General features: G+C 57.5%; 346 protein-coding genes, 3 tRNA genes, 7 pseudogenes and 1 riboswitch. Of the genes and pseudogenes, 166 read left to right on the top strand and 190 right to left on the bottom strand.

All coding sequences use genetic code 11. The features are described 5' to 3' along the window. Window positions 1-234: pseudogene (locus tag GOW40_RS16600) on the bottom strand (hypothetical protein); the annotation flags it as partial. Between the two features lie 138 nt (window positions 235-372). Between GOW40_RS16600 and GOW40_RS16595 the strand changes: the two are divergent. The 5 genes and pseudogenes from GOW40_RS16595 to GOW40_RS16575 form a co-directional block, all read left to right on the top strand. Next, a pseudogene (locus GOW40_RS16595) lies at window positions 373-672 on the top strand (transposase); the annotation flags it as partial. Window positions 673-962: 290 nt separating this feature from the next. Then, window positions 963-2,024: an extracellular solute-binding protein gene (locus GOW40_RS16590; protein ID WP_171100116.1), complete on the top strand. Its 1,062-nt coding sequence runs from the start codon at window positions 963-965 to the stop codon at window positions 2,022-2,024. A gap of 67 nt (window positions 2,025-2,091) precedes the next feature. After that, entirely contained in the window at window positions 2,092-3,195 is a 1,104-nt protein-coding gene (locus GOW40_RS16585; RefSeq protein WP_371731858.1) for an ABC transporter ATP-binding protein, read from the top strand. A gap of 3 nt (window positions 3,196-3,198) precedes the next feature. Next, a complete protein-coding gene (locus GOW40_RS16580) occupies window positions 3,199-4,065 on the top strand; it encodes an ABC transporter permease (protein ID WP_171100112.1) in 867 nt (288 codons plus the stop codon). Next, window positions 4,062-4,916: an ABC transporter permease gene (locus GOW40_RS16575; RefSeq protein ID WP_171131251.1), complete on the top strand. Its 855-nt coding sequence runs from the start codon at window positions 4,062-4,064 to the stop codon at window positions 4,914-4,916. Before GOW40_RS16580 ends, GOW40_RS16575 begins: the two co-directional genes overlap by 4 nt. Window positions 4,917-5,085: 169 nt before the next feature. On the opposite strand, the gene GOW40_RS16570 is transcribed toward GOW40_RS16575, so the two are convergent. Next, entirely contained in the window at window positions 5,086-5,964 is an 879-nt protein-coding gene (locus tag GOW40_RS16570; protein ID WP_171231090.1) for a LysR substrate-binding domain-containing protein, read from the bottom strand. A gap of 97 nt (window positions 5,965-6,061) precedes the next feature. Between GOW40_RS16570 and GOW40_RS16565 the strand changes: the two genes are divergently transcribed. From GOW40_RS16565 to GOW40_RS22470, 3 genes and pseudogenes are all read left to right on the top strand, one after another. Beyond that, on the top strand, window positions 6,062-6,766 hold the full coding sequence (locus GOW40_RS16565) for an SDR family oxidoreductase (protein ID WP_171100105.1): 705 nt from the start codon (window positions 6,062-6,064) through the stop codon (window positions 6,764-6,766). After that, on the top strand, window positions 6,756-7,007 hold the full coding sequence (locus tag GOW40_RS16560) for a DUF6552 family protein (RefSeq protein ID WP_171100103.1): 252 nt from the start codon (window positions 6,756-6,758) through the stop codon (window positions 7,005-7,007). Before GOW40_RS16565 ends, GOW40_RS16560 begins: the two co-directional genes overlap by 11 nt. Before the next feature lie 151 nt (window positions 7,008-7,158). Further along, a pseudogene (locus GOW40_RS22470) lies at window positions 7,159-7,395 on the top strand (integrase); the annotation flags it as partial. Between the two features lie 529 nt (window positions 7,396-7,924). On the opposite strand, the gene GOW40_RS16555 reads toward GOW40_RS22470, so the two are convergent. Beyond that, window positions 7,925-8,158 carry a hypothetical protein gene (locus GOW40_RS16555; RefSeq protein WP_171131253.1) on the bottom strand — a complete coding sequence of 78 codons (234 nt, stop codon included), beginning with the start codon at window positions 8,156-8,158 and terminating at the stop codon, window positions 7,925-7,927. Between the two features lie 135 nt (window positions 8,159-8,293). On the opposite strand from GOW40_RS16555, the gene GOW40_RS16550 reads away from it, so the two are divergent. From GOW40_RS16550 to GOW40_RS22465, 9 genes are all read left to right on the top strand, one after another. After that, window positions 8,294-9,046: a Crp/Fnr family transcriptional regulator gene (locus GOW40_RS16550; RefSeq protein ID WP_171131255.1), complete on the top strand. Its 753-nt coding sequence runs from the start codon at window positions 8,294-8,296 to the stop codon at window positions 9,044-9,046. Window positions 9,047-9,492: 446 nt separating this feature from the next. Continuing rightward, entirely contained in the window at window positions 9,493-9,801 is a 309-nt protein-coding gene (locus tag GOW40_RS16545; RefSeq protein ID WP_170520028.1) for a hypothetical protein, read from the top strand. Between the two features lie 3 nt (window positions 9,802-9,804). Further along, window positions 9,805-10,158 (top strand): hypothetical protein, encoded by a 354-nt coding sequence (locus GOW40_RS16540; RefSeq protein WP_170447568.1) that lies wholly within the window; start codon window positions 9,805-9,807, stop codon window positions 10,156-10,158. Further along, entirely contained in the window at window positions 10,148-11,002 is an 855-nt protein-coding gene (locus tag GOW40_RS16535; RefSeq protein ID WP_171131257.1) for a hypothetical protein, read from the top strand. Before GOW40_RS16540 ends, GOW40_RS16535 begins: the two co-directional genes overlap by 11 nt. 199 nt (window positions 11,003-11,201) lie before the next feature. Beyond that, window positions 11,202-12,233 carry a DUF1611 domain-containing protein gene (locus tag GOW40_RS22230; protein ID WP_371731855.1) on the top strand — a complete coding sequence of 344 codons (1,032 nt, stop codon included), beginning with the start codon at window positions 11,202-11,204 and terminating at the stop codon, window positions 12,231-12,233. A gap of 55 nt (window positions 12,234-12,288) precedes the next feature. Beyond that, window positions 12,289-13,410 carry an alanine/ornithine racemase family PLP-dependent enzyme gene (locus tag GOW40_RS16525; RefSeq protein WP_171131261.1) on the top strand — a complete coding sequence of 374 codons (1,122 nt, stop codon included), beginning with the start codon at window positions 12,289-12,291 and terminating at the stop codon, window positions 13,408-13,410. A 164-nt stretch (window positions 13,411-13,574) separates the two neighbouring features. Beyond that, window positions 13,575-13,709 carry a hypothetical protein gene (locus GOW40_RS22365; RefSeq protein WP_256367863.1) on the top strand — a complete coding sequence of 45 codons (135 nt, stop codon included), beginning with the start codon at window positions 13,575-13,577 and terminating at the stop codon, window positions 13,707-13,709. Window positions 13,710-13,788: 79 nt separating this feature from the next. Then, a complete protein-coding gene (locus GOW40_RS16520) occupies window positions 13,789-14,361 on the top strand; it encodes a hypothetical protein (RefSeq protein WP_170336663.1) in 573 nt (190 codons plus the stop codon). 297 nt (window positions 14,362-14,658) lie between these two features. Beyond that, window positions 14,659-15,072 carry a hypothetical protein gene (locus GOW40_RS22465; protein ID WP_171131263.1) on the top strand — a complete coding sequence of 138 codons (414 nt, stop codon included), beginning with the start codon at window positions 14,659-14,661 and terminating at the stop codon, window positions 15,070-15,072. On the opposite strand, the gene GOW40_RS16510 is transcribed toward GOW40_RS22465, so the two are convergent. Then, the gene (locus tag GOW40_RS16510; RefSeq protein ID WP_171131265.1) at window positions 15,069-15,524 is read right to left on the bottom strand and encodes a hypothetical protein; all 456 of its coding nucleotides are present in this window, start codon (window positions 15,522-15,524) and stop codon (window positions 15,069-15,071) included. The two genes, GOW40_RS22465 and GOW40_RS16510, sit on opposite strands and share 4 nt — an antisense overlap. A 363-nt stretch (window positions 15,525-15,887) precedes the next feature. Here GOW40_RS16510 and GOW40_RS16505 point away from each other — a divergent pair. After that, window positions 15,888-16,827 (top strand): annotated as a pseudogene (locus tag GOW40_RS16505) (transposase); the annotation flags it as partial. A 250-nt stretch (window positions 16,828-17,077) separates the two neighbouring features. On the opposite strand, the gene GOW40_RS16500 reads toward GOW40_RS16505, so the two are convergent. The 3 genes from GOW40_RS16500 to GOW40_RS16490 all read right to left on the bottom strand — a co-directional run bounded on the left by GOW40_RS16500 (window position 17,078) and on the right by GOW40_RS16490 (window position 18,000). Further along, on the bottom strand, window positions 17,078-17,347 hold the full coding sequence (locus GOW40_RS16500; RefSeq protein WP_171131273.1) for a hypothetical protein: 270 nt from the start codon (window positions 17,345-17,347) through the stop codon (window positions 17,078-17,080). Window positions 17,348-17,459: 112 nt separating this feature from the next. Next, window positions 17,460-17,535: transfer RNA gene (locus GOW40_RS16495), tRNA-Ala, on the bottom strand. Between the two features lie 141 nt (window positions 17,536-17,676). Further along, window positions 17,677-18,000, bottom strand: a complete 324-nt coding sequence (locus GOW40_RS16490; RefSeq protein WP_171100023.1) for a TIGR02300 family protein — start codon at window positions 17,998-18,000, stop codon at window positions 17,677-17,679. Window positions 18,001-18,100: 100 nt separating this feature from the next. On the opposite strand from GOW40_RS16490, the gene GOW40_RS16485 reads away from it, so the two are divergent. Next, window positions 18,101-18,784 carry a M48 family metallopeptidase gene (locus GOW40_RS16485; protein WP_254444474.1) on the top strand — a complete coding sequence of 228 codons (684 nt, stop codon included), beginning with the start codon at window positions 18,101-18,103 and terminating at the stop codon, window positions 18,782-18,784. Between the two features lie 42 nt (window positions 18,785-18,826). Then, the gene (locus GOW40_RS16480) at window positions 18,827-19,474 is read left to right on the top strand and encodes a GntR family transcriptional regulator (protein WP_171131278.1); all 648 of its coding nucleotides are present in this window, start codon (window positions 18,827-18,829) and stop codon (window positions 19,472-19,474) included. Here the strand turns inward: GOW40_RS16480 and GOW40_RS16475 are convergent. Then, on the bottom strand, window positions 19,467-19,685 hold the full coding sequence (locus tag GOW40_RS16475; RefSeq protein WP_171131247.1) for a hypothetical protein: 219 nt from the start codon (window positions 19,683-19,685) through the stop codon (window positions 19,467-19,469). The two genes, GOW40_RS16480 and GOW40_RS16475, sit on opposite strands and share 8 nt — an antisense overlap. On the opposite strand from GOW40_RS16475, the gene GOW40_RS16470 reads away from it, so the two are divergent. Continuing rightward, entirely contained in the window at window positions 19,588-20,718 is a 1,131-nt protein-coding gene (locus GOW40_RS16470; protein ID WP_171131280.1) for a lytic murein transglycosylase, read from the top strand. The two genes, GOW40_RS16475 and GOW40_RS16470, sit on opposite strands and share 98 nt — an antisense overlap. Window positions 20,719-20,721: 3 nt before the next feature. Here the strand turns inward: GOW40_RS16470 and GOW40_RS16465 are convergent, their stop codons facing one another. Next, window positions 20,722-21,684 (bottom strand): acetyl-CoA carboxylase carboxyltransferase subunit alpha, encoded by a 963-nt coding sequence (locus GOW40_RS16465; RefSeq protein ID WP_171131282.1) that lies wholly within the window; start codon window positions 21,682-21,684, stop codon window positions 20,722-20,724. A 122-nt stretch (window positions 21,685-21,806) separates the two neighbouring features. Between GOW40_RS16465 and GOW40_RS16460 the strand changes: the two genes are divergently transcribed. Then, entirely contained in the window at window positions 21,807-22,640 is an 834-nt protein-coding gene (locus GOW40_RS16460) for a GyrI-like domain-containing protein (RefSeq protein ID WP_171131284.1), read from the top strand. A 1-nt stretch (window position 22,641) separates the two neighbouring features. Here GOW40_RS16460 and GOW40_RS16455 read toward each other — a convergent pair whose 3' ends face one another. Next, complete coding sequence (locus GOW40_RS16455) at window positions 22,642-23,238, bottom strand: LysE family translocator (RefSeq protein ID WP_171131286.1); 597 nt, start codon at window positions 23,236-23,238, stop codon at window positions 22,642-22,644. 73 nt (window positions 23,239-23,311) lie between these two features. Between GOW40_RS16455 and GOW40_RS16450 the strand changes: the two genes are divergently transcribed. Together GOW40_RS16450 and GOW40_RS16445 are read left to right on the top strand one after the other, a co-directional pair. Further along, entirely contained in the window at window positions 23,312-23,764 is a 453-nt protein-coding gene (locus GOW40_RS16450; RefSeq protein WP_171131288.1) for an Lrp/AsnC family transcriptional regulator, read from the top strand. A gap of 120 nt (window positions 23,765-23,884) precedes the next feature. Then, the gene (locus tag GOW40_RS16445; RefSeq protein ID WP_171100036.1) at window positions 23,885-24,466 is read left to right on the top strand and encodes a PA14 domain-containing protein; all 582 of its coding nucleotides are present in this window, start codon (window positions 23,885-23,887) and stop codon (window positions 24,464-24,466) included. 36 nt (window positions 24,467-24,502) lie between these two features. Here the strand turns inward: GOW40_RS16445 and GOW40_RS16440 are convergent, their stop codons facing one another. After that, window positions 24,503-25,465: an L-malyl-CoA/beta-methylmalyl-CoA lyase gene (locus GOW40_RS16440; protein WP_171231089.1), complete on the bottom strand. Its 963-nt coding sequence runs from the start codon at window positions 25,463-25,465 to the stop codon at window positions 24,503-24,505. Between the two features lie 296 nt (window positions 25,466-25,761). Here GOW40_RS16440 and dgcN point away from each other — a divergent pair, with 296 nt between their 5' ends. The 3 genes from dgcN (at window position 25,762) to GOW40_RS16425 (ending at window position 28,697) form a co-directional block, all read left to right on the top strand. After that, entirely contained in the window at window positions 25,762-26,763 is a 1,002-nt protein-coding gene (dgcN, locus tag GOW40_RS16435) for an N-acetyltransferase DgcN (protein WP_171131292.1), read from the top strand. A 77-nt stretch (window positions 26,764-26,840) separates the two neighbouring features. Beyond that, window positions 26,841-27,806 (top strand): N-acetyl-D-Glu racemase DgcA, encoded by a 966-nt coding sequence (dgcA, locus tag GOW40_RS16430; protein WP_171131294.1) that lies wholly within the window; start codon window positions 26,841-26,843, stop codon window positions 27,804-27,806. Window positions 27,807-27,836: 30 nt separating this feature from the next. Further along, the gene (locus GOW40_RS16425) at window positions 27,837-28,697 is read left to right on the top strand and encodes a D-amino-acid transaminase (protein ID WP_171131296.1); all 861 of its coding nucleotides are present in this window, start codon (window positions 27,837-27,839) and stop codon (window positions 28,695-28,697) included. A 41-nt stretch (window positions 28,698-28,738) separates the two neighbouring features. Here the strand turns inward: GOW40_RS16425 and GOW40_RS16420 are convergent, their stop codons facing one another. After that, window positions 28,739-29,053 carry a DUF1244 domain-containing protein gene (locus GOW40_RS16420; protein WP_171131299.1) on the bottom strand — a complete coding sequence of 105 codons (315 nt, stop codon included), beginning with the start codon at window positions 29,051-29,053 and terminating at the stop codon, window positions 28,739-28,741. 67 nt (window positions 29,054-29,120) lie between these two features. After that, the gene (locus tag GOW40_RS16415) at window positions 29,121-29,858 is read right to left on the bottom strand and encodes an N-formylglutamate amidohydrolase (RefSeq protein ID WP_171131301.1); all 738 of its coding nucleotides are present in this window, start codon (window positions 29,856-29,858) and stop codon (window positions 29,121-29,123) included. Between the two features lie 117 nt (window positions 29,859-29,975). Between GOW40_RS16415 and pyk the strand changes: the two genes are divergently transcribed. The 5 genes from pyk to rplT all read left to right on the top strand — a co-directional run bounded on the left by pyk (window position 29,976) and on the right by rplT (window position 34,459). Then, window positions 29,976-31,421, top strand: coding sequence for a pyruvate kinase (pyk, locus tag GOW40_RS16410; RefSeq protein WP_171131302.1), 1,446 nt, complete (start codon window positions 29,976-29,978; stop codon window positions 31,419-31,421). Window positions 31,422-31,694: 273 nt separating this feature from the next. Then, a complete protein-coding gene (locus GOW40_RS16405) occupies window positions 31,695-32,132 on the top strand; it encodes a universal stress protein (protein WP_171100052.1) in 438 nt (145 codons plus the stop codon). A gap of 11 nt (window positions 32,133-32,143) precedes the next feature. Then, entirely contained in the window at window positions 32,144-33,694 is a 1,551-nt protein-coding gene (locus GOW40_RS16400) for a sodium:alanine symporter family protein (RefSeq protein WP_171131304.1), read from the top strand. Between the two features lie 184 nt (window positions 33,695-33,878). Further along, on the top strand, window positions 33,879-34,079 hold the full coding sequence (gene rpmI / locus GOW40_RS16395) for a 50S ribosomal protein L35 (protein ID WP_039523697.1): 201 nt from the start codon (window positions 33,879-33,881) through the stop codon (window positions 34,077-34,079). A 14-nt stretch (window positions 34,080-34,093) separates the two neighbouring features. Next, a complete protein-coding gene (rplT, locus tag GOW40_RS16390; RefSeq protein WP_171131306.1) occupies window positions 34,094-34,459 on the top strand; it encodes a 50S ribosomal protein L20 in 366 nt (121 codons plus the stop codon). A gap of 81 nt (window positions 34,460-34,540) precedes the next feature. Here rplT and glpD read toward each other — a convergent pair whose 3' ends face one another. Further along, window positions 34,541-36,121, bottom strand: coding sequence for a glycerol-3-phosphate dehydrogenase (glpD, locus tag GOW40_RS16385; RefSeq protein ID WP_171131308.1), 1,581 nt, complete (start codon window positions 36,119-36,121; stop codon window positions 34,541-34,543). Between the two features lie 233 nt (window positions 36,122-36,354). Between glpD and GOW40_RS16380 the strand changes: the two genes are divergently transcribed. After that, window positions 36,355-37,119, top strand: coding sequence for a DeoR/GlpR family DNA-binding transcription regulator (locus GOW40_RS16380; RefSeq protein WP_171131310.1), 765 nt, complete (start codon window positions 36,355-36,357; stop codon window positions 37,117-37,119). A 243-nt stretch (window positions 37,120-37,362) separates the two neighbouring features. Then, window positions 37,363-38,919 (top strand): NAD(P)/FAD-dependent oxidoreductase, encoded by a 1,557-nt coding sequence (locus tag GOW40_RS16375; RefSeq protein WP_171131312.1) that lies wholly within the window; start codon window positions 37,363-37,365, stop codon window positions 38,917-38,919. 52 nt (window positions 38,920-38,971) lie between these two features. Here the strand turns inward: GOW40_RS16375 and GOW40_RS16370 are convergent, their stop codons facing one another. After that, window positions 38,972-40,288: an MFS transporter gene (locus GOW40_RS16370; RefSeq protein WP_371731857.1), complete on the bottom strand. Its 1,317-nt coding sequence runs from the start codon at window positions 40,286-40,288 to the stop codon at window positions 38,972-38,974. A 289-nt stretch (window positions 40,289-40,577) separates the two neighbouring features. Here GOW40_RS16370 and GOW40_RS16365 point away from each other — a divergent pair, with 289 nt between their 5' ends. Both GOW40_RS16365 and GOW40_RS16360 read left to right on the top strand, forming a co-directional pair. Then, window positions 40,578-41,855 (top strand): adenylate/guanylate cyclase domain-containing protein, encoded by a 1,278-nt coding sequence (locus GOW40_RS16365; RefSeq protein WP_171231088.1) that lies wholly within the window; start codon window positions 40,578-40,580, stop codon window positions 41,853-41,855. A gap of 86 nt (window positions 41,856-41,941) precedes the next feature. Then, entirely contained in the window at window positions 41,942-42,286 is a 345-nt protein-coding gene (locus tag GOW40_RS16360; protein ID WP_254444472.1) for an AraC family transcriptional regulator, read from the top strand. A 367-nt stretch (window positions 42,287-42,653) separates the two neighbouring features. Here the strand turns inward: GOW40_RS16360 and GOW40_RS16355 are convergent, their stop codons facing one another. The 6 genes from GOW40_RS16355 to GOW40_RS16330 all read right to left on the bottom strand — a co-directional run bounded on the left by GOW40_RS16355 (window position 42,654) and on the right by GOW40_RS16330 (window position 49,886). Continuing rightward, on the bottom strand, window positions 42,654-43,673 hold the full coding sequence (locus GOW40_RS16355; protein WP_171131318.1) for a glutathione S-transferase C-terminal domain-containing protein: 1,020 nt from the start codon (window positions 43,671-43,673) through the stop codon (window positions 42,654-42,656). Between the two features lie 10 nt (window positions 43,674-43,683). Then, on the bottom strand, window positions 43,684-44,250 hold the full coding sequence (locus GOW40_RS16350; RefSeq protein WP_171131320.1) for a hemerythrin domain-containing protein: 567 nt from the start codon (window positions 44,248-44,250) through the stop codon (window positions 43,684-43,686). A gap of 382 nt (window positions 44,251-44,632) precedes the next feature. Further along, window positions 44,633-45,436 carry a DUF1194 domain-containing protein gene (locus tag GOW40_RS16345; protein ID WP_171131322.1) on the bottom strand — a complete coding sequence of 268 codons (804 nt, stop codon included), beginning with the start codon at window positions 45,434-45,436 and terminating at the stop codon, window positions 44,633-44,635. Between the two features lie 600 nt (window positions 45,437-46,036). Next, window positions 46,037-46,936 (bottom strand): DUF2950 family protein, encoded by a 900-nt coding sequence (locus GOW40_RS16340; protein ID WP_171131324.1) that lies wholly within the window; start codon window positions 46,934-46,936, stop codon window positions 46,037-46,039. A 3-nt stretch (window positions 46,937-46,939) separates the two neighbouring features. Continuing rightward, window positions 46,940-48,229 carry a DUF3300 domain-containing protein gene (locus GOW40_RS16335; RefSeq protein ID WP_171100078.1) on the bottom strand — a complete coding sequence of 430 codons (1,290 nt, stop codon included), beginning with the start codon at window positions 48,227-48,229 and terminating at the stop codon, window positions 46,940-46,942. 910 nt (window positions 48,230-49,139) lie between these two features. Further along, window positions 49,140-49,886, bottom strand: a complete 747-nt coding sequence (locus GOW40_RS16330; protein ID WP_254444470.1) for a GntR family transcriptional regulator — start codon at window positions 49,884-49,886, stop codon at window positions 49,140-49,142. A 243-nt stretch (window positions 49,887-50,129) separates the two neighbouring features. Here GOW40_RS16330 and GOW40_RS16325 point away from each other — a divergent pair, with 243 nt between their 5' ends. The 8 genes and pseudogenes from GOW40_RS16325 to GOW40_RS16285 form a co-directional block, all read left to right on the top strand. After that, window positions 50,130-51,104, top strand: coding sequence for a TRAP transporter substrate-binding protein (locus tag GOW40_RS16325; protein ID WP_171100081.1), 975 nt, complete (start codon window positions 50,130-50,132; stop codon window positions 51,102-51,104). Between the two features lie 76 nt (window positions 51,105-51,180). Further along, on the top strand, window positions 51,181-51,714 hold the full coding sequence (locus GOW40_RS16320) for a TRAP transporter small permease (RefSeq protein WP_171131326.1): 534 nt from the start codon (window positions 51,181-51,183) through the stop codon (window positions 51,712-51,714). Between the two features lie 2 nt (window positions 51,715-51,716). Continuing rightward, window positions 51,717-53,003, top strand: a complete 1,287-nt coding sequence (locus tag GOW40_RS16315) for a TRAP transporter large permease (protein WP_171100084.1) — start codon at window positions 51,717-51,719, stop codon at window positions 53,001-53,003. Window positions 53,004-53,022: 19 nt separating this feature from the next. Next, window positions 53,023-53,448 carry a heme-binding protein gene (locus tag GOW40_RS16310; protein ID WP_171100086.1) on the top strand — a complete coding sequence of 142 codons (426 nt, stop codon included), beginning with the start codon at window positions 53,023-53,025 and terminating at the stop codon, window positions 53,446-53,448. Window positions 53,449-53,467: 19 nt separating this feature from the next. After that, on the top strand, window positions 53,468-54,346 hold the full coding sequence (locus GOW40_RS16305) for an NAD(P)-dependent oxidoreductase (protein ID WP_171131328.1): 879 nt from the start codon (window positions 53,468-53,470) through the stop codon (window positions 54,344-54,346). A gap of 59 nt (window positions 54,347-54,405) precedes the next feature. Next, on the top strand, window positions 54,406-55,149 hold the full coding sequence (locus tag GOW40_RS16300; protein ID WP_171131330.1) for an SDR family NAD(P)-dependent oxidoreductase: 744 nt from the start codon (window positions 54,406-54,408) through the stop codon (window positions 55,147-55,149). A gap of 17 nt (window positions 55,150-55,166) precedes the next feature. Beyond that, window positions 55,167-55,478, top strand: coding sequence for a cupin domain-containing protein (locus GOW40_RS16295; RefSeq protein WP_171131332.1), 312 nt, complete (start codon window positions 55,167-55,169; stop codon window positions 55,476-55,478). A gap of 154 nt (window positions 55,479-55,632) precedes the next feature. Then, a pseudogene (locus tag GOW40_RS16285) lies at window positions 55,633-56,118 on the top strand (PfkB family carbohydrate kinase); the annotation flags it as partial. Between the two features lie 238 nt (window positions 56,119-56,356). Here the strand turns inward: GOW40_RS16285 and GOW40_RS16280 are convergent. Beyond that, window positions 56,357-56,432 (bottom strand) — tRNA-Thr (locus GOW40_RS16280). A 345-nt stretch (window positions 56,433-56,777) separates the two neighbouring features. Here GOW40_RS16280 and GOW40_RS16275 point away from each other — a divergent pair. Then, window positions 56,778-57,689 carry a hypothetical protein gene (locus GOW40_RS16275; protein ID WP_171131334.1) on the top strand — a complete coding sequence of 304 codons (912 nt, stop codon included), beginning with the start codon at window positions 56,778-56,780 and terminating at the stop codon, window positions 57,687-57,689. 19 nt (window positions 57,690-57,708) lie between these two features. Here the strand turns inward: GOW40_RS16275 and GOW40_RS16270 are convergent, their stop codons facing one another. Continuing rightward, a complete protein-coding gene (locus tag GOW40_RS16270; protein WP_171100190.1) occupies window positions 57,709-57,975 on the bottom strand; it encodes a DUF2312 domain-containing protein in 267 nt (88 codons plus the stop codon). Window positions 57,976-58,136: 161 nt separating this feature from the next. Here GOW40_RS16270 and GOW40_RS16265 point away from each other — a divergent pair, with 161 nt between their 5' ends. Further along, window positions 58,137-58,355 (top strand): hypothetical protein, encoded by a 219-nt coding sequence (locus GOW40_RS16265; RefSeq protein ID WP_171131336.1) that lies wholly within the window; start codon window positions 58,137-58,139, stop codon window positions 58,353-58,355. Window positions 58,356-58,364: 9 nt separating this feature from the next. On the opposite strand, the gene GOW40_RS16260 is transcribed toward GOW40_RS16265, so the two are convergent. Next, entirely contained in the window at window positions 58,365-58,580 is a 216-nt protein-coding gene (locus GOW40_RS16260) for a hypothetical protein (protein WP_171100194.1), read from the bottom strand. A 240-nt stretch (window positions 58,581-58,820) separates the two neighbouring features. Between GOW40_RS16260 and GOW40_RS16255 the strand changes: the two genes are divergently transcribed. The 4 genes from GOW40_RS16255 to GOW40_RS16240 are packed head-to-tail and all read left to right on the top strand — an operon-like array spanning window position 58,821 to window position 61,015. After that, window positions 58,821-59,684 (top strand): MBL fold metallo-hydrolase, encoded by an 864-nt coding sequence (locus tag GOW40_RS16255; RefSeq protein WP_171100196.1) that lies wholly within the window; start codon window positions 58,821-58,823, stop codon window positions 59,682-59,684. A gap of 30 nt (window positions 59,685-59,714) precedes the next feature. Continuing rightward, window positions 59,715-60,143 (top strand): YeeE/YedE family protein, encoded by a 429-nt coding sequence (locus GOW40_RS16250; protein WP_171100199.1) that lies wholly within the window; start codon window positions 59,715-59,717, stop codon window positions 60,141-60,143. Then, on the top strand, window positions 60,143-60,574 hold the full coding sequence (locus GOW40_RS16245) for a DUF6691 family protein (RefSeq protein WP_171131338.1): 432 nt from the start codon (window positions 60,143-60,145) through the stop codon (window positions 60,572-60,574). The genes GOW40_RS16250 and GOW40_RS16245 overlap by 1 nt, the downstream gene beginning before the upstream one ends. Window positions 60,575-60,583: 9 nt before the next feature. Beyond that, window positions 60,584-61,015, top strand: coding sequence for a TIGR01244 family sulfur transferase (locus GOW40_RS16240; protein ID WP_171131340.1), 432 nt, complete (start codon window positions 60,584-60,586; stop codon window positions 61,013-61,015). Between the two features lie 7 nt (window positions 61,016-61,022). Here GOW40_RS16240 and GOW40_RS16235 read toward each other — a convergent pair whose 3' ends face one another. From GOW40_RS16235 to GOW40_RS16215, 5 genes are all read right to left on the bottom strand, one after another. After that, window positions 61,023-62,033, bottom strand: coding sequence for a FliM/FliN family flagellar motor C-terminal domain-containing protein (locus GOW40_RS16235; protein ID WP_171231086.1), 1,011 nt, complete (start codon window positions 62,031-62,033; stop codon window positions 61,023-61,025). A 76-nt stretch (window positions 62,034-62,109) separates the two neighbouring features. Next, window positions 62,110-64,791 carry a sensor histidine kinase gene (locus GOW40_RS16230; RefSeq protein WP_171100207.1) on the bottom strand — a complete coding sequence of 894 codons (2,682 nt, stop codon included), beginning with the start codon at window positions 64,789-64,791 and terminating at the stop codon, window positions 62,110-62,112. Then, on the bottom strand, window positions 64,791-65,099 hold the full coding sequence (locus tag GOW40_RS16225) for a hypothetical protein (RefSeq protein ID WP_171131344.1): 309 nt from the start codon (window positions 65,097-65,099) through the stop codon (window positions 64,791-64,793). The genes GOW40_RS16230 and GOW40_RS16225 overlap by 1 nt, the downstream gene beginning before the upstream one ends. Further along, window positions 65,096-65,476 carry a response regulator transcription factor gene (locus tag GOW40_RS16220; RefSeq protein WP_171131345.1) on the bottom strand — a complete coding sequence of 127 codons (381 nt, stop codon included), beginning with the start codon at window positions 65,474-65,476 and terminating at the stop codon, window positions 65,096-65,098. Before GOW40_RS16220 ends, GOW40_RS16225 begins: the two co-directional genes overlap by 4 nt. A 78-nt stretch (window positions 65,477-65,554) precedes the next feature. Next, window positions 65,555-66,841, bottom strand: coding sequence for a helix-turn-helix domain-containing protein (locus GOW40_RS16215; protein ID WP_171131347.1), 1,287 nt, complete (start codon window positions 66,839-66,841; stop codon window positions 65,555-65,557). A gap of 178 nt (window positions 66,842-67,019) precedes the next feature. On the opposite strand from GOW40_RS16215, the gene GOW40_RS16210 reads away from it, so the two are divergent. From GOW40_RS16210 to aat, 4 genes are all read left to right on the top strand, one after another. Next, window positions 67,020-67,556, top strand: a complete 537-nt coding sequence (locus GOW40_RS16210; protein ID WP_171100215.1) for a LuxR C-terminal-related transcriptional regulator — start codon at window positions 67,020-67,022, stop codon at window positions 67,554-67,556. A gap of 151 nt (window positions 67,557-67,707) precedes the next feature. Then, a complete protein-coding gene (accB, locus tag GOW40_RS16205) occupies window positions 67,708-68,214 on the top strand; it encodes an acetyl-CoA carboxylase biotin carboxyl carrier protein (RefSeq protein WP_171100217.1) in 507 nt (168 codons plus the stop codon). Between the two features lie 9 nt (window positions 68,215-68,223). Beyond that, window positions 68,224-69,573: an acetyl-CoA carboxylase biotin carboxylase subunit gene (accC, locus tag GOW40_RS16200; RefSeq protein WP_171131349.1), complete on the top strand. Its 1,350-nt coding sequence runs from the start codon at window positions 68,224-68,226 to the stop codon at window positions 69,571-69,573. A gap of 45 nt (window positions 69,574-69,618) precedes the next feature. Then, window positions 69,619-70,251 carry a leucyl/phenylalanyl-tRNA--protein transferase gene (aat, locus tag GOW40_RS16195; protein WP_171131352.1) on the top strand — a complete coding sequence of 211 codons (633 nt, stop codon included), beginning with the start codon at window positions 69,619-69,621 and terminating at the stop codon, window positions 70,249-70,251. On the opposite strand, the gene GOW40_RS16190 is transcribed toward aat, so the two are convergent. From GOW40_RS16190 to GOW40_RS16165, 6 genes are all read right to left on the bottom strand, one after another. Then, window positions 70,215-70,574, bottom strand: a complete 360-nt coding sequence (locus tag GOW40_RS16190) for a DUF2155 domain-containing protein (RefSeq protein ID WP_171100220.1) — start codon at window positions 70,572-70,574, stop codon at window positions 70,215-70,217. The two genes, aat and GOW40_RS16190, sit on opposite strands and share 37 nt — an antisense overlap. Then, window positions 70,571-71,023 (bottom strand): outer membrane lipid asymmetry maintenance protein MlaD, encoded by a 453-nt coding sequence (gene mlaD / locus GOW40_RS16185; protein WP_171100223.1) that lies wholly within the window; start codon window positions 71,021-71,023, stop codon window positions 70,571-70,573. The genes GOW40_RS16190 and mlaD overlap by 4 nt, the downstream gene beginning before the upstream one ends. Window positions 71,024-71,036: 13 nt before the next feature. Continuing rightward, on the bottom strand, window positions 71,037-71,420 hold the full coding sequence (locus GOW40_RS16180) for an NADH:ubiquinone oxidoreductase subunit NDUFA12 (protein ID WP_171100225.1): 384 nt from the start codon (window positions 71,418-71,420) through the stop codon (window positions 71,037-71,039). 79 nt (window positions 71,421-71,499) lie between these two features. Continuing rightward, on the bottom strand, window positions 71,500-71,859 hold the full coding sequence (locus tag GOW40_RS16175; protein WP_171100226.1) for a RidA family protein: 360 nt from the start codon (window positions 71,857-71,859) through the stop codon (window positions 71,500-71,502). Between the two features lie 181 nt (window positions 71,860-72,040). Beyond that, complete coding sequence (clpX, locus tag GOW40_RS16170) at window positions 72,041-73,309, bottom strand: ATP-dependent Clp protease ATP-binding subunit ClpX (RefSeq protein WP_171100228.1); 1,269 nt, start codon at window positions 73,307-73,309, stop codon at window positions 72,041-72,043. Between the two features lie 134 nt (window positions 73,310-73,443). After that, the gene (locus GOW40_RS16165; RefSeq protein ID WP_171100230.1) at window positions 73,444-74,076 is read right to left on the bottom strand and encodes an ATP-dependent Clp protease proteolytic subunit; all 633 of its coding nucleotides are present in this window, start codon (window positions 74,074-74,076) and stop codon (window positions 73,444-73,446) included. Window positions 74,077-74,397: 321 nt separating this feature from the next. Here GOW40_RS16165 and GOW40_RS16160 point away from each other — a divergent pair, with 321 nt between their 5' ends. Beyond that, complete coding sequence (locus GOW40_RS16160) at window positions 74,398-74,727, top strand: helix-turn-helix transcriptional regulator (protein ID WP_171131363.1); 330 nt, start codon at window positions 74,398-74,400, stop codon at window positions 74,725-74,727. Window positions 74,728-74,899: 172 nt separating this feature from the next. Then, a complete protein-coding gene (locus GOW40_RS16155; protein ID WP_171100233.1) occupies window positions 74,900-75,037 on the top strand; it encodes an entericidin A/B family lipoprotein in 138 nt (45 codons plus the stop codon). Between the two features lie 306 nt (window positions 75,038-75,343). Here the strand turns inward: GOW40_RS16155 and GOW40_RS16150 are convergent, their stop codons facing one another. Next, window positions 75,344-75,793 (bottom strand): hypothetical protein, encoded by a 450-nt coding sequence (locus GOW40_RS16150; protein WP_254444468.1) that lies wholly within the window; start codon window positions 75,791-75,793, stop codon window positions 75,344-75,346. Window positions 75,794-75,980: 187 nt separating this feature from the next. Between GOW40_RS16150 and GOW40_RS16145 the strand changes: the two genes are divergently transcribed. Further along, complete coding sequence (locus GOW40_RS16145) at window positions 75,981-76,343, top strand: hypothetical protein (RefSeq protein ID WP_171131364.1); 363 nt, start codon at window positions 75,981-75,983, stop codon at window positions 76,341-76,343. Window positions 76,344-76,559: 216 nt separating this feature from the next. Here GOW40_RS16145 and GOW40_RS16140 read toward each other — a convergent pair whose 3' ends face one another. Both GOW40_RS16140 and lepA read right to left on the bottom strand, forming a co-directional pair. Next, window positions 76,560-77,330 (bottom strand): hypothetical protein, encoded by a 771-nt coding sequence (locus GOW40_RS16140; RefSeq protein WP_171131366.1) that lies wholly within the window; start codon window positions 77,328-77,330, stop codon window positions 76,560-76,562. 228 nt (window positions 77,331-77,558) lie between these two features. After that, entirely contained in the window at window positions 77,559-79,358 is a 1,800-nt protein-coding gene (gene lepA / locus GOW40_RS16135; RefSeq protein WP_171131368.1) for a translation elongation factor 4, read from the bottom strand. Window positions 79,359-79,519: 161 nt separating this feature from the next. Here lepA and GOW40_RS16130 point away from each other — a divergent pair, with 161 nt between their 5' ends. The 3 genes from GOW40_RS16130 to GOW40_RS16120 all read left to right on the top strand — a co-directional run bounded on the left by GOW40_RS16130 (window position 79,520) and on the right by GOW40_RS16120 (window position 81,812). After that, on the top strand, window positions 79,520-80,179 hold the full coding sequence (locus GOW40_RS16130) for a hypothetical protein (protein ID WP_171131369.1): 660 nt from the start codon (window positions 79,520-79,522) through the stop codon (window positions 80,177-80,179). 317 nt (window positions 80,180-80,496) lie between these two features. Beyond that, entirely contained in the window at window positions 80,497-80,805 is a 309-nt protein-coding gene (locus GOW40_RS16125; RefSeq protein ID WP_171131370.1) for a hypothetical protein, read from the top strand. Between the two features lie 65 nt (window positions 80,806-80,870). Then, entirely contained in the window at window positions 80,871-81,812 is a 942-nt protein-coding gene (locus tag GOW40_RS16120; protein ID WP_171136583.1) for a LysR family transcriptional regulator, read from the top strand. On the opposite strand, the gene GOW40_RS16115 is transcribed toward GOW40_RS16120, so the two are convergent. After that, the gene (locus GOW40_RS16115) at window positions 81,809-82,252 is read right to left on the bottom strand and encodes a low molecular weight protein-tyrosine-phosphatase (RefSeq protein WP_171131372.1); all 444 of its coding nucleotides are present in this window, start codon (window positions 82,250-82,252) and stop codon (window positions 81,809-81,811) included. The two genes, GOW40_RS16120 and GOW40_RS16115, sit on opposite strands and share 4 nt — an antisense overlap. A gap of 28 nt (window positions 82,253-82,280) precedes the next feature. Here GOW40_RS16115 and GOW40_RS16110 point away from each other — a divergent pair. Further along, window positions 82,281-82,977, top strand: a pseudogene (locus GOW40_RS16110) (NAD-dependent deacylase). A gap of 68 nt (window positions 82,978-83,045) precedes the next feature. Then, window positions 83,046-83,654, top strand: coding sequence for a DUF308 domain-containing protein (locus GOW40_RS16105; protein WP_171131374.1), 609 nt, complete (start codon window positions 83,046-83,048; stop codon window positions 83,652-83,654). An 87-nt stretch (window positions 83,655-83,741) separates the two neighbouring features. Here the strand turns inward: GOW40_RS16105 and GOW40_RS16100 are convergent, their stop codons facing one another. From GOW40_RS16100 to meaB, 4 genes are all read right to left on the bottom strand, one after another. After that, window positions 83,742-84,227, bottom strand: coding sequence for a copper chaperone PCu(A)C (locus GOW40_RS16100; protein ID WP_171131376.1), 486 nt, complete (start codon window positions 84,225-84,227; stop codon window positions 83,742-83,744). Between the two features lie 44 nt (window positions 84,228-84,271). Then, window positions 84,272-84,601: a hypothetical protein gene (locus tag GOW40_RS16095; RefSeq protein WP_371731854.1), complete on the bottom strand. Its 330-nt coding sequence runs from the start codon at window positions 84,599-84,601 to the stop codon at window positions 84,272-84,274. Between the two features lie 418 nt (window positions 84,602-85,019). Next, window positions 85,020-85,307, bottom strand: a complete 288-nt coding sequence (rpmB, locus tag GOW40_RS16090) for a 50S ribosomal protein L28 (RefSeq protein WP_008756960.1) — start codon at window positions 85,305-85,307, stop codon at window positions 85,020-85,022. Between the two features lie 191 nt (window positions 85,308-85,498). After that, window positions 85,499-86,479: a methylmalonyl Co-A mutase-associated GTPase MeaB gene (meaB, locus tag GOW40_RS16085; protein WP_171131380.1), complete on the bottom strand. Its 981-nt coding sequence runs from the start codon at window positions 86,477-86,479 to the stop codon at window positions 85,499-85,501. 113 nt (window positions 86,480-86,592) lie between these two features. On the opposite strand from meaB, the gene hrpB reads away from it, so the two are divergent. Further along, on the top strand, window positions 86,593-89,046 hold the full coding sequence (gene hrpB / locus GOW40_RS16080; RefSeq protein WP_171131382.1) for an ATP-dependent helicase HrpB: 2,454 nt from the start codon (window positions 86,593-86,595) through the stop codon (window positions 89,044-89,046). Window positions 89,047-89,120: 74 nt separating this feature from the next. Beyond that, window positions 89,121-89,579: an NUDIX hydrolase gene (locus GOW40_RS16075; RefSeq protein WP_171131384.1), complete on the top strand. Its 459-nt coding sequence runs from the start codon at window positions 89,121-89,123 to the stop codon at window positions 89,577-89,579. Between the two features lie 12 nt (window positions 89,580-89,591). Here GOW40_RS16075 and GOW40_RS16070 read toward each other — a convergent pair whose 3' ends face one another. Together GOW40_RS16070 and GOW40_RS16065 are read right to left on the bottom strand one after the other, a co-directional pair. Further along, on the bottom strand, window positions 89,592-90,569 hold the full coding sequence (locus GOW40_RS16070; RefSeq protein ID WP_171131386.1) for a 2-dehydropantoate 2-reductase: 978 nt from the start codon (window positions 90,567-90,569) through the stop codon (window positions 89,592-89,594). Window positions 90,570-90,645: 76 nt separating this feature from the next. Then, entirely contained in the window at window positions 90,646-91,608 is a 963-nt protein-coding gene (locus GOW40_RS16065) for a pirin family protein (protein ID WP_171131388.1), read from the bottom strand. Between the two features lie 263 nt (window positions 91,609-91,871). Here GOW40_RS16065 and GOW40_RS16060 point away from each other — a divergent pair, with 263 nt between their 5' ends. Together GOW40_RS16060 and GOW40_RS16055 are read left to right on the top strand one after the other, a co-directional pair. Further along, window positions 91,872-92,360, top strand: coding sequence for a twin-arginine translocation pathway signal (locus GOW40_RS16060; RefSeq protein WP_171131390.1), 489 nt, complete (start codon window positions 91,872-91,874; stop codon window positions 92,358-92,360). A gap of 5 nt (window positions 92,361-92,365) precedes the next feature. Continuing rightward, the gene (locus tag GOW40_RS16055; protein WP_171131393.1) at window positions 92,366-92,956 is read left to right on the top strand and encodes a ferric reductase-like transmembrane domain-containing protein; all 591 of its coding nucleotides are present in this window, start codon (window positions 92,366-92,368) and stop codon (window positions 92,954-92,956) included. Here GOW40_RS16055 and argF read toward each other — a convergent pair. Both argF and GOW40_RS16045 read right to left on the bottom strand, forming a co-directional pair. After that, entirely contained in the window at window positions 92,953-93,879 is a 927-nt protein-coding gene (gene argF / locus GOW40_RS16050; RefSeq protein ID WP_171136581.1) for an ornithine carbamoyltransferase, read from the bottom strand. The genes GOW40_RS16055 and argF overlap by 4 nt on opposite strands. 78 nt (window positions 93,880-93,957) lie before the next feature. Then, window positions 93,958-95,145 (bottom strand): aspartate aminotransferase family protein, encoded by a 1,188-nt coding sequence (locus tag GOW40_RS16045; RefSeq protein ID WP_171131399.1) that lies wholly within the window; start codon window positions 95,143-95,145, stop codon window positions 93,958-93,960. Between the two features lie 293 nt (window positions 95,146-95,438). Here GOW40_RS16045 and GOW40_RS16040 point away from each other — a divergent pair, with 293 nt between their 5' ends. Next, the gene (locus tag GOW40_RS16040) at window positions 95,439-96,332 is read left to right on the top strand and encodes a DMT family transporter (protein WP_171131401.1); all 894 of its coding nucleotides are present in this window, start codon (window positions 95,439-95,441) and stop codon (window positions 96,330-96,332) included. On the opposite strand, the gene GOW40_RS16035 is transcribed toward GOW40_RS16040, so the two are convergent. Further along, complete coding sequence (locus GOW40_RS16035; protein WP_171131403.1) at window positions 96,314-97,117, bottom strand: ABC transporter permease; 804 nt, start codon at window positions 97,115-97,117, stop codon at window positions 96,314-96,316. The two genes, GOW40_RS16040 and GOW40_RS16035, sit on opposite strands and share 19 nt — an antisense overlap. A gap of 125 nt (window positions 97,118-97,242) precedes the next feature. Here GOW40_RS16035 and GOW40_RS16030 point away from each other — a divergent pair, with 125 nt between their 5' ends. Together GOW40_RS16030 and GOW40_RS16025 are read left to right on the top strand one after the other, a co-directional pair. Beyond that, entirely contained in the window at window positions 97,243-97,812 is a 570-nt protein-coding gene (locus GOW40_RS16030) for a GcrA family cell cycle regulator (RefSeq protein WP_171131405.1), read from the top strand. A gap of 5 nt (window positions 97,813-97,817) precedes the next feature. Then, entirely contained in the window at window positions 97,818-98,456 is a 639-nt protein-coding gene (locus GOW40_RS16025) for an NUDIX hydrolase (protein WP_174840335.1), read from the top strand. Here the strand turns inward: GOW40_RS16025 and GOW40_RS16020 are convergent, their stop codons facing one another. Both GOW40_RS16020 and GOW40_RS16015 read right to left on the bottom strand, forming a co-directional pair. Beyond that, on the bottom strand, window positions 98,457-99,533 hold the full coding sequence (locus GOW40_RS16020) for a DUF2235 domain-containing protein (protein ID WP_171131407.1): 1,077 nt from the start codon (window positions 99,531-99,533) through the stop codon (window positions 98,457-98,459). Next, window positions 99,511-101,802 carry a xanthine dehydrogenase family protein molybdopterin-binding subunit gene (locus tag GOW40_RS16015; protein ID WP_171131409.1) on the bottom strand — a complete coding sequence of 764 codons (2,292 nt, stop codon included), beginning with the start codon at window positions 101,800-101,802 and terminating at the stop codon, window positions 99,511-99,513. The genes GOW40_RS16020 and GOW40_RS16015 overlap by 23 nt, the downstream gene beginning before the upstream one ends. Window positions 101,803-101,980: 178 nt before the next feature. Between GOW40_RS16015 and GOW40_RS16010 the strand changes: the two genes are divergently transcribed. From GOW40_RS16010 to GOW40_RS15995, 4 genes are all read left to right on the top strand, one after another. Next, on the top strand, window positions 101,981-102,877 hold the full coding sequence (locus GOW40_RS16010; protein ID WP_171131411.1) for a phytanoyl-CoA dioxygenase family protein: 897 nt from the start codon (window positions 101,981-101,983) through the stop codon (window positions 102,875-102,877). 105 nt (window positions 102,878-102,982) lie between these two features. Further along, window positions 102,983-106,057, top strand: coding sequence for a valine--tRNA ligase (locus GOW40_RS16005; protein ID WP_171136580.1), 3,075 nt, complete (start codon window positions 102,983-102,985; stop codon window positions 106,055-106,057). A gap of 144 nt (window positions 106,058-106,201) precedes the next feature. After that, the gene (locus tag GOW40_RS16000; RefSeq protein ID WP_254444467.1) at window positions 106,202-107,365 is read left to right on the top strand and encodes a benzoate/H(+) symporter BenE family transporter; all 1,164 of its coding nucleotides are present in this window, start codon (window positions 106,202-106,204) and stop codon (window positions 107,363-107,365) included. A 40-nt stretch (window positions 107,366-107,405) separates the two neighbouring features. Further along, window positions 107,406-107,738, top strand: a complete 333-nt coding sequence (locus tag GOW40_RS15995) for a DUF1992 domain-containing protein (RefSeq protein ID WP_171131422.1) — start codon at window positions 107,406-107,408, stop codon at window positions 107,736-107,738. On the opposite strand, the gene GOW40_RS15990 is transcribed toward GOW40_RS15995, so the two are convergent. Both GOW40_RS15990 and GOW40_RS15985 read right to left on the bottom strand, forming a co-directional pair. Further along, window positions 107,739-108,521 (bottom strand): crotonase/enoyl-CoA hydratase family protein, encoded by a 783-nt coding sequence (locus tag GOW40_RS15990; RefSeq protein ID WP_171131424.1) that lies wholly within the window; start codon window positions 108,519-108,521, stop codon window positions 107,739-107,741. It lies immediately after the preceding gene. Window positions 108,522-108,585: 64 nt separating this feature from the next. After that, on the bottom strand, window positions 108,586-109,656 hold the full coding sequence (locus tag GOW40_RS15985; RefSeq protein WP_171131426.1) for an SMP-30/gluconolactonase/LRE family protein: 1,071 nt from the start codon (window positions 109,654-109,656) through the stop codon (window positions 108,586-108,588). A gap of 94 nt (window positions 109,657-109,750) precedes the next feature. Between GOW40_RS15985 and GOW40_RS15980 the strand changes: the two genes are divergently transcribed. After that, a complete protein-coding gene (locus tag GOW40_RS15980; protein ID WP_171131793.1) occupies window positions 109,751-110,860 on the top strand; it encodes a pyridoxal phosphate-dependent aminotransferase in 1,110 nt (369 codons plus the stop codon). Window positions 110,861-110,942: 82 nt separating this feature from the next. Here GOW40_RS15980 and GOW40_RS15975 read toward each other — a convergent pair whose 3' ends face one another. The 6 genes from GOW40_RS15975 to GOW40_RS15950 all read right to left on the bottom strand — a co-directional run bounded on the left by GOW40_RS15975 (window position 110,943) and on the right by GOW40_RS15950 (window position 119,766). Then, window positions 110,943-112,133, bottom strand: a complete 1,191-nt coding sequence (locus tag GOW40_RS15975; RefSeq protein ID WP_171131428.1) for an alanine--glyoxylate aminotransferase family protein — start codon at window positions 112,131-112,133, stop codon at window positions 110,943-110,945. A gap of 50 nt (window positions 112,134-112,183) precedes the next feature. Then, the gene (locus GOW40_RS15970) at window positions 112,184-112,816 is read right to left on the bottom strand and encodes a bifunctional 4-hydroxy-2-oxoglutarate aldolase/2-dehydro-3-deoxy-phosphogluconate aldolase (RefSeq protein ID WP_171131430.1); all 633 of its coding nucleotides are present in this window, start codon (window positions 112,814-112,816) and stop codon (window positions 112,184-112,186) included. 4 nt (window positions 112,817-112,820) lie between these two features. Beyond that, complete coding sequence (gene edd / locus GOW40_RS15965) at window positions 112,821-114,626, bottom strand: phosphogluconate dehydratase (RefSeq protein WP_174840334.1); 1,806 nt, start codon at window positions 114,624-114,626, stop codon at window positions 112,821-112,823. 2 nt (window positions 114,627-114,628) lie between these two features. Beyond that, window positions 114,629-116,074 (bottom strand): glucose-6-phosphate dehydrogenase, encoded by a 1,446-nt coding sequence (zwf, locus tag GOW40_RS15960; protein WP_171131432.1) that lies wholly within the window; start codon window positions 116,072-116,074, stop codon window positions 114,629-114,631. A gap of 163 nt (window positions 116,075-116,237) precedes the next feature. Further along, window positions 116,238-118,481, bottom strand: a complete 2,244-nt coding sequence (ptsP, locus tag GOW40_RS15955) for a phosphoenolpyruvate--protein phosphotransferase (RefSeq protein WP_171100304.1) — start codon at window positions 118,479-118,481, stop codon at window positions 116,238-116,240. Between the two features lie 46 nt (window positions 118,482-118,527). Further along, a complete protein-coding gene (locus GOW40_RS15950; RefSeq protein ID WP_171100306.1) occupies window positions 118,528-119,766 on the bottom strand; it encodes an aspartate kinase in 1,239 nt (412 codons plus the stop codon). A gap of 156 nt (window positions 119,767-119,922) precedes the next feature. Here GOW40_RS15950 and GOW40_RS15945 point away from each other — a divergent pair, with 156 nt between their 5' ends. After that, window positions 119,923-120,279, top strand: a complete 357-nt coding sequence (locus GOW40_RS15945; protein ID WP_171131435.1) for a hypothetical protein — start codon at window positions 119,923-119,925, stop codon at window positions 120,277-120,279. On the opposite strand, the gene GOW40_RS15940 is transcribed toward GOW40_RS15945, so the two are convergent. From GOW40_RS15940 to GOW40_RS15925, 4 genes are all read right to left on the bottom strand, one after another. Then, window positions 120,273-120,911, bottom strand: a complete 639-nt coding sequence (locus GOW40_RS15940) for an SDR family NAD(P)-dependent oxidoreductase (RefSeq protein WP_171131437.1) — start codon at window positions 120,909-120,911, stop codon at window positions 120,273-120,275. The two genes, GOW40_RS15945 and GOW40_RS15940, sit on opposite strands and share 7 nt — an antisense overlap. 3 nt (window positions 120,912-120,914) lie before the next feature. Next, entirely contained in the window at window positions 120,915-121,370 is a 456-nt protein-coding gene (locus GOW40_RS15935; RefSeq protein ID WP_171100312.1) for a DUF1178 family protein, read from the bottom strand. Window positions 121,371-121,572: 202 nt separating this feature from the next. Continuing rightward, on the bottom strand, window positions 121,573-122,322 hold the full coding sequence (locus tag GOW40_RS15930; RefSeq protein WP_171131439.1) for an EcsC family protein: 750 nt from the start codon (window positions 122,320-122,322) through the stop codon (window positions 121,573-121,575). Between the two features lie 53 nt (window positions 122,323-122,375). After that, the gene (locus tag GOW40_RS15925; RefSeq protein WP_171100316.1) at window positions 122,376-122,870 is read right to left on the bottom strand and encodes a GNAT family N-acetyltransferase; all 495 of its coding nucleotides are present in this window, start codon (window positions 122,868-122,870) and stop codon (window positions 122,376-122,378) included. 72 nt (window positions 122,871-122,942) lie between these two features. Between GOW40_RS15925 and GOW40_RS15920 the strand changes: the two genes are divergently transcribed. Next, entirely contained in the window at window positions 122,943-123,548 is a 606-nt protein-coding gene (locus GOW40_RS15920; RefSeq protein ID WP_171131441.1) for a flavin reductase family protein, read from the top strand. Window positions 123,549-123,681: 133 nt separating this feature from the next. Here GOW40_RS15920 and GOW40_RS15915 read toward each other — a convergent pair whose 3' ends face one another. Next, window positions 123,682-125,316, bottom strand: coding sequence for a SulP family inorganic anion transporter (locus GOW40_RS15915; RefSeq protein WP_171131443.1), 1,635 nt, complete (start codon window positions 125,314-125,316; stop codon window positions 123,682-123,684). A gap of 211 nt (window positions 125,317-125,527) precedes the next feature. On the opposite strand from GOW40_RS15915, the gene GOW40_RS15910 reads away from it, so the two are divergent. Continuing rightward, window positions 125,528-126,400 carry an S-methyl-5'-thioadenosine phosphorylase gene (locus tag GOW40_RS15910; protein ID WP_171131444.1) on the top strand — a complete coding sequence of 291 codons (873 nt, stop codon included), beginning with the start codon at window positions 125,528-125,530 and terminating at the stop codon, window positions 126,398-126,400. A 10-nt stretch (window positions 126,401-126,410) separates the two neighbouring features. On the opposite strand, the gene GOW40_RS15905 is transcribed toward GOW40_RS15910, so the two are convergent. After that, window positions 126,411-127,277 carry an alpha/beta hydrolase gene (locus GOW40_RS15905; RefSeq protein ID WP_171131446.1) on the bottom strand — a complete coding sequence of 289 codons (867 nt, stop codon included), beginning with the start codon at window positions 127,275-127,277 and terminating at the stop codon, window positions 126,411-126,413. Between the two features lie 272 nt (window positions 127,278-127,549). On the opposite strand from GOW40_RS15905, the gene GOW40_RS15900 reads away from it, so the two are divergent. After that, entirely contained in the window at window positions 127,550-128,179 is a 630-nt protein-coding gene (locus GOW40_RS15900; RefSeq protein ID WP_171131448.1) for a LysE family translocator, read from the top strand. 6 nt (window positions 128,180-128,185) lie between these two features. On the opposite strand, the gene GOW40_RS15895 is transcribed toward GOW40_RS15900, so the two are convergent. Next, window positions 128,186-128,359, bottom strand: a complete 174-nt coding sequence (locus GOW40_RS15895) for a hypothetical protein (protein ID WP_171100329.1) — start codon at window positions 128,357-128,359, stop codon at window positions 128,186-128,188. Window positions 128,360-128,679: 320 nt separating this feature from the next. Between GOW40_RS15895 and GOW40_RS15890 the strand changes: the two genes are divergently transcribed. After that, entirely contained in the window at window positions 128,680-129,219 is a 540-nt protein-coding gene (locus GOW40_RS15890) for an adenine phosphoribosyltransferase (protein WP_171100331.1), read from the top strand. Window positions 129,220-129,388: 169 nt separating this feature from the next. Beyond that, complete coding sequence (locus GOW40_RS15885; protein ID WP_171100333.1) at window positions 129,389-129,871, top strand: fasciclin domain-containing protein; 483 nt, start codon at window positions 129,389-129,391, stop codon at window positions 129,869-129,871. Window positions 129,872-129,907: 36 nt separating this feature from the next. Here the strand turns inward: GOW40_RS15885 and GOW40_RS15880 are convergent, their stop codons facing one another. The 11 genes from GOW40_RS15880 to coxB form a co-directional block, all read right to left on the bottom strand. Next, a complete protein-coding gene (locus GOW40_RS15880) occupies window positions 129,908-131,320 on the bottom strand; it encodes an FAD-binding oxidoreductase (RefSeq protein ID WP_171131450.1) in 1,413 nt (470 codons plus the stop codon). Window positions 131,321-131,358: 38 nt separating this feature from the next. Continuing rightward, complete coding sequence (locus GOW40_RS15875; RefSeq protein WP_171131453.1) at window positions 131,359-132,177, bottom strand: MBL fold metallo-hydrolase; 819 nt, start codon at window positions 132,175-132,177, stop codon at window positions 131,359-131,361. A gap of 102 nt (window positions 132,178-132,279) precedes the next feature. After that, window positions 132,280-132,864, bottom strand: a complete 585-nt coding sequence (locus GOW40_RS15870; RefSeq protein ID WP_171100340.1) for a GNAT family N-acetyltransferase — start codon at window positions 132,862-132,864, stop codon at window positions 132,280-132,282. Then, window positions 132,864-134,126, bottom strand: a complete 1,263-nt coding sequence (locus GOW40_RS15865) for a pitrilysin family protein (protein WP_171131454.1) — start codon at window positions 134,124-134,126, stop codon at window positions 132,864-132,866. The genes GOW40_RS15870 and GOW40_RS15865 overlap by 1 nt, the downstream gene beginning before the upstream one ends. Further along, the gene (thrC, locus tag GOW40_RS15860) at window positions 134,123-135,511 is read right to left on the bottom strand and encodes a threonine synthase (RefSeq protein ID WP_171131455.1); all 1,389 of its coding nucleotides are present in this window, start codon (window positions 135,509-135,511) and stop codon (window positions 134,123-134,125) included. Before thrC ends, GOW40_RS15865 begins: the two co-directional genes overlap by 4 nt. Next, window positions 135,508-136,185, bottom strand: a complete 678-nt coding sequence (locus GOW40_RS15855; protein ID WP_171131456.1) for an SURF1 family protein — start codon at window positions 136,183-136,185, stop codon at window positions 135,508-135,510. The genes thrC and GOW40_RS15855 overlap by 4 nt, the downstream gene beginning before the upstream one ends. A 158-nt stretch (window positions 136,186-136,343) precedes the next feature. Continuing rightward, on the bottom strand, window positions 136,344-137,159 hold the full coding sequence (locus tag GOW40_RS15850; protein WP_171100348.1) for a cytochrome c oxidase subunit 3: 816 nt from the start codon (window positions 137,157-137,159) through the stop codon (window positions 136,344-136,346). Window positions 137,160-137,181: 22 nt separating this feature from the next. Beyond that, window positions 137,182-137,757: a cytochrome c oxidase assembly protein gene (locus tag GOW40_RS15845; RefSeq protein ID WP_171131457.1), complete on the bottom strand. Its 576-nt coding sequence runs from the start codon at window positions 137,755-137,757 to the stop codon at window positions 137,182-137,184. After that, complete coding sequence (locus GOW40_RS15840; protein ID WP_171131458.1) at window positions 137,757-137,918, bottom strand: hypothetical protein; 162 nt, start codon at window positions 137,916-137,918, stop codon at window positions 137,757-137,759. The genes GOW40_RS15845 and GOW40_RS15840 overlap by 1 nt, the downstream gene beginning before the upstream one ends. Further along, window positions 137,915-138,865: a heme o synthase gene (gene cyoE / locus GOW40_RS15835; RefSeq protein WP_171131459.1), complete on the bottom strand. Its 951-nt coding sequence runs from the start codon at window positions 138,863-138,865 to the stop codon at window positions 137,915-137,917. The genes GOW40_RS15840 and cyoE overlap by 4 nt, the downstream gene beginning before the upstream one ends. A gap of 84 nt (window positions 138,866-138,949) precedes the next feature. Then, complete coding sequence (gene coxB / locus GOW40_RS15830; protein WP_171131460.1) at window positions 138,950-139,861, bottom strand: cytochrome c oxidase subunit II; 912 nt, start codon at window positions 139,859-139,861, stop codon at window positions 138,950-138,952. Window positions 139,862-140,037: 176 nt separating this feature from the next. Between coxB and tldD the strand changes: the two genes are divergently transcribed. The 5 genes from tldD (at window position 140,038) to GOW40_RS15805 (ending at window position 147,014) form a co-directional block, all read left to right on the top strand. After that, window positions 140,038-141,459: a metalloprotease TldD gene (gene tldD / locus GOW40_RS15825; protein WP_171131462.1), complete on the top strand. Its 1,422-nt coding sequence runs from the start codon at window positions 140,038-140,040 to the stop codon at window positions 141,457-141,459. Window positions 141,460-141,667: 208 nt separating this feature from the next. Beyond that, on the top strand, window positions 141,668-142,792 hold the full coding sequence (dprA, locus tag GOW40_RS15820; RefSeq protein ID WP_171231085.1) for a DNA-processing protein DprA: 1,125 nt from the start codon (window positions 141,668-141,670) through the stop codon (window positions 142,790-142,792). Between the two features lie 180 nt (window positions 142,793-142,972). After that, entirely contained in the window at window positions 142,973-145,591 is a 2,619-nt protein-coding gene (gene topA, locus GOW40_RS15815; protein ID WP_171131465.1) for a type I DNA topoisomerase, read from the top strand. 92 nt (window positions 145,592-145,683) lie between these two features. Next, entirely contained in the window at window positions 145,684-146,388 is a 705-nt protein-coding gene (locus GOW40_RS15810; RefSeq protein WP_171131466.1) for a CoA transferase subunit A, read from the top strand. After that, complete coding sequence (locus GOW40_RS15805) at window positions 146,388-147,014, top strand: CoA transferase subunit B (RefSeq protein WP_171100365.1); 627 nt, start codon at window positions 146,388-146,390, stop codon at window positions 147,012-147,014. Before GOW40_RS15810 ends, GOW40_RS15805 begins: the two co-directional genes overlap by 1 nt. 53 nt (window positions 147,015-147,067) lie before the next feature. Here GOW40_RS15805 and GOW40_RS15800 read toward each other — a convergent pair whose 3' ends face one another. Then, window positions 147,068-147,934 carry a lytic transglycosylase domain-containing protein gene (locus GOW40_RS15800; protein ID WP_171131467.1) on the bottom strand — a complete coding sequence of 289 codons (867 nt, stop codon included), beginning with the start codon at window positions 147,932-147,934 and terminating at the stop codon, window positions 147,068-147,070. A 348-nt stretch (window positions 147,935-148,282) separates the two neighbouring features. Here GOW40_RS15800 and GOW40_RS15795 point away from each other — a divergent pair, with 348 nt between their 5' ends. The 15 genes from GOW40_RS15795 to pdeM all read left to right on the top strand — a co-directional run bounded on the left by GOW40_RS15795 (window position 148,283) and on the right by pdeM (window position 163,509). Continuing rightward, on the top strand, window positions 148,283-148,486 hold the full coding sequence (locus GOW40_RS15795; RefSeq protein ID WP_171100369.1) for a hypothetical protein: 204 nt from the start codon (window positions 148,283-148,285) through the stop codon (window positions 148,484-148,486). An 88-nt stretch (window positions 148,487-148,574) separates the two neighbouring features. Beyond that, window positions 148,575-148,769 carry a hypothetical protein gene (locus GOW40_RS15790; RefSeq protein ID WP_171100371.1) on the top strand — a complete coding sequence of 65 codons (195 nt, stop codon included), beginning with the start codon at window positions 148,575-148,577 and terminating at the stop codon, window positions 148,767-148,769. 148 nt (window positions 148,770-148,917) lie between these two features. Then, the gene (gene cpaB, locus GOW40_RS15785) at window positions 148,918-149,799 is read left to right on the top strand and encodes a Flp pilus assembly protein CpaB (protein ID WP_171100373.1); all 882 of its coding nucleotides are present in this window, start codon (window positions 148,918-148,920) and stop codon (window positions 149,797-149,799) included. Window positions 149,800-149,993: 194 nt separating this feature from the next. Further along, a complete protein-coding gene (locus GOW40_RS15780) occupies window positions 149,994-151,400 on the top strand; it encodes a type II and III secretion system protein family protein (protein ID WP_171100375.1) in 1,407 nt (468 codons plus the stop codon). 16 nt (window positions 151,401-151,416) lie between these two features. Next, the gene (locus GOW40_RS15775) at window positions 151,417-152,040 is read left to right on the top strand and encodes an OmpA family protein (protein WP_171100377.1); all 624 of its coding nucleotides are present in this window, start codon (window positions 151,417-151,419) and stop codon (window positions 152,038-152,040) included. Window positions 152,041-152,246: 206 nt separating this feature from the next. After that, the gene (locus GOW40_RS15770; protein WP_171131468.1) at window positions 152,247-153,476 is read left to right on the top strand and encodes an AAA family ATPase; all 1,230 of its coding nucleotides are present in this window, start codon (window positions 152,247-152,249) and stop codon (window positions 153,474-153,476) included. A gap of 17 nt (window positions 153,477-153,493) precedes the next feature. Continuing rightward, window positions 153,494-154,930: a CpaF family protein gene (locus GOW40_RS15765; RefSeq protein ID WP_171131469.1), complete on the top strand. Its 1,437-nt coding sequence runs from the start codon at window positions 153,494-153,496 to the stop codon at window positions 154,928-154,930. 12 nt (window positions 154,931-154,942) lie between these two features. Next, window positions 154,943-155,911, top strand: coding sequence for a type II secretion system F family protein (locus tag GOW40_RS15760; protein WP_171100383.1), 969 nt, complete (start codon window positions 154,943-154,945; stop codon window positions 155,909-155,911). A 9-nt stretch (window positions 155,912-155,920) separates the two neighbouring features. Next, the gene (locus GOW40_RS15755; RefSeq protein WP_171131470.1) at window positions 155,921-156,919 is read left to right on the top strand and encodes a type II secretion system F family protein; all 999 of its coding nucleotides are present in this window, start codon (window positions 155,921-155,923) and stop codon (window positions 156,917-156,919) included. Between the two features lie 7 nt (window positions 156,920-156,926). Continuing rightward, window positions 156,927-157,508, top strand: a complete 582-nt coding sequence (locus tag GOW40_RS15750) for a tetratricopeptide repeat protein (RefSeq protein ID WP_254444466.1) — start codon at window positions 156,927-156,929, stop codon at window positions 157,506-157,508. A gap of 30 nt (window positions 157,509-157,538) precedes the next feature. Further along, window positions 157,539-158,390, top strand: coding sequence for a lipopolysaccharide assembly protein LapB (locus GOW40_RS15745; RefSeq protein WP_171131471.1), 852 nt, complete (start codon window positions 157,539-157,541; stop codon window positions 158,388-158,390). 3 nt (window positions 158,391-158,393) lie between these two features. Beyond that, a complete protein-coding gene (locus tag GOW40_RS15740) occupies window positions 158,394-158,930 on the top strand; it encodes a prepilin peptidase (protein WP_171100390.1) in 537 nt (178 codons plus the stop codon). Between the two features lie 115 nt (window positions 158,931-159,045). Next, complete coding sequence (locus tag GOW40_RS15735; protein WP_171131473.1) at window positions 159,046-160,353, top strand: ATPase; 1,308 nt, start codon at window positions 159,046-159,048, stop codon at window positions 160,351-160,353. Between the two features lie 40 nt (window positions 160,354-160,393). Then, window positions 160,394-162,805: a ligase-associated DNA damage response DEXH box helicase gene (locus GOW40_RS15730; RefSeq protein ID WP_171231084.1), complete on the top strand. Its 2,412-nt coding sequence runs from the start codon at window positions 160,394-160,396 to the stop codon at window positions 162,803-162,805. A gap of 41 nt (window positions 162,806-162,846) precedes the next feature. Beyond that, window positions 162,847-163,509, top strand: a complete 663-nt coding sequence (gene pdeM, locus GOW40_RS15725) for a ligase-associated DNA damage response endonuclease PdeM (protein WP_171131477.1) — start codon at window positions 162,847-162,849, stop codon at window positions 163,507-163,509. 8 nt (window positions 163,510-163,517) lie between these two features. On the opposite strand, the gene GOW40_RS15720 is transcribed toward pdeM, so the two are convergent. The 18 genes from GOW40_RS15720 to ruvC form a co-directional block, all read right to left on the bottom strand. After that, the gene (locus GOW40_RS15720; RefSeq protein ID WP_254444465.1) at window positions 163,518-164,153 is read right to left on the bottom strand and encodes a LytTR family DNA-binding domain-containing protein; all 636 of its coding nucleotides are present in this window, start codon (window positions 164,151-164,153) and stop codon (window positions 163,518-163,520) included. 309 nt (window positions 164,154-164,462) lie between these two features. Beyond that, a complete protein-coding gene (gene folD, locus GOW40_RS15715; protein ID WP_171131481.1) occupies window positions 164,463-165,353 on the bottom strand; it encodes a bifunctional methylenetetrahydrofolate dehydrogenase/methenyltetrahydrofolate cyclohydrolase FolD in 891 nt (296 codons plus the stop codon). Between the two features lie 52 nt (window positions 165,354-165,405). Further along, window positions 165,406-165,711, bottom strand: a complete 306-nt coding sequence (locus tag GOW40_RS15710; RefSeq protein WP_171100400.1) for a chorismate mutase — start codon at window positions 165,709-165,711, stop codon at window positions 165,406-165,408. A 58-nt stretch (window positions 165,712-165,769) separates the two neighbouring features. Further along, entirely contained in the window at window positions 165,770-167,446 is a 1,677-nt protein-coding gene (locus GOW40_RS15705; protein WP_171131483.1) for a formate--tetrahydrofolate ligase, read from the bottom strand. 166 nt (window positions 167,447-167,612) lie between these two features. Further along, window positions 167,613-168,188: an MOSC domain-containing protein gene (locus GOW40_RS15700; RefSeq protein WP_171131485.1), complete on the bottom strand. Its 576-nt coding sequence runs from the start codon at window positions 168,186-168,188 to the stop codon at window positions 167,613-167,615. Window positions 168,189-168,283: 95 nt separating this feature from the next. Continuing rightward, the gene (ftsH, locus tag GOW40_RS15695; RefSeq protein WP_171100405.1) at window positions 168,284-170,200 is read right to left on the bottom strand and encodes an ATP-dependent zinc metalloprotease FtsH; all 1,917 of its coding nucleotides are present in this window, start codon (window positions 170,198-170,200) and stop codon (window positions 168,284-168,286) included. Between the two features lie 77 nt (window positions 170,201-170,277). After that, window positions 170,278-171,531, bottom strand: a complete 1,254-nt coding sequence (tilS, locus tag GOW40_RS15690; RefSeq protein WP_171131487.1) for a tRNA lysidine(34) synthetase TilS — start codon at window positions 171,529-171,531, stop codon at window positions 170,278-170,280. Continuing rightward, on the bottom strand, window positions 171,528-172,361 hold the full coding sequence (ybgF, locus tag GOW40_RS15685) for a tol-pal system protein YbgF (RefSeq protein WP_171131489.1): 834 nt from the start codon (window positions 172,359-172,361) through the stop codon (window positions 171,528-171,530). The genes tilS and ybgF overlap by 4 nt, the downstream gene beginning before the upstream one ends. A 4-nt stretch (window positions 172,362-172,365) precedes the next feature. Continuing rightward, complete coding sequence (pal, locus tag GOW40_RS15680) at window positions 172,366-172,875, bottom strand: peptidoglycan-associated lipoprotein Pal (RefSeq protein WP_171231083.1); 510 nt, start codon at window positions 172,873-172,875, stop codon at window positions 172,366-172,368. A gap of 89 nt (window positions 172,876-172,964) precedes the next feature. Next, the gene (tolB, locus tag GOW40_RS15675; protein WP_171131494.1) at window positions 172,965-174,284 is read right to left on the bottom strand and encodes a Tol-Pal system beta propeller repeat protein TolB; all 1,320 of its coding nucleotides are present in this window, start codon (window positions 174,282-174,284) and stop codon (window positions 172,965-172,967) included. After that, window positions 174,281-175,396, bottom strand: a complete 1,116-nt coding sequence (locus tag GOW40_RS15670; RefSeq protein WP_171131496.1) for an energy transducer TonB — start codon at window positions 175,394-175,396, stop codon at window positions 174,281-174,283. The genes tolB and GOW40_RS15670 overlap by 4 nt, the downstream gene beginning before the upstream one ends. 9 nt (window positions 175,397-175,405) lie before the next feature. Further along, window positions 175,406-175,882, bottom strand: coding sequence for a protein TolR (tolR, locus tag GOW40_RS15665; RefSeq protein WP_171131498.1), 477 nt, complete (start codon window positions 175,880-175,882; stop codon window positions 175,406-175,408). Window positions 175,883-175,884: 2 nt separating this feature from the next. Then, window positions 175,885-176,580, bottom strand: coding sequence for a protein TolQ (gene tolQ, locus GOW40_RS15660; RefSeq protein ID WP_171100419.1), 696 nt, complete (start codon window positions 176,578-176,580; stop codon window positions 175,885-175,887). A 106-nt stretch (window positions 176,581-176,686) separates the two neighbouring features. Beyond that, window positions 176,687-177,070, bottom strand: coding sequence for a tol-pal system-associated acyl-CoA thioesterase (ybgC, locus tag GOW40_RS15655; RefSeq protein ID WP_171100421.1), 384 nt, complete (start codon window positions 177,068-177,070; stop codon window positions 176,687-176,689). Then, the gene (locus GOW40_RS15650; RefSeq protein ID WP_171131500.1) at window positions 177,067-177,690 is read right to left on the bottom strand and encodes a hypothetical protein; all 624 of its coding nucleotides are present in this window, start codon (window positions 177,688-177,690) and stop codon (window positions 177,067-177,069) included. The genes ybgC and GOW40_RS15650 overlap by 4 nt, the downstream gene beginning before the upstream one ends. Window positions 177,691-177,754: 64 nt before the next feature. Further along, window positions 177,755-178,774 carry a Holliday junction branch migration DNA helicase RuvB gene (gene ruvB, locus GOW40_RS15645; RefSeq protein ID WP_171131503.1) on the bottom strand — a complete coding sequence of 340 codons (1,020 nt, stop codon included), beginning with the start codon at window positions 178,772-178,774 and terminating at the stop codon, window positions 177,755-177,757. Between the two features lie 4 nt (window positions 178,775-178,778). After that, window positions 178,779-179,456: a Holliday junction branch migration protein RuvA gene (gene ruvA, locus GOW40_RS15640; protein ID WP_171131505.1), complete on the bottom strand. Its 678-nt coding sequence runs from the start codon at window positions 179,454-179,456 to the stop codon at window positions 178,779-178,781. After that, window positions 179,453-179,950, bottom strand: coding sequence for a crossover junction endodeoxyribonuclease RuvC (ruvC, locus tag GOW40_RS15635; RefSeq protein ID WP_171131507.1), 498 nt, complete (start codon window positions 179,948-179,950; stop codon window positions 179,453-179,455). Before ruvC ends, ruvA begins: the two co-directional genes overlap by 4 nt. A 332-nt stretch (window positions 179,951-180,282) precedes the next feature. Here ruvC and GOW40_RS15630 point away from each other — a divergent pair, with 332 nt between their 5' ends. After that, window positions 180,283-180,486 (top strand): DUF1127 domain-containing protein, encoded by a 204-nt coding sequence (locus GOW40_RS15630; protein WP_171100430.1) that lies wholly within the window; start codon window positions 180,283-180,285, stop codon window positions 180,484-180,486. A gap of 128 nt (window positions 180,487-180,614) precedes the next feature. Here the strand turns inward: GOW40_RS15630 and GOW40_RS15625 are convergent, their stop codons facing one another. The 4 genes from GOW40_RS15625 to GOW40_RS15610 form a co-directional block, all read right to left on the bottom strand. Next, entirely contained in the window at window positions 180,615-180,959 is a 345-nt protein-coding gene (locus tag GOW40_RS15625) for a hypothetical protein (RefSeq protein WP_171100713.1), read from the bottom strand. A 104-nt stretch (window positions 180,960-181,063) separates the two neighbouring features. Next, window positions 181,064-181,936: a 50S ribosomal protein L11 methyltransferase gene (locus GOW40_RS15620; protein WP_171131509.1), complete on the bottom strand. Its 873-nt coding sequence runs from the start codon at window positions 181,934-181,936 to the stop codon at window positions 181,064-181,066. 64 nt (window positions 181,937-182,000) lie between these two features. Beyond that, complete coding sequence (locus GOW40_RS15615) at window positions 182,001-183,233, bottom strand: MFS transporter (RefSeq protein ID WP_171100434.1); 1,233 nt, start codon at window positions 183,231-183,233, stop codon at window positions 182,001-182,003. 79 nt (window positions 183,234-183,312) lie between these two features. Beyond that, the gene (locus tag GOW40_RS15610) at window positions 183,313-185,508 is read right to left on the bottom strand and encodes a primosomal protein N' (protein WP_171136575.1); all 2,196 of its coding nucleotides are present in this window, start codon (window positions 185,506-185,508) and stop codon (window positions 183,313-183,315) included. 88 nt (window positions 185,509-185,596) lie between these two features. Here GOW40_RS15610 and fsa point away from each other — a divergent pair, with 88 nt between their 5' ends. From fsa to GOW40_RS15590, 4 genes are all read left to right on the top strand, one after another. Then, a complete protein-coding gene (gene fsa, locus GOW40_RS15605) occupies window positions 185,597-186,250 on the top strand; it encodes a fructose-6-phosphate aldolase (protein ID WP_171100438.1) in 654 nt (217 codons plus the stop codon). Between the two features lie 197 nt (window positions 186,251-186,447). Next, the gene (locus GOW40_RS15600; protein ID WP_171131513.1) at window positions 186,448-187,155 is read left to right on the top strand and encodes a DUF484 family protein; all 708 of its coding nucleotides are present in this window, start codon (window positions 186,448-186,450) and stop codon (window positions 187,153-187,155) included. Further along, window positions 187,152-188,075 carry a tyrosine recombinase XerC gene (locus tag GOW40_RS15595; RefSeq protein WP_171131515.1) on the top strand — a complete coding sequence of 308 codons (924 nt, stop codon included), beginning with the start codon at window positions 187,152-187,154 and terminating at the stop codon, window positions 188,073-188,075. The genes GOW40_RS15600 and GOW40_RS15595 overlap by 4 nt, the downstream gene beginning before the upstream one ends. A gap of 58 nt (window positions 188,076-188,133) precedes the next feature. Continuing rightward, on the top strand, window positions 188,134-188,829 hold the full coding sequence (locus tag GOW40_RS15590; RefSeq protein ID WP_171100444.1) for a phosphatidylcholine/phosphatidylserine synthase: 696 nt from the start codon (window positions 188,134-188,136) through the stop codon (window positions 188,827-188,829). A 2-nt stretch (window positions 188,830-188,831) separates the two neighbouring features. Here GOW40_RS15590 and GOW40_RS15585 read toward each other — a convergent pair whose 3' ends face one another. From GOW40_RS15585 to GOW40_RS15540, 10 genes are all read right to left on the bottom strand, one after another. Then, window positions 188,832-189,299, bottom strand: coding sequence for a hypothetical protein (locus GOW40_RS15585; protein ID WP_171131518.1), 468 nt, complete (start codon window positions 189,297-189,299; stop codon window positions 188,832-188,834). 75 nt (window positions 189,300-189,374) lie between these two features. Next, on the bottom strand, window positions 189,375-189,830 hold the full coding sequence (locus tag GOW40_RS15580; RefSeq protein ID WP_171131799.1) for a methylated-DNA--[protein]-cysteine S-methyltransferase: 456 nt from the start codon (window positions 189,828-189,830) through the stop codon (window positions 189,375-189,377). A 137-nt stretch (window positions 189,831-189,967) separates the two neighbouring features. Next, window positions 189,968-192,880 (bottom strand): isoleucine--tRNA ligase, encoded by a 2,913-nt coding sequence (gene ileS, locus GOW40_RS15575; RefSeq protein WP_171136574.1) that lies wholly within the window; start codon window positions 192,878-192,880, stop codon window positions 189,968-189,970. A gap of 164 nt (window positions 192,881-193,044) precedes the next feature. Next, on the bottom strand, window positions 193,045-195,744 hold the full coding sequence (locus GOW40_RS15570) for a DUF2339 domain-containing protein (RefSeq protein WP_171231082.1): 2,700 nt from the start codon (window positions 195,742-195,744) through the stop codon (window positions 193,045-193,047). A gap of 95 nt (window positions 195,745-195,839) precedes the next feature. Next, window positions 195,840-196,319 carry a DUF2269 domain-containing protein gene (locus GOW40_RS15565; RefSeq protein WP_171131524.1) on the bottom strand — a complete coding sequence of 160 codons (480 nt, stop codon included), beginning with the start codon at window positions 196,317-196,319 and terminating at the stop codon, window positions 195,840-195,842. Continuing rightward, window positions 196,319-197,635, bottom strand: a complete 1,317-nt coding sequence (locus GOW40_RS15560; RefSeq protein ID WP_171131526.1) for an SDR family oxidoreductase — start codon at window positions 197,633-197,635, stop codon at window positions 196,319-196,321. The genes GOW40_RS15565 and GOW40_RS15560 overlap by 1 nt, the downstream gene beginning before the upstream one ends. A 70-nt stretch (window positions 197,636-197,705) precedes the next feature. Continuing rightward, window positions 197,706-198,416, bottom strand: coding sequence for a VIT1/CCC1 transporter family protein (locus GOW40_RS15555; RefSeq protein WP_171100456.1), 711 nt, complete (start codon window positions 198,414-198,416; stop codon window positions 197,706-197,708). Window positions 198,417-198,470: 54 nt separating this feature from the next. Then, window positions 198,471-199,460: a YcjF family protein gene (locus GOW40_RS15550; RefSeq protein ID WP_171131530.1), complete on the bottom strand. Its 990-nt coding sequence runs from the start codon at window positions 199,458-199,460 to the stop codon at window positions 198,471-198,473. Then, window positions 199,453-199,908 carry a GNAT family N-acetyltransferase gene (locus GOW40_RS15545; RefSeq protein ID WP_171131532.1) on the bottom strand — a complete coding sequence of 152 codons (456 nt, stop codon included), beginning with the start codon at window positions 199,906-199,908 and terminating at the stop codon, window positions 199,453-199,455. The genes GOW40_RS15550 and GOW40_RS15545 overlap by 8 nt, the downstream gene beginning before the upstream one ends. Then, a complete protein-coding gene (locus tag GOW40_RS15540; protein WP_171131800.1) occupies window positions 199,905-201,320 on the bottom strand; it encodes a YcjX family protein in 1,416 nt (471 codons plus the stop codon). Before GOW40_RS15540 ends, GOW40_RS15545 begins: the two co-directional genes overlap by 4 nt. 108 nt (window positions 201,321-201,428) lie before the next feature. Here GOW40_RS15540 and truA point away from each other — a divergent pair, with 108 nt between their 5' ends. Continuing rightward, window positions 201,429-202,196, top strand: a complete 768-nt coding sequence (truA, locus tag GOW40_RS15535) for a tRNA pseudouridine(38-40) synthase TruA (protein WP_171131534.1) — start codon at window positions 201,429-201,431, stop codon at window positions 202,194-202,196. A gap of 1 nt (window position 202,197) precedes the next feature. Here truA and GOW40_RS15530 read toward each other — a convergent pair whose 3' ends face one another. From GOW40_RS15530 to GOW40_RS15515, 4 genes are read right to left on the bottom strand one after another with little or no spacing between them, the layout of a single operon-like run. Next, a complete protein-coding gene (locus tag GOW40_RS15530) occupies window positions 202,198-203,127 on the bottom strand; it encodes a nickel/cobalt transporter (protein ID WP_171131536.1) in 930 nt (309 codons plus the stop codon). After that, a complete protein-coding gene (locus GOW40_RS15525) occupies window positions 203,112-203,804 on the bottom strand; it encodes a DUF1007 family protein (RefSeq protein WP_254444464.1) in 693 nt (230 codons plus the stop codon). The genes GOW40_RS15530 and GOW40_RS15525 overlap by 16 nt, the downstream gene beginning before the upstream one ends. Window positions 203,805-203,831: 27 nt before the next feature. Next, the gene (locus tag GOW40_RS15520; RefSeq protein ID WP_171131538.1) at window positions 203,832-204,641 is read right to left on the bottom strand and encodes a thioesterase family protein; all 810 of its coding nucleotides are present in this window, start codon (window positions 204,639-204,641) and stop codon (window positions 203,832-203,834) included. Between the two features lie 6 nt (window positions 204,642-204,647). Continuing rightward, window positions 204,648-205,883 carry an acyl-CoA dehydrogenase family protein gene (locus GOW40_RS15515; RefSeq protein WP_171131540.1) on the bottom strand — a complete coding sequence of 412 codons (1,236 nt, stop codon included), beginning with the start codon at window positions 205,881-205,883 and terminating at the stop codon, window positions 204,648-204,650. A 126-nt stretch (window positions 205,884-206,009) separates the two neighbouring features. On the opposite strand from GOW40_RS15515, the gene GOW40_RS15510 reads away from it, so the two are divergent. After that, window positions 206,010-206,945: a glyoxylate/hydroxypyruvate reductase A gene (locus tag GOW40_RS15510; RefSeq protein WP_171131542.1), complete on the top strand. Its 936-nt coding sequence runs from the start codon at window positions 206,010-206,012 to the stop codon at window positions 206,943-206,945. Window positions 206,946-206,955: 10 nt separating this feature from the next. Here GOW40_RS15510 and GOW40_RS15505 read toward each other — a convergent pair whose 3' ends face one another. Continuing rightward, window positions 206,956-207,300 carry a hypothetical protein gene (locus GOW40_RS15505; protein WP_171131544.1) on the bottom strand — a complete coding sequence of 115 codons (345 nt, stop codon included), beginning with the start codon at window positions 207,298-207,300 and terminating at the stop codon, window positions 206,956-206,958. 163 nt (window positions 207,301-207,463) lie between these two features. On the opposite strand from GOW40_RS15505, the gene GOW40_RS15500 reads away from it, so the two are divergent. From GOW40_RS15500 to GOW40_RS15490, 3 genes are all read left to right on the top strand, one after another. Next, window positions 207,464-208,294 (top strand): bifunctional allantoicase/(S)-ureidoglycine aminohydrolase, encoded by an 831-nt coding sequence (locus GOW40_RS15500; RefSeq protein ID WP_171100478.1) that lies wholly within the window; start codon window positions 207,464-207,466, stop codon window positions 208,292-208,294. 79 nt (window positions 208,295-208,373) lie between these two features. Continuing rightward, on the top strand, window positions 208,374-208,700 hold the full coding sequence (locus tag GOW40_RS15495) for a hypothetical protein (RefSeq protein WP_171131546.1): 327 nt from the start codon (window positions 208,374-208,376) through the stop codon (window positions 208,698-208,700). Between the two features lie 50 nt (window positions 208,701-208,750). Further along, window positions 208,751-209,737 carry a type I glyceraldehyde-3-phosphate dehydrogenase gene (locus tag GOW40_RS15490; protein ID WP_171131548.1) on the top strand — a complete coding sequence of 329 codons (987 nt, stop codon included), beginning with the start codon at window positions 208,751-208,753 and terminating at the stop codon, window positions 209,735-209,737. An 87-nt stretch (window positions 209,738-209,824) separates the two neighbouring features. Here the strand turns inward: GOW40_RS15490 and GOW40_RS15485 are convergent, their stop codons facing one another. After that, window positions 209,825-210,313 (bottom strand): ureidoglycolate lyase, encoded by a 489-nt coding sequence (locus GOW40_RS15485; protein ID WP_171131550.1) that lies wholly within the window; start codon window positions 210,311-210,313, stop codon window positions 209,825-209,827. Next, on the bottom strand, window positions 210,310-211,728 hold the full coding sequence (puuE, locus tag GOW40_RS15480; protein WP_171131552.1) for an allantoinase PuuE: 1,419 nt from the start codon (window positions 211,726-211,728) through the stop codon (window positions 210,310-210,312). The genes GOW40_RS15485 and puuE overlap by 4 nt, the downstream gene beginning before the upstream one ends. Before the next feature lie 164 nt (window positions 211,729-211,892). On the opposite strand from puuE, the gene uraH reads away from it, so the two are divergent. Then, the gene (gene uraH, locus GOW40_RS15475) at window positions 211,893-212,249 is read left to right on the top strand and encodes a hydroxyisourate hydrolase (RefSeq protein WP_171131555.1); all 357 of its coding nucleotides are present in this window, start codon (window positions 211,893-211,895) and stop codon (window positions 212,247-212,249) included. Between the two features lie 211 nt (window positions 212,250-212,460). On the opposite strand, the gene GOW40_RS15470 is transcribed toward uraH, so the two are convergent. Next, complete coding sequence (locus GOW40_RS15470; protein WP_171131557.1) at window positions 212,461-213,381, bottom strand: LysR family transcriptional regulator; 921 nt, start codon at window positions 213,379-213,381, stop codon at window positions 212,461-212,463. A gap of 96 nt (window positions 213,382-213,477) precedes the next feature. Between GOW40_RS15470 and GOW40_RS15465 the strand changes: the two genes are divergently transcribed. From GOW40_RS15465 to GOW40_RS15455, 3 genes are all read left to right on the top strand, one after another. Further along, on the top strand, window positions 213,478-214,701 hold the full coding sequence (locus tag GOW40_RS15465; RefSeq protein WP_171131559.1) for a urate hydroxylase PuuD: 1,224 nt from the start codon (window positions 213,478-213,480) through the stop codon (window positions 214,699-214,701). Window positions 214,702-214,850: 149 nt separating this feature from the next. After that, complete coding sequence (locus GOW40_RS15460; protein WP_171131561.1) at window positions 214,851-216,659, top strand: autotransporter assembly complex family protein; 1,809 nt, start codon at window positions 214,851-214,853, stop codon at window positions 216,657-216,659. Further along, complete coding sequence (locus GOW40_RS15455) at window positions 216,656-220,747, top strand: translocation/assembly module TamB domain-containing protein (RefSeq protein WP_254444463.1); 4,092 nt, start codon at window positions 216,656-216,658, stop codon at window positions 220,745-220,747. The genes GOW40_RS15460 and GOW40_RS15455 overlap by 4 nt, the downstream gene beginning before the upstream one ends. Window positions 220,748-220,829: 82 nt before the next feature. On the opposite strand, the gene GOW40_RS15450 is transcribed toward GOW40_RS15455, so the two are convergent. The 8 genes from GOW40_RS15450 to ychF all read right to left on the bottom strand — a co-directional run bounded on the left by GOW40_RS15450 (window position 220,830) and on the right by ychF (window position 231,430). Further along, on the bottom strand, window positions 220,830-221,834 hold the full coding sequence (locus tag GOW40_RS15450) for a porin (protein ID WP_171231081.1): 1,005 nt from the start codon (window positions 221,832-221,834) through the stop codon (window positions 220,830-220,832). A gap of 408 nt (window positions 221,835-222,242) precedes the next feature. After that, a complete protein-coding gene (locus GOW40_RS15445; RefSeq protein ID WP_171131565.1) occupies window positions 222,243-222,752 on the bottom strand; it encodes a thioesterase family protein in 510 nt (169 codons plus the stop codon). Continuing rightward, complete coding sequence (locus GOW40_RS15440) at window positions 222,736-223,533, bottom strand: cyclase family protein (RefSeq protein ID WP_171131567.1); 798 nt, start codon at window positions 223,531-223,533, stop codon at window positions 222,736-222,738. Before GOW40_RS15440 ends, GOW40_RS15445 begins: the two co-directional genes overlap by 17 nt. 111 nt (window positions 223,534-223,644) lie before the next feature. Beyond that, window positions 223,645-226,428: a formate dehydrogenase subunit alpha gene (fdhF, locus tag GOW40_RS15435; RefSeq protein WP_171131570.1), complete on the bottom strand. Its 2,784-nt coding sequence runs from the start codon at window positions 226,426-226,428 to the stop codon at window positions 223,645-223,647. Between the two features lie 12 nt (window positions 226,429-226,440). After that, a complete protein-coding gene (locus tag GOW40_RS15430) occupies window positions 226,441-228,144 on the bottom strand; it encodes an NAD(P)H-dependent oxidoreductase subunit E (RefSeq protein ID WP_171131572.1) in 1,704 nt (567 codons plus the stop codon). An 87-nt stretch (window positions 228,145-228,231) separates the two neighbouring features. Beyond that, window positions 228,232-229,110 (bottom strand): LysR family transcriptional regulator, encoded by an 879-nt coding sequence (locus GOW40_RS15425; protein WP_171131806.1) that lies wholly within the window; start codon window positions 229,108-229,110, stop codon window positions 228,232-228,234. 149 nt (window positions 229,111-229,259) lie between these two features. Continuing rightward, entirely contained in the window at window positions 229,260-229,964 is a 705-nt protein-coding gene (locus GOW40_RS15420; RefSeq protein WP_171131575.1) for an FkbM family methyltransferase, read from the bottom strand. A 368-nt stretch (window positions 229,965-230,332) separates the two neighbouring features. Beyond that, complete coding sequence (gene ychF, locus GOW40_RS15415; RefSeq protein WP_171131577.1) at window positions 230,333-231,430, bottom strand: redox-regulated ATPase YchF; 1,098 nt, start codon at window positions 231,428-231,430, stop codon at window positions 230,333-230,335. A 193-nt stretch (window positions 231,431-231,623) separates the two neighbouring features. Between ychF and GOW40_RS15410 the strand changes: the two genes are divergently transcribed. The 7 genes from GOW40_RS15410 (at window position 231,624) to GOW40_RS15380 (ending at window position 237,656) form a co-directional block, all read left to right on the top strand. After that, a complete protein-coding gene (locus tag GOW40_RS15410; protein ID WP_171131580.1) occupies window positions 231,624-232,109 on the top strand; it encodes an acyloxyacyl hydrolase in 486 nt (161 codons plus the stop codon). Window positions 232,110-232,187: 78 nt separating this feature from the next. After that, window positions 232,188-232,979, top strand: a complete 792-nt coding sequence (gene trpA, locus GOW40_RS15405; protein ID WP_171131582.1) for a tryptophan synthase subunit alpha — start codon at window positions 232,188-232,190, stop codon at window positions 232,977-232,979. Between the two features lie 172 nt (window positions 232,980-233,151). Continuing rightward, window positions 233,152-234,321, top strand: coding sequence for an alpha-hydroxy acid oxidase (locus tag GOW40_RS15400; RefSeq protein ID WP_171131583.1), 1,170 nt, complete (start codon window positions 233,152-233,154; stop codon window positions 234,319-234,321). Between the two features lie 242 nt (window positions 234,322-234,563). After that, window positions 234,564-235,211, top strand: a complete 648-nt coding sequence (locus tag GOW40_RS15395; RefSeq protein ID WP_171100520.1) for a 50S ribosomal protein L25/general stress protein Ctc — start codon at window positions 234,564-234,566, stop codon at window positions 235,209-235,211. Window positions 235,212-235,342: 131 nt separating this feature from the next. Continuing rightward, window positions 235,343-236,026, top strand: coding sequence for an aminoacyl-tRNA hydrolase (gene pth, locus GOW40_RS15390; RefSeq protein WP_171131585.1), 684 nt, complete (start codon window positions 235,343-235,345; stop codon window positions 236,024-236,026). Window positions 236,027-236,108: 82 nt separating this feature from the next. Then, window positions 236,109-237,272 (top strand): serine hydrolase, encoded by a 1,164-nt coding sequence (locus GOW40_RS15385; RefSeq protein ID WP_171131587.1) that lies wholly within the window; start codon window positions 236,109-236,111, stop codon window positions 237,270-237,272. Window positions 237,273-237,281: 9 nt separating this feature from the next. Beyond that, complete coding sequence (locus GOW40_RS15380; RefSeq protein ID WP_171100525.1) at window positions 237,282-237,656, top strand: DUF2237 family protein; 375 nt, start codon at window positions 237,282-237,284, stop codon at window positions 237,654-237,656. Between the two features lie 6 nt (window positions 237,657-237,662). Here the strand turns inward: GOW40_RS15380 and GOW40_RS15375 are convergent, their stop codons facing one another. The 19 genes from GOW40_RS15375 to miaB all read right to left on the bottom strand — a co-directional run bounded on the left by GOW40_RS15375 (window position 237,663) and on the right by miaB (window position 255,936). Then, entirely contained in the window at window positions 237,663-238,295 is a 633-nt protein-coding gene (locus GOW40_RS15375; protein WP_254430587.1) for a class I SAM-dependent methyltransferase, read from the bottom strand. A 38-nt stretch (window positions 238,296-238,333) separates the two neighbouring features. Beyond that, a complete protein-coding gene (gene trpB / locus GOW40_RS15370) occupies window positions 238,334-239,581 on the bottom strand; it encodes a tryptophan synthase subunit beta (RefSeq protein ID WP_171100527.1) in 1,248 nt (415 codons plus the stop codon). 88 nt (window positions 239,582-239,669) lie between these two features. After that, window positions 239,670-240,314 (bottom strand): phosphoribosylanthranilate isomerase, encoded by a 645-nt coding sequence (locus tag GOW40_RS15365; protein WP_171131589.1) that lies wholly within the window; start codon window positions 240,312-240,314, stop codon window positions 239,670-239,672. Between the two features lie 8 nt (window positions 240,315-240,322). Next, complete coding sequence (locus GOW40_RS15360) at window positions 240,323-240,673, bottom strand: lipopolysaccharide assembly protein LapA domain-containing protein (protein ID WP_171100531.1); 351 nt, start codon at window positions 240,671-240,673, stop codon at window positions 240,323-240,325. A gap of 7 nt (window positions 240,674-240,680) precedes the next feature. Next, a complete protein-coding gene (ihfB, locus tag GOW40_RS15355) occupies window positions 240,681-240,965 on the bottom strand; it encodes an integration host factor subunit beta (protein WP_050603110.1) in 285 nt (94 codons plus the stop codon). 269 nt (window positions 240,966-241,234) lie between these two features. Further along, window positions 241,235-242,911: a 30S ribosomal protein S1 gene (gene rpsA / locus GOW40_RS15350; RefSeq protein ID WP_171131594.1), complete on the bottom strand. Its 1,677-nt coding sequence runs from the start codon at window positions 242,909-242,911 to the stop codon at window positions 241,235-241,237. A 271-nt stretch (window positions 242,912-243,182) separates the two neighbouring features. Continuing rightward, entirely contained in the window at window positions 243,183-243,467 is a 285-nt protein-coding gene (locus GOW40_RS22360) for a DUF6525 family protein (RefSeq protein WP_256367862.1), read from the bottom strand. Window positions 243,468-243,571: 104 nt separating this feature from the next. Further along, entirely contained in the window at window positions 243,572-244,108 is a 537-nt protein-coding gene (locus tag GOW40_RS15340; protein ID WP_171100537.1) for a hypothetical protein, read from the bottom strand. Window positions 244,109-244,235: 127 nt separating this feature from the next. Further along, window positions 244,236-244,862, bottom strand: a complete 627-nt coding sequence (locus GOW40_RS15335) for a d(CMP) kinase (protein WP_171131598.1) — start codon at window positions 244,860-244,862, stop codon at window positions 244,236-244,238. Further along, window positions 244,862-246,220: a 3-phosphoshikimate 1-carboxyvinyltransferase gene (gene aroA, locus GOW40_RS15330; RefSeq protein WP_171131600.1), complete on the bottom strand. Its 1,359-nt coding sequence runs from the start codon at window positions 246,218-246,220 to the stop codon at window positions 244,862-244,864. Before aroA ends, GOW40_RS15335 begins: the two co-directional genes overlap by 1 nt. 97 nt (window positions 246,221-246,317) lie before the next feature. Further along, window positions 246,318-247,337, bottom strand: a complete 1,020-nt coding sequence (locus GOW40_RS15325) for an amidohydrolase family protein (protein ID WP_171231080.1) — start codon at window positions 247,335-247,337, stop codon at window positions 246,318-246,320. A gap of 138 nt (window positions 247,338-247,475) precedes the next feature. After that, window positions 247,476-248,186: a tRNA (guanosine(46)-N7)-methyltransferase TrmB gene (gene trmB / locus GOW40_RS15320; RefSeq protein ID WP_171131604.1), complete on the bottom strand. Its 711-nt coding sequence runs from the start codon at window positions 248,184-248,186 to the stop codon at window positions 247,476-247,478. Between the two features lie 141 nt (window positions 248,187-248,327). Next, window positions 248,328-249,509: a methionine adenosyltransferase gene (metK, locus tag GOW40_RS15315; protein ID WP_171131606.1), complete on the bottom strand. Its 1,182-nt coding sequence runs from the start codon at window positions 249,507-249,509 to the stop codon at window positions 248,328-248,330. Window positions 249,510-249,514: 5 nt separating this feature from the next. Further along, window positions 249,515-249,563: riboswitch (SAM-SAH riboswitch) on the bottom strand. 42 nt (window positions 249,564-249,605) lie between these two features. Next, entirely contained in the window at window positions 249,606-251,111 is a 1,506-nt protein-coding gene (gene lnt / locus GOW40_RS15310; protein ID WP_171131609.1) for an apolipoprotein N-acyltransferase, read from the bottom strand. Further along, window positions 251,108-251,983, bottom strand: coding sequence for a hemolysin family protein (locus GOW40_RS15305; protein ID WP_171100552.1), 876 nt, complete (start codon window positions 251,981-251,983; stop codon window positions 251,108-251,110). The genes lnt and GOW40_RS15305 overlap by 4 nt, the downstream gene beginning before the upstream one ends. 35 nt (window positions 251,984-252,018) lie before the next feature. Further along, a complete protein-coding gene (gene ybeY, locus GOW40_RS15300; protein ID WP_171131617.1) occupies window positions 252,019-252,513 on the bottom strand; it encodes an rRNA maturation RNase YbeY in 495 nt (164 codons plus the stop codon). A 33-nt stretch (window positions 252,514-252,546) separates the two neighbouring features. Next, window positions 252,547-253,569, bottom strand: coding sequence for a PhoH family protein (locus GOW40_RS15295; RefSeq protein WP_171131619.1), 1,023 nt, complete (start codon window positions 253,567-253,569; stop codon window positions 252,547-252,549). A gap of 122 nt (window positions 253,570-253,691) precedes the next feature. Next, window positions 253,692-254,435, bottom strand: coding sequence for an outer membrane protein (locus GOW40_RS15290; protein WP_371731856.1), 744 nt, complete (start codon window positions 254,433-254,435; stop codon window positions 253,692-253,694). A 181-nt stretch (window positions 254,436-254,616) separates the two neighbouring features. Next, window positions 254,617-255,936, bottom strand: a complete 1,320-nt coding sequence (gene miaB / locus GOW40_RS15285; RefSeq protein WP_171131621.1) for a tRNA (N6-isopentenyl adenosine(37)-C2)-methylthiotransferase MiaB — start codon at window positions 255,934-255,936, stop codon at window positions 254,617-254,619. A 122-nt stretch (window positions 255,937-256,058) separates the two neighbouring features. Between miaB and GOW40_RS15280 the strand changes: the two genes are divergently transcribed. Further along, complete coding sequence (locus GOW40_RS15280) at window positions 256,059-256,919, top strand: glycosyltransferase family 2 protein (protein WP_171131623.1); 861 nt, start codon at window positions 256,059-256,061, stop codon at window positions 256,917-256,919. Window positions 256,920-256,935: 16 nt separating this feature from the next. On the opposite strand, the gene GOW40_RS15275 is transcribed toward GOW40_RS15280, so the two are convergent. Then, window positions 256,936-257,733: a phytanoyl-CoA dioxygenase family protein gene (locus tag GOW40_RS15275; RefSeq protein WP_171131625.1), complete on the bottom strand. Its 798-nt coding sequence runs from the start codon at window positions 257,731-257,733 to the stop codon at window positions 256,936-256,938. Between the two features lie 178 nt (window positions 257,734-257,911). Then, window positions 257,912-258,331 (bottom strand): iron response transcriptional regulator IrrA, encoded by a 420-nt coding sequence (irrA, locus tag GOW40_RS15270; RefSeq protein WP_171131627.1) that lies wholly within the window; start codon window positions 258,329-258,331, stop codon window positions 257,912-257,914. Between the two features lie 191 nt (window positions 258,332-258,522). On the opposite strand from irrA, the gene fabA reads away from it, so the two are divergent. The 4 genes from fabA to GOW40_RS15250 are packed head-to-tail and all read left to right on the top strand — an operon-like array spanning window position 258,523 to window position 261,341. Next, window positions 258,523-259,032 (top strand): bifunctional 3-hydroxydecanoyl-ACP dehydratase/trans-2-decenoyl-ACP isomerase, encoded by a 510-nt coding sequence (fabA, locus tag GOW40_RS15265; protein WP_171100566.1) that lies wholly within the window; start codon window positions 258,523-258,525, stop codon window positions 259,030-259,032. A gap of 31 nt (window positions 259,033-259,063) precedes the next feature. Then, window positions 259,064-260,293, top strand: a complete 1,230-nt coding sequence (gene fabB, locus GOW40_RS15260; RefSeq protein ID WP_171100568.1) for a beta-ketoacyl-ACP synthase I — start codon at window positions 259,064-259,066, stop codon at window positions 260,291-260,293. A 5-nt stretch (window positions 260,294-260,298) separates the two neighbouring features. Further along, window positions 260,299-261,090 (top strand): enoyl-ACP reductase, encoded by a 792-nt coding sequence (locus tag GOW40_RS15255; RefSeq protein ID WP_171100570.1) that lies wholly within the window; start codon window positions 260,299-260,301, stop codon window positions 261,088-261,090. 59 nt (window positions 261,091-261,149) lie between these two features. Continuing rightward, window positions 261,150-261,341, top strand: coding sequence for a hypothetical protein (locus tag GOW40_RS15250; protein ID WP_171100572.1), 192 nt, complete (start codon window positions 261,150-261,152; stop codon window positions 261,339-261,341). Window positions 261,342-261,351: 10 nt separating this feature from the next. On the opposite strand, the gene GOW40_RS15245 is transcribed toward GOW40_RS15250, so the two are convergent. After that, window positions 261,352-261,780, bottom strand: a complete 429-nt coding sequence (locus GOW40_RS15245) for a peptidylprolyl isomerase (protein WP_171131629.1) — start codon at window positions 261,778-261,780, stop codon at window positions 261,352-261,354. A gap of 123 nt (window positions 261,781-261,903) precedes the next feature. On the opposite strand from GOW40_RS15245, the gene GOW40_RS15240 reads away from it, so the two are divergent. From GOW40_RS15240 to GOW40_RS15200, 9 genes are all read left to right on the top strand, one after another. Beyond that, window positions 261,904-262,590 (top strand): haloacid dehalogenase type II, encoded by a 687-nt coding sequence (locus GOW40_RS15240; protein WP_171136569.1) that lies wholly within the window; start codon window positions 261,904-261,906, stop codon window positions 262,588-262,590. Then, window positions 262,590-263,417 carry an alpha/beta fold hydrolase gene (locus GOW40_RS15235; RefSeq protein ID WP_171131633.1) on the top strand — a complete coding sequence of 276 codons (828 nt, stop codon included), beginning with the start codon at window positions 262,590-262,592 and terminating at the stop codon, window positions 263,415-263,417. The genes GOW40_RS15240 and GOW40_RS15235 overlap by 1 nt, the downstream gene beginning before the upstream one ends. Continuing rightward, window positions 263,414-264,388 (top strand): threonine/serine dehydratase, encoded by a 975-nt coding sequence (locus GOW40_RS15230; RefSeq protein ID WP_171131636.1) that lies wholly within the window; start codon window positions 263,414-263,416, stop codon window positions 264,386-264,388. The genes GOW40_RS15235 and GOW40_RS15230 overlap by 4 nt, the downstream gene beginning before the upstream one ends. 70 nt (window positions 264,389-264,458) lie before the next feature. Further along, entirely contained in the window at window positions 264,459-265,247 is a 789-nt protein-coding gene (gene pcaD, locus GOW40_RS15225; protein ID WP_171131638.1) for a 3-oxoadipate enol-lactonase, read from the top strand. A 12-nt stretch (window positions 265,248-265,259) separates the two neighbouring features. Beyond that, a complete protein-coding gene (locus GOW40_RS15220; protein WP_171131640.1) occupies window positions 265,260-265,973 on the top strand; it encodes an alpha/beta fold hydrolase in 714 nt (237 codons plus the stop codon). 75 nt (window positions 265,974-266,048) lie between these two features. Further along, entirely contained in the window at window positions 266,049-267,248 is a 1,200-nt protein-coding gene (locus tag GOW40_RS15215; protein WP_171131642.1) for a TCR/Tet family MFS transporter, read from the top strand. 81 nt (window positions 267,249-267,329) lie between these two features. Next, window positions 267,330-268,424 carry a Zn-dependent alcohol dehydrogenase gene (locus GOW40_RS15210; RefSeq protein ID WP_171131644.1) on the top strand — a complete coding sequence of 365 codons (1,095 nt, stop codon included), beginning with the start codon at window positions 267,330-267,332 and terminating at the stop codon, window positions 268,422-268,424. Window positions 268,425-268,442: 18 nt separating this feature from the next. Further along, window positions 268,443-269,675: a mandelate racemase/muconate lactonizing enzyme family protein gene (locus GOW40_RS15205; RefSeq protein ID WP_171131646.1), complete on the top strand. Its 1,233-nt coding sequence runs from the start codon at window positions 268,443-268,445 to the stop codon at window positions 269,673-269,675. 106 nt (window positions 269,676-269,781) lie between these two features. Next, a complete protein-coding gene (locus GOW40_RS15200; protein ID WP_171131810.1) occupies window positions 269,782-270,069 on the top strand; it encodes a helix-turn-helix transcriptional regulator in 288 nt (95 codons plus the stop codon). Window positions 270,070-270,075: 6 nt separating this feature from the next. On the opposite strand, the gene GOW40_RS15195 is transcribed toward GOW40_RS15200, so the two are convergent. Beyond that, on the bottom strand, window positions 270,076-273,072 hold the full coding sequence (locus GOW40_RS15195; protein WP_171131812.1) for an ABC transporter transmembrane domain-containing protein: 2,997 nt from the start codon (window positions 273,070-273,072) through the stop codon (window positions 270,076-270,078). Between the two features lie 213 nt (window positions 273,073-273,285). Between GOW40_RS15195 and GOW40_RS15190 the strand changes: the two genes are divergently transcribed. Continuing rightward, on the top strand, window positions 273,286-273,681 hold the full coding sequence (locus GOW40_RS15190) for a DUF3307 domain-containing protein (protein ID WP_171131648.1): 396 nt from the start codon (window positions 273,286-273,288) through the stop codon (window positions 273,679-273,681). On the opposite strand, the gene GOW40_RS15185 is transcribed toward GOW40_RS15190, so the two are convergent. After that, on the bottom strand, window positions 273,678-274,139 hold the full coding sequence (locus GOW40_RS15185) for an Lrp/AsnC family transcriptional regulator (RefSeq protein WP_171100593.1): 462 nt from the start codon (window positions 274,137-274,139) through the stop codon (window positions 273,678-273,680). The genes GOW40_RS15190 and GOW40_RS15185 overlap by 4 nt on opposite strands. A gap of 140 nt (window positions 274,140-274,279) precedes the next feature. On the opposite strand from GOW40_RS15185, the gene GOW40_RS15180 reads away from it, so the two are divergent. Continuing rightward, the gene (locus GOW40_RS15180; RefSeq protein WP_171231079.1) at window positions 274,280-277,723 is read left to right on the top strand and encodes an indolepyruvate ferredoxin oxidoreductase family protein; all 3,444 of its coding nucleotides are present in this window, start codon (window positions 274,280-274,282) and stop codon (window positions 277,721-277,723) included. On the opposite strand, the gene GOW40_RS15175 is transcribed toward GOW40_RS15180, so the two are convergent. The 7 genes from GOW40_RS15175 to GOW40_RS15145 form a co-directional block, all read right to left on the bottom strand. Continuing rightward, a complete protein-coding gene (locus tag GOW40_RS15175; RefSeq protein ID WP_171131652.1) occupies window positions 277,690-278,421 on the bottom strand; it encodes a hypothetical protein in 732 nt (243 codons plus the stop codon). The genes GOW40_RS15180 and GOW40_RS15175 overlap by 34 nt on opposite strands. Window positions 278,422-278,473: 52 nt before the next feature. Further along, on the bottom strand, window positions 278,474-279,778 hold the full coding sequence (locus tag GOW40_RS15170; RefSeq protein WP_171131654.1) for an FAD-binding oxidoreductase: 1,305 nt from the start codon (window positions 279,776-279,778) through the stop codon (window positions 278,474-278,476). Further along, window positions 279,775-280,449 (bottom strand): TetR/AcrR family transcriptional regulator, encoded by a 675-nt coding sequence (locus GOW40_RS15165; RefSeq protein ID WP_171131656.1) that lies wholly within the window; start codon window positions 280,447-280,449, stop codon window positions 279,775-279,777. Before GOW40_RS15165 ends, GOW40_RS15170 begins: the two co-directional genes overlap by 4 nt. Further along, entirely contained in the window at window positions 280,450-282,003 is a 1,554-nt protein-coding gene (locus tag GOW40_RS15160; RefSeq protein WP_171131658.1) for a trimethylamine methyltransferase family protein, read from the bottom strand. Then, complete coding sequence (locus tag GOW40_RS15155; protein ID WP_171131660.1) at window positions 282,003-284,405, bottom strand: FAD-dependent oxidoreductase; 2,403 nt, start codon at window positions 284,403-284,405, stop codon at window positions 282,003-282,005. The genes GOW40_RS15160 and GOW40_RS15155 overlap by 1 nt, the downstream gene beginning before the upstream one ends. Before the next feature lie 106 nt (window positions 284,406-284,511). Then, entirely contained in the window at window positions 284,512-285,141 is a 630-nt protein-coding gene (locus GOW40_RS15150; protein WP_171131661.1) for a glutathione S-transferase family protein, read from the bottom strand. Between the two features lie 75 nt (window positions 285,142-285,216). Continuing rightward, a complete protein-coding gene (locus GOW40_RS15145) occupies window positions 285,217-285,714 on the bottom strand; it encodes a class I SAM-dependent methyltransferase (RefSeq protein WP_171131662.1) in 498 nt (165 codons plus the stop codon). Window positions 285,715-285,943: 229 nt separating this feature from the next. Between GOW40_RS15145 and GOW40_RS15140 the strand changes: the two genes are divergently transcribed. The 5 genes from GOW40_RS15140 to GOW40_RS15120 are packed head-to-tail and all read left to right on the top strand — an operon-like array spanning window position 285,944 to window position 293,165. Further along, the gene (locus tag GOW40_RS15140) at window positions 285,944-287,716 is read left to right on the top strand and encodes an ABC transporter ATP-binding protein (RefSeq protein ID WP_171100608.1); all 1,773 of its coding nucleotides are present in this window, start codon (window positions 285,944-285,946) and stop codon (window positions 287,714-287,716) included. Further along, window positions 287,709-289,622 (top strand): ABC transporter substrate-binding protein, encoded by a 1,914-nt coding sequence (locus GOW40_RS15135; RefSeq protein ID WP_171131664.1) that lies wholly within the window; start codon window positions 287,709-287,711, stop codon window positions 289,620-289,622. Before GOW40_RS15140 ends, GOW40_RS15135 begins: the two co-directional genes overlap by 8 nt. A gap of 14 nt (window positions 289,623-289,636) precedes the next feature. Next, a complete protein-coding gene (locus tag GOW40_RS15130) occupies window positions 289,637-290,665 on the top strand; it encodes an ABC transporter permease (protein ID WP_171131668.1) in 1,029 nt (342 codons plus the stop codon). Next, a complete protein-coding gene (locus tag GOW40_RS15125) occupies window positions 290,662-291,816 on the top strand; it encodes an ABC transporter permease (RefSeq protein WP_171131669.1) in 1,155 nt (384 codons plus the stop codon). The genes GOW40_RS15130 and GOW40_RS15125 overlap by 4 nt, the downstream gene beginning before the upstream one ends. After that, the gene (locus tag GOW40_RS15120) at window positions 291,813-293,165 is read left to right on the top strand and encodes a CoA transferase (RefSeq protein ID WP_171231078.1); all 1,353 of its coding nucleotides are present in this window, start codon (window positions 291,813-291,815) and stop codon (window positions 293,163-293,165) included. Before GOW40_RS15125 ends, GOW40_RS15120 begins: the two co-directional genes overlap by 4 nt. Before the next feature lie 88 nt (window positions 293,166-293,253). On the opposite strand, the gene GOW40_RS15115 is transcribed toward GOW40_RS15120, so the two are convergent. Further along, entirely contained in the window at window positions 293,254-295,629 is a 2,376-nt protein-coding gene (locus GOW40_RS15115; protein ID WP_171131671.1) for a mechanosensitive ion channel family protein, read from the bottom strand. Window positions 295,630-296,003: 374 nt separating this feature from the next. Between GOW40_RS15115 and GOW40_RS15110 the strand changes: the two genes are divergently transcribed. Genes GOW40_RS15110 through GOW40_RS15080 form a run of 7 tightly spaced genes read left to right on the top strand, consistent with a single transcriptional unit; the run spans window position 296,004 to window position 302,504 of the window. Continuing rightward, window positions 296,004-297,218 carry a glycosyltransferase family protein gene (locus GOW40_RS15110; RefSeq protein WP_171131672.1) on the top strand — a complete coding sequence of 405 codons (1,215 nt, stop codon included), beginning with the start codon at window positions 296,004-296,006 and terminating at the stop codon, window positions 297,216-297,218. After that, window positions 297,215-298,462, top strand: coding sequence for a glycosyltransferase (locus tag GOW40_RS15105; protein ID WP_171131673.1), 1,248 nt, complete (start codon window positions 297,215-297,217; stop codon window positions 298,460-298,462). Before GOW40_RS15110 ends, GOW40_RS15105 begins: the two co-directional genes overlap by 4 nt. Further along, window positions 298,462-299,538 carry a glycosyltransferase family 4 protein gene (locus tag GOW40_RS15100; protein ID WP_171131674.1) on the top strand — a complete coding sequence of 359 codons (1,077 nt, stop codon included), beginning with the start codon at window positions 298,462-298,464 and terminating at the stop codon, window positions 299,536-299,538. The genes GOW40_RS15105 and GOW40_RS15100 overlap by 1 nt, the downstream gene beginning before the upstream one ends. Continuing rightward, entirely contained in the window at window positions 299,535-300,119 is a 585-nt protein-coding gene (locus GOW40_RS15095; RefSeq protein ID WP_171131676.1) for a histidine phosphatase family protein, read from the top strand. The genes GOW40_RS15100 and GOW40_RS15095 overlap by 4 nt, the downstream gene beginning before the upstream one ends. Next, window positions 300,116-301,258, top strand: a complete 1,143-nt coding sequence (locus GOW40_RS15090) for a glycosyltransferase family protein (protein ID WP_171131679.1) — start codon at window positions 300,116-300,118, stop codon at window positions 301,256-301,258. Before GOW40_RS15095 ends, GOW40_RS15090 begins: the two co-directional genes overlap by 4 nt. Continuing rightward, complete coding sequence (locus GOW40_RS15085; protein ID WP_171131681.1) at window positions 301,255-302,031, top strand: polysaccharide deacetylase family protein; 777 nt, start codon at window positions 301,255-301,257, stop codon at window positions 302,029-302,031. Before GOW40_RS15090 ends, GOW40_RS15085 begins: the two co-directional genes overlap by 4 nt. Continuing rightward, window positions 302,028-302,504: a class I SAM-dependent methyltransferase gene (locus tag GOW40_RS15080; protein WP_171131683.1), complete on the top strand. Its 477-nt coding sequence runs from the start codon at window positions 302,028-302,030 to the stop codon at window positions 302,502-302,504. The genes GOW40_RS15085 and GOW40_RS15080 overlap by 4 nt, the downstream gene beginning before the upstream one ends. Here GOW40_RS15080 and GOW40_RS15075 read toward each other — a convergent pair whose 3' ends face one another. After that, window positions 302,505-303,647, bottom strand: a complete 1,143-nt coding sequence (locus GOW40_RS15075; protein WP_171131685.1) for an alpha-D-ribose 1-methylphosphonate 5-triphosphate diphosphatase — start codon at window positions 303,645-303,647, stop codon at window positions 302,505-302,507. Window positions 303,648-303,700: 53 nt separating this feature from the next. Between GOW40_RS15075 and GOW40_RS15070 the strand changes: the two genes are divergently transcribed. After that, window positions 303,701-304,384: a DUF1045 domain-containing protein gene (locus GOW40_RS15070; RefSeq protein ID WP_171131687.1), complete on the top strand. Its 684-nt coding sequence runs from the start codon at window positions 303,701-303,703 to the stop codon at window positions 304,382-304,384. Here GOW40_RS15070 and phnN read toward each other — a convergent pair. Genes phnN through phnG form a run of 8 tightly spaced genes read right to left on the bottom strand, consistent with a single transcriptional unit; the run spans window position 304,366 to window position 309,962 of the window. Further along, window positions 304,366-304,914: a phosphonate metabolism protein/1,5-bisphosphokinase (PRPP-forming) PhnN gene (gene phnN, locus GOW40_RS15065; protein WP_171131688.1), complete on the bottom strand. Its 549-nt coding sequence runs from the start codon at window positions 304,912-304,914 to the stop codon at window positions 304,366-304,368. The genes GOW40_RS15070 and phnN overlap by 19 nt on opposite strands. Beyond that, complete coding sequence (gene phnL, locus GOW40_RS15060) at window positions 304,911-305,594, bottom strand: phosphonate C-P lyase system protein PhnL (RefSeq protein WP_171131690.1); 684 nt, start codon at window positions 305,592-305,594, stop codon at window positions 304,911-304,913. Before phnL ends, phnN begins: the two co-directional genes overlap by 4 nt. A 22-nt stretch (window positions 305,595-305,616) precedes the next feature. Further along, window positions 305,617-306,387 (bottom strand): phosphonate C-P lyase system protein PhnK, encoded by a 771-nt coding sequence (phnK, locus tag GOW40_RS15055; RefSeq protein ID WP_171131692.1) that lies wholly within the window; start codon window positions 306,385-306,387, stop codon window positions 305,617-305,619. Further along, the gene (locus GOW40_RS15050) at window positions 306,384-307,244 is read right to left on the bottom strand and encodes an alpha-D-ribose 1-methylphosphonate 5-phosphate C-P-lyase PhnJ (RefSeq protein WP_171131695.1); all 861 of its coding nucleotides are present in this window, start codon (window positions 307,242-307,244) and stop codon (window positions 306,384-306,386) included. The genes phnK and GOW40_RS15050 overlap by 4 nt, the downstream gene beginning before the upstream one ends. Then, window positions 307,241-307,837, bottom strand: coding sequence for an HAD family phosphatase (locus GOW40_RS15045; protein ID WP_171131697.1), 597 nt, complete (start codon window positions 307,835-307,837; stop codon window positions 307,241-307,243). The genes GOW40_RS15050 and GOW40_RS15045 overlap by 4 nt, the downstream gene beginning before the upstream one ends. After that, window positions 307,834-308,925: a carbon-phosphorus lyase complex subunit PhnI gene (locus GOW40_RS15040; RefSeq protein WP_171136567.1), complete on the bottom strand. Its 1,092-nt coding sequence runs from the start codon at window positions 308,923-308,925 to the stop codon at window positions 307,834-307,836. Before GOW40_RS15040 ends, GOW40_RS15045 begins: the two co-directional genes overlap by 4 nt. Before the next feature lie 3 nt (window positions 308,926-308,928). Further along, on the bottom strand, window positions 308,929-309,504 hold the full coding sequence (gene phnH / locus GOW40_RS15035) for a phosphonate C-P lyase system protein PhnH (protein ID WP_171131701.1): 576 nt from the start codon (window positions 309,502-309,504) through the stop codon (window positions 308,929-308,931). After that, a complete protein-coding gene (phnG, locus tag GOW40_RS15030; protein ID WP_171131704.1) occupies window positions 309,504-309,962 on the bottom strand; it encodes a phosphonate C-P lyase system protein PhnG in 459 nt (152 codons plus the stop codon). The genes phnH and phnG overlap by 1 nt, the downstream gene beginning before the upstream one ends. A gap of 103 nt (window positions 309,963-310,065) precedes the next feature. Between phnG and phnF the strand changes: the two genes are divergently transcribed. After that, window positions 310,066-310,776, top strand: coding sequence for a phosphonate metabolism transcriptional regulator PhnF (gene phnF / locus GOW40_RS15025; RefSeq protein ID WP_171131706.1), 711 nt, complete (start codon window positions 310,066-310,068; stop codon window positions 310,774-310,776). 159 nt (window positions 310,777-310,935) lie between these two features. Here the strand turns inward: phnF and GOW40_RS15020 are convergent, their stop codons facing one another. From GOW40_RS15020 to phnC, 5 genes are all read right to left on the bottom strand, one after another. Further along, window positions 310,936-311,553 (bottom strand): chloramphenicol acetyltransferase, encoded by a 618-nt coding sequence (locus tag GOW40_RS15020; RefSeq protein WP_171131708.1) that lies wholly within the window; start codon window positions 311,551-311,553, stop codon window positions 310,936-310,938. 19 nt (window positions 311,554-311,572) lie between these two features. Then, window positions 311,573-312,922, bottom strand: coding sequence for a phosphonate ABC transporter, permease protein PhnE (phnE, locus tag GOW40_RS15015; protein WP_171131710.1), 1,350 nt, complete (start codon window positions 312,920-312,922; stop codon window positions 311,573-311,575). Further along, the gene (gene phnE / locus GOW40_RS15010; RefSeq protein ID WP_171131712.1) at window positions 312,919-313,800 is read right to left on the bottom strand and encodes a phosphonate ABC transporter, permease protein PhnE; all 882 of its coding nucleotides are present in this window, start codon (window positions 313,798-313,800) and stop codon (window positions 312,919-312,921) included. Before phnE (GOW40_RS15010) ends, phnE (GOW40_RS15015) begins: the two co-directional genes overlap by 4 nt. A gap of 66 nt (window positions 313,801-313,866) precedes the next feature. Further along, window positions 313,867-314,769, bottom strand: a complete 903-nt coding sequence (phnD, locus tag GOW40_RS15005) for a phosphonate ABC transporter substrate-binding protein (protein WP_171131714.1) — start codon at window positions 314,767-314,769, stop codon at window positions 313,867-313,869. A gap of 66 nt (window positions 314,770-314,835) precedes the next feature. Beyond that, window positions 314,836-315,657 (bottom strand): phosphonate ABC transporter ATP-binding protein, encoded by an 822-nt coding sequence (phnC, locus tag GOW40_RS15000; RefSeq protein WP_171131716.1) that lies wholly within the window; start codon window positions 315,655-315,657, stop codon window positions 314,836-314,838. 164 nt (window positions 315,658-315,821) lie between these two features. Between phnC and rpe the strand changes: the two genes are divergently transcribed. Further along, a complete protein-coding gene (gene rpe, locus GOW40_RS14995; protein WP_171131718.1) occupies window positions 315,822-316,511 on the top strand; it encodes a ribulose-phosphate 3-epimerase in 690 nt (229 codons plus the stop codon). A gap of 173 nt (window positions 316,512-316,684) precedes the next feature. Here rpe and GOW40_RS14990 read toward each other — a convergent pair whose 3' ends face one another. Further along, complete coding sequence (locus GOW40_RS14990; protein WP_171131720.1) at window positions 316,685-318,772, bottom strand: 3-hydroxyacyl-CoA dehydrogenase NAD-binding domain-containing protein; 2,088 nt, start codon at window positions 318,770-318,772, stop codon at window positions 316,685-316,687. A gap of 290 nt (window positions 318,773-319,062) precedes the next feature. Here GOW40_RS14990 and pcaF point away from each other — a divergent pair, with 290 nt between their 5' ends. The 7 genes from pcaF to GOW40_RS14955 are packed head-to-tail and all read left to right on the top strand — an operon-like array spanning window position 319,063 to window position 324,663. Further along, window positions 319,063-320,265: a 3-oxoadipyl-CoA thiolase gene (pcaF, locus tag GOW40_RS14985; RefSeq protein ID WP_171131722.1), complete on the top strand. Its 1,203-nt coding sequence runs from the start codon at window positions 319,063-319,065 to the stop codon at window positions 320,263-320,265. Between the two features lie 15 nt (window positions 320,266-320,280). Further along, entirely contained in the window at window positions 320,281-321,273 is a 993-nt protein-coding gene (gene paaA, locus GOW40_RS14980; protein ID WP_171131724.1) for a 1,2-phenylacetyl-CoA epoxidase subunit PaaA, read from the top strand. Between the two features lie 19 nt (window positions 321,274-321,292). Next, a complete protein-coding gene (gene paaB / locus GOW40_RS14975; RefSeq protein WP_171100670.1) occupies window positions 321,293-321,577 on the top strand; it encodes a 1,2-phenylacetyl-CoA epoxidase subunit PaaB in 285 nt (94 codons plus the stop codon). Next, window positions 321,577-322,335 carry a 1,2-phenylacetyl-CoA epoxidase subunit PaaC gene (gene paaC, locus GOW40_RS14970; RefSeq protein WP_171131726.1) on the top strand — a complete coding sequence of 253 codons (759 nt, stop codon included), beginning with the start codon at window positions 321,577-321,579 and terminating at the stop codon, window positions 322,333-322,335. The genes paaB and paaC overlap by 1 nt, the downstream gene beginning before the upstream one ends. 4 nt (window positions 322,336-322,339) lie before the next feature. Beyond that, window positions 322,340-322,798 carry a 1,2-phenylacetyl-CoA epoxidase subunit PaaD gene (gene paaD / locus GOW40_RS14965; RefSeq protein WP_171136566.1) on the top strand — a complete coding sequence of 153 codons (459 nt, stop codon included), beginning with the start codon at window positions 322,340-322,342 and terminating at the stop codon, window positions 322,796-322,798. A gap of 14 nt (window positions 322,799-322,812) precedes the next feature. Beyond that, window positions 322,813-323,886 (top strand): 2Fe-2S iron-sulfur cluster-binding protein, encoded by a 1,074-nt coding sequence (locus tag GOW40_RS14960; RefSeq protein WP_171131730.1) that lies wholly within the window; start codon window positions 322,813-322,815, stop codon window positions 323,884-323,886. Between the two features lie 12 nt (window positions 323,887-323,898). Continuing rightward, window positions 323,899-324,663, top strand: a complete 765-nt coding sequence (locus tag GOW40_RS14955) for a Phenylacetic acid catabolic protein (RefSeq protein WP_171131732.1) — start codon at window positions 323,899-323,901, stop codon at window positions 324,661-324,663. Here GOW40_RS14955 and GOW40_RS14950 read toward each other — a convergent pair. The 5 genes from GOW40_RS14950 to paaG form a co-directional block, all read right to left on the bottom strand. Then, window positions 324,644-324,856, bottom strand: a complete 213-nt coding sequence (locus GOW40_RS14950) for a hypothetical protein (RefSeq protein ID WP_171131734.1) — start codon at window positions 324,854-324,856, stop codon at window positions 324,644-324,646. The two genes, GOW40_RS14955 and GOW40_RS14950, sit on opposite strands and share 20 nt — an antisense overlap. A gap of 61 nt (window positions 324,857-324,917) precedes the next feature. Further along, a complete protein-coding gene (locus GOW40_RS14945) occupies window positions 324,918-325,511 on the bottom strand; it encodes a TetR/AcrR family transcriptional regulator (protein ID WP_171131736.1) in 594 nt (197 codons plus the stop codon). Between the two features lie 21 nt (window positions 325,512-325,532). Continuing rightward, window positions 325,533-326,840: a phenylacetate--CoA ligase PaaK gene (gene paaK, locus GOW40_RS14940; RefSeq protein ID WP_171131738.1), complete on the bottom strand. Its 1,308-nt coding sequence runs from the start codon at window positions 326,838-326,840 to the stop codon at window positions 325,533-325,535. A 15-nt stretch (window positions 326,841-326,855) separates the two neighbouring features. Further along, entirely contained in the window at window positions 326,856-327,284 is a 429-nt protein-coding gene (gene paaI, locus GOW40_RS14935) for a hydroxyphenylacetyl-CoA thioesterase PaaI (RefSeq protein ID WP_171131740.1), read from the bottom strand. Between the two features lies 1 nt (window position 327,285). Further along, window positions 327,286-328,071, bottom strand: a complete 786-nt coding sequence (paaG, locus tag GOW40_RS14930; protein WP_171136565.1) for a 2-(1,2-epoxy-1,2-dihydrophenyl)acetyl-CoA isomerase PaaG — start codon at window positions 328,069-328,071, stop codon at window positions 327,286-327,288. Between the two features lie 129 nt (window positions 328,072-328,200). Between paaG and paaZ the strand changes: the two genes are divergently transcribed. The 5 genes and pseudogenes from paaZ to GOW40_RS14905 form a co-directional block, all read left to right on the top strand. Further along, a complete protein-coding gene (gene paaZ / locus GOW40_RS14925; RefSeq protein WP_171131744.1) occupies window positions 328,201-330,225 on the top strand; it encodes a phenylacetic acid degradation bifunctional protein PaaZ in 2,025 nt (674 codons plus the stop codon). A 57-nt stretch (window positions 330,226-330,282) separates the two neighbouring features. Continuing rightward, window positions 330,283-331,086 carry a PaaX family transcriptional regulator C-terminal domain-containing protein gene (locus tag GOW40_RS14920; RefSeq protein WP_171231077.1) on the top strand — a complete coding sequence of 268 codons (804 nt, stop codon included), beginning with the start codon at window positions 330,283-330,285 and terminating at the stop codon, window positions 331,084-331,086. Window positions 331,087-331,111: 25 nt separating this feature from the next. Then, window positions 331,112-332,056, top strand: a complete 945-nt coding sequence (locus GOW40_RS14915; protein WP_171131748.1) for an alpha/beta fold hydrolase — start codon at window positions 331,112-331,114, stop codon at window positions 332,054-332,056. A gap of 114 nt (window positions 332,057-332,170) precedes the next feature. After that, a tRNA-Met gene (locus tag GOW40_RS14910) sits at window positions 332,171-332,247 on the top strand. Between the two features lie 193 nt (window positions 332,248-332,440). Then, window positions 332,441-333,019 (top strand): annotated as a pseudogene (locus GOW40_RS14905) (integrase core domain-containing protein); the annotation flags it as partial. 404 nt (window positions 333,020-333,423) lie between these two features. Here the strand turns inward: GOW40_RS14905 and GOW40_RS14900 are convergent. The 12 genes from GOW40_RS14900 to GOW40_RS14845 all read right to left on the bottom strand — a co-directional run bounded on the left by GOW40_RS14900 (window position 333,424) and on the right by GOW40_RS14845 (window position 347,572). Next, window positions 333,424-334,716, bottom strand: coding sequence for a polysaccharide biosynthesis/export family protein (locus GOW40_RS14900; RefSeq protein ID WP_171131750.1), 1,293 nt, complete (start codon window positions 334,714-334,716; stop codon window positions 333,424-333,426). Window positions 334,717-334,877: 161 nt separating this feature from the next. Continuing rightward, the gene (locus tag GOW40_RS14895; protein ID WP_217352319.1) at window positions 334,878-336,167 is read right to left on the bottom strand and encodes an O-antigen ligase; all 1,290 of its coding nucleotides are present in this window, start codon (window positions 336,165-336,167) and stop codon (window positions 334,878-334,880) included. 61 nt (window positions 336,168-336,228) lie between these two features. Beyond that, complete coding sequence (locus tag GOW40_RS14890; protein ID WP_171131754.1) at window positions 336,229-337,449, bottom strand: lipopolysaccharide biosynthesis protein; 1,221 nt, start codon at window positions 337,447-337,449, stop codon at window positions 336,229-336,231. Window positions 337,450-337,509: 60 nt separating this feature from the next. Next, the gene (locus GOW40_RS14885) at window positions 337,510-338,193 is read right to left on the bottom strand and encodes a DapH/DapD/GlmU-related protein (protein ID WP_171131756.1); all 684 of its coding nucleotides are present in this window, start codon (window positions 338,191-338,193) and stop codon (window positions 337,510-337,512) included. Between the two features lie 22 nt (window positions 338,194-338,215). Continuing rightward, window positions 338,216-339,262 carry a hypothetical protein gene (locus GOW40_RS14880; protein WP_171131758.1) on the bottom strand — a complete coding sequence of 349 codons (1,047 nt, stop codon included), beginning with the start codon at window positions 339,260-339,262 and terminating at the stop codon, window positions 338,216-338,218. A 24-nt stretch (window positions 339,263-339,286) separates the two neighbouring features. After that, window positions 339,287-340,216 carry a family 16 glycosylhydrolase gene (locus tag GOW40_RS14875; RefSeq protein ID WP_171131760.1) on the bottom strand — a complete coding sequence of 310 codons (930 nt, stop codon included), beginning with the start codon at window positions 340,214-340,216 and terminating at the stop codon, window positions 339,287-339,289. Beyond that, window positions 340,213-342,078 carry a Wzz/FepE/Etk N-terminal domain-containing protein gene (locus GOW40_RS14870; protein ID WP_171131763.1) on the bottom strand — a complete coding sequence of 622 codons (1,866 nt, stop codon included), beginning with the start codon at window positions 342,076-342,078 and terminating at the stop codon, window positions 340,213-340,215. Before GOW40_RS14870 ends, GOW40_RS14875 begins: the two co-directional genes overlap by 4 nt. After that, window positions 342,071-343,243 carry a glycosyltransferase gene (locus GOW40_RS14865; protein WP_171131765.1) on the bottom strand — a complete coding sequence of 391 codons (1,173 nt, stop codon included), beginning with the start codon at window positions 343,241-343,243 and terminating at the stop codon, window positions 342,071-342,073. The genes GOW40_RS14870 and GOW40_RS14865 overlap by 8 nt, the downstream gene beginning before the upstream one ends. Before the next feature lie 280 nt (window positions 343,244-343,523). Beyond that, entirely contained in the window at window positions 343,524-344,201 is a 678-nt protein-coding gene (locus GOW40_RS14860) for a sugar transferase (RefSeq protein ID WP_171231075.1), read from the bottom strand. A gap of 396 nt (window positions 344,202-344,597) precedes the next feature. Continuing rightward, window positions 344,598-345,653: a glycosyltransferase family 2 protein gene (locus GOW40_RS14855; RefSeq protein ID WP_171131769.1), complete on the bottom strand. Its 1,056-nt coding sequence runs from the start codon at window positions 345,651-345,653 to the stop codon at window positions 344,598-344,600. 2 nt (window positions 345,654-345,655) lie between these two features. Further along, window positions 345,656-346,624, bottom strand: coding sequence for a glycosyltransferase (locus GOW40_RS14850; protein WP_171131771.1), 969 nt, complete (start codon window positions 346,622-346,624; stop codon window positions 345,656-345,658). Window positions 346,625-346,663: 39 nt separating this feature from the next. Continuing rightward, window positions 346,664-347,572 (bottom strand): DUF6492 family protein, encoded by a 909-nt coding sequence (locus GOW40_RS14845; RefSeq protein WP_171131772.1) that lies wholly within the window; start codon window positions 347,570-347,572, stop codon window positions 346,664-346,666. Between the two features lie 801 nt (window positions 347,573-348,373). On the opposite strand from GOW40_RS14845, the gene GOW40_RS14840 reads away from it, so the two are divergent. Both GOW40_RS14840 and GOW40_RS14835 read left to right on the top strand, forming a co-directional pair. Further along, window positions 348,374-348,556, top strand: a complete 183-nt coding sequence (locus tag GOW40_RS14840) for a hypothetical protein (protein ID WP_171131774.1) — start codon at window positions 348,374-348,376, stop codon at window positions 348,554-348,556. 344 nt (window positions 348,557-348,900) lie between these two features. Continuing rightward, window positions 348,901-350,709 (top strand): caspase family protein, encoded by a 1,809-nt coding sequence (locus tag GOW40_RS14835; RefSeq protein WP_171131776.1) that lies wholly within the window; start codon window positions 348,901-348,903, stop codon window positions 350,707-350,709. A 430-nt stretch (window positions 350,710-351,139) separates the two neighbouring features. Here the strand turns inward: GOW40_RS14835 and GOW40_RS14830 are convergent, their stop codons facing one another. Further along, the gene (locus tag GOW40_RS14830; protein WP_171131778.1) at window positions 351,140-351,523 is read right to left on the bottom strand and encodes an HNH endonuclease signature motif containing protein; all 384 of its coding nucleotides are present in this window, start codon (window positions 351,521-351,523) and stop codon (window positions 351,140-351,142) included. Window positions 351,524-351,861 lie beyond the last annotated feature (338 nt).

Here is a 351,861-nt window from a genome sequence, read left to right as displayed (position 1 = left end):
GGCTTCAATCGGTAATTGATTATTTCGAGAGGCTCGAATGACCGCCATGCGGACAGGGCAGCCATAATCCATGAGTATGGCGATCAACCGATTGAAGTCGTCAAGCTTGTTCAGAATGGTGAAACGGCGTCGGCGCTTCGTCCCAGGGATCTGAAGCAGAACCTCGTGGCGGGATTTGGCAATATCAATCGCCACTAAAACGGCTTCTGACTGTGTAATAATGGTGTCGGTCATAGTCGGTTTCCTCTTCGGTGTGGTTTGTCGCAAAACCACTGTAGAGACCTGAGAACCGGCTATGATCACCTGCTGCGCTATTTGAGGGCTGCGCAGGAAATCATAGCCTCTGCATTAACATCATTCCGAAGGTGTTACGGGACCGAACTGACCAGTAACGCGTTGCTCAAGTGGCAAGAGGAGCGCAAAGTCGATTGGCACTACATCGCACCAGGCAAACCCATGCAAAACGGTCTGGTCGAGAGCTTCAACGGCCGGATGCGCGAGGAATGCCTCAACGAACACCTGTTCCCGTCATTGCGCCATGCCTGCCGCACAATTGCGGCATGGCGAGCCGACTACAATCACCACCGCCCACACTCGAGCCTCGACGGGCTCACACCGTGGGAGTATCACCAACGGTCAAGAGAGGACCAAACACTGAACAGAGCTGACTAAGAAACGCGGACTCCAAGGGGAGCAGGTCAGTCTGGGTCCGATGCATCCGCCTGCCATCGACTGGATTATGGGGCAGGTCGAGTTTTTCAACGGCAACTATGAACCAGCGCTTAGTTTTCTAATGGGAGCAGCGCGGCTTAACTCGTTGGCCACTGCCTTTCTCGCCGCGACGCTATCGTCCGTCGCGTAAGGTCAACAAGACAGTAGACAACGCCAAGCGAGTTTGACTTAATACGTCTATAAAAAACAGTGTATTTACTGACACATCGCTAAATCCATCGGGGGAAACAATGAACAAATCTTTGCTTGTATCACTAATTGCCATTGCTGCATTGGCCGCACCCATGTCGCAGGCAGAAACACTGAGGTTGTTGACCTGGGGTGGTTACGCCCCGGAAGATGTTATCGCAAAATTTGAGGCTGAAACGGGCCATACCGTCGAAGTAACAACCTCAAATAACGAGGAAATGATTGCGAAGCTGCGCGCAACAAACGGTGGCGGCTTTGATCTGGCACAACCAAGTCAGGACCGGATATCCAGCGCACAGGAGGAGTTTGGGATTTACAAACCGATCGACATGTCGCGCGTGAATGCGGAGCTGTTCATTCCATCGATGCTCAGCGCGACCGCCGGGAATACCACATATGACGGCGAGGTTTACGGCCTGCCGCATGTATGGGGGACCAGCGGCCTGGTCGTGAACACGGCAGAGGCCGGCGATGTGAGGGATTACACCGATCTTTGCGATGCATCTGTCGCAGGCAAAGTCTCGTACCGCCTCAAGCGTCCGACGCTGATCGGATTTGCGTATTCGATGGGATTGGACCCGTTTGCAGCGTATGGCGACACCGAGGCGTATCAGGACATTCTTGATCAGGTTGAAGCCAAATTGACGGAATGCAAACCCAATGTGAAAACTTATTGGGGCGGAGGTGACGAGATCAAGAACCTTCTGCGTTCGGGTGAAGTTATTGCGTCGATGGCTTGGGATACGGGCGGCTGGCAGTTGAACGCTGACAATCCGGATATCACTTTCGTAGCGCCCGAAGCTGGCGCGCTCGGCTGGATCGATACATTCGTTCTGCCCGCCCGTGGGCGCGCTGACGATGCCGCATATGACTGGATCAACTTTGTGATGCAGCCTGAAATCGCTGCGATGATTACAAACACCGCCGGAAACTTCACCGCAGCGGTGGACGGTGACGCAGGCGTGAACGCAGATCTCAAGGCGCGCTATCAGGGCAGCTTTGATCAAGAAGCGATTGACAACATCAAATGGTATCCGCCGGTGCCCGCTGGTCTTGAAGCCATGGAAGGCTCGACATTGGACCGGATTAACGCCGCGAACTAAAGCCTCAACACTGTTCGAGCTGGGGCGCCTTTGGGTGCCCCTTTGCATCTTGCGAGGTTGCATTGTGATACCAACAAACCCCGATCTTGAGTGCCGCGATCTGATCAAGGATTTCGATACGTTTCGCGCCGTGGACCACATCAGATTTGACGTACCGAAAGGTTCTTTCTTTTCAATTCTTGGTCCTTCGGGATGTGGCAAAACTACGTTGCTTCGCATGATTGCCGGTTTTCAGACGCCATCATCTGGCGATCTGTTGATCAAGGGACGTTCCATGATCGGCGTCCCGCCAAACAAGCGACCGGTGTCAATGGTGTTTCAGCACCTTGCCCTGTTTCCCACGATGAACATCGGCGACAATGTTGGATTTGGATTGCGTCAGCGGGGGGTGTCACGGTCCGAGATCAAAACACGTGTTTCGAAAGTTCTTGAGCGCGTCGGCCTCCCCAATGTTGCCGAACGTCGAGTTGACCAACTTTCTGGTGGGCAAAAACAGCGAGTCGCCATTGCCCGATGCATGGTTCTGGAGCCAGATGTCCTTTTGCTGGACGAACCCCTTGGTGCGTTGGACTTGAAACTGCGTGAGCATATGAAAGTCGAGCTAAAGGCGCTTCAGGCGGCATTTGACACCACCTTTGTCTATATAACCCATGATCAGTCCGAAGCGCTGGTGATGAGCGACAATATCGCAGTGATGAACAACGGCAGGTTCGAACAGATCGGAACGCCACATGATGTCTATAACGCGCCGGAAACTGCCTTTGTCGCCGGCTTTGTTGGCGACGCGAACAAGATCACGGCGCGGGTAAGTTCGGCTAAGGATGGCGTCCTGACTCTCAGCGCCGATGGCGAAAGCGACATTCGCGTCGCCGCTCAGAATAGCGGTTTCCACGTCGGACAACTCTTACAGGTATACTTGCGACCAGAAGCGATCGAATTGTTGCCGAACGGGGCCGAGGCGGACAAAGCGTCGAATGTCAGCCATGGCATCGTAGATGCAGTATTGTTTAATGGCGCAAACAGCATGGTCACAGTTAAAGCCGAGGGTGGCGTCCTCTGGAAGGTTGCGTTGCCTCAGACTGGCGGTTTTTCCTCCTTGCAAAAGGGGGACGCAATACGCACGCGTTGGCATCCTGCACAAGCACGCTGTTACCAAGCGGCTGAGGGTTAGGACATGTCATCCGATACCTCACGGTTGGGACTCTATCTGCTGCTGGCACCGATCTTCCTGTGGCTGACGGTGTTGATCATCCTGCCTCATGTTGGCCTCTTCATTGTCTCGATCAGCGAAAAGGTTGGGCCGCGAGACTACGATACTGGATTTGCCAATTATGCCGCTTTCTTCACTGAGCCATTGTACTGGCGCACCTTCGCTCGCACCACGATCATGTCGGTTTTGGCGACCGTGCTCACGCTGATCCTTGGGTTCCCGATCGCCTATTACATTGCCAAACTCACCAAGGGTCGGGCTAAGACAACGCTGTTTCTGATGTGCATGATCCCGTTTTGGGTCTCGGAACTTGTACGAACCTTTGGCTGGATGATCCTTCTGCGCGAGACTGGGGTGTTCTCAAATCTACTGCAATATCTTGGATTGGTCACTGGACCGGTCGAAATGCTCTACAACGACGCGGCCATCATGGTCGGCCTCGTCTACACCTCGATCCTGTTTATGGTCGTACCGCTTGTCACGACCCTGGACAGTCTGGACGACAGCCTGATCGAAGCGGGCTATGACCTCGGGGGTACAAACACCTCTATTATGCGCGAGATCGTGATCCCGCACGCCATGCCGGGCATCGTGTCTGGCTGCATCGTCGTCTTCATGCTGTCGCTGGGCAACTATCTAACGCCAATCCTGTTGGGCGGCAAAGACAGCCTTTGGTTCACAGGTATGATATATACTCAGTTCATAACGCGCTTTAACTGGGAACTTGGGTCGGCCTTCGGCTTTCTTCTTTTGGCGCTTTCATCGCTTGTTGTCTTCCTTGGGCTAAAAGTGTCAGGCCAGTCTCTGTCCAATACGATGGGGCGCTCATGATACCCAGCATTCCCCAACCCGTTTTTACCCGGTTTTGCTATCGCGTCTACGTCGCCGTTTTTTTCATCTATCTGGCGCTACCATTGGCAGTGGTCTGTGTGTTTGCCTTCAACGACAGTGTGTTTCCATCGCTTCCCTGGGAAGGCTTCACGCTGGCTTGGTTCTTTGGCACCGACGCACCGTTCATCGGTGTTTTCAACGAGCGTTCGATCATGCGCTCGATCGGAACCTCTGCTTTCGTGGCGATCTGGGTTTCTGGCCTTTCCGTAGCTGTCGGCACCAGTAATGCATTTCTGTTCGCGCGTCATGAATTCCGAGGCAAGGCGTTGCTTTACATGCTGATGCTACTGCCCCTGATTATTCCTGGTGTGATCCTGGGCATCTCGATCCTTGTATTTTCCAGCTCGGTTGCGAATACACTGGAGGATGCGACCGGACTGTGGTTCGACGGTCTCAGGCCTGGCCTGATGCTGGTAATCCTGGGGCAGTTTTCCTTTATCACCACCTTTGCAACACTTGTAATCTCTGCGCGGCTGCAAAAGTTTGATCCCAGCCTAGAGGAAGCGGCGTTGAATCTGGGCGCCAGTAAATGGGGTGCAATCCGCCAGATCACCATACCGTTTTTGTTACCAGCGATTTTAGCATCCGCAGTGGTCGCTATGTTAATGAGCTTCGAGAACTTCAACACAACGCTCATGCTTGTTGGATCGGAGTCGCCGCTGACGATCACAATGTTCGACAAGCTAAAACAAGGTTCGACGCCTGTCCTAAACGCGGTCTCTTTGTTGTTGATGGCAGCGTCCGCCATTCTTGGCCTGTTATCGCTGCTTTTTCAAAACAAGAAATCCTAACGAGCGCTCCTTTTATAGCGCTCACAGAAAGACTCGAACCAAACTCAGCTAGGCCAGTACAACCTGCTGTTCAGAGCGGTCGTTCGCTGCAGCTTGCTTGAACGTCTACTTTGCGGATTTGCTGTCGTTCATCCCGATGGTCTTAAAGACCGCTTAGGTTCCTAGGCAGTCAGTTATCTTCGGCCGAGCGCGCCTTAAGCCACGTCACGACATTGATGACCGTCTCGCTGTTCTTGGCTGTTCGCGGCATGAGGACATAGAAATCACTTCCACCCGCGTCCAGCGCTGCGCCAACCTCGACCAAGCGTCCAGCCTCAAGGTCATGAGCCACCAGAAACCGGCTTACTAAGGCCAGACCTTGCCCGGCGATAGCGGCATCGACCGCAAGAGACGTTTGGCTCAGACGAAGGTGCCGAGGCGACTGTTCCTGTACACCCAAATGCGCGAGGTAGCTGGGCCATTGGTCGTGGGTGTCATGAATCTTCGGCATACTTGCAAGTTTATCTGGTTCAAGAGGAGTGTCACCCATGTCCCCAAACTGCGGCGCAGCGACCGCGATCAGCGATTGCCTGAACAAAAGCGTTACGTCCAGTGACGCGCCAAACGGCGGCGATCCCTGACGCACTGCAAGGTCAATCCTGTCGCTGTGGAAGCTGGAAACTCTTTCGGTCGCCATAATCCGCAAATCGATATCAGGATGGGCTACGGTGAAGTCCGGCAGATTGGGGATCAGCCATTTCGCAGCAAAGGTCGGTGTGACGCTGATGACGACTTTGTTTGGCTCCGGCTTCAATTCTGCCGTTGCGGATCGAAGGTCAGCGAAGATCCCCGCAATCCTGTTGTGATAGCTGCGCCCGACCGATGTGAATGCCAGACCCTTTGGAACACGCTCAAACAAGATCAGATCAAGATGCGCTTCTAGTTGGCGCACGTGCTGTGCAACAGCCCCTTGCGTAACGCCCAATTCATCAGCGGCAGAGCGGAAACTGAGGCGGCGGCCTGCAGCATCAAACGCACGCAAACTGTTGAGCGGGGGAAGTTCAGTCATTCTACAATAGTATTTCTACTGTCATGTGACATCAATTCTGAATCGAAATTTCTCAGATAATAGACAATTTGGGAATCAACCAGAAAGGATTCTCGATATGACGGTAGAAAAAGTAGCTTTAATTACGGCAGGCGGAAGCGGCATGGGTGCAGATGCAGCGCGCAAACTGGCAGAAGATGGCTTCAAAGTTGGCATCCTGTCCTCGTCCGGCAAAGGTGAGGCACTCGGTGGCGAACTTGGTGGCTTTGGCGTTACTGGCTCTAACCTTGATGGAGAAGCGCTGAACGCTTTGGTCGAAGGTGCGAAGGATCGCTGGGGTCGCGTCGATGTCTTGGTGAACTCTGCCGGCCACGGACCAAAAGGTCCGGTTCTCGAAATCAGCGACGACGACTGGCATCAAGGGATGGAAGTCTACCTGATGAACGCTATCCGTCCGACACGGCTTGTCACCCCCTTGATGCAGGCGCAGGGCGGCGGAGCAATCATCAATATCTCAACCTTCGCGGCATTCGAACCTGATCCTCTTTTCCCCACGTCGGGCGTCTTCCGGGCCGGGCTCGCCGCGTTCACAAAACTCTATTCCGACAAGTACGCGACAGAGAACATCCGCATGAACAATGTTCTTCCGGGTTTCATCGACAGCCTGCCCGAAACCGAGGACCGTAAAGCACGGATTCCTATGGGGCGGTATGGCAATGCCTCTGAGGTCTCGTCCTTGATTTCGTGGCTCGCCTCAGCGGAAGGCGGCTACATGACAGGGCAAAACCTGCGCATCGACGGTGGGTTAACCCGTGCCGTCTGACATCTTGGCCTTCGCGTCATCGCGCGAGCGCCTGGTTTTCGCGGTCAAGTGGGGCGCATCCGCCGTTCAAATCATGGGATACACCGCGACGGGGTTTGGCTGGACGCCTTGGAACCTCTACTTGTTTCTTGTGGGTATCGTGGGGTGGTTCGCAGTCGGCGCACTGTGGAATGACAAAGCGCTCATGCTTGTCCACCTTGTCGCCCTGGGCGCAATGATTACTGGAATGGCAAGCGGCTGATGAGCAAGAGCAGTCATTCGGGCGTTGCGTAGCATCTGGGAGGTTTGGGCTCGTTCCAGACCTCGAATGCGGCGCAGCATCCTGTGATATGTTGCCTCGGTCAACGTCGGGTTGTCGTTGTGGGAGGGCATGGCGGATCGGAGGATCAGTCATGGAAACACCAAACTTACCTGCCATTCGTGCGCTTCGTCCCGCCTGGAACAAAGGACGTATTGTTGGTCAAAAGCGCCCCCTGAAGCCAAAACACGTCTGGGCGATCCGGGTTAGGCTCGAACTCGCTGAGAACCATCGCGATCTGGCACTGTTCAATATGGCGATCGACAGCAAGCTCCGCGGTTGCGACCTGGTGAAGATGAAAGTCGTTGATGTTATGGCGACAGGTCAGATCTGGGCCACACGAAGATGGACAGTACGGTCCGATACCTCGGTGTCGAACTCGAGGATGCCTTGGCCATCGCTGAAGCCATTGAAATCTAGTGCAGTTGGGTCGCCTACGCGGGCGGCCCAAAGGAGACATCCAGTGCACCCCTCGGATGCTGCGGCTGCTGACCGCGTTCCTGCCGTTCGCTGCGCAAGCGAAATATGGGCTTTGGTGAACTCACGGTAAGCTGACTTTGCCGTCTTTCGATCTGGAGCCTTCGCTAAAGCAGCACTTGCTCGCGGTCGCGGCATACTTATTGTTGCGTCGCGGCAAGTGTCACCAATCAGGTCATTCGCAGCCGTTGTATTTGCGTTAACGGGAACCGTACCTTCGCCGCGGCTCGGTCGGACGAGCAAGACGCGGGATATGGCAAGTATTGAAACATTGGTTTTTGCTTCGTGTTTGAACTGATTAGAAACGAGACGCCAATTTTGTGTCTTCTTGCTGTTAAGCTTTTGACGAGCATAATCTTGTTTTTCCGATACGGGACTTTACGCTACTGCCGAACCCGATAGCCGGAAGCAATGATCCGGTTAATGAGAAAGGCGACGGCCTGGTGCATATCCTTTTCATCGTTATTGCCGACCGCTGTTTCGTGGGCAGCAGCTGCGTCACGCAGAACTCCCACAACCTCATGCTCGGGCAGGAGCTCACGATCTTTAATTGCAAGCAAAAGCGCTTCACAAATTGAGAGTGCGGCCATTCCTGAGTGGTCTTGCCGGTCAGCCATGGTAGACGTCCTTTTTTAACAGGCGTCCAAGCAAGGAAGCGCCACGATGAATTGTACCATACTGGCATAGATTGCTGTATACTTAACTGATCGAAAGCAGTCTTGGCGTCGGATAGTTTCGCGGGCTGCTCATCGATGAAGGAAGAACACTTGCGCGCTATCAAAAACAGTCCACTCACCCGAAAGCTCTCAAACTTCGTCGCTCTGACTGAAGTTGAACTTGCGGTATTGGCACGCCTGCACAAGCGTCGCAGAACCTTTGAAGCCGGACGTGACCTTGTGCATCAAGGGCAATCAAAGCAGGCTGCCTACGTTCTGGCCTCTGGCTGGGTTTGCTCCTACAAAACCCAGACGGACGGGTCGCGTCAGATAGTCGATTTCCAAATACCGGGTGACTTTCTGGGCTTGCGAAGCGTTCTGCTGCACACCTCGGATCACAGCATAGAACCAATCATGGAAATCCAAGCCATTGAGGTGGTAGTGGATGATCTCCTGGACGCATTTGCGCAAACGCCCCGGCTGGCGACAGCAGTTCTTTGGGCGGTCTCTCGAGATGAAGCGATGGTGGTTGAGCACTTGGTCAACATCGGACGGCGAGATGCGGGTGAGCGCATGGCGCATTTTCTTCTGGAACTTGGTGTGAGGCTGTCTCAGGTCGGGATGGCAACCAAGTTGGGATATGCCTGCCCACTGACACAATACCATCTTGCCGATGCGCTGGGACTGAGTGCTGTACATGTTAATCGTGTCCTAAGGCAACTGCGGGAGAAGGGGCTGGTTACTTTTCAATCCGGGCAAGTGGCATTTGATGATTATGACGGACTGGTGACGTTGGCCGGTTTTGACCCCGCTTATCTGAATCAGGTCGGGCCACTGTTGAAGCAATAGGTTCACCCCTTCGGCGATGCCGGGATTTTGACGATAGTTGCCTGGTTAGAGACGGAAGTCGCTTCGGCAGATTTGGGGTTTCACTGAAAAAGAAGCGCAAGATAAATGCAGTCCGACTATGGTACTGGATTTCCTGCGCTTCTTAATTACTCGTTAAGAACACGCCAGCAAATATCCCGCCAACACACATCACGTTGCCGGAATCCAAACATCGTTGCACTGACGCAGGTTAGTCAATTTTTGGCGGCACCTGATCCTCGGGCACCAAATGCATTTGAGATTCCAATAAAATCTCAGGTCATTGGCCACAGACTAACATCGATCAGCGCGCGTCTGCCATTTGCACATTATTCTAAATTACAACGCCGGTACTACCGTGGCGCTTACGAGCGTAATCCGCGGCAGATTGCGCGGGGAAGATCCAACAAACTATATGGAGGACTAAGGTGAGCACGAGATCGTCCAGTTCTTTGGTGACGTTTTCAAATCCGTTCTCTTTGTCCGGCTATCCAGATGAACTTCCTGCAGGCGAGTATGAAGTAGTTGTTGAAGAAGAACTACTACAGGGCCTGAGTTTCGAAGCATATCGAAGAACCGGAACCTACCTGACAGTTCAGGGCAAAGGCAGCAAGCCAGGCCGCACGGAAATGCGCCCAATTGACCCAGAAGATTTTGAACGGGCGCTCAAGCAAGACCAGACCTTGGCCACATCTAACAATGACAGCGATGCGGCGCTTTCCCCGCAGGAGGAATAGATTATGAACACGCCCGAATGGCTTAAACCCGGAATCTACGGCGCCCTGATCGGAGGGGTTTTCGTAGGCGTCGTTGGATTTTCTTGGGGTGGATGGATGACCGGCAGTAACGCGGACAAGATGGCCAACGCCATGTCCCGCGACAATGTAATCGCTGCCTTGGTTCCGATCTGCGTCGACATGGCGAGAACTGACGCCCAACGCGCCGAAAAAATAACAACGATCAAAGAAGCTTCTTCTTTCAAGCGAAAGGATGCCGTTATGGCAGCCGGCTGGGCAACGGTACCGGGATCCCAAACCCCCAATAAAGATCTGGCACAGGCCTGCATTGAGGGGCTGAACCTGGATGGATCGTAACTCAATCACTCAACATTCGGACAACGCCGGTTGCACCAGGACAAATCGAAAAAATCAGCACTGGTTTTACTCTCACTTTATGACGGCGCTGTTTGTTGGCGTTTTCAGCTGCTTGGCGGGCTCCTTTATCTCATCAAGTCCCGCATCGGCCGAAACAAATTCGATCCCGGATAATGCGCATCCCAAAAAATATGGCGACGGTTGGGAATGCGATTTGTCCTATCGGTTGGAAGGCGGAGAATGCGTGGCCGTTGTCGTGCCGGGAAATGCCTACCCCACAAACAGAACCTACGGCTCAGGGTGGGCATGTATGCACGGCTTTGTTGAAGTGGGCGGCACCTCATGCACTGAAGTGATTGTGCCTGAGGGTGGATATCTCGATCCGTCAGGTGAGAGGTGGCGGTGCCTGCGTGGATACACAAGAGTAGACGATAGCTGCCAGAAAATCGTGGTGCCGGAAAATGCTTACCTGACGAACAGCACTTATGGATCTGCATGGCGTTGCAACCGTGGCTACGAAATCGACGGAGAAGCATGCGTGGCAGTAGCGGTGCCGGAAAACGCTTTTCTGAACGCATCAACCAGCGGGCGTCCCTGGACGTGCGAGCGTGGGTATTTTGAGCGCGACGGACGGTGCGATGCCGTCTTTGTGCCTGAAAACGCTTTCTACGATGACGCGATCCATGGAGTTGGATGGAAATGCGAACGTGGCTACGAGGCGTCCGGTGATCGCTGCAATGCAATCGAGCTACCGGCAAATGCCCATATCGACCGATCCGGCAATGGGTGGCAATGCCACAAAAACTATCATCGATCAGAAGGGCTGTGTGTTCTGAACCAGTGAGAATTCAGACAGAAAGCCCACTTTCCCAAACTTCACAATTTTTGCCCGTCCTTACCAAGGACGCGCGTTTCACACTCTAAAAAGGAACAAATATGAAACCCGTACCCATTGCGTCGGATGCCAAGCAGTTCATTGCCAGCGATGCGCAAAAGCTGGCGCCTGAACAAGCAGTTTTCCAGAGCTTCACCGCAAGACACTCGTGACAGATACACCGACTGCAATTGTGTATTGCGAAGGAAACTTCGCAAAGATCGATGGCAAGACGGCTAATGGTCTCGTTCGACATTCACAGGCCTATCGCGTTCTTTCGGTGATCGACAGCACGTATGGCGGTTGTGACAGTGGCAAAGTGCTTGATAATATCGCAAATCAGGTTCCCATCTTCGATGATCTTGATGCCGCCGTCGCTAATGAAGCTACGATCCCCGACACGTTTATTTACGGAATGGCGCCGGCCAGCGGCAGAATGTCCCTTGAGGATCGCGAAGTTGTTTTGGATGCGATAACGCTCGGAATGAACATCGTCAGTGGGCTGCATGAATTTCTTAGCGATGACAAGGAGCTCGCCGGATTTGCCAAAATTCACGATGTCACGATACGCGACATTCGCAAGCCGCGGCCAAATCCCGACCTGCGCCTGTTAGATGGCAGTATTGGAGACGTCCAGGCGATCCGCATCGCGGTGTTCGGCACCGATTGTGCAATTGGAAAGCGTACAACCGCGACAATCCTGACAGGCGCACTTAACGCGCATGGGATCAAAACAGTTTTGGTCGGCACCGGCCAAACTGGCTTGATGCAGGGCGCCAAGTATGGTGTCGCGATGGATTCGGTGCCGCCGCAATTTTGTTGTGGCGAACTTGAGCGCGCTGTCGTTGCGGCATCCGAGGGCGAGCACCCGGATGTAATAGTGATCGAGGGCCAGGGCGCGCTAAGCCATCCGGCTTTTTGCACATCAGCCTTCATTCTGCGAGGCAGTCAGCCACATGCAGTTATTCTTCAACACGCGCCTAAACGAAAACGTCGATGTGATTTCCCCAACATGACTATGCCCGCCCCTTGCGATGAAATCACCCTGATCGAGGCATTTGCGAACACAGAGGTAATTGGCATGACGATCAACCATGAAGGAATGAATGATGTTGAGATTTCAAAGGCCATCACAGACTACAACTGCAAATTGTATCTCCCGGTCACTGACGCATTGAACCGTCCTCCAAAAACTTGGTGAATATGGTTCTATCTGCCTTTCCGCGCTTGCAACCCGTACGTGTTACGACGATTGAATGAGCAAGCTGCGTATCGACGTTGATCTGGACAAAATTCGGTACAACACACGGTTCCTGGTCGACCACCTTAGACCCCGCGGAATATCGGTGACAGGTGTGACAAAAGCCGTTTGCGGTCATCCTGAGATTGCGAATGCTATGCTTGAAGGTGGCGTGACAGGGCTGGCGGACGCGCGGATCAGCAATATCATGCGTATGCGCAATGCTGGAATCTCGCGCTCCATTTCCTTGATCCGAACACCCATGCTGAGCCAGGTCGCTCAAGTCGTTGATAACTGCGATGTCAGCTTCAACACAGAGATGGACATTATCGCCAGCCTGGCCATCAATGCGCTGGGAAAGAACATTACTCACAATATTATCCTGATGGTGGAAATGGGGGATATGCGGGAAGGCATCTTGCCTGAACACCTTGGAAGCACTGTGTCCCAAATTCTTAGAATGGAAGGTATTTCTCTGAAGGGGGTTGGCGCAAACTTTGCCTGTCTGGGTCATGTGGCACCCTCTGTAGGAGCAATGGAAATGCTTTCGTCGCTTGCCGCCGACACCGAACTTGCAAGTGGACCCGCTCTGGAAACAGTGTCAGGCGGCGGCTCTGCCAGTTTGCCATGGGCGCTTGGCAAGGGGGCGACCGGAAAGATCAACAACCTGCGTCTGGGTGAGGCCATCCTGCTGGGTACCGATCCCGTTTCGGGATACGCGATCGACGGGCTTTACACAGATGTTTTTACGCTTTGGGCGGAAGTGATCGAAACGAAGACCAAATCAAATCCAAATCCCTTGCAAATGAATTATCCTATACCTTCAATGCAGTGTGTGACTTTAGACAGTCCTTCGAATACTCGGTCGATCCTTGCGATCGGACTCCAGGACACTGATGCGGCGGGTCTAATATTCCCTGCTGGCGTCACGTTCGTCGGAGCCACCAGTGATCATATCGTTGTAGAAAACACCAATTGGCTGCTTCGCCCTGGTGGCGAGGTGAAGCTGAGAATGAAGTATAGCGCGCTCTCGCGCGGCATGGCTGCACCCGATGTAGCAAAAGTCTTCCATGGTGATAGCGCTTTGGTTGACTGCAACGCAGCGAACACTGATCGCCCATACTCGAATCGAAAATAGCGCGCCAAGGTGCCGCCGCCTCGGTTCTGCTTCAGCCATCCGTCTTATTCTACGGCTTTACGTAGTAAATGAGGCACCCAATCCCTATATTGGACGTAGCCGCATTCACTTTTCACACCCTATCTGGGCTCGTGGGTGTTGCGGACAATCAAAGGATCAAAATGATGTCTTTCAAAGACCTGACGACCAGAGCGGCTGCCGCACTGAAGGAAAACGATGCGGACGCGCCGAAAAAAGAAGTTACGTCTGAAGCGCCTGACGTCGTCCCCGAAAAACCAAAGCCTAAACCTCAAAACTGATAATACCCTGCCGGGAGTGGGTGGCTTGTTCTTGTCTGCATCTCCGAGCGAGCGGTATCAGCAAAGGAGAATTACCCAAATGAACCAGATAATCAGCAAGACAATCGCAGTCTTTTCCAGGCCGTTTACTTTCCCTGGCTTCGACGAATTACTCCCGGCAGGCGAGTACGACATAGAAACTGAGCTTTCCGCACCACCAGATTATTCGGACCCAGAAGCCTGGAAGGCCTCGGTGTTAATCTGTCTGCATCCACGGAAATCTTACCCCGGTCTGGCGCGTACCTTGACCGTTTCTCTTACTGATTTGGAGAGAGCCCGCGCAAAGGATAAATTGTCTTCAAAGCAGTTGTCGCAGTTCTTGCTCGACCAACTTTTGGCCGATCCCATGGTGCAATTGATTATGGAAGCGGATGGCGTTTCAGAGACTCAACTTCGGCACCTCTACTCGGAGTCGCTCATCTCTGAGGCAGACGACATATCATCAGATCAACGAGCCCTACCGCGAGGATGCGGAAACGGTTCTCGGTATACTTTCGCTGTCCAAGCTGCTGAGAACGAAGGAATGCCGGTTCGTCCTATTAAAACCCCTCGGATTACAGGCCGTCCCATTGGACAGACTGAAATGGGCAGCTCCTTCAATCTCAAGGCTTAGGGCTCGGAACTTTCTTTTCCAGTCGCTGTATAAACCAAAACAGAAATCGAGGCTAAGAACTGATGGAAGACTCCGACGACGAAGCAGATACGATCATGGCTCGCGCCCACAATGACGTGCCGCAAGAACGCCCGTGTCTTCGTTGCAGAACTCCATTCTGGAGCGAAGGGTTCGGAGAGCGGATTTGTCGACGCTGCAAGGGGTTGAACGCGTGGCGAAATGGCGTATCGGAAAGCCCTGGGTTTGCTCGGCGTCGCTGATGTACTGACATGTAGTGGTTCCGATGTGATCTGACAGTTGGCCGTTTTTCCTGTGGTGTATGCCAGATTAAGTTTGGTTCCGGATCTTTTGCTTCCTGATCTCTTTGCTCTCGATCATGGTCTGGAAGGGTATTCTTCTGCAACACATTTTGCCCTGATGAGTGTGCTCTTGGTTGTAGTGGTGCAGCCATTCTTCCAGATCGGCTTGCAGCGAAATCTGCGCCGCGAGCGCACGCAAAACGATTATGCTATGTCCGAGTTGGACTCGGAGTTGCCATGCGGTCGTGCGGCGAGATGCTCGGTTTCAGGCCATTCTGAACGTCCGCTCTCACTGTCCTGGCACCATCTCATCGCACTGGCGGCGAATGGCCGGATCCCGCCCATGAAGGATCGTATTGCGTGTGCGGCGGAGTTTTTCGCGGTTGCCGTGAATGTCCGGAGGATGGCCTAAGTCTCGAGTTCGTTTTGTTCAACAACCTGAGGAACCACTTCAACAACTTGTTGCCCAGGTTTGACGTATTCATAGCCTTGTGGAGCTTGCCTAGCATCCACGTGGACAGCGACCTGGGGTGTCTTCCCTTCACTCGCAAGAAACTCCGCCATTCGCGCCCTGATCGTCTCTGACTTGGCGTTGTGCATGAGATCAAGTGCCACTTCAATTGCGCGAGTCTTCGCCAAAGAGCGGAGCTGCTCAGCCTCCTGGATGTATGCGTGCTGGACCTCTTCCAAGTGTTCCTTAACAGCCGGCCGCTTCATCGCCTTGTAGTATCCGGCCGGAGATAGTCCCGCCTCGGCACAAGCCTTTTCAATCGTCAGCCCATTGCGAATGCGAAGCTCAATCGCCTTTCGAAGCTTGGATGAGATCCGGGGTTTGGCAGCAGGGACAGTAGTTAGCTTTGGCATGATGTTACAATAGGCCCCGATGTCTCACCGCGAATGCACTCAAAAAAAGCGCTCCATGGATACCAAACGGTCGCGATTAACCCCACTTTAGTGTTACGTTTTGAGTTTTAGTGCATGTCCGGCCAGACCTGCACTGACAATCTTACTTTTGCCAATGTAAGATCGTTCCCGCATAAGCTCCTTTCCCTGACAGGCTGGATGTCCCCAAAGCCATCGGAGACACCATCTCTGATGGCTTTACCTATTCCGGCCTCCTTTGTGAGTAGTCAAAAGTCCGCATTGAGCCGATTATGTTGAAAAACTCTTTGTTGATCTCGCCGCAAGTCGCTGATTCAATTTCTGGATTGGGCAGGAGATCGCAGCATGATGGGGCGGAGACAAGAAGCGCAAGCGGCGCTGTCTTATGAGTTCTCTCTGGAAGATCACGTACCTCGGGATCACCTGCTACGCGCAATTGACCCGTTTGTCGATCTGACCCGCATCCGGGCGCATCTTTCGGAGCACTAAAATCACACAGGCCGCCCATCTGTCGATCCTGAGTTGATGATCCGAATGCTGATCGTTGGCTATTGCTTTGGCATCCGATCTGAGCGGCGGCTGTGCGAGGAGGTGCATCTCAACCTCGCGTATCGCTGGTTTTGCCGTCTCGGATTGAACGACCGAGTGCCGGATCACTCCACTTTTTCCAAGAACCGCCACGGTCGTTTTCGCGACAGCGATCTTTTCCGCCACCTGTTTGAAGATGTGCTGGCGCGATGCATTGCCGAAGGACTTGTCGGGGGCCAAATCTTTGGCGCAGATGCATCGCTCATCAAGGCAGATGCCAGCCGTTACAGCAAAGTTGACTTCAATGAATGGTCAGCACCACGTACAGCGAGCCGGGCAACGCAGGAATATCTCGACACGCTCGATGACTGCGCATTTGGTTCCGCAACGCCGGTGAAGCCAAAGGCGATATCACCATCCGATCCCGCCTCGCGCTAATGGCGATAGGCCCTTCTTTGCTTACAGCACGAACTATCTGGTCGATCTGGAACATGCGATCATCGTCGATGTCGAGGCCACGGTGCCCATCCGCCAGGCCGAAGTGCGCTCCGTGCGCCAGATGCTGGACCGCACGCGGGTTCTCTTCAACTTGCATCCTGAAAGGCTTGCGGCAGACACAGCCTATGGCACAGCCGAGATGCTCGGCTGGCTCGTTGAGGAGCAGTGCATCGAACCTCATATTCCGGTCTTCGACAAATCCGCACGCAAGGACGGAGCGTTTTCGGCAACCGACTTCACCTACGATCCCGGCGAAGATGCCTAACCGATGCACAGCACAGACGCGATAAGGGATTGCACCCAACACTTATTTGGTTGTTTGAGATCAAGCGCGCGATTAACCATCTAAATAATAATATTTTTTTAGAGGCGCGCGAGTGTCGGAGTGGACACAGCATCTGATCGCGCGAATTTTTCTCCCACCCCCCCCCAATTGAATGACCCCCGGGGTGCTAAACACGAGGGGCCATTTATGCTCTAAACGCTGATCGCAAACTTGAACGATTGCCCTAACCGTTGACCAACTTGGGGCTGTCCATTGTGGCATTAGGCCAATCGATAGCCGCGTCGATCTGTTCGATCCTGTCGACAACGCCGTCGGTGGACCGGAGCAGCGCTTTCGCTATGCCATCAATCGCGGTTCTAGTTACGGGGTGCATGCCCTGCAGACCGCCGTTGTCATAAAACAGAGCGTTGTCTAACACGACCGCCAGACCACGCGCTTCCATAGCGAGGCCTAGTGTATCGTCACAGATTTCTTTGTGAGATTCTTTTGTCATCTTGCTTCCTTTCCAAATGGTTCTGAGAAACCAAGTGGCGGGAAAGATGGCGGGACAGTCAATCCGTTTTTCAAATTAATACTTTTAAATCAAAACCCTAAATCCTTGGGTTTGGTGGAGCCTAGGGGAGTCGAACCCCTGACCTCTTGCATGCCATGCAAGCGCTCTCCCAACTGAGCTAAGGCCCCATGCAGGTACCGCCGTTGCGGTGGACGGACGTTTAGGAGACGTCGCGGGCGAGTGCAAGAGTAAATCGCGAGATTGGCGAAAATCTTTCACTCGATCCTGCAAACAAAGAGGACGGGGCGAACAGGTCGCCCCTGACCGGATCAGGACTCGTCTTCTGACGACATATCGGTGATATCGTCCAACGAGACGTTGTCGTCCTCATCGTCTTCCAGCAGATCATCGTCCAGTTCGACATCGACGTTATCGTCGTCATCATCCAGCACAATATCGTCTTCCGACGACGCCTCACGCGCTTTGACCGAGGCTGCATCTTCCGCGTCAGCGGCAATCATGCGGCTTTTGCCGGTTTCCAGTTCGACGATCTCACCCGTGTAGGGGCTGACGATCGGGTCCTTGTTCAGGTCGTAAAAGCGTTTGCCAGTGGTCGGGCAAACACGCTTTACGCCCCATTCTTCCTTGGGCATATCAAATCCCCTTGATATCAGGTGAATCCTATAAATGATTCAGGTCACCTGCCATAAGAGGCGGGGACTGTCAAAGCCTTTACGCAAAGGGAAATCGACTATGGGGCATCATGCGCTGCCCGGAACACCTCCGGTGCCTCTGACATTGCGGAAATCGGCCCGCGCGCGGCGCATCTCGCTGCGGATTTCCCAGTTGGATGGGCGGGTTACACTGACCTACCCCCATGGTGTGGCCGAGACCGAAGCGCTGAGTTTCGCACAGCAGAAAGAAGGGTGGATCCGACAGCATCTGCAGGACCAGCCCGACCCTGCGCTGGTGCAAATCGGACAGTTGATCCCGGTCGAAGGGGTCGAGCGACGAATCGTGCGCGCAACCGGTCGCAGGGTCGCGCTGACTGCGCATGAAGTGGCCTTGCCAGAGGGCTCGGAAGGGCGGCGTCTGGCGCGGTTTCTAAAAGAACTGGCGCGGGATCGATTGTCCGAAGCCTGTGACGACTATGCCGCCATATTGGGTCGGCCTTACACGACACTGACACTGCGCGACACGCGGTCTCGCTGGGGATCGTGCAGTTCTGCGGGCGGGCTGATGTTCTCGTGGCGGCTGATCCTGGCGCCCTCCGACGTCCTGCATTATGTGGCCGCGCATGAGGTGGCGCATTTGGCTGAGATGAACCATTCCCCGGCGTTCTGGGCGCAGGTCGAAAATATCTTTGGGCCCTGCAAGGCGCAACGCCGCTGGCTGCGCGAAAACGGTGCGGCCCTTCATCGGTATCGCTTTGAGTGATCCGGCTGTTGACCCCCGAGAGTTTTGTGATCACATAGAGAAATGAACACCCCGCGTTCTTCAGACTCTCAGCCCGCAACCCATGACCGGGTGTATCGCGCATTGCGGTCGCGCATCATGCATGGCGAGATCGCGCCCGGACACGCCCTGACCCTGCGCGGGATCGGCAAAGAATTCGACGTGTCGATGACACCGGCCCGCGAAGCTGTGCGCCGACTGGCCGCCGAGGGCGCGTTGTCTTTGTCCACGTCGGGGCGTGTCTCGACGCCCGAGCTTAGCAATGACCGTATCGAAGAACTGGCCGCCTTGCGCGCGTTGCTTGAGGTTGAACTGGCCAGTCGCGCCCTGCCCCGCGCCCACATTGCGCTGATCGACCGGCTGCAAAGCATTAACCTGAACGTTGCTGAAATGGTCACCAAGCGCGACGCGGTTGGCTATATCCGCTCCAATCTGGAGTTTCACCGCACGTTGTACCTGCGTGCGCAAGCGCCTGCGATGCTGGCTATGGCCGAAACGGTTTGGCTGCAATTGGGGCCCACGATGCGCGCTCTATATGGACGCCTGCGAAGAACCGAACCCCCGCGCTATCACAAACTGATCATTGCGGCGCTAAAAGCGGGTGACGAACCGGGGCTGCGGCTTGCCGTGCGATCCGACGTGACCCAAGGCTTGCGTATGCTGGTCAGCTGAGCAGAGACCCGCCCATTACAAAAACCTGAACCTCAACAGCCGACAGGTTCTGGCTCGGATTCAAAGACTGCGCTAGTATATGGGCAATCATCAAAACAGAGCAGTCACCGAACATGATTAAACGACGGACATTTTCCATCGGGCTTGGGGCGTCTTTGGTCGCCGCCTGTACCGGAGGCACACCTTCGAACAGCCAGGCCCCATCGCGCATGCGTGCCGTTCCCAATCCGGGCTATGACGCGTGGGTCGCCAGTTTCAAGGGGCGCGCGGCGTCGCAAGGGATCTCGCAGGCCACAATAGACCGCGCTTTCCAAGGCGCCGGCTACCTGCCCGGAGTGATCGAGCGTGACCGTAATCAGGTTGAGTTCAAGCGCTCGCTTGAGGATTATTTGGCCATCGCAGCCTCGGATGAGCGTATCAGCACCGGTCAGGCGATGCTGCGAAAATACAATGGAACGCTCAGCCAGATTGAACAGCAATATGGCGTCGACAAAGAGGTTGTCGTGGCTGTTTGGGGGTTAGAGAGCCGATACGGTGCGCGGCGAGGTGACGTGCAGGTCGTTTCGGCACTGTCGACGCTTGCCTATGACGGCAGGCGCGGGCAATTTTTTGAAAGCCAGTTAATCGCCGCCATGAAGATCATTCAGAACGGCGACACCACGCCTGACAAGATGACCGGCAGTTGGGCCGGGGCGATGGGCCATACGCAGTTCATCCCGACCTCATACCTGGCCTATGCGGTGGATTTCACCGGCGACGGGCGGCGCGATATCTGGTCAGATGACCCTACAGATTCGCTGGCCTCAACCGCCGTCTATCTGTCGCGCGCGGGTTGGGTACGCGGGCAACCTTGGGGCGGCGAAGCTGGCACTGTGTCAGGCACTCCGGTCGCCGTATTGCAACCACAAACACCGGGCCCGCGCATCGCTGTGTTTCGCAACTTTCAGGTGATCAAACGCTATAACAACTCGGACAGCTATGCGATTGGTGTCGGCCATCTGTCCGATCGCATCGCAGGCGGCGCGCCGTTTCAGGCCTCATTCGGTCCCGATGCCACAGGGCTGACGCTGGATGACCGAAAAGCTCTGCAACGCCGCCTGACCGCAGCAGGCTATGACACGCAAGGCGCCGACGGTGTGATCGGGAACAATACGAAATCCGCAATCTCGGCCTATCAGCGTGCCAACGGGCTGCCCGTGACCGGAGAGCCCTCGGTTGCTTTATTGCGGCGATTGGGAGGCTAACGCTTAGGCCGCCAAGCCTTTTGAGCCGATATCCAGGAATTTTTGGCGGCGGTCGTTAATAAGGGCCGCCGCATCCTTGCCGTCCAGATCTTTCAGCATCGACGCGATGGCCTTGCGCACCGATGTCATCGCCGCCAGTGGGTCGCGATGCGCGCCACCCTTGGGCTCGTTGATGATGCGGTCGCACACACCCAGTTTGTACAAATCCTGCGCTGTCAGGCGCAGCGCTTCAGCCGCTTCGCGCATCTTTTCAGCGTCTTTCCAAAGAATCGAGGCGCAGCCCTCTGGTGAAATCACCGAATAGACCGAGTGCTCCAGCATCGCGACCCGATTGGCTGTTGCAAAGGCAACCGCGCCGCCTGATCCACCCTCACCGATGATGACCGAGACCAGCGGGACACCGATCTTCAGGCACATTTCGGTCGAGCGCGCGATGGCCTCGGATTGCCCACGCTCCTCAGCGCCTTTGCCCGGATAAGCCCCTGCAGTGTCGATCAGAGTGATCACCGGCAGACCAAACCGCCCCGCCATTTCCATCAGGCGTACAGCCTTGCGATACCCTTCCGGGCGCGCCATGCCGAAATTGCGTTCGATCCGCGATTTGGTGTCCGAACCCTTTTCATGGCCAATCACCATCACAGGCCGATCTTCGAACCGCGCCAAACCACCGATTACCGCCAGATCATCCGCAAAGTTCCGGTCGCCTGCCAGCGGTGTGAACTCGGTAAACAGCGCATCCACATAGTCATTACAATGGGGGCGCTCGGGGTGCCGCGCCACCTGACATTTCCGCCATGGGGTAAGGTCAGCATAAAGCTCATCCAGCAACTTGGCCGCCTTGGCATCCAGCGCCGCGGCCTCTTCGGCCACATCCATTTCCTCATTGGCACGGGCCAGCGCGCGCAGCTCTTCAGCTTTGCCTTCGATCTCGGCCAATGGTTTTTCGAAATCCAGATACTGGGTCATGACGCCTCTCAACGCGGAATTTCCCTGCTATATGACCTGACGTTGCGCAGGATGCAACTCAGCAAGATTTGTGGAGCGTGGTCATGCGATCCAGAACAGGCAAGGAACAGGAAGGATGCCAAATGGCAAACAGCTATGAGAAACGGGTGCTGCGTGTGTTGTCGTATATCTATGACAATCCTGCTGGTGATCTGTCGCTGGATGCCTTGGCCGACGTCGCCGCGATGTCGCGGTTTCACTGGCACCGGGTGTTTCGCGCGCTGACAGGCGAGACCTGTGCACAGGCTGTGCGCAGGATCCGTTTGCACCGCGCGGCCTGTTGGCTGGTTCAAACGAACACGGCGGTCGACAAGGTGGCGGCAGATATTGGCTATCCTAACCTGAAATCCTTTGCGCGGGCCTTTTCCGAGGCCTATGGCAGCAGCCCGGTTGCATTCCGCAAATCGGGACAACTTCTGCCTGCCAATCCACATTTCAGAACCGGAGAATACCCAATGCATCCTGTAGAAACACGGACCGAACCTTCCCGGCGCGTTGTCGCCTTGCCCCACAAAGGCAGCTACGCCGAGATCGGAAAGAAATTCGAGGCCTTCGGTGCCTTGTGCGAGGCGCGTCAGCTTTGGCCGCAAGTTGGCCCGGTGATCGGCCTATACCTCGACAGCCCTGACGCTGTACCCGAAGACCAACTGCGCAGTTATGCCGGGGCAGAGTTTCGCGGTGACGCCACACCTGAAGGGATGGAAAATCTTGAAATCCCAGGTGGAAAGACGGCCGTTCTGACCTTCAAAGGCCCCTATTCAGGGCTGCACGCGGCGTATCACAGCCTGTTTGGCAATTGGTTGCCGACATCAGGCGAAGAACCTGCCGATCAGCCGTGCTATGAGATCTATCTAAACGATCCGCGCGAGACCGCGCCCGAGGATTTGTTGACCGAGATCTGCCTGCCTTTGAAATAACTCAGGTCGGCCAAAGGACCGGATAGAGCGACGCGATCAGCAAAGCAGCCATGGTCCAATTGAAGATCACCAACCGGCGCGGGTTCGTAAGCACCCGCGCCATTTGCTGCCCCAGGATGGTCCAGGCACTGACCGAAGGCAGGTTGATCGCACCAAAGACCGAGGCCACAATCAACACGGCATAAAATGTCTGATCCGGCGTGTAAGCAGTTGTCGCAGTCAGCGCCATGGCCCAGGCCTTCGGGTTCACCCACTGAAAACTCGCAGCCTGCAGGAAAGTCATCGGTTTGCCCGCTGCGCCGCCCGACTGTACAGGTGCTGCATGGGCAATCTTCCAGGCCAGATACACAAGATACACGACCGAAGCGACCTTCAGCACTGTATAGCTGACCGGAAACCGGTCAAAGACCTGAACCAGCCCCGCCCCCACCAGAACCACCATCAGGGTAAAGCCGATGCCGATCCCCAGCATATGCGGCACGCTCAGCCGAAAGCCAAAATTCGCGCCCGAGGCCATCAGCATGAGGTTGTTGGGCCCCGGCGTGATCGACGAGACAAAGGCAAAGGTCATCAAGGCAAAGAGCAGATCATATGTCATGCGGTGCATAATCTCTTGGGTGCAGGCAAATGAAATTGCCTTTTCATGCACAGATCCCTAAATCTCACAATCAATGACCAAGTTTGACGATCTAAACCGCAGAATATTGCACGAGCTTTCGCGCGACGGGCGGATCAGCAATCAGGATCTCGCCCATCGCGTGGGCCTGTCGCCCTCTGCCTGCCTGCGCCGGGTGCAGGAGCTGGAGCGGGCAGGCGTGATCTCTGGCTATCGCGCGGTTCTGAACCCGGTGGCGCTTGGCGTCGGCTTTACCGCCTATATCGGCGTTGGGCTGGGCGAGCACACCAAAGCCGCGCAGGAAGGAACTGAACGCGCCTTGCAAAATGCGCCCGAGGTTGTCGAATGCCATAACATTACCGGCACAATCGAATACCTGCTGCGCGTTGAATGTGCGGATATGTCGGCCTACAAAACCTTCCATACCGATGTGTTGGGAACCCTGCCCCATGTCACCTCAATCACCACCTATGTGGTGATGGATTCACCCAAAGACCTGCGCGCGTAACGGAAAAACTGTGAATTTAATCATCTTGCGAGGTTAAAATTCACAGCTTAGTGTCATCTGAAAATAGCAGCCTTATCGTTGAAAAACACCAAAAGAGGCGCACAGTCAGGGAGACTAAAGATGAACTACGCACGGATGGGGGCAATCGCGACCTGCGTTGCCTTATTGGCCGGAGCGGCCTTTGCAGCACCGCTCAAGCTGCAACCCGCCAGCCCACAACCCTCGAACCCGAAGGCAGGTCTGGACGTCAAATATGCCTGGGAAGGCAACCCGCCACGCAAAATCCAGAATTTGGCCAAGGTAGAGCATCTGCTTAAGAAAGCTCAGCCTGGCCCTCCATTGAGAGGGCTGGACTACCGAGAAACCAATGATGGTGATCCAGTATTGACCTACGACAAGGCATACAATGTAGCTGCAGAAATCACCGGATATATCCGCTTTGACGCACCCGGTATTTACGAGCTGGAAACCTGGTCAAATGATGGCATTGATGCATGGATCGGTGGACAACAAGTTGGGTATCTCAACAATCGGCAGCCATGCGATCGCAACCAGCGGACGGAAGTGGAAGTTCCCCAAGCGGGTTGGTACCCACTGCATATCAAGTATTTTCAGAAGTACGTCGCGTCTTGTCTAATGATGAAATGGGGCAAGCAAGGCGAGCGGCTTACCTGGACGCCAAACGATGTCTTTGGCCGGTAGAATGGACAAAAGGCGCTCAACCGAGCGCCTTTTTGATCAGCTTCCGGCGGCAATCAATTCGGCCTGCGCCACGATCACCTCGGCCTGTTTGATTGAGGCGATATCGACAAGGCGACCTTTGTAGACGGTCGCGCCCTCCCCATTGGCTTTGGCCTGTTCCATCGCCGCCAAAATCTCGCGCGCCTCAGAAACCGCTGCGTCTGACGGGGTGAACACCTGATTGGCCAGAGCGATCTGTTTCGGATGAATCGCCCATTTTCCAACCATCCCTAGTGTCGCCGAACGTTTGGCCTGCGCGATATAACCTTCGTCATCCAAGAAATCGCCAAACGGGCCATCAACAGGCAGAACGCCATGGGTACGGCACGCGGCCACGATAGCAGCTTGCGCCCAATGCCACGGGTCCGACCAGTGTTTCTCGCCCTCGCGCAACATGTAATAGTTCACTTGCGTGCCACCGATCCCAGTCGTTTGCATGCCCATTGAGGCCGCAAAATCCGCGGCACCCAAGCTCATCGCTTGCAAACGGGGGGACGCGGCAGCGATCTCTTCAACATGGGCGATACCGGCCGCAGATTCGATGATGACTTCAAAGGAGATAGGCTTGGTGCGTCCCTTGGCGCGCTCGATTGCAGTGACAAGCGCATCAACTGCGTAGACATCCGCAGCGCATCCCACTTTGGGGATCATGATCTGATCCAGACGGTCACCCGCCTGTTCCAGCACGTCCACCACATCGCGGTACCAATAGTGTGTGTCCAACCCGTTGATCCGCACCGACATGTATTTCGAGCCCCAATCAACCGTATTGAGCGCCTCGATCACATTGGCGCGGGCCGCATCTTTGTCGGATGGCGCGACCGAGTCTTCCAGATCAAGGTTGATCACATCCGCTGCCGAGGCCGCCATTTTGGGAAAGAGTTTGGTGTTTGATCCCGGGCCAAACAGCTGGCAGCGATTAGGTCGCGCCGGAGCGCTGGGTTGGATACGGAAACTCATCTGGGCCTCGTGCAAGCAATGAAATTACGATTTCGTCACTCGATTGGGTATTAAATTACCAAGACATGCGCAACCACCATTGTGCGACTGCGGCAATGCGCCTGCAGCAAAAGTGGCGAACAGAGCCACTTGAGGGTGATGAAAGTTTGATCACTTTAAAAACTTCGAAGAATTTCGCGTTCTTTATCCAAAATGCAGGAAATTTTCCCACTCCTCCAGTCAAAGCCCGGGCAAATAGCGAAGCCTTCGTTGAACCGCTTCTTTACCTTGTCCCGGAATCAAAGGAGTGCAGCGCGATGATCGAGACACCGTATCTGTTGTTTTTGGGCGATGCGCCCGACATGTTGGCGGCCAAAGTGGCAATTGGCATTAGGGACTGGCGTCCGGAAAACGCTGTGGGTCAGTTGCGGATGGAAGGTTGCCAAGCCGATCTTGGCTTGACCGACATGACATTGGCCGAAGCCAAAGAGGCCGGAGCCAAAACTCTGGTCATCGGTGTGGCCAACCGTGGTGGCATCATCAGCGAAGCCTGGAAAGAGGTTTTGATCGCCGCGCTTGAGATGGGATATGATCTGGCCTCGGGCCTGCACAACCTGCTGCGCGACGAAGGCGATCTGGTGGCCGCAGCACAAACCCATGGTGGCACTTTGCATGATGTGCGGGTTCCGACCGTTGGTTATCCGATCGCCAATGGCAAAAAACGCAGCGGCAAACGCTGTCTGGCCGTAGGTACCGACTGTTCAGCGGGCAAGATGTACACCGCGATGTCGATGGATGCCGAAATGCGCAAGCGTGGAATGAAATCGACCTTCCGCGCCACAGGCCAGACAGGCATTCTGATCACTGGGCAAGGGGTGCCTCTGGACGCAGTGATCGCGGATTTCATGGCAGGCTCTGTCGAATATCTGACGCCTGAAAACGATGCGGATCACTGGGATCATATCGAGGGCCAGGGTTCGTTGTTTCACGTGTCCTATTCCGGCGTGACCATGGCGCTGATCCATGGCGGCCAGCCTGATGCGCTGATCCTGTGTCATGAACCTACGCGGACGCATATGCGCGGCCTGCCCGAATATTCGTTACCGACTCTGGCCCAGCTGCGCGACACGGCGCTGCCGCTGGCGCGCGTCGCAAACCCCGATTGCCAGGTTGCCGGTGTTTCAATCAACACACAGCATCTGAGCGAGGACGCGGCGAAAGACTATATCGCCAAGGTCGAGGCCGAGATGGGCCTGCCCGCGACAGACCCCTATCGCTTTGGCGCCGGTAAACTGGTGGACGCGCTGGCCGCGTTGTGATCTGAACGGCGCGCCGGTTAGTGGGTCTTGATCCGCCTCCGGCGGCCGTATTTGGAACGAGAAGAAGGACGGGGTGCGTGCAGGTAGAAGTCTCTCGCGATGTGTTTCAGCTGGCGCAGGTGTTCACCATCTCGCGCGGATCCCGGACCGAGGCAAAGGTGCTGACGGTTCGGATCTCGGACGGGGAACATCAGGGCTGGGGCGAATGCGTGCCCTATTCGCGCTATGCTGAGACGCTGGAGTCGGTCGAGGCCGAGATAGCCGCCCTTCCCGCAGAATTCACACGGCAGTCGTTGATCGACCTTCTGCCCGCTGGCGCGGCGCGGAATGCGGTGGATTGCGCCCTTTGGGATCTGGAATGCAAACGCGCGGGCAAGCGTGCTTGGGATCTGGCCGGGCTGCCGGTGCCGGGGCCCGAGATCACCGCCTATACCCTGTCTTTGGATACGCCTGATGCAATGCAGGCACAGGCCACGGCCAATGCCCATCGCCCTCTGTTGAAGATCAAGCTGGGCACCCCCGACGACATGCCGCGTCTTGAGGCGGTGCGCGCGGGTGCGCCCAAATCCACGATCATCGTCGACGCCAATGAAGGTTGGTCCGCCGATGTCTATACCGATCTGGCCCCGCATCTGGTGCGTCTGGGCGTGGCGCTTGTGGAACAGCCCCTGCCTGCCGGGGAAGATGACGCGCTGATCGGGATGGAGCGTCCGGTGCCTGTCTGTGCCGACGAATCCTGCCATGACCGCGCCAGCCTGCCCGCGCTGAAAGGCAAATATGACGTGGTGAATATCAAGCTGGACAAGACCGGTGGCTTGACCGAGGCTTTGGCCCTGCGTCAGGCGGCGCTGGCCGAGGGCTACAAGATCATGGTGGGCTGCATGGTCGGCAGCTCTTTGGCGATGGCGCCTGCAACACTGCTGGCACAGGGCGCGATGGTCACAGACCTTGACGGCCCGCTTCTGTTGGCCGAAGACCGCTCTACCCCGCTGAGATTTAATGAAGCAGGGGTCCACCCGCCTGCGGCCACACTTTGGGGCTGACCCAAGCCTTCGAGACGAAAAGGAACAAGCATGACCCGCACCGTTTACGTAAATGGCGAATACCTGCCCGAGACTGAGGCCAAGGTTTCGATCTTTGACCGCGGCTTCCTGATGGCGGACGCCGTCTATGAGGTGACGAGCGTTCTGGACGGCAAGCTGATCGACTTTGAAGGTCACGCGGTGCGCCTGAAACGCTCGCTCGACGAATTGCAGATGGCCGAGCCGTGCGGCAAGGACGAGTTGCTGGAGATTCACCGGAAGCTGGTGGACCTGAACGAGATCGACGAGGGGTTGGTGTACCTGCAAGTGTCGCGTGGCAGCGATGGCGACCGGGATTTTGTGTTTCCCTCTGCGGATACCAAGCCAACGCTGGTTCTGTTTACCCAAAACAAACCCGGCCTGGCCGACAGCCCGGCATCGAAGAAAGGCGCCAAGATCATATCGATCGACGACATCCGCTGGGGGCGTCGGGATATCAAGACCGTGCAATTGCTCTATCCATCGATGGGCAAGATGATGGCCAAGGCCGCGGGCTGCGATGACGCCTGGATGATCGAAGATGGCTATGTGACCGAAGGCACCAGCAACAACGCCTATTTCGTGAAAAACGGCAAGATCGTCACGCGCCCGCTGTCAACTGACATCCTGCATGGGATCACTCGCAAGGCCGTGCTGCGGATGGCGCAAGAAGCGCAGATGGAAATCGAAGAGCGCCTGTTCACCATCGACGAGGCGAAAGAGGCAGATGAAGCCTTTACCACCTCGGCCAGTGCCTTTGTCATGCCTGTAATCGAAATCGACGGCGTTGCGCTCGGGGATGGCACCCCGGGGCCGATTGCCAAGCGACTGCGTGAGATCTATCTGGACGAAAGCCGCAAGGCAGCGATCTAATTTAGAAGCCCGCCAAATTGGCGGGCTTTTTGTTGCAGCCGTTAGCTTTCTTTGCCGACATTCTCTTCGAAGGCCACTTTGAAGGCTGCCTGTTTGTCCGGGCTCGCCTCGGTCTGGTAATTGGCTTTCCAGTCATCCATGGTCATGCCGTAGAAAATCTGACGAGCTTCGTCCTTGCCCATCTCGATACCTTTTTCGTTCGCCGCTTCCTGATACCAGCGCGACAGGCAGTTGCGGCAGAACCCGGCCAGATTCATCATGTCGATGTTCTGGACGTCCGTGCGATCCTCCATCAGATGCTTTTGCAACCGCCGAAACGCGGCAGCCTGAAGTTCGATTTCCGTTTGCTTGTCCATGGTCCGGCTCCGATTGCGTGGCGTATTCTGTTGGAGGTAGCAACCAAAGGCCCACGTTTCAACTGACCTATAGTCCGCTGCGCCCAAGCGCGTCTTGCAGGATCACGGCCAATCGCTCAGCCCACTCCTGCTGGCCCGCGTGGTCTGCGATCAGATCGTTGCGCAGCTCGATCAGGACATTGGGAATGCCGTGTTTGGTGCAATGTCGATCTATGGCATCACCAGGCAGGACCCCTGCATAGGGTTCATTCACTCCGACACACAGGTCATCTTCTTGCTGCAACCGCGCAATCAAAGGGGCCGGGAACCTTTCGTCCGGTGTATGCAACACCCCAATATGCCAGGGGCGCGGTTCGCGCCCGCGCAATTGGCGGGTGAAAGAATGCATCGAGACCAGAACGGTGCCGGGCCGAGCCAATAACTGGCCCAAGGCCGTGTCATAGGGCCGATAACACAGGTTCAGACGACGCGCGCGCTCGGCCGTATCCGCATGTCTGTTTCCTGGAATGATCGAGCCGTCATAAAGCTTCATAAGCAGGGTCGGATCGTCTTCGCCCCGGTTGGGATCAATGACCAAGCGCGAGAAATTGGCGGCCACGACAGGCGCGTTCAACATTTCGCCCAGATGCTTTGAGACTTCATAGGCGCCGACGTCATAAGCAATGTGGCGTTCCATGTCTTCCCGCGGCAAGCCCAGATCGCCCTCGCAGATTTCGGGCGGGACGGTATTGGTGGCGTGATCGCAGCTTATCAACCAGCGCGACGGACGGTCAGCGCCGTGAACGAAGAACGGAGAATATGTCATGAGCCTGTTGTCTAGTTTGCCGCAGATGTAGGACAGTTGCTTCGGAAAGGGAATTGCGCAATAAGCAGCTGAAACACTGTTTGCGGTAACATTTGGGACATGAGGAGAGCAATACCTATGCGACGCCTGAGAAGTGTGAAAATCGTGGCGACGCTGGGACCGGCGTCGAATGATTACGATACCATTCGCGCCCTGCACGAGGCGGGTGCGGATGTCTTCCGCCTGAACATGAGCCACGGCAGCCATGACGAGATTCGCGAACGGCATCGCATCATTCGTCAGATCGAAAAGGATCTGGACAGTCCGATTGCAATTCTGGCCGACCTTCAAGGACCCAAGCTGCGGGTTGGCGTCTTTGCCAATGACGCGGAAGAGCTGGAGGAAGGTGCAAGCTTCCGTCTGGATCTTGATCCCGAACCCGGCGACGCATCGCGCGTTTGCCTGCCCCACCGCGAGATTTTCGTGGCGCTTGAACCTGGTGCCCGCCTTTTGGTCAATGACGGCAAGATTCGCCTGATCGTTCAGGAGTGCGGCGAAGATTTCGCAAATTGTACCATCGAAGTTGGCGGCACGATCTCGAACCGCAAGGGTGTCAACGTGCCTGACGTTGTTCTTCCCTTGGCGGCCCTGTCGGAAAAAGATCGGGACGACCTTGAATTCGTTTGCCAACTCGGCGTCGATTGGCTGGCTCTCAGCTTTGTGCAGCGCGCCAAGGACGTGTTCGAAGCGCGCGCATTGGCCGACGGGCGCGCGGCGATCCTGTCCAAGATTGAAAAGCCCGCAGCGGTCGAAGATTTTTCCGCTATCCTTGATGCCTCTGACGGGATCATGGTGGCCCGTGGCGATCTCGGTGTTGAATTGCCTGTTTCCGCCGTTCCACCGATCCAGAAACGCTTGGTGCGCCAGTGCCGGAGTGCGGCAAAACCGGTGATTGTGGCAACTCAGATGTTGGAGAGCATGATCGACAGCCCGATGCCCACGCGCGCCGAGGTTTCGGACGTCGCAACGGCGATTTATGAAGGTACAGACGCCATCATGCTCAGCGCTGAATCTGCTGCTGGGTCGTACCCGATCGAGGCGGTTCAGACGATGAACAAGGTCGCGATAGAGGTCGAGGCCGACCCTACGTATGAACAGATCATTGCCTCCTCTCGCTCCGCGAAGGGCACGACAATTGCTGATGGCATCGTAGCGGCGGCCCGTGAGATCGCTGAGAAAACCGACATCAAGGCAATCTGCTGTTTCACCCAAAGCGGCACAACAGCTTCGCTGACAGCGCGGGAAAGGCCCGGTGTTCCGATCATCGCCATGACATCTCAACGCACTACCGCCCGCAGATTGTGCCTCAGCTGGGGCTGTAACTGTGTGATGACACCGGTGCTGGAACGGTTCAAAGGTGCAGTGGTGAACGCAGCCCGCGCAGCGCGCGCCGGTGGGTTCGCCACCGAAACCGATCAGATCGTTGTCACTGCGGGTGTTCCATTCAATGTTCCCGGAACAACCAACATTCTACGCGTGGCACCTTGTGATGAACGCCTGATCTACAGCACTGACCCGGAATAGCCACAAGCCTTCTTTTCAGATCAGATCTTCCTGACGCAGGAAAAGCCCAAACTCGCCCTGTCCGAGTTTGGGTTTTTGCATTTGGTTCAAGCCGCTCAGTGCCTAAAAAATAAACACAATTTGACCGCCAAACACGAGTTTGGCACAATGCGACACATCTTCAGGTGGACAGTCTTGAAGGTATTTCTACGAGCAGTCTCAAATTAGTTCCAGAATCCGGCTGCTCGGCCGGGGGCACGGGCCCCGGAAAAACAAACAAAAAAGGAAGTCGAGATGACAACAAAAATTGTCATAGGGTTGGACGGGACACCATCCGGAGAACGCGCGATCGCCTTTGCCAAAGATCTGGCAGAGCGTATCGGAACTTGCGAGCTTCTGGTGGCCTACGTGATCGAATGGTCCCCATTTACATTTCAGACACCAGAGGAGAACGCACAGCGTCACAAACGGCGTGAAGAAGAGATTGAACTGGCCACTACGCGGGTGATTACACCAGCAGTAGACGCTTTGGGCGCCGCAGGTTTCACCGCCCGCGGCATCGTGCGCCACGGTGACGTTGCAGAAACGCTGAACAAAATCACTGTCGAAAACGGCGCATCTCAGATCGTTGTTGGTCGCGCATCCGCAGATGGGATCAAAAAACGCCTGTTTGGCAGTTCGACCCAGTATCTGGTGATGCACGCAGATGTTCCAGTAACAGTCGTCAATTGATGGGGGCGAATATGAACTTTATCAACAAAATCGGCGTCTTGCTGGCGATGATCTTCACGGCCAGCGCCGCCGCTGCGCAAGACGCACCAGGGCTGGACGAACGTATCAACCAGGCTTTTGCCGACTTCACCGGGCCATTTGTCAGCTTCATTTTCGCACCGTTCCCAGGGACAGGGTTCCCATGGATCGTGGGATGGCTGGTGATTGCGGCGACAGTGTTCACGCTGTATTTCGCGTTCGTGCAGCTGCGGTTCTTCAGCCATGCGATCAGCCTTGTGAAAGGCGACTACTCGGATCCCAATGACGCCGGTGAAGTCAGCCACTTTCAGGCGCTGGCCACTGCGCTTTCGGGTACAGTGGGTCTTGGCAACATCGCTGGTGTGGCAGTTGCTGTTGGTATCGGCGGGCCGGGGGCCACATTCTGGATGATCGTCGCAGGCCTTTTGGGCATGGCGTCGAAATTCACCGAATGTACGCTGGGCGTGAAATACCGCAATGAATACGAAGATGGCACCGTCTCGGGCGGCCCGATGTATTACATGTCCAAAGGGTTCAACGAGCTTGGTCTGCCGGGCGGCAAGATCCTGGCGGTCCTCTTCTCGATCTTCTGTATCCTGGGCGCTTTGGGCGGGGGCAACATGTTCCAGGCCAATCAGGCCCATGCTCAGATCGCAGGGATTACCGGGGATTACCCGGGCTGGATCACAGGCTTGGTCTTTGCGGGTATCGTCTTTGCGGTGATCGTCGGTGGCTTGAAATCCATCGCGCGCGTCACCGAGAAAGTCGTGCCGTTCATGGGCGTGATGTATGTGCTGGCCGCGCTGGTTATCATCATCATACATGCAGATCAGATCGGCTGGGCCTTTGGTCAGATATTCGCCGGGGCCTTCACCGGGCTGGGCGTTGCTGGCGGCATGGTTGGCGCGCTGATCCAGGGCTTCCGCCGGGCTGCATTCTCGAACGAGGCTGGCGTTGGCTCTGCGGCCATCGCGCACTCGGCTGTGCGGACCAAAGAACCGATCACCGAAGGCTTTGTCTCGCTGCTGGAACCGTTCATCGACACTGTGGTGATCTGTACCATGACTGCGCTGGTGATCATCATCACCCAACAGCTGATCATCGACCCAGAAACCGGCAAATACATGCTGAACGAAGCAGGTACCGCAATCGCGACTGTAGACGGCAATTCGGGCGTCAGCCTGACTTCGGCCGCCTTCGCAAGCGCCTTTAGCTGGTTCCCCTATGTTCTGGCCATCGCCGTGGTTCTGTTTGCCTTCTCGACCATGATCAGTTGGTCCTATTACGGCCTCAAGGCCTGGACCTATCTGTTCGGCGAAGGACAGACCACCGAGTTGGTCTTCAAGGTCATCTTCTGCGTCTTCGTGGTGATCGGTGCGGCGGCCAATCTTGGCCCGGTTATTGACTTCTCGGATGCGGCGATCTTTGCCATGGCGGTTGTGAACGTCTTTGCGCTCTACTTCCTGATGAAAGTGGTGCGGCAAGAGCTGGCCTCCTATGCTGAACGCCTGAAAAGCGGTGAGATCCGCAAGTTCGGCCACTAAGCCAAATCACCGGGGCGGCACTTGTCGCCCTGGTGCCAGGGCCACCCTGCGAAAAACGCAGATTCTGGTCGCTCCCCCCTTGCCAGCTTGATCAAACTTGCGTAAACGGCGCCTCTGATCGCGTGACCGGCCGAGATGGCATGCCGAGTCGCGTTTGGAACCGAACCCGGAAAAGGAGACGGAAATGCCTAAGATGAAGACGAAATCGAGCGCCAAGAAGCGCTTTAAGGTGACTGCGACCGGTAAGGTCATGTCGGCCCAGGCCGGCAAGCGTCACGGCATGATCAAGCGGACCAAGAAATTCATCCGCGACGCCCGTGGCACCACCACCCTGTCCGCCCCCGACGCCAAGATCGTCAAGGGCTACATGCCCTACGACCGCTAAGAGGAGATACCGATATGTCCCGCGTTAAAGGTGGAACCGTAACTCACGCCCGTCACAAGAAGATCATCAAAGCCGCTAAAGGCTATTATGGTCGCCGCAAGAACACGTTCAAAGTTGCGTCTCAGGCCGTCGACAAGGCGAACCAGTATGCAACCCGTGACCGCAAGAACCGTAAGCGCAACTTCCGCGCACTGTGGATCCAGCGGATCAACGCAGCTGTACGTTCGCATGACGAGGCTCTGACATATTCCCGCTTCATCAACGGCCTGAACCTGGCCGGTATCGAAGTGGACCGCAAAGTTCTGGCTGATCTGGCCGTGCACGAACCGGAAGCGTTCGGCGCGATCGTCGCCAAAGCTCAGGCTGCTCTGGCCGCCTGATCTTCTTTCGAGAGACAGTGAAAGAAAGGCCGTTCCTTCGGGAACGGCCTTTTTCCTTGCGACTGAGCGAAATAGTGAAAGCTAGGCTTTGCGTTGCTCAGCCATCCAGGTCTCAAGATCTGCAATCTGCTCTTCGCTCAGCCGCAAGCCCAGCTTGTTGCGCCGCCAGACGATATCCTCTGCGTGGCGCGCATATTCCTTGGCCATCAGCCAGTTGACCTCTGCCTCGGTCAATGTCGCGCCAAAGTCGCGCCCCAGATCCTCAGCCGACTTGGCGTCGCCCAGCACGGCCTGTGCCTCGGTGCCATAGGCTCGGATCAGGCGACCGGCCCAATAGTCGCTGAGGAACGGATAATCCGTCTTCAGCTGCGCGGTCAGATTGGAAACGCCATCCACCGGAAAATCCCCACCGGGCAAAGCCATACCCGCCGTCCAAGGGCCACTGACGTTTGGCAAATGCTCGGCGATATGCTCCAGCGCGCTTTCGGCAAGGCGACGATAGGTCGTGATCTTGCCGCCAAAAATATTCAGCATCGGCGCGCCTGTGCTGGTATCCACCTTCAGCGTATAATCGCGCGTCGCCGCGGTGGCGCTGCTGGCCCCGTCGTCATAAAGAGGACGAACACCGGAATAGGTCCAGACCACGTCATCTTGCGTCAGGTCCTGCTTGAAATATTGGTTGGCAAAGCTCAGCAGATAATCCCGCTCTTCCGGGGTGCATGTCGGTTTGACAGAGGGGTCGCTGTGTTCGGCGTCGGTGGTTCCGATCAGCGTGAAATCTGTCTCGTACGGGATCGCGAAAATGATGCGCCCGTCAGTGCCCTGCAGGAAGTAGCACTTGTCATGGTCAAACAGACGCTTGGTCACAATGTGGCTGCCCCGCACCAGCCGAACCCCTTCGCGTGAGTTGACGCGCACTTTGGTCTGGATAATATCGCCGACCCAGGGCCCACCGCCATTCACCAACATGCGCGCATGGTGCGTTTGTGTCTGCCCGGTTTCGGTATCGCGCGTTTCGATGCGCCAAATACCGTCTTCGCTTTCCGCCGACAACACCTGTGTTCCGACCAGAATACGCGCTCCACGGGCTTCGGCATCGCGTGCGTTCAAAACAACCAAGCGGCTGTCTTCGACCCAGCAATCGGAATACTCATAAGCCTTTTCAAAGCGATCCTCTAAGGACACGCCCTCTGGCCCAGATCTCAGATCAACGGTTTTGGTACCTGGCAGCACCTCGCGCCCGCCCAGATTGTCATACATGAACAAACCCAAACGGATCAGCCAGGCTGGTCTGCGCCCCTTCATCCACGGCATCACTTTGTTGAGCAGTTTGGACGTCGGCGTATCCGACTCGAACCGCATATCCTTATGGTAAGGCAGCACAAATCGCATCGGCCAGCTGATATGCGGCATCGCTTTCAGCAACACTTCCCGCTCGATCAGCGCCTCACGGACAAGGCGAAACTCAAAATACTCAAGATACCGCAAACCGCCATGGAACAGCTTGGTCGAAGCAGACGAGGTCGCAGAAGCCAAATCGTTCATCTCGGCCAGTGTCACGCTCAGGCCACGCCCTGCCGCATCACGCGCGATGCCGCACCCATTAATGCCGCCACCTATGATGAAAAGGTCCGAAACTTCGATGCTTTCCGAATGTGCCACCTTTGTCTCCTTTTCGGCGCGCTTGCACGCCTTTAACTGCGGTTTTCGTTCTTTTGCAAGAATTGTTTTTCGATATTTTTCGTTTCTGGTCTTTTTGGGTGAAATTTCGCCAAACCGCGTAACTTTTCGCGCGGTATTTTGGAAAACCGAAAGAACTTGGTTGCCTTTTTCGGCGTATCCAGCAAATTTGAGCACGTAGGCTTGTTTCCGAGTTTCGTCGTGAAAGACACCAAATGACCCAGACTTTTCGCCATCCCGAAATCCTCGACATCGCACGACGAGACGGAAAGGTAACAGTCGAAGGTCTGGCGTCCCACTTCGGCGTAACGCTTCAAACGATCCGCCGCGACTTGACGGATTTGGCGGAAGCTGGCCGCCTTGAACGCGTTCATGGCGGCGCGGTCCTAAGTTCTGGAACGACAAACATAGGTTACGAGGAACGTCGCGCGCTGCATCGTGACTCCAAGCGCGCCATCGCACGCGCCTGCGCTGCCGAGATCCCAAATAACGCATCGCTGTTTTTGAACATCGGGACCTCTACCGAAGCTGTCGCAGAGGAGCTGCGGTATCATCAGAACCTTTTGGTTGTGACAAACAATATGAACGTCGCGAACATACTGGCCGACAGCCCAGGCTGCGAAATCATCGTGACCGGGGGTACTCTGCGTCGGTCAGACGGCGGTCTTGTCGGAAACCTTGCGGCTGAAACAATCCGACAATTCAAGTTTGATCTGGCCGTTATCGGCTGCTCGGCTTTGGACCACGAAGGCGACCTGTTGGATTTTGACATTCAGGAAGTCAGTGTCAGCCAAACCATCTTGCGGCAATCCCGTTCGACCTTTCTGGTGGTTGACCAAACAAAGCTGTCCCGAAGCGCTCCGGCGCGCATTGCATCGCTTGCCGATATTGATGTCGTCTTTACAGATCACGCATTCCCTCAAGACCTGTCGCAATCTTGCGAAACCTGGGGCACCAAGCTGGTTATCGCAACCGCCTAAATACCGGCCAAAGCACAAGACAATGCTGCGTTTTAACTTTTTAAAGCGGGCTTCCGGAACGCTCAGTTTGATATGAGACACCTTTTGGTTTGAGCGTCAGAGGGTCAGTCCAAGCTGACTACCGCAACTAAGCTTTGCAAAGCCCGATAAAACGACCAAACTGGCCCCCAAGAATAAGCCAATCTGACTTTTCCATATGCCCGAACATACGGCACTTTGTTCTTTGCAGCCCGAGAAACCACGATGCCGACACGCCGAACCTTTCTAAATCAAGCTGGCGCCGCTACTGCGTTTGCCTTCGCGGCACCGGCAGTTCGGGCGCAGACCGGGACAACGGACCTGGACATCGCAATTGTGGGCGGCGGGGTGGCTGGGCTGTTTTGTGCAATGCGATTGAGCGAAGCACCCAACACAAGAGTAGGCGTTTTTGAAGCGACCGATCGGATAGGAGGACGCCTCCTTTCGCTGCATTTCCCCAACTTGACCTCTCAAACCGCGGAAATCGGTGGTATGCGTTTGCGCCGCACAGACAAACACGCGCTCAAAATCGTTGATGAAATGATCGGGCGCGAGAAACTACAGGACTTTGCCTACTCGATCACGGGCTATTACCTGCGCGGGCAGCACTTCTCAAAGCTTTCTGAAGTCACGTCCGTTCCTTACGGGTTGTCTGATCGGGAACGCGCAGTCATCGCGCGTGGAGATGACCTTCTGACGTACGTGATTGACGACTTAAACAAGAGAGCGAGCGAAGGCACTCTGTCTCTGAAGGACACGGGGTTGTGGGAACTCTTGCTTCAACAGCGTAGTCGCGAGACCTATGATTTCGTGCGCGACGTGCTGGGTTACAACTCTCCTTTGTCCAATTGGGACAGCAAAACAGCAATCAGTTGGTTTGAACGCGACTTCGCGTACAAAACCAAGTACTTCAAACTGGATCATGGTCTCGAACAAATCCCCAAAGCTCTTGCCAGAGCCTACGTGTCGAACGGGGGGAAGGTTCAACTTGGACATAAACTGGTTAACCTCAGGCGGCTGCCTGATGCGGGTTTTGATCTGACCTTTCAGACGGAAGCCGGGCAAACGAACCTGTCGGCCGCTCGGGTGATCCTGGCAATTCCGCCAAATGCCTTTCCATCCTTGATCAATACCGAAGTGTTTTCTGGTGACACCCGTTTTGCACGCGCCGTGAAGAGTGTTCACAAAGTGCCATTGGCCAAGGTGCATCTTGCGTTTGATCAGGATTGGTGGACGCCCCGAAACCTTTCTGTCGGGCGCGTCATCACGGATTTGCCGGCAAGACAGATTTATCGCTGGGGTGTAGACGACCTGTCAGGCCATGCTTTGTTGATGGCGAGCTATCACGATGGTGAGATGATCGAGTATTGGGAGGCCTTGTCCCAAGGGTCGACTTTCGGTGCACCCGATTGGATTGATCGGGCAACCGGACCTGACGGAGACCCCATTGCGCCATCAATGCGCCAACTTCTGCCAGCGTCCGACCGGCTTGTGAAAGAGGTTTGGAGCCAGGTCCGCAAATCCCATAATTTGAGTGATGACTTGCCCAATCCTGTTGCCGCCACCTACCAGAACTGGGGGCGCGAACCCTGGGGTGCTGCCTATCACCTGTGGGGAATTGGGGCGGATCCGAAAGAGATCATCGGCTACATGCAAGAGCCCGTTCCGGGCATGCACATTTGCAATGAAGCGTGGTCTGTCTCTCAGGGTTGGACAAATGGGGCCATGCAATCGGCCGACAGCTTGCTTGTCACGAAATTCAAAATGGACCCGTTTGTATAGGTCAGCTTAATCGGCTTTTGAGGTCAAAGAGTTGTTCGGTAGCAGCTCAGGGTTAAGCAGTCTGTTTCCAGGAGTCCCGCGCATCAATCGCGAAGTATGAGTAGATGAGAACCATCAGTGACGCGAATGCAGCCAGCCAAAATACCGCCGCATGTGACGACGTCACCGCCAGCGCTGTGCTAGACAACGCCATGCCGACGGTCCCCCCAATCAATTGGCTTGAAAGTACAATCCCGCCCGCCTGTCCCTGCATATTCGGAGGGACCGACATTGTGACAGCACGCTGAGACGGTACAAACATCAGCGAAACGGCGGCACCAAACAAAACAAACCCAACGAAAACAACGGCCGTTGTCTTAAGCATCATTCCAACTGCGACCAGACCGAGACCGACAGTGATGGACACCAATCCAACAAGTGCAGGCCAGCGGGTACCGCGCTCGTCAGATAACTTGCCGGCAATTGGCGCAAAAAAGGTTGTCGGTATGACAGCTGGCAGCAAAGCCAATCCGGCCCAGAATGGCCCCCAGTCTTCAACCGTTTGCAGGTACATCGACCCAAAAACAAAGGTGGCAATCTTTCCATATTGGGCGACACCGACAATTAGGTTCGAGGCTGTGAAGGTCGGATTTTGGAAAAGAGCCACCGCGACCAATGGATCTCTGCGCCGGTTCTCAACAAATACGAATACCGCAAGCGCGAGAACGCCAGTGATCAGGGCAGCGCGCACATTGCCTTGTTGCCATCCAACGTCAGGCCCCTGCATTATTCCGAAGACCAAAAGCGAAAGCCCGAATACCAACAGAACCATACCTGTCAAATCGAAACGCTCTTTGATGTGTCTTGGAGGATCGCGCCATAACCGCCAAACCACAAAGGCGACGCATATAACGACCACTGGATTGATCCAGAAGATCCACCGCCAGGAGAGACCGGAAGTAAGCGCACCGCCGACCAAGGGGCCGGCTGCCAGGAAACATGTTCCGATCGCTCCATAGATACCCAAAGCTTTGCCGCGCTCGGCCCCATCAAATGACAAGGCTATCAATGTCAGAGACAACGGAAAGATTGCGGCGGCGCCAACGCCCTGAATGCCACGCGCTATAAGCAGTGTTAGCCCGTTTGGAGCAAATCCTGAAACAACTGAAGCCACTCCAAAAACAAAAAGCCCTGCGGTCAACAGCGCCCTAATTCCGACTATGTCCCCAATTCGACCCGTAGCCGCTGCCAAACAGGCCAATGTCAGAAGATAGATATTGACCACCCAATGAGCAGATATCTCTGAAAGTCCCAGTTCTTGGCGTATTGTTGGAAGCGCGACGCCAACCGCAGTTTCGTCCAACAAAATCACCCCGAGAATTGCGCCCATCGCACCCAGAAGCCACCAACGATCAGTGTTGCCAGTTCCCAATCCAAATCGCTCCTACAAAACTCTGCGCGACGCGCCGGTCGGTCCAGAGTAATCATAATACATGTTGAAGGAGTTGGGTCGCAAATCACTTACCCACCATTCACTGTTGGCGCGCATTCGTTGGAAAAGCGGATTCACCGACTGCGAGGTAGAGCTGCCTCGCTTGACGCCCGCTCTGCAATTTTCTGGTCTCGCAAGCCCGGTGTGATATCCATGTTGAAATGTGATCAGGAACTGAGGGCAAGTTGTGCCGGACTCACAGGATAGCGTCTATAGACAAAACCTTCGAGCCGAACTTGCGCGCGCGCATGACCGCGAGGCCGCGACGCGCGAAATCCTGACTGTGATCAGCCAAAGCCGCGACGATGAGACGCCAGTTTTTCAGACAATCGTAGAAAACGCCGCACGGTTGTGTAGTGCTCCGATGACCTTTGTGGTTTTGATCAATGAGGACCATACCGAGTGGAAAATAGCTGCTGCCACGGGGGAAGCAACTAATATGATGAAAGTCGGCAACGTCTTTCAAGTCGGCCGAGAATTCGCACCTTACAAAAGCGTCAAAACACGCCGGATCGTCGAAGAACCTGACATACGTGAGACGGAGTTCTACAAATCCAGGCATGTGGATGCGATAAAATTGGTGGACGCCGATGGTATCCTGTCGCGTGTGTTCGTCCCGCTTATTTCGCAGGGTAAATCTCTTGGCAATCTGGTTCTGTTGCGACGAGAGGTCGGCAAATTCGCACCTGACGACCTGCTTTTGGTCGAGAACTTCGCCACCGAAGCCGTCATCGCCATCGAAAACGCGCGACAATTTAGAGCCTTGGAAAAGCTGAATGCAGAACTTGGAGACCGCGTTGAGAAACAGGTGGGCGAAATTGAGCGAATGGGCCGACTTAAACGCTTCCTTCCCACCGCTGTCGCCGACACGGTGATCTCTTCAGGCTCTGAGACCATGCTGAAGAGCCATCGCGCGCTTTTGGGCGTTATTTTCTGTGACATTCGTGGGTTCACGGCGTTTTGCGAAACTGCGGAACCTGAAGAAACCATCGAGGTGCTGCAGACCTATCACGAGGAAATGGGGAAGTTGATCAACGCGCATGGTGCAGGCGTCGACCACCGCATGGGCGACGGGATCATGGTGCTGTTCAACGACCCGTTGCCCTGTGACGACCCTGCCGGGGATGCGGTTCGGCTCGCGGTTGCGATGCGGGCGAAAATGGTTGAGTTGTCTCAGCGATGGAAACGACTTGGTCACAGGCTTGGGTTTGGCGTGGGCGTATCGCTCGGATATGCAACCGTAGGCATGGTCGGTTACGAAGATCGATCAGACCACACCGCCTCGGGCACCGCGATCAATGTGGCGGCACGACTCTGCGATATGGCCGAGGACGGCGAGATATTACTCAGCACCCGCGCGGCGATCGCTGTGGAAAACGAATTCAAGTCAGTCTCAGCAGGAGAGGTCAAGCTAAAGGGTATCCGCGAACCGGTTGAGGTTTTTCGAATGGTTCAGGGAACTTAGGGTAATGCAACGGGCATGGGGGAAAGCGATACTGATGGCTGCTTTGGGCTCAATTGCGGATCCTGAAGCAATCGCAGCATCAATTGATGAGCCCGCCCGAGCCCGAGCATAGGTTCGGCCCAGAAACGAGTGCGCTGGTGCAGGGTGAAATCACCTCGCGTCTGTCTTTTAGTGCGCCCACGCAAGATGAAATCGCGAATACGCTGGGCATGAGCGTCAGTACACTTGGACGCAAACTTGCCAAAGAACGCACAAGCTATAAGCAGCTTCTAAAGGACATTCGCGCAAGGCTGGCCGAACAGTATCTTGATGACCCCAAACTGAGCCTGTCTGAAATTGCATTCGCGCTCGGTTACTCCGATCAGGCCGCATTTACAAACGCCTACAAAAGCTGGACGGGCCATTCTCCGGGCAGCGTTCGAACAGTTTAGGTGCCTTTAAGTTGAAGCGCCTTTTTTTAGGCGACCATCACGAGAACCAAGCGCGTTTCCTTCGCTGGGCATAACTCATGGCCGCAGGTTTGGCCGAAATTGACTTGGATGCCGACAACAGAGAATTTCAAGCCACTTGCTTCTGGGCCGAGATTGACACCGTTCAGATCGCCACGCCGGATCGTGCGTTTAGTCAGTTCGCAAACGGGACCGTGGTTGTTCTCTATTGCGCTTCACGGGCTGCCCAAACCGACCATTCGCAACAAAGATATGCAGGTTTCGAAACGCAAAGAAAAAATGCTCTCGTACTCCGAAATAGAAACGTTTGATTTCGAAACTAGGCCTCCCAATAACACCTTGACGAGGTCTACAGTGTTGCGAGTTCAGGATGCAGATAGGCCTCAGGGTACGACATTGGCTTGAGTGGACCATTGGGCACCACGCAGTTCCAACTGCGACCGAAATAACCCTGGCGGCAGTGTACAAGAGACCCTGCTTCGGTAATTCCGGGCAACGCGTATACACGGCATAGCCACCGCCACAAGTATGGGTAATCCAGGATTCGGGCACCATTAAGTTTCATTCGCACATAGTAGACGGGATCGTGACGATAGAGAGTTGGGAACAGGCGAAGATCTGCTTCTGAAAAGTGGTTGCCTGTCAAATACGGCCTGCCATCTGAGAGATGCTCCTCCAAATATTCGAGTGCCTCGAAATAGGCTTCAAAAGCTGTTTTATAGATCGTTTGATCAGACGAAAACCCGGCCTTGTAGGCACCATTGTTAATCGCTGTATATATCCGTTCGTTCAGGTCGTGAATTTGATGACGCGGCACTTCGTCTGGGTAAAGCCTAACGCGTTCAGCCGCCGGGATTGTGCTGCCAAGTGAATCCGCCGCAGCGTCCAGCATTCGGACAATTTCAGCGCTTTCGTTGTTAACAATGCGCCCTTGTATCTTGTCATACAGGATTGGAAGGGATTGCTCTTCAGAGCCTTCGGCACGATAGATCTCTTTGGCAAGGCGAAATCCTTTGCCGGTGCCGGTCTCGCTCGTGCATTCTGGCAAAGTCTCACCTGTGAGCGATGCAATCCGATCAGGTGCAAACTCCCATAGGTTTGGCGCCTCTAGATCGTCGTCACCGGTTCGGTTTGGAAATGCAACGTCCATGGTGATGCTGTTTTGAAGGCCTAACACATTTCGCGCCAGCGTCACTCTGTGACACCACGGGCAATTCAGGGCTACGAACAGGTGATAGCGATCAGGTTCTGCCGGAAACACTGGATCGCCAATGGCGTGGCGAAAGCCGCTAATACCGCGCACGAATTCACCCCGTGCGCGGCGCTTGTTGATATCAGTTTGGTCTTCTTCGGTAGATGCATCCGTCATGACTTCAGCATCATCCTCTGAGCCGGTGATGCAAGATGATTGGCACGGCCAATTCCTCTTCATCGCTGAGATGCCGTTTCAGGAACGCTTCAATCGTATCGCTCGTCGCATGGAGCTGTCCTGCTTCGTCGTAAGCTTGCGTCTCATCAAGTGCGGACAGCTTGATCACACGGTTCGCGATCCGGGTAAAGTCACTCAGCACCTTATCCAGATCGGAGTGATCCTGCTCCAGCAACTCAAGCCCCGCATCAAAACGAGGGTCCGCAGCCGACAATTCAGGGAAATAGCTGTGGTCTTCCCAACCGTGATGACCATGCAGGTTCCCAACCAGATTGCCGCCATAGTAGGAAAGCCGTCCTGCATAGTCGTCAAACCCCATGTCGCTGTTCAACAGCTTCTCTGTATCCAATCGAATACGTTCTGCGACGCGGCGGAACATCTCATGCGCACCGAGCCAATGCTCGGTTTTTTCTTTGAAACCCGGATGGGCTTCCCAGCTGTCGCGGGGGTATTGGTCCAAGAGAAACCGCATTTCTTGAGGCATGTCATCTTGGCGAATGGTATATGTATCGAGCATCGGTTGTCTCCTTTCAGGCCAAAGATGGGAGGTCGGGCAACTGCTCGCCACTAGCGAGAACGCACAGTCACTATGCGTCAGCGAACCCCCGCAAATCCGATACCGTACAAACCGGCTATCGCGCGGTTCAAGGTTTTGACGTCGTGTCGGATGAACCCGGACAAGCCGTCACGGGAGAAAAAACGGTAGGGGCGCTGGATCGGCCCAAAACTTGCGACACGCATCGCTCAAGAGCGCGGACAGTACTGCTAGCGCAGCGCATGTGCGGTAGTTTAGCCGCCTAAAAACAAACTTTGTGATGGGATCGCCTTTGCTGTCTCGCTCGCTCCGAGCCGCAGATTTCAAAGAACGCGCATGCAATTCGGTGTCAAAGTTTCCACCTTTAGGGCTCGCTCCAGATTTGCCGGTTCCGTTCCCAAATTTTCTCACCTATCAGGCAATCATAAGTATCGGTCGAATTGAATTGCGCAAATCTGAAGTATTCGAGCACGGTCGTCGACGCGATCTCCAGCACCAGTTTTCGGCGGACGGCCTCTGCGAAGTCCTGCCAGTCAAGAACCGGAATGACAAAAGAACCTGGCCCGCCCGTCACGCAATTCTCGTAGTACACATCGAGGTCGTCGAGATGCCATTGGCTGCCCAAACCTTCTTGGGTCATGAGCGGCAATCCGTTTATGGTGATCGACTTTGACAGCACTGTTTCACGGGCTCGAAGTACCGGGCGCCCCTGATTGTTAGGCCCGTCGCCTGAAACATCGATCACCTTGCGCAGACCTTCGAATTCGTTCTCTTCGATCATCGCCGCACCAAAGATCAGCGCTTCAGAAATTGAAGTTCTGCGCAGAGCGGGATCGAAACGCGTGGTAAGAGCCAGCGCGAAGCCTTCAAGATCAGCGCGCGTTTCCACAAGTCGCCAATCAACGACCACTTCTTGCGTGCCGGCCCACTCGACATATGTCAAAGCTATCCTTTGCAACAGGCCCGACCGAACAGCCGCGAAGACCTCGTCAGACTGCAAGGCTGCCGCATAGCCCTGTCTCTGAATCTCGAGTTCCCGCTCGGTCATCGACCGAGAGACGTCGACGAGAAGAACAAGCTCTAGATCAACCTCCGTCGCCTGTGAAACGGCAGGCGCGGCTAAGAGAAAAGCGGACGCGAAAATGGTCAGGAATATCTTTCGTAGCATCCCTTAACGGGTGGTGCGCTGGGCGCTCGAGTCAAGCCACAAACGCATGATGATGTGGTTGATGAGAAAAAGCGGCAAAGCTTAGGGCGGACGTCTGCCATACCAAACATCAAGGCCAATCACGGAAAACAACGTTTTCAGTCGCATAGATCCGATAAACTGTCCATCGACGCTTGCGCAGCCTCTACGCTTTCACAGGACACCACGACAGCCCATTTGCCGTCCGCGAAGGCCACTAAACTGTTCGTTTTCGCTCGCCTCTATGCGGCCATCCGCGTTTGCAGCCACAATCAGTGCGCGCACAAATCAACGACGATTTCTTCCTACTCGAACGATGCGTGGTTTACTCCCGATCAGGCCGCCCAAAACTCCCCCCCTGACGCTGGCGTTCGGGAAGCTGAGCCGCCGTAGGGCGCACCGCGACCCGAAACGCTCCCTCCCGATGCGCCGCCTGACCGGGACATCACACCCCATACACCCTGTGCAATCGCGATACCAACTGCAGCCCCCGCAAGTGTCTTGACCGAACTCATTGTCATGAATTCTCTGAAAGCTTCGCGAATAATCTCATATTTCGAATGCTTAATTCGGCGAGCAAGTTTAGTTCACCGGATGCCAGTCTTCTGACGGATCAAAGCTTGTCATGGCTGCCGCCTTTTCCAACGTGTCCTCACCCAAAACGGCTTCGTAGACGATACCGTTTTCCGAAACCATAAAGCTGTGTACCCCCGTCTCTCCGAACTCTGCCGGGACGGCCAGAAGGGCGTGACCTGCTACCATGTGCCCATTGACGAAATAGTCCATAGCACCGCCGGGTGCCGCATCTGTCTGTTCTGTTAAGATGCGAAAATAGTATCCCGAATAGGGCTCGGGCGGGTGATCGTTTTCACCGTCACTGTACCCAAAGGCCGAGGCGCGCGCAAAAAGCTCTCCCAAAAGCGTGCCTTCATCTGCCCAGAACAATCCATCTCGTTGATCCGCAGAGGTTGAGATGATCTGGCTCGCAAATTCCCTGACCCCGTCACCGTCCTGATCCTGCGCCCGGAAATCGGCCTGAACTTCGACATAGGCCTCCATCAATTCGATCACGTCCAGCTCATTGCGGCCAATTTCGCGCAGGCGTACTTCTTCGCGACCTGCGTCGTTGTCAAACGACCATGACGTGTCCGTCTTTGCGATGGGGACTGGGAAAAGCCACCCTTCCTCGCCAAGCGCGATCAGGACAGAGCCATCGTCTTGCGGTACAAGCCGATACCCTTCTCTGTAAAGCGACAGCAGGGCCAATTTGTTGATCTTGTCCTCGATCGGGTCTCCATCTGAAAGATAGTCCGCAGCTTCCGACCCAAAGACGGCTAAAACGGCACCCTCTTCCGGGCTTTTTAGCGCCGCAACCATCGCCTCAAGCGCCTCTTGCGGAGAGCCATACGCAGCAGGGTCCGCTTTAGCCGGACCGCAGAAAAGCGCGGCGATTACAGCTGTTTTGAATAGAATCCGTGTCATCTCTTATCCCCTCCGCTTGGCTTTTTTACCGCTGGCCTTACCCCGTTGCGAAGCTTTGCGTGCCTTTTGCCCGCTGGATTTCTTCTGGGTCGCCTTGGGCTTTTTTACCGCCTTGGGTTTAGAGGCCTTGTTGACGGGGGACTTGGCCGCCGAAGGTTTCTTAACTGCTGGTTTTTTGGCCGGATCTTTCACCGCTTTGCTTGGCGTCGGCCTGTTTACCTTGGGCTTGCCTCCATCCTTCATGGTTTTTCGAACTGCTTCGGTTTTGGCTTGTGAACCAGGTCGCGAAATATCCGGCGCTCCAGATGTCTGGGACAGCTTGCTCCGTAACGCGTCCGCGTTGCTGTCACTTTTATTTATCGGCAGCTTGGTTTTGCCACCATCGTCTTTTCTGGAACTAATCTTGTCCCGCGCCTGATCTTTCTTTCTATCATCCGGCGTCCAGCCTGTATTGGAGCGATTGATGTTCCCATTGCCGATATTGTTTCCGCTCCCGATATTGACGTCTCTGTCGATATTCACGTTGCGATCAACGTCCAGATCAATATTTGGGTTTCGGTAAATCGGGCCTCCTCCCCATCCACCGCAATTCCGGCATCCCCAGTAATCATTCCAATCGTCATCATCATCGAAAATGGCGTCAATCACGGCAAAGGTTCCGAACGCTACTGCACCGGTGACGATAGCATCGCCTACAAGGTTGCTATTGTTGTCTGCGTAAACGACCTGAGGGTCGTACTGCGGGACATAGACAACTTCGGGATCGGCGGGTTGAATAATGACATCTTCGTCCTGCGTGACTTCTACGACCTGTTCGTCTCCGGAAACCAGAGCCCCATTGTTGATCGCCTGGGTTCGCATCGTCTGGACGGCAGCCATCACGTCGTCGCTTTGGGCAAGCATCGCGTCGCCCATCGTCTCAGTCCATTCGATGTGAGCAGCCATATCCTCAATCACTTCGGGGAAAGCGACGGCCAGAACCTCTACGCTTTCGTCCCATTCTTCAGCCTCAACAGCAGCTTGGATGATCTCAGGCTCTTCACCGTCAAGACTGGTAAGCAATCGATCGCTTTTGATCACCTCCATCGGGCTGGTCGCTGCAACAAGGATCTGAATCAAAAGCGTATCGGGAAACAAGGCAATTGGGGCGACAAGATTTTCCAGCTCGGCCTGAGTCAGAAGGTCGTCGTCTGAGACTGGGTCAACAGTACCCTCCTGTTCAGTTTGTGCCCCCGCAAGTGTTGGTGCAAAAACCAAAACCGCGGGTATTATCCAACGAAATATACGGACCACAATCTCCCCCTTACAATGCCAACTATCCGAGGCGCTATTCATCACGAGCGCACCGGGAAAACTTATCCCGATATTCGAATTCACTTATTTCTTGCATGTTGTCGCGGGAGGAACGGCTGTGTAAAGAGCCTTTGATCCAAACGGCCATTTTCGATGGGTATTGGAGGCTTAAGCCGGTGCGAAAACCCTTGTGGGAAGATTATCTACATAGTCGAAAGCCGTGCCCTGTTCTACAGCGACCAGATCTGTCCAAGACCGAAAAAAGCTCAAGCGCCGGAACCTCAGTTCAAAGAATCACATATGGCCGGTTGCCGTTGGTGTGAATGTAGAGATCGGCCCTTACTGTGTAAGATAAATCTCGACTGCCTCAGACAACAACACAGAGGTGGCAGAAGTCTCGTTCAGAACAACTGGTGTCGCCTCGCGCCCGTAATGGGGTTTGCCAACTAAATTAAGAAATGTTGGTGTTTTCTGATGGCGCGACCCACAAGGCTGGAAGTTTAGATGCGTTCGCACATTCAGATCGATCCTTTAAATTGGTTGACAATTCAGTCACGTTGGAGGCCGTGCCCTGCGGAAGCTCACAAACACAGAGACTACCGAAGGGACTGCTCGCATTGTTCTGGTGTAATCGGCAAGCGGTTGGTGGAACTAGGCCTGAATGATAACGGTGAGCCTTTACCTAAGTCCGAGCGCTCAGCATGCGGCGCGAAGACTCGAGCTGGCGGTCAATGTCAGGCCCGAGTGGTACCAGGTATCCGGCGGATTCAGTTGATTCGAGTGGCTCGAATGACGGCAAAGCGGACAAAGCAGTCGTAGGCCATGTCGCTATAATTGGCAGGCAAAGTACGACAAGATACTGCGTTGCATCTGCCAAAGGGCGTGGTGTCAGTGAACCCTCAAAAACCAATCATTCGAAAAAGTTCGGATGAGTCTCATGAATAAACTCAATCGTTTCATCTAGTCGCGACAGATGCGCCCGGATCGCGGCCTGCGCTGCGTCAAGATCTCTCGATGCTAAGCTCTCAGCGATCGCGCGATGGTCTGCCAAAATCGACGTGGCTTCGCTGGATTTTTCGAGGCTCAAGAGGCAGAGTCGATCCACCTTTTGTTTGCATTCAAGCATGACTTCGAAGGCCGTAGGATTACCGCTGAGAACGTAAATCAACTTGTGAAAATCATAGTCCAGCGCGTGGAATGTCGTCAGATCACCACTCTCGATAGCCTGTTCCTGCAAGCGTATGTTGTAGGCCAATTGAGCTTGGCATGATGCATCCCAAACGCCGACCGCGCGGTAAACGATCTCCAATTCAACGGCCAGGCGCACCAATCTGGCGAGTTCCACCCTCTCCATCGAAAATCCGCGGACTTCGGTTGCTTTTTGCGGCCTGATCAACAACAGATCGTCATTGCCAAGTCGTGTGAACGCATTCCTGACGGGTTGACGCGAGACGCCAAATCGGCGCGCGACTTCGGACTCCGACAGCTTTGTACCGGGAAGAATTTCAAGCGAGATTATTTCGTCATGCAGTTTTTCATAAACCGCATCAGTTGTGGTTCGTCTGACTATATCTTCCACGAATTCTATCTCGCTTCCCAATGGCATCGGCAAGTTGAGGCCCGCCATAACACCTCTAAACACTTGAAACTGTTCCAATATAGACCTTCTTTCAAAGAGCCCAAATCGGAACTGATCTTTACCCCTATGAAAAGTCTTAAGAGGCGCTGTGTCAAGCTATCTGGGATACTAGGTGACAAGTATTGACAAAACTTGGATACTAGTACTCGATATAGGGACAGTGATTCCGGCTCTGGGAGGAAGCAGGAGGCCATGCTTCTACCGACCTCCCTAACTTTGAAAAGCCAGGTCCTGTCCAAAATTCAACGGGGAGGAGAACCCATGACTTTTACGAAATCGCTATTTGCAGCTGCCAGCGCGGTTGCTCTCATCGCAACTTCTGCGTCCGCCGAGAGCTGGCGTGCCTGGAACATTCACAACGACGGCCACCCGAACACCGCGGCCATGGATAAATTCGCTGAGCTGGTCGATACGGCCACGGATGGCGAGATCACTATTGACGTCTTCCATGGCGGTGTTCTGGGGTCGCAACCCGATGCGTTGGAGCAAGTGCGCATCGGTGCCATCGAGGTAGGCAACTTTAACCTTGGGCCCATTGGACCCATGGTTAAAGAGGCGAACCTGGTGTCCTTGCCGTTTATCTTCAAGAGCGTGCCGCACATGTTCCGTGTCATGGAAGGTGAAGCGGGTCAAACCGTTGCAGCCGCGATGGGCGAAGCGGGCGTGCTACCTCTTGCCTGGTTTGATGCGGGCGCGCGTTCGTTCTACAGCCAGAAGCCGATCAACACACCGACAGATGTTGAAGGCTTGAAGATCCGTGTGATGAACAATGATCTTTATACATCGATGATTTCGGCCATGGGCGGCAACCCGTCACCAATGGCATTTGCCGAAGTTCAGCAAGCGTTGAAGACCGGTGTTGTGGACGGTGCTGAAAACAACTTCCCCTCGTTCAAGAACGTTGGCCACTACGAAGTGACCACTCACTATTCGCTGTCCGAGCACCTTATCATTCCCGAGTGCATTTGCGTGAACACCTCTAAATTTAACGCTTTGAGCCCTGAAATGCAGTCGGCCGTCCGCAGTGCTGCGCAAGAAGCAGCACTTGTTCAGCGCGAACTCTGGGCTATCGGCTCCGAGCAGGCGCGCAAGGACGTGGAAGCCGCCGGGATCGCCGTAAACGAAATCGCTGACAAAGCGCCGTTCCAAGCGGCAATGGATACGGTCTATGCCGATTACCTGGCGGCAAACCCCGACATGCAGGCCTTGGTCGATATGGCGAAAGCCACCGAATAAGCTCGTCTGATCAGACAAAAACGAGCGTCCGGCTCCCAGAATGGTAGCCGGGCGTTTTATCCAAAAAGGGGGGCACATGAACGAGTACAAAAAAGCACCGGCGTTTTTGCGACCAATGGACAGAGCCTTCGATTTTCTTTCGCGAGCTTGTGTTTTAATCGCGGGGATCGCTCTTGTTTGCATGACCGCGATATTCGCATGGCTGGTCTTTGGACGTTATGTGCTGAACAACACGCCCACGTGGGTCGAGCAAGTCTCGCTACTTCTGGTCATGGTTATTGCGTTTTTGGGTGCAGCCGCCGGGGTGCATAATCACACGCACCTTTCTGTGGTGATTTTTCGCAACATCGTCCCGACGCCGGTGCGCACGCTCTGTGTCATAGTATCGGACGTTCTGATGGCCGGGTTTGGTGCAATGATGTTCTGGTACGGGATCGAGTTGACCAAGTTCAAATGGAACACACTCATACCCTTGATCCAGTGGTCGGAAGGTCTGCGCTCACTGCCGTTAACGATTTGCGGCGCGCTTTTATTTCTCTTTTCCGTTGGTCACCTCATCCGCCTAGTTCTCGGCAGGGATGAGCGCCAAGACAACATAGATCAGGGCTAATCATGGGACTGATGCTTCTTCTTGGGGTCTTTGCCCTTTGCGTCATAATCGGTACACCGGTAGCCTTTGCCCTGGGCATCTCGGCTTTGGCGGCGTTCTGGTACGAAGGCCTGCCGCTTTTTGTCGGGTTTCAAAGGATCGTTTCGGGGGTCAACGTCTTTTCGCTGATGGCGATCCCGTTCTTCATCTTCGCGGGCGAGCTTATGTTTCATGGCGGGATCGCCATGCGATTGGTCAAATTCGCGCAGGCAGCGGTTGGTGCTGTGCGTGGAGGTCTGGGGATCGTCAATGTGTTCTCGTCCATGCTGTTTGGTGGGATCTCTGGATCGGCCATCGCGGACATCTCGGCACTTGGATCAATCCTTGTCCCGGTAATGAAAGACAAAGGGTATGATGCTGACTACGCGGTCAACGTCACGGTGACCTCCTCCATCGCCGGGATCATCATTCCACCCAGCCACAACATGATTATCTTTGCACTGGCTACTGGTGGCGCGGTGTCGATCTCTAAGCTTTTTCTGGCGGGTGTGGTGCCAGGCGTGCTGATGTGCTGCTGCCTTGCGATTGCAGCCTATGTTGTGGCGGTTAAACGCGGCTATCAGGCCGAGCAATTTCCCGGCTGGACAGCACTGGCCATTGCCTTTGTCGGTTCGATCCCCGGATTGCTGACGGCGGTGATCATCGTTGGCGGGGTTTTGTCTGGAGTTTTTACCGTGACCGAGTCCGGTGCCTTTGGGGCAATGTATGCCTTCATCGTGACACTTATCGTCTATCGCAGTCTTAGCTGGGAGGGGTTCAAGGAGGCTGTGATATCTTCAGTGCGCACAACTTCGATGGTCATGATCCTGATCGCTTGTGCGGGTGCATTCGCCTACATGCTGACCTACAACCGCGTGCCCACCAAGACGGTCGAATTCCTGCTGGGTATAACCGAAAATCCGATCCTCATCCTGCTCATGATCAATGCAGTTTTGCTGCTTCTTGGAATGATCATGGATATGGCAGCGCTGATCCTGATCTGCACACCGATCTTTCTGCCGGTTATGAACATGTTGGGGATCGATCCGGTGCAATTTGGCATGATCCTGTTGGTCAACCTCGGCCTGGGCCTGTGCACGCCGCCTGTGGGCACCTGCCTTTTTGTAGGTTGCGCTGTTGGTAAGCTACCAATGGAGAAAGCCGTAAGAACGATATGGCCGTTTTACCTCGCAATCTTTGCAGCGCTCATGCTGATCACCTTCATACCGGCGATTTCCCTGACGTTGCCAAACCTAATAATCTCCCAATGATCAGCGGAACGTGCAGCACATGTTGACGATTAAGAGACTGGATATCACCGATGCTGAGAGGCTGATCGCAGGCGCACGCGCCAAAGCACGTCAGATCGGTGTGCCGATGTGCATCGCGGTGACCGATGAAAGCGGCAATCTAATCGCTTTTGAGCGTATGGACGGTGGCAAGATTACCAGCATTCAACTGGCCATCGACAAAAGTTTTACCGCGACTGGGATCCGGAAAGGCACAGATGTCTTGGGAGAAGTAAATCAGCCTGGCATGCCTGCGCACGGAATCTCCTCCGCTCTGGGCGGGCGCATGGTTGCTGTTGCGGGCGGCTTGCCGGTCATGTCAGGCGGCGTTGTCGTTGGCGGCATCGGCGTGAGTTCCGGATCGCCCGCGCAGGATCTCGAGGTGGCGCAAGCGGGCGCAGATGCATTCGATAACACGCCCACATGAAAGCATGGAGTAACGACATATGACAGACCCGATAATTGGATTCATTGGCCTTGGCCTGATGGGTGGCAACATGGCCGAATGCTTGCAAAACAACGGGTATGACCTGGTGGTGATGGGGCGGACGCGGAGCGCCCTAGAGCCTGCGCTTGCGCGGGGCGCGGTGGAAGCCAGCACGCCGAAAGAACTCGCTCTAGCCAGTGATATCGTCATGCTCTGCGTTACGACTTCGGAAGTCGTCGAAAGCTTGATCTACGGCGACGAAGGGATACTTGCTGGTATCAAGCCGGGGACAACCATCATTGATTTCGGCACGTCCATTCCGGCATCCACCCAAAAGATCGGAGCGGATTTAGATGCAAAAGGGGCGGGAATGATTGATGCGCCTTTGGGGCGCACGCCAGCACACGCCAAGGACGGGTTGCTTAATATCATGGCCGCAGGTGACATGGACACCTATGTCAAGGTGAAGCCCGTGCTCGACGTGCTTGGCGAAAACGTCTTTTACCTTGGTGCGCTTGGGTCAGGCCACGTGACGAAGCTGATCAATAACTTCATGGGCATGACTACCGTTTGCGCGATGAGCCAGGCTTTCGCTGTTGCCAAACGCACCGGAATTGACGTGCAGCAGCTGTTCGACATCATGTCGGCGGGCCCGTCCAATTCGCCCTTCATGCAGTTTTGCAAGAACTATGCTGTCGATGGGGTCAGTGATCTTGGCTTTTCGATTGCGAATGCTGCCAAGGACATCGGATATTTTGTACAGATGACACAAGACATGAATACCCGGGTCGAGATCGCAGAAGGTACTGCCGCCAACCTCGCTGCGGCTTTAGAGGCAGGCATGGGTCATGGCAATGTTCCTGAAATCTATGATCTTTTTGTGCAGCAGGGCGGATAAGCGTTCAACGACTACTGTCCACTCTGTTTCGCGCCGATTTCAGCTTTGAAGGATTTTCAATGAAACTCGAAGGAAAAACCGCAATCGTCACAGGAGGGGGCCGCGACATCGGCAGAGCCGTCGCCGAGAAATTAGCCTCAGAAGGCGCAAGTATCGCTATCAACTACTTCTCAAGCTCCAAAGGAGCGGATGAGACCGTCGAGGCTATCAAGACGCGAGGTGGCCGTGCAATCGCAGTTCAGGGGGATTTGAACAACAAGGTAGATGCGGATGCGCTTGTTCAGGCGGCAGTGGAAGCCTTTGGCGGCGTCGATATCCTCGTTAACAATGCGGGCGGGCTCATTGCCCGCAAGACCATCGCGGAGATGTCTTTAGAGCATTGGGAGGCCGTGATGCGCCTTAATGTCACCAGTACGTTTCTTATGACTCAGGCGTGCCTGGCGCACATGAAAAGCGGGGCGATCGTGAACCTGGCAAGTCAAGCCGGTCGCGACGGAGGCGGTCCGGGAGCCGTCGCCTACGCAGCCTCGAAGGGTGCGGTGATGACCATGACCCGAGGGCTAGCCAAGGAAGTTGGTCCAGAAATCCGCGTTAACGCGCTTTGCCCCGGCATGATCGACACAGATTTCCACAATATTCACACACCGGACGCCGGGAGACGCGGCTTCGAGGCAAACGCCCCACTCAAGCGTCAAGGTCATGTTCAAGATACGGCAAATCTTGTCCTGTTTCTTGCCTGCGACGACAGCGCTTTCATCACCGGTGCGAATATCGACATCAACGGCGGCATGCTTTTCTCGTAACACACAAGGATCACATAATGTCTGAGTATCCCATTGTCTCAACAGGGCCCGATGTGACTCGGCAAGTCTTGTCGGATCATGATCAGTTGATGGTTGTAGCTTTCAGGTTTGCGGCGTCGGGAGCTATTGGAGCCCTTCATAGCCATCCCCATGTACAATCGACTTACGTCGAAAGCGGTCGATTTCGGTTTACGCTTGGCCAGGAAGAGCGCGAGGTTGGTCCAGGTGACAGTTTCGTGATCCCTTCCGACCAGACCCACGGCTGTGTCTGTCTTGTGCCGGGCGTTCTAATTGACACCTTCACCCCGCGCCGTGACGATTTTCTCTGACCGTACTGGTCCGAAACGCGTTTTGTCGATTGGTGAGTGCATGGCCGAATTCGCTCCGACAGGTGACGCAAGGACGTTTCGCTTGGTCTTTGCCGGAGATATCTTCAACACCGCTTGGTATCTCGCTCAGATTTAGACACAGGCAGAGGTCGCCTATTTCACCGCCGTTGGCGATGATGACCTGTCCAGCGACATGTTGGAGTTTATGCAGGCTGGCAATATTTCTGACGCTTACGTTCAGATCGTACCAAACAAGACTGTTGGTCTCTATCGCATACATGTGAGCGAGGGCGAGCGTTACTTTACCTATTGGAGAGAGGCGTCGGCAGCACGTCAACTTGCTAAGGACGCGAATGCATTGAACACCGCGATTGATGAAGCGAACTTGATCTATTTCTCCGGCATAACGCTTGCGATCCTAGACGAACTTTCTGGCCAGTTCGGTGCAAGCAGACGAGAACTACACAACGGCACGGACCTGCGTGGAGCTCGTAGTTATAGACGAGGTTGTCCGCGCTACTCGGGAACACCAAGCGCAGGACATTGGCGACAAGTTGGCTTCGGCAGCAGCAGTTGGTTTGGCTGTGCTTCTCGCCGAGCCTGTGGCCTCAGACTTAACCAACAAGTTGGTGGAAGCTGACGACTATTGGACGTGGCTGGAAGTCGAAGGCGGCGATAGCACACCAGAGGCCGACCAAGCACTGTTCGAGTGCTGGAAGATTTTGCACGGGGAGGGTTAAGATTGACTACAAGGCTTGCCTGCAGGGACGTACAGAATCAAAGGCATTTCGAAGTAACGGCTCCCTATTTACCAGCGGCCCCTCTGCGGCCCCCGGCTCGCACCTTAGAATTTATAAACTGCTAAGTGATTGTTTTTATGGTGCCCCCACACGGACTCGAACCGCGGACCTACTGATTACAAATCAGTTGCTCTACCAGCTGAGCTATAGGGGCACCCTTGGGTGTTTCGACGCGATTAACATCATTCAGTCGAAAAGCTCAAGAGGCATTTTCACAATAGTTTCGATTGATTGATGTGTGGGGTTTTATTCAAATCCGTAGCCCATCGTGGAGGCGGGGATGAACTGGTCGGAGGGCCAAGAATGCTCGTTCAATACAGATGTCCAGATGACACGGCGAATGCCTCGGCTAGATCTCAGCAATTGCAGGCTGGAGCGCCCAAAGCCCCCAAGGGTCCTGATTGCCGGAGCGCATCAAGCATCGGATAATCGGTGAATGCCAGCATGATCCCTGGGTACACCGTTCGATTTGACGGCATCAGTTTCTACCTGTAACCCGATGAACAGTATTCTCAAAATGTGGGAAGTCTTGACCGTGGAAGTGGCCATCCTTAGCAGCGTTGCGTTTACTGACGAAGGGCGGCTCTTTGAATTGGCACGGGCAAACACCAACCTCATGGCAGAACACAACTGCCTGTATTTTGGTGGCAGAAAATACCGTACGGTTTTCAAGCCCGCACTTGATGCACCTAAGGCTCGACCAGTCGCATCAGAAACCTTAGCTCTGTTTCAAACTCAGATTCCCGAGGGTCAAGAACCGAGGCGAGTCATTTTGACCGGTGGGAGTTTTCTCGGCTCGCTTACCTCGACCATCGAAGACGGGCAGTTCTACCCTTCTGCCGGGGAACGTCTTAGCTTCATAAGCCATGTTTTTGATGGTCAGCCAATTCAATTGTTCATTGCTTTGCGTAATCCGGCCAGCGTGATCGCCGGCGTACTGGCCGCCCTGCCCCAGCAAGACCGGCAACAGATTCTGTCGTCAACCGATCTCAGCTGTCTCAGTTGGCTGCCTATGATCGAAGATATTCAGGAATTGGCGCCGAACGTTGAGATCACGCTTTGGAGCGACACCCATGCGCCTCTGATAATCGGTAACGTTTTCCGAGCGCTCGCAGGCTTACCTGAGGACGCACCACTGACAAACGAGTTCGCATTCCTGTCATCATTGTTGGCAGACGCAGGAGTTCGCGAACTTGATGAACTGCTGTCCCAGGAGGATTTTTTTCAATCTTCTGCAACGCGTGATGCGCTGGCCGAAATTTTCGAACGGCATGCTCATGCGGAGGCGATCGAAGAGGTAATCGACTACCCCGGCTGGGATGACGAGGTTGTTGCTGCGTTTACCGAACTCTACGAACAGGATCTGGCACAGTTGCAAACCATGCCAGGCATTCGTTTTCTGACCCCCTGAAGGGCCCAGACAGCAATGGTCACATGCCAAGTGCTTCCTTGTACATCTCAAGCACCGCCTCTTCTTCGGCAATATCGTCCTTGTCGCGTTTACGCAGCGCGATCACCTTGCGCATGACCTTGGTGTCGTAGCCGCGCGCCTTGGCTTCGGCCATGACTTCCTTTTGCTGCTCGGCAAGGTCTTTCTTTTCCGCATCCAGACGCTCGAACCGTTCGATGAACTGGCGCAGCTCGCCAGCGGTTACGCGGTAATTGACGGCGGCCTGGTCTTCGGTGATGTCTTCCATCTGCGTCTGTCTCCAATCGGCTGGTTGTTTAATGCATCGGGCAATGGGCCGGATACCGCGCCACCGGTCAGGGTGCAAGCACGCAAATCACACCCGGGCTTGTGCGGCTCATGTTCATCCGATAAGCGCGGTCTCACCGAAATGAAAAGGCATTGGACACCATGTTCGACTTGATAGTCTGGGGCGGAGCCGCGCTGTCTCTGGCCGGTTTGATAGGCCTGATGTATTGCATCCTGCGCGTCATGAAGGCGCGCAAATCTGGCTTGACAGACGAAGAATTGAGAGCCGCGGTTCAGGCCGTTCTCCCGTGGAACCTGGCGTCCCTGTTCTTATCGGTGATTGGTTTGATGCTGGTCATCCTGGGCATTTCCTTCGGATGACCAACCAGATCAGACTGGCATATTGTCGAAGCGCGCTTCGACCGCGTCTTCGCAAAGCGCAGCATCCAGACGACGCAGGCGCGATGGGATATGCATTCCTTGCGCGCGCATACGATCCAGAACACGGCTGACACTGGGTTGCAGCTCTAATCGGGTGTCCAGACAAGCACCTTCCAGCTTGTGTTCAAGCTGCTCGGCTTCGGAATAAAGGTCATGTTCGTTCATTGATCTTCCTCCCATAGGTGTCACTCTGTCCGATGTAGGTAACGGATTTAATACCAGCACATCCGCAGAGCATTCCCGTGCGGTTTTTTGCCGACCGGCCTCAAAAACGCGCACAAACGCGCGCGCTGATGAAATCCTATTCGGAAAAACACGACCGCGCCTTGATGAACATCAAATCGTGAATTGGATAATGTGTCATATTCCGGTATGACAATGTGAAGTCATCTACGGGAGAGTCGCATGACACCTATCGTCAAAGCCTTCTTTGACCCTCACACTTTCACAGTCTCCTACGTTGTACAGGAGCCCGAAGGGTCAGCTTGCGCCATTATTGACAGCGTATTGGATTTCGATCACGCGTCAGGTCGGACTGACACGGGGTCTGCGGATCAGATCATCGACTACGTCAAATCAAACGGCTTGAAGGTCGATTGGATTCTGGAAAGCCACGTCCATGCCGATCATTTGTCTGCGGCTCCGTATCTTCAGGAAAAGCTGGGCGGAAAGATTGGTATCGGCGAAAACATTGTTGTTGTGCAGGACACGTTTGGCAAAGTGTTCAATGAGGGCACCGAGTTTCAGCGCGATGGCAGTCAATTCGACGCTCTGTTTACCGAGGGCGAAAGCTTTCACATCGGACAAATGCGCGGAGATGTCTTACATACGCCCGGGCACACTCCGGCTTGCATGACCTATGTGATCGGCGATGCAGCCTTTGTGGGCGACACACTGTTCATGCCCGATTTCGGCACGGCACGCTGCGATTTCCCGGGGGGATCGTCAGAACAGCTTTATAAGTCGATCCAGAAAATCCTGTCTTTGCCAGACGAGACGCGCGTTTTTGTCGGCCATGATTACAAGGCCCCGGGGCGTGATGAGTATGCCTGGCAAACCACAGTGGGAGAGCAGAAAGCGCTGAACGTTCATATCGGTCAGGGGCGCAGCATCGAGGAGTTTGTCGAGATGCGCGATGCCCGAGACGCCACGCTGTCCATGCCGCGTCTGATACTGCCCTCGCTGCAGGTGAACATGCGCGCAGGCAACATGCCTCCGGCGGATGAAAACGGGGATGTATTCATGAAAATTCCGGTCAACAAGCTGTAACCGGTCGACACGCAGCCAGAGGATAGTGCGATGCATACGGAATGGATTTGGGGGCTGCTTGGCGGGCTCATAATCGGGCTTGGGGCTGCGGTCTTTTTGTTGGGCAATGGCCGCATCATGGGGGCCAGCGGGATACTGGCTGGTTTGCTTGAGAAGAGCAGCCGGGATGTACGATGGGAGCGCCTCGCCTTTGTCGCGGGCGTTGTCGGGATGCCCCTTCTGCTTCGCCCGCTGATCGCGCCGGAAACGGAAACGCATTTAACAGGCAATCTGACGCTCGTGATCATAGCGGGGCTGCTGGTTGGTACAGGCACAAGGATCGCAAATGGCTGTACATCGGGCCACGGGGTTTGCGGCATCTCACGGTTTTCCCTGCGCGGAATCGTGGCCACAGTGTTCTACCTTTTGGCCGGTGCACTTACAGTTGCCCTGTTTCGGCACGGCTTGGGGGTGATCTGATGCGTGGAGTGCTTGCATTTTTGGCCGGGTCGCTGTTTGGCACCGGTCTTCTTGTGTCGGGAATGACGGACACGACCAAGGTTCAGGGCTGGCTGGACATTTTCGGAAACTGGGATCCGACGCTTGCCTTTGTGATGGGCGGGGCGATCTTGCCCATGGTCATTGCCTGGCGCCTGACCCATGGGCGTGCACCTGCGGTGGGCGGAACCTTTCCAGAGCCTCCGCGTGTCGAATTGGATCGGCGCCTGGTCGTCGGTTCGGTTCTGTTTGGCATGGGATGGGGGCTGGTAGGATTGTGCCCGGGTCCTGCGATGGCCTCGCTCAGTTATGGTGGCGTTGGTGGCGTGGTCTTTCTGGTTTCAATGCTGGCGGGTATGCTCGCCGCGCCGACGCTGGGTGCAAAACTGGACAGAGTGGCGAACCCGGCTTAAGCAATTGCCATGGAGATTCGCCCTATTACCCCCCGCTACGCCGTCTCACCTCAGATCACGGTTGAAGACGTTCCAGCCATTGCCGCGGCAGGTTTTGTTAAGGTGATCTGCAACCGTCCAAATGTCGAAGTTCCTCCGGCCATGCAGTCGGATGCCATTGGTCAGGCGGTGCGCGACGCGGGTATGGTATTTGAAGTGCTCGAACTGACCCACCAGACCATGACCCCTGAAAACGTTGCACGCCAAAGGGACATGGCAGAAAGCGAGGGCGGTCCGGTCTTGGCCTATTGCGCATCAGGCACGCGCTGTTCGGTGGTGTGGGCCTTGGGGCAATGCGATCACCTGAGCCCGGATGAGATTTTGGAGGCCACCGGCAAGGCTGGCTATGCCTTGGACAACCTGCGCCCGGCCCTGGACCAATTGAGCCAGCGCGACGGATAAGCTTGTTTTAGGGCTTATCGTTGGTGCCGTCCGAGACCTCTGGCAGCCCGGCGAGCTGTGAGATCTCTGCAAGCATCCGATCGGAATTACCAATCTCGAGCGATGGATCCTCATCCAGCAGAGCGTCTGGTTGAGCTTCGGTCAGCAGAGGGCCATCGTTCTGCTCGTTGATCCGAACCGCGCGCATACCACCGCATTGCCCCAGGCGCCCCAGGGCGACGCGACTTCGGTCGATTGTCAGCATCTCGGTCTTGTCGACCCGCGCACCCTGCAATGGCAATACTTCCCCCACAGACAAACCCGACAAGTGAGACAGAGGTATGTTCATCCGGCAGATCACCCCGCTCAGCTCTGCTCGCATGACACCTGCGGCTTGGTCGAGTTGCCCGCCCCCTGCACGCGCCTGCGTCATCGCCTCGACCGTCTCGGTCGCGAGATCGGGCAAAACTATGCAGATTTTTCCCTGTCGCAACCCGCCACCCAATTCGGCGGTCAACGAGAAGAGACGAAATTGATCGTCTACCAGCGCCAAAGTGACAGCGTGGGCAGATCCGACGCGCCCCGAAAACTCGAACCCTGAAAGGCTGTCGATATCCTGAGGATCCTCAACCAGAGTGCGGGCCTTTTTGAAGACCTCATCAAGCAGAGGCGCAACCATGGCGGCGTCAGTATCGGTAAACGGGCGGGGTTGCGGGTCATCGGCGATCACATCCCCTATCGTCTGTTTCTGAACAATCGCCGAGACAGAGGCCAGGTCGACACAGACAGCGGCCACACGCCCCTGTGCCGTTGAAAAGAGCAACAACAGCCAGTCGTCTTGCAAAACATTCTGCAGCCCCTCCAAGGGGGATTGCGTTTGCTTGACAGCGATGATGGACAGCGGCAACCCGATCCGTTCATCCGCAGCCCGGGCCATGGCGAGCCGCAGCGCGCGTGAGACCGAACGTGGCAAGGTATCAGCACTGCCCTGATTTGCGGACAGCTTTCGCGTCAAAGCCGTGCCGGATTGCTGCGTCATATTACCGAACCGCCCAGTTGTTGCTGATACGCTTTTTATGTACCTGCGGTTCGTTACCAATGCCTTTACATAAGCGCTATTGCGCGGCCTGACGAAAGGCCAGTGGCAGGGTGACGCGGAACCCTGCCCCGCCCTGTTCGGGCAAATAGGAGATATCTCCACCCAAACGCTGCATGATCTCGCGACAAATGGCCAAGCCCAGCCCGGCGCCTCCGGCCTTGTCCGACCCGACTCGCGCAAATTTTTCGAACACCATTGCTTGCGCCTCGGGTGGGATACCGCTGCCATTGTCGATGAAATCAATCACTACCTGACCGCCAATATCATGGGTCGCGATTGTCAGTTCCGGCTCGTCCGCGTCGCAATATTTTTGGGCGTTCGAGATCAGATTGATGAAGACCTGTCCCAAACGATCCAGATCAGTATAGAGCGTGATGCGCTCGGCAGAGCGTGTACGGCGCAAGGCCAGCGCGCGCTCTCCGCCTGTCAACGCGGTGGCCACAGCGCGATCCAACACGCCCTGAACAGTACCATCCAACATGTTCAAGCTGACCTGACCGCTTTCCAGAACACTCAGATCCAGCAGGTCGTCCAATAGCCGCGTCAGGCGCAGGGCCTCATCATGGATGATTGAGGAAAAGCGCATCTGATCTTCGTCGCTCATCCCGCCCGTGTCGCGCATGATTTCCGAGAACGCGCGGATTGATGTCATGGGTGTACGCAGTTCGTGGCTGACCTGGCTGAGAAACGCATCCTTTTGCATCGAAAGCTGCGTGAGCTTGGCATTGGCATCACGCAACTGGCGCGCGGTGCGGCTCAGCTCGGCCGACTTGGTTTCAAGCTGATTGGAATATTCCAGCATCTGCGCCGATTCGTCAGCCACGGCCAGCAGGTCTTCGACCGATACCGCCGCACCACCAACGATCTGACCGATCATCGCATGTGCGGTCGCCGCACCAACTGAACCGCTCAGCTCTCGCTCCAACCGTTCCAGAAATCCGGGCGTTGGTTCGGGCAACCGCCCTTCGCGGCCCTTTTGACGTGCCGCCTCGGCTTGGAAAAACTCCTGTGCGGCTCCGGTCCCCAGTATGCGTTGGGTCATGATCATCAGATCTTCGCTTTGCGCCACCGACCCCGACCACCCATGGGGTGAGGCGGAATGGTCAAACACATTGACGAACTGTGCCCCCTGCAACCTCTCCAGCGGGCTGGGAAAGCTCAGCAGCGATCCTACGCAGAACGCAATAGTGTTGAGCGAGAGTGACCAGACAACTGCATGTACCATCGGATCGATCCCCTCGATCCCGAACAAGGCTTGGGGGCGCAGCCAGCCCAAGCCAAAGGGGCCGTTTTCGATCATCGACACCGGGATGATGCCGCCCTCCATTCCCGGCAGGAGCAAGGTATAGATCCACAGCACAAAACCAACGGTCAAACCGGCCAAGGCCCCCACCCGCGTCGCACCGCGCCAGAACAGCGCGCCCACAAGTGCGGGCAGGATTTGCGACAGACCGGCAAAGGCCACCAGGCCGATCGAGGCCAGAGCCGCGCCGCCACCCGACAAGCGGTAATAGAAATACCCAAGCGCCATGATGGCCGCGATGGATAGGCGCCGCGCGATCAACACGATCTTGCGCACATCGCCCGAGACCGGGCTGCTGCCTTCCTGCGTATTCAGCCAGATCGGCATGACCACATGGTTCGACACCATCGTCGACAGAGCCATGGCAGTCACAATCACCATAGAGGTCGCCGATGAAAAGCCACCGATAAAGGACAGCATCGCCAGCCCGTCATTGCCTTGCGACAAAGGCACAGTCAGCACAAACAGGTCGGGGTTCGATCCTGCGGGCAAAAGGTCAAGCCCGACCACCGCGATCGGGACGACAAAGAGGCTCATCAACAGCAAATACAGCGGAAAGGCCCAGGCGGCCGTGCGCAGGTGGCTTTCGTCATCATTCTCGACCACCATGACCTGGAACATACGGGGCAGGCAGACGAAGGCTGCCGCTGACAAAAAGATCAGGGTCGTCCACCGACTTGTATCCACGTTCCACTGCCCGATATCGGACGCATCGATCCGATCCAGCATAGGTGTCAAACCACCGGCAATGCCCCAGACCACAAAGATGCCGACGGCCAGCAAAGCCACTAGCTTGACCACCGACTCCAGTGCAATTGCCGTCACAATCCCGTGGTGACGCTCATTGGCATCCAGATTGCGCGTTCCAAACAGAATGGCAAAAGCGGCCAGCCCGGTCGCAACCCAAAACACGCTGGACCCTTCGCGATAGAGCCCCGTTGGATCAGCCTCGGCAAAGATTGAAAAAGACAGCGTAATCGACTGTAATTGCAGCGCAATATAGGGCGTCCCACCCAGAACCGCCAGGGTTGTGACACAGATCGCCAGCGTGTTGGACTTGCCATAGCGCGACGAGATTAGGTCAGCAATAGACGTCACCCGCTGACTGCGCCCGATGCGCACCAACTTGCGCAGCCCCCACCACCAGCTGACCATCACAAGCGTTGGCCCCAAATAGATCGTTACGAACTCCAACCCCGACCGCGCAGCGTTGCCAACCGCGCCGTAAAAGGTCCAGGCTGTGCAATAGATCGACAGGGACAGCGTATAGATCAAAGGCGACCGCAGCCATTTCCCCTTGCCCGCGGCAGCAGCCCTATCTGCCGCAAAGGCCACGCCGAACAGCAGTACGACATAGCCCAGACAAACCAGTATGAGCATGTTGAGCGTGGCCATCACTCACCCTCCGACGCGCGGCCTTCACCTTTACTGAGCCGCCTTGCCGCAAAACCAAACACCAAGCCGATCAGGATCAGCAACCCCCAGCAGGCAAAGATATAAAACATCGCCGAGGACAGCGGCACCGCGTCCGCCCCGTCGCTTTGATCGGGCCACAGCAACGGGATCACCAACAGCGCCGCCCCGAAGAAAGGCAACAGCCGTGCAGCATCCATCAACCTGCGGCGGCGATAGCTCTGGCGCTCCAGAAACAACGGTGGACGCGCCGCTGATCTGCGCGCGGTACCGTCCTCTGACAAGCTCATGAGCGCGAGGCCTGTGCGTGAAGATCCCGCACAGCTGTCAATACTTCGGTGTTGGAAAAGGGTTTGGTCATGAACCGGCTGACACCTGCCTGCTCGGCCATCTCGCGATCCCGCGACTGGCCGCGTGCCGTCAGCATAAGAACCGGCAAACCGAGAAAACGGTCCTGTTCACGCAACTCGCGCAGAATCTCCATCCCGCTTTTCCCAGGCAGCATTACATCCAGGATCACCAGATCCGGTTGTGCCGCGCAAATCACCTCAATCGCGTCCGAGCCTTCGGCATGGGTTTGCACCTGCCAGCCTTCGCGCGTCAAAAGAAACCGGATGGCCTCGGTGATGTTCGGCTCATCCTCGATCAACAGAACCTTGCGGCTCATTTGTGTTAGTCCTCCCCAAGACCGGCACCCGCAACGGCCACCTGTCCCAGCCAGAATAAGCCTCGATTAATGAGACTGTCAAAAACCTTCGCTCAAAATCGAAGGCTCACGTCGGGACACACAGTCTGGTTTGGGGCAGATCCGACAGCTGACCCCGACTTCGGCCCGGTCCTGCCTCTCGTCTGCGTCCGCATCCGCAGGCATCACCAACATGACCGAATGATAGGTCGGGTCTGCATCAAACCGCTGCGCCGCCAAAGGCCAGGCGATCGCGAAGCACTCGAACGCAGCCGAAACCCGACCCAGTTGCAGAACGCGCCGGCGCAACGGTACCAGGGGGCGGTTTAATGCAGTGAATACGGGCCAGAGCGGACAGCCGTCCCCATGACGCGGCAGGGCGAAACCGGGGGCGGGCTTGTAGAACAGCACCGTGCCTGACGCATCGCAAATTACCAGTCCCACGGGTTTGGGCAACATGTCCTCGGGCAACACAGCCAGCCGCCGCAGCACCGTAGCCAAATCGACAGAAAACGCGGCTGAAAGCGCCAAAGGATCTACCACCCCCCCTTCTAGTTCAGCTTGCAACTGGTCCAGCGGCAAAAGCCGTGCGTCCGTTGCGCAGGTTTTCAATATACGTTGAGCAACAGTTCTGGCCGCGCCCGAGTTGATTTCCTCCAGGTCCACTTCCTGTGCAGTTTCGATTTCGGGGAAATGAAAACCATGCTCGGCAAAGAAAGTCTCAACCTCGTCCAGCGGCATACCGCGCGCCTCGCCTTGGTCTTCTGTGGTATCCAGAAAGCTCAGCAGTGCCTTCGAGCTTTCTGCCAGACGCTCAGCATCTTGATTGAGGTTCTTGTGAAAGCGATTGCGCCATTCATCCGTGATCTCGCCGGGCTCAGCCAAAATTGCAGCGGTTGAGCGGATCGCAGCGGCCGTCGACAACACTTCGTGCATCGAGGCCGCCAGTTGCGGGTCATGGGTCAAGCGGTCGGACAAAGCCTCGACCGTGCGCTCCAACGAAACAACGCGGCGATGCATCTGTGCCAATACCCCGGCCCAGCCCGGGAACCTCCCAGCAAATTCTTCCAGTGCGTCCAACTCAGCCGCTTGGCCCACCGCATCCTCAGCAGCCTCGCGCAGGACCGCGATCAGCGTTGCCTCGATCCCTTGAGTCAGCAGAGACGGCTCAACCGAAAGCGCTGCCGCGATGTCGATCAGAACCTTCCCACCTATCCGGCGGCGGTTATGTTCGATGAGGTTCAGATAAGACGCCGAAATCCCTGCCCGCCGCGCCAATTCGGCCTGGCGTAGCCCGGCAATCTGGCGACGTTCACGTATGCGACTTCCGGTGAGCGTATCGCGCATCTGCTGGCGGCCCCTTTAGCCTGATGGCCGAAGTTTTCAGAACTTTCGTTATCTTACAAGTTATTATTGCCAAACTTAACACACAGAATTTACAAAGTTAACATCCGGTTCAAGCCTTATGCACCCGCGCGACGCTTGTCCCCTTCATTTTCCACCGGAAACCGGCCACCATAGGTATATGAGCGACCCTGCCTTCGAATACGCCCCGATCGGACTGGTTGAGTTGGAAAACCGGATCATCCGGCGCTGCAATCTGCAATTCGCGCGCACCTTTGGCGGCGACGAGAGCGAATACCGCAACATGCCGTTGCTGCACCTCTACCCTTCGGTTGCCGATTGGGAGAGAATCGGCGCGCGCAGCCTGCAAGTCATGCGCGACACGGGCTATTACACTGATGAACGCGTCATGCGGCGGCGCAATGGTGATCTGTTCTGGTGTCGGGCCCGCGGTCGGTCGCTGACCCCCGATGATCCCTTCCGCCACGGGATCTGGAGCTTTTCGGACATCTCGGAAGAGCGCCCTCTGGTCGAATTGACCGCTCGCGAACGCGAAGTGGCGATCCTGTCCTGTCGCGGCCTGTCGGCAAAAGAGATCGGCGTTGAATTGGGACTGTCCTACCGCACGATCGAAGCCTATCGGGCCCGCCTGCTTGAGAAATTCGGTGCGCGCAAGCTGCCGGAACTGGTTGCCAAACTCTCGGGGATGCCGTTGTAACGCTCTGGCCCGGCCCAGCCTTGTAAAAACACCGATCTTTCCCAACAAAGACTGCGCTTTTCATGGCCGAACGCTTGGCATATAACCCTGCGTAATTATTTCAAGCTCGCAACCAAAAAGCCGAGCCCAAGGGGAACCTTCGAGGACACTCATGACAGATAACAAACACGAAGCGGATGTGGCGTTCATCAAGGCACTGGCCGAACTGCTGCGCGAAAACGACCTGACCGAGCTACAGGTCAAGCGGGACTATGGCGAAGACGACAGCCTAAATGTCCGCGTGAGCCGCGCCTCGCAAACCGTTGCTGCTCCTGTTCAAGTTGCTGTTCCCGCTGCTGCGGCCCCCGCTCCGGCAGCCGCGGCAGCAGCAGCGCCCGCAGCCGCTGCCGAAGCCCCTGCATCGGCAGAAGACCCTGCCAGCCATCCCGGCGCTGTGACGTCACCGATGGTCGGCACCGTCTATATGCAGCCCGAACCGGGCGCGCCCTCGTTCGTTTCGGTTGGGGCGAATGTATCTGAAGGCGACACGCTGCTGATCGTCGAAGCGATGAAAACCATGAACCACATCCACGCGCCCAAATCGGGCACCGTCAAACGCATTCTGGTGACAGATGGTGACGCTGTGGAATTCGGTACTCCTCTGGTTATCATCGAGTAAGGCGGGACCATGTTCGACAAGATCCTGATTGCCAACCGAGGCGAGATCGCGCTGCGCGTGATACGCGCTGCCCGCGAGATGGGGATTGCCACAGTGGCCGTCCATTCGACCGCAGACAGCGACGCGATGCATGTGCGCATGGCCGACGAATCGGTTTGCATCGGCCCTCCGCCCAGCCCGCAAAGCTATCTCTCGGTACCCGCGATCATCTCGGCCTGCGAGATCACCGGCGCGCAGGCGATTCACCCCGGCTATGGCTTTCTGTCAGAAAATGCCGAGTTTGTGCAGATCGTCGAAGACCACGGTATCACCTTCATCGGCCCCACCGCCGAACATATCCGCGTCATGGGTGACAAGATCACCGCCAAGGACACGATGAAGGACCTGGGCGTTCCTTGCGTTCCCGGCTCGGATGGCGGCGTACCTGACTTGGCAACCGCCAAAGAGATCGGTGAGCAGTTCGGCTATCCGGTGATCATCAAAGCCACCGCTGGCGGTGGTGGGCGCGGTATGAAAGTCGCGATGAATGCCGATGAGATGGAAAGTGCCTTCATGACCGCGCGCGCCGAAGGCAAGGCCGCCTTTGGCAATGACGAGGTCTATATCGAGAAATACCTGACCACGCCGCGTCACATCGAAATTCAGGTCTTTGGCGACGGCAAAGGCAACGCCGTGCATCTGGGCGAACGTGACTGTTCGCTGCAACGTCGCCACCAGAAAGTGTTCGAAGAGGCCCCCGGCCCCAGCATCACCCCAGAAGAGCGCGCCAAGATCGGTAAGATCTGCGCCGACGCGGTGGCCAAGATCAACTATATCGGTGCGGGCACAATCGAGTTCCTCTATGAAAACGGCGAGTTCTATTTCATCGAGATGAACACGCGTTTGCAGGTGGAACACCCGGTCACCGAAGGTATCTTTGGTGTCGATCTGGTGCGCGAACAGATCCGCGTCGCCTCGGGCCTGCCCATGTCGTTCGGGCAGGATGATCTTGAGATCAACGGCCACGCCATCGAAGTGCGGATCAACGCGGAAAAGCTGCCAAACTTCTCGCCCTGCCCCGGTAAGATCACCGCCTACCACGCCCCCGGCGGGTTGGGCGTGCGGATGGATTCAGCGCTCTATGACGGCTATTCCATCCCGCCCTATTACGATTCCTTGATTGCCAAACTGATCGTGCAGGGCCGTGACCGCGATGAAGCCCTGGCTCGGTTGAACCGCGCCTTGGGTGAGTTGATCGTAGATGGCATAGACACCACCGTGCCGCTGTTCCACGCCCTGCTGCAAGAGCCAGATCTGCACAGCGGTGATTATAACATCCACTGGCTGGAGCGCTGGCTTGCGGAGAATATGGCGCAATAAAAGCTCAGGGCTGGGATCCTCACATCCAGCCCTGCCCCGTCTGACATGAGCCTCACACCCGAGCTTTTGCTGCATGGTTATTCCATCGGTATTTTCCCGATGGCCGAACACCGGGACGATCCGGACCTTTTCTGGGTTGATCCCAAACTGCGCGGTGTCTTTCCCCTGGACGGTTTCCACATCTCGCGCAGCCTTGCGCGACGGTTGCGCAGATCCGATTACGGGATAACCATCAATCGCGACTTTTCCGGCGTCGTCGACGGCTGCGCCGACAGGGCCGAAACCTGGATCAATCCGGAACTGCGGCGCCTATACGACGACCTGCATATTAACGGTCAGGCGCACTCGCTTGAGGTCTGGCAGGATGGCCGATTGACCGGCGGGGTCTATGGGGTGGTTCTGGGTGCGGCGTTCTTTGGCGAAAGCATGTTCTCTCGCCGCACCGATGCCTCCAAGATTGCGCTGGCATATTTGGTGGATCGGCTGCGCCGCACGGGATTCCACTTGTTCGATACCCAGTTTCTGACGGCCCATCTGGCCTCACTCGGTGCGATCGAAATACCGCGTGCGACCTATCACGCAGAGCTGAGACAAGCGCTTGAGGGCAGCGCTGATTTCACCGCATCCCTCTCGCAGACGCCTCAGGGCGTCATACAGCGGATCACCCAGACATCGTAACGCGCGTGGTCCAAAGCATTCAGAGCCGGAGACGTCGCGATCATCCAGCCATCAAACAGCTGTTGCGAGTCGCCTTGCTCCCAAATCGTAAGGTAAGCGAAAGCGTCACCTGTCGGGTTCTCGGCCGGATAACGGCAATCTCCCAGCGCCACATCAAGTCCAAATACCGTGGCCGTATCCCCAGATCGAAGATCAACGTCGACGGTTTGACCGTTGACCTTATCCAATCCGCGCAGCGTCGCCCCCTGCCCAGAGGTAACCCGCTGCTGCGCCTCGGCACTGACTGCAGTCAAGATCGCCGCCAATAGCAGCAGGACTCTCATTCGCTACCATCCCCGGCCACGAACTTGACCAGCAACGAGATCAAGCTGACCGCGCCCTGTGTATCTTCGATTTCATCACCGGGTTCAAAATAGAATGGCGATCCACCGGGCATGACTTCAACAAAATTGCCACCCAGCAAACCCTCGGACGAGATTACAACCGCGCTGTCATCCGGGATAAGTACGCCATCGGCAACGGAAAACTGCGTGTCGGCACGGTAGGTATCTGCATTGAGCGTCACATTGGTGACCGTTCCGATCTTTACGCCAGCCAGGCGGACATCTGTTCCGACGCTGACGCCTTCTAAGGATCGGAACGAAGCCCCCAATTCGTATCCGGCGCTGGATTGAGACAGCCCTGTGGACTGGCTGGCATACACGCCAAACGCAATCGCACCAGCGAGAACAACCCCGCCGACCAGGATTTCAGTTACACTATGGGTCGACATCGACGCGCCTCGCTTATTCCGGGCTCCAGGCTTCATAGTCCTTGCGCTCGACCGGATCGGGGCGGCGCAATGACCCTGCGGGGGCATAAGCCAGAGCAGTACCTGTCAGGTTTTCTTGGTGCGGCTTTTCCCAGGATTTATGAGGCAGCGGCTTGTCTGTCGGTGGCTCGTCCCACGTACGATGCAACCACCCGTGCCATTCGGGATCCACGCGGCTCGCCTCGGCCTCGCCGTTGAAAATCACCCAGCGTTTGCTGTCATCCTCGTTGCGGTAGAACACGTTGCCTTCATTGTCCTCGCCAACCTTGATTCCGTTGCGCGCGGTGAAGATCTGCGTATTCAGCGTCGCCCCGTTCCACCAGGTCACGGCCCGCAACAGAGTATTCAGGATTCCCATTGGCTGCCTCCGCCTTTTCCGTTGTCGAAGATATGACCTAAAGCCGGCCCCAGGTCCAGTGCCACCGCACCGTGCCGCATCATTCCGGCAAGAATGCCGTGACTTCAATCTCGATCCGGTATTTCGGATCAATCAAACCGCATTCGATCATCGTTGCCGCCGGAGGATTTTTGCCAAACGTCTCTGCCAAAAGCGGCCAACATCTGTCGAACTCGGTTCTGTCGGGCAACATATAGGTCACGCGAACAACATCCGCAAAAGACGCCCCAGCCTCTGACAGTGCTTTTTCGATGATGCCTAAAGCTGAATGGCATTGGGTTTCAATATCGTCACCTTGCCCGACCGTGCCCGCCACATGCACCCATCCTCCAGCCACAACAGCACGGCAATACCCGGCCTTGGCTTCAAATTCGCCCCCCGATGAGATGCGTTTGATCATCTTTCACTCTCCAAAATCTGGATTACCTTTTTACGAGGCTCTGCCTCGAACTCCGGGATATTTTGGCCAGATGAATACAGGATCCCAGCGTCATATGGCCAGAAATACCCCGAGGGAGTCGTCCGGTATGGGCGACAGGGCACTACCCCCTTTTACAACGCTGACATTAGGTGAAGCGCGCTTAACCTGCCGAAGCAGTTTCCTGTGCCGAATCCGCGTAGATGATCAGGGGCTGCGCATCCGAGGTCACTGCCTCGTCGTTCACCACCACCTGTGTCACACTTTTGAGACCCGGCAGTTCGAACATAGTGTCCAGCAGGATGTCTTCCAAAATGGACCGCAACCCACGCGCACCGGTCTTGCGTTCGATGGCTTTCTTGGCAATCGATTGCAATGCATCGTCGGTAAAGGCTAGCTCGGCATCTTCCAGTTCGAACAGACGTTGGTATTGCTTGACCAAAGCGTTCTTGGGTTTGGTCAGGATTGTTACCAACGCGTCTTCGTCCAGATCTTCCAATGTCGCCAGAACCGGCAGACGACCAACAAATTCCGGGATAAGGCCAAATTTCAACAGGTCTTCCGGTTCAAGATCCCGGAAAATCTCACCCACGCCGCGTTCGTCATTGTCGCGCACATCCGCGCCGAAACCCATGGCCGAGCCCTTGCCACGCTGTGCAATGATTTTGTCCAGGCCCGCAAAAGCGCCACCGCAGATGAACAGGATATTGGTCGTGTCCACTTGCAGGAATTCTTGCTGAGGATGCTTGCGCCCGCCCTGAGGAGGTACGCTGGCCACAGTGCCTTCCATCAGTTTCAGCAGCGCTTGCTGCACACCTTCACCCGATACATCGCGGGTGATCGAAGGGTTCTCTGACTTGCGCGTAATCTTGTCGACCTCGTCGATATACACAATGCCGCGCTGTGCGCGTTCGACGTTGTATTCGCTGGCCTGCAAAAGCTTGAGGATGATGTTCTCGACATCTTCGCCCACATAGCCCGCTTCGGTCAGCGTGGTTGCATCCGCCATCGTGAACGGCACGTCCAGAATACGCGCCAGCGTCTGTGCCAGCAGCGTCTTACCGCAGCCAGTGGGCCCGATCAGCAGGATGTTGGACTTGGCCAACTCAATGTCACTGCCAGCCTTCTGGGCGTGGTTGAGGCGCTTGTAGTGGTTGTGGACCGCAACCGACAAAACCCGCTTTGCGGTTGCCTGACCGATCACATAGTCATCAAGAACCTCGCAGATATCCTTTGGTGTCGGCACACCATCCGAAGACTTCAGCCCGCTGGCTTTGGTTTCCTCGCGGATGATGTCCATACACAGCTCGACACATTCGTCGCAGATGAAAACGGTCGGCCCCGCGATCAGCTTGCGCACCTCATGCTGGCTTTTGCCGCAGAAGCTGCAGTAGAGCGTGTTCTTACCATCACCGCCAGAATTCGTCGCCATGATCTACCTTTCGGGCTTTGTACCTTTGGCCTTTGCAAGGCCCACTTTGCCGATTGTCCCCGCAGCTTAGGCCAGCGTCGTGGCCGCGACAATCTCAAAATCGCGGCTCACGCGGGCTGCGCGAGAATTTGAACCTAGTCCGCTTCACCGTCCATTTTGGCCCGGTTTTCCACGATCTCGTCGATATGACCCCATTCCTTGGCCTCTTCCGGGCTCATGAAATTGTCGCGATCCAGCGCTTTTTCGACCGCCTTCTTCGTCTGCCCGGTGTGGCGAACATATATATCATACAGGCGATCTTTGAGTTTTTGGGTCTCGGCGGCGTGAATCATGATGTCGCTGGCCTGACCTTGGTATCCGCCGCTGGGCTGGTGCACCATGATGCGGCTGTTGGGCAGCGAAAAGCGCATGCCTTTCTCGCCCCCGGCCAACAAAACCGACCCCATCGAGGCCGCCTGACCGATCACCAAAGTCGAACATTTTGGCTTGATGTACTGCATTGTATCGTAAATCGACAAACCGCTGGTCACAACGCCGCCGGGTGAATTGATGTAAATCGAGATTTCCTTGTTCGGGTTTTCCGCCTCAAGATGCAGCAGCTGGGCAACGATCAGATGGCTCATACCGTCATGGATCGGCCCGTTGATGAAAATGATCCGTTCTTTCAGAAGGCGTGAGAAAATGTCATAGGCGCGCTCACCCCGGCTGGTCTGTTCGACGACCATTGGGACAAGCGTATTCATATAGGTGTCAACGGGATCGAACATAAGAAACCTGCCTGCTTTGCTATGGATCGGGACATTACCCGAAAAACTCTTACCCAAGTCTTAGTGCTGCCATTGGGGGGGTGCAAGGGGGCGAATGCGATACCGTTACGCGATGTAACGCAAGAGCGGCGATGCCCGCGTCAAAGCCGCATCACCGTCATCCAGCAACCCAAAACGGCGTTCTGCACACGCGTTTGTGTTACAGCATCACATGTATTTGAAGAGACATATTTTTATCCATGATTATTTTGTTGCGACATTCGACGGGCTTTCACTCCAAGCCTTCCGATCCACTCAAGGGATAACAATGGGGAAATTTCTATGGGACTGCCTCAGGTCGACCACGCCTATCAACCTGACGACCTCGCGTCGATGCTCGAAAACGCAACACGAGCGTCCAGTTTTCTAAAAGCCATCAGCCATGAGGGGCGGCTGATGATCCTCTGCCACCTCGTCTCCGGTGAGAAATCGGTGACCGAACTTGAAGAGCTGCTGTCGGCCCGTCAGGCCGCGGTTTCGCAGCAATTGTCTCGGTTGCGGCTTGAAGGGCTGGTTTTGCCGCGCCGGGATGGTAAGGCGATTTACTATCGACTTGCAGATGATCGACCACGTCGCATGCTCGAAACCATTCACGAGCTCTTTTGCAAGTGATGGGGGGCGCTTATCAGGCGCACTCAAAAACAGCAAAACCCCGGATTCCAGAGGCCGTTCGTGGCCTCTTGGAACACCCGGTCCTTGCCGCGTGCGCGACCGTGGTGAAACATGTAGATCACAGCGGTCAAAACTGCTAGGCAACCAAAAACACGCAGTTAAGGAGTTTCCAATGATCCGTGCAATTCTGATTGGCTTGGCCCTGTTCACCCTCGCCGCTTGCGAAACCGCAAAAGGCGCAGGCAAAGACATCGAAAATGCCGGGGATGCCATCCAGAATGTCGCGTCGGACGTTCAGGAAAACATCTAACTCCGCTTTCGGGCCCCACCTGTTCCGCACCCCAGTGGCCGGACAGTCCCGGATCACCTTACCCGCATCGCGCTGAAGGACCGCGTGGCCTGCCATAGGCTGGACGCACGACCGCCGTCGCGTGTGCCCTGCCGCGTCAGACCCGCCGGTAGACGGTCATCCGGGCTGCCCGGCCCGCCTCTGAACACAGAGGCGCCTGGGGTGGATTGAGAAGCGGTTCGGCCCGGCGCGGCAACTGATACTCGTCTGCCACACATAGTGCGGCCAGCCTGTTTACCCCCTACAACCGGCCGGGCCGATACCGCTTCAGTTCACCTGACGTTCCAGAACGGTGCTATAGGTCGTTCCACGACGCAGGCTACGGAAATCAGCGTAAATCTTGCCATCCTGATACCGGGCATCGATCAGGGCGTTCGCGCCGATCTCGGGATTGGCCGAGCTTTCGACGATGCTGATGCGGGTCGGATCATCCAGACTGATGGTGCCGGTGGCGTCCAACATGCGCCAATCCTGAGTGGCATTCGACCGCCACTTGCTGGGCCCCCAGAACACATTGTCCTTCTGCTTCTGGATATCCAGCACCCACTCGGCACTGTTGAACCGCGGGATGTCGCCGGTTGTGGTCCGGTTCGGACCCACAGCGGTATAGCTGCCAGTCCAGGTGCCGCGCAGATCGGGCATGTCCGCCATCGCAGCGGTGGCAAGGGTGAGGGACGTGGCCAAAGCGGCTGCTCCGGCAGTCATAAATCTGGTCATGTTCTCTCTCCGTCATCAGGGCCGTCGCTGGCCGTGTTGTACAGATTGGGAGGGAGCGGGACGGTTGCAACTTACCTTAAGGAAACTTCATGAAGGGTTTAGGCAGGCGTTAAGCCCCACCACAGCCTTGACTTGATGCTGCATCGCAGCAACGATCTGCTGTATTTGCAAAACAGGAGATTTCGTCATGTTCGGCCCGTTTTCCGTCTGGTCCCCCCAGTTCCGCTTTCCGCTCAGCGGGGATGTGCAGCAGGATATTGATCCGGTTCTTGCAGGCTCTATCCGGGGTGTCCCGGCGATCGAGGCGCGGGTGCAGCGTGAGGTGGCCAGCTATGGCACCCAATTGGGCAAAGTGCTGGAGGCCTTACAGGCGCTGTCCCAATCCACAGACACCGCCCTGCCCGAGATCGACGCGCTGGTCGACGGGGTTGAAGCGGTCAAGGTCGAGTGCAAACAAGCCCTGCGGGACCACGCGGAGGAGGCTTTGCGGAAGCTGCAACAGGCTGATCCGGAGGGGTTTGAGGCTTTGGTTGCAGGGGTCAAATCGTAGGGCGATTGATCAGCAGAGCTGAGGACAGCGCCGGCCCGAGGGGGTGAGCGACGTCCCGGAATTCGTCCAGTGGACGAATTCAGCCACGATCAGGCGAAGCCCCGAGGCGCAAACGCGTCGCCCGTTTTGCCGTAGATAAACCTTTAGCTTGACGGGGGCGGGTCGGCGCGGCCCGGCGGTGCCGCCGGGCGGGTGGGTCGGAATTTTTCACTGATGTCACAACAACAATTGAAGCAACCTCTCACCGAAGATAACAAGGATCGCCGCCCTACCTGCCCATGTTCCAGTGCTTTCGCCAAATTTTTCAGCAAATTTCAGTGTCGAAATCTTAGTCATTTCGCCGACATGTGCGGCCAGCTTTGATCCGACTTTTTGAAATCCTTCACCGGTTTCAACTATCAACTCGTCAGTCTGCTCACTTGGCGATCTCAGTGAAGTTTTGAGCGCTATGAGACGCTCTTCTAACCTTTGAAGTTCGTCGTCTTTCAGAAGGAAATCAGGACCTTGGTTGTGTCCGAGACTTTCAGGAATATCGCTGCGCACAACAGACAAGAGCTCCAAAATGCTCGGTATGTCCTCAACAATGGATTGAGCGAGTTCGGTATCCGAAAACTCGATCTGCTCATCTTCGCCATCTTCAGATACATCTAGATAGATGCGATGATCAGCGGGGAATAGCTCGCCTTCAAAATGATCCTCAACGGCTTGAACTACCTCGTCCAATTGATTGGCCAAGATGGAGTTTCCGAAGTATTCTAGGACTGTTTCGCGGCTCGAACTTGCCTGGTCCCAAACGCTCGATTGAAGTTCGTCAAAATTCTCGAACACATGTTCGCTAACTAGATCGACAAAATCGAAATCGCCAAAGTCTTGAAATTCAAGCGCCAGCCAATCGACAATTTCCTTGGCTTTCTTTTTGCCGCTCCAACTGAGGTCCAATTCAGGCGGAGCACTTGGATCATATACTTCGAATTCACCGTAGGTCATTTAAACTACCAGAAGCAGAAATTTTCTAGCAGCTTAGCTGCCCTTGGGTTGTTTTCAATCCCCAGAAGGGCTTCCACCACAGAGGTTGATTTAATGATCAATGCTTTAGGCCACACAGAAGGAGCCAAGCGAGGGAAAGAGCTAACCCGCGTCCCTATCCTCACCGCGCGGGCACGCAGTTGGCTGCGCCAACCGCTTTGGCCCACCCGCCGTAAAAATGGCCAGCTTTTAGCTGTCCATTTTTAAGGCGCTAATAAACGCCTCCTGCGGGATATCCACTTTCCCGAACTGGCGCATCTTCTTTTTCCCCGCTTTCTGCTTGTCCAGCAGCTTCCGCTTCCGTGTCGCGTCACCGCCGTAACATTTCGCCGTCACGTCCTTGCGCAGCGCCGAGAGGGTCTCGCGGGCGATGACCTTGCCTCCGATGGCGGCCTGGATCGGGATTTTGAACATGTGGCGCGGGATCAGGTCTTTGAGCTTTTCGCACATCGCCCGGCCCCGCATCTCGGCCCGGTCGCGATGCACCATGGTCGACAGCGCATCGACCGGCTCATCATTCACCAGCACCGACATCTTGACCAGATTATCCTCGGTATAGCCGGTCATCTGGTAATCAAACGAGGCATAACCCTTGGTCACCGATTTCAGCCGGTCATAGAAGTCGAACACCACCTCGTTCAGGGGCAGGTCATAGACGACCATGGCGCGGCTGCCCGCATAGGTCAGGTCCAGTTGGATACCGCGGCGATCCTGGCAGAGTTTCAGCACGTCACCCAGATATTCATCGGGCACCAAAATGGTCGCCTTGATACGCGGCTCTTCCAGGTGGTCGACCTTGGACAGATCCGGCATATCGGCGGGGTTGTGCAGCTCGATCATCTCGCCGTCTTTCATATAGACGTGATAGATCACGCTGGGCGCGGTTGTAATCAGCTCGATATTATACTCACGCTCGATCCGGTCGCGGATGACCTCAAGGTGCAGCAGGCCCAGAAAGCCGCAGCGGAAGCCAAAACCCAGCGCCGCCGAGGTCTCCATTTCAAAGCTGAAAGAGGCGTCGTTCAGCGCCAGCTTCTCAATCGCGTCGCGCAGGTCTTCAAATTCGGCCGAGTCCACCGGGAAGAGGCCACAGAACACCACCGGCTGCGCGGGTTTGAAGCCCGGCAGGGCCTGTTCCGCCCCGTTGCGGTCATTGGTGATCGTATCGCCCACGCGGGTGTCGCGGACCTGTTTGATCGAGGCCGTCAGAAAGCCGATCTCACCGGGGCCCAGGCCGTCGACCATCTCCATCTCGGGCCGGAAGACGCCGACGCGGTCGACATGGTGCAGGGTGCCGTTCGACATGAACTTGACCCGCATTCCCTTTTTCAACGTCCCGTCCATGATACGGACCAGAACGATCACGCCCAGATAGGCGTCATACCACGAATCCACCAGCATCGCCTTGAGCGGCGCGTCCAGATTGCCTTGCGGCGCGGGCAGATGGGTGACGATGGCCTCAAGCGTCTCGTGGATACCCTGCCCCGTCTTGGCGCTGACCTGAATGGCGTCGGTCGCATCGATGCCGATCACATCCTCGATCTGTTCGGCGACGCGGTCACAATCGGATGCAGGCAGATCGATCTTGTTCAGCACCGGCACGATCTCATGATCGGCATCGATGGCCTGATACACATTCGCCAGCGTCTGCGCCTCAACCCCTTGGGTCGAGTCCACCACCAGCAAAGAGCCCTCAACCGCGCGCATGGACCGGCTGACCTCATAGGCGAAATCCACGTGGCCGGGGGTGTCGATCAGGTTCAGCACATATTTCTCACCATCATCGGCGGAATAGTCGATGCGCACCGTGTTGGCCTTGATGGTAATGCCGCGCTCGCGCTCGATATCCATGCTGTCGAGCAGCTGTTCCTTCATGTCGCGATCCTGCACCGTTCCGGTCTCTTGGATGAGCCGGTCAGCAAGGGTGGATTTACCATGGTCGATATGCGCGACGATGGAGAAATTGCGGATATGAACGAGGTCTGTCATGGGTTGGGGATATGTAGAGGAATCGTGGGTTGGTCAAGCAGGCAAAGCGTTGGTCTGCGTTAGGTATTTGAATTTTGCAAAGTTAAGACTCACAATATGAAGCGAAAGCTTGGGTAAATTTGAGTGGGTTCTTCGCATCAAATAGTAGCTGAGGTAGCAAAATGGGTTTTCTGGGCGATATTAATACTTTTTTCGGCGATGCATTAAAGTCAGGTGATTTTTGGTTGGGCACCATTGTAACGGCGTTTCTGGCAGTTTTTCGGAACCGCCTGTACCGCCCTAAAATAAGGGCAAATGGCTGCATGAGCGGCGGCGACGCACAGTTCAGCAAGCACTCGATTGGAATAGTGAACAGTCCAAGTTTTCTCGGGTTCACGATAGATCGCAATCCACTCATAGACGCGACGGCTTGGATGTACGATCCAAAAGCAGGTAAGACATTGGCTAACATGAGATGGAGAGACGAACCGGATAACAAGCTAATCAAACAGACAATTGAAGTTACTGAACGTCGCGATCTGATCGTATGCGGTGTACACCAGGGACGCGTTCACCATTTTGTTGGCACCTCGGCCAACGACAGTGAAAAAAGTGAAACCATTGTAGAAAAAGGACAATCGCGCAAATTGGAGGCCCACCTAACGGACCGGTTCAATCGCAAGCAAAAAATCCGTTTTATGATCACTGTAAGCGAAAGGCGAGCAGCCCCTCAAGGTGTTGAGGTCCGGGTCAGAGTTAAGACAACAATGGCTGACCGAGCAAATCAGTTTCGCGACGGCTTCAAAGAAATGTTGTATGCCATTACGCGCCCACGGTACTGAGCGTAGGCTTACTGCCAAAAGGCTAGCGAATTTAGACTGCGCCTTCCCCTAATTCGGCTTCAAAATGTTGGCAGTTCCGGGATGCCTTCGTGGCTTCTTGGAACGTCTTTTTCCCAGCGACGCGCGCGGGCCTAAGACGGCAGCAGACGTCCCAACCAGCTCCTTGTGAAACCCGGCCTAAGGGGCGGAGTGCTTCCGACTCATGCAATCACAATTTCGAACCACCCAATTGATCCGCTCCCCCGTTTGATTCATACTCCGCCGCAGACCGAGAGGGGCATAAGACCCGTCCGGGCAGGCAAAAACGAGGCTCGAGTATGAAACAGTTCCTCTTAACAGCATGTTGTGCGGTATCGCTGGTGTCTGTGGCACCGGTTGTGAACGCGGCGCAGATCAAGCAGGCGTGTTTGGCATCGGATCGTGAGGCGGCGACGCGGGATCGGTGCTCTTGCATTCAGCGCGTGGCCGATCAGGCGCTGACGCGCAGCGATCAGAAAAAGGTCTCGAAATGGTTCGAAGACCCGCATCAGGCGCAGCAGCTGAAGATGTCGCAAACCGCGCGCGATGATGCGCTGTGGGATCGCTATCAGAATTTCGGCCAGATGGCGCAGGCGATCTGCGGCTAACCCCTGTCAATCCTTGACCTGGCCCGCCCTGCGCCTCAGAAAAGGCGCAGTGAAAGGGATCGGCGATGGTGATGAAAGGGGTGACCCTGCGCGGGCTCGAAGTGTTCGAGGCCTTGGCGCGAACGGGATCGGTGGCGCAGGCGGCCGAGATCACCGGACTCAGCCAGCCTTCGGTCAGCCAGCAATTGCGCAATCTGGAAAAGGCGTTGGGCACTGATCTGGTCGATCACGCGCGACGTCCGATGCGCCTGACCCAGGCTGGGCGCAGCTTTCTGACCCGGGCCGAGGCGGTTCTGGCCGAGCTGCAAATGGCGCAGAGCGAGCTGACGGTGATGGATCTGGGCCACCTGGCCACGCTGTCTATCGGGCTGATCGATGATTTCGACAATGACCTGACCCCGCGTCTAGCCACCCTGTTGGCCGATAACCTGACGCGGTCGAAATTCAAGCTGATAACCCTGCCCAGCCTGGATCTGTTTGCCGAACTTGAAGCGCAGCGTCTACATCTGGCAGTGTCCGCCCATAGCGGCGAGGTGCTGGAAGGCGTGATCGAATACCCTCTGGTCCAAGATCCATTCATTCTGGTTGCGCCAAAAGGCGCGGATGATCCGGTTCAGACCCTGCCTTTTCTGAGGTACGCCCGCGAGCAGCTGATCAGCCGTCAGATCGAAGGCCATCTGGCCCGCCAACAGCTTGAGTTCGAGGAACGGTTCGAGATCGGCTCGCATTTGGCCTTGATGGCCATGGTGGCGCGCGGTCTGGGTTGGGCGATCACCACGCCTCTGGGCTATATGCGCGCCGCGCGGTTCCACGAGGGGCTTTCGGCCCATCCGGCCCCGTTTGGTGCGTTTTCGCGCACGATTTCGCTTTTCACCCGCACCGACTGGTCCGATCAGGTACCGCAAGAGATTGCAGACATGATCCGCCGCCTGATGCGCAGCCAGATCATCGACCCGGCCATCGCGCAGCTGCCCTGGCTTCGCGAAGAACTGAAGGTGATGAGCTAGCCTTTAAGATGCGCGATCAGGCCGTCTGCTGCCGCCTCGATCAAGTCCAGCGCGCCATCAAAGTCACGCGTGTAGTACGGATCGGGCACATGATCGGCTCCGGTCTGTGGTGCAAAATCGGTGAACAGGCGCACGGACGTTTCGTTTCCGCGCGGGCGCAGCGCTTCGATATCGTTCAGGTTGTTGTCATCCATGGCGATGATCAGATCGAACCGGTCGAAATCCGCAGGCTCGAACTGCCGCGCCCGCAAATCGCTCAGGTCGAACCCGCGCGCACGCGCCGCCTGTTGCATCGGCTCATACGGTGGATCACCAATATGCCAACCCGAAGTTCCTGCACTATCAGTCACATGATGCGGCGCACCGGCGCGAAATACGCCCTCGGCGGCAGGCGACCGGCAGATATTGCCCAAACAGACGAAAAGGATACGGTGTGTCATGCGCCAAGATGTACCCCGAGGAGCAGGCATGGAAAAGATCGTCATTCTGACCGGAGCAGGTATTTCTGCCGAAAGCGGGCTTAGCACCTTTTCGCGATGAAGGCGGCCTGTGGGCGCAACACCGGATCGAAGATGTGGCGACGCCCGAGGCGTTTGCGCGCAACCCTGCCCTCGTTCACGGCTTTTACAACGCGCGCCGTCAGCAAGCCGCTGGCGTAGAACCCAACGCAGCCCATAAGGCGCTGGCGCGGTTGCAGCGGGACTGGCCTGGCGATGTTGTTCTGGTGACCCAGAATGTCGACAGCCTGCATGAGGCAGGCGGTGCTCAGGACGTCCTGCATATGCACGGCACATTGGCCGGAGCACTATGTGCGGCTTGCGGCCACCGCTGGACGGCTCCGACTGAAATGGCCGTTGATGAGCCCTGCCCGGCTTGCGCGGCGCCGAAAGGGCGGCCAGATGTGGTCTGGTTTGGCGCAATGCCCTATCACATGGACACGATCTATCAGCATCTGGCCAATGCCGCGCTCTTTGTTGCGATCGGCACTTCGGGTCAGGTCTATCCCGCCGCCGCCTTCGTACACGAGGCCGCAGCTGCAGGGGCCCATACGCTTGAACTGAACCTGGAGCCGTCAGACGGAGCGGCGCATTTCAACGCAAGGCGGTTTGGCCCCGCCACCGAAATCGTTCCCCTTTGGGTGGATGAATTACTGGACAGACGCTGACAAGAACACTGCAGACGCAACCGGGCAGCATAGGCTATGCTGGATTTGACATAACCCGAGGACCTACCATGACCGACACAGACCCCAAACAAGGCGAGATTGTCGACGACGACAGCTTTGCCACGCGCGAAGCGTTGAGCGCACAGTTGGGCGAGCTATGGTGGACGTTCCTTATACGAGGCATTCTGGCCGCCTGCGTTGGCATTGCGGCACTCTTTTGGCCGGGTGGCAGCATTTCGATGCTTTTGCGGCTGGTCGGGCTGCTGCTGATCCTCGATGGTGGCCTCACGCTGCTGGGATTTGGTCGGCGCGGGCTGGTTGGTGGCGTCGGGATTGGTGCTATCGTGATTGGCCTGATCCTGTTGATTTGGCCGGAAGGGGCCGCAAAGCTCGCTTTCTTCCTGCTTGGTGCCTGGGCGCTGATCATCGGGATCGGATCTCTGGCCGCCTGGCGACAAATGCATGAGCGTGACCCGCAGCGGAACGCCATGCGCAATTCTGGCTTCGCGGCTTTGTCAATTGGATTGCTGTTGCTGTTCGCGCCCGGCATTGGCCTTGTGGCGCTGGGTTGGGCCATCGCACTTGCTGCGCTTGCCATCGCTGCAGTGATGTTCTGGCTGACGGCCCGCTTCAAGCGCGCAAGTGACCGGGTGGGCATAAAAACGGTCAATCGCTGACCAATTTCATAGGCGGATCAGACCGGGCAACGCCCGGTCTGACGCATGGATGACGGCCGCTTAAGCGGCCCGAAGACAGGCGTTTCTCTAATGTGAATGCGCTCCATGGCCATCCCCGTGACCAGGGTCTGCTTTCCGCTCAAGATCAACCGGGATCTCGATGTCAATTTCTCCCGCGTTTTCAAAGATCAGTGTTACCGGAACACGTACGCCCTGTTCGAAAGGCTGGGTCAGCCCCATGAACATCACGTGATCCCCGCCACGTTCAAGCGCATGGCTTTCCCCCGCCGGTATCTCAAAGCCCTCTTCGACCTCCATCATCCGGGCCACGCCGTTGTCATCCACCTCATGCGTGTGTAACTCCACCCGAGCTGCCGCCTCTGATCTTACACCGATCAATCGATCAGCCGTGTCGCCATCATTGACGATCATCATGAAGGCTGCCCCAGCCTTGGCGGTTGCGCCCGACGACCGGGCATAGGAATCGTCAACCTTGATACTGCTTTCGGCTGCGACGGTTGTGGCAAGGGCAAAACTGGCCATCGCGACCAGAACTGTGGATTTGAGCGTCATAGCGCTGCTCCTGTCTTTATTTCTGTCTTTGAATATCCGTAGAATCAGACAAAAACAGGAGGCGCCCGGGCCAGGCTGCACAGAACCCGCACTACGATCAGGTTCTGAGCATGGCTGGGAACGAAATCGCGTGCAACGTCGGGCGCTTCGGGCAGTTCAGGATGCGCGGTAAAGATCGCGCCCAAAAGGGTTAGCGCATAGTCCGGGCAGTAGTGCGGCGCCTGTGTGGGTTGCCCGTCTTTGTCGACATAGACAACAACAGGACCAGCGCCTGTGCACAGCACCATTTGGCCTGCCAAATGGTCCACACCGCGTGACGCTGCCACTCCCTGACCGGTCAAGATGACCGTCAGCGACAGAACAAAGGCTAACACTGTGTGACACCGCGTCTTCATTTCCGACAGGGATTACGCGGAAACGAATTCCGGTGACAAGCAACAATCGCGACCTGCGGCGTTGCGTCAAGCGTCGAACTGTGGGTCCTTGGCAGCATGGGTCGTCAGACTGACATGCCGACGATTAACCCTTTGTTGCATCCGAATACACCTGCTGATCGCTTGTCCGACAAAAACGGGAACGTGAGTTAGAAAATCAAGGGACTTGAAGGGCATCGGCTGTCTCCGCTTCTAGAATTTGAGCAAACATAACAAACATTCCCCCTTTGTTATGTGAACATCTTCACAGACGCGATCAAACGATCCTTTTGGAGCACGATCCAGAGAGTCGACCGATCAAAAGAAAAAGCCCCGCACCAGCAGGTACGGGGCCAAAATCTCGATGAAACGAAATGGTTTACGCCGAAGCTTGCGCCTTGGCGATTTCCTTTTTCACTTTCAGTGCGTTTGCCGACAGCTCATCATCCTTGGCTTTCGCCAGGAACGCGTCCAGACCACCGCGGTGATCGACAGAGCGCAGTGCAGCAGCGGAAATGCGCAGCTTGACGCCACGGCCCAGAGTTTCCGACTGCAGCGTAACGTCATTCAGATTCGGCAGAAAACGACGACGAGTTCTGTTTTTGGCGTGGCTGACATTGTTGCCAGTCATCGGGCCTTTTCCGGTCAGTTCGCAACGGCGCGACATGGTTTCTTCCTTTGTTTCTAGAGGCCGGGTCAAATACCCTCGGCCAAATCACAAGGGGCGCAACCCGAAGTCGCGCCCGAAAACTGGTTGGATGCGTGTAGTGGGAATCGCGCAGAGGGTCAAGACGGCTGCGGCGAAATCTTTGCCCGATTGCAGAATTCTCTGTTCTGCCCCAAACGGGCCATCCAGGATCAGGTCTTGGGCATCAATGTCGCCAGCATTTCAGAGGCCGCTGCCGAAGGGCTGAGCAGCCCCGCACTGACCTGACCGCCCAAGCGCGTCATATCAGCCCGTGCCTGCGCCGTGGACAGCTGCGCCAGCAGGGCCGAGCGTACCTCTTGTTCGAACCAGTATTGCGCCTGTGCGGCCCGGTTTTGCGCCCAATGTCCGGTTTCTTTCCGCCAGTCTCGCAAGGCTTGCATCTCGGCCCAGGCCAGTTCCAGCCCCTGCTCTTCGACTGCCGAGACCGTCATCGCCTTTGGAAAGCCTTCGGGGTCTTGGGGCCGCTTGCGCAGCAGCCGCAGTGCTCCGGCATAATCCGCACAGGTCCGTGTTGCAGTGGATTTCAAATCGCCGTCGGCCTTGTTGACCAGGATCATGTCAGCCATCTCCATGATGCCGCGCTTGACCCCTTGCAGCTCATCCCCGCCCGCCGGAGCCAGCAACAGCAGGAACAGGTCCGACATCTCGGCCACCACGGTTTCAGACTGGCCGACACCCACCGTTTCGATCAGCACAACATCGAACCCCGCGGCCTCACACAACGCAATGGCCTCGCGGGTGCGGCGTGCGACGCCGCCCAAATGGCTTTGGCTGGGCGACGGACGGATAAAGGCGTTGGCCTCACGGCTGAGCCGCTCCATCCGCGTCTTGTCGCCCAGAATCGACCCTCCAGACCGGGCCGAGCTTGGATCAACAGCCAGAACCGCCACCCGCAAACCCGGCGCGATAAGCATCATGCCAAAGCTTTCAATAAAGGTGGATTTGCCCACACCCGGTGTCCCCGACAGCCCGACGCGCAACGCTTGTCGACCTGAACCCGACAGCTTGGCCAGCAGCGCGCTGGCCTTTGCCCGGTGATCCTCGCGCCCGCTTTCGACCAGAGTGATCGCTCGGGCCAGCGCGCGCCGTTCACCGTTCAAGATCCTGTCGCTCAGGCTGTCTATGTCCATGGGGCCCTCGTTTGACTGCGGCATGACACCTTGTGGTCGCTCAGCCGAAAATGTCCAGCCCCCGGCAGCGATGCAATCTGGACGCCACCGGATGGATTGCGGATAAAGCGACCATGTCACCGCGCCTGCCCATAGATGATGCCCTGCCCGAGCTGTTGGACGCCCTCAAGGCCCACAAGCGCGCCGTTCTGCAAGCGCCCCCCGGAGCAGGCAAAACCACACGGGTTCCTCTGGCCATGCTTGAGGCCGGTCTATGCGAAGGCAAGATCCTGATGCTGGAACCCCGCCGTCTTGCCGCGCGCGCCGCCGCTGAACGCATGGCCGACACTCTGAATGAACGCGCGGGCGAAACCGTAGGTTATCGCGTGCGAGGGGAGGCCAAAACTTCAGCCAAGACCCGGATCGAGGTTGTGACCGAAGGCATCCTGACCCGCATGCTGCAATCCGATCCTGACCTGCCCGGCATTGGTGCGGTGATTTTTGACGAGTTCCACGAACGCTCCTTGAATGCCGATTTGGGACTGGCGCTGTGCCTTGAGGTCGCCGACGCGCTGCGCGACGATCTGATCCTGCTGGCGATGTCGGCGACGCTGGATGCCGAACCCGTGGGTCGGCTGATGAACGCGCCTGTGGTCACTTCGGCCGGGCGCAGTTTCGACGTCGATCTGCGCTGGCTGGAGCGTCCGCTGGGCCTCAAGGCGCGCCGTTTGGACGCTCTGGTCGATTTGGTCGTTCAAGCCGAACGCGATACGCGCGCCATGGGCGGCGGGATTCTGGTCTTTCTGCCCGGCGAAGGTGAGATCCGGCGCGCCGAGGGGGCTTTGACCCGGCTACTGCCGGACAGGTGCCAGGTTCATCCCTTGTTTGGTGCCCTGCCCTTTGCCGCCCAGCGCGCGGCCATTGCTCCGGCCAAGTCCGGGCGCAAGGTGGTGTTGGCTACGTCGATCGCCGAAACCTCATTGACGTTGCCTGATATTCGCGTCGTCGTCGATATGGGCCAATCGCGTCGGGCACGGTTCGATCCGGGCTCGGGCATGTCGCGCCTGGTCACCGAAAAGGTGACCCGCGCCGAAGCCACGCAACGCGCCGGGCGCGCGGGGCGTGTGGCCGAAGGTGCGTGTTACCGGCTGTGGTCCAAAGGCGAAGACGGCGCGATGGCCGCCTTTCCGCCCGCCGAGATCGAGGCGGCCGATCTGACTGGCCTTGCCCTGGAATTGGCGCTTTGGGGCAGCGAACCGGATGATCTGGCCTTTCTGACGCAGCCGCCTGAGGGTGCTTTGACCGAAGCGCGTGGTCTGTTGCGCATGCTGGGCGCTTTGGACAGCAACGGGCGTATCACTGATCACGGGCGGGCGCTGGCGGTGCTGCCGCTGCATCCCAGATTGGGCCATATGTTGGTCACCGCCGGTTCTGCTGCCGCCCCGCTGGCCGCCCTGATGGCGGAACGCGACCCACTGAAAGGTGCCCCAAGCGACCTCTCGTTGCGCCTTGAGGCCCTGCGCGATCCCCGTGCATTTCAGCGCAATCGTCCCTGGCAGTTTCATGCGGGCGCGGTTGACCGGATCACATCGGAAACCAAGCGCCTGCGGGTTCAAGCCAAGGGGCAAGGGCCTGATCTGTCACCTGCCGCCATGGCCGCGTTGGCCTATCCAGATCGGGTCGGACAGCGGCGCAAGGGCGACGCACCGCGGTATGTCCTGTCGGGCGGAAAGGGCGTTGTGCTCGACAATGCAGACACCATGGTCGCCGCGCCCTTTCTGGTGGTGATCGACACCGACGGCAACCCGCGTGAGGCGCGTGTCAGGTTGGCTGCCCAGATCACCGAAGGAGAGTTACGCGCGCTCTTTGCCGATCAGATTACCTGGCACAAGATGTGCAGCTGGTCCAAACGGGATCGGCGCGTGGTGGCGCGGCAGCAGGAACGGTTCGGTGCGATCAATCTGGATGACCGAATCTGGAAAGACGTCCCTGAAGATGCCGTTGCCAAGGCCATGCTAGACGGCGTGCGTGATCTGGGCCTGCGCTTGAAAGGCCCTGCGGCGCGGCTTGCCGCGCGGGTGGAGTTGGTGCGTGCCTCAGGTGTTGATTTGCCCGATTTCTCGCCCGAAGGTTTGATGGAAGATATGGAAAGCTGGCTCCTGCCGATGCTGACCGGTGTCCGCAGTGCCGACGATTGGAAGCAGTTCGATCTGCTGCCCACGCTGCGCGCCCGGCTGGACTGGTCCCAGACGCAAGAGCTGGACCGCCGCGCGCCCGGGTCGTTTGAAACGCCGCTGGGGCGCAAGATCCCCATTTCCTATGACCATGCTGTTCCCGAAATCGCGGTCCGCCTGCAAGAGGTCTTTGGCGTCACGCAGCATCCCCAAATCGGCGATCAACCGTTGAAGATCACATTGCTGTCGCCCGCCCAGCGACCCATACAGATCACACGTGACCTTCCGGGGTTCTGGGCCGGGTCCTATGCGGATGTACGCAAGGATATGCGCGCGCAATATCCCAAACATCCCTGGCCCGAAGACCCAACGCAGGCCGACCCGACCCTGCGCGCAAAACGCCGTCGTGGTTGAGCGGTTGTGCAACCGGAACCAGACCGCTATGACGCAAGGTCAATGCCTTAACGGCGCGTGTTCAGCGGACTCAAATGGCCAAGAAACTGCGAAAAATACTGCAAAAGGTCGTGCAACCCATGATCCTGCGCCCCAAACGGGTGCAGTTCGCGGCGCTGTGCACCCGAAAGAAGAAAGGTCAGACCCAAGTTCTGTTGATCACCAGCCGCGATACCGGGCGCTGGGTGATCCCAAAGGGCTGGCCCATTGACGGGCTGGACGGTGCAGGATCAGCTGCGCAAGAGGCCTGGGAAGAGGCAGGCGTGCGGATCACAGCCTCTGACACCAAACCGATGGGTCACTTCACCTATGACAAGGTGCTCAAGGACGGCTCGGTAGTGCCGGTTCGAACCACGGTGTACCGTGTGCACGTAAAGGAATTGGCCGACGAGTTTCCCGAGGCGGGCCAAAGAGAGCGAGAATGGGTAACGCCGCAAGAGGCAGCGAAACGCGTGCACGAGCCAGAGCTGAGCGCCATACTGCGGACACTCTGAAGCGCGTTTGCCTTAGAATGCGCGGATTTTCTCCGGCGTCATCGGATCACCGCGCGCCTGCAGGATCAGATCGGCCACACGGCTGCAGAGCGGCGCGCGAACCCCGTTTTGGGCGGCCAGCCGAATAATCTCGCCTTGCAGGCTGTCGATTTCTGTCACACGCCCAGCCATCAAGTCATAGGCCATCGAGGTTCTGGCCTCGGGATCAACAGTCAGCATTTTGGATGCGATCCTGTAAAACAATGGCGTTGGCAATCGCAATATATGGGGCACCATCCAGGCCGGTACGGGGGTTGTCGACGCAACCGCTACCCCGGCGGTTTTCAAAATCCCCAAAGCCTCGGCCATTTGGTCCGCCATCAATCGACGCCAACCCGGGTCCATCAGTTGCGCATGCACCGTCAGGCCGGACAGCGCGTTCAGGGCATTGTTGAGGTTCACCACCAGCTTGCCCCATTGCACCGCTTCGATCCGGTTGCTGGCGCTTATCGGAAGATCCGGGCAAGACAAACGCGTGGGCAAATCCCCGGCACCATCCTCGATCACGATATCCCCCGAGGTCGCGCGGTGATAGGCTGCCACCCCTTTCGGAACAACGTTGAAGGGCACCATCCCGGCCCTGACATCTCGGGTTTTCAATGTGTTACTCAAAATTCGAGCGCTCTCCATCCCATTTTGTAGCGAAATTACTGGCGCGGTCTCCGGTGCATATTGCGCGATCAGGTCGGCCATTTCGGCGGTTGCACCTGTCTTGACGGTCACAAGCAAAAGGTCGGCACCGGCCAAATCTGTTGGATCCTCGGTCAGGGACAGAAAATTGGTGGGGATTACCTGATGCTGCCCCGCAAAGTCGGTGATCTTCAACCCATGGCTGCGGATCGCATCCAGCACCCGCGCGCGGCCCAACAACGTCACGTCCTGTCCAGAATGTGCCAGGCACCCTCCGACATAGCACCCAATGCTGCCCGCCCCGGCAATCACGATTTTCATGGCGCCCTCCCTGAACTCCTCACAGGATTACCGGGACATGGCACAGAGACAAGCCGCAGGCGCGATGACGTGACGTTTACCGCGCCAATCGCGGCTTTGTGCGTTCAAGTTCTGCAGAAATCGGAATGAACTCCTGATCGTCACCCGGCGGCAAATGGAAGGCCCCGTTGGCCCAATCCGCCTGTTTCCACTCCCGCGTTGCGGTTTCGATCTTTTCTTTCGAGGACGACACAAAGTTCCACCAGATATAGCGGTCTTCGTTCAACGTGGCACCGCCCAGCAGCATCAGCCGCGCCCCCAGCGGACCGGCGGTCACAGACAGCTTGTCACCGGGGCGAAACACCATCATGCGACCGGCATCAAAGCTGTCCCCTGCGACCTCGACAGAACCTTGCGTGACATAGACACCGCGATCTTCATGATCATCCGGCAGCGGAAAGGACGCGCCCGGTTCAAGCTGAACATCCAGATAGAAGGTTTCCGACAGCATGGTTACCGGGCTCGTTTCGCCATAGGCCGAGCCAAGGATCAGCCGTGCGCTGACACCGGCATCTTGAATATGCGGCAATGCCCCCTGCTTGTGATGCTCGAAATCAGGGGCCATGTCCTCATGCGCTTCGGGCAATGCGATCCATGTCTGAATACCGAAAAGCTTGTTCTGCCGCGCGCGGGTCTCGGCGCTGGTCCGCTCGGAATGCGTGACCCCGCGCCCGGCGACCATCCAATTAACCTCTCCGGGATAGATCATCTGATGCGTGCCGATGCTGTCGCGATGTTCGAACTCACCTTGATAGAGGTAGGTCACCGTGCCCAATCCGATATGCGGATGCGGACGGACATCGATACCACCTTCGGTGATGAACTCGGCAGGACCCATCTGATCAAAGAAAATAAACGGCCCAACTAGTTGGCGTTTGACGGACGGTAACGCGCGACGCACTTCGAATCCGCCCAGATCCCGGGCGCGTGGGATGATCAGTGTGTCCAAAGCCGCGTTCTGCGATTGGCAGTCCGGGCTGTGGGTGGGGTTCCAACTCATGTCTGCACTCCGATGACCTCAAGATTAACGTTCGCTTGTGCATGATATAGCGTAGATATCACCATTTCCATTCGCACAAACGCACAGAACCGGTGCACTTAGCGTTATCAACCGCCCCGGCGCTGACAGATTGGACTGCAAACAATGGCCAAAGTGTTCACGATTTTGGGCGCAGTCTCGGAATGCGCACCCATCGTGCTAAACTCTAACCAACCGCTTGGCAGGAACCGGGCGTGGGACATTATTTGAGGAAAGAACCTGGCATGACCCCTGTTTCATACTCTCGTCGTTCTTTGATGGCTGCAGGAGGCGCAGCGCTGGCTGCAGGAGCCTCGGGCCTTTTGATGCCAGTCCGCGCAAGTGGGTTGGCACCGACCCCAACAATGCGAGGTGGCGCAAACAACTATCGCCCCGGCGCGCCGATTGTGGAGCGCATCGGCGGTGGTGGATTCTGGATGACAGGAACCGTGCGGCGTGCAGGTGATGGAGCCCCCCTGCCCAATCAGCGTATCCAGATCTGGGCGCATACCACCGAAGGCCATGAGCGTGATCCGCAGAGCCACGGGGCCACGCTGACTGATGCCGACGGCGCGTTTCGGCTTGAGATGCCGCAGATTGTCCCTACCTTTGGTCAACCTCATGGCCATCTTGCCTATGACAGCGGTGAGTTCGAGACGGTGTTCCTGCGCCCTGTCATGTCCAGTGCACGCGACAAGACGCTTGCGGCGCATTTTGTGTTGCAACCCTTGTAATCTTCATGCGCTTTGTCATCTGGGCGGGTTTGATCACCGCCCTTCTGGTGCCAGTCGTCACAGCCGCCTTCAGCCCCTATCTGGCTTGGCGTGAGCCAATCTATGTCATCGCAGGTTTTGCGGGCATCCTTGGGATGTGCCTGCTCTTGCTTCAACCTTTGCTGGCCGGGCGTTGGCTGCCCGGGCTGTCACCGGTGACAAGCCGCCACTGGCACCGGTGGTGTGGTCTTGCGCTTGTGGCGATGATCCTGGTGCATGTGGGCGGGTTGTGGATCACAAGCCCGCCGGATGTGGTGGACGCCCTTTTATTTGTATCCGCCACGCCCTTTTCCGCTTGGGGCGTCATCGCGATGTGGGCCGGGTTTGCCGCCGCGCTGATGGGGATGTCGCGCCAACGTCTGTCCTTGCGGTTTCGGGTCTGGCGCTTGGGTCACGCGGCGCTGGCCTTCGTGACCATTCTGGGCAGTGTCGTCCATGCGCTGCTGATTGAAGGCACGATGGAGATCATCTCCAAGTTTGCGCTTTGCGCCCTTGTTGTACTGGCGAGCGCAGCGACGCTCGCCAAACTGCGTGTGTGGGACGTCAAACGGCGTTAGATGCCCAGGCACCAGCGCATCACCGCCTTTTGCGCATGCAGGCGGTTTTCTGCCTCATCGAAGATGACTGAGTTCGGGCCGTCCATGACCTCGGATGTTGCCTCTTCTTCGCGATGCGCGGGCAGGCAATGCATGAACAAAGCGTCAGGCTTGGCATGCGACATCAATTCAGTATTCACCTGATAGGGGCGCAGCATGTTATGGCGACGCTCTTTCGCCGATTGGGAATCATGCATCGACACCCAGGTGTCGGCCACAACCAGATCAGCCCCTTCTACGGCTTTGAACGGGTCGCGTTCGATCTGGATTGTTGAACCCTTCTGGCGCGCGAAACCCATGAACTCTTCTTCAGGATCCAGTTGAGCCGGACCGCTAAAGGTCAGATCAAAACCGAACTGACCTGCCGCGTGCAGGAATGAGGCGCAGACATTGTTGCCGTCACCGGTCCAGACCACTTTCTTTCCTTTGATCGGGCCGCGATGCTCCTCAAAGGTCAAGACATCCGCCATGATCTGGCAGGGATGGGTGCGGTCGGTCAGGCCGTTGATCACCGGTACGTCCGAATATTCGGCCATCTCGGTCAGGATCGTCTCATCAAAGGTGCGGATCATGATCATATCGACATAGCGCGACAGCACACGGGCGGTGTCGGCGATGGTTTCACCATGACCCAGTTGCATGTCCTTGCCCGAGAGCACCATTGTCTGCCCGCCCATCTGACGCACGCCCACGTCAAAAGACACGCGTGTACGGGTTGAGGGTTTTTCAAAGATCAGGGCAACCATGCGATCCTTGAGCGGCTGGTCATCATCAGGGGCCGCTTTGGGCCTGCCAAGACGCGCCTGTTTCATCGTGCTGGCCTGATCGATCATCGACCGCAATGCGCCTGCGTCGGTTTTGTGGATATCGAGGAAGTGGTTCATATCGTGTCACTTTTGGCAATGGGTGGCGGGTGGGGGCCAGCCCCCACACCCCCGCCGTATTTCAAACAAGAAGAAGGGTCAGACAGCAGCCAGCGTGCTTTCGACCTGCGCCGCGGTTTTTTCCAAACGGATCAAGGCCTGAGCGATTTCATCCTCGCTGACGTTCAGGGGAGGCAACAGGCGCACAACGTTGTCAGCGGCCAGGACGGTTATGATCTGGTTATCAAACCCCGCGCTGACCACATCCGTATTGGCCACCTTGCATTTCAGACCCAGCAACAAGCCAGCGCCCCGCACCTCTTCGAAGACGTCCGGGTGATCGGCCACCAGCCCTTCCAGTTTCTGGCGCAGCAACCCGCCCTTGCGGCGCACGCCTTCCAGAAAGGCCGGTGTCGCAACCTGCTCGATCACAGCGTTTCCCACAGCACAGCCCAAGGGATTGCCACCATAGGTCGAGCCATGGGTGCCTACCGTCATGCCCGAGGCAGCCTCTTCTGTAGCCAGTACAGCACCCAGGGGGAAACCGCCGCCAATGCCCTTGGCGGACATCATGATATCGGGTGTGACCCCGGCCCATTCATGTGCAAAGAGCTTACCGGTTCTGCCGATACCGCATTGGATCTCATCGAAAATCAGCAGCAGGCCGTTTTCGTCACAGATTTGGCGCAGGGCTTTCAATTCGGCATCGGGAACAACGCGAATGCCGCCCTCGCCCTGGATCGGTTCGATCATGATGGCCGCGGTGTTTTCCGTGATCGCGTTGGTGACGCCATCCAGATCTCCCAATGGCACTTGCACAAAGCCGGGCAGCGCAGGTCCAAAGCCTTTGCTGATTTTCTCGGACCCTGTGGCGGCCATCCCGGCCGAAGACCGACCGTGAAAGGCGCCCTCGAAAGTGATGATCTCGATCTTTTCGGGATGGCCTTTGTCGTAGAAATATTTGCGCGCCATTTTCACCGCCAATTCGCAGGACTCAGTGCCCGAATTGGTGAAAAACACGGTGTCGGCAAAGGAATGCTCGACCAGTTTGTCCGCCAGCGCCTGCTGTTGCGGAATGTGATACAGGTTCGAGACATGCCACAGCGTATGAGCCTGCTCGCTGAGTGCGGCGGCAAGCGCAGGATGGGCGTGGCCCAGCGCGTTCACCGCGATCCCGGCGCCGAAATCCAGAAAACGTCGCCCGTCTGCCTCGGTCAGCCAGGTGCCTTCGCCCTTCACAAAGGTCAGGGGCGCACGGTTATAGGTCGGCAGAACGGACGGGATCATCGGATCATCCTTTTCAGATTTCTTGAGCCTCGTGAGTGAAACACTCGGCCCATCTTCGTCAACATATTTGGTGAGGATCGTGCCGCATAATCAGCACAAAAGATCAAAAAACGCCGGTTACGCGTAAAAGCGTCGACGTCGGAGGCGCAGGATATGTGCAAGTTTGACCATGGAGCGGCGTATAAACGGGCCCAGCCTGTGCGAAAACCCCAAATCTTTCAACGGGCAAAATTTCAACCTGAGACGTGACTTTCAGGCTTGCCATTTGGCAAGCGGTGGCGCACCGGTGGCAGATGTTTGTTGCCAAGGCCCATAACCCGCCGCTTGCGGCTGTCTTGATATTTGCGGCCAGCGCATTGCTTGCCGCCACCACCCTTCTGGCCAAAGCCTTGGGGACCGATGCGTTGGGTCCTGCGATGCATCCGATGCAGATCAGCCATGGCCGATTTCTGTTTGCCTTCGTTGTGATAGCCAGCGCCGTGGGCGTGCTGCGCCCAAAACTGGTGCGCCCGCATTGGGGGCTGCATGTGGGGCGCACGAGCTTTGGCTGGCTGGGCATCACACTGATATTTGCTTCGGTCGCCTTTATCCCGATTGCCGATGCCACCGCGATTTCTTTCCTGAACCCGGTTTTCGCCATGGTCTTGGCTATCCCGCTTCTGAAGGAGCGGATTGGCCCATGGCGCTGGCTGGCCGCCGCCGTCGCCCTTGCGGGTGCACTGATCCTGTTGCGTCCAACCCCCGCCAGTTTTCAGCCCGCCGCGCTTTTGGCTCTGACCGCCGCGATGGTGATCGGGATGGAGTTGATCTTTATCAAGAAACTGTCGGGCCGCGAGCCGCCGATCCAGATCTTACTGATCAATAACTCGATGGGTCTGGTGATCGCGTCTATTGCGGTGAGCTTTGTGTTTCAGATGCCAACGCCCGCGCAATGGGTGGCGCTGGCCGCAATTGGTGTGCTTATGGCCTGCGCGCAAGCCTGTTTTGTAAACGGCATGGCCCGGGCCGATGCGTCTTTTGTAGCGCCGATCAGTTATGCGACACTGATCTTTGCCGCATTGTACGACTTTGCGGTTTTCGACGTCATCCCCGACGGCGTCAGCCTGATCGGCTCTGCCATCATCCTGACCGGTGGTCTGATCCTGGTCTGGCGCGAAGCCCGTCAGCGTCAGGCTTTGAGCCGATAGCCTGTGCGGATCATCTGCCAGGTGACGGCGCAGACCAACAAGGTCGCCAGGGTACAGACGAGAAAGCCCAGCATTGGCGCGCCGTCGGATACTCCGATCATGCCGTACCGTAGCCCGTCGATCAGATAGAAGACCGGGTTGACGTGGCTCAGGCGGTTCAGCAACGGTGGCAATGCCTCGACCGAGTAGAAGGTTCCGGACAGAAAGGCCAAAGGGGTCACTATGAAATTGGTGATCGCGGCCATCTGATCGAACTTATTGGCGAATATCCCGGCAAACAATCCCAACGCCCCCATGAAAGCACCCCCAAGCGCGACAAAGACCAGCGCAATCAGTGGATGTTGCGGCACAATGCCCAGCACAAGCGCCAGGGCGCTGGCAACCGCTAGCGCGATCAGAACGCCCCGCGCGATACCTCCGGCCAGATAGCCCAGCAGGATCTCGAGCGGTGAGAGGGGCGGCATAAGTGTATCAACGATATTGCCCTGCACCTTCGAAATCACCATCGACGACGAGGTATTGGCAAAGGCATTCTGAATCACCGTCATCATCATGATGCCCGGGGCCAGAAAGGTCAGAAACGGCACGCCCATCACGTCAGATCGGCTCGGACCGATGGCGATATTGAAGATCAGCAGGAACAATCCCGCTGTCACCAAAGGGGCCAGCAGGGTTTGCGTCCAGACCGACAGAAAACGAAGGGTCTCGCGCTGTGCCAGCGTGTAAAGGCCCATCCAATTCACCGCGCCAAAGCGGCGCGCATCCTGATCCATGAGATTTTGCATGTGCTGCCCTTACCTGATTCGAAGACCGCTTGTAACTCGGGCCGCAGTGATTAGAATAGGGCGCTGAGACGATTTCCCAAGGCGGCCCGAATCCGGGGCCGCTTTCCGCTTTTGAAAGGCAAATGATGTCCTGGACTGACGAGCGTGTAGAGCTGCTGAAAAAGATGTGGGGCGAGGGCCAGTCGGCCAGCCAGATCGCCAAAGAACTGGGTGGCGTGACCCGCAATGCGGTGATCGGCAAGGTCCACCGTCTGGGCCTGTCGAACCGCGCCACCGGCGCAAGCCCGGCCAAGGCCGAGCCGAAGGAGAAACCGGCCCCCGCGCCCAAGGCCGAGGCCAAGCCAAAGCCCGCACCCAAGACCGAACCCGCACGCCCAGTTCCTGCCCCCGAAGCGAAACCCGCAACCCCGGCCCGCCGTCAGATCATCCCGGCCGGTCAACCGCTGCCGCCGCAGCCCTCGGCCAACGAGATCAGCCCCGAGGCTTTGGCCAAGGTCAACGAGGTCGAGAAGAAGGCCAAAAAGCTGACGCTGATGGAGTTGACCGAGAAGACCTGCAAATGGCCTGTGGGTGACCCCGCGACCGAGGATTTCTGGTTCTGCGGCCTGCCGGTCGAGGCGGGCAAACCCTATTGCGAGGCGCACGTGGGTGTCGCCTTCCAACCCATGAGCTCGCGCCGCGACCGCCGTCGTTAACACCGATGCGCCAGGATCCGACTGCGATCGAGGATACCTGGCTGGCACGCGCAAAAAGGCTTTTGGCGCTGGCCGAAACCGGCCAGCATTTTACCGAGAACCCATTCGACCGGGAACGCTATGACGAAATTGCAGTCATTGCGCGTTCCATGCTGGCTGATCTGGGGCGGGTGCCGCTTGCGCATTTTGAAGGGCTGATCCCGAAGCACACTGCCGGTTATGCCACACCCAGCGTCGACATTCGTGGCGCGGTTATCCGGGACGGACACATTCTTTTGGTGCGCGAGCGCAGTGACGGGAAATGGGCCATGCCGGGCGGATTTGCCGATATTGGAAGCTCGCCCGCTGAAAACATCGAACGCGAGGTTTGGGAAGAAGCTGGCCTCAAGGTAGAGGCGCGCCAACTTTATGCCCTGCGTCATAAGGCGCGTCATCCCTATCCGGCAGATGCGCGGGATTTCTACAAACTGTTCTTTCTGTGCGATCCACAAAACAGCGGTGAACCAAAGCCTGGAACAGAAACCAGCGACGTTGCCTTCTTTGCCCCGGATGCCCTGCCCGAGCTGTCGCTTACGCGCAATATTCCAGCTGACATCCAGGCTGCTTTCTCGGCCAATACCGGCCACCCGACAACATTTGATTGATCAGTGAACTTGCTGCGAAAGCAAATCCGGCGTCTGTACCCAGCCGGGTAACTCGTCCAATGACACCGAGTCGTGCAGGCTTTCTGACCGGTCACGTCCAACCTTGCGATGTTTGCGCAGCAAAAAGATCTTTCCCCAGCCCCGCCAAGTCCCCACCGAACGGGCCGCGGCGTCGACGGGAAATCGGTCGCGCCAGCCTTCGGGCAGCGGCAGACCGTGCAGCTCGGCCTTGTCCAGCATCCAGATCAACGAGATATTGCTCAGCGGTCGGGCCTCTTCAAAGCCGTTCAGCTGGCCACCCACATCCCCATGCGTACCGCGAAACCAGACCTGTTCGATATGTCCTTTGAAGTCGGGTGTGCATTTCCATAACACGGGCTCGAACACCTCGCGGGTCTCGTCCAACGCCATTGCATGGTAACCATGACGCGTGGCGGGCCCAAGTTGGTGGTTGTGGAAAGAATGACGCTCTTCGGCCCAGCGCCACAATAACGGCAAGCGTAGCCCCAGAGCCTTGACGGTGTCCCAGACCCCGACCATTTCGATCGCCACGTCCTCATGACAAAACGCCTGACTGAAGGCTGCCGCAGCCTTGCCATGCGAATTGCATTCATAGTGGCGGTAGGCCTGCTTGATATTGCGAACCGTGGCGTGCTCGGCCTTGAGCAGGCCGATCTCATCTATGACACCCGCCAGGCTGCGGACGCCATAGGCGCCACGCGAGTAGCCAATGAAAAAGATCTTGTCGCCGGGTTTGTAGCGCGATGCCAGATACCCGTAAGCCCGCCGGATCTGACGGTTGATACCCCGCCCCATCATCACGTCGAGAGAGGATTTCCAGCTTTCCCACTGCACACCGGATTCGTAGAAGACCGAAACCTTGCTGCCCATCTCGCTACACAACCGCAGGGTTTGGCCTGCATGGGTCTCATAGCCAGGCTCCAGCGTGGACATGGTGCCGTCCAGAATGATCACGTGGCTGATTGGTTCGCGGTGGCGCGTTTCTGCTGAATGCTCGGACCGCAGAGGCCGTCCGAGCCATCCCAGAACCTTTCTACTCAGCCGCGACAGAACCATGCGTCAGCAATTCCCATACTCGATGAGGTGTGAAAGGCATGTCAGCCTGCCGCACCCCGTAATCCCAGAGCGCATCCTGAACCGCATTCGCAACCGCAGCCAGTGCGCCCACGGTGCCTGCCTCGCCACAGCCTTTCATCCCCATCGGGTTGGCGGTTGACGGTACCGGCGCCGAGGTAAACTCAATCATGGGTATGTCTGCCGCGCGGGGCAAGGCGTAATCCATGAACGAAGCCGTGAGTAGTTGCCCGCTTTCGTCATGCACAACATGCTCGGTCAAGGCCTGACCGATACCCTGCACCACCCCGCCATGCACTTGACCTTCGGCCAACATCGGGTTGATCAAATTACCAAAATCATCGACCACCACATAGCGATCGACCCAGGTTTCGCCGGTGTAAGAATCTATCACGATTTCGGCAACATGCGCGCCATTTGGAAAGCTGCGCGCCTCAAGCGTCGCGCGTGCCTGATGCTGCAACAGGTCGTCGCGCCCATCGGCACGGGCCATCTCGGCCACCTCGATCAGAGTGGGCGTCAGGTTCGAGCCCGGCGCGCGGAATGTCTCATGATCAAAGCTGATATCCTCCTCTGCGACACCGATCTTGTCCGCCAGATATGCCAGGAATGCCGATACCATTCGGTCAACAGTCACCAGTGTTGCGTTGCTTTGTGTCGTCACTGAGCGTGACCCGCCGGTGCCACCCCCTTGCGCCATGAGATCAGAATCACCCTGTAAAACGCGGATCCGGTCCGCGGGGATGCCCGTCTGATCCGACAGGAAATGGGTATAGACCGTCTCATGCCCCTGCCCGTTTGACTGGGTGCCGACGTAAAGTTTCACGGTCCCATCCTCGCAAAATTCGACCTTTGCGCCTTCGGAAGGGTCACCCAGAATGCTTTCGATATAGTAACACAGGCCCTGCCCACGGATCAGACCGCGTTCCGCATCCGCAGCCTTGCGGTCGGCAAACCCTTCGACCTGCGCACCTGCGCGCGCCAGCACCATGTCGAAATCGCCCACGTCATAGGTCTCACCTGTGGCCGAGACGTAAGGGAAATTGCCAGGCCGGATGAAGTTCTTGCGCCGCAGCTCCCACGGATCAACGCCCAGCTCACGCGCCGCGCGGTCCATGACACGCTCCAGCACATAGATCGCTTCGGGACGGCCGGCACCGCGATAGGCATCAACCTGGGTGGTGTTGGTAAAGAAGCCCTCGACCCGCAAATAGGTGGTCTGCACGTCATAAACGCCCATCAACACCTTGCTGAACAACGAGGTTTGGATGGCCTGCGCAAAATGGCTGTTATATGCGCCAAGATTGATCTTGCTGTGGACCCGATAGGCCGTGATCTTGTGATCAGCGTCAAAGGCCAGCTCGGCCAACGAGGTCAAATCACGCCCGTGATGGTCCGACACCATCGCCTCGGATCGGTCCGACATCCAATGCACCGCTTGGCCCAGCTTGATCGCCGCAGCGGCGACTGAGAAATATTCGGGATAGGGCATCGCCTTCATCCCGAACCCACCGCCAACGTCACCTGTGGTCACGCGGATGGCTTCAGCATCCAGTTTCAGTTTCTGAACCAGCTGCGCTTTCATCCCCCAGACGCCCTGACCGCCATAGGAAAAGTGCAACCGGCCATTGACCCAATTGGCCTGGCACCCGCGCGGTTCGATTGAGCTGGCGATGACCCGGTTGTCAGCCACATCAAGCGCGACAGTATGCGCCGCCGCGTCGAACGCGGCCTGCGTGGCTTCGGCATCACCCAGATCCCAGTCAAAGGCGCGGTTATCCGGCGCCTCTGGGTGCAAGGTCACGCCGCCCGATTCCACATCCAATTTGACCGGCAAGTCATTGGTTTCCAATTCGATAAGCTCGACGGCATCACGGGCCTGCGTAAGCGTTTCGGCGATGATAACCGCCACGGGCTCACCCACGAAACGCACACGATCCTTGGCCAGCATATGACGCTCGGGCGCGGCAGCTTTGGTACCATCCCGGTTGGGAACCGTGGCCGCGTTCATCACTGTGTCGACACCAGCAGCGGCCAGATCCTCCAACGTCATCACCAATCGTACGCCTTCGGCCTGGCGAGCCGCCTCAAGGTCCAACGCGGCAATCTCGGCATGCGCCACAGGGCTACGCAGAAAGGCAGCGTAGAGAGCGCCTTCGGGCACGATATCATCCATGTAGCTGCCTGCCCCGGTCAGAAACCGTTGATCTTCGACCCGGATAACGGGTTGGCTTTTGCCGAACTTTTCCATTGGGGAATCCTTAGCCTTCTTTCTGCATGTGCAGCCTAGCTTGGCGGTTGCTCATGTCCAGTGGCCGCAGAAAATCCATTGCGGTGGTCTGAATACGACATTGATGTCTCGAATGCGCGTAGCGCGATGGCTTGCGCCGGTTCTACGCTCCTCAATACCCTAGCCTGCGGAGGTTCACATGCCCACATCTGTTTCCTTGTCGAACGGGCGTCTTGATGCACAGACGGTCGAGTCTTACTGGCAAGACGGATATGCTTTCCCGATCACTGTGTTTGACACTGTTGAAGCTGGCCAGCTCCGGTCTGAGTTGGAAACGCTTGAGGCCAACTGGCGCACAGCGGACCTGCCCCTGCCGTTGAACATGTATAAACGCGTCAACGCGCATGTGGTGATACCTCTGGCCGCAGGTATCGCGCTGGACCCGCGTATTTTGGATGTCGTCGAAGGGATTTTGGGGCCAGATCTTTTGCTATGGTCGGCTGAGTTTTTCATCAAGGAACCCAAGACCAAGCAGATTGTAGGCATGCACCAGGACCTGACTTATTGGGGGATGGGCGAAACCCCCGATCAGGTCACTGCCTGGGTTGCGCTGTCGCCCGCAACGGTCGAGAGCGGGTGCATGGATTTCGTGGCGGGCAGCCACAAAAACCCGATCCTGCCGCATAACGATACCTTCTCGGACACCAACCTTTTGTCGCGCGGGCAGGAAGTGGCCGTTGACGTCGCCGAAGACGACAAGACCCATATCGAGTTGCGGCCTGGCCAGATGTCTTTGCATCATGGGCTGACGATCCACGGCTCGGGCCCCAATACCTCGGATGACCGACGCATTGGCCTGGCGATCCGCTATCTCAACCCGAATGCACAGCAAAAGGTTGCGGATCGTGACTATGCTATTCTGGCGCGAGGCGAGGACCGCAAAAGCAATTTCATCCACATTCCGGCACCAGCTGAACCCTTCACCCCAGACGCTCTGGACCTGCATGCACGCATCCGCGCGGATCAGTCCAAAGCGTTGGCTCAAGGGGCCAGCGAACAGCTCCATCTTTATTCGGCGTCTGCGCCACGCGCCTAGCAAGGCAGGTATCTGAACGCTGCAGGCGGCGCAGGGCCTTTCCCTTCCCGCCTCCATTCGCTATTGCAGGCGCTGACCCAAGATTGATGACGCAGGACGCACCCCATGGCGATGGAAAAGACATTCAACGCGGCCGAGGCCGAGGCCCGCATCTATGAGGCCTGGGAACAGGCCGGCGCCTTCAAAGCAGGCGCAAACAAATCGCGCGACGAAAGCTTCACCATCATGATCCCGCCCCCCAACGTGACGGGCGCGCTGCATGTGGGCCATGCGTTCAACAACACCCTGCAGGACATCCTGATCCGCTGGCACCGTATGCGTGGGTTCGACACGCTGTGGCAGCCCGGGCAAGACCACGCAGGCATCGCCACGCAGATGCAGGTGGAGAAGATGCTGATGCTGACCCAGCAACCCGGTCGACGCGAGTTGGGCCGCGAGAAATTCCTGGAAAAAGTCTGGGAATGGAAAGGCGAATATGGCGGGACGATTGTTGAGCAGCTGAAACGTCTCGGCTCCTCCTGCGACTGGTCGCGCAACGCGTTTACCATGGCCGGTGCGGCGGGTGATCCGCGCACGGGACACGAGAACTCGGCCAATTTCCACGATGCGGTCATCAAGGTCTTCGTCGATATGTACGAAAAGGGCCTGATCTATCGCGGCAAACGTCTGGTAAACTGGGACCCGCATTTCGAAACCGCGATCTCGGATCTTGAGGTCGAAAACATCGAAACGCCCGGGCATATGTGGCACTTCAAATACCCATTGGCTGGGGGCGAGACATACACCTATGTTGAAAGAGACGAAGACGGGACTATCGTGCTTGAGGAAGAGCGCGACTATATCTCGATCGCAACCACGCGCCCGGAAACCATGCTCGGCGACGGCGCGGTTGCGGTTGATCCATCAGATGAGCGTTACGCGCCAATCGTCGGTAAACTCTGCGAAATCCCCGTTGGACCGAAAGAGCATCGCCGCCAGATCCCGATCATCACCGATGAGTACCCCGATCCCGATTTCGGCTCGGGCGCAGTGAAGATCACCGGCGCTCATGACTTCAACGACAACATGGTGGCCAAGCGCGGCGGTATCCCGATGTACCGCCTGATGGACACCAAAGGCGCGATGCGGGCCGATGGCGCGCCCTATGCCGAAGCCGCAGGATTGGCGCAGGAATATGCGCATGGTCGCGACTTCACCGAGAACGAAATCGACGCGATCAACCTCGTGCCCGACCACTTGCGCGGCCTCGACCGGTTCGAGGCGCGCACAAAGGTGGTAGAAGAGATCACGGCTGACGGCCTGGCCGTAATGACCCGCGCCGATGATCCGCGTCTGGGCAACAAGCTGGGCGAGGATGACGACCCGGCGGCGCTGGTGCCGCTTGTCGAAAGCAAACCGATCATGCAGCCCTTCGGCGACCGCTCCAAGGTCGTCATCGAGCCCATGTTCACCGACCAGTGGTTTGTCGACGCCGAAAAAGTCGTCGGCCCCGCGCTGGATGCGGTCAAGGACGGAACCGTCAAGATCATCCCCGAGTCAGGCGAGAAGACCTATTATCATTGGCTGGAAAACATCGAACCCTGGTGCATCTCGCGCCAGCTGTGGTGGGGGCATCAGATTCCGGTTTGGTATGGGCCAAGTTTGCGAACTGAAAATGGGAAAGCGAAAGACGAACTCGCATTCTTCTGCGCGGCGAACGAAGAAGAACTCTTCGACAAGCTTGCTGAGTACTATGGCAAAGTTGGTATCGTTTCAGTTGGATCGCGCTCTGAAGCCGATGAAATGATCACCAACTTCCGGTTCGCTGTAGAGTCAGGAATTGCCGATCAAATTGGTGAGGGTTTGCTGGTACCGATTTGGCGCGACCCTGATGTCCTCGACACATGGTTCTCGTCTGGCCTCTGGCCCATCGGCACGCTGGGCTGGCCCGAGCAGACCGAAGAGCTAAAGCGCTACTTCCCCACGGATGTTCTGGTCACCGGCTTTGACATCCTGTTCTTCTGGGTTGCCCGGATGATGATGATGCAGCTGGCCGTGGTGAACCAGATCCCGTTCCACACTGTCTACCTGCACCAGCTCGTCCGCGACGAGAAGGGCAAGAAGATGTCCAAAACAACCGGCAACGTTATCGACCCGCTGGAGATCGTGGACGAATTCGGCGCCGACGCGCTGCGCTTCACCAACGCCTCAATGGCGGCGATCGGCGGCGTGCTGAAACTCAGCAAGGAACGCATCACCGGCTACCGCAACTTTGGCACCAAGCTGTGGAATGCCGTTCGCTTTGCCGAGATGAACGAGGTCTTCACCGACGCTGTTCCACAACTGGACGTGGGTGACCTGAAGCCCAAAGCCGCCGTCAACCGCTGGATCATCGGCGAAACCGCCCGCGTGCGGGAAGAGGTCGATGCGGCGCTGGAAAGCTATCGCTTCAACGACGCGGCCAATGGGCTCTATGCCTTTGTCTGGGGCAAGGTCTGCGACTGGTATTTGGAGCTGTCCAAACCGCTGCTGCAAGGCGACGACGCCGAGGCACAGGCCGAAACCCGCGCCACCATGCGCTGGGTTCTGGATCAGTGCATGGTCTTGCTGCATCCGATCATGCCCTTCATCACCGAGGAACTCTGGGGCCTGACCGGCACCCGCGCGAAAATGGTCGTCCACGCTGATTGGCCGACCTATGGTGCTGAACTGGTTGATTCCGATGCGGATCGTGAGATGAACTGGGTGATCTCGGTCATCGAAAACACCCGCTCGGCCCGTGCACAGATGCGTGTTCCCGCGGGCCTCTACGTGCCGATGCTGGTGACCGAGATCGACGCTCACGGCCAGGCCGCCTGGGACCGCAACGAGGCGCTGATCAAACGTCTGGCGCGTATCGACAGCTTGACCAAGGCCGAGGAACTGCCCAAAGGCACGATCTCGATCGCTGCCCCCGGCGCAAGCTTTGGCCTGCCACTGGCCGACATTATCGACATCGGCGCCGAAAAGGAACGGCTTGAGAAAGCCAAGGGCAAACTGGCCAAGGAACTGGGCGGTCTGCGCGGCCGCCTGGACAACCCCAAATTCGTGGCCTCGGCCCCGGAAGAGGTGGTGGCAGAGGCCAAAGCCAACCTTGCCGCCCGCGAGGAAGAAGAGGCGAAACTGAACGAAGCGCTCGCGCGACTGGCCGAAATCGCCTGATCTTCTTCTCGTTCCAAATACGGAAAATCCCAACCTCACCGCCCATGCAAGCGGTGAGGTTTTTCTTTGCCATCAATGCTTTCCCCTTGTTCGCGCCGTCCTGCTCTTGTTAGCACTGCGACCAAGCAATCCTGAAAGGCTCAGATGGCGCGATCCCTTCCTCCGATGCAAACCGTCTCAACCGGCCTTGTCGTGGCCATTGTCGGTTTCTTCAGCTCTTTCCCGATTGTCTTGCAAGGCCTGAGCGCCATGGGCGCCTCCCCTGCGCAGGCGGCGTCTGGTCTGATGAGCGCAGCGATTGCCATGGGGCTTGCGGCGATTGCCCTTAGCCTGTTCTACAAACTGCCCATCAGCGTCGCGTGGTCGACCCCGGGTGCGGCCCTTCTGGCCGTGTCCGCCGCACCGGCCCAGGGGTATTCGGCAGCGATCGGAGCCTTCCTGTGCGCCGGTGCGCTGACCGTTCTGGCGGGGTTGTGGAAACCGCTGGGGCGACTGGCAGCCGCAATCCCCACATCGCTGGCGCAAGCGATGCTGGCGGGGGTGCTCTTGCCGCTCTGTCTGGTGCCCTTCAAAGCAGCGGTTGAAATCCCGTGGCAAGCGCTGCCAGTAATCCTAACCTGGTTCATAGCAGGCCGGTTCAACCGGCTTTTTGCCGTACCCGCCGCCGTGGTCGCAGCGGCCGTCATCGTGTCTTTGAATGCAGACAGCGCGCAGCTTCTACCCGACCGAATGATCACGACACCAATCTGGACTGTGCCCAGCTTTTCGGTTGCCTCGGCCATCGGAATAGGCGTGCCGCTCTTTATTGTCACGATGGCGACACAGAACATTCCCGGTGTGGCGGTGATGCGCAGCTTTGGGTTCAACCCTGTTGCGGGCCGCTTGTTTTCTTCTGTCGGTGCTGCCAGCATGCTGTCGGCTCCGTTTGGGGCGCCTGCCACCTGTCTGGCAGCAATCACTGCGGCTATGTGTTCGAACGAGGACAGCCACCCCGACCCGGCGCAACGTTATTGGTCTGCGGTCATGGCAGGCGTGTTCTATTGCCTGTTCGGCGTCTTTGCCGTGGCAATCACCAGCTTCGCCGCCCATGCCGACCCACTGCTGATGGGAACATTGGCCGGTGTTGCGCTGATCGGCGTGCTGGCCAATGCCATTCACGCCGCACTGGACGTACCAACCGAGCGAGAAGCGGCCATTCTCACGCTCGCCATTACCGCCTCGGGCATCACTGTCTTTGGGCTGGGGGCCGCCGTTTGGGGTTTGCTGGCCGGTGGCATTGCATATCTTGTGACGCACAGGATGCGGTGAACCCCTTTAGTGCGGCCTCTGTCAGTGCTATGGTCTGAACATGTTCGGAGCACTTGGAAAACTGGTCGAACGCCAGATCAAAAAGGCCGAAGCCGAGGGCCAGTTACAGGGTCTTGAAGGCGAAGGCGCGCCGCTGCCGGACCGGTCTGCCGAGGCGCAAAGCGATCCCGCTATTGCGGCGGGCCACAGGATAATGGCGCAAGCCGGTGTGCTGCCAGAAGAGTTTGATATCAAGAAGAAACTGGATGAGGCGCGCAAGTCCTATGCTGCTCTGACTGATGCTCAGGACCGGAAAGCAGCTATGGCAGAGATCGCAGACCTCGAGATGCGATACAACATGGCCCGCGACGCCCGTCGGGCCTTTCTGCGGTGATCATTTGAACTCGGGCTTTCTGCCCTGCATCTGTGCCATGACAACCTCCATCTGATCGGGCTTGCCGATCAAGTCCACCTGTTCCGAAGACTCGGCCAGCAGCACTTCGGACCGCGGGGCCTGTTCAGCCAGATCTATCAGGCGTTTTGCCGCGCGAATGGCAGACGGGCTTTGACCTGCGATATCCTCGGCCAGCGCCAGCGCTTCGGTCACGGGATCATCGGACAGTTTGGTCACGAGCCCCCACTCTGCAGCCTGCGGAGCGCCGATCGGGCGCGCGGTGTAGGTCAACAGGCGCAGCACGTCCGAACGGACAAGCTGAGGCAGCAAGACCATGCCGCCCATGTCCGGGATGATCCCCCATTTCATCTCCATCACCGCAAGTTTGGTATCGGGATGGGCAATGCGGATATCCGCCCCCAGCGCGATCTGAAGACCGCCACCATAAGCTACGCCTTGCAAGGCGCAGATCACCGGAACCGGGACACGCCGCCAGATCAGGGCAAGCTCTTGCATTTCATTGGCGTCGTCGTGGCTGCGGGTCATCAGCCATTCGGTTGGATCTGTCTGCGCCAACGCGGCAAAGCTGGCCATGTCGAGGCCCGCGCAAAAGCTCTTGCCCTCGCCCGACAGAACCACGGCCCGCGCGTCGGACGCTGCGACCTCTTGCCCGGCAGACAGGATGGCCTTGACCATCGCGTCATCAAGCGCGTTCATTTTGTCACCGCGAGTCAGCGTGACATGAGCGATGTGATTTTTGTATTCGACGGATACACGCGCCATTCGGGCCTCCCACTGCAATTGATGCGGATCATGCCAGCCCGGGCCGGGCAGTTCCACTACGACGTCAGGGCATATCCGCCACGGGCATGCGCCCGAACCACGGGGAATCGAGCGTCATAACAAAAAGCTGGTCCCCGATCACCTGACCGCTGGTGGTGATCCCAAGCTGCCCCTCCGGGTCCTGCAACGTGCGCAGAATGGTTCCGTCACCGTCAAACTGAACCAACATGCCGCGATGGATTGGCCCCGGTCGCACCATGGGGCCCAAACGCCAGAGCACTTTGCGCAGGAACGGATAGGGCATCAACACTTCCGACGGGACGCGCGGGCTGGCAAACGCCATCCAATAGGTGCCGTCGCCTTGGGCTTTGATATTGTCGGGATAGCCGGGAAGATTGTTCAATAGCACCTCTCGCGTGCCGGCCTTCGGACCGCTGAGCCACAGCTTATGCACCTTGGCCCGGCCCGTTTCGGCAATCAGCAGGAAGTCTTCGTCCGGCGACAGAGCTACTCCGTTGGTATAGACGAAGCCCTCGGCAATTTTCTCGACCTCACCATCAGGAGAATAGCGCGCGACATATCCGGTTGGGGACTGCTCCCAAATGGTCAAAACAGACGTGGATTTTGTTCCACCCATGGTTTGCGGATTGAACCTGTCTGACGAGTTCGAAAAGTAAACCGTGCCATCCTGCGCCACGTCCAGATTGTTGGCATAGATCACCGGGGCTCCGTCGATTTCGGACACAAGGGTTTCCAAAGTCCCCGGCCCCGTCCAGCGCATCAGCCCGCGATAGCTGTCAGCGATGTAAAGCGCGCCATCGGGCCCTGCGCGCAGCCCCAAGGGCCGTCCGCCCAGATCCTCAACCTCAACTGGGTCCGCGCCGTCGATAAGGTAAAGCTTCCCCGACAGGCTGGTCGTATAGATCGCACCATCCGGCAACACTGCCAGGTCTTCGGGCCCGATCTCACCATCGGGCAATTGGATCAACTGGACCTTGTCCAACGCTGCGTTTTCGGCGAAATCGCCGGTAAAGCCCTGATCTTCGGGGAAAGAATACGCCACCGGGTCAACGGGAACTGGCCAGAACAGAAGATAGACAAAGCCGATCAAGACCAACCCGAGCAGATACCGCATGACACCTCACAACCCCTGTTTCCGGGCAGTCTGCGAGGGAATGCGCTATGGTGCAACACTTGCCCGCACCGCATCCTTGCGATTATCTGCGCCCATGACTGATCCGCGCTATACCCCGCTTGCACAATCCCTACCCGCAACCGTGCCTTTTGTGGGCCCCGAAACCCAGGAGCGGCAACGCGGCGCGCCTTTCTTAGCACGGATTGGTGCAAATGAGAGCGTCTTTGGCCCCTCGTCCCGTGCCATTGCGGCGATGCAAGAAGCTGCAAGTGAGATCTGGATGTATGGGGATCCAGAAAACTTCGAGCTGCGCCATGCGTTAGCGACCCATCACGGAGTGGCGCCAGAAAATATCGTTGTGGGCGAAGGCATTGATGGGCTGTTGGGCTATCTCGCACGGTTGCTTGTGGGTCCGGGCGACGCAGTGGTGACTTCGGACGGCGCTTATCCCACCTTCAATTATCATGTGGCCGGGTTCGGTGGGGTATTGCACAAGGTTCCTTATACCGAAGATCACGAAGACCCGGCGGCCTTGTTCGCCAAAGCGGCAGAGGTGGATGCCAAGCTGGTCTATCTGGCCAACCCGGACAATCCGATGGGCACCTGGCAGTCCGGGGCGGATATTGTGGCGGCGCTGGATGGGTTACCCGACGGTTGCCTGCTGGTTCTGGACGAGGCTTATGTGGAATGCGCACCCGAAGGTACGGCTGCACCGGTGACCGCAGATGACCCGCGCGTAATCCGGATGCGAACCTTTTCCAAAGTCTATGGCATGGCGGGTGCGCGCGTGGGCTATGCCATCGGAGCGCCAGGTTTGATTTCGTCGTTCAACAAAGTGCGCAATCACTTTGGGATGAACCGGGCCGCGCAAGCGGGCGCGCTGGCCGCGTTGCACGATGTTAGCTGGCTGGCGCAGGTTCAGAGGCAGATTTCAGAGGCGCGAGAGCGTATCGGACAGATCGCGCGCGCCAACGGTTTGACGCCTTTGCCCTCGGCCACGAATTTTGTGGCCATCGATTGCGGGCGGGATGGGGCGTTTGCCAAGGCAGTGCTTGAGGCTCTGATCGATCAGGGCATCTTTGTGCGGATGCCGTTTGTGGCTCCGCAGAACCGATGCATCCGGGTGAGCTGTGGCGGCGCAGAGGAAATGGCGGCGTTTGAGGCGGCTTTGCCCAAGGCATTGGCCAAGGCCCGAGGACGGTAGAGGGGGGCTGTCTGCCCCCCATCGCGCTGTCGCGCGATTCCCCCCGAAGGTATTTCTAAACAGAAGAAGAGGTGGCGTGGCGTCAGGCGGCCAATGTAGCGGCGGCGGCCTCGAGCGAGCCTGAGCCTCGCGGGATATCCAGCGCAGCCATGGCGGTTTCGACGCTGCCCAACAGAGCCATGATCATCTGCGCATTCACATGGCCCATATGGCCGAGGCGGAAACAACCTTCCCAATCTTCCATCCCCAATCCGATACCCAGCGTCAAGCCAAGTTGGTTTTCGGTGTAGTTACGCAGCGGGGTACCGCGACCCTCGGTCAGGCGCAGCGCGGTGACCGCATGACTGCGATAAGCGGGATCGGTGACATTAAGGTGAAAAGCCCCGCCTTGGGCCCAAACCTCACACGCAGCCCAGATGGCTTGGGCCAAACGTTGGTGGCGAGCCCAGACCGTCTCAATCCCTTCGGCATGGATCAGGTCCAGTGCAGCGCGCAGGCCGTAGAGGTGATGGGTGGGCGCGGTGCCGTTGAAGTACTGGTAGAACAATTCGGGGTTGGCGCGGGGCTCCCAATCCCAGTATCGCGAGACCCTTGGCATTGCGGCGCGTTTGGCCTGAGCTTTGTCATTGAAAAACACAAAACCGGTGCCCGCCGGGGTCATCAGCCCCTTTTGGCAGGCGGTGACGGCGACATCCACGCCCCAGGCGTCCATTTCGAAGCGGTCGCAGCCCATAGAGGCAATGCAATCGGCCATCAGCAAGGCAGGGTGATCCAGATCATCCAACAGGGCGCGCAAGGCGGGGATGTCGTTGCGGATAGAGGTAGAGGTATCGACATGAACCGCAAGCACGGCCTTGATATCATGTGCTGCGTCGGCGCGCAGCGTCTCGGCAATACGGCCCAGATCCCAAGCAGAGGAGGCACCAAAATCGATCAGCTCGGCCTTGGCGCCAAGCCCTTCGGCCATTTCGGCCCAGCCATGGGTGAACCGACCCGAGGCTGGTGCCAGCACCGTTTCGCCCGGGGCGATCACGTTGGACAGGGCAGCTTCCCACGTGCCGTGGCCGTTTGAGATGTAGATGGCGACGTTATGGTCGGTACGAGCCACCCGGCACAGATCGCGGGTCAGCGCCGGCATCATCTCGATCAGCGCGCCATCATAGATATTGGGCGACGGGCGGTGCATGGCTTGCAACACCGCGTCAGGCATCACCGAAGGGCCGGGAATGGCCAGATACTCGCGCCCCTGCGCGAGGGAGAGCTGGTTTGTCATGAGGGTAACCTGTTTGAATCGGGCCTACCCTAGCGTCTTGCCCTGTGGCGTCAATCCATCAGCTTGGCGGCATCACGCGCAAGGGATTCGATCCCCGACCAGTCGCCGTCCTGTACCATCTGTTTGGGGGCGACCCAGCTGCCGCCCGCGCAGATCACGTTAGACAAAGAAAGGTAGTTTTTCGCGTTTGACGGCGACACGCCACCGGTGGGGCAAAAGGTGATCTGCGGCAGCGGTGCGCCGATTGCCTCCAAGGCAGGCGCACCGCCAGAGGCTTCGGCAGGGAAGAATTTCAGCATGTCATAGCCTTTTTCCAAAAGGGACATCGCTTCGCTGGCGGTGGCAGCGCCCGGAAGGAGGGGCAAGCCTTCGGCCTCGCAGGCTGCGATCAGCGCGTCCGTCGCACCAGGTGAGACACCGAATTGAGCACCGGCCTCTTTGGCGGCGCGTACGTCTTCGGGTGTGACCAGCGTGCCTGCGCCGACGACCCCGCCCGGGACGTCGGCCATGGCGCGAATGGCGTCCAGCGCAGCGGGGGTACGCAAGGTCACCTCGAGCGCGGGCAGCCCGCCTGCGACCAAGGCTTCGGCCAAGGGACGTGCCTGGGCAGCGTCTTCGACCACCAAAACAGGTACGATCGGGGCCAGCGCGCAGATTTCGCGGGTGCGTTGGGTTTTGGACATGGGTTTAAACTCCGAAAATACTGGCGCCTGTGTCAGCAGAACCGACATTCTGGCGGAACGCGCCAAACAGGTCGCGGCCAACACCGTGTTGGTTTTTGGTCAGGTCTGCGGTTGCTGGGTTACGGTCCAGAACGCCTGGGGTGAGGATTTCCAATTCTCCTTTTACGGCATCGACGCGCAAAAGATCACCATCTTGCAGATAGGCGATTGCGCCACCGTCCAGCGCCTCGGGGCAGACATGAATGGCAGCAGGCACTTTCCCGGATGCGCCCGACATACGACCATCCGTGACCAGCGCCACTTTCTGACCGCGTCCTTGCAGGATCGAAAGCAAGGGTGTCAGCGAGTGCAATTCGGGCATCCCATTGGCCTTTGGGCCCTGAAAGCGAACCACCACAATGACGTCATCGGTGAACTCACCCGCTTTGAACGCTGCCTTTACCTCGTCCTGATCATGGAAGACCCGCACGGGGGCCTCGACAATCTGGTGTTCGGGGGCGACGGCAGAAACTTTCATGACACCTGTGCCCAGATTGCCGGTCAGGCGTGACAGACCGCCGGTGGGTTGGAACGGATCATTGGCCGGGCGCACGATCTTGTCGTTCAGGCTGTGGCCTGCGCCGCCTTCCCAGACCAACTCGCCGTCTTTCAGCTTGGGCTCTTTGGTATAGTTGTGCAGCCCCTGCCCTGCCACGGTCAGCGTGTCGGGATGCAGCAGGCCTTCGTCCAGCAACGTTCCGATAGCAAAGCCCAAGCCGCCTGCTGCGTGGAAATGGTTCACATCGGCCAGACCGTTGGGATAAACCCGCGCGACCAAAGGCACCACGGCGGAGATGTCCGAGAAATCCTGCCAATCCAGAACGATGCCACCGGCGCGTGCCATGGCGATCAGGTGGATCAACAGGTTGGTCGAACCACCCGTGGCCATCAGGCCAACGATGCCGTTCACAAAGGCGCGTTCGTCCAGGATCTGGCACACCGGTGTATAATGATTGCCCAGCGCGCTGAGCGACAGGGCGCGACGGGCGCCTTCTTCGGTCAGCGCGTCACGCAGGGGAGTGTTCGGGTTGATAAAGCTGGACCCCGGCAGATGCAGGCCCATGAACTCCATCAACATCTGGTTGGTGTTGGCGGTACCGTAAAAGGTGCAGGTGCCTGGGCCGTGATAGGCGGCCATTTCGGCCTTCATCAGCGCATCACGCCCTACTTCTCCGGCGGCAAATTGCTGACGGACTTTGGCCTTTTCGTCATTCGGCAGGCCGCTGGTCATGGGACCAGCTGGCAGGAAGACTGCAGGCAAATGGCCGAAAGCCTGCGCGCCGATGATCAGGCCGGGCACGATCTTATCGCAGACACCCAGGAATACAGCAGCATCATAGGTGTTGTGGCTCAGCGCCACACCGGTTGCCAGTGCGATCACATCGCGTGAAAAGAGCGACAGTTCCATCCCTGCTTCGCCCTGGGTGACCCCGTCACACATGGCTGGCACACCCCCCGCCACCTGCGCCGTGCCGCCTGCGGCGCGGATCGCTTGGCGGATCAGTTCGGGATATCGTTCGAAGGGCTGGTGCGCGGACAGCATGTCGTTATAGGCGGTGATAATACCCAGGTTTCCGGCCGTGCCGGTCGCCATCGCGCTTTGGTCGGCGCCAGCGCCCGCATAGGCATGGGCCTGCCCCGAACAGGACAGATGCGCCCGCGCCGGGCCCTTGGATTTGGCCTGCTCCATCCGTTCCAGATGCGGGCCGCGCAGGTCAGCGCTGCGGTCGATGATACGTTTGGTGACGTCGGAAATAACTGTGTTGACCATGATTACCCTCCGATCTGGCGCCAACGGCGGCCATCGCGATGCATCAGCATCAAAGCGTCTTCCGGGCCGGAACTGCCCTGATCATACAACGACGGTCGATCGCCGCGGTCTTCCCACCCTTCGACGATAGGATCCACCCAGGCCCAAGCCGCCTCGGCCTCATCCCCGCGCATGAACAACGTCTGGTCGCCACGGATGACATCCATCACAAGGCGTTCATAGGCGTCGGGCGCGCTCGCGTCTTCGCCCAGCGCATCGGCAAAGCTCATGTCCAGCGACACATCCGACAGGCGGAACCCACCCGGCCCCGGATCCTTGATCGTGGTACGCAGCGTGATGCCTTCATCCGGTTGCAGTCGGATCACCAGAACGTTTCCGCGCAGCGGGCCAACATTGGGAAAGATCGTATGCGGCGGGTCGCGGAAGAAAACCGCGATCTCGGATTCCCGCGCCCGCAGGCGTTTTCCGGTGCGCAGATAGAACGGTACACCCGCCCAGCGCCAATTTCCCAGATGCACCTTGAGTGCGATGTAACTTTCCGTCCGGCTATCGGCATTACCCACGTGATCGGTATAGCCATCGCCACCCTTGTCCGCGCGGTACTGACCCCGAGCGATATCAGCGGGCGCAACCGGCTCTAACGCCTCGATCACCTTGACCTTTTCGTCACGCACCGCGTTGGGTGAAAACTTCGACGGTGGCTCCATCGCTGTCAGGCACAGAAGCTGGACCAAGTGGTTCTGAATCATGTCGCGCATTGCGCCGGACTGATCGTAATAGGCCCCGCGACCGTCAACACCAACCGTTTCGGCCACGGTAATCTGAACATGGTCGACATGAGTTGAATTCCAGAGCGGCTCGAACAAAGAGTTCGCAAAGCGCAGTGCCATCAGGTTCTGCACCGTTTCTTTGCCCAGGTAATGGTCGATCCGATAAATCTGATGCTCTTCAAAGCAGGCGCGCAGACCTTCATTCAAGGCTTTGGCCGAGGCCAAATCATGACCAAAGGGCTTTTCAACGACGATACGACTGTCCGGCGACGCCATCTTGTGGTCCGACAGGCGCTGCGCGATGCCGGGAAACAGGCTCGGGCCAACCGAAAGGTAAAAGGCCCGCACGACATCAGGGCGCAATGCCGCGCTCAACTCCGACCAGCCGGACTCGCCCAAGGCATCCACCGGGATGTATTCGACGTGCTGCAAGAACTGATCCAACACGTCCTGCTTGAAACCCGGTGCAAATTCTTTCATCGACGCCAGAATCTGAGCGCGAAACTGCTCGGTATCCATTGAGGACCGTGCGGTCGCAATTATGCGTGCTTCGTCAGGCATCTGCTCGACTTCGAAACGGTGATAAAGCCCTGGCAAGATCTTGCGCTGCGCCAAGTCACCAGTTGCACCGAACAACACCAGATCGAACGGCTGGACGGGAATTACCCTTGAAACCATATCAGGCCCCTTTTCGCGCGGGATGGCCGCTTGCGACCCCGGCGGTCTCGTCGCTATTATTTCGCGACACTGTTAACGCTAACATTCATCGTCTGAATAGTTTTTCCGATGACAAAAATCAAGCAGCGAAATCTGTATCTCGAGGCAATTTTCTATCGAAACCCTAATTCTGGCTCCGCAACCATTCCATTACTGCGGGTCGAACCGATTGTTCTCCGCGATGGCGTGCATCTGCGATGATCTTGCGCACGTCTTGCAGGTTTGACCGTAGCAGCAGGCTTTTGACGGGGCCGATCGACGCAGGACGCATCGACAGGCTGCGCATCCCCATCGCCGTCAGGCACAACGCTTCGATAGGTCGCCCGGCATCTTCCCCGCAGAAGCTGAGAGGTGTGTCAGAGATACTGCACCGTTCGACAATGCGTTCGATAAAGCTGAGGAAACTGACATTCAGTGTGTCATAGCGACGGCGCACCAGTTCGTTTTCGCGGTCTGCCGCGAAAAAGAACTGTTTCAAGTCGTTGCCACCGATGGAAATGAAATCGACCTCATCAAAGAATTTCTGCGGCGCAAATCCCAGCGAAGGCGTTTCAAGCATCGCCCCAACCTTGAGCGTTTCGGGAAGCACATGGCCCAGGCGCTGCTCTCGTTCAACGGTTTTGTTGACCTCGCTCCGCGCCTCGCGGAATTCATCCGCCTGAGCCACAAACGGGAACATGATGGTCAGCGGACGCCCGTTTGCAGCGCGCAAAAGCGCCTGCAATTGCATCCGCATAACACCGCGCTTGTCGAGGCCCACCCGAATGGCTCGCCAACCCAGTGCCGGGTTCGGTTCGTCAATATGCTTCATATAAGGCAGGACCTTATCCGAGCCGATATCCAGCGTGCGAAAGACCACAGGTTTATCGCCGGCGGCATCCAGAACACGCTTGTATTGCGCCACAAGTTCGGACCGTTTAGGCATCTGGTTACGCACCAGAAACTGCAATTCGGTGCGAAACAGGCCCACCCCTTCGGCACCGGAATTGGCCAAGGATGGCAAGTCAGCCAACAGGCCCGCATTCATGGTGAGCGTGATACGCTGATTGTCCTGCGTCACCGTTTTGGTTTCGCGGATCGAGGCATAGCGTTCTTGCGCCTTGGCCTGCATGGCGATCTTGTCGCGGAAGGCCGACACCACCGTATCTTCGGGCCGCAAATGTACGATACCCTGATCACCATCAACCAGGATATGATCCCCGTTCAGCGCTTCGGTTGTGATCCGACCAACGTGAACGACCAAAGGAATCGCCAATGCGCGGGCAACGATTGTCGCATGGCTCCCGACCGAGCCCTCCTCGAGCACGATACCCTTCAGCGACCGGCCGTATTCCAGCAAATCACCGGGGCCGATATTGCGCGCGATCAAGATCGGGTCGGGCGGCAAGTCAGCGCCGTTATTCGCGCCCTGCCCGGTCAGAATACGCAGCAATCGGTTGCTAAGATCATCCAGGTCAGCAAGCCGTTCCCGCAAATAAGGGTCGGTGACCTGCCCCATGCGGCTCCTGGCCTGCGTCTGTTCTTTCTCAACCGCAGCCTCGGCGCTTAACCCGCTGGCGATGTCTTCTTCCATGCGCCGCATCCAGCCTTTGGAATTGGCAAACATGCGATAGGCTTCCAAAACCTGAAGCTGCTCTTTGTCACCCCCCTGCGAGATTTCGAGCATCTTGTCGACGCCCACACGCAGCTCTTCTACCGCTTCGATCAAGCGTTCGCGTTCGCGCTTTGGATCTTCGGCAATCGGGTTGGTGACGACAACACGAGGTTCGTGCAGCCAGACATGACCCTCGGCAGATCCTTCCTGCGCGGGACCGCCGGTCAATTGTATCGATTGCTGGTGCAACGGGGACAGGGCCGCGCCTTCACCGACAAAAGCGCCAAGCTCGGCCATTTCGGCCAGCACCATCGCCACGACTTCCAAGGCATAAATCTCGTCAGCGGAAAACTCTCGTGCCTCGCGGGTCTGCACGACCAGAACGCCAAGCTTCTGACCCAAGCGCTGTACGGGAACCCCAAGGAAGGACGAATAGCGTTCCTCACCCGTCTCGGGCATGAACCGGAAACCCTTGGCCGAAGGCGCGTCAGCCTCGTTCACCACCTTACCGGATTTGGCCACGCGGCCCACAAGACCCTCGCCCAAACGCATGCGCGTTTTGTGAACCGCCTCGGAGGACAGACCTTGGGTTGCGCAAAGCTCAAGCGTATCTTCATCGCGGAACAGATAGATCGAGCAAACCTCGACCCTCATGCTGTCCGCGATCAACCGCGTGATCCGATCCAGACGTTCCTGACCGGCGGCCTCGCTTGCCATTTCCTCGCGCAGCCGCCCCAGCAGCTTGCGAGATTCCGTTTCGGTACCGTCCACCATTGCCCAACCAACTTACGGTGTCAGACGAAACCCTTGGCTGAAACGCTCAGGCCGCCTTGTCCAATTCAAACGCATCATGCAGCGCTTGAACCGCAAGTTCCATGTATTTCCTGTCAACCAGAACGGAAATTTTGATTTCGGAGGTGGTGATGACCTTGATGTTGATCCCCTCATCCGAGAGAACCTTGAACATTTTTGCAGCTACACCGGATTGCGAACGCATTCCGATACCCACGACCGAGACCTTGCAGACATCTTCGTCTGCAACCAATTCAGCATAGTTCAACTCACCCGCGTCCTTGATCGCCGTCAGCGCCTTTTCTGCGCGGGCAACCTGATCAGTCGGGCACGAAAAGGTCATATCCGTGCGTCCTTCATCCGAGATGTTCTGTACGATCATGTCCACATTCACACCCTCATCACTGAGCGCGGTAAAGATGATCGAGGCGATGCCGGGTCGGTCAGCCACCGACACAACCGTCATCTTCGCCTCATCGCGGGAATAGGCCACACCGGCCACTACATTGGATTCCATAATATCCTCCTCGTCGCAGACCAGCGTGCCGGCATTGTCGGATTGTTCTTCGAAACTGGACAGCACCCGCAGGCGCACCTTGTAGCGCATCGCCAGCTCGACCGAGCGGGTTTGCAGCACCTTCGCCCCCAGCGAGGCCAGTTCAAGCATCTCTTCAAACGCGATCTTGTCCAGTTTGCGCGCTTTTTCACAGATGCGCGGGTCGGTGGTATAGACGCCATCCACATCGGTATAGATGTCGCAGCGCTCCGCCTCAAAAGCAGCAGCAAAGGCCACCGCGGTTGTGTCCGAACCACCCCGCCCCAGCGTTGTAATCCGGCCCTCGGGGCTGATCCCCTGGAACCCTGCCACAACGGCCACGCGCATCCCTTCACCAAACTTCTGGTTCAGGTTGGCGGTGGGGATCTCTTCGATGCGCGCGGCCGAGTGGCTGCCATTGGTCAGCAGCGGCACCTGCCAGCCTTGCCAACTGCGCGCAGGTACGTCCATTTCCTGTAAGGTCAGCGCCATCAGACCAGCCGTCACGTTTTCGCCTGAAGAGACAACCGCATCATATTCGCGCGCATCAAACAGCGGGGAGGTTTCATTCACCCAGCCCACCAGCTCGTTTGTCTTGCCCGACATGGCCGAGACGATGACGATCACGTCATAGCCCTTTGCAACCTCGACCCCAACGCGCTTGGCCGCGCGGCGGATTCGGTCAAGGTTGGCCACCGAGGTGCCACCAAATTTCATCACGAGTACGGGCATGGGGCTGAAGTCTCCGCGCCTTTGGATTCAAATCCCGTGCGTCTTATGCGAGGGGGGCCGTAAGGGCAAGAGGCCCCGCACTGCAACGCGGGGCCGCTTTACATTGTGCAGGCGTGATGTCAGCCTAAGAGGCACACTCGTTTCAAGAGGTTATTCATGCTCCGCTTTGCTTTCGCTTTTGCACTTATGTCTTCCGCTGCCACCGCTCAGGTCGCGACCCTATCTGGCACTGACGGCCAGAACTCTTTGGGCACAGTGCCTTGCGCGGTAAATGCCGGTGACCCGCTGAAAAGCTGCAACGCGGAACTACGGCGTCGCGACGATGGTACCGCGACGCTGGCTGTCGGCCTGGGCAATGGCGAAGTGCGCAACATCTATTTCACCAATGGCGTTCCCGATTCCAGCAGTTCAACCTCGAGGCTCAGCTATGAAACACGCGGCGACATCTTGGTGATCTTCATCGAGCCCGGAGAGGTTTACGAACTGCCCAAGGCAGCGCTGTCCACTCAGTAGGCGTGTGGTTGCCCGTCGTAGGTTTCGAAACACCCAGTATTGGCCAGTGACAACGCATCGAACCGTTCGGTCAGGCCCTGAACTGCGTGGTCCACATGAATGTCGGCAGCGGCCCCACCCATATCCGTCTGAACCCAGCCGGGGTGGTAGATCCCGACAGCAATCCCATCGGATTTCAGATCAGCGGCCAGGTTACGCCCAAGATTGAGAGCGGCGGCCTTTGAGGCACGATAAATATAGCTGCCCCCGGGCGCACGCGTATGTGACGCCATCTGCGACGAGATGATTGCGATCTTGCCCCGCGCAGCCCGCAGATTCGGCAACAAAGCCTGAATTGTTAGAAACACACCTGTCACATTGGTTGCAAAGCTTTCGGCCCACATCTCGGACGGATAGCCGTCAATACCTTGCCCCTTGTCCAAATAGACACCGGCGTTGCAGATCAGCAGATCAACCGGCTGTCCCTGCAATTGCACTGCCATATCCGCATGATGCGCCGGATCAGCGACATCCAACCGAACCTGCCCGCTTTTGTCGCGCGCGGTTCCAGTCACATTGTACCCTTGGTCTCGATAGCAATCCGCCAGAGCTTTGCCAATTCCACGATTGGCCCCCGTAATCACGATATGCATAGGCTAGTTGGTCTTTCGGCTTGGTACGAAGGGCAACGGCGCGACCGGCACGCCATCTTCGATCAGGGCACGTGCTTCTTCGGGTTTCGCCTCACCATAGATTGCGCGATCCGGGGCGTCACCCAGATGGATTTTGCGCGCCTCGCTCGCGAAGTCCTTGCCAACATAGTCCGAGTTTTCTTCGACTTTGCGGCGCAGCTCCGACAGGACTTCTTCGACATCTGGTGTCGCCGAAGTCATCTGAACCTGCTCAGGGGCCGATTTGCCTTTTGCATTGGCCGAGCTTGCGCGCCGCGCCGGGCGGACCCGCGGGGTCATGACCGCCTTTTCCACATGAGAAGATCCGCAGACACTGCAGGCAATCATCCCCGACGAAGCCAGCTTGTCATAGGCTTCCGCCGATTGAAACCAGCTGTCAAAGCTGTGACCTTCAGAACATTTCAACGCGTATTGTATCATGGTCCGTCCAGATTAGCAGGATGACGAATAGATACCGAGCAAACCGTTAAGATCAAGTCATTCCTGTGGTAATTTGCTGTCTCGCAGACGAAACCCGCGTAAAAGTGAGGCGCGCTGAGCCAAAAGCTGGGTTCACGCCACGGACTTAAGCGTTCTGGGCGCCAGACGACAAGGTTTCGGTCGTTTGCGGCGTATGACAAGTTTAGCGCAGCATCCGGTTCGAAAGCCGGGATACCAATTCCTCATGCGGGATATCCGCGTCGACAGCCAGACGACGCAGGCCGAAATGCACGCGGGCTACCTGCTGATAATAGCGTGTGTAGACATAGTTCGTACCACCACCCGCCAAAGCGCCCAGTACAGGCACTGATTGCGCAGCCAGTTTCTGACCCAGCACCACGGACAGTTTAGGCGCAACCGCCGCGATCAGCCGCTGCATGGTCGGGCCACTCAAAGTCAGGCGTGCAGAAAAGAATCCCGCATCTGCACCGTCATCATGTGCCAAAGGCCCCGCTGCTGACAGAACCCGGATACAGTCAAATTTCACCCCCTGTTCTGAGGGATCAAATCCTTCACGCGCCGCCGCGCCCTGGATCGAGCGCAACAGCATTGCCGTGGTTGCAGGAAGCTCCATCAACGCGGTCGAAACCCCGCCAAACCCACCAGCGGCGCCCATGGCCGTCGTGACGGCAGTATTGACCCAAGGCGTCTGATCCGGCACCGCCCGGCGCGAGCTTTCGGCTGCATGCATCGCAATCCAAAGCGCAGATTCGGTTGCCCCATTCAGGCCCGCCTGAACCGGTTCGGGCAATTGCGACAACAGAGATTCAGCGGAGCCGCCCAGCCTATTCAGTAGTTTGACACCTGCCCCACCGGCAGATTGATAGCATGCCGCCAACCGATCCAATTCAGCCTCGGCATCGATCTCGTGCACCAGCACCACGTTTTGCATCCGGACCCTCCTGTACAGAAGATGTCGGGATTGTGATCAAGGATTTCAATAGGTCAGCGGGTCCAGCGGGTGACCGCGCCGCGCAATCCGGTCCACCCGCCCGGCACAAGTTCGGCCCCCAAAACGCGGTCCGGGTTGGTCGGCGGCGGCATCTCAACACCGCGCAGTTTCGAAAAGCCGAACCGCTGGTAATAGGGCGCATCACCCACAAGCATGACGCGCTGCCAGCCTTGCCCGCGACCGGCCTCCAACCCGTGATGGATCAGATAACCGCCCAAGCCCTCGCCCTGATGGGTCGGGTGAACGGCCACCGGTCCCAACAGCAAAGCATCCTTGTCATGCACATGAACCGGCCAAAAGCGGATCGCACCCGCCAAAATGCCCTGCCCGTCCCGCGCCACCAGTGACAGCCCGGACACAGGCGGCACATCATCGCGCAGACGATAGGACGAAAGCGCCTCGCGCCCCGGTGCAAAACACAGGTCATAAAGCGCCTCGACCTCCCACCAATCCTCCGGCTCTTCCGGCCTGATTTCGAACTGCTGCACGCTGGCCCTCTTTTCCTTGCTGGCAATCGCCCTAGCACTTCGGTACGCCTTGGGCAAACGCTAGGAGACACCATGTTCTATCGCCCCGAAGACGGCCACGGCCTGCCGCACAATCCGTTCAACGCCATCATCACGCCGCGGCCCATCGGCTGGATTTCGACACGGGATGCGAATGGGATCAACAACCTGGCGCCGTATTCTTTCTTCAACGGCGTCGCCTATACCCCGCCGCAGGTGATGTTCGCCACCACCAGCGGCAAGCATGATCAAGAGAACGGAAAGGACAGCGTTTCCAATATCGAAGCCACCGGAGTTTTCTGCGTCAACATCGTGGCCTATGCGCATCGGGATGCGATGAATGCAAGTTCGGCCGGGCTGGACAAGCATGTAGACGAGTTCGAACACGCCGGGATAGCAACCGCCGAATGCGAAACCATCAACTGCGCGCGGGTCGCCGATGCGCCAGCGGCACTTGAATGTAAACTGACGCAAATCGTGACGCTACCCGGCGAAGCCAACCGGGTGGTATTCGGCGAAGTGACAGGTGTTCACCTGCAAGACGATCATATCAAAGAGGGCAAGTTCGACGTGACCTCATTCAAACCGCTGGCGCGGCTAGGATACCGTGATTATTCGGTGGTCACCGAGTTGTTCAGCCTGTCCCGCCCAGATGATTGATCCGGCCAGGGGCTCTGCCCCAGCCGCGCTGCGCGCGCCTCCCCCGGGATATTTTCAGCCAGATGAAGCAGGTGATCCATTTTTCATCTGGCCCCAAAATTCCCGGAGCGCGCAGCAGTGCCAGGCAAAAGGGTTAATGACCACCAAGAATGCCGGTTCGCACTGAATAATCCACGACCAGGCCGTAATCCGGATCATCATCGCTGTCGACCATCAGATGCCCCGCCTTGTTCAGCAGCCTGTGGCAATCCCGACTCAGGTGGCGCAGCATCAGGCGTTTGCCCGCAGCCTCGTATTTTGCAGCGACATTTTCGATCGCCTGCAGCGCCGATTGGTCGACCACACGGCTGTCAGCAAAATCCACGATGACCGTTTCCGGGTCATTGGCGATATCGAAGATCTCGACAAACCCGTCTGAGGAACCAAAGAACAGCGGGCCCTGAATCTCATACACCTTCGCGCCCTCTTCCGTCAGTGAATCGCGCGTGACCGCGTGGATGCGTTTGGCGTTGTTCCAGGCATAGGCCAGCGCCGAGACGATCACGCCCACAACAACCGCAACCGCCAAGTCTTCCATCACGGTGACGACCGTGACCAGGATGATCACAAACGCGTCCATCAGCGGAACCTTGAGCAGGATCTTGAACGAGTTCCACGCGAAAGTGCCGATCACCACCATGAACATCACGCCCACAAGCGCGGCCAGCGGGATTTGCTCGATCAAGGGGGAGCCTACGAGGATGAACAACAGCAGGAACAGAGCCGCCGCGATTCCCGCGATCCGCGTGCGGCCTCCGGATTTGACGTTGATCATCGACTGGCCGATCATCGCACAGCCACCCATACCGCCAAAGAAACCAGTCACAACATTCGCCGCGCCCTGCGCGATACATTCCTGCGAGGCACCGCCGCGTTTGCCGGTGATCTCGCCCACAAGGTTCAGGGTCAGCAGCGATTCAATCAGCCCAATGGCGGCCAGAATGACGGCGTAGGGCAGGATGATCTCGAAGGTTTCCCAGGTCAGCGGCACCATCGGAATATGGAAGGCGGGCAAGCCACCCTCGATTGAGGCCAGATCGCCCACGCGCGGCACATCCAGACCCATGCCGATCACGATCGCCGCCACGACAACTATTCCGGCCAAGGGTGCGGGAATGATCCGTGTGACGCGTGGCATCACCCAGATGACCGCCATGGTCAGCGCTACGAGCCCCAGCATTGTATATAGCTGTATCCCGGCCAGCCATTCTCCACCGCCGACGCCGTGGCCGGTGTTCTCCATCGTGCCGGGCACCTTGAACTGCCCAAGCTGCGCCAAGAAAATCACGATGGCCAGACCGTTCACAAAACCCAGCATCACAGGGTGAGGAACCAGTCGGATAAAGCGGCCCCAATGCATCGCCCCTGCTATCACCTGCAAAATGCCCATCAAGACAACCGTCGCGAACAGGTATTCCACGCCATGCTCTGCTACCAATGCCACCATGACCACAGCCAAAGCCCCGGTTGCGCCCGAGATCATGCCCGGCCGTCCACCAATCAGCGCCGTGATCAGGCCCACGAGGAACGCCGCATAGAGCCCCACCAACGGATGCACGCCAGCAACAAAGGCAAAAGCCACCGCCTCGGGCACCAACGCCAGGGCAACAGTCAGTCCCGACAAAAGTTCGATCCGTAGGCGCGACGGGGTCAGACCTTCGTCCGGAGACCAGCGCAAATCGGGTATGGCGACATGTTTGGCAAAGCTTGCCAGTATGGCTCGGGGCATAGAACGGTCCTGTGGCTTGGGTCTTTTCGCGCGAAAGGGGCTTTCTAGCCGCAACTTTGCACAAGAGCCACAGCGCCTGGTGGGATGCGGATATGCAAACGGCGCATAGCAGAGATCCCAAAACGCCTTCTTTTTGCACATCCGTGCCTCTTGCCAAACCACGTTGCAAGCCGCAAAAATTCAGAGAAATCAATCCGCATGGAGAAGATCATTGACCCAGACGAAAATCGCCGTCATCGGCGGATCCGGTATCTATGACATCGATGGCCTGGAGGGGGCTGAATGGGTCACCGTGAAAACCCCTTGGGGCGAACCGTCAGATCAGGTCCTGACCGGAACACTGGAAGGGGTCGGTATGGCCTTTCTGCCGCGCCATGGTCGTGGTCATGTACACTCGCCCACCGATGTTCCTTATCGCGCCAATATTGACGCGTTGAAACGGTTGGGTGTGACGGATGTTATCTCGGTCTCGGCCTGCGGGTCGTTCCGTGAACAGATGGCGCCAGGCGACTTTGTGATTGTCGACCAGTTCATCGACCGCACCTTTGCCCGCGAGAAAAGCTTTTTCAGCACGGGCTGCGTTGCCCATGTCAGTGTGGCCCATCCAACCTGCCCGCGCCTGTCTGATGCCTGCGAGACGGCGGGCAAAGCTGCGGGCATCACCATTCACCGTGGTGGCACCTATCTGGCGATGGAAGGGCCGCAGTTTTCCAGCCTGGCGGAATCCAAGATGTATCGCGAGCAGTGGGGATGTGACGTGATCGGCATGACCAATATGCCCGAAGCCAAGCTCGCCCGCGAGGCCGAGCTGTGCTACGCCTCGATCGCGATGGTAACGGATTACGACAGCTGGCATCCTGACCATGGCGAGGTCGACGTAACCACCATTGTGGCCACCCTGACCGGAAACGCCGAGAAAGGTCGGGCTTTGGTCAAAGGACTGCCAGCACTCTTAGGGGCTGAACGCGCGCCCTGCCCCCATGGCTGCGACCGCGCACTGGAATACGCCATCCTCACGGCGCCGGAAAAACGCGATCCTGCGCTCTTGGCCAAGTTGGATGCGGTTGCCGGGCGTATCCTGTGATCTTGCAGGTTCAGGGCGCCGTCAGGCGCGCCTGAACCTGATCCCACAGGCCAAAAGACCACAGATCGTTGTGATGGCCTTCAGGGGTCAGGAACAACTCGGCATTACCGTTCGACAAATCCGCCAAGGCTTTGCCATGATGGACCGGGACAGTTTCATCCAATTCGCCATGAAAGATCAGCGTCGGCACCGTGATGTCACCGATGATGTCGCGCGTTGCGAATTGGTCTTTCATCAGCAAAGAGACAGGCAGAAGCGGATAACGTTCGCCAGCTACATCAACAGTCGCCGTGAACGGTGCCTCAAGCACCAACAGCGCCGCGTCCGGCCGTTCCGCAGCCACAGCTGCGGCAACACCGGTACCAAGGCTTTGCCCATGCAAGACAATTGATGACGCTTGCGCGGCCAGCCGGTCATAAAGCTGCAAACCGTCGCTGATCAAGGCCGCCTCGGACGGCGCCCCCTCGCTGCCGGGAAAGCCGCGATAACTGGGGGCGAGGATGCCATAGCCGGAGTTCAGGATTTCGTTCAACCTGTCTGCGCGGTCGCCGAGGCTGCCGCTTTGACCGTGAAAGAAGAGAACCGTCGGCGCGCCCTCCAATACAGGCACGGCTGACCAAACCGTCAGTTCTGTCCCGTCAGCCATGGCAATACGTTCGACTTGGACATCCGCGAGCCCGACCGAGGCGGGATCAGGCAAGTCTTCGCCCGCTTTGAACAGGATTTGCCGCTGGTTGAAATACATATACCCCAGAATGGTCGCGTATATCAGAACGAGCAGAACCAGAGCACTTCCTACCAGGCGTTTCACCCCAGCAATGCGATGGGCACGGTTTTGCTTGGTCGACGCCGTGCTCAAATTCTCAGCCTGTGCCATTTGACGCTCCGAATATTGATCTGCCCCTCAAGACTGGGGATTTACGACGCTGTTTCAAGCCGAATGAGTGCGGCTTAACGTGGTCTTCATGTTGCAACCATCTTGCAAACGAAAGACCGGAGCTGGTTGGAAGGGTCAGACCGACCTACGCCGGCGTGGTTTCTTTCAACGCGATGTGTCGTTCGACCCCGCTTTGCGCGGAACGATACGTGAATAGCTTGACGGTTTGCTGGTTTGCAGGCTTCCTGTCTCAAAATAGAACAGGATCCTCCATGAGTTTTGATCTTTGGTTGGCCTTTGTCGCCGCATCGACCGCCCTTTTGCTCATCCCCGGCCCGACTGTGCTGTTGGTGCTCAGCTATGCATTGTCCAAGGGTCGGAGTGTCGCCGTGGCTTCGGCAACGGGGGTGGCGGTCGGAGATCTCGTCGCCATGACCGCGTCTTTGTTAGGGTTGGGGGCGCTGGTTTTGGCGTCGGCCACATTGTTTTCGGTCTTGAAATGGGTCGGGGCCGCCTACCTGGTCTGGCTGGGTATCAAGCTGTTGCGCAGCGCCCCATCGGGCGGGTTGACGACGGTGGAGACGGATCGAGACGTCTCAGCGCGCAGCGTGTTTGGGCACGCAGCGGCGGTGACAGCGCTGAACCCGAAATCCATTGCATTCTTCATTGCCTTTGTACCCCAATTCCTGCGCCCTGCTGATCCCTTGGGGCCTCAGTTCGCCATCCTGATTGCAACATTCGTCGGCTTGGCCTGGTTGAACGCCTTGGCCTATGCCTTGCTGGCTGACCGTTTGCGCCGATTGATCGGACGTGAAAGTGTGATTACCGCGATGACACGGTTTGGCGGGTTGACCCTGATTGGAATGGGATTGGCCACGGCGGTACTGCGCCGCCCGGCCTGACGGTACTTAGCTGTCGGCGTTTTCTTTCATAAATCCGCGAATAAACCGACGGATTTCACGCGCCGCTGATGTGTCCAATTCTTTGCACAGCTCAACAAATGCGTCGCGTTCATCCTTATCCAGTCGCAAGACCAACTGGCTGTTTTTCTTGGTGGACCCTTTGCCGTCTTTCTTCGCCACTAGCGCTGACCCCGTCTAAACTTGATTCTTTTCGCGATGCATTGTATATACGCAGCATAGAGTTTGTCGTTATCGGGCACCTAACAATAAAAACAGGACTGACGCAATGAATCTTCATGTGGCTCAAGCATTTCTTTTGAAAGATCAGCGCAATTGGCGCAAACCCCATCTGTCTTGGCTTCCTGCCAACCTATATCGCTATTACGGCCTGCCAAGCATCATGATCCGACGTCGCAAATAGGCCCGGCGCAAACTTTCCTTGCAAGACTTTCTGTGATGGGCCAAACACTTCTGCGTGCCTGATGCCAAGGGGGTGGCCCATGCCTAAGACAAAATCCGTCAAGGACTACGTTCGAACCATCGTCGATTTCCCACATGAGGGGATCATGTTCCGAGACGTGACGACGTTGTTTGCAGATCCGCGCGGGTTTCGCATGGCAATCGATCAGATGCTGCACCCCTACGCAGGAGAGCAGATCGACAAGGTTGTAGGCCTTGAGGCGCGGGGCTTTATCCTGGGCGGTGCCATTGCCCACCAGTTGAGCGTTGGTTTTGTTCCCATCCGCAAGAAAGGCAAGTTGCCGGGCACCACCATCAGCCAGGACTATAAGCTTGAATACGGTGAGGCGATTGTCGAGATTCACGACGATGCCATTCAACCTGGTGAAAAGATCCTTGTGGTCGACGATCTGCTGGCCACAGGGGGCACGGCCGCGGCCGGGATCAAGCTGATCGAACGGTTGGGTGGCGAGATTGTGTCTTGCGCCTTTATCATCGACCTTCCCGAGCTGGGCGGTCGCAAAGTGCTGGAAGAGATGGGCATGGATGTCCACGTTTTGTGTGAATTCGAAGGCCTTTGAGTGGCTCACGATCACGTTTTTGTGATTGGAAAGAACAAACATCCTCGGCTTAGCGCGCGTCGCGCGCGCTTCAATAGCGACCGGCCAACAGTTTTGGTGATCTCTTCGTGACCCTGCCCCGTACCCTTGTCGATGCCACATTGGGCATTTTCAACAAGGGAAGTCCAAAATGTTTCGTAAACTCGCAGTCGCAAGCGCAGCCACCATTCTGCTCAGCACCACAGTCTTTGCTGGTAGCAACAAAAAAGACATCGTCGATACAGCGGTCAACGCTGGCACCTTCGAAACGCTGGTCGCAGCTGTTCAAGCCGCTGAATTGGTGGATACGCTGAAAGGCGAAGGCCCGTTCACCGTATTTGCGCCCACGGATGAGGCCTTTGCGGCTCTGCCCGAAGGCACTGTCGAAAACCTTCTCAAGCCCGAGAACAAGGATCAATTGGTCGCGATTCTGACCTATCACGTGGTCCCGGGCAAAGTGATGTCAGGTGATCTGTCGGACGACATGACAGCCGCAACTGTACAGGGCGGTGACATCACAATCGATCTGGACAGCGGTGTGATGATCAATGACGCCAACGTTGTTCAGGCGGATATCGAGGCGGATAACGGTGTGATCCACGTGATCGACAAAGTCATCCTGCCGGCCACCTGATCTGGCACCTGGTTGCGGTCCCAACCGGGGCCGCGACTATTCCGACAGAACGGCGCCGGGGTTCATGATCCCCATAGGATCCAACGCGGCCTTGATCGCACGCATCGCCTGCAGTTTTACGGGATCGCCATAGCGCTGCAGATCACCGGTCTTCAGCCGACCGACACCGTGTTCGGCACTGACCGAGCCGTTGAAGCGGTGCACCAGATCATGCACGGCGCGCTTTACGTCACCACGGTTTTCATCAAACTCGGCCTTGCTCCGCCCCTCTGGTGGGAACACGTTATAGTGCAGATTACCGTCACCCAGATGTCCGAAACAGTTGATGCGGAAATCTCCCAACGCGGCGATTACCTTGGCCCCCTGCTGGATGAACGCCGGAATCTCTGAGATCGGAACCGAGATGTCGTGGCTCGAAACAGACCCGATCAACCGGTTGGCCTCGGGGATATGTTCACGCACCGACCACAGCTGATCCTGCTGCTCTTTGTTCTGCGCAATCACACCATCGCTGACCAACCCTTTAGCCTCGGCATTCTGAAAAAGCTCTGCGATCACATCTGAAGGGGACAATCCTTCTGGCAGCCCCAGTTCAAGTAACACGCTCCAGAGCGGGGCCGTCTGAAACGGCTGGCGCACATCCGGCAAAACCTCGGCCAGAAAGTCCAAACCCTGTTGGTGGATCAGTTCGAACGAGGTCACGCAATCGCCGACCCTATCACGCACCAATGCCAAAAGATCTATCGCCGCAGCAGGAGACGCGACCTGCAGCATCGCCGTTCCAATGCCTGCGGGTTGTGGGAAAAGCTTCAGCGCCGCAGCGGTGATGATCCCCAGCGTCCCTTCTGCCCCAATCAACAGATTGCGCAGGTCATAGCCGGAATTGTCCTTGCGCAACCGACTCAGCCCATGCCAGATCTCACCGTTGGGCAACACCGCCTCCAGCCCCAGGCACAGATCGCGGGCATTGCCATAGCGCAGCACATTGACCCCACCCGCATTGGTCGCCAGATTGCCACCGATCCGGCACGAGCCTTGCGATGCCAAGGCCAGCGGGAACAACCGCTGCGCGTCTTCTGCCACGCCCTGTACATCCGACAGAATGGCACCGGCCTCGGCAATCAGCACATTTTCGTCGGTGTAGACCGCCCGGATCGCCGCCATACGATCCAGCGAAATCACAAGCGGTGCTGGCCCTTCCGGCATCACTTGCCCGCCAACCAGGCCGGTCCCACCACCATAGGGTAGAACGGGCACGCGCGCCTCTGCTGCCATACGAACAAGAGTTGATACCTCTTCAACGCTGCGCGGCAATGCCACGGCACCTGCATGGCCGGAAAACCGCCCACGTGGCTCGTCAAGATATCGGGGTTCAACCGGGCGCAGCACATCGGGCAAAACCTGGCGCACCCGTGCGCAAAACGGCTCATCTACGGGGTTCAACAACATGCTGCCTCTTTGCCCAAGACACGGCTGTGCAGCAAGACCTATTCCAGATCGATCAGATATTGCGGCTCAAGCACAACGACAGTGGGGCGGTCCGGCAAGCTGCGCAATGACACCACAAGTTCTGACGCACCGGACCGCTCAACAGGAAAATCCTCGCGGATCTCCACCAGGAACCGGTCCAGCGAAAAGCTCGAAAACCAGTGCATCGGAATGATAACCGAGCTTTTCAGCCGCCGTAGCACTGTCACCATCTCGGGCAAGGGCATGGTCGTGCCACCATCGACCGCGGCCATGACCACATCCAGACGCCCAAGCGCTGCAAATTGCTCATCCGACGGCACGTGATGCAGATGCCCAAGATGCCCGATACACAGTCCTTCAACCTCGAACACGAAAATCGAATTGCCGCGCTCTTCAACGCCACCATAGCTTGATCTGATATCGGTCGAGACATTGCGCACCAGCATCTCGCCCAGATCCAGGTAATGATCGATGCCCTGCCCAAATTCGCCCCATCCCGTTAGGACATGCGGGATAGCCGGATCGGGATTGGCGGTCCAATGGGTGCTGTGGGCGTGGTTCATTGTCACCACATCCGGGATCAGATCCGCGCCACCGATAAAGCCTGTGAAATCGGTAACTGCGTTCAGCCCGCCATGCGTCTGGATCAGAAAAGACGCATGAGCAACATAGCTGATCCGCACCGAAAATTCCGGCACGGGGTCTGTCCAGGCCGCCTTGTGAATGTATTCAATCCCCGGTGCGGCATCAGCGATGGCAATGCAATGGCTCGGTCGCCGTTCCTGCGCCGAAGCCCCGCCCGATATCAACATCAATGCCACAACCAACCAGCGCATGAACAGAGTGTAGCGCAGAATCCCCGCAAGTCATGTCCCTTGTTCATCTGGCCAAAAATAAACAAACGGAAGTCGCGGCCCGCCGCGACGGGGCAAAGCCCCCTAGCCCGCATCCGTCCGACCCCGACGGTCGGACCGAAGGCTTGCATAGAGCACATGGGTGCGCCAGCGGCCATTGATCTGCAAATACGACTGCGCAACGCCCTCGTATTTGAAGCCCGAGCTTTCCAACAATCCGCGAGAGGCCTTGTTTTCAGGCAGACACGCCGCCTCGACCCGGCTCAGGTCCAAGCGGGTAAACGCGTGATGCACCACTGCGCCAATGGCTTCGCGCATATATCCCTGGCGGGCATAGGTCTGCCCCGTCCAATACCCCAAAGTGCCCGCCTGCGCTGGCCCTCGCCGGATATTGTCCAGCGTGATCGCTCCCAACAACACATTGTCGCTGCGCCGAAACAGAAATAACGGGATCGCTGTCCCGCTCGCCACAGATCGCTGCGCCCAATAGACCCGGTTGGTAAAGGATTTACGGCTCAGATGATCCTTGGCCCAGACCGGCTCCCACGGCACCAGATAATCCTTTGAGCTGCGGCGAAGCGCGGCCCAGTCGTTGAAATCCGAGTGAATGGGCGGGCGCAAGCTCAGGCGCTCGGTTTCGAGTTTCAGCTTGCGTCGGCCCAGAAGCATCACGCCGCGCGCCTCTCCTGCAAGTCCGCCAGTGAAGGAGCGCCCGAGATCGGACCGTAAAGCGCCAGCGCCGCTGGGGCTTGGGCTGCCATGACCTCGGCAAAGCTGCGCACATCATCGGTACTCACCGCGTCAATTTTGGCCACGGTGTCCTCAAGCGACGGGACTCGCCCCCAGATCTGCACCAACCGCGCCAGCCGTTCGGCCCGGTTCGATGGGCTTTCAAGCCCCATCAACATTCCCGCCTTCATCTGCGCGCGCGCCCGCGCGACCTCTTGGGCGCTCATGTCATCGGCGGCGCGCTTCATCTCATCAATGGTGATCGTCGCCAATTCTGCCACCTGATCGGCGGATGTTCCCGCATAAATCGTGGTGGTTCCGGTATCGGCATAAGCCCCGGTCTGCGCAAAAATCGTATAGCAGAGCCCCCGGCTTTCACGCACTTCCTGAAACAAGCGCGAAGACATACCGCCACCCAAAGCGGTCGAATAGATCTGCGCCGTATAGATCCCGTCATCGCGATATCCCGGGCTCTCAAGCGCTAGCGCAAAATGCGCCTGTTCCAGATCCTTTTCCTGCCGTGCTTCGCCGCCAGTAAAACGAGCGGTTTCAGCGATCAAACCTTTCCGAGGCTTTAGATGGCCAAACATTTCTTCGGCCATCGCCATCAGCGCATCATGATCCACCGCTCCGGCAGCAGACAGGATCATCTGCTCGGGCCCGTAGTGCTCTGCCACAAAGCCTGACAAATCCTCGCGCGAAAACGCGCTGACCCGCTCGGACGGGCCCAAAATGGTGCGTCCCAAGGGTTGATCGTGATAGCTCTGCTCTTGCAGCCAGTCAAAGATCACATCGTCGGGCGTGTCATAGGCCTGACCGATCTCCTGCAGGATCACGCCACGCTCAACCTCGATCTCGCGCGGGTCAAAGACCGGGTTCAACACGATATCGCCGATCACATCCATGGCCAGCGCCACATCGTCCTTCAGAACGCGCGCATAATAGGCGGTCACCTCGCGTGAGGTATAGGCGTTGATATAGCCGCCCACATCCTCGATCGCCTCAGCGATTTGCAGAGCCGAGCGCCGCTCGGTTCCCTTGAACGCCATATGCTCGAGGAAGTGGGCGATCCCGTTCTGCTCGATCCTCTCATGCCGTCCCCCGGCGGTCACCCAGATGCCGATGGCTGCCGATTGCAGCCCCGGCATATGTTCACTGACGATCCGAAAGCCGTTCTTCAATTGGTCTTGTCTGACAGTCACTCAGCGATATGCCTTCTGATATGATCCTCAAGGGTGCCCAGATCATTGGCGATGCGGGTCACCCGTTCCGGACGTTCATACAGATCAGACATGCGGGAGGGAAGAGGTGGATGCACGCCGCTCGCCTCCTCAACCGCTGCCGGGAATTTCGCCGGGTGCGCTGTGGCCAGCGTGATCATCGGGACATCCGCCCTGCGCTGTTCTTCGGCAACCTTGATACCCACTGCGGTATGCGGGCAAACCAGTTCCGCGCTGTTGGCCAGCGTGTGCTTGATGGTCGCCAGCGTCTCGTCCTCGGATACCCGGCCCGAGTCAAAGCTTTCGCGCAGAGCCTGCATCGCGCCTTGGCTCACGTTGAAGCCGCCGGTTTTCAGCTCATCCATCAACTGCGCAACAGCGCTGCCATCCTCACCATAGGCATAATAAAGCGCACGTTCGAAATTCGAGCTGACCTGAATATCCATCGACGGGCTGATCGACGGGATCGTGTCACCTTTGAAATAGCCCTCACCCGAAAGGCACCGATGCAGAATGTCGTTCTGATTTGTGGCTACAACCAAGCGGTCGATGGGCAGGCCCATGCGTTTGGCCAGATAACCTGCAAAGATGTCACCGAAATTGCCGGTGGGCACTGTAAAGCTGACCTTGCGATGCGGTGCGCCCAGGCTAACCGCCGCCGAGAAATAATACACGATCTGCGCCAGAACGCGGGCAAAGTTGATCGAGTTCACACCCGCCAGTTTCACCTCATCCCGGAAATCAAAATCGTTGAACATGTCTTTCAGCGCAGCCTGGCAATCATCAAAGTCACCGTCCACGGCCAGCGCATGCACATTGCTGTCTGCCGGCGTCGTCATCTGACGGCGTTGCACCTCGGACACGCGGCCATGCGGGTAAAGGATGAACACATCAACTGCATCCAGCCCCCGAAAGGCCTCGATCGCCGCTGATCCCGTATCGCCGCTGGTCGCGCCCACAATGGTTACTCGGTCGCCGCGCCGCTTCAGCGCCACCTGAAACAGCTGGCCGATCAGCTGCATGGCGAAATCTTTGAAGGCTAGTGTCGGCCCGTGGAACAGCTCCAACAGGAAATGGTTCTCGTTCAGCTGCTTCAACGGCGCGCGCGCATCATGACCGAAGACTTGATAGGCCCGTGCAATGATTTCCTTAAACTCATCTTCCCCGAACGAGCCGCTGACATAGGGCCACATCACCCGAAATGCGATCTCTTCATAGGGCAGACCGGCCAAAGCCGCGATCTCGTCCTGGAGCATCACCGGGATCTCAGCTGGCAGGTAAAGGCCGCCATCACGGGCCAGACCGGTCAGCATCGCTTCTTCAAATGTCAGTTCGGGCGCCTGCCCACGGGTCGAGATGTATTTCATAGCGCGTTACTCTCAGAATTGGCGCGACTGCGCCACAGGAAGTATCCGGTCATCACGGCCCAAACCAGGGCCAGCCCAAACCAGGTGATTGCATATTGCAGGTGATCATTGGGGATACCGGCCGTGTCCACGGGCAAAGGGATCACGCCCGGATCGGTCTCAGATCGAGCGATCAGCAGCACCGGCTCGGTCCCCAATGCTGCGGCCAATGCGGGCACGTCGCGGGCGAACCAGATGTTGCCTTCAATATCCGCGTCCGGCGTGTAGCTGTCGATCTCATTCGGCCAGTGCAGATTGCCGGTGACCTCCATCGCTCCGACCAGACGCGCCGCGTCTTTGGCGGTGGTTGGGACAAAGCCACGATCCACCAAAACGGTGCGGTCGCCACTACGAAAAGGCGCGACGATGCGATACCCCGGACCGACCTGCTTGACCGAGACCAGCACATGCACCTCGCCCGGCAGCATCTCACCGGTCAGGGCAACAGGAAGGTACCGGTCCCGTACAGGCTGTGGCGCTTCGGGCAGGCCCACCGGGTTGCCGGATATGCGCGCCTCGATCTCGGCCAGAATGCCTTGCTTCCAAGCCAGCCGTTGCACCTGCCAGACGCCCAGCGACAGCAGAATGCCCAGACCGGTCAGTCCGAAGATCAGCAAGAACAGAAGGCGGCGCATTCGAAGACCATGTATCAAAGCCGGAATCGGCGTCTTGTTAAGGGCGCAGTGCAGCGATTTGCAACAACGCAATTGTATCGGGCGCAATCTTGCGCCCTGATAGAGAAAAAGCCGCCCCTGCCTGGGGCGGCTTTTGCATTTGAACAGCCCATCGGGCGTTACATCAGCGGGGCCTGACCCCAGATGTATACGGCAAAGAACAGAAACAACCAGACGACGTCGACGAAGTGCCAGTACCAGGCAGCAGCCTCAAAGCCCACGTGTTTCTCCGGCGTGAAATCGCCCTTGAGCGCCCGGATCAGGCAGACAGACAGGAAGATCGTCCCGATGATCACATGCGCGCCGTGGAACCCGGTAGCCATGAAGAAGTTCGAATAGAACTGATCGCCGCCGAAGACCCAACCCTCATGGGCCAACAATTCATAGTACTCAAAGGCTTGCAACGCGGTGAAGGCGATGCCCAGCACGATACCGATCGCCAGACCGTTGATCAGCGCCTTGCGGTCATTGTCATGCACAAGCGCATGGTGCGCCCAGGTGATCGCACACCCCGACAACAGCAGAACCAGCGTGTTGATCAGCGGCAGGTGGAACGGGTCAACCGCGTGAATATCCGGCTGGATATATTCGGTGCCCGCATAGTCGTACATCGGATACATGCGATGTTTGAAGAACGACCAGAACCAGGCAAAGAAAAACATCACCTCGGACATCACGAACAGGATAAAGCCATAGCGCAACCCGATGCGCACAACCGGCGTGTGATCACCCTGACGGCTTTCGACCACCACTTCGGACCACCAGGCGAACATGGTGTAAAGAACACCAACAAGGCCCATCCAGAAGATCCACGGGGTAATCCCGTGCATCCACAGAACGGCTCCGAACAGCATCACAAATCCGGCTACCGCGCCGACCAATGGCCAGATCGACGGGGCCAGAATGTGATAATCATGGTTTTTTGCGTGTGCCATCAGCGTCCCTCACCTACAGGCGTTAGTTCGTGTTTGTATCAGCCTGCGTCTCAAGGGCGGCATAGCCCTCGGGCAGGTCAATTTCGTAGAATGTATACGACAGCGTGATCGTATGCACATATTTGGCTTCCAGATCTTCAACCAGTTCCGGGTCAACGAAGAAGCTGACCGGCATCTCGACCCGCTCGCCGGGTTGCAAGACCTGCTCTTCAAAGCAGAAGCAGGCGATCTTCTGGAAATAGCCACCAGCAGAATACGGTGCTACGTTGTACGACGCCTGCCCCGCGATCGGTCTGTCGGTCGGATTATATGCCTCGTAAAACGCCAATCCGGTTTCGCCGATGCGAACCTCCATCTCGCGTTCCACGGGTTTGAACTCCCAAGCCATGTCTTTGGCTTTCGAAGCGTCAAAGCGCACAGTGATGGTGCGGTCAAGGATGTCCTCGGGCGCCGCCTCGGCCACGCCTGTCGTGCCACCAAAGCCGGTCACCCGGCAGAACCAGTCGTAGAACGGGACCGCTGCCCACGCGAGGCTGCCCATCAACAGGACCAGCCCCACTGTTTGAGCAACCGTTTTCTGAGGACCAGACAGAGCCATCAGTTTTGAACCTCTTGCGTTGCCATTCCAAAATCGGTGCCCGAGACCTTTACGACCGTCAGGCCAAAGATAATCACGATAAACGCCGCCAGCGTCAGGCCAACGCCCAGATTGCGACTAAACCGGCGTTGATGCAGCTCGTGGGACTTGCGCAGGCTCATGACCAGCCTCCCAGACCGTAGGGCTTCAGCAGCGCCTCGACCAGAATCGCGCCAAAATGCAGGAAGAGATATAGCAGCGACAGCTTGAAGAAACTGCGTTCGACCTTGAAGTTATCAGCTTCGGAATCCGCTTCGGTCCGGCGCGAAATCTGCCAGGCGCCCCGCAAGAACAGCGCGTTCAGGACCAATGCAACGGCAAGATAGACCGGTCCGCCGATGCCCGAGAACCCCGTGCCAATCGCCAGAACCGCCAGCAGAACGGTATAGATCAGGATATGCGTCCGGGTGGCCCTGCGCCCATGCGTTACTGTTAGCATCGGGACGCCCGCATCGTCATAGTCCGAGCGCATGAACAGCGCCAAGGCCCAGAAATGCGGCGGTGTCCACATAAAGGTCAGGGCGAACATGAGCCACGGCTCAAGCGTCATGGATCCAGTGGCCGCGACCCATCCGATCACCGGCGGGAAGGCCCCTGCCGCGCCGCCGATCACGATGTTCTGGGGCGTGGTCCGCTTGAGCCACATGGTATAGACCACGACGTAGAAAAAGATAGTGAAGGCCAGGAATGCGCCGGCAAACCAGTTGGTCGCCAACCCCAGCATGATCACAGACAGACCGGACAGAGCCAAACCAAGTGCCAGCGCTTCGCCCTCGTCCACCTTGCCCGAAGGGATTGGACGCCGCTTAGTGCGCTTCATGACCCGGTCGATATCCGCGTCCCACCACATGTTCAACGCACCCGAGGCGCCGCCGCCGATGGCAATGAACAGGATCGCGCAAAAGCCCACAATCGGATGCACGGGCACCGGAGCCGCCAACAGGCCGACCAGCGCAGTAAACACCACAAGCGACATCACGCGCGGCTTGAGCAGCGCGAAATAGTCGCCAAAGCCGGCTTCATCCGCCTGGGCGGGTGCTGTGCTGGCATTGATGCTTGCGTCGGTCATTTCCGGTCCTTCTGAGGCGAAAGCTGCGCGATCCCCCGCGCAGCCCGTTAGCTGTGTCAGGTGGCCTGCACCACTCTGGTCGATTTAGTTCGCCGCAACCTGATAGCTCTGCGGCAGGCCCGCATATTCATCAATCGCGCCCTGCAGCCATTCTTCATAGGCTTCTTCGCTCACCACTTTGACTGTGATTGGCATGTAGGCATGATCCTTGCCGCACAGTTCCGAGCACTGGCCGAAATAGATGCCTTCACGGTCCGCTTCGAACCACAGCTCGGCCAGGCGACCCGGAACACCATCCTGTTTCACCCCAAAGGATGGGATGGTCCAGGAATGAATCACGTCCGATGCGGTGACCTGCATGACGATGACCTTACCCACAGGGACAACAACCGCGGTGTCGGTGGCCAGCAGCCACTCATCGTCGCTGTACCCCGCATCTGCAAGTTTGGCGCGCATCGCGTCGTCGAGCACAAACGGTGTCACATCTGCATCAGCCGGGCGCGCGCCTTCGTCCAGGGTTGCCGGGTGACCCAGTAGATAGCTGTCGAAGGCAAAGTCGTGATCGACATATTCATAGGTCCAGTACCACTGGTTGCCGACCACCTTGATAACAACGTCGCCTTCCGGAATTTCCTGCTGTTTGAACAGCACCGGCAGCGAAAACGCCCCGATGAAGACCAGAATCAGAACCGGGCCCAGGGTCCAGGCGATCTCGACCGGAGTGTAGTGCGAGAATCGCGCAGGCGTCGGATTTGCGCGCTGGTTGTAGCGCGCGATGCAATAGACCAGCAGGGCCGCAACAAAGACGCAGATCAAGGTGATGATCACCAAAAGCATGTTGTCCAGCCGGTGAATTCCGGTGGCCAGATCCGTGGCTGCAGGCTGGAAACCCATACCGCCATCCACCGGTTTGCCAATAATCTCAAGCTCCTGAGCCATGGCGGGAAGGCTGGAGAGGGCTGCCATAAGCCCCGAAAGCATCAAAGCATTCTTCATGTTCTGTCCTGATCGTTTGATCTTTGCGTCTCTGGCGAAAAGATGTGAATCGGTCACACCTCACCCGTTGTCTTTGGCCGCGTTAAAAACCATATTCCTGCGGGTAGATAAAGCAAAATGCTTGCGTCAAACAGACGCTATTTTTGATCTGGATCAAACCGGAAAGGTCCCGCCCCATGTCCAACGACCCGTTTCGCCCATTTGAAAGCGCCCTGCCACTGGACGAAGCCCTGTCTGTTTTGCAGGCAGCAACGGACGGCGCAGAAGACGGAGACCTGTTTGTCGAACGGCGGAAATCCGAATCTCTGGTCTTTGATGATGGGCGGTTGCGCAACGCGTCTTATGACGCGTCCGAGGGATTCGGTCTGCGTGCGGTCCAGGGTGAAGTTGCCGGGTATGCGCATTCCACCGACGTTTCGATGGCGGCACTGAAGCGGGCGGCTGAAACCGCACGACTGGCGGTTGGCGATGGCGGCGGCAGCCTGGCCGAAGCGCCGCGCCCGACCAACACGCGGCTTTACACCGATCAGGATCCGATCGAGTCCGCTGACTTCCCGGTCAAGATCGAAACCTTGCGCGCTATTGACGCCTTTGCGCGTGACCTCGACTCACGTGTCGTGCAGGTCAGCGCAACGATCATGGCTTCGGTGCAAGAGGTCCAGATCCTGCGCCCCGATGGCGTGTTGGTGCAAGACACGCGTCCGATGACCCGGCTGAACGTCTCGGTCATTGTCGAACAGGACGGTCGTCGCGAAAGCGGATCGGCGGGTGGCGGTGGGCGTGTTGGTCTGGACGGGCTGATTGATCCGGCCGATTGGCAGGACAAGGCCCGCGAAGCGCTGCGTATTGCACTGGTCAACCTCGACGCTGTCCCCGCCCCTGCTGGTGTGATGGAGGTCGCGTTGGGCCCCGGCTGGCCTGGAATATTGCTGCATGAGGCCATTGGTCATGGGCTGGAAGGCGACTTCAACCGCAAGGGCAGCTCGGCCTTTGCAGGGCTGATGGGGCAGCAGATCGCCTCGAAAGGTGTAACTGTTGTAGATGACGGAACCATCGCGGACCGTCGCGGCTCGATCACCGTGGATGATGAAGGCACGCCCAGCGCGCGCACTGTACTTATCGAAGACGGCATCCTGACCGGATATATGCAAGATCGCCAGAACGCACGATTGATGGGTGTTGCGCCCACCGGAAACGGACGCCGCCAAAGCTATGCTCATAAGCCCATGCCACGTATGACCAACACGATCATGCTGGGTGGAGACGCAAACCCCGCGTCGCTGGTGGCCGATATCAAGGACGGCATATGGGCCGTGGGCTTTGGCGGCGGTCAGGTCGATATCACCAATGGCAAGTTCGTGTTTTCCTGCACCGAGGCGTATCGCGTCGAAAATGGCAAGATCGGCGCACCGGTCAAAGGCGCAACGCTGATCGGAGACGGCCCCTCGGCCCTCAAACGCATCCGGGGCCTGGGCAACGACATGGCTTTGGACCCCGGTATGGGAACCTGCGGCAAAGACGGCCAATGGGTGCCTGTGGGTGTGGGGCAGCCAACCGTTTTGATGGACGGGCTGACGGTGGGCGGATCGGCGACCTAACCGCGCAGCGGCACAGGGTTACCCTTGTGCCGCTATGTGCCTTTGCCTGCGGCCCGAAAAGATTCTTTGGAAGAAACTTCTTTCTTTTCAATGCATTGCGCCAAATTCCCTCCTCTCACATTCGAAATTTCGTCTAAAACTTTCCAAGATTCACAAGCTGTTAACCCCGAATCCCGTAAACCGGTTCTGCAATCAGGCGGAGCAACGGATGACCGAGGAGCAGCTTTCTTCCAATCACCCCCCACTCCCACCCACCACGGAAGAGGATCGGTTTTCGTGGCTCCGTCTGTTGCGCTCGCGCAAGGTTGGTCCGGCGACATTTCGCAGGCTACTGCGCAAGCATGGCTCGGCGCAGAACGCGCTGGCCGCGCTGCCCGAAATGGCACGCGCAGCCGGAATCGAAGGGTATGAAATTTGCCCTCCCGGCGTGATTGAGGCGGAACTCAAGGCCGCAAAAGCCGCCAAAGCGCGACTTTTGTGCCTTGGCGCTTCCGATTTCCCAGATGCTTTGAATGATCTCAGCGACGCGCCTCCGATGCTTTGGGCGCTCGGCGATACATCCCTGTTGCGAAATACTGCGGTCGCCATGGTCGGTGCGCGGAACTGTTCGTCTCTGGGTGCGCGCATGGCCAGGGGATTGGCGACAGATCTTGGTGGCAAAGGTCACGTGATCGTGTCAGGTCTGGCGCGCGGTATTGATACCGCGGCGCATATGGCGGCGCTTGAGACCGGTACAATTGCCGTCATGGCAGGCGGCGTTGATGTGATCTATCCCGCTGAAAACACCGATCTGGCCCACAAGATCGCGCAACATGGACTACGCCTGTCAGAACAGCCCATGGGCGTGACGCCGCAGGCCCGGCATTTCCCGCGCCGCAACCGGATCATCTCGGGGCTGGCGCGCGCGGTGGTGGTGGTTGAGGCCGCCGCCAAATCCGGCAGCCTGATCACCGCACGGGATGCTTTGGATCAGGGGCGCGAGGTGCTGGCGGTTCCCGGCCATCCCTTTGATGCGCGGGCGGCAGGATGCAACATGCTGATTCGCGATGGCGCAACCCTCGTGCGCTCGGCGGATGATGTTATTGAAGCCCTGCCAGCGCAGGCTGAACTCTTTGCTGAGCCTCAGCCTGCGATACCGACGCCGGCCCCCAAACCCGCGCACGCCATACACACGCAGATACTTGATCGTCTTGGCCCCTCCCCCATCGCCGAAGACCAATTGCTCCGTGATATCGCAGCGACGGCCGGGGAACTGGGTCCGGCATTGGTCGATCTTGAACTAGAGGGCCGAATCCAACGTCAGCCCGGAGGCCTCCTGTCTTTGGCCGGTTGATCAACCCGGTGTGATATTCCCGGCCTGGCGCCCCGACACGGCGATGATAGCATCAATAGTGCGCTGAAATCACGCCGCTTTTCACACAGTAAAAGGAACGCATTGACAATTCTGTCTTGCCCCACACATTTTGCACCACCATAGAAGGCGCCCATTTCGTCGAGCGAGGATTCCCCTTAAATGCCCGTAGTTGTTGTAGAATCTCCGGCCAAAGCAAAAACAATCAATAAATATCTCGGCCCTGACTACACGGTTCTGGCCTCGTATGGCCATGTGCGGGACCTGCCCCCAAAGGACGGATCGGTCGATCCCGACCACGAATTTTCGATGAAGTGGGAGGTTGGCAATGACAGTCGCAAACATGTCAAAGCCATCGCGGATGCGCTGAAAGAAGACAACGCCCTGATCCTCGCCACCGACCCTGATCGTGAGGGTGAGGCGATCAGCTGGCACCTGCAAGAAGCGCTGACCAAGCGCCGCTCGATAAAGAAAGACACACCGGTCAGCCGCGTGACCTTTAACGCGATCACCAAGGAAGCCGTGACCGAGGCGATGCGCAACCCGCGCGAGGTGGATATGCCTCTGGTCGAGGCCTATCTGGCCCGGCGCGCATTAGATTATCTGGTGGGGTTCAACCTGTCCCCGGTTCTGTGGCGCAAATTGCCCGGTGCGAAATCCGCCGGTCGTGTGCAATCGGTCTGTCTGCGTCTGATCGTCGAACGCGAGATGGAAATCGAGGCGTTCAAACCGGTTGAATACTGGTCAGTCAAGGCGCTGTTCGAAACCCCGCGCGGCCAGACTTATGAGGCGCGTTTGGTCACTCTGGCCGGGAAAAAGCTGGACAAACATGATCTGGCCAACGCGACCCAGGCGGAATTGGCGGTTCAGGCCATCACCAGCCGCGCGCTCAGCGTGACCTCGGTCGAAGCCAAACCTGCCGCGCGTAATCCTAGCGCGCCCTTCATGACCTCGACCCTGCAACAGGAAGCCAGCCGCAAGTTCGGCATGGGCGCACGCCACGCGATGCAGGTTGCACAACGGCTTTATGAGGCAGGATATATCACCTATATGCGGACTGATGGGATCGACATGGCGCCCGAGGCCGTGGCCGCCGCGCGAGATGCAATCGCCGACCGCTATGGCAGCGAGTATGTGCCCGACAGCCCGCGTATGTACAAGAACAAGGCCAAGAACGCGCAGGAAGCGCATGAATGTATCCGCCCAACCGATATGACTCGCGATGCCAAGGCCCTGAAAGTGACGGATGAGGATCAGCGCAAGCTTTATGACCTGATCTGGAAACGCACCATCGCCTGTCAGATGGCCGCCGCCCGGCTGGAACGCACCACGGTCGAGATTGGCAGCGAAGACGGTCAGGTGGGTCTGCGCGCGACGGGTCAGGTTGTTCTGTTTGACGGGTTCATGCGCGTCTATGAAGAAGGCCGCGACGATGTGGTCGATGATGATGACAAGCGCCTGCCGCAGATCATGCAAGGCGACCCGGCGAAGTTCGCCAAGACCTCACTGAAAGACCAATTCACCAAGGCAGAAGACAAGGCCGCGATCCTGTCCGACAACGAGGCCGTTCTGGCCCTGCAACACCATACCCAACCCCCGCCGCGCTATACCGAGGCCACTCTGGTCAAACGGATGGAGGAGTTGGGCATCGGGCGACCGTCGACCTATGCCTCGATCGTGACAACGATTCAGGACCGCGAATATGTGCGCAAAGACAAGAACCGGCTGATCCCCGAGGAAAAGGGCCGGATCGTCACGATCTTTTTGCTGAACTTCTTCCGCCAATATGTAGGCTATGAATTCACCGCCAACCTGGAAGAAGAGCTGGATGATGTCAGCGCCGGTGATCGAGACTATAAAGACCTTCTGGGTAAATTCTGGCGCGATTTCTCGGCTGCGATTGGTGAAACCTCGGAACTGCGAATCTCAGAAGTTCTGGACAAACTGGACGAAGCGCTGGCCCCACAGTTGTATCCGCCCCGCGAGGATGGGTCCGATCCGCGCGTCTGCCCCAAATGCGGTGTGGGTCAGCTGCATCTGAAAACCTCGCGCACCGGCGGGTTTGTCGGCTGTGGCAATTACCCTGAATGCACCTACACGCGCCCAATTGCTGGCGAAGGGGCCGAAGGCGATGAGCGGCTGCTGGGCGAAGATGCGGGGGACGAGATCTGGCTGAAATCCGGACGGTTCGGCCCATATGTCCAGCGCGGCGAACCGACGCCCGAGAACAAGAAACCTCCGCGCGCCTCGCTGCCCCGCGGGTGGAGCAAGGATGACATGGATCTGGAAAAGGCGCTGACGCTTCTGTCCCTACCCCGCCAGATTGGTGAACACCCCGAAGGCGGCATGATCAGTTCGAATTTCGGACGGTTCGGCCCCTATCTGATGCACCAACTGCCCGACGAGGCGAAACCGGTCTATGCCAACCTCAAAGATCCGAACGACGTGTTCGAGATTGGGATGAACCGCGCCGTCGAACTTCTGGCCGAGAAACGCGCCAATCCGGGTCGCGGTCGCCGGGCCGCTGCGAAACCGTTGAAAGAACTGGGTGAGCATCCCGATGGCGGTGCCATGCAGGTACTGGACGGGCGTTATGGGCCCTACGTCAAATGGGAGAAGGTCAACGCCACGATCCCCAAGGACATCAAGCCCGAGGACATGACGCAGGAAATGGCCATAGAACTGGTCAATGAACGCGCGGCCAAGAAAGGTACCAAGAAAAAGGCAGCGCCAAAAAAGAAGGCCGCTGCGAAGAAGACAACTAAGAAAGCTGCGGAATAGGTAGAAATACCACCCTACCCCCGGTTTCGTTGACTTCCCCGTGACGTGGCGGCACAACTCGGCGCAACACCACGTCACTGGGGGAGTTTTACATGAAGAAAATCTACGACACTGCCACTGAGGCGCTCGATGGCGTGATCTCGGATGGTATGCTGATCGCTGCGGGCGGGTTTGGCCTGTGCGGTATCCCGGAATTGCTGCTGGAAGCAATCAAGCAATCGGGTGCGAAGAATTTGACCTTTGCCTCAAACAACGCAGGTGTGGATGATTTCGGCATCGGCATCTTGCTGCAGACCAAGCAGGTCAAGAAGATGATCAGTTCTTACGTGGGCGAAAACGCGGAATTCATGCGTCAGTACCTTAGTGGAGAGCTTGAGCTGGAGTTCAACCCACAAGGCACTTTGGCCGAGCGGATGCGCGCTGGTGGTGCTGGGATCCCCGGCTTTTACACCAAGACGGGTGTGGGCACCGTTATTGCCGAAGGCAAAGAGCAGAAAGAGTTCAACGGCGAGACTTACATTATGGAAGAAGGCATCTTTGCCGATCTCGCCATTGTAAAAGCCTGGAAAGCCGACGACACCGGCAACCTGATCTTCCGCAAGACCGCGCGCAACTTCAACGTGCCCGCAGCGACCTGTGGCAGGATTTGTGTCGCTGAAGTCGAAGAGATTGTTCCGCGCGGATCGCTGGATCCCGACGCGATCCACCTGCCTGGCATCTATGTGCACCGCATCATTCAAGGCAGCCACGAAAAGCGCATCGAACAGCGCACCACTCGTAAGAAAGAGGATGCATAATGCCCTGGGATCGTAATCAGATGGCCGCCCGCGCGGCGCAAGAGCTTGAAGACGGCATGTATGTGAACCTGGGCATCGGGATTCCGACGCTCGTCGCCAACTATGTGGGCGACAAGGACATTACGCTGCAATCTGAGAACGGCATGCTGGGCATGGGTCCCTTCCCATTTGAAGGTGAGGAAGATCCAGACCTGATCAATGCGGGCAAGCAGACGATCACCGAATTGTCACGCACCTCGTATTTCGACAGCGCAACTTCGTTTGGCATGATCCGGGGGGGCAAAATCGCTGCCGCCGTTTTGGGCGCCATGGAAGTTGATGAAGAAGGCGATTTGGCGAACTGGATGATTCCCGGCGTTCTTGTCAAAGGCATGGGTGGGGCGATGGACCTGGTTGCCGGTGTTGGTCGCGTGATTGTGGTGATGGATCACACCAACAAGCACGGCAAATCCAAACTGCTGAAGAAATGCACTCTGCCATTGACCGGCAAGAAAGTTGTGAACCGTATCATCACCAATCTGGGTGTACTGGATGTCGTCGAAGGTGGTTTGAAGATCGTCGAACTCGCCGAAGGGGTGACCGAGGATCAAATTCGCGAGGCAACCGAAGCAAATCTGGTTAACTGATCCGCTTTGCCTCCACCAATAGAGAAGGCCCGCCATTTTGTGCGGGCCTTTTTTCAATTCAGTCCCTGAAAGACGCAACCATCCGAGATGTATTGAGGCGGCGTGGTGCAAAGAGCCCGAGCCACCTGAAAGGCCGCAAGAACCTTGGGCACATAATCTCGGGTTTCAGCATAGGGTGGAACCCCGCTGTGTTTGCGCACCGCCCCTTCGCCCGCATTGTAACCCGCCAGAACAAGAATCGGGTCGTTGCCGAATTCTTCCATCAACCAGTTCAGGTATTTCACACCGCCCGCAATGTTCTGATCGGGCTTCAGGCTGTCACTGACCCCAAATCGTGAGGCGGTTGCGGGCATCAATTGCATCAATCCCTGCGCCCCGGCGGAGCTGACAGCGTCTGCCCGCCCCGCAGATTCGACCGAAATAACCGCAAGCACCAAAGCCGGAGACACGTTTGTTCCCACTGTCGAACGCAGAATATCAACGCCGCGCTGCTGCGCGATGTCTTGCAAGCTTTGCAGCCTTGGTGACGAGACGTTGACATGAGAAAGCGCCTGAATCGCTGAGCTCAAACGCTCGGCACTGGCGCGGTCGATCTCTGGCGACACACGATTCCAGAACGCTTTATAAGACCCGACCGGCTTGCTGGCTTTGCCCGGCAAAACGAAGTCAGGTGGCGGCGCTTTTGCCCGCGCGATGATTTCGGGCACGATGAGTTCAGCGCCGGTACTTGGCGCAGACGGTTTCGCCGCGTGTTCTTCTGGCGTTATCTGTATCGTTACACGAGGGCTTGTCCCCGGTGCCGGTGCCTTGATGCGCTTATAGACGCCACGTGGTTCTTGTTCGGTCGCCGATACCGAAATTGCCCCTGAAATGGGCAACAACGCTGCTGAAGCGCAAATCAGCGCTTTGCGAAATAACATTTGCCTGCCTCGAATGTTCTTTTTGCTCATTTAGAACCCTGAAACACCACTCGACGCCAGCAAAACATCCCAGAATGGGGCAGTTTCGCCTCATTTGCCGCTATTTTGCATCGCTTCTCAGGAGTCTTTAAGAAAATATGAAAATATTTCCCTATATTTTTCAGCCACTTAATCATCTCAAAGGAAAAAAATCGCGTCTTTTTCCAAAAAAATTGCGTTTGGCCCAATTCCTGCCACGCGCAACAGGCAAACATTGGGTCATACCGAGACGATCGGGAGCGGACTGAGAGAGAAAGCTCTGAAAGACGCCTAGGTTATTACTTTTTGATCCTTTAGGAGGGACGTAACATGATCAAGTTCATCAAGAACTTCCGCAAAGACGAAGACGGTGCTGTGACCGTTGACTGGGTCGTACTGACCGCTGCTGTTGTTGCTCTGGCAGCAATCGCTTACAACCAGATCAGCGCTGGTGCCAGCGACCTGGCCGGTGACGTAAGCACCGCTCTGACAGACACCACAGTAACTGCGCCGAACTTCACACCTTCGCCGTAATATCAGCAACAGCTGAAACATGAATTTGGGGGTCGCGCCTTTGCCAAGGCGGGACCCCTACTTATTAGCCCAGGATGGTAGCGAAACGATGTTGGTAAAATTTATTGATTTCTTCCAATCCGAAGACGGCGCTGTCACTGTCGATTGGGTGGTCTTAACCGCCGGGATCGTCGGACTCGCAGGCCTAACCTATACTCAGTTGAACGGGTCTCTTCAGGAGCTTGATGAAAAAACCGGTAGTGCGCTGGAGAATGTACAGGTCGTGCAACTCAAATTCGACTAGAGTCTAGAGGCTCAGCACACCTTTTTATGACCTAAAAACACTGCGCATTGTCCCCTTTTTCGACACAATTCCAGATTACGGTTGTCTATGAGCCAAAGCGGCAATGATCGCCGTTTGAAGTGAAACAACATTAGGTAACGAGGAACAAATGCGAGCTGTTTTTGGACTTGTTCTGATCATCGGGGTCGCGTTGGCCGGTGGTGCTGTATATCTAGCACGCGACTATATTACAAAAACTCGCGCGCAGCAGGCTTACGAGCTGCGGCAACGCGAAGAAGCACTTGCGAATGCACAGGCCGGGCTTGTCCCGACTGTCGAGGTAATCGTTTCGAATCGGTCACTCCGCTACGGTGAAAAACTGGTCGCAGAAGATGTCCGCACCGTGCGCTGGCCCGAGGACGCGATTCCCGAGGGTGCATTCGTGGACATGAGCGTTCTGTTCCCGGACGACGCTAACAAGGATCGCTTTGTTCTGCGAGCGATGGAAAAAGACGAAGCGCTGCTTGCCGTAAAGGTCACGCGACCTGGTGAAGCTGCCGGGCTAACATCCCAACTTGAAAAAGGTATGCGCGCCTTTGCCATCAGCGTCGATGTCGCATCAGGTGTTTCGGGCTTTCTGCGTCCTGGTGACCGTGTAGATGTCTACTGGACAGGGTCGGTCCAAGGGCTTGGACAAGGCGTCGCCGGTGAAATCACCCGTTTGATTCAAACAAATATCGAATTGATTGCGGTGGACCAGACAGCTGGATCGGATCTGACGGGCGCGACAATCGCACGAACCGTAACCGTGGCAGCGACATCTGAACAGATTGCTGCTCTGGCGCAGGCGCAAAACACAGGACGTATGTCGCTGGCGCTTGTTGGGTTCCAAGACGAAGAGGTCGCGAGCGCGGTAGAAGTCGATCAGCGCAAACTGTTGGATATCAAAGAAGCCGCACCGGCGCCCGCTCCAGTGCCCGAGCGTGTCTGCACGATCAAAACCCGCCGCGGCGGAGAGATCGTCGAGACTCCGATCCCCTGCACAAATTGACGTCAATTCAACCCGTTAACGTTATTGGGCCGCGCTTCTTGCGCGGCTCTCTCTTTTAGGTTGTTGCGGATTGTCCACATAAGGAAAACTCCGGAAACCATTGATTATTGCAATAAATCCAGATTCATCGCAGGCTCCGCTCACATAGGGCATTAGACCCATATAACAGAGTGGTGATCGGAGAGGCAGGTCACATGACAATACGTTCCTGGATCAGCGCAACCCTGCTGGGGTTGTCGCTAGTTGTGGGCCCAATCGGCGATGCCGCTTGGGCTGAAACCCTTCGCGTGGTCAAGAAAGGGACAGCGGAAACGCTGGAAGTTCCCGTCAACCGCGCGATTGTAGTAGAAAGCGAGCAGCCGTTTGCAGAGCTTAGCATTGCAAACGCCGGTATCGCTGACATTTCTTCGCTATCAGATCGGACGATCTATGTGCTGGGTAAGACACCTGGCCTTACGACGCTGACATTGTTCGATGGCGCAGGCAACCTTCTGGCCAATGTTCGGGTGCGTGTTGCGCCGGATGTGACAGAGTTTAAAGAGCGGCTTCGCCAAATTCTGCCAAACGAGCAGATCGAAGTGCGCACAGCCAATGACGGTATCGTGCTATCCGGTACGGTTTCCAGCAGCGCACGTCTGGCACGTGCACTGGAATTGGCCGAACGGTATGCGCCCGAGCGTGTATCCAACCTGATGAGCGTCGCGGGTGTTCAGCAGGTGATGCTGAAAGTCCGCTTTGCCGAGATGAACCGGTCGGTCGCCAAAAGCCTGACCGCATCGCTTGGCTTTGGCGGAACTGACGCATCAGGCGGCTTTAATACCCTGAACAACCAAGGTGCATTGAGCAACGCTTTGAACAACAACATTCCGTTTGTTCAAACGAATACCGGCGCTATCCTCTTCGGGTTTGGCGCGGGCTCTACTCAAGTCCGGTTGTTGCTCGAAGCGCTTGAAAACAAAGGGCTGGCGCGCAGCTTGGCGGAACCGAACCTGTCTGCCCTTTCTGGGCAAGAGGCCGAGTTCCTGGCCGGTGGTGAGGTTCCGATCCCGGTTCCGCAAGATGATGGTGTGGTCGCAATTGAATACCGGCAGTTTGGTGTTCAGCTTCTGTTCGTTCCACGCGTTGTCGACGGAGACCTGATCAACTTGGAACTAGGCGCAACCGTGTCCAGCATCGACCCGAACTCGACCTTCACCATCAATGGTGACAACGTTCCAAGCTTTATTGTGCGGCAAACGCGGACAACCGTTGAACTGCGCGATGGTGAAAGCTTTGCGATTGCTGGGTTGATCCAAGATGACTTCGCAGATCTGAGCGCACAAGTTCCATGGCTCGGTGACGTTCCTGTGTTGGGTGCACTGTTCCGCAGTTCGCAATACCAGCGTGAACAGAGTGAATTGATCATCATCGTAACAGCGCATCTGGTCACGCCGACACGCGGTGAGGCGCTTGCCCTGCCGACAGATCGGGTGAAACCGCCCAGCGAGTTTGACCTGTTCGTCAACGGGCGCGTCGCCAGAACCGAACGTCTTGGCAATGGTGCCGCGTCAGAGATCGCCAATCAAGATTTCGGCAGCTCATACGGCTACGTGCTGGATTAATTGGAGGGTAAGACCAATGAATAAGTGGATTATTACACTCGGTCTTTCAGTCGCGATCGCTGGCTGCACACGTGAAGCAGGATTTGAGATTGATCAGGGCACTTTTGGCAACGCCACCTTGAACAATATCCAAGTTCAAAGCGGAGAACTGTCCTACGCACAGATCCTTGGGCAACGCTTCGCTGCTGAGGTACCGACGCAAATCAACTTTGCTTTCAATAGCTCGCAGTTGGATGCGTCGGCACAGCAAATCCTGTTGCGCCAGGCCGATTGGATCAAACAGTTCCCTGAAGCACGCTTCCGCGTCTACGGACACACAGATGCTGTTGGCTCAAGCGGATACAACCAGGCTTTGGGGCAACGTCGCGCCAATGCTGCAGTTGCATTCCTGACCCAACAGGGTATCTCGCGCTCGCGTCTGGAGGCAGCTGTTTCGTTTGGCAAATCGCGCCCACTGGTCGATACGCCAAATCGGGACCGTCGAAACCGCCGAACCGTAACCGAAGTCTCGGGTTTCGTCGACAGCCGCAACCAGCTGCTCGATGGCAAGTATGCTGAAGTCATTTATCGCGAATACGTCGAAAGCGCGAAAACAAAGAGTGACATTCAGAAACAAGAAGACGTCAATAGCGGCGAATAACACAATAAAATGAAATTGGGCGGCATCGTCGCCCAATTTCAAACAATTGGTTCTTTTGCGCCTAAATCTCGCCCAACTTCCACGCGACATTGCGAACAATAGGGTGACCTGCGGTTTAGATTGACCGCACCAGGGCGACAGCGAACCAGAACCTTCCCTACAGTTCAGCCGGTTTGCTCAGCCCTCTCGACGAGGATTGATTTAAGATGAGCGCAACGCCGCACGATGATGACACCGCCATCCTGGCCTGCACAATCAGCCGGGATGTTCAGAATTTCGACCTTCTGATCGAAGACATGGAAGCCGCTCTGGGCGAACGTTGGGGCGATCTCGGTTTCGCCGAAGCCCTTGCTTTTTTCAGCCAACCTGAAGCCGAAGCGCTGGAGTTCGTAGCGCTGGCCATAGATGGTGATGACGAAGACAACCTGTCTTTGATGGGCGAGATCATCACTCAGGCAAAAGAAAAGAAGATCAAGGTCGTTCTGATCGCGGAGGACGTTACTCCAGCCTCATTGCACCAGCTTTTGCGCAAAGGCGCGGACGAATTTGTCCCCTACCCGCTTCCAGAAAACGAATTGCAAGAGGCAATTGATCGGATGAACCAGCCCGATCCGGTTGTCGTTCAGCAATCGGCTGTCGCGTTGGCCGAAAATTCGGCCAAAGAAGGCGCTTTGTTCGTTGTCCATGGTCTTGCTGGTGGCGTCGGGGCGACGACACTGGCCGTGAACCTTGCCTGGGAACTGGCTAATGTGTCGCCCAAAGACGGCCCAAGTGTTTGCCTGATCGATCTGGATTTGCAATACGGCACCGTTTCAACCTATCTCGACCTGCCGCGCCATGAAGCTGTTTTTGAGATGCTCTCCGATACGGCGTCGATGGATGAAGAATCCTTTGCCCAAGCGTTGCAGACATTTGATGACAAACTGGAAGTCTTGACCGCACCGTCGGACATGGTTCCGCTGGACATCATTACGCCCGATGACATTCAAAAAGTTATCGATACAGCGCGCAGGCATTTCGACTATGTCATCGTGGATATGCCAAAAACGCTGGTTCACTGGTCCGAGACGGTGTTGCAGGCTGCACATGTTTACTTTGCTGTGATCGAACTGGACATGCGATCAGCCCAAAACGCGCTGCGCCTGAAACGCGCGCTGCAATCCGAAGAGCTTCCGTTCAACAAATTACGCTTTGCGTTGAACCGGGCACCGAAGTTCACGGATCTCAACGGGAAAAGCCGGGTCAAACGTATGGGCGAAAGCCTTGGAATTTCCATCGATTTGCACCTGCCCGATGGCGGCAAGCCGGTCATGAACAGCGGCGACCATGGTCTGCCCTTGGAAAGCTCAGCGGCCAAAAACCCATTGCGCAAAGAAATCGCCAAACTGGCTCAATCGCTTCATAGCCTTGGCAACAACGACGCTGAAGCCGCTTAACACGAGGGAGAGTCGCCGTGTTTTCAAGATACAAGAAACCTTCCGACGCCCAACCGGTCCAGCAACCGCCTCAGGCGTCTGCTACTGAGACAGCTGCGCCTCAAGCCACTGCAAACGCCGTCGTGCGCAAACCCGTTCAAAAGGCTAAAGGCGAAGTTGTCGGATCGGACAAAGAGCGCAAGCGGAAAGAGCGTTTAGGTGAAATCAAGCTGGAGCTGCACCGGGAACTGCTGGAAAACCTGAACCTGGCAGCCCTGGAAAACGCTGCAGAAACCGATCTGCGTGCTGAAATCAGTGCAATTGCCAGCGAAGTTCTGGAATCGCGCAACATTATCCTGAACCGCGAAGACCGCACTCAGCTGAACAAAGAGCTGTATGACGAAGTCACCGGTCTTGGTCCACTTGAGACCTTGCTTCAGGACGAGACTGTCAACGATATTCTGGTGAACGGTCCACAGCAGATCTTTGTGGAACGTGCCGGTAAGCTTGAAATCAGTGACATCACTTTCAAAGACGAAAAACACCTGATGCGGATCATCGACAAGATCGTATCCGCCGTGGGTCGTCGTGTTGATGAATCGAACCCTTATGTGGACGCCCGTCTTGCCGATGGCTCGCGTTTCAACGCCATGGTCCCGCCGATTGCGGTTGATGGCTCGCTGGTGTCCATTCGTAAGTTTAAGAAAGACAAGCTGGGGATCGACGATCTGGTCAATTTCGGCGCGTTTACCGAGGAAATGGCGGCATATCTGCAGGCCGCAGTATCGACCCGCCTGAACATCATCGTGTCGGGTGGTACCGGTTCGGGTAAAACGACCACGCTGAACGCCTTGTCCAGCTTCATCGACGACGCCGAGCGCATCCTGACCATTGAGGATACTGCGGAACTTCAGCTGCAACAGACCCATGTTGGTCGGATGGAAAGCCGCCCGCCCAACGTGGAAGGCAAAGGTGAGGTCAGCCCGCGCGATTGTCTGAAAAACGCCCTGCGTATGCGCCCTGACCGTATCATCGTGGGTGAGACGCGTGGCGCCGAAGTGATCGACATGTTGCAGGCCATGAACACCGGCCACGACGGTTCCATGACCACGATCCACGCCAACTCGGCCCGTGACGGCATCTCGCGTCTTGAAAACATGATCGCGATGGCCGGGATCGAAATGCCGATCAAAGCGGTCCGCAGCCAGATCTCAAGCGCTGTGAACCTGATCGTTCAGGCCAGCCGCTTGCAGGACGGCTCGCGCCGGATGACTTCCATCACCGAGATTACCGGGATGGAAGGTGACGTAATCTCGATGCAGGAAATCTTTAAATTTCAACGCGTTGGCCTGACCCCCGACAATAAGATCATCGGTCATTTCACAGCCACCGGCGTGCGCAGCAACTTCTCTGAGCGCTTCCGCCTGTGGGGCTTTGACCTGCCCGCTTCGATCTATGACCCCACCACGATGTAGGAGACATCAGATATGCAATTGCCGTTTGAGGCGCTCATCTACGTCGCCATTTTTGTTGGGGTGCTGGCCCTGGTTGAAGGTCTTTATCTTGTTACCTTCGGCAAATCCATCAGTCTGAACAGCAAGGTCAATCGCCGCCTCGATATGATCGACAAAGGCGTCGGGCGCGAACAGGTTCTTGAGCAGCTGCGCAAAGAAATGCAGCAGCATATGAAGACCCAGTCGATCCCGCTGTATTCGCTTCTTGCGGACAAGGCACAAAAAGCAGCGATCGCTTTCTCACCAAGACAGTTGGTTGTCATTATGGCAGCGTTGTCCGGCTTGGTTTTTGTCGCGCTCAGCGTGGCTACCGCAACGGACATTCTGCTGCGCTCGGCGCTTTCGGTCGCGATTGGTGTTGGCGCTGTTTATGCGTGGGTTAACCAAAAAGCTAAAAAGCGCATGGCACTCATCGAAGAACAGTTGCCTGACGCTGTCGAGCTTATGGTTCGATCATTGCGTGTCGGTAACCCGTTCGTTTCGTCCATTCAGATCGTCGCGAACGAGGTCGATGGCCCGCTGGCGACCGAGTTTGGCATCATCTCCGATGAAGTCGCCTATGGTCGCGATGTGGGTGAGGCGCTGAAAGAAATGGCGGCCCGTTTGGACATGCAGGATCTTCGCTTCCTCGCCGTTGCGGTTGGGATTCAGCAACAATCTGGTGGTAACCTTGCCGAAATTCTGGCTGGTCTGGCCCAAGTGATCCGGGCACGGTTTCGTCTGTTCCGCCGCGTGAAAGCAATCACCGCAGAAGCGCAATGGTCGGGCAAGTTTCTATCGGGTTTCCCGGTGGCGTGTCTGATCTTTATCATGGTGAATGATCCGACCTACTACGACGATGTTTTGGATCACCCGTATTTCATCCCCGCGTGTTTCTTCGTTGGCATCATGCTGACGCTGAACCTGATCGTCATGCGCATTCTGACAAACATCAAGGTCTGAGGTTAGGTCATGGAATTCCTGAGTAGTATCAACACCTTCCTTACCGAAAACCTCGGCGAGCTTGCCCCCCTGATCATCGTCGGGGCGCTTGGGCTTATCATGGTCCTGGTGGCGGTGCCGCTGATGCTGAACCAACCCGAAGATCCGTTGAAAAAGCTGCAGCGTTCAACCGCGGCGCCGAAGAAAAGCAAAAAAGCTCAGAAAGAGCGACTGCGTCAGGCTGGGCAGAACGAACAGCTTGAAAAATTTGCGACTTTCCTGGAGCCAAAAGATCAGGAAGAGTATTCGGCCGTTCAGCTGAAGCTGCGCCAGGCGGGGTATCAGTCAAAGGACGCGGTTCGGTTTTATCACTTTTCCCAGTTTGCGTTGGGAATCGTCGGCATCTTGGTCGGGATTTCCCTCGTAACGGTTTTTGCAAACGGCCAGGAGTTCGATTCAACTCAGCTGCTATTGCGGGTCCTTGGCCCCGGTTTGGCCGGGTATTTTGTTCCGAAATACTGGGTGACGCGACGCGTTGCGGAACGAGAAGAGGCGATCATCGCCGGTTTCCCCGATACGTTGGACCTGATGCTGGTCTGCGTTGAAGCCGGCCAGTCATTGGATCAGGCGATCGTGCGCGTAGCCGCCGAGATGAAGGAATCCTACCCCGACATCGCGCTTGAATTCGAAGTCGTCGCCTACGAGATGAAAGCCGGTAAAGAAAAAGACACGGTGCTGCGTGATTTTGCAACGCGGTGTGGCGTGCAGGATGTCAGCGCGTTTGTGACCGTGATGATCCAATCGGCAACATTCGGTACGTCCATCGCCGAAGCTTTGCGAGTTTACGCCGGCGAGATGCGTGACAAACGCGTGATGCGGGCCGAAGAGGCCGCGAATAAGTTGCCAACCAAAATGACACTTGCCACAATGATGCTGACAGTTCCTCCGCTGCTTGTCATTCTTGTGGGGCCTTCGGCAAAAGGCATCATGGAGTTCGGCAGAGGCGGTGGAGTCTCCACCGGAGTCTGATACAGGCATGAATTCATTCTCAAGCGCCGGAACAAGGTGCGCGCGTAAAACGTTCCTAGCCACCATGGTCGTTGCCATGGTGGCTTCGTGCACTGAGCCCATTAATACGCCCGATCCGTTTGCGCCAGGCATCGATACAAGTGCCGAAGGTGAAGACGAATTCACCGTTGGCAATCGCCTGATGGCGGCGGGCGAATATGAACTTGCGCTCAAGTCTTTCTCACGCGTCGCGCTTGACGAAGGCCTCAGCGCACGGGTCCTGACATCGCTTGGCACAGCCAATGTAGGGTTGCGTCGCCTGGGTCAGGCTGAACCTCTGCTCAGACAAGCGGTCGAGAAAGAACCCGACTGGCCCGTGGGCTGGAACAACCTGGGTGTTCTTTTGGTCGAAAAGGGTGAATATCCCGAAGCAGCGCAAGTCTTTCGACGGGCCTATGCGCTGGACAATGGCGAAAGTGACGCAATCCGTGACAATCTGCGCTTAGCACTCGCAAAAATGGAAAATCCTGTTAATAATACGCCGCAAGAACAAGAATTTGAGCTGGAACAGCGCGGGGACGGAGAATTCCTGCTGCGGAAAGTCCAGTAACAGAGGCAAAGAGCAGTAAAGGACGCAAAAATGCGCCATACATTTGTGATTCCGACCATTGTTATGTGCGGCTTTGTTCTGGCTGCGTGCGAAAAAGAGACCGAAGAAGAAAAGGTCGAACGCACGTTTCAGGAAGTGAACGTTATTGACGAGACGAACCTCAATGAAGTTCTCTTGACAGCCGCCGACCCGAACGAAGCGGTGACCTATTTTATGGGTGCCGCAGCCAAGAATCCGGACCGTATCGATTTGCAACGCGGGTTGGCGATCAGCCTGACACGTGCGAAACGCACAACCGAAGCGTCAGCCGCCTGGAAACGGGTTACGACGATGAACGGCGTCACAAATTCCGATCGTGTGGAATATGCCGACGCGCTGGTGCGAAATGGTGATTGGAATGGAGCGAAAGCAGTGCTTGATGCCATTCCCCCGACCTATGAGACCTTCAAACGCTACAGGCTTGAAGCGGTCGTCGCAGATTCTCGAAAAGATTGGAAGCGCGCGGATCAGTTCTATGAAACAGCTGTTGGTCTGACCACACGACCGGCAGGCGTTATGAACAATTGGGGTTATTCCAAGCTGACGCGCGGCGATTTTGTTGATGCCGAACGTCTGTTCACGCAGGCTATCCAGCAGGACAAGAATCTGTTTACCGCAAAGAACAATCTTGTTCTGGCGCGCAGCGCTCAGGGGAATTACAGCCTGCCTGTCATCCCGATGTCGCAAACAGAGCGCGCGCTTTTGCTGAACACGATGGGCATTTCCGCTGTGAAACGGGGTGACATCAATATCGCCAAGAACTTGTTCCGCGAAGCCATCGCCACCCACCCGCAGCATTTTGATGAGGCCGTCCGCTCTTTGCGCGCGCTTGAGGAAGCCTGATCCATGGTCATACCGGCCGCAGTCGCGGCGTGGTTTCTACCCTTCGTGGCGCCGATCTGCTTTTACGTTGCATTCACCGATATGCGGGAAATGCGCATCAAGAACCATGCCGTCACGGCGCTGCTGATTGTTTTTGTCACTGTCGGTCTGTTCCTGCTGCCCCCTTGGTCGGGAGAATGGGTACAAGGCAGTTTCGGGCTAACTCTGCCGGTCTATGTCTGGCAATTGTCGCATTTTCTTGTGGTCCTGCTGGCTGGCATTGTCCTGAACGCTGCTGGCGCAATGGGCGCCGGAGACGCAAAGTTCTGCGCCGCGGCAGCCCCGTTTATCTGGACCGGGGATCTGTTCCTGGTGATCATGATCCTGGCGGCAACCACCTTGGGATCGGTCACAGCGCATAGGTTGGTCAAGCATACGCCTCTGCGCCAGTTCGCCCCCGACTGGAAAAGCTGGGAGATGGGAAAAAAGTTCCCCATGGGTCTGACACTGGCCGGAACCCTTTGTATCTACTTGATTTTCGGCGCGCTTCGCGGGTCGTAAACAATCATCACCACGCCTTGCCAGCGCCTTGGTCCTGCCACAAAGCCCCGCCAAATTTTAACGCGTAAGCCTGCACAGGTTATTGACGTTATTTTTGGATAGACGGGCGACGCTCATGAATATGCAGACCACTTCCGTAATGGCCCCCCCTGCCCCTAAGGGCCTGGGAGAGATGAGACTTCCTCTGGTTATGATGCGGGACATTCTGCTGAAAACCATCTTTCGAAAGAATGTGGATACGGTTTCGGAAATTGCCACCGCGATATGTCTGCCGGGCGCTGTCACGCAAGAACTGATCGACATGGCCCGTGACCAAAAGCTGCTGGAAGCGACCGGTACACTCAATGCCAACTCGGGCAATGAGATGGGGTATCAGCTGACCGATGCGGGCAAGGCCCGGGCGCTGGACGCGCTCAGCCAGTCAGAATATTTCGGCGCAATGCCGGTGCCGCTGGATGTCTACCGCGAGCAGGTCAAACGCCAGTCAATCCGCAACATTCAGGTGACCCGAGATCAGCTGACGGGTGCGATGGGCCATCTGGTTCTGCCCGACGATCTGCTGGATCAGTTGGGCCCCGCCGTCAGCGCCGGTCGCTCGGTTCTTATGTATGGCCCTCCGGGCAATGGTAAGTCCTCAATCTCGAACGGTATTCGTGATGCGTTGGGCGACAACGTTTATGTGCCCTGGGCTATTGAATATGCCGGTCAGGTGATCACCGTTTATGACCCGATTGTACACACCGCCATCGAACAAGAGCCCGATGACCCCAACAGCCTGCGTCGCCGCAAACGGTTCGACTCACGCTATGTTCAGTGCGAACGCCCAACCGTTGTGACCGGTGGTGAATTGTCGCTCAGCATGCTGGATCTGGTCTATAACCCCACCGCCCGGACCTATCAGGCGCCGCTGCAGCTAAAATCAACCGGCGGCATCTTCATCGTGGACGACCTTGGTCGTCAGGCAGAGCCGCCGCAGGCGCTGATCAACCGCTGGATTGTTCCGCTCGAAGAAGGCAAGGATATCCTTGGCCTGCAATCGGGTGAAAAATTCGAAGTGCCCTTTGACACGCTGGTCATCTTCTCGACCAACTTCCACCCGAACGAAATCTTTGACCAAGCGGCTTTGCGCCGGATCTTCTTCAAGATCAAAATCGACGGCCCAAACCAGGAGAACTTCCTGAAAATCTTTGCGATGGTTGCGCGCAAACGCGGTATTCCGTTGGATGAGGCCGCTCTGGTGCATTTGTTGAAGGTCAAGTACCCGACTATCAACAACATCTACGCGAACTATCAGCCGATCTTCCTGATCGACCAGATGATTTCGATCTGCGAATTCGAGGGCATCCCCTATCAGATGAGCCCCGATCTGATTGATCGTGCCTGGGCCAACATGTTCGTCAAGGACGAGAAAATCGTCAAATAAGCCCATGCCCTTCCGGGCAGACACCGGATAATCTGCGTTCATGACGCAGATTCCATCGCGGATCACGGATTGGTTCAGCCAAAAAGGCTGGTCCATCCATCCGCATCAACAAGACATGTTCGACCGGGCCCAAGAACCCGCCTGTTTGCTGATTGCCCCCACGGGCGGCGGCAAGACCATGGCCGGATTTCTGCCCTCGCTGGCCGAACTTGGCGAAGGCGGGCATGACGGGCTGCACACCATCTATGTCTCACCGCTGAAAGCGCTGGCAGCGGATATCAAGCGGAACCTCCGCACGCCCGTCGACGAGATTGGGTTGCCCATTCGGATCGAAGACCGGACAGGCGATACCTCAGCCACTCGCAAGAAACGCCAACGCGCGGACCCTCCGCATATCCTGCTGACTACGCCGGAAAGCCTGGCGCTGCTGACCTCATACGAGGACGCGGCCCGGATGTTTTCCGGCACGCGTCGCATTATTGTGGATGAGATCCACGCGCTGGCCGAGAGCAAACGGGGCGATCAGCTGATGTTGGCGCTGGCGCGGTTGCAAACGCTGTGCCCCGAACTGCGGCGTGTTGGCCTGTCGGCCACAGTCGAAGATCCCGACGCCATCGCCCGCTTTCTGGCCCGTCATCCCGATCCCTGCCACATCGTGCAAGCAGATCCCGGGCCCGACCCCGATATCGCGATGCTGCAAACGGAAGAGATGCCGCCCTGGTCTGGCGGTGGTGCGGCCTATGCGATACCGGCGGTGTTGGAGCAGATCAAAAAACACAAAACCACGCTGATCTTTCACAACACCCGCGCGCAGGCCGAGATCTTTTTTCACAACCTGTGGCTGGCCAATGATGACGCTCTGCCAATTGGCATCCATCACGGCAGCTTGGAACGGCAACAGCGCGAAAAGGTCGAAGCCGCCATGGTGCGCGGTGATCTGCGGGCCATCGTCTGCACCGGCAGTCTGGATCTGGGGATCGACTGGGGGGACGTAGATCTGGTGATCCAGATCGGCGCGCCTAAAAATGTCAAACGTCTGGTCCAAAGGATCGGACGAGCCAACCACCGCTATAACGCGCCGTCCAAGGCGCTTTTGGTGCCGGCAAACCGGTTCGAAGTGGTGGAATGCGTGGCCGCGCTTGAGGCCGTGAAAGCCCATGATCTGGACGGCGACCCCCGCGCTGCGGGCCCTCGGGATGTCCTTTGCCAACATATCCTGATCGCAGCGGCCTCGGGCCCGTTTGATGCGGATATGTTGTACGCCGAGCTTACTTCGGCCGGTCCCTATGCTGCGCTCCGCCGTGACAGTTTTGACGCCTGTCTGGAATTCTGCGCCACCGGCGGCTACGCCCTACGCGCCTATGACCGCTGGCAACGGTTACAGCAACGCCCCGACGGGCTATGGCAGCTGCGCGACCCGCGCGCAGCTCAGCGCATTCGTATGAACCTCGGTACTATTCAAGACACCGACACGCTGAAGGTGCGATTAAAGCGCAGCCGGGGCGGCAAACCTCTGGGTGAGGTCGAAGAAGCCTTTGCCGCCTCTCTCACACCCGGTGACACCTTCCTGATCGGCGGGCAGATCGTGCGTTATGAAGGGCTGCGCGAGATGGTGGTCGAAGTGAACCGTCGGGCCGACCGCAAACCCAAGATCGCCACCTTCTCGGGCACGAAATTCGCCACCTCGACCCAGCTGAGTGACCGTATCCTGCGCATGTTTGCCCAACCCGACTGGCCGCAATTGCCGAAACACACAGCAGAGTGGTTGGCGCTGCAACGTCAGATGTCACGACTGCCTCAGCGTGAGCGGTTGCTGATCGAAAGCTTTCCCAATGACGGGCGCGAGCATCTGTGTGTCTACGGCTTTGCCGGGCGCAACGCGCAGCAGACGCTGGGCCTGCTTCTGACCAAAAGGATGGAGGAAACCGGCCTTGCGCCGCTGGGCTTTGTGGCGACAGACTATGCGACATTGATCTGGGGGCTTGAGGCCGTGACCGACCCCCGCCCCTTATTCAACATCGACGCTTTGCGCGAGGGGTTGGACACCTGGCTGGCCGGAAACGCGGTGATGAAGCGCACCTTCCGCGCCTCGGCCACCATAGCGGGGCTGATCGAACGCAAGACCGCCGGGCAGAAGAAGTCGGGACGTCAGGCGACATTTTCGTCTGATATCCTCTACGACACGCTTCTGAAATACGACCCCGACCACCTGCTGATGCAAATCACCCGCGAAGAAGCCATGCGCGGGCTAGTCGATTTCGGGCGGATCGAGGCCATGATCTCGCGTATCGGGGACCGCATTGATCTGCTGCGGCTGGATCGCGTGTCACCACTGGCTGCACCTTTGTTCCTTGAGGTAGGCAAAGTTCCTGTCAAAGGTGCAGCAGAAGAACGATTGCTGGCGGAAGAAAGCGCGCGTCTATTGCAGGCTGCAGGATTGGCCGCGCAATGATTCCGCTTGCAACTGGCGCCTCAAGCAGCAAAGAACGTTTCATGAACTTTGTTGACTTCACCTTCTGCGGACAAGCGCTTCGGGCGCTGGGGTCTGGGGCGTTATGGTGGCCTGAGCAGCGCGTGCTATGTGTCTCTGATCTGCATCTCGGCAAGTCTGAGCGCATCGTCAGACGGGGTGGCGTGGCCCTTCCACCCTATGACAGTCGCGAAACGCTGACGCGTCTGGCCGCCGATCTCGAACATAGCCAGGCCGAGACGGTGATTTGTCTGGGCGATAGTTTCGATGACCTCGATGCCTCGCGCGCCTTGCCTGCGCAAGACAGATTGCAGATCACAGCAATGCAGGCCGGGCGGCGTTGGATCTGGATCGAAGGCAATCATGATCCTGGCCCTGTTGAACTGGGTGGAACTCATCTTTCCGAATGGGTTCTCGGGTCATTGGTGTTTCGCCATATCGCGACTGCGGATGGTGTGGGAGAGATTTCGGGCCACTACCACCCCAAAGCCAGCCTTGCAGCCAAGGGAAGAACGATTTCGCGCCCGGCATTCCTTGTCAACGGGCAGCGCTTGATCCTTCCGGCGTATGGCACCTATACCGGCGGGCTGAGATGTACCGACGCCGTTCTGGCCAAGCTGATGACCGGTGAAGCGCAAGCGATCCTGACCGGCAGCAATCCTGTCAAGATACCCATGCCACGGTAACGCGCAGGCTAGATCAGCCCTGCCTGTTCCAGGCCCGGGCGGTATTTTCGACTGATCGAAACAAGGTCACCATTGCTGAGGCGCAGAAACGTCTTGCCACCCTGTTTTTCGGTTCCTTCAATCGCAGAATCCACCACCCAGTGCGAGCGATGTGCACAATGGCCCTCAACCGGCTCCATTTCAGCGATGGCATCCGTGAACCGGGATCTGATCGTGAACACTCCCTCCGAGGTTACGACATCGACGCAATGGTCCCGTACCGCCAATCGAAAAACCTGGCCCGAAAACGTCTCTGGCAGGCGGCTATACAGACGAGGCACGGGTTGCTGTTGCGTCTCCTCCTCAGTCACACGATCTCCCTGCCGGACAAGAAGCAGCCCGGTGGCAAAGATCGCGCCATAAGGGAGCACTGACGCTAAGTTCGGAGCGGTCAACCCGCTGCAGGTGAAGATCAGCCACCCCAACAGCCACAGAGACGGTGCAAACAGGGCAAGAATCACGACGGCATAAATCACGTCCCGCGTAAAAACCGCAGCATCGCTCAACCGCTCCTGCAGCATTTTTCGAGCTACCCATGTCACCGTGAGTGCCAGAGCCAGAACTCCGGTCCAAAAGAGCAGCCGCAGAGAAAACGACAGCTGCATGTCTCCAAACGGCTTAAATGAGTAGGCTAATAGAGGGATAAACACCAAACCTGCCAACACTCTCTGAAGGCTGAGGTGAGCGTTCAACCCGCTCAATCTCGAAGACGCGACACTTAACATTTATCCTCCGAGTGCCGGGCCAAACAGGCGCCAGCGATTGGAACGTAACCATTTGGAATAGAACGTTTATCACGGCTTTCGGACAACGCAAAGCGTTAGGAAGAGAGTTAAAGCATTTGTTAGGCATCTTGACAGGCCGCAAGTTTTATATCGTCGCAGCCTGTCATCTTTAGGAAACGCATCTCTGACTTAGGCGGTCAGACCCTCGGGTTCGGGCAGGCCGTTAGCGCGGCAACAGGCCGTCAGTGTGTTCGCCAGCAGGCAGGCGATGGTCATGGGTCCGACACCGCCGGGTACAGGTGTAATGGCTCCCGCGCGCTCGGCGGCGCTGGCATAATCCACATCCCCAACCAGCTTGTTCTTGCCATCGCGCTCGATCCGGTTGATGCCCACATCAATCACGGTTGCGCCTTCCTTGATCCAGTCGCCCGGCACCATTTCAGGGCGTCCCACTGCGGCCACAACGATATCCGCGCGGCGCACAACATCAGGCAGGTCTTTGGTCCGAGAATGGGCGATTGTTACTGTGCAACTGTCACCCAACAGCAGCTGCGCCATTGGCTTACCCACGATATTGGACCGGCCAATCACAACCGCGTCCATGCCCGACAACGAGCCATGGTGTTCGCGCAGCATCATCAAGCACCCCAGTGGCGTGCAAGGTACCATCGACTTCTGCCCAGTGCCCAGCAGGCCCACATTCGAAATGTGGAACCCGTCGACATCCTTGGCAGGATCAATCGAGTTGATCACCAAATCTTCGTTCAGATGCTTGGGCAGAGGCAATTGCACAAGAATGCCGTGAACCGCAGGGTCGCTGTTTAGCTTGTCGATTAAGGCAAGCAGATCCTCTTCCGAGGTGTTGGCCTCCAGCTTGTGCTCATACGAGTTCATGCCAACTTCGACGGTCTGTTTGCCCTTGGAGCGGACATAGACCTGGCTGGCCGGATCCTCACCCACCAGAACAACCGCAAGTCCAGGGGTGATCCCGTTTTCCTCTTTCAGCTTTGCAACCTGGTCGGCCACTTGCGCGCGCACTTTGGCGGCAAAGGCCTTTCCATCAATAACCTGAGCTACCATTTTGTCGTCCCTTCTTTCAGAAAACGGATCGGGCGCAGCAGCGCCCGGTCTGTCAATCAGTGCCAATCACACGTTCTTCGCGTGCGATAGACCAGTCAATCAGGATGCGCCACAACCGCTCGGCCAGATCAGGGTCCAATCCCCGACGGTCCGACGCAGCACGCACACGTTGCACCACTTCTTCGACGCGGTCCGGAATTCGGGCTGGCAGGCCCTCGCCCGGTTTCAATTCAGCGGCACGGTCGATATATCCAGCGCGCGTTTTCAGCATTTCGATCAGGTGTCTATCCAGACTGTCGATCTGCGCCCGCAATTCACCCATGGTTTTGCAATCCTGCGGCGACGTCAGTGTGGGCATTGGTGTCTCCTCGTGGCCCAGGGCTGTTTCCGGACCACGAGATGTCTTATTCGAGGGCTTAGAACAAGCCCTCAATCTGACCTTCATCATTCAAACAGATCGCTTCGGCGGCTGGCTTACGAGGCAGACCCGGCATTGTCATGATCTCACCGCAGACAACCACGATAAAGCCGGCACCTGCAGACAGACGAACCTCGCGCACCGGCACCGAGTGTCCCGTAGGCGCGCCGCGCAGTGTCGGATCGGTCGAAAACGAATATTGGGTTTTTGCCATACAGACAGGCAGGTTGCCGTATCCAGCAGCTTCCCATTCGCGCAATTGGTTGCGGATTTTATTGTCGGCCAGAACTTCGTCGGCGCGATAGATACGCTTGGCAATGGTTTCGATCTTTTCAAAGAGCGGCATGTCGTCAGGGTAAATCGGCGCGAAATTCGCTGTCCCACCCTCAACGATCTCCACGACTTTTTCCGCCAAAGGCGCTGACCCTTCCGAGCCCAACTCCCAGTGGCGCGACAGAACCGCCTCGACCCCGTGATCAGCACAGTATTTCTTGACCGCTTCAACCTCGTCGTCGGTATCAGTGACAAAGTGGTTGATCGCGACAACAACTGGCACGCCAAAAGACTTCACGTTTTCGATGTGGCGACCCAGGTTGGCGCAGCCATTGACCACCGCGTCCACGTTCTCGGCCCCAAGATCAGCCTTTGCGACACCGCCATTCATCTTCATCGCGCGCACCGTGGCCACCAGAACCACCGCAGACGGCGCGATACCGGCTTTGCGGCACTTGATGTTCATGAACTTCTCGGCACCCAGATCAGCACCAAAGCCGGCTTCGGTCACGACATAGTCGGCCACTTTCAGCGCGGTCTTGGTCGCGATCACCGAGTTGCAGCCATGGGCGATATTGGCGAACGGTCCGCCGTGGACAAAGGCCGGGTTGTTTTCCAGCGTCTGCACCAGGTTCGGCTGCATCGCGTCTTTCAGCAGCACGGTCATTGCGCCTTCGGCCTTGATGTCGCGGCAATAGACTGGCGACTTGTCACGGCGATAGGCCACGATGATGTCGCCCAGACGTTTTTCCAAGTCCTGCAGATCGTTTGCGAGGCAAAGGATAGCCATAACCTCAGAGGCCACGGTGATGTCGAACCCGGTCTCGCGCGGGAAACCGTTCGAAACACCACCCAGCGACGCGGTGATCTGGCGCAGGGCACGGTCGTTCATGTCAACCACGCGGCGCCAGGCGACGCGGCGGATGTCGATCTCGGCCTCGTTGCCCCAATAGATGTGGTTGTCAATCATCGCCGAGAGCAGCGAGTGGGCTGAGGTAATGGCGTGGAAGTCACCGGTGAAGTGCAGGTTCATCTCCTCCATCGGAACAACCTGCGCATATCCGCCACCAGCAGCGCCCCCTTTCATACCAAAGTTGGGGCCAAGCGACGCCTCGCGAATACAGATCATCGCGTTTTTGCCGATGCGATTCAAACCATCGCCCAGACCAACGGTGGTGGTGGTTTTCCCTTCGCCCGCGGGGGTCGGGTTGATCGCCGTTACCAGAATAAGCTTGCCGTCTTCGCGGCTCTGCACCGAGTTGATAAAGTTCTGGCTGACCTTTGCCTTGTCATGGCCGTATGGCAGCAGATCAGCAGAGTCGATGCCAATCTTGGCTCCGATGTCCTGAATCGGCTTCTTGTTCGCTTCGCGGGCGATTTCGATGTCGGATTTATAGCTCATTGGGCAGCGTCCCTGATTGAATGCCGTGCAAAACCGACGAAACACGTCGGCATTGCGCAACATATACTGATGCGCACACCGCTAATGGTAATGGATTCCGACATATTCATGCCGCGAAACGGCGTTGCCGGTGGCTGCGCGACGCAAATCGGAAACCAACTGTCCCTTAAGGCTGCCAAAGTGGCTGATCCGGCACAAACAGCCGCATCCTGTCGCCAAGCTTCAGAACTCCGGGCCGCTCGACCCATGCCGTTACACCCCGTCGACCTTGAGCGGCAGGTTTGAAGCCCGCGCCATATCCGGTGTGATCCGCCTCGATCTCGCGCCCAGGCAAGACACAAGGCGCATTCTCCATATCAACGGTGATCGTTGCGCCCGCGTCTGTTTGCAGACGCGAGGACGGAGGGATATGCGAAAAATCCGGGATCCCTTCCAGAACGATCGACGCCCCCAGATAGGACGGATCAAGCCGATCCATCTTCATCTCCGCCGCAATAGCATTCAGCTCTTCAACCGACAGGACCGACAATTGGCGCACATTGCGGATTTCGGTTCCTTGAGGATAGAGGTTCTTGACCCGAACACAGGACGCGCGATTGAGCCCTTCGTGCCGCTCGCCCTGAACACCGTCAAACCGCAGGTCCCGCTTGTCCACCGAGGCTGCACGCAGGGATTGGCCTGCTGGAACATGGCCCAACCAAACCACTTCGCCTGCATATTCGGTTTCTTTCAAAAACGGCATCGCTTGGTCCCTTCTGCGCATTTCATGCCATGCATAAAGCGCAGGAACATGCTGAGGGAAAGCAAAAACCCGGGCGTTGGCCCGGGTTTTGATTTTTACGCCGAAGGTTCCGGCTCCATCCCGCCGTCCGGCGGCGACTTCTTGACCTTGGTCTTCGGAATGGCGGTTACGCTGGGGGCGCTGCCCTCATCCGGCTTGTCGCCCTCGTCGTCACTTTCGGTGGGCGGCTCACCGTTCATGACGCGCTTGATCTCGTCGCCCGTCAGGGTTTCGTATTCCAGCAACCCTTGTGCCAGACGCTCCCATTCCTCGTTCTTTTCGGTCAGGATCTTATACGCCCGCTCATAGCCCTGCTGGATCAGGCGCTTCACCTCTTCCTCGATCAGCTCTTTGGTATGAGCCGAAACCGAAAAACCGGCAGTATTGCCCTGATAACCTTCGTGCGCTTCGGCATAGTCAATGTTGCCAACTTTGTCAGACATGCCCCAGCGCATCACCATCGCACGCGACAGCTGGCTGGCCTGCATAATGTCACCGGCCGGGCCGTTCGAGACATGATCTTCACCGTATTTGATGACCTCAGCGGCCTTGCCCGCCATGGTCATGGCCAGCTTTTGCTCGCATTCATCGCGGTGGTAGTTCAGACGGTCCATCTCGGGCAACGACACAACCATACCCAGCGCACCACCACGCGGAATGATCGTCGCCTTATAGACCGGATCACAAAGCGGCAGTTCCAAACCGACGACAGCGTGACCCGCCTCGTGATAGGCGGTCTTTTCCTTCTGATCCTGGGTCAGCACCATGCTGCGGCGCTCGGCCCCCATCATCACCTTGTCCTTGGCGTTCTCGAAATCTTCCATGGTGACAAAGCGACGGCCTACACGGGCAGCCATCAGCGCAGCCTCGTTCACCAGGTTCGCCAGATCAGCACCAGAGAAGCCCGGGGTTCCTCGCGCTATGATGCGCAGATCGACATCGGGGCCCAATGGGGTCTTGCGGGCGTGAACGCCCAGGATTTTCTCGCGGCCTTTGATGTCAGGGTTGCCGACGGTCACGTTGCGGTCAAACCGGCCCGGACGCAGCAGCGCGGGGTCTAGAACGTCCTTGCGGTTGGTGGCCGCCAGAATGATCACACCTTCATTGGCCTCGAACCCGTCCATCTCGACCAGCAACTGGTTGAGGGTCTGTTCGCGCTCATCATTGCCGCCGCCGTAACCTGCGCCACGATGGCGGCCCACAGCGTCGATCTCGTCGATGAACACGATACACGGCGCGTTTTTCTTGGCCTGTTCGAACATGTCGCGGACGCGGCTCGCACCGACACCCACGAACATCTCAACAAAGTCCGAACCGGAAATGGTGAAGAACGGCACACCCGCCTCACCCGCAATCGCACGGGCCAACAAGGTTTTACCAGTGCCAGGAGGGCCCACCAACAGCGCGCCTTTGGGGATCTTACCGCCCAAACGGCTGAATTTCTGCGGGTTGCGCAGGAATTCCACGATCTCTTCCAGTTCTTCCTTGGCCTCGTCGATGCCCGCGACGTCGTCAAAGGTCACGCGGCCATGCTTTTCGGTCAGCATCTTGGCCTTGGACTTGCCAAAGCCCATCGCGCCGCCTTTGCCACCGCCCTGCATCCGGTTCATGAAATAGACCCAGACACCAATCAGCAGCAGGAAGGGAAGCAGTGTAATCAGGAACGACTGAAAGCCCGACTGCTGTTGTTTTTCGGCGCGAACCGGAATGTTCTTGTCGATCAGCAGTTTGGTAACTTCGGCGTCACCTGGCATGATGGTGACAAAATCGCGGTTCTCGCTTGTACGGTACCGGATCTGCTCACCATCCAGCGTCACGTTGGTCACGTCACCGGAATTCACGGCGCTGACGAACTCTGAATAGGTTCTTTCATTATTCTGGAGCGTTCCACCCGATCCGCTGAACAAATTGAACAGTGCAAGGATCAACAGAAACAGAACGACCCAGAAGGCGATATTACGAGCGTTGCCCAAGGAAAATCTCCCCAAAGGTTTCGACAGGCGGGGACCTGCCGGAGTTGCTCTTTAAAATAGAGAGGATTGTGGCAGGTTCAATGCGATAAAATCGAACAGTAGAACTTGGACCGCTCCGGCGTCAAATCGGCACGCCAGCCATTGCCGAAACCGGCCACCGGAGCGGACAGAACCGTATCGCCCTGCCATAAGGCCGGGGAAGCCAGGATGGCGGCCCGTGGCTTGCCCATGGCCCGCCAGTCCTTAACCTGAGAGATACCGTCTTCGCCCAACACGCGGATTTCTGCCCCTTGCGCTGGTGGCCCGCTCAGAACCCAGCGCTGATCCCATAGGTCGCGTGGGTCGCACACCTCATGAGAGACCGCGTTTAATTCCCTGCAAATCCACAACTTTTCCTTGGCCGGCACCAGCATGCAGCCACCAATGGTCATGTTTTGACGCTCCTCGACAGCACGCATTGCTTGATCTACAGCGCTGTATCTCGGGGCATACGCCCCCCCGGTGATCCACAAAATGGCTGCTGTCAGGATTCGGCGGCGAATTTCGACGGGCAGCAACAGAAATCCCGCGATCTCGATACAGATGTCGCCATCCGAGACCTTTGTGACCCGGCGCGCAGCTTCTTGCGCATAGAGCGCCAAGGCCTCACGCGCTTGTACCATATTGTCAGCAACACGAGACAATGTTTGCGCATTCAAGCCGATCTGTTCCAATTGCGCCATCGCGTTGCGGGTCTTGATCCGGTCAAAGCGGTCATCCTGATTCGACGGATCGTCGATCCAGGCCACCCCCGCCTCAGCCAGATAGGCCCTGAGTTCTGACCGGGTCACAGACAAAAACGGTCGCAACAAATCAATACCGTCTTCGCGTCGGATCGCCGCCATGGCCGAAAGGCCCGAGACCCCAGCGGCGCGGCCAAGCCGCATAAGCACGGTTTCGGCCTGATCATCCGCTGTATGACCCAGCGCGATGGCAGGCAGGTCATGATCCCGCGCCCAGCGGGTCAGTAGTTGATACCGCGCGCGGCGGGCCTGATCTTGCAGGTTTCCGGTACCGTCCCAACCCTGCCATTTCAGGATGTGATGCGGAATCCCCAATGCGCTGGCCTGCGCGGCAACACTGGAGGCCTCGGCGGCAGATTCGCTGCGCAACCCGTGATCGACCGTCGCCGCATAAAGCGCGATGCCGTCTTGCCGGACAATGTCCGCCAGCAAATGCATAAGCGCCGTTGAATCGCTGCCGCCAGAGACTGCCACACCCAAGCGGCGTGGCAAGGGATCGGGCAGATGCGCCCGCAATATGGACTGAAGGGTCACATGTTCAACGCTCAAGAACAGCCCAACGCAGCCATTTCCTGAGCCGCAGATCCAGACGGGATCGATCCGGGGAAACGGACACCAACTTCACCCAATGTTATACAGGCTTGATCGGTCTGCCCCAGACGCCCCAGCGCCGCCCCCAGTTCAAACAGAGCTTCGGGCGCCAAAGGCCCCTCGCTGTCGCCGGTAAAACTGGCCAGGAAGGCGCGCGCGGCTTCGCGTGTATCACCAATGCCTTTCAGGGCCTGCCCCCGCCGCAAATTGGCTTGCGGGGCCAGCGGGCTGCCGGGATATGACAGATCGAACTGTGAGAACAGAGAGGCCGCAGTCTGAAAGTCACCATCTGCCAGTGCCTGAGACGCAGTGTCGAAATCGGCTTGCTCACCTACGGCCAACTCGCCCTGATCCGAGATCACTGGTTGCGCAGGTGATGGTGATGGCGCGACAGCAACCTGATCTGCCGGCACATCGCCACCCAAAGTCGATGTCTCACCCAATGTGCTCAGATCACCGCCTTCCAGCTCGACCAGTCGGAACTCAAGATCACCAATCCGGTTGGTGCCGTCCGTAACGATATTCTGCACCCGCTGATTCAATTGCTCGGTCTGACGGGTCAGGCGCTGCAATTCGGCCTCGATGGCATCGACGCGTTCCAGAACGGAACTGCCGGCCAGGTTTGGTGCAGGTGATCCGGTGGTTGAAAACTCGCGCTTAAGGCGCTGTATTTCCACGTGCAACACCGTCAGCTCTTGCCGGATATCCGCCAAGGTCTGCTGATCCTGCGCCCGGGCCACCCCTGCGACAGCAACAACGGTTGCCAGAACCAAACCTGCAATACGCATCAATTTACCCCAGTGTTGAGCCGGTCAGAACGGTCACAGCCCGGCGGTTCTTGGAATAGCATTCTTCGGTGCTGCAAATCTCGATCGGCCGTTCCTTGCCGTAGCTGACAGTGTTAAGGCGCGTGCCAGCGACTCCGCGAGAGATCAAGAAATCCCGTGCCGAATTTGCCCGCTGCGCACCTAAAGCAAGGTTATATTCCCGTGTACCCTGCTCATCCGCGTGCCCTTCGATTGTAGCCACAAAGTCGGGGTTGGCCAGCAGCCAATCCGCCTGCCCTTGTAGGATGATCTGCGCCTCGGGCGTCAAAGTGGACTGGTCCACGGCAAACAACACCCGGTCACCAACGGTTTGCTGGAAATAGGCGGGCGAACGCGGATCGCTGGGTGAGCCCTGCAGCAATTGGCCATCAGGGCCAAGTCCGCTGCCTCCATCCAGATTTGAAGGATCACTATTGGTACATGCCGCGATCAGCGCCAGCGCGCCCACCGCTGCGACTTTGCTCAGAAGGTTCATTTCAAGTGCCTCGTGCTCGGTTTTGATTATTGCTCTGTCTCTACCACATTGCCGGGATGTTGTGAACGTTGCGCACCGGCGCGCGATGATCAATTCTGCAAAGGCCCCCAGGACGGATCGCTGCCACCGTCGGGCGTGCGCACCGGTTTCAGGTTCCGGCCCGAGATATCCACCGAATAGAGCGTCGAGCGCCCGCTGGCCCCTTGGGTTTCGCGGGTGAACATGATGACCCTCCCATTGGGCGACCAGGTGGGGCCTTCGTCCAGGAAGGACGCCGTCAAAAGCCGCTCCTCGCTGCCGTCAACGCGCATCACGCCGATATGGAACCGGCCTTTGTTCTGCTTGGTGAACGCAATCAGATCGCCGCGCGGTGACCAGACAGGGGTGCCGTACCGACCTTGGCCAAAGCTGATCCGTGTTGCCTCACCCCCGTTCGCGGGCATGATATAGAGCTGCGGTGTCCCCGACCGGTCGCTTTCGAACACGATCTGGATGCCATCTGGCGCATAGCTGGGTGCGGTTTCAATCGCGGGCGTATTGGTCAGGCGCACGCTTTGGCCCGACGCGATGTCCATCTTCCACAGATCCGTATTGCCACCTTGCGTCAGCGAATAGACGATCGAGCGCCCGTCCGGCGAGAACCGAGGCGAAAAGCTCATGGTGCCGTCCAACGTGTTCAGCTCTTGCCGGCGCACACGGGCCACGTCCAGAACATAGATCCGCGGTTGCCCGGTCTCGTAGCTGGTATAGAGCAGGCGGTCGCCCGAGGGCGAAAAGCGAGGGGCCAGAACGATCGAAGCGCTGTCGGTCAGGTACTGCACATTCGCCCCGTCATAATCCATGATCGCCAGCCGTTTGCGGCGCTGATCCTTGGGGCCGCTTTCCGAGACAAAGGCGACGCGGCTGTCGAAATAGCCCCCTTCGCCAGTAACGCGGCTATAGACCTGATCGGCAACTTTATGCGCCATGCGCCGCCAGCCTTCGGTTGTACCGGCAAACTGCAAACCGTTGCCCAGCTCTTGCCCGGAAAACACATCCCACACCCGGAACCGCACCGTCAGTCGGTTGCCCGATAAGTTGACCGCACCGGTCACCAAAGCCTCGGCATTGATGGCTTTCCAATCGGCAAACTGCACCGGCGCATCAAAGCTGTTGACCTGGCTGATAAAGGCGTCCGAGGAAATCTCACGAAACAGCCCGGTGCCCGTCAGATCTGCTGCGACAACACGCGAGATATCTGTGGCGTATTGGGACGCGGACGGCCCGTCGGGGACAAAGCGCGGCACAGCAAAGGGCAAAGGTTCGATGATCCCTTCATCCAGTTCCAACCGCAGCGGTCCGTTTTGTGCGTGAACCGGTGCCGACACCAAGGTCAGGCCCATCAACAGAACGGTCAGCAATCTCATCATTTGATCCGCATCCTCTCGGGATTGAAGGTAATCTCAATATCCTGCCACTGATCGTATTTGTCAGCCGGCAAAGTGTATCCTTTGGCACCGCATCTCAGGATCGCGCGACGCGCGGCCTCATACGCTTGTTTCGCAGCACCCGCCGATCCGCCAGAGCTGTCGATCATGCGCAGACTTCCCCCAACAACCTTGCCACCGCGGGTCAATGAAAACCCGACCACCACGACAACGTTCAGCGCATCTGTAGACAGAGAACCCACGTTCCAGCACCGCGACACGGCCAACCGCATCGCGTCTTTTTCGCCGCTGGTCAAGGGCGGCCCCGAGGGTTCGGTGCCTTCACCCAAAGCCTGTGCCAGCGCGTCTTCAATGGCCGACGGCGCGGCTGCTTCGGGTTCTTGCGTCTGGGGTTCTTGCGCTTCGGGCTCGGGCGCTTCGGCGACCTCTGGTTCAGGTGCAGGGCGGTTGGGGCGCACACGCGGGCGCGGTGACGTGGCGGGCGCTGACTCCTGCGTCTCTTCGGCCTCGGTCACAATCTCGGGCGCGGCCTCTTCCGGCGCGGTCTGTTCTTGCTGCTCCTGTTGCGTTTCGGCCCCTTCCTCCTGCGAGACCGGAGGGGTTTCGATATCGTCGGGCCGCGCATCCGGTGGCGGTGGCGCAATCGGATCAGGAGCGATCTTGTCGGAAGGGGCGGGTTGCGAAGATGGCCCGGGCGGCAGTGGCAAAACAGCAGTTTCCGGTTCCGGCTCGGTCAGCGTCGGCGGCTCTTCCACCAACTCAGGCTCGGGTGGCAGTTCCAACGTCTTCGGTTCACTTTCGACCTCGGGCTCTGCTGGCGTTTCAACCGTCTCGGATTCGGGTTGATCCTGTTCGGTCGGCTCTGGCGTGTTGGTTTCGTCCTCCGGCGCATCGGGCTGCTGCAATGCCGCAGGGGTCACCGGCACTTCGGGCGCAAGCTGCTGCGCCTGCAACGCCGCGAACTGTTCAGCCGTAATGACAGAGACATCCTGCACGGACATCGGCAATGGCTCGGACCGGAATGTGCCGCCGAACAGAGCCCAACTGATCAGGCTGACATGCGCTACCGCAGAAATCTTGGTGCCGGTGTCCACCGTGCGACCTCACTCTCCACCTTCGTCCAGCGTTGGCCCGCCCGTATCGGTGACCAGTCCAACATTGGAAAACCCGCCCGCATTCAAGGCCCCCATGATCTGCATGACCTGTGCATAAGGGATCGACCCATCCGCCCGCAGGAACACCCGATCACTGCTGCGTTCTGCCGCAATGGCCCGCAACCGGCCAATCAAATCCTCGCGCGCGACATCGGTTGTCTGTATTTGCACCCGGCCATCCGCCGTCATCGTAACGGTCAAGGGTTCTTCGTCATCGCCCGGCAAGGCGCTGGCAGCGGTCCTGGGCAGCTCGACCGGGACCCCCACCGTCAGCAATGGTGCAGCCACCATGAAAATGATCAGCAAAACCAGCATGACATCCACAAAAGGTGTCACGTTGATCTCAGCCATCGGCTGAGACCTACCACGACGCCGTCCGCGCCTGCGCCCCCCGTTGCCCGAAGATTGCTGAACCGCCGCGCCCATGGTCAGCTGTCCAACTGACGCGACAGGATCGTTGCGAATTCATCGGCAAAGGCTTCATAGCCACCGACGATCCGATCACTGTCGGCGCTGAGCTTGTTGTAGAAAATCACCGCAGGGATCGCTGCCAACAGACCCAAGCCTGTGGCCAGCAAAGCCTCGGCAATACCCGGGGCGACAACGGCCAAGTTGGTGTTCTGCTGTTCCGCAATCTCGATAAAAGCGTTCATGATGCCCCAAACGGTGCCGAATAGGCCGATAAAGGGCGCGGTCGAGCCCACGGTGGCCAGAATCGGCAAGCCCTTTTGCAGCGTTTCAGCCTCCTTCGCGATGGCTACATCCATTGACCGGTCGATCCGCGCTGTCGCGCCTGCGATCAACCCACCATCTGTACGGTGCGAGCGCCGCCATTCGATCATACCGGCTGCAAAGATCTTTTCCGAGCTGCCATCGGGCTGCGTCCCGATCTCTTCGAACAACTCATCCAGCGGGTTGCCAGACCAGAACAGCTCATCAAAACCCTGCGCTTCGCGCCGTGCCGCGCGGTAGTTGATCAGCTTTTGAATGATGATCGCCCAGGACCAGACCGACGCCGCAATCAGCATCAACATCACCAATTTGACGATAAAGGTCGCGCGGGCATAGAGCCCCCACATGGAGAAATCGATCTCCTGCGCCAGCGCCAGCGTTTCAGCTTCCATGAACCTGCTCTTTAGTTTTGCCTGACGGCCATTTGGCCTTGTTTTGACGAACGCTAACGCAGTTGGGGATGAAAAGCCAACAGAACCACCGCGATTGAGCTCTTTGTTACATCAATGCGCGAATCTCTGCCGGAAGCCGCACAGGTTTCCCCTCGGCATTCATGCAAACAGCCGTCACTTCGGCGCGGAAAATCTCGGTCTCGCCCCGTTTGATCAGTTGCGACATGGTCAGCCGCGCGCCTGACAGCGCGGCGATCTCGGTTTCGACAACCAATTCATCTTCAAACCGGGCTGCGGACAGGTAATCCGCCTCGATCCGCCGCACCACCCAGACGATCCCGGCGTCACGCATGGCGTTCTGGTCATTGCCCAGCTTGCGCACCCAGTCCGACCGCGCCCGTTCAATGAATTTCAGATAATTGGCGTGATACACAACCCCGCCCATGTCGGTATCTTCGTAATAGACCCGCACCGGATAGATGTGTTTCATTGCGGAAGCTCCAGCCGGGCAAACAAACGCAGTGCGTGCGACGCGTCCTGCGCCGCGCCCGGCAAGACCGGATCGTAGGCTGCCCGGATCAAAGCGGCAATGTCGGGGCGCAGGATCGTCGCCTCGCCTGCGATCGCCAGGGGCGAGGCGTTTCGAAAGGCGGTATCTGACCACAGAAGCATGGTCTGCACCACCTGGCTCAGCGCCAGAGTTTCCGCAGGAACCTTGGACAGGTCCTCGTCCATTCGCAGAAAGACAAAGGCGGCGCGAATGGCGCCATCTTCTTCGAACCGGAAAATGCGGTACTGATTGGCCTCAGCCGCAACCAACCTCTCGACCAGCGGCACCAGATCGGGGATCAACCGGTCCAGATCTGGCACTTCCAGCAATTCTTGCCAGTCGCGGAAAAAGAACACCATGCAGTTGACGCCCAGTTCCGGGTCCGTCTCGGCCATCGCGTGACCGGCCAGCGCCACCACGGCCTCAAACGCGCCTTTTACCGTGGACAGCGTCGCGTCCTCGACACCAAAGACCACCGGCACGATGGGCCGCCCCCAACGGGCAAACAGAAACTCGCCACTTTCGCGGGTAAACAGCCTTTCGATATCGCCCGGAGTCACGCCCTGCCTCTTCTTCTTGTTTCAAATACGGCCGCCGGAGGCATAAAATCTAAGCTCGGCAATATCAACCAAACAGATCGCTTTGGCTCTTTGGGGCAGCCATCCCCAAATGCGTCCACGCCTTTTGCGCCAGCATCCGCCCACGCGGCGTGCGCTGGATCAAACCCTGTTGCAACAGATAGGGCTCGATCACCTCTTCCAGCGAATCCCGGCTTTCGGACAAGGCCGCAGACAGGGTTTCTATCCCCACCGGCCCACCCGCATAGTTCTCGGCGATCAGTGTCAGGTATCGACGGTCGGCACCGTCCAGCCCCAGATTGTCGACGCCCAGCCGGGTCAAGGCCCCATCGGCCAGTTCGCGTGTGATCCGCCCGTCGCCTTCTACAATGGCGAAATCCACAACCCGCCGCAGCAATCGCCCCGCAATCCGGGGCGTACCGCGTGACCTTCGCGCGATCTCGCGCGCGCCGTCATCATCCGCAGGAGCCCCAAGCTTTCGCGCATTCCGCGTGACAATCTCGTGTAATTCATCAACCGTATAGAACTGCAACCGGGTGGGAATGCCGAACCGGTCGCGTAAGGGCGTGGTGAGCAGACCCATTCGCGTGGTCGCGCCGACCAGAGTAAAGGGCTGCAACTCAATCCGAACCGTGCGAGCCGCAGGGCCTTCGCCGATCACCAGATCAAGCTCGAAATCCTCCATCGCAGGATAAAGCACTTCTTCTACCGCCGGGTTCAGGCGGTGGATTTCGTCGATGAACAGCACGTCGCGCGATTCCAGATTGGTCAGGATCGCCGCCAGATCCCCCGCCTTGGCCAGTACCGGCCCCGAGGTCATGCGGAAATTCACTCCAAGCTCACGCGCCATGATCTGCGCCAGCGTGGTCTTGCCCAAACCGGGGGGGCCGTGAAACAGAGTGTGATCCATCGCCTCGCCCCGCTGGCGAGCCGATTGGATGAAGATGCGCAGGTTCGCGCGGGCCTCGGCCTGGCCGATGAATTCATCCAGCCCCTGAGGGCGCAGCGCGCGGTCATTGTCCTCGGGCATTGGCTCGGGGCGCAGCGTGGGATCGGCATCAACCATTCATTTACCCTTTCGGCGCCAACAGACGCAGCGCGGCGCGGATCAGATCGGCCTCACCGGCGTCAGGCTGGCTTGCCGCCGCTTCAGCCACGGCCGAGGCCGCATCTGATGGTCCGTATCCCAGATTGGCCAGTGCCGAGAGCGCGCCAGCGCTTGCAGCAGCTGAGCCGGATGCGGGTGCGGGTGCACGCTTGGGCTTGGGCGCAGGCTCGTTCAGTTCCACCACGTCCAGCGCGGGCCCATCCATAGCCTCGGCCACGGTTCCGCCCATGGCCATAACGCCGGGCGCCTTGTCCTTCAGATCCAGCACAATGCGCTGCGCCGTCTTGGGGCCAACCCCTTTAGCGGCCTTGACCGAGGCCCAATCGCCCAAGGCAATCGCACGGCTGACCCCATCAGGACCCAGCGCGCTGATGATCGCCAGCGATACCTTGGCCCCAACCCCCTGAACCGAACAAAGCAAGCGGTGCCATTCCTTCTCGACCAGTGACAGAAAACCGTAGAGCTGCATCAGGTCTTCACGCACCACCATATCAGTGTAGACCGACACAGCCTCGCCCACACCGGGCAAGGCCGCCATGGTCCGGTCCGAGCAATAGACGATATAGCCCACACCACGCACATCGATCAGCACGTGATCTGCGGCGCGGTATTCCAGCCGCCCTGTCAGTTTGCCGATCATGCCCGCACCTCTTTCAAACGCGCCTGCTGCGCCACGCCATAATAGGAATGACAGATCGCAATCGCCAGCGCGTCAGCCGCGTCAGCCCCTTTTGGATTGCACCCCGGCAGTTGCAGCTTGACCATATGGATGATCTGCTCTTTCTCCGCGTGCCCTACCCCGACCACAGTTTTCTTGACCCGGTTCGGCGCATATTCGCCAACAGGCAACCCCGCCTGTGCCAGCGTCAACAATGCCACGCCCCGCGCCTGGCCCAGCTTCAACGTGCCCGCCCCGTCCTTGTTGACAAAGGTTTGCTCGATGGCGGCCTGATCAGGTTCGTGTTCGGCGATGACCTCGACAATCTGGTTGTGCAAAGACAGCAAACGCTCACCCAGATCATCCCCATCAGACTGGCACAATCCGTTTGCAACATGGCTCAGACGGCTGCCGCGCGATTCGATGACGCCCCATCCCAGGGTTCTCAGCCCCGGATCAATGCCCAGAATTCGCATGTTTTGCCCCAGCCTGCTCGGGTTATTGTGATATTTTTATCCGATTAGCACGAAGCGTGAACATTTTCCAAGGAAATTACGCCAAAGTCCGATTGCGACATTCCTGTTCCGGGTACGACGCCATCGCCTTTTTACGACAGCAAATGGTCGAAATTCGACCGCTTCATGAACGCGAATTAACCTGTTTTTTAAGGGGATTACAGGAAACTCGAGCATTGCAGAAATTGCATGGGACACATGCAATTTTTGATCTTGTCGGTGCCGTTTCAGATCACTAACTGCCGCCAAGATCACAAGACTTGATGTCACCACCAACCAGAAGGAAACAGGATATGGCTGTACTGGATTTCACCCGCGCCACCACTGGCTCGTTCGGCCTTGTCGGCCGTATCGGCGCAACGCTCGTAAATGCTGTTGTTGAATGGAATGACGCCCGTTCGACCCGCAATGCACTGAACGACCTGAGCGACCGCGAGCTTGAAGATATCGGCCTGTGCCGCGGCGACATCGACCTGGTTGCCGAAGGCCGCCGCTAAGTCGCGAAGCGTTGTCGGTTTACCAATCGAAAATCACATCGCGAAAAAGAAACACCGCATGCCAAACGGCAGGCGGTGTTTTTTAATACGCCGAAGCGCAACCAAAGGATCGAAAGAACCTTTGTCGGTCAGTACCAGATTTTCGCCAATTGCGAGGCGGCGAATTCTGAAACCGGGTCAGCCTGCATGATCCATGCACCGGCCTTTTCGACAGATGTGCCTTCGGACAGGCTTGCAACACGGTTTTCATACGCCCCAGCGCCCAGATGCGTCAGCAACAGCGCTTTGAAGCCGATAAAACCGAGTATGCACAGCAGCAAAAATTTCGCTGGAATGCCTGAACGCACACGTTGCGGCTTCATCACCACCAAGCCATCCGACCGCATGGTCGTCCGATAGCCGCGGCTCAGTTTGTCATGTTTCTTAACCAGGCGCGTTACGCGCTGATCGAATTCCAAGTGTTTAGTCGTCATGGCAGCCTCCGAAAACCGCCCCCCAATCAATTTAGTAAAACGTAAATTCAGAATGTGCCGAAACCGTGGCAAAAATCCATAAAACTCCTGTAAATGGCCGCAATTTAACCCTGTTTTCTTAAAATTAGCGTCGTCCACTCACCAATCTGGCTCTGATGGTGAAGATTGAATTCATTTTGTAAATAAACGTTCAACACATCTTGGGCTTGTTCGTTAAGGATTCCCGAGAGAATCGCTTGTCCACCCGGCCTCAGATTGGCGGAAATCTCGGGTGCAAGCGCTACCAGAGGGCCTTTTAGGATGTTGGCAAAGATCAGATCATATGGCGCGTGCTTGTGTAGATCAGGGTGATCGAACCCTGCCGCCTCGACACATTGAACGGCGCCATCCATGTCATTTGCTTTGAGGTTTGCCTTTGCCACGTCAACGGCGACCTCATCGATGTCGCTGGCGATGATATCCCCATCCCAAACGCGCGCAGCAGCCATTGCCAGTACTGCCGTACCGCACCCAATATCTGCGACCTTCGTTGCGGTGAACCCTTCGTCCAACAAACGGTCCAGCGCCTTGAGGCAACCAAGCGTTGTTCCATGATGCCCTGTGCCAAAGGCCATGGCCGCCTCGATCAGCAAAGGGATGCGGTCTTCGGGTAGTTTGTCGGCATCGTGAGCGCCATAAACAAAAAAGCGCCCAGCCTCGACCGGGGCCAGTTCACGCCGCACATGCGCGACCCAATCTGTCTCGGGCAATTCCGAGACCACAAAAGGCTTGGCCTCGAAGGCGACAGCCAGAACGGCCAGCGCCGTCTCATCGGGATCTTCCGTGAAATAACCGCCCACTTCCCAAAGGCCCGATCCGTCCTCGACTTCGAAAACGCCGATCCCGGTCGGTTCGGGCTCCAGACGCTCCATCGCTTCGCCCAGGCTTTCGGCGGCCTTCTTACCTGTCAGCGTGGTGAATGCGGTGAATGTGGGCATCGGGGCCTCCTGTCTCGGTCGAAACAGCGCCTAGGCCGCTGCGCCGCCAAGGTCAAGCACGCCTTTATTCCGCCGGGGCGGGTGCGTATTTGGTCAGAACCGTCTCATTCCCCGGCTCGGGATGGCGGGGGATCAGCAGCGACAGGGCAAGCGAGATCAAGGCCATTGCCGCCGCCAAACCAAACACGGCCCCCGGCGATACCACCCAGAGCAGACCCAAAAGCGCAGGCAAGAACACCGCAGCGATATGGTTGATGGTAAAGGCCACCGCCGCGGTTGGCGCGATATCTGCCGGATCCGCGATCTTCTGGAAATAGGTTTTCAGGGCCAGCGCCAGCGCAAACAGCACATGGTCGATCACATAAAGGATCGCGGCCAGAAGAACGCCCCAGCCGAACCAATAGATGCCCCCATAGGCCGCAAAGACGATGGCCAAACCGGCATATTCAAAGATCAGCGTCCGACGCTCGCCAAATTTGGCGACAGCTTTGCCCAGTAAAGGCGCCGCCATCATGTTGATCATCAGGTTGATCAGATAGAGGCTGGTCAGCTCGTGCACTTCAAACCCGAACTTTTCGACCATCATGAAGCCTGCGAAAACGACAAAGATCTGCCGCCGCGCACCGGCCATGAATTGCAGCGCATAATAAAGCCAATAGCGTTTGCGGAGGATCAGCTTTTTGGTCTGCTGCGTTGGGGCATCGAATTGCGGGTAAGCCAGCAGACAGAACAGCGCCAGCAGTGCCGTCACACCCCCTGCGGCCATGAAGACAAAGTTATAGGACAGATCGAACCGGTCCCAGGTCAGGACAATCAGCCCATAAACCACCGCCGTGGCGGCTGAGCCCATTGCAACCAACCAGCCCAAAATCTGCGGCGCGCGATCCTTGGGCAACCACTGTAATTGCAGTGACTGGTTGACCGTCTCGTAATAGTGAAACCCGATTGAACTGAAGAGCGTCACGAATAGCAGCCCGCCCAAGCTGGGAAACCACGCTGTCACGGCGGTTGCCACACCCAACATCATCAGCGAGATCATCGCCAGTACCTGTTCGCGGATGAAGATGATCACCGCGATCACGCCAACGGCCAGAAACCCGGGGATTTCGCGCACAGTGTGCAACAAGCCGATATCGGCCCCGTCAAAGCTGGCCACTTCGATGACGAAGTTGTTCAGCAAGGCGCTCCACGCGTTGAACGCAATCGGCATCGTCAGCGCCATCACGAACAAGAGCGTAATGGGACGACGCCAGAATGGCAGGCTTTGCGCCTCGGCAAGGGGCATGGGTTTCAGCATGAGACCCCTCTACGCCCATTTTGCCGGTTTGGCGAGAGGCGACGACCAAACGCACAGCAAACCTGCGTGAATGCAGAAGTCAGTAGAAACTTTGCGGGTCGATATCGACAGTTAGACGAATGTCTCCCTTCAGCCGCAAAGGCGCAATCCAGCGGGCCACCGCATCCTGAATCGGCGCGCCTTTGGGGGCTTTGACCAGCAACCGCACCCGGTGACGGCCGCGGATCCGCGCAATTGGCGCAGGCGCGGGACCAAAGACTTGCGCACCGATTTGGGTCAAAGGACCTGTATTTCGCGCCAATGCGTTTCCGATGTCAAAGACCGGCGCAACCTCGGGCCCCGACAACACGATCCCGGCCATACGGCCATAGGGCGGGACACCTGCGGCCTGACGCCCAGCAGCCTCGGCTTTCCAGAAACCCTCTTCATCCCCTGAAAGGATGGCACGTATCACAGGGTGTTCGGGCTGAAAGGTCTGCAACAAGGCCTGACCCGGTTTGTCTGCGCGCCCCGCGCGACCCGCAACCTGCCGCATCAGTTGGAACGTGCGTTCCGCCGCCCGCAAGTCCGCACCGTGCAGGCTGAGATCGGCATCGATCACACCCACCAAGGTCAGCTTGGGGAAGTTATGCCCTTTGGCCACCAACTGCGTTCCGATGATAATGTCGGCATCACCCTCGGCAATCTCCTCAATCTTGGCCTTGAGCGCCCGGGCCGAACCAAACAGATCTGAACTGAGCATCGCGATCTTGGCCTCGGGGAACGTGGTCTCGGCCTCTTCAGCCAGCCGTTCGATCCCCGGCCCAACCGGGGCCAGCTTGCCTTCAACTCCGCAAGACGGACAGACCTCCGGCATCGGCTTGGTCTCGCCACATTGGTGGCACATCAGCCGCTTGAGGAACCGGTGCTCAACCATTCGCGCATCACAATGGTCACAGCCGATCTGCTCACCGCAGGCCCGGCAGAGCGTCACTGGGGCGTAGCCACGCCGGTTGATGAACAAAAGCGACTGTTCGCCCCGCTTGATCCGCTGCCGCACCGCTTGCCGCAGCGACGGGGATATCCATGTGCCCGGCTGCATCTGTTCGGCCCGCATGTCGATGGGTTTCATCTCGGGCAGCACGGCGTCGCCAAAACGCGATGTCAGGTCCAACCGCTCATATTTCCCGGCCTCGGCATTGGCCCAGCTTTCCAAAGACGGTGTGGCGCTGGCCAATATCACCCGCGCCCCGCAAATGGCAGCACGCAGAACCGCCATGTCTCGCGCGCTATAATGCACCCCATCTTCTTGCTTGTAAGATGTGTCATGCTCTTCGTCGACGACAACCAAGCCCAGTTGGCGAAACGGCAAGAACAAAGCCGACCGCGCCCCCACGACCAGCTGCGCCTCGCCCTGCCCGACCATGCGCCAGACGCGGCGGCGCTCGGTCATGGTTGCGCCAGAATGCCATTCCGCAGGGCGGGCGCCGAACCGCGCCTCAACCCGGGTCAGAAACTCGGCTGTCAAGGCGATCTCGGGCAGCAGCACCAGCGCCTGACGCCCCATCCGCAGCGCTTCGGCCACAGCTTCGAGGTAAACCTCGGTCTTGCCTGATCCGGTGACGCCTTTCAACAAGGTGGTGCCATAGTCGCCGCTGCGCTGCCCGTCCCGCAAACGCGCGACGGCCGCGGCCTGATCACCTGTCAGATCTTTGCCCGGCAGATCAGGGTCAAGATGCGGATAGGGCAGATCACGCGGACTGTCTTCCTCGCGCACAGCGCCTTGTTTGACCAGACCTTTGACCACCGATGAGGTCACACCCGCCTGCTCGGCCAATTCCTTCAGCGTAAAGGCCAGCCCACCATAATTGCGCAGCACCTCCAACACCCGGGTCCGCGCATCGGTCATACGGTCGGGCGTGCGATCGCCCAGCCGATAGACCTTGCGCATCGAAGGCGGGTCGCCCAAACCCGGCGCGCGGGTCGCCAACCGAAGCATCGCAGGCATCGGCGTGAGCGTGTAGTCGGCGACCTTGCCCAAGAATACGCGCATCTCTTCGCGCATGGGCGCAACCTCAAGCACCCGGATCACTGACCGCGCCTTGGCCAGATCGAACCCGCCCTGCCCCGGCCCCCAGACCACGCCCAGCACTTTGCGCGGGCCCAGCGGTACCTCGACAAAAGCGCCCAGAAAGCACCCGCCCTCGGGCGCTTTGTAATCCAACGTCCGGTCCAGCGGCTGCGTCGTCAGCACCGCAACCAGCTCTCCTTCGTCGAAAAATCCGTTAGCGCTCACAGTATATCCTTACCAAGGGGTTTCAGCACGGCCTTCTTTGAGGTAAAGCCATCGGCAATCAAGGCCAACCCATCAAAGGACTGCCCATATGAAATTCTTCGTAGATACCGCCGAGATTGATGCCATCGCCGAACTGAACGACCTGGGCATGGTGGACGGTGTAACCACCAACCCTTCGCTGATCCTGAAATCAGGCCGCGACATTCTGGAAGTGACCAAAGAGATCTGTGAACTGGTCGATGGCCCGGTTTCAGCCGAAGTTGTAGCGACCGAAGCCGACGACATGATCGCCGAGGGCCGCAAGCTGGCCAAGATCGCGCCGAATATCGCGGTCAAAGTGCCTCTGACCTGGGCGGGTCTGAAAACCTGCAAAACTCTTAGCGACGAAGGCCAGATGGTCAACGTGACCCTGTGCTTCTCGACCAACCAGGCGATCCTGGCCGCCAAAGCAGGGGCCACTTTCATTTCACCCTTTATCGGCCGCCTGGATGACATCAACCTCGACGGCATGGATCTGATCGCCGATATCCGTCAGGTCTATGACAATTACGGTTTTGAAACCGAAATCCTCGCCGCCTCGATCCGCACCGTGAACCACGTGACCGACAGTGCCCGCATCGGGGCTGACGTGATCACCGCCCCTCCGGGCGTGATCAAGAAACTGGCCGATCACCCCTTGACCGACAAAGGTCTCGAAGCGTTCCTGTCCGACTGGGCCAAAACAGGTCAAAAGATCCTCTGACACATCGCACAACCGCGCGGCACCGCCAGGTGCCGTGCCCGGCCCAACTGCAAAAACTGATCTTTGATCAGGCCCTTGCAGGCGGGAGCCCTCCGGGCAACAGCGTAACGGGAATTCTCTCTTTGCGTGCATTTTTCCCAAGGTAAATCCGGCCCGCCATGCTATAAGGCGACAAACAAAAAAAGACCGGACAGGACATGAGCAGCAATCAAAAACTCGAGGATAACCTGCGCGCGGCTATTCTGGCGGAACCGGACGCGGTGTTGGACGATACAGACCTGATGCGCGCCTTGGTTTCAGCCAACGAACAGGCGCGTGGTGACAACATCATCGATCTGCGCGGCATCGCCATGCAACGGCTCGAAGACAGGCTGGATCGGCTGGAAGACACGCACCGTTCTGTCATCGCCGCCGCCTACGAAAATCTGGCGGGTACAAATCAGGTCCATCGCGCCATCTTACGCCTACTCGAACCTGTCGAGTTCGAAGATTTCCTGCGTGTCCTCGGCAATGACGTGGCCGAGATCTTGCGTGTTGAGCATATCACCCTGGTGCTTGAAACCACCGCCATGCGACAAGACCCCGCTGTCGACAAGCTTGGCGGCGTTCTCACAATCGCTGAACCCGGCTTTGTTGACGGTTACCTGGCCCAGGACCGAACCGGCGCCCCGCGCGAGATTACGCTGCGCGAAGTCGCGCGCCCCACGCCACGCATTTATGGTGAAAAGGCAGCCAACTTGCGCTCCGAAGCCTGCCTCAAGCTCGATTTTGGCCCCGGGCGGCTGCCCGGCATGATCGTGATGGGCGCGAAGGATCCCAAGCATTTCAGCCCGCAACTGGGCACCGATCTGCTCAGCTTTTTTGCCGGTGTATTCGAACGTTCCATGCGCCACTGGTTGTCGTGAGCCTGATTTCACCCGCCTGCCGCGACGCACTGCAGCATTGGCTGAACAGTCTGGGCGCGCTTGCGGGCCGCGCAGAGAACACCCGCAAGGCCTATGCGGGCGACGTTACCGAATTTCTATCCTTCATGACGTTGCATCACAGCGGACGTCAGGGTCTGGCGGCGCTTGAGCGGATTTCCGTGTCCGACATGCGCGCCTGGATGGCAGACCAGCGCAGCGCGGGTGTCGGGTCCCGCTCATTGGCGCGCAAGCTTTCTGCCGTCAAAAGCTTTTACCGCTGGCTGGCCGAACGCGAAGGCTTTGAACCTACCGCCGTCCTGTCGACACGCGCCCCCAAGTTCACCAAGAAGCTGCCGCGTCCACTGGCCGAAGACGCTGCCCGCGCCATGATCGAAACGGTTGAGGCACAATCCACCTCGGACTGGATCGCCGCGCGCGATGTTGCTGTCGTGACATTGCTTTATGGCTGCGGGCTGCGCATTTCCGAAACTCTGTCGCTCACCGGTGCTGACGCGCCCTTGCCAAACACGTTGCGCATCCTGGGCAAAGGCGGCAAAGAACGCATCGTCCCTGTCATCCCCGCCGCCCGCGCGACAACCGACCACTATCTGCGCCTGTGCCCTCACCCGCAATCGCCGCAAGCCCCCCTGTTTCGTGGCGTGCGTGGCGGCGCTCTGAATCCGCGCGCGATCCAGAGCGTGATGGCCAAGGCCCGGATGCAGTTGGGGCTGCCCTCAACCGCCACGCCGCATGCCATGCGCCACAGTTTTGCAACGCACCTGCTGTCGGCTGGCGGCGACCTGCGCGCCATTCAGGAATTGCTGGGCCATGCCTCCCTGTCAACCACACAGGCCTATACCGCCGTTGACACAGCCCGCCTGATGGAGGTTTACAACCGCGCTCATCCCAAGGCGCAATGACAGGTCAGTTCGGGCTTTTTGCTTTGCATCCCAAGCGCTGATCGTACATGACACCCTAATGACACTTAGATTCAAAGCTCTTGCCGTTCACCTTTTCACTGCCACTGGCGCCGTTTTTGCAATGCTCGCCATGTTGGCCGCGGTCGAAGGACAGTGGAGCCTGATGTATCTGTGGCTTGTGGTGTCGTTCATTGTCGACGGCATCGACGGCCCCCTGGCCCGTCATTACCACGTCAAACACAATGCGCCCGAGTTTGACGGGGTGCTTTTGGATCTGATCATCGATTACCTGACATATGTCTTCATCCCGGCTTTCGCTCTGTTCAAATCGGGCCTGATGGATGGCTGGACCGGGTGGTTTGCCATCATCGTCATCACCTTTGCCAGCGCCATGTATTTCGCCGACACGAGGATGAAGACCAAGGATAACTCATTTTCAGGTTTTCCCGGTTGCTGGAACATGTTTGTCATCGTGATCTTTGCGCTAGAGCCCAATTTCTGGGTGATCCTGATGCTGGTCACGCTGCTCTCGATTGCGATGTTCGTGCCGCTGAAATTCGTCCACCCGGTCCGTACCGCGCGCTGGCGCAGTGTCACCCTGCCGATGGCCCTGGCCTGGACCTTCTTTGCAGGCTGGGCCGCCTGGGTCGATTTCCATCCTGAAAGCTGGGCCCATTGGGGATTGGTGATCACCAGCCTTTATCTGGTTTCAGCAGGGATCGCACAACAGATCATCCCACCGCGAAAAGCCTGAGGTTATAGGACCTCCTGCACCTCAAACTCGGTCCCATTATGGGTGAACACATCACCTTCTTGCAGGCCGGACATGGCCAGAAAGATCGGGCTTTGGGTTGAAATCCCCATATAGGTCTTCCCGTCCACCTCAAACCGGGTGGTTGAGACACAGACCACAAAACGACGATTGTTGAATTTGATCACAGCACCGGGTTCAACGCGGTCCTTGAGACCAAAATCCGTGTTCTCGATCACATCGATCTTGGCGTGATGCGTGTGAACCGGCGTGTCGAACGCCGCCGCCAAATCGGCGTTTTCGCGCGCGGCCACGATATCATCCTTGTCATGCACTTCCCGATCATCCAACTGTGCATCTTTCAGGAACGCATCATAATGCGCCTGCGCGGTGGCAAGCTCTTGGGCCTCAAGAGACATCAATCGGTCGATAATGCTCTTTTTCCGGGCGGCCAAATCTGCCTGATCGATCATATCGCGGATCCTTCACATTCACCATTTCCGATAGGTTGAGCGTCACCCGTCCGAATTGCAACCCATTTCCGAATATCAGATCAACAGCCCAGCCGCCCCTTCATGACGCAACAAGGCCACCTTGGTCTCGATCCCTCCGTCACCTGAGAAACCTCCCAAACCATTGGCCGCCAAGACACGGTGGCAAGGGATGATGACCGGGATAGGATTCGCCCCGCAAGCCTGCCCGACGGGCTGGGCAGGCTGTCCAAGCTCTTTGGCGATGTCACCATAGGTTACGGTTTCGCCCAGCGGGATGGCATACATCAGGTCACAAACCTGTCGCTGAAACTCGGACCCCGATACGCGATAGGGCAAATCGAACCGATCCAACCGCCCCGCGTCATAAGCCTGCAACTGCGCCGCCGCCTCGCGCAGCACCGGCGTTGCCTCGCCCGCATTACGCCCATTCCAGACAAGGCGCGTCACCGCACCGCCCTGTTCTTCAACGCCCAGACGTCCAAACTGGGTATCCACTGCAATCATCGGCATAGCTGGATGCTGACAGCCTTTGCGGCCATAGCGCAACCCATATCGCGCCACGCCCACCCCTTCTTCTGTTCACAAATACCTTGGAGCGCGAGGCAGTGCCTCGCAAAAGCCCTGCCCGACACGCGCTCCGACGCAGATTAGCTCAATGCGTCATTGCAACGGCCACAGACGCCCGGGTTCGCATGCAGTCCAACATCCGGCAGGATCTTCCAGCAGCGCTGGCACTTTGCGCCTTCAGCCTTTTCAAAGACCACACCGACACCTTCGATCTCGGGTACGCGGAACGCTTCGGCCGGGGCCGGGTCGCCCGACACGGTCAGGCCCGAAGTGATGCACAGATCATCCACATCAAACGTGGCCAGCAGATCACGCGTCTCGCCATCCTCGACATGCACAATCGGCGCGGCCTCAAGGCTGGATCCGATCACCTTGTCCTGACGCTGCACCTCCAACGCGGCAGTGACCGCCCGGCGCACGCGGCGCACCTTGGCCACGGCCTGTTCCAATTCCGCATGACGCCAATCGCCTGGTGTTTCCGGGAAATCCATCAGATGCACCGAGCTATCATCGCCCGGGAACCGCTCCAGCCAGACCTCTTCCATCGTGAAGACCAATACCGGGGCCAGCCAGGTGGTCAGACGATGGAACAGGATGTCCAGCACGGTACGCGCCGCGCGGCGGCGCAGGCTGTCGCCGTCGCAATACAGAGCATCCTTGCGTACGTCGAAATAGAACGAGGACAGATCGACCGTGGCAAAGGTAAAGACCGCACTGAACACACCCTGGAAGTCAAACGCGGCATAGCCCTTGCGTACCTGCTCATCCAGCTCGGCCAGACGGCTCAGCACCCAGCGTTCCAGGCGGGGCATCTCTGCAGGCTCCACCCGATCGGCCTCCGAGAAATCGGCCAGCGAGCCCAGCATGAACCGCATCGTGTTGCGCAACCGGCGATAGCTGTCGGCGGTACCTTTCAGGATCTCCGGCCCAATCCGCTGATCGGCGGTGTAATCCGTCTGTGCCACCCACAGGCGCAGGATATCAGCGCCGTATTGCTTGATGACCTCTTCCGGCACGATGGTGTTGCCCAACGACTTGGACATCTTGTTGCCCTTGGCATCCAGCGTGAACCCGTGCGTCACCACGTTACGATACGGCGCACGGCCCTTGGTGCCGCAGGCCTGCAGCATGGACGAATGGAACCATCCGCGGTGCTGGTCGGTACCTTCCATATAGACGTCAGCGATGCCATCTTCGGTGCCGTCCTCGCGGTCTCGCAGAACAAAGGCGTGGGTCGAACCGGAGTCAAACCACACGTCCAGCACGTCAAACACCTGATCATAGTCTTCGGGGTTGGCGATGCCGTCCAGCACCTGTTCCTTAAACCCGTCCGTGTACCAGATATCCGCGCCGTTTTCCTCGAACGCCGCTTTGATCCGAGCGTTAAGCTCTTCGTTGCGCAACAGGTAGTCCGCGTCGGTGGGCAAAGCGCCTTTCTTGGTGAAGCATGTCAGCGGCACGCCCCAGGCACGCTGGCGCGACAGAACCCAGTCCGGGCGCGCTTCGATCATCGAATAGAGGCGATTGCGACCGGTCTGCGGCGTCCATTTCACCAGCTCATCGATGGACCGCAGGGCGCGTTCGCGGATGGTATCGCCCATCTCACCCATGCCGTCATCCAACTTGCGGTCGACGGACGCAAACCATTGCGGCGTGTTGCGATAGATGATCGGAGCCTTCGAGCGCCACGAATGCGGATAGCTGTGCTTGATCTTACCGCGCGCCAGCAAACCGCCAACCTCGACCAGCTTGTCGATCACCGCCTTGTTCGCATCGCCCTCACCGCCCTTGCGGGACAGAATGTATTTGCCACCAAAAAACGGCAGGTCAGCGCGGAACGAGCCGTCATCCATCACGTTATAGGTGATGACCTGTTCCAGCATCCCCAGATCACGATAGAGCTCAAATTCCTCCATCCCGTGCGAGGGTGCACAGTGGACAAAGCCGGTGCCTTCGGTGTCGGTCACGAAGTCAGCGGCGCGGAAGTCGCGGATGTCGTCCCATTCGCCATTGCCGCCTTCGGCCCCGGCCAACGGGTGGGTCAGTTGGGCGCCTTCCAACTCATCGGTGGTCAAGTCACGAACGCGGCTCCACTGCTCATCGCTCAGGCGCGCGCGGCCCAGCACATCTGCGGCCAGATTGTCGGCCAGCAGGAACTTGTCGCCCACATTGGCCCAGCATTCATCGGGTGTGCCAGTGACTTCGTAGAGGCCATAGGAGATATCCTTGCCAAAAACGACGGCCTTGTTCGACGGCATGGTCCACGGAGTCGTTGTCCAGATCACCACATAGGCGTCATCCAGATCGCCCGCATTCACAACCCTAAACTTCACCCAGATGGTGAAGCTTTCCTTGTCGTGATACTCGACCTCGGCCTCGGCCAGTGCGGTTTTTTCGACCGGCGACCACATCACAGGTTTTGACCCCTGATAAAGCGTGCCGTTCATCAGGAACTTCATGAACTCATCCGCGATCACCGCCTCGGCGTGATAGTCCATGGTGATATAGGGATCGGGCCAGTTGCCGGTGATGCCAAGACGTTTGAACTCTTCGCGCTGGATGTCGATCCACCCTTCGGCGAATTTGCGGCACTCCTGACGGAAGTCGACGATATCCACCTCGTCCTTGTTCTTGCCCTTCTTGCGGTACTGCTCTTCGATTTTCCATTCGATCGGCAGACCGTGGCAGTCCCAACCCGGCACATAGCGTGAATCGTAGCCCATCATCTGATGCGACCGCACGATCATGTCCTTGATCGTCTTGTTCAGCGCGTGGCCGATATGCAGGTGCCCGTTGGCATAGGGCGGGCCGTCATGCAGGGTAAAAGGCGTGCGATTTTCTTTTTCACGCAGGCGATCATAGACACCAATCTTTTCCCACCGTTCCAGCCATGCGGGCTCGCGCTTGGGCAGGCCTGCGCGCATGGGAAAGTCGGTTTTGGGCAGGTTCAGCGTGTCTTTGTAATCAGGTGTTTGGGTCGTGTCGGCGCACATTTGGGGCGTCCTCAGGAAGTTCGGGTCGTGTTTGGATCGAAGCGGTCAGTGCGATAACTCAAGCACCTTTGCCCGGCGTCTCGCGATATCAGAGCGCCGGGGATATAATTCGAATAATGATGGCCAAACGGTCAAACATGGCCGCGCTTATAGGACGCCCATGTCTAATCGTCCAGAGGTTCTGCGCCTTGCGACGAATGGCGCAGCTTGGCCCAGCGGTTGAGCCAGGCAAGCCCGGCCAAAGCAAGCCCAAGCACCAGGAGTGAGAACACCCGGATCAGCCCGCCCAGACCCGCGATATCGATCAAAAACACCTTGGCAACCGCCAGCCCGATCACCGCCAGACCGGCCTTGCGCATCAGATCCGATCCGCGTGCCAGAGACTGATAGAACAGCCCTGCCCCAACCAGCAGCAGCGCCATGGTATAGGTGTAAAGCTCGGGCTGGCTGACGCCATTGCCTTCGAACATGCCGCCCGCACCCTGCCAAAAATGTCGAATGGTCATGCCCAGCCAGACCACCAACAAAAGTGCGGCGGCGGCATATCCCAATTGTCTAAGCCGAACCGGAACGTCTGTTAACCGCCAGAGGGACAGCAGAATGATCAGCGCAGGCAGCAAGTAGGCCACGGCCAATGTGTTGACGATTCCGGGACCCAGCACCGGGTCGGCAAATTCGGTCAGAACCGGATTCTCGGGCCCAAGAGCCTGACCCAGCCGGATCAGTGCGTGCGCGGCAAAAAACCCGGCCAGCGCATAGCGCGCATAGGTCAGCTTGCCGCCCAGTGAAAAGCGCTGCACCTGCGCAAAGGCCAGCAACAGCCAGATCGACGCAAGCAGTCCAAGGCCCCAATGGCTGTTTTCCGCCCCGCCCTCGCCCAAGCTTTCCAGCCAGCGTAGCAACAGCAAAGACAGCAATATGCCCGCATTGGCCCAAGCCGCACTTTCCAAAAGCAGAACTGCCGTCGGGCGCGGCATCGGCCTGAGAACCCACCAACCGGTAGCAAAGCCCAGCGTTGCTGCGCCGTAGGCAAAGATCACCTCGGGCAGCGGCGCGGTCTCGGCCCATTCCAAACCGGGGTTCAGGATCAAGCGGACCGTCACAGTGAAAACGCCCACCCAGACAAACCAGCTGAGTTGAGGCAAGACGAACCTGCGATCCAGAACCGCTGCGGCCAGCACACTGACAACCAACGCCACTGTCAACGCGGCCGAGCTGAGCACGATCACGCACGCAAAGCTGAGGCAGGACAAGGCCGACATGGTTGCCAAGGCCGGGCGCAAGCGATCCCCTGTATCGACACGGGCAAACCGTTCAGCCAGCAGGACCATCACCGCGCCAAGGGCCACCGCGTGCAAGGCCCAGGGATATGCCCCGATCACACTGGCTGGTTGCCACCCGACCTCTAGCGCGATGGCAATAAGGGGCGCAAATACGACGGCACCAGTAGCCCAAGCCGCCGCATAGCGCCCGCCGCGAAACGAGCGCCACGCCGCTGCAAGCGAAAGGGCTGCACCAAGGACCACCAGGATGGACACCGTCAGCGGTGCGTCAGCCTCGGGCGTTTCTGCGTAGGTTGCGGCAAACGACTGCGCGACCACCCCGCCGTCAAACCCGTGCAGCAGGACGAACCAGATCAGTCCCAAACCGGGAAAAACAGTCATATCCTGCAACGCGGGCGCATCGCTGGCCCACAGGATCAGGGCAAGGGTCAACGCCGCAAACAACCCGACCGACAACCAGAACTCACTGCTGGTATCCGCCCAATGTATCGAAAGGATTACCGAACTGAGAAGCACAGCTCCAAAGGCCAGACGGGTGGGAAACTCGGGCCAGGGCGCGCCCTTTTTGCGACGGATGATCTCGGCAATCATTGGTCCGTCATGGTTTGGAACCAGCCTGCGCACCGGGATCGCAATGGCCATCAAAGCCAGTGCCGTCACGCTGATCAGGTAACCCGGTTCGGTTATAGGCGAAGACAGAACCAGCAGAAAGCACGCCCCATACGCGCCAACCAGTGTCAGAACTGAGATCCACGCCCAGCGCCGTACGGTATCGATGCCAAGGCCAAGCGCCGCGATCAGCAGGAAATAGCCGTAAAGCCAGGTGGGATCTTCGGAGGCGCCGCCAACAACAAAGGGCGCAGCAAACGCGCCGATCAAGCCAACAGCGGCCAGCAAAGGCCCGTGAAACCAACCCAGCACAAGCCCGACAATCGCGATCGCAACCATCCCGGCCAAAGCCGCTTCGGGGCCGATCAGATCATAGAGCTGTCGCGCCGCCAGAACCGCACCAAACAGGGTCACCAGCCCCGCGCCCGAAAAGACCGACGGCAAATAGGCGGTTGCGGAGTCTTCGTCATCTCCGAACCTGCGCCGCACGACCTCCCCACCCAGGATCAGAGCAGCCCCAAAGGCCAAAGCGGCAAACACACGTGCAGCGGGTGGCAACAGCCCGTTTTCAACGCCGTATTGGACTAGGAAGATACCAGCCAAAGCAAGTGACAGCGCAGAGACGGCATAAAACCAATTCTCGCGCAGCCACGCGAAAAGCGCTGCAAACCGGTCATCACGCATCACAATCGCTGCAGGCGGAGAGCTTGGCTGGGTTTCGCGCGACGGTTTGGGCGGCGGCTTTGTCGGTGCCCAGGGGCCTTTTACCTTGGCTTCAACCGGCGGCGGCGTGTCAGCCGCTTGCGCTGGTTTTTCTGGTTCTGGCTTGGGCGCAGGTCCGCTTTGATCTGCCAACCTCTGTTCCAACTGTTCGACGCGCTTGCGCAGCCGAACGTGTCCGATCAGCAAGACAACAACGCCAACGGGAATCGCCAGCACAATCAGGCCAAGCAGGACGAGAAGAGACTCCAAAAAAACGCTCCGACAGTTTGGCTTAGGCTAACCTGCCGGGACTCCGGGCAACAGTCTGGATTTCAGCCGATTTTTCAAATGACGCAAGCGTCACCCTAAAACAACGCAAGACTTGGTCGCGCCAGCATCAACCAGATTATACCCAGCACTGCAAAAAAGGCGGGAAAGCCACAAGCGAACCAAATGCGAAACAGTCTGAAATACTCCGGTGGCAGATCCGTTCTGTGCGCCACCGCCATGCCTGCCAAATTGCGCAGTTTCAGTTGAATCCACACAACCGGCAGCCAAAACAGGCCGGTCACGACATAGAGGAGTAGCGAGAGCACGATCCAACCTTCGCTGAAAGACCAGCCCAAGCGCCAGGCCAGCAACGCTCCGGTAATGGGTTGCACGATCACCGCAGTGGTCGTGAAGAGCAGATCGGCCAGGACAACGACGCCCGCTGTATGCGCGACGATGCGCGGGTCGCCGCTGCGATGCGCCATCAGCATGAAAAAGGCGATCCCGGCCCCGGTGCCCAGCAAGACGCAAGCGCCGATCACGTGGAGCCAGCGCAGGATCAGATCCGGGTCCATCAGCGGGTTTCGAGCATTTGTCGGGCCAAAAGAGGCAACAGCATCGCGGGCAGGATTTTGACCAAAGGTCCCAATGGATCCAGCCAAAGGCCGGGCGTCACAGCAGTGGCCATCACCAGATACAGCAGCGCAACGCCAGCCTGTATCAAACAGACCCTTGCCGCCCAGGGACGCCACAGAAGGCAAAGGCCAAGCGCGAGATCAACAAGCGACCAGAACACAACGCTGCTGATGGCGGCCCATGTCGGCCAACCCGCATCGGTCAGAACGCTGGCGGCCGTTCCAAGCCCCAGCAGACCAAACAGCCCCGACAGCACCCAAAACAGACAAAGGACGCCGACGACCAGTGGCAGTAGAAGTGACAAGCGCGCGGCCAAGCGGTGTTCCCGGGCGCAGGTCAGATCGCCATAGATCTGCGGAAGCCCTGCCACCGACAGACCCGACGCGTCTCGGTACGGTCCCGGATCGCCGGTGACGCCATCTTGCATCACCGTCATCGCATTGCTGCGCAAAGGTGATCGCCATCCCAAATTGCCCAGCCCATCGGCACAGGCAGCAATAGCGCGCGTCAGGAAACTGGGGGTCGGCAAAGTGAATCGCGCCGCAGGAAATGCAAGCCAGTTTCGGGTTTCCGTCACTACCTCGACCAAGGGCCGAGATTCACCTTCAACCAGATCATAGCTGCCCTGTGGCAGTCGCCCCTGAATCGCAAGCGATACTGCGGTGCAAAGGTCTGCCATTCCGACGCATTGTACCGGCGTATTCGGGTAGGCAACCGGCTGCACCACAGGGATCGCCGCCAGCATCCGCAGCAAAGCAGTACCGCCGTAATCGCTCTGCCCGATCACCAACCCTGGCTTCAGAATCCAAAGCGGTGCAGCACTGGCCATAAGCTCAGCATCGCCTGCGGCTTTGGTTCGCATGAAATCAGTCGAAGCTGTTTTCTCTGCCCCGATGGCCGAAATCTGGACAATTGCGATACCTTTTTGCGCACAAGCCTTTCCAAGTGCGCCGATGGCCAGATGATGCACCGTCTCAAGGTCGTCCAGAGATCCGTCTTGCAGCGCACCTGCGCAATTCACCACAAAATCAATCCCGTCCAGATAGCCCTGCCAATCCGAGGCCGCACCAAAGCCACGCAGATCGCCTTGGACCAGCTCCACTCCGGGCAGGACGCGCGCGCCGGTTTCCATGTTGCGCACCATGCCTCGGACAAACGCGCCCTGTGCACGTAAAGATCGGGTCACGGCCGCGCCAATAAACCCATAGGCACCCAGCACCAAGATACGTTTCCCACGCAACAACTGTTCGGACATGGCCGTGTAACCTTAGGTTTTTCGACCACATTAGTGAGTTTGCGCCTGGGCTCAAACCTTTTGGCAGGTTTTATGGATGAAACAGCGACCCGACCAGATAGGCGATCGCAGCTGCGGCGCCGCCAATCAACAATGTCTCACCCCCCGATCGCCACCAAGGTGCCAGTGACCACCGACTTTTGAGCGCACCGATGGCGAAAAAAACCGCCATCGTCATCCAGACCGACAGTGTAAAGGCGTCCGGCCAGGACATCACGAACGGCAGCAGAGGGATCATCCCGGCGACCAAAAAGGCGAGAAAGGTCGCAACGGCTGCTTTCATCGGGTGCGGGTCGACGCTGCCCAACCCGTATTCACCTTCGATCATCAGGTTGATCCAATTGTCTTGATCAGCGGTCACAGCATCGGTCGCGTCTTCCAGCACGCGTCCGGCAAGCCCTTTCTGCGCCAAAATCTCGCGCGCCTCTGCCCGTTCGCCATCAGGGTACAAGCTGATATGGCGCTGTTCGATCGCGCGGATGCGACGGATGTTGTCCAACTCGGCCTTGGTTCCGGAATAGTTGCCCGCCGCCATCGAGAACCCATCCGCCAGAACATTTGCCAGCCCGAGGGCCACGATCACGAAAGGCGACAAGCCCGCGCCCGCCACGCCTGCGACAATGGCAAAGGTGGTCACGGACCCGTCGATGCCACCATAAACCACATCGCGCAATACGCCGCGTCCGGGTGGCGCGTTGATCCGCGCGACAATTTCTTGCTGACTGTGGCCGTGATCGGTCATGGCTGGCTCCGCCTTCATTCTGCGGAAACCGGCGCACCCGCGCTTTGCGACAGATCAAGTCTTGTTGAACACCCCGCTCAGCGCACGTTTGATAACGCCACGGGTCGAAGGCTTGTGACGGTCCGAAAATGGCAAAGGCCGACACACCTCCATCGCGGCAACCCCAACTCTTGCAGTCAACGCCCCATTCACCAGACCTTCGCCAAAACGTCGTGATAATTTGCTGAGGACCGAGCCGCCCAGAATGGGCTCAAGCAGGTCATCGCCAACAGCGACGGCCCCGGTTGCCACCAGATGCACGAACACAGCGCGGGTCAGGCGCCAACTGCCAAGAAACCCCGCGCGCCCTCCGTAGATCTCGGCGATGCGGCGGATCATCCGTAGCGAGCTTGCAAGCGCAGTGGCCACATCCGCCAGTGCCAAAGGAACCAGAGCCGTCACAGTCGCCACCTGACGCGCTGCCGCCTCAACCTCGCGACTGGCGGCGGTATCAAGCGGGGCCAGCAATTCATCCTCGGCAAGGCCCAGCAGACCCGACGCGTCGAACTGATCCTCCATGCGCTCGGTCAGGCGATCACGACCCCATCGCGTCTCATCCCGGCCCGCGTAGAAGGCCAGCAATCGGGTGGTGACGGCACGCGCCTGCGCCAGATCCTCTTCGGCCAATGCGGTGTCTGCGGCGCGGCGCATCCCATCGACCCGTGACAGACGGCCAATGGCGGCCAGTTCGCGGATTACAATGATCAACAAGACACACAGCAAGGCGATGATCAGGCCAGAGACAATCGTACCCAGCACAGGTGACCGGTCCAAAAGCGATTGCGCAAAATCCCACGCAGCGACCGAGACGACAGCGCCCACAACCGACACCGAAAGCCCCCAGAACCATTTGGACAAGGCCGAAGGTTTGCGCGCAGCCAGCCGCGCGGCCCCCTGCATCGCATGCCCCTGAGGCTGGGCGATATCGGGCACAGGCGGTGCCTGAGCGACATCCGTTTCGGGAGTGTCGTCATCCAGATCGAAAAGTACTGGGCCTTTAGCCATCTGTGGCCTCCTGACGAGTCCAGCCGAGTTTAATGTCGGGCAGGTTCTCTTCATTGCTCGACCCATCACCGCGCTCCAGCTCGACAAAACCGTTGCGTTCATAGAACCGGCGCGCACCCTGATTGGCTTGAAAGGTGTAAAGGCTCAACCGCGGGCTTTCAGACTTGGCGTCATCCAACAGCCGCTGCCCGAGCCCCTGCCCGCAAGACGCCCGGCACAGATAAAGCGCGTGCACCTCTGCGCCGTTGCGCGCCAGAAATCCCACCACGCCCTGTTCGGTCTCGACCACCGTGACCCAGCCTCGGTCAATCATCTGACCGCAAAAGGCAATGGCCTCGGCCCCGCTGTGCAGCTTGGGCATCCAGTCAGTTTCGGTGGCAAACCGGTGCAGGATATCACCCGTGGCCCCCGCATCCGTGCTGCGGGCCGGGCGCAAGAGGACAGTCACAAGCGGTCTCCGATCAGAAACTGCGCCGCCCGGTCCAACCGGATATGAGGTGGACCATCGCCTGGACGCAGGCTGAGCGCGGCGGGTGCGAATGACATGAAGCCATAGTCGGCATCCAGCCAGCTTTGCGCGCCGTCCCGCGCCGGGGCCAGTAGATGGGCCGGAACTTCGGGCAAAGCGCCGGGATAAAACGCCGCCAGCTTTCCGGTCTCGGCCAACCGGCCGCGCACGCAAGGCAATTCGGTTCCGTTATGCGCCCGCATCTCTTCGGTTGTGGCACGTAGCGAGGCCAGCGACAGCGCTGCCGTCTCGGCCCCCGCAAATTTCGCACGATCCTGCGCGTCGCGGGTCAGCGCCTCCATGATCGCGGTCAGGCGCGGGTGTTGCAGATGGTGTAGATGATCGGCCTTGGTGGCCGCAAACAGAATGCGTTCGACCCGTTTGCCCAGCAAGAGCTGGGTCAACCACGCGTTTTTGCCGGGTCGGAAAGCTGACAGGATGTCCGCCATGGCGCGCCGCATATCCTCGACCGCTTGCGGGCCTTTATGGATCGCGCCCAGCGCATCCACCAAAACGACCTGACGGTCGATGCGGGAAAAGTGGTCGCGAAAGAAGGGTTTGACCACTTGCGCCTTATAGGCCTCGAACCGCCGTTCCAACTCGCGATGCAGGGTGCGGCGACGCGCAGCGCCGTCGACGGGCAGCGGTGCAAATGTCAAAACCGGAGACCCCGCCAAATCGCCCGGCAGAAGGAACCGCCCGGGTGTGCAGTCGTAAAACCCCGCCTCGCGGGCGGCATTCAGATAGTCCGAGAATGCCGCAGCAAGGCCCTGTGCAACCGGCTCCTCATGCGCGCCTGCTGGATCAACCTGCTCCAATTGCGTCAGAAACCCCGCGGCCTCAGGGCGCGTCTTGATCCGTGCAAGCGTTTCCGTGGACCATTCGGCGTAGTTCTTATCAAGCAGTGCCAAATCCAAAAGCCATTCGCCAGGATAATCCACGATGTCCAGATGGATGGTCCGGGGCCCCTGCAACCCGGCCAATAGCCCCGCAGGTCGCGCCTTGAAGGACAGCCGCAACTCGGACACCGCACGCGTGCTTTCGGGCCAATGCGGTGACGGGCCGGTCAGCGCCGACAAATGCGCCTCATAGTCAAAGCGCGGCACGGTGTCATCAGGCTGTGGCTGCAGATAGGCGGCGTGAATGCGCCCCTCTTGCTGGGCCACAAGTCCGGTCATACGACCGCGGTCCAACAGGTTTGCCACCAGCGACGAGATGAAAACCGTTTTGCCCGACCGCGCCAACCCGGTCACGCCCAGCCGGATCACCGGCTCGAACAGCGCTTCGGACACCGTGTCGCCGATGGTTTCGACACCGCGTGCCAAATTGTCTGCCAGCGCTGAAATGACCAATCTGTCGCCCCGCAAAAATCCTTTCCCCCAAGATAGGTAGCACCCGCAGCACATGCCAGCGCTTTTCCCGCTCTTGCCCCTTTTGGCCGTGCGCGCTACCAGCAGCACATGCCCAGATACGCGCTGAAAGTCGAATACCAGGGGGAGCCGTTTGCCGGATGGCAACGGCAAAAGGACCAACCGTCGGTGCAGGGTGCGATTGAACGGGCCCTGTCGTGCATTCAACCCGGCGACCACACCATAGCAGCTGCCGGGAGGACGGACGCGGGCGTCCATGCGTTGGGGCAAGTGGCCCATTGCGATCTGGTCAAGGATTGGGACCCGTTCCGCCTGTCTGAGGCGTTGAATTATCACCTCAAGCCGCAACCGGTGGCGATCGTCAGCGCCGCACGGGTCGCCGAGGACTGGCACGCCCGGTTTTCAGCGCTTGAACGTCAGTATCTGTTCCGCATCCTGATGCGCCGCGCACCTGCGACCCATGACAGGGGTCAGGTTTGGCAGATTAACCACGAGCTTGATGTGACCGCTATGCAGGCCGGTGCGGACATGTTGCTGGGCCGTCATGATTTCACAACGTTTCGGTCATCAATATGTCAGGCAGCCAGCCCGGTCAAGACCCTGGACGAGCTGCGCGTCGAGCAGTTGCAAGGGTTTTCCGGCCCCGAGATCCATTTCCACGTGCGCGCCCGGTCCTTCCTGCACAATCAGGTGCGCAGCTTTGTCGGTACGCTGGAACGGGTTGGTGCCGGGGCCTGGTCACCGCAGGATGTGCGTGATGCGTTAGAGGCCAAAACCCGCGCCGCCTGTGGGCCGGTTTGCCCGCCGCAGGGGTTGTATCTGGCGCGGGTTGGCTATCCTGAACCGGTGTTTGACTAACTCAGATCGCGCGCAGCAAAAGGCCGCTGGCGATTGCCGCGATGATCAGACCGGCAAGCAGTTCGATCGTGGGCGCAAGGATCGCCGCAAAACGCGTGGCCGAGGCTGAGGCCAACAACCCGCCCCGCAGGCCAAAGGATGTCCAGCCCACCAATGTGGTGACTGTCGCCGTGCCCAGCGCCATGGCAAAAGCACCCGCGACACCGACCATCGCGATCCCCATCTGCCAGGTCAGGATCAGAACGAACAAGGCGCCAGTACACGGTCGTACCGCAATCCCCGCAATCAGCGCCAGAGCTTCTCGCAGCGATCCCACATTTGCGACCTCTTCTGCCGTAGGGCCATGTTTGTGACCGCAGCTTGAACAGACCTCTCCGTCGTGGTGGTGATCATGGCTATGATCATGGTGATGATGGCCCTGCGCCTTGTCACTTTGATGCTGTCGCGCAAAGCCACGAAGGGCACGAAACACCAACCACAACCCGATCAGAGCAATTGCGCCATAGCTGACAGGTGCCATGATGCGCTCGGTGGTGCCAACCAGCGTCTGCCGCGACATCTGGAACACCAACACTCCGGCATAGACCAGTACAACGGCTGTCACGGCTTGGCCCAGGCTGGATAATACGCTGATGGCCGACAGACGCCAAAAGGCCACTTGTCGACCCAGCCCATAGCCTCCGATCAGAACCTTTCCGTGCCCCGGTCCGATCGCATGAAAAAACCCGTAGGCGAAACAGACACCCAGAAGCGTGGCGACTGCTGCCGGTTGTTCCGCCTTTGCCGCCCGCAAAGACCGGGCGATCTGGTTCTGAAACGCCCTTTGTTCGCCCGCAGCCCAGGCCGCAAGGCTGTCGAACCCGCCGCTGCCCCAGAACCAGAGCAGAACTGCGCAGGCCAGAAAAACCGGAATAATCAGGTATCGGGACATGTCAGGCGGATCTCGGTTGCAAAATTCTCGCCCACCAGCGGAATGTCGTTTTCTTCCAGATCGTAATCGGCATCCAGAGTCAAAAGGAACGCCTGCATCTGCGCAAGCTGACCGTCGATATCGGGATCAATCCGTTCGATCATGCAGGCCGAGCCACCTTCTACGGTAACCGGCCGGGTCATGTCGTAATAGGTGTAATAGGTCTCATCAAACGCTTTGGCTGACAGGCCGGTGGCTGGCACACCACCGCCTTCCACGGCACGCAAATGCGTTGTGACAATACGCCCGTTCTCCGTTGTGGCTGTCGGCTCCATCGGACCGGACAACGGCACAACGACACCGTCGCGCGCGATGACGAGATCGCCATTATAGCCCTCGACCCACTGTGCATCGAAACCAGTCAGATACTCGGTTTCGGCTTGGGTCAGGATGCCGTCCGCGTCATTGTCCAGACGAAAATCTTCGAGGATCAGCAACGAATAGAACTCATCATACGCCCAGGTCACCCGAACATGGGTCAGTTGACCGGTCTCATTAATGATCAGCTCGAGCCCGGTGTCGATGAATACATGCGGATGGGCTGCCGCCGACAGGGGCAAACAAACCGCAATCAAGGCTTTGGTCCAGATACGCATGATACGAAGATAGAATGGTGCCCCCCAAGGGGCAATCAACATTCACCCATTCCTGCGAAAACCGGCCAATTACCGATGCGGTGGAAACAGCACCAGGGTTTGCAAAGCCGTCCCAACCGGCCCTTGCGTGTCATAGAGCATCGATTGCGACATGCCGATCCCCGAGCTTTGCCAATGCGAGACTGAGTCAGAGGCGAGCCAGTCCGAAACAGGTTCGCGGTGGATATTCACCGTCAGATCCGTGTTCATGAACCCCATCTGGGTCGTCGGCGCGTTCCACGAAATACCGTTGCCACAGTCAGCCAACGGACAGAGCGCCTGAATCGGCGATTGGGCCTCGCCTTCCAGCAGTTGCGGCGTGCGCATCCAAATGGTCTTGGGCCCGGCCCCCTGGTTGCCGCCTTCGGGATAGGCAATTTCAGAATGATGCGCAAAGCCCGACAGATCGTGGCGCATTTCACCGATGGGGAACGGCCCGTCCACGACTGTCTCAAGCTGTGGTCCGGTCTGTTCGACATTGGGAACATCACCAAGATCACGGCGGGTCAGATGCATGGTCGTGGCCGTCGCGCATAGCGTGTCGTCCAGATCATGCACAGTCACCCGCGTTGTGCCCAGCGTCTTGGTGTGCCGGGTTGTCTCGGTGGCGACGCGCAACCCGGCAAGCGGCAAGGGCCGCAGCAAGTCGACCGTCAGCCGGGTCAGCATCTTTTCTGGGCCAATCTCGGTCTCGGCGGCCCGCACGATCAGGCCACTCACCGGCCCGGCATGGCAGTGATCTGCCGACCACGGCCCCCGCGCGGCATCATTGCCCACAAAAACCCCGTCATCGCGCAGGTGGAAATAGGCGTGCTGGTCCAAGTCGATGGGGGCAGACATAGGTGCTTAGACCTTTTCCTGAGTGTATTTCTTCAGTTCGGCTCGCGCCACCTGACGGCGATGGACCGCATCAGGCCCGTCAGCAAGGCGCAGGGTGCGCACATGGGTCCAGGCATTGGCCAGTGGCGTGTCTTGGCTGATGCCTTGTGCACCAAACATCTGCACCGCTTCGTCGATCACCTTCAGGGCCACCCGGGGCGCGATCACTTTGATCTGGCTGATCCAGGGTGCTGCCGCCCGCGCATCGCCCTGATCCATGTACCACGCCGCTTTCAGGCATAGCAGTCGGGCCATTTCGATCTCCATCCGGCATTCGGCGATAATGTCGAAATTGGCCCCCAACTGCGCCAGTTTCTTGCCAAACGCCTCACGCCGCAGCGACCGCTGGCACATTTGTTCCAACGCGGCTTCGGCTTGACCAATGGCGCGCATGCAGTGGTGAATGCGTCCGGGCCCAAGACGCCCCTGCGCGATCTCGAACCCCCGGCCTTCACCCAGCAGCATGTTTTCAGCGGGAACGCGCACATCCGAAAACCGGATATGCATGTGACCATGGGGCGCGTCGTCATGGCCATAGACTTCCATCGGGCGCAGGATTTCGATGCCGGCGCTGTCTGCCGGAACCACGATCATCGATTGACGCTGATGTTTGGGCAGGTCTTCACCACCGGTTTTGACCATCACGATGTAAACTTTACAGCGGGGATCACCGGCCCCGGACGACCACCATTTTTCACCGTTCAGGACGTAATCTTCCCCATCGCGCACACAGGACATCGAGATGTTGGTGGCATCTGACGAGGCCACATCCGGCTCGGTCATCAAATAGGCCGAACGGATCTGCCCATCAAGCAGCGGTTCCAGCCACTCTTGCTTCATTTTTTCAGAGCCGTAGCGTTCGAACACTTCCATATTGCCGGTGTCTGGGGCCGAGCAGTTGAACACCTCGGCACCAAGCGGTGTCTTGCCCATCTCTTCGGCGAAATAGGCATATTCAACCGTTGTCAGCCCATAGCCCTTGTCGCTGTCCGTCAGCCAGAAATTCCAAAGACCCGCCGCTTTGGCCTTGGCTTTGAGCCCCTCAAGGATTTCCGCCTGACGTTCTGTATATTGCCAGCGGTCGCCCTTGCCGATTTCGTCGTGGTATTCCTGTTCCAGCGGCGTGACCTCGTCTCGGATCATATCGGCCACGCGTTGCAACAGAGCTTGATTCTCTTCACGCAGTCCAAATGTCATGGTCATGGCAAATCCTCCTTGGCCCCGGTGCATGGGCTTTACCTTTGGCCGAAGGATGGCTTAGCTGGCCGCAGGCGTCCAGTTGGGTGACGGAACGTCACTGTAGGAAATTCCAAAGTAAGGAACCGGCGAATGGCTCTGTTGATTGAAACCGGAATGACGGGATGGATTAGCAATGAGGACCTCGCCCGAGATATCGGAAAATCCGCCCCGGATCTGGACCTGCGCACACCCGAAAACCTGGGCAATCCCGCAGAGATCACGATGATGGCGGTTGCGAACCTGAATACGGATCGTATGCGTGGCCTGCCAAACCTGAAGCTGATCCAAAAGCTGGGCGCCGGGGTCGAAACAATTGTTCATAACCCCGCACTGCCTGACCACATTCGGGTCACCCGTCTAAAGCCTGACGCCCCGGCGCAGGGAATCGCCGAATGGTTTCTGGCCTATATCCTGCGCCACCAAAGGCACATGGCGTTTCATGAGGCCGCCCAGAGCCGGTCGGAATGGGTGTCGAAAGCCCCCGTATATACGCCCGATACTGTCGTGGGCGTGCTGGGTCTGGGCCATATCGGCAGCCGCACCGCGGCGATGTTGAACATGATCGGGTTTCAAGTGATGGGATGGAGCCGATCGCCAAAGCAGATCCAAGGCGTCACCTGCCTGCATGGTGCAGATGCTTTGCCGCAGCTATTGAGCCAATGCGACCATGTCTGCGCCATCCTGCCGTCCACTCCTGACACAACGGGCTTGTTCGATGCTCGGATGTTGGCGCAGATGAAACCTGGCAGCCAATTATTGAACGCAGGCCGAGGCGATTTGATCGACGAAGCGGCACTGATCGCCGCGGTGGACCAAGGTACTCCCGGCCACGCAGTGCTGGACGTCACCAGCAAAGAACCATTACCTGCCGATAGCCCCCTTTGGCAGCATCCCAGCGTTACGATCACGCCACATGTATCGGGCTGGTTCCTGGGCGACGCGCTGACCGATGTTATTGAGAACTTTCGCCGACTCACTGCGGGTACAGATCTGTTGCACGAGGTTGACCGCGCGCGCGGGTACTAAGCGCGCACCGTCAGGGCGACAAAATCCAGTTGCCATTGCCGTCGTTGCAGCGCCGCGTTCGGATCTCGCGCGCATTTTCACCGGCCGGTTCCACGAAATGTTGCAGAATGACGCAATTGTCTTGAACGGCCCCGATCCGGATCACGCCCTTGGACCCGGTCTCAGCATTCACCCAAGAGCGTTCTTTGCCTGCCGAAGGCCCACTTGCCAAAAGTTCGTTCGAATTGGCGCTGACAACCTCGAAATCTGCCGGAGTCAGGCCCATCTCGGCGATGATCCGAGACAGCGGCTTGGCCTGCGCGGCGCTTGTAGCCAGTACCAACGAAATAACGGCCAAAGTAATGCGGGCATTCATAGCGGCCCCTCCTGCTAAAACGTATTGAGATCAGCTTACAGCGCCCAATCGGCAGCGCCAAGACCACCTTCAAAATATCCCGAACAATCCTATCGCAACGCCAACTCTAGGCGCGTATGCAACTTCACCCCATAGTCACTGCAACACAGCTCCGAGGCAGCAGATGAAACACCCCAGCTATTACGCGCCACAGGGCGGGCACCCCGACCAGACGCAGCTCTTGACTGATCGCGCCATGTTTACCGAGGCTTATGCGGTCATCCCCAAAGGCACGATGCGTGACATCGTGACAAGCTGCCTGCCCTTCTGGACAGGCACACGCCTCTGGGTCCTGTCGCGCCCCCTCAGCGGGTTTGCAGAAACCTTTTCGCAATACATTATGGAGGTGCAACCGGGTGGCGGCAGCGACCGCCCCGAAACCGACCCAAAGGCTCAGGGCGTTCTGTTTGTTGTGGAAGGTGCGATTACCTTGACACTGGGTGGCGAAAGCCACGTGCTTGAGGAAGGCGGCTATGCCTATATCCCACCGGGCAGTGACTGGACGCTGCACAATCGCGCAGGCCCGGTCGCACGGTTTCACTGGATCCGCAAAGCTTACCAGCAGGTCCAAGGCCTGCCCCTGCCCGATCCGATCATCGCCAACGAACGCGAGATTGCCCCAACACCCATGCCCGGCACCGAAGGCCGCTGGGCCACAACACGGTTTGCCGACCCCGACGACATGCGCCACGACATGCATGTCAACATCGTCACCTTTGAACCCGGCGGCGTCATTCCTTTCGCTGAAACCCATGTCATGGAACACGGGCTGTATGTTTTGGAAGGCAAGGCAGTCTACCGGCTCAACCAGGATTGGGTCGAGGTCGAGGCTGGCGACTATATGTGGCTGCGCGCCTTCTGCCCGCAAGCCTGTTATGCCGGGGGGCCGGGGCGTTTTCGCTACCTGCTCTACAAAGATGTAAACCGGCATATGCCGCTGTCTTTGTCACGCTGAGGTGTTCCTACGTATCGGGGCTTCACAGAACCGCCGCAATCTGATGAGATAAAAGAAATTCAAATACGGAGACTGTTTTATGCGATTGCGCGCCCTGACTTTGACCCTTTGCTGCACCTTGGGACTTTCAGCTGTGTTTTCGGCTCCGGTGGCCGCAGCGGAAGACACCAAATCCGTGACGGTTTTCACAAGGACATGGGCCGTAACTCAGGTCGCCGATGAGCCGGTGATTTATCGCGCAACCCGCGACAACAACAACCTCAACCCGTTTGGCCGTCCTGCGATGCTGCGCACCACGCAGGCTATCGCGGCCATTCAACAGGCCACCGGCTGCAAGGTTATTGTGAACAGCATGTATCAAAACATCTCGGGCCAGTTCTTTTCGCAGGTGAGCTGCGGATCCTAAGCCCTTGAATGGGCATTGAGGTCCGTGGGACCTCCTGCCATAGCTTGCGCATGAAACTCGCGATCAATGGATTCGGTCGGATTGGCCGCACTACCCTGCGTCAGGTTCTGGCCCTGCCGCAGGGATCAGATGTCGAGGTGGTGTTGATCAATGACATCGCACCACTGGACACCTGCGCTTACCTGTTCAAATACGACAGCACCTTCGGACCTTATGCCGGTGATGTCGTGGCCGAGAGCGCTGCGCTCAATATCGATGGCCACAGTTTCCCGATGACCCACAGCGCGGATCTGAGCAGCGTGAACCTTCAAGGCGTCGATGTCCTGCTCGATTGCACCGGCATTGCGCGCACCTCAGACGTCGCGCGCCAGGGTCTGAGTGTGGGGGCTCGCAAAGTGCTGATCTCTGGCCCATCGCCTGCCGCCGAGATCACGCTTGTGCTGGGAGCCAACGACGACGCGCTGGGTGACGCGCAGATCGTGTCCAACGCGTCCTGTACTACGAATGGGCTCGCACCATTGATCAAGGTTATCGATACCGTGGCGGGCGTCGCATCGGCGCATATGACCACGATCCATTGCTACACCAACAGCCAACCAATGGTGGACGCGCCACGCGGCGATCTTGCCCGGTCTCGCGCTGGAGCCCTTTCGATGGTGCCCACAACCACCAGCGCCACTCACCTGATTGATGAGGTTCTTCCGCATCTTGCAGGCCGTATTTCAGGTGCCGCTGTTCGTGTTCCCACCGCCAGTGTGTCCGCCGTTGATCTGGTGGTGACCCTTGGACGCGAGATGCAGGCGTCCGAATTCGACACGGCATTACGCTCTGCTGTCGCGGCCTCGCCTGTGCTGGGTTGGACCGATGATCCCCTGGTCTCTTCCGATCTGCGCAGCCGCAGTGAATCGCTGGTCATCGCTGGACCCGAAACACGGCAGATCGGCGATCAGCAGATTCGCGTGTTTGGCTGGTATGACAATGAATGGGGCTTTTCTGCGCGCATGCTGGACGTGGCCCGCCTGATGGCGTCGTGCTGACGCAGGGGGCGGGCCTGCCCGCACCCTGCCCGGCCCAACCGGTCAAGATGCATCTTCGATGCACGCGGACCGGGCGGGAGCCTTCTGTCAACCGCTGACAACCTCGTAAGGCGCGTCGAACCAGAACTCTTCCAGATTGTCCCCAGCGCCGATGCGGTCAACCACCGCAAACAAACCTGGCCCATGCAAGGGCGTCAGAACCCCATGCCAGGTTCCGCGATGATAGTTCACCGCCTGCCCGGGCTGGGTCAGAAAAGCCTGTGGCCTTCCGGGCTGGCCGTTGTGATCCTCTGCGACAATCACCAGAAAAGGCTGGTAGGTCATCGGGATAAAGGCCTGACTGCCCTCAGGATGCCGTTCAACCATATCCAGGTGATACGGCAAAGCGCGCGGATTGGCGTTGAACAGGCTTATTCCGGCCCGCCCTTCCGCAAAATCCAGCTGCGCGCGATCATGGAACCGCTCACATTGCCCCTGGTTGATGATCTTGTCCGGCGCACCGCGCGTGTGGATCAAATCCCCAAACGGTGCGAAATTCTGGGCCGAGATCGGCTGAATCATGATCTGGCGGCTCATGACGGAAGCAGCTCGCGCAGGCGGAATTCGGCAATCCGTTCCACTTGGCGGCAGGCCTCGGCAAACTCTGTCTCGCGATCTTGTTCAATCCGCCGCTCAAAGGCCTGAAGGATCGACATCTTGTCATGGTCGCGCACCGCGATGATAAAAGGAAACCCGAATCGCGCGGTATAACGCTGGTTCAGATCCGTGAACTGCGCCCGCTCGGCGTCGGTCAACGCGTCCAACCCTGCCGAAGCTTGCTCGGCCGTGCTGTCCTGCGTCAATCTCTTCGCCTGCGCCAGTTTGCCTGCCAGGTCTGGATGTGCCGTAAGCACGCCCAACCTTTCTTCCTTGGTTGCGGATCGGAACATCCGACACAGGGCGTTGTGCACCCCACCCGCCGTGTCATGAGCCGGACCAAGTTCCAGTTCAAAGGCCCGCTCGGCAATCCAGGCAGAGTGTTCGAATACCCCGCCAAACCGCTCGACAAAGCTTGCCTTGCCCATCTCCGATGGTCTCGCCCGCGGCTCCGACGGATGGGTGCTGGCCCAATGCTTGGCAATCTGCAACCGCGTCGCGAACCAAACATCCGAGAACCCGCGCGCATAGTCCAGAAACCGCCGCAACGCCATGATACGCCCGGGGCGACCGATCAGACGGCAATGCAACCCAATGGACAGCATCTTTGGGGCACCCGCCTCACCCTCTTCGTAGAGCGCTTCAAAACTGTCTTTCAGATAGCTGAAGAACTGATCGCCCGCATTGAACCCTTGAGGGGTTGCAAAGCGCATATCGTTACAGTCCAGCGTGTAAGGTACGATCAACTGATCCCGCCCGCCGGTCTTCATCCAATAGGGCAAGTCATCCGCGTAAGTGTCTGCCACATAGTCAAAACCGCCCTCTTCCGCGACCAGACGCACGGTGTTTTCCGAACACCGCCCGGTATACCAACCGCGCGGGCGGGACCCGACCACCTCGGTATGCAGGCGGATCGCTTCGGCAATCTTCGCGCGCTCTTCGTCTTCGGGCATGTCTTTATGCTCAACCCATTTCAGCCCGTGGCTGGCGATCTCCCACCCGGCGTCTTTCATCGCGGCCACCTGATCCGGCGAACGCGCCAAAGCTGTTGCCACGCCATAAACCGTGATTGGCAAATCCTTCATCAGCCTGTGCAGACGCCAAAACCCGGCGCGTGCGCCATATTCATAGATCGATTCCATGTTCCAATGGCGCTGCCCTTGCCATTGCGCCGCGCCCACGATTTCAGACAAAAACGCCTCTGACGCGGCATCCCCGTGCAAAACACAGTTCTCACCGCCTTCTTCGTAGTTCAGCACGATCTGCACAGCCAACTTTGCGCCACCGGGCCATTTTGCATCCGGCGGTGTTGCGCCATAGCCGATCATGTCGCGAGGGTAACGAGGCGCTTGCATGGCATATTCCAATTCATCTTCGTGGTGAAAGCAGAGTTACCCTAGAAAATTCCGAAGGATTATCAAATCAATCCGAACGCAGTTTCCGGCGATTTCTACAGTTCCAAGGCGTTCGCGTTTGCGCCAGTGTAAAGCAAAAGCCGCTTAGACCTCAGGAGATCCCGATGGCAGGTTATTTGACGACCCATGTTCTGGACACAGCTCTTGGCCAACCTGCCCAAGGGATCAACATCGCGCTTTACCGCGTATCCGGGAACTCGCATCGCAAACTGATCGAACTTGAAACAAACGAGGATGGTCGAACAGACAGCCCGATCCTGCCACCGGAGAAGTTCAAAACGGGTACATATGAGCTGATCTTTTTCGCAGGCGACTATCTGCGTGCGACCGGCCAAGATGGGCCAGACCCCCTGTTTCTGGATCAGATCCCGATCCGGTTCGGCATGTCCGATCCTGAGGCGCATTATCACGTGCCGCTTCTTTTGTCGCCTTACGGCTATTCAACCTATCGCGGCAGCTGAGCTGTTTTGGTCGGGCTCCCGCCCGTCAGGCCCTCTTGTCAGAGGCCCTTCCCGTTGGGCCCAGCGCCGCGCCTTGCAGGCACGGCGCGGTTGCTATGGTGGACCAAGGGCACGCTCTCCCAATCCGACGCTACCGCGCCGCGGTTTTACCGCGGCGCCACGCCCAAAGCCGCGCAGGGCCGGAACGGCACAAGCGGGGGCGGGAGCGCTTTTAGCTGATATGCTCTGACTGCCTGACGAATTTCGCAATTCGTTCGATCATGAAATCCATGAACAGACGCGCCTTGGGATCCTGATGGCGGCGATGCGTGTAAAGGCAAGCCATTTGCACCGGCACTGGCGGTGTCTCGGGCGCAACGGGCACAAGCCGCCCGGCCTTTAGATGTTCGGCTACTTCAAAGACAGGTTTCAAAGCGATGCCCTGCCCGGCGACGGCCCAATCGGTCAGAACGTCGCCGTCATCGCATTCAAACCGACCCGAAACGGCAAACCGTTTTGGCCCGTCTGGTGTTTCCAGTAGCCACTGAAACTCGGACGCGCCCGGGTATCGCAGATTTAGACACTCATGTTTGTCCGAAACCAGAGCTGCGCCACCGGACGGCATTCCGCGGCGCGCGACATACTCGGGCGCGGCGCACAAAACGCGCTGGCAATCGGCGATTTTGCGGATGCGCAACGTGCTATCTTCGGGTTGCCCGATAAAAAACGCCAGATCCAAACCTTCCGTTGTCAGATCGACGGAACGATCGGTCAGGCGCAATCGAACATCGATCTCGGGGTATTGCGACAGAAACTCCGGCACATGCGGAGACAACAGACGCCGCCCGACCCCCAAAGGCGCCGCCACAAACAAAGAGCCCCTGGGCACTTCGGTCAGGTTCATGACCTGAGCCTCGGCATCATCGACCGCATCCAACACCCCCACGGCACCGGGGTAGAACGCCCTTCCCTGTTCGGTTGGCGTCAGGTTGCGCGTGGTGCGCTGGAACAGACGCACCCCCAAATGGTCCTCCAACTGCGATATCCGTGCGGATGTAACTGCCGGAGAAATACGCAAATCCCGTCCGGCTGCAGACATACTGCCCAAATCATAGACCCTGACAAAGGTGCGGATGTTGTCGAGATAGGACATCTTATCGTTTTTTTTGATACAGTTTGACAATATACGGGAATACCGAAGAAAACCCCGCTTGCCTAGTGTGGCGCCACCCTGTCGGAGAGCCCTTTCATGTATGATTTCGCGATTTTCTGGGATTGGATGGCCTTTGCCGTTCGGTGGCTGCATGTGATCACGGCCATCGCCTGGATAGGCTCGTCATTTTATTTTATCGCGCTGGATCTGGGGCTGAATCGCGACATTCCCGGCCCGGCAGACGGTGAAGAATGGCAGGTGCATGGCGGTGGCTTTTATCACATCCAGAAATACCTCGTCGCACCTGAGCGAATGCCGGACCATCTGACCTGGTTCAAATGGGAAAGCTATGCGACCTGGCTGAGCGGGGCCGCGCTGCTGATGATCGTCTATTGGGTCGGTGGTGAGCTTTATCTGATCGACGCGCAAAAGGCGGATCTGGCCTTGTGGCAAGGCATTCTGATTTCTGCGGCGTCCCTGACCATCGGGTGGTTGGTGTACGACTTCCTGTGCAAGTCGAGGCTGGGGCAACGCCCCACCCTGCTGATGATCCTGCTGTTTTGTCTGCTTGTGGGGATGGGCTGGGGCTATAACCAGATCTTCACCGGGCGCGCCATGATGCTGCATCTGGGCGCGTTTACCGCGACGATCATGACGGCAAATGTGTTCTTCATCATCATGCCAAATCAGCGGATCGTGGTGGATGATCTGAAAAACGGTCGCACGCCCGACCCCAAATACGGCAAGATTGCCAAGCTGCGATCGACCCATAACAACTATCTGACGCTGCCCGTCGTCTTCCTGATGCTGTCGAACCATTACCCGCTGGCCTTCGCGACCGAGTATAACTGGATCATTGCAGCCCTGGTGTTCTTGATGGGTGTCACCATCCGTCATTACTTCAACACCCGCCATGCCCGTGCCGGAAACCCGACCTGGACCTGGCTGGTCACGGCCCTGCTGTTCATCGCGATCATGTGGCTGTCATCAGCCCCCATGTATCAGCCGTTGGAAGAGGCAGAGGCCACCCCGCTGACATTGTACGAGCAACGCTTTGCCGCAGCCGAAGGGTTCGAAGAGGCCCATGACATCGTGCTTGGCCGGTGTTCCATGTGTCATGCGCGCGAACCGGTGTGGGAGGGTATTCTATGGGCCCCTAAAGGTGTTTTGCTTGAAACCGAGGCCGACATTGCGCGCAATGCCCAGCAGATCTATTTGCAGGCCGGAGTGACCCATGCCATGCCACCGGCCAACGTCACCTACATGGAACCCGAAGACCGCGCCGCTCTGATCCGCTGGTTTCGCAACGCCGATCTATGAGGTCGGGCTCAATATTTGCCAAAATTGGTGGCTCGACACACAAATTATGCTTCCCCCAGCCTACGTCTGATGATCTAATATAGGAATAACAATATATCGCCCCGGATAAGGGCGATGAGATCGATTTTCGCTTGGGGCGGTGGAAACGCATGACATTCACGGGCAAGCCTATTGGCGCTTTGGGGCGGTGTTTGGTTTTCACTGTTGCCACTTTTGTGCCCGGCTTTGCAGCAGCATTGGACGTCTCGCTTTCGGCCCCTGGCGCGCCAAAAGAGTTGGTCAGCCGGTTGGAAGAGACCTCTTCTGTTTTCACCGCCGACTCTCGTGGCCTCGACACATCAATAGAGGTGCTGTCTGCCGCACTATCGGATTACCGCACGATCGTCCAGATCATGTATTACGAGGGCTATTTCAGCCCTGTTGTCAGCATCAAGCTGGATGGTCAGGAAGCCGCAAAAATCAATACGCTGGAAGCTCCTGCGCAATACAAGACCGCGACCATTCTTGTCACACCCGGGCCTACATTCACCTTTGGCGAGGCCATTCTCGCGCCTGTTGCACCAGATACCGTTGTTCCCGAAGAATTCGCGACTGGCAAGCGCGCGACCACGGGTGCCATTCAGCAGGCCGCATCCGCAGGTGTTCAGGGCTGGCGCAATGCCGGTCATGCCAAGGCAGAGGTTGAGGGCCAGCGTATCATTGCGCGGCACGCTCAGGCTCGGCTGGATGCAGATATAGAACTGTCCCCTGGGCCGCGCCTGACCTTCGGCAAGATGATCATCGAAGGCGACAGCCGGGTGCGCCACCGGTCGATCGAAAAGATTGCAGGTTTCCCTACAGGCGAGGTTTATTCGCCCGAGCAAGTTCAAAAGGTCGGGACCCGACTGCGGCGCACGGGTACATTCTCGGTCGTTTCCTTGACAGAGGCGGAAACGCCAAACCCCGACGGCACGCTGGACTTTACCGCTACGTTCGAAGACCTTCCGCCACGCCGCCTGACCTTTGGAGCGGAAATCGCTTCGCGCGATGGCTTGGACCTGAGCGCAACATGGACCCATCGGAATGTCTTTCGCAGGGCCGAGCGCCTTCGGTTTGAGGCCACCCTGCGCAATATCGGCGGAGCGGAAAACCTGGACGGCAGGATTGGCCTGCGACTGGATCAACCGGATCGTCTGGGCCCCGATGACAACACGTTCTGGAGTGCGTTGCTGGAGCGCAGAAACACAGAGAACTACAATGTCACACTGGCTTCGGTGACCTATGGTGCAAGGCGCACGTTTTCAGACAGGCTCTATGCCGAAGCGTCTTTCGGTTTCCAGTATTCGGACGCGGATGATGCGTTTGGAAGCGGCCGAAAGTTCCGCTATCTGGTTCTGCCTGTGCGATCCGAATGGGACCAACGCGACAGCAAGGTCAGTGCAACGCGGGGCTATTATCTGGATTCGCAAGTCATGCCTTTTGCCGGTTTGTCAGAAACGGACAGCGGTATTCGCTTGTTCTTTGATGGGCGTGCCTACAACGATCTGGGCACAAATGGCCGCCTTGTCCTGGCGGGGCGGGTTCAGATCGGTTCGGTGCTTGGACCATCGCTTGACGGCGTGACACCCGATTTTCTGTTCTTCTCGGGGGGGGCCGGAACGGTGCGCGGGCAACCATTTGAAAGCCTGGGCATCCCAATTGGAACCGGTGTTGTCGGAGGCAAGTCCTTTGTTGGCCTGTCCGCGGAAGTGCGAGGCAAGGTCACGGATGCGCTGTCTTTGGTCGGGTTCTACGACTTTGGCGTTGTTGATACCTCGTCTTTCGTGGGCAGCGGTGCGGAACAACATTCTGGTGCCGGTTTGGGTGTGCGCTATGATTTAGGTGGCTTTGGCCCGTTGCGCTTTGACCTTGCGCTGCCGGTTCAGGGCACAACGGGCGACGGATTGCAGTTTTATCTTGGGATCGGGCAGGCCTTTTGAGACGTGAGACCGCATATCCTCTGCTGATCGCTGCTTTGGCGATCTGCGCGCCCGCTCCGCTGGCTGCGCAGGATGACGGCGGTGGTAGCATGATCGAGCGGTTCCTGCAGGACACTTTATCCGGCGATGATCAGAACGTACGCGTGATCGGGCTCGAAGGTGCGCTCAGCTCACGCGCCACGATCCAGGAAATCACCGTTGCGGACAATGAAGGTGTTTGGCTGACGATCAAAGGCGCCGAGTTGGATTGGAACCGCTTGGCACTGATCCGCGGGCGCTTCTCTGTAAATGCCTTGACGGCACAAGAAATCGATATCGCCCGCGCACCTGGCACCACGACCAAGACCGAGACGGAAACACCTTCGGCTGAGGTTACGCCGTTTCAATTGCCTGAGCTGCCGGTCGCAATTCAAATCGGCGAGTTGCGCGTCGACGACCTGTCTTTGGGCGAGCCTTTGATCGGTGTTGCGGCTGAGTTGAAGATCGAGGGCAATTTGTCTCTGGCAGATGGCACTTTGGACACTTCACTCGATATCGACCGCGTGGACCGTGCCGGGGATACAATCGACCTGAAAGCTGGGTTCAGCAACGCCACTCGCGAAATCGATCTTGATCTGACCGTATCAGAGGCATCCGGGGGCCTGATATCGACCGCGCTGGGGATCCCTGACAGCCCGCCGCTGAGCGTCACCGCCAAAGGGGCTGGTCCGGTGACTGATTTCACAGCTGATATCGGCGTTAGCAGCGATGAATTCCAACGATTGAGTGGTCGGGTTCAGCTGCGCTCTGCTGTGCCAGATGGGACGATTGCGGACGGGATTGCCTTTACCACAGACATCGGTGGCGATCTGACACCGTTCCTGGCCGAAGAGATGGATACCTTCTTCGGCACCGAGACCAAGGTTTTCATAGACGGGCAGACACAGGCGGATGGTGGGCTCGATATCTCGGACATCGAAATCACGGCGCAGGCGCTAAAGCTGGAAAGCCAATTGAAACTGGCAGCAGGCGGTGCCTTGCAACTGATTGCGGTTCAAGGCCGGATCACACCGCCCGAAGGCGACCGTGTCGTCTTGCCGGTCAGTGGTGGAAAAACCTCCATCGGGGCGGCACAGCTGTCGGCGCTGTTTGATGCTCAGAACGGAAACCTGTGGGATCTGAGCTTGACCGCCAATGATGTCGATGCGGATCAAATCAATCTGGACCGCGCGCAAATCGCAGGTCAGGGGACCTTGGATCAAAGCAACGGCTTTGCCATCGACGGCGACCTTCAAGCGGCGCTGGACGGCATAAACATGTCTGATCCAGCACTGACAGCGGCCATCGGAAACCGGGTAACCCTTGATGGTCTGTTTGACTATGGCGACGATCAAACGCTGACCCTGTCTGGTTTCGAGCTGATCGGCAGCGACTACCAACTGGAAGCGGATGCGGTTGTCACTGGCCTGTCCACCGGTTTGCGGATAGATGGCTCAGCTTCGGTTCGCGCCGATGACCTGTCGCGCTTTTCCGACATCGCCCAACTCGATCTGGGTGGTGCTGCATCCCTTTCTGTCACCGGGGCCGGTTCTCCGCTGGAGGGCAGCTTTGATGCTAAGATTCAGGTGGACGGACGTAACCTGTCAACTGGCCGCGACGACATCGACCCTGTGATCGAAGGTGAGACACAGATCTCGGTCGATGCAAAGCGCGATACAAACGGTATCACCATTCGGGACTTTTCGATCACCTCGCAAGCTTTGACAGCGCAAGCCGATGGAGTTGTGACGACACCTGATGGCAATCTGACCATCGACGGGCAGGCCAATGTCGACGCACGCGATCTTTCGATCTTTGCCGGTCTTGCACGGCAGGACCTGAGTGGCGCGTTGCAAGCCAAGGTAAACGGTAAAGGCACGGTTCAAACGCTTGAGTTTGACGGCACCGCGAACATCGTAGGCGACAACGTCCAGACCGGACTGGAACAGTTCGACCCACTTCTGACCGGCACGGTGAAGATTGACTTTGACGGTGCGCGCAGCGGTGATCAAATCACGATCCGTTCTGCATCCGTGAACGGGGCCGCTGCGACGGCCGAAATTGCCGCAACCATCGAGAACCTCAGCGCAGACCCCAACGTTGATGGTCAGGCCAGGGTGACCGCACCTGACCTGTCTGTGTTTTCGGGCTTGGCGCAGCGTGATCTTTCGGGTTCGCTGCAGGCGCAGGTGCAGGGCAAGGGCGATGCCGCCACCAAATTGTTTGATGTGCAGGGCAATCTGACCGCAGATGACATCACCACCGGGATCGACGTGCTGGATAACCTCGTTCAAGGTCGCACGGCCTTGGTTGTGGATGCCGAAAATTCGGACGACGGCCTTAATGTCCGCAATTTTCGCCTGACCGGCACTGCGCTTAGCGCTGACGCGTCTGGCCAATTGGACCGCGCTGCCGGGGGGCTGGATTTTTCCGCGCGATTGGACGATCTCGCGCGCTTGTCGGCCAGCCTGTCTGGCCCCCTGCAACTGAGCGGGAATGTTGCGCCGACATCCACCGGATTTGAAGGCAATGCCAGCCTGCAAGCCTCCAACAGCTCTTATGCCAATCTGATCGGGAGCGTGGAAACGAATGGCGACGCCGATCTGGATTTCGAGGCGCGTCTGAACCAGCTTGAACGGTTTGTTCCCGAATTCCCGGGAACAATTTCGGCCAATGGCGCGGCCCGGCGCGATGCCGGCGTCTGGACTATTGACGCCAAGGCTGAAGGGCCGGCGCAGATCAACTCGACCGTGGCCGGAACCTTTGACGAAAGCGCGGGAACGGCTGATCTGAAGATGCAAGGCGGCCTGAACATTGCTGTGGCAAACGCGTTCATTTCACCCAACACTTTAGAGGGAACAGCGCGGTTCGACCTTGCCTTGAATGGCGCTCCTTCACTGGCAGCGCTGAGCGGGACGATTTCTACGTCGGGGTCAACCATGGCAATCCCCGGCGCAGGACAAACCATCACCGGCATCGGCGGATCTATCAATATTGCACAAAGCCAAGCCAATATTGCGTTGCAAGGCGGGCTGCGCGCAGGTGGCGGGTTTACCATCAACGGCCCAGTCGGCCTGACCCCGCCGTTCAACGCGCAGGTCACCACCTCGTTGAACAGCTTGGTGCTGACAGACAGGCTGTTATACGAAACGACGCTGGATGGTCAGATTGTCTTTAACGGCGCTCTGGCAGGCAACAGTTCGTTGGCCGGTCAGATCAATTTTGGTGAAACGAATATCAACCTCGCGGCTGCATCGGGCGCTGTCGGGGCGGCCCCTATTCCCACTATTGAACATACTGGTGAAAACTACGCGAGCTATGTCACCCGCGAACGCGCTCAGTTGGTGGAAAAGGCAGAAAGCAGCAAAAGCGATTCCCGAATAGCCCTTGATATCAACCTGCTTGCGCCCAAGGCCGTCTTTGTTCGCGGGCGCGGTGTGAACGCAGAGCTTGGCGGGCGCATCAATATCGGGGGCAGTTCGGCGGCTGTTGTGCCTTCGGGTCAGATCGAATTGATCCGGGGCAATATCGACATTCTGGGCCGCCGCCTGGCGCTGACCAAAGGTGTCGTGACGCTGCAGGGCGACCTGACGCCATACATCGAGTTCGAATCCTCAACCAGCACGTCCGACGGTACCGCAACAATCGAAATTGCTGGGCCCTTGGATTCGCCGGAAGTTGATGTGTTCTCTGATCCCGAGCGCCCGTCCGAAGAAGCCCTCGCGATGCTCCTTTTCGGCAACCGTGTGTCCGAGCTTTCACCCTTCGTCATCGCTCAGATGGCTGCGTCGCTGGCGCAGTTGAGTGGCGCGGGCGGTGATGCCACCAAGGGCGTGCGAGATGCGACGGGCGTGGATACCATCGATCTTGGCACTACGTCAGGCGGTGGCGGCAGGCTAGGCGCTGGAGCTTATCTGAGCGACAATCTTTATACTGACTTCACGGTTAACACCGAAGGCGACACCGAGGTGAACCTGAACCTTGACGTGACCGACAACGTAACCGTCCGTGGAACTGTCGACGGGACCGGTGACACCGGCCTGGGTATCTTTTTTGAACGGGACTATTGATCCCAAACGACACAGATCTGTACCGATAAAAGAAAAGGGCGGGTCCAAAGACCCACCCTTCGAGACGCGCAATTTCGCCTGATTAGAAGTTGAAGAGAACACCGAAGTCGGCTTGCAACGTGCTATCCGATGCCAGACCGCGTTCCGACTGACCGATACCCCCGCGAAGGGATGTACCACCACCCAAGTCATAGACGACACCGATGCCATATTGTTCCAGATCATCGGCACCGGTACCGTCGCCATAGGCAAAGGTCAGAGTCGTTGCGGAACCGATCTTGTAGGATGCAGATACACCATAGGCGGTTCCGTCACGATCCGCATTCAGCACGTCGTCATCCGCCAAGAACAATGTCCCGAAGAAGTCGCCGAACTCAGCACCCAGAGTAAAGACTGTCAGGCTTTCAGTGCCGAAAACCAGATCGCTTTCACCATAGGCCAACGCTGCCGTAATGTTGTCGAACGTATAGGAAACACTGACATCCCAGCGATCTGCGTCTTGAGCCACGCCGCCCAACGCAACAGTCTGCTGGTCGTAAGAGGCACCAAAGGCGAAGTCACCGACGGCATACTGGAAGAACACCGCGTTCGAACCGGAACCAGTCGATGAGTACTCGAGGAAACTGTAGTCTACGCCAGAATACTGCCCGATGAACTCTTCCAGACCCGGCTCGACACCAAAATAGTTCGGCAGGTTGTCAAACGCACCTGCCACGTTGCCAGCATCTACACGCAAACCACCGTAAATCACCGAGAACCGCGCACCGTTCAAACCGGCCTCATTCGCTTCACCCGTACCCGAATCTTCGTCGGCCTGAAGCCTGACACGACCCGAAAACTCAACACCACCATCTGTCTCGGCGTTTACGTCAATGTTCAGACGGAACCGCGAAACAAGGATGGTTTCATCAGTGTCCACGGTGGTCGTGCCAGCGGATGCACCTCCCGCGGTGAAATTTTGAACATCACTGGTACGGTCTTCCTCATACCCCAGACCAAACCGCGCAAAGCCGCTGAAGTTAATTTCTGCGCTTGCAACACCTGCAGTGGCAATCAGTGCCGTTGTTGCGTAGAGAACGTTTTTCATGGTTCTTTTCCATCAATTCGTGAGAGAGCGAGCTATCAATTTTGGCTCGTCGCCTCTTCCGACGAAAGCAGTTGAGTCGCAACACACCCGAAACCCTTATTTTCAACGACCCAAGGTTCAAAGCCGCTACCAACCCCAACGCTTGTGGGGCTTGAGCTTTCACTTCATCCACTCGGGAAACCTGAAAACGGGCTTAAATACTGAGGAATTTCGCATCTGCAGAAAAATCTGAGGTTGCTTTTCGAAATCCGCCACGACAATCCATCGCGGCGAACGCGTTTGCCGAAACGAAGAGAAACGTCCGAAAAGACACAGCCGGAAAGATCATATTTTTGTGTACCGGTCCAATTATTGAAAACGGCTTTTTTGTTCCTATCACAATCCAATCGGTTGGCTTTTTGAGACTGCCTAACGTCTTATCCCGATTGACTGACCGATCTGAGGCTCTGTTTCCAAATTGCTATGGTCCTGCACCATCCTGATCAGGCGATTTGCTGCCCATTCTGGATAGGCCACTGACCTGCCTGTTGCATGACTGACATTCATGAACAACGCCTCTTGTGTGGCACAAAGCTGATCCCCGGTCTCCGCTATCATCTGCGCAAAATAGTGTCCGCGTTTGTGATCGGCGTCGAGCATACGAAACCGAAAGTAAAATCGTTCATCCCGTCGGATCTCACGCAGAAAATTGATATGGGACTGAAGGATATAGGGCCCCTGCCCCAGCGCCTTCACCTGCGGCTCACCCAAACCGAGTTGTTCGACCATCAGCCGTTCCAGACCGATGTCAAACGCCACCCCGTAGAACCCGACATTCATATGATTGTTATAGTCGAGCCAGTCCGGGAGGACTGAAAAACCGCTCAATTCTATCGGTGCATCATAGGGACCGTCATGGCCGCTAAGAGGGTCGGTCATCTGTATCCTCCTCAAAAATCGCCACTGCGCGGACGAACCCGGCAGAGGCCCCTTTGATCTTGAACGGAAAGCAGGAAATTTCGAACCCTGTAGGTGGCAGGTCTTCAAGGTTGGTCAGCTTTTCGATGTGACAATAGCCGATCTCCATCGACGCGCGATGGCCTTCCCAGATAATCGAGGGGTCTTGTGTCTCCGCATATTCCTGCGCGGTCAGCGGGAAAGGAGCGTCCCAGCTCCAAGCGTCGGTGCCCGTCACGCGCACGCCGCGTTTGGTCAGATAAAGCGTCGCCTCGCGCCCCATGCCGCAGCCTTTCATCAGGTAGTCAGGCTGCCCATAGCGGGTTCCAGCCGAGGTGTTCACCACCACAATATCCAGCGGCCGCAGTTCATGCCCAATGCGCTTGAGTTCCGCCGCAACATCCGCCGCAGTCGCAACATATCCGTCGTCAAAATGGCGGAAATCCAATTTTACGCCGGGATTCATGCACCATTCCAAAGGAACCTCGTCGATCGTGATCGCGCGCTCGCCTTTGTTCATGGTCGAGTGATGATGATACGGCGCGTCCAGATGCGTGCCGTTATGGGTCGCAATCTGCAGCCGTTCGATGGCCCAGCCTTCGCCGCCCGGAAGATCATGTTTTTGCAGACCGGGAAAGAACCCCATGACCTGTTCGGCGGTCTGGTCGTGGGTCAGATACTCGATTTCGGGCAGCATGATGGGTGGGTCGGATACGATCCCGGTTTCCAAGGGCACGGATAAATCGACGAACCGGCGGGCCATATGCTCTCCCCTTTCCCAGACGCGAACAGGGTTGGCCGCAAGTAACCATCTGTCAAGGCACGAAAAAGACGGGCCGTTTCGGGCCCGCCTCTTGATGCAACGGTGGTCCGGTCACTCTGCGGCGACGGCGTTTTCGATCTTTTCCACCCGGATCGCCGAGAATTTGAACTCGGGGATTTTGCCATAAGGGTCGATGGCCGAGTTGGTGAGGATATTTGCCGCCGCCTCGACATAGGCAAAAGGAATGAACACCATATCCTCTGCAATCGCCCTGTCGGCGCGTACCATGATGTCAATGCTGCCGCGACGGGTGGTCAGGCGGATCGTTTCACCCGGTTCGATCCCCATCAGCTTGAGCGTGCGCGGGTTCATGGAACAGTTTGCCTCGGGTTCGACCGCATCCAGAACCTTGGCACGGCGGGTCATCGACCCTGTGTGCCAGTGTTCGAGTTGACGACCCGTGGTGGCAATCATCGGATAGTCCTCGTCCGGGGCCTCATCCGGTGGGATGATGCTGGCCGGCGTGAACTTTGCCTTGCCTTCAGCGCGCGGGAAACCGTCACCAAACACAATCGACTGGCCAGGATCCGTTTCGCTGAGCGAAGGATAAGTGATCGACTCGGTCTCGAGCCGTTCCCAGGTGATGTTGTCCAGAGATTCCATTGTCAGCTTCATTTCGGCAAAGACTTCAGACACATCGGTATAGTCCCAATTCAGCCCAATGCGCTGCGCCAGTTCAACGGTGATCGCCCAATCCTCTCGCGCCTCGCCCGGTGGGGCCACGGCGGGCCGCACACGCTGCACCTGACGGTTGGTGTTCGAGACGGTGCCGTTTTTTTCATAAAGCGCCGAGGCAGGCAGGATGATGTCGGCATAGTTCGCAGTTTCGGTCAGGAAGATATCCTGCACGATCATCAACTCCAGCTTTTCCAGCGCCGCGCGGGCGTGGTTGACATCAGGGTCCGACATCGCCGGGTTTTCGCCCAGAATATACATGCCTTTGATATTTTTGGCATAAATCTGATCGATAATCTCGGTAACGGTCAGGCCCTTCTCGTTCGAAAAGTCCTCCGAGCCCCATACCGCATTGAACTGCGCGCGGATGTTATCATCGGTGACCGTCTTATAGTCAGGCAGAAACATCGGGATCAGACCCGCGTCCGAGGCCCCCTGAACATTGTTCTGTCCCCGCAGCGGGTGCAGACCCGCGCCCGGCTTGCCGACATTGCCGGTCATCAGCGCAAGACTGATCAGGCAGCGCGAATTGTCCGTGCCGTGAATGTGCTGACTGACGCCCATACCCCAAAAGATCAAACCGGCCTTGGCCTGCGCGAAGGTGCGCGCGACGCGGCGCAGTTGTTCCGGTTCGATCCCGCAAATCGGGGCCATCGCCTCGGGCGTGAAGGCACGCAGGTGCTCTTTCTCGGCCTCCCAGTTCTCGGTCCAGCGGTGGATATACTGGCTGTCATACAGCTCTTCTTCAACGATCACATTCATGATCGCATTCAGCATCGAGACATCGGCACCGGGACGGAATTGCAGCATCTCGGTCGCAAACTTGCGCATCCCAACCCCGCGCGGATCCATCACGATCAGCTTGCCGCCGCGCTTGGTGAACTGTTTGAAATAGGTCGCCGCAACGGGGTGGTTTTCAATCGGGTTGGCCCCGATGATGATCGCCACATCCGCATTTTCAATCTCGTTGAAGGTCGCGGTCACCGCGCCCGAGCCCACGTTTTCGATCAGAGCGGCAACCGACGAGGCATGACACAAACGGGTGCAGTGATCGACGTTGTTGTGCTTGAACCCCTGCCGGATGAGCTTTTGGAACAGATAGGCTTCTTCATTGGTGCATTTGGCCGAGCCAAAGCCCGCGACGCTGCGAGGATCCTGATCGCGCAGCGCCATCAGCTTGGAAGCGGCCAGATCCATCGCTTCGTCCCACGTTGCCTCACGGAAATGAGTGCTGAGGTTGGCGGGATCGACATTCAGACCCTTGGGCGGTGCATCCTCACGCCGGATCAGCGGTTTGGTCAGGCGATGCGGGTGGTGGATATAGTCAAAGCCGAACCGACCCTTGACGCACAGGCGGCCTTCATTGGCAGGGCCGTTGATGCCTTCGACATATTTGACCTTACCGTCCTTGACCTTCAGCGACACCTTGCAGCCCACACCGCAGAACGGACAGACGCTTTCGGTTTCGCTGTCATAGTCCTTGCTGTCGCCCCGTTGCTGATCGTCCAAAACGGTGGCGGGCATCAGCGCGCCGGTCGGGCAGGCTTGCACGCATTCGCCACAGGCCACGCAGGTGGAATCGCCCATCGGGTCGTTCTGATCGAACACCACCTGTGCCATATGACCGCGCCCGGCCATGCCAATCACGTCATTGACCTGCACGTCGCGGCAGGCACGGACGCAGAGGTTGCAGTTGATGCAGGCATCCAGATTGACCCGCATCGCCACATGGCTGTCATCCAGCAGCGGGATTTTCTCGGGCTCTTTCGCCGGGAAACGGCTGTCCGAGACACCGTTCAGCTTGGCCATATCCCAGAAATGGCTGGAGGCGTCGTGAGGTTGATCCGGCTGATCGGCGACCAGCAACTCCATCACCATCGCGCGCGATTTCTCGGCCCGGTCGGTGTCGGTCTTGACCACCATACCCTCAACAGCGGGCCGGATACATGAGGCAACCAAAGTGCGCTCGCCCTCGACCTCAACCATACAGGCGCGGCAATTGCCGTCGGGTTTGTAGCCGGGTGCCGGTTTGTGGCACAGATGCGGGATGACCAGTCCACGACCATTGGCCGCTTCCCAGATCGTGGTGCCCTCGGGCACGGTGACGTCATCGCCGTTCAGGTTGAAGGTGACGGTCTTGGTCGGGCTTGCATCAAGCATGGCTGTCTTCCCTCAGATTTCGTCGGCGAAATGCTTCATGACCAGGCGGATCGGGTTCGGGGCCGCCTGCCCCAGACCGCAGATCGAGGCATCGCCCATGACCTGGCACAGATCCTCCAGCAGGTCTTGATCCCACTTGTCCGCCTGCATCAGCTTGACCGCTTTTTCGCAGCCTGCGCGGCAGGGCGTACACTGGCCGCAGCTTTCATCTTCGAAAAACCGCAGCATGTTCAGCGCTGCGTCGCGGGCTGTGTCCTGATCGGATAGAACCACCACCGCCGCTGAGCCGATGAAGGTGCCATGCGGTTGCAGTGTGTCGAAATCCAGCGGGATATCGTCCATCGACGCAGGCAACAGGCCCGAGGACGGGCCACCCGGTTGATAGGCCTTGAAGGTTTGCCCTTCGATCATGCCCCCGGCTGCTTCGATCACGTCAAGAATGGTCGATCCGGCGGGTAACAGGTAGACACCGGGCTTCGCAACGCGGCCGGAAACAGAATAGCTGCGAAGACCCACACGGCCATTCTTTTCCGTGCTGCTCAGGCATTCCGGCCCCTCACGGCATACCTTGGCCACCCAATAGAGCGTTTCGACATTGTGCACCAATGTGGGGCGGTTGAAGACCCCAACTTGCGCCACAAAGGGCGGACGGTGACGCGGCAGGCCCTTTTTGCCTTCGATGGATTCGATCATCGCGGATTCTTCACCGCAGATATAGGCACCGGCCCCGCGTCGCAGGTCGATATACCTAGGCGCGACGATCCCGGCCTGTTCCAGCGCGGCAATCTCGCGGCGCAGAATCTCCAGCACGGCGGGGTATTCGTCACGCATATAGATAAAGCAGGTCTCGGCCTCGACCGCCCAGGCAGCGATTAGCATTCCTTCGAGGAACAGATGCGGCGTACGCTCCAGATAGTAACGGTCTTTGAACGTGCCCGGCTCACCCTCATCCCCATTCACGGCCAGATAGCGCGGACCCTCGTTCATCCGAACAAAACCCCATTTCTTGCCCGACGGGAAACCGGCGCCGCCCAAGCCACGCAGCCCAGAGGACAAGATGTCTTCCTGCACCTTCTCCCAATCGCCGCTGGCGCGCAGGTTCTTCAGCTTGGCGTATCCACCATTGGCCGCATAGGCCGCGAAGGTCTCATAATCCGGCAGATGCGCGTGAGTATCACCCGCAGCGATGGCCGCCTGCACTTTTTCAGGGGTCGCGTGGTCGATATGATTGTGCCCGATCTCAAGCACCGGAGCGGTGTCGCAGCGCCCCATGCAGGGCGCGCGCAGCACACGCACCTGCGACGGGTCCAGCCCATCCTCTAGCGCCTGTTTCAGCTGCTGCGCCCCGGCCATTTCGCAAGACAGGGAATCACAGACCCGAATGGTCAGCGCGGGGGGAGGTGCCTCATCTTCTTTCACCACATAAAAATGGGCATAGAAGGTGGCGGTCTCATAAATCTCGGCCTGCCCGACTCGCATTTCAACTGCCAGAGCGGCAATATGGTCGGCGCTGATATGGCCGTGGGCATCCTGGATCAAATGCAGAAATTCGATCAGCAGATCGCGGCGGCGCGGCCGGTCGCCCAGCAGGCGCATAATCTCGGCCTGCGCCTCATCCGTGAACTGGCGGCCCTTGGGCGTGTGCCGCCCCTTGCCTTTACCTGACTTCCAGACGCCCTTGGGTGCGCCCGATGGCTTGGTATCTAATGGTGCCATGATGCCCTCCGATTGAGCCTCGTGTCTCATCAGAGTATCATATCGTCAAATCGCTTATCGAAATCACACGATAACGACATCTTATCACTATAAAGACGTCACCACCGCGCGCAAAGCGGCAACTGTGGGCAGCTCCGGCTGGCGTGCCAGGGTCGCCATGCAGATCGGTTTGCTGACCACCGGTTCGATCAGAGGCAAGACCTTTGTGCCCTCCAGATCACCCAATGCGTGTACCAGAACGCTGGGCACCACAGTGGCCGCCAACCCTTCGCGTGCCATAACCATGGATGCGGTAAAGCCGCTGGTTTCGGCGACAATGTCCGGGTGCAGGCCCTGGTCGGAAAAAATTCGATCCAGAATACGTCGGTTCTGCATCTGTGGCTCCAGCAGGCTAAGCGGAAACTCAGCCACCCGCGCCCAGGGAATCGGCCCGGTTTCATCGGCCATATGAGACGGCACCAGCACCACATAGGTTTCTTCGTACAAAGGCTGCACCTGCCGCAGATCAGTGCCGATACTGTCGCCATAGGTGATCCCCGCATCCAGACTACCCTCGTCCAGCCGGTGCTGAATGGCGGTTGAGGACATCGTCTCAATCCGCGTGACGATCCGAGGATGCGCCTGCCGCAGATGTGTAATCAACTGCCCGGTAAAAGCGATGGCCGTCGGGATCACACCCAGGATAAGCGTCCCGGTTATCTCGCCTTTTGAGGCGAGAACCTGCTGCTCCAGCGCCTTCGCCTCATCCAGAATACGCCGCGCCCGCTGCACGATCATCTCGCCCTCTTCGGTCAAACCCTGGAACCGATTGGCCCGACGCACGATCGAGACGCCCAGCCGGTCTTCAAGATTTCGGATACGCATCGAGAAAGCAGGCTGCGAAATCCCGCACTCCTCGGCGGCCTTGGCAAAATGCCGATGCCGCGCAAGGGCGTTCAGGAGCTGGAGGTCGCGGATTTCGATCATCAATAACAAAACTTACTCACAGTTGAGTCGCACAATAACCAGCTCTGGCCCAGAATCGAAAACGATTGCTGACCAAGGGCCAAAAGGATGAGCAAAAATGAAATTTAGAGGCACCAATCGCCCAGAACGCGGTGTCACACACTGACCACCTAGTCTTCCAGAAACAAACTCGCCTGATCACAGTCCGCTTTTACATACCAATCGTCGACCCTGCTAAGATTTGGCCAAACGCGGAAGAACCCTTTTGATTCCAGCAAACTGGCCAATCCTTGACGCATCTCTGTACGGCTGTGTTCGACACACAGTGTTTGCACATCCCATCTTTCGAAATCGAAGGCTTCGAGGATATGCAACTCAGACCCTTCGGTATCGACCGACATAAAGTGAATTGTCTCAGGCGCATTTGACTCAAGCAGCAAGTCATTCAAGGAAATCGTCTCGACCTCAATGGGCGCGACCAAGCGCTTCCCTTCCCTCTCTTGTCGGTCATCTGGTTCGATATGAGCGATACGGCCAAGCAAAGCACGTTTGGGCGCCAGAAACTCAATCGTTTCACCTGTCACCGAGTAAACGCATTTCGTGGATGTCGCACAATTTCGGTTTTCGACCAACTCGGCAGCAAATCTTGGGTTGGGTTCGGCGACCACGCCAGACCAGCCGAATTCTTTTTCAAGCATATAAGTATTGCTGAGCGAAATACCGTTGGCCGCCCCGAACTCGACAAAATAGGGGTTTTGGACGCCGCGATTTACCCAAGCGGCCCATAAATCCTGAATGTGTTGAGACTTAGAAAGTCCCACCAAAGGCAACGCAAAACATAGAAAATCCTGGAATGCTGGAAGCTCATCGCCCATGTCCCGAGCCAGGCCAAAGATTTTCTCGACCGCCCTCGCGCTTTCAAGGCTACATTCAACCGTGCTCAGCGGTGTTCTGTTTTCTGAAACCACGTTGTTCCCTCGATATGATGCAAAGCTATGTCTGGTGTGACGCGTTTTTCAGATGCTTCCGCACCCATAATCGGAATACGAAAAGCTGGATACAGATTAAAGTCTAACTTTGCTCTCGGCGCCGTAGGCCGATACACCCGCTAAAGGTTCCAGCGCAACGCATTTCTTTGACCGGCAAATGCTTCTGCGAAGCGCGCGCGCACGACCGGAAAAACCGCCTCTAATCCCACATACCCATCTTGATGATCAGCGCATTCAGATCGCGCGGACCATTCTCAGGTATTGAACAGAAAATGCATCACGTCGCCGTCCTTGACGATATAGCTCTTGCCTTCGGCTCGCATCTTGCCTGCCTCTTTGGCACCCTGCTCACCATTGGCGGCGACATAATCGTCATAAGCGATGGTCTCGGCACGAATGAAACCTTTTTCAAAGTCGCCATGGATCACACCAGCGGCTTGCGGCGCTGCGGTGCCGGTGCGGATGGTCCAGGCGCGGGCCTCTTTCGGGCCGACGGTGAAATAGGTCTCTAGTTTCAGCAGGTCATAGCCTGCGCGGATCAGCCGATCGAGACCGGGTTCTTCCAGACCCATTTCTTCAAGGAACATCTGGGCTTCATCATCTTCCAGCAGGCTGATCTCTTCTTCAATCTTGGCGCTGATGATGACGTGTGAGTTGCCCTGAGCCGCGGCCATCTCGGCCACTTTGGCGGAATAAGCGTTGCCCTCGGCGGCTTCTTCTTCGGACACGTTGCAGACATAAAGCACCGGTTTGGTGGTCAGCAGTTGCAACATCTTCCAGGCTTTGGCGTCCTCGTCCGCAACCTCGACCAGACGCGCGGGCTTGCCGCTTTCCAGCATGGCTTGCGCCTCGGCCAGCAGGCGGTCCTGCTGCTGGGCCTCTTTGTCATTGCCCTTGAGCTTGCGCACCAGATTGGCGCGACGCTTTTCGATACTTTCCAGATCGGCCAGCATCAGCTCGGTCTCAATCGTGTCGGCATCGGCCACCGGATCGACGCGGCCATCCACATGGGTCACGTCGCCATCTTCGAAACAGCGGAGCACATGGGCGATGGCATCGGTCTCACGGATATTGGCCAGGAACTGGTTGCCCAGCCCTTCACCCTTTGAGGCGCCTTTGACCAGACCGGCAATGTCCACAAAGGTCATCCGCGTTGGAATGATCTGTTTCGAAGAGGCAATCTCGGCCAGTTTGTCCAATCGATCATCAGGCACCGCCACATCGCCGACATTTGGTTCAATGGTGCAAAACGGGAAATTCGCTGCCTGCGCAGCGGCGGTCTTGGTCAACGCATTAAACAAGGTCGACTTGCCCACATTGGGCAGACCCACGATTCCCATTTTAAAGCCCATTGCGGCCTCCTGAAGCATACGACGGCGTCTTCTAGGCAGCTCTGTGAAAATGCGCAACCCAAGGGATGGGATTGAAAGAAGCGGGAAGCACCTTCACGGACGTGTTACGCCTTTTGTTTTAGCGTGAGTTGAACTTACCGGTGAACCTTCCCCAAGTTTCCAATCACTGTTCAATTTTTACAAAGACATCCCCATGAAAACGACACTCACACTTATTGCGCTGACTTTGGCAGCGACTGCGGTACAAGCAGAATCCATTATTTTGGGTGCGGGCTACAAAGATTTCTCTAACAGCAATGGCGACGATCAGGCGACTTTTTCCCTAGAATACCAGCACCGACCTTTCCACGAAGCTACGCGATTTAGCGCCGGCTTGGGAGCATCCCTGACGTTCGATACAGCGGGTGATACGCATATCGCGGCTGGCTTGGTCGGTATCTATTCGTTCTCGGACCGCTGGTTCGCGGAGCTGAGTGTAATGCCGGGCTATTTCAACGCCTCGGACAACGACAATGATCTGGGCGGTAACTTCCAGATCCGAAGTCTGTTGGGTGTCGGCTACTCTCTGGACAATGGCAACGCCATCTCACTGGCTGTGACACATTTTTCAAATGCCAGCACAGATAGCTTCAACCCGGGTGTGAACGCCGTGTTCCTGAGGTATCATATCGGGTTTTAGGCTGAACCGTACCGGTGGGATTGATTTCCGGCCAAAGTTTCTGCACATCATGCTTGAACCTGAAGACAAGGACAGCAGATGACCCGTATCGACGCAAAATTCGCCGCTTTGAAGGCCGATGGAAAAAAGGCGTTTGTTGCCTATGTGATGGCCGGGGACCCTGACTTTGACACTTCATTGGAAATCGTTAAAGGGTTGCCCGGTGCCGGTGTCGACGTGATCGAGTTGGGCTTGCCCTTCACGGACCCGATGGCGGACGGCCCTACCATTCAAGCGGCAGGTCAGCGTGCCCTGGATCAGGGGATGACCTTGCAACGCACGCTTGATCTGGCCCGACAGTTCCGCGAGACAGATGACACCACACCCATCGTCCTGATGGGATATTACAACCCGATCTACAGCCGCGGGGTCGATACCTTTCTGGCCGAGGCAAAAGCCGCGGGCATCGATGGCCTCATTGTCGTGGACCTGCCGCCAGAGGAAGACGCCGAGCTGTGTTTGCCGGCGCAAGCCGCCGGGTTGAACTTTATACGATTGGCTACTCCTACCACCGATGACGCTCGCCTGCCGCGCGTTTTGCAAAACACATCAGGCTTCGTCTATTATGTGTCGATCACCGGGATTACAGGTTCCGCCGAGGCGCAGGCCACCGATGTTGGGCCCGAAGTTGCCCGGATCAAGGCAGCAACCGAGCTTCCCGTGATCGTCGGGTTCGGCATCAACACTCCGGAACGATCGCGCAATATCGCCAGCGTGTCTGACGGCGCGGTTGTTGGTTCGGCGATTGTCAGCCAAATCGCAGCAGGTAAACCTGTTCAGGATGTCTTGAGCTTTGTCAAAACCCTATCCGATGGGGCACATTCCGCCTAACGTCTGCCGCCTGAAACTGGCCGTTCGACACTGGAATTCAGCACCATTGCGCCGCAGCTGACACAGGTCAGCTGCGGCTTTTCGTTTCAGGCCCCAATAGACCACCGCTTGGCAGTTGCAGCAGCCCTGGTAAATTGGTAAAGTTATTTAACCAATCAAAAGAGCCCTCTTCATGCCAGTCATTACAAATATCGACGACCTCAAACGGATCTACGAGCGCCGCGTCCCACGCATGTTTTTCGACTATGCAGAAAGCGGCAGTTGGACCGAGCAAACCTTCCGCGAGAACAGTTCCGACTTTGAAGACATCCGTCTGCGCCAGCGCGTGGCCGTTGACATGACTGGCCGCACAACAGCAACGCAAATGATCGGCGAAGACGTGGCCATGCCCGTCGCTTTGGCTCCTGTTGGCCTGACCGGCATGCAGCACGCGGATGGTGAGATCAAGGCAGCCAAGGCGGCAGAAGATTTCGGCGTGCCCTTCACATTGTCGACGATGTCCATCAACTCGATCGAGGATGTGGCGGAAGCGACAAGCAAACCTTTCTGGTTCCAACTCTACACCATGAAAGACGAGGATTATGTCAATCGCCTGATTCAGCGCGCCAAAGACGCGAACTGTTCAGCACTTGTAATTACGCTTGACCTGCAGATCCTGGGGCAGCGCCACAAGGATCTGAAAAACGGCCTGTCTGCGCCGCCCAAATTGACACCCAGAACCATTGCAAACCTGATGACGAAATGGGCCTGGGGCATTGAAATGCTGGGCGCTAAACGACGCGAGTTCGGCAATATCGTGGGGCATGTGGACACCATCACGGACACCACCTCTTTGGGCACCTGGACCGCAGAGCAGTTTGACCCGAGCCTGGATTGGGGCAAGGTCGAGAAGCTTATGGAAAAGTGGGGCGGCAAAGTAATCCTCAAAGGCATTCTGGACGCCGACGACGCCAAGATGGCCGCCAAGTTGGGCGCTGATGCCATTGTTGTGTCAAACCATGGTGGGCGGCAGTTGGACGGGGCGCTCAGCTCGATCCGTGTGTTGCCTGAAATCATGGATGCGGTGGGATCCGATATCGAGGTTCATCTCGACAGCGGCATCCGGTCTGGTCAGGACGTGCTGAAGGCGTTGGCCCTCGGCGCCAAAGGCACCTTTATCGGCCGCGCCTTCATCTATGGGCTGGGCGCGATGGGGCAGAAAGGTGTCACCACGGCGCTAGAGGTCATACGTAAGGAGCTGGATACGACCATGGCACTCTGCGGTGAGCGTAATGTAAGCGCACTTGGCCGACACAACCTGCTGATCCCCGAAGATTTCGGTGGACGATGGCAAGAGAAATAACAGCAAAAGCGGGCGCTGCCCCCGACGCGGCAAGCTGCGACTCTCCCGGATATTTGCGGTCAGATGAAGCAGGGGCTCCGTTCTTCATCTGGCGATAAATATCCCGGAGCGCGAGGCAGAGCCTGGCAAAATGAAAACCTGCCAAAAAGCCCTTTCCAAACGCGGTGAATCAAGCTAAGGACGCGGCTTCACGCGGGCATACAGCCTTGGAGGATGCCCGCCCTAACTTTGGAGAATTTATCATGGCTGGAGAGATTCCTGATCTCGTAGCTCTGGAACGGACGGGGACAGGCAAGGGCGCCGCTCGTCAGGCACGCCGCGACGGCATGGTTCCGGGCATTGTATTTGGTGGCGACAAAGATCCGCTGCCGATTCAGATCCCGTTCAACGAGTTGTTCAAGCGCCTGAAAGCGGGCCGGTTCAAGTCGACCCTGTGGAATCTGAAGGTAGACGGCCACGAAGACGTGCGCGTCATCTGCCGTGACGTTCAGCGGGACGTGGTCAAAGATCTGCCGACCCACCTGGACCTGATGCGCCTGCGCCGGACCACCAAGATCGCGCTGTTCATCCCGGTTGAGTTCATCAACGAGGAAGAAGCCCCCGGGATAAAGAAAGGCGGCGTTCTGACCGTTATTCGCCCGGAAATCGAACTGGTCTGCACCGCCGGAGAAATCCCCGAAAAGATCACCATCGATCTGACCGGTCTGAACATCAACGACGTTGTCACGATCTCGTCTGTTGAACTGCCTGCGGGCACCAAGCCGACCATCGACCGTGACTTTGTGATTGCAAACATCTCGGCCCCGACAGGCTTGTCGACTGACGACGAAGACGAAGGTGGCGAAGACGAAGCCGTTACAGAAGAAGTCGCTGAGGCAGCCGAAGAATAAGTCTGAACTCAGGCTATAGAACGCAAGAACGGGGCTCGCACAGAGCCCCGTTTTTTGTTTGAGCCTAAGACTGGAAATCGTGGCATGTTCCATGCCATCACATCTCGGCAAGAAACACAGGGGCACGTGTTATGAAATTGTTTGTGGGTCTGGGCAATCCAGGGTCAAAATATGCGCGCAACCGGCACAATATCGGCTTCATGGCGCTGGACCGGATCGCCGAGGATCACGGCTTTGGGCCTTGGAAGTCGAAGTTTCAGGCAGAGATATCCGAGGGCCGTTTGGGCCGCGAAAAAGTTCTGTTGGTCAAGCCACAGACGTTCATGAACCGCTCTGGTCAGTCGGTTGGCGAAGCCATGCGGTTCTACAAGCTCGACTCCACCGATGTAACAGTCTTTCACGACGAATTGGACCTGGCCCCGGGAAAAGTTCGCGTCAAAGCAGGCGGTGGCCATGCAGGGCATAACGGGCTGCGATCAATACACGAGCATATCAGCCCGGCCTATGACCGCGTGCGCCTGGGCATCGGCCACCCCGGACGGAAAGAGATGGTGTCCCCGTATGTGCTGGGGGATTTTGCCAAGGCCGATGGGGAATGGCTTGAGGATGTTCTACGCGGCGTAGCCGATGGTGCGGCCTACCTCGCCGATGGAGATAGTGGGAAGTTCATGAACGCTGTTGCGCAAAGAACTGCACCACCGCGTTCATCGAAATCGGCAGAAAAGCCACGAGAGGAGGCTAACCCCAAGCCCGAAGCTCTGCCAGAAGCCGACACGCGTTCAGCCATGCAGAAACTTCTGGACAAGTTCAAATAACCTGAGATGTCCTGCCGCGACGTTCTGATTGCTTAACGTCGAAAGCCGCGCTCCTATGTTGGGCAAACAAGGGAGGGGGGCGATGAGATCATTGCTAAAATGGCTGCTGCGTATCGTGTTGGCTCTGGCTCTGGCTGCGGTCGTGATTGGGCTCTGGAAGCGCGAAGAATTGATGCGCCTGATGGCCGTCAACTCGCTGTTTTCAGAGGAGAAGATCGTCCAAAACTTCTCGAATATGGATGACGCTTTCCTGACCGTAACGGTGCCCCGCGGCGATGGCCCCACGTGGGAACTGCCCTACGGTCCGGACTTTGATCTGCCAGACGGTGCGGCCAAATGGATTGAGGATCGTTCCGTGACCTCGCTTTTGGTGCTGCATGACGGCGAAATCCGGTTCGAGGAATACTATCTGGGCACTGGCCCCGACGATCACCGCATCTCTTGGTCCGTTGCGAAAAGCTATCTGTCGTCTTTGCTGGGTATCTTGCTGGCCGAAGGGGCCATCGGGTCGCTGGACGATCCAGTGGTCAAATACGCACCAGAACTGAGTGGTGGTGCCTATGACGGGGCTACGATCCGCAACGTGTTGAATATGGCCAGCGGCGTCACCTTTGACGAGGACTATCTGGATTACAATTCGGACATCAACAGGATGGGCCGTGTGGTGGCCCTGGGCGGAGAGCTGGACGACTTTACCGCAGCACTTCAGGACCGATTCACAAATCCCGGGGAAACATGGCAATATGTATCCATCGATACCCACGTGATCGGGATGGTTATCCGTGGTGCCACAGGCCGCAGCATCGCTGATCTATTGGCTCAACGCATCATCGCGCCGCTTGGGTTGGAGCGTGACGGGTACTACATCACCGACGGTGCCGGAGTCGCTTTTGTTCTGGGTGGTTTGAACTTCACCACGCGGGACTATGCGCGTTTCGCTCAGGTAATCCTGCAGAACGGAGTACGCGACGGCCAGCAGATGATACCCGCAGACTGGATTGCCGAGGCCACGTGGCCAAGTGCGCCAACAGCGGCTGGCAAGATCGGGTACGGATACCAGTGGTGGATCCCTATTGGCGCGCATGAAGGCGAATTCTTGGCGCGTGGCGTTTATGGCCAATACATCTACTTTGATCAGGCTCGGGGCGTTGTGATCGTGTCAACTGGAGCGGATCGCCGGTTTCGCGAAAACGGGGTCAATGAAGAGAATATCGAAATGTTCCGCAAGATCGCAGAAAACCTGTAAGCTGGCATCATGCAGAAACAAGACAGCATAAACGTTTTGGGGGGTGTTCTTGCCCCATGCTCTCGGAAACCGCTGACCGGGTTCTTTCGGGATGGCGCGTGCAATACCTGTGCCGAGGATCAGGGCAGCCATACGGTCTGCGCCGTGATGACAGCCGAATTTCTGGCCTATTCGAAATATGTCGGCAATGACCTGAGCACGCCGCGGCCAGAGTTTGACTTTCCCGGTCTCAAGCCCGGCGACAGCTGGTGCCTGTGTGCGGGTCGTTTTCTGCAGGCCCATGATGAGGGCTGCGCACCCAAAGTGCATCTGGAGGCCACACATCAACGCGCTCTGGATATTGTTCCGCTGAAAATACTCAAAGCCAACAGCCTAGGTGAGTAATCCGGGTCAAACAGCTATTGCACGATATCCGCGAGATGTCCTTGAAGGTGGACCGGTGGGAAAGCTGTGCTGCGCTTTTAGGTCCCAGCCTGCAGCGTTCAGCATTTGCTCAACCGCTTCTGGGCGATAGGATTTGTGACGCCACTGCAACCAGATGATTGCGTTGCACCAATGCGGTTTGCTGACAACCAACCACAGCGGCGCGCCCGGAACGACCAGAGCACGCATATGCTGCAAAGCCGAAACAGGATCGGCGCAATGTTCCAGAACATGAGCCGCCAACAGACAGTCATGCAGGGACGTAGGCCGATAATCTTCAAGGCGTTCGGGGATGGCTTCTGCACTTGCGCCGCGCGCCGACAGCGACTTTTGAGCCTGTGTCAACATCGCCGCCGAAGGTTCAAGCAACGAGATTCTACCCGAAGAGTGAATGACGGCACGGGCCTCGGCAAAAGCCCCGGTTCCGCATCCGATGTCGAGCGCGTTTTGGCCTAAAGGCGCCGAAGGGTCAGAAGAGAGAAACCCAAGATAGGCATCGAAATACCCCAACAACCGCATCTTGTCGCTCCAGCCTGCCGCAGCCGCGTCGTATTTGCGGTCAAGCTGTGCCGGAGATTGGGATGATGACGGGCTGCGCATGTCGCGCAACCTGCCACGTTTCAAAACAATAGCAAAGCTCAGTCTGCGGTGCGTCCTTCGGTATCTGACATGTCGAAGTTCAGATATTTAGCAACGGTCTGCACGTCCTTGTCACCGCGTCCGCACATGTTCATGCAGATCAGGTGATCTGAGGGCAGATCGGGCGCGATCTTCATGACATGGGCCAGCGCGTGGCAAGGTTCCAACGCCGGGATAATGCCTTCGGTGGCGCAGCAAAGTTGGAACGCGTCCAGTGCTTCCTTGTCGGTGATCGAGACATAGTTGGCGCGGCCGATATCGTGCAGCCAGGAATGCTCGGGGCCAATGCCTGGGTAATCCAGACCGGCCGAGATCGAATACCCTTCGAGGATCTGCCCATCATCATCCTGCAGCAGGTAGGTGCGGTTGCCATGCAGTACGCCGGGGCGCCCGCCGGTCAGCGACGCGCAATGCTCCATCTTTTCGTTTACACCTTTACCGCCCGCCTCAACACCGATGATGTTGACATCCTTGTCGTCCAGGAACGGATAGAACAGGCCCATCGCGTTTGACCCGCCACCGATGGCAGCAATGATCGTATCGGGCAGACGGCCTTCGGCCTTCATCATCTGCTCTTTGGCTTCCTTACCGATGATCGACTGGAAATCGCGCACCATGGCCGGATAGGGATGCGGCCCGGCGACGGTGCCGATGCAGTAGAACGTGTCGCGCACATTGGTGACCCAATCGCGCAGCGCGTCGTTCATGGCGTCTTTCAGCGTGCCGCGACCTGAGGTCACCGGAATCACCTCGGCCCCCAGCAGGCGCATGCGGAACACGTTGGGCGCCTGACGCTGCACATCATGCGCGCCCATATAGACGATACATTTCAGGCCGAACTTGGCGCAGACGGTTGCGGTGGCGACACCGTGCTGCCCTGCCCCTGTCTCGGCGATGATCCGTGTCTTGCCCATGCGCCGCGCCAGAATGATCTGGCCCAGCACATTGTTGATCTTATGCGCGCCGGTGTGGTTCAGCTCATCGCGCTTAAGATAGATCTTAGCGCCCCCCAGATGCTCGGTCAGGCGTTCTGCAAAATAGAGCGGCGACGGGCGGCCGACATAGTTGGCCCACAGATCATCCATCTCGGCCCAGAAGGTCGGATCATCCTTGGCTTTGTCATATTCCTCTTCCAGCGACAGGATCAGCGGCATCAGCGTTTCGCTGACAAAACGCCCACCGAAAATGCCGAAACGCCCCTGCTCATCGGGGCCCGACATGAAGGAATTGAAAAGATCGTTGGCCATGGGTATCTTCCTCGTCATACCCGTTGTTCATAAGAGGTAGCGGCGGGATTTGCCATGGCAAAACGTCGCCCTGGGCCCGGGCCTGAATCTAACCCGCTGCTGTGATAAAAGCGCGGATCAGCTCTGGGTCCTTGACCCCTGGCGCGCTTTCGACACCGGAGGCGACATCGACCTGACGCGCCCCGGTCATTCGGATCGCCTCGGCCACGTTTTCCGGGGTCAGCCCACCGGCCAGCATCCAGGGTTTGCGCCAATATTTTCGCCCCGCCAGCAAGCGCCAGTCAAAGGCCAGACCATTGCCGCCCGGCAGAACCGCGTTCTTCGGCGGTTTGGCATCAATCAACAGCTGATCGGCGACGTCGCTATAGGTATCGATGGCGGGCAAATCATCTGCATCCGCCACGCCAATGACCTTTATGACGGGCAAACCATAACGCTCTTTGATCGCTTGCACCCGCGCGACGCTCTCGGACCCGTGCAATTGCAACATGTCAAACGGAGCCGCGCCGGTGATCGCATCGAGTTCCTCGTCCGAAGCGTTGACCACCAAAGCCACTTTGGCCACGCCCACCGGCACCTGTGCCGTAAGAACCGCCGCCTGCTGCGGTGAGACATATCGCGGTGACTTGGGAAAGAAGTTGAACCCGAGATAGCGCGCACCTGCGTCCGCCGCGACGCGCACGTGATCGGGTGTGGTCAGACCACAAATCTTGACATTGATGTCACCGGGCATGGGCGGCCTCAGCTGGCCTCATCCAGAAGGGCCAGAACCTCGTCCTTGCCTTCATTCTGCTTCTTCTTGAGCTTCTTGACCTCACGCTCAAGCTTGCGCACTTCGCTGGTCTTGGCCGTCGCATCCCGGCGATGCTTATGCTCGCGCAGCCATTCCCACAGGAACCCGATGACAAGACCGGCGACAACCCCGCCCAGCACCACGATAAATAGCGGCAGTGATGTCGACATGTTAAAGCCCAGCAGTTCTGCCAGGGCGTCCGGCATCAGTTTCAATTCGACCATCTCGCGGTTCGCCAGCGAGATCGAAACCAAAACGATCCCCAGGACCGCAAGAAAACCATATCGAAGATAGCGCATCATGGCGTCAGGCTTTACCGTTCAAACGATCCCTTAGCAACTTGCCAGTCTTGAAAAACGGAACACATTTTTCTTCAACCTGCACCGTCTCGCCGGTGCGGGGGTTGCGGCCGACGCGCGCGTCACGTTTCTTGACCGAAAACGCACCAAACCCGCGCAGCTCAACGCGGTCACCACGAGCCATGGCGTCGGTGACTTCTTCAAAAACGGTGTTTACGATCCGCTCGACGTCGCGTTGATACAGATGAGGATTTTCATCGGCGATTTTCTGAATCAATTCTGAACGGATCATGCGCATTACCCTCCCAGGCGGCCGTTTTCTTTTGAATCGTATTCGCACCAGTATAGGAAAAAACCCGGTGGCTGGGAACGATTACTCTGTGCGTTGAACGGCTAAATAATGGCGGACTCAGGCGAATTTGGTCCGGCCTGCTGAAATTCACGCCGGAATCATGGCCGTGCCGTGATCGTTAGGGTGAATCCCGAAGACATTGATTCGCAACAAAAACGGCCCCGCACGATCGTGCGAGGCCGTAATTCTTGTTTGAGGTGCGCCCAGGCTTAGTCGCCCGATTTCAGCGCTGCACCCAGGATATCGCCCAGCGATGCGCCCGAGTCGGAAGAACCGTACTGTTCCACGGCCTCTTTCTCTTCGGCGATCTCGCGTGCCTTGATCGACAGGCCCAGACGGCGGGTCTTGCTGTCGACGTTGGTGACGCGCACGTCGACCTTGTCACCGACCGAGAAACGCTCGGGGCGCTGTTCGGCACGGTCACGGCTCAGGTCCGAACGACGGATGAACGACTTCATGCCTTCGTACTCGACCTCGATACCGCCATCTTCGATTGCGGTAACTTCGACGGTGATGACAGAGCCACGCTTCACGCCGCCCACGGCTTCGGCGAACTTGTCACCGCCCAGAGCTTTGATCGACAGCGAGATACGCTCTTTTTCCACGTCCACTTCCGAGACAACGGCCGAAACCATGTCGCCTTTGCGGTAGTTCTGGATCGCATCCTCGCCACGCTCGTCCCAGCTCAGGTCCGACAGGTGGACCATGCCGTCGATGTCGCCTTCGAGGCCAATGAACAGACCGAATTCGGTGATGTTCTTGACTTCGCCTTCGACCTCGGTGCCCTCGGGGTGTGTTTCTGCAAACACTTCCCATGGGTTGCGCTGAGTCTGCTTCAGGCCCAGAGAAACGCGACGCTTGGCGCCGTCGATTTCCAGAACCATGACGTCGACTTCCTGGCTGGTCGAAACGATCTTGCCGGGATGGACGTTTTTCTTGGTCCAGGACATCTCGGATACGTGCACCAGACCTTCGACACCGGCTTCCAGTTCGACGAACGCGCCGTAGTCGGTGATGTTGGTGACGCGACCCTGATGGACCGAGCCCAGCGGGTACTTGGCAGCAACCAGATCCCACGGATCTTCCTGCAGCTGCTTCATGCCCAGGCTGATGCGGTGGGTCTCTTTGTTGATCTTGATGACCTGAACCTTGATGGTTTCGCCGATCGTCAGGATCTCGGACGGGTGGTTCACGCGACGCCATGCCATGTCGGTAACGTGCAGCAGGCCGTCAACACCGCCCAGGTCAACAAACGCACCGTATTCGGTGATGTTCTTGACAACACCTTCGACGGTCTGACCTTCGGACAGGTTGCCGATCACTTCGGCGCGCTGTTCGGCACGCGATTCTTCCAGGATTGCACGACGCGAGACAACGATGTTGCCACGGCGGCGGTCCATTTTCAGAATCTGGAACGGCTGCTTCAGACCCATCAGCGGGCCAGCGTCACGCACGGGGCGGACGTCAACCTGCGAACCGGGCAGGAACGCAACAGCGCCACCCAGATCGACGGTGAAGCCACCTTTGACGCGACCAAAGATTGCACCTTCGACGCGTTGGTCGTCGGCATAGGCTTTTTCCAGACGATCCCATGCCTCTTCGCGGCGGGCCATCTCGCGCGAGATGACGGCCTCGCCTTTGGCGTTTTCTGCGGCGCGCAGGTAGACTTCGACCTCGTCACCAACAGCGATTTCAGGGGCTTCGCCGGGATTTGCGAATTCTTTCAGATCAACGCGGCCTTCCATTTTATAGCCGACGTCGATGATGGCTTGGCCGGCTTCAACAGCCAGAACCTTGCCTTTGACAACAGAACCCTCTTCGGGTGTGTCCATTTCGAAGCTTTCGTTCAGGAGGGCTTCGAATTCCTCCATGGATGCGTTAGCCATGTGGCGTTTATTTCCTTTGCATAACGTTTTAGCTGGCCGAACGGTTGTCTCCGCCGGTCTTGTTTCATGATGTCTGATGACGTGACCCGGAACGCCCCTGAGCAAACAAACATAAAGGGCCGAGGTGACCCGGCCCTGCTCAGATACGTCGCCCGGACGTTGACCGCCCGTGTTCAGACAGCGCGCGTATAAGCGGAAATCCCGACAGACGCAAGAGCAAAGCCCTTATTCAATTGGCGCTTCCTCGCGTATGGCCTCTTTGCCAGACGCTCTAGTCACGCGCCAACATCGCCTGTTCAACCGCGCTCAGCTTTTCCATCGCGGCCTGGGGGTTCTGCGCGCCGCCCGCATTCTTCCAGATTTTCATCGCCGAACTTGGGCTCCACGGCAGGCAGGCGTTGGCCAACCATTGCCGCAACGCCGAGGGCAATGCGTCATAGGCTTGCATCGGACAACCTTGCCGCTTGCGCGGGCGCAATCCTGACCGCAGGTTGCGCGGGCGATTCAGGCGAACTTGGCTTGCGTCTTTAAGAGATGAAACAGAGTGAAAGGACAAGAGTGCGCGGTCAACATGTGATGTTATCTTATAACGACCCGTTCACTATGTCACACAACCCCGGATCACAACCCGAAAATCAACGTTTCCAGCTGTTTTTGAGTTCAGATTTCTTCGCCCTGCTTGAGCAGTTCATCGATCAACTGACGTTGCAGGTTCTGACTGTCGCCACCACCAAACTCGTGCCCGCCGCCCGAATAGAGCGAACCATAGGTCTTGGCGATATTGATCGTTTGCCCCAGCCCCGAGATCAATTGATCTTTCTCCAGGGTCGACAGAGGGTGAATATAGGCGGCCCAAAGCGTTCCATTGGCAATCGCATAGCGCGCGTCCAGAGTGCTGTCGAAATTGGCCTGCATCATGCGGCGCATATCCTCAGGCGACAGATCATCAGCACTGCGGATCGCTACCATGGCGCGCATCCGATCAGCATTGACATCGGTCACCACAAAGATCGGCACCTCGGCAACCGTCAGCGCAAAGCCCGGCCCCTGAGGCTGTGCATCCGGGTCGAGCGCGAACAGGATATTGCCCAAACGCTCATAGGTCATCGGAGGCTCGGCCACTGGCGCGTCAGGCTGCGCGTCCTGAGCGCTCAGGCTAGTGGCAACAAAAAATAGGAAAAAGGCTAGTCGGATCATGGCGTCACTCCTGCAGGAACAGTCTGACCATACGAGGTGGCATTACACCTGACCAAACAAAGCTTAGTGAACAGGATAACAATCTGACCCAATACGGCAGAGCGATGCGACGCCGCGAAAGCCAAGGTTAGTCTTGTGCTGCAAGCTTTCTGTTGATGATCGACTTGGCCAGGTCCAACGCCGCATCAATCGAAAGGTCTGTTGTATCAACCATGACGGCATCTTCGGCAGGTTTCATCGGAGCGGCACTGCGCCCCGCGTCTCGCGCATCACGTTCGCGCACATCGGCCAACACTTGATCACGCGTGACATCCGCGCCCTTGCTGCTCAGTTCCAGATACCGGCGTTCGGCGCGCACTTCGGCACTGGCCGTCACAAACAGCTTAACCTCGGCGCGCGGGCAAATCACGGTGCCAATATCACGCCCGTCCAGAACGGCCCCACCTGCCCGGCGGGCAAAGGCGCGCTGGAAGTCGACCAACGCGGCGCGAACCTCGGGGATCACCGCTACTTTCGAGGCCGCCTGCGCGATCTCGCCTGTCCGCAGATCGCCTTGCGCAAGTTCTTCCGCAGTCAGGGCCTGGGCTGCTGCCAAGGGATCAACGCCCTCTAGCACCCGCCGCCCGACGGCGCGATACAACAGCCCCGTATCAAGATGTGCAAACCCGAAATGGGCCGCCACAGCCATGGAGATCGTGCCCTTGCCCGAAGCGGCAGGCCCATCAATCGCAACGGTAAAGCTGTGAGTGTCCATCAAACCGACCGATTGTTGCGCATCAGCTTTGCGCCGAGCCTGGTCATCAGCGGCTCGAAGATCGGGAACGAGGTCGCGATCGGGCCACCATCATCCACAGTCACGGGCTTTTGCGCGCCCATGCCCATCACCATGAACGACATTGCGATGCGGTGATCCAGAAAGCTTTCGCAGGTGCCGCCACCAGGCACGTTGCCAATGCCCAAACCTTCGACTGACCACCAGTCTTCACCCTCATCCACGGTCACCCCATTCGAGCGCAGGCCTTTGGCCATTGCGTCGATCCGGTCGCTTTCCTTGACCCGCAGCTCTTTGACACCGCCCATCACGGTCGTGCCCGTCGCGTTGGCAGCAACCACAGACAAAACGGGATACTCATCGATCATCGAGGCCGCACGTTCAGGTGGGACCGAAATGCCTTTCATATCCGGCGAGTATTTCGCCCGCAGATCGGCAACCGGCTCACCGCCCTCTTCGCGTTCGTTTTCATAGGTCAGGTCGGCCCCCATCTCGCGCAGCGTGGTGAACAGGCCGGCGCGGGTCGGGTTCAGGCCGATGCCCGGCACCAGAACGTCCGAGCCGGGCGTGATCAGCGCGGCGCATACCGGGAAAGCCGCACTGGACGGATCACGCGGCACTGCGATGACTTGTGGTTTCAGTTCGGGGCGACCGGTCAGGGTGATCACCCGCCCCTCATCGGTATCCTCAACAGTGATTTCAGCCCCAAAGCCTGCCAGCATCCGTTCGGAATGATCGCGCGTCGCCTCTTTCTCGATCACGACGGTCTTACCCGGTGCGTTCAGGCCCGCCAGCAACACAGCCGATTTCACCTGAGCCGAAGGCACCGGCACTTCGTAGCGCACAGGCGTCGGATCAGCCGCGCCCACGATGGTCATAGGCAGGCGCCCGCCGTCACGGCCCACCGCTTGCGTGCCAAACAACGCCAACGGATCTGTTACACGCGCCATGGGACGTTTGTTCAGGCTGGCGTCGCCTGTAAAGGTTGCTGTGATCGGAGACGTTGCCATCGCGCCCATGATCAGGCGCACACCGGTGCCTGAGTTGCCGCAATCAATCACCTGATCGGGTTCGGCAAAGCCGCCCACACCGACACCATGCACCGACCATTCGCCACCGCCATGATCAGTCACCTCGGCCCCAAAAGCGCGCATCGCTTTGGCAGTGTCCAGCACATCCTCGCCTTCCAGCAGACCGCTGATCCGGGTTTCGCCCACAGCCATCGCGCCCAGAATCAAAGACCGATGCGAGATCGACTTGTCGCCCGGCACCTCTGCCGTTCCGGTCAACGGGCCGCAGGGATGCGAAGTCATCGGGATGGGCGTGCCGTGTCCGGACATGAGGGCTCCTTTTGCGCTATCAGTTCAAGGCCGATTAGCGAATTGCAGCCGCAGGGTCCAGCCGCAAAGCCAAAGGAATGCTCCGTATTCGCGCCTGTCAGGCCTCGCCCAACCAGATTGTCGGGTTTTCATCGGCGATTTGTCTAAACAGCGGTTCGCCCAACGCGTTGCGCAACCGGATGCATACCGCCTTTTCCGACAGCTTCTCTTGCCGGGTCATATAATAATCAGATCCGAACAGCACGCGTGACCGCAACCGTTTGCTTTCAAGATCATCACCATTCAAAAACATCCGCAGGAATGGCGCGTAGTCTTCGAACTGAAACAGCGTGTACGAAATATCAGTCCACAGGCCCGGAAAATCTCCGCTGCCGATCATGCGACGGATCGAGACCTGCCAGTTCCGGTCATAGGCATCATCCAGCGGATCATACTGATCGGGGTTCGCATAGGCCTCCCAATCCCGTTGCCCGCCGAAATGGGCCAGGCAGATCCGCAGCTTGGGGAAGGCGCGCAAGACGGGGATGAACGCCTCGGGTTCAGTATAGCGGTCGGCCCAATGATCCGACAGGTACCGCCCTTGCACCCCGCCGCGCGAGCAATGGGACATTACAGGAAGTCCCATTTTTTCCAGCCGTGGATAAACATGGGCCATCAACACCGGATCATCCGGGGCAAAGCCCAGACGCGGATAGAGTTTCACGCCGCGAAAGCCCAGCTTGTCAATGGCGCGCCAAAGCTCGGTCGCTTGCAGGTCCGCGCGCGGGTCGATGGTGGCAAAGGGGATCACGCTTTTGCCGACTTCCGGGTCACGCGCCAGTGCCGCCAGTTCATCATGCTGCGCGCTCAGCGGCATTTCCGGTGCGCCATAACCAAAAGCAGACAGCTCCATCGGCAACACCACAAAGCGCGTGTTGCCCGGATAGTGACGCCGCAGGTTATCCAGAATATCGCGCTGGCTTTCCTCGGACGTTTCTTTTTGAAACCGATAGAGCCGCTCCAGCTTTTCCGCCACCGGATGCTGACCGATCAGCCGCGCACCCGCAGCCACCAGCTTGGTCAGGCCGGGCATTTTCCGAAACGGTTTGAGCACAGGATACGGGTAATCCTCGGGCACGTGCCGTCCGGTAAAAAGGTGGGCGTGACAATTTGTTATGCGAATGTCTGACATGAGGGGACCTGAAGAAATACAAGAGTCTAAACTGTAGCCCATCATAGCACAGCCTTCAGGGTTTGGTCCGCCCTTGCAGGAAAATTATCCCAAACGCCGGAAGGTCAGATAATGCGGTGTACGGCCTTCGCGCAGCGCTTTTTGCTCGTAACGGGTCGAGATCCAATCGTCCCAAGGCGTGCGCCAATCTTTGGGGCGTTCGGCAAGCCATTCGAAACCTGCACCGGGCACCTCTTCGAGGGTTTGGCGGACGTAATCGGGAATGTCCGTGGCTACGCGAAAGATCGCGCCCGGCTTGAGCACCTTGGCCAAGGGCTCAAGATGTTCGGGTGTCACAAAACGACGCCGATGATGGCGCTTCTTGGGCCACGGGTCGGGGTAGAGCAGAAAGGCGCGCGAAATGCTCGCCTTGGGCAGAACGTCAAAAAGGTCTCGCGCGTCCCCGGGATGGACCGCAAGGTTGGTGACACCGGCTTTGCGGATCTTGCCCAGCAACATAGCAACGCCATTGATGTAAGGTTCCGCTCCAATAATCCCGATATCGGGGTTGCTTTGCGCCTGATGCACCAGATGCTCACCGCCGCCAAAACCGATTTCAAGCCACACCGGCTTGCCGTTGAACAGGGTTTGCAAATCGAGCGAATCTCGGTTCGGATTGCTGTCCCAATCGACCGCACCAGGCGACAAGGCCGCCAGATCTTCGTTCAGATAGGTTTTCTGGCTGGGTTTCAGGGTTTTGCCCTTGAACCGGCCATAGAAGTTTCTGCGCGGGCGTTCTGGTGACTGGGTGCTCATGGCCGAGCCCATACTGCGCCACCCAAAGCGTTGCAAGAGGCTGTCTTGCGGCAGAGGTCGGGGGCCAGCCCCCGAAACCCTCGAGGTATTTTTAAACAGAAGAAGAGCGCGCCCGTGAGGGCGCCCCGTTGGATCACATGATCAAACGGCTGATTTCAGCGCATCGACCAGATCAGTGCGTTCCCAGCTGAACCCGCCATCGGCATCGGGCGCGCGCCCGAAATGGCCGTAAGCAGCGGTTCGCTGATAGATCGGCTTGTTCATTTGCAATTGCTGCCGGATACCGCGCGGCGTCAGGTCCATCACCTCGCCCACGGCCTTTTCGATCTCAGCGTCCGAGACTTGACCGGTGCCATAGGTTTCGGCATAGATCGACAGCGGTTTGGACACCCCGATGGCATAGCTCAGCTGAATGGTGCAGCGTTCGGCCATGCCCGCAGCCACCACGTTTTTGGCCAGGTAGCGCGCGGCATAGGCTGCAGAGCGATCGACCTTGGTCGGATCTTTCCCCGAGAATGCACCGCCACCATGGGGTGCAGCACCGCCATAGGTGTCGACGATAATCTTACGCCCGGTCAGACCGGCATCGCCATCAGGCCCGCCGATCACGAACTTGCCGGTCGGGTTCACGTGCCATTCGGTGTCTGCGCTCAGCCACCCGTCGGGCAGCGTTTCGCGAATATAGGGCTCGACAATGGCGCGGATATCGTCTGATGTCAGCGCTTCATCCAAATGCTGTGTCGACAGAACAACCGAGCTCACGCCAACCGGTTTGCCGTTCTGGTAGACAACCGACAGCTGCGACTTGGCGTCGGGGCCCAGCGCTGGTTCGGTGCCATTCTTGCGCACCTCAGCCAGGCGGCGCAGGATCGCGTGCGAATACTGGATCGGTGCGGGCATAAGCGCAGGCGTTTCGGTTGTGGCATAGCCAAACATGATGCCCTGGTCACCGGCGCCTTCATCCTTGTTATCCGCCGCATCCACACCCTGTGCAATATGAGCGGATTGCTCATGCAGAAGGTTTGTCACTTCAACGGTTTCGTGGTGGAATTTGTCTTGCTCGTAGCCAATATCTTTGATGCACGCGCGGGCGATCTGATCAATGCGCCCCATGTAGTCGTGCAGTTTGTCCTGATCCGACAGGCCAACCTCGCCGCCAATCACGACCCGATTGGTTGTGGCAAAGGTTTCACAGGCAACTCGCGCTTCGGGCTCTTCTGCCAGAAAGGCATCAAGAACCGCATCGGAAATGCGATCGCAGACTTTGTCGGGGTGCCCTTCGGACACGGACTCCGAGGTAAAAATATAGTTCTGTCGGGACATGAAAGTGCTCCATTAAGATTTCCCCATCACGCCAGGAAGCCGTTGTGACGGGCGATAGCCGGGATACGCGCCCTGCCCGACCGGGTCAATCTGAATTTACCCGTCTGCCCGGCCAGCGGTGCGGCGAGCCCACAAAAACAGCAACAATAGTGCAAAAAAAACCGGACCGTCGCCAATTCTTGAATAAGGGGTCGGCGAGAGCGGGGCGGGTAAGACCGCGTCGACAAAGCCCGCCTGCCCCAAATCCAGCGAGCCTGTGATCCCACCCAACGGATCGATCATTGCTGAAACGCCGGTATTTGCCGCGCGCATCATCGGCAGGCCTTGTTCGATAGCACGCATCCGCGCCTGCGCAAGATGTTGGTAGGGACCAGAGCGCGTGCCAAACCAGGCGTCATTGGTGATCTGAACCAGAAAATCCGGGCGTTCAGGAGCAGACAAAACGTCCTGAGTAAAGACCGCCTCATAACAGATCAGCGGCAGCGCTTTGCCCAGCGCGCCGATGTCCAACACCTGGGCGCCCGGGCCCGCGGAAAACCCGTTGCCAGTCTGAGCCGCCAGTCCTGAAATCCCAAAGCGCGCCAGCAGCCCGCCAAACGGAACGTATTCCCCAAAAGGGGCCAGATGATGCTTGTCATAAAGCCCTGCCTGCTGCCCGTTTTCATCCAGCAAGACCATCGAATTGTAATACCGCAAACCCTCTGCCCGCTGAATACCAAGCAGAACAGGTGTACCCTGCGCGGCGTCCGCGATGGCTTGGAAATGACGGTCCGCGTTTTGCAACCAGACAGGGACCGAGGTTTCCGGCCATACAATCAGATCTGGGCGCGGTGCGGCAGCCGTGAACTCGACCTGCCGTGCGAAAAACAGTGGTGCAAATTCAGGGTCCCATTTCTGGTGCTGCGGCGCGTTGGGTTGGATCAGGCGGACAGTGTGTCCGGTCGATTTCGGCTCGGGTCTGGTGCTGCTGTAGACGACGACCAAGCCAACCAGTGCCAGGGTTAGCGCCGCGGGAGTCGCCGCATTGCGCAATGACGGCGTTGCGAAAAGGGCAGCCCCCAAAGGCAAGGTTGCAAGCAAGGTTATCGCCCCCACCCCATAAGGGCCAAACAACGACAGAAGCTGCGCCACCGGTGTGTCCAGCCAGACCTGCGCCAGACCCGCCCATGGAAACCCGGTCAACACATAGCCGCGCGCCATCTCGACCAGAGACAGCACCAATGCCAAGACAAGAGCTGCTTGAATCGGCTTGCCACCAGCACGGTGGGCAATCCAGAAAGCCAAGGCCCAGAATAGTGCCAAACCACCCGATAACAGCACCACCGCAAACGGGGCCATCCATCCATGGCGGGCTATATCAACCAGAAATGGTTCGACGATCCAGCTGAGCGCATGGGCAAAATAGCCTGTAGCAAAAAACCAACCCAACCAGGCAGCGCTCCGAGGGGATTCACAGGCCAAAAAGAGCGGTGCAATCCCGATCATGGCAATGAACGAGGCCCACCAATACCCAAGCGGCGCCAAGCCCAGGGCAGCAATGACCCCCAAACCAGCCGCAAGCACGAGCCTAAGCCAGATCGGCCAGCCCTCCAGCTTGGTCATCCATCAGCTTTCGGCAACATGACCCGCAACCGTTTGATCCGCCGGGGGTCGGCGTCCAGAACTTCGAATTCGGGCCCTTCGGGGTGCTGCACAACCTCGCCCCGTGCAGGAACGCGGCCAGACAGCATGAACACAAGCCCGCCCAATGTGTCGATCTCTTCCTCGTCCACATCCTCATGGCTTGTCAGCGACCTGCCAATCTCGGCCTCGAACTCTTCCAGAGGAACCCGCGCCTGAACCACGTAGCAGCCCGGTTTTTCCTCGAACCACAGCTGACCTTCGTCAGTATCATGTTCGTCGGCGATTTCTCCCACGACCTGTTCGATAAGATCTTCGATGGTCAGAAGCCCATCAACGCCGCCATATTCGTCAATCACCAAAGCCATGTGTCGCCGCTCGGTCTGCATTTTGGTCAGCAACACGCCGATCGGCATCGAAGGCGGTACGAACAACAATGTTCGCAACATGGATTGCAGCTCAAACTCGGCAGAACCGCCATTGAACCCGTGGGTCAGAGCGAAATCCTTCAGGTGTACAAACCCAAGCGGAGTATCAAGCGTGCCGTCATAGACGGGAATACGCGACAAGCCACTGTCACGAAAAAGGTCTGCCAGTTCCTCTTTGGAAATTGTCACGGGGACAGAGACGATTTCGGCGGTCGGGATTGCCACATCTTCAACACGCATGCGTCGCAGGTTGATCATGCCGCGTGGCTGCGCCACCGCTGTCTCTTTTCCGTTTGTCGGTTCAGCAACTTCGGCCTGCGTCGCAAGCCCCCCAAAAAGTCGAGAGAAAAAGTTGCTTTGACTGTCTTTGCTGTCCGAAGGGTGCGCGCCTTGCGCCGCCCTAGAACTGCCGTCTGTATCGCCCATTGTCCTATTCCAAATGATCGGGTCAGAAACCCTTGTCACCCATTATATGGGTCATCAATACCCATCTTGCCAAGTATCTCGGCCTCAACACGCTCCATCAAAGTAGCGTCAAGGTCACGGATGTGATCATAGCCCAGCAAATGCAGAACGCCGTGAACAAGCAAATGCGCGACATGATGATCGAAAGGTTTGCCACTATCCGCCGCTTCGCGTGCGCAGGTGTCGTAGGATATCGCGATATCCCCCAGCGCGATTTCACCGGTGAAATCGGGTTGGGGCAAAGATGGGATACCACCGGCTTGTTGCGATGCCAAATTTTGGGCGGGCCAGCTGAGTACGTTGGTCGGCGTCGGTTTTTCGCGAAACTCAGCGTTCAGCGCCGCAATCCGCGCGTCATCACAGCCCAAAAGGCTGACCTCGCACAAACCGGAATCCAACCCAATGTGATCCAGAGCGGCCGCAACAGCCTTTTGTGCAAGACTGTCCAACCCATCCCATCGTGGGTCGTCCACAGTGATTTCAAGGTTCATAGACCGGCTTCCAAACACGCGTTGCGCCGGTGACTACCCTGTTTCCCGGCCTGAATCCGCCTCATACGCTTCGATGATGGCGGCCACAAGCGGATGTCGTACCACGTCTTTCGATGTGAAGTAATTGAAGCTGATATTCGGGATCGTCTTCAACAGCCGCTCAGCATCTGCCAGCCCCGACTGCACCCCACGTGGCAAGTCCACCTGCGACCGGTCGCCGGTGATCACCATGCGGCTGCCTTCGCCCAGACGGGTCAGAAACATCTTCATTTGCATGGTCGTGGCATTCTGAGCCTCGTCCAATACCACAAAGGCATTGGCCAGCGTGCGCCCACGCATAAAGGCCAATGGGGCGATCTCGATACGCTTTTCTTCGATCAGCTTGGCCAGTTGTTTGCCAGGCAGAAAATCGTTCAGCGCGTCATAGAGCGGCTGCATGTAGGGATCGACCTTGTCCTTCATGTCACCCGGCAAATAGCCCAGCTTCTCGCCCGCCTCAACCGCAGGTCGGCTGAGGATGATCCGATCCACATGCCCACCGATGAACATCGAAACCCCCACGGCCACAGCAAGATAAGTCTTGCCGGTGCCCGCCGGTCCGATGCCGAAGGCAAGTTCATTGTTGAACAAGGATTGCACATAGGCCTTTTGAGCATCAGTGCGCGGCTCGACCAGTTTCTTACGTGTTTTGATTTCGACGGTTCCGCCCTTGAACATCTCAAGCTGATCACCATCGCGGCTGCCAGTCTCGGCCTCGGAATTGCCCATGCGCAATTCGCGATCCACATCGGCTGCAGCAACGTCGCGCCCGCCTTCCAAGCGGGTATAGAGCGCTTGCAGCACTTCGACTGCCTGTTTTTGCGCATCCTCCTCGCCCATGACCACCAATTGGTTGCCACGGCGGACGATTTGAACCGAAAGCTGCCGCTCGATCTCGGCCAGATTGCGGTCGTATTCGCCGCAAAGGTCGATCAATAGCCGGTTGTCGGGAAATTCAACAAGCACCTCATGCTGGGGTGCGTCATCTTGCGGTGGGGTCAGGGCACCGATGGCCAATCCGTTCTCCTGTCTTGGCGTTACAGGGTGAGCGTAGACAACAAGAGTTGGTGGACGCAAGCGGCCAATGTCGATTTTTTCGAAGTTTCACATTTCCGCCGAAATCTGATGCGCAGCCGACCTTAGAACGCGTAGTTCAACCCGATACGGATGGCGGTAAATTCGGGGGTTGAACGTGTTGAGAAGTTGGGATCAAAGTTCACCGTTTTCGAGTCGAATTGCACGAACTCAAACTCACCGGTCAGCGAAAGGTGGCGGCTGATTTGGTATTCTGCGCCAACACTTGCCGAGTATCCCGAACGAGAATCGGTGACGCCGAAATCCTGCTCTGGGCCGAAAAAGGGCGTCAGGACGGCTGTAGTGGTGATGTCCGCCTCGACATATCCGATCGATGCAAAATACAGCACGCGACCCGAACGGTTTGTGAGGCCCCCGCGAAGACGAACCGAGAAGACATCAGAAATCTCACTGCCAGATTGCACACCTGTCAGGCCCACAGCCGTTTCCGAGGAATCATCGAAAGTGCCGAAGTCATAACCCAGTTCTAGCCCGTAGATATAGTCACTGCCCCAAGAGGTCGGCAAAACGCCGCGCCAACCGGCCCGTACGCCTCCAAATCCACCGCTGGGCTCGTTGTCACCGGCTGGAAACAATGCCGTCGGAGTGCGCAGGCCGAAACGATCAGACTCGCCGAAAGCATATCCGCCACTGGCGCCCACATAGAACGCGCTCGTATCGCGAACGATACGCGGCGGCTCGACGACTTCGGGTTCAGCGATGTTGCCGGTCAGGTCGCTGGCGGCTGCGGGCATGGAGCAAAGCGTGATTGCGCCACCGAATAGATATCTCGAAACAGTTGACCCCACCTGTGCCACTACTCGTACCCTCCACCGCGTCGACACCACCAGATGATCGCCGCTTTATTCATTAAAGGCTCATAACAGACCGGCCTTTTCAAAAGCTGGCCCACCTCGGACCATAAATCCAAGTCCTAAATCAAGGATTAATTTATTATGTAGTTTGCCTGACCCAACGGATCATAGGGTGTCAAACCAACTCGCCCGCAAGCGAGTTTGCACCCGATGACGTGATCCGTACCTCACGCAAAGCGCCAACGGCCACATCGGCATCCGCCACATGAACTGCGTGCAGATATTCCGATTTTCCAACCATTTGCCCCTGTTGGCGCCCGGGTTTTTCAAACAGAACATGCACGTTTCGACCCACCATACTGTCCTGGATCTTGCGCTGATCGCGGGTGATCAGGGCTTGCAAGCGTTGCAGGCGTTCATCCGCCACTTGCGGATCGACCTGTGGCCGTTCTGCCGCAGGTGTGCCTGGGCGGGTCGAGTATTTGAACGAGTATGCATAGCCGTACTGCACCTCATCGACCAGATCCAAGGTTGCCTGAAAATCCGCGTCGCTTTCTTCTGGGAAACCAACGATGAAGTCCCCGGACATCAAGATATCGGGCCGCGCTGCGCGAATGCGTTCAATCAGACGCAGATAGCTTTCTGCGGTATGGCTGCGGTTCATACGCTTGAGAATATGGTCCGAACCAGATTGCACCGGCAGATGCAGATAGGGCATCAGCTTGTCACAGGTTCCGTGCGCCTCGATCAGGTCATCGGTCATGTCATTGGGATGCGACGTGGTGAACCGGATCCGTTCAAGCCCGTCGACCTTGTTGAGCTCCCAAATCAAGCCAGCCAGCGTCATGTCCCCATTCGGTCCGGCCCCGTGATATGCGTTCACGTTCTGCCCGAGCAGAGTGATCTCGCGCACTCCGCGTTCCACCAGATCCTGCGCTTCGCGAATGATGCGATCGGCCGGGCGGCTGACCTCGGCCCCGCGAGTATAAGGCACAACGCAGAAGGCGCAAAACTTGTCGCAACCTTCCTGCACGGTCAGAAACGCCGTCGGGCCGCGCTTGGCCTTGGGACGGTTCTTGAGCTTTTCGAACTTGTCTTCTTCGGGGAAATCCGTGTCCAGAGCCTTTTCGCCAGTGCGCGTCTTGGCCTCCATCTCGGGTAGACGGTGATAGCTTTGCGGCCCCACCACCAGATCAACCAGTGGCTGGCGACGCATGATCTCTTGCCCCTCGGCCTGAGCCACACAGCCCGCAACCCCGATCTTCAGATCCGGTTTCTCGGCCTTCAGACCTTTGAAGCGGCCCAGTTCGGAATACACCTTTTCCGCAGCTTTTTCGCGGATATGACAGGTGTTGAGCAGGATCATATCCGCATCGTCAGGTGATTTGGTCTCAACATATCCCTGCCCGCCCAGCGCTTCGGCCATGCGTTCGCTGTCATAGACATTCATCTGACAGCCATAGGTCTTGATAAACAGCTTTTTGGGTTCGGACATGGGACCAGCCTTTGCGTTCGCGCGACCGGCGTCGTCTATACGTAACGAACGCCGCTTGCAATGCTGGCGCGGATACCCGAATTTGGCGGAAAGTTCCAGCAAGACGAAATCAAAAACAGGCAATGCATTACCCAACGCTCGCGGATTATCTCAGGTCAGGTCAGGCGCTGGCAAAAGGCCCCTTGGCCCTGATTTTTGCCGAAGACACTGTCGAACTCGACAGCACCCTGCGCCACTATCTCAAGCTGGGGTTCAAATCCATTACCGTCTTTATGCCTGATGCCTTCGATCTGGCCGAAGATCTGAACGCTCAGGTTCATCGGGTCACCCTGACCTGCACGCCGCGATCGGTCGTTTTCGACACGATAAATCAGATCATCTCTGCGGCCTTGGGGCAGTGGATACATTACGCCTACAACGCCGAATACCTGTTCTACCCGTATTGCGAGTCTCGCAGCATCGGGGAAATGCTGGCCTTTCATACCGAAGAGCGCCGCAACGCGATGATGACCCATGTGGTCGACCTATACGCTGGCGACTTGCAGGCCCATCCCAACGGTGTCGCCACGGATCAGGCGATGATGGACAAGACCGGCTATTATGCCCACACCCGCCACGACGGCACTGGTCAACCGCTCGAGCGTCAATTGGACATGTCAGGCGGCCTACGGTGGCGGTTTGAAGACCACATCCCGTATGAGCGGCGGCGAATCGACCGGATCGGTCTCTTCAAAGCCCGAAAAGGCCTCAAGATCCTGCCCGACCACACGTTTAATGAGCCGGAATACAACACCTACGCCTGCCCGTGGCATCACAATATGACAGCTGCAATCTGCTCATTCCGAGCGGCCAAAGCGCTCAAGTCGAATGCCGGGTCGACCTTCGACATCCCAAGCTTTCTCTGGAGCAACTCGATCCCGTTTGAATGGCGGTCGGATCAGTTGCTGGATCTGGGACTGATGGAGCCCGGTCAGTGGTTTTGAACAGGAATCGTACCCTTTAGCGCTGCAAAAGAATCGGAAACCAGTCTTCGCGCAGGCGTTGGCCGGGGATCATGTCATGCCCTGGAAATGGCGGTGAGGTGCGGCCCGGGCGCTCGACATAGCGTGCATCATCCCCGACCAAGCGCAGGGAAAAGGCGCGGCGGCGGCTTTCAGATTGGTTGCCGCGTGCCCCGTGCAGCGTGCGATAGTTGAAAGCAACAGCATCACCCGGCTCCATCTCGAACTCGACCACGCGCATTCCCTCGGCATCCGGGTCGGGAACCGGAATGTACTGACCTTCGTCAGCAAAGAACCCTTCCTCGGAAACCCAGCGGGTCGGAAGCACTTCTTTGTCCCAAAGGTGAGACCCCGCAACGCAGCGCAACGTGGCCTGCTTGACCGGATCCAGTGGAGACCAGAAACTGATCGTCTGTCGACCTTCGACGAAGTAGTAGGGCCCGTCCTGATGCCATGGTGTGGCCATCGAGGTGCCGGGCTCTTTGACCAGCACGTGATCATGGAACATCTGAACACTGCGCGATTGCATTAACTCGGCAGCAACCTCGGCAGCGGCAGAGTTTTCAACCACCTGACGGAATTCAGGAATACGCGACCAGTTGCAATAGTCGTCGAAAAATAGGCCTGTCTCACCCTGCTTCTTGTTGTCCGATGCATAAGGGCCCGGCGCGGCCATGTTGGCCGCGACCCCTTTGCGCAATGTATCGACATGATCCGCAAAAAGGCCCTTGACCAGCACCACACCGTCAGACTGGTAGCTTTCGATCATGTCTTGCGTGACCAAGGGGTGAGGCATGGCAGAGTCTCCGAAGCAGTTTGCCCTCTTCTGCACGGGAAAATACCAACTGATCAAATCTTATTTTTGATCTGGCGCACATTGCCGGAACTGCGTTCAGCACACGCGTTTTGAAATGCAGCTTATTTCGCCACGGCTAACCACCGCAAACACGTGGGCGCATCATGAAAAAGCTGGATTACTTCTTTTTGCGCAGACGGATCACGACATCGACGGACGCGATCTCAAGCCCATGTGGGGCTTCGGGCAGGCTTTGGATCACCAACTCATCCGATGGCGCATCGCTGAGCCGTCCATCATCTTCCCAGAAGAAATGCGGGTGATCGTGTGTGTTGGTGTCGAAATAGCTTTTCGACCCGTCCACCGTGATCTCTTGCAAAACGCCCGCATCACAGAACGCACGCAAAGTGTTATAGACCGTAGCCAGTGACACCGCATCGCCATTTTCCTTGGCCGATTCAAACAGGCTTTCTGCGGTGACATGCCGGTGCAAACCGTCACCGACCAAAAGCTCGGCCAAGGCCACACGCTGTCGCGTCGGACGCAGACCGGCGCCTGTCAGCCAATTTGTCGCTATCTCACGGCTTTGAGGTGTCATAGTTCCGATACCCGTTTCTTGCTAACTCTATATATAGAGACCTTCCCTTGGTGATTTCAAATGAAAATCATTCTCAGGGAATGCACTTAGCGTCGCATGTAATGGCGTTGCTGCTCTTGCAGGACCTTGCATACGGGTGCTAGACGAGGCGAGATAAAACAAACGGACCCCTGGCAGGAGAGGCGGCAAGAATGGCTCAATTCCCGAGCAGCTTTGACAAGGATGATCTGCTGAAATGCGCCCGCGGCGAGCTTTTTGGCCCTGGCAATGCGCAGTTGCCCGCCCCGCCCATGCTGATGATGGACCGTATCACCGAGATTTCCGATGATGGTGGCGCGCATGGCAAAGGCCATGTTCTGGCCGAATTCGACATCACTCCGGATCTTTGGTTCTTTGACTGCCATTTCCCCGGCAACCCGATCATGCCCGGCTGCCTTGGCCTGGACGGTTTGTGGCAGCTGACCGGTTTCAACCTGGGCTGGCGCGGCTGGCAGGGGCGCGGCATGGCGGTTGGCGTGGGTGAGGTCAAGCTGACCGGTATGGTTCGCCCGGATCGCAAGATGCTGACGTATAAAATTGATTTCAAAAAAGCGATCCAGACTCGCCGCCTGACGATGGGCGTGGCGGATGGTATTGTCGAAGCCGACGGTGAAATGATTTATGACGTCAAAGACATGAGAGTCGTTCTGTCCGACGCCTGAGGCGGACCGGCCTGAAATAAGGAGCACGCCTATGCGTCGAGTAGTTGTCACCGGTTTGGGTGTTGTGTCCGCTATCGGGAACAATGCCGATGAGGTGCTGGCCTCCCTCAAAGCCGGGAAATCTGGCATTGAGGCCAATGAACAGATGATCGAGCATGGCTTTCGCAGCCGGATTGCCGGATCGCTGAAGATCGACGTCACCGAACACATAGACAAGCGCACTTTGCGCTTCATGGGCCCAGGTGCAGCTTATGCCTATATCGCGATGTCTCAGGCGATTGCAGATGCTGGCCTGACCGAGGATCAGGTCGTGAACCCGCGTACCGGTCTTGTGGCCGGATCCGGCGGGCCGTCGACAAGTGCTATGCTCACTGCACATCAGACCGTGCTCAAGAACGGGGCGACAAAGCGGATAGGGCCTTTTGCGGTTCCGAAATGCATGTGCTCGACCATTTCCGCCAACCTTGCGACGGCGTTCAAGATCAAGGGTATCAACTACTCTATCACATCAGCCTGCTCGACTTCGCTGCATTGCATCGGCAACGCGGCAGAACAGATCATGTTGGGCAAGCAAGACGTTATGTTCGCGGGCGGCGGCGAAGAGCTGGACTGGACCCTGTCCTGCCTGTTTGACGCGATGGGTGCGATGTCATCGAAATACAATGATACACCCGAAAAAGCCTCGCGCGCGTTCGACCAGAACCGCGACGGATTCGTCATCTCGGGCGGTGGTGGCATTGTTGTTCTGGAAGACCTTGAACACGCGCTGGCCCGTGGGGCCAAGATTTATGCAGAAGTAACCGGCTATGCTGCAACTTCGGACGGGCACGACATGGTGGCCCCATCGGGCGAAGGCGGCGAACGCGCGATGCGGCTGGCCATGTCCACCCTGCCGGAAGGGCGCAAGGTTGGGTATATCAACGCCCATGGCACCTCGACCCCTGTGGGCGATGTTGGCGAGGTGGAAGCTGTGCGCCGCATCTTCGGTGAAGGCAACGTACCCCCGATCTCATCAACCAAGTCGATGACGGGCCATGCGCAGGGCGCGGCAGGGGCGCTTGAAGCCATCTTCTGCCTGCTGATGCTGGACAATGACTTTATTACGCCGTCGATCAATGTCGAAACGCTCGCAGAAGGTATCCTGCCGGGCGAAGTGGCGACGGAACTAAAAGAAAACGCGGGACTGGACAGTGTAATGACCAACAGCTTTGGCTTTGGCGGAACCAACGGATCCATGATCCTTTCGAAATATAACGGGTGAATGTGATGTCGGATCTTCTAAAGGGTAAACGCGGCCTCATCATGGGCGTGGCCAATGACCGCTCGATCGCCTGGGGCATCGCCAAAGCCATGCACGAGGCAGGAGCAGAGCTGGCCTTCACCTATCAGGGCGAAGCTTTTGGCAAGCGGCTGGAACCTCTGGCTCAAAGCCTGGGCAGCGATTTCATGGTGGATGCAGATGTCACAGATGATGCGTCACTGGATCGCGCGTTTGGCGAACTTTCAGCACGCTGGCCAACCATTGATTTTGTGGTTCACGCCATCGCGTTCTCGGACAAATCCGAGCTGACCGGTCGGTTTCTGAACACGACGCGGGCGAATTTCAAACATTCACTGGATGTCTCGGCCTATTCCTTCATCGAAGTTGCGCGTCGCGCCTATCCGATGATGCAGGAAAACGGCGGTACGCTACTGACCCTGACCTATCAGGGTTCGAACAAGGTTGTGCCGAATTACAATGTGATGGGCGTGGCCAAGGCAGCTCTGGAATCGGCAACCCGTTATCTGGCCAATGATCTGGGCCCCGACGGCATTCGCGTGAACGCGATCTCGCCCGGCCCGATGAAAACACTGGCCGGAGCAGCGATTGGGGGCGCGCGCAAAACCTACAAGTTCTGCGACCAAAACGCTCCGATGCGTTCGAATGCCACACTGGAAGCCGTGGGTGGTACAGCCGTCTACCTTGCCTCAGATGCGGGCGCCTGCACCTCGGGCGAAATCATCCGCGTGGATGGCGGGTTCCATGTCCTTGGAATGCCACAGCCCGACTTCATGTGACCTCAACTTTCCCCGCCTCTGCCCAGATTTGACCATCATTGACGGGCAGAGAATGGGATATGAGCAAAGTTGAACAAATCCTTGCAAACAATACGCGCGTATCAGCGAAGTCCAAGCCCGGAATTCGCGGGGGTCGGGCGCGTATCGTGTTGCTTTCGCTGGTCCTATTGCTGGCCGTGTTCATTCTGATGACTGATCCGCATATGCGGTCATTAGCCGAGCCGGTGTTGGGTCAGATACCAGGGCTCTGACCCGGACCTATCAGTTGATGGACACGATCTCGATATCAAAGATCAGGTCTTGTCCGGCCAGCGCGTGATTGGCATCGAGCGTGACCGTGGCTTCATCCGCTTCCATCACCGTTACAGGCAAGGCCTGTCCGTCCGGCGTTTGAATCTGCAGCTGCGTACCTGGTTCCAGCGGAATATCATCAGGAATGCCTTCGCGCGGGATTTGCTGGCGCATGGCCGGGTTGATTGGGCCATAGGCTTCGGCACAGGGTACTTCGACGCGCTTTTTCTCTCCAATTTCCATCCCGGGCAGCGCTGTGTCCAGACCGGGAATGATCTGCCTTGAACCGACTGCAAATTCCAGCGGATCGCGGCCTTCCGAACTGTCGAACACTTTTCCGTCCAGCAATGTGCCGGTGTAGTGGATGCGAACAGTATCGCCTTTTTTGATTGTGGTCATGAAAGCCTCGGGCTGAAGAAAATGGAACGCTGCACCCTAGTGGCCCCGTGCACAATGTAAACCCTTTGGGCTTTAACCCCCGGAACCATTGTGCTTACTTTCCGGCGACCACAGGAGGATCAGATGGCAATCACCACATGTGTATTCGACGCCTACGGCACGCTCTTCGATGTGGCCGCTGCAGCTCGGCAAGCCGCAGCCGAGCCGGGGAACGAGGCGCTGAGCGACACCTGGCCCACGCTGGCCAACCATTGGCGTCTGAAACAGTTGCAATACACATGGTTGCGGGCGGTCGCCGACGCCCATGCCGACTTCTGGGACGTCACGCAGGATGGTCTGGACTGGGCGCTTGAGGCGACCGGGTTGGAGGGCGACGATGCCCTACGCCAACGCCTTCTTGATCTCTATTGGGAGCTTCAGGCATATCCCGAAGTGCCCGCCATGTTATCGGCGCTGAAAGCCGGTGGCCTGAACACAGCGATCCTGTCCAATGGCTCGCCTCCGATGTTGGAGGGCGCTGTGCAATCAGCGGGGATCGGCGAAGTGCTTGACGATGTGCTGTCGGTGGAAACTGTTGGTGTCTTCAAACCGCATGTGCGGGTCTATGACCTTGTTCAGGAACGGTTCGAATGCAACCGGGACGAGGTATTGTTTGTCAGTTCAAACGGCTGGGACGCCGCCGGTGCCAGTGGGTATGGGTTTGTAACTGCCTGGGTCAATCGCGCCGGCGAGCCGATGGACCGCTTGCCCTGGAAGCCTGCACATGTTTTGTCGGATCTCACGACGATCCCCCAACTTGCAGGCCTCTGATGCCGCACTTCACCACATCCGACAATATGCGGATTTATTTTGAGGACGCGGGCACAGGCCTGCCGGTTCTGTGTCTTGCCGGGCTGACCCGCACGGTACGCGATTTCGATTTTGTCGCGCCGCATCTGGCCCAATACCGGATGATCGCGATGGATTATCGTGGGCGGGGTCAATCGGATTTCGACTCTGACTATTCAAACTACAACATTCTGCGTGAATCTCAGGACGTGGTCGAGTTGCTGGATCATCTGGGACTGGAAAAGGTGAATATCCTCGGCACCTCGCGCGGTGGATTGATCGCGATGGCGCTGGCGGCCAGCCACCCCGCCCGCCTGTCGTGCGTCATCCTGAACGATGTCGGCCCGGTGATTGATCCGAATGGTCTTGCCCTGATCATGACCTATGTGGGCAAACGCCCTGCCGCAAAAACCTATGACGAGGCGGCTACGGGCCTGCAATCGGTGATGGAGGCGCGGTTTCCCGGCGTGTCGCTTGAGCGCTGGCGCACGCAGGCCGAAAACCAGTATCTGGAAACACCAGACGGGCTGCAATTGCGATATGATCCCAAACTGCGTGATGCGCTGCTTGATCAATCTGCCGCTGGCCCGGCCCCGGATCTGTGGCCGCTGTTCGCGGCGCTGCGCGACATCCCCACCGGGCTGATACGGGGGCAGAACTCCGACCTGCTGAGCCCAGACACTCTGGTCGAAATGCACCAAAGACATCCCGGCCTGCGGTCGGTCGAGATACCAGATCGCGGCCATGTGCCGTTTCTGGACGAACCGCAGGCAGTCGACCTGATTCACACCATCTTGGAGACGTCATGAGCACGCTTGAAATGATCGAAGCCGCCGCAGAACGGCTTGAAGGCCATGTGCGCGAAACCCCGATCCTGACCTCTCCGTTTCTCGATGAAATCGCCGGTCGTCGTGTGCTGGTCAAGCCGGAATGCCTGCAACATACCGGCAGCTTCAAGTTTCGGGGCGCGTGGTCGGCGATTTCCGCGCTGGATCCTCAGGTGCGCAAGAACGGGGTGATTGCGTATTCATCGGGCAACCACGCGCAAGGTGTGGCCTATGCTGCCTCTCGACACGGAATAGCGTCGGTGATTGTGATGCCCTCGGACGCACCACAGCTCAAGATCGACAATACCCGGTCTCTGGGGGCCGAAGTAGTGCTCTATGATCGGGCCTCGGAAAGCCGAGAGGATATCGGCGAGGCGCTGGCACAAAAGCGCGGGTTGACGCTGATCCGCCCCTATGACGAACCATTCGTGATTGCCGGGCAAGGCACAACGGGGCTTGAGATTGCCCGGCAGGCACAAACCCTGGGTGTGACACAGGCAGATGTTCTGATCTGCTGCGGCGGAGGTGGCCTCAGCGCGGGTATAGCTTTGGCATTGGAGGGTCATGCGCCCGGATTGCGACCACGCACTTGCGAGCCTGAGGGGTTTGACGACATGAAACGCTCGCTGGCCTCGGGGCAGGTTCAACGCAACGCCGCCACATCCGGCAATATCTGCGACGCGATCCTGACGCCGCAACCCGGCGAGATCACCTTTCCAATCATCAACCGCCTCTGCGGCACCGGGCTTTCGGTCAGCGAAGACGAGGCCCTGCGCGCCATGGCCTTGGCCTTTCTGCGCCTCAAGATCGTGCTTGAACCCGGGGGAGCGGTCTCGTTGGCGTCGGCGCTGTTTCGCAAGGATGAGATCGAAGGCGATGCAGTGATCGTGGTTGCATCGGGTGGAAATGTAGACCCGGCCGTTTTCGCCAAGGCGTTGACGCACCTTTCCTGATCCCCGCCGAGCCTATGGCGGGAAAGACCTGTGCAGGCTACAATGACTCATTTGAGTAGGAGATTTTCCAATGCAACTCGCTGCTCTCGGAGACGTCAGTCTCCATTATCGGGTGGACGGCCCTTCGGACGGCCCAACCGTCGTCTTTGCCAACTCTTTGGGCACGGATCTGCGGCTATGGGACCCGATCCTACCTTACCTTCCCGGCTACCTGCGCCTCATTCGGTTCGACAAGCGCGGGCACGGGTTGTCCAGCCTGCCCAAAGGCCCCTATGCAATGGGTGCGTTGGTGCGAGATACCGAACGGCTTTTGGATTTGCTCGACGTCAAGGATTGCGTCTTTGTCGGGCTGTCCATTGGCGGGATGATTGCACAGGGCCTGGCCGTCAAGCGGTTGGACCTGATACGCGCAATGGTGCTTTCGAATACAGCGGCGAAGATCGCCACTCCGGCGATTTGGCAAACCCGCATTGACGATGCCCGAGAAGGCGGGATCGAAGCCTTGGCGGATGGCACAATGGAGCGTTGGTTCACCAAAGAGTTTCGCAGCACACAACAGTTGGAACTTTGGCGAAACATGATGATCCGACAGCCGCTCGAGGGGTATCTGGGATGCTGCGCTGCGATTTCGGGCACAGATTTTTACACCCCAACCAGTGGCTTGCGGCTGCCGACATTGGGAATCGCCGGTTCAGAGGATGGATCGACCCCACCGGATCTGGTGCGCGAAACCATTGATCTGATCCCCGGATCGCGTTTCGAACTGATGCGCCGCGCTGGTCATCTGCCCTGCGTCGAACGCCCTGAAGAATACGCAACCCTACTGACCGGATTTCTCAAGGAAATCCGCCACATCTAAGGGAGTAAAGCGATGGCAAACTTCTTGTTGGTCCACGGTTCGTGCCACGGGGCATGGTGCTGGCGCGATCTTATTCCCGAACTGACCGGGCAGGGACATAGGGCAAGCGCAATCGACATGCCCAGCCACGGCTCTGACCCGACCCCCGTGTCCGACGTTACATTGGAGGGCTGCCGTGACGCGGTACTGGCGGCCTGCCGCCCCGATACGATCGTGATTGGCCATTCCTGGGGTGGCTACCCGACCAGCGCCGCCGCCCAGGCCGCACCAAATGCGATGCGCGGGTTGGTTTATCTCTGCGCCTATGTCCCGCAATCGGGTCTTTCGATGATCGAAATGCGCAAACGCGCACCACGCCAATTGATCGGCGATGCGGTCATGAAATCCGCTGACGGGCTGTCCTATTACGTGAAACCGGATCGGGTAAAAGGCTTGTTTTACCATGATTGCCCGGACGAAATCCTCGCCTATGCGCTCGGGCGCCTCTGCCCCCAGGCGATCCTACCTCAGGATACTCCACTGACCTTGGACGAAAGTTTTGATCGCGTGCCCAAGGCCTATATCCGCACCACGGATGATCGCACGGTTCCGACCGAATATCAGGAAACCATGAGCCATTGCGCTCCGCCCGAACTGCGCAAGACAATCGACAGCGGGCATTCCCCCTTCTTTTCCCACCCCGCGCAGCTTGCCGGTCTCATCGACGATATCGCCAAGGAATTGTGATGGCTCAGGCAGATGCCGGATTGCGCTATGCGTCTGATCAGTTAGGGTTCGCCAACCCTTAAACGCTGGAAACGAATGCGCCTGCCTTTTGTGTTCATCCTCGGAACCGTGATGATCGACGCGATGGGCATCGGTCTGGTTCTGCCGATCATGCCGCAACTGATCGTCGAGGTTCAGGGCGGATCTTTGGCAAATGCCGCGATCTGGGGCGGCGTTCTCAGCACCGCTTTTGCTGCGATGCAATTCCTGTTTGGCCCGGTTCTGGGCAACCTCTCGGACGCGTATGGGCGCAGGCGGGTGATGCTGGTGTCGCTGTTTGTGATGGCGCTGGACTATATAGTCATGGCCGTCGCAGGCAGTATCTGGCTGTTGCTGATCGGGCGGCTTGTAGGCGGCATCACTGCAGCCACCCATTCAACCGCTGCGGCCTTCATGGCCGATGTGTCGAAGCCCCATGAAAAGGCCGCAAATTTCGGCCTGCTTGGTGCGGCGTTTGGCTTGGGGTTTGTGCTGGGCCCCATTCTGGGTGGTGTGCTTGCCGAATTCGGAACCCGCGCACCGTTTTGGGCGGCAGCGGGGCTTTCGGCCTTGGGCTGTCTGTTGGGTTTTCTGGTCATGCCCGAAACCGTCAAAGACGAAAACCGCAGGCCCTTTCGGTGGCGCCGCGCACACCCGGCCCGTGCTTTGCAGGCCATAGCGGAACTACCCGGTATTCGCCCCTCGCTGTGGGTCTATTTCCTCTATTCCGTGTCAATCTATGTCTACCCTGCCATCTGGGCCTATTTCACGCTTGAGCGGTTCGGTTGGTCGCCACAGATGATCGGCCTGTCACTTGGTGTGTACGGGCTTGCCATGGCGGCGGTGCAAGGCGGTTTGATCCGGCCCGCGACACGTATTCTGGGCGAACGGGTTACGATCATCGTCGGCATGGCGTTCGAGATCTTCAGCTATGTGCTATTGGCCTTTCTGACCAACGGTCTGATCGTCCTGCTTTTGATCCCCATAACGGCGCTTGGAGCGGTGGTGACCCCGGCGCTGCAAGCCATGATGTCGCGCGCAACACCTGATTCTCAACAAGGCGAACTGCAGGGCGTTTTGGCTGCGCTTCATGCCTTGTCCATGATCGTTTCGCCATTGGTCATGACCGGTGTATTTGCTTACTTCATTGGTCCTGATACGCCTTTCTATCTGCCCGGCGCGCCCTTCTTGTTGGCGCTGGTGTTGATGGGTCTGGGTCTGGCGCTGTTCATGCGACCGGCGCATGCCCGCACGTAAAGCGACCTTTTCCTGACGGAAACGGACTTGCAGGCCGACACAGGCCAGTCCACCGTGGCTGAAAGCAAAGCGGGGAGGCTCATGCAAACAATCAAAGCCGCAGTATGCCATGCGTTTGACGCGCCATTGGTGATCGAAGACGTCCAACTGGCCCCGCCGGGCATGGGCGAGGTCGAGGTGACGTTGGACGCAGTGGCGATTTGCCACTCTGACATCTCGTATGCGAGCGGGGCCTGGGGAGGATTCTTGCCTGCCGTCTATGGCCACGAGGCCGCTGGTGTGGTGACTGCCGTTGGCGATGGTGTCTCGGAATTTGCACTGGCTGACAGCGTGGTTGTCACACTGATCCGCGCCTGTGGATCATGCCCCTCTTGTGCGGGTGGCAAACCGACGATCTGCGAAACGCCTTACAACACCGTCAAAGGGCCTTTGCGCACGGCAAAGGGCGATCCGCTGGAACAGGCGATGGCCTGCGGAGCCTTTGCTGAAAAGGTCGTGGTCAGCCACCGCCAGATCGTCAAGATCCCAGCTTCCATGCCCAAGGATGTCGCCAGTCTCTTGTCTTGCGGGGTCATCACCGGTGTCGGTGCTGCGGTGAACGCAGCACAGGTGCGTCCCGGGCAGGATGTGGTTGTAATCGGTGCAGGCGGCGTTGGGCTCAACGCCATTCAGGGCGCGCATCTTGCCGGGGCCCGCCGGATCGTGGCTGTGGACATGACCGAAGACAAGCTGGAGATCGCCAAAGAGTTCGGTGCAACACATGGTGTTTTAGCAACCTTGGAGGCCCCTTGGAAAGCGGCCTACAAGGCGCTTGGCGGGCGCGGAGCCGATGCGGTGCTGATCACCGTCGGTGCCATCCCCGCATATGAACAGGCCCCCCGATATCTTGGGCGCGGAGGCCGGGCGATCATGATCGGGATGCCACATACCGGGGCCGAAGCCTCTTACGAGCCGGTCATCCTTGCGGCCGTTGGCCAGGGCCTGATCGGTTCGAAAATGGGTGACGTGGTCATTCAGCGCGATATCCCATGGATGATCGATCTGTATGAACAGGGGCGATTGAAGCTGGATGAGTTGATCTCGGGTCGGTGGCAGCTGGATCAGATCAACGATGCGATCGAAGATACCAAATCCGGCTCAGCCAAGCGGAACGTCATTATCTTCAACAATAGCTGACGCCCGAAAGGAGCAGCGATGAAATTGCAGGATCTCGACGTTATCGTCACCGCTCCTCCGGCCCCTGGCTGGGGCGGGCGCTATTGGATATTGGTCAAGGTGACCACCGACACTGGGATCACGGGCTGGGGCGAGTGCTACGCCTCATCGGTCGGGCCCGAGGCGATGACCCATGTGATCCATGACGTGTTTCAACGTCACATGGCCGGAGAGAACCCCGAAAACATCGAACTGATGTTCCGCCGCGCCTATTCCAGCGGGTTTACCCAGCGTCCTGATCTGACCGTAATGGGCGCGTTTTCAGGGCTCGAGATCGCCTGTTGGGACATTCTGGGCAAGGATCGCGACAGACCGGTTTATGCACTGTTGGGCGGGCGCGTGAACGACCGTATCCGCGCCTACACTTATCTCTACCCCCTGCCACAGCATAACCTGACCGATTTCTGGACGTCACCGGATCAAGCTGGTGAGGCCGCCGCCGACGCGGTTCAGCGCGGCTATACCGCCGTCAAGTTCGACCCGGCTGGCCCCTATACCATCCGTGGCGGGCACATGCCTGCGATGAGCGATATTTCGATGTCGGTGGCCTTCTGCAAATCCATTCGCGCAGCCGTAGGCGACAAGGCTGATCTGCTCTTTGGCACCCATGGGCAGTTCAACACTGCGGGCGCCATCCGTTTGGGGCAGGCACTGGAACCCTTTTCGCCTCTTTGGTTCGAAGAGCCGACCCCACCCGACATGATCGAAGACATGGCCCGCGTGGCGCGCAATGTTCGCATCCCAGTTGCCACTGGTGAGCGGATGACCACCAAAGCCGAATTTGGCGCTGTTCTGCGGGCTGGTGCGGCAGAGATCCTGCAACCGGCCCTGGGCCGCGCGGGCGGGATCTGGGAGATGAAGAAGGTCGCGGCGATGGCCGAGGTGTTCAACGCGCAAATGGCGCCGCATCTTTATGCGGGCCCGGTCGAATGGGCGGCCAATATCCATCTGGCGGCCTCGATCCCCAATCTGCTGCTGCTTGAGACAATCGAAACACCGTTCCACGACCGGTTGATCAAGGGGTCAATCCGAGTGGAAAACGGCTTTGTTACCCCGCCAACGGCGCCTGGTCTCGGGATCGACTTGGACGAAGAGCTTGCGCGCGCCCACCCCTATTCCGGCGATGGGCTGCATCTTGAGATGCAGGAAGAGCCTTGCAATTACGTCGACGGAAACGCGTTCCAAGGCGGTGCTCCTGCGACAGAGGGGTGACATTGCCCTTTGAGTTGAGGCATATTGCCCCAAATATGAACAACCAGCCGGAAAACACGTGCCCTCATTGGACCTGAACCCTCAAGCGTCAGCCACTGCCGTGGACATGAAGGAAAACGCTCAGAAGGCCTCTACCTATTTAAAGGCTTTGGCCCATGAAGGGCGGCTGATGATCTTGTGCCATCTGATCACCGGCGAACGTTCGGTTGGCCAGCTTGAAGACTTGTTGCAAATGCGGCAGGCAGCTGTAAGCCAAATGCTTGCGCGTCTGCGCGAAGAACAACTTGTATCGACCCGGCGTGAAGGCAAGACGATCTACTACACTCTGAGCGACGAAAAGACCAAAAAGGTCATCGGAGTTCTTTATGATCTGTTTTGTGCGTCAGACGCCTGAGCTAGTTCAATTCGAAACATAGCCCGCAATGACCTGCAGCAGTTTGAAGGCTGTCGCTGAGTCGTTTTCGACCACGGCCATGAATTCCTCTTCCCCGATCCGCAGGCAGGACAAATCGGTTTCGGCGATCATGCTCAGCGCGCGCGGCTCTTTGCGGATAAGGCCCAGTTCACCGACCAAAGACCCGACATCCGCAGTCATGATCAACTGATCCGGCCCGTCCGGTTGCGGCAGGTATAGCCCTGCTTCGCCTTCCAGAACGACATAGGCACCGTCGGTGGGTTGATCATCCTTAAGAAACACCACCTCTCCGGCCTTGGCGTTGAACCATTGCGCGCCAAAGGCAAGCAGCCGCAGCTGCCTGCGATCAAGGCTCGAAAACAGAGGCGTTTGCTCCAACGCGCGTAGCTTACGCGCCAGATCGGCTGCTGATGCGCTGTCTTCCTCCACGTCGCCCGGCCCCTCATCAGTCACAACACGACCCTGTCGGATTTCGACAAACATGTCGAATGCCTGAGGATTCTGGAATTGATCGTTCAAGTATATGACAGTTGTTTCGGGCAACAAAGCGCGCAAGTTCTTGTAGACAGCGACCTGTGTCTGCATGTCATAGCTGGCCAGTGCGTTGTCGAGGATCAGAATATCGGGTTTCTTGATCGTCGCACGGGTAAAGGCCAGCGGCTCGGCGAACAAGGCTGGCAGGTTCTGACCACCCAAAGCAACCGGCACATCAAAGATCAACTCGATCACAAGCGGGCGCGCGCCATTTTCGGACAACACATCCACAATCAATTTGCGCACCTCGTCCGAGCGTGAGCCGCCGATCTGACTGATTTTACCGAACAGCGCGTTTTCCATCACGGTCAAGCCGGGCGCGGCCTTTTCCGGGTCGAGCGGTACAAAGACATCCAGCAACGGTTGCAACAGCTCTTCCGAGTGGCTTGCGCGCAATTCAAGAATTCGCGTCTTCAACTCATCCGTAAAGGCGGGGCCAATCTGTTCCGCCGAAATCGCAAATGGTACGGCCAACAGGTTCGCCAGTTGCTCATTGTCGAGACCCGCAGCACCTTCGTTGCGCGTACGGTCAATCAGGTCCACGGCAGTTTCATATGTCTGCGCCTCAAGCCCCAACTTGCGGAACAAGGGGTGATCTGTACCGTCCAACCCGAAGATCTGACGAAGCATCTCGATCACGTCGCGGGTCAGATCAATCAGGGTTTCATCCAGACCCAACTCGCGCAATTGGCCTAAAAAGACAGTTTGTTTGGCCAACATCTCTTGCGTGACCGGAACGCGAGGTGTGGCAAACAGAAGGTTCTCTGCCACGGGCAAAGCAGAGTTATAGGTGTTCTGGTCAAAGACCAACGCCTGCTGTTCCAAACCTGCTTCACGCACCGCGCTCTGCACCTTTGGCCGCAACTCGACCAGTTTTTGGGCCAATGCGGGGCGCGCTTCGGCGTCGAACATCTGTTCGGCACCGCGTTGAAACAGCGCCGCCCCCGACCCCATGCCATCAATCAGCTGCAACCACCAATCCCGCAGCTCTTTTTCTGTTTCGACATGGGCCAGCGACGGATCCAGCCATTCGGCTTCAAACGGATCACTGCTATTGCCTGCACGCAGAGTTTCGGCAAAGTCCGGATTGTTCGACGTGTTGTCTTGCGGTCGAAACCGCATAGGCATCATGACATTGTCGCCCAATGAACCCTGAAACATCACCGGTCGAGATGTCGCATAGCCGATGCGGGCTGCGACCACAGCCTGATGCAAGCCGGACAGGTTCACATCACCGATCGTTACACTGCCAGACCCCGGCAGAATCTCGCGGGTCAGCAGCTCGGCAACCGCGCGGCGATCTTCCTCGCTGGGCGCAGCGATACCTATTGTCTTGCCACCGGGGAAGGTCAGGTTCAGATCGTCGAGGACCTGATTGCCATCCATGTCCCGCACCGAGACATTGTTGAGATGAATGTCCCCCCGCAAATGCGGTCGGCTTTCGGGCTCACCTTCGAACAACGCTTCGTCCTGCATACCAGGGGGCGCAAACCGCTCGATCACCACGTCCCAGCGCAGCGCCATATCCTGTGTCTGGTTGTAATAGGCCAACAGCTCTTTCCACGGTGAGCTGAGATCCTTGTAGGCCGCCAGCGCAGCCACAAGCGCACCCAGCGAAACCGAGCCCTGCAGCACCAGCAGACCGCCAACCAGATAAAACATGAAAGGTGTCAGTTGCGAGATGAAGTTGTTGATGAACTTCATAAAGAACTTTTTCTGGTAGATCTCGAACCGGATGGCGAACAGACGCCCCAGCTGATCCGAGATCATGGCGCGGCGATAACGCCAGCCGCCATTGGCCCGCAAGGTCGCGGCGCCTGCGGCGTTCTCACCGATCTGCGCAGCCAGAACACGCACTTCCTGAATGCGCTTCTTGTTGAGCAGGTTGATCTGTCGTTGCAGCTTGGGGATCAGCCAGGCTTGCAGCGGGATCAGCGCAACCGCAGCCAATCCGAACCAGAAGCTTTGCAAGAACAGAAAGGACAGGATCGTGATCATCTGCCCAGCTTGCAGCACCGGCTGGCTGATCGCGTCGCCCATCAACCCGCCCATCGGTTCACTTTCGGCGGTGATCATCGACACCATTTCGCCCTGGCTGACCCGTTCAAAATAGGGCTGCGGAAATCGCAAGGCGCGGCTGGTCAACTGATACCGAAACCGGCGCAGCATACGTTCGCTCAACACCCCTTTCATGGTGTTGATGCGCATCTTCATGATGCCGTGGGCAAGAACAGCCAGCAGAAAGGCAAAGCACAGGATCACCAGAAAGGTGGTCTGTGGCAGGCTATAGCCCCAAACGTTGACGATCGAACTGGACGCACCGATGGCGTCGTTGATGATCCGCTTGGGCAGCTCAAGCGTCAGGTAAAGCAACGGAAACAGCGTCGACGTGACGGCCAGAAGAATAAGCTGGTCGCGCTTCGAGTATTTCCAGATGAACCGAAAGATCGTGCGTTCTATGGCGCCGGCCCCTGCAATTGCTTCGTCGTATAACTCACTGATTTCGACGCGAATACAACAGTTCGAATCTATCGTAATCGTATCGCGCGACGCAAATAAAAACGCATAACAACTCCATTTTTGCCCGTGTGAACAAGTTCATTTGCGCATCTGTTCATTCCGCCCTAGTCTTCGAGTCGGGATGACATTGGGAGGATCCGTTTGCCTGCCACATTTGGCACCGTGCTTTTACTGCTAGCTCTTCTGCACGTAAAACACATGTTCGCCGACTACTATTTGCAGACGCCCAAGATGCTTTCAGGGCGCGGTGTATATTTCCATATCGGGCGAGCGCAACATGCGGCTGTGCACGTTGTGGGCTCTGTTATTGTTTTTGCCATCATGCGCGCGCCGATCGAGTTCATCGTTGTCATCGCGGCTCTTGAATGGGTTGTTCATTTCCATATCGATTTTTTCAAAGCCAGCTATTCAGACAAAAAACAGCTTCAACCCAATCAGGCCGCGTTTTGGCGCGCTGCGGGATTGGATCAATGCATGCACAACCTGACCTATATCGCGATGGCCTGGGCCTGGGTGACCTTTGTGGTGCACCCCTAAGGCACAATTGGGCGATTTCGCTTGATGGTGCGCAAGACAACATTTGTCTGGGCGCTGGCAACCGCAGGTAGTCGGAAGAGAAAGTCTTCTAGAAAATCATTATAAGCCGCCAGATCCCTGCACAGCACACGCAGATGATAGTCGGCCTGCCCCGTTGTGGCATAGCATTCCTGCACCTCTGGGCTGATGTCGATCGAGCGCATGAAATCCTTGATCCGTTCCGGGTCATGCCGTGTCAGGTGCACATGCACAATCGCTTCGAAACTCAGGCCCATTGCGGCTGGGTCGACGACGGCACCATAGCGTTCGACGATACCTGCGTCTTCCAACGCCTTCACACGCCTCCACAGCGCCGAGGCGGACATTCCGACAGCTTCCGCAAGGTCTGCATTCGACATGCGACTGTCGCGCTGCAAGAGGTCGATGATACGGCGGTCTTTGTCACTTAAATCCAGCATATGGGCAAAATTACCCTTTCTAAGGATATATTTCGAATAATCTTTCCGCGTATTTTAGGAAATCTTGGTGATTTTGGCAAATCTCTTCGCGCGACAGGCGTTAGACTTACGCACCCAGTTGCAGCCAATGAGTGAATCGCATGAGCTTTCATGGCCCGAACCACCGCAAATACCAATTGCAGGACCGTTATGATCTGACCAAAGGGCGCGTGTTTCTGACCGGCACACAAGCGCTGGCGCGGATCATGATGGATCAGGCTCGACGTGACAGGCAGGCAGGCTTGAATACAGCGGGATTTGTATCTGGCTATCGAGGCTCACCCTTGGGCGGGTTGGATCTGGAACTGTGGCGTGCCAAAGACCGGCTGCGCGCAGATCGCATCACCTTTATGCCCGCCGTCAACGAAGACCTGGGTGCCACCGCCGTGCTGGGGGCGCAGCAAGCGACACTGGACCCGCATTGTGAGGCCGAGGGGATATTCTCGATGTGGTATGGCAAAGGCCCGGGCGTAGATCGGTCTGGAGACGCTCTCAAACATGGCAACGCTTACGGCTCGGCCCCGAAAGGCGGCGTGCTGGTGGTTGCGGGTGACGATCATGGCTGCGTCAGTTCGTCGATGCCGCATCAGTCGGATGTGGCGTTCATGTCCTGGTTCATGCCAACGCTCAACCCGGCCTCGGTCGATGAATACCTCGCCTTCGGCGAATACGGGTTTGCGCTGTCCCGTTTCTCGGGCACCTGGGTCGGGTTCAAGGCGATCTCGGAAACCGTCGAAAGCGCACGCTCGGTCGAGCTGCAGCCGGATCGTCGTTTTACCCTACCACAGATTGAATTGCCCCCTAACGGTCTGCATGTCCGGAGTGCCGATCTGCCTTCGGTCGAGATTGAGACACGCATTCAGCACAAGCTGCGCGCGGTGCGCGCCTTTGCCGAAGCCAACCCGATCGACCGTCGGATCTATAACATCGAACAGGCCAAGTTCGGCTTTGTCACCACAGGCAAGGGCCATCTGGACCTGATGGAGGCGCTGCGTCTGCTGGGGTTGGATGAGGCTGCCTGCCGTCGTCTGGGCATCGATATCTACAAAGTCGGCATGGTCTGGCCCCTGGCCCGGCGCAATGCGCTGCGCTTTGTGAAGGGCAAGGCCGAGGTGTTGGTTGTCGAAGAAAAACGCGGGATCATTGAAAGCCAGTTCAAGGAGTATTTCTACGACTGGCCCGGCGACAAGCCGCACAAGATGGTCGGCAAATATGACAGCCATGGTGAGCCACTCATCCCCTGGACAGGTGAACTGAGCCCTCTGATGCTGGCCCCCATAGTGGCGGCGCGGTTGAACGCGTTTTTCCCCGAGGAAAACCTGCCCGCCAAGGCCAGGGCCCTGACGGACACATCACCGCAGCTGATTTCCGTTCCGGGTGCAACGCGGACGCCCTATTTCTGCTCGGGTTGCCCGCATAACAGCTCGACCAAAGTGCCCGAAGGCTCGACAGCCGCCAGTGGAATTGGCTGCCATGTTATGGCGTCCTGGATGGATCGGCAGACCGTGGGGTATGCACAGATGGGTGGCGAAGGGGTACCGCATGTGGTCGCCTCGCAATTCAACGGTGGCAAACATATTTTCCAGAATCTGGGCGAAGGCACATGGTACCATTCCGGGTCACTTGCGATCCGGCAAGCTGTCGCTGCGGGGACAAATATCACCTACAAGATTCTCTACAACGATGCGGTCGCCATGACCGGTGGGCAGCCGGTCGATGGCCCGGTCAGCGTCGCCGGGATTGCGCAAACCTGCCGGGCAGAAGGGGTCGAACGCATCGCGTTGGTGTCTGACGACATCTCTAAATTCCAGAGCGCGGACTTTCCGGCCCGAACCAGCTTTCACGACCGCGCGGATCTGGACAGTCTGCAACGCGAGCTTCGGGACATCCCCGGAGTGACTGTCCTGATCTATGAACAGACCTGCGCCACGGAAAAGCGTCGTCGTCGCAAGCGCGGCACGATGGAGGACCCGGATCGTTTTGTCTGGATCAACGATCTGGTGTGCGAAGGCTGTGGTGATTGTTCCATCGCGTCGAACTGCCTGAGCGTCGAGCCCAAGGACACCCCGTTGGGTCGCAAGCGCAAGATCAATCTGAGTTCTTGCAACAAGGATTTTTCCTGCCTGAACGGCTTCTGCCCCAGCTTTGTCACCGTAAAAGGTGCAACCCGAAGAAAGCGCGGCATTGATCTTGACGCGGCACAGCTTGAGGCTGACCTCCCTCACCCTGTTCTGGCTACTCTTGAGACGCCCTTTGACCTGCTGGTCACAGGTGTTGGAGGTACGGGTGTTGTCACCGTTGGCGCGCTGATCACAATGGCCACGCATCTGGAAGGCAAAGGCGCGTCCGTTCTGGATTTCACCGGTTTCGCGCAAAAATTCGGCACGGTGCTCAGCTATATCCGGCTGGGCGCATCGCCCGAGGCTCTGAATCAAGTGCGCATTGATCAAAGCGCCGCAGATGCCGTGATCGGGTGCGATATCGTGGTCAGCTCGGCCCCAAAAGCGTCCGCCCATTACCGCGTGGGGACACAAGTTGTTCTGAACCGCGCAGAAATGCCGACTGGGGATCTCGTTTTGCGGCGCGACGCGCAACTGCACTGCGATGACCGGGAACAGGCGATCCGTTCCGTTGTGGGCGCAGAAAACCTTTGGGGCTATGACGCCAACGCAGTGGCCGAACAGGTGCTTGGCGATACGGTTTTTGCCAATGTCATCCTACTGGGCACGGCCTGGCAAAAAGGGTTAGTTCCAGTCTCGGACGTGGCCCTGGCACAAGCGATTGAGCTGAACGGTGTTGCCATCGAAAAGAACCGTCTGGCCTTTGCGATCGGTCGCGCAATGGCCGCAGCGCCAGATCGGGTGACGCAATTCACCACGCCCGAGCCGTCAGAAGAAACCCTTCAACAGGTGATCGATCACCGCGCAGCGTTTCTGACCGACTACCAGAACGCGGATTATGCGCAGGTTTATACGGATCGGTTGGAGCAAATACGGCGCACACTCCCGGATGCAAGCGATGCTCTGCTCGGGTCTGTCGCCCGAAATCTGTTTCGTTTCATGGCCTACAAGGACGAATTTGAAGTGGCCCGTCTTATGACGCACGCAGATTTCGCGCGTGAATTGGAAGATCAACTCGAAGGGAACCCAACCATATCCTACCATATGGCACCGCCTGTTTTCAGCTGGAGCGACGACGACAAAGGCCGCCCGCGCAAACAGTCGTTTGGACCCTGGATGCAACCCGTTTTAGGCGTGCTATCGCGCATGAAAAACCTGCGTGGAAGCAAATTGAACCCGTTCGGCTATCACAGCGAGGCGCGGCTGCACCATAGCATCCTCGATTGGTACCGCGTTCTACTGGACCAATTGGTCCAAGACTACAGCGATGCAAATGCGGAAACGTGGTTCAAGGCACTCTCTTGCGCGGACGAGATCCGAGGCTATGGCCCGGTACGCGCGGATGCGTTTGACGCCGCCAAGTTGTCGGTTGCAAAGATACGAACCCCGGATCAGGCCACGCGGGCCATGCCCGAGCGGTCGTAAGCGTCCAGCCACAACCTGTCGATGGCATCTATCCGGGCGGGGTCAAATTTGTGTTCAACCTCCCAATACCGACCTGATGGTTCGAAATACCCGCACTCAGCCTCACGCGCCAAAGGTAGATGCATCGCGTTCGTGCAGGGCATGGCGGCGCTGGAAAGATCTTCCACTGGAACGCTGGGCAAAACCAATCGGCTTTCCCCGGCAGACAGCCGCACAACGCGGCAGTTCTGCTCGGCCCCAAACAGCGCCAGCCGGGCTGACTTGGCCTCGAGCGAACGCAGCGTGACATCGCGGCGCAAAGGGTCTGCCGTGCCTTTTCCGTAGAAATGCGTTTGGCCTTTATTGGCATAGACCATATCGCATCCGAAGAAGGCGATGACCGCGGGTCGCAAGGCGGCCAGCGCCCAATAACCTGCCGTAAAGGCCATGGTGCCGCCCGCATAGACAAAGCCGCCAAATTGGTTTTGTAACGGCACATAATCCTCAGCGGTGATGATACGCTGGCCGCGTCGCAAATCTGTGGGACGGTTCTCAACCGGAAAATCCTCGGGATGGATCAGATAGTCCCAATCCGACCGAATACGCCAAGCGTTGTTGATCGCAACGATATGGCTAAAGCCCTGCCGAGACCAGTCGCGCGCCGCAATCGCGGATGGGGCACTGCCAAGGATCAGAACGTTTGGTCGATTATCAGCCATGGCGCACCCCTCAGGTTCTCAGACCCCAAGTTAGGCCGAAACACCGTTGCGTCTAGCCCAGAACGGAAAAACTGCTGTCTGTATTGATCGGTCGCTTGCGGGAATAGAAGCCCACATCGATGCTGCGCCCGATATAGGGCAGCTTGAAATGCAAGGGCTGTGTGTCATGATCGGCCCCGCCTTCGACATAGTCTATCAAGGCGGCCATCATCTTTCCGGCAATGGGCGCGTTCTTGTATTGGTTCCCGCTGGTGCCACAGGCCATGTAGAACCCCGGTAAGCTGGATTTGTCATAGATCGGAATCCAATCGGTCGACGCGTCGTACAAATCCACAACCCCGCGCGTTTTTGACGGAATGCCAAGGCTGGGCACCCGTTGCGCATAACGCATGGCTTGCGTGGTCCATTGATCGGTGAAGTCGTGATTGTACGAAGTGTCATCGGCGCACCATTGATGCGGATCGCAATCCGGGTCTTCTGACCCAATCAGGATATGGTTGCCATGTTCGGGCCGACAATAGAGCGCAATGTCACTGTCCGACACGATTGTGCCCTGCGTCTCGAAATCAAAGCCCTCGGGTGCGGGAACATGCACAACCTCTTGCCGTAAGGGTCGGGTTTCGATGGTCATGTCCTCCAGCACACCGGCCATCCCGTTGATATTGGCCGAGCCCGGGCCTGCCACATTCACCACCACATTGGCATGAATTTCTTCGCCCGAAGCCAGTTTGACCCCCGCGACACGGCCGCCACTTTGCAGGATCTCGACCACCTCGGCACCGGTTCTCACCTCGGCCCCGCGCTGCTTGGCCGCTGCCATCAGGTTTTGAGCCGACAAGGCCGGATCCGTGACATATCCTGCCTTGGGCCAGAACACAGCGCCCTGCAGCTGCGAACCGTTGGGCTGCCCGAACTCCGGATCATCCATCCGGCGCGCCGGCGCGAAACTGTCCAGATTGTAGATCGGCAAACGATCCATGATCTGCTGGGGTGTCCATTCCTCGAACGGGCAATCCAGTTCGGCGCTATAGGTCATGTGCTTGTCCAAATGACCATTCGCCTCGGTCTTCATCACCAGACACCCGGTCTCTTTGAACTGGGCCAGATCTGCGCCGTCGGGCAAGCCAAGATACCCGGCCCAATCGCGCCAATAGTGATAGCCCTCCCAGGCGAAGGCCGTGCCATCGAGCGTTGAATAATGCATCCGAATGATCGCGCAAGACCCGGCGGTCGATCCATGCCCTACCTGAGCGTTGCGATCCAGCGACAGGGTCTTCCATCCGGCCTTTGACATCTCGAACGCGATGGCCGCGCCGATCACGCCGGTGCCGATAATGATTGCGTCAGGCTGGTTCATGACCCTGCTCCTTCCCAATAGTGTTTTGCATAGGCGCTGAATTCCTCAATCTCTTCCTTGCGGGGCTCAACACCGGTGAAGACAAATAGGTAATGTGGCACCATCGACAGCCGTGCGGCCAGCGGCTCGTTCAGCTGTGCCAAATCGTATCCGATCTGCATGTAGTAGAGCACGCGCGCGCGGGTCTCGGCCTCGGTCTCGTCATAGCCATAGCGGGCAAACATCGCACGTAGGGCCGCAAGGCGACGCGCGTCGGATTGATCCAGCATACGCCGCACCTTGCCCGATTTGCGCGCCCAGTCGCGCACGGCAAAATCCAATGCGGTATCAAAAAGCTCGGCGTTCACCACACAGCGGTGCACATTGCACACCGCCGCCGTGATCGTTGGGGCCGCAAGCTCGGCCTGCGCAATCAGCCCAGCGGTATTGAGCGCCTGCCATTTGGCCAAAAGCGCATCAAAAAGCTCCTGCTTGGATTTGAAATACCAATAGAAAGACGAGCGCGAGACCGCCATCCGCTCGGCCAGATTCATTACCTTGATCTGATCAACCCCGTCCGAGATCAGCACATCCATGGCCACGTTCAGCCAATCGTCGCGCGTGACCTTGATGTTGCCGATCAGGGGTTCCGCCTTTGGGTCGTCGCGGTGGAGGATGGGTTTGGTGTTCATTTAACTCTCCGGCGGTGCGCCGCCCTGTTCTTTGCGACGCGCGATAAAATCTTTCAGCGCGCCAATACGGTCCAGATCGGATGGCGGGGCTTTGAAATTGGTCAGGATATCCTTCCAGACACCGGTGGCACGTGCATTGGCATCGACTGCACCCCGCTCGGCCCAGGTTCCGAAATTGGCATAGTCATGCAGATGCGGCTCGTAGAATGCAGTGTTATACCGCTCCATCGTCTGGCTGGTGGCAAAGAAATGCCCGCTGGGGTCAACTTCCTTCAGCGCGGTGTCAAATCCGATCTCGGCAGGTCCGGCCTGCGCACCGGCACACAGCTCGGCCACCATGTTCAGCACCTCGGCGTCACAAATCATCTTTTCGAAAGACACGGTCAGCCCGCCCTCAAGCCAGCCAGCCGAGTGAATGATCACGGTCGCCCCGGCCATTAGGCAACCCCAAAGGCCAAACTGGTTTTCATTGGCCGCCTGAACATCATTGGTATTCGCCGCCGAGCCCGCCGCCGAGCGCCAGGGCAGTCCGACATGACGCGCCAGCTGGCCCGCAGCCAGTGAGGCCTGAAAGTGCGAGGGCGTCCCAAACGCAGGCGCGCCCGATTTCATGTCCACATTGCTGGTGAAGGTTCCATAGCAGACAGGCGCACCCGGCTTGGTCAGCTGAGTCAGGGTCAGTGCTGCCAGTGCTTCGGCATGGGACAGTGTAATCGCCCCGGCCACGGTGATCGGCGCCATCGCCCCCATCAGCGTAAAGGGCGTAATGATCGACATTTGCCCATGGCGCGCGAAATCGATCAAACCTTGGGCCATGGGGATATCCAAGGTTCGCGGGCTGTTGGTGTTGATGATCGTATAGCAGTGGGGCGCTGCATTGAATGCGTCGTCATCCAGTCCGCGTGCAATGGACAACATCTCGAAACAGTCCATCACCTGCGGCGTTCCGCGCGAGAAGAAGAAGGGGAACTTGTCCGTCAGTTCCATCTGAGCCTGCGTGGTGAAATAGTGCCGGACATTGGTTGGCACATCCTGCGGCTCGACCTGGGGTGAGATCATCTGGAAGACATCAAAGTGATGTGTAAGCTTTAGAAACTCCAGATAATCCTGCCCTGTTGCAGGTCGTCGACCGCGTTCCAGATCGGTGGCGTTGGGCGCCCCTGCGCCGGGCTGAAAGACCAATGACCCCAGCTCAAGCGTGAAATCCCGCCGCCGTGCGCCTGCACGACAGTCGATGGATTTCGGAGCAGACGCCACCGCAGCCTCGACCATATCGCGCCCGATAAAGACCATTTCGCTGTCTTCATCCACACGGGCCCCGCCTTTGGCATAGATCTTGCGGGCCTCGGGCAGCAAAACCTTGATGCCGAGCTCCTGCAATAGGCGCAGCGCTGTTTCGTGCATGTCGGCGATCTGGTCGGCCGGAAACACCTCCATCAGCGGGAAGGGGTTGCGCAATTGGCGGTAATTGACATCGCGGCTGGGCGCGGGCGCACTGTCTGCTCCCCTGCCCCGACGCCGTCGCCCGCGCCCCCCGGTCTGAGCCTCAGCCATTAGCCCCTCATCGCCTTGCCTTGTGGATCATAGGGCGATGGGGCAATAACCCGTGCCGGGCGTTCAATACCCACCACATGCACCGACAATTCGGTCCCGGGCTCGGCCATGTCGCGGTTGACCAACGCCATGGCAAGTGATTTGCCGGTATAGTGGCCATAGCCCCCGGAGGTGACGAAGCCCACGCGCTCCTCCCCGGCCCAGATGGGCTCATAGCCGCTGGCATCTGCGTCCAGAGCATCCACCTCAAGCGTCACCTGCACTTGCGCCGGACCGTTGCCATCCCGTTCGGCAAGAGCAGCGTCCTTACCGACAAAGTCTTTGCTCCAGTCGATCCAGCGATCCATGCCGGTCATACCGGGCGTGTAAAGCTGCGTGAACTCAGCCGACCAGATGCCAAAGCTTTTCTCTAGCCGGGTCGACAGCATCGCATTGAACCCGCACTCCCGGATGCCTTCGGCCGCACCGGCCTCCAGCAACATACGGCGCAGGGTAATATGGTCGCCATAACGACAATTGATCTCATAGCCTTTCTCACCGGTAACCGACATGCGCGCCACACGCGCGCGGACCAGTCCGATATCGAATTCGCCGCAGCCCATGAACTTCAGGGCTGAAATGTCCTGTTCCGCTAGCTTTTCAACCACAGCCTGCGATTTCGGGCCAACCACGGCAAAGCCGCAATATTCCTCACCCAGATCGCGGACAACGACGCCTTCGATCATATGGTCATCGAACCAGCGCATATGCCAGGCACGCAGGTAATAGCTCCCCATGATCCACCAGGTGCCATCGCCCCAGTTCAGAACAGTCAGATCACCCTTGAGCCGCCCGTTCTCGCCCAGCATCGGGGCCAGCTTGGCGCGGCCCGGCGCGGGCAGCTTTGAGGCCATCACCTTGTCCAGCCATGCCTCGGCATTCGGACCGCTGACCTCGAACCGGGAAAAGCCGGTGATATCCAGCAGGCCCGCGCCTTCACGGATCACCTTGCATTCCTCGGCCACGATATCATGAGCGTTCGACCGTTTTAGCGTGGGTGTTTCCTCAAACCCTTTCGGTGCGAAATAGAGCGGTACTTCCAAATCCCAACTCACGCCCCATTTGCACCCTGCTTCGGTCATTGCGTCATGGGCCGGAGCCATTTTCAGCGGGCGACCCGCCGGCAGCTGTTCGTTCGGATAGGTCATCACGAAGCGGCGCGAATAGAACTGGCCAGTGGTTTCGCGGATGTAACGTTTGTTCTGCGCGAAATCGCCGTAACGCGCCACGTCCATCGGCCAGGCGTCAGCCTCGGGCTCGCCGTGGATCATCCATTCGGCCAGTGTTTTGCCAACGCCGCCGCCTTGCAGGAATCCGGCCATCACGGCACAGGCCGACCAATAGCCGCGCTTGCCCGGAACCGGCCCGACCAACGGATTGCCATCGGGCGAGAAGGTGAACGCCCCGTTCACCCATGTCTTGATGCCCACGTTCTGAATCGAAGGATAACGCTCGAACCCAAGCGTTAGTTCATTCTCAATGCGGTCCAGCTGCTCTTGAAACAGCTCTTCGCCATAATTCCAAGGCGCGCCGTCCATCGCCCAGTGTTCGTGATCGACCTCATAGATGCCAACCAGAACGCCCTTCTGGTCCTGCCGCATATAGGTGAACCCTTCGAGGTCCACGGTCATCGGCATCTCAAAATCCGCCACCGCAACCTCGGGCACGGTGTCGGTGATCAGATAATGGTGCTTGAGCGGCGAGACCGGCAGCTCAACGCCCGCCATCCGGCCCACTTGCTTGGCCCAAAGGCCAGCCGCGTTGACCACATGCTCGCAAGTGATGGTGCCCTTGTCGGTCACCACTTGCCAGCCCTCTGCTGTCTGGGTCAGGCTTTCGACCTTGGTTTCTTCGTAATATTCTGCGCCGCGCTTTTTGGCGGCGGTGGCATAGGCCTGAACCGTTCCGGTCGTGTCGATATAGCCTTCGCGATCCGCCCACATCGCACCCAACACACCGTCGGTCGACATGATCGGGCAACGCCGTTGCGCCTCTTCGGGGGTCAGTAGCTCGCAATCATCAATGCCGATGGACTGGAAGATACGGTAATTGGCCTGCAACCACTCCCACCGTTCGGGCGTACCGGCCAGTGTCAGACCACCGGTCATGTGCAGGCCGATGTTCTGGCCCGATTCCTTTTCAATCTCGCTCAGCAGGTCGATGGTATAGGCCTGAAGCGATGCCATGTTGGGGTCCGCGTTCAGCGCGTGGATGCCGCCCGCCGCGTGCCAGGACGATCCCGAGGCCAGACGCCGACGCTCCAGCATAACCACATCCGACCAGCCGAACTTGGCCAGGTGATACAGAACCGAGGCGCCCACAACGCCGCCACCAATGACAACAACGCGATACTGCGATTTCATTCCGACCTCCGCTGAATGACTCGCAGGGACGCTAAAAGCACTAATCACTTCTGTCTAGACATTTCTGTACAGTCGGCTTCGCAAGACCAACTCAAGCGAATTCGGCCTAGAGCTGGGCGCTTGGACGTGCCTTGATCTTGTCGAGCCACGTCAACGTTGCCCCATGCCGCGCCTCCGGGCGCATCTTGATGACCCGCGCAAAGTCGACAAAGACAAATGTCGTGATATCGGCCAGCGTAAAGCGATCACCGGCCAGATACGGGCTGTCCTGCAAACGCGTTTCCAGCAGATCAAAGAACGCCGAAACACGTGCGCGCCCGCGCTCGGCGATTTCGGGGACCTGCGCATAGTCGATGGGCCCGGGAATGGCACGGTTCTCGAAGGCCGGATGCGTGTTACGCAAAACATCTGCGATCGGTGCACCGCCCTGCTGCTCGGCGATCGCGTTCCACATCAAAACCGAACCCTGCTCATCCGCGCTGCGCCCCATCAAGGGCGGCTTGGGGAAGCGAGCTTCAAGATAGGCTGCGATGCCAAGGTTTTCGGTGAGAACCGTCCCTTCATCCGTGACAAGTACCGGCAGGGTTGCGCGCGGGTTTACGGCGCGGAAATTCTCTTGCAACTGCTCCCCCTTGGCGATCGAGACCTCATGGGTTTCGATTTGCAGCCCTTTCTCGGCGATAAACATGCGTGCCCGACGCGGATTGGGGGCGGTGGAACAGTCATAAAACAGCATCTGCGCGATCTCTTGTCCTTTGAATCGCTCAAAGGTTAGACCGCGTCAGCGTGCTACGGCGAGCCCTTTTGGCGATCAACGCTGATAGACAAAGCAACGTCCTTCGACTGCACCTTGCGGCAGAGGCAGCTCGGTCAGGCCATCGAAATACATCCGGTCGCTGGACACCATCATCCCACCAGGCGCCAGCAACGGCTCGATCAGGGGTGAGACAAACCGCGCGAACTTGTCGTTCTTTTCCCGGTTATGCCCACCCAAATCCGCGTGGATCAAACTGGCCGACGCGCCGAAACGCGCAACAGACGCTGGCAGCGTGTCGCGTACGTCACCAAGGATCACCAGATCCTCGGGTGGTGTCGAATCAGGATGTGAAGCTACAGCACGCTCGAACACATAGATCGGCCGTCCTTGAATGTGGCGAACCATGTGATGATAGGTGCGCCCGTTCCCCAATCCCAGCTCGAAGACCGGACCCGTCATGTTCGCAGTCTGAGCAATCGCAAAATCAAGACACGCGCGTTGCGACACCATACGGTCGATAAAAAGATCAAGGCGGCTTTGATGATCGGACACGAATAACCCTCTTGCTTGAGTAACCGACACCAATTTGGTGTCAGACTGCGCCTAGATGGCAAAAAATAAACAACTTGTGTAGGCAATCTGCCTTGATTTCACGAAACCGCGACAATTCTGCTAAAGAAGGTGTTTGACTAGTCTGCCCTAACCGCGCGAAACTGGTGAAAAAAGTCAGGGAGAACAATCAGCCGATGGGAAAACACGGCCAAACGGGTGGGACGCCCGCATGACGGCATTGCTGTCCGTAAAGAACCTGAGCATCGGGTTCGGCGCGGGCGCTGATGTTGTCCAAGATGTCAGTTTTGAAGTGGACCCCGGCCAAACGCTTGCTTTGGTTGGTGAATCCGGCTCGGGGAAGACCATCTCGTGCCGTGCGGCGTTGCGTATTCTGCCACGTACTGCCCAGATCCGGTCCGGGTCGATTACGCTGAATGACTCTTATGGGCAAGCGGATTTGACAAAGATCAGTGAACGCGAGATGCGCGATATTCGAGGCAATCGCGTATCAATGATCTTTCAGGAGCCCATGCGCTCGCTTTCGCCCCTGCACAAGATCGGCAATCAGGTAAGCGAAGTGCTTTGGCTGCACGGAAAAATATCCGAAGCCGAAGCCCGCAAAAAGGTTCTGACTCAGTTTGAACGGGTTGGGTTTCCCGATCCCGAGCGTGCCTATGACTCTTACCCGTTTGAGCTATCCGGCGGCATGCGACAGCGTGCTATGATCGCGATGGCGATGGTGGCCAAGCCTGATCTGCTGATTGCGGATGAACCGACAACGGCATTGGACGTCACGACGCAAGCTCAGGTTCTGGGCCTGATCAAAGAATTGCAGCGTGAGACCGGCATGGCGTTGATCCTTGTGACCCACGATCTGGGTGTTGTCGCCAACATGGCCGAAAAGGTCGTGGTGATGCACAAGGGCCGGATCATGGAATCCGGTCCCGCCGAGCTGATCCTGTCGGATCCCGCGCATCCCTACACAAAGCAGCTTTTCGATGCGGCACCGGAGATTCCGGAACACAATGAAGGCGCAACGCCAATGCCGCACGAGGATCTTATCCTCGAAATGAAAGATGTCAGCAAAACCTATCAGATGCGTGCAACGAAGGGCTGGAAAGCAGACCGGTTGATACATGCCTGTCGTGGTGTGGATCTTAAGTTGGGGCGTGGGAAAACTCTGGCAATCGTCGGGGAAAGTGGCTCGGGCAAGACCACGGCTGCCCGGATCGCACTTGGGGCAGAGCTGCCCGATCCCGGTGGTCAAGTTCTTTTCCGAACAACCGCCGAAGCCGAGCCGATCACGGTTCACCAAATGACCAAAGCCGAGCGCACCGCGTTTCAGCGCAAAGCGCAAATGGTATTTCAAGACCCCTACAGCTCGCTCAGCCCTCGTATGCGTATTCAGGACGCGCTGACAGAACCGCTGGAAATCCACAGACTGGGCTCAGCCGCCGAACACCGTGAAAAAGCGGCCGAGATGTTGCGCTGGGTCGGTATGAACCCGGATATGTTGAAACGCTATCCACATGCGTTTTCCGGAGGGCAAAGACAGCGTTTGTCGATCGCCCGCGCGCTGATGCTGGACCCGACCCTGATCGTTTGTGACGAACCCACATCGGCGCTGGACGTCTCGGTGCAGGAACAGATCCTGACGCTGCTAGAGAAACTACAGACCGAGTTGAACCTGTCCTACCTGTTCATTTCTCACGATCTTGCGGTTGTCGCTCGGATCGCTGACGAAGTGGCGGTCATGCGGCGGGGGATGGTTGTCGAACAGGCGCCTCCCGAAACTCTTTTCTACAACCCCCGTCATCCGTACACCAAGGCATTGATCGCTGCCCAGCCAGAACCCGATATCAACCGCCCAATCAACCTGGAAATGGTTGCATTGGGGGCGGGTTCGCCGGACAGTTGGGAAGAAGCCTTCCGTTTCACGGACTCCGTGGTACCTTCTTTGGTAGAATTGGAGCCCGGTCATAAGGTACGCTGCCATGTTTAAGACCACTCGCACATCACTTTTGGGCCTGACCCTGGCCCTGGCCGGAGTATTGCCTGGCTGGGCTGCGACCCCGCCTGACCTGCAGGAAAGCCAGTTCTGGCAAAGCGAAGTCGCCGCTGGCAATCTACCGCCCGTGGCCGAACGTATCCCAGCAGAGCCGCTGATTGTAGACTTGGCGGCAAAAGGGCGCGAGATTGGGAAACCGGGTGGAACGTTGCGCACGATGGTGACGCGCAACAAGGACGTCCGGCAGATGGTCGTTTATGGCTATGCGCGGCTTGTAGGTTTTGACCAAAACTATGAACTGGCACCAGATATTCTGGAGTCGTTTGAGAACGAGAACAATCGTAAGTTCACTCTAAACCTGCGCGAAGGCCACAAATGGTCGGACGGGTCGCCGTTTACCTCTGAAGATTTCCGCTATTGGTGGGAAGATGTCGCCAATCACGAGGCACTCAGCCCCTCGGGCCCGCCAGACTTTCTGCTGGTTGAAGGCAAACCACCCACTGTCACCTTCCCCGATGAAACAACCGTTGTTTTCGAGTGGGACGATCCAAACCCGAACTTCCTGCAATCTCTGGCGCAGGCCCGGCCACCTTTCATCTACCGGCCATCGGCGTTTCTGAAGAAGTACCACGAAAACTATGCCAATACCGAGGATCTAGAGTTCGAGGTCGAAGACGCGCGTGTGACCAGTTGGGCCGCTCTGCACAACAAACTGGATAACCTCTATAAGTTCGACAATCACGAATTGCCAACGTTGCAGCCTTGGCTGAATGCCAGCTCGGGCAAGAAGATCCGGCATAATTTCGTGCGCAATCCCTTCTACCACCGAGTCGATACCAACGGTGTTCAACTGCCCTATATCGACGTGGTCGAGATGGAGATTGTGGCCCCCGGTCTGGTGGCCGCCAAGACCAACGCTGGTGAAAGCGATCTTCAGGGCCGTGGCTTGTCTTTCCGGGATGCCTCGATCCTGAAAAAAGGCGAAGCACAAGGGGACTACAAGACGCTGCTCTGGAAAACCGGTGTGGCGTCTCAGGTCGCGATCTATCCGAACCTGAACTATGAAGATGAGGTCTGGCGCGACGTGCTGCGTGACGTGCGTGTGCGCCGAGCCCTGTCGCTTGCAATCGATCGCAAGACGATCAATCAGGCGCTGTATTTCAAGCTGGCAAAACCGGGTGCGATGTCTGTTTTGCCCGCTTCGCCCTTCTATGACGAAGCCAATGCGCAGGCCTGGGCACAGTACGATATGGATCAGGCCAATGCCCTTCTGGACGAGGCGGGGCTGACCGAGCGTGATGGCAGCGGCATTCGGCTGCTGCCAGATGGCCGCCCGATGGAATTGATCGTCGAAACCGCCGGTGAACGGCAAGAGGTTGAAAACGCTTTGCAGATCGTCACCGACAATTGGCGCGACATTGGCGTCAAGCTGGTCATGCGCCCGCTGGATCGGGACATCCTTCGCAATCGCGTGTTTGCGGGCACCACAATGGCCTCTGTCTGGTTCGGCTGGGATGACGGCATCCCGCAAATGCACACATCACCGGCCTATCTGGCGCCGACCGACCAGGTGTTTCTCGCCTGGCCGAAATGGGGTCAGTTCTATCAAACCGGCGGCAGCGCAGGCGAAGCACCCGACATGCCCGAGGCAGAACGTCTGATGGCGCTTGCGCATGATTGGGAAGTCGCGACCTCGGATGAAGAGCGTAAGGCCGTCTGGACCGAGATGTTGAAAATTCATGCCGACCAGCTTTATGGCATCGGCATTCTGAACGGCGCACCGCAGCCGATTGTGGTTTCGAACCGCCTGCGCAATGTACCCGAGCAAGCCATGTGGGCCTGGGAGCCCGGCGCGCATTTCGGCATCCACCGGCCGGACGAATTCTTCTTCGCCGACTGAGCAGGAGCCACAAAATGGTCATGCTGCGCTATGCGGTGTATCGCTTTTTCACGATGCTGCTGACACTTCTGGTGGTGTCGGTGCTGATCTTCATCATCATCAACCTGCCCCCCGGCGATTACCTCAGCAACCAGATCACCGAGCTTCAGGCCTCGGGCCAGTCCGCAGGTGTGGCGAAAGCTGAATTTCTGCGTCAGGAGTACGCGCTGGACCGTCCCTTGTGGGAACAATACCTGATCTGGATGGGGTTCTGGTCCGGGCCAAACGGGTTTGACGGTCTGATCCAGGGCAATTACGGATGGTCCTTCGAATTTGACCGCCCGGTGGCTGAGATCGTGGGTGACTCGCTGTGGCTGACCGCGGTGGTCAATCTGGCTGCGATCCTGTTTGTTTACGCGGTGGCCCTTCCCTTAGGCGTGCTGGCAGCCGCCAAGTCGCGCACATGGATCGACTACACCTCGGCCTTTGTCGGTTATCTGGGCCTGGCCACGCCGAACTTCTTGCTGGCGTTGATCCTGTTTTACTATGGCCATCAATATTTCAACCTGCCAATCGGTGGCCTCATGGACCCGATCTTCGAAGGCCAGCCGATGAGCTGGGATAAGATGAAATCCATCCTGCTGCACCTGATCGTGCCCACCTTTGTGATCGGCACCTCGGGCGCGTCGGCGATGATGCAACGCCTTCGGGCCAACATGCTGGACGAGCTGGGTAAACCTTACGTGGAAACCGCTGTGGCCAAAGGCATGGCGCCGTCGCGCATGCTGACGAAATACCCCCTGCGCATCGCCTTTAACCCTTTTGTGGCCGACATCGGCAACCTGTTGCCATCGATGGTCTCCGGCTCGGTTCTGGTCTCGGTTGTGCTGGGGCTTCAAACCATCGGCCCGACACTGCTGACCGCGCTCAAGACGCAAGATCAGTTCCTGTCGGCTTTCATCCTGATGTTTGTCGCGTTGCTGACCCTGATCGGCACCATGATTTCTGACATTCTGCTGGTCATGCTCGACCCGCGCATTCGCTATGAGGGGCGTGAAGCATGACCAAACGCTCCGACGGTCGCTATGTCGACGATGCGCCTTTTGATCCCGATGCCGCGCTGCAACAGGTCGAGCGCGCGGATCTGGATGCGCCCAATTGGGTCCTGGTCTGGCGCAAGTTCAAAACCCACAAACTGGGTTTGATTTCGGGTGTTTTCCTGCTGCTGTGCTATCTGATGCTGCCCTTTGCCGGGTTCATCGCACCTTATGGACCAAACGAACGCAATGGCGAGCATCTTTATGCACCGCCTCAATCGATCCACTGGTTCCATGATGGAGAATTCATCGGCCCGCATGTCTATCCGATTGTTGCCGAAGCAGATCTTGAGACCTTTCAATGGACATTCACGCCCGATCTTGAGGACCCGCGCAAGATCAAGTTTTTCTGCGAAGGCACCGAATACAAACTGGCGGGTTTGATCGCCTCAGACACACATCTGTTCTGCCCGCCCGAAGGCGCGACACTGTTCCTGTGGGGCTCTGACAGGCTGGGACGCGACGTGTTCAGCCGTATCCTGTACGGGGCACAGCTTTCATTGACAGTGGGCTTGATCGGCATTTCGGTCTCGTTCTTCCTCGGCATCCTCTTCGGCTCGATTGCCGGGTATTTTGGGGGCAGGATTGACTGGGTGATCAACCGAGTGATCGAAATCCTGCGGTCCTTGCCCGAACTGCCCCTCTGGCTGGCCCTGTCTGCTGCTGTCCCTTCAAATTGGAGCCCAGTGGCGGTGTTCTTCATCATCTCGATCATTCTGGGCATCCTCGATTGGCCCGGTCTGGCGCGATCCGTCCGCGCTAAATTCCTGTCTTTGCGCGAAGAAGAATACGTACGCGCTGCCGAGATGATGGGGGCCAGTTCCGGCCGTGTGATCCGCAAGCACCTGTTGCCAAACTTCATGTCGCACCTCATTGCCTCGGCCACGCTATCGATCCCTGCCATGATCCTCGGCGAGACCGCACTCAGCTTCCTTGGGCTGGGACTGCGCGCACCGGCAGTCAGCTGGGGTGTGATGCTGAACGACGCCCAGAACCTCGCCTCGATCGAGATCTATCCCTGGACGGCGATCCCGATGCTTCCGATCATTGTGATTGTTCTGGCCTTCAACTTCCTGGGCGACGGGCTGCGCGACAGTCTGGACCCCTATCAGCAATGACACTGCTGTCCTCCCTACCCGCGCCTGACGCCTATACTGTCACCGGTGAGGGATGTTTGCCCAGCGCCTTTGCAGTGTCCGAACTGGCGACAGCCAGCTTTGCCGCCGTAGGGCAAGAGCTTGCCCGGTTGACCACAGCGCTAAATCTTACGGCGCAGACGCCGGAGGTCTCCGTAGACCATCGGCTTGCTTCTTTGTGGTTTGGTTTTTCATTCAAACCCGAGGGATGGGAAATGCCCAGCCTGTGGGATGCGATTGCCGGGGATTACAGAACCGCCGATGGTTGGATTCGGCTGCATACCAATCTGGATCACCACCGCGCTGCCGCGTTGAAAGTCCTTGAGGTCGCGCCGGAACGTGATCGTGTGGCCGAGGCGCTCAAAACCTGGAACGCCAGCGCGTTGGAGGCTGCCATCGTTGCTCAGGGTGGAGCGGCTGCCGCTATGCGCAGCCGGTCAGACTGGCAAGACCATCCGCAGGGCCGAGCCGTGGCGCGCGAGCCGCTGATCGGATGGAACAGCCCACGCAAGGTCCATCTGCGCGACCGCCCTCAGGCCACACAGTCGCGTCCGCTTGCCGGGTTGCGCGTGTTGGACATGACCCGCATTCTGGCCGGTCCGGTCTCGACCCGTACGCTTGCGGCGTTCGGAGCCGACGTTCTACGGATCGACCCCCCGGGTTGGGACGAGCCCGGAGTGATCCCGGACATTTCTCTGGGCAAAACCTGCGCCTATCTGGATCTCAAAACCGAAGCAGGCATGCAAAAGCTGCACGATTTGCTGCGCGAGGCGGATGTGTTCGTGCATGGGTATCGCCCCGGAGCGCTGGACGCTTTGGGCCTGACCAAGGCCAAACGTGATGAGTTGGCGCCCGACCGGATCGAAGTCACGCTGGATGCCTATGGGTGGCAAGGGCCCTGGGCCGGGCGTCGTGGCTTTGACAGCCTTGTGCAGATGAGTGCCGGCATCGCGGATGCCGGGCGCGTTTGGGCCAATGCCGACAAACCCACTCCCCTGCCGGTTCAGGCGCTGGACCATGCCACAGGCTATCTCTTGGCCGCCGCTGTGCTATCCGCTCTGTCTGCGGCGGCCTCGGATCAGTCGGTCATGGACGCCCAGCTGTCTCTGGCGCGCACGGCAGAATTGTTGGCCACCTTGTCCAAAGGGGCGGAAGGTCCGAAAATTTCGGCCACTGCGTCAGACTACGCACCTGAAACCGAGGCCTCGGGCTGGGGTCCCGGGCACAGGCTGGCTTCGGCCTTGACAGGTGGCACCGCAAAGATGGTCTGGGACCTGCCAGCCCCAAAGCTCGGCACCGCGCCCGCCAACTGGCCCATGTTGGTCGCGTAACCCGCCCGCCGCGCGGTACGCGCGGCCCGGCCCAACGCTTTGGACGGCATCTCGTCAGAGATGCCGGCCAAAGGGGCGGGAGCACCCGTTACCGGTCATCCCCGCCGGGGCCGATATCGTCCAGATAATCTTCATCAATGGCCGCCTGCACAGCGCCCGTCACCGCCTCGCGCTGTTTTGGGGTCAGATCCTCTGCCTCTTTGTCATCCGCCAACCGCACGGTAACCTCACGGTGGGCAAAGCGAATGCCTTCACGGGCAAATAACTCGCGGATTTCCTGATAGACCTTCTTGCGCACCAGCCACTGATCCCCCGGTTTGGTCATGAACTTCACCCGAATGATCATCGCCGAATCCTGCATCTCGATCACACCCTGTGATTTCAGCGGTTGGATAAAGTTTTCGCCGATCACCGGATCGCTCAACAACTCCTGCCCCAGCTTCTTGATCAGCTTGCGCACTTTCTCGACATCGGTGTCATACGTCACCCGCAAGGGCAGCTTCATGATCACCCAGTCGCGGGAATAGTTGGTCAGCACCTTGATCTCACCAAAGGGAATGGTGTTCAGCGCCCCCAGGTGGTGCCGCAGTTGGAAAGACCGGACCGAGATCTTTTCGACCGTCCCTTTCACATCGCCTATGTCGATATATTCGCCTTTGCGGAACGCATCATCCATCAGGAAAAACGCACCCGAAAAGATATCGCGCACCAGCGTTTGCGAGCCAAAGCCAACCGCCAGACCCACGACACCGGCACCCGCAAAAAGCGGGCTGACATTGATGCCCAACTCCATCAGAGCAATCAGCGCAATGGTGACAACCACCACCGCCAGGATCGCGCCCCGGAACAGCGGCAGCAACGTGGCCAGACGGCTCTGTCCACCTTCGCCACCCTCATCGCCCAATTCGGTCTCGGCGGCATTATCTTCGGCCTCTTCGGCGATCTTGCTGTCGATCCAGATCCGGAAGAAATGAAAGAGAATATAGCCGATGAACAGGATCACCATCACATCCAGCGCCCGCTCAATGGGCAGATCCTCGCTCCAACTTGCCTGCGGGTACCAGATGACCACCAGTGCGTAGAGACCAACGACAAAGGCCAAAATGCCTGCGACGCGACGCGCCAGGTCTTCGTAGGTCACAATCGCATGGCGTCGCATTTCCGCCTGAGGCGTCGTTTGTGCGTTGTCCTCAGGGTCAGCCTGAACCTGAACGTCAGACGCGCTCAGTTCGGCCATTTTTCGATTGCGGTCGAAATAGCGCTCCAACAGGTAGTTCATTGCCCCATAGGCCACGACAACCGACATGAAGATGGCATAGCTGCTGGCCACAATCGGCAGCGAGTCTTCGACTTCCAGCACCAGATCCACCGCCAGTTTGAACCAGCTGAAGATCATGTAAAGCATCAATACAGGTGCCCAGGCATATGAGATGAAACGTAAAATCCAAGATACTTGAGCCGCCGCGCGGCCACCGCGGATCGCGTTCGAAATGGCTCTGGCGTTGAACAGGATCATCAGCACGTTACCGACCATTCCGATCAAGGTCAGTCCGCCATAAACCAGTGCATAGATGTTGTAGTTCAACCCGAAATCCGCGACCCAAGTCGAGAACATCACTGCCGAGATATCATAGGTCGCCAGGGCGGATGCCCAAATATACAATCGCTTTGCGTCGCGGTCAGAGAATGGGGGCAAACGGTACTGGCTGAGATAAGGCGAAAGAACCATGCGCCACAGGTCAGAGACCGTTCGTGATAAAAAGAAAGCCGTGAATATGGCGGTCACTGTGAACTGGATCGAAATGTCTTCTGCTTCACCAAAAAACAAAAAGCCTACGATCAATGCCATCACCATGGCAAAGATTGTACCGCCAACACCCATCACGAACCGGAACACCAGGAAGGGCATCTTCTCACGATAACCTAGCGGGTTTTCTTTTATTTTTCCGACAACCCACCGGCGCGCGATCCGCTTCCCGTAGATTTCAATAGACAGCCAGCGCCCGACCAAGAGGAACAGAATGTTCCAGCCCAGAACCTCGACATAGGTTAGAATGCGGCCATCCGGGCTGGTCTGTCGCAAAACGTATTCGACCTCAAATTTCGAATAGGGCAACGCCTCCAATCGAGAGTTGAGCGAATCCCGGAATGTCGAAAAGCGCTTCTGCGCCCGCATAAGCTGAGACCCCTCCTCTATCGGATTGGTCTCGGACTCGCTGGCTGCAGCGGTCGCTGTGCCTGACGTGCTGACGATCTGTCCCGCGCTGTCGATGACGATGACGCTGGCCCCTGCCTCGGTTGCGGATCGGATTGCGCCTGCAAGATCGCTTTCAGGTTCCTCAGTTTCGGACACGCCTGTCGAATAGCCCGGTATCAGCGGAACCTGAGCATTTGCACCGGACAAAGCCGCAAAACAGGCCAGCCAAAGGGTCAAGAAAAGCCCTGAAAAAACGTCTTTGCTCATTGTCCGATATCACCCAGTTCGCCGATAGCGGCCAGACTACATAAGCCACGGCATCTGTTCAAATCTGCCCGGTCTGCGCGGCCTGAACCTGTTGCCTTGGCGCGCCAATGCTGATCGACCGGATAAAGTGTTTTCAAACCAAAGGAAATTGAATATGACCGCGCAGGAAAGGGTCGGCTTGCGGTGCTTTGGCCTGGCTGGCTGGTCCGCAACTCGGGCCATAATGGTTCGATGCGCGTCAACACTGTGATCATTCAGCAAACAAACACTCTTTTGCGGATCGAAAATGGCCTTTTGGCAAGCGGCGCCAAACCATATAGGGTAGCAGGTGCAAACGCGCGGACTTTGCATGTTGAAGTGAAGCAGGCGAAAACATGAGCCTAAAGAAGAAATACGAAAACCCCTGCCGCGCACCGCGCATACTGTTCTACAGCCACGATACGTTCGGTCTGGGCCATCTGCGCAGGTCTCGTGCCTTGGCGGCTTCGATCACCAAGGCCAACCCAAAATCATCGGCATTGATCCTGACCGGGTCACCCGTTGCCGGACGCTTTACCTTTCCACGGCGCGTGGACCATGTTCGCTTACCCGGCGTAACCAAGCGTTCGGACGGATCTTACGCGGCCCAAACCATGGGGATGAGCATTGACGAGGTCACAGAGCTTCGCGCCAGCCTGATCAAGACTTCGGTCAAACAGTTCGAACCGGACGTGCTGATCGTCGACAAAGAGCCCACCGGATTTCGAGGCGAACTGATACAAACTCTGGAATACCTTGAAGGATCCTGTGATACCAAGCTGGTTCTGGGGCTGCGCGATGTTCTGGACGAACCGGACGTTCTGGCTGCCGAATGGGCCCGGAAAGAGGCGGTAGCAGCCACCGAGCGGTTCTATCACGAAATCTGGGTCTATGGATTGCGTTCGGTTTATGACCCGACGATCGGCCTGCCGTTGTCCCCCGCCACGCAAAACCGGATCCACTGGACGGGGTATCTGCGCCGTGATCTGGGCCCGGTCGGAGAGCCCCCTGAACAGCCCTATATTCTGATCACGCCCGGCGGTGGTGGCGACGGCAAGGCAATGGTCAACCTTGTGCTTTCGGCCTATGAGCAAGACCCCGATCTGTCGCCGCGCGCTGTGCTGGTCTATGGTCCATTCCTGTCAGGCGAATTGCGCGAAGAGTTCGAAACCCGCGTCGCAGCTCTGAACGGGCGGGTGACCGCAGTTGGCTTCGAATCCGAGATCGAAACGCTTTTCGCAGGTGCCTCGGGGGTGGTCTGCATGGGGGGATACAACACATTCTGCGAAGTTCTATCCTTCGACAAACCCGCCGTAATCGTGCCCAGAACTACACCGCGGCTGGAACAGTGGATCCGGGCGTCGCGCGCAGAAGAGTTGGGGCTGGTGCGGATGCTGGACGAAACTCGTGACGGGCTGACGCCTGACGCGATGATCCGCGCGATCCGAAACCTGCCCAATCAGCCTGTCCCGTCTCAGGCCATCGGCGCCGGGTTGCTGGAAGGGTTGGACTATGTCTCGCGGCGTGTGGGCGCATTACTGGGCCAGGAAAAAGAGCGCGCCGCAGGATGACATCACCAAGCCCTAAGCTGGCGGTGCTGGTCAAAGGCTGGCCGCGCCTGTCCGAGACGTTCATCGCGCAAGAGCTGGTGGCGCTGCAAGAGGCCGGTCACCACTTCGATATCTGGTCACTGCGCCACCCGACGGATACCAAACGTCATCCTTTGCATGACCGGTTTCAGGGCAAGGTGCATTACCTGCCGGAATATCTACATGATGAACCTGAACGCCTGATCCACGCGCGCGCCTACGCGCGCCGCTTGCCGGGCTATGCGCGCGCCTATGACATCTGGCGCAAAGACCTGCGCCGCGATCTGTCACACAACCGCATCCGCCGCTTTGGCCAGGCCTGTGTTCTGGCCGCTGAGTTGCCTGACGACACGAGGGCATTGTATGCGCATTTCATGCACACGCCCTCTTCGGTCGCGCGCTATGCTGCCATTATGCGCGATATCCCCTGGAGCTTTTCTGCCCACGCCAAGGATATCTGGACCTCGCCTGATTGGGAAAAGCGCGAAAAGCTGCACTCCATTACCTATGGCGCGACCTTCGGCGCGACCTGCACCGCAATTGGGGCCCAACATCTGCGCGCATTGGCGGATGATCCGGCACGCATTGATCTGATCTATCACGGGCTTGATCTGTCCCGCTTTCCAGACGCCCCTCGGAAAGCCATACGCCGATCCACTGACCCGTTTCACATGCTGTCCGTTGGTCGATTGGTTGAGAAAAAGGGGTTCGACCGTTTGCTTGAGGCTTTCGCTTTGTTGCCCGAGGACCTGAACTGGCGCTGGACACATATTGGTGGTGGTACGCTGGCCGATGCGTTGCAACAGCAAGCAGATGTTTTGGGGCTCTCAGAGAGGATCACCTGGAAAGGCGCCTGTGATCAGCCAGAAGTAATTGCTGATATGCGCCAGTCGGATCTGTTTGTGCTGCCCAGCAGGATTGCAGCGGACGGCGACCGCGACGGGCTGCCCAATGTGCTGATGGAGGCAGCCTCGCAACTGCTGCCGATCCTGTCGACCCCGGTTTCGGCCATCCCCGAATTCATCGAAAACGGCACCCATGGCATGTTGTCGGAGGACCAGCCCGAGGCTCTGGCCAAGGCCATTACCGACCTGGCTGCGACACCGGAAAAGACCACCGCCATGGCCCAGGCTGCGCACGACCGTTTGCTCTCCGAGTTTCGCATGGGCCCGGGCATCGCGCGTTTGTCAGCGCGGCTGCATGCGCTTTGTTGCGGTGGCGTATAATGGCACGCGTGGCGTTCTATGCTCCGATGAAGCCACCCCACAGCGCAAAGCCGTCGGGTGACCGGGAAATGGCGCGCAACCTCATGTCGGCCATCGGGGCGTATGGGGATAAAGTTGATCTTGTCTCGGATCTGCGGGTTTTCGACAAATCCGGAGATGCCGGTCTGCAGTATGATTTGTTTGGAAAGGCCGAGCTTGAGGTGGACAGGCTGATCCACGATTTGAACCCGGAAACCGATCTCTGGGTCACCTATCACAACTATTACAAAGCCCCTGACCTGCTGGGTCCAAAGGTATGCGCGGCGCGCGGTATTCCTTATGTGCAGATGGAAAGCACAAGGGCGCAGTCGCGACTGAACGGGGGTTGGGATCGTTTTGCCCGCGCCGCCCACTACGCCTGCGACGCAGCGGATGTGATTTTTTATCACACGGCCAATGATCTGATTGCGTTGTCTCGGGACAAGCGGGAGGCACAGGTCCTGGCCGAACTTCCACCTTTTATACCCAGCCAACACTTGCCCCGGGCCTCTGACCTTACCGGGCCGATGCTGAGTGTCGGCATGATGCGCCACGGGGACAAACTGGCCTCATACCGCATCCTTGCGGATGCGTTACGCCATCTGCGCGGCGACTGGTCGCTTGAGATTGCAGGCGATGGCGCCGCGCGCGCCGAGGTCGAGCGGTTGATGGCACCCCATGGCGCAAGGGTCCGGTTCCTAGGCCAGTTGGAGCGCGATGCGCTGCAAAACGCTTATGGGTCTGCGTCACTATTTGTGTGGCCGGGCGTGAACGAAGCCTATGGTATGGTCTATCTGGAAGCGCAGGCCGCAGGTTTGCCCGTCGTCGCACAGGATCGACCCGGAGTGCGTGACGTACTGGCCCCAGCCAATTATCCACGGCCTGAGGACGGGCCCGAAGGTCTGGCGCACCGAATGCAGGCCCTGTTGGACGCGCCCGACTTGCGCCGTAGCGAAGGTGCGCGGGTGCGCAACTATGTCGAAACCCGCCATCTGATGCCCGCCGCATCGCAAGCGATCTGGTCGGTTCTGCGCCCGATGCTTGAGGCACGCGCATGACGCGGCTGGCCCTGATACGCCACGGGCACACTGCCTGGAATCGGGCCGGTCGTATTCAGGGCCGAAGCGACATCCCGCTGGACGAGGACGCACGGGCGGAACTGTCTGGCTATGCTCTGCCACCTCCTTGGGACAGCGCGCAGCTTTGGTCCAGCCCATTGGCACGGGCAGTCGAGACGGCAAAGCTGATCTCGGGACGGGATCCTCGGCAGTATGACGCGCTGACCGAGATGAATTGGGGCGATTGGGAGGGCCAGCGCGGCGCGGACCTGATCGCCGATCCCGAAAGCGGCTATCGCCATATTGAAGAATGGGGCTGGGATTATCGCCCGGAGAACGGGGAAAGCCCCGCCGAGCTCTGGGCGCGACTTCAGCCCTGGCTGAGCGGACTTGAGGAGGATGCCGTGGCAGTATGCCATATCGGGATCATGCGGGTCATTCTGGCCAAGGCCTGGGGTTGGAACTTTGACCGCCCTGCCCCGTTCAAAATCAAACGCAACAGGCTGTTCATCGTCGATCTGGCCACTATGGAACCTGAGTCCGAGCCGGTTCGCCTGCTACCAAAAGAGACCACGTCATGAAGGTGATGATCGTGGTGACTCATTTGCTTGGCACCGGACATCTGAGCCGTGCCTTGACCTTGGGTCGTTCCTTTTCTGAAGCAGGACACGAGGTTTTTGTGATTTCAGGCGGGATGCCGGCGCCTCAGTTCGATACCAACGGGTTGAGCATACTCAACCTGCCACCGTTGCAATCGGACGGTGTGAATTTCACGCGTCTACTGGATCAAAGCGGCAGTGAGGTTGACAAGACCTATTTGACCGCACGCCAAACTGCTCTTGTTCAGGCCTTGCACAGCTTTGCCCCCGATCTGCTGATCACCGAGCTTTATCCTTTTGGTCGCCGCGTTCTTGCGGATGAGTTTTTGGCGCTGTTGTCTACCGCGGAAGGGTTGACGCGACGCCCGGTCGTCCTGAGTTCGATCCGGGATATATTGGCCCCGCCTTCAAAACCTGCGAAGGTTGAACAGGCAAATACAGTACTCACCCGGTTCTATGACGGTGTGTTGGTGCATTCGGATCCTGAGGTCATCCCTTTGCAAAGCAGCTGGCCAGTGTCACCGGAATTGGCACGCAAGCTGCACTATACCGGCTTTGTTGCCCCGGCCCCTGCTGGGCTGCACCCCGACCGGGTCGGCGCAGGCGAAATCGTAGTCAGCGCAGGCGGCGGCGCGGTGGGGCGGCCGACCTTCCACGCAGCCATCGAGGCTGCCCGGAAGATGACCAACAGGCGCTGGCGCCTGTTGGTCGGTGGCGCGGACGGCGCGGAACGGCGCGCCGAACTGTCGGGTTTGGCAGAGGGTGCGCCTGTTGTCGTCGAGCCTCTGCGCCCGGATTTCCGACACATGCTGAACCACGCAGCCGCTTCGGTCAGCATGTGCGGCTATAACACTGCGATGGATCTGCTCCAAAGCGGTTGTCCGGCTGTTGTTGTTCCCTTTGATGCAGGCAACGAGGTTGAACAAAGCTTGCGCGCGCAGAACCTTTCCCGACTTGACGCCTTCGAGGTCATTCCCAGCGCCCAGCTGAACGGTGACACGCTGGCCGCAGCTTTGGACCGGGTGATCACGCAAGGTTCAAGACCCGTCACCGCGCAGGGGTTTGACGGGGCCCGGCGCACGGTCGAGATTGCCACCACCCTGGTGGAGGCACGACGATGAAACCCGACTGGACCCCTTTGCGCGCGGAACTGGCGCTGTGGCGGCAAGCTGGGCTGACATTGCCGCTTTGGTGGCGCGATGATGATGCTGTCACCGTCACCCCGCAACTGGAACAGCTTACCGAGTTGTCGAACACGCTTGGCCTGCCGGTTCATCTGGCGGTTATCCCCCAGACGGCCCAAACTGACTTGGCGGATTTTCTGAGAGTTAATCCTCAGCTGACCCCCGTAGTCCATGGGTGGGCGCATACCAATCACGCACCAGCCGACGAGAAAAAGGCCGAGTTTCGCCTGCATCGCCCACTTGAGACACTTAGCACCGAGGCCGAGGCCGGGTTGAACCGGTTGCAGGACCTGTTTGGTGAGAGCCTCGTGCCGATGTTTGTGCCACCCTGGAACCGAATTACCGGTGAGGTGATCGCCGAACTACCCAAGCTGGGTTACCGGTTTCTGTCCACTGCGACTCCGCGCAAAAGTGCCTATCCGGCCGACGGGCTTGCCCAGGTCAACACCCATCTGGACCCGATTGACTGGCGTGGCACGCGCAGCCTGAAGGATCCCGATGCGTTGATTGAGCAAACCGTTGGCCTGCTTAAAGACCGCCGCGAGGGGCACAGTGACAACGACGAACCCTTTGGTGTCCTGACCCATCATCTGGTCCATGACCCCGATATCTGGGCCTTCACCCGTGACCTGATTGCGCAGCTTCTGGAGGGGCCCTGCCATCTCTGGACCGCACATGACACATCCGAAATTCAAGGAGACCCCGCATGAGCCGACTCGATTCCATGCTGCGCCGACTGACCGCCCAGCGTGATGGTCTGAACTGGGCTGCTGAACAGATCCGTGACCTGGACGGAGATGTTCTGGACATGGGGCTGGGCAATGGCCGCACCTATCATCACCTGCGCGAGATCCTGCCCGAGCGGCGTATCTGGGTGATGGACCGGGTGTTGCAATGTCACCCCGACAGCACCCCACCCGCCGAGGATTTCCTGCAAGGTGAAGCAGAACCGGTGCTGCAAAAGCTGGCCGAGACCGGCCAAAGCTTTGTCATGGCCCATTACGATTTTGGTCGCGGCATCAAATCGGAAGATGTGGCCGAAGCAGCCCGGCTGAGCCCTATGATCGCGGCGATCATGAAACCCGGCGGATTGTTGATTTCGGGTCAGCCGCTGGTGGGGTTCGAACAGATCAAAGGCCCGGACACAATCGCGCCGGACCGCTATCTGTTCTATCGCACCTGATCAGGCGACGCGCTGGCCGCGTGCCCAAACCGCGCTGAGCGCTGGCACATCCGACCGCAGACGGAAGCGCAACAGATCGGCGCGTGCTCCGGCCTGCAAAGCTCCGCGATCCTCGAGACCCACAGCTTGCGCAGGCGTTTGGGTTACGGTTCGGATCCCGCGCGGCATGTCGCCCCAAAGCTGTCCGAGCATAACAGCCGAGAGCAGCAGCGCAGAGGGCACGTAGTCGGAGGACATGATATCCAGATGATCCAACTCGGCCAATTCGCGGGCCGAGACATTGCCCGAATGTGACCCGCCGCGGATCACATTTGGGGCGCCCATCATCACCTTGATCCCATGGGTATGGCAGGCCTTAGCGGCCTCGACCGTGGTGGGAAATTCGGCCAGACGAATGCCGTGGCCTGCCGACACGCGCACCTGATCTTCAGTCGTGTCATCATGGCTCGCCAGAACAGCGCCAAAGCGCCGAGCGGCTTTGACGGTTTCGACCTCATGCGCATCACCATGCCGGTCGCGCAAGGTTCTCAACTGGGCAACATGCTGCATGAAGGTGTCGTCATCCATCGCATATTTGCCCTTCATATAGGCCTCGAGCTTGGTCAAATCCCGAAATTGCCGCTGCCCCGGCGTATGATCCATGATGGAGACAAGCCCGACCCGGTCGTCCTGGTCGAACTCTTCCAACTCTTCGATCAGTGTTTCCGAACAAACCTCGGCTCGAAGATGAAGGAAATGGCTGATCTTCAGCGCATCCTGCTTGCGCAATTGCCAAAGCTCTTGCGACAGACCGCGCGCGTATTTCAGGTATTTTCTCGCGCCAGAGGGAATGGAACCTACGCGCATTGCATCAAACACGGTGGTGATACCGGTGCTGGCCAGTTCAGCGTCATGAGCAATGATGGCCGAAGCATGAGGCCAATCGACGCCCGGGCGCGGTTGAATATGACGCTCCAGATTGTCCGTGTGCAGCTCAACCAGACCGGGGCATAGGAAATCGCCCTCGCAATCCACCGCACCGGACGGCACCGCAGCGCCTGTGTCCACTTCTGCAATGGTCTCGCCCGAAATACGAAGGCTGCCGGTCACCATCTCATCGGGCAGGATGAGCGTTGCATTGGCAAGGATCAATTCTTCTGTCATCTGAACTTCATATGGTTTGAGCTATAGGAACGGCCAAGCAGTAGGAGGCCAATGTGACATTCACGCGATACGCGCTTTATTACGCTCCGCCAGCAGGGGCAGAGTGGACGGCTTTCGCAATCCGTTGGCTGGGTTGGGACATGGAAACCGGGGCCGAAACGCCGCATCCCGTAGTCCCGGATGTGGATGTACGCTCGGTGACGGACACACCGCGCAAATACGGGCTGCACGGGACGATGAAGCCCCCGTTTCGCCTGGCTGAGGGACAGAGTTTCGAGGCTCTGCAAGCCGCCTGCGCGCAATTTGCCGCGCGCCAAAAGACGGTGGTGCTGGACGGGTTGGAAATTGCGCGTCTGGGTCGGTTTCTGGCTCTGCGCCCTTTGGGCGACACCCAAGCGCTGAACAATCTGGCGGCGGCCTGCGTACAGGATCTGGACGCGTTTCGCGCCCCAGCTGCCGAGGCCGAACTGGCCCGCCGCCGTGCTGCGGGCCTGTCCCCGGCGCAAGAGAGCAACCTGCTCCAATGGGGTTATCCTTACGTGCTGGACCAGTTCCGATTTCACATCACGCTGACCGGCAGGCTGGACAAATCCACTCTGACAGGCGTTGAAACGGCGCTGGGGCAGCAGCTTGTACCTTTGCTGCCCACGCCATTCACGATCCAGGATCTGGCGCTGATGGGTGAGGCTGAAGATGGACGATTTCACCTGATCCAACGCTATGCCCTTTCAGCCTGAAGCCGCATCCGGATCGTGGCCAGAGTGTCTTGCAACGGGCCGGAATTGTCGATCTCGATCACCCGGTTCAGCCCCTCGGGCAGCGGTAGTTTCGCACGTCCCAAACGCCTGGTCTGTTCCACCACCGTCTCGCGCCCGCGGGCGGACAGGCGTTGGGCCAGAACCTCGGGTTTCGCGGTCAGATAGATCACGATCAGGTCGGTGAACACCTCTTGCGCCTGCAACAGAACCGAACGAGACAGGTTCACCAGCACCGCTTCCGCCCTGCGACGGTTGTCATCGATCGTAGCGGGGACGCCATAGCGCAGCCCGTGGGCGGACCAATGCAAGGCAAAGGCACCGTCATCGACCATGCGCTGAAACTGCGCGTCCGAAACCCGATCAAAATCTTCACCGTCTTCGCCTTCGGGGCGGGTGATCACCCGGCGCAGGCGGTGGATCCCGGGAGATTGGGCAACCATCCCGTCCATCACCGTATCTTTGCCCACACCCGAGGGGCCTACCACCGCTATGACAGGCGCCAGTGTCACGCCGCCTGACCCGGAGTGAAGCCCGAAACGTCGATCTCACGATCACAGACCTGATTGCGTGCGCCCGTATCGTGGAAAATGCCAATGATCGCCGCACCGCGCGCCTTGGCCTCTTCGATCAGCGCCAATACCGTCTCGCGGTTTTGCACATCCAGCGAGGCGGTCGGTTCATCCAGCAACAGCGCCGGGTAATCATACGCAAAGCCGCGCGCGATATTGACCCGTTGCTGTTCACCGCCAGAAAAGGTCGTAGGGCTGAGCCCCCAAAGACGTTCGGGGATGTTCAGCCGCCGCAACAAGGCGCCCGCTTTGTCCAGCGATGCGGCCCTGTCCCGGCCCAAGGCCAGCAAAGGCTCTGCCACCACATCCAAGGTCGGCACCCGGGGCACCACGCGCAGGAACTGGCTGACATATCCCAAGGTCTCGCGCCGCAAAGCCAGGATTTGGCGGGGCTCGGCCTGCGCCACATCCAACCCGCCGACCAGAACCCGGCCCGAAGCCGCCAGATAGTTGCCATAGATCACCCGCATCAGCGTGGATTTACCAGCCCCCGACGCGCCGGTCAGGGCAACGCATTCACCGGGCGCAACTTTCAGTGCCGCGCCCTCCATCACCGGAAGCACCGCACCCCCCTGATTGTGCAGGGTAAAGCTCTTGCTGACATCGCTCAGTTCAATCATGGCTTCATCTTTTTTCAAATACTCAAACCTGCAACACGCTGGACACAAGCAGTTGCGTATAGGCATGCTGCGGATCGTCCAGCACCTGATCGGTCAACCCGCCCTCGACCACATGTCCGTCTTTCATCACCATCAAACGGTCTGCCAGCAGGCGCACCACAGCCAGGTCATGGGTGACGATGATGGCGCTCAGCCCCATTTCGCGGACCAGCCCGCGCAGCAGGTCCAGCAGCCGCGCCTGAACCGAAACATCCAGCCCGCCCGTGGGTTCATCCATGAACACCAGCCGAGGACCAGTGACCAGATTGCGGGCAATCTGCAAGCGCTGCTGCATCCCACCGGAAAAAGCGGTCGGGCGGTCATCGACGCGGCTTTCATCAATTTCGACCCGGCCCAGCCAGTCAATGGCCCGATCGCGGATCTGGCCATAATGGCGGTCACCCACGGCCATCAGACGTTCCCCGATATTGCCGCCTGCGCTGACCGACATGCGCAACCCGTCGCGCGCATGCTGATGCACAAAGGCCCAATCGGTGCGCCCCAGCATGCGGCGTTCAGGTTCGGACATGGTGACCGTATCCGCCGGACCGTCGACCCGCGTGTCAAAGATCACCTGCCCCGCATCTGGGGGCAGATGACCGGCCAGACAGTTCAACAGGGTGGACTTGCCCGACCCGCTTTCACCCACGATGCCCATCACCTCGCCGGGGTAAAGGTCAAAGCTCACATCGGCGCAACCGATGCGCATGCCGTAATGCTTCTTGATCCCTTTGACTTGCAACAACGGTGTCATGCTGCGTCCTCCGCACCCATCGGCCCAATATGCCCTGCTTCACGACGCGACCGGCAGTAATCAGTGTCAGAGCAGACAAACATCCGATTGCCCGCGTCATCCATGATCACCTCGTCCAGATAACTGTCTTCGGCCCCACACAGATCGCAGCAATGGTCCGCCTTTGTGGCTTCGAACGGGTAGTCTTCGAAATCGAGGCTGACCACTTTGGTATGCGGCGGCACTGCATAGATCCGCTGTTCGCGCCCGGCCCCAAACAGCTGGATCGCGTCCATCTCAAGCTTTGGGTTGTCAAACTTGGGGATCGGAGACGGGTCCATCACATAGCGCCCCGATACGCGGACCGGATAGGCATATGAGGTCGAAATCGCCCCATGCTGGCTGATGTCTTCGTAAAGCTTCACATGCATCAGCCCGTATTCTTCCAGACTGTGCATCTTGCGCGTTTCCGTCTCGCGCGGCTCTAAGAACCGCAGCGGTTCGGGGATCGGCACCTGATAGACAAGGATCTGATCCTCGGTCAGCTTGGCCTCAGGGATGCGGTGGCGGGTCTGGATGATCGTCGCCTGCGAGGTGTCCTCGGTGGTTTCCACCCCGGCGGTGTTTTCAAAGAACTTGCGGATCGAGACCGCATTGGTGGTGTCATCCGCACCCTGATCGATCACCTTCAACCGATCCTCGGGTGTGAGCGTCGCGGCTGAAACCTGCACCCCGCCCGTGCCCCAGCCATAGGGCATCGGCATCTCGCGGCTGGCAAAGGGCACCTGATAGCCCGGCACCGCCAGCCCTTTCAGAATGGCGCGGCGGATCATCCGTTTGGTTTGTTCATCCAGATAGGCGAAATTATACGCGCTCATAAGAACCCCCGTTCTGCCAAAGCAACTTCCAAAGCCTGCGGAGAGGTAAAGTGGATGCCATCCATGCCAACGGCCTGTGCGCCTTTGACATTGTGCAGCCCGTCATCGATGAACACGCAGTATTCAGGCGCGATATCTGCCCGCTCGCAGAGCAGGTGGAATATGCGCGCGTCAGGTTTCATGATGCCCTCTTGTCCGGACACGACGAGTGTTTCGAACACTTCGCCCAAACGCGGTTGCACCTTCAGCCCCTCCGGCCAAGTCTCAGCCGACCAATTGGTGATCGCGTGCACAGGTGTGCCCTGCGCCTTCAGCCGGTCCAGAATGGCCCAGGTGCCGTGGATCGGCTCCTCGACCGTGCGGGAATACAGCGGTACATAATCTGCAAACAGGCGTTGGTCTTCAGGGTCTTCAAGTTCTAGCGCCATGTCCGCAAACAGGGCCCCATTGTCTCCGCGCGCGTTCTTTTCCAAGAAACCTGTACGTTCGATAAACGCATGCGCCGCCTCTTCCGAGCCCAGCGCCTCGACCCAGGCCAAATGCGGTTTCCAATCGACCAGAACGCCACCAATATCGAATACAATAGCCTTCATTCTGCGGCCTCCTTGGGTGCCATACGCGCTTCGGCCTCGCGGCGCAGTTTGCGAACCAGTTCCAACTCGGACAAGAAATCCACGTAATGCGGCAGTTTGATATGTTCGAGAAAGCCCGTGGCCTGAATGTTGTCGGCATGGCTCAGCACAAATTCCTCATCCTGCGCCGGAGCCCCCAGATTATCCTCGCCTAACTCCTCCCAACGCAGGGCCCGATCCACCAGCGCCATGGCGATGGATTTGCGCTCGGACTGACCAAATACCAGGCCGTAACCGCGCGTAAATTGTGGCGGTTCGGTCTTTGATCCCTGAAACTGGTTCACGGTCTCACATTCGGTCAGCTCAACCTCACCGATATCAATGGCAAAGCCCAGTTCGGGGATGTCCATTTCCACCGAAACCTTGCCAATGCGTAGCTCGCCCACAAAAGCGTGGTTGCGCGCATAACCGCGCTGGGTCGAGTAGGCCATGCCCAGAACAAAGCCTTCATCACCCCGGGTCAGCGATTGCAGGCGCAGCGGACGGTTCGAAGGGAAGGCCATCGGCTCGCGCGTCAGATCACCCGGGGTGTCGTCGCTGAACACCTCATCCTGGATGATGTCTTCGCCTTTGAGGAACTCGGTGATATGCGGCGTGTCTTCCTGTCGAGGCGCTGCGACCGGCGCATGGGGCGCGTCGCCGTCAGCGGCCAGTTTGAAATCCAAAAGACGGTGCGTATAGTCGAAGGTCGGCCCCAGAACCTGCCCGCCCGGTGCGTCTTTGAACGTTGCCGAAATCCGGCGGTCACACCGCATGGTGCCGGTATCGACCGGATTGGAATAGCCAAAGCGCGGCAAGGTGGTGCGATAGGCCCGGATCAGGAAGATCGCCTCGATCAGGTCCCCGCGTGCCTGTTTGATCGCCAGCGCCGCCAGATCAGGATCGTACAAAGAGCCCTCGGCCATGACCCGGTTCACCGCCAGGCTGAGTTGTTCGCGGATCTGTGCGATGCTCAACTCATCCACATCTGTATCGCCGCGCCGCTCTTCGGCCAGCCAGGCATGGGCGTTGTCGATGGCCTTTTCACCGCCCTTAACTGCAACATACATCGCCTATACCTCCGCCTTGATCTGGGTACTGCGCGGCAGGGCTGCGACTTTGTCCCCGGCAGTGAAGAAGAAATCGCATCCCAGCGGGTAGAGCATCGCATTGCCCTGCAGTGCACCGATATCCGGCAAGGACATATGCGCCGTGGACCGGATACCGGGGCCGCCGAGCACCGCGCCGCGCGGTTCCAACTGATCGCATTCGACGATCAGGGTCGCAGACCGGTCCGGGTATTCCGGTGTTCCAATGCGGTAGGCATTCAGTGGCATAAGATCCTCCCACCGGCCAATGGCGAAATCGGCATCGGCTGCACGCACGAACGGCGCGCCGGTGTGAAAGGTCAGCCATTGACGCACCGCCGGGTTGTCAGTGTCGCCCGCCAGATAGATCCCTGTGTCCGGGTCACAAAGGGTCAACAGCAGAGTACCCGCTGCTACAGACAAAGGTGCTGGCGGCTCGGCACCCGCGATTTCTCGTATATCACCCGGACGCGCCATAGCGGTCATCGCCGCACGAAAGGCATTGGCCGCGTCGCGTGGGGCATCGTTGAACCCGCCTGCAAATTGGTGATGGTCCTGCATCAATCCTCTCCCCGTGCCATGGTGAAGAACTCGACCTTCGTGGCGGCCGCCTTGGCTGCGCGGGCAGTGCGAGCCGTTTGCTCCCGGCGCTTGAGCGGATCAATGATGGTTGCCCGGATCACCTCGGCCGCTGGGGTCTGCATCATCGCATCAATCACAGCCGCGACCTCGGCCTTGGCCTTGGAACGGCCCTGAACATAACCATGACCAACCGCCCCATCCTGCAAGACAACCGAACACCGAGTGACCGTAACTTCGCCCAGATTAAACGGCGCACCCGTGGCACCCGTCCGCCCGCGCACCATGACACCGCCGATCTCGGGCTTGCGCAACCAGTCAAAGGCAGGACGCTCGGCGACCGCATCCCAGAGTTCCATGATGGCCGGCTCGGGCGCACGTGCCATAAGGCCCATCCATTCCTGCCGTGCGGCTGTGTCAGAATGCTGTTGATCCGTCATCGCGGCCTCTTGTCTTGGTTGTCTACAACAACTATACAACTAGACAAATAATACCCCCGCTCGGAACCCATCGCAATCCCGCTTCCTGTGAAACTTTGATGACATGAGCAAGACACCGATCTGGAAATCCATCGCGCTGAGCCTGACTGCGGATATCGCCGAAGGCAGATACCGTGCCGGTGATCGCCTGCCGACCGAGGCGCAACTTTCGGCGACCCACGGAGTGAACCGCCACACCGTGCGGCGGGCACTGTCGGATCTGGCCGAACGCGGGCTGGTTCATGCCAGACGCGGCGCGGGCGTGTTTGTATCGGCCCATGCCACAGATTACCCCATCGGCAAACGCGTGCGCTATCATCAGAGCATTTCGGCCAGCGGCAAAATCCCCGGGAAACGTGTGTTGGCTTTGAACACTCGAGCGGCAGATGAGGCCGAAGCCGCGGCGCTTGGCCTCAATCCCGGCGATCCGGTTCATGTCTATGACGGACTGTCACTGGCCAATGGCCAACCCATCGGGCTGTTTCAAAGCGTTTTCCCGGCAGAGCGTTTTCCCGACCTTTTGGTTAGCTTGTCGCAGAACGCATCCGTCACCCACGCGCTACAATCCTGTGGGGTCGCAGACTACACGCGTATCTCAACCCGCCTGACCGCCCGTGCCGCAAGCGCAACCCAGGCGCTGCATCTGCAAGTGACCGAAGGCGCGCCGGTCTTGCATTCCTTAGGGATCAACGCTGATCCAGATGGCCGCCCTGTTGAATATGGCAAGACCTTTTTCGTTGGTGAGCGCCTGACACTGACCTTGAACGAGACCTGACCCGCAAAGGCTCCCGCCCGTCTTCGACCTCCTGTCGGAGGCCTCATCCCGTTGGGGGCAGCGCCGCGCGCAGCGCGGCGCCGGGCCCAAAGCCGCCAAGCGGGATCGGCGCAGCCGATGCACCTGCGGGTGCGGCAGCTTTTCGGGTCGCGCAAATGCTCAACCGGAATACTTCTCAAGAAAGGCTTCCGCAGACAGCGCCCGGAAATCCGGTAAGGCCGCGCGCAGTTTACCATTGTCCCAGTCCCACCAGGCAAGCGCCATCATCCGTTCCGCAACCGGCTCCGAAAACCTGCGCCGGATCGGCTGTGCCGTCACGCCCGCCACAATCGTATAAGGCGCCACGTCCTTGGTTACGATTGCTCCGGACGCCACGACTGCGCCATGTCCGATTGTCACCTCTGGCTTGATGATGGCCCCATGTCCGATCCAGGTATCATGCCCGACAAAAGCCGTCCGACTGGCGCGATGGGCAAACCAATCTGCGTCATGCTCGACATCGTCCCAATAATCTGCCGACCGGTAGTGGAAGTGATGCAGCGAGGCTTTCTCCATCGGGTGATCCGTCGCGCCGATGCGGGTGAAACTGGCGATGTTCGAGAATTTGCCGATCTGCGCATTGGCGATATCGCAGGTACGGTCACAATAGGAGTAATCTCCGAAGGTGGTGTTTGCGACCCGCGAACCAGCACCGATTTCCACATATTCGCCGAACTGGCTGTCGGTGATCTGGCAATCGGGGTGGATGAAGGGCTTGTCGCGATGCAATCGGGGCATGGCTTTGTTGTCTTTCTTGTCAGACTTTCGCGCCGCGGGGTTTTCGCGGCTTGCCGGTCTCGCCCCGGATCAGACGCCTGCGCAACCAGCCCGAGAACCAATCCATCAGCATGACCATGAGAATTATCAGGACGATGTAATAGGCGACCTCTTCCCAGTCTTTCTGGGTGATAATGGCCTGGGTCAGCAACAGCCCAATCCCCCCGCCGGTAATCGCGCCAATCACGGTCGCGCTGCGGGTGTTTGATTCCAGGAAATACAAAAGCTGGCTCAGCAGGATCGGGGTGATCTGCGGGATTACGCCAAATCGATAGCGCTGCGGCGCGTTGGCGCCGGTGGATTGCACACCCTCAATCTGTTTTTCGTCTACATTCTCAAGCGCTTCCGAGAAGATCTTGCCAAACGTGCCTGTGTCCGTGACCAAGATCGCCAGCGCGCCGGTCAAGGGACCCGGCCCAAAGGCGCGGGCCAGAACCACGGTCCAGATCAAAGCGTCGACACCGCGCACGAAATCGAACACCCGACGCGTTGCAAAGCGCAGGGACCGTAGCGGGTTGAAGTTCCGGGTTGCCAAAAAGGCCAGCGGAAGTGCGATCATGCCAGCGCCCAATGTGCCCAGAAACGCCATCAGGATGGTTTCGAAAATGGCCCAGGCCACATCCTGATGCCGCCACATCTTGTTGGTCCAGAAATCGTTGAAAATTGCTCCGGCCTCACCCGAAACGGCCCGCGATGCGAGCTCTGAGAATGCCTTGCCATAATACGGGCTGTCGAGCGTGAACCAGAACAGCTCCCACCCGGTGAAATAGCGAAACACTTCGGAGCGGTTGCGCGTGACGGTCAGACGCCCCGCATCGGTCTTCACCGCCAGACGGTTTTTCGAGACGTTGATCCAATCTGGCACCTCACCGGCGGGTAATTCGGCCTGCACGCCTGCCGACCGGCTGGGGGTTGCACGCACAGTGCCATAACCGGGGATGTCATATTCCACGGTCTCGGGGCCAAATCGCACCACGTGACCGTCTTCCAGATCGATCACCGTGGTGTCGCCCAGCGCCACCCAATCAGGCGCACTGCCATCGGGATAAGCTCCCTTGCGCTCACCTTCGATGGCCACCGAGATCTCGCCATTGCGATTGTCCCGCTCCACATGGGTTTTGTAGCTATAGCTGTCAGACACCAGCGTTTTGCCGTTTTCCCAATTGGCACGCTCTGTCAGGCCCGGGACGTCAAAGGCGAAGAAAACATAGATAAGGTAGACCAGCACCAGCCCCGGCAATCCGAAATTCACCATCCGTTTGCGGTTGAACAGACGCTCGGCATCGGCCTTGAGCGCTTGTGTTGGCAGATCCGTCGACAGGCTGCTCATGCTGTGGCTCCTTTTTCGGCACCATGGGTCAAGCGATCCCGCAGGGCACCCGATAGCTGATCCACGATCACGATAGTGACAAAGAGCAGCAGGAAGATTGCTGCAGCCTCATCATAGCGCCCCTGCCCCCAGGACATTGCGTTGCGCAGCTCGTATCCCAGCCCGCCCGCGCCGACAAAACCCAGGATGGCCGAGGCGCGGATGTTGATTTCGAACCGCAAGAGCGCATAGCTCACATAGTTCGGCCCCACCTGCGGGATCACGCCCAGATACATGCGCTGCGACCAGTTCGCTCCGACCGATTGCAAGCCTTCCACCGGTTTGAGCGAGGCGTTTTCGTTCACTTCCGAGAACAACTTGCCCAGCGCACCAGCGGTATGGATGGCAATGGCAATCATCGCCGGAACCGGGCCACCGCCCAGAATAAAGATCAGCACCAGCGCGATCACGATCTCGGGGATCGCACGAAACACGTCCGAGATGCGGCGGAACAAAGGGATCAGTCTGGGCCACAGCGCCATACCACGCGTGGACATCAGCGCCAGAAAGGTTCCCGCCAATGTGCCGATCAGGGTCGAGGCCGCCGCGATGTTGATGGTCTCGATCAGGGCCGGAAAGAAGGTCACCAGATTGGCTGGCAGTTCCGCGATCTTCTCCCAAGCTTCCGACAGAACCTCGGCCGGGTAATCCAGAATACGGTGCCAACCATCGACAAAACTGCCTGCGTTGCGGCTGTCAGCGGTGCGGAACCCCGCCACCATCAGCGCCACAAACAGGATCAGAAGGATACCACCATAGACCCGCTTGCGCCGTGTCATTGCCGTATATTCGTCGCGTATCTGATCGACGCTTTCGGCCGTTGCGGTCAGGTCTGCCATGGAGTGCTCCTGCGAGAAAAACGGGGCCTGGTGCACCACCAGACCCCGAGTACTTGATCTGCAAGCTTAGTTGGACTTCAGCTTGCGGGCTTCGATGATGACTTCGTAGGCGTCATGGGTGATCGGCTCGAACGCTTTGGCCTCACCAGCCGCAACACCATAGAAACAATCGCGGTCTTTTTCGTGAAGACCTGCCATCAGGGCGGTCATCTTTTCTTTGACCTCTGCAGGCAGCGCCGTGCGCAGAACAACCGGGCCTTCCGGGATCGGCTTGGACTGCCAAATCATGACCATGTCATTCATGTCGACCAGACCGGCATCCACGGCACGACGCAGGGCGCCCGAGTTGAAGCCATCTTCCCAGTTGCCGAGGCCATCAGCCCAGGTCACACCGCCGTCAACGTCACCGTTGTTAACCGCCACAATGGTCTGCTCGTGGCCGCCGGTGAATTTCACTTCACCGAAATAGTCGCCCGAGTCCATGGTCGCGCCAGTGGCCTGCGGGATTTCGATCGACGGGATCAGATAGCCCGAGGTCGAGTTCGGATCACCGAAGCCAAAGGTCTTGCCCTGCATGTCTTCCAGCGAGGTGATGCCGCTGTCTTTGCGAGCAAAACCGATCGAATAATAGCCGAAACCGCCATCCAGGTTCACTTTGACCAGAACCGGCTCAACCGCTTCGGGATCAGACAGATAGGTTTTCGCATAGCCAGAGGCCCCCAGCCAGGCCATATCGATGGTGCCGCCCAGCAGGCCCTGGATCACACCGTTGTAATCCGCAGGCGCAAACAGCTTGGTTTCAACGCCCAGCGTCTCTTCGGTGTACTGACGCAGGCATTCGTTGTTGTTCAGACGGTCTTGGGCGTTTTCACCACCCAGGATTCCGATGCGGAACTCGCTGATATCGTCAGCCAGAACCGGCGCGGCCATGGCAGTGGTCGCAACAAGGGCAGCCAATAGTTTTTTCATCTGTCTCTCTCCAGGTTGATGTCCCCGACCTCTCATCGGGCCGGGCGATGAAAGGGTTGGGGTGGCTCAGATGGTGGCCTCAGCTTCCATCAGGGCCGCGCGGTTGGCGTCGAGCGTTTCGATCTCGGTCGAGGTCGCCTCTTCCGAGAAGCTGGCATCCGCGCCATAGATCTCGCGGGCGACGCCGGTAGTTAGTTGTTCGGGCAACCCGTCAAACACGATGCGCCCGTCGCGCATGCCGACCACGCGGTCACAATAGCGGCGCGCCGTGTCCAGAGTGTGCAGGTTGGCGATAACTGTACGGCCATCCTCTTCGTGGATGCGGCGCAGCGCTTGCATCACGACCTGAGCGTTCATCGGGTCAAGCGAGGCAATCGGTTCATCGGCCAGAATGATCTTGGGATCCTGCATCAAGGCACGCGCGATGGCGACGCGCTGCTGCTGGCCACCGGAAAGCGCCTCGGCGCGTTTCGGAGCGTGTTCGGCAATGCCCAGACGATCAAGGATATCAATGGCCCGGTGGATCTCGGCCATCGGGAACAGATTGAACATCGTCGCAAGCGTCGAATGGCGGTTCAGCGTGCCATGCAAAACGTTCGAGACCACATCCATGCGGGGAACCAGATTGAACTGCTGAAAGATCATCGCGCAGTCAGCCTGCCAGGCGCGTTTATCTCGGCCCTTCAGCTGCGTGATGTCGCGATCTTCGAACAGGATCTGACCTTCAGTGGCATCCGTCAGCCGGTTAACCATGCGCAGAAGGGTCGATTTACCAGCGCCCGAGCGTCCGATGATCCCGATCATGCAGGGCTTGTCGACATCCAGCGAAGCCGCGTCGACGGCTTTGGTATCGCCGAAGCGTTTGGTCAGTTTCGTGATACGCAGCACGCGATGCCCCCTGTTCTTGTTGGGCGGTCTGCTATCGGGGCTGTTCAAAACCTGTGTGTCAATGAGGTGAAAGTTTTGTAACGGCGCATATTGCGCTGGGGCTGTCCTTTGCCCCACGGCCCGGGTATATGCGTCCGCGACTCCTTTGCTGACACGAGGCCTCCATGAGCTTTGACCGCACCATCAAGATCGCCCCGTCGATCCTGTCTGCCGATTTCGCCAATTTCGGCGCCGAGATTCAGGCCATCGAAGCACAAGGTGCCGATTGGGTGCATGTCGATGTCATGGACGGGCATTTTGTTCCCAACCTGACCTTTGGCCCGCCTGCCGTGAAAGCCTTTCGCCCACATGTGAAAACGGTGATGGATGTGCACCTGATGATCGCGCCAGTTGATCCCTATATTCAGGCCTATGCCGATGCGGGCGCCGACATCCTGACCGCTCATGTCGAGGCCGGCGCGCACACCCATCGCACGCTGCAAGCCATCCGGGCAGCTGGCATGAAAGCCGGTGTCGCCTTGAACCCCGGAACTCCGGCCGAGGCGGTGGAACACCTGCTGGATCTGGCTGATCTGGTTTGTGTCATGACGGTTAACCCGGGCTTTGGTGGCCAGAAATTCATCGACATGACCGGCAAGGTCCGCAAGCTGCGCCAGATGATCGGAGACCGCCCGATCCATATCGAAATCGACGGTGGCGTCGATCCGCAAACCGCTCCTCTGGTGGCCGCAGCCGGGGCCGATGTGCTGGTTGCGGGATCGGCAGTGTTCAAAGGCGGATCCGTGGACACACCGGAGGTCTATGGTGCAAATATCCACGCCATTCGGGCCGCGGCCGAGTCCACCAACGGCTAGCATCTAAGCCGAACGGCTCCCGCCAATCGTCGACGTTCCTTACGGAACATCTTCTCTTGTTGGGCCGGGCATCGCGCTGCGCGTGATGCCCGGCCCAAGCCCGTTCGCGGAACTGGCACAGCCAGTTTTGCGCGGGCGCGGGAGCATTTCCTTTTGTGGTTCTGCGGTCCGACCTATGCGTTCAAGTCGTCAAACGATCGGCCCTCAGCGACCAACTGCTCAAGCAAGGGCGCAGGGTGCCAAAAATAAGCATCTTCCTTGGCCAAGTTTTGAATGTTGCCCAGAACCTCAGGCAAGCCCGTCAGATCTGCCCATTTCATCGGCCCGCCCCAATACCTTGGAAACCCGTAGCCATAAAGCTTAGTGACATCCACATCCAACGGGCGGCGCGCGATACCTTCGCCCACAACCTTAGCCGCTTCGTTGACCATGGCCGTCATATAGCGCTGAACAATTTCTTCGTCGGAAAATTCTCGCGATGTGATGCCCTGTGCCGCGCGATCCGCCTCGATCAGAGGCATGACATCAGGGTTCGGCGTGCCGCTGCGCTGACCCGATTCATAGACATAGAATCCTCGTCCTGTTTTCTGACCGAAATGCCCTGCTTCGCACAGCGCATCAGCAAAGGTACTGTCCCGCGCCCGCGGGTCCATTCCCAGCGCCCGTTTGCGTTTCCGCGTCGCCCAGCCGATATCGAGCCCCGCCAGATCAGACACTGCGAATGGCCCCATGGCAAAACCAAAACCAGTCAGCGCCTTGTCGATCTGAAACGGGCTGGCCCCATCCAGCACCATGTGATCGGCGCAAGCCCGGTATTGGGACAAAATTCGATTGCCGATAAAGCCGTCACAAACCCCGGCGCACACCGAGATCTTCTTCAGCCGCCGCCCCAGCGCAAAACCCGTTGCAACGACATCCGGCGCGGTCTTATCCGCCACCACGACCTCGAGCAGTTTCATCACATGCGCGGGGGAAAAGAAATGCAACCCGATGACATCTGAAGCACGGCTGATGGACGCCGCAATCTGGTTGATATCGAGATAGGATGTATTGGTCGCCAACACGGCGCCCGGCTTGCAGACCGAGTTCAATTGGGCAAAAACCTGTTTTTTGACCTCCATATCTTCAAACACTGCCTCAACCACCAGGTCCACGGTGGTCAATGCGTCGTATTCCGTGGCCAGCGCAAGTTGGTTGCGCAGCAGGTCATCATATGCGCTTTGGCTAAGCTTGCCGCGTTTGACAGCTCCGACCAGGTTTGTTGCGATACGCTCTTTCGCTGCATGTGCCGCTTCGGCGGACATCTCAAGCAGAGTGACCTGTAACCCGGCCAAAAGCATCGCCGTTGCTATGCCCGCCCCCATTGTACCGCCGCCCACTATGCCGATATGGCGCAATTCGCGCGGCTCTATGTCCTTAAGCTCTGGCAGCTTGGCCACCGCGCGTTCGGCGAAAAACGCATGAATCAGACCTTTTCGCTGGTCTGTTTCCATCAGGTCCAGAAACAGTTCACGCTCGCGGGCTTGCCCGGCTGCAAAACTCTCGGCCTCACAAGCGGCTTGAACCGCGCGTACTGCAACTGCAGGAGAAAGCTGGCCCCTGCCCTTCTTCAACACCGCGTCATAAGCGGCATCAAAGTCGATGGGGTCGGGTGCAGGCATGTCGCAAACCGGACGACGTTGCGCCCCTTCTTCGAGCAGTTCCTGCGCGTAGGACAGGCCAATTTCGCGTGGCGCGCCGTCTTGCACGCGGTCGAGGATGCCAAGATCCAATGCTTCGGCAGCTCGTACGTGGCGTCCGGTGGTGATCATGCCGAGCGCGGCCTCGACCCCCGCAACACGCGGCAGGCGTTGGGTCCCACCCGCCCCCGGGAGGATTCCCAGATTGACCTCTGGCAACCCGATCTTGGCGTTTGGGACGGCGATGCGATAATGGCTGGCCAAAGCCACCTCGAGCCCGCCGCCCAGCGCGGTACCATGCAGGGCGGACACGATCAGCAAGGGTGACGCTTCGATTCGGTCACACAGTGCGGGCAACCCAGGTTCTTGCAGCGGCTTGCCAAACTCACGAATGTCAGCCCCCGCGAAATAGGTGCGCCCCTCGCCATAGATCAGCACGGCCTTTGCACCTTCGGCTTCCGCGCGTTCCAGCCCGTCCAGCAAGCCACGTCGAACATCGATGCCCAATGCATTCACTGGCGGGTTTTGTGCGGCGAGTACCGCTATATCCCCGTGCTTTTCGTATCGGATGGCTTGAGTCATTGCGCTCCTCCATGGTGCGTTCGCGCGCCGGCTGTGTGGTCTATCCAAGACTGACCTGCGGTCTGGCCGCACACAAGCCTGCATCGCCGCACCTGTTGTTGGTACCTGCACGCCGCTGGCACCGATCATGTGCATCTTTTCACCTCGTATACCGGTCGCACATTAACGTTACAAGATTATTGGCTTTCGTGAAATCGCGTTACATATCTCTTGCCTCGAATCGCGCACGCACTTATTAATCGACCCATCGGTCGCTTATTAGCGGCGTTGAAATACGGAGAGATCATCCAATGGACGCTTTTATCTGCGACGCACAGCGCACCCCCATCGGGCGCTATGGTGGCAGCCTAAGCCAGGTGCGTCCGGATGATTTGGCAGCGGTTCCGATCACGGCGCTTATGGCGCGCAATCCGCAAGTGGATTGGGCTGCGCTGGATGATGTGATCTTTGGGGATGCCAACCAGGCCGGTGAAAGCAACCGCAACGTGGCGCGTATGGCGGCGCTTTTGGCCGGGTTGCCTGTGGATGTGCCCGGCACGACAATCAACCGTCTTTGCGCCAGCGGCATGGATGCTGTTGGCATGGCCGCCCGGGCGATCCGGGCCGGAGATTATGACATGGCCATCGCCGGTGGCGTGGAAAGCATGTCGCGGGCGCCGTTTGTGATGCCCAAAGCCGGCGCGGCCTTCAGCAGAAATGCTGTGATCTATGACACCACGATAGGCTGGCGTTTTGTGAACCCGAAGATGCAAAGTGAGTTTGGTATCGACTCGATGCCTGAAACAGCGGATAACGTAGCGGAAGATTACGGTATCAACCGCGTCGATCAGGACGCGTTTGCGGAACGCAGCCAAGCCCGATGGGCGAAGGCGCACCAGGCCGGGGTGTTTCAGGAGGAGATCACCCCGGTCACAATCGCTCAGCGCAAAGGCGATCCAATCGTAGTCGACAGCGACGAGCACCCGCGCCCCGGAACAACTGCGGATAAGCTGGCCGGTCTGAAAGGGATCAACGGGCCGGACAAGACGGTAACCGCTGGCAATGCCTCGGGCGTCAATGACGGTGCGGCAGCCATTTTGCTGGCGAACGAGACCGCAGCCGCTAAGAACGGCCTAACACCCATCGCCCGTGTGGTGGGCATGTCGGTCGCCGGGGTTGAGCCCCGCGTGATGGGCATCGGCCCGGTTCCGGCAACGCGCAAAGTGTTGTCCCGCGCGGGGCTGAGCATCGAACAGATGGATGTGATAGAGTTGAACGAGGCCTTTGCCTCGCAGGGACTGGCGACATTGCGCGCGCTTGGCCTCGCGGATGACGCACCGCATGTGAACCCCAATGGTGGGGCCATAGCCATTGGTCACCCGCTGGGCATGACGGGCGCGCGGCTGGTGATGACCGCCGCCTATCACCTGCGCCGGACGGGCGGGCGCTATGGGCTGTGTACAATGTGTGTGGGCGTCGGACAGGGTGCCGCACTTATTCTTGAACGCGTGTAAGGGAGGAGACCCGACATGTACGCTCAGATGGTTAAGACCGCAGGTACGGGCCTGAAATCCCGCGAAGAGATGACCGAGCAGGAACGCAACTTTCAAGACAAGATCGACGCGGATATCAAAATTGAACCCAAAGACTGGATGCCTGATGATTACCGCAAGACCCTGATCCGCCAGATCGGTCAACATGCCCATTCCGAGATTGTCGGCCAACTGCCCGAGGGAAACTGGATCACCCGAGCGCCCACGCTGGAACGCAAGGCGATCTTGTTGGCCAAGGTACAGGATGAGGCCGGGCATGGGCTCTATCTGTATTGTGCCGCCGAAACACTGGGTGTCAGCCGGGACGAGTTGACACAAATGTTGTTGGACGGGCGCATGAAGTATTCGTCGATCTTCAATTACCCGACCCTGAACTGGGCCGATATCGGCGCGGTTGGTTGGCTGGTCGACGGGGCCGCGATCATGAACCAGGTTCCGCTGCAGCGGACGTCCTACGGACCGTATGCCCGCGCCATGGTCCGCATCTGCAAGGAAGAAAGCTTTCACCAGCGTCAAGGCTATGACGCGATCCGCAAGATGGCCGAGGGCACTCCGGAACAGAAGAGGATGGCGCAGGACGCGCTGAACCGGTTCTGGTTCCCGTCGCTGATGATGTTTGGACCATCGGACAAGGACTCCGTCCATTCCGCGCAATCCATGGCCTGGAAGATCAAGATCAATACCAATGACGAGCTGCGCCAGAAATTCGTCGACCAGACGGTGCCGCAGGCTGAGTATCTGGGCCTGACGATCCCCGACCCTGATCTGAAGTGGAACGAGGACCGGGGGCACTATGATTTCTCGGAACCGGACTGGTCCGAATTCTTTGACGTGATCAAAGGCAACGGCCCCTGCAACGTGGACCGTCTGGCCGCCCGCAACAAAGCCTGGGATGACGGCCAATGGGTGCGCGACGGGTTGCTGGCCCACGCGCGCAAGAAACGCGCACGCGATCTGGCGGCAGAGTAAAGCTTAGGGAGGGCACCACATGAACAACGAATGGCCCCTGTGGGAAATCTTCATTCGCGGGCAGCATGGGATGAGCCATCGCCATGTCGGCTCGCTGCATGCGCCGGATGCGGAAATGGCGATCAAGAACGCGCGCGATGTCTATACGCGACGTAATGAAGGGGTCTCGATCTGGGTCGTCGAGGCCAACGCGATCACCGCCTCATCGCCCAGCGACAAAGGGCCGATGTATGAGCCCAGCGAAAGCAAGGTATATCGTCACCCCACCTTCTTCGACATTCCCGACGAAGTGGGGGCGATGTGATGACCCGTGACGAGGCGTTCCTGCAATTTCTGCTGCGCATGGGCGACAACACCCTGATCCTGGGGCATCGCGTCAGCGAATGGTGTGGTGTCGCACCGGTGTTGGAGGAAGATATCGCGCTGGCCAATACGGCTTTGGATCTGATCGGACAGACGCAGATGTGGCTGGGTCTTGCCGGAGAGATTGACGGTGGCAAAAGCGCCGATGATCTGGCCTTTCTGCGCGATGCCTGGGACTTCAGAAACGTGCTGCTGGTCGAAGTTCCGAACGCGGATTTTGGCCGCACCCTGATGCGCCAGTTTCTGTTCGACGCGTGGCACTCGATCATGTTGGGGCGCTTGATCAAATCCTCGGACGAACGGGTCGCAGCGATTGCCGCCAAGGCCAGTAAAGAGGTCGCCTATCACCTCGAACGCTCGGGCGACACGGTTGTCGGGTTGGGTGACGGCACCGAGGAAAGCCACGCCCGGATGCAAGAGGCGCTGGACTATCTCTGGCCTTACGTGGGCGAGATGTTTGCAAGCGATGACGTTGATGCGCAGATGGTTGCCGCAGGGATTGCCCCCTACCCCGCCGATCTGCGCGCAGAATATGATGCTTTGGTCGAACGCGTTTTGAACACCGCGACTCTGACGATCCCCGAAAGCCGGTTTGCCCATAAAGGTGGGCGCGACGGGCGGATGCATACCGAACATCTGGGCCATCTGCTGACACAGATGCAATGGCTGCAACGCGCCTATCCCGGCGCAAAGTGGTAGGCACATGCGGGCCTCAACCGATCAGGTCTGGGACTGGCTGGACGCGGTTCCCGACCCCGAGATCCCGGTAATCTCGGTCGTTGATCTGGGAATTGTGCGCGATGTGCAGTGGCAAGGCGATATGTTGCAGGTGACGGTGACGCCAACCTATTCCGGCTGCCCGGCCACATCGGTGATCAGCATGGACATCGAAACAGCGCTGCGCGACCACGGGATCGACAATCTGCGGATCAAGACAAGCATCGCCCCGGCCTGGACCACCGACTGGCTAAGCGACAAGGGCCGCGCCAAGCTTGAGGCATATGGCATCGCTCCACCCCAACCCGCAGGTGGGCCCAAGCGCTGTCCCCATTGCGGCAGCACTGCCGTTGAGAAGGTCAGTCAGTTCGGATCGACCCCATGCAAGGCCCATTGGCGCTGCACCGACTGCCTGGAACCTTTTGACTATTTCAAGTGCATCTGACGGAGGAGCGCCGGATGGCACGCTTTCATGATCTGGAAGTCACCGACATACACAAGACTATCCGCAATGCCGTGGTGGTGACGTTAAAGCCCGTGAATGGTGCGGCAGATGCTTTTGACTTCACGCAGGGGCAATACCTGACCTTTCGGCGCGATTTTGACGGCGAGGAGCTGCGTCGGTCCTACTCGATCTGTGCAGGTAAAGATGAGGGCGTATTGCAGGTGGGGATCAAACGGGTAGAGGGCGGTGCGTTTTCGACCTGGGCCAACACCGATTTGCAGGTAGGTGACAGGGTTCAGGCGATGCCGCCCATGGGCAGCTTTTTCACCGCGATCGATCCCACTGCTGAAAAGCACTACCTGGGTTTTGCTGGTGGGTCCGGGATCACTCCGGTCCTGTCGATCCTGAAGACCACGCTGGCGCAAGAGCCCCATTCTCGTTTCACGTTGGTCTATGCCAATAAAGGCGTGAACACGATCATGTTCCGGGAAGAGCTTGAGGATCTCAAGAATCTTCATATGGGGCGTTTGAACGTCATCCATATTCTGGAAACCGATGCGCAGGATATCGACTTGTTCACGGGGTTGGTCACGCAAGAGAAATGCGCCCAGCTTTTTGAGCATTGGATCGACATCAAGACTGTCGATACGGCCTTCATCTGCGGGCCCGAACCAATGATGCTTGGCATTGCGGCCGCGCTGAAAGACCATGGGCTAGAGGACGGGCAGATCAAGTTCGAACTGTTTGCCAGTGCGCAACCCGGGCGGGCCAAACGCAGAGTCACCAATGGCGATGCGGCATCACAAGCCAACCAGACCAGCGCCTCGGTCACGCTGGACGGGTCAACGCAAACGATCACGATGCCCAAGGATCAATCCATACTCGAGGCAGCTTTGGACAACGCGATGGACGCGCCCTTTGCGTGCAAGGCCGGGGTCTGTTCGACCTGTCGCTGCCGGGTCATCGAGGGCGAGGTCGAGATGCTCGCAAATCATGCGCTTGAGGATTACGAGGTCGAAAAAGGATATGTATTAAGCTGCCAGGCCTATCCGGTCACAGACCGCGTTGTTGTGGATTACGACCAATAGGGAGACGGCCCAATGACAGACAGCATGACCCTCGACAGCTATCTGGCCGCAGGCGGGGTTCTGACCAACCCGACCAACGTGCCTCCGCGCTACCGGGCCGAGTTGATGAAGCTGATGGCAACTTTTGTCGACAGCGAACTGGCCGGGGCCGCAGGTTTTGCGGACATCATAAATCAGGGTCCGGGGATCAAGGAACGCATTGCCGCAGCCAAAATCGTGCTGGAAAAGACCGACAACGCAGATCGTGTTCTCAAGATCATGGGAGAGTTTGGAGCGGACACACAGCGCTATGCGACGCATCACCCCTGGACCGCGCGTCTGGACCGGGATGCCGATATCGGTGCCAGCCGCAGCGAACATGACATGCGACTGGCCGTCTTCAACTACCCGCTGACCGGTTGGGTTGATGCGGTTGTGATGAACCTGCTGATGAGCCGCGCGGTGGCCGAACAACTGGCCGAATTTTCGACCGTCTCGTATCAACCTCTGGCCGAGGCGTTTCGTTCGATCGCACCGATCGAGGCCCATCATGGCGAACTGGCGCTTGAAGGGGTTGTGAAACTGGTCGAACAAGGGAATGACTCGCAGCTTCAGGCCTCGGTCGACTATTGGTGGCCTCGGGTCGCCGTCAGCTTTGGGGCCAGTGACGCAGAAAAGTTCAAGTCCTTGCAGGCAATGGGATTGCGCCGCATGACGGGCGCCGAATTAAAAGCCAGATGGCAGGCCGAAACGACGCGGGTTCTGACCCAACTGGGCCTTAGCGCCGGGCCCGGCTGATCAACCCGTATTTCAACGCAAAAGACCGCAGGGAGCGGTGTCGAGGCTTGGCTTTTTGCACAGCGCCTGTAGCCTGTGACCCGCCTTTTCGATTGAACTCGTAGACGTCGATCACCTTTTCCGCACAGCCACACGCTTCGCCCAGGCCAACCTTGGCAAAGTAGAACTTTTCGAACCGTTCTGGCTTGTGCATGATCGTCCTCCGTGGCGGGTATTGAAACAGACCGCGCGGGATTTGCCAAATCACGTCACCGCTAAAGACCCTTCAGCCCGTTCAGCGTCAGATCGCTGACCAGGGCGGCATAGTCTTTGCGGGCGGCCTCATCCGCGTCGGTGTTCCACATATAAAACCAGTTCAACATGCCAAAAACGGACATCGTCGCAGCCCGCAACCTGCGTTTGTCTTCGCGCAATGCCGGCGCGTTTTCTGCCAGAATATCACTGAGGAAAACAACCAGTTCACGCTGATAGCCACGCAGCAAAACCTGTTGCTCGTCCGGTAGGGCAGTCAGCCCCGCCGACTGCACCCTGTGTTCGTCGTCGGCACCCTGATAGGCCACCAGGATCTCTTGCACTACACGCCGCAATCGCGCCTGTGCGTCCAGCCCTTTCAGATCAAGCCCACAGATCGCATCGCGCAGCTGATGCAGATAGGTTTCCAGCATGTCGAACAGGATCGCGTCTTTGCTGTCGTAATAGTGGTAGATATTGGCCTTCGAGATCCCGCATTCCCGGGCGAGTTGCGACATCGAGGCCCGGTCAAACCCCTCGCGCGCAAAGACACGTGCGGCGGATTTCAGGATGTGGCTGCGCTTGTCGTCGTGATCTTTGGCAATCGTTCGGGCCAAGTGTTGTTCTCCGGTTTTGGGTCAGCTGTTGCGATTGTCGATCACGCGGCGTGCTTTGCCCTGGCTGCGTTCCACCGCGCCGGGGTCGCCGACATCGATCTCGGTCGAAATGCCAACGACGTCCTTGATGCGTTTGCTCAGCATACGGGCGGCAGCGGTTTTGCTGAGTTCGTCCGCAGCATCCGGCAGCGCCTCGACATGCACCCGCATCGCGTCCAAATGGCCCGCGCGGTAAAGCTCGATCTGGTAATAAGGGGCCAGCCCTCCGGTGGCCAGAACCTGCTCTTCGATCTGGCTGGGAAAGACGTTGACGCCCCGCAGGATGATCATGTCATCCGAGCGTCCGGTGATCTTTTCCATCCGCCGCATCGACCGCGCTGTCCCCGGCAGCAGCCGCGTCAGATCCCGCGTGCGATAGCGGATCATCGGCAAGCCCTCTTTGGTCAAGGTGGTAAAGACCAGCTCACCCATTTCACCATCCGGCAGCACGTCGCCGGTTTCGGGATCAATGATCTCGGGCAGGAAATGATCTTCCCAGATCACCGGACCGTCTTTGGTTTCCACGCATTCATTGGCGACCCCAGGCCCCATGATCTCGGACAGACCGTAAATATCGACCGCGTGCATATCGAAAGCCTGCTCGACCTCAGCCCGCATCGAATCCGTCCAGGGTTCGGCCCCAAAGATACCGACAGAGAGCGAGCATGCGCGCGGGTCCAAGCCGACCTTGTGGAATTGCTCCAGAATGTTGAGCATATAAGACGGCGTGACCATGATCCCATCGGGTTTGAAATCGGTGATCAGATCAACCTGTCTTGTCGTCTGCCCGCCCCCCATCGGCACCACCGTCGCGCCCAGTTTCTCGATGCCGTAATGGGCGCCCAGGCCACCGGTGAACAGCCCATAGCCATAGGCATTGTGGACGGTATCGCCCTTGCGCAACCCGCTGGCACGCAGCGAGCGGGCGACGAGATCAGCCCAATTGTCGATATCGCGCTGAGTGTATCCCACAACAGTCGGCTTGCCGGTTGTGCCCGAGGACGCATGCAGTCGGATAATCTGCTCACGCGGAACAGCGAACAGACCAAACGGGTAGTTGTCACGCAGGTCGTTCTTGAAGGTAAACGGAAACTTCGCCAGATCGCTAAGGCTTTGCAGGTCGTCCGGATGCACGCCCGCCTCATCAAACCGCTGGCGATACATCGGTACATTGTCATAGGCGTGGCGCAGCGACCATTTAAGCCGGTCCAATTGCAAGGCGCGGATTTCGTCGATCGAGGCGATCTCGATCGGGTCAAGATCCGCGCGGTTTGGTGTAAGATCTTTCATGCCATCCCCCCTGTTCTAGCTTTCATCAAAAACCACTCCTCCAATGGCCCGGGAAAACCCGCGAAACTCGGCGATTTTGACGTTGTCCTGATTGGTCACCGTCACGTCATAGATACCGCTGCGCCCTTCCAGGCTCTGCTCGGTGGCGCGCGCCGTCAGCAGATCGCCGCGACGGGCGGGGGCTATGAAACTGATAACGTTGTGCTGTGCCACGGTCGCCGCGTTTCGGCTGTTGCACGCAAAGGCAAAGGCGCTGTCGGCCAGCATAAAGGTCACGCCGCCATGGCAAATCCCGTGGCCATTGCAATGATGCGCCTGCACCTCAAGCGTCAGCGTCGCAGCGCCTTCATCCACATGGTCCAAGACCATCCCGGCCCATTGCGAGGCTTGATCCCGCCCCCACATTGTGGCGGCTGCTTTTACTGCACGGTCCTGTGGCGTCATCCTATTCTCCCTTGAAGACCGGCGGGCGTTTTTCAAGAAAGGCGGTGACTCCTTCGGCATAGTCAGCGCTGCGGCCGCAGGTCCGCATAGCGTCGGCTTCCAGCTCTAGGTGGTCTGTCAGCGTATTGGTGGCCGCCGCCTGAATGGTCTGCTTGGTCAGACCCAGCCCAAGCGTGGGCCCCGTGGCAAACTGCTGGGCCAATGCGCGCGCCTCTGGCATCAGTTCTGCATCCGGCAAAGCCTTCCAGATCAACCCCCAGTCTGCAGCTTGTTGTGCTGGCAAGGGCTGACCCGTCAGCGCCAGCCCCTTGGCCCGCGCCTCGCCCAGCAAACGCGGCAAGTGCCAGCTGCCGCCTGTGTCGGGGATCAGACCGACCTTGGAAAACGACTGAATGAACTTGGCGGACTCGGCGGCCAGAACCACATCGCAGGCCAGCGCCAGGTTGGCCCCTGCCCCGGCAGCAACCCCATTGACAGCACAGATGACGGGAACGTTAAGCGACCGGATCAAGCGAACCAAAGGCGCATAGAAAGTGCGTACTGTTTCACCCAAATCCGGCGGGCCATCCATTTTGGCGGGATTCCTGTCCCCAAGATCTTGCCCGGCGCAAAAGCCGCGCCCGGCCCCTGTCAGCAATATGGCCCGCTTTCGCTGATCTCGGGCGTCTTCCAAAGCCGCGCGCAAGGCATAATGCATCTCATCAGTGAAACTGTTCAGCCGGTCCGGGCGGTTCAAGGTGATTTCGACCCATTGGCCGTGATCTTGCGTTACAATCGTATCTGACATGCCCGGCTCACTTTGCGCTGGTTTCACAAATTTCTTGCATAAACCGAACGGTTGGTCAATAAATTCCAAACCTTTGACAAGCACGCGCCTTGAACGCCGCGGCTTGACGAAACGAACAGGAGAGCCCTCATGTCCCTGCACCAAATATCCAGTTTCGCAAATGGCGCGTGGGTTCCGCCTGGTCCCGGCGCGCGCACGATTGCATCGGCTATCACCGGTGCGCCTTTTGCCAGCGCTGGCAACACCGATCTTAATGTGCAGGCGATGTTGGACCACGCCCGCGACACCGGCGGCCCGGCTTTGCGCGCCCTGACCTTCCACCAGCGCGCCAAGATGCTCAAGGCGCTGGCCCAGGTGCTTTCTGAGCAGAAACAGGCGCTCTATGATCTGAGTTTCGAAACCGGTGCGACGCAAAAAGACCACCTGATCGATATCGATGGCAGCATTGGCACGATGTTCGTTTTCGCCTCGAAAGGGCGGCGAGAGATGCCGGATGCGCATGTGTACCTGGACGGTGACGTTGAACAACTGTCGCGCCATGGCACATTTCTGGGCCAGCACGTATGCACACCGCTGCAAGGCGTGGCGATCCATATCAACGCCTTCAACTTCCCCGTCTGGGGCATGCTGGAAAAACTCGCCCCTACCCTACTGGCCGGTGTTCCGGCCATCGTGAAACCTGCCACCAACAGCTGTTATGTGACCGAGCTGGCAGTACGGATCATGCTGGACAGCGGCTTGCTGCCCGACGGCAGTCTGCAACTGGTATCCGGCGGCATAGGCGACATGCTGGATCGGCTGGGATGTCAGGATGTGGTCAGTTTTACAGGCTCAGCCGATACCGCGCTGAAACTGCGGCAGACGCCTGCCATACTGCAGAACTCGGTTCGGTTCGTGGCTGAACAAGACAGCCTGAACGCGTCCATTCTGGGGCCGGATGTGACACCGGCCGCACCCGAGTTTGACCTGTTTGTCAAAGAAGTCGCGCGCGAGATGACCACGAAGGCCGGTCAGAAATGCACCGCAATCCGCCGGATCATCGTGCCCGAAACGCAGGTTCAAAACGTGATCGACGCGGTCTCTGCCCGCCTGACCAAAGTCACCATCGGCGATCCCCGTGCCGATGACACCCGCATGGGCGCTTTGGTATCCAGCGCCCAGAAAGCAGACGTGTTGGCCAAAGCAGCGTTGATCGGGCAAGAGGCCAAACGCGTGTTCGGCGACCCCGACGCGTTCGAGTTGAACGGCGACCCAAACGGTGCCTTTGTGCCGCCGATGCTGTTTCATTGTACCGACCCTGACACTGCCCAGCGCGTGCACGACACCGAGGCTTTTGGTCCCGTCTCAACCCTTATGGGCTATCGCGATCTGAACCACGCGGTCGAGATTGCCAATCGCGGGCAAGGCTCGCTGGTGACTTCGCTCATCACTCATGACCCGCAGGTTGCCCGCGATGTGGTGCTGAAGGCCGGGGCTTACAACGGGCGGATTTACATCAACGACCGCGACTCGATGGCCGAATCCACCGGTCACGGGTCACCTCTGCCTCATATGGTTCATGGTGGCCCAGGGCGCGCAGGCGGTGGCGAAGAGATGGGAGGTGTGCGCGGCGTCATGCATTACATGCAGCGCACGGCTGTGCAGGGCTCCCCCCGGATGCTGGCCACGATTGGCGGCAAATGGGTGCCCGGCGCGCCCGAGATCACCACCCCCGCGCATCCCTTCACCCGCAGCTTTGATGCGCTGGAAATTGGTGAGACTTTGCACACAGCGCCGCGCGTCGTCACATTGGATGACATCGAACATTTCGCCAGATTCACCGGTGACACTTTTTATGCCCATATGGATGAGGCCGCGGCCGCGCGAAATCCGTTCTTTCCCGGTCGCGTGGCCCATGGCTATCTGCTGCTGAGCTTTGCCGCCGGTCTGTTTGTGGAACCCAATGAGGGCCCGGTGCTGGCAAACACCGGTCTGGACGGGTTACGTTTCATGAAGCCCGTCGCGCCCGGCGATGCGATCAAAGTGCGCCTGACGGTCAAGCAAAAGACCCAGCGCAACGAGGAATATGGCGAGGTGCGGTGGCATGTCACCCTGACCAATCAGGATGACGAACCGGTGGCAGAATACGAATTGCTGACCATGTGCGCCCGCTGATCGCAGCACGCAAGGAAACCGATTTTCTTATGAGTGCGCGCAGGTTACTGTGCCTTCATGACCAGCCAGAGTTCGTGGTTCGAGAAAGCCGTCACCGCGCTGACGGACACGCGTGATCAGCGGGTGTGGTCCATTATTGTTTCGCTTTTTGGAGATCTGGCCCAGGATCCGGGTGCACAGATCTCGGGCGGCGCGCTCACCCGGGTGATCGAACCCATGGGGATCAAACCCGAAGCCGTTCGCGTGGCCCTTCACCGGCTGCGCAAAGATGGCTGGATCGAAAGCGACCGGGTCGGACGTGTCTCGCACCATTACCTGACCGAATTCGGACGCGCGCAATCTGCTGCTGTCACCCCGCGCATCTACGCGCGCACCGGCAATGACAGCCAAAACTGGCATCTGCTGATTGCCGAAGATGGTGTTGGAACGCAATTGCTGGACGATGTCCTTCTCAGCCGGGAATACGCGTCGATCGGGCGGAATATTGCTTTGGGCTCTGGCCCTGCGCCCGATTTGGACGACGCGCTACTGTCGGTGACCATCACGGCACTACACGCCCCCAAATGGCTGCAGGATCGCCTTTGCCCCAAGGATCTGTGTCTCGCTTACCAAGCCCTGCTTGAGGCCGTGCAAACCGCATCGAAATCACGGCCCCCGAAACACGCTTTGAGCCCGTCGCAAACGGCAACGCTCAGAATACTGCTGGTGCATCGATGGCGGCGCATCGTTCTGCGCCAGCCTGATCTGCCCGACGGATTCTTTCCGCCCGACTGGGTCGGCCCCGAATGCCGCGCGGCGGTCTTCAATCTGCTTGACACATTGGATCACCCGTCGCCCGACCTGCTGAATTCCACTGAATAGTTTCAAGATTGCGAGCTTGACCACGATGACGATTCTTCTCACCACATTTGCCCTGATCGCGGCCTTCTTTGTCGCGTTGCACATCTGGACAAGGGTGTTGACCCGCCAGGGCCGTGCGACCGTTCCGCAACTGGGCAAGATCGTTGAAGTACCGGGCGGTACGATCCACTATGTTGAACGCGGTGACCCGTCAAAACCGACCCTTGTGATGATCCATGGCCTGTCCGGTCAGTTGCAGCATTTCACCTATGCGCTGGTCGATGAACTTTCGGACGATTTTCACATATTGGCTGTGGATCGCCCCGGCTGTGGCTATTCCACGCGCGAGAGCGCTGACTTGGCTGATCTGCCCGAACAGGCGCGGATGATACAGGCCTTTCTTCAGGCAAAGGGTATCGATCAGGCGATTCTTGTGGGTCATTCACTGGGCGGGGCCGTATCTTTGGCTATGGCACTGGACTACCCGGAAAACACTGCAGCACTGGCCCTGCTGGCGCCATTGACGCAACAAATGCCCGAGACCCCAGCAGTGTTCAAACCTCTTGAGATCCGCACTGGCTGGCTACGCACCTTTATCGGCAATACACTCGCCGTGCCGCTGGCGCGCAAAACAGCCCCTTTAGCTTTGAAGGACGTCTTCGCCCCAGAACCTGCGCCTGCTGACTTTCTGGAACGCGCCGGGGGTGCACTTGGCCTGCGCCCTTCGGCATTCATAACTGCGTCACAAGACGTGTTTGGGGTTGCGCGCAGCATCACGGCACTGAATCGACGCTATGTCGACCTCAGCGTGCCTGGGGGCATCCTGTTTGGTAGCGATGATCCCGTGTTGCCATCCGAGATGCACGGGCCGCCAATGACCCAATTCGGACTGAGGTTTGAAGCGCTTGAGGGGCGCGGACATATGATCCTGATCACCGCACCCGACGACTGCGCCCGCTTCATACGCGAGGTTGCAGAGCAATGGAGCTAGCACACTCTTCTGCCTGAGCCGTGTCAAACATCTGAGCAAGTAAAGAATAGCGGAATGCGCGTGTTTTCCCTCTTGACCCCTCCGCCCCCCTCCCGTAAATCGCCTTTCACTCGTGGCGGAGTAGCTCAGTTGGTTAGAGCAGCGGAATCATAATCCGCGTGTCGGGGGTTCAAGTCCCTCCTCCGCTACCACTAAATTCAATGATTTAACTTAAATTTAGCGCTTCCAAAAGCTCTTGGAGGTGTTTTTGGGGGACATATGGGGGACAAAGTACGCAGTTTTGCTGCTTCATTTGGGTTTGATGGAATAGCGCTCCCTTCCGGAACAAAATCACTCTCGCGGTGACTTCCATCATTGTTCTGGTCTGGAACATTGATGCTCGCTCTGAAGGTTCCCGCAAAACAACCGAGGAAGGGGCGGCTCTGGCTGAACGATGGCTCGTGTGTTCGGCTGAGGCCGGAGTATCGCAATCATGTATGGAGCTATGACTTCGTTCATTGTCGAACCGACGATGGCAAAGCTTTTCGGACGCTGAACATCCTTGATGAGCACAGCCGGGAGTGCCTTGCGATCAGAGTGAAGCGCAAGCTGAACTCGGTCGATGTGATCGATGCCCTGACGGATCTGTTCATACTGTGCGGTGCGCCCCGCTTCATACGTTCAGACAATGGGCCAGAATTTATCGCCCAGGCCGTCCTAGACTGGATCGCCGCAGTTGGCGCCCAGACGGCTTACATTGAACCTGGGAGCCCGTGGGAGAACGGATACTGTGAAAGTTTCGATGGCAGGTTCAGGGATGAGCTACTCAACGGTGAAGTCTTCTACAGCCTGCGCGAAGCTCAAATTCTGATCGAACAATGGAGGAGACACTACAACACAAAACGCCCCCACAGTGCACTGGGCTATCGCCCGCCAGCACCTGAAACCATCATCCCGATGGATCACAGGCCGATGATGCACTAACAATCAAATCGCACCAGTCAGATGAGGCTGCTCAATCCAATCGAGGTCACAAAGTTTTCAAATGCGCGCTTCCGTCATCATAGTACCTCTCATTGCTTTGTTACTAGCTGCTCTTGCCGCAGTTATCTTTAAGACTTGGTTTGCGTTTGCACTAACCCTGTTTGTCATTGGTCCGTTTGTAGCTGCGATACTGATTGCGATCGTCGCAGCGCTGAAAGACAAATGAAAGAAATACCTGCAAACCACATCCGAGTTCGATTTCGCACAGTTCTTAGACTCAACGGCGCGCAGTCACTCGGAGACGAAAAAACACTCCAATGGTTTCCATGCCCTTCCTATGTGACAAGCGAGGCCGCATCAGGCTATCTAATCACTTCACTAGCTGCTCTTTGCGATATTCCGGGTCAATCTTCACCTACAATCCGCACTTCGATCTGATCGCCGGGAAGCAACTGAGTGGACGCAGCCGGTGATATGGCTGACCTTCCCTCCCGTAAGCTGAATATGGAAATGCTTTGCATGTCTTCCGGCCAGGCGTCAATCGCTTGGAAACCGATGTTTTCAACCAAGAGCCGCTCTTCAACAAGACGCCCATAATTTATCTGCTCCAGTTCAAGCTGGCTACCAATTCGGCTAAGGCTTTCTAAGTTGTCCGCTCGCCGCCTGCTTAGCTGACGCGTTACTTCACGTTCGACTTCAGCGATTTTTCCAGTAACTTCGACCAGCAGACTGTTGATCTCAAGAAACCGACTGCGCGAATCCGCTGCAGCGCGCTCTGCATTTGCAAGTCTTGCAGACGTTTGGAGACCGCGTTCTTTCAAAGTTAAGACGTCTTCCAGATCAGCCCTGGTCTGAGCTGCCCGTAGATCTAGTACTTCCAGGCGCTCCTTGAAAAGTCGTTGCCGCTCACCAAGCACCTCAAGCTCATTGTTCCAACCAGCTATCAATTCCTCCTGAACCTGCCGGTCTATGTTGAACAGTAGCGCTTCCTTCTCGATCAGTCTTGAAAAGAGCTTGGGCTCGAGACCAGGAACTCCAGTACCATCTTCAACTTTCACTTCGAACTCTGAATCATCGCGGGCAATTGCCTCGAGACGTCTCATTGTCGCAACGAGGGAAGCTATCCGGTATCGGCTTTCGGCGAGTTGAGACGCCAAACTGACTCGCCGTTGGTCAAATTCCACACGGGACATCCCGGTCAAACGCAACCCGCCAGCCAGGCCGATCGCAGATGAAACTGTCAGTCCCGGGAAAAAGTCGTATCTACCTGGCCTTTCAACATTGCCTGACACAATAATGGGAGCGTAGCGCAATACCGCCATCGAGACCCGCGGTGCTTCAGATAGCCCACCTTCCCGAATTTTCTCTTCAGTCGCATCCTCCGCTTCATCGAGAGTTAGACCAGCAACTTTGACGCTGCCAAAATCTGGCAAACGTATTTGTCCGTTCAGATCGATCTGAACTTCCAACTGCCGGTCTGAAAAAACAGAATCCAACGTTACGACGTCGCCCGAGACCAGCCTGTAATTGTCAGCTGAATTCGCCAGAGCGAGGTTTGCACAGAGTATTGCAACTACCAGAGCGAAAAAGACCGGCAAAGGTCCTTTCCGACTAAGATCGAATTGCAACCGTTTGGTTTCGCAATCTGATTTCACGGTTCTTTTCGATTGCGGTCCATGCGACAATTTTTCAGGCACACCCACAGTTCCTTTGCATTCCGTTTTGAACGTATTGAAAAAATTCTGGAAATCAAATCCATGTCCATTGTTCGTATATTAAGATTAAGCGAGGCTTGCGCATGCATCGCTCATCCAAATCTTTAATTGAGACAACACGGTCTCCGAAGTTGAAACAACCATCATGCGACCTCATTTTTCATATACAGACCTGCATTGGGAAACAGCGATCTTAAACTTGCGCCGCGCGCAACGATAAGCATGATCGTTGCGATTCCCGGAATAATGCCATCTCGCATCTCCGCCGTGCCCGCCAAAATGATAAGGAAAGATAGCGCGCCTGCGCAATGTACCCAGGTATTGTTGCTTTTGAACGAGGCGATGATGGCGATGTAAGCGTGTCCGCCCAGAAACAATAGCAGGCCGACAAAACCAACTTCACCGAACAGTCCAACGTACAGACTGTGTGGCGAATGGAGTTTTTGGTATTCAAATCCAGGTACGCTACCGCCGATAGCCAGATTGATATCTGTGTCTGAAGAAAAGATACCGACGCCAAGTCCAGTCACTGGTCTGTGAATAAGATAGGAAAAATAGTGTTCCCAGACAGCTGTCCGTCCCGTGAGAGTTGTATCTCTACCCACCAAGTCCAAAAGGAAAGGGTATAAGTAAAAGACCACGCTTGCCGCCAGAGTGAGCGAGATCATCATCGCATAGAAGGCCCGCGCACCGTCCCCAAAGCACCGCTTAAGTAGCCGAACGGCGAAAATATATAGTAGGCCTGCTGTCACAGCAACAATCGACGTCTGAGATTGAGCGGCTAAAATCGCAAGGGTAATTATGAGAATGAAAAACAGGCTGGTGCGTGTCGAAATATATTGGCGGTTCGCAATTATGAGAATACCGCCAATCGCGCAGAACCAACCGAACACGTTCTTGTGGGGAAAAAAACCTCGCAATACCAATTCGTTTCCGTATCGAGTGAAACCTGATTGAGGGACCACGACTGCGAGCGCAAAAGAACATAGCACGACGACCACAAAAAACGTGCCGAGTGTACGCAACAACAATTTGCTATCAACCTCAATTGCCGCCGATGCAGCGACCAAAGAAGCGATGGCCCAGAAAACAACACTTTTAAGGCTGAATAACGGGTCAACAGACCACAAAATCGTCGACAGGCAACACCACAATACAAAAGGTAGCAGCGGCAACAGCACTCTCGCGACCATTAATAAGCCGCACCGCAAAAAGTGGCCTAAGATGGCGATAAGGGCCAGTAACCAAAGAATTTTTCTGAAAATGCCGTCTCCGCCACTTCGGATCACGTCACCATAGTCGTTAGGGGAGAAGTACCAGATTTGACCGAATTCGATCAGGCACATCAGCAAAACCGGAAGCAGCAAGAGTCTGCTATGGAAGACAAGAGACTCTACCACGTTCATTCGAGCATCCGATGAGTAGCTCGACATCTGTCTTGCCTATTCTGTAGTGAAGTTCCCCTCAATCTGTCTGTCGAGGTCGCGAAGTAGTTCATGTTTTCACAAACCTCACCATGTACCATAGCGTTATGCAGAGAACGAATTGGGATAGAGCCATTCCCGCAAGTGCTCCGAAAATACCACCAACGAACGCTCCAATCGCGATCAATCCGCCGGAAACTAGAGCCATGGAGAAATAAATGATCGTCCGTAGCAATTGTCGATTGCTGGCGGTGAGCGCATCTGCGGGCGGATACTGTAAAGAAATAACCGGGCTGATCAACGCAAGGCAAACCGCAACCCACTTACTTTGCGCATAGCCTTCTCCGAGTACAAAAGGCAGGAATGGCGCGAGAACAATCATTATCACCGCACCCAACACTCCGACCCAGGCCATCTTCTTTCCCGTGGCGAGGGTGTATTCTGACAATGCGTCACTTCCCTGCTCACCAGCCCTGAAAAAGCGCGCATAAAAAATTCGTGTCGCCGCTTGATTAAGGATCCCGTTCACTTGGAGAAGGCGCGTACCCGACGCGTAAACACCAATCTGTGCCGACGATAGAAAGGCGGACAGTACAATCCGGTCCAAGTTGCTGTTTAAAGAGCGCGCAAGCTGGTTCAACATCATCAGGCAACCGAAAACGATGTCACCCCGGATAAGGTAAATCTGAGGTCTACCGAATGTCCGAGTTACAATACCTATGAGAAGGCAACTGCAAACCAATGATTGCAAAAGCGTTACTAATGACCAGCCCCCCACTGTATTCCAACCCAATAGGACAAAGGCGATGATTGCTGCAAGTGCCCGGCAACTTACCACAAACAGACGGATCAGACTGGCCTGAACCGGTCTGTCCTGGGAGACAAAGACCAATTCGGTAGCGGCAGTGACTCGACCTATCGTTATCTCCCCTAAGATAAGGGCCAAGGCGACAATCCACATAACGGAGGAGTTTGCAAAAAAATAACTCAAGCTAGCCGCAACTAAGGCCAAAGGAACGACGGAAACTCCAAAAACCAAAAGAAAATGTCCCCATGCGCGGCGGAACATGGTCGGTTGGACGGAAACTGACTTGAGCAAAGCGCTGTCTGCACCCAATCCGGCTACTTCGGCGGAAATGACTGAAACCGCATAAAGAACAGCGAGCAAACCAAACTGCTCTGGTCCAAGTGATCTTGCAGTAAGGGCAAAAACAAAAAGTTGTAGAACTGCCGACGCACCAGTTGGGCCAACTGAGAGAATGAATTTTCTCAAATCGACGCTGACAGACATCAATTCAACGCGCTCGCGAAATTTTTAAGTGCTTGTTGGAGAGCGAATTCGCCATATAGATCAGGTCCAGTCCGATTTGCTGAAGCGGTATCGACCATTTTCAAGGTCGGCTTTTATGGATCGAATAACGCGGGCTGGTGAACCTGAAATCAGCTTCTCATCCTCGTCGATCTCATTCAAAAGAACCGATCCGATTCCGATGATATTACGGTTTCCAACCCGGGTACCTGGTGCAAATCGTACAGCGGACCCGATAAAGCACCGGTTACCGATCGAGATGTTTCGGTCCATTGTGCCGATACCGTGGGTGTAAAACTGGCTGGCTCGGCCTGCTAGCCATGTCCCATCTCCGACCAGAATTTGTCCGTGGACATCTATGTAGTGGCTTTCGTTGACAAGACAGTCTTTACCAAAGGCAATACTTGCGGTGTATTCCATTTCATCGCGTAGAACCCAGGGGCATATGAAAGTATTTCCTATTCCAGCGAAAAACTCAGGGCCTGCTCGGAAATCAAAGTCTCCTTTGAAACTGTTTCTTGCTCTAATGGTAGAGCCATCACCCAGCGTGAAGCTTCGGCAAAGGATGACTGTGAACATTCCAATCTTGCAGTTTTTGCCTATCTTGTATCCAAACACTCGGCGGAAAAGCCCCAGTCTGAGAGCATTCAACGGAATTGCGGAAACAAAAATCGCCACAAGAAGCATGGCGCGTCTGATGCCGCGATGATGGAACGATAAACTCAACTATTTAACCCAATTCCTGACTCTATGCATACGCATCGACGTAGCCTTGCGAAACCTTAGCTGGAGATGCAAACGACAGATCGAGGGGACCCTTCGCCTCGGCGGACCGAATCTCGTCAACGCTTTGACGTAAGCTCTTTTCGTCCAGATCGTCATCGAAGAGAGCAAGCCATCCCGGCCCGACTTGGCTTTGCAAATGTGGCAATGCGCCTTTGGCAGGTGCAAGCACGGGGGTATTCAACGACAGGGATGCTACTACCGAACCCGAGTTCAAAACTCTTCCGAAGTTCATTGCTGACAAGTCCGCGTCGCGGACAATGCATGCGTAGTCACTGTCAGACAAATGACCAAACTTGAAGATAATGTTCTTTCTGTTTGCCGCGATGGTAAAAAGCTGCTGTTTCAGTTCCTCCCCGCAGTTTCCAGCCAAAAGGAGGTATTCATCTTCTTTGGCGATCGCCAAAAATGACCGCAAAAGACTAGGCAATTGTTTGTATGGTCGCATATGACCTACGGATGCAACCAGGAAAGCATTCTCTGGAATCCCAAGTTCGCGGCGCGGGGACAAATCCTCGTTACACGGCTCAAAGAAGTCGCGGTAGTGAGGATGGGGCACGACTTTGAAACTGGCTGCAGCTAAAGAGGGTGTCGTTCTCAAAATCTCCTGCTTGGCTCCCGGATACATAATAACGACAGTATCAATTCTCGAACAGATCTCGTCTTTCCACCTACCAAAAACTTTTTCCGATTTCCTTGACGCAAAATCATGCGGGCTGACGTTATGCGCCGTCCATATGAGCCGGCCACCAGAGCGTTTTACTACATCTATCTGCCTAACGAGGTCGGCATATTTAAGATCTGCGATCGTTTCAAACCGTCTCGCAAACCGCGAATGCAAAAGCCAGTCTAGCCAATGAAGGTGGATGTTTCCGGCATCCGGTCGAAATGAACCAGGCCTGAACGGTTTGACTTCGACTTCGGACAAAAAACCAGGCTCACCAAAAACGATGCGAAAAAATGGATTAATGTCCTTTCTCAAAGGGTTCTCTGACATCAAAACACGTTTCACATTTCCCTCCGCAAAAGCATTCCTTTAGTGGAACTGCCAGGCAGTGATCTCTCTGATTGAGTAACAGGCTGGGAACTTGGTATCCGAGTCGGGCGGTCCACCCCAGGAGCCTCCAACTGCGAGGTTGGCAAGCATATACATTGGCTGGTCCATATCGGGTTTAGCCGCAATACGGGCCACAGGCTTCCTGTCAATGTACCAAGTTATCAGGTCACGTTGCCATAGGACCCCGTAACGTTTGAAGCTTTCAGTTTCGTTTACCACTGCGAACTGGCACCCATCCGAATTGAAGCCATTTTCCTCCCAATGAACATGCAGTTCTATGTTTCCAGGTCTTCCACCTAGATACTCCATAGCGTCGATTTCCGGCGGCCACTGACCAGGTGCGAGCAGCCAAAATGCAGGCCAAAGGCCCTGTCCGCGAGGCAATTTAGCTTCAATTTCAAAGTAGCCGTATCTTTGTAAAAAACTCCGGCGGGACGATATCATTCCTGAGATGTATGGATACTGATTTAGATATTCGATAACTCCCTCAGGCGTTTCTCGGGCACAAATGCTTAGAGCACCATCAGTAACTTGGAATGGGTTTAGGCCAAGTGGTTTGTCGCTTGAGCCACTAAATCCGGGATCGACGTAGATCTGCAACTCCTTGTTGTTCTCCAGAGTTCTGGCGCGCCAGTCAGAGTATTCGTTGTGCGCGTAGTGCGGCTGCCAAACCGTATCCGTTAGGTCGAATTCATCAAAATTGTCGCGGAAGGTTGGGAAGAGAGAGACAGTCGCATTTGGCGTGCTAACAACCGGTTCGCAAGCGTTCGGGGGACGATCCGTTGGCAAAAAAGCCAGCTGAAGGGTTTCTTTGCCGTGAGCTGCACCAGCAACAAGCAAGGGTAATACTGAAAACAGAACTGCTCCAAAAGCAATATGTCGGATTTGCCAGAAAACTTGAATGGTCATAGCACAGTCACCAAACCAATCGCTTTGGCTTTATTGCCCAAGAGCAAGTCCACTATCTGTGTGGTAGGTCTTATTTTTGGCTTTTTCCCCTTGGTGACAACAATGACACGGTCTGCAATTGACGCCCATGCATATGACAGGTCAGACCTGTCTGGTGTCGGAAGCACAAGCAACGTGGTGTGACACGCTGTAAGCAAGCGCTGCCGCATAACCTCACCTCCGGCTTCAATTAGGCTTGTGTCTGGAATAATGTTGCTTTTGATGTCATCACCGGAGTCGTGAGTTTCGACGATCACGACCGAAGCATCTCGCAGGACAGTCGCTTCACTTCCCAGCATTGCATGAGCAACAACGGTCGCGCTCAGTGTTTCTTCTGTGGGGAAAAGTGCGACAATCATGGGTTCAGCTGCACCTTCCAGCAGGCTGTACTCTATGCTATTCAAACCGCCTACCGCGCCGATATCATAATCTTGGAATTGTCGCGTTCGGTTGAGTGGCAGACGCGAATAAACAGCTCCGAGCAAAGGAAGTCGAAGCGCCTTCTGCATTGCCCCCAAGGTCTGGAACCTTTGTACGATGATGTCCCACAGAAGGATCGCGCCGACGATACTCATAAGACCAGCGAAAGCGGCCACGCCAACAAAAAGCTTTCGCCGCGGTCCGGCAGGATGCTCAGGCGCTATCGCAGTATTGATAATACGAGCTCCGGGCGAAATCCCCTCGCGCCTAACGAAAATTTCGTTTCTGCGGATTAGAAGGTTTGTCAAAAGTTGTTGTGATGCATTTGTTTCACGAAGCATATTTTCCAACAGCCTGTTTGCCTCAGCACCATCGAGAGCAGTCTTGTTAAGTCGCTCGGTTTCAACTTCGAAAGCGCTTATTTCGTCGGCGGCGATGCGATTTTGGGCCTCAAGGTCGCGCAAATCGCGCCGATCCGCAGTTGAGAGAACGCCCGCTGCCTCCTGTCGTTTCAAGTCATCAATCGCGGAGGAAATCTTCGACTTTCTCAGACGTGCAGAAACGCTGGCATCAGCCACAGATCTGATTTGTCGATTTACCAGTTCAGCATCACTTAGGCCCTCTTTTAGCAAGCGCTCCCTTTGCTGCTGAATGTTTCGATTGAGTTCGTCGGTCAGTTTTCGAAGTCTTTCAATCTCTCGATCGATCCACTGCAAAGTCCTTTCGGTTGTTTCACTCGCTACTTGCACCTTGTGATCGAGATATGCGCTGGTCACAACGTTCGCCAAATTTGCAGCCTCGACAGCAGAACCAGCGGTAGCGGTGATGACAACAGCCATTGAGTTGAGATCGCGCTTAACATCTATCTGTTCACGCAGCTCTACCACCGCATTGGTTGTGCCATCGATAGACCTGTCGGCGCCAGCGGGCGCGATGCGCATGGCGGCATCTTCCAAGACAGGAAGTGAAAGCAAAACTGCAATTTCGTTCGATACATGGACAGAATCGGCCAGATTGGCAGTTGCGGAAACGTCCGCAATGTCACCAAGAAGTACACGTTCTCGGTCAAGTAGCAGCGTCGCCGAAGCCTCGTATGACGGCGGCAACTGATAAGAGTAGTACCAGGCAGCGGCGGCGGGTAGAAAAACTGCTGCTAGTATTACCATCCAACGTTGAACAAAAGGCAAGACAAGCGACCTCAGATCCAGAGGCCTAAAGCGATCCGTTTGGTCTTCGAGGTGAGAGCGGAATTTGGCGCGATCGTTGGCTTCGGACACACGGAGCTTTTCGGCAGTTATTCTTCTGCCAGAATGACTGTCTTTCACCGTAAATCCAGTTGCCGCCGACTCCAGCCTAAGTCTCGACTTTGGGTCTCGGTCGAACCTTATGTTGTCTTCACCCATCTTTGAGCGCTCCCGCGCCGGTCATGGCCGAAGACTTGCCAACATCAGCATACCAGCCGTCCAGCGCCTCTTCATAGATACCGACGGTTTTCCTCGCGATTTCGTTCCAGCCTGTTAACGAGACAGGTTCGACCGGTTGTGGTCTTAGTTTAGCAAATTCCCGAAGAGCCTGCGCAAGCGCGTCTGGATTTTCAGTTGGTACAAGCCGACCAGATAGTCCGTCAGCGATAGTTTCACTAAATGCACCAATGTCCGAGGCGATAATCCAGCGTTTAAGACTGTGCACCATATACAAAACCCCACTGGCTTCGATCTCGCGGTAGGGGAATACAAAAGCGTCTGCGCTGGCGAAAAGCGTACGCATCTCTGGAAAGTCAAGGAAAGAAAGACGCAGATCTACGGTGTCATGCAAATTATTTGCTTCAATCTCTTGCTCTATTGCGCTCAAATCCATCAGCGGCTCGCCAGCGATTATCACTTTCAAGCCTTGGCGTTCCTGAACGCTCAGGCGCGCAAGTGCGTTTATCAATACGTCGACGCCCTTGTAGGGTCGCAGCTTTCCAAACAACACGATTTTCGCGGTTTTGTTTTTCGAGGGTCTTGGCAACGTTCCGAAGTCACCCATTGGCCCATGCGGAATACAGACCATCTTTCGCTTGTGGATCCCGCTGGCCGCAAGTTTTTCTAGTCCAGAAGGCGTATGAACCACAATCCTGTCAGCCAATTTCAACGCACGAATGAAACCTGTTAACTGGAGTCTCGATGTAGGTGTCCCATTAAATGGACTTGTGTCATGAACCGTCGCGATCACCGGACCATATCGTCTGGCTATGCGCATTCCGTAAACATCCACCAAAGGAAACGGCAACCACTGAAAATGAGAAATGGTGGGGACGCCCCTCTTTAGGCCTGACAAGTTCACGGTGTCCCGGCAGTGTTCAATACCTTTGGCAAGCACCCGGAATCTATGTCTCTTTTTTGGAATACCGTCGGAGGTTTTGTAATAATGATCCGCATACGGAACCTCCGGCGCTTGCTCCTGCTTCCGAAGTGGTCGACCAATCAGCACAGCATCCAGGCCCACTTCCTGCAAAGCGCTGACGAAATGCTCGTCGTAAGGAAGCGTAAAGAGCGAGGGGTCAATTACGTTAACCGCCAGTTTCATGACAGCCCAACAGTCTTTTCAGTTACGAAAATTCGAAAGGGGACGATTCTGTCTGATGAAAGCGCTCGATGCCAACATTCCCTTTGCAAAGTCGTAATTTTCGGTAACCAACCACCAGATGGAATCCTGTAAAATAACGTGTTCAGAGACCTGTTTAATCGGATATGAACAATAATGAACTCCATTCGCGCGTTACCGCTTGATTGTCTAGAACTAATAAATCTCATCACTCTGTAACCACCTGAAACATCCTTAGGCACTGCACGCTAAAACAAGTTTTTTACATTGCACCACGTCCAGTCAGAACGACGAATGGAGTTTTAAAGAAGATAGCCAAGTCGCGCTTAAACGACCAATTACCGACGTACTGGCAATCTATCTCAACGCGTTCTTTAAACGTCCGTTCATTGCGCCCCGAGACTTGCCATAGCCCGGTAATTCCTGGCCGCGCCTGAACGTAAAAATGCTGGCCTTTTCCGTACATCTCGAATTCAGGTTCGGTAATGGGCCTCGGACCAACAATACTCATATCTCCGGATAGCACGTTGAAAAGTTGAGGGAGTTCGTCAAGACTGGTTTTTCGCAAAAAATTCCCGACCACCGGAATTATTCTTGGGTCCTTTGAAAGCTTTCGGTACTTGGCAAATTCAGCGGCGGCGGATGCGTCTTCGGCCAAGTGTTTGGCCAATTTTTCGTCCGCATCAATGTGCATTGTGCGAAACTTTAGGCAGCTAAATCTACGACCTGAAAAGCCAATTCGTTCATGTCTGTAAATCGGGCTACTACGAGTCAAGAGAGGAATTACAGAAGCTACTATTAAAAAAATAATTGCAGTGGAGGCCAAAGCGAATAACGCCATAACGGTATCAAACGTTCGTTTCGAAATGCCTCCGATCGGAATGGTCGGATTGAAAAGGTTCGGTTCGGATCGAATTTCTAACTCTTCCGAAATGGTCATTGCAATGCGACTCCAAATTTAAACACGAAAACAGAAACCTAAGTCGGTGCAGTTCGGTAACGCAAGTCCTTTGATGATGGATCAATCGCGTAGTATGAGTGTAAACGGATATTTCGTGTCGTTGCCGATAGAAATAGATTTTTCGGTCGAAGCATCACAGGTGTGAAGTTGTTGCCTGAATGCAGGCGCTACTGCTATAAATATAATCAGAGAGAGAATTCCCTGACGGATATTTTCGCAAGCTTTCTGCGGCCAAAACGTCTCAACTCTTTGCGCGAATCGAAATAAAAAATCGTTGCACATGACCAGGTAGAAAATCACAAATTTTGCGAAACGAAGCTGTAGATCATAGCGAGCTGTGACTACGGCCAGAACCAGTATCGGCCCTTGGGCAATTTACTGAGTTGCAACCTGCCCGCTTTTGTGAATTTGCGCGCGGACAAACGCGTATACATATCCGACGGCCCAGGCATTGTGGATGATGAAGACAATTGGCCCCGTCCACAGCCCTGCGGGCGATTTGAGTTTGCAGGTGAATATCAGACTCAAAGCCAACAACACGCCCAAGTACGCAATTACGGGAGCAATCGCGACACTCCAAAAAGCGGACACAAGAATACAAGCCAGCAACAGTGTCGCGCACATCAGCGGTAACACTTGCCTAACCTTAAGTCTCGTTCCGTGCTTCATTATGTTGCGTGCTCGTCCAGCTCCGTAGTTAAAATACTGCCGTGCCAGTTTGTTTAAGCTATTTCGGACCACATATTTCAGTCGAATGCTCGACTCCATCCATATCAATGCGTTTGCCTTCGCAAAGCGCGCATCCAGTTCCGCGTCTTCATTGTGTGAGAAGGTTTCATCATAACCTCCGACAGCCCGGAACCATCGCAAAGCGAAGCCAGCATGATGTCCGTGATCGACATACCCACTGAAATTTCCACCTCTGTGGTGTGCACCTCCCGAACCAATACGAGTGTCAACGATCGTGGACAATGAGCGCTGAAAAGCATTTTCGCCAACGGCATCCATTACGACAGCTATCGCCGCCGTATCTTCGGGCATCAAAGCCAGTTTTGAAACGACACGACGCACAAAACCAGAGGGATAGATTGCATGTGCATCACAGCGAACCAGAAAACGAGCGCCTTCAGCTTCGGCAAATTCAGCAACAAGGTTTACAGCTGACGACTGCAGCCTGCGGGAATTATTCACAAGCCGCAAATTAGGATATTCTTCTCTCAGTCGATCTACGATGGTGCATGTTCTATCTGTACTACCACCATCTGCAACAATTAGGCAGACGCCCGTCATCCATGGATCGCCATCGAGAAGTTGCCGGATACAATTTTCAATGTTCTGCTCTTCGTTCAGAGTCGGTATCGCGACAAACACTTCCTTAGCAGGCGGCGCCAACGCCTCAACCTCTGCATAGTTTTCAGACGATTGCATCATACCTAAGATCCGATCGACGGCTTGGCACCGGATACTCGTCGCAGATTTGTTCCGTCCCGCGCGTATTCTACTGATCGCATTCCAAGGTGGGCAAAGTACCGCCCCTGCACCTTGACCGTCTCTAGCCACCAGCCAATCATTGCTCCGTTCGGCTCTCGGCGCAGTACAGGATAAAAAAGTAATCTGACTGTGAGACCCGCTGTCTTTAGAAGCGTTTTGAAGCGACCCTTGGCAATCTCTTCCTCCATTACCATATGGTTGCCTACTCTAAAGCGTCGTTTTCTCATCCATTTCCAATTTGCGCGTTTCTCTGGAATTTCCTCGAAAGCAAGTGCATGTTCTTCCCAGTGCATCCTTTTGCCCAGACCAAAAAGACGCGAAAAAAAGACCAGATCGCCGCCGCCTGTGAGACCATAGGCATCGTCAAAATATGGTGCTTTAACATCAGCAATCTGAGCCAGGTCAATGATAAAGTTGCTGGTCGCATGCACGAAATCTCTACCGCTTCTTTTCTGAGGGGCCACTGCCCAGAAATGGGAGTATTTGTTCAGTTTATCATTTTGCTTAGGAAATACGGGGTGCACTATTCCTCCAACCACACAGGCGCCCGTGTCGCGCTGCGTTTCAACAAGTGCTTTGAGCCACCCTTCCGAAGGCCATTCGTCATCGTCCAACATTGCAAGACTGGTGCATCCCGCTTCCTGCGCTTCTTCAATGCATCGATTTCTTGCCGCTGAGATACCCGGGGACTTTTCGACAAAAATACGTAAATCCAGAGATGTCTCCGCGCTTACGCGAGCAACAACGGCTGAAACAGACGGATCGGAGCCATCGTTGTCGACCACAAAAACGATTGGTTCCGGTTCAACACCTATCAATCCAAGCGGCAGTGACCGAAGCAGTCGTTGCAATCCCTGTGGCCTTTTGAACGTACAGATGCCAATACCGATGTTAGGTGCCGAACGGTTCATTCAAATAATAACTCCCTGCTATGCGATCGTACTGAAGCACTAGGCAAAGCGCTTCGACAGCATACTGGTTTGTTCAACTAAGCTACGCCTGTCTTTGATCGAAATTGGAATTGTCGACTGAATTGCCATGCCGATGTGGTGAGGCTTTATGCGCTCGAGCATCGTCTCGTTGTTTTCACCCGCAGTCCAGCAAGTCAGGCTGAGTGACTCATCCGTGGGGTAATGTCCTGAAGCCTTGCCAAGGATATGCTCGCAGAAAACGCCGTAAAGGATATACTCAGAAAATTGTGGCGTTCTCATCAATAAGTTTTGCCAAGACTGTCCAGCCACTTCTTCAATGTGTTTTACGAGTTCGCGTACCCGATCCTTTCGCCAGACCACTACTTGATCAATGTAACCAGCACCAAAGTAACGGGTGGGCGGAAGATCAAGTAATTGTGACGCGGCAAGATGCCAGGACCCTTGCGGTTCGCGCTCACCGAGATGCGGGTTAGCAAAAAGCCGTACGGCACCGTCATCCGACGCGACATGGCTTCTAGAAAACTGCTTTATTAAGGCCGCGTCACTGTCGAGGTGGACGACTATTTCGGCGCTGCTGGAAGCGGACGCGCTAAGTTTTAATACTTGTTGCACAATCCAGCCATTGGTCACCTTCCCTTCAGGAAGAAGAAACTGATCATGGTTAGATAGCCCCAACCACTTTCGCCAACGTCCTCTTGGAATCGGTAATGTACGTAGCCCAGCTGGAAGTAGCTCCTCTGATGCTACTACCTCGCGTCGGTTATTGTTAAGATGACGGAACATTGCGACATCTCGATGCGGAACGGCAACCAAGTGGCGAATTTCAGGCGCCTGGCGGTCTGTGCTTTCACACATGACCTCGCAAAGCTCTAAGTCACCTCTGAAAGAGCAGGTTAAAAACTGAATGTCGGAAGTGTTCGTGGTCATGGCGAAACAAAACCCAAGAAACTAGCCTTATAAGAACGGTCCGGGAGGCTTTCACAACCCGATCATTAGGAACGACTTTTCATGCGCTTATAGCCCAAGTGATATTTCGCAGATTTGGGTCAGCTCCTATCAGTCTAGGCTGTTCCCATTGTTTCGCGACAATCAACCCTTTCACCGGTCATCGGAAAAGCTGGACCCCCAAAAATAACCTCAGCTGCTCAAAATTTGATCAGCAAGCTAGACTTTCGTTAAATAAGAGGTGCTGTGAGACCTATTCGAACCTTCCTCTGTATGCCCATTGACGCTCTCCACTATGCTTGTGGTGCCTCGCTGTTCTGTGCGTAGCCGTGGATTATGCGCGCGCGGTCCGCGATCGCGAAGCAAATGGCCGCAAGTTCTGCTTCGCTGACGCATACGATCGACTTACCCCCTGCGCTGACAAGTAAGAAAAAAATCCGAAACAACTGCCCAGAAACGGTACCCATCTGAAATGTAGGTGTCACAGGCCAAGCGCGCATGACCGCCGGTAGAGAGGTCCAGTTGTCGCCTCTGCCGAGTGCGTACACAACATCCCCCAGAAATCTGCGGAATGCTCCCGATGCCGTCTTGGGCGCTTCTGCCCCTTTGGCTATCTGCCAGAAGTCGCGGCACCGCTTATCTGTGTTAGAATGACCCAATTGTTTCGCAACTACTACAGACGCAAAGAAGACGTGTTGCGAAAATGAGGAAGGAAGGGGCATTTACTTTTTGTTAACCATTGGGTGCAAATTCTAACTACGACACCCGTTTAGGATTTCCCGAATGGATCATGAATTTCTTCGTCGAGCAAACGAGGTGGAGCTAAGGCTGAAGGCGGATGGCTTGCTTGGAACGGCTGCGGCAATTCGACAGTTGGTATTCAGTTCTTGGAACACTTTGGCAAGTCAAACGACACAAGCGAAAGAAGATGACAAGTTACTTGGGCAATTTACCTCAACCGACTAGACCACCAAAATTCCGCTTTTCTACAATCAGCTACATCATACTTCCGCGACCCAAACAGATTTTCTCGCAAGGCCGCAGTGGCCCAAAAGAATCCCCACGCCGAAAATGGGGGATGGATCGGCATGGGGCTATTTGCGGAGTTTTCGACTTTCAGACGTAGGCCACTGTTACACAGACCTACGACTTCACTCTCACTAGGCCGAACTCCGAATTGGTGTACTCGAAATACAGAACTCGTGGAAGCGATAAGACTGCTAGTTTTTGACAGCTTTGAGCCAAACTGCGATGATCATAAAACCAAAGTTCATTATTGATGGCAGATTTTCTGCAAGCGGCACAACAGTATGAAACGATTTTTTTTAATCGAAGATATTAAGAATTGCCGCCCGATTTGGCAATTGCTTCTGGCGTTTTGTCTTTTGTTTACAACTGCTTACTCCGCTGATGCCAAACGCGTGGCCCTTGTAGTTGGAAACTCCAAGTACGAACAAGTTGCGAAACTGACCAATCCTGAAAACGACGCCCGGGATATCGCTTCAGCGCTTAGACGAATAGGGTTTGAAGTCACTGAACAGTACGACCTTGATTACCGGCAAATGCGGCTGAGCCTTCGCGACTTTTCAGAAAATGCAGCAGACGCCGACGTTGTTTTGATCTATTTCGCGGGTCATGGAATCGAGATCAACAACACCAATTATCTGATCCCTGTTAATGCCGAACTAAGAAGCGAAAGAGATATTGAGTTCGAGGCGGTCAGACTAGAGACAGTCGTCAATGCAGTCATACCTTCTAAAGGCCTAAATATTGTTCTAGTCGATGCATGCCGCAATAACCCGTTTCTCTCTCGCATGAATCGGAGCACAGCATCCCGATCCATCGGGAAAGGCTTGGCTCGGATTGATCCAAGTGGCGTCCTTGTCGGGTATTCCGCACGGGGAGGTACGTTGGCGCTTGATGGAGAAGGTCGAAATAGCCCCTACGCGATAGCGCTGCTAGAGCATATCGAAGTCCCGGGACTGGAATTGGGAAAGCTTTTTCGAAAAGTACGAGACTCTGTTTTTGAACAGACCAAAGGGTATCAGGAACCTTTCACTTATGGTTCATTGCCTGGATTGGACATATTTCTCGTTCCAGCGGTCGCGAAGGTAGAAAAAAGCGAGATTGTCTCCAATACGCCAGAAAAAACCGAAGACAAAATCGACGAACGTGAAGCTTCTGCCGAACGCGTTTTGAGCGAAGCGTTGAAACTTGAAGACGAGAGCGTTAGGCTAGGCGCTTTGGATATGATCGCTCGGTTGTATCCGGACACCCAAGCCGGACTGGCGGCAAAATCTGCGGTAGCATCACTTACTCCAAAAAATGAACCCGAAGAGAAATCGATTGCTCAACCCGACACTTCGGCAAACGAACAAACAACTACCGAAAACGATGAAAAACCAATTTTGTCAATCATCGCAAATGATGCTGAACGGAGAACCGAACAAGCTTTAAACTTGGGTCCAAGCGAATACCGTGCAGTGCAAAGCGGTTTGAATTTCCTTGGTTTCTCGGTGGGACCAGTCGACGGTATTTTTGGCACTCGTTCCCGCAATGCATTGCGGGAGTTTCAGAGCAAGAACGGAGAGCCGCGAACAGGTTACTTGACTGCGGAAACCTATGCAGTCCTGAAGAGAAATGCTCAACAGGAAACACGGAGTTCTCAGGCCCCAGAGAAGCCTAGCACTGCTTCACAGGTTTTGCCGCAAGAGAAGTCGAGTGGTGAAACAGTAAGCGGCTACAACGGAGTATACACTATCAACATTCGAAGACGCCCGGACCGACTTTATCATGATCCGGAAGTAGCTTCGGAAGAAAACAAAACGGTGCTGTGGCTGAAATATCGGAAAACCGACGATAATTTTCAGTTGGTTAGTGCTATTGATCGAACTGCAGGTGGTGATCGGAGACCCAAGAAATATCGAGCATCGCTGAATGACAAAGGTCGCCTGCGAATTTCAGGTAGAACTGGTTATCTGTTCGGAAAAGTGCGCGAAGAACATTTTTCTATTTCTCTGAATCTGCCTCCGAATTTCGGTAAAGGGAAATCTGTCCGGAGCATTCAAGGTCGTTTCGACGAAGCCTATTACGTCGATGTCACCATAACGAGAGAATGACTCGAATAAATTCATAGTCTTGTCGTTTTGACTGAGGAACCGTCGATTCTAATCTCGGGACTCATTGATTTCCGTTTAGCTACGTGGTTCATCGCGTTCAAAACGAGCGGTGAATATGTCTGAACTTTTCTGGCTTACGGATGCGCAGATGGCGCGTCTTGAGCCTTTCTGCTGCATCGGGTTCACTCGGGTAAAGTTGGAAGAGAGCGACTTTAGGCGCCCGTTAGGTGGGTTGAGGGTCGCCGTAAGTCTGGACTTCAACCAGAGAGCCTATTGTTTAACTAGATGGTGGTTTGTCAGCTTACATGTACAGCCAAGTGCAATTAGAGTGCACTCCATAGTCGTTACTGATGCGAAGTGTTCTCTGCGTCAACTCGGCTTTGGCCGACTGGCGGTTCACTCGGGATAGAGGCGCAGTCGAACAAGAAGTCTAATAATAGCGAAATAGTTTTGCGATCTTCTTAATCTGCTGGGCCATCGGAAGGTTTTGGACATCTTCGTATTGCCGTTTTGTTTTCCTATACGCTCCTCCGCCATGTGCCGAGTAATGACAAGACTGGCACAGAATCACGCAGTTTTCTTTTGTGAGCGGCCCTCCAAGTGAATGGGGGATCACATGATGCCCTTCGGCGCTTTCCCCATATTTGTGATCGGCTTTCCCAGCCTTGCCGATAGATGAGATTTTCGTTCCACAACTGCCACACTTGCTTTTCTGTCGTTTAAGTGCGGCTTCTTGAATGCGTTTTGGAAAAGGCTTGTGCTTACCTGGCAAAATCAGAAACCCCCTAAGTCGTAAAACATCGAAACCACTCACGCTATTGCGCGGTTTTTCTCAAATGAACTTAACTGACGACAATACTGCCTTTTGGGGCGCTTTCTAGCAAGCTGCTTGGCTATGAGGTGCCGGAAGGCCGAATAGCAAGTGCAGGTCATACTCGATTGACTGAATATGTAGGAGAAGGTTATGGCCACAGGAGTAGCCCTAACGGCTTTACCGTCTGACATCTTGGCTTCGCATGTGTGGCAAGAATAAATTGTTACCAGGATGACTGGAGAAACAACAGTAAGCGAGCGACTTGTGCGCGGCACCGACGCTGTGTCTTTGCCCCCTAAAATTGGGCCACTACTTTGGCCGAGAAGGGGGAACAAGGG

The sequence above is a fragment of the Ruegeria sp. HKCCA6707 genome (genome assembly GCF_013033515.1).
Lineage (GTDB): Bacteria > Pseudomonadota > Alphaproteobacteria > Rhodobacterales > Rhodobacteraceae > Ruegeria.
The sequence above is the reverse complement of the archived record's forward strand: the minus strand, read 5'-3'. Positions and strand labels throughout refer to the sequence as shown.

Excerpts from the sequence above, each read along its gene's own strand:
- GOW40_RS16590 (WP_171100116.1), top strand. The coding sequence starts at position 963 with ATGAACAAATCTTTGCTTGTATCACTAATTGCCATTGCTGCATTGGCC.
- GOW40_RS16580 (WP_171100112.1), top strand. The coding sequence starts at position 3,199 with ATGTCATCCGATACCTCACGGTTGGGACTCTATCTGCTGCTGGCACCG.
- GOW40_RS16575 (WP_171131251.1), top strand. The coding sequence starts at position 4,062 with ATGATACCCAGCATTCCCCAACCCGTTTTTACCCGGTTTTGCTATCGC.
- GOW40_RS16570 (WP_171231090.1), bottom strand. The coding sequence starts at position 5,964 with ATGACTGAACTTCCCCCGCTCAACAGTTTGCGTGCGTTTGATGCTGCA.
- GOW40_RS16565 (WP_171100105.1), top strand. The coding sequence starts at position 6,062 with ATGACGGTAGAAAAAGTAGCTTTAATTACGGCAGGCGGAAGCGGCATG.
- GOW40_RS16555 (WP_171131253.1), bottom strand. The coding sequence starts at position 8,158 with ATGGCTGACCGGCAAGACCACTCAGGAATGGCCGCACTCTCAATTTGT.
- GOW40_RS16550 (WP_171131255.1), top strand. The coding sequence starts at position 8,294 with ATGAAGGAAGAACACTTGCGCGCTATCAAAAACAGTCCACTCACCCGA.
- GOW40_RS16540 (WP_170447568.1), top strand. The coding sequence starts at position 9,805 with ATGAACACGCCCGAATGGCTTAAACCCGGAATCTACGGCGCCCTGATC.
- GOW40_RS16535 (WP_171131257.1), top strand. The coding sequence starts at position 10,148 with ATGGATCGTAACTCAATCACTCAACATTCGGACAACGCCGGTTGCACC.
- GOW40_RS16525 (WP_171131261.1), top strand. The coding sequence starts at position 12,289 with ATGAGCAAGCTGCGTATCGACGTTGATCTGGACAAAATTCGGTACAAC.
- GOW40_RS22365 (WP_256367863.1), top strand. The coding sequence starts at position 13,575 with ATGTCTTTCAAAGACCTGACGACCAGAGCGGCTGCCGCACTGAAGGAA.
- GOW40_RS16520 (WP_170336663.1), top strand. The coding sequence starts at position 13,789 with ATGAACCAGATAATCAGCAAGACAATCGCAGTCTTTTCCAGGCCGTTT.
- GOW40_RS16510 (WP_171131265.1), bottom strand. The coding sequence starts at position 15,524 with ATGCCAAAGCTAACTACTGTCCCTGCTGCCAAACCCCGGATCTCATCC.
- GOW40_RS16500 (WP_171131273.1), bottom strand. The coding sequence starts at position 17,347 with ATGACAAAAGAATCTCACAAAGAAATCTGTGACGATACACTAGGCCTC.
- GOW40_RS16490 (WP_171100023.1), bottom strand. The coding sequence starts at position 18,000 with ATGCCCAAGGAAGAATGGGGCGTAAAGCGTGTTTGCCCGACCACTGGC.
- GOW40_RS16485 (WP_254444474.1), top strand. The coding sequence starts at position 18,101 with ATGGGGCATCATGCGCTGCCCGGAACACCTCCGGTGCCTCTGACATTG.
- GOW40_RS16480 (WP_171131278.1), top strand. The coding sequence starts at position 18,827 with ATGAACACCCCGCGTTCTTCAGACTCTCAGCCCGCAACCCATGACCGG.
- GOW40_RS16470 (WP_171131280.1), top strand. The coding sequence starts at position 19,588 with ATGATTAAACGACGGACATTTTCCATCGGGCTTGGGGCGTCTTTGGTC.
- GOW40_RS16475 (WP_171131247.1), bottom strand. The coding sequence starts at position 19,685 with ATGCGCGATGGGGCCTGGCTGTTCGAAGGTGTGCCTCCGGTACAGGCG.
- GOW40_RS16465 (WP_171131282.1), bottom strand. The coding sequence starts at position 21,684 with ATGACCCAGTATCTGGATTTCGAAAAACCATTGGCCGAGATCGAAGGC.
- GOW40_RS16460 (WP_171131284.1), top strand. The coding sequence starts at position 21,807 with ATGGCAAACAGCTATGAGAAACGGGTGCTGCGTGTGTTGTCGTATATC.
- GOW40_RS16455 (WP_171131286.1), bottom strand. The coding sequence starts at position 23,238 with ATGACATATGATCTGCTCTTTGCCTTGATGACCTTTGCCTTTGTCTCG.
- GOW40_RS16450 (WP_171131288.1), top strand. The coding sequence starts at position 23,312 with ATGACCAAGTTTGACGATCTAAACCGCAGAATATTGCACGAGCTTTCG.
- GOW40_RS16445 (WP_171100036.1), top strand. The coding sequence starts at position 23,885 with ATGAACTACGCACGGATGGGGGCAATCGCGACCTGCGTTGCCTTATTG.
- GOW40_RS16440 (WP_171231089.1), bottom strand. The coding sequence starts at position 25,465 with ATGAGTTTCCGTATCCAACCCAGCGCTCCGGCGCGACCTAATCGCTGC.
- dgcN (WP_171131292.1), top strand. The coding sequence starts at position 25,762 with ATGATCGAGACACCGTATCTGTTGTTTTTGGGCGATGCGCCCGACATG.
- GOW40_RS16425 (WP_171131296.1), top strand. The coding sequence starts at position 27,837 with ATGACCCGCACCGTTTACGTAAATGGCGAATACCTGCCCGAGACTGAG.
- GOW40_RS16420 (WP_171131299.1), bottom strand. The coding sequence starts at position 29,053 with ATGGACAAGCAAACGGAAATCGAACTTCAGGCTGCCGCGTTTCGGCGG.
- GOW40_RS16415 (WP_171131301.1), bottom strand. The coding sequence starts at position 29,858 with ATGACATATTCTCCGTTCTTCGTTCACGGCGCTGACCGTCCGTCGCGC.
- pyk (WP_171131302.1), top strand. The coding sequence starts at position 29,976 with ATGCGACGCCTGAGAAGTGTGAAAATCGTGGCGACGCTGGGACCGGCG.
- GOW40_RS16405 (WP_171100052.1), top strand. The coding sequence starts at position 31,695 with ATGACAACAAAAATTGTCATAGGGTTGGACGGGACACCATCCGGAGAA.
- GOW40_RS16400 (WP_171131304.1), top strand. The coding sequence starts at position 32,144 with ATGAACTTTATCAACAAAATCGGCGTCTTGCTGGCGATGATCTTCACG.
- rpmI (WP_039523697.1), top strand. The coding sequence starts at position 33,879 with ATGCCTAAGATGAAGACGAAATCGAGCGCCAAGAAGCGCTTTAAGGTG.
- rplT (WP_171131306.1), top strand. The coding sequence starts at position 34,094 with ATGTCCCGCGTTAAAGGTGGAACCGTAACTCACGCCCGTCACAAGAAG.
- GOW40_RS16380 (WP_171131310.1), top strand. The coding sequence starts at position 36,355 with ATGACCCAGACTTTTCGCCATCCCGAAATCCTCGACATCGCACGACGA.
- GOW40_RS16375 (WP_171131312.1), top strand. The coding sequence starts at position 37,363 with ATGCCGACACGCCGAACCTTTCTAAATCAAGCTGGCGCCGCTACTGCG.
- GOW40_RS16370 (WP_371731857.1), bottom strand. The coding sequence starts at position 40,288 with ATGGGCGCAATTCTCGGGGTGATTTTGTTGGACGAAACTGCGGTTGGC.
- GOW40_RS16360 (WP_254444472.1), top strand. The coding sequence starts at position 41,942 with ATGAGCCCGCCCGAGCCCGAGCATAGGTTCGGCCCAGAAACGAGTGCG.
- GOW40_RS16355 (WP_171131318.1), bottom strand. The coding sequence starts at position 43,673 with ATGACGGATGCATCTACCGAAGAAGACCAAACTGATATCAACAAGCGC.
- GOW40_RS16350 (WP_171131320.1), bottom strand. The coding sequence starts at position 44,250 with ATGCTCGATACATATACCATTCGCCAAGATGACATGCCTCAAGAAATG.
- GOW40_RS16345 (WP_171131322.1), bottom strand. The coding sequence starts at position 45,436 with ATGCTACGAAAGATATTCCTGACCATTTTCGCGTCCGCTTTTCTCTTA.
- GOW40_RS16340 (WP_171131324.1), bottom strand. The coding sequence starts at position 46,936 with ATGACACGGATTCTATTCAAAACAGCTGTAATCGCCGCGCTTTTCTGC.
- GOW40_RS16325 (WP_171100081.1), top strand. The coding sequence starts at position 50,130 with ATGACTTTTACGAAATCGCTATTTGCAGCTGCCAGCGCGGTTGCTCTC.
- GOW40_RS16320 (WP_171131326.1), top strand. The coding sequence starts at position 51,181 with ATGAACGAGTACAAAAAAGCACCGGCGTTTTTGCGACCAATGGACAGA.
- GOW40_RS16315 (WP_171100084.1), top strand. The coding sequence starts at position 51,717 with ATGGGACTGATGCTTCTTCTTGGGGTCTTTGCCCTTTGCGTCATAATC.
- GOW40_RS16310 (WP_171100086.1), top strand. The coding sequence starts at position 53,023 with ATGTTGACGATTAAGAGACTGGATATCACCGATGCTGAGAGGCTGATC.
- GOW40_RS16305 (WP_171131328.1), top strand. The coding sequence starts at position 53,468 with ATGACAGACCCGATAATTGGATTCATTGGCCTTGGCCTGATGGGTGGC.
- GOW40_RS16300 (WP_171131330.1), top strand. The coding sequence starts at position 54,406 with ATGAAACTCGAAGGAAAAACCGCAATCGTCACAGGAGGGGGCCGCGAC.
- GOW40_RS16295 (WP_171131332.1), top strand. The coding sequence starts at position 55,167 with ATGTCTGAGTATCCCATTGTCTCAACAGGGCCCGATGTGACTCGGCAA.
- GOW40_RS16275 (WP_171131334.1), top strand. The coding sequence starts at position 56,778 with ATGAACAGTATTCTCAAAATGTGGGAAGTCTTGACCGTGGAAGTGGCC.
- GOW40_RS16270 (WP_171100190.1), bottom strand. The coding sequence starts at position 57,975 with ATGGAAGACATCACCGAAGACCAGGCCGCCGTCAATTACCGCGTAACC.
- GOW40_RS16265 (WP_171131336.1), top strand. The coding sequence starts at position 58,137 with ATGTTCGACTTGATAGTCTGGGGCGGAGCCGCGCTGTCTCTGGCCGGT.
- GOW40_RS16260 (WP_171100194.1), bottom strand. The coding sequence starts at position 58,580 with ATGAACGAACATGACCTTTATTCCGAAGCCGAGCAGCTTGAACACAAG.
- GOW40_RS16255 (WP_171100196.1), top strand. The coding sequence starts at position 58,821 with ATGACACCTATCGTCAAAGCCTTCTTTGACCCTCACACTTTCACAGTC.
- GOW40_RS16250 (WP_171100199.1), top strand. The coding sequence starts at position 59,715 with ATGCATACGGAATGGATTTGGGGGCTGCTTGGCGGGCTCATAATCGGG.
- GOW40_RS16245 (WP_171131338.1), top strand. The coding sequence starts at position 60,143 with ATGCGTGGAGTGCTTGCATTTTTGGCCGGGTCGCTGTTTGGCACCGGT.
- GOW40_RS16240 (WP_171131340.1), top strand. The coding sequence starts at position 60,584 with ATGGAGATTCGCCCTATTACCCCCCGCTACGCCGTCTCACCTCAGATC.
- GOW40_RS16235 (WP_171231086.1), bottom strand. The coding sequence starts at position 62,033 with ATGACGCAGCAATCCGGCACGGCTTTGACGCGAAAGCTGTCCGCAAAT.
- GOW40_RS16230 (WP_171100207.1), bottom strand. The coding sequence starts at position 64,791 with ATGGCCACGCTCAACATGCTCATACTGGTTTGTCTGGGCTATGTCGTA.
- GOW40_RS16225 (WP_171131344.1), bottom strand. The coding sequence starts at position 65,099 with ATGAGCTTGTCAGAGGACGGTACCGCGCGCAGATCAGCGGCGCGTCCA.
- GOW40_RS16220 (WP_171131345.1), bottom strand. The coding sequence starts at position 65,476 with ATGAGCCGCAAGGTTCTGTTGATCGAGGATGAGCCGAACATCACCGAG.
- GOW40_RS16215 (WP_171131347.1), bottom strand. The coding sequence starts at position 66,841 with ATGCGCGATACGCTCACCGGAAGTCGCATACGTGAACGTCGCCAGATT.
- GOW40_RS16210 (WP_171100215.1), top strand. The coding sequence starts at position 67,020 with ATGAGCGACCCTGCCTTCGAATACGCCCCGATCGGACTGGTTGAGTTG.
- accB (WP_171100217.1), top strand. The coding sequence starts at position 67,708 with ATGACAGATAACAAACACGAAGCGGATGTGGCGTTCATCAAGGCACTG.
- accC (WP_171131349.1), top strand. The coding sequence starts at position 68,224 with ATGTTCGACAAGATCCTGATTGCCAACCGAGGCGAGATCGCGCTGCGC.
- aat (WP_171131352.1), top strand. The coding sequence starts at position 69,619 with ATGAGCCTCACACCCGAGCTTTTGCTGCATGGTTATTCCATCGGTATT.
- GOW40_RS16190 (WP_171100220.1), bottom strand. The coding sequence starts at position 70,574 with ATGAGAGTCCTGCTGCTATTGGCGGCGATCTTGACTGCAGTCAGTGCC.
- mlaD (WP_171100223.1), bottom strand. The coding sequence starts at position 71,023 with ATGTCGACCCATAGTGTAACTGAAATCCTGGTCGGCGGGGTTGTTCTC.
- GOW40_RS16180 (WP_171100225.1), bottom strand. The coding sequence starts at position 71,420 with ATGGGAATCCTGAATACTCTGTTGCGGGCCGTGACCTGGTGGAACGGG.
- GOW40_RS16175 (WP_171100226.1), bottom strand. The coding sequence starts at position 71,859 with ATGATCAAACGCATCTCATCGGGGGGCGAATTTGAAGCCAAGGCCGGG.
- clpX (WP_171100228.1), bottom strand. The coding sequence starts at position 73,309 with ATGGCGACGAATTCTGGCGGTGATGGTAAGAACACGCTCTACTGCAGC.
- GOW40_RS16165 (WP_171100230.1), bottom strand. The coding sequence starts at position 74,076 with ATGTTCGATCCCGTTGACACCTATATGAATACGCTTGTCCCAATGGTC.
- GOW40_RS16160 (WP_171131363.1), top strand. The coding sequence starts at position 74,398 with ATGGGACTGCCTCAGGTCGACCACGCCTATCAACCTGACGACCTCGCG.
- GOW40_RS16155 (WP_171100233.1), top strand. The coding sequence starts at position 74,900 with ATGATCCGTGCAATTCTGATTGGCTTGGCCCTGTTCACCCTCGCCGCT.
- GOW40_RS16150 (WP_254444468.1), bottom strand. The coding sequence starts at position 75,793 with ATGACCAGATTTATGACTGCCGGAGCAGCCGCTTTGGCCACGTCCCTC.
- GOW40_RS16145 (WP_171131364.1), top strand. The coding sequence starts at position 75,981 with ATGTTCGGCCCGTTTTCCGTCTGGTCCCCCCAGTTCCGCTTTCCGCTC.
- GOW40_RS16140 (WP_171131366.1), bottom strand. The coding sequence starts at position 77,330 with ATGACCTACGGTGAATTCGAAGTATATGATCCAAGTGCTCCGCCTGAA.
- lepA (WP_171131368.1), bottom strand. The coding sequence starts at position 79,358 with ATGACAGACCTCGTTCATATCCGCAATTTCTCCATCGTCGCGCATATC.
- GOW40_RS16130 (WP_171131369.1), top strand. The coding sequence starts at position 79,520 with ATGGGTTTTCTGGGCGATATTAATACTTTTTTCGGCGATGCATTAAAG.
- GOW40_RS16125 (WP_171131370.1), top strand. The coding sequence starts at position 80,497 with ATGAAACAGTTCCTCTTAACAGCATGTTGTGCGGTATCGCTGGTGTCT.
- GOW40_RS16120 (WP_171136583.1), top strand. The coding sequence starts at position 80,871 with ATGGTGATGAAAGGGGTGACCCTGCGCGGGCTCGAAGTGTTCGAGGCC.
- GOW40_RS16115 (WP_171131372.1), bottom strand. The coding sequence starts at position 82,252 with ATGACACACCGTATCCTTTTCGTCTGTTTGGGCAATATCTGCCGGTCG.
- GOW40_RS16105 (WP_171131374.1), top strand. The coding sequence starts at position 83,046 with ATGACCGACACAGACCCCAAACAAGGCGAGATTGTCGACGACGACAGC.
- GOW40_RS16100 (WP_171131376.1), bottom strand. The coding sequence starts at position 84,227 with ATGACGCTCAAATCCACAGTTCTGGTCGCGATGGCCAGTTTTGCCCTT.
- rpmB (WP_008756960.1), bottom strand. The coding sequence starts at position 85,307 with ATGTCGCGCCGTTGCGAACTGACCGGAAAAGGCCCGATGACTGGCAAC.
- meaB (WP_171131380.1), bottom strand. The coding sequence starts at position 86,479 with ATGGACATAGACAGCCTGAGCGACAGGATCTTGAACGGTGAACGGCGC.
- hrpB (WP_171131382.1), top strand. The coding sequence starts at position 86,593 with ATGTCACCGCGCCTGCCCATAGATGATGCCCTGCCCGAGCTGTTGGAC.
- GOW40_RS16075 (WP_171131384.1), top strand. The coding sequence starts at position 89,121 with ATGGCCAAGAAACTGCGAAAAATACTGCAAAAGGTCGTGCAACCCATG.
- GOW40_RS16070 (WP_171131386.1), bottom strand. The coding sequence starts at position 90,569 with ATGAAAATCGTGATTGCCGGGGCGGGCAGCATTGGGTGCTATGTCGGA.
- GOW40_RS16065 (WP_171131388.1), bottom strand. The coding sequence starts at position 91,608 with ATGAGTTGGAACCCCACCCACAGCCCGGACTGCCAATCGCAGAACGCG.
- GOW40_RS16060 (WP_171131390.1), top strand. The coding sequence starts at position 91,872 with ATGACCCCTGTTTCATACTCTCGTCGTTCTTTGATGGCTGCAGGAGGC.
- GOW40_RS16055 (WP_171131393.1), top strand. The coding sequence starts at position 92,366 with ATGCGCTTTGTCATCTGGGCGGGTTTGATCACCGCCCTTCTGGTGCCA.
- argF (WP_171136581.1), bottom strand. The coding sequence starts at position 93,879 with ATGAACCACTTCCTCGATATCCACAAAACCGACGCAGGCGCATTGCGG.
- GOW40_RS16045 (WP_171131399.1), bottom strand. The coding sequence starts at position 95,145 with ATGATCCCGTCCGTTCTGCCGACCTATAACCGTGCGCCCCTGACCTTT.
- GOW40_RS16040 (WP_171131401.1), top strand. The coding sequence starts at position 95,439 with ATGTTTGTTGCCAAGGCCCATAACCCGCCGCTTGCGGCTGTCTTGATA.
- GOW40_RS16035 (WP_171131403.1), bottom strand. The coding sequence starts at position 97,117 with ATGCAAAATCTCATGGATCAGGATGCGCGCCGCTTTGGCGCGGTGAAT.
- GOW40_RS16030 (WP_171131405.1), top strand. The coding sequence starts at position 97,243 with ATGTCCTGGACTGACGAGCGTGTAGAGCTGCTGAAAAAGATGTGGGGC.
- GOW40_RS16025 (WP_174840335.1), top strand. The coding sequence starts at position 97,818 with ATGCGCCAGGATCCGACTGCGATCGAGGATACCTGGCTGGCACGCGCA.
- GOW40_RS16020 (WP_171131407.1), bottom strand. The coding sequence starts at position 99,533 with ATGGTTCTGTCGCGGCTGAGTAGAAAGGTTCTGGGATGGCTCGGACGG.
- GOW40_RS16015 (WP_171131409.1), bottom strand. The coding sequence starts at position 101,802 with ATGGAAAAGTTCGGCAAAAGCCAACCCGTTATCCGGGTCGAAGATCAA.
- GOW40_RS16010 (WP_171131411.1), top strand. The coding sequence starts at position 101,981 with ATGCCCACATCTGTTTCCTTGTCGAACGGGCGTCTTGATGCACAGACG.
- GOW40_RS16005 (WP_171136580.1), top strand. The coding sequence starts at position 102,983 with ATGGCGATGGAAAAGACATTCAACGCGGCCGAGGCCGAGGCCCGCATC.
- GOW40_RS16000 (WP_254444467.1), top strand. The coding sequence starts at position 106,202 with ATGGCGCGATCCCTTCCTCCGATGCAAACCGTCTCAACCGGCCTTGTC.
- GOW40_RS15995 (WP_171131422.1), top strand. The coding sequence starts at position 107,406 with ATGTTCGGAGCACTTGGAAAACTGGTCGAACGCCAGATCAAAAAGGCC.
- GOW40_RS15990 (WP_171131424.1), bottom strand. The coding sequence starts at position 108,521 with ATGGCGCGTGTATCCGTCGAATACAAAAATCACATCGCTCATGTCACG.
- GOW40_RS15985 (WP_171131426.1), bottom strand. The coding sequence starts at position 109,656 with ATGCGGTATCTGCTCGGGTTGGTCTTGATCGGCTTTGTCTATCTTCTG.
- GOW40_RS15980 (WP_171131793.1), top strand. The coding sequence starts at position 109,751 with ATGACTGATCCGCGCTATACCCCGCTTGCACAATCCCTACCCGCAACC.
- GOW40_RS15975 (WP_171131428.1), bottom strand. The coding sequence starts at position 112,133 with ATGACAAACCAGCTCTCCCTCGCGCAGGGGCGCGAGTATCTGGCCATT.
- GOW40_RS15970 (WP_171131430.1), bottom strand. The coding sequence starts at position 112,816 with ATGTCCAAAACCCAACGCACCCGCGAAATCTGCGCGCTGGCCCCGATC.
- edd (WP_174840334.1), bottom strand. The coding sequence starts at position 114,626 with ATGGTCAACACAGTTATTTCCGACGTCACCAAACGTATCATCGACCGC.
- zwf (WP_171131432.1), bottom strand. The coding sequence starts at position 116,074 with ATGGTTTCAAGGGTAATTCCCGTCCAGCCGTTCGATCTGGTGTTGTTC.
- ptsP (WP_171100304.1), bottom strand. The coding sequence starts at position 118,481 with ATGGTGGACGGTACCGAAACGGAATCTCGCAAGCTGCTGGGGCGGCTG.
- GOW40_RS15950 (WP_171100306.1), bottom strand. The coding sequence starts at position 119,766 with ATGCCCGTACTCGTGATGAAATTTGGTGGCACCTCGGTGGCCAACCTT.
- GOW40_RS15945 (WP_171131435.1), top strand. The coding sequence starts at position 119,923 with ATGCTCCGCTTTGCTTTCGCTTTTGCACTTATGTCTTCCGCTGCCACC.
- GOW40_RS15940 (WP_171131437.1), bottom strand. The coding sequence starts at position 120,911 with ATGCATATCGTGATTACGGGGGCCAATCGTGGAATTGGCAAAGCTCTG.
- GOW40_RS15935 (WP_171100312.1), bottom strand. The coding sequence starts at position 121,370 with ATGATACAATACGCGTTGAAATGTTCTGAAGGTCACAGCTTTGACAGC.
- GOW40_RS15930 (WP_171131439.1), bottom strand. The coding sequence starts at position 122,322 with ATGCAAAACGTGGTGCTGGTGCACGAGATCGATGCCGAGGCTGAATTG.
- GOW40_RS15920 (WP_171131441.1), top strand. The coding sequence starts at position 122,943 with ATGTTCTATCGCCCCGAAGACGGCCACGGCCTGCCGCACAATCCGTTC.
- GOW40_RS15915 (WP_171131443.1), bottom strand. The coding sequence starts at position 125,316 with ATGCCCCGAGCCATACTGGCAAGCTTTGCCAAACATGTCGCCATACCC.
- GOW40_RS15905 (WP_171131446.1), bottom strand. The coding sequence starts at position 127,277 with ATGGCACAGGCTGAGAATTTGAGCACGGCGTCGACCAAGCAAAACCGT.
- GOW40_RS15900 (WP_171131448.1), top strand. The coding sequence starts at position 127,550 with ATGAGTTTTGATCTTTGGTTGGCCTTTGTCGCCGCATCGACCGCCCTT.
- GOW40_RS15890 (WP_171100331.1), top strand. The coding sequence starts at position 128,680 with ATGCCTAAGACAAAATCCGTCAAGGACTACGTTCGAACCATCGTCGAT.
- GOW40_RS15885 (WP_171100333.1), top strand. The coding sequence starts at position 129,389 with ATGTTTCGTAAACTCGCAGTCGCAAGCGCAGCCACCATTCTGCTCAGC.
- GOW40_RS15880 (WP_171131450.1), bottom strand. The coding sequence starts at position 131,320 with ATGTTGTTGAACCCCGTAGATGAGCCGTTTTGCGCACGGGTGCGCCAG.
- GOW40_RS15875 (WP_171131453.1), bottom strand. The coding sequence starts at position 132,177 with ATGCGCTGGTTGGTTGTGGCATTGATGTTGATATCGGGCGGGGCTTCG.
- GOW40_RS15870 (WP_171100340.1), bottom strand. The coding sequence starts at position 132,864 with ATGCTTCTGGGCCGACGCAAGCTGAAACTCGAAACCGAGCGCCTGAGC.
- thrC (WP_171131455.1), bottom strand. The coding sequence starts at position 135,511 with ATGAAATACATCTCGACCCGTGGGCAGGCGCCCGAACTGACATTTGAA.
- GOW40_RS15855 (WP_171131456.1), bottom strand. The coding sequence starts at position 136,185 with ATGCGCCGCCTTCTGTTCTTGCTGATCTTCGGACTGACCGGTCTGGGC.
- GOW40_RS15850 (WP_171100348.1), bottom strand. The coding sequence starts at position 137,159 with ATGGCACACGCAAAAAACCATGATTATCACATTCTGGCCCCGTCGATC.
- GOW40_RS15845 (WP_171131457.1), bottom strand. The coding sequence starts at position 137,757 with ATGGCTCTGTCTGGTCCTCAGAAAACGGTTGCTCAAACAGTGGGGCTG.
- GOW40_RS15840 (WP_171131458.1), bottom strand. The coding sequence starts at position 137,918 with ATGAGCCTGCGCAAGTCCCACGAGCTGCATCAACGCCGGTTTAGTCGC.
- cyoE (WP_171131459.1), bottom strand. The coding sequence starts at position 138,865 with ATGACCGACGCAAGCATCAATGCCAGCACAGCACCCGCCCAGGCGGAT.
- coxB (WP_171131460.1), bottom strand. The coding sequence starts at position 139,861 with ATGAAGAATGCTTTGATGCTTTCGGGGCTTATGGCAGCCCTCTCCAGC.
- tldD (WP_171131462.1), top strand. The coding sequence starts at position 140,038 with ATGTCCAACGACCCGTTTCGCCCATTTGAAAGCGCCCTGCCACTGGAC.
- dprA (WP_171231085.1), top strand. The coding sequence starts at position 141,668 with ATGACCGAGGAGCAGCTTTCTTCCAATCACCCCCCACTCCCACCCACC.
- topA (WP_171131465.1), top strand. The coding sequence starts at position 142,973 with ATGCCCGTAGTTGTTGTAGAATCTCCGGCCAAAGCAAAAACAATCAAT.
- GOW40_RS15810 (WP_171131466.1), top strand. The coding sequence starts at position 145,684 with ATGAAGAAAATCTACGACACTGCCACTGAGGCGCTCGATGGCGTGATC.
- GOW40_RS15805 (WP_171100365.1), top strand. The coding sequence starts at position 146,388 with ATGCCCTGGGATCGTAATCAGATGGCCGCCCGCGCGGCGCAAGAGCTT.
- GOW40_RS15800 (WP_171131467.1), bottom strand. The coding sequence starts at position 147,934 with ATGTTATTTCGCAAAGCGCTGATTTGCGCTTCAGCAGCGTTGTTGCCC.
- GOW40_RS15795 (WP_171100369.1), top strand. The coding sequence starts at position 148,283 with ATGATCAAGTTCATCAAGAACTTCCGCAAAGACGAAGACGGTGCTGTG.
- GOW40_RS15790 (WP_171100371.1), top strand. The coding sequence starts at position 148,575 with ATGTTGGTAAAATTTATTGATTTCTTCCAATCCGAAGACGGCGCTGTC.
- cpaB (WP_171100373.1), top strand. The coding sequence starts at position 148,918 with ATGCGAGCTGTTTTTGGACTTGTTCTGATCATCGGGGTCGCGTTGGCC.
- GOW40_RS15780 (WP_171100375.1), top strand. The coding sequence starts at position 149,994 with ATGACAATACGTTCCTGGATCAGCGCAACCCTGCTGGGGTTGTCGCTA.
- GOW40_RS15775 (WP_171100377.1), top strand. The coding sequence starts at position 151,417 with ATGAATAAGTGGATTATTACACTCGGTCTTTCAGTCGCGATCGCTGGC.
- GOW40_RS15770 (WP_171131468.1), top strand. The coding sequence starts at position 152,247 with ATGAGCGCAACGCCGCACGATGATGACACCGCCATCCTGGCCTGCACA.
- GOW40_RS15760 (WP_171100383.1), top strand. The coding sequence starts at position 154,943 with ATGCAATTGCCGTTTGAGGCGCTCATCTACGTCGCCATTTTTGTTGGG.
- GOW40_RS15755 (WP_171131470.1), top strand. The coding sequence starts at position 155,921 with ATGGAATTCCTGAGTAGTATCAACACCTTCCTTACCGAAAACCTCGGC.
- GOW40_RS15750 (WP_254444466.1), top strand. The coding sequence starts at position 156,927 with ATGAATTCATTCTCAAGCGCCGGAACAAGGTGCGCGCGTAAAACGTTC.
- GOW40_RS15745 (WP_171131471.1), top strand. The coding sequence starts at position 157,539 with ATGCGCCATACATTTGTGATTCCGACCATTGTTATGTGCGGCTTTGTT.
- GOW40_RS15740 (WP_171100390.1), top strand. The coding sequence starts at position 158,394 with ATGGTCATACCGGCCGCAGTCGCGGCGTGGTTTCTACCCTTCGTGGCG.
- GOW40_RS15735 (WP_171131473.1), top strand. The coding sequence starts at position 159,046 with ATGAATATGCAGACCACTTCCGTAATGGCCCCCCCTGCCCCTAAGGGC.
- GOW40_RS15730 (WP_171231084.1), top strand. The coding sequence starts at position 160,394 with ATGACGCAGATTCCATCGCGGATCACGGATTGGTTCAGCCAAAAAGGC.
- pdeM (WP_171131477.1), top strand. The coding sequence starts at position 162,847 with ATGAACTTTGTTGACTTCACCTTCTGCGGACAAGCGCTTCGGGCGCTG.
- GOW40_RS15720 (WP_254444465.1), bottom strand. The coding sequence starts at position 164,153 with ATGCAGCTGTCGTTTTCTCTGCGGCTGCTCTTTTGGACCGGAGTTCTG.
- folD (WP_171131481.1), bottom strand. The coding sequence starts at position 165,353 with ATGGTAGCTCAGGTTATTGATGGAAAGGCCTTTGCCGCCAAAGTGCGC.
- GOW40_RS15710 (WP_171100400.1), bottom strand. The coding sequence starts at position 165,711 with ATGCCCACACTGACGTCGCCGCAGGATTGCAAAACCATGGGTGAATTG.
- GOW40_RS15705 (WP_171131483.1), bottom strand. The coding sequence starts at position 167,446 with ATGAGCTATAAATCCGACATCGAAATCGCCCGCGAAGCGAACAAGAAG.
- GOW40_RS15700 (WP_171131485.1), bottom strand. The coding sequence starts at position 168,188 with ATGCCGTTTTTGAAAGAAACCGAATATGCAGGCGAAGTGGTTTGGTTG.
- ybgF (WP_171131489.1), bottom strand. The coding sequence starts at position 172,361 with ATGCGTATTGCAGGTTTGGTTCTGGCAACCGTTGTTGCTGTCGCAGGG.
- pal (WP_171231083.1), bottom strand. The coding sequence starts at position 172,875 with ATGAACCTTCTGAGCAAAGTCGCAGCGGTGGGCGCGCTGGCGCTGATC.
- tolB (WP_171131494.1), bottom strand. The coding sequence starts at position 174,284 with ATGATGAGATTGCTGACCGTTCTGTTGATGGGCCTGACCTTGGTGTCG.
- tolR (WP_171131498.1), bottom strand. The coding sequence starts at position 175,882 with ATGGGCGCGGCGGTTCAGCAATCTTCGGGCAACGGGGGGCGCAGGCGC.
- tolQ (WP_171100419.1), bottom strand. The coding sequence starts at position 176,580 with ATGGAAGCTGAAACGCTGGCGCTGGCGCAGGAGATCGATTTCTCCATG.
- ybgC (WP_171100421.1), bottom strand. The coding sequence starts at position 177,070 with ATGAAACACATCTATCCGGTGCGGGTCTATTACGAAGATACCGACATG.
- ruvB (WP_171131503.1), bottom strand. The coding sequence starts at position 178,774 with ATGGTTGATGCCGATCCCACGCTGCGCCCCGAGCCAATGCCCGAGGAC.
- ruvA (WP_171131505.1), bottom strand. The coding sequence starts at position 179,456 with ATGATCGGCAAACTGACAGGGCGGCTGGAATACCGCGCCGCAGATCAC.
- ruvC (WP_171131507.1), bottom strand. The coding sequence starts at position 179,950 with ATGCGAATTCTGGGCATTGATCCGGGGCTGAGAACCCTGGGATGGGGC.
- GOW40_RS15630 (WP_171100430.1), top strand. The coding sequence starts at position 180,283 with ATGGCTGTACTGGATTTCACCCGCGCCACCACTGGCTCGTTCGGCCTT.
- GOW40_RS15625 (WP_171100713.1), bottom strand. The coding sequence starts at position 180,959 with ATGACGACTAAACACTTGGAATTCGATCAGCGCGTAACGCGCCTGGTT.
- GOW40_RS15620 (WP_171131509.1), bottom strand. The coding sequence starts at position 181,936 with ATGCCCACATTCACCGCATTCACCACGCTGACAGGTAAGAAGGCCGCC.
- GOW40_RS15615 (WP_171100434.1), bottom strand. The coding sequence starts at position 183,233 with ATGCTGAAACCCATGCCCCTTGCCGAGGCGCAAAGCCTGCCATTCTGG.
- fsa (WP_171100438.1), top strand. The coding sequence starts at position 185,597 with ATGAAATTCTTCGTAGATACCGCCGAGATTGATGCCATCGCCGAACTG.
- GOW40_RS15600 (WP_171131513.1), top strand. The coding sequence starts at position 186,448 with ATGAGCAGCAATCAAAAACTCGAGGATAACCTGCGCGCGGCTATTCTG.
- GOW40_RS15590 (WP_171100444.1), top strand. The coding sequence starts at position 188,134 with ATGACACTTAGATTCAAAGCTCTTGCCGTTCACCTTTTCACTGCCACT.
- GOW40_RS15585 (WP_171131518.1), bottom strand. The coding sequence starts at position 189,299 with ATGATCGATCAGGCAGATTTGGCCGCCCGGAAAAAGAGCATTATCGAC.
- GOW40_RS15580 (WP_171131799.1), bottom strand. The coding sequence starts at position 189,830 with ATGCCGATGATTGCAGTGGATACCCAGTTTGGACGTCTGGGCGTTGAA.
- ileS (WP_171136574.1), bottom strand. The coding sequence starts at position 192,880 with ATGTGCGCCGACACGACCCAAACACCTGATTACAAAGACACGCTGAAC.
- GOW40_RS15565 (WP_171131524.1), bottom strand. The coding sequence starts at position 196,319 with ATGGACCCGGATCTGATCCTGCGCTGGCTCCACGTGATCGGCGCTTGC.
- GOW40_RS15560 (WP_171131526.1), bottom strand. The coding sequence starts at position 197,635 with ATGTCCGAACAGTTGTTGCGTGGGAAACGTATCTTGGTGCTGGGTGCC.
- GOW40_RS15555 (WP_171100456.1), bottom strand. The coding sequence starts at position 198,416 with ATGACCGATCACGGCCACAGTCAGCAAGAAATTGTCGCGCGGATCAAC.
- GOW40_RS15550 (WP_171131530.1), bottom strand. The coding sequence starts at position 199,460 with ATGGCTAAAGGCCCAGTACTTTTCGATCTGGATGACGACACTCCCGAA.
- truA (WP_171131534.1), top strand. The coding sequence starts at position 201,429 with ATGCCCAGATACGCGCTGAAAGTCGAATACCAGGGGGAGCCGTTTGCC.
- GOW40_RS15530 (WP_171131536.1), bottom strand. The coding sequence starts at position 203,127 with ATGTCCCGATACCTGATTATTCCGGTTTTTCTGGCCTGCGCAGTTCTG.
- GOW40_RS15525 (WP_254444464.1), bottom strand. The coding sequence starts at position 203,804 with ATGTTGATTGCCCCTTGGGGGGCACCATTCTATCTTCGTATCATGCGT.
- GOW40_RS15520 (WP_171131538.1), bottom strand. The coding sequence starts at position 204,641 with ATGTCTGCCCCCATCGACTTGGACCAGCACGCCTATTTCCACCTGCGC.
- GOW40_RS15515 (WP_171131540.1), bottom strand. The coding sequence starts at position 205,883 with ATGACCATGACATTTGGACTGCGTGAAGAGAATCAAGCTCTGTTGCAA.
- GOW40_RS15510 (WP_171131542.1), top strand. The coding sequence starts at position 206,010 with ATGGCTCTGTTGATTGAAACCGGAATGACGGGATGGATTAGCAATGAG.
- GOW40_RS15505 (WP_171131544.1), bottom strand. The coding sequence starts at position 207,300 with ATGAATGCCCGCATTACTTTGGCCGTTATTTCGTTGGTACTGGCTACA.
- GOW40_RS15500 (WP_171100478.1), top strand. The coding sequence starts at position 207,464 with ATGAAACACCCCAGCTATTACGCGCCACAGGGCGGGCACCCCGACCAG.
- GOW40_RS15495 (WP_171131546.1), top strand. The coding sequence starts at position 208,374 with ATGCGATTGCGCGCCCTGACTTTGACCCTTTGCTGCACCTTGGGACTT.
- GOW40_RS15490 (WP_171131548.1), top strand. The coding sequence starts at position 208,751 with ATGAAACTCGCGATCAATGGATTCGGTCGGATTGGCCGCACTACCCTG.
- GOW40_RS15485 (WP_171131550.1), bottom strand. The coding sequence starts at position 210,313 with ATGAGCCGCCAGATCATGATTCAGCCGATCTCGGCCCAGAATTTCGCA.
- puuE (WP_171131552.1), bottom strand. The coding sequence starts at position 211,728 with ATGCAAGCGCCTCGTTACCCTCGCGACATGATCGGCTATGGCGCAACA.
- uraH (WP_171131555.1), top strand. The coding sequence starts at position 211,893 with ATGGCAGGTTATTTGACGACCCATGTTCTGGACACAGCTCTTGGCCAA.
- GOW40_RS15470 (WP_171131557.1), bottom strand. The coding sequence starts at position 213,381 with ATGTCCTATCTCGACAACATCCGCACCTTTGTCAGGGTCTATGATTTG.
- GOW40_RS15465 (WP_171131559.1), top strand. The coding sequence starts at position 213,478 with ATGTATGATTTCGCGATTTTCTGGGATTGGATGGCCTTTGCCGTTCGG.
- GOW40_RS15460 (WP_171131561.1), top strand. The coding sequence starts at position 214,851 with ATGACATTCACGGGCAAGCCTATTGGCGCTTTGGGGCGGTGTTTGGTT.
- GOW40_RS15450 (WP_171231081.1), bottom strand. The coding sequence starts at position 221,834 with ATGAAAAACGTTCTCTACGCAACAACGGCACTGATTGCCACTGCAGGT.
- GOW40_RS15445 (WP_171131565.1), bottom strand. The coding sequence starts at position 222,752 with ATGACCGACCCTCTTAGCGGCCATGACGGTCCCTATGATGCACCGATA.
- GOW40_RS15440 (WP_171131567.1), bottom strand. The coding sequence starts at position 223,533 with ATGGCCCGCCGGTTCGTCGATTTATCCGTGCCCTTGGAAACCGGGATC.
- fdhF (WP_171131570.1), bottom strand. The coding sequence starts at position 226,428 with ATGCTTGATGCAAGCCCGACCAAGACCGTCACCTTCAACCTGAACGGC.
- GOW40_RS15430 (WP_171131572.1), bottom strand. The coding sequence starts at position 228,144 with ATGGCACCATTAGATACCAAGCCATCGGGCGCACCCAAGGGCGTCTGG.
- GOW40_RS15425 (WP_171131806.1), bottom strand. The coding sequence starts at position 229,110 with ATGATCGAAATCCGCGACCTCCAGCTCCTGAACGCCCTTGCGCGGCAT.
- GOW40_RS15420 (WP_171131575.1), bottom strand. The coding sequence starts at position 229,964 with ATGGGCGATGAGCTTCCAGCATTCCAGGATTTTCTATGTTTTGCGTTG.
- ychF (WP_171131577.1), bottom strand. The coding sequence starts at position 231,430 with ATGGGCTTTAAAATGGGAATCGTGGGTCTGCCCAATGTGGGCAAGTCG.
- GOW40_RS15410 (WP_171131580.1), top strand. The coding sequence starts at position 231,624 with ATGAAAACGACACTCACACTTATTGCGCTGACTTTGGCAGCGACTGCG.
- trpA (WP_171131582.1), top strand. The coding sequence starts at position 232,188 with ATGACCCGTATCGACGCAAAATTCGCCGCTTTGAAGGCCGATGGAAAA.
- GOW40_RS15400 (WP_171131583.1), top strand. The coding sequence starts at position 233,152 with ATGCCAGTCATTACAAATATCGACGACCTCAAACGGATCTACGAGCGC.
- GOW40_RS15395 (WP_171100520.1), top strand. The coding sequence starts at position 234,564 with ATGGCTGGAGAGATTCCTGATCTCGTAGCTCTGGAACGGACGGGGACA.
- pth (WP_171131585.1), top strand. The coding sequence starts at position 235,343 with ATGAAATTGTTTGTGGGTCTGGGCAATCCAGGGTCAAAATATGCGCGC.
- GOW40_RS15385 (WP_171131587.1), top strand. The coding sequence starts at position 236,109 with ATGAGATCATTGCTAAAATGGCTGCTGCGTATCGTGTTGGCTCTGGCT.
- GOW40_RS15380 (WP_171100525.1), top strand. The coding sequence starts at position 237,282 with ATGCAGAAACAAGACAGCATAAACGTTTTGGGGGGTGTTCTTGCCCCA.
- GOW40_RS15375 (WP_254430587.1), bottom strand. The coding sequence starts at position 238,295 with ATGCGCAGCCCGTCATCATCCCAATCTCCGGCACAGCTTGACCGCAAA.
- trpB (WP_171100527.1), bottom strand. The coding sequence starts at position 239,581 with ATGGCCAACGATCTTTTCAATTCCTTCATGTCGGGCCCCGATGAGCAG.
- GOW40_RS15365 (WP_171131589.1), bottom strand. The coding sequence starts at position 240,314 with ATGCCCGGTGACATCAATGTCAAGATTTGTGGTCTGACCACACCCGAT.
- GOW40_RS15360 (WP_171100531.1), bottom strand. The coding sequence starts at position 240,673 with ATGCGCTATCTTCGATATGGTTTTCTTGCGGTCCTGGGGATCGTTTTG.
- ihfB (WP_050603110.1), bottom strand. The coding sequence starts at position 240,965 with ATGATCCGTTCAGAATTGATTCAGAAAATCGCCGATGAAAATCCTCAT.
- rpsA (WP_171131594.1), bottom strand. The coding sequence starts at position 242,911 with ATGGCTAACGCATCCATGGAGGAATTCGAAGCCCTCCTGAACGAAAGC.
- GOW40_RS15340 (WP_171100537.1), bottom strand. The coding sequence starts at position 244,108 with ATGATCCGACTAGCCTTTTTCCTATTTTTTGTTGCCACTAGCCTGAGC.
- GOW40_RS15335 (WP_171131598.1), bottom strand. The coding sequence starts at position 244,862 with ATGGACACTCACAGCTTTACCGTTGCGATTGATGGGCCTGCCGCTTCG.
- aroA (WP_171131600.1), bottom strand. The coding sequence starts at position 246,220 with ATGTCCGGACACGGCACGCCCATCCCGATGACTTCGCATCCCTGCGGC.
- trmB (WP_171131604.1), bottom strand. The coding sequence starts at position 248,186 with ATGAGCACCCAGTCACCAGAACGCCCGCGCAGAAACTTCTATGGCCGG.
- metK (WP_171131606.1), bottom strand. The coding sequence starts at position 249,509 with ATGTCCCGACAGAACTATATTTTTACCTCGGAGTCCGTGTCCGAAGGG.
- lnt (WP_171131609.1), bottom strand. The coding sequence starts at position 251,111 with ATGACCAAGCTGGAGGGCTGGCCGATCTGGCTTAGGCTCGTGCTTGCG.
- GOW40_RS15305 (WP_171100552.1), bottom strand. The coding sequence starts at position 251,983 with ATGGGCGATACAGACGGCAGTTCTAGGGCGGCGCAAGGCGCGCACCCT.
- ybeY (WP_171131617.1), bottom strand. The coding sequence starts at position 252,513 with ATGAACCTTGAAATCACTGTGGACGACCCACGATGGGATGGGTTGGAC.
- miaB (WP_171131621.1), bottom strand. The coding sequence starts at position 255,936 with ATGTCCGAACCCAAAAAGCTGTTTATCAAGACCTATGGCTGTCAGATG.
- GOW40_RS15280 (WP_171131623.1), top strand. The coding sequence starts at position 256,059 with ATGCATTACCCAACGCTCGCGGATTATCTCAGGTCAGGTCAGGCGCTG.
- GOW40_RS15275 (WP_171131625.1), bottom strand. The coding sequence starts at position 257,733 with ATGCCTCACCCCTTGGTCACGCAAGACATGATCGAAAGCTACCAGTCT.
- irrA (WP_171131627.1), bottom strand. The coding sequence starts at position 258,331 with ATGACACCTCAAAGCCGTGAGATAGCGACAAATTGGCTGACAGGCGCC.
- fabA (WP_171100566.1), top strand. The coding sequence starts at position 258,523 with ATGGCTCAATTCCCGAGCAGCTTTGACAAGGATGATCTGCTGAAATGC.
- fabB (WP_171100568.1), top strand. The coding sequence starts at position 259,064 with ATGCGTCGAGTAGTTGTCACCGGTTTGGGTGTTGTGTCCGCTATCGGG.
- GOW40_RS15255 (WP_171100570.1), top strand. The coding sequence starts at position 260,299 with ATGTCGGATCTTCTAAAGGGTAAACGCGGCCTCATCATGGGCGTGGCC.
- GOW40_RS15250 (WP_171100572.1), top strand. The coding sequence starts at position 261,150 with ATGAGCAAAGTTGAACAAATCCTTGCAAACAATACGCGCGTATCAGCG.
- GOW40_RS15245 (WP_171131629.1), bottom strand. The coding sequence starts at position 261,780 with ATGACCACAATCAAAAAAGGCGATACTGTTCGCATCCACTACACCGGC.
- GOW40_RS15240 (WP_171136569.1), top strand. The coding sequence starts at position 261,904 with ATGGCAATCACCACATGTGTATTCGACGCCTACGGCACGCTCTTCGAT.
- GOW40_RS15235 (WP_171131633.1), top strand. The coding sequence starts at position 262,590 with ATGCCGCACTTCACCACATCCGACAATATGCGGATTTATTTTGAGGAC.
- GOW40_RS15230 (WP_171131636.1), top strand. The coding sequence starts at position 263,414 with ATGAGCACGCTTGAAATGATCGAAGCCGCCGCAGAACGGCTTGAAGGC.
- pcaD (WP_171131638.1), top strand. The coding sequence starts at position 264,459 with ATGCAACTCGCTGCTCTCGGAGACGTCAGTCTCCATTATCGGGTGGAC.
- GOW40_RS15220 (WP_171131640.1), top strand. The coding sequence starts at position 265,260 with ATGGCAAACTTCTTGTTGGTCCACGGTTCGTGCCACGGGGCATGGTGC.
- GOW40_RS15215 (WP_171131642.1), top strand. The coding sequence starts at position 266,049 with ATGCGCCTGCCTTTTGTGTTCATCCTCGGAACCGTGATGATCGACGCG.
- GOW40_RS15210 (WP_171131644.1), top strand. The coding sequence starts at position 267,330 with ATGCAAACAATCAAAGCCGCAGTATGCCATGCGTTTGACGCGCCATTG.
- GOW40_RS15205 (WP_171131646.1), top strand. The coding sequence starts at position 268,443 with ATGAAATTGCAGGATCTCGACGTTATCGTCACCGCTCCTCCGGCCCCT.
- GOW40_RS15200 (WP_171131810.1), top strand. The coding sequence starts at position 269,782 with ATGAAGGAAAACGCTCAGAAGGCCTCTACCTATTTAAAGGCTTTGGCC.
- GOW40_RS15185 (WP_171100593.1), bottom strand. The coding sequence starts at position 274,139 with ATGCTGGATTTAAGTGACAAAGACCGCCGTATCATCGACCTCTTGCAG.
- GOW40_RS15180 (WP_171231079.1), top strand. The coding sequence starts at position 274,280 with ATGAGCTTTCATGGCCCGAACCACCGCAAATACCAATTGCAGGACCGT.
- GOW40_RS15175 (WP_171131652.1), bottom strand. The coding sequence starts at position 278,421 with ATGGCTGATAATCGACCAAACGTTCTGATCCTTGGCAGTGCCCCATCC.
- GOW40_RS15170 (WP_171131654.1), bottom strand. The coding sequence starts at position 279,778 with ATGAACCAGCCTGACGCAATCATTATCGGCACCGGCGTGATCGGCGCG.
- GOW40_RS15165 (WP_171131656.1), bottom strand. The coding sequence starts at position 280,449 with ATGAACACCAAACCCATCCTCCACCGCGACGACCCAAAGGCGGAACCC.
- GOW40_RS15160 (WP_171131658.1), bottom strand. The coding sequence starts at position 282,003 with ATGGCTGAGGCTCAGACCGGGGGGCGCGGGCGACGGCGTCGGGGCAGG.
- GOW40_RS15155 (WP_171131660.1), bottom strand. The coding sequence starts at position 284,405 with ATGAAATCGCAGTATCGCGTTGTTGTCATTGGTGGCGGCGTTGTGGGC.
- GOW40_RS15150 (WP_171131661.1), bottom strand. The coding sequence starts at position 285,141 with ATGCTGTTTTATGACTGTTCCACCGCCCCCAATCCGCGTCGGGCACGC.
- GOW40_RS15140 (WP_171100608.1), top strand. The coding sequence starts at position 285,944 with ATGACGGCATTGCTGTCCGTAAAGAACCTGAGCATCGGGTTCGGCGCG.
- GOW40_RS15135 (WP_171131664.1), top strand. The coding sequence starts at position 287,709 with ATGTTTAAGACCACTCGCACATCACTTTTGGGCCTGACCCTGGCCCTG.
- GOW40_RS15130 (WP_171131668.1), top strand. The coding sequence starts at position 289,637 with ATGGTCATGCTGCGCTATGCGGTGTATCGCTTTTTCACGATGCTGCTG.
- GOW40_RS15125 (WP_171131669.1), top strand. The coding sequence starts at position 290,662 with ATGACCAAACGCTCCGACGGTCGCTATGTCGACGATGCGCCTTTTGAT.
- GOW40_RS15120 (WP_171231078.1), top strand. The coding sequence starts at position 291,813 with ATGACACTGCTGTCCTCCCTACCCGCGCCTGACGCCTATACTGTCACC.
- GOW40_RS15115 (WP_171131671.1), bottom strand. The coding sequence starts at position 295,629 with ATGAGCAAAGACGTTTTTTCAGGGCTTTTCTTGACCCTTTGGCTGGCC.
- GOW40_RS15110 (WP_171131672.1), top strand. The coding sequence starts at position 296,004 with ATGAGCCTAAAGAAGAAATACGAAAACCCCTGCCGCGCACCGCGCATA.
- GOW40_RS15105 (WP_171131673.1), top strand. The coding sequence starts at position 297,215 with ATGACATCACCAAGCCCTAAGCTGGCGGTGCTGGTCAAAGGCTGGCCG.
- GOW40_RS15100 (WP_171131674.1), top strand. The coding sequence starts at position 298,462 with ATGGCACGCGTGGCGTTCTATGCTCCGATGAAGCCACCCCACAGCGCA.
- GOW40_RS15095 (WP_171131676.1), top strand. The coding sequence starts at position 299,535 with ATGACGCGGCTGGCCCTGATACGCCACGGGCACACTGCCTGGAATCGG.
- GOW40_RS15090 (WP_171131679.1), top strand. The coding sequence starts at position 300,116 with ATGAAGGTGATGATCGTGGTGACTCATTTGCTTGGCACCGGACATCTG.
- GOW40_RS15085 (WP_171131681.1), top strand. The coding sequence starts at position 301,255 with ATGAAACCCGACTGGACCCCTTTGCGCGCGGAACTGGCGCTGTGGCGG.
- GOW40_RS15080 (WP_171131683.1), top strand. The coding sequence starts at position 302,028 with ATGAGCCGACTCGATTCCATGCTGCGCCGACTGACCGCCCAGCGTGAT.
- GOW40_RS15075 (WP_171131685.1), bottom strand. The coding sequence starts at position 303,647 with ATGACAGAAGAATTGATCCTTGCCAATGCAACGCTCATCCTGCCCGAT.
- phnL (WP_171131690.1), bottom strand. The coding sequence starts at position 305,594 with ATGATTGAACTGAGCGATGTCAGCAAGAGCTTTACCCTGCACAATCAG.
- phnK (WP_171131692.1), bottom strand. The coding sequence starts at position 306,387 with ATGACACCGTTGTTGCAAGTCAAAGGGATCAAGAAGCATTACGGCATG.
- GOW40_RS15050 (WP_171131695.1), bottom strand. The coding sequence starts at position 307,244 with ATGAGCGCGTATAATTTCGCCTATCTGGATGAACAAACCAAACGGATG.
- GOW40_RS15045 (WP_171131697.1), bottom strand. The coding sequence starts at position 307,837 with ATGAAGGCTATTGTATTCGATATTGGTGGCGTTCTGGTCGATTGGAAA.
- GOW40_RS15040 (WP_171136567.1), bottom strand. The coding sequence starts at position 308,925 with ATGTATGTTGCAGTTAAGGGCGGTGAAAAGGCCATCGACAACGCCCAT.
- phnH (WP_171131701.1), bottom strand. The coding sequence starts at position 309,504 with ATGCAGGACCATCACCAATTTGCAGGCGGGTTCAACGATGCCCCACGC.
- phnG (WP_171131704.1), bottom strand. The coding sequence starts at position 309,962 with ATGACGGATCAACAGCATTCTGACACAGCCGCACGGCAGGAATGGATG.
- phnF (WP_171131706.1), top strand. The coding sequence starts at position 310,066 with ATGAGCAAGACACCGATCTGGAAATCCATCGCGCTGAGCCTGACTGCG.
- GOW40_RS15020 (WP_171131708.1), bottom strand. The coding sequence starts at position 311,553 with ATGCCCCGATTGCATCGCGACAAGCCCTTCATCCACCCCGATTGCCAG.
- phnE (WP_171131710.1), bottom strand. The coding sequence starts at position 312,922 with ATGAGCAGCCTGTCGACGGATCTGCCAACACAAGCGCTCAAGGCCGAT.
- phnE (WP_171131712.1), bottom strand. The coding sequence starts at position 313,800 with ATGGCAGACCTGACCGCAACGGCCGAAAGCGTCGATCAGATACGCGAC.
- phnD (WP_171131714.1), bottom strand. The coding sequence starts at position 314,769 with ATGAAAAAACTATTGGCTGCCCTTGTTGCGACCACTGCCATGGCCGCG.
- rpe (WP_171131718.1), top strand. The coding sequence starts at position 315,822 with ATGAGCTTTGACCGCACCATCAAGATCGCCCCGTCGATCCTGTCTGCC.
- GOW40_RS14990 (WP_171131720.1), bottom strand. The coding sequence starts at position 318,772 with ATGACTCAAGCCATCCGATACGAAAAGCACGGGGATATAGCGGTACTC.
- pcaF (WP_171131722.1), top strand. The coding sequence starts at position 319,063 with ATGGACGCTTTTATCTGCGACGCACAGCGCACCCCCATCGGGCGCTAT.
- paaA (WP_171131724.1), top strand. The coding sequence starts at position 320,281 with ATGTACGCTCAGATGGTTAAGACCGCAGGTACGGGCCTGAAATCCCGC.
- paaB (WP_171100670.1), top strand. The coding sequence starts at position 321,293 with ATGAACAACGAATGGCCCCTGTGGGAAATCTTCATTCGCGGGCAGCAT.
- paaC (WP_171131726.1), top strand. The coding sequence starts at position 321,577 with ATGACCCGTGACGAGGCGTTCCTGCAATTTCTGCTGCGCATGGGCGAC.
- paaD (WP_171136566.1), top strand. The coding sequence starts at position 322,340 with ATGCGGGCCTCAACCGATCAGGTCTGGGACTGGCTGGACGCGGTTCCC.
- GOW40_RS14960 (WP_171131730.1), top strand. The coding sequence starts at position 322,813 with ATGGCACGCTTTCATGATCTGGAAGTCACCGACATACACAAGACTATC.
- GOW40_RS14955 (WP_171131732.1), top strand. The coding sequence starts at position 323,899 with ATGACAGACAGCATGACCCTCGACAGCTATCTGGCCGCAGGCGGGGTT.
- GOW40_RS14950 (WP_171131734.1), bottom strand. The coding sequence starts at position 324,856 with ATGCACAAGCCAGAACGGTTCGAAAAGTTCTACTTTGCCAAGGTTGGC.
- paaK (WP_171131738.1), bottom strand. The coding sequence starts at position 326,840 with ATGAAAGATCTTACACCAAACCGCGCGGATCTTGACCCGATCGAGATC.
- paaI (WP_171131740.1), bottom strand. The coding sequence starts at position 327,284 with ATGACGCCACAGGACCGTGCAGTAAAAGCAGCCGCCACAATGTGGGGG.
- paaG (WP_171136565.1), bottom strand. The coding sequence starts at position 328,071 with ATGTCAGATACGATTGTAACGCAAGATCACGGCCAATGGGTCGAAATC.
- paaZ (WP_171131744.1), top strand. The coding sequence starts at position 328,201 with ATGTCCCTGCACCAAATATCCAGTTTCGCAAATGGCGCGTGGGTTCCG.
- GOW40_RS14920 (WP_171231077.1), top strand. The coding sequence starts at position 330,283 with ATGACCAGCCAGAGTTCGTGGTTCGAGAAAGCCGTCACCGCGCTGACG.
- GOW40_RS14915 (WP_171131748.1), top strand. The coding sequence starts at position 331,112 with ATGACGATTCTTCTCACCACATTTGCCCTGATCGCGGCCTTCTTTGTC.
- GOW40_RS14895 (WP_217352319.1), bottom strand. The coding sequence starts at position 336,167 with ATGTCGAGCTACTCATCGGATGCTCGAATGAACGTGGTAGAGTCTCTT.
- GOW40_RS14890 (WP_171131754.1), bottom strand. The coding sequence starts at position 337,449 with ATGTCTGTCAGCGTCGATTTGAGAAAATTCATTCTCTCAGTTGGCCCA.
- GOW40_RS14875 (WP_171131760.1), bottom strand. The coding sequence starts at position 340,216 with ATGACCATTCAAGTTTTCTGGCAAATCCGACATATTGCTTTTGGAGCA.
- GOW40_RS14870 (WP_171131763.1), bottom strand. The coding sequence starts at position 342,078 with ATGGGTGAAGACAACATAAGGTTCGACCGAGACCCAAAGTCGAGACTT.
- GOW40_RS14865 (WP_171131765.1), bottom strand. The coding sequence starts at position 343,243 with ATGAAACTGGCGGTTAACGTAATTGACCCCTCGCTCTTTACGCTTCCT.
- GOW40_RS14860 (WP_171231075.1), bottom strand. The coding sequence starts at position 344,201 with ATGACCATTTCGGAAGAGTTAGAAATTCGATCCGAACCGAACCTTTTC.
- GOW40_RS14855 (WP_171131769.1), bottom strand. The coding sequence starts at position 345,653 with ATGATGCAATCGTCTGAAAACTATGCAGAGGTTGAGGCGTTGGCGCCG.
- GOW40_RS14850 (WP_171131771.1), bottom strand. The coding sequence starts at position 346,624 with ATGAACCGTTCGGCACCTAACATCGGTATTGGCATCTGTACGTTCAAA.
- GOW40_RS14845 (WP_171131772.1), bottom strand. The coding sequence starts at position 347,572 with ATGACCACGAACACTTCCGACATTCAGTTTTTAACCTGCTCTTTCAGA.
- GOW40_RS14840 (WP_171131774.1), top strand. The coding sequence starts at position 348,374 with ATGGATCATGAATTTCTTCGTCGAGCAAACGAGGTGGAGCTAAGGCTG.
- GOW40_RS14835 (WP_171131776.1), top strand. The coding sequence starts at position 348,901 with ATGAAACGATTTTTTTTAATCGAAGATATTAAGAATTGCCGCCCGATT.